The organism is Pseudomonas sp. IAC-BECa141 (assembly GCF_020544405.1).
Lineage (GTDB): Bacteria > Pseudomonadota > Gammaproteobacteria > Pseudomonadales > Pseudomonadaceae > Aquipseudomonas.
On sequence record NZ_CP065410.1, the window covers coordinates 3,262,970 to 3,724,342 of the forward strand.

General features: G+C 60.4%; 397 protein-coding genes, 3 tRNA genes, 14 pseudogenes and 2 riboswitches (2 of these 416 only partly in view). Of the genes and pseudogenes, 213 read left to right on the forward strand and 201 right to left on the reverse strand.

What is annotated here, in order from left to right:
* From I5961_RS14830 to I5961_RS14860, 7 genes and pseudogenes are all read left to right on the forward strand, one after another.
* Nucleotides 1–174 carry the 3' portion of a hypothetical protein gene (locus I5961_RS14830; protein WP_227232674.1) on the forward strand. The gene continues 138 nt to the left of window position 1, outside the view, so the window shows 174 of its 312 coding nt (coding positions 139–312); the start codon falls outside the window, past its left edge; it ends in the stop codon at nt 172–174.
* Nucleotides 171–1,067 carry a transcriptional regulator GcvA gene (gene gcvA, locus I5961_RS14835; RefSeq protein ID WP_227232675.1) on the forward strand — a complete coding sequence of 299 codons (897 nt, stop codon included), beginning with the start codon at nt 171–173 and terminating at the stop codon, nt 1,065–1,067. The genes I5961_RS14830 and gcvA overlap by 4 nt, the downstream gene beginning before the upstream one ends.
* Before the next feature lie 118 nt (nt 1,068–1,185).
* A complete protein-coding gene (locus tag I5961_RS14840) occupies nt 1,186–2,379 on the forward strand; it encodes an ABC transporter substrate-binding protein (protein WP_227232676.1) in 1,194 nt (397 codons plus the stop codon).
* 125 nt (nt 2,380–2,504) lie between these two features.
* Complete coding sequence (locus I5961_RS14845) at nt 2,505–3,587, forward strand: ABC transporter ATP-binding protein (RefSeq protein ID WP_227232677.1); 1,083 nt, start codon at nt 2,505–2,507, stop codon at nt 3,585–3,587.
* A 39-nt stretch (nt 3,588–3,626) separates the two neighbouring features.
* Complete coding sequence (locus I5961_RS14850) at nt 3,627–4,901, forward strand: ABC transporter permease (protein ID WP_227232678.1); 1,275 nt, start codon at nt 3,627–3,629, stop codon at nt 4,899–4,901.
* 6 nt (nt 4,902–4,907) lie between these two features.
* Nucleotides 4,908–5,756, forward strand: a complete 849-nt coding sequence (locus I5961_RS14855) for an ABC transporter permease (RefSeq protein WP_085701970.1) — start codon at nt 4,908–4,910, stop codon at nt 5,754–5,756.
* 275 nt (nt 5,757–6,031) lie between these two features.
* Nucleotides 6,032–6,418, forward strand: a pseudogene (locus I5961_RS14860) (tyrosine-type recombinase/integrase); the annotation flags it as partial.
* Nucleotides 6,419–7,070: 652 nt separating this feature from the next.
* Here I5961_RS14860 and I5961_RS14865 read toward each other — a convergent pair.
* The 4 genes from I5961_RS14865 to I5961_RS14880 form a co-directional block, all read right to left on the reverse strand.
* Nucleotides 7,071–7,433 carry a response regulator gene (locus tag I5961_RS14865; RefSeq protein ID WP_227232680.1) on the reverse strand — a complete coding sequence of 121 codons (363 nt, stop codon included), beginning with the start codon at nt 7,431–7,433 and terminating at the stop codon, nt 7,071–7,073.
* Nucleotides 7,434–7,456: 23 nt separating this feature from the next.
* Nucleotides 7,457–8,896, reverse strand: a complete 1,440-nt coding sequence (locus I5961_RS14870; protein WP_227232681.1) for an ATPase domain-containing protein — start codon at nt 8,894–8,896, stop codon at nt 7,457–7,459.
* Between the two features lie 329 nt (nt 8,897–9,225).
* The gene (locus tag I5961_RS14875) at nt 9,226–10,686 is read right to left on the reverse strand and encodes a hypothetical protein (RefSeq protein WP_227232682.1); all 1,461 of its coding nucleotides are present in this window, start codon (nt 10,684–10,686) and stop codon (nt 9,226–9,228) included.
* Entirely contained in the window at nt 10,619–13,213 is a 2,595-nt protein-coding gene (locus tag I5961_RS14880) for a hypothetical protein (RefSeq protein WP_227232683.1), read from the reverse strand. Before I5961_RS14880 ends, I5961_RS14875 begins: the two co-directional genes overlap by 68 nt.
* 490 nt (nt 13,214–13,703) lie before the next feature.
* Here I5961_RS14880 and I5961_RS14885 point away from each other — a divergent pair, with 490 nt between their 5' ends.
* Nucleotides 13,704–14,237, forward strand: coding sequence for a PAAR domain-containing protein (locus I5961_RS14885; RefSeq protein WP_227232684.1), 534 nt, complete (start codon nt 13,704–13,706; stop codon nt 14,235–14,237).
* A 6-nt stretch (nt 14,238–14,243) separates the two neighbouring features.
* A complete protein-coding gene (locus tag I5961_RS14890) occupies nt 14,244–14,957 on the forward strand; it encodes a peptidoglycan recognition family protein (protein ID WP_227232685.1) in 714 nt (237 codons plus the stop codon).
* Between the two features lie 841 nt (nt 14,958–15,798).
* On the opposite strand, the gene I5961_RS14900 is transcribed toward I5961_RS14890, so the two are convergent.
* Nucleotides 15,799–16,926, reverse strand: coding sequence for a sensor histidine kinase (locus I5961_RS14900; RefSeq protein ID WP_227232687.1), 1,128 nt, complete (start codon nt 16,924–16,926; stop codon nt 15,799–15,801).
* A gap of 144 nt (nt 16,927–17,070) precedes the next feature.
* Here I5961_RS14900 and I5961_RS14905 point away from each other — a divergent pair, with 144 nt between their 5' ends.
* Together I5961_RS14905 and I5961_RS14910 are read left to right on the forward strand one after the other, a co-directional pair.
* Nucleotides 17,071–17,442 (forward strand): response regulator, encoded by a 372-nt coding sequence (locus tag I5961_RS14905; protein WP_227232688.1) that lies wholly within the window; start codon nt 17,071–17,073, stop codon nt 17,440–17,442.
* Between the two features lie 829 nt (nt 17,443–18,271).
* A complete protein-coding gene (locus tag I5961_RS14910) occupies nt 18,272–18,541 on the forward strand; it encodes a DUF6555 family protein (RefSeq protein WP_085654122.1) in 270 nt (89 codons plus the stop codon).
* A 171-nt stretch (nt 18,542–18,712) separates the two neighbouring features.
* Here I5961_RS14910 and I5961_RS28700 read toward each other — a convergent pair whose 3' ends face one another.
* Nucleotides 18,713–19,192 carry a hypothetical protein gene (locus tag I5961_RS28700; protein WP_319633868.1) on the reverse strand — a complete coding sequence of 160 codons (480 nt, stop codon included), beginning with the start codon at nt 19,190–19,192 and terminating at the stop codon, nt 18,713–18,715.
* A 251-nt stretch (nt 19,193–19,443) separates the two neighbouring features.
* On the opposite strand from I5961_RS28700, the gene I5961_RS28650 reads away from it, so the two are divergent.
* The gene (locus I5961_RS28650; RefSeq protein ID WP_264373523.1) at nt 19,444–19,578 is read left to right on the forward strand and encodes a hypothetical protein; all 135 of its coding nucleotides are present in this window, start codon (nt 19,444–19,446) and stop codon (nt 19,576–19,578) included.
* Nucleotides 19,579–19,654: 76 nt separating this feature from the next.
* Here the strand turns inward: I5961_RS28650 and I5961_RS14920 are convergent, their stop codons facing one another.
* The 6 genes from I5961_RS14920 to I5961_RS14945 all read right to left on the reverse strand — a co-directional run bounded on the left by I5961_RS14920 (nt 19,655) and on the right by I5961_RS14945 (nt 23,178).
* Nucleotides 19,655–19,894 (reverse strand): hypothetical protein, encoded by a 240-nt coding sequence (locus I5961_RS14920; RefSeq protein WP_227232689.1) that lies wholly within the window; start codon nt 19,892–19,894, stop codon nt 19,655–19,657.
* A 291-nt stretch (nt 19,895–20,185) separates the two neighbouring features.
* A complete protein-coding gene (locus tag I5961_RS14925; RefSeq protein ID WP_227232690.1) occupies nt 20,186–20,407 on the reverse strand; it encodes a PLDc N-terminal domain-containing protein in 222 nt (73 codons plus the stop codon).
* Between the two features lie 79 nt (nt 20,408–20,486).
* A complete protein-coding gene (locus tag I5961_RS14930; RefSeq protein ID WP_085654118.1) occupies nt 20,487–20,987 on the reverse strand; it encodes a ferritin-like domain-containing protein in 501 nt (166 codons plus the stop codon).
* Nucleotides 20,988–21,129: 142 nt separating this feature from the next.
* Complete coding sequence (locus I5961_RS14935) at nt 21,130–22,059, reverse strand: ZIP family metal transporter (RefSeq protein WP_413541579.1); 930 nt, start codon at nt 22,057–22,059, stop codon at nt 21,130–21,132.
* 8 nt (nt 22,060–22,067) lie between these two features.
* Nucleotides 22,068–22,229, reverse strand: a complete 162-nt coding sequence (locus I5961_RS14940) for a hypothetical protein (protein ID WP_227232691.1) — start codon at nt 22,227–22,229, stop codon at nt 22,068–22,070.
* A gap of 64 nt (nt 22,230–22,293) precedes the next feature.
* Nucleotides 22,294–23,178 carry a manganese catalase family protein gene (locus tag I5961_RS14945; RefSeq protein WP_227232692.1) on the reverse strand — a complete coding sequence of 295 codons (885 nt, stop codon included), beginning with the start codon at nt 23,176–23,178 and terminating at the stop codon, nt 22,294–22,296.
* A 317-nt stretch (nt 23,179–23,495) separates the two neighbouring features.
* Here I5961_RS14945 and I5961_RS14950 point away from each other — a divergent pair, with 317 nt between their 5' ends.
* Nucleotides 23,496–23,795 (forward strand): hypothetical protein, encoded by a 300-nt coding sequence (locus tag I5961_RS14950; RefSeq protein ID WP_227232693.1) that lies wholly within the window; start codon nt 23,496–23,498, stop codon nt 23,793–23,795.
* A 117-nt stretch (nt 23,796–23,912) separates the two neighbouring features.
* Here I5961_RS14950 and I5961_RS14955 read toward each other — a convergent pair whose 3' ends face one another.
* From I5961_RS14955 to I5961_RS14985, 7 genes are all read right to left on the reverse strand, one after another.
* Nucleotides 23,913–24,359 (reverse strand): DUF421 domain-containing protein, encoded by a 447-nt coding sequence (locus tag I5961_RS14955; protein WP_227232694.1) that lies wholly within the window; start codon nt 24,357–24,359, stop codon nt 23,913–23,915.
* Between the two features lie 7 nt (nt 24,360–24,366).
* Nucleotides 24,367–24,885: a hypothetical protein gene (locus I5961_RS14960; RefSeq protein ID WP_227232695.1), complete on the reverse strand. Its 519-nt coding sequence runs from the start codon at nt 24,883–24,885 to the stop codon at nt 24,367–24,369.
* Nucleotides 24,878–25,390: a CinA family protein gene (locus tag I5961_RS14965; RefSeq protein WP_227232696.1), complete on the reverse strand. Its 513-nt coding sequence runs from the start codon at nt 25,388–25,390 to the stop codon at nt 24,878–24,880. Before I5961_RS14965 ends, I5961_RS14960 begins: the two co-directional genes overlap by 8 nt.
* A gap of 79 nt (nt 25,391–25,469) precedes the next feature.
* Complete coding sequence (locus tag I5961_RS14970; protein ID WP_170928918.1) at nt 25,470–25,622, reverse strand: hypothetical protein; 153 nt, start codon at nt 25,620–25,622, stop codon at nt 25,470–25,472.
* 57 nt (nt 25,623–25,679) lie between these two features.
* Complete coding sequence (locus tag I5961_RS14975; RefSeq protein ID WP_227232697.1) at nt 25,680–26,906, reverse strand: zinc-dependent alcohol dehydrogenase; 1,227 nt, start codon at nt 26,904–26,906, stop codon at nt 25,680–25,682.
* A gap of 98 nt (nt 26,907–27,004) precedes the next feature.
* The gene (locus tag I5961_RS14980) at nt 27,005–27,898 is read right to left on the reverse strand and encodes a cytochrome d ubiquinol oxidase subunit II (RefSeq protein ID WP_227232698.1); all 894 of its coding nucleotides are present in this window, start codon (nt 27,896–27,898) and stop codon (nt 27,005–27,007) included.
* Between the two features lie 120 nt (nt 27,899–28,018).
* A complete protein-coding gene (locus tag I5961_RS14985; protein WP_227232699.1) occupies nt 28,019–29,395 on the reverse strand; it encodes a cytochrome ubiquinol oxidase subunit I in 1,377 nt (458 codons plus the stop codon).
* A 305-nt stretch (nt 29,396–29,700) separates the two neighbouring features.
* Here I5961_RS14985 and I5961_RS14990 point away from each other — a divergent pair, with 305 nt between their 5' ends.
* From I5961_RS14990 to I5961_RS15000, 4 genes are all read left to right on the forward strand, one after another.
* Nucleotides 29,701–30,012, forward strand: a complete 312-nt coding sequence (locus I5961_RS14990; protein ID WP_227232700.1) for a hypothetical protein — start codon at nt 29,701–29,703, stop codon at nt 30,010–30,012.
* A gap of 50 nt (nt 30,013–30,062) precedes the next feature.
* Nucleotides 30,063–30,464, forward strand: a complete 402-nt coding sequence (locus I5961_RS14995) for a sensor histidine kinase (protein WP_227232701.1) — start codon at nt 30,063–30,065, stop codon at nt 30,462–30,464.
* Nucleotides 30,465–30,515: 51 nt separating this feature from the next.
* Complete coding sequence (locus tag I5961_RS28830; RefSeq protein ID WP_413541599.1) at nt 30,516–30,755, forward strand: hypothetical protein; 240 nt, start codon at nt 30,516–30,518, stop codon at nt 30,753–30,755.
* Nucleotides 30,756–31,162: 407 nt separating this feature from the next.
* Entirely contained in the window at nt 31,163–32,920 is a 1,758-nt protein-coding gene (locus I5961_RS15000) for a diguanylate cyclase (protein WP_413541580.1), read from the forward strand.
* 203 nt (nt 32,921–33,123) lie between these two features.
* Here I5961_RS15000 and I5961_RS15005 read toward each other — a convergent pair whose 3' ends face one another.
* The 3 genes from I5961_RS15005 to I5961_RS15015 form a co-directional block, all read right to left on the reverse strand.
* Nucleotides 33,124–33,879: a hypothetical protein gene (locus I5961_RS15005; protein ID WP_227232703.1), complete on the reverse strand. Its 756-nt coding sequence runs from the start codon at nt 33,877–33,879 to the stop codon at nt 33,124–33,126.
* Nucleotides 33,880–34,406: 527 nt separating this feature from the next.
* On the reverse strand, nt 34,407–34,880 hold the full coding sequence (locus I5961_RS15010) for a DMT family transporter (RefSeq protein WP_227232704.1): 474 nt from the start codon (nt 34,878–34,880) through the stop codon (nt 34,407–34,409).
* An 11-nt stretch (nt 34,881–34,891) separates the two neighbouring features.
* Nucleotides 34,892–36,292 carry an amidohydrolase family protein gene (locus I5961_RS15015; protein ID WP_227232705.1) on the reverse strand — a complete coding sequence of 467 codons (1,401 nt, stop codon included), beginning with the start codon at nt 36,290–36,292 and terminating at the stop codon, nt 34,892–34,894.
* Between the two features lie 143 nt (nt 36,293–36,435).
* Here I5961_RS15015 and I5961_RS15020 point away from each other — a divergent pair, with 143 nt between their 5' ends.
* On the forward strand, nt 36,436–37,329 hold the full coding sequence (locus I5961_RS15020; protein ID WP_227232706.1) for a LysR family transcriptional regulator: 894 nt from the start codon (nt 36,436–36,438) through the stop codon (nt 37,327–37,329).
* Nucleotides 37,330–37,468: 139 nt separating this feature from the next.
* On the opposite strand, the gene I5961_RS15025 is transcribed toward I5961_RS15020, so the two are convergent.
* From I5961_RS15025 to I5961_RS15055, 7 genes are all read right to left on the reverse strand, one after another.
* Nucleotides 37,469–38,071, reverse strand: a complete 603-nt coding sequence (locus I5961_RS15025; protein ID WP_227232707.1) for a terminase small subunit — start codon at nt 38,069–38,071, stop codon at nt 37,469–37,471.
* Between the two features lie 328 nt (nt 38,072–38,399).
* Entirely contained in the window at nt 38,400–38,732 is a 333-nt protein-coding gene (locus I5961_RS15030; protein ID WP_227232708.1) for a phage holin family protein, read from the reverse strand.
* A 537-nt stretch (nt 38,733–39,269) separates the two neighbouring features.
* Nucleotides 39,270–39,629: a hypothetical protein gene (locus I5961_RS15035; protein ID WP_134023329.1), complete on the reverse strand. Its 360-nt coding sequence runs from the start codon at nt 39,627–39,629 to the stop codon at nt 39,270–39,272.
* Nucleotides 39,622–41,841: a VapE domain-containing protein gene (locus tag I5961_RS15040; RefSeq protein WP_227232709.1), complete on the reverse strand. Its 2,220-nt coding sequence runs from the start codon at nt 41,839–41,841 to the stop codon at nt 39,622–39,624. The genes I5961_RS15035 and I5961_RS15040 overlap by 8 nt, the downstream gene beginning before the upstream one ends.
* Entirely contained in the window at nt 41,831–42,055 is a 225-nt protein-coding gene (locus I5961_RS15045; protein ID WP_008080171.1) for a TraR/DksA family transcriptional regulator, read from the reverse strand. Before I5961_RS15045 ends, I5961_RS15040 begins: the two co-directional genes overlap by 11 nt.
* Nucleotides 42,048–42,566 (reverse strand): phage regulatory CII family protein, encoded by a 519-nt coding sequence (locus tag I5961_RS15050; RefSeq protein ID WP_227232710.1) that lies wholly within the window; start codon nt 42,564–42,566, stop codon nt 42,048–42,050. Before I5961_RS15050 ends, I5961_RS15045 begins: the two co-directional genes overlap by 8 nt.
* A 318-nt stretch (nt 42,567–42,884) precedes the next feature.
* On the reverse strand, nt 42,885–43,109 hold the full coding sequence (locus I5961_RS15055) for a helix-turn-helix transcriptional regulator (RefSeq protein WP_227232711.1): 225 nt from the start codon (nt 43,107–43,109) through the stop codon (nt 42,885–42,887).
* Nucleotides 43,110–43,209: 100 nt separating this feature from the next.
* On the opposite strand from I5961_RS15055, the gene I5961_RS15060 reads away from it, so the two are divergent.
* From I5961_RS15060 to xerC, 8 genes are all read left to right on the forward strand, one after another.
* Nucleotides 43,210–43,959, forward strand: a complete 750-nt coding sequence (locus I5961_RS15060) for an XRE family transcriptional regulator (RefSeq protein ID WP_227232712.1) — start codon at nt 43,210–43,212, stop codon at nt 43,957–43,959.
* Between the two features lie 253 nt (nt 43,960–44,212).
* Nucleotides 44,213–44,803, forward strand: coding sequence for a hypothetical protein (locus I5961_RS15065; RefSeq protein WP_227232713.1), 591 nt, complete (start codon nt 44,213–44,215; stop codon nt 44,801–44,803).
* Between the two features lie 10 nt (nt 44,804–44,813).
* Entirely contained in the window at nt 44,814–45,095 is a 282-nt protein-coding gene (locus I5961_RS15070; RefSeq protein WP_227232714.1) for a phage antirepressor KilAC domain-containing protein, read from the forward strand.
* Nucleotides 45,096–45,253: 158 nt separating this feature from the next.
* Nucleotides 45,254–45,634, forward strand: a complete 381-nt coding sequence (locus I5961_RS15075) for a pyocin activator PrtN family protein (protein WP_227232715.1) — start codon at nt 45,254–45,256, stop codon at nt 45,632–45,634.
* The gene (locus I5961_RS15080; RefSeq protein ID WP_227232716.1) at nt 45,631–46,098 is read left to right on the forward strand and encodes a hypothetical protein; all 468 of its coding nucleotides are present in this window, start codon (nt 45,631–45,633) and stop codon (nt 46,096–46,098) included. The genes I5961_RS15075 and I5961_RS15080 overlap by 4 nt, the downstream gene beginning before the upstream one ends.
* On the forward strand, nt 46,095–46,847 hold the full coding sequence (locus I5961_RS15085) for a DNA cytosine methyltransferase (protein WP_227232717.1): 753 nt from the start codon (nt 46,095–46,097) through the stop codon (nt 46,845–46,847). Before I5961_RS15080 ends, I5961_RS15085 begins: the two co-directional genes overlap by 4 nt.
* A 12-nt stretch (nt 46,848–46,859) precedes the next feature.
* Complete coding sequence (locus tag I5961_RS15090; RefSeq protein WP_025112499.1) at nt 46,860–47,066, forward strand: DUF4224 domain-containing protein; 207 nt, start codon at nt 46,860–46,862, stop codon at nt 47,064–47,066.
* Nucleotides 47,067–48,098 carry a tyrosine recombinase XerC gene (gene xerC, locus I5961_RS15095; RefSeq protein WP_227232718.1) on the forward strand — a complete coding sequence of 344 codons (1,032 nt, stop codon included), beginning with the start codon at nt 47,067–47,069 and terminating at the stop codon, nt 48,096–48,098.
* Nucleotides 48,099–48,191: 93 nt separating this feature from the next.
* Here xerC and I5961_RS15100 read toward each other — a convergent pair.
* From I5961_RS15100 to I5961_RS15125, 7 genes and pseudogenes are all read right to left on the reverse strand, one after another.
* Nucleotides 48,192–48,278 (reverse strand) — tRNA-Leu (locus I5961_RS15100).
* Nucleotides 48,279–48,473: 195 nt separating this feature from the next.
* Nucleotides 48,474–48,547: transfer RNA gene (locus I5961_RS15105), tRNA-Cys, on the reverse strand.
* A 47-nt stretch (nt 48,548–48,594) separates the two neighbouring features.
* Nucleotides 48,595–48,670, reverse strand: a tRNA-Gly gene (locus I5961_RS15110).
* 60 nt (nt 48,671–48,730) lie between these two features.
* Nucleotides 48,731–49,291: a CDP-diacylglycerol--glycerol-3-phosphate 3-phosphatidyltransferase gene (pgsA, locus tag I5961_RS15115; protein ID WP_085695967.1), complete on the reverse strand. Its 561-nt coding sequence runs from the start codon at nt 49,289–49,291 to the stop codon at nt 48,731–48,733.
* A 32-nt stretch (nt 49,292–49,323) separates the two neighbouring features.
* A pseudogene (uvrC, locus tag I5961_RS15120) lies at nt 49,324–50,805 on the reverse strand (excinuclease ABC subunit UvrC); the annotation flags it as partial.
* A pseudogene (gene uvrY, locus I5961_RS28655) lies at nt 50,803–51,426 on the reverse strand (UvrY/SirA/GacA family response regulator transcription factor); the annotation flags it as partial. The pseudogenes uvrY and uvrC, both read right to left, overlap by 3 nt.
* Nucleotides 51,427–51,553: 127 nt before the next feature.
* Nucleotides 51,554–51,997, reverse strand: a complete 444-nt coding sequence (locus tag I5961_RS15125) for a GNAT family N-acetyltransferase (RefSeq protein ID WP_227235605.1) — start codon at nt 51,995–51,997, stop codon at nt 51,554–51,556.
* A gap of 645 nt (nt 51,998–52,642) precedes the next feature.
* Here I5961_RS15125 and I5961_RS15130 point away from each other — a divergent pair.
* The 11 genes from I5961_RS15130 (at nt 52,643) to I5961_RS15180 (ending at nt 66,982) form a co-directional block, all read left to right on the forward strand.
* Entirely contained in the window at nt 52,643–53,713 is a 1,071-nt protein-coding gene (locus I5961_RS15130; protein WP_085695965.1) for a 3-deoxy-7-phosphoheptulonate synthase, read from the forward strand.
* Between the two features lie 424 nt (nt 53,714–54,137).
* Nucleotides 54,138–55,007, forward strand: coding sequence for an esterase/lipase family protein (locus I5961_RS15135; RefSeq protein WP_227232720.1), 870 nt, complete (start codon nt 54,138–54,140; stop codon nt 55,005–55,007).
* Between the two features lie 97 nt (nt 55,008–55,104).
* Nucleotides 55,105–55,386, forward strand: a complete 282-nt coding sequence (locus I5961_RS15140; RefSeq protein WP_007952068.1) for a peptidylprolyl isomerase — start codon at nt 55,105–55,107, stop codon at nt 55,384–55,386.
* A 134-nt stretch (nt 55,387–55,520) separates the two neighbouring features.
* Nucleotides 55,521–57,389, forward strand: coding sequence for an extracellular solute-binding protein (locus I5961_RS15145; protein WP_227232721.1), 1,869 nt, complete (start codon nt 55,521–55,523; stop codon nt 57,387–57,389).
* A complete protein-coding gene (locus I5961_RS15150; RefSeq protein ID WP_085683859.1) occupies nt 57,389–58,450 on the forward strand; it encodes a microcin C ABC transporter permease YejB in 1,062 nt (353 codons plus the stop codon). Before I5961_RS15145 ends, I5961_RS15150 begins: the two co-directional genes overlap by 1 nt.
* Entirely contained in the window at nt 58,450–59,472 is a 1,023-nt protein-coding gene (locus I5961_RS15155) for an ABC transporter permease (RefSeq protein ID WP_085683860.1), read from the forward strand. Before I5961_RS15150 ends, I5961_RS15155 begins: the two co-directional genes overlap by 1 nt.
* Before the next feature lie 13 nt (nt 59,473–59,485).
* A complete protein-coding gene (locus tag I5961_RS15160) occupies nt 59,486–61,060 on the forward strand; it encodes an ABC transporter ATP-binding protein (protein ID WP_227232722.1) in 1,575 nt (524 codons plus the stop codon).
* 40 nt (nt 61,061–61,100) lie between these two features.
* Nucleotides 61,101–62,516 (forward strand): sigma-54 interaction domain-containing protein, encoded by a 1,416-nt coding sequence (locus I5961_RS15165; RefSeq protein WP_085701919.1) that lies wholly within the window; start codon nt 61,101–61,103, stop codon nt 62,514–62,516.
* A gap of 274 nt (nt 62,517–62,790) precedes the next feature.
* A complete protein-coding gene (locus tag I5961_RS15170; protein WP_085701918.1) occupies nt 62,791–64,182 on the forward strand; it encodes a GntP family permease in 1,392 nt (463 codons plus the stop codon).
* A gap of 7 nt (nt 64,183–64,189) precedes the next feature.
* Nucleotides 64,190–64,963, forward strand: a complete 774-nt coding sequence (gene hbdH / locus I5961_RS15175; protein ID WP_007952053.1) for a 3-hydroxybutyrate dehydrogenase — start codon at nt 64,190–64,192, stop codon at nt 64,961–64,963.
* Between the two features lie 63 nt (nt 64,964–65,026).
* The gene (locus I5961_RS15180) at nt 65,027–66,982 is read left to right on the forward strand and encodes an acetoacetate--CoA ligase (RefSeq protein ID WP_227232723.1); all 1,956 of its coding nucleotides are present in this window, start codon (nt 65,027–65,029) and stop codon (nt 66,980–66,982) included.
* Between the two features lie 6 nt (nt 66,983–66,988).
* Here I5961_RS15180 and I5961_RS15185 read toward each other — a convergent pair whose 3' ends face one another.
* Nucleotides 66,989–68,098: a PilT/PilU family type 4a pilus ATPase gene (locus I5961_RS15185; RefSeq protein WP_085701916.1), complete on the reverse strand. Its 1,110-nt coding sequence runs from the start codon at nt 68,096–68,098 to the stop codon at nt 66,989–66,991.
* A gap of 127 nt (nt 68,099–68,225) precedes the next feature.
* Here I5961_RS15185 and I5961_RS15190 point away from each other — a divergent pair, with 127 nt between their 5' ends.
* Nucleotides 68,226–70,763 carry a PAS domain-containing sensor histidine kinase gene (locus tag I5961_RS15190; protein ID WP_227232724.1) on the forward strand — a complete coding sequence of 846 codons (2,538 nt, stop codon included), beginning with the start codon at nt 68,226–68,228 and terminating at the stop codon, nt 70,761–70,763.
* Between the two features lie 50 nt (nt 70,764–70,813).
* A complete protein-coding gene (locus I5961_RS15195; protein WP_085695956.1) occupies nt 70,814–71,089 on the forward strand; it encodes a peptidylprolyl isomerase in 276 nt (91 codons plus the stop codon).
* A gap of 113 nt (nt 71,090–71,202) precedes the next feature.
* Here the strand turns inward: I5961_RS15195 and I5961_RS15200 are convergent, their stop codons facing one another.
* The 8 genes from I5961_RS15200 to I5961_RS15235 all read right to left on the reverse strand — a co-directional run bounded on the left by I5961_RS15200 (nt 71,203) and on the right by I5961_RS15235 (nt 77,687).
* Nucleotides 71,203–72,135: a sugar kinase gene (locus I5961_RS15200; RefSeq protein ID WP_227232725.1), complete on the reverse strand. Its 933-nt coding sequence runs from the start codon at nt 72,133–72,135 to the stop codon at nt 71,203–71,205.
* Nucleotides 72,135–73,355: an amino acid deaminase gene (locus I5961_RS15205; RefSeq protein WP_227232726.1), complete on the reverse strand. Its 1,221-nt coding sequence runs from the start codon at nt 73,353–73,355 to the stop codon at nt 72,135–72,137. Before I5961_RS15205 ends, I5961_RS15200 begins: the two co-directional genes overlap by 1 nt.
* 39 nt (nt 73,356–73,394) lie before the next feature.
* Entirely contained in the window at nt 73,395–74,159 is a 765-nt protein-coding gene (locus tag I5961_RS15210; protein ID WP_085695953.1) for an IclR family transcriptional regulator, read from the reverse strand.
* Between the two features lie 78 nt (nt 74,160–74,237).
* Nucleotides 74,238–74,627: a RidA family protein gene (locus I5961_RS15215; RefSeq protein WP_039768794.1), complete on the reverse strand. Its 390-nt coding sequence runs from the start codon at nt 74,625–74,627 to the stop codon at nt 74,238–74,240.
* Nucleotides 74,628–74,658: 31 nt separating this feature from the next.
* The gene (locus I5961_RS15220; RefSeq protein ID WP_011334480.1) at nt 74,659–75,456 is read right to left on the reverse strand and encodes an amino acid ABC transporter ATP-binding protein; all 798 of its coding nucleotides are present in this window, start codon (nt 75,454–75,456) and stop codon (nt 74,659–74,661) included.
* Nucleotides 75,453–76,115: an amino acid ABC transporter permease gene (locus I5961_RS15225; RefSeq protein ID WP_227232727.1), complete on the reverse strand. Its 663-nt coding sequence runs from the start codon at nt 76,113–76,115 to the stop codon at nt 75,453–75,455. The genes I5961_RS15220 and I5961_RS15225 overlap by 4 nt, the downstream gene beginning before the upstream one ends.
* Before the next feature lie 9 nt (nt 76,116–76,124).
* On the reverse strand, nt 76,125–76,787 hold the full coding sequence (locus tag I5961_RS15230; protein ID WP_007960243.1) for an amino acid ABC transporter permease: 663 nt from the start codon (nt 76,785–76,787) through the stop codon (nt 76,125–76,127).
* Nucleotides 76,788–76,838: 51 nt separating this feature from the next.
* Nucleotides 76,839–77,687: a transporter substrate-binding domain-containing protein gene (locus tag I5961_RS15235; RefSeq protein ID WP_085695951.1), complete on the reverse strand. Its 849-nt coding sequence runs from the start codon at nt 77,685–77,687 to the stop codon at nt 76,839–76,841.
* A gap of 338 nt (nt 77,688–78,025) precedes the next feature.
* Between I5961_RS15235 and I5961_RS15240 the strand changes: the two genes are divergently transcribed.
* From I5961_RS15240 to I5961_RS15265, 6 genes are all read left to right on the forward strand, one after another.
* Nucleotides 78,026–78,457: a thioredoxin family protein gene (locus I5961_RS15240; protein ID WP_227232728.1), complete on the forward strand. Its 432-nt coding sequence runs from the start codon at nt 78,026–78,028 to the stop codon at nt 78,455–78,457.
* A gap of 175 nt (nt 78,458–78,632) precedes the next feature.
* Nucleotides 78,633–79,787, forward strand: a complete 1,155-nt coding sequence (gene wecB / locus I5961_RS15245) for a non-hydrolyzing UDP-N-acetylglucosamine 2-epimerase (protein ID WP_227232729.1) — start codon at nt 78,633–78,635, stop codon at nt 79,785–79,787.
* On the forward strand, nt 79,784–81,958 hold the full coding sequence (gene nrfB, locus I5961_RS15250) for a cyclic di-3',5'-guanylate-activated glycosyltransferase NrfB (protein ID WP_227232730.1): 2,175 nt from the start codon (nt 79,784–79,786) through the stop codon (nt 81,956–81,958). Before wecB ends, nrfB begins: the two co-directional genes overlap by 4 nt.
* Entirely contained in the window at nt 81,955–85,113 is a 3,159-nt protein-coding gene (locus I5961_RS15255) for an NfrA family protein (RefSeq protein ID WP_227232731.1), read from the forward strand. The genes nrfB and I5961_RS15255 overlap by 4 nt, the downstream gene beginning before the upstream one ends.
* On the forward strand, nt 85,113–85,991 hold the full coding sequence (locus tag I5961_RS15260; protein WP_227232732.1) for a DUF4434 family protein: 879 nt from the start codon (nt 85,113–85,115) through the stop codon (nt 85,989–85,991). Before I5961_RS15255 ends, I5961_RS15260 begins: the two co-directional genes overlap by 1 nt.
* Entirely contained in the window at nt 85,975–87,051 is a 1,077-nt protein-coding gene (locus I5961_RS15265; protein WP_227232733.1) for a sensor domain-containing diguanylate cyclase, read from the forward strand. Before I5961_RS15260 ends, I5961_RS15265 begins: the two co-directional genes overlap by 17 nt.
* 5 nt (nt 87,052–87,056) lie before the next feature.
* Here I5961_RS15265 and I5961_RS15270 read toward each other — a convergent pair whose 3' ends face one another.
* Nucleotides 87,057–88,613, reverse strand: a complete 1,557-nt coding sequence (locus tag I5961_RS15270; RefSeq protein ID WP_227232734.1) for a TerC family protein — start codon at nt 88,611–88,613, stop codon at nt 87,057–87,059.
* Nucleotides 88,614–88,914: 301 nt separating this feature from the next.
* Nucleotides 88,915–89,319 carry a MerR family transcriptional regulator gene (locus I5961_RS15275; protein WP_085695943.1) on the reverse strand — a complete coding sequence of 135 codons (405 nt, stop codon included), beginning with the start codon at nt 89,317–89,319 and terminating at the stop codon, nt 88,915–88,917.
* A 79-nt stretch (nt 89,320–89,398) separates the two neighbouring features.
* Here I5961_RS15275 and I5961_RS15280 point away from each other — a divergent pair, with 79 nt between their 5' ends.
* Complete coding sequence (locus tag I5961_RS15280) at nt 89,399–90,622, forward strand: NADH:flavin oxidoreductase/NADH oxidase family protein (RefSeq protein WP_227232735.1); 1,224 nt, start codon at nt 89,399–89,401, stop codon at nt 90,620–90,622.
* Here the strand turns inward: I5961_RS15280 and I5961_RS15285 are convergent.
* The 5 genes from I5961_RS15285 to cobW form a co-directional block, all read right to left on the reverse strand.
* Nucleotides 90,619–92,265, reverse strand: coding sequence for a phospholipase D-like domain-containing protein (locus I5961_RS15285; RefSeq protein WP_227232736.1), 1,647 nt, complete (start codon nt 92,263–92,265; stop codon nt 90,619–90,621). The two genes, I5961_RS15280 and I5961_RS15285, sit on opposite strands and share 4 nt — an antisense overlap.
* A gap of 40 nt (nt 92,266–92,305) precedes the next feature.
* Nucleotides 92,306–92,851 (reverse strand): vWA domain-containing protein, encoded by a 546-nt coding sequence (locus I5961_RS15290; protein WP_227232737.1) that lies wholly within the window; start codon nt 92,849–92,851, stop codon nt 92,306–92,308.
* A 119-nt stretch (nt 92,852–92,970) separates the two neighbouring features.
* Nucleotides 92,971–93,984, reverse strand: a complete 1,014-nt coding sequence (locus I5961_RS15295; RefSeq protein ID WP_227232738.1) for an ATP-binding protein — start codon at nt 93,982–93,984, stop codon at nt 92,971–92,973.
* Between the two features lie 8 nt (nt 93,985–93,992).
* On the reverse strand, nt 93,993–97,841 hold the full coding sequence (gene cobN / locus I5961_RS15300; RefSeq protein ID WP_227232739.1) for a cobaltochelatase subunit CobN: 3,849 nt from the start codon (nt 97,839–97,841) through the stop codon (nt 93,993–93,995).
* A gap of 3 nt (nt 97,842–97,844) precedes the next feature.
* A complete protein-coding gene (gene cobW, locus I5961_RS15305) occupies nt 97,845–98,918 on the reverse strand; it encodes a cobalamin biosynthesis protein CobW (RefSeq protein ID WP_085695937.1) in 1,074 nt (357 codons plus the stop codon).
* Between the two features lie 98 nt (nt 98,919–99,016).
* Nucleotides 99,017–99,227: riboswitch (cobalamin riboswitch) on the reverse strand.
* A gap of 347 nt (nt 99,228–99,574) precedes the next feature.
* Here cobW and I5961_RS15310 point away from each other — a divergent pair.
* The 11 genes from I5961_RS15310 (at nt 99,575) to cobM (ending at nt 108,475) form a co-directional block, all read left to right on the forward strand.
* Nucleotides 99,575–100,327 (forward strand): 2OG-Fe dioxygenase family protein, encoded by a 753-nt coding sequence (locus I5961_RS15310; RefSeq protein ID WP_227232740.1) that lies wholly within the window; start codon nt 99,575–99,577, stop codon nt 100,325–100,327.
* Complete coding sequence (locus I5961_RS15315) at nt 100,327–101,607, forward strand: hypothetical protein (RefSeq protein WP_227232741.1); 1,281 nt, start codon at nt 100,327–100,329, stop codon at nt 101,605–101,607. Before I5961_RS15310 ends, I5961_RS15315 begins: the two co-directional genes overlap by 1 nt.
* Nucleotides 101,604–103,001 carry an ATP-grasp domain-containing protein gene (locus I5961_RS15320; protein ID WP_227232742.1) on the forward strand — a complete coding sequence of 466 codons (1,398 nt, stop codon included), beginning with the start codon at nt 101,604–101,606 and terminating at the stop codon, nt 102,999–103,001. Before I5961_RS15315 ends, I5961_RS15320 begins: the two co-directional genes overlap by 4 nt.
* Nucleotides 102,905–104,023 (forward strand): ATP-grasp domain-containing protein, encoded by a 1,119-nt coding sequence (locus tag I5961_RS15325; RefSeq protein WP_227232743.1) that lies wholly within the window; start codon nt 102,905–102,907, stop codon nt 104,021–104,023. The genes I5961_RS15320 and I5961_RS15325 overlap by 97 nt, the downstream gene beginning before the upstream one ends.
* On the forward strand, nt 104,020–104,937 hold the full coding sequence (locus I5961_RS15330) for a sugar phosphate isomerase/epimerase family protein (RefSeq protein ID WP_227232744.1): 918 nt from the start codon (nt 104,020–104,022) through the stop codon (nt 104,935–104,937). The genes I5961_RS15325 and I5961_RS15330 overlap by 4 nt, the downstream gene beginning before the upstream one ends.
* On the forward strand, nt 104,927–105,625 hold the full coding sequence (locus I5961_RS15335) for an AzlC family ABC transporter permease (RefSeq protein WP_227232745.1): 699 nt from the start codon (nt 104,927–104,929) through the stop codon (nt 105,623–105,625). Before I5961_RS15330 ends, I5961_RS15335 begins: the two co-directional genes overlap by 11 nt.
* Entirely contained in the window at nt 105,612–105,938 is a 327-nt protein-coding gene (locus I5961_RS15340; protein ID WP_227232746.1) for a hypothetical protein, read from the forward strand. Before I5961_RS15335 ends, I5961_RS15340 begins: the two co-directional genes overlap by 14 nt.
* Before the next feature lie 36 nt (nt 105,939–105,974).
* Nucleotides 105,975–106,196: riboswitch (cobalamin riboswitch) on the forward strand.
* A gap of 121 nt (nt 106,197–106,317) precedes the next feature.
* A complete protein-coding gene (locus I5961_RS15345) occupies nt 106,318–106,515 on the forward strand; it encodes a CbtB domain-containing protein (RefSeq protein ID WP_007959524.1) in 198 nt (65 codons plus the stop codon).
* 11 nt (nt 106,516–106,526) lie between these two features.
* Nucleotides 106,527–107,228 (forward strand): CbtA family protein, encoded by a 702-nt coding sequence (locus I5961_RS15350; RefSeq protein WP_085695930.1) that lies wholly within the window; start codon nt 106,527–106,529, stop codon nt 107,226–107,228.
* A complete protein-coding gene (locus I5961_RS15355) occupies nt 107,225–107,638 on the forward strand; it encodes a cobalamin biosynthesis protein (RefSeq protein WP_085695929.1) in 414 nt (137 codons plus the stop codon). Before I5961_RS15350 ends, I5961_RS15355 begins: the two co-directional genes overlap by 4 nt.
* Nucleotides 107,639–107,728: 90 nt before the next feature.
* Complete coding sequence (cobM, locus tag I5961_RS15360; RefSeq protein WP_227232747.1) at nt 107,729–108,475, forward strand: precorrin-4 C(11)-methyltransferase; 747 nt, start codon at nt 107,729–107,731, stop codon at nt 108,473–108,475.
* 114 nt (nt 108,476–108,589) lie between these two features.
* On the opposite strand, the gene nfuA is transcribed toward cobM, so the two are convergent.
* The 3 genes from nfuA to I5961_RS15375 all read right to left on the reverse strand — a co-directional run bounded on the left by nfuA (nt 108,590) and on the right by I5961_RS15375 (nt 112,621).
* Nucleotides 108,590–109,174 (reverse strand): Fe-S biogenesis protein NfuA, encoded by a 585-nt coding sequence (gene nfuA / locus I5961_RS15365; protein ID WP_007959519.1) that lies wholly within the window; start codon nt 109,172–109,174, stop codon nt 108,590–108,592.
* Nucleotides 109,175–109,265: 91 nt separating this feature from the next.
* Nucleotides 109,266–110,267 carry an acyltransferase family protein gene (locus I5961_RS15370; protein WP_227232748.1) on the reverse strand — a complete coding sequence of 334 codons (1,002 nt, stop codon included), beginning with the start codon at nt 110,265–110,267 and terminating at the stop codon, nt 109,266–109,268.
* 59 nt (nt 110,268–110,326) lie between these two features.
* On the reverse strand, nt 110,327–112,621 hold the full coding sequence (locus I5961_RS15375; RefSeq protein WP_227232749.1) for a fatty acid cis/trans isomerase: 2,295 nt from the start codon (nt 112,619–112,621) through the stop codon (nt 110,327–110,329).
* Nucleotides 112,622–112,780: 159 nt separating this feature from the next.
* Between I5961_RS15375 and metH the strand changes: the two genes are divergently transcribed.
* The gene (gene metH / locus I5961_RS15380; protein WP_085695925.1) at nt 112,781–116,491 is read left to right on the forward strand and encodes a methionine synthase; all 3,711 of its coding nucleotides are present in this window, start codon (nt 112,781–112,783) and stop codon (nt 116,489–116,491) included.
* Between the two features lie 4 nt (nt 116,492–116,495).
* Here the strand turns inward: metH and I5961_RS15385 are convergent, their stop codons facing one another.
* On the reverse strand, nt 116,496–121,280 hold the full coding sequence (locus I5961_RS15385) for a dermonecrotic toxin domain-containing protein (protein WP_227232750.1): 4,785 nt from the start codon (nt 121,278–121,280) through the stop codon (nt 116,496–116,498).
* Between the two features lie 158 nt (nt 121,281–121,438).
* Here I5961_RS15385 and I5961_RS15390 point away from each other — a divergent pair, with 158 nt between their 5' ends.
* Nucleotides 121,439–121,657, forward strand: a complete 219-nt coding sequence (locus I5961_RS15390; protein ID WP_007959515.1) for a DUF2970 domain-containing protein — start codon at nt 121,439–121,441, stop codon at nt 121,655–121,657.
* Between the two features lie 6 nt (nt 121,658–121,663).
* On the opposite strand, the gene I5961_RS15395 is transcribed toward I5961_RS15390, so the two are convergent.
* The gene (locus I5961_RS15395) at nt 121,664–122,737 is read right to left on the reverse strand and encodes an ABC transporter substrate-binding protein (RefSeq protein WP_085695923.1); all 1,074 of its coding nucleotides are present in this window, start codon (nt 122,735–122,737) and stop codon (nt 121,664–121,666) included.
* A gap of 525 nt (nt 122,738–123,262) precedes the next feature.
* Here I5961_RS15395 and I5961_RS15400 point away from each other — a divergent pair.
* Both I5961_RS15400 and I5961_RS15405 read left to right on the forward strand, forming a co-directional pair.
* Nucleotides 123,263–124,921, forward strand: coding sequence for a nitrite/sulfite reductase (locus I5961_RS15400; protein ID WP_085695922.1), 1,659 nt, complete (start codon nt 123,263–123,265; stop codon nt 124,919–124,921).
* Nucleotides 124,905–125,399, forward strand: a complete 495-nt coding sequence (locus tag I5961_RS15405; protein WP_007959510.1) for a DUF934 domain-containing protein — start codon at nt 124,905–124,907, stop codon at nt 125,397–125,399. The genes I5961_RS15400 and I5961_RS15405 overlap by 17 nt, the downstream gene beginning before the upstream one ends.
* 42 nt (nt 125,400–125,441) lie before the next feature.
* Here I5961_RS15405 and I5961_RS15410 read toward each other — a convergent pair whose 3' ends face one another.
* The gene (locus I5961_RS15410) at nt 125,442–130,328 is read right to left on the reverse strand and encodes a dermonecrotic toxin domain-containing protein (RefSeq protein ID WP_227232751.1); all 4,887 of its coding nucleotides are present in this window, start codon (nt 130,326–130,328) and stop codon (nt 125,442–125,444) included.
* A gap of 193 nt (nt 130,329–130,521) precedes the next feature.
* On the reverse strand, nt 130,522–131,544 hold the full coding sequence (gene sohB, locus I5961_RS15415) for a protease SohB (RefSeq protein WP_085695920.1): 1,023 nt from the start codon (nt 131,542–131,544) through the stop codon (nt 130,522–130,524).
* Between the two features lie 207 nt (nt 131,545–131,751).
* Between sohB and I5961_RS15420 the strand changes: the two genes are divergently transcribed.
* The 6 genes from I5961_RS15420 (at nt 131,752) to I5961_RS15445 (ending at nt 138,123) form a co-directional block, all read left to right on the forward strand.
* Nucleotides 131,752–132,462 carry a histidine phosphatase family protein gene (locus I5961_RS15420; protein ID WP_085695919.1) on the forward strand — a complete coding sequence of 237 codons (711 nt, stop codon included), beginning with the start codon at nt 131,752–131,754 and terminating at the stop codon, nt 132,460–132,462.
* A 48-nt stretch (nt 132,463–132,510) separates the two neighbouring features.
* Nucleotides 132,511–132,828 carry an SCP2 sterol-binding domain-containing protein gene (locus tag I5961_RS15425; RefSeq protein ID WP_085695918.1) on the forward strand — a complete coding sequence of 106 codons (318 nt, stop codon included), beginning with the start codon at nt 132,511–132,513 and terminating at the stop codon, nt 132,826–132,828.
* A gap of 261 nt (nt 132,829–133,089) precedes the next feature.
* Entirely contained in the window at nt 133,090–134,808 is a 1,719-nt protein-coding gene (locus tag I5961_RS15430; RefSeq protein WP_227232752.1) for a hydrogenase maturation protein, read from the forward strand.
* A 123-nt stretch (nt 134,809–134,931) separates the two neighbouring features.
* Nucleotides 134,932–135,795, forward strand: coding sequence for a LysR family transcriptional regulator (locus I5961_RS15435; RefSeq protein WP_085610473.1), 864 nt, complete (start codon nt 134,932–134,934; stop codon nt 135,793–135,795).
* Nucleotides 135,796–135,904: 109 nt separating this feature from the next.
* A complete protein-coding gene (locus tag I5961_RS15440; protein ID WP_227232753.1) occupies nt 135,905–137,050 on the forward strand; it encodes a sterol desaturase family protein in 1,146 nt (381 codons plus the stop codon).
* A complete protein-coding gene (locus tag I5961_RS15445) occupies nt 137,047–138,123 on the forward strand; it encodes an SMP-30/gluconolactonase/LRE family protein (RefSeq protein WP_227232754.1) in 1,077 nt (358 codons plus the stop codon). Before I5961_RS15440 ends, I5961_RS15445 begins: the two co-directional genes overlap by 4 nt.
* Nucleotides 138,124–138,138: 15 nt before the next feature.
* Here I5961_RS15445 and I5961_RS15450 read toward each other — a convergent pair whose 3' ends face one another.
* Nucleotides 138,139–138,309, reverse strand: a complete 171-nt coding sequence (locus tag I5961_RS15450) for a hypothetical protein (protein WP_007959467.1) — start codon at nt 138,307–138,309, stop codon at nt 138,139–138,141.
* Nucleotides 138,310–138,418: 109 nt separating this feature from the next.
* Nucleotides 138,419–138,661 carry a DUF465 domain-containing protein gene (locus I5961_RS15455; RefSeq protein WP_085695914.1) on the reverse strand — a complete coding sequence of 81 codons (243 nt, stop codon included), beginning with the start codon at nt 138,659–138,661 and terminating at the stop codon, nt 138,419–138,421.
* Nucleotides 138,662–138,866: 205 nt separating this feature from the next.
* Between I5961_RS15455 and I5961_RS15460 the strand changes: the two genes are divergently transcribed.
* The 7 genes from I5961_RS15460 (at nt 138,867) to I5961_RS15490 (ending at nt 145,055) form a co-directional block, all read left to right on the forward strand.
* Nucleotides 138,867–139,388 carry a DUF4142 domain-containing protein gene (locus I5961_RS15460; RefSeq protein ID WP_085695913.1) on the forward strand — a complete coding sequence of 174 codons (522 nt, stop codon included), beginning with the start codon at nt 138,867–138,869 and terminating at the stop codon, nt 139,386–139,388.
* A 240-nt stretch (nt 139,389–139,628) separates the two neighbouring features.
* Nucleotides 139,629–140,480: an STAS domain-containing protein gene (locus tag I5961_RS15465; protein ID WP_227232755.1), complete on the forward strand. Its 852-nt coding sequence runs from the start codon at nt 139,629–139,631 to the stop codon at nt 140,478–140,480.
* Between the two features lie 3 nt (nt 140,481–140,483).
* A complete protein-coding gene (locus tag I5961_RS15470; protein WP_007959463.1) occupies nt 140,484–140,846 on the forward strand; it encodes an STAS domain-containing protein in 363 nt (120 codons plus the stop codon).
* The gene (locus tag I5961_RS15475; protein ID WP_085695911.1) at nt 140,843–141,247 is read left to right on the forward strand and encodes an anti-sigma regulatory factor; all 405 of its coding nucleotides are present in this window, start codon (nt 140,843–140,845) and stop codon (nt 141,245–141,247) included. Before I5961_RS15470 ends, I5961_RS15475 begins: the two co-directional genes overlap by 4 nt.
* Nucleotides 141,244–142,254: an ATP-binding protein gene (locus tag I5961_RS15480; protein ID WP_085696435.1), complete on the forward strand. Its 1,011-nt coding sequence runs from the start codon at nt 141,244–141,246 to the stop codon at nt 142,252–142,254. Before I5961_RS15475 ends, I5961_RS15480 begins: the two co-directional genes overlap by 4 nt.
* Nucleotides 142,247–143,122 carry a sensor histidine kinase gene (locus I5961_RS15485; RefSeq protein WP_085695910.1) on the forward strand — a complete coding sequence of 292 codons (876 nt, stop codon included), beginning with the start codon at nt 142,247–142,249 and terminating at the stop codon, nt 143,120–143,122. Before I5961_RS15480 ends, I5961_RS15485 begins: the two co-directional genes overlap by 8 nt.
* Entirely contained in the window at nt 143,112–145,055 is a 1,944-nt protein-coding gene (locus tag I5961_RS15490; protein ID WP_227232756.1) for a response regulator, read from the forward strand. Before I5961_RS15485 ends, I5961_RS15490 begins: the two co-directional genes overlap by 11 nt.
* Before the next feature lie 119 nt (nt 145,056–145,174).
* Here the strand turns inward: I5961_RS15490 and I5961_RS15495 are convergent, their stop codons facing one another.
* From I5961_RS15495 to I5961_RS15505, 3 genes are all read right to left on the reverse strand, one after another.
* Nucleotides 145,175–147,808, reverse strand: coding sequence for an excinuclease ABC subunit UvrA (locus tag I5961_RS15495; RefSeq protein ID WP_227232757.1), 2,634 nt, complete (start codon nt 147,806–147,808; stop codon nt 145,175–145,177).
* Nucleotides 147,809–147,837: 29 nt separating this feature from the next.
* Complete coding sequence (locus tag I5961_RS15500) at nt 147,838–149,949, reverse strand: PAS domain-containing hybrid sensor histidine kinase/response regulator (protein WP_085701880.1); 2,112 nt, start codon at nt 149,947–149,949, stop codon at nt 147,838–147,840.
* Nucleotides 149,950–150,081: 132 nt separating this feature from the next.
* Nucleotides 150,082–150,771, reverse strand: coding sequence for a GntR family transcriptional regulator (locus I5961_RS15505; protein WP_085695906.1), 690 nt, complete (start codon nt 150,769–150,771; stop codon nt 150,082–150,084).
* A gap of 140 nt (nt 150,772–150,911) precedes the next feature.
* Between I5961_RS15505 and I5961_RS15510 the strand changes: the two genes are divergently transcribed.
* The 7 genes from I5961_RS15510 to I5961_RS15540 all read left to right on the forward strand — a co-directional run bounded on the left by I5961_RS15510 (nt 150,912) and on the right by I5961_RS15540 (nt 158,263).
* Complete coding sequence (locus tag I5961_RS15510) at nt 150,912–151,997, forward strand: ABC transporter ATP-binding protein (RefSeq protein WP_227232758.1); 1,086 nt, start codon at nt 150,912–150,914, stop codon at nt 151,995–151,997.
* Between the two features lies 1 nt (nt 151,998).
* The gene (locus tag I5961_RS15515; protein WP_085695904.1) at nt 151,999–152,916 is read left to right on the forward strand and encodes an ABC transporter permease; all 918 of its coding nucleotides are present in this window, start codon (nt 151,999–152,001) and stop codon (nt 152,914–152,916) included.
* Nucleotides 152,913–153,701 carry an ABC transporter permease gene (locus tag I5961_RS15520; RefSeq protein ID WP_227232759.1) on the forward strand — a complete coding sequence of 263 codons (789 nt, stop codon included), beginning with the start codon at nt 152,913–152,915 and terminating at the stop codon, nt 153,699–153,701. The genes I5961_RS15515 and I5961_RS15520 overlap by 4 nt, the downstream gene beginning before the upstream one ends.
* Before the next feature lie 18 nt (nt 153,702–153,719).
* Entirely contained in the window at nt 153,720–154,772 is a 1,053-nt protein-coding gene (locus I5961_RS15525) for an extracellular solute-binding protein (protein WP_227232760.1), read from the forward strand.
* 139 nt (nt 154,773–154,911) lie between these two features.
* Nucleotides 154,912–156,108, forward strand: a complete 1,197-nt coding sequence (locus I5961_RS15530) for an amidohydrolase family protein (RefSeq protein ID WP_227232761.1) — start codon at nt 154,912–154,914, stop codon at nt 156,106–156,108.
* Entirely contained in the window at nt 156,105–157,592 is a 1,488-nt protein-coding gene (locus I5961_RS15535; RefSeq protein WP_227232762.1) for an amidohydrolase family protein, read from the forward strand. The genes I5961_RS15530 and I5961_RS15535 overlap by 4 nt, the downstream gene beginning before the upstream one ends.
* An 11-nt stretch (nt 157,593–157,603) precedes the next feature.
* Nucleotides 157,604–158,263: a flavin reductase family protein gene (locus I5961_RS15540; protein WP_085695899.1), complete on the forward strand. Its 660-nt coding sequence runs from the start codon at nt 157,604–157,606 to the stop codon at nt 158,261–158,263.
* A gap of 187 nt (nt 158,264–158,450) precedes the next feature.
* On the opposite strand, the gene I5961_RS15545 is transcribed toward I5961_RS15540, so the two are convergent.
* The 8 genes from I5961_RS15545 to I5961_RS15580 all read right to left on the reverse strand — a co-directional run bounded on the left by I5961_RS15545 (nt 158,451) and on the right by I5961_RS15580 (nt 167,327).
* On the reverse strand, nt 158,451–159,110 hold the full coding sequence (locus I5961_RS15545; protein ID WP_085695898.1) for a DUF799 domain-containing protein: 660 nt from the start codon (nt 159,108–159,110) through the stop codon (nt 158,451–158,453).
* Complete coding sequence (locus tag I5961_RS15550; protein WP_085695897.1) at nt 159,107–159,469, reverse strand: DUF4810 domain-containing protein; 363 nt, start codon at nt 159,467–159,469, stop codon at nt 159,107–159,109. The genes I5961_RS15545 and I5961_RS15550 overlap by 4 nt, the downstream gene beginning before the upstream one ends.
* A 29-nt stretch (nt 159,470–159,498) precedes the next feature.
* Entirely contained in the window at nt 159,499–160,185 is a 687-nt protein-coding gene (locus tag I5961_RS15555) for a CsgG/HfaB family protein (RefSeq protein ID WP_176247708.1), read from the reverse strand.
* Nucleotides 160,186–160,475: 290 nt separating this feature from the next.
* Nucleotides 160,476–163,574, reverse strand: a complete 3,099-nt coding sequence (locus tag I5961_RS15560) for an error-prone DNA polymerase (RefSeq protein WP_227232763.1) — start codon at nt 163,572–163,574, stop codon at nt 160,476–160,478.
* The gene (locus I5961_RS15565; protein ID WP_227232764.1) at nt 163,550–164,965 is read right to left on the reverse strand and encodes a Y-family DNA polymerase; all 1,416 of its coding nucleotides are present in this window, start codon (nt 164,963–164,965) and stop codon (nt 163,550–163,552) included. Before I5961_RS15565 ends, I5961_RS15560 begins: the two co-directional genes overlap by 25 nt.
* 7 nt (nt 164,966–164,972) lie before the next feature.
* A complete protein-coding gene (gene imuA, locus I5961_RS15570) occupies nt 164,973–165,590 on the reverse strand; it encodes a translesion DNA synthesis-associated protein ImuA (protein ID WP_227232765.1) in 618 nt (205 codons plus the stop codon).
* A complete protein-coding gene (gene lexA / locus I5961_RS15575; protein ID WP_227232766.1) occupies nt 165,590–166,207 on the reverse strand; it encodes a transcriptional repressor LexA in 618 nt (205 codons plus the stop codon). The genes imuA and lexA overlap by 1 nt, the downstream gene beginning before the upstream one ends.
* A gap of 202 nt (nt 166,208–166,409) precedes the next feature.
* Complete coding sequence (locus I5961_RS15580) at nt 166,410–167,327, reverse strand: LysR family transcriptional regulator (RefSeq protein ID WP_227232767.1); 918 nt, start codon at nt 167,325–167,327, stop codon at nt 166,410–166,412.
* A gap of 103 nt (nt 167,328–167,430) precedes the next feature.
* Between I5961_RS15580 and I5961_RS15585 the strand changes: the two genes are divergently transcribed.
* The 3 genes from I5961_RS15585 to I5961_RS15595 all read left to right on the forward strand — a co-directional run bounded on the left by I5961_RS15585 (nt 167,431) and on the right by I5961_RS15595 (nt 171,894).
* Nucleotides 167,431–169,185 carry an amidohydrolase gene (locus tag I5961_RS15585; RefSeq protein ID WP_227232768.1) on the forward strand — a complete coding sequence of 585 codons (1,755 nt, stop codon included), beginning with the start codon at nt 167,431–167,433 and terminating at the stop codon, nt 169,183–169,185.
* A 151-nt stretch (nt 169,186–169,336) separates the two neighbouring features.
* A complete protein-coding gene (locus I5961_RS15590) occupies nt 169,337–170,074 on the forward strand; it encodes a TorF family putative porin (protein WP_085695890.1) in 738 nt (245 codons plus the stop codon).
* Nucleotides 170,075–170,235: 161 nt separating this feature from the next.
* Complete coding sequence (locus I5961_RS15595) at nt 170,236–171,894, forward strand: phosphoethanolamine transferase (RefSeq protein WP_227232769.1); 1,659 nt, start codon at nt 170,236–170,238, stop codon at nt 171,892–171,894.
* Nucleotides 171,895–171,901: 7 nt separating this feature from the next.
* Here I5961_RS15595 and I5961_RS15600 read toward each other — a convergent pair.
* The 11 genes and pseudogenes from I5961_RS15600 to I5961_RS15650 form a co-directional block, all read right to left on the reverse strand.
* Nucleotides 171,902–172,171 (reverse strand): annotated as a pseudogene (locus I5961_RS15600) (DUF971 domain-containing protein); the annotation flags it as partial.
* Nucleotides 172,168–173,130 (reverse strand): HEAT repeat domain-containing protein, encoded by a 963-nt coding sequence (locus I5961_RS15605; protein ID WP_227232770.1) that lies wholly within the window; start codon nt 173,128–173,130, stop codon nt 172,168–172,170. The gene I5961_RS15605 and the pseudogene I5961_RS15600, both read right to left, overlap by 4 nt.
* Nucleotides 173,127–173,336, reverse strand: a pseudogene (locus I5961_RS15610) (ABC transporter ATP-binding protein); the annotation flags it as partial. The gene I5961_RS15605 and the pseudogene I5961_RS15610, both read right to left, overlap by 4 nt.
* A gap of 5 nt (nt 173,337–173,341) precedes the next feature.
* Complete coding sequence (locus I5961_RS15615) at nt 173,342–174,115, reverse strand: ABC transporter permease (protein ID WP_227232771.1); 774 nt, start codon at nt 174,113–174,115, stop codon at nt 173,342–173,344.
* 125 nt (nt 174,116–174,240) lie between these two features.
* Nucleotides 174,241–175,644, reverse strand: coding sequence for an ABC transporter substrate-binding protein (locus I5961_RS15620; RefSeq protein ID WP_227232772.1), 1,404 nt, complete (start codon nt 175,642–175,644; stop codon nt 174,241–174,243).
* Between the two features lie 237 nt (nt 175,645–175,881).
* A complete protein-coding gene (locus I5961_RS15625; protein ID WP_003225615.1) occupies nt 175,882–176,127 on the reverse strand; it encodes a ferredoxin family protein in 246 nt (81 codons plus the stop codon).
* Between the two features lie 25 nt (nt 176,128–176,152).
* A complete protein-coding gene (locus I5961_RS15630; RefSeq protein WP_227232773.1) occupies nt 176,153–177,883 on the reverse strand; it encodes a fumarate reductase/succinate dehydrogenase flavoprotein subunit in 1,731 nt (576 codons plus the stop codon).
* On the reverse strand, nt 177,880–178,647 hold the full coding sequence (locus tag I5961_RS15635) for a GntR family transcriptional regulator (RefSeq protein ID WP_085695883.1): 768 nt from the start codon (nt 178,645–178,647) through the stop codon (nt 177,880–177,882). Before I5961_RS15635 ends, I5961_RS15630 begins: the two co-directional genes overlap by 4 nt.
* 217 nt (nt 178,648–178,864) lie before the next feature.
* Nucleotides 178,865–179,833 carry a Gfo/Idh/MocA family protein gene (locus tag I5961_RS15640; RefSeq protein WP_227232774.1) on the reverse strand — a complete coding sequence of 323 codons (969 nt, stop codon included), beginning with the start codon at nt 179,831–179,833 and terminating at the stop codon, nt 178,865–178,867.
* A gap of 9 nt (nt 179,834–179,842) precedes the next feature.
* On the reverse strand, nt 179,843–180,730 hold the full coding sequence (locus I5961_RS15645; protein WP_227232775.1) for a Dyp-type peroxidase: 888 nt from the start codon (nt 180,728–180,730) through the stop codon (nt 179,843–179,845).
* A 56-nt stretch (nt 180,731–180,786) separates the two neighbouring features.
* Nucleotides 180,787–181,821, reverse strand: coding sequence for an AraC family transcriptional regulator (locus tag I5961_RS15650; RefSeq protein WP_227232776.1), 1,035 nt, complete (start codon nt 181,819–181,821; stop codon nt 180,787–180,789).
* 211 nt (nt 181,822–182,032) lie between these two features.
* Between I5961_RS15650 and I5961_RS15655 the strand changes: the two are divergent.
* From I5961_RS15655 to I5961_RS15665, 3 genes and pseudogenes are all read left to right on the forward strand, one after another.
* A pseudogene (locus tag I5961_RS15655) lies at nt 182,033–182,979 on the forward strand (transporter).
* Between the two features lie 253 nt (nt 182,980–183,232).
* Nucleotides 183,233–183,427 (forward strand): stability determinant, encoded by a 195-nt coding sequence (locus I5961_RS15660; protein WP_085701856.1) that lies wholly within the window; start codon nt 183,233–183,235, stop codon nt 183,425–183,427.
* Between the two features lie 37 nt (nt 183,428–183,464).
* Nucleotides 183,465–183,701: a type II toxin-antitoxin system RelE/ParE family toxin gene (locus I5961_RS15665; protein WP_234206646.1), complete on the forward strand. Its 237-nt coding sequence runs from the start codon at nt 183,465–183,467 to the stop codon at nt 183,699–183,701.
* A 50-nt stretch (nt 183,702–183,751) separates the two neighbouring features.
* On the opposite strand, the gene I5961_RS15670 is transcribed toward I5961_RS15665, so the two are convergent.
* From I5961_RS15670 to gspG, 9 genes are all read right to left on the reverse strand, one after another.
* A complete protein-coding gene (locus tag I5961_RS15670) occupies nt 183,752–196,264 on the reverse strand; it encodes a filamentous haemagglutinin family protein (RefSeq protein ID WP_227232777.1) in 12,513 nt (4,170 codons plus the stop codon).
* Between the two features lie 190 nt (nt 196,265–196,454).
* Complete coding sequence (locus I5961_RS15675) at nt 196,455–197,564, reverse strand: substrate-binding domain-containing protein (protein WP_227232778.1); 1,110 nt, start codon at nt 197,562–197,564, stop codon at nt 196,455–196,457.
* Nucleotides 197,565–197,958: 394 nt separating this feature from the next.
* Nucleotides 197,959–199,170 (reverse strand): type II secretion system inner membrane protein GspF, encoded by a 1,212-nt coding sequence (gspF, locus tag I5961_RS15680; RefSeq protein ID WP_227232779.1) that lies wholly within the window; start codon nt 199,168–199,170, stop codon nt 197,959–197,961.
* The gene (gene gspE / locus I5961_RS15685; RefSeq protein ID WP_227232780.1) at nt 199,170–200,576 is read right to left on the reverse strand and encodes a type II secretion system ATPase GspE; all 1,407 of its coding nucleotides are present in this window, start codon (nt 200,574–200,576) and stop codon (nt 199,170–199,172) included. The genes gspF and gspE overlap by 1 nt, the downstream gene beginning before the upstream one ends.
* A complete protein-coding gene (gene gspD / locus I5961_RS15690; protein WP_227232781.1) occupies nt 200,573–202,918 on the reverse strand; it encodes a type II secretion system secretin GspD in 2,346 nt (781 codons plus the stop codon). The genes gspE and gspD overlap by 4 nt, the downstream gene beginning before the upstream one ends.
* Nucleotides 202,915–203,460, reverse strand: a complete 546-nt coding sequence (gspM, locus tag I5961_RS15695; RefSeq protein WP_227232782.1) for a type II secretion system protein GspM — start codon at nt 203,458–203,460, stop codon at nt 202,915–202,917. Before gspM ends, gspD begins: the two co-directional genes overlap by 4 nt.
* The gene (gene gspL, locus I5961_RS15700) at nt 203,453–204,604 is read right to left on the reverse strand and encodes a type II secretion system protein GspL (protein ID WP_227232783.1); all 1,152 of its coding nucleotides are present in this window, start codon (nt 204,602–204,604) and stop codon (nt 203,453–203,455) included. Before gspL ends, gspM begins: the two co-directional genes overlap by 8 nt.
* Nucleotides 204,601–205,554, reverse strand: coding sequence for a type II secretion system minor pseudopilin GspK (gene gspK / locus I5961_RS15705; protein WP_227232784.1), 954 nt, complete (start codon nt 205,552–205,554; stop codon nt 204,601–204,603). Before gspK ends, gspL begins: the two co-directional genes overlap by 4 nt.
* Before the next feature lie 8 nt (nt 205,555–205,562).
* On the reverse strand, nt 205,563–206,021 hold the full coding sequence (gene gspG, locus I5961_RS15710) for a type II secretion system major pseudopilin GspG (RefSeq protein WP_119429351.1): 459 nt from the start codon (nt 206,019–206,021) through the stop codon (nt 205,563–205,565).
* 146 nt (nt 206,022–206,167) lie between these two features.
* Between gspG and gspI the strand changes: the two genes are divergently transcribed.
* A complete protein-coding gene (gene gspI / locus I5961_RS15715) occupies nt 206,168–206,545 on the forward strand; it encodes a type II secretion system minor pseudopilin GspI (RefSeq protein WP_227232785.1) in 378 nt (125 codons plus the stop codon).
* A gap of 374 nt (nt 206,546–206,919) precedes the next feature.
* Nucleotides 206,920–207,281, forward strand: a pseudogene (locus I5961_RS15720) (DUF6124 family protein).
* 212 nt (nt 207,282–207,493) lie between these two features.
* On the opposite strand, the gene I5961_RS15725 reads toward I5961_RS15720, so the two are convergent.
* The 6 genes and pseudogenes from I5961_RS15725 to I5961_RS28835 all read right to left on the reverse strand — a co-directional run bounded on the left by I5961_RS15725 (nt 207,494) and on the right by I5961_RS28835 (nt 211,985).
* Nucleotides 207,494–208,153 carry a hypothetical protein gene (locus I5961_RS15725; RefSeq protein ID WP_227232786.1) on the reverse strand — a complete coding sequence of 220 codons (660 nt, stop codon included), beginning with the start codon at nt 208,151–208,153 and terminating at the stop codon, nt 207,494–207,496.
* Nucleotides 208,154–208,723 carry an AAA family ATPase gene (locus I5961_RS15730; RefSeq protein ID WP_227232787.1) on the reverse strand — a complete coding sequence of 190 codons (570 nt, stop codon included), beginning with the start codon at nt 208,721–208,723 and terminating at the stop codon, nt 208,154–208,156. It lies immediately after the preceding gene.
* 17 nt (nt 208,724–208,740) lie between these two features.
* The gene (locus I5961_RS15735) at nt 208,741–209,391 is read right to left on the reverse strand and encodes a hypothetical protein (RefSeq protein WP_227232788.1); all 651 of its coding nucleotides are present in this window, start codon (nt 209,389–209,391) and stop codon (nt 208,741–208,743) included.
* A gap of 267 nt (nt 209,392–209,658) precedes the next feature.
* The gene (locus I5961_RS15740) at nt 209,659–210,192 is read right to left on the reverse strand and encodes a HEPN domain-containing protein (RefSeq protein ID WP_227232789.1); all 534 of its coding nucleotides are present in this window, start codon (nt 210,190–210,192) and stop codon (nt 209,659–209,661) included.
* Nucleotides 210,189–211,328, reverse strand: a complete 1,140-nt coding sequence (locus tag I5961_RS15745) for a DUF262 domain-containing protein (protein ID WP_227232790.1) — start codon at nt 211,326–211,328, stop codon at nt 210,189–210,191. Before I5961_RS15745 ends, I5961_RS15740 begins: the two co-directional genes overlap by 4 nt.
* Nucleotides 211,329–211,554: 226 nt before the next feature.
* Nucleotides 211,555–211,985: pseudogene (locus tag I5961_RS28835) on the reverse strand (type II secretion system protein N).
* Nucleotides 211,986–212,118: 133 nt separating this feature from the next.
* Between I5961_RS28835 and gspH the strand changes: the two are divergent.
* Together gspH and I5961_RS15760 are read left to right on the forward strand one after the other, a co-directional pair.
* Nucleotides 212,119–212,571 (forward strand): type II secretion system minor pseudopilin GspH, encoded by a 453-nt coding sequence (gene gspH / locus I5961_RS15755; protein WP_227232791.1) that lies wholly within the window; start codon nt 212,119–212,121, stop codon nt 212,569–212,571.
* The gene (locus I5961_RS15760; RefSeq protein ID WP_227232792.1) at nt 212,568–213,176 is read left to right on the forward strand and encodes a prepilin-type N-terminal cleavage/methylation domain-containing protein; all 609 of its coding nucleotides are present in this window, start codon (nt 212,568–212,570) and stop codon (nt 213,174–213,176) included. The genes gspH and I5961_RS15760 overlap by 4 nt, the downstream gene beginning before the upstream one ends.
* Before the next feature lie 141 nt (nt 213,177–213,317).
* On the opposite strand, the gene I5961_RS15765 is transcribed toward I5961_RS15760, so the two are convergent.
* From I5961_RS15765 to I5961_RS15775, 3 genes are read right to left on the reverse strand one after another with little or no spacing between them, the layout of a single operon-like run.
* Nucleotides 213,318–214,256, reverse strand: a complete 939-nt coding sequence (locus tag I5961_RS15765) for a FecR family protein (RefSeq protein WP_227235607.1) — start codon at nt 214,254–214,256, stop codon at nt 213,318–213,320.
* A gap of 33 nt (nt 214,257–214,289) precedes the next feature.
* On the reverse strand, nt 214,290–214,841 hold the full coding sequence (locus I5961_RS15770) for an RNA polymerase sigma factor (RefSeq protein ID WP_011334580.1): 552 nt from the start codon (nt 214,839–214,841) through the stop codon (nt 214,290–214,292).
* Entirely contained in the window at nt 214,838–215,512 is a 675-nt protein-coding gene (locus tag I5961_RS15775; protein ID WP_227232793.1) for a secretin and TonB N-terminal domain-containing protein, read from the reverse strand. Before I5961_RS15775 ends, I5961_RS15770 begins: the two co-directional genes overlap by 4 nt.
* A gap of 195 nt (nt 215,513–215,707) precedes the next feature.
* On the opposite strand from I5961_RS15775, the gene I5961_RS15780 reads away from it, so the two are divergent.
* On the forward strand, nt 215,708–216,022 hold the full coding sequence (locus I5961_RS15780; protein WP_085703559.1) for a hypothetical protein: 315 nt from the start codon (nt 215,708–215,710) through the stop codon (nt 216,020–216,022).
* A gap of 739 nt (nt 216,023–216,761) precedes the next feature.
* On the opposite strand, the gene I5961_RS15785 is transcribed toward I5961_RS15780, so the two are convergent.
* Nucleotides 216,762–217,202, reverse strand: coding sequence for a carboxymuconolactone decarboxylase family protein (locus I5961_RS15785; RefSeq protein WP_227232794.1), 441 nt, complete (start codon nt 217,200–217,202; stop codon nt 216,762–216,764).
* Between the two features lie 310 nt (nt 217,203–217,512).
* Between I5961_RS15785 and I5961_RS15790 the strand changes: the two genes are divergently transcribed.
* The 4 genes from I5961_RS15790 (at nt 217,513) to I5961_RS15805 (ending at nt 220,976) form a co-directional block, all read left to right on the forward strand.
* On the forward strand, nt 217,513–218,949 hold the full coding sequence (locus tag I5961_RS15790; RefSeq protein ID WP_085698336.1) for a PLP-dependent aminotransferase family protein: 1,437 nt from the start codon (nt 217,513–217,515) through the stop codon (nt 218,947–218,949).
* A 120-nt stretch (nt 218,950–219,069) separates the two neighbouring features.
* Nucleotides 219,070–219,363: a putative quinol monooxygenase gene (locus tag I5961_RS15795; protein WP_085698335.1), complete on the forward strand. Its 294-nt coding sequence runs from the start codon at nt 219,070–219,072 to the stop codon at nt 219,361–219,363.
* A 238-nt stretch (nt 219,364–219,601) separates the two neighbouring features.
* Nucleotides 219,602–220,021: a cupin domain-containing protein gene (locus tag I5961_RS15800; RefSeq protein WP_085698334.1), complete on the forward strand. Its 420-nt coding sequence runs from the start codon at nt 219,602–219,604 to the stop codon at nt 220,019–220,021.
* Nucleotides 220,022–220,262: 241 nt separating this feature from the next.
* Nucleotides 220,263–220,976 carry an ATPase gene (locus tag I5961_RS15805; RefSeq protein WP_227232795.1) on the forward strand — a complete coding sequence of 238 codons (714 nt, stop codon included), beginning with the start codon at nt 220,263–220,265 and terminating at the stop codon, nt 220,974–220,976.
* Between the two features lie 69 nt (nt 220,977–221,045).
* Here the strand turns inward: I5961_RS15805 and I5961_RS15810 are convergent, their stop codons facing one another.
* Nucleotides 221,046–225,932: an NAD-glutamate dehydrogenase gene (locus tag I5961_RS15810; protein WP_227232796.1), complete on the reverse strand. Its 4,887-nt coding sequence runs from the start codon at nt 225,930–225,932 to the stop codon at nt 221,046–221,048.
* Nucleotides 225,933–226,449: 517 nt separating this feature from the next.
* On the opposite strand from I5961_RS15810, the gene I5961_RS15815 reads away from it, so the two are divergent.
* The 7 genes and pseudogenes from I5961_RS15815 (at nt 226,450) to I5961_RS15845 (ending at nt 233,928) form a co-directional block, all read left to right on the forward strand.
* Nucleotides 226,450–226,803 carry a hypothetical protein gene (locus tag I5961_RS15815; RefSeq protein ID WP_085698331.1) on the forward strand — a complete coding sequence of 118 codons (354 nt, stop codon included), beginning with the start codon at nt 226,450–226,452 and terminating at the stop codon, nt 226,801–226,803.
* Nucleotides 226,804–227,083: 280 nt separating this feature from the next.
* Nucleotides 227,084–228,043 (forward strand): AAA family ATPase, encoded by a 960-nt coding sequence (locus tag I5961_RS15820; RefSeq protein ID WP_007913915.1) that lies wholly within the window; start codon nt 227,084–227,086, stop codon nt 228,041–228,043.
* A 5-nt stretch (nt 228,044–228,048) separates the two neighbouring features.
* On the forward strand, nt 228,049–228,993 hold the full coding sequence (locus I5961_RS15825) for a DUF58 domain-containing protein (RefSeq protein WP_085698330.1): 945 nt from the start codon (nt 228,049–228,051) through the stop codon (nt 228,991–228,993).
* Nucleotides 228,990–229,486: pseudogene (locus I5961_RS15830) on the forward strand (DUF4381 domain-containing protein). The gene I5961_RS15825 and the pseudogene I5961_RS15830 overlap by 4 nt, the downstream one beginning before the upstream one ends.
* Nucleotides 229,479–230,558 (forward strand): vWA domain-containing protein, encoded by a 1,080-nt coding sequence (locus I5961_RS15835; protein ID WP_085698328.1) that lies wholly within the window; start codon nt 229,479–229,481, stop codon nt 230,556–230,558. Before I5961_RS15830 ends, I5961_RS15835 begins: the two are co-directional and overlap by 8 nt.
* Nucleotides 230,555–232,291 carry a vWA domain-containing protein gene (locus I5961_RS15840; RefSeq protein ID WP_227232797.1) on the forward strand — a complete coding sequence of 579 codons (1,737 nt, stop codon included), beginning with the start codon at nt 230,555–230,557 and terminating at the stop codon, nt 232,289–232,291. Before I5961_RS15835 ends, I5961_RS15840 begins: the two co-directional genes overlap by 4 nt.
* The gene (locus tag I5961_RS15845; RefSeq protein WP_227232798.1) at nt 232,288–233,928 is read left to right on the forward strand and encodes a BatD family protein; all 1,641 of its coding nucleotides are present in this window, start codon (nt 232,288–232,290) and stop codon (nt 233,926–233,928) included. The genes I5961_RS15840 and I5961_RS15845 overlap by 4 nt, the downstream gene beginning before the upstream one ends.
* Before the next feature lie 221 nt (nt 233,929–234,149).
* Here I5961_RS15845 and I5961_RS15850 read toward each other — a convergent pair whose 3' ends face one another.
* The 3 genes from I5961_RS15850 to I5961_RS15865 form a co-directional block, all read right to left on the reverse strand.
* Nucleotides 234,150–234,788, reverse strand: coding sequence for a hypothetical protein (locus tag I5961_RS15850; RefSeq protein WP_085703566.1), 639 nt, complete (start codon nt 234,786–234,788; stop codon nt 234,150–234,152).
* Nucleotides 234,789–235,932: 1,144 nt separating this feature from the next.
* Complete coding sequence (locus tag I5961_RS15860) at nt 235,933–236,307, reverse strand: Imm63 family immunity protein (RefSeq protein ID WP_227232800.1); 375 nt, start codon at nt 236,305–236,307, stop codon at nt 235,933–235,935.
* A 1-nt stretch (nt 236,308) separates the two neighbouring features.
* Nucleotides 236,309–248,200, reverse strand: a complete 11,892-nt coding sequence (locus I5961_RS15865) for a glycohydrolase toxin TNT-related protein (RefSeq protein WP_227232801.1) — start codon at nt 248,198–248,200, stop codon at nt 236,309–236,311.
* 417 nt (nt 248,201–248,617) lie between these two features.
* Here I5961_RS15865 and I5961_RS15870 point away from each other — a divergent pair, with 417 nt between their 5' ends.
* Genes I5961_RS15870 through I5961_RS15880 form a run of 3 tightly spaced genes read left to right on the forward strand, consistent with a single transcriptional unit; the run spans nt 248,618 to nt 254,081 of the window.
* Nucleotides 248,618–249,862: an exonuclease SbcCD subunit D C-terminal domain-containing protein gene (locus I5961_RS15870; protein WP_227232802.1), complete on the forward strand. Its 1,245-nt coding sequence runs from the start codon at nt 248,618–248,620 to the stop codon at nt 249,860–249,862.
* Nucleotides 249,859–253,500 carry an AAA family ATPase gene (locus I5961_RS15875; RefSeq protein WP_227232803.1) on the forward strand — a complete coding sequence of 1,214 codons (3,642 nt, stop codon included), beginning with the start codon at nt 249,859–249,861 and terminating at the stop codon, nt 253,498–253,500. Before I5961_RS15870 ends, I5961_RS15875 begins: the two co-directional genes overlap by 4 nt.
* The gene (locus tag I5961_RS15880; RefSeq protein WP_227232804.1) at nt 253,497–254,081 is read left to right on the forward strand and encodes a glutathione S-transferase; all 585 of its coding nucleotides are present in this window, start codon (nt 253,497–253,499) and stop codon (nt 254,079–254,081) included. The genes I5961_RS15875 and I5961_RS15880 overlap by 4 nt, the downstream gene beginning before the upstream one ends.
* Before the next feature lie 5 nt (nt 254,082–254,086).
* Here the strand turns inward: I5961_RS15880 and I5961_RS15885 are convergent, their stop codons facing one another.
* The 8 genes from I5961_RS15885 to I5961_RS15920 form a co-directional block, all read right to left on the reverse strand.
* Nucleotides 254,087–254,344: a hypothetical protein gene (locus I5961_RS15885; protein ID WP_085698320.1), complete on the reverse strand. Its 258-nt coding sequence runs from the start codon at nt 254,342–254,344 to the stop codon at nt 254,087–254,089.
* Complete coding sequence (locus I5961_RS15890) at nt 254,341–254,553, reverse strand: hypothetical protein (protein ID WP_227232805.1); 213 nt, start codon at nt 254,551–254,553, stop codon at nt 254,341–254,343. Before I5961_RS15890 ends, I5961_RS15885 begins: the two co-directional genes overlap by 4 nt.
* A gap of 254 nt (nt 254,554–254,807) precedes the next feature.
* Nucleotides 254,808–254,987 carry a hypothetical protein gene (locus I5961_RS15895; RefSeq protein ID WP_085703571.1) on the reverse strand — a complete coding sequence of 60 codons (180 nt, stop codon included), beginning with the start codon at nt 254,985–254,987 and terminating at the stop codon, nt 254,808–254,810.
* A 156-nt stretch (nt 254,988–255,143) separates the two neighbouring features.
* Nucleotides 255,144–256,319 carry a lactonase family protein gene (locus I5961_RS15900; protein ID WP_227232806.1) on the reverse strand — a complete coding sequence of 392 codons (1,176 nt, stop codon included), beginning with the start codon at nt 256,317–256,319 and terminating at the stop codon, nt 255,144–255,146.
* The gene (locus I5961_RS15905; RefSeq protein WP_227232807.1) at nt 256,316–256,624 is read right to left on the reverse strand and encodes a DUF5629 family protein; all 309 of its coding nucleotides are present in this window, start codon (nt 256,622–256,624) and stop codon (nt 256,316–256,318) included. Before I5961_RS15905 ends, I5961_RS15900 begins: the two co-directional genes overlap by 4 nt.
* A 164-nt stretch (nt 256,625–256,788) precedes the next feature.
* A complete protein-coding gene (locus I5961_RS15910; RefSeq protein WP_227232808.1) occupies nt 256,789–258,369 on the reverse strand; it encodes an aldehyde dehydrogenase (NADP(+)) in 1,581 nt (526 codons plus the stop codon).
* 9 nt (nt 258,370–258,378) lie between these two features.
* Nucleotides 258,379–259,371, reverse strand: coding sequence for an AraD1 family protein (araD1, locus tag I5961_RS15915; RefSeq protein ID WP_227232809.1), 993 nt, complete (start codon nt 259,369–259,371; stop codon nt 258,379–258,381).
* Nucleotides 259,372–259,530: 159 nt separating this feature from the next.
* Nucleotides 259,531–260,853, reverse strand: coding sequence for an MFS transporter (locus I5961_RS15920; protein ID WP_227232810.1), 1,323 nt, complete (start codon nt 260,851–260,853; stop codon nt 259,531–259,533).
* 193 nt (nt 260,854–261,046) lie between these two features.
* Here I5961_RS15920 and I5961_RS15925 point away from each other — a divergent pair, with 193 nt between their 5' ends.
* The gene (locus I5961_RS15925; protein ID WP_227232811.1) at nt 261,047–262,783 is read left to right on the forward strand and encodes an IlvD/Edd family dehydratase; all 1,737 of its coding nucleotides are present in this window, start codon (nt 261,047–261,049) and stop codon (nt 262,781–262,783) included.
* 199 nt (nt 262,784–262,982) lie between these two features.
* Nucleotides 262,983–263,702: a FadR/GntR family transcriptional regulator gene (locus I5961_RS15930; protein WP_085698314.1), complete on the forward strand. Its 720-nt coding sequence runs from the start codon at nt 262,983–262,985 to the stop codon at nt 263,700–263,702.
* 117 nt (nt 263,703–263,819) lie between these two features.
* Here I5961_RS15930 and I5961_RS15935 read toward each other — a convergent pair whose 3' ends face one another.
* Nucleotides 263,820–266,204, reverse strand: coding sequence for an efflux RND transporter permease subunit (locus I5961_RS15935; protein ID WP_227232812.1), 2,385 nt, complete (start codon nt 266,202–266,204; stop codon nt 263,820–263,822).
* Nucleotides 266,205–266,232: 28 nt separating this feature from the next.
* The gene (locus I5961_RS15940; protein ID WP_085698312.1) at nt 266,233–267,261 is read right to left on the reverse strand and encodes a WD40/YVTN/BNR-like repeat-containing protein; all 1,029 of its coding nucleotides are present in this window, start codon (nt 267,259–267,261) and stop codon (nt 266,233–266,235) included.
* A 325-nt stretch (nt 267,262–267,586) separates the two neighbouring features.
* Between I5961_RS15940 and I5961_RS15945 the strand changes: the two genes are divergently transcribed.
* The 7 genes from I5961_RS15945 to I5961_RS15975 all read left to right on the forward strand — a co-directional run bounded on the left by I5961_RS15945 (nt 267,587) and on the right by I5961_RS15975 (nt 272,919).
* Nucleotides 267,587–268,177: an amino acid synthesis family protein gene (locus tag I5961_RS15945; protein WP_007957412.1), complete on the forward strand. Its 591-nt coding sequence runs from the start codon at nt 267,587–267,589 to the stop codon at nt 268,175–268,177.
* Nucleotides 268,178–268,210: 33 nt separating this feature from the next.
* Entirely contained in the window at nt 268,211–269,044 is an 834-nt protein-coding gene (locus I5961_RS15950; RefSeq protein WP_085698311.1) for an alpha/beta fold hydrolase, read from the forward strand.
* Nucleotides 269,041–270,522: an aldehyde dehydrogenase gene (locus I5961_RS15955; protein ID WP_085698310.1), complete on the forward strand. Its 1,482-nt coding sequence runs from the start codon at nt 269,041–269,043 to the stop codon at nt 270,520–270,522. The genes I5961_RS15950 and I5961_RS15955 overlap by 4 nt, the downstream gene beginning before the upstream one ends.
* A gap of 12 nt (nt 270,523–270,534) precedes the next feature.
* Nucleotides 270,535–271,020: a flavin reductase family protein gene (locus I5961_RS15960; protein ID WP_227232813.1), complete on the forward strand. Its 486-nt coding sequence runs from the start codon at nt 270,535–270,537 to the stop codon at nt 271,018–271,020.
* Nucleotides 271,021–271,153: 133 nt separating this feature from the next.
* Nucleotides 271,154–271,543: a carboxymuconolactone decarboxylase family protein gene (locus tag I5961_RS15965; protein WP_085703660.1), complete on the forward strand. Its 390-nt coding sequence runs from the start codon at nt 271,154–271,156 to the stop codon at nt 271,541–271,543.
* Between the two features lie 58 nt (nt 271,544–271,601).
* Nucleotides 271,602–272,354: a GntR family transcriptional regulator gene (locus I5961_RS15970; RefSeq protein ID WP_085690311.1), complete on the forward strand. Its 753-nt coding sequence runs from the start codon at nt 271,602–271,604 to the stop codon at nt 272,352–272,354.
* Between the two features lies 1 nt (nt 272,355).
* On the forward strand, nt 272,356–272,919 hold the full coding sequence (locus I5961_RS15975; protein WP_085698309.1) for an NUDIX hydrolase: 564 nt from the start codon (nt 272,356–272,358) through the stop codon (nt 272,917–272,919).
* Between the two features lie 160 nt (nt 272,920–273,079).
* Here I5961_RS15975 and I5961_RS15980 read toward each other — a convergent pair whose 3' ends face one another.
* Nucleotides 273,080–273,376: a DUF1330 domain-containing protein gene (locus I5961_RS15980; RefSeq protein ID WP_227232814.1), complete on the reverse strand. Its 297-nt coding sequence runs from the start codon at nt 273,374–273,376 to the stop codon at nt 273,080–273,082.
* A 65-nt stretch (nt 273,377–273,441) separates the two neighbouring features.
* On the opposite strand from I5961_RS15980, the gene ribBA reads away from it, so the two are divergent.
* The 5 genes from ribBA to I5961_RS16005 all read left to right on the forward strand — a co-directional run bounded on the left by ribBA (nt 273,442) and on the right by I5961_RS16005 (nt 278,674).
* The gene (ribBA, locus tag I5961_RS15985; protein ID WP_227232815.1) at nt 273,442–274,551 is read left to right on the forward strand and encodes a bifunctional 3,4-dihydroxy-2-butanone-4-phosphate synthase/GTP cyclohydrolase II; all 1,110 of its coding nucleotides are present in this window, start codon (nt 273,442–273,444) and stop codon (nt 274,549–274,551) included.
* Nucleotides 274,552–274,717: 166 nt separating this feature from the next.
* Nucleotides 274,718–275,743: an ABC transporter substrate-binding protein gene (locus I5961_RS15990; RefSeq protein WP_085703580.1), complete on the forward strand. Its 1,026-nt coding sequence runs from the start codon at nt 274,718–274,720 to the stop codon at nt 275,741–275,743.
* A complete protein-coding gene (locus I5961_RS15995; RefSeq protein ID WP_227235608.1) occupies nt 275,740–276,687 on the forward strand; it encodes an ABC transporter permease in 948 nt (315 codons plus the stop codon). The genes I5961_RS15990 and I5961_RS15995 overlap by 4 nt, the downstream gene beginning before the upstream one ends.
* A 6-nt stretch (nt 276,688–276,693) precedes the next feature.
* The gene (locus I5961_RS16000) at nt 276,694–277,503 is read left to right on the forward strand and encodes an ABC transporter permease (protein WP_007957396.1); all 810 of its coding nucleotides are present in this window, start codon (nt 276,694–276,696) and stop codon (nt 277,501–277,503) included.
* Between the two features lie 16 nt (nt 277,504–277,519).
* Nucleotides 277,520–278,674, forward strand: a complete 1,155-nt coding sequence (locus tag I5961_RS16005; RefSeq protein WP_227232816.1) for an ABC transporter ATP-binding protein — start codon at nt 277,520–277,522, stop codon at nt 278,672–278,674.
* A 142-nt stretch (nt 278,675–278,816) separates the two neighbouring features.
* Here the strand turns inward: I5961_RS16005 and map are convergent, their stop codons facing one another.
* Both map and I5961_RS16015 read right to left on the reverse strand, forming a co-directional pair.
* Nucleotides 278,817–279,608 carry a type I methionyl aminopeptidase gene (gene map, locus I5961_RS16010; protein ID WP_227232817.1) on the reverse strand — a complete coding sequence of 264 codons (792 nt, stop codon included), beginning with the start codon at nt 279,606–279,608 and terminating at the stop codon, nt 278,817–278,819.
* Complete coding sequence (locus I5961_RS16015) at nt 279,605–279,865, reverse strand: ParD-like family protein (protein WP_011334623.1); 261 nt, start codon at nt 279,863–279,865, stop codon at nt 279,605–279,607. The genes map and I5961_RS16015 overlap by 4 nt, the downstream gene beginning before the upstream one ends.
* Before the next feature lie 338 nt (nt 279,866–280,203).
* On the opposite strand from I5961_RS16015, the gene I5961_RS16020 reads away from it, so the two are divergent.
* The 5 genes from I5961_RS16020 (at nt 280,204) to yecR (ending at nt 284,860) form a co-directional block, all read left to right on the forward strand.
* Nucleotides 280,204–281,580, forward strand: coding sequence for a pyridoxal-phosphate dependent enzyme (locus I5961_RS16020; protein WP_085698302.1), 1,377 nt, complete (start codon nt 280,204–280,206; stop codon nt 281,578–281,580).
* Nucleotides 281,577–282,755: a cystathionine gamma-synthase gene (locus I5961_RS16025; RefSeq protein ID WP_085698301.1), complete on the forward strand. Its 1,179-nt coding sequence runs from the start codon at nt 281,577–281,579 to the stop codon at nt 282,753–282,755. The genes I5961_RS16020 and I5961_RS16025 overlap by 4 nt, the downstream gene beginning before the upstream one ends.
* Before the next feature lie 690 nt (nt 282,756–283,445).
* Nucleotides 283,446–283,958: a hypothetical protein gene (locus I5961_RS16030; RefSeq protein WP_227232818.1), complete on the forward strand. Its 513-nt coding sequence runs from the start codon at nt 283,446–283,448 to the stop codon at nt 283,956–283,958.
* Between the two features lie 218 nt (nt 283,959–284,176).
* On the forward strand, nt 284,177–284,491 hold the full coding sequence (locus tag I5961_RS16035) for a hypothetical protein (RefSeq protein WP_085698300.1): 315 nt from the start codon (nt 284,177–284,179) through the stop codon (nt 284,489–284,491).
* 60 nt (nt 284,492–284,551) lie between these two features.
* Nucleotides 284,552–284,860, forward strand: coding sequence for a YecR family lipoprotein (gene yecR, locus I5961_RS16040; protein ID WP_085698299.1), 309 nt, complete (start codon nt 284,552–284,554; stop codon nt 284,858–284,860).
* Here yecR and I5961_RS16045 read toward each other — a convergent pair.
* Nucleotides 284,832–286,469: a hybrid sensor histidine kinase/response regulator gene (locus tag I5961_RS16045; protein ID WP_227232819.1), complete on the reverse strand. Its 1,638-nt coding sequence runs from the start codon at nt 286,467–286,469 to the stop codon at nt 284,832–284,834. The two genes, yecR and I5961_RS16045, sit on opposite strands and share 29 nt — an antisense overlap.
* 113 nt (nt 286,470–286,582) lie before the next feature.
* Here I5961_RS16045 and I5961_RS16050 point away from each other — a divergent pair, with 113 nt between their 5' ends.
* Complete coding sequence (locus I5961_RS16050; protein WP_085698297.1) at nt 286,583–287,188, forward strand: LuxR C-terminal-related transcriptional regulator; 606 nt, start codon at nt 286,583–286,585, stop codon at nt 287,186–287,188.
* 15 nt (nt 287,189–287,203) lie between these two features.
* Here the strand turns inward: I5961_RS16050 and I5961_RS16055 are convergent, their stop codons facing one another.
* Nucleotides 287,204–288,202, reverse strand: a complete 999-nt coding sequence (locus I5961_RS16055; protein WP_227232820.1) for a bile acid:sodium symporter family protein — start codon at nt 288,200–288,202, stop codon at nt 287,204–287,206.
* Between the two features lie 84 nt (nt 288,203–288,286).
* On the opposite strand from I5961_RS16055, the gene I5961_RS16060 reads away from it, so the two are divergent.
* Nucleotides 288,287–289,075 (forward strand): AraC family transcriptional regulator, encoded by a 789-nt coding sequence (locus tag I5961_RS16060; protein ID WP_085698295.1) that lies wholly within the window; start codon nt 288,287–288,289, stop codon nt 289,073–289,075.
* 138 nt (nt 289,076–289,213) lie between these two features.
* The gene (locus I5961_RS16065; RefSeq protein WP_085703590.1) at nt 289,214–290,926 is read left to right on the forward strand and encodes an amidase; all 1,713 of its coding nucleotides are present in this window, start codon (nt 289,214–289,216) and stop codon (nt 290,924–290,926) included.
* 36 nt (nt 290,927–290,962) lie between these two features.
* On the opposite strand, the gene I5961_RS16070 is transcribed toward I5961_RS16065, so the two are convergent.
* Nucleotides 290,963–291,994 (reverse strand): Dyp-type peroxidase, encoded by a 1,032-nt coding sequence (locus I5961_RS16070; RefSeq protein ID WP_371918976.1) that lies wholly within the window; start codon nt 291,992–291,994, stop codon nt 290,963–290,965.
* A gap of 109 nt (nt 291,995–292,103) precedes the next feature.
* Between I5961_RS16070 and I5961_RS16075 the strand changes: the two genes are divergently transcribed.
* Nucleotides 292,104–293,081: a TerC family protein gene (locus I5961_RS16075; RefSeq protein WP_227232821.1), complete on the forward strand. Its 978-nt coding sequence runs from the start codon at nt 292,104–292,106 to the stop codon at nt 293,079–293,081.
* Nucleotides 293,082–293,118: 37 nt separating this feature from the next.
* Here the strand turns inward: I5961_RS16075 and I5961_RS16080 are convergent, their stop codons facing one another.
* A complete protein-coding gene (locus I5961_RS16080; RefSeq protein WP_085703592.1) occupies nt 293,119–294,219 on the reverse strand; it encodes a polyamine ABC transporter substrate-binding protein in 1,101 nt (366 codons plus the stop codon).
* A gap of 252 nt (nt 294,220–294,471) precedes the next feature.
* Nucleotides 294,472–295,878 (reverse strand): purine-cytosine permease family protein, encoded by a 1,407-nt coding sequence (locus I5961_RS16085; RefSeq protein ID WP_085703593.1) that lies wholly within the window; start codon nt 295,876–295,878, stop codon nt 294,472–294,474.
* Nucleotides 295,879–296,203: 325 nt separating this feature from the next.
* On the opposite strand from I5961_RS16085, the gene I5961_RS16090 reads away from it, so the two are divergent.
* Together I5961_RS16090 and I5961_RS16095 are read left to right on the forward strand one after the other, a co-directional pair.
* Nucleotides 296,204–296,689 carry a flavin reductase family protein gene (locus tag I5961_RS16090; protein WP_085703594.1) on the forward strand — a complete coding sequence of 162 codons (486 nt, stop codon included), beginning with the start codon at nt 296,204–296,206 and terminating at the stop codon, nt 296,687–296,689.
* A gap of 67 nt (nt 296,690–296,756) precedes the next feature.
* Nucleotides 296,757–297,800 (forward strand): LLM class flavin-dependent oxidoreductase, encoded by a 1,044-nt coding sequence (locus I5961_RS16095; RefSeq protein WP_227232822.1) that lies wholly within the window; start codon nt 296,757–296,759, stop codon nt 297,798–297,800.
* A gap of 341 nt (nt 297,801–298,141) precedes the next feature.
* On the opposite strand, the gene I5961_RS16100 is transcribed toward I5961_RS16095, so the two are convergent.
* From I5961_RS16100 to I5961_RS16110, 3 genes are all read right to left on the reverse strand, one after another.
* Nucleotides 298,142–308,029, reverse strand: coding sequence for a hemagglutinin repeat-containing protein (locus I5961_RS16100; RefSeq protein ID WP_227232823.1), 9,888 nt, complete (start codon nt 308,027–308,029; stop codon nt 298,142–298,144).
* A 24-nt stretch (nt 308,030–308,053) separates the two neighbouring features.
* A complete protein-coding gene (locus I5961_RS16105; RefSeq protein WP_227232824.1) occupies nt 308,054–309,760 on the reverse strand; it encodes a ShlB/FhaC/HecB family hemolysin secretion/activation protein in 1,707 nt (568 codons plus the stop codon).
* Nucleotides 309,761–309,910: 150 nt separating this feature from the next.
* On the reverse strand, nt 309,911–310,360 hold the full coding sequence (locus I5961_RS16110) for a winged helix-turn-helix transcriptional regulator (protein WP_227232825.1): 450 nt from the start codon (nt 310,358–310,360) through the stop codon (nt 309,911–309,913).
* A gap of 180 nt (nt 310,361–310,540) precedes the next feature.
* Here I5961_RS16110 and I5961_RS16115 point away from each other — a divergent pair, with 180 nt between their 5' ends.
* From I5961_RS16115 to I5961_RS16140, 6 genes are all read left to right on the forward strand, one after another.
* Entirely contained in the window at nt 310,541–311,359 is an 819-nt protein-coding gene (locus I5961_RS16115) for an alpha/beta fold hydrolase (RefSeq protein WP_227232826.1), read from the forward strand.
* Between the two features lie 259 nt (nt 311,360–311,618).
* Nucleotides 311,619–312,926, forward strand: a complete 1,308-nt coding sequence (locus I5961_RS16120; RefSeq protein WP_227232827.1) for a flavin-containing monooxygenase — start codon at nt 311,619–311,621, stop codon at nt 312,924–312,926.
* Nucleotides 312,927–312,984: 58 nt separating this feature from the next.
* The gene (locus I5961_RS16125) at nt 312,985–313,401 is read left to right on the forward strand and encodes a RidA family protein (protein WP_007950460.1); all 417 of its coding nucleotides are present in this window, start codon (nt 312,985–312,987) and stop codon (nt 313,399–313,401) included.
* Nucleotides 313,402–313,428: 27 nt separating this feature from the next.
* Entirely contained in the window at nt 313,429–314,106 is a 678-nt protein-coding gene (locus I5961_RS16130; RefSeq protein WP_039766940.1) for a DUF1028 domain-containing protein, read from the forward strand.
* Nucleotides 314,103–315,251 carry an acetylornithine deacetylase gene (argE, locus tag I5961_RS16135; RefSeq protein WP_227232828.1) on the forward strand — a complete coding sequence of 383 codons (1,149 nt, stop codon included), beginning with the start codon at nt 314,103–314,105 and terminating at the stop codon, nt 315,249–315,251. The genes I5961_RS16130 and argE overlap by 4 nt, the downstream gene beginning before the upstream one ends.
* 289 nt (nt 315,252–315,540) lie before the next feature.
* Entirely contained in the window at nt 315,541–316,956 is a 1,416-nt protein-coding gene (locus tag I5961_RS16140; RefSeq protein WP_085698282.1) for a purine-cytosine permease family protein, read from the forward strand.
* Between the two features lie 69 nt (nt 316,957–317,025).
* Here the strand turns inward: I5961_RS16140 and I5961_RS16145 are convergent, their stop codons facing one another.
* A complete protein-coding gene (locus I5961_RS16145) occupies nt 317,026–317,523 on the reverse strand; it encodes a winged helix-turn-helix transcriptional regulator (RefSeq protein ID WP_227232829.1) in 498 nt (165 codons plus the stop codon).
* Nucleotides 317,524–317,622: 99 nt separating this feature from the next.
* Between I5961_RS16145 and I5961_RS16150 the strand changes: the two genes are divergently transcribed.
* On the forward strand, nt 317,623–318,261 hold the full coding sequence (locus I5961_RS16150; RefSeq protein WP_085703603.1) for an isochorismatase family cysteine hydrolase: 639 nt from the start codon (nt 317,623–317,625) through the stop codon (nt 318,259–318,261).
* A complete protein-coding gene (locus tag I5961_RS16155; RefSeq protein WP_227232830.1) occupies nt 318,258–319,823 on the forward strand; it encodes an aldehyde dehydrogenase (NADP(+)) in 1,566 nt (521 codons plus the stop codon). Before I5961_RS16150 ends, I5961_RS16155 begins: the two co-directional genes overlap by 4 nt.
* 46 nt (nt 319,824–319,869) lie before the next feature.
* Here I5961_RS16155 and I5961_RS16160 read toward each other — a convergent pair.
* Nucleotides 319,870–320,148 (reverse strand): annotated as a pseudogene (locus I5961_RS16160) ((Fe-S)-binding protein); the annotation flags it as partial.
* 7 nt (nt 320,149–320,155) lie between these two features.
* Nucleotides 320,156–321,037 (reverse strand): putrescine utilization regulator PtrR, encoded by an 882-nt coding sequence (gene ptrR, locus I5961_RS16165; RefSeq protein ID WP_007950470.1) that lies wholly within the window; start codon nt 321,035–321,037, stop codon nt 320,156–320,158.
* A gap of 103 nt (nt 321,038–321,140) precedes the next feature.
* On the opposite strand from ptrR, the gene I5961_RS16170 reads away from it, so the two are divergent.
* Nucleotides 321,141–322,532 (forward strand): aldehyde dehydrogenase family protein, encoded by a 1,392-nt coding sequence (locus I5961_RS16170; RefSeq protein WP_085698278.1) that lies wholly within the window; start codon nt 321,141–321,143, stop codon nt 322,530–322,532.
* Nucleotides 322,533–322,650: 118 nt separating this feature from the next.
* Here the strand turns inward: I5961_RS16170 and I5961_RS16175 are convergent.
* Nucleotides 322,651–322,815: pseudogene (locus tag I5961_RS16175) on the reverse strand (short-chain dehydrogenase/reductase); the annotation flags it as partial.
* 7 nt (nt 322,816–322,822) lie between these two features.
* On the opposite strand from I5961_RS16175, the pseudogene I5961_RS16180 reads away from it, so the two are divergent.
* Nucleotides 322,823–322,924 (forward strand): annotated as a pseudogene (locus tag I5961_RS16180) (LysR family transcriptional regulator); the annotation flags it as partial.
* 6 nt (nt 322,925–322,930) lie between these two features.
* Here I5961_RS16180 and I5961_RS16185 read toward each other — a convergent pair.
* Together I5961_RS16185 and I5961_RS16190 are read right to left on the reverse strand one after the other, a co-directional pair.
* The gene (locus I5961_RS16185; RefSeq protein WP_227232831.1) at nt 322,931–324,112 is read right to left on the reverse strand and encodes a DUF1624 domain-containing protein; all 1,182 of its coding nucleotides are present in this window, start codon (nt 324,110–324,112) and stop codon (nt 322,931–322,933) included.
* 102 nt (nt 324,113–324,214) lie between these two features.
* Complete coding sequence (locus tag I5961_RS16190) at nt 324,215–327,244, reverse strand: FAD-binding and (Fe-S)-binding domain-containing protein (protein WP_227235610.1); 3,030 nt, start codon at nt 327,242–327,244, stop codon at nt 324,215–324,217.
* A 159-nt stretch (nt 327,245–327,403) separates the two neighbouring features.
* Here I5961_RS16190 and I5961_RS16195 point away from each other — a divergent pair, with 159 nt between their 5' ends.
* On the forward strand, nt 327,404–328,288 hold the full coding sequence (locus I5961_RS16195) for a LysR substrate-binding domain-containing protein (protein ID WP_227232832.1): 885 nt from the start codon (nt 327,404–327,406) through the stop codon (nt 328,286–328,288).
* Between the two features lie 42 nt (nt 328,289–328,330).
* Here I5961_RS16195 and I5961_RS16200 read toward each other — a convergent pair whose 3' ends face one another.
* Nucleotides 328,331–329,605 carry a glucarate dehydratase family protein gene (locus I5961_RS16200; RefSeq protein ID WP_227232833.1) on the reverse strand — a complete coding sequence of 425 codons (1,275 nt, stop codon included), beginning with the start codon at nt 329,603–329,605 and terminating at the stop codon, nt 328,331–328,333.
* A 23-nt stretch (nt 329,606–329,628) separates the two neighbouring features.
* Entirely contained in the window at nt 329,629–330,996 is a 1,368-nt protein-coding gene (locus tag I5961_RS16205) for an MFS transporter (RefSeq protein ID WP_227232834.1), read from the reverse strand.
* Between the two features lie 126 nt (nt 330,997–331,122).
* Between I5961_RS16205 and I5961_RS16210 the strand changes: the two genes are divergently transcribed.
* A complete protein-coding gene (locus I5961_RS16210; RefSeq protein ID WP_085698272.1) occupies nt 331,123–332,022 on the forward strand; it encodes a LysR substrate-binding domain-containing protein in 900 nt (299 codons plus the stop codon).
* A gap of 142 nt (nt 332,023–332,164) precedes the next feature.
* On the opposite strand, the gene I5961_RS16215 is transcribed toward I5961_RS16210, so the two are convergent.
* The 6 genes from I5961_RS16215 to I5961_RS16240 form a co-directional block, all read right to left on the reverse strand.
* Nucleotides 332,165–332,770, reverse strand: a complete 606-nt coding sequence (locus I5961_RS16215) for a DUF6338 family protein (RefSeq protein ID WP_007950481.1) — start codon at nt 332,768–332,770, stop codon at nt 332,165–332,167.
* 123 nt (nt 332,771–332,893) lie between these two features.
* Nucleotides 332,894–334,507, reverse strand: coding sequence for a GMC family oxidoreductase (locus tag I5961_RS16220; RefSeq protein WP_227232835.1), 1,614 nt, complete (start codon nt 334,505–334,507; stop codon nt 332,894–332,896).
* Nucleotides 334,508–334,681: 174 nt separating this feature from the next.
* Nucleotides 334,682–335,899: a mandelate racemase/muconate lactonizing enzyme family protein gene (locus I5961_RS16225; RefSeq protein ID WP_085698269.1), complete on the reverse strand. Its 1,218-nt coding sequence runs from the start codon at nt 335,897–335,899 to the stop codon at nt 334,682–334,684.
* 1 nt (nt 335,900) lies between these two features.
* Nucleotides 335,901–337,220 (reverse strand): MFS transporter, encoded by a 1,320-nt coding sequence (locus I5961_RS16230; RefSeq protein WP_227232836.1) that lies wholly within the window; start codon nt 337,218–337,220, stop codon nt 335,901–335,903.
* A gap of 82 nt (nt 337,221–337,302) precedes the next feature.
* Nucleotides 337,303–338,727 carry an aldehyde dehydrogenase gene (gene aldA / locus I5961_RS16235; RefSeq protein WP_227235611.1) on the reverse strand — a complete coding sequence of 475 codons (1,425 nt, stop codon included), beginning with the start codon at nt 338,725–338,727 and terminating at the stop codon, nt 337,303–337,305.
* A 107-nt stretch (nt 338,728–338,834) separates the two neighbouring features.
* On the reverse strand, nt 338,835–339,767 hold the full coding sequence (locus tag I5961_RS16240) for a LysR substrate-binding domain-containing protein (protein WP_085698267.1): 933 nt from the start codon (nt 339,765–339,767) through the stop codon (nt 338,835–338,837).
* A gap of 185 nt (nt 339,768–339,952) precedes the next feature.
* On the opposite strand from I5961_RS16240, the gene I5961_RS16245 reads away from it, so the two are divergent.
* Nucleotides 339,953–341,131: a hypothetical protein gene (locus I5961_RS16245; RefSeq protein WP_227232837.1), complete on the forward strand. Its 1,179-nt coding sequence runs from the start codon at nt 339,953–339,955 to the stop codon at nt 341,129–341,131.
* Nucleotides 341,132–341,352: 221 nt separating this feature from the next.
* Nucleotides 341,353–342,228, forward strand: coding sequence for a LysR substrate-binding domain-containing protein (locus I5961_RS16250; protein WP_227232838.1), 876 nt, complete (start codon nt 341,353–341,355; stop codon nt 342,226–342,228).
* 10 nt (nt 342,229–342,238) lie between these two features.
* On the opposite strand, the gene I5961_RS16255 is transcribed toward I5961_RS16250, so the two are convergent.
* The 5 genes from I5961_RS16255 to I5961_RS16275 all read right to left on the reverse strand — a co-directional run bounded on the left by I5961_RS16255 (nt 342,239) and on the right by I5961_RS16275 (nt 348,247).
* Nucleotides 342,239–343,603, reverse strand: coding sequence for an MFS transporter (locus tag I5961_RS16255; RefSeq protein ID WP_085703617.1), 1,365 nt, complete (start codon nt 343,601–343,603; stop codon nt 342,239–342,241).
* A 158-nt stretch (nt 343,604–343,761) separates the two neighbouring features.
* A complete protein-coding gene (locus I5961_RS16260; RefSeq protein WP_227232839.1) occupies nt 343,762–345,195 on the reverse strand; it encodes an NAD-dependent succinate-semialdehyde dehydrogenase in 1,434 nt (477 codons plus the stop codon).
* The gene (locus I5961_RS16265; RefSeq protein WP_227232840.1) at nt 345,192–346,226 is read right to left on the reverse strand and encodes an aldo/keto reductase; all 1,035 of its coding nucleotides are present in this window, start codon (nt 346,224–346,226) and stop codon (nt 345,192–345,194) included. Before I5961_RS16265 ends, I5961_RS16260 begins: the two co-directional genes overlap by 4 nt.
* Before the next feature lie 10 nt (nt 346,227–346,236).
* Nucleotides 346,237–346,749, reverse strand: coding sequence for a formaldehyde-activating enzyme (fae, locus tag I5961_RS16270; RefSeq protein WP_227232841.1), 513 nt, complete (start codon nt 346,747–346,749; stop codon nt 346,237–346,239).
* Nucleotides 346,750–347,041: 292 nt separating this feature from the next.
* Nucleotides 347,042–348,247, reverse strand: a complete 1,206-nt coding sequence (locus tag I5961_RS16275; protein WP_227232842.1) for an NAD(P)/FAD-dependent oxidoreductase — start codon at nt 348,245–348,247, stop codon at nt 347,042–347,044.
* A 336-nt stretch (nt 348,248–348,583) separates the two neighbouring features.
* Between I5961_RS16275 and I5961_RS16280 the strand changes: the two genes are divergently transcribed.
* Entirely contained in the window at nt 348,584–349,132 is a 549-nt protein-coding gene (locus I5961_RS16280) for an RrF2 family transcriptional regulator (protein ID WP_085698259.1), read from the forward strand.
* A gap of 64 nt (nt 349,133–349,196) precedes the next feature.
* On the opposite strand, the gene I5961_RS16285 is transcribed toward I5961_RS16280, so the two are convergent.
* Entirely contained in the window at nt 349,197–349,532 is a 336-nt protein-coding gene (locus tag I5961_RS16285; RefSeq protein WP_085698258.1) for a hypothetical protein, read from the reverse strand.
* Between the two features lie 176 nt (nt 349,533–349,708).
* Between I5961_RS16285 and I5961_RS16290 the strand changes: the two genes are divergently transcribed.
* Complete coding sequence (locus I5961_RS16290) at nt 349,709–349,948, forward strand: hypothetical protein (RefSeq protein WP_007950501.1); 240 nt, start codon at nt 349,709–349,711, stop codon at nt 349,946–349,948.
* Nucleotides 349,949–350,007: 59 nt separating this feature from the next.
* Here I5961_RS16290 and I5961_RS16295 read toward each other — a convergent pair whose 3' ends face one another.
* Nucleotides 350,008–350,196 carry a DUF2188 domain-containing protein gene (locus tag I5961_RS16295; RefSeq protein ID WP_085703621.1) on the reverse strand — a complete coding sequence of 63 codons (189 nt, stop codon included), beginning with the start codon at nt 350,194–350,196 and terminating at the stop codon, nt 350,008–350,010.
* A 195-nt stretch (nt 350,197–350,391) separates the two neighbouring features.
* On the opposite strand from I5961_RS16295, the gene I5961_RS16300 reads away from it, so the two are divergent.
* Nucleotides 350,392–350,754, forward strand: coding sequence for an NUDIX hydrolase (locus tag I5961_RS16300; protein WP_085698257.1), 363 nt, complete (start codon nt 350,392–350,394; stop codon nt 350,752–350,754).
* Between the two features lie 3 nt (nt 350,755–350,757).
* On the opposite strand, the gene I5961_RS16305 is transcribed toward I5961_RS16300, so the two are convergent.
* Together I5961_RS16305 and I5961_RS16310 are read right to left on the reverse strand one after the other, a co-directional pair.
* Complete coding sequence (locus I5961_RS16305) at nt 350,758–351,000, reverse strand: DUF1652 domain-containing protein (protein WP_085698256.1); 243 nt, start codon at nt 350,998–351,000, stop codon at nt 350,758–350,760.
* 122 nt (nt 351,001–351,122) lie between these two features.
* Complete coding sequence (locus I5961_RS16310) at nt 351,123–352,022, reverse strand: polysaccharide deacetylase family protein (RefSeq protein ID WP_085703622.1); 900 nt, start codon at nt 352,020–352,022, stop codon at nt 351,123–351,125.
* A gap of 215 nt (nt 352,023–352,237) precedes the next feature.
* Between I5961_RS16310 and I5961_RS16315 the strand changes: the two genes are divergently transcribed.
* A complete protein-coding gene (locus I5961_RS16315; protein ID WP_085703623.1) occupies nt 352,238–352,918 on the forward strand; it encodes an SOS response-associated peptidase in 681 nt (226 codons plus the stop codon).
* A gap of 268 nt (nt 352,919–353,186) precedes the next feature.
* Entirely contained in the window at nt 353,187–353,459 is a 273-nt protein-coding gene (locus I5961_RS16320) for a hypothetical protein (protein ID WP_085703624.1), read from the forward strand.
* Between the two features lie 46 nt (nt 353,460–353,505).
* Here I5961_RS16320 and I5961_RS16325 read toward each other — a convergent pair whose 3' ends face one another.
* The 3 genes from I5961_RS16325 to I5961_RS16335 are packed head-to-tail and all read right to left on the reverse strand — an operon-like array spanning nt 353,506 to nt 354,711.
* Nucleotides 353,506–353,652: a hypothetical protein gene (locus I5961_RS16325; protein WP_007950514.1), complete on the reverse strand. Its 147-nt coding sequence runs from the start codon at nt 353,650–353,652 to the stop codon at nt 353,506–353,508.
* Between the two features lie 49 nt (nt 353,653–353,701).
* Complete coding sequence (locus tag I5961_RS16330; RefSeq protein ID WP_166742327.1) at nt 353,702–354,013, reverse strand: AzlD domain-containing protein; 312 nt, start codon at nt 354,011–354,013, stop codon at nt 353,702–353,704.
* Nucleotides 354,013–354,711, reverse strand: a complete 699-nt coding sequence (locus I5961_RS16335; protein WP_045121617.1) for an AzlC family ABC transporter permease — start codon at nt 354,709–354,711, stop codon at nt 354,013–354,015. The genes I5961_RS16330 and I5961_RS16335 overlap by 1 nt, the downstream gene beginning before the upstream one ends.
* Nucleotides 354,712–354,866: 155 nt before the next feature.
* Between I5961_RS16335 and I5961_RS16340 the strand changes: the two genes are divergently transcribed.
* Nucleotides 354,867–355,253 carry a DUF2784 domain-containing protein gene (locus I5961_RS16340; RefSeq protein ID WP_227232843.1) on the forward strand — a complete coding sequence of 129 codons (387 nt, stop codon included), beginning with the start codon at nt 354,867–354,869 and terminating at the stop codon, nt 355,251–355,253.
* Here the strand turns inward: I5961_RS16340 and I5961_RS16345 are convergent.
* On the reverse strand, nt 355,250–355,771 hold the full coding sequence (locus tag I5961_RS16345; RefSeq protein WP_227232844.1) for a DUF3087 domain-containing protein: 522 nt from the start codon (nt 355,769–355,771) through the stop codon (nt 355,250–355,252). The genes I5961_RS16340 and I5961_RS16345 overlap by 4 nt on opposite strands.
* 210 nt (nt 355,772–355,981) lie before the next feature.
* On the opposite strand from I5961_RS16345, the gene ppnN reads away from it, so the two are divergent.
* The 5 genes from ppnN (at nt 355,982) to I5961_RS16370 (ending at nt 359,991) form a co-directional block, all read left to right on the forward strand.
* A complete protein-coding gene (gene ppnN, locus I5961_RS16350; protein ID WP_007950520.1) occupies nt 355,982–357,355 on the forward strand; it encodes a nucleotide 5'-monophosphate nucleosidase PpnN in 1,374 nt (457 codons plus the stop codon).
* A gap of 157 nt (nt 357,356–357,512) precedes the next feature.
* A complete protein-coding gene (locus tag I5961_RS16355; RefSeq protein ID WP_085698249.1) occupies nt 357,513–358,250 on the forward strand; it encodes a response regulator in 738 nt (245 codons plus the stop codon).
* A gap of 151 nt (nt 358,251–358,401) precedes the next feature.
* A complete protein-coding gene (locus tag I5961_RS16360; protein ID WP_227232845.1) occupies nt 358,402–358,734 on the forward strand; it encodes a hypothetical protein in 333 nt (110 codons plus the stop codon).
* Between the two features lie 162 nt (nt 358,735–358,896).
* Entirely contained in the window at nt 358,897–359,631 is a 735-nt protein-coding gene (locus tag I5961_RS16365) for a substrate-binding periplasmic protein (RefSeq protein ID WP_227232846.1), read from the forward strand.
* 108 nt (nt 359,632–359,739) lie between these two features.
* The gene (locus tag I5961_RS16370; RefSeq protein ID WP_085698246.1) at nt 359,740–359,991 is read left to right on the forward strand and encodes a hypothetical protein; all 252 of its coding nucleotides are present in this window, start codon (nt 359,740–359,742) and stop codon (nt 359,989–359,991) included.
* A 64-nt stretch (nt 359,992–360,055) separates the two neighbouring features.
* On the opposite strand, the gene I5961_RS16375 is transcribed toward I5961_RS16370, so the two are convergent.
* Nucleotides 360,056–361,471 (reverse strand): FAD/NAD(P)-binding protein, encoded by a 1,416-nt coding sequence (locus I5961_RS16375; protein ID WP_227232847.1) that lies wholly within the window; start codon nt 361,469–361,471, stop codon nt 360,056–360,058.
* Nucleotides 361,472–361,589: 118 nt separating this feature from the next.
* Nucleotides 361,590–362,153, reverse strand: coding sequence for a helix-turn-helix domain-containing protein (locus tag I5961_RS16380; protein WP_227232848.1), 564 nt, complete (start codon nt 362,151–362,153; stop codon nt 361,590–361,592).
* Nucleotides 362,154–362,238: 85 nt separating this feature from the next.
* Between I5961_RS16380 and I5961_RS16385 the strand changes: the two genes are divergently transcribed.
* From I5961_RS16385 to I5961_RS16415, 7 genes are all read left to right on the forward strand, one after another.
* Entirely contained in the window at nt 362,239–363,177 is a 939-nt protein-coding gene (locus tag I5961_RS16385) for a DMT family transporter (RefSeq protein WP_227232849.1), read from the forward strand.
* A gap of 106 nt (nt 363,178–363,283) precedes the next feature.
* On the forward strand, nt 363,284–366,184 hold the full coding sequence (locus I5961_RS16390) for a monovalent cation/H+ antiporter subunit A (RefSeq protein ID WP_227232850.1): 2,901 nt from the start codon (nt 363,284–363,286) through the stop codon (nt 366,182–366,184).
* Nucleotides 366,184–366,528 (forward strand): Na+/H+ antiporter subunit C, encoded by a 345-nt coding sequence (locus I5961_RS16395; protein WP_003192163.1) that lies wholly within the window; start codon nt 366,184–366,186, stop codon nt 366,526–366,528. Before I5961_RS16390 ends, I5961_RS16395 begins: the two co-directional genes overlap by 1 nt.
* Nucleotides 366,525–368,204: a monovalent cation/H+ antiporter subunit D gene (locus tag I5961_RS16400; RefSeq protein WP_227232851.1), complete on the forward strand. Its 1,680-nt coding sequence runs from the start codon at nt 366,525–366,527 to the stop codon at nt 368,202–368,204. Before I5961_RS16395 ends, I5961_RS16400 begins: the two co-directional genes overlap by 4 nt.
* Nucleotides 368,201–368,689, forward strand: a complete 489-nt coding sequence (locus tag I5961_RS16405) for a Na+/H+ antiporter subunit E (protein ID WP_085698240.1) — start codon at nt 368,201–368,203, stop codon at nt 368,687–368,689. Before I5961_RS16400 ends, I5961_RS16405 begins: the two co-directional genes overlap by 4 nt.
* The gene (locus tag I5961_RS16410; RefSeq protein ID WP_007910754.1) at nt 368,686–368,964 is read left to right on the forward strand and encodes a K+/H+ antiporter subunit F; all 279 of its coding nucleotides are present in this window, start codon (nt 368,686–368,688) and stop codon (nt 368,962–368,964) included. The genes I5961_RS16405 and I5961_RS16410 overlap by 4 nt, the downstream gene beginning before the upstream one ends.
* The gene (locus I5961_RS16415) at nt 368,961–369,323 is read left to right on the forward strand and encodes a Na+/H+ antiporter subunit G (RefSeq protein ID WP_227232852.1); all 363 of its coding nucleotides are present in this window, start codon (nt 368,961–368,963) and stop codon (nt 369,321–369,323) included. The genes I5961_RS16410 and I5961_RS16415 overlap by 4 nt, the downstream gene beginning before the upstream one ends.
* Here I5961_RS16415 and I5961_RS16420 read toward each other — a convergent pair.
* On the reverse strand, nt 369,320–369,760 hold the full coding sequence (locus I5961_RS16420) for a DUF3995 domain-containing protein (RefSeq protein ID WP_085698239.1): 441 nt from the start codon (nt 369,758–369,760) through the stop codon (nt 369,320–369,322). The two genes, I5961_RS16415 and I5961_RS16420, sit on opposite strands and share 4 nt — an antisense overlap.
* A 94-nt stretch (nt 369,761–369,854) precedes the next feature.
* Here I5961_RS16420 and I5961_RS16425 point away from each other — a divergent pair, with 94 nt between their 5' ends.
* Nucleotides 369,855–370,241, forward strand: coding sequence for a DUF2946 domain-containing protein (locus tag I5961_RS16425; protein WP_227232853.1), 387 nt, complete (start codon nt 369,855–369,857; stop codon nt 370,239–370,241).
* Nucleotides 370,242–370,334: 93 nt separating this feature from the next.
* Nucleotides 370,335–372,467, forward strand: coding sequence for a TonB-dependent receptor (locus I5961_RS16430; protein WP_227232854.1), 2,133 nt, complete (start codon nt 370,335–370,337; stop codon nt 372,465–372,467).
* A 37-nt stretch (nt 372,468–372,504) separates the two neighbouring features.
* Here I5961_RS16430 and I5961_RS16435 read toward each other — a convergent pair whose 3' ends face one another.
* From I5961_RS16435 to I5961_RS16445, 3 genes are all read right to left on the reverse strand, one after another.
* Nucleotides 372,505–373,518, reverse strand: a complete 1,014-nt coding sequence (locus I5961_RS16435; protein ID WP_227232855.1) for an ABC transporter substrate-binding protein — start codon at nt 373,516–373,518, stop codon at nt 372,505–372,507.
* Nucleotides 373,519–373,646: 128 nt separating this feature from the next.
* Nucleotides 373,647–373,844, reverse strand: coding sequence for a hypothetical protein (locus I5961_RS16440; RefSeq protein WP_085703635.1), 198 nt, complete (start codon nt 373,842–373,844; stop codon nt 373,647–373,649).
* On the reverse strand, nt 373,841–374,311 hold the full coding sequence (locus I5961_RS16445; RefSeq protein ID WP_007950541.1) for a hypothetical protein: 471 nt from the start codon (nt 374,309–374,311) through the stop codon (nt 373,841–373,843). Before I5961_RS16445 ends, I5961_RS16440 begins: the two co-directional genes overlap by 4 nt.
* Before the next feature lie 408 nt (nt 374,312–374,719).
* Between I5961_RS16445 and I5961_RS16450 the strand changes: the two genes are divergently transcribed.
* Nucleotides 374,720–374,983, forward strand: coding sequence for a hypothetical protein (locus tag I5961_RS16450; protein ID WP_227232856.1), 264 nt, complete (start codon nt 374,720–374,722; stop codon nt 374,981–374,983).
* 39 nt (nt 374,984–375,022) lie between these two features.
* On the forward strand, nt 375,023–375,259 hold the full coding sequence (locus tag I5961_RS16455; RefSeq protein WP_085687730.1) for a DUF2789 family protein: 237 nt from the start codon (nt 375,023–375,025) through the stop codon (nt 375,257–375,259).
* Between the two features lie 6 nt (nt 375,260–375,265).
* On the opposite strand, the gene I5961_RS16460 is transcribed toward I5961_RS16455, so the two are convergent.
* The 3 genes from I5961_RS16460 to I5961_RS16470 form a co-directional block, all read right to left on the reverse strand.
* Nucleotides 375,266–375,469: a hypothetical protein gene (locus I5961_RS16460; protein ID WP_085698234.1), complete on the reverse strand. Its 204-nt coding sequence runs from the start codon at nt 375,467–375,469 to the stop codon at nt 375,266–375,268.
* A 113-nt stretch (nt 375,470–375,582) separates the two neighbouring features.
* The gene (locus I5961_RS16465) at nt 375,583–377,187 is read right to left on the reverse strand and encodes a methyl-accepting chemotaxis protein (RefSeq protein WP_227232857.1); all 1,605 of its coding nucleotides are present in this window, start codon (nt 377,185–377,187) and stop codon (nt 375,583–375,585) included.
* Between the two features lie 229 nt (nt 377,188–377,416).
* A complete protein-coding gene (locus I5961_RS16470) occupies nt 377,417–377,821 on the reverse strand; it encodes a TraR/DksA family transcriptional regulator (RefSeq protein WP_039767046.1) in 405 nt (134 codons plus the stop codon).
* 410 nt (nt 377,822–378,231) lie between these two features.
* Between I5961_RS16470 and I5961_RS16475 the strand changes: the two genes are divergently transcribed.
* From I5961_RS16475 to I5961_RS16490, 4 genes are all read left to right on the forward strand, one after another.
* A complete protein-coding gene (locus tag I5961_RS16475; RefSeq protein WP_227232858.1) occupies nt 378,232–378,837 on the forward strand; it encodes a glutathione S-transferase in 606 nt (201 codons plus the stop codon).
* 2 nt (nt 378,838–378,839) lie between these two features.
* Entirely contained in the window at nt 378,840–379,946 is a 1,107-nt protein-coding gene (locus I5961_RS16480) for a DNA alkylation repair protein (protein ID WP_227232859.1), read from the forward strand.
* A 229-nt stretch (nt 379,947–380,175) separates the two neighbouring features.
* Nucleotides 380,176–380,556 carry a DUF6632 domain-containing protein gene (locus tag I5961_RS16485; RefSeq protein WP_227232860.1) on the forward strand — a complete coding sequence of 127 codons (381 nt, stop codon included), beginning with the start codon at nt 380,176–380,178 and terminating at the stop codon, nt 380,554–380,556.
* Between the two features lie 167 nt (nt 380,557–380,723).
* Nucleotides 380,724–381,080, forward strand: coding sequence for a hypothetical protein (locus I5961_RS16490; RefSeq protein WP_227232861.1), 357 nt, complete (start codon nt 380,724–380,726; stop codon nt 381,078–381,080).
* A 69-nt stretch (nt 381,081–381,149) separates the two neighbouring features.
* Here I5961_RS16490 and I5961_RS16495 read toward each other — a convergent pair whose 3' ends face one another.
* The 4 genes and pseudogenes from I5961_RS16495 to I5961_RS16510 form a co-directional block, all read right to left on the reverse strand.
* The gene (locus I5961_RS16495; RefSeq protein WP_227232862.1) at nt 381,150–381,479 is read right to left on the reverse strand and encodes an antibiotic biosynthesis monooxygenase family protein; all 330 of its coding nucleotides are present in this window, start codon (nt 381,477–381,479) and stop codon (nt 381,150–381,152) included.
* A pseudogene (locus I5961_RS16500) lies at nt 381,476–382,015 on the reverse strand (zinc-binding dehydrogenase); the annotation flags it as partial. The pseudogene I5961_RS16500 and the gene I5961_RS16495, both read right to left, overlap by 4 nt.
* A gap of 23 nt (nt 382,016–382,038) precedes the next feature.
* Nucleotides 382,039–382,923 (reverse strand): universal stress protein, encoded by an 885-nt coding sequence (locus tag I5961_RS16505; RefSeq protein WP_227232863.1) that lies wholly within the window; start codon nt 382,921–382,923, stop codon nt 382,039–382,041.
* The gene (locus I5961_RS16510) at nt 382,920–383,867 is read right to left on the reverse strand and encodes a universal stress protein (RefSeq protein ID WP_227232864.1); all 948 of its coding nucleotides are present in this window, start codon (nt 383,865–383,867) and stop codon (nt 382,920–382,922) included. Before I5961_RS16510 ends, I5961_RS16505 begins: the two co-directional genes overlap by 4 nt.
* A 203-nt stretch (nt 383,868–384,070) precedes the next feature.
* On the opposite strand from I5961_RS16510, the gene I5961_RS16515 reads away from it, so the two are divergent.
* Complete coding sequence (locus I5961_RS16515; protein ID WP_085698225.1) at nt 384,071–384,634, forward strand: GNAT family N-acetyltransferase; 564 nt, start codon at nt 384,071–384,073, stop codon at nt 384,632–384,634.
* Between the two features lie 49 nt (nt 384,635–384,683).
* Here I5961_RS16515 and I5961_RS16520 read toward each other — a convergent pair whose 3' ends face one another.
* The 5 genes from I5961_RS16520 to I5961_RS16540 form a co-directional block, all read right to left on the reverse strand.
* Entirely contained in the window at nt 384,684–385,601 is a 918-nt protein-coding gene (locus I5961_RS16520; RefSeq protein WP_085703644.1) for a universal stress protein, read from the reverse strand.
* Between the two features lie 88 nt (nt 385,602–385,689).
* Nucleotides 385,690–386,940 (reverse strand): MgtC/SapB family protein, encoded by a 1,251-nt coding sequence (locus I5961_RS16525; protein ID WP_227232865.1) that lies wholly within the window; start codon nt 386,938–386,940, stop codon nt 385,690–385,692.
* The gene (locus I5961_RS16530; RefSeq protein ID WP_085687696.1) at nt 386,937–387,149 is read right to left on the reverse strand and encodes a hypothetical protein; all 213 of its coding nucleotides are present in this window, start codon (nt 387,147–387,149) and stop codon (nt 386,937–386,939) included. The genes I5961_RS16525 and I5961_RS16530 overlap by 4 nt, the downstream gene beginning before the upstream one ends.
* A 236-nt stretch (nt 387,150–387,385) precedes the next feature.
* On the reverse strand, nt 387,386–388,774 hold the full coding sequence (locus I5961_RS16535) for an MBL fold metallo-hydrolase RNA specificity domain-containing protein (protein ID WP_227235612.1): 1,389 nt from the start codon (nt 388,772–388,774) through the stop codon (nt 387,386–387,388).
* Between the two features lie 98 nt (nt 388,775–388,872).
* Nucleotides 388,873–389,793 (reverse strand): universal stress protein, encoded by a 921-nt coding sequence (locus tag I5961_RS16540; protein WP_227235613.1) that lies wholly within the window; start codon nt 389,791–389,793, stop codon nt 388,873–388,875.
* Nucleotides 389,794–390,102: 309 nt separating this feature from the next.
* Between I5961_RS16540 and fnr the strand changes: the two genes are divergently transcribed.
* Nucleotides 390,103–390,846, forward strand: coding sequence for a fumarate/nitrate reduction transcriptional regulator Fnr (fnr, locus tag I5961_RS16545; protein WP_085687692.1), 744 nt, complete (start codon nt 390,103–390,105; stop codon nt 390,844–390,846).
* Nucleotides 390,847–390,877: 31 nt separating this feature from the next.
* On the opposite strand, the gene I5961_RS16550 is transcribed toward fnr, so the two are convergent.
* On the reverse strand, nt 390,878–391,951 hold the full coding sequence (locus I5961_RS16550) for an NAD(P)-dependent alcohol dehydrogenase (protein ID WP_085698221.1): 1,074 nt from the start codon (nt 391,949–391,951) through the stop codon (nt 390,878–390,880).
* Between the two features lie 219 nt (nt 391,952–392,170).
* Here I5961_RS16550 and I5961_RS16555 point away from each other — a divergent pair, with 219 nt between their 5' ends.
* Nucleotides 392,171–393,097: a universal stress protein gene (locus tag I5961_RS16555; protein ID WP_085687688.1), complete on the forward strand. Its 927-nt coding sequence runs from the start codon at nt 392,171–392,173 to the stop codon at nt 393,095–393,097.
* 13 nt (nt 393,098–393,110) lie between these two features.
* Here I5961_RS16555 and I5961_RS16560 read toward each other — a convergent pair whose 3' ends face one another.
* Complete coding sequence (locus I5961_RS16560; RefSeq protein WP_085698220.1) at nt 393,111–393,662, reverse strand: cytochrome b; 552 nt, start codon at nt 393,660–393,662, stop codon at nt 393,111–393,113.
* A 207-nt stretch (nt 393,663–393,869) separates the two neighbouring features.
* Between I5961_RS16560 and I5961_RS16565 the strand changes: the two genes are divergently transcribed.
* From I5961_RS16565 to I5961_RS16595, 7 genes are read left to right on the forward strand one after another with little or no spacing between them, the layout of a single operon-like run.
* The gene (locus I5961_RS16565; protein WP_085703647.1) at nt 393,870–394,547 is read left to right on the forward strand and encodes a thermostable hemolysin; all 678 of its coding nucleotides are present in this window, start codon (nt 393,870–393,872) and stop codon (nt 394,545–394,547) included.
* The gene (locus I5961_RS16570; RefSeq protein ID WP_227232866.1) at nt 394,537–396,018 is read left to right on the forward strand and encodes an AMP-binding protein; all 1,482 of its coding nucleotides are present in this window, start codon (nt 394,537–394,539) and stop codon (nt 396,016–396,018) included. Before I5961_RS16565 ends, I5961_RS16570 begins: the two co-directional genes overlap by 11 nt.
* Nucleotides 396,015–396,689 (forward strand): TenA family transcriptional regulator, encoded by a 675-nt coding sequence (locus tag I5961_RS16575; protein WP_085698217.1) that lies wholly within the window; start codon nt 396,015–396,017, stop codon nt 396,687–396,689. The genes I5961_RS16570 and I5961_RS16575 overlap by 4 nt, the downstream gene beginning before the upstream one ends.
* Entirely contained in the window at nt 396,676–397,485 is an 810-nt protein-coding gene (locus I5961_RS16580; RefSeq protein WP_085698216.1) for an SDR family oxidoreductase, read from the forward strand. The genes I5961_RS16575 and I5961_RS16580 overlap by 14 nt, the downstream gene beginning before the upstream one ends.
* On the forward strand, nt 397,482–398,126 hold the full coding sequence (locus tag I5961_RS16585) for a tetratricopeptide repeat protein (protein ID WP_085698215.1): 645 nt from the start codon (nt 397,482–397,484) through the stop codon (nt 398,124–398,126). The genes I5961_RS16580 and I5961_RS16585 overlap by 4 nt, the downstream gene beginning before the upstream one ends.
* A gap of 11 nt (nt 398,127–398,137) precedes the next feature.
* On the forward strand, nt 398,138–398,800 hold the full coding sequence (locus tag I5961_RS16590; RefSeq protein WP_085687674.1) for a response regulator: 663 nt from the start codon (nt 398,138–398,140) through the stop codon (nt 398,798–398,800).
* On the forward strand, nt 398,797–400,164 hold the full coding sequence (locus tag I5961_RS16595; protein ID WP_227232867.1) for an ATP-binding protein: 1,368 nt from the start codon (nt 398,797–398,799) through the stop codon (nt 400,162–400,164). Before I5961_RS16590 ends, I5961_RS16595 begins: the two co-directional genes overlap by 4 nt.
* A 21-nt stretch (nt 400,165–400,185) precedes the next feature.
* On the opposite strand, the gene I5961_RS16600 is transcribed toward I5961_RS16595, so the two are convergent.
* Both I5961_RS16600 and I5961_RS16605 read right to left on the reverse strand, forming a co-directional pair.
* Nucleotides 400,186–401,448 carry an MFS transporter gene (locus I5961_RS16600; RefSeq protein ID WP_227232868.1) on the reverse strand — a complete coding sequence of 421 codons (1,263 nt, stop codon included), beginning with the start codon at nt 401,446–401,448 and terminating at the stop codon, nt 400,186–400,188.
* A gap of 98 nt (nt 401,449–401,546) precedes the next feature.
* Complete coding sequence (locus tag I5961_RS16605; RefSeq protein ID WP_085698212.1) at nt 401,547–402,434, reverse strand: LysR family transcriptional regulator; 888 nt, start codon at nt 402,432–402,434, stop codon at nt 401,547–401,549.
* A 133-nt stretch (nt 402,435–402,567) separates the two neighbouring features.
* Between I5961_RS16605 and I5961_RS16610 the strand changes: the two genes are divergently transcribed.
* Nucleotides 402,568–404,247, forward strand: a complete 1,680-nt coding sequence (locus I5961_RS16610) for a GMC family oxidoreductase (RefSeq protein WP_227232869.1) — start codon at nt 402,568–402,570, stop codon at nt 404,245–404,247.
* 130 nt (nt 404,248–404,377) lie between these two features.
* Nucleotides 404,378–406,000 carry an MFS transporter gene (locus tag I5961_RS16615; protein WP_085698211.1) on the forward strand — a complete coding sequence of 541 codons (1,623 nt, stop codon included), beginning with the start codon at nt 404,378–404,380 and terminating at the stop codon, nt 405,998–406,000.
* A gap of 49 nt (nt 406,001–406,049) precedes the next feature.
* Here the strand turns inward: I5961_RS16615 and I5961_RS16620 are convergent, their stop codons facing one another.
* Together I5961_RS16620 and I5961_RS16625 are read right to left on the reverse strand one after the other, a co-directional pair.
* Nucleotides 406,050–406,418, reverse strand: coding sequence for a DUF427 domain-containing protein (locus I5961_RS16620; RefSeq protein WP_085602857.1), 369 nt, complete (start codon nt 406,416–406,418; stop codon nt 406,050–406,052).
* 137 nt (nt 406,419–406,555) lie between these two features.
* Complete coding sequence (locus I5961_RS16625) at nt 406,556–407,962, reverse strand: serralysin family metalloprotease (RefSeq protein WP_085703654.1); 1,407 nt, start codon at nt 407,960–407,962, stop codon at nt 406,556–406,558.
* 279 nt (nt 407,963–408,241) lie between these two features.
* Between I5961_RS16625 and I5961_RS16630 the strand changes: the two genes are divergently transcribed.
* The 4 genes from I5961_RS16630 (at nt 408,242) to I5961_RS16645 (ending at nt 411,577) form a co-directional block, all read left to right on the forward strand.
* On the forward strand, nt 408,242–410,185 hold the full coding sequence (locus I5961_RS16630) for a DNA topoisomerase III (protein ID WP_227232870.1): 1,944 nt from the start codon (nt 408,242–408,244) through the stop codon (nt 410,183–410,185).
* A gap of 47 nt (nt 410,186–410,232) precedes the next feature.
* Nucleotides 410,233–410,736 (forward strand): GNAT family N-acetyltransferase, encoded by a 504-nt coding sequence (locus I5961_RS16635; protein WP_227232871.1) that lies wholly within the window; start codon nt 410,233–410,235, stop codon nt 410,734–410,736.
* A gap of 45 nt (nt 410,737–410,781) precedes the next feature.
* Nucleotides 410,782–411,072, forward strand: a complete 291-nt coding sequence (locus I5961_RS16640) for a hypothetical protein (protein ID WP_181457876.1) — start codon at nt 410,782–410,784, stop codon at nt 411,070–411,072.
* A 175-nt stretch (nt 411,073–411,247) separates the two neighbouring features.
* Entirely contained in the window at nt 411,248–411,577 is a 330-nt protein-coding gene (locus tag I5961_RS16645) for a hypothetical protein (protein ID WP_085698207.1), read from the forward strand.
* A gap of 74 nt (nt 411,578–411,651) precedes the next feature.
* Here I5961_RS16645 and cynR read toward each other — a convergent pair whose 3' ends face one another.
* Nucleotides 411,652–412,530 (reverse strand): transcriptional regulator CynR, encoded by an 879-nt coding sequence (gene cynR / locus I5961_RS16650; RefSeq protein ID WP_227232872.1) that lies wholly within the window; start codon nt 412,528–412,530, stop codon nt 411,652–411,654.
* Between the two features lie 119 nt (nt 412,531–412,649).
* Here cynR and cynS point away from each other — a divergent pair, with 119 nt between their 5' ends.
* The 3 genes from cynS (at nt 412,650) to I5961_RS16665 (ending at nt 414,107) form a co-directional block, all read left to right on the forward strand.
* Nucleotides 412,650–413,114, forward strand: a complete 465-nt coding sequence (gene cynS / locus I5961_RS16655) for a cyanase (RefSeq protein ID WP_085698205.1) — start codon at nt 412,650–412,652, stop codon at nt 413,112–413,114.
* Between the two features lie 84 nt (nt 413,115–413,198).
* On the forward strand, nt 413,199–413,435 hold the full coding sequence (locus I5961_RS16660; RefSeq protein WP_227232873.1) for a DUF2790 domain-containing protein: 237 nt from the start codon (nt 413,199–413,201) through the stop codon (nt 413,433–413,435).
* A 12-nt stretch (nt 413,436–413,447) separates the two neighbouring features.
* Complete coding sequence (locus I5961_RS16665; RefSeq protein ID WP_227232874.1) at nt 413,448–414,107, forward strand: carbonic anhydrase; 660 nt, start codon at nt 413,448–413,450, stop codon at nt 414,105–414,107.
* A 48-nt stretch (nt 414,108–414,155) separates the two neighbouring features.
* On the opposite strand, the gene I5961_RS16670 is transcribed toward I5961_RS16665, so the two are convergent.
* Nucleotides 414,156–415,658, reverse strand: coding sequence for an aldehyde dehydrogenase family protein (locus I5961_RS16670; RefSeq protein ID WP_227232875.1), 1,503 nt, complete (start codon nt 415,656–415,658; stop codon nt 414,156–414,158).
* Between the two features lie 69 nt (nt 415,659–415,727).
* Nucleotides 415,728–416,636 (reverse strand): glutaminase B, encoded by a 909-nt coding sequence (gene glsB, locus I5961_RS16675; RefSeq protein ID WP_064379522.1) that lies wholly within the window; start codon nt 416,634–416,636, stop codon nt 415,728–415,730.
* A gap of 362 nt (nt 416,637–416,998) precedes the next feature.
* Between glsB and I5961_RS16680 the strand changes: the two genes are divergently transcribed.
* Nucleotides 416,999–417,202 (forward strand): hypothetical protein, encoded by a 204-nt coding sequence (locus I5961_RS16680; protein WP_007950576.1) that lies wholly within the window; start codon nt 416,999–417,001, stop codon nt 417,200–417,202.
* A 57-nt stretch (nt 417,203–417,259) separates the two neighbouring features.
* A complete protein-coding gene (locus tag I5961_RS16685; protein WP_227232876.1) occupies nt 417,260–417,775 on the forward strand; it encodes a DoxX family protein in 516 nt (171 codons plus the stop codon).
* 3 nt (nt 417,776–417,778) lie between these two features.
* Here I5961_RS16685 and I5961_RS16690 read toward each other — a convergent pair whose 3' ends face one another.
* The gene (locus I5961_RS16690) at nt 417,779–419,392 is read right to left on the reverse strand and encodes a L,D-transpeptidase family protein (protein WP_227232877.1); all 1,614 of its coding nucleotides are present in this window, start codon (nt 419,390–419,392) and stop codon (nt 417,779–417,781) included.
* Between the two features lie 151 nt (nt 419,393–419,543).
* On the opposite strand from I5961_RS16690, the gene I5961_RS16695 reads away from it, so the two are divergent.
* The 4 genes from I5961_RS16695 (at nt 419,544) to I5961_RS16710 (ending at nt 422,758) form a co-directional block, all read left to right on the forward strand.
* A complete protein-coding gene (locus I5961_RS16695; protein WP_227232878.1) occupies nt 419,544–420,257 on the forward strand; it encodes a murein L,D-transpeptidase catalytic domain family protein in 714 nt (237 codons plus the stop codon).
* 147 nt (nt 420,258–420,404) lie between these two features.
* Nucleotides 420,405–420,662 (forward strand): DUF2790 domain-containing protein, encoded by a 258-nt coding sequence (locus tag I5961_RS16700; protein ID WP_085698199.1) that lies wholly within the window; start codon nt 420,405–420,407, stop codon nt 420,660–420,662.
* Between the two features lie 12 nt (nt 420,663–420,674).
* A complete protein-coding gene (locus I5961_RS16705; RefSeq protein ID WP_085698198.1) occupies nt 420,675–421,346 on the forward strand; it encodes a heavy metal response regulator transcription factor in 672 nt (223 codons plus the stop codon).
* The gene (locus tag I5961_RS16710; RefSeq protein ID WP_227232879.1) at nt 421,343–422,758 is read left to right on the forward strand and encodes a heavy metal sensor histidine kinase; all 1,416 of its coding nucleotides are present in this window, start codon (nt 421,343–421,345) and stop codon (nt 422,756–422,758) included. Before I5961_RS16705 ends, I5961_RS16710 begins: the two co-directional genes overlap by 4 nt.
* On the opposite strand, the gene I5961_RS16715 is transcribed toward I5961_RS16710, so the two are convergent.
* Complete coding sequence (locus I5961_RS16715; RefSeq protein ID WP_227232880.1) at nt 422,703–424,103, reverse strand: MFS transporter; 1,401 nt, start codon at nt 424,101–424,103, stop codon at nt 422,703–422,705. The genes I5961_RS16710 and I5961_RS16715 overlap by 56 nt on opposite strands.
* A gap of 103 nt (nt 424,104–424,206) precedes the next feature.
* Here I5961_RS16715 and I5961_RS16720 point away from each other — a divergent pair, with 103 nt between their 5' ends.
* Nucleotides 424,207–425,094: a LysR family transcriptional regulator gene (locus tag I5961_RS16720; protein WP_227232881.1), complete on the forward strand. Its 888-nt coding sequence runs from the start codon at nt 424,207–424,209 to the stop codon at nt 425,092–425,094.
* Here I5961_RS16720 and I5961_RS16725 read toward each other — a convergent pair.
* Complete coding sequence (locus I5961_RS16725) at nt 425,091–425,711, reverse strand: cell wall hydrolase (RefSeq protein ID WP_085698194.1); 621 nt, start codon at nt 425,709–425,711, stop codon at nt 425,091–425,093. The two genes, I5961_RS16720 and I5961_RS16725, sit on opposite strands and share 4 nt — an antisense overlap.
* Nucleotides 425,712–425,911: 200 nt before the next feature.
* Here I5961_RS16725 and I5961_RS16730 point away from each other — a divergent pair, with 200 nt between their 5' ends.
* The gene (locus I5961_RS16730; protein WP_085698193.1) at nt 425,912–426,763 is read left to right on the forward strand and encodes a CAP domain-containing protein; all 852 of its coding nucleotides are present in this window, start codon (nt 425,912–425,914) and stop codon (nt 426,761–426,763) included.
* 82 nt (nt 426,764–426,845) lie between these two features.
* Here I5961_RS16730 and I5961_RS16735 read toward each other — a convergent pair whose 3' ends face one another.
* From I5961_RS16735 to I5961_RS16750, 4 genes are all read right to left on the reverse strand, one after another.
* Nucleotides 426,846–427,001 (reverse strand): DUF2474 domain-containing protein, encoded by a 156-nt coding sequence (locus I5961_RS16735; protein ID WP_085698192.1) that lies wholly within the window; start codon nt 426,999–427,001, stop codon nt 426,846–426,848.
* Nucleotides 426,988–428,004, reverse strand: a complete 1,017-nt coding sequence (cydB, locus tag I5961_RS16740) for a cytochrome d ubiquinol oxidase subunit II (protein ID WP_227232882.1) — start codon at nt 428,002–428,004, stop codon at nt 426,988–426,990. The genes I5961_RS16735 and cydB overlap by 14 nt, the downstream gene beginning before the upstream one ends.
* A gap of 17 nt (nt 428,005–428,021) precedes the next feature.
* On the reverse strand, nt 428,022–429,437 hold the full coding sequence (locus I5961_RS16745) for a cytochrome ubiquinol oxidase subunit I (RefSeq protein ID WP_227232883.1): 1,416 nt from the start codon (nt 429,435–429,437) through the stop codon (nt 428,022–428,024).
* A 109-nt stretch (nt 429,438–429,546) separates the two neighbouring features.
* Nucleotides 429,547–431,871, reverse strand: coding sequence for an FdhF/YdeP family oxidoreductase (locus I5961_RS16750; RefSeq protein WP_227232884.1), 2,325 nt, complete (start codon nt 431,869–431,871; stop codon nt 429,547–429,549).
* A gap of 356 nt (nt 431,872–432,227) precedes the next feature.
* On the opposite strand from I5961_RS16750, the gene moaA reads away from it, so the two are divergent.
* On the forward strand, nt 432,228–433,226 hold the full coding sequence (gene moaA, locus I5961_RS16755; RefSeq protein WP_227232885.1) for a GTP 3',8-cyclase MoaA: 999 nt from the start codon (nt 432,228–432,230) through the stop codon (nt 433,224–433,226).
* A 29-nt stretch (nt 433,227–433,255) separates the two neighbouring features.
* Nucleotides 433,256–434,155 (forward strand): bestrophin family protein, encoded by a 900-nt coding sequence (locus tag I5961_RS16760; protein WP_227232886.1) that lies wholly within the window; start codon nt 433,256–433,258, stop codon nt 434,153–434,155.
* 46 nt (nt 434,156–434,201) lie between these two features.
* Here the strand turns inward: I5961_RS16760 and I5961_RS16765 are convergent, their stop codons facing one another.
* From I5961_RS16765 to I5961_RS16775, 3 genes are all read right to left on the reverse strand, one after another.
* Entirely contained in the window at nt 434,202–435,488 is a 1,287-nt protein-coding gene (locus I5961_RS16765; RefSeq protein WP_085698187.1) for an ATP-binding protein, read from the reverse strand.
* The gene (locus I5961_RS16770) at nt 435,489–436,196 is read right to left on the reverse strand and encodes a winged helix-turn-helix domain-containing protein (RefSeq protein ID WP_085698186.1); all 708 of its coding nucleotides are present in this window, start codon (nt 436,194–436,196) and stop codon (nt 435,489–435,491) included. It lies immediately after the preceding gene.
* Between the two features lie 140 nt (nt 436,197–436,336).
* Nucleotides 436,337–436,945: a tRNA-(ms[2]io[6]A)-hydroxylase gene (locus tag I5961_RS16775; RefSeq protein WP_085698185.1), complete on the reverse strand. Its 609-nt coding sequence runs from the start codon at nt 436,943–436,945 to the stop codon at nt 436,337–436,339.
* A 159-nt stretch (nt 436,946–437,104) separates the two neighbouring features.
* Here I5961_RS16775 and I5961_RS16780 point away from each other — a divergent pair, with 159 nt between their 5' ends.
* On the forward strand, nt 437,105–437,968 hold the full coding sequence (locus I5961_RS16780; protein ID WP_085698184.1) for a universal stress protein: 864 nt from the start codon (nt 437,105–437,107) through the stop codon (nt 437,966–437,968).
* Nucleotides 437,969–438,093: 125 nt separating this feature from the next.
* Here the strand turns inward: I5961_RS16780 and I5961_RS16785 are convergent, their stop codons facing one another.
* Entirely contained in the window at nt 438,094–438,564 is a 471-nt protein-coding gene (locus tag I5961_RS16785) for a DUF1289 domain-containing protein (RefSeq protein ID WP_085610662.1), read from the reverse strand.
* Between the two features lie 468 nt (nt 438,565–439,032).
* Here I5961_RS16785 and acnB point away from each other — a divergent pair, with 468 nt between their 5' ends.
* A complete protein-coding gene (gene acnB, locus I5961_RS16790; RefSeq protein WP_085705030.1) occupies nt 439,033–441,642 on the forward strand; it encodes a bifunctional aconitate hydratase 2/2-methylisocitrate dehydratase in 2,610 nt (869 codons plus the stop codon).
* A gap of 283 nt (nt 441,643–441,925) precedes the next feature.
* Here the strand turns inward: acnB and I5961_RS16795 are convergent, their stop codons facing one another.
* The 3 genes from I5961_RS16795 to I5961_RS16805 form a co-directional block, all read right to left on the reverse strand.
* Nucleotides 441,926–443,206: an HAAAP family serine/threonine permease gene (locus I5961_RS16795; RefSeq protein WP_085698182.1), complete on the reverse strand. Its 1,281-nt coding sequence runs from the start codon at nt 443,204–443,206 to the stop codon at nt 441,926–441,928.
* Between the two features lie 255 nt (nt 443,207–443,461).
* Nucleotides 443,462–443,632, reverse strand: coding sequence for a hypothetical protein (locus I5961_RS16800; protein ID WP_170929732.1), 171 nt, complete (start codon nt 443,630–443,632; stop codon nt 443,462–443,464).
* 50 nt (nt 443,633–443,682) lie between these two features.
* Nucleotides 443,683–443,877, reverse strand: a complete 195-nt coding sequence (locus tag I5961_RS16805; RefSeq protein WP_085705034.1) for a hypothetical protein — start codon at nt 443,875–443,877, stop codon at nt 443,683–443,685.
* 271 nt (nt 443,878–444,148) lie between these two features.
* Between I5961_RS16805 and I5961_RS16810 the strand changes: the two are divergent.
* The 4 genes and pseudogenes from I5961_RS16810 (at nt 444,149) to I5961_RS16825 (ending at nt 447,760) form a co-directional block, all read left to right on the forward strand.
* A pseudogene (locus tag I5961_RS16810) lies at nt 444,149–444,531 on the forward strand (tautomerase family protein).
* A 169-nt stretch (nt 444,532–444,700) separates the two neighbouring features.
* Nucleotides 444,701–445,669: a 2-hydroxyacid dehydrogenase gene (locus I5961_RS16815; protein WP_085705038.1), complete on the forward strand. Its 969-nt coding sequence runs from the start codon at nt 444,701–444,703 to the stop codon at nt 445,667–445,669.
* 217 nt (nt 445,670–445,886) lie between these two features.
* A complete protein-coding gene (locus I5961_RS16820) occupies nt 445,887–446,954 on the forward strand; it encodes a phosphotransferase family protein (protein WP_085698178.1) in 1,068 nt (355 codons plus the stop codon).
* Nucleotides 446,955–446,992: 38 nt separating this feature from the next.
* On the forward strand, nt 446,993–447,760 hold the full coding sequence (locus I5961_RS16825) for an SDR family oxidoreductase (protein ID WP_085687598.1): 768 nt from the start codon (nt 446,993–446,995) through the stop codon (nt 447,758–447,760).
* 45 nt (nt 447,761–447,805) lie between these two features.
* On the opposite strand, the gene I5961_RS16830 is transcribed toward I5961_RS16825, so the two are convergent.
* From I5961_RS16830 to I5961_RS16855, 6 genes are all read right to left on the reverse strand, one after another.
* Complete coding sequence (locus tag I5961_RS16830; RefSeq protein WP_227232887.1) at nt 447,806–448,459, reverse strand: trimeric intracellular cation channel family protein; 654 nt, start codon at nt 448,457–448,459, stop codon at nt 447,806–447,808.
* 567 nt (nt 448,460–449,026) lie between these two features.
* A complete protein-coding gene (locus I5961_RS16835) occupies nt 449,027–449,269 on the reverse strand; it encodes a DUF1652 domain-containing protein (RefSeq protein WP_085698176.1) in 243 nt (80 codons plus the stop codon).
* A gap of 186 nt (nt 449,270–449,455) precedes the next feature.
* Nucleotides 449,456–450,946, reverse strand: a complete 1,491-nt coding sequence (locus I5961_RS16840) for a helix-turn-helix transcriptional regulator (protein ID WP_085698175.1) — start codon at nt 450,944–450,946, stop codon at nt 449,456–449,458.
* Nucleotides 450,947–451,023: 77 nt separating this feature from the next.
* A complete protein-coding gene (locus I5961_RS16845) occupies nt 451,024–451,914 on the reverse strand; it encodes a LysR family transcriptional regulator (protein ID WP_227232888.1) in 891 nt (296 codons plus the stop codon).
* A gap of 6 nt (nt 451,915–451,920) precedes the next feature.
* Nucleotides 451,921–454,128, reverse strand: coding sequence for a xanthine dehydrogenase family protein molybdopterin-binding subunit (locus I5961_RS16850; protein WP_227232889.1), 2,208 nt, complete (start codon nt 454,126–454,128; stop codon nt 451,921–451,923).
* The gene (locus I5961_RS16855; protein WP_085698172.1) at nt 454,128–454,592 is read right to left on the reverse strand and encodes a (2Fe-2S)-binding protein; all 465 of its coding nucleotides are present in this window, start codon (nt 454,590–454,592) and stop codon (nt 454,128–454,130) included. Before I5961_RS16855 ends, I5961_RS16850 begins: the two co-directional genes overlap by 1 nt.
* 118 nt (nt 454,593–454,710) lie before the next feature.
* Between I5961_RS16855 and I5961_RS16860 the strand changes: the two genes are divergently transcribed.
* From I5961_RS16860 to I5961_RS16890, 7 genes are all read left to right on the forward strand, one after another.
* Nucleotides 454,711–455,601, forward strand: a complete 891-nt coding sequence (locus tag I5961_RS16860) for a LysR substrate-binding domain-containing protein (protein WP_227232890.1) — start codon at nt 454,711–454,713, stop codon at nt 455,599–455,601.
* A 332-nt stretch (nt 455,602–455,933) separates the two neighbouring features.
* Nucleotides 455,934–456,863, forward strand: a complete 930-nt coding sequence (locus I5961_RS16865) for an amidohydrolase family protein (RefSeq protein WP_085698170.1) — start codon at nt 455,934–455,936, stop codon at nt 456,861–456,863.
* Between the two features lie 4 nt (nt 456,864–456,867).
* Complete coding sequence (locus I5961_RS16870) at nt 456,868–457,773, forward strand: amidohydrolase family protein (RefSeq protein WP_007952854.1); 906 nt, start codon at nt 456,868–456,870, stop codon at nt 457,771–457,773.
* Between the two features lie 123 nt (nt 457,774–457,896).
* Nucleotides 457,897–459,282: a UbiD family decarboxylase gene (locus I5961_RS16875; protein WP_085698169.1), complete on the forward strand. Its 1,386-nt coding sequence runs from the start codon at nt 457,897–457,899 to the stop codon at nt 459,280–459,282.
* A gap of 11 nt (nt 459,283–459,293) precedes the next feature.
* Nucleotides 459,294–459,908, forward strand: coding sequence for a UbiX family flavin prenyltransferase (locus tag I5961_RS16880; protein ID WP_227235614.1), 615 nt, complete (start codon nt 459,294–459,296; stop codon nt 459,906–459,908).
* Nucleotides 459,909–459,995: 87 nt separating this feature from the next.
* Complete coding sequence (locus tag I5961_RS16885) at nt 459,996–461,039, forward strand: CobW family GTP-binding protein (RefSeq protein ID WP_227232891.1); 1,044 nt, start codon at nt 459,996–459,998, stop codon at nt 461,037–461,039.
* Between the two features lie 256 nt (nt 461,040–461,295).
* Nucleotides 461,296–461,373 carry the start of a nucleobase:cation symporter-2 family protein gene (locus tag I5961_RS16890; protein WP_227232892.1) on the forward strand. It continues 1,278 nt past the right edge of the window, so the window shows 78 of its 1,356 coding nt (coding positions 1–78); the start codon lies at nt 461,296–461,298; the stop codon falls past the right edge of the window.

The following is a 461,373-nucleotide window of genomic DNA, read 5'->3' on the forward strand; positions in this document are numbered from 1 at the left end:
AAGTCGGTGTCGGCGAAAGCAATAAAAAAAAGCCCTGAGGGGTCATTTTTTTATGTATTGCAAGCAGGATTTATGGGTTTATGCTCCGATGATCCCGAATCCATAGCATCCGGCCTTGCCAAAAGCCGGGGATTACAACAACAGGCGTGCACGCCATCGAGTTCGGCACCATGAAAAAACGATTGCCTCCACTTAACTGGTTGCGCGCCTTCGAGGCTGCGGCGCGTCACCTCAGCTTTACCGATGCCGCATTGGAGCTGAACCTGACCCAGGCTGCTATCAGCCAACAGATCAAGGCTCTCGAATCGCAACTCGGTGCTGCGCTGTTCAAGCGTTTGCCCCGGGGATTGGAGCTGACCGAACCGGGACTGGCGTTTTTGCCGGCGGTACACGACTCGGTGGAAAGACTGGCAGCGGCGACCGATGAGATATTCGGCCAAGGCCATCGTAAAGTGCTGACCATCCGCTTCAGCCTGGTTTATTTCACCCACTGGCTGGCACCCAGGCTCGCTCGCTTTCGCCAGTTACACCCCCAGATCAACCTGCGAATCACGAGCAATATCTGGATGGGCGAAACCGATCTCGAAGCAGATCTGGAGATTCGTTACGGCAGCGGCAAATGGCCGGGGCTCAAGAGCGAACGCCTGACGTGGGACAAACTGTTCCCCGTGTGCTCGCCCGAGTTGCCCTGCTCTGAAAAACCGCTGAACTCCCCTGCCGACCTGGGCCATCACCAACTGCTGCACGTTCTGGGCTATGAAGAAGGTTGGGGTTACTGGCTGAAAAAGGCCAAGGCCGATCATGTGGATTATTCACAAGGCATGCAGTTCGACACGCTGATCTCGGCCCTGAAAATGGCCGAGCTGGGGCAAGGGGTGGCACTGGCCCGCTCAACGTTGGTCGAACAGCACCTGGCGTCGGGTCAATTGATCGCACCATTGGCTGCGCGGTTTGAAACTTCAGAGGCGTTTTACCTGGTCTACTCACCACACAAGATTGTCAATCCTCAAGCGGCTGCGTTTGCCGAATGGCTGACCGAAGAGGCTCAGGCCGAACGCCGGATCTGATAACCCTGCGGCGTTTCCAGTTGACTGTGGCCGACCGGAACACGGTGCAATCAACTGGAGCCCTCGAGCGGTCCCAGGGATAACCTTCCACCGCTCACGCATAAATAAATTCGCCCCATTGGCCTTTTTTTTATTGCTTTTCCCCTTCCGTGTTTTTTCAGACAGTGAAGCCCTGATCGTTACTGAGGCTTTGCGCCGACAGCGTGCGTATCGCCCCGCAACGGTTACCCACAACAATAAAAAACGGGTATCACGTATGAACAGCTTCCCTTTGCTTTTGCTTTGTCCCCTGGTCTGCGCCAGTGCTTTGGCCAACACAAGCCTTACAGTGGTGTCATATGGCGGCAACCTGACCGATGCGCAGATTCAAGCCGCCCATAAACCATTTACGGCCGCGACCGGTACCCAGGTCATTTCCGAGGATTACTCCGGTGGCATCGCGCAGATCAAGACCCAGGTCGACAGCAAGAAAGTCTCCTGGGACGTGGTAGATGCCGAGTTGCTCAACGTATTACGCGCCTGCAATACCGGTTTGCTGGAAAAAATCGACCCAAAGTCCCTCGCTCCCGCCCCCGACGGCACGCCAGCCGAAAAAGATTTCATTCCCGGCGCGTTAAGCGATTGCGGCGTTGCCAGCTACGTCTGGTCCACCGTGATGGCCTACAACAGCAACGCCTTTACGGGCGAGCAACCCAAGACACTGAAAGACTTCTTCGACATCAAGCGTTTTCCTGGCAAGCGATCATTGCGCAAGGCCCCGCAAGTCAATCTGGAATGGGCCTTGATGGCCGATGGCGTTGCCCGGGATCAAGTCTATGCAACACTTGAAACAGAGCAAGGCCTTGATCGCGCCTTCGCCAAACTCGACACCATCAAGGATCAGGTCGTCTGGTGGGAGGCTGGAGCGCAACCGCCACAGCTGTTAGCCGATGGCCAGGTCAGCATGACCTCCGCCTACAGCGGGCGCATCGTGATTGCCAGCAAGAAAGAACACCAGCCATTCAAGATCGTCTGGGACGGTCAGGTCTATGACATGGAGGCCTGGGTTTTACCGGCAGGAAATACCAATAAAACCCTCGCTTTCGACTTCCTCAAGTTTGCGACACAAAGCTCGGTACTCGCCGATCAAGCCAATTACATCCCCTACGGCCCTACGCGCTATTCCTCGCAAAAGATGCTCAGCCCGGAAGTCCAGGCTGACTTGCCTACCAGCCCCGCCAACTTCGCGAACGCCTTGCAAGTGAACTCCGAATGGTGGGGTGACCACGCCGATGAGTTGAACGAACGCTTCAACGCCTGGCTGGCCAGATAAGTCTTTTCAGCGGCTACGGGAGGCCGCTGCCATCAAAACTCAGGGACACGTGACGCCGTTACTTCAGCGCGGAGCGAAGCGCGGCGTTATTCCAGCGCAATTCGAACAAGAACAATAGGTGCCCCATGGATTCACAATCGTTTGTCAGTTTCCGCAATGTTCAAAAAAGTTACGACGGCGAGTCGCTCGTAGTGAAGAACTTCAACCTGGATATTCAGCAAGGCGAGTTCGTCACAATGCTGGGACCTTCCGGCTCGGGCAAGACCACATGCCTGATGATGCTTGCCGGGTTTGAAACCGTTACCCACGGGGAAATCTGCATCGACGCCAAGCCTGTCAACGACATTGCGCCGCAGAAACGCGGCATCGGTATGGTGTTCCAGAACTATGCCTTGTTTCCGCACCTGACCATTGCCGAGAACCTGGCCTTTCCGCTCAAGGTGCGTAACTTCAGTCGCAGCGAGATTCAACAGCGTGTGACCCAAGCCCTGGACATGGTTGCCCTGGGCAAGTTGAGCAACCGCATGCCGGCGCAGCTTTCCGGGGGGCAAAAGCAACGCGTGGCACTGGCCCGTGCGCTGATTTTCGAGCCCAGACTGGTGCTGATGGATGAGCCACTGGGCGCGCTGGATAAACAGCTTCGCGAACAGATGCAGTACGAGATCAAGCGTCTGTCCAAGCAACTGGGTATCACCGTGGTGTACGTCACCCACGATCAGAGTGAAGCCCTGACCATGTCTGATCGCATCGCGGTCTTCAACGACGGCATCGTGCAGCAATTGGCCAATCCGTCAGATCTCTACGAAAAACCGGAAACCGCTTTTGTCTCAAGCTTTATTGGTGAGAACAACCGCCTGCACGGCCAGGTCACGGCGATCGAGAATGGATACTGCACCGTGCGTGTTGGCGAGCACTTGCTCAAGGCCCGTGCGGTAAAAGTCTCGGGAGTGGGCTCACCTACTACCCTCTCGATTCGCCCCGAGCGCGTGTTGATGAACCCGGCTCAGTGGGAGTGTGAGAACCGTGTGCCCGCTCGCGTTCTCGAGGTCATCTACCACGGCGACCACTTACGCGCCCGCCTGGAATTGGCCGGGCACTCGGAATTCATCGTCAAGGTTGTCAATGCCGCTGGACGAAGTTGTCCCAGTGTCGGTGAGCAAATCATGTTGGGCTGGGCTGTCGACGACTGTCGCGCGCTGGATGCTTGAGCCATGACGCCTGCCAATCACTCTTCACTGGAGTCCACCATGAGCAGTTCATATGCCGCCCGGCCGCTGAGCGGGCAAGTCCTTGATGACCATGCGCAACCGAGCCTGCGCGTCCGTTTACAAAGAGCAGAACGGGTCAATAAGGTTCGTTCCCTGCTGCTGGTTCTCCCTTTGCTGGCCTTCATCACGGTGTTCTTTCTGCTGCCCATCGGAACCATGCTGATGCGCAGTGTAGAAAATGGAACGCTATCGACTTACATGCCGCTAACCAGCCAGGCGCTGGGTGACTGGGACGGTAAGGCCGTGCCGAATGAACAGGTTTACGCGACACTGGCTGAAGAAATAGTCAGCCTGGATCATAGTCAGCAGCTAGACCGAGTGGGCTCTGATCTCAACCGGGTCAAAAGTGGCTTCCAAAGCCTGTTCAGCAAAACCGCGCGAGAGCTGGGCAAGTCCAGACCTGCCAGCGGAAACTATGCAGCGGGAATGGTGAGCATAGACAGTCGATGGGGGCAACTCGGCACTTGGGCACAACTCAAATCCATGGCGCCTGCGTATTCGGGCATCCACTATCTGGCCGCCCTGGACTTGCAATACGACGATCAGGGCAACGTGGTACGTCAACCCGAGAGCCGGCGGATCTACGTCAGCATTCTGTTGAAGACCCTGACCATGACCGTCGGCATCACGTTGCTATGCATGTTGCTGGGCTACCCGCTGGCATACATGCTGGCCACGCTGCCGGCCAAAGTCAGTAATGTCCTGATAATTCTGGTACTGCTGCCCTTCTGGACGTCGTTGCTGGTACGCACTACAGCCTGGATGGTGATCCTGCAATCGAGCGGCGTGCTCAACAGCACCCTGCTCAAGCTCGGCCTGATTGCCCAGCCACTGGATCTGATGTTCAACATGTGGGGCACGGTCATCGCCATGACGCACATCCTGCTGCCGTTCATGGTGCTGCCGATGTACAGCGTGATGAAGAGCATCGATCAGACCTACATCCGTGCTGCGCACTCTATGGGTGCCAGCTCGTTGCGAACCTTTGTACGCATCTATTTTCCACTTTCTCTGCCGGGCCTGAGCGCTGGCGGGATCCTGGTGTTCATCCTCGCCATTGGTTACTACATCACGCCAGCGTTGGTGGGCGGGCGTACCGGCCAGGTCATCAGCAACTTCATCGCGTACCACATGCAAACCTCACTCAACTGGGGCCTGGCCGCGGCCATCGGCAGCATCTTGCTGTTGATCGTGCTATTTCTCTATTGGCTGTACGACCGTGTGGTCGGCATCAGCAACATGAAACTGGGGTAACCGAAAATGAGCCTTCCAAGTTATACCGGCCCGCTGGGGCGCACCTGGTTCTACGGCGTTCGCGGCTTCGGTCTGTTGGTGCTGCTGTTTTTGATCTTGCCGGTGCTGGTAGTTATTCCACTGTCTTTCAACGTCGAGCCTTATTTCAGCTTCACCAGCGGTATGCTCAAGCTCGATCCGGCAGCGTTTTCCAGTCGCTGGTACCACGAGTTGCTGGAAGATCCAATGTGGCTACTGTCATTCAAAAACAGCCTGATCATCGCCGCGAGTTCGACGGTGATCGCTACGCTGCTTGGCACCTTGGCGGCACTGGGGCTCAGTCGCTCAAACCTGCCGTGCAAAGCACTGCTGATGGGCACTCTGATTTCACCGATGATTGTCCCGGTGATCATTTCCTCGGCAGGTATGTACTTCTTCTACAGCACCTTGGGCCTGGCGCATAACCATCTTGGGATCATTCTCGCCCACGCGGTACTTGGCACACCGTTTGTGATCATCACGGTGACTGCGACCCTGGTGAGCTTCGATCACTCGTTGACACGGGCCGCTTCGAGCCTGGGTGCATCGTCCTCCTATACCTTCCTGCGAATCACTTTCCCGCTAATTCGCCCCGGAATCATTTCCGGAGGCCTCTTCGCCATGGTTACCTCGTTCGACGAAGCAGTGGTGGTGCAATTTCTCGGAGGCATCGAGCAACGCACAATCCCTCGGCAAATGTGGTCAGGGATGCGAGAGCAGATCAGCCCGACCATCTTGGCCGCCGCTACGTTACTGATTCTGGGGTCAGTGATGTTGTTGGTGGCGATTGAAATCATGCGCCGCCGCGCCTTGCGTTTACGTGGTATCAAGGAGTGAACCGGCTCCTAGCCGACAGCGCCTGAGTCGCCGTCGGCTGGGCGACACAAAGCTCCCAGCAGCTCTCCTACAGTGCTTGACTCCCTTCAATGGTATAGCTTTTGAAGTAATGGATTTCCCTGCGAAGTTTGAACGAATTCGTCTGCAATCATTAACGCGAAGGACGCGATGCAGGTGCCATTATCGCCATGATGAGCGGACTGTGTCGGAGCTTTAGTCCAGTCCAGATTTTCGCAGGTATCATCGACAGCTCAATACCATTTGTTAGTAGCGGCGAATCGTCCATTCGCGACGAGCTGATTGGAAAAACGAAGGCCAAACGGCGAATCGAGGTCATTGGCGAGCTGAAGGTTTTGATTGATCGAATCATGGCCCGTAAAGCTGGGCACAAGGTCCACTCGACGCGGCTGATCGTGACAGAGGATGGCACCCCGATGACGGAGGCGATGTTGCGGAGGCGGTTTGATGTGGCCCGGGAGGCCGCTGGAGTTGAAAAGGCCGAGTTCCAAATGCGCGATCTGCGCGCCAAGGCTGGCACCGACAAGGCGGAATCGAGTGGCGATATCATGCAGGCCAAGGATCAACCTGGGCATACCACTGTCGTGATGACCGAGCAGTACATTCGAAATCGCAAGGGCAAAAGAGTCATGCCCACGAAGTGAATTGCGGACCACTGTCGAAATTGCGGACCGGAAACAAACAAGGGTTTGCATCAGCATTCGCCCGCAAACCCTTGATTTAAGATGGTGCCCGAAGCCGGAATCGAACCGGCACGCCCTTACGAGCGGGGGATTTTAAGTCCATAATTTTTTTCTTTTAAATCATGCGCTTAGAAACATGATTTTTCCGCATCGCGCGAATTTCTTATCCGTTCTAAGACAGTAAAATCAGCACCTCAAAATAAATTGCGGAAAGAAATCGGGCTGTAGAGAGGCCTGGCCGTCACTGAGCGCCGGTTGACTGGATCGCCGATCAGTTGAGCCATACTCATGGAAAGACGATCAGTCAGCAGACTGAGCGTGGATCAAAGATGACGGACCGGACGTGGTAGATAGGCTACAGATTGCCCGGTTTCCGAGGTGGCGAGAAAGGGTGCCCACGCGTGGACTAGATGTGGGGCCAATTGAACATAGGTAGGAATTCCACCTATCACTCTTCAAAGGCTGCTATCGGCCAGAAACGGTCATGTGGCGACTGTAAAAACGTGGATGCTCTATGACTGCTCTTGACTGAAATAAAAAAGCCCGGATAGGCGGGCTCACGCAGTGAGGAAAATCTAAGACAAATTGTGTCGATCATCAGCACGACACAAGTCTATTCGAGAGAAAGTAGCTTTCTAATTTCGTTAGTAATCGCGTCAATACTGAATGGCTTTGGCAGCACCGCGTCAAACAGATCCGATCTCTGCATGCCTATATGCGCCTGCGCGCCGCTCATCAAAATAATCGGCAAATCCTTACAGGAAGGAAGGACGCGGACGGCCGCGGCGAACTCCAGGCCATCCATTACCGGCATCATAAAGTCGGTGATGATCAAATCTGGACGTTCTCTATCAAGTACCTCGAGCCCCTTTTGGCCATTGCTGGCCGTCACCACCATGAAGCCCTCATCCTCCAGTGCAAAACTGAGAATGTCAGCGATCAGATACTCGTCATCGACGACCAGGATGGTGGTCATGTTAATTCAACCCGCACAAAGGCTTAAAATATTGAACCAGGCGTTGACTCAGTGGGAACTGAAGGTTCATTTCTTGAAGCCTTCTTCAGGAAAACGTCTTGATCACAGATGACGACCTCGAATCGCGAGGGGTCGTAAGAGCTGTCTCGTACTTTAAGAATGGAAAGCGTCCTGCTTAGTTCAGAGTGATTCTCAGCGAATCGCATCAACATCAAATTGTCGACGATGCTATACAGGTCAGAGTTTGGTGCGCTGACCTCGGAGCCGAATAAATCGCGCATTTCCCAGGATGCGAATACCGTAACGCCCCTGGATCGAAGCTCGTTCATCAGAGAACTGAAAAAATCAGTTATCCGCGCCGGATTTGTCGTAACGCGAGTCATGCCGCTAAGGCTATCTATGAACACACGCTTGATGCCCTTTTCTACAACGAGACTCAGCAGACGTGCGCCTAACCCATCCAATAAGCCTTCAGTAGTAGGCTGCCAGGCAATGCTCAGCGCTCCGCTGTCTTCCATTCCCTTGATATCGATACCAAGGGAAATTCCTTTGAGCCGCAGCCGTTGTGGACTTTCGTAAAAGCCAAAATGTAGGCCCGGAGCTTCCACTGTCGACTCAGCCAGAAACTTGAGGCCAAGGGTCGTTTTCCCAATCCCGGATGGGCCTATTACAAGAGTCACGCTCGAGCTGTGCAGACCGCCTCCCAAGATGTCGTCCAGTGATTTAATGCCACTGGCGATACGCGTCATATCCGAACTGTCTGGAGAGGATGGATGGCTGTAAAGGCTTTCGAGTCGCGGATAAACCACTAGGCCATCTTCGGTGATTTCGCACTCGTGGAGGCCGGTCATTGCTGGACTGCCACGAGTTTTACGAAGCTGAATCCGACGCACTGAGCGAGTGCCATACAGCTCCTCACCCATCTCAATAACACCATCAACCATGGTGTGCTCAGGACTGCCATCGTCGAGCCGGGAGCTGGTGAGAAATAGCACGGTGCAGCCAGCGAAAGCTGCATGCCCTTGCAGCTCCGAGATGAACTTCTTGGTGTCGATGGGAGAATCGGCTTTCGAGCGTGCATTGAGCAAACCGTCCACAACCATAACTGTGGCTTTCTGACGGCTGATTTCGCGCCGAAGCAGTTTCACCACTTCGTCCAATCCTTCGTTTTCCAGGGTGTCAAACGCGCTGACAAACTGAATTTCGGCGCCTACTTTAGAAGCGTCGAAAAAACTCAAAGTAGAAAGGAACTGAAAGAGACGGTCGTGTGATTCAGCCAGCAGCGTGGCGACCAGAACCCGGCCTCCATTGTTCGCATGATGAAACCCAAGCTGGTTGGCGAGGATCGTTTTCCCAGACCCAGGCCGCCCTTGGATTATGTATGAAGCGCCCGCGACCAGACCTCCTTTGAGCAGAGCGTCGAGCCCTTCGATTCCACTTTGGAGGCGTTTTAGCTTTTCCACTATGCGACCCTGATCTGAAAAACAGGCTGTTTAAGCCGAGTGAATCGAATGCTACCGCCATTTTTGCTTCGTAGCCATTCAGGGCGAGTTGAAATCTGGACCGGTAATGCCGCACTTCGGTCGTATAAGTGGATTAAGAGAGTCCGCTTTTGGACGTTCAAGAGCGGCAGCTAACGGCCAAAAGCGGACGTCGGCAGGCGACCGCTACCGGCCAGAAGCGGACATTCACAATGCGGTGACTACCGGCCAATTACGAACGTTCACCGGCGCACAATCAGTACTGGGGAAAAGAGCTTAGCTCTCCTCTAATACATTCAGATCAATGCCATTTACTTCGACAATTTGCTTGGCCGAGTGATATTCCCTTGCACAACAATAGTGATCACCGATACGTCGGCGGGTGGTTGGGACTTTAGAATTGCGATGCCTTCTCCGGCAGGCCATGGAGCGGCAGTTTTTGTTCTGCAGTCGAGCACGCAGAGCACAGCAACACGTTTCTCCTTGGATACTGCATAACTCGCGGTTTGCTCAACATAGGCTTGGCAGTCCTCTATCACCTTGACTCCAGCTGGTAAGGACTTCAGCTCGATAACGATACCGCGATAGCTGAGGTCTGTGATCCCGCCTGAAGCTTTGGGATGTTCGTCAAGATCAGAGCCAATTTGAGGGTTGCGCCGAAGCTCCTTGCGAATCGCATCCTGAAACTGCGCCTCTGACCAAACACCATCGAATTCAGCGTCCTGGATGGCACGCCCCGCCACTCCTCCTAAAACCTTGAGCACCTCAAGCACATCACTAAGTTCGATGCTATTTACTAGACCATTTCGACGCAGAAAGTCCCGAATGCTCAGAATTTTCTCGTCAACTTTCGGATAGCCAGTGATGGGATTTGACCGGATATCAAGACCTTCGATGAGAAGCGTTCGGTGCCCTACGATGGCTACTGGCTGTTCTGAACTGACTGGCTCGAATGCAGCTGAGTACTTGAACTCGTAGGGCCGTGCATTCATCCCTTGCGCAAGCTGCAGGGCAGCGCGCCCCCGCTGGAAAAGTGTGTACGGTGGTTCGCCCGCAGGTTTGTCGAACACGAACTCTGAGAGGTCGTAGCTGGTACGCAGCTCCGTTGAGATAGGGGACAGTCTCAGCGTTAGTGCAGATTCCGGCCAGCGTGATACACGTACTTCTATTTCAAGGTCATGAAGCACTAATGGTGTCAGGTGGTGAATACTTCCAGCGGCCTGCCCATCAATTTGGAACTTAAGGAAAGCCACCGACAGCTCGGTGGGGAGAGGAGGAGGCGTTTGCTCGTCAACGAACTGGGGCATACTCCGAGCCCCTTTGGAAAAAGCGCCCACAGGCAAAGGTACCGAAGCGATTGCTACACAGAGGTCTTCGAAATCGGAAAGTGACCCTACGCGCGGGAGAGACTCAGCGGCTTTAACGAGCGATTGAGCAGCGGACTGCTCGCCATATTCATTCTGCCACATGCGATATCGCTCGAAGGCGCTTCGTAAAAAACGCTCCACTCCGTCACTGGCAGCGAGCACACCTTCCCTCCATTCAGCAAGACTGGCAACAAGCCGCAGCAGGCCAGCCAAGGCGCTGTAGGTAGTTCCGTTTATCGCTCGTCCATACCGAAGTGAAGCTTCGTCCAGCTCTGCACTGATAGCTCTGAGAACCTCTGGCTCGACTGTCTTTCCAGCCCCCAACGACCTCAGTGCTTCAACTGCCCGAATCCGGCTGTAGAAAGCTTGGGAGAGAATTACGTCTGCTTGCATATTGTTTTTCATCCTCCTTGAGGGTTTCTTCAAGTTGAAGCCATTCCATTTGCAGGGCTTCCTGGCGGGGGGGATCATTTGCAGCGACGGCAGCCTCAAATTGCACGGCAATCACATGAAGTCTCCGATGCCACTTGAGGCGTCTTTCCGGCGCCGTATCTGGAACAGCCTCCCAAGAGGCTTGCATCGCCGAAACAGCTTGGGGCCAAGCACCAACGCGAGACAGTAGCTCCACTACTGCCCCAACCAGCATAAAGCGTCCAGCTCGTCGCTCAATCAATTCGACTAAGTCGTCGGCCCGCTGCAGAGCTACCGCTTCTGGAATTAGATGCACGAGGCTGCTGGCTTCCTCTTCACCGTGCTCGCTCAGTTCTAGATCATCGAGCGTGTGAATCACCAAGTCAGCAAAGTTTGAGGAAGCAGCGAGCGCTTTCCCCATTCGTGAGAGGTCACGGACGTGAAGATTGGCAGGTGCTGTCATCAAAAATTTGATGAAGAGACTGCCAAGACCGTACTGAAGCTGTTCAGAGGATGCGAACCGAGATACGTGTAAGCGAATGCACCGTATCAGAAAGTTGTGCTCATCCTTTTTGCCATTGTAGTAGGGGATGAGCTGCAACAGAGCCTCCCCAGCACGTCGCTCTAGATGCTCTGGTAGATCGATGCTGGAAAGAGCGCTTACGGCCGCCTTGTGTACCATTACATACGGATCCAGCAACAACAGTACAAACGCTTCTAGTACAAGCTCAGGGAGATCGGAAATACGAGCTCTGCCTAGCTCTCCTAAAGCTTCAACTGCAGCTGCACGTTTACGAACTGAGACTCCGACCAGCGATGAATAGAGGGGAGGTAGAACAACATTTAGTGTGGAGGGGCTATCGATTAGGCATGGAGTGGCTTTGATAATTGTGGAGCTCAGTCCATCGCTTTGTTCATCGATACTATTGAGAAATTCTACGTAAGACATAACGAGCCGTTCACTTCCCTTCGCGGCTTTGGCAGCTATCAGCGCACATAAGTCGCGGAGTTGGTAGAGGGTGGTTACTGAGTTCTGGGCCTCAAGGTACTCGTTGAAGTTGGCTGCTGGCGTGGTGTTTCGCTCCGCTTCAAAAGCTTCAATGCGAGCATCTAAAACAGCCGCTGTGCCGAGTAAAGCATCAATGTTCCGCTTTCCAGCTGCGACGATTTCATCTGGCTCGTTTCTGAACACTTGAACAACGAGGCGCAGAACCTTTTGATTTGTAGACGTTCCTGCGAGCTTGAGAAGACGCCTCAGCACCACCACATACGCGGCAACGTCAGAGGACGTCATTGCACCTCTAGAGTCCTCAACGAGTCGTATTGAGTGCCGCGAAAGCTCTTCATATATCTGGGTTAAGCGCTCCTCGCCTTCAGAAGATGCGCTGTCGAAAAACTCAGAGATCAATGCATCGGTGTTTTCAGGCGCAGCAAGGAGGGCTTCTACGACGATACGCCTTAGGTCGCCGCACACCATTCCAAGCTCTCGATCAGAAGGATCCTTTTCAAATAACAAGTGCGCACGGGCGAGCTTTGAAATCGTTGTCCTAGCAAAGCTGGGAAGCAGTCCAGCATCATCTTTGAACAGGACGTGCAAAGCGGCTACACCCAAACGAACTGGATAGGACTGCTTCGAGTCGAGTAGGCGCTGGATTGCATTGCGGACTAACACCGGCCAAAGTTTGTAAATTTTTTTGAGCGGTTCTGGCTTTGAGATCGGCTCATCTATAGCAAGCTGTGCTTGAGGAAGCCGGGCAAGAGCTATCAGTGCCGGTACAGCCCTCTCCACCTTCGCTGGTGCCACCATCCCTGGGTACGCCAGGACGATATCCGCGGCGACCTCGATAGCATCGTGCTTTGCAAGGCAGTCGAATGCTGTTTCGGAAAGACGAGGCTTGTCTGCACTGACTAGACGTAGAATCGAAAGTGCTTGCTCCTTAAAATTCATTTTGTCGGAGGTGGCAAGCTCGAAGAAGTACTCAATAATCGGAGCGATGAAGACTTCCGGAGCGAGCTTAGCTGTCTCGACGATGCGGATCTTCACCTCATCCGATGAGCAGGCATCAAGTGTGTCGAGGTCGTCGAGAAGAGAGCAACAGGCAGCGCTCTGCCCCACTCGGAGAGCAGCCCTCTGCGCAACCCTCCCTTGATGGGCCTTTGCAGCTCGGGCTTGAGCTTTCTTTTGGGCCTCCCTTTGTCTTTCTAGAGCCCGATCTCGCTCATCAACTAGCGACACCAAACTGGGCATTCGAACGGCCACACGCTTATCGCAATGAGCGCAATTCCGGTCGTAGAAATCAACGGCAATGGGTTCGAGAAACCAACCTGCCATTCCAGATGCTGGCGCGTGGTCACAGTGCACGCCAAGCATTCCGAGCGGAAGCCCGGTTACCTGCGCAATCAAACCGACCCCGCCGCGGTTGACGACACGAGCGTGGGAGCAGTAGTTGTGCACAAGCTTCAGAACTTCATTGTTGCGAAGGCCTGTTCGGATCGCTTCTTCGTACTCGTCTTCGTTCATGTTCAGACGTATCCCACCTTGGGTGGATGTGTATAGCCAAGTAAATCTGCCACTGCCGCTATCAATAATGCTGGATTTTACCGTGCAGTGTTAGTGGGACAGACTGGGCAGCGTGCGCCTGTAGTAGGGATGGCAAATTGGCTTAGAGATTGTGCACCAAGGGGCCAGGTTAATATACCTAGCTAACAACATTATATGTTGCGTGCTGACGGCTCTCTTTCTGTGGTCGGGCCAATTGTTCGAGGCGCTTGAGGATTTCCCACAAAGTCCAAGTTAATTTGCCCTAGGTTTTGTAGGCGCCTCAAAAACCCAAAATCGAGCCAAGGTAAACGTCCGCTTTTGGCCGGTAGCGGCCGCTTGCCAACGTCCGTTTCTGGCCGAAAGCTGACGCTCATCGACATCTGCCTAACCAGAGCAATGCCTTGAGCCACTGTTCGGCGCAACTCTGATACAGTCGCCCTTGGAAAAAATCGTAGACAGGAAGTCATACATGGCAAAGCCAGCTGCACGCTTGACTGACCCCACCAGTTGCCCTATGCCTGGGCACGGGCCCAAAGCCATTGCGTCCGGATCTCCCGATGTATTTTTCGACGGCCTCGCAGCTGCGGCGAAAGGCGACACTTGCACCTGTGGCAGCGCTTTGGACTCGGCAGTGTCTGCGACGGTGTTCATCAATGGCAAAAATGCCGCGCTGGTGGGAACCACCGGCACACACGGCGACGTAGTTATTGGTGGCTCGGGAACGGTGATCATCGGCGACTCCCATACTCCTGCACCGTTCACACCTCCACTCCCGCTGCTACTGCAGAAAACTTATGGGCATACTTTCAGTATCGTTGATAGCGAGACGGGGCAACCTCTAGTCGGAAGAAATTTTACTGCGACTGTAAATGGTCAAAAGATCACAGGTGTCACCGATAGCGCTGGGATAGCGAAGATCAAAACTCCAGTCAAAGATGCCAATATTTCCATGAGCATTGATTTCAATTCTCCAGCTCGCACGCTTGACGAACTAATGGACTGACCCAGAATGGCTGAAAAATTTACTACCGAAGCAAAAGCGGCTGAAGTCAAACCCGGTGCGCCAGTTGCTCCCACGATTATCACGGTCAACGATAGAGCTGCCACTAGAGAAGCGATCATCAGACTACTCAGCAAAAACAAGTGCGAATTTGTAGAGCGATCATCATGGGGAGCACATAAAGCAAAAGGTGAAATGGTGGATGATTGGGACTACTCGATGATCGCCCTTCACCACGCAGGGCGAAGTGTAGGCTGCGGTGCTGGTGCAGGACAAATGCGCGCGATCCAGAGTGAGCATCAGGCCAAGTTTGATGATATCGGCTATCACTATGGCATCGATTGTACGGGTAAAGTCTTCGAAGGACGTGACATACGATTCAAGGGATCAAGCGTACATAACTACAACACAGGTGTGATTGGTATCGTTTTGCTGGAAAACCTGACTACCGCCGAAGAGGGAGGCGATATAGTCGCTTTTGCTCGCCAAGCCCTCGAAAGCATCAACGGCAATATGGACCAGAAAATTCCTGCCATACAAATTGATACCCTTCTGACGTTGATTCAGGCCCTGACCAGCGTTTTCAGGGTGACAACGTTAGGTGGGCACCGTGAATTCCCCATGCAAGCCGGCGAAGGAAAAATATGCCCTGGTAATATTGGCATGGAGCTTGTAAGAAACCTTCGAATTAAAACCAAACTTTTGCGACCGCCTTCATCATGAAATCGCTGTTAATCATATTATCAACCACGATTATCGCCATACTTTATATAGGCTTTTACGAAAAAATGGAGGACGCCTACCCGGAAAAAGTATTCTTTATCAAAAAGAGCCCTACATTTCAGATAGAATTTGAAAATATTTATGCGTACGAATCAGATGACAAAAAATTAAGCGAGCTAAGTGGGGCGGAGCGAAGCCTGGTTATTAATTATTGCAAGTATCGACTTGGCTTGGATACGAAATTAAACAGTCAAAGCGAGCTTGAAAAATGCAAGCAAAGGTAAATAATAAGTCTCACTTTTAAACCCTATAAGTCTCTGAAACGCATCTGGCGACTATTACCGATTATCACGAAGGGGTCGCCTGTTTCGCCGGAGAAGCAATGCTAACCGATCAGCAAGCTCGAATAGCACTCAAAGAGCTAATAGAGAAATACCTCAAAGCGGTAGCCCCTGATTATCAGCTCTTGATTGAGTTGATTGAAGACCCATCGCAGCCAGTTCCTATCAGGGGAATACTGGAGGACATTCGACAATATTGCCACGCCCGATACACGCGACAGGAACTGGAACATATTGACGACTGCATATACATCTTCGGCTGAAGCGGGTTCATGTCAGCACTTTGATAGACATCATTGGATGGCTGCTATTGGCCGAAAGCGGTCGGTCATGAACGTTGGTTATCGACCATTGGCTGTCATGCAATGAACGTTATGCGCAGAGAATGGATGTGATACGCGATAAAAAAACCCGCCAAGGGAGGCGGGTATGAAGAGATCATGAGGGTCAAACTTGAGTGTAGACGGTGACGAGCTTACAGCTAGATAACGTGAGATAGATCATTGGAAGATTGGGAGCTGAACCCTAAAGATAGTGCCCTGCTCAGGTGTCGAAACCACCCCGATTTTTCCTCGATGGGCTGTCACGATCTCAGACGCAATGAACAGTCCCAGCCCTAAGCCGGCGGTCGATCCTTTTTCAGTTGCTGCATAGCTTGAGTAACGCGCCTGGGGATTGAAAAGATGGGGTATTACGCTTGCAGGTATAAGTTCGCCCCGATTCTGCACGCTGAAAACTGAGCAATCATCATTTTGAGACAAAGTCACATAGATGGGTTGCAGTGAGTCACCATGTCTGACCGCATTGCCGATCAGGTTGGTGAAAACTTGTTCTATGCGGGACGGATCATACCTCCCCGCTACTCGTTCACTCACATTCGAAACGATCTGCGCCTGAGGGAACGCGGTGCGTAACTCTTCAACAACAGCGGTGCACACAATCGATAGGTCAGTCTCTTCTGGATTGACTGGTATACCCGAGCCGAGATTTGAGCGGGCCAGGTCGAGCAAATCGCCGACCATGTGATTGGCCCTACTTACACTCGCATTGATTTGCTCTGCCAGCCTCCGGTCCCTGTCAGTCATATTGACGTTTTTACGCAACATGTCACTGGCCATCAACACAGCCCCAAGCGGTGAGCGCAGGTCATGACCGAGTACGCCCAGAACAGTTTTACGCGTGCTCTCCACGGCCTCACCGTATCTCGCAATCGACTCCACGAGCGCTTGGTCTATTGCTTCATTGAAGCGGATGATGTCTTGCACATCATGCGCATCTTCGATGCGAGACTCTGACAGCCAAAGCCTGAGCACGCTCGATCGGAGGGCTCGATATTCTGAAACCATCTGATCCATGGAAAACCCTGCCACAAATCGCGTCACCGCATGCGTCTGCGCGGGCGAGTCTTCGTCCGATTTAGGCCCCTGACCGAGAGATTTAGCAACCTGCTGTCTCTCTGTCTGAGGGGTTTGCATATCTTGAGCTACCGTCCTCAAGATGTGCTCGGAATGATTCCTCAGTCCTTTTGAATCCATGGTAGGCAGAGCTGTCTCCACCGAGCGGGCGAAGCTTTCCCAAGCCGCCAGAATCTGCTCGATATGCTGTAGAATGAACTGGTGAAGTCTCATCGTTGTCCTTGGGTTTATGCGGAGGAAGTGACGTCGAGCGAAGTTTAGTTGTCAAGACTAGACCTGAATGAAGGCATCGAAAAGTCGATGAGTTCTTGATTGATAAATGGTCGACATCTTGTTTGAGCCCAAGGGAGTTTCACCGTGTCATCCAATATACTTCTGGTCGAGGACGACGGCTTTTTGCGCTCAGTGATGGCGGAGGCTGTAAAGATTGTCGGTCATGAGGTAATCGAACGATCCAGTGCTGACCAGGCGCTAATCGTATTAGAGGGCACTACACCCATTGCCTTGGTGATCACCGACGTGCGCATGCCGGGTAGGATAGATGGGTTGGACTTGGCTCGAGCGATTTGGTTGCGGTGGCCTGAACTGCCTGTCGTTATCATGTCTGGAAATACCGTGCTGCCGCCCGGTATGCTCCCGCCTAATTCGCGTTTCCTGGCAAAGCCCGTGCACTTGGATGCATTGCATCATGCGATTGAAGAGCTGCTACCGAGAGCAGATGAACGTTAGACGTCCGCTGCTCAGTAATGGTGGTCAGCGATCGCTTGCAAACTCCCGCTTTTGGCCGACAGCAGCCGCTTGCCGATATCCGCTTCTGGCCGTTAGCGGCCGTACCGAGTGACGTTTGAACACAAGCAAAGCGGAATACTTAGGGCCATAACCCATTGAAATTACTTGCGTGAGACATGGACTTGAAAACCTTCGACTGCAACAGGTCCATGAGTTCGAATCCCATCGCCTCCGCCATATTTTGTACCGACTAAGCCCTATTTATTCAGAGCTTTGTCGTTTCTGGGACTTAGGAAATCAGCTCCGCTCTCTATGAATCGTTTCTATCCAGCGCAAGCACAGCGGCTCGATCCTGTTGATGCTCTGACCGTGCGGCATGAATGCCTCAGGGCCGGCACAAACCGTCCCTGGCAGCATGGCGCCCGGACAGTTGGAACAGATGGGCGCGCTGCTGCCTGCGGCAAACCCGCTGCGCTTGAGCAGCAATGGCAAAGCAGAGGCATTGGCCCCCTGGTCTGCCGCCAAGCGCCCTTGCTAGTCGCTCCATCGACCATCGAATCCCCCTCCAGCTCGCAACGACGGCACCGATCAGTCCTGAAACCAGTAATCCCAGCCTGTCGAACTTGTCGAGCAGGCGCGGCAATAACTCCATGCGCTCGACTCCGTTTGCATGATGGAAACTAAAACCTCTACAAACGAATAGTTCGCGTATAGATAAAATCACATTAAATGTGAGCAAAATCATCAATTTAGGAATTGTCAGACAATTCTTTGAATTTTTCTAACAGCAAAAATCACTACCTCATGAGCCAAAAAGGAGCGGTAACTCGTGAGTTCGGTAGATATTTTTGTGATTGAGTACAAGCTCCATGGAAGACCGAAGTCTTTTGTCATTCGCACCAAACTGATGAACAACGCAGAGGCTTGGCAGTGGGCGAGCTGCGACGCGGGTATTGCTCCGATACCCAAACCCGGACGCCCTCCTCTCAAGCGGTTCACAAAACCCATGGCAGAACGATTTGGAATCGCCGACGTAAAGTGGCGGGCCACTACTGCCGTCACCTGGGAGGACATCGGAGCGACGCAAATGGAGAAATAGTGCATCGCCGGAAGCGCTCTACATGTCGATAGAGCGCAGCTCAAACGAATGGGAGGACATATGAAATCCAGATCCAGACCCCTAACCACATCCGATTGGTACGCAGCGACCGGGCGCAGTAATGAACTGTTTCAAGAGGCTGATCGACTCAATGCCATCGCCTACGAACTGCTAACCCATGCGGCCGACTCCCCCGAGGCAATGGAACGTTACAAAGACGCCAGAGATGCCGCGGATGCCAAAACGCTGGAAGGCAAAAAAGCTTGGGACGAGGCGAGAAAGAGACTTAACAGGCGTCAGTAAAAAAGCCCGCGCTGGGCGGGCAAAAGGGAATCCACTCGTTAAGGCCCCAGATTCAGGGTCGCTGGAGGGTATGCCGCGAGGCTCCTTCACGTCGCCGTCCTGGACATCTGTTGTGCCAGTCTTCACAGACACCGGGGCACTTGCGCCACTCCCGGCTTCCGGGTGTTCTGCAGATACAGAGTTTGTCGCGGCTACGTCCGTCATATCTTCATCAACGGGTGCTTCGTCATTCGGCGGTAGCGGTACCACCGAATCTTCAGGCCGAGGATCATGATCTGTTTCATTGTCAGTCGAGCGTGTCGCTGCCTGTTGCGATTGATTGCCTGGTGCATTCTCGTCGATTTCCATGATGCCTCTCCGATCGGTGCATGGGAGTCCTTGCTTAAACGTGTGAAGAGTCAGGTCGCGACAAGTGCCGGTCATTGGACGAATGGCTGATCCGAGCGGCTTTATGCAAAAGGTCCTGATAGGAACGCTCGTCTTTCCGAGCTGTCGCCTGAGACCTTCTCAACCTCAACAACCTAGTAGAAAAATTGAAACAGCAGCCTGATCACCCGGTCAAGAAAGATGAACGCAGTAAATCTGACGAGGTAACAGCAATGACTATCCAGGCAGAGACACTTGTACAACTGACCGAAGCGCTGCAGGAGCGTGGAATGACGCTGGTTTCAGATGTCCACTTCACGCGGGCGCCGTACCGCTACAACCATCGCTGGATCTGCATCGTCGAGTGACCATGCTCGCTGCCGGCGTTCTGGACGAGGATTCCAGCGCCGGTGCCTTTTCCCGCCGCGCCGCTTTTCTGCTGGTTCAGGATCCGAGCGGATCCCCCGGTGCATGACCATCCAGCGCAGGCATGGGATCAATTGAAATGCCCGCTACAGCGCTAATCCATTCCTTATAAGCAGCACTTTGGCGCGAGAGCGCTTCATCACACTGCGTGCCGGAAATCTCACCCGCACCGACCAACATCATTAATTGCGTGGTCGCAGCATCGAGCTCGACCAGAAGGACGTGGGAGCGGAATCTGAAGTCGTCTGACGGAATCACGGCTGTGCTCTATAACGGGGGCTGTCCTGGAGCCGGTGGGAAGATGGATTCTTGCCGGAGTTTCACGCGAAAACCTGTATATGCATGATTCTTTTGTACATCCGATACGCGGCAAGTTTCATCACTGAAACCGCAATCGACGAACTGTATCCGGCAATTGCCAGCTTGTCGGTGTGCGGCGGGCGGGGAATGCGCACTGTCAGAGTGGTAAGCAAAAGCCCTGATCATTCAGGACTTTCGCTTCCTACAGGCATCAAGTCTACTCAACCTTTGCAGATCGTCTGGGCCTGATCAGCCCTTGCTGTGCTCCGGCGACGAAGGCCCTTTGGTAATGCCGCGCGGCCCCGAAACGCCCCAGATCACCATGCCAAGCAACGGCACGAGGAAGATCAGCGCGGCCCAACCGGCCTTGGTCGCGGACGGCTTGTCGCTGCGCATCACGCTGTTGAGTGCCCAAAGGTCCAACAGCAGGAGCAGGACCGCAGCGGCGATCCACAGATATTCGGTTTGCATGATGTTTTCCTCCATGTTGCTCTGAAACGCCACGGCATGCTTAATCGCCGTGGCGTTTTATATGGAGCGCTTCAACCCCTCATTTTTTTTCGAGGGTCGCCGCCTGATTACCGCCCTGTTCGGCAATCTTCGTCAGCTTTTCATCGGCGCCCTTTTCTTCTGCTAGCGTGGCTTGCAGCAAGGTGACGGCATCCTCGAGTTTCAGGTGTTTGGCCATCGCGATCAGCGTGCCGTAGCTGGCGATTTCGTAGTGCTCGACTTTCTGCGCCGCACCGATAAGCGCCGCGTCCAGCACCGCGCCTTTTTCGATTTCGTCGAGCAGCTCCTTGGACTCTTCGACCAGTCCTTCCATGGCTACGCACTTCATGCGTTTGAGTTTCAGCCCGGCCAGTTCCACCAGTTGGTCGATGCGTTCGATCTGCCCCTGGGTTTCCTCAAGGTGCGAGGTGAAGGCTTCGGCAAGCAGCGGATTGGTCGCGGCGCGCGCCAGGCGCGGCAAGGCTTTGGTGATTTGCTTCTCGGCGCTGTAAACGTCGGACAGCTCATGGATGAACAGGTCTTCAACAGTTTTTCTAGCCATTTCTAACTTCCTTCTGATGGTTGGATAGTGTTCTGGGCGAGACATTCAGCGTGTCCGCCAATGTGGCTTTCATTACCGGTGACTCACCCTGCCGAGCAGGTGTTCAAAGCATTTTTCGATTCATGGATTAAGTGTTATTGGTTCAGCCCAAAGCGGTATCGAGGAACATCATCACGCCGAAGCCCAGCATCAAACCGAGCGTCGCCGGCGTCTCGTGACCATTGCGGTGGGTCTCGGGGATGACTTCGTGCGACACCACAAAAATCATCGCCCCCGCCGCAAGCCCCAGCGCAATCGGATAGCCCAAGGCAAAGCCACTCGACACGCCCAGCCCGACCACCGCCCCCAGCGGCTCCATCAAACCGGAGCCGATCGCGATCAGTGCGGCGCGCCAAGCCGAGATCCCGGTGACGCGTAAGGCAAGCGCAACCGCGAGACCTTCGGGGATGTCCTGTATGGCAATCGCGGTGGTCAATGGCAGGCCGACTTTCATGTCGCCATTGGCAAAACTGACGCCGATGGCCATGCCCTCCGGCAAGTTGTGCAGGGTGATCGCCAGGACAAACAGCCAGACGCGATTGATGCGTTGTGCATCGGGCCCGCGTCTGCCGATCTGCTGATGTTCGTGAGGCACGAAACGATCAAGACCGACCATCAAGCCAACGCCCAGGGCCAGGCCGCATACGACCACGCAGGCTGCCAGCAACGGATTGCCACACAGCGCTTGCGCGGCCTCGATACCCGGCAGGATCAGCGAGAAGGAACTGGCGGCCAGCATCATGCCGGCGGCGAAGCCGAGCATGATGTCCTGAGTGCGTGAGCTGATATCGCGCAGGATGATCGCCACTACCGCACCCAACGCGGTCGCACCGAATCCTGACAGGCCACCCAAGGTGGCCAGGCGCAGGTTTCCCTTGTCTGCGCCGACCATCGCGGAGTAACCGCTAAACAACAGCAGGCCGCTGACCAGCAACAGCGTTGCCCAGAACAACACGCCCGGCCAACCGCCGCTGGACGCCATGCTCCACCCGTTGCGCTGCGGCGTTGGCGTCGACGATGAGCTGAGTGACATGTCGCCTCCTAGCGTCCGGTAGAGCGTTTGCCGCTGGAGTCGAGCACGGATTGGCGCAACGTCTCGGTGATCTGCTGCGCGGTTCGATCAAACGACGTGACGCTTGCGTTAAACCGACTGGGCAGCGACTGTGCCAGGTCGCTGCTGGAAACCCCGGAGTTCTGATTCATGTGCGGTACCTCGGATCTTATCGATTGAAAAACCGCACGCCGTTGCGGCATGCGGTCCCGGTCGTCACGCGTCGGGTTGCCCCTGAACACCCGCGCCCAGATCTGCGCCAGTGATTGGGTTGCTGTCCGGGTCGGACATGGTTCGCGCTTTCATATCCAGCAGCAGCGCCTCTTCCTCGGCACTGAGCTGAACGCTGGCGCTGCCGTCGCCGCCATTCACCGCAGGCTCTGGACTTTCCACGAACTCCCAGTCATCGCCCTGGTTCCATGGACCGCGCGTGCTGCCCTCCCCTTGGGACATGTTGAAGTACAGGTTGGTGAACTCCGGCATGCCGGGTTGTTTGCCCTGGGGGAAGTTTGGCTGGATCGCATGAAGGGCTTTTTCGAAGGACAACTGGTGCGCAATTTCGCGGGTCATCAGGAAGCCCAGCGCTTCCTTGACGCCGGGATCGTCAGTGACGTTCATCAGCCGTTCGTAGACGATTTTTGCCCGGGCTTCGGCGGCGATATTCGAGCGGAAATCCGCTGTGGGTTCACCGATCGTATCGACATATGCAGCCGTCCATGGCACACCGGCCGAGTTGGTCAGCGGCGCGCCGGCACCGTACAGCAGACTGGTGATGTGCGAATCGTTGCCGGCCCCGTTGATGGCCCGGTACAACTCGCCCTCTTCTTCCACGCCTTCGGCCACTCGGCCTTTGGCGCCCTTGTTGAGCATGACGATGATGGAGCCGACGATTTCGAGGTGACTCAGCTCCTCGGTGGCGATGTCCATCAACAGATCCTTGCGACCCGGATCATCCTCGGCCAGCGCTTGAGTGAAGTAGCGCGAGGCTGCCGCCAGTTCGCCCTGGGCGCCGCCGAATTGTTCGAGTAGCAAGTTCGCCAGTCCCGGATTGGGTTCGGCAACACGCACGGTGTATTGAAGTCGCTTGTTATGTAAGAACATGACAATTCCCTCAGGCTGTGTGAGATGAGAGTCGTTATAAATTGCGTCACACAGTTCTGAATCGATGCCGCGAACTAAAATTTCATTTTTTTCATCAAGGGCGACGACTGGTAAAACTGGAAAAGTTCTATTTATTGCCAACTTGCTGAATCAATTAACAAAATGGGCACTGCCTTTAACGTTCCAAAATTATTTCTAACGATAATATTCACATCGAGTTGTACAAAAGCAAATTCACTGTACAGGAATAAGTCAATAACCATGGCCCTTTGCCTTGATTCCGAAGTTTAAAATTTCGAAAAAATCAGGATGAAGACATGCCGCTTTCTTTCGATCCGCACTTCAACGACCTTCTCCAGCGCCTGATTCTCATGGCGCCGCCCGTGGGCCAAATCAATCTGGATATGCTCGATTCCATTGAGCCTGAGGCGATTGCCAACCCGGAAGAACTGGTTACGACAATCATCGAAGTCAGCACCCGACTCGCTTCAAAAAAATCTGACGCGCCCGACCATTTTGTAGAACTATTGCTGAAGCTGGAAAGGATTAATGCGCTGCCTCACGACAAGGCACAGCACTTCACTGATCGTGTGCTGGCGTATAGCAGAGACAATTGATAAGCACGCAAGGGCAAGTCGAAACCGAGACTTTTAAATTGCACTCGGATAGACCTGCCTTCCGACTTATGAGGGCTATAAACAAGTCACCCGCAATTAAGCCTGCCAAGTGATTAGTCAAGTCTCGTTGGGAATCACCGAAATCTTCCCATTGCGCTCAATGATCGCAAACTTGATCTGCTCAATTCGTTCGATACCCTGACTGGAACGCGCGGCTTCCATAACATCCGCCTCGATCAGCCGCGCATGCCGCAAACGCCGGTGCAGCAGTTTGCCGTTCTCGACGATGATCGTCGGTTCGCCGTCGATCAGCCGCGACACCCAGTCCGACCGCTGTTTGAGCAGAGAGAAACCGACGTCGATGGCGATCAGCGTCACGATCACCAGCATCGCGTTGGTCAGGGAGAAATCATCGCCCAGCAAAGCCTGCTGCGTAGCCTCGCCGATGATCATCAGCAGGACGAAATCGAAGGTGGTCAGGTCCGCCAGCGAACGCCGGCCGGCGATCTTGAACAGCACCATCAAAGCCCCGTACATCACCGCCGCACGCAGTACCGAGTCCATGGGTCACCTACGGAAAAATGAATTGAGAAAGCGTGACGCCGCTGGAGCCTGGCGTGCTGATGTGGCTGCGATACAAGCCCAGGCCGTCGCCGCGCAGGCTCAGGTAAAGACTCACCTGGCCTTGCTTGTCGGCCTGCAGCCAGAAGCGCACGCCATCGGCCGCACTGCGACTGCGCAGCGGTTCCGGTTGCAGAGTGTCGATGCTGAAGCCCTGCAGCAGATCACCGGCCAGCTCAAGCTCCACCGTCGCTTCCGGCGCCGCTGTGAGGCTGATGCGCATTGAGTTGGTCGAACCGTTACGGTGGAGCATTTCATACTGCACCCGGACGTGGCCATCCTCGGAGCGTACGTCGCGGCTGCTGATCAGGCCTCTGGAAAACAGTCCCGCCATGGCCAGCACCATCAGCAGCACCAAGGCATACCAGCCGCAGCGCTCGAAGCGCCAGACCTTCAGTTGATAGGCCATGTCTTCGCGAAACGGCACGTCCCGGCTGCGTAGATCAGGGTGGTCGGCATCGTCAGTCATCAACCGGACTCCTCGTCTCCTGCAGTGCCGCACGGTGAAATTGTTGTATACCCTGCAGCGCGTACTCCGTGGCCTGGTTTTGCACCTCACAGCGACTGCCGGAAAAACGCATTTGCCGAGAGTAAACATACTGCCCTGCTGCCGACTGAAAAGCCCAAGCAAAGCACACCGTTCCGGCAGGGATACCGTCGACGTCCTCCGGGCCGAGAATGCCGGTGGTCGCCACCGCCACATTCGCGGTGCTGTCATGCAACGCCCCCACCACCATCTCGCGGGCAACCTCGACGCTGGTCAGGTTGAAGCGTTCAATGGTCTGCGGGTTGACGCGCAACAGGCGCTGTTTGGCCTGAGGCGAGTACACCACGTACCCACATTCGATGAACTCACCACTGCCTGGGACCTCGGACAACAACGTCACAATCATTCCCGCCGTACATGACTCGGCGGAGGTCAGGAGCAGTGAATGTTCGCGTAGATAATCAACAGTCGCTTCAGCAATGGACATGGCAGGCGTCCCGAAACAGAACTGTCCGGTTGACCGCGGCGAGCGCATTTGAGTTTCGCTCGCTTATCCGCACGGCCGATCACTTGTCCGACTCGGCTGCCTTGTCTTTCTGGATCTGCAGCGACGCCTTGCTTTTGTCGCCGTCCTTGTTCGGCGCATCATTGGAACCTTCGAAACAGCCCTGTAACAGCAGCACTGAACAAAGCCCCAGACAGGCACAGATGGTTTTCATGATCGTCTCCCGCTCAATGATCCCGTGGCGAGAGGATCTCGCCACAGGTCTGCTTGCTTACACGGCCGGCACCAGCGGCGCCGTGCCGTCCGTTTCGGCCAGCGGCACATCGCTGCGGCCCGGGGTCAGGATGACCTTGCGGCATTCTTCCTGTTTTTTATCAAAAATCTTATAGCCTTCCGCCGCCTGCTCAAGTGACAGCCGATGGCTGATGATCGCGTCCGGCTGCAGGCGGCCGGTTTCGATATACCCCAGCAGTTCGGGCAGATAGCGCTGCACATGGGTTTGGCCCATCTTGAAAATCAGCCCCTTGTCGAAGGCATCGCCGAACAGGAAGCCGTGGATAAACCCGGTATACACCCCCGGCACACTGACCGTTCCGCCACGGCGCACCGCAGCGATGCACTGACGCAACGCCTTGCCGCTGCTGCCTTCGAGCTTGAGCGTGGCCAGCATGGTTTCGGTGGTGCTGCCCTTGGCCTCGAACCCCACCGCATCGATCACGCCATCCACCCCACGGTTGCCGGGCGTCTGGCTGATGATGGTATCCGCCGGGTCATCGTCCTCATCGAAGTTGATCGGAATCACGCCGTAGGTGCGCTGCGCATAGGCCAGTCGGTAGGCATGGTGATCGACCATGAAGATGCGCTCGACGCCAAGCATGCGCGCACACGCCGCGCTGAGCAGGCCGACCGGTCCGGCGCCGTAGATCGCCAGACTCGAACCTTCGCCGACGCCGGAATTGATCACCGCTTGCCACGCCGTCGGCAGAATGTCGGACAGGAACAAGACCTTCTCGTCTGCCAGCGTTCCCGGCACCTTGAACGGCCCAGTGTTGGCCTTCGGCACTCGCACCAGCTCGGCCTGACCGCCCGGAACCCCGCCGTACATCCGGCTGAAACCGAACAGCGCCGCCGGCGGTGGAATACGCTTTTTATTCATCGCCGCGCCCGGCCCGGCATTGGTGGTTTCACACGCTGCGTACAGCGCATGCTGACAGAAGAAACAGTCGCCGCAGGCAATCACAAACGGGATCACCACCCGATCGCCGCGTTGCACCGCCGTCACGGCCGAACCGGTTTCCTCGACAATGCCCATGAACTCATGGCCGAAGATGTCGCCGTGCTCGACCGTCGGGACCTTGCCCCGATACAGGTGCAGGTCCGAGCCGCAGATGGCCGTGGCGGTTACTCGCAGGATGATGTCATCGGGTGCTTCAAGGATCGGATCCGGCACGGTTTCGACTCTGACGTCGTGGGCGCCTTGGTAGGTCATAGCTCGCATGGTGGAATCCTCTGACAATGGAAGAATTGAAGAACAGCCTCTTCAAGTTCCGAAGGACTCAGTCAGCGCGAGTTCACTCTGTTTTGCATATTTCTGGATCAGTGGGACGGCGGCACCCGGACTTTGCCACTGAACACCCGGAAGCCATAGGTGTTGTAAATCAGGGTGACCGGCACCAGCAGCGCGAACCCCATCAGTACGAATATCTGACTGTTGCGACTCGAGGTCGCCGCTTGCAAAGTCAGGTCGGGCGGAATGATCAACGGGAACAGCGCGACCAGCATCAAGCCGAACGCCAGAACAAAAACGCCAAGCGCGGCAAACAATGGCAGACAGTCAAAGCGGCTGCGGAACCCTAGGAAAAAACCTGTCAGCAACGCGGCAGCGGCGTAGGCTGCCGGCAATCCGATAAAGGGCGAGATCAGGCGCTCGGCATATTGCGCATGCAGCGTCGATGTCCACAGCACCAGCACAATCAGCAGCCCGACCGTGCCCCACGCCAGCACCCGCGCCTGACGTGCCGAGCGCTGCTGCAGTTCATCGACGGCGCGCCAATACAGCCAGCAGGCACCCAGCCACGTATAACCGCACACCAACAGCAGACCGCAAAACAACGGGAACGGACCGAGCCATTCCCAACCAGTGCCGCTGTATTGCCCGCCAGCGTGCGGAACGCCCTGCACCAGCGTACCGAGCACCACCCCCTGCGCCATGCCGGTCAGCAGCGAAGCGCAGAGCAGGCCGGCATCCACCAGACGTTTCATCCGTGCGCTCGCGGCGTGATCACGAAACTCCAGGGCCATCGCGCGTAAGATCAACGCCAGAAACATCAGAATGAATGGCAGATACAGCGCCGGCAGCAGAATCGCGTAGGCCTGCGGAAACAATGCCAGCAACCCGCCTCCCCCGAGCACCAGCCAGGTTTCGTTGGCGTCCCAGATAGGCAGGATGCTCACGGCCATGGCGCGTCGGTAATCGCTGCGGTGAGTCAATCCCTACAGCACGCCAACCCCGAGGTCAGTGCCGTCGAGCAGCACGTAATTGATCACTGAGAACGCCAGGGCGCCGGCGCACAGCAGCGTGATCGCGTCAGTGTCCATGAAAACTGTTCCTCAGGAGCGTCCGATTTCGTCGGGCAGGGTTGGCTGCGGACCGGGTTCGCCATGGTGCGGTGGCTCGCGCAACAGCCGCAGCAACACCCACAGCCCCACCGTGAAAATCACCAGATAGAAACTGAGGATCAGCCAGGTTGAGCCGAGCACCTGCGCCCGCGATACCGAGGACAGGCTGTCCTCGGTGCGCAGCAGCCCGTAAACGGTAAACGGCTGCCGGCCGACTTCGGTCACCACCCAGCCACTGAGCATCGCCAGAAACCCCGCCGGGGTCAGGAACGCGCTCGCCCATAACCAGGGCCGCGACACATACAATCGCTGGCGCCAGCGCAGCACCAGACTGACCACCCCTTGCGCGAGCATCAGACATCCCAGCCCCACCATCAGTCTAAAGGCGAAGAACACCGGCGGCACCGGCGGAATGTCCTGCGGCGCGAATTCGTCGAGCGCGGCGATGGTGCTGCTCAGGTCGTGGCACAAGTACAACGACCCGATACGCGGGATCGCCAGCTCCCAGTGATTGCGGTACTCGTCCATGTCCGGCCAGGCGAAAATCCGCAGCGGCTCGCCAGCGCCTTGCACCGGGCGCGTCCACGAGCCTTCGATGGCGGCGACCTTTTGCGGCTGCAGCTGCAAGCTATGGCGGCCGTGCAGATCACCGACCACGATCTGCACCGGCGTCAACAGCGCGATCACCCACAACGCCATGGACAATTGCACCCGGGCCCGCGGGTTATGCGCAGCCTTGAGCAACTGCCAGGCGCTGACGCCAGCGACGAATGTCGCGGTGCCGAGAAGCGCCGCCAGCGTCATGTGCGCCAGGCGATAGGGAAACGAAGGGTTGAAAATGATCGCCCACCAGTCCGCTGCGTGAAAGCGCCCGTTTGCGTCGAGGGCGTAGCCGGCAGGCGTTTGCATCCACGAATTGGCCGACAGGATCCAGAACGCGCTGATCAGCGAGCCGACCGCCACCGCGCAGGTGGCGAAGAAGTGCAGACGCGGGCCAACCTTCTTCATGCCGAACAGCATGATGCCGAGAAAACCGGCCTCGAGAAAAAAAGCCGCAAGAATTTCGTAAAACATCAAAGGCCCGATAATGTCACCGGCCTGCGCCGAAAGCCGCGACCAGTTCAGCCCGAACTGGTACTCCAGAATCAGTCCGGAGGCCGTGCCGATCGCCACGGTCAAGGCAAAGACCTTGAGCCAGTAGCGGAAAATATCCAGATAGACCTCGCGCCCGCTCCTGAGCCACAAGCCTTCGAGCACCATCAGGAAATTCGCCAGGCCAATGGTGAACGCCGCCAGCACAATGTGGAAACTGATAGTGATCGCAAACTGCGTGCGCGCGGCCATGAGTGCGGTATCGGCGGTTTCCATAGCACTTGCACCTCGCTGGTCAGCCTTGCTGCGCAATACCCGCTGAAGCACCTGCCAGAGCGTTCCGGTCGAAGATGTCGACCATTTATCAAGCACCGGTGCGTTTAATGCCGACCAGCTAAGAAGCAGAAAGGCTAAAAGATAAACTGTGGCGAGGGAGCTTGCTCCCTCGCCACAGGTACAGCATTCATACTTAACTGACTGGCGTTAGTCAGAGCGCTGTCTTTTCGAACCCTTCGTTAGGGTCTAGTCTTAGACTAGGCTTCGCCCGACGCCACACGTCTCCGCCTGATTCAAGGGCAATTATGAGACTGCACGAGTTCATCCTGACGCATATCCAACAGATTATCTATGCTTGGGAGCGCTTTGCGCGCTCCGGGGAAACCGCTCTGCCGCCGATGGATTCCAAGGGTTTGACCGATCATTCGGAGCACATCCTGAGAACCGTCGCCGAGGATATGCCAAGACCCCAGAGCGAGCGGCAGCAGATCGCCAAATCACTAGGCCATGGTCCCGATACGGAAGGCGATTCACCGGCCCAGACCCATGCCATGACGCGGTTTGTCGCAGGGTTTTCCATGGATCAGATGGTGTCGGAATATCGCGCGCCGCGCTGAAGTGTGCTCAGGTTGTGGCTGGCCCAACAGCGCTGGATGACGAGCACGATGTGCAAGACATCATCCGCTTGAATGAAGCAATAGACCAAGCGCTCGTGGAGTCGATTGAGAGATACGGTGAGGCAGTGGAGAGCACGCGTAAAACTGTTCTGGGCGTACTCGGTCATGACCTGCGCTCACCGCTTGGGGCTGTGTTGATGGCCAGTGACATGCTGCGTAAAAACGCCAATATGACTGACAGGGATCGGAGGCTGGCAGAGCAAATCAATGCGAGTGTAAGCAGAGCCAATCACATGATCGGCGATTTGCTGGACTTGGCTCGCTCCAATCTTGGCACGGGCATACCAGTGAATCCAGAAGATACTGATCTATCGATTGTGCGCGCATCTGTTATAGAAGAATTACGCACCGCGTTTCCTCAGGCGAAGGTAGTTTCGAATTTGAGTGAATGAGTACCGGGGCGGTATGATCCGTCCCGCATAGAACAAGTTTTCACCAACCTGATCGGCAATGCGGTCAGACCTGGTGATTCGCTGCAACCCATCTATGTGACTTTGTCTCAAGATGATGATTGCTCAGTTTTCGGCGTGCAGAATCGCGGCGAACCTATACCTGCGGGTGTAATACCCATCTTTTTGATCCCCAGGTCCGTTACTCGAGCTATGCAGCAACCGAAAAAGGATCGACTGCTGGCTTGGGGCTGGGGCTGGGGCTGGGGCTGGGGCTGTTCATTGCGTCGGTGACGTGACAGCACACGGAGGGAAAATCGGGGCGGTTTCAACTGCTGAGCAGGGCACCATCTTTAAGGTTCAGCTCCCAATCATTTAGTTATCCTTCTCACTCTCTCTAGCGGGAAGCTCGCCACCGTCTACACTCAAGTTTGACTCTCATGACCCCTTCACACCCGCCTCCCCTTGCCGGTTTTTCTTCGCATATGACACCCAATCTCTGCTAATAACTCTCATTCGTGTGGAAGCTATTAGTCGATAGCTGCCACTTCCGAACGGCGGCTTTCGGCCAAAAGCAGAAGCGACCAATCGCAGAACACAAATTAATGAAGGGCGGCAAAAAGCTATTATTGTTAAGTCTTGCAACTCAATGCCGATAAAGGCCAGGAAGCGTAATCCGCCCACGCTGTGGAGAAATCCAAATGTTGTCCAGCAGATCCACGTCGCCACAAGGCTCCCGAGACGCGCGGTTCGACGGCCTGCTCCATATGATCAGGAGGCATTTCGGTGTCGTTACAGTCTTACTCACAACTGGCGACCAAGATCTCCAACGCTTTTGTGCAGGCGCCGGCCCCATTGTGCGGGACGCACTGCCAGACTTCCACATGCCACTTCCAAGCGACTCCAACGCTGACTCGTTGCTGCTTGCACCCGATATCAGTCGCGACGAGCATCTACGTAATCACCCGCTGACAAAGACGTTTCCCTCGCTGCGTTTTCTCGCCGCCTACCCTCTAGAGGCGCCTGGTGGAGGGCAACTCGGCCTGCTGTACTTACTTCATGACGAACCTCGCGAGCTTAATGCTGAGCAACGAAACGGTTTGCGTGAGTTCGCTCAGTTGGCCGCAGCGGTGCTGCTGCTTAAGGAGTCGGATCGGTCACAATTGGAGCTCCCGAGTGAGAGCGAGCGACGTAAAGCTCTGGCCATCGCTACTAGCGGAACCGGTGTATGGGATCGCAACGTGCTCACCGGCGAAGTCCATTATTCCAGTAGTTGGAAGGCTTTGCTGGGCTACACCAACGACGAAATCGGCAACGACGTGTCGGAGGCTTATACCCGCATCCATCCTGCAGATTTCGCCTACGTACTGGCCGTCTACCAAGAGGCTATCGACGGTCGCACCGAGGTTTTTGAAGTTGAGCACCGACTACGTTGCCGTGACGGCAGTTATAAGTGGGTCTGCAGTCGCGGCAAGGTGGTGGAATGTGACGGTGCCGGCAAACCGGTTCGCATGGTCGGAACAACCACCGACGTCACTGCCATGTACACCCTGTCGGAACAGATACAGCTTAACGCAGCGCTGTTGACCGACCTCACCAACGAGGTTCCCGGAATGGTCTTCCAGTCTCGGCGGCACGTGCATGGAAAGTACAGCTTTTCTTATGTAAGCGCCGGGGCTCTCGATATCTACCGACTATCGCCGGAACAACTCATGCAAGATGCCGACATGCTGCACCTAATCATCCACCCAGATGATTTGGCTGCTTACCTAAGCTCACTGGAAGCATCCGCGAGAGATCTCAAGCCTTGGCACCTTGAATACCGGGTGCTGCTACCTGGTGAGGGCGCTGCCTGGCGTCAGGGAGGTGCGCGCCCTCGGCAACTGGCGGACGGTAGCGTACTCTGGCACGGAATTATCACCGATATCACCGAACGCAAACTAATCGAAGCCGAGCTGCAGGTGCTCGCTAGCACAGATTCACTAACGCAACTATCCAATCGCCGGCATTTCATGCGGCACCTTGAATGCGAGCTGGCGCGGGTGCAGCGCTCTGTAGGCTACCCTGCGGTAATATTGATGTTCGATCTTGACCACTTCAAGGCCATCAATGATCGCTGGGGCCATTCGGTAGGAGATCTCGCGTTGCAACATTTCTCAGGCATGATCCGTAAACAGCTGCGTAGAACTGATGCTGCCGGGCGCATGGGTGGCGAGGAGTTTGCGGTGGTATTGAGCAATGCCTGCGTCAACGAGGCCAAAATCTTTGCCCAGCGTATCCAAGATGAGCTTGCCATTACTCCAGTGGTTCTCGGGCACGAACGTCTGACTTTGGCGGTCAGCGTCGGCATCGCCTGCCTCGACTCAACCGATGTCAGCGCCGAGGCGAGCCTGTCACGCAGCGACAAGGCGCTCTACTGCGCCAAGCGTGCCGGGCGCAATCGCATCGAATGTTATTGAAATGGCAGGGCAAATTCAGACCTCAATCCAGTAACGCCTTAGCGGCGCGTCACAAATGTCCACTTCTGGCCGGAAACAGTCGCTTGCCAACGTCCGCTTCTGGCCGAATGCAGTCGTTCTTGAGCTGAAGCCAACGGCCAGAAGCAGACTTCGGTTTGGTCCGCCGCGAGGCTACGACTCAGAACGCTAGCGCTTGGTTGCCACTAGAGCTGCATGACTGCGAGTGCCCTGCGCAGGGGCTCGTCAGATATCTGAATAGGACCATGAAATGGCACGTCCATGTCCAAAACTAGGTAAACGGAAGCAGCGATGAGGAATGACGAGATGATGAACATTCCTATCACCATCGAATTACGGGGAGCGCGGTATCCAAAACTGGCGAAAATGAGCGTCAACCAGGCAACAAGCATCCCTATAAGCGGGCCAGGAATCGCTCCCTCTGACTGCTCAACGATCCTCCAGCGCTGCTCGATGAGCGAATGGTATTGCTGACGAATATCCTGAAGCATCGTTTCATGGTAGCGGTCCAGAGGCTTTATAAGAGCCAAAGACTTGCCTATATCATCCAGGTATTTAGCCGCCTCACTGTTACGATGCTGCAGCGCCTCGTCTCCCCGATACGGGGTCTCGATAGCGCGCTCAAGATATGTGATAAGACGATTTCGCGTGTCTTGCGCCACATCGCCATATCCTCGCAGTGTGCGATCAAAAATGATCATGCTGGTTGCATACCCATGGAAGTTTGCGTCGATGGACTCAAAAGTGTTTTTGGCAGAGTTGATCATCAAACCAAAGACCAGCGATGTCATAACCACAAAGATGTTGGCTACAAGACGAATTACGGAGTTGGTTTCGTCATCCCGGTGATGGAATGCCAGCTTTGGGTACCATTGCATCATAAGAAGCGAGGCAGCAACGAGGCACCCAAAAATGGCGAGTGCGATCCAGATTGAATTCATACGTCAGCACCCTGAGAAATTGAAGTCCAGTCTTGAAGGATAGACCGATTGATTCTCTGCGAATTCTGCTCGGCAGAGCCTGCGCCTGCACTTCGGGAATGAGTCCCATACTGATATGAACACCTGCGCTGTTCATAGGTAGATATTGTTCGAACTATGCTGATCGTTAGAGGTAACGGTTCACGACCGTCTCCTTTTGGCCGACAGCGGCCATTTGTGAGGGACGGCTTTCGGCAATAAGCGGCCAACCCTGGCCGTCAGGTTTCGGCCAGAAGGGATCATTCCGATGCGTCTACAAAATTGGCATTTAGAACGACGCGCCAGGCTGGAACCCGCCATTCAGTTCGGTCGCCCGGTAAATCGCACCTTTGGAAGTCCGGCAACGACAACGGCTTCGGCTCCTATCAGCGCGCCATCGGTATCTGTCGGCTTATCCAGCCCCATCCGCGCGCTGGTGCTGTACAGCGTTGCATAGGGGGTAAAACGTGATGGCGTTCTAAGAAAACAGGATGGGGTAAACAAGGCCGTCAGTTGGAGAAAAGCGCTGACCACCTGTCACCGAACAGGGTGATGGCCAGGCCTGCGAGCATCACCATCGCCCCGGCCAACTTGACGACAGACACCGGTCTTTCCAGTGCCCCCATCAAGCCGAAATGATCGATTACCAAAGACGAAATGATCTGCCCGGCGATTGCGAGGCCAAGCAGGGCTGACAGACCGATTTTCGGCGCAAGCACCACATAGCTGAGCAACGCGCCGGCTCCCAGCAAGCCGCCTACCAGACTCCATAAAGGCTGGGCAGGAATAGCCGCCAGTGAGGCCACTATCCCGCCGCGCATTAATGAAAAAATGCCCAGACATACTGCTCCGGCAGTAAAAGAAAACAACGCCGCCGCTATGGAATCTCCACCCACACCTTTAGCGAGTTGGCCATTCAGCGTGGTCTGCAAAGTGATGCCAAGCCCCGCGCAGACGGCTAGCAGGTAGTAGGCTGCGTTCATCTCGTGCCTCCTTACTTGGCTGACTCAAGCGGCAGGAATTTCTCGACAAATATGTCCGGCTGGTAGCCAGCAGCAGCAAACAGATGCTCACGGGACTCGTCGATTGCCGCACGCAAACTTTCGCCGTCCACGCCCAGCACCTTGCCGCCACGTTTGACGATGCGTCCGCCAATCATGACCGTGTCGACGTTGCTGCGTTCTGCTGCGTGTACCACGGTGCCGAAAGCGTTACCTGATGGGTAAAGGTTGATGTCCTGCGCGTTGATAAGAATCAGATCAGCTTGCTTGCCGGGGACCAGGCTGCCGACTTTGTCCAGCAAGCCGGCACAGGCGGCGCCGTCGACCGTGGCGGCTTTGAGCAGGTCATGAGCTGGCAGGGTCACTACCGGATGATGTTCTGCGCCGCAGCAGCGCTGATGGTGCATGCCCATAACGCGCTGCAGATAGAACGCCACCCGCATCTCCATGAACATGTCGCCGCTGTAGGAGGTTTCGTTATCGACACTCAGTCCCGGGCTGATGCCGTGACGCTGGGCAGACTGCATGGCGAACATTCCATCTTCAATGCCGTAGTGGGCATCTGAACGCGGGCATACGTTGACCCGAACGCCAGCCTCGCGAAGGATTTTCCAGCCGGCGTCCGGCAGCGCGGTGCAGTGGTTGAAGATGTTGTCGGAGCGCAGCAGCCCCTCCCGATGCAATCCTTCCAACTCAGCCGCCATGTCCCCGCCAAAAAACTCGGTGATGATAGGCAGCCCTAGGCGTCGGGCCTCAGCCCACAGCTCAGGCTCCAGCTGCGCCATTACCGCCAGAGAGAGCAGCGGGTTGTCGCCTTTCTTGATGTATTTTTCCTGCAGACGCTCCAGATTGCCCGGCCAGTGGGCTTTGTCCCACTCACCCGCAACCGGCGCCCCCGAGGCGTGTAAGGCGCGTATGCCTGCATCGAGCAGCGCTTCGACAGCGGCATCGGAGTGCTCACCGGTGCGGCTGTTATGCGAGTTGTCCACCAGCGTCGTGATACCGGCATCGATGCAGCCCAGTGCGCTCAGGAGGTTGCCGATATACATGTCTGCCGGGCGATAGTATTTGGCGAACGAGAAGTGGGTTGCGTTGCAGTAGTCCTCCAGGGTTGCGGCGTTCGGATTGATTCGTCGTAGTTGCCCTTCCCAAGAGTGGCGGTGCGTGTCGACCATGCCGGGCATGGCAATCATGCCGGACGCCTCGATTACAACGGCATCGCAGGCATCGAGGTCTTCACCAATGGCCGTGATGGTGCTGCCCTCGATAAGGATATCGCCGCACGCCAGATTGCCGATATCGCCATCCATGCTCAGCACGGTGGCGCCGCGAATAAGTGTACGAGCGGCCGGAGCGGCCGGGGCTTGCATGATGCTGCGGTAGTATTCAGCCATTTCAGTACGCCTCTTCAAATTTCGTTGGAAGAAATGTACGCAAGGCGATACTGCGGGAAAAAGATGATTAAACTGTTTTTATTATTCAAGAATGACGAATAATAATGCTTTCCCCGGTTACTGCTTTGAGGCTGCTAACAGTCATGGATCGTATTCAAGCAATGCAGGTATTCGTCCGTGTGGCTGAGGCAGGAAGCTTTATCCAGGCGGCGCAGACGCTCTCTCTGCCGGCCTCGACGGTTACCAGCACCGTCAAGAATCTTGAGAAGTACCTGCAGGTGCGCTTGCTAAATAGAACAACACGCCGGGTCAGCCTAACGCCTGAGGGCGCGCAGTACCTGGGGCAGTGCCGAGAGATACTTGAGCTGATTGAACACACCGAAACCAGCCTGACGGACTCCGTAAAACGGCCGCAGGGGCGTTTGCGGGTCGATATGCCAGGCGGCATTGCACACTTCATCGTCATGCCAAACCTGCACGACTTTTACACTTGCTACCCGGATATCTACCTGATGATCGGCGTCAACGATCGGCAGGTTGATCTGATTCAGGAGGGCGTCGATTGCGTTATTCGCACAGGTGAGCTTGATGACTCAACGCTTGTTGCGCGCCCACTGGGCCGGTTTCGCTGGGTCACCTGTGCGTCTGTTGCCTATCTCGAAGAAAACGGTTCTCCTCAAACACCACTGGATTTGTCACACCACCGGGCCATCCATTACTTTTCGGGCCGCGCAAGGCACGCGGGCGAAATGCGCTTCGCACGCGGTACTGAAAAGATCTCAGTTCCGGTAAACGGTACAGCCGCCGTCAACGAGACTGGGCTCTACATCAAAATGTGCCTTGATGGTTTCGGATTGATTCAGCTTGCTGAGAACGTCGTCAGCGAACACCTGCAAGAGGGTCGGTTGGTCGAAGTGCTTGCTGACTGGCAGCCCGCCTCGGTTCCTGTGCACCTGCTATATCCGCATCAGCGCTTTCTGTCGCCGGCTGTGAGCGCATTCGCTGATTGGATAGCGGGGCTTATCCGAGACGAGTAATCGAGAAAAACCACGAGTCACCGATCTTCTTCGCAGGCCATTACCGAAAACTTGCTAGGCGTCCGCTTTTGGCCGAAAGCAGACGGCCAAATAGCCAGCTTCTTGGCGCCGTTGTCACGGGACAGGTCCACAGATACTTTTAGCATTCACTCAATGCAAATCCGAAGTCGTCACTGGACACTTGAGCGGCTTCGTTAAGCCGCTGGCGCAGCGCAGCCGTTAGCTGCCTTTCCACCTCCCATGGATCAGATAGAGCAGCGAGCTTTGGCGCCAATTGGGGAGATAAGCTCATCAGCGATTGGTTGAGCGAACGTGCCGTCTCATATGCAGCCTTTTGCACGAAGCTGATCTCGACCAGTTCACCCTGCGCCTTGCGAAACTCCATCTCAGCCATCCGCGCCAGGTAATGCTCGCGATGCGCTCGTGCTTTCTGAAAGTCAGGAGTCTGCCCTTGCACAGGATCAGCGGGCGGCGGCGCAGCCATGTTAGTCGGCTCGGATTGGGCTGCGACGTGACTGTACACATCACGCTGAAGCCGGTCCTGTTGGTGGCGAGCAGCGACGGCAGCCTTGCTAGGGTCGGCGGTATCGCGGATCAAAGCTTCAGTGGCCAGTACGTCGACCTGCTTGCCGTTGGGCGACAGGACCAGTCGACCGTTTTCTTTGAGCCAGGTGATATAGCTCGGTGAGCGCCCGATGTGCGCCGCGAAGGCGCTTTTTGACAGGTACGTGGCAGTGCTCATAAGCCCTCCTTTTCAGCGGCTTTTCAATGAATCCTTTCAAGATTTTAGTGGATTGAAATTTCAGTAAGCGGGCGGGCCTCCCACTAACACGATCCCGCGGGTTTCCGACCCCGTGTCCTTTGGAAGTCCCCAGGGTCCCCGGCGGTTTTCTGCCTGGTCCGGCCGGTCAAGCCTGCATCCGAATGCCATGCCCTGCCCCATCCCTTTGGAAAGACGGACATCCCTGCAAAGCTTTCAGCTAGAGAGAATCCGCGAGTTCGCTAACCCGTGTAGGGGGCGGCCCTCAGGGAGGACCCGTGAAATCTGCACCCTATCCGACCTGCCCGGCTCATGCCTTCGGCTCGGCCTCGCTCAGGTCCAGCCGCTTGGCCACCCAGCGTTCGTACAAGCTGATGGCGACGTCCGCGCCGGCCATCGCGGTCAGGCAACGTAGGGCGCCCGCTGTCCAGATCGGCAAGCCCGCACCGACCAGCAACATCATCGCTGACACGCCGCAGACGATGCAGGCGCCGGACCGAAGTGCGAGGCGGCGCAGTAAGGCCCAGCCTCGTGCCCCATCCTTGTCAGCGCGCCACATCTCGCCGGACACGCCGCCAACCAATGACAGGGCAATCACCAACCAGATCGGCATCTCTGCCAGTGCCTGTTGCTCGTTCGTCATTACCCTGCCCCTTAAACAAAAAGACCCGGCGCTATGGCCGGGTCGGGTGGTGGGTGGCCTGCCGCGCTTTGCGGTCGCACCCATCGAAGATGGCCCCTTTTTACAGCTCGATTCTGGTGGCAGCAAGGCCGTTTTAATGCCATCCGGTGAATGTGTGGGTGACGCCCGGTGAACGGCTGGCGAATGTCGGTGAATATCTCAACACGGCTGGCTTTTGCTTCTGTTGTTTTAGCGGCGTCCCATACGTCCCACTTCTCTAAAACAAGGTGGGACGTCGGAAAGCCCCACAGATTGGGGGCGTTGCCCCACCGTCCTACTTTTCTTTCTCTTTTCTCGTGTATAGAGAGAAATTTAAAAAGCACGCGTGCGCGTGAACGCGCGTACCTGTGCCCGCTACGCATACACGGGTGGGAGGTAAAAAAGGTGGGACGGTGGGACAGCCCAACAACGACAAGGCCTGCGCCCGTCCCATTGCTGCAAAAGCAGTAGGACGGACGCAGGCCGGTGGGACGGCGTAAGCCAGAGGGATGCCCACGATCAAGCCGCTTCCCCCAGGAGGAAGTGCTCGACCACGATGTGGGCGTCATGCAGGCGTTGGTAGTAGACGTTGCGTGTGCAGCCACTGCGCGTCAGACGTGCCGCCAAGGGCGCGTCAGGCTGGAAGTAATGCACCTGCACCACGGTCATCAACTCGGGGTCGAGGCGTTTCTTGACGATGCGCTCAATGTCCAAAGACGCCTCGAGCGGCACCCTGCTCCCGCGCCTACCGCGCACCAGTTGGCCACCGCTCTCCATCATCATGGCTACCATGTTGCCGCCCGAGTAACCGGCAGCCACCTCGTCGCTGTGCAGCTCCTGCGCCCATTGCTTGAGGGCCATGTCGATCGCTTTAATCATCGAAGCACGGCTCCTCGAACTCAGGTTGCTCCAGCGCAGGCGCCCTGCCCCAATGCTCGGGCTTCTTGTACGCCCAGGGCCGCTGACCACTCTTGTTCAACGCGCCGAGACGGAAGCGTCGCCAGCCGAGCCGGTGCAGGATCGCGCCGACGCGCATCTGCTCCGGTTTGCCCCAATGACCGGGATCGAGCTTGAGCGCCTGATTCATCACCTCGCTGCCGGTGGTGGTCTCGCCGATCTGCGACTCTTCGAGCCAAGTCAGGATCGGTGTTTCCCATTCGTCCACCACGAAGCGTTCGTCCTGCTCCTCGCTGAACATCGGCGCCTCCTCACGGGTCACCCACCAGAGGTCGCCGGCCTCGAAGCAGAACACCGCTTCGGCCCACAGTTGGTCGCGGATCTCGCGCAGCAACGGCACGTCAACCTTGGTACAGGCCACCGGCCAATACCGACGGTTGCCGGTGGCGTCCTTGAGGTATTCGTCCTGGTTGGTGGTACCTACGAAGACACACTGGCGTGGCACGTCCAGGGTTCTGCGGCCGTAGCTCTCACGGTAGGTGTCGGTCGACGCCGAGAAGAACTGCTTGGCCTTGGTGCTCTCGGCCTTGTTGAAGCTGTCCAGCTCGCCGAGTTCGACGATCCACTTGCCGCGAATCGCCTGGAAGCCGTCCTTGTCACCGAGGGCAAACGGCGTATCCATGAACCACTCACCGCCGAGCACGCTCATGGCGGTCGACTTACCGGCGCCCTGTACGCCTTCGAGGATCATCACCGAGTCCGCCTTGCAGCCGGGTTTCATCACCCGTGCCACGGCCGAGATCAGCCAGCGCTTGCCGACCTTGGAGGTGTAGTCGGTTTCCTTGACCCCCATCACATCGGTCAGCCAACGCTCCAGGCGCGGCACACGATCCCATTCGAGCTTTTTCAGGTACTCGCGCACCGGGTGAAAGGCGTGGTCGTGCGCAACGACACTGACCGCCTCGATCACGTGCGAGGACTTCACGCGCAGGTTGTACTGCTGCGCGAGCCACTTCATCACTCGCACGTCATCAATGTCGGCCCACTCGCCGATGCCACCGCCATAGGGCGCTGCACGCAACTTGACGATCTTCGAGCTGAAGGCGCAGTAGCTGATCACCCCGGCCCAGCGTTCGTCGTGAGCGAGGATCAATTCGACGTTCTGCATGTGCGCGATCAAGGCGCCGCTTTCACTGCGGGCCAGCTGATCTTTCCAGCCACCGGCAGCCGGTGGGCGGACCACCGCAAGCACTTGTCGGCGAACTGCGTCGAGGCCTTCGGCGACGTGCAGGTCGTTGAAATCGGTCCACTTCTCGTGGCGCTCGACCGCGAAGATCGGCGCAACGACCTGGGCACCAACGATCAGCGCGGCGTTGCTGGCCTTCTCTTCGCCGGGGTTCCAGGCATCGCCATTGGGCTTGGTGGTTTTCCAGTCGTCATCGCGGCAGATGATCAGCGGGCAGCCGGCAAAGCGTTCACGCATGACCTTGCACACGGCCAGCAGGTTGCCCGCATCGAAGGCCACTGCCACCGCGAGCGACGTCGCCATGTGCAGGCTGGCGCCGGTGGCGTAACCCTCACAGACCAGCACCGGTTCGCCCGGTACCGGATGCGGGCCGAGCAGGTGAAAGGTGCCCTCCTTCGCCATCCCGTAAGGCCAGTAGGACTTGTCGCGGCCGGTGTCTTCCTGCTTGTTCGGAAAGATCACTTGCAGGCCCATGATCTGATCACGGGCGTTCTTCATTGGGACCAATACGGCGCCGGTGCGTGGCGCGTAGCGGACGTTGATGCCGACGATCTGTTTGCGGTCCAGGTAATCGCTGCGCCCGGTGGTCGGCATGCGCTCGAACAAACCTTGCGCCCTTTTCGCGGCCCGCCGCGCAGCGTTATTCGCGATTTCCGCGGCTCGGCGCTTGGCTTCTTCCTGGCGAGCGCGCATCACTTCGCGTTCTTCCAGCGACATGCGGCCGGCCTTGACCTTGATCTTCTGCGTCTCACCCGAACGCCAGTCACCGAAGGCGCCGAAGATCAGCGTGTCGCCCTTCTCCGTGCGCTGCTCGTGGACCACGTACCAGCCGTTCTTTTCCTTGCCCTTGTCCTGCGAAGTCTTGCAGCGGGTCAGCTTGCCGAACACCAGCGGTTGCGCCGGCTCCAGACCGTAATCGGCGAATTGCCCCAACACTTCATCGAGCATGCTGAATCCCCCGCTCAGAGAGGGACTGGCAGCTGATGCACTGCGAGCAACCCGGCTGGGCCAGGCGGCGGGCTTCCGGGATTGGATCGTCACAGGCTTCGCAGAACAGCAAGGAATGCGCAGCGCTTTCGGCCTTGGCAGCGCTGCGCGCGGCCATGGCCTGATCGATGCGTTCCTGCACCAGATCGTTGGCGAAATCGGCGATGTCAGCCACGGTCGGCACCTCGCGTGGTCTGGTTGACGTAGGTGGCGCGGTTGAACAAACCCAGCAGACCTTGAATACCTCGGAACACCTGCAGACGAATCGCCGCCAATTCCTGATCAGTCACTACACCGTCGCCAATGCTCTTGGCCCAGGTCTCGGCGAGATCCGCGACCTGACGAAAGTACTCGGCGATACCGGTCGTGAGGGTTTCAGGCATGTCATAGGTGTAGGTGTCGGCCAACTCCTGCCAGATCGTGTCACCGACCAGCGCATGCACCGCATCGAGAATGCGGCGGTCCTTGGTCAGTTCGAGGATCTCGCCGAATTCCTGAATGTTGATGGAGTGGCTCGGATGGGTTGGCGACAACTTATGCTGCAGCGTGGTCGGGTTACGACCGGTCGTGGCTGCGATGGCAGCAGCGCCGCCCGGGTAATCGCGAGCGGCGTGGTACAGCGCTAAATCGAGCGGCAGGATTTCCCGCTGCGCCCGTTCCAGAGAACTGAGAGCGATTCGGCTCATGGCATTAATCCTAAAAGTTGCCAGTGCCGCGCGACAGAAGTTGGTGATACATTTGCCGCGTGGTCTGGAGAGGCCCAAAGCCGGCTAGGTTCGTAAGACCAACACCGGCACCGTGCCGGGGCGAACAATCCGTTGTTCCCCCTGGCGCAACAGCTGCCCGCTCTGTGGTAAGAACGGCAGCAACACCAAGGCTTCCGAGCCTTGGAAACGCGATGAAGGTTGGCAGCATGTGGTGTGCTCGCCTTCCAACATCGCGACCCGACCGCATTGTGGTGATGCTATCGGGAGAAACTGGGCGACCCTTGGGTCGCCTTTTTTCTATGCAACTTGGAAGCTTTCCTTTTCCGGAGGAAACACATCATCAAGACTGCATGGCGTGCCTAGCTTATTGAGCGCTCTGACTATGGCTCTGCACTCCGCCAGTCCAGCAATTCGGCGCCCAGCCTCATAGTTGCTAATACGTGCTTGGGTCCATCCAAGAGCTACAACGAGCTCCTTTTGCTTAATGCCAGACTTTTCTCGATGCTCGGCGATTAGATTCATGCTGTCCTCCAATTGGCTGCGGCCATCTTAATCACGAATTGCAGATATTTCAACACGTAAAGTGATTATAAATAATTTCAGTGCGTGGTAAAAAAAGCACATGAACACACTAGGCTCACGTATCAAGCAGTATCGAAAAGCCAAAGGTATGAGCCAACAGGCTCTTGCTTACGCCTGCGGATGGGAATCACAGTCTCGAATAGGTAACTATGAGAAAGGGGCTCGACAGCCAAATCTCCACGACCTAAAAAAAATCGCGGAGGCACTGGGGGTATCTTTTCCAGACCTTGTAGCTGGGAAAGATCGATCCGACATTGAATCGTACCCAGATGTAATACAAGGCCGGATTCGATCCGAAGACGGACTTGTTGCGGCATACGGCAGATCCAGAGATAAAGACCAGCCGGTTAGCAGCCTCGTCGGCTGGGCAAAGGATGGCAAGGTACCTGTCCTATCAAATGCGCAAGTGAGCAGTGAAGGTTTCTTCGAAGCAGTTGAGCCTCCACCTGGCCAAGGCGAAGGATTTCTTAACATACATAGTGATGATCCGGATGCTTACGGCTTAAGAGTTCTTGGCGATAGTTTGATGCCCCGAATCAAAAACGGTGAGTTCGTTCTTATAGAGCCGAACAAGCGTTTCTACAGTGGGGACGAGGTCATAGTACGAACCTCCTCCGGCAAAGCTATGATTAAAGAATTCATCTATCTCCGTGACGGAATGTACCGACTCGATAGCGTCAATACCGATCACGAGACTCTCCACATTGCGGAAAATGAAGTGGAAGAAATCCATCTAGTAGGTGGAATCCTCAAATCCTCCCGCTTTTTATACAGTGCCGCGACCTATTAATCACATAATGTGTTGACACGATCAAGCACAATACGTGATATTTGCCTCACTCATTACCACAGAGCGAGGCAATACCTATGCGCACCACAGCATCCCTGCATATCCATCCTGCATGCGTCAGCAATCGCAAACTGATCGAACAGCTGCAGCTCGCCACGGGCTGCTTGGTCGTCATTCATAACAGCAAACCCAAGCTTGTCGCTGAGCCCTGTCAGCCCTCTCCTGTCGATCCGAACGGCGGAGGGCACGCGGCATGATCAAGTACAAGATCGACAACCGCACCCTGCAGTTGCTCAATGCACAGGTCAACCTGACCGAGACCTTCAAACACGTCCTGCGCACAGCGCCGAAGCGCGAGTGCCTGGCATTCCGTCTCAAGGCCGAACGCGGCCCCGTGGAAAGCACTTTTGTCATCGAGCTGGGCAGTGAACGCCACACGCTGACCCTGCCGAACGACAAGAAGATGCACCTCAAGCTGGCCGACTTCATCGAGGAGATTGCCAACGGCCCGCTTGATCCGAGCAGCACCAGCGACCTGGTGCATCGCGCACATGCCGATCGCCAGTACGGATGCTTCGACGTCCAGGACAAGCAGCGGGTATTCGAGCTGATTCGTACCGGCGGCGTGCTGAGCCTCGACATGGGCTTCGATCTGCCGCTGCACGTGGTTGTTCATCGCCCGCACACTCTCTCCTGCATCACCGCCATCCTCAGCATCGGCAAGAAGAGTCCGCGCACCCGGTGTTTTACCGCGTGTGGTACCGATGTCGAAATCTACGGCAAGGTCAGCGAATCCATCAGCCAAATTGCTGCAGCGGCCACTCCTGCCGCACACGCGGTTTAAGGAGGGCGCCATGGAACGCACCCTCGCCCAAGCGGCCGCTCATCTCGGCCTGACCCGTCCTAAGCTCATCGCCCGCATGCGCGAAAAGGGCCTACTCAAGGGAAACCTGCCGGCGGACCTTGAGCGCGACAACGATTATCTACGGATCAAGGACAGCCCCTGGTACGACGAGAAATACGGCATGCAGTACAGCCAGTCGACGCGGGTCAAGCAGGACGGCATCCGCTGGCTGGCCGAGCAGTTGAACATTCATCTTCCCGCCATCCCGGCAGACCGCCGTGACGTGGCCTAGGGAGTACGCCCGCCAGATCGTTGCCATGCGCACACGCGAGGAGCGCAACGCCGCGCTCCTCGAAGTGCCCGAACATCTGCGCGGGCTGACCAGACGCCACTGCCTGAACGCTTGGAACCACCCGGCACGACAACAACGTAAGGAGGCTCGACAAGACCATGAGTAACGCTACGCAGAATCCGCTTCGCCTTCATCCGGCGCCTGAATCGACCACTGTTGAAATGCTCTATCGCACTTTCGGAAATGTGCTGATCCCGCTGGAAAAAATTCGGGAGGCCTATTTTCGCAACCTGAATTCACAGTTGTTCGTGACTGAGATCTACAACGGCCGGATTCAGCTTCCGATCACCACGATCGACGCCAGCCGCAAGGCACTCAAATACGTGCACATACGACACATGGCCTCATTGATCGACATCTGCGCCTACAAAGCCGATGAGGACATGCAGCGACAGCACGACGGCCAACGCCCTGTTGCCCCCACACCACTGACGGCTGTCACCACCGGCCAGCGACAATCCCAGGAGCACACCACATGATGACCCCAATACAAATCGGTGCACTCGTCACCCTGATAGTTCTGGCCGCCCTGCTGCTCTGGGGCGGTTACATCATGGGCCGCAGCGATGGCCTGGAAACAGGCCTGCGCGAGGGTGAAGACATCCAGCGCGCCGCAAGCGCCAAAACCATCCGCGAGCTTCAGGCCTCCCTGCAGTTCATCCGGGCCGATCACGCGCGCCTGGCACACACCTGCAAACGAATTGAAGCAGGTCTACTCTTCGGCCCGGCCGAGCACCAGACGCTGATCGATATCGGAGAGCTGCTGCGGGTCGCCGCCGAGACCTTCAGCGCCTTTCGTACGGGCAAGAAGCTTGAGCGTGATGCCCGGTCCCAGCGCGAACAGGTGCTTGCGATGGCTGCGCAGCTGCAACCAAGAGTTGATGGCAGCAAGGTCGGACAACCACTCTCCAGCACTGCGCAAGTCACTGTGGAGGCTGCGTGAATGAGTTGGCTCTTTTCGCAGGCGCTGGTGGCGGAATACTCGGCGGCCACCTCCTCGGCTGGCGAACCGTCTGCGCCGTTGAGCGTGATGCCTTCGCCGCACAGATTCTGGCGCAACGACAAACCGATGGACTGCTCCCGCCTTTCCCGATTTGGTCTGACGTGTGCAGTTTTGACGGACGCCCATGGCGAGGCCTTGTTGACGTGGTTTCGGGAGGATTTCCTTGTCAGGACATCTCGGTTGCAGGCGCCGGCCTGGGTATCGCCGGCGCCCGCTCCGGACTGTGGCGGCAGATGGCACGAATTACCGATGAGGTACGACCGCGCTACGTCGAACTGGAGAACTCACCATTGCTTGTGGGAAGAGGACTTGCCTTGGTGCTCGGTGACCTTGCCGAAATGGGGTATGACGCGCGATGGGGTGTTATCGGAGCGGCTGACCTCGGCGCCCCTCATCAGCGTGACCGGATCTGGCTCATCGCAGAAGACACGCGTCAGACGGTGGCCAACACCCGTGGCGAGCATGGCAAAGGGATCCTCCCCGGCCGCATTGACTCGCCGTTCCGGGGCCGACCGCTCGAACGATCGCCTGGATCACGCCGTGATGGCACTGGATGGTGGTCATCTGAGCCCGGAATGGGCCGAGTGGCTGATGGGGTGGCCCATCGGGTGGACCGACTTAAGGCCATTGGCAACGGACAGGTTCCAGTCGTGGCAGCAAGCGCATTCGAAGCGCTCTGTATTTCCTAGCAAGGAGGCAGCATGAACATTCAATTTCTTAGCCATGAGCAGGTTTGCGAGCTAACCGGAGCTAAAACTAAAGCCGGTCAGATAACGGTACTGAAGCGCAATGGCATTCGTCATACCATCAAGCGCAATGGCTGGCCTTGCGTGATTGCGTCCGCGCTGACAGGAGCAACTACCAACGCGACAGAAACTCCAACGTGGCAGCCGCGCCTGGTGGGATAAATGGGACGAAGACCAACAAAGCCGGGGAGCATTCCTCGGCTGCGCGAGAGAAAACGCGGCAACACCACCTATTACCTCTATGACACTGGCGGGAAACCACGCAAGGAAATCCCGCTAGGTACAGATTACGGCCTAGCCATACTAGAGTACGCAAAACTCGAAAAAAGCCGCGTCTCTCAAGCTCTGACACAAACCGTACTTACCTTTGCTTACGTAGCCGAGCTTTATATGAATGAGGTGGTTCCCACAAAAGCCCACGCCACCCAAAAGGACAACGCGCGCGAACTGAAAAACCTTCTTCTGTTCTTCAACGACCCGCCCGCTCCTCTAGAAGCTATCGAACCAAAACATGTCAGCCAGTACCTTCGTCATCGTGGCAAGACAGCACCTATTCGCGCGAATCGGGAGAAGGCACTACTCAGCTCCATCTGGAACTTTGCTCGCGAGAATGGCTATACATCCTTGGCAAATCCTTGCTCAGGCGTGAAAGGCAATAAAGAAACCGGTCGCGACATATATGTTGAAGACGACATACTTGCCCGAGCCTACCGGCATGCCGATCAGCCATTGAGGGACGCTTTGGACCTGTTCTACCTAACGGGCCAGAGGATCGCAGACACATTGAAGATGGATGAGCGAGACATAAAAGACGGAAAGCTCTCCGTTCAGCAAGGCAAGACCGGGGCTAAACGAAGGATCGAGATCATTGGTGAGCTCAAAGTCGTAATCGATCGAATCATGACACGAAAGGCTGGACACAAAATCAGATCAACACGTCTGGTAGTAATCGACTCTGGGCAGCCAATGACGACCAGCATGCTCAGAAAGCGGTTTGATGACGCCAGGGAAGCAGCCGGAATTCCAAAAGCAGAATTCCAGATGCGCGACCTAAGAGCAAAAGCGGCGACGGATAAGGAGGAGTCAACAGGGAGCATCCGAGAAGCTAGGGACCAGCTAGGACATACAACCGTTGGGATGACAGAACAGTACATCCGAATGCGCAAGGGGATGAAGGTTACCCCTACGAAGTGACTGACGGTCACGAATTGCGGAAAAGATTTTTTGATTGCGGAAAAAAGAATTAAGGGCTTGCATGAGGTATGTCATGCAAGCCCTTGATATTCGTGGTGCCCGAAGCCGGAATCGAACCGGCACGCCCTTACGAGCGGGGGATTTTAAGTCCCATGCGTCTACCAGTTTCGCCATTCGGGCGGTAGCGCGGTGTTGCTTTATTCTGATGACGATTCACAGTCCTGACAGGAACTGTGCATCGGTGACAGAGGGGGAAATATATACATCACTTCCCGGTGAAGCAAGTTTGCAGTTGTCGTTTCAAAGACTAAATCTTTCAGTGCAACGCAAATAAAAAAGCTCCGTAAATCATGGATCTACGGAGCTTGTTTATAGTGGAGGCCGAGGTCGGAATCGAACCGGCGTAGGCGGATTTGCAATCCGCTGCATAACCATTTTGCTACTCGGCCTCAAAACATTTGCTGTCAGTAGCGCAACAACAAACGCTGTATAAACTTGGAGCGGGAAACGAGACTCGAACTCGCGACCCCGACCTTGGCAAGGTCGTGCTCTACCAACTGAGCTATTCCCGCTTGGTGTGGCGCATTCTATAGATTCCAGATGCCCCGTCAACCCTTTGATTCAAAAAAGTTTTATTTCTTTTCAACATCGGTCTTCAGATGTGGCCAGGCAGCTCGAAGGTATTGAACCATCGACCACAAGGTCAGACCTGCCGAGACCATCAGCAACGCATAACCGATGAAAACCCAGAAACTGAAATCCTTGGGGTTTGCCAGGAGGATCACCAGTGCGAGCATCTGCGCAGCAGTTTTCCACTTGCCCAGATTCGATACGGCTACATGGGCCCGGGCACCGAGTTCGGCCATCCACTCACGCAGCGCCGAGACAACGATCTCGCGACCGATGATGACAGCGGCCGGTAAAGTGAGCCATAGGTTGCCATGTTCTTGCACCAGCAACACCAAGGCAACAGCAACCATCAGTTTGTCAGCGACAGGATCCAGAAACGCACCAAACGGCGTGCTTTGCTCCAGGCGTCGCGCGAGATAGCCGTCGAGCCAATCCGTTGCCGCCGCGAAAGCGAATACCGAACTTGAGGCCAGATAGCTCCATTGGTAAGGCAGGTAGAACAACAGAATGAAGATCGGGATGAGCAGGACGCGGAGAACGGTAATCAGATTAGGGATATTCATCGGCACAACTGGCTACGAGGTGAATGGGCATTCTACTCACTATGCAGGTTTGCATAAATCGACTCTGCTAGCTTTTTGCTGATCCCCGGTGCTTTGGCGATCTCTTCGATGCTTGCACGAGACAGCTCCTGCAATCCACCAAAATGTTTCAACAAGTCCCGACGCCGGGTCGGCCCGACGCCCGCAACGCCTTCCAGCGTGGAGGTGCGGCGGGTCTTGCCGCGCCGTGCACGGTGGCCAGTGATTGCAAAGCGGTGGGCTTCGTCACGGATCTGCTGAATCAGATGCAGTGCCGGCGAATCACCCCGCAAGGTGAACTCGTTTGCAGCATCATTCAGATACAAAGTCTCGAATCCCGCCTTGCGTGTTGCACCCTTTGCGACCCCCAGCAAGATCAAATCCGGAACAGCCAGTTCGTTGAGCACATCACGCGCCATCGACAGCTGTCCCTTGCCGCCGTCCACCAGCAGGATGTCCGGCAACTTGCCCTCGCCTTCCTTCAGCTTGCTGAAGCGTCGGGTCAGAGCCTGATGCATGGCGGCGTAATCGTCGCCTGCGGTCACGCCTTCGATGTTGTAGCGGCGGTAATCGGACTTGATCGCCCCTTCCGGGCCAAATACCACGCAGGAGGCCACCGTCGCTTCACCGCTGGAGTGGCTGATGTCGTAGCACTCAAGCCGTTGCGGCGGCTCATCGAGATTCAACACTTCTGCCAGCGCTTCGAAACGTGCGGCAACGTGTTGACGGTTTGCCAGCCTGGCGCCGAGTGCCTGTTCGGCATTGGTCACGGCCAGTTGCTGCCAGCGCGCCCGCGTGCCGCGAACCCGATGACTGATGCTCAACTCACGCCCGCGCAACGCCTGAATGGCCTCGATCAGCGCAGGAAAATCTTCGTGCACGACGTTGACGATCAACTCGCTCGGCAAGTCGCGTTCCGGGCTGCTGATGAAGTATTGCCCGAGGAACGCGGCCATGACCTCTGCCACATCCTCTTCGATCCCGACCTGGGGGAAGAAATTCTTGCTGCCAAGTACCCGCCCTCCCCGCACGCTGATCAGGTGGACGCAGGCACCGCCCGGGTTGACGAACGCGGCGATCACATCGATATCGCCCGTGCCGCCCTCCATGCTCTGCTGATCTTGCACCCGACGCAGCAAGGCGATCTGGTCGCGCAGTTCGGCGGCGCGTTCGAACTCGAGGTTGATTGCAGCCTCTTCCATCGCCGTCGACAGCTCATTGGTCAACGCATGGCTGCGTCCTTCGAGAAACATCACCGAGTGACGCACATCCTCGGCGTAAACCTCAGGCTCGACCAAGCCGACACAGGGCGCCTTGCAACGCTTGATCTGGTATTGCAGGCATGGCCGGGTCCGGTTCTTGTAATAACTGTCCTCGCACTGACGCACGAAGAACGTCTTCTGCAACAGGCTGAGGCTCTCGCGAATCGCCCCGGCGCTCGGATAAGGGCCGAAATATTTGCCCTTGGCCTTCTTGGCCCCGCGATGAATGCTCATGCCGTGTCGAACCGCCAACAGCGTCAGTTCGACATCGCTGCTGATCGAGAGCTTCTCGAAAATGCGGTAGCGGTAAGTGTTCACGGTTTTCGGCGACAAACACAATTTGTCGGAAATGATCTGAACCTTCTGACAACCGACAATCATCAGCGCAATCTGGATTTCCCGTTCCGACAACGCGTCGAACGGTGAATCATTGGTCGGCTGAAAGGATTTGATCGCCAATTGCTGGGCAATCTGAGGGCTGATATAGCGCTGCCCGGCAAACACCAGGCGAATGGCCTGAACCATTTCCGGCAATCCGGCGCCCTTGGTCAGATACCCCGCCGCACCGGCCTGCAACAACCGCGTAGGAAACGGATCTTCCTCACAAACGGTGACCGCGACCACTTTGATGTCGGGATGACTTCGCAACAGTTTGCGTGTGGCTTCGAGACCGCCGATGCCCGGCATCTTGACGTCCATCAGCACCACGTCAGGCTTCAACTCACGGGCCTTGATGAGGGATTCTTCCCCGGACTCGGCCTGGCCTACCACCTGCAAGCCATCGATATCGGCCAGCATTCGTGTAATGCCTGTACGAACGAGATCATGGTCGTCGACCACTAGCACCCTAATCAAGCAGACACCTCGCGATATGGTCTTATTGGGATGCCGGACACCTTAGCAAAAAGTGCCGGGCAGACCTAGCGGCAAGCGACATATAAAAAGTTTCAAGTCTTCATCGAGGGCTTGCCAGCCGTGGGTTTCAGAGCACAGGTGTACTGAAATCGAGCTGCATCCGCAGGAAACACTCGTCCTCGCCCTGCACAAACATTCCTTTTCTTAGATACAGATTTTGCGCCGGGTTGTTTTTGAACACCGTCAGGCGCAACGCCGGGCGCCGCTCCAGTCGAGCCATCGCAACAACCTGATCGATCGCCCAGGAACCCGCGCCCTGGCCTTGAGCGCTTTCGACGATCTGCAATTCGCGGATATACATAGCCCGAGCATCACGACTCAGGCTGAAATATCCCACCCGTTCACCGTCACGCAGGATCAACCAGTTATCGCGCCCGGCCCAGGCGACATCGAACGCCTCGTCCTGCCACAGCAAGTCATAGTGAATGTAGTAGCGGAGCATGTTTCGGCAAGTCAGTTTTCGCGCAAACGACAGGTCGGCGGGTGTAGCCTGGCGTAACTCGACACTCATTCCGACCTCGATCTTCTTCAAGTTCATGACCCTTTCTTAAGCACACGTTCAGAAGCAGAGTGTGTCACACCCTGGCGGGCGCTCAACCCATAGAGTCTCTCGGGTGCCTGCGATAGCAATTTCTGATTGCTGACGCGCAGCAGCCTCTAGTAAGCTCGGCGCATTCTTTGGAGACAGTTCATGCTCAACACCCTCTCACAGCTTCGTACCGCCAGCGCCTCGCGCTCGGTTGCGGCTGCCCGGGTGAACGGCGCCTGCGCTCCTGCAAGCTTTTATTTTGGGTATTGGTTTAGCCACTGGCGCGCCTGATACCCACACGGCGCCCATTTGAACGGGTCGCCTACCAGAGATTTCTCAACCCCCGGTCGGCCTCCCGACCGGGGGTTTTGTTTTTTCAGGCCCGAACTTTCTCAGCAACACATCAGACACTTTGAGGATTCAACCAATGAACTACGCCACTTATTACCGTTACGACAGTTTTACCGCCTGGCGATTTACCAGCCTCCGCTCGGGACAGCCTGCCGCCTCCGATCGGTCACCCACAGGTGGCAAGCCAACACACGTAGCCAATCCGGCCAATTGTCGAACACCCCAGTAGGGCCGAGTGAGCGGGAAATACCCGCCGTCCGCCCAGGAAGACTGAATATGAACTCGTCCGTTTCTGCTCTGCCACTGTCCACCCTGAACCCTGCCAACGAAGCACTGACCCTGCGTCTGCCGAGTTCGCTGCAACTCAAACAGCAATTGCCCCTGAGCAATGCGCTGAACCAGCAAGTCGTCGCCCACCGCCAGGCGGTCCGCGCGATTCTCGATGGCCATGATCCACGCCTGCTGGTAATCGTCGGCCCCTGCTCGATCCACGACCCCGAGTCCGCGCTTGAGTACGCCAGCAAACTTTCGCGCCTGGCCGAAGAAGTCCGTGATGACATGCTGCTCGTGATGCGTGCCTACGTCGAAAAACCTCGCACCACCGTTGGCTGGAAAGGCCTGGCCTACGACCCTCATCTCAATGGCAGCGACGACATGGCTACAGGCCTCACGCTGTCGCGCGAACTGATGCTGGAAATGATCCGCCTGGGACTGCCGATTGCCACCGAGTTGCTGCAGCCCATGGCGGCCGGGTACTTCGATGACCTGCTGAGCTGGGTTGCCATTGGCGCTCGCACGACTGAATCGCAGATCCACCGGGAAATGGCCAGCGGGCTGAGCATGCCTGTCGGTTTCAAAAACGGGACTGACGGTGGCGTGGCCGTCGCCGTTGACGCGATGCGTTCGGCAGCCCACGCCCATCGCCATTTTGGTGTAGACAGCCAGGGTCACCCGGCGATCATCCAGACCTCGGGCAATCCGGACACCCACCTGGTGCTGCGTGGTGGTCACAAAGGGCCGAATTACGACCGCAAAAGCGTTGCCATCATCAACACCGAGTTGAACCGCCTGAAAATTCCGAGCCGGATCATGGTCGATTGCAGCCATGCCAACAGCGGCAAGGACCCGCTCCGCCAGCCGGGCGTGTTCAACGATGTGCTGGAACAGCGGCTGCAAGGTAACCGCTCATTGATCGGCATGATGCTCGAGTCGCATCTGTTCGAGGGATGTCAGGCACTCAGTGAATCGCTTCGCTATGGCGTTTCGGTGACCGACGGCTGTCTTGGATTCGATGCAACAGAACGTCTGTTGCTCGGGGCCGCACAACGCATTCGACAACAAGCCTGACAATCAAGCCGCCCTCCGGTGTGTGATTCCCCCGGAGGGCGAGCCCATGTTCAACATCGACGTGTCCTCCCTGGATGCGCGGGATTCGTCCTGTTCTTTCGCTGCGCCCTTCTCTGGAAATCAAGACCTGCTCGCGAGAGCCTGCATTTAACGCGCTTGATTGATCACCCGATGTCAGCCCGACACCCGGCGAGACAGGGTGAACTGCACTGAAGCAAGTAGGCAAAAATTGGAAAAGCGCGCTCGACAAGCCGGGAACCCTCCAAATATTCAGAACCGGATCTCATTCAAAAGTGAAAATTCATACGAACTCTGATCCAGTTTCCACCGCACTAGAAAGAGTATTCAGGCATCGCCTGCGCAACGACTGTTTTAGAGTGACACGCAGACAACATCGATGAATCTCTGCGATCAAGGACGAAAAATGCAACGAAACGCCACAACTCTCTATCCCGTACTGTTGGTGCATGGTCTGTTCGGATTCGAGCGCATTGGCTCTTTCGAACTGTTCCATGACGTCAAACAGGCACTCAAGGCCGCTGGCGTTCAGGTATTTGTGCCGCACTTATCGGCCGTTCATGACAACGAAGTGCGAGGCGAGCAATTGCTCTCGCAGATCGACGCTGTGCTCCGAGGTACTGGCGCGACAAAAGTCAACCTGATCGGTCACAGCCAGGGCGCGTTGTCTGCTCGATACGCTGCAGCGCTTGCGCCACACAAGGTCGCTTCCGTGACCTCGGTCAGCGGGCCCAACCACGGTTCGGAGCTGGCCGACTTGCTGCGCCAGGCACTGATCCCCGGACGTCTGCCGGAGACCGTGGCGCAGAATGTTGCGACGTTGTTTTCCGACTTTCTTTCTTTGCTCAGCGGACACAAAAAACTGCCTCACCATGCACTGGCAGCACTCAATGCACTGACGACAGAAGGAGTCGGCCAATTCAATGACAAATACCCGCAGGGCCTTCCCGAAACCTGGGGTGGCCAGGGCGCCGAGCGAGTCGATGGCGTTCACTATTATTCGTGGAGTGGCGTTGTGCCGAAGCTGACCTTGCAGACCCTCGACCCGGTGCAGGGCATCTGCCTGGCCCTGTCGGAATATTTCATTACAGAGCCCGCGCAGAACGACGGATTCGTCGGGCGTTTCAGCTCCCACCTCGGCACCGTGATCGGTTCCGATTATCCGCTCGACCATCTGCGCAGCCTGCGTCGGGGCATCGGCCAGGGCAACACGGAGAGTGACCCGATCCAACTCTATGTCGAACACGCCTTGCGCCTGCAAGCGGCTAATCTATAGCGGCCGGTATCAGACGAGCGAATGGAACTTTGCCGAGAAATCGGCCACTGAATCCGGTAGGCTCCCCCCTTTACTGATTTGATTGGAGTGTTTCCCCATGGCTAAAGCCACTGCCCGCCACATCCTGGTTTCCAGCGAAGCCAAGTGCAACGAACTCAAGGCCCAGATCGAAGGTGGCGCCGACTTCGCCGAAGTGGCCAAGGCCAACTCCACCTGCCCATCCAGCCGTCAGGGCGGCGACCTGGGTTCGTTCGGTCCTGGCCAGATGGTCAAGGAATTCGACACCGTGGTATTCAGCGCGCCGATCAACGTCGTGCAAGGCCCGGTGAAGACCCAGTTCGGCTACCACCTGCTGGAAGTGACCAGCCGTCAGGACTGATTTCAGCCCGACCTGCTGCGCAACGGCCCGCCTGATGGCGGGCCGTTTTGTTTCGATTACACCACACCGCTGGCGAACGACGCGCCGCTCGCGTACAAATTGCGCTTATCGATTACCCGGCTTTAAGGCTGACAATGCGACTGGCTTTCCCGACATTGATGTTCACTGCCGTGACCCTGCTGCTGGGGATCACCGGTGTGGACGCCGCACCGCAGCATGCGATGACCGTTTATGGCGAACCGGCAAAGTACCCGCCCGGCTTCAGTCACTTCGATTACACCAACGCCCGGGCACCCAAGGGCGGAACGATGCGCCGCTCGGCCATCGAGATCGGCCACTTCGACCATGTCCTGCCGTATATCGACAAAGGCATCGGCGTCAGCCAGATCGACGGCCTGCTGTACTCCCCGTTGGCCCAGCGCTCGCTCGACGAGCCTTACACCGTATACGGTCTGGTGGCGCAGAAAATGGAACGCTCGGATGACGGCCTGTCCCTGCGCTTCTTCATCAATCCCAAGGCCCGCTTCGCAGATGGCAAGCCGATCACCGCCGAAGACGTTCGCTACACCTATGACTTGCTGATGACCCAGGGCAGCCTGCGTTATCGCACCCAGTTCGCCGACGTCAAAGGCGTCGAAGTCGAAGCGCCACTCACCGTGCGCTTCGATTTCAGGAGCAACGAGAACCGCACCCTGCCGCTGGACATCGCGACCCTGCCGGTATTTCCCGAACATTGGTGGAAAACCCGTGATTTTGCCGGCGGTGGCGGCTATGAACCGCCGCTGGGCAGCGGCCCGTATCGAGTCGGCAAGGTCGACTCCGGGCGCAGCATCACCTTTGAACGCAATCCCGACTGGTGGGGCAAGGACCTGCCGGTCAGCCGTGGCCTCTACAACTTCGATCACTTCAGCATCGAGTACTTCGGCGACACCGACGTCGCCCGCCAGGTCTTGCGTGGTGGCGCCTACGACTACAACCGTGAGTTCTCCGCCACTGGCTATTCCATCGGCTATGACAGCCCGGCCCTGAGCGACGGTCGCCTGCAAAAGGCGCATCTGGCCACCGAGGCGCCGCAGTCGGCCCAGGGATTCGTGTTCAATCTGCAAAAGCCGATGTTTCAGGATCGCCGCGTTCGCCAGGCACTGGCCATGCTCTGGGATTTCGAGTGGAGCAACCGGCAGATGATGCGCAACATGTACATCCGCCAGCAGAGTTACTTCTCCAACACCGAACTGGCCGCCCGCAAGCTGCCGGATGCTGCCGAGCTGAAGATTCTCGAACCCTTGCGCGGACAGATTCCCGACGAAGTATTCACCCAGGTCTTCGAAGCACCGAAGACCGATGGCAGCGGCCTTATCCGCGACAAACAGCTGCAAGCGCTGGAGCTGCTGGAGCAGGCCGGCTGGAAACCTGATGGCGACCAGTTGGTCAACGACCGTGGCGAACCCTTGAGCTTCACCTTCCTGGTCAGCCAGAACGGCATGGATCGCCTGCTGCTGCCATACAAGCGCACGCTGAAGCAGATCGGCATCAACCTCGACATCCGTCGCATCGATTCCTCGCAATACGTCAACCGCCTGATGAGCCGCGACTACGACATGATCGTCACCGGTTACCCGGTCACCACCTCCCCCGGCGGCGAACTGTTGAACTACTTCGGTTCGGCGTCGGCCAACGACCCGGGCGCCAACAATTACATGGTGCTGAAGAACCCGGCGGTCGACACCTTGATCAACGGCCTGATTCGCGCCTCGACCCAGGCCGACATGTTGCGTTATGCCCATGCGCTGGACCGGGTGCTGCAATGGAACTACTACTGGATTCCCAACTATTACCCGCCGGGCACGTCGACCGTGTGGTGGAACCGTTTCGGCATTCCCACCGTGCAGGCGAGCAATGACGAAGCGATCGAGAGCTGGTGGGAAATCAGCAGTACACCGCTGACCAACCAGCAGATGACGGCCGAGAAAATCAGCCGTGGCAGACCCGGAGGGCCGCACTGATGTGGGCTTACATACTGCGGCGCCTGCTGCTGATCATTCCGACGCTGGTGATCATTCTGCTGGTCAACTTCGTAATCATCCAGGCTGCGCCGGGTGGCCCGGTGGAACAGGCCATCGCCCACTTGCAAGGCATCGGCGGCGCCAGCGTCGGCGGCGGTGCGAGCGAAACCATGAGCGGCACGTCTCGCGCCAGTCGCGGGCTTGATCCGCAACTGATCAAGGACATCGAAAAGCAGTACGGCTTCGACAAACCGGCCCACGAACGCCTGTGGCTGATGCTCAAGAACTATGCGCAGCTGGATTTCGGCAAGAGTTTCTTCCGTGGCGCAACGGTCACCGACCTGATCCTGCAGAAAATGCCGGTGACCATCTCCCTCGGACTATGGGCCACCCTGATCACCTATCTGGTGTCGATCCCGTTGGGCATCCGCAAAGCCGTGCACCACGGCAGTCATTTCGATATCTGGAGCAGCACGGCGATCATCATCGGCTACGCCATGCCGGCATTCCTGTTCGCGATGTTCCTGATCGTGGTGTTTGCCGGCGGCACTTCGCTGAACTGGTTCCCGGTGCGCGGTCTGGTGTCCGACAACTTCGAATCACTGTCGACGCTGGGCAAGATCGCCGACTACTTCTGGCACCTTGTGTTGCCAGTCACGGCGCTGGTGATCGGCGGCTTTGCCACCCTGACCATCCTCACCAAGAACTCGTTCCTCAATGAGATCACCCGCCAATACGTGGTCACCGCGCGCGCCAAAGGCCTGAGCGAAAACCGGGTGCTCTATGGACACGTGTTCCGCAACGCGATGCTGCTGGTGGTGTCGGGCATTCCCCAGGCGTTCATCAGCGTGTTCTTTGCCGGTTCGTTGCTGATCGAAGTGATCTTCTCCCTCGACGGCCTCGGGCGCATGAGTTACGAAGCCGCCGTGTCCCGTGACTACCCGGTGGTGTTCGGTTCGCTGTTCATCTTCACCCTGTTCGGCCTCCTGATAAAACTGATCGGCGACCTGTGCTACACGCTGGTCGACCCGCGCATCGACTTCGCCGCGAGGAATGCCTGATGTTCAAGCTCTCGCCTCTGGGCCGTCGCCGCTTCGAACGCTTCAAGAAAAACCGCCGGGGCTGGTGGTCGCTGTGGTTGTTCATTGGTCTGTTCGTGATCAGCCTCGGTGGTGAATTGATCGCCAACGACAAGCCGCTGATCGTCAGTTATCAGGGCCAATGGTACTTCCCGGTGTTCAAGCGCCATACCGAACAGGAGTTCGGCGGACAACTGCCGTTCCAGGCCGACTACCGCAGCGATTACGTGCAGAAGCTGATCCGCAAGGACGGTGGCTGGCTGCTGTTTCCGCCGATTCCGTTCAGTGACGACACCCCGAACTACGACCTCAACAAACCGGCACCGAGCCCGCCGACTTCGGTCAACTGGCTGGGCACCGACGATCAGGCGCGCGACGTACTGGCTCGGGTGATCTTCGGCGCGCGGGTGTCGATCCTGTTCGCCCTGATGCTGACTTTCGTCAGCGCCCTGATCGGCATCGCGGCCGGTGCCCTGCAGGGTTATTACGGGGGCTGGGTCGATCTGCTTGGCCAGCGTTTGCTGGAAGTCTGGTCGGGATTGCCGGTGCTTTACCTGCTGATCATTCTCTCGGGATTCGTCGAGCCCAACTTCTGGTGGCTGCTGGGGATCATGGCGCTGTTTTCCTGGCTGGCGCTGGTGGACGTGGTACGCGCCGAGTTTCTGCGCGGGCGCAACCTCGAGTACGTCAAGGCTGCGCGGGCTCTGGGTTTGAGTGATCGCAAAGTGATTGTCCGGCACATCCTGCCCAACGCGATGAACGCGACCCTGAGCTACCTGCCTTTCATTCTGACCGGGGCGATTTCCACCCTGACCGCGCTGGATTTCCTCGGCTTCGGCATGCCCGCCGGCAGCGCGTCACTGGGCGAGTTGATCGGTCAGGGCAAGCAGAACCTGCAAGCGCCGTGGCTCGGATTGACCGCGTTTTTCACCCTGGCGCTGATTCTTTCTCTGTTGGTATTCATCGGCGAAGCGCTGCGCGATGCCTTTGACCCGCGCTCATGAACGGACCTTTGATATGACTGACAACCTGATCGAAATCCGTGACCTCAGCGTCGCCTTCCATGGCCAGACCGTGGTGCGCAACCTGTGCCTGGACATTCGCCCCGGCGAGTGCCTGGCACTGGTCGGCGAGTCGGGCTCGGGCAAGTCGGTGACCGCCCATTCGATTCTGCAACTGCTCCCGGAATGCGATGCCCGGACTACCGGCAGCATTCGCTATCGTGGCCAGGAACTGGTCGGCGCCGACCCCAAGACCCTGCGCGATCTGCGCGGCAACCGCATCGCCATGATTTTCCAGGAGCCGATGACCTCGCTCAATCCGTTGCACACGATTGAAAAACAGATCGGCGAAACCCTGTTGCTGCACCGTGGCCTCGGCGGCAAGGAAGCTCAGGCGCGGATCCTCGAACTGCTCGAACTGGTGGGCATCCAGAAGCCGAAAGAGCGACTGAAGGCTTATCCGCATCAGTTGTCCGGCGGCCAGCGCCAGCGAGTCATGATTGCGATGGCCCTGGCCTGCGAACCCGAATTGCTGATCGCCGACGAGCCGACCACCGCCCTCGATGTGACCGTACAGCGCAAGATCCTGTTGCTGCTCAAATCCCTGCAACGGCGCCTGGGGATGTCGCTGCTGCTGATCAGCCATGACCTCAATCTGGTGCGCAGCATTGCCCAGCGGGTATGCGTGATGAAGGCCGGCGAAATCGTCGAGCAGGCGCCGTGCGAAACCCTGTTCACCGAACCGCAACACCCTTACAGCTGCGTGTTGCTCAACGCCGAACCGGAGGGCGAGGCGCTGCCCCGGGACGAACGTGAAAACGTGCTGGAAGTCGATGATCTGCGAGTCGACTTTACGGTGGGCGGCGGACTGTTCCGGCGCAAGCAATACCTGCGCGCGGTGGACGGCATCAGCCTGAACATCCAGCGCGGCAAGACTTTGGGCATCGTCGGCGAATCCGGCTCGGGCAAATCGACTCTCGGCCAGGCGATCCTGCGCCTGCTCGACTCCAAGGGCAGTATTCGCTTCCAGGGCACGGCACTTGACGGTCTCGACCAGAAGCAGATGCGGCCATGGCGCCGGCAGATGCAGGTGGTGTTTCAGGATCCGTTCGGCAGCCTCAGCCCGCGCATGTCGGTAGCGCAGATCATCAGCGAAGGGCTGGAAGTGCATTGCCAGTCCACCGCCGACGAGTGCGACGACCAGGTGATCCGCGTGCTCAAGGAGGTCGGGCTCGATCCCGAAAGCCGTCATCGCTACCCCCATGAGTTTTCCGGCGGCCAGCGTCAGCGCATTGCCATTGCCCGGGCGCTGGTATTGAAGCCTGCATTGATCCTGCTCGACGAGCCGACTTCGGCGCTGGATCGCACCGTGCAGAAACAGGTGGTCGCCCTGCTCCGCCAGCTTCAGGAAAAACACGGCCTGACGTACCTGTTCATCAGCCACGATCTTGCAGTGGTACGCGCCCTCGCCCACGACATGATCGTGATCAAGGACGGCAAGGTAGTCGAAAGTGGCGCCAGCCATGACGTATTCGACTCACCGCAGCACCCGTACACCAAAGAGCTGTTGGCCGCAGCGCATCCGGGATAGGCATAATCGCGCCACCTGACTTCCGCCAATGGACGCCGCCATGAACACCACCGAAAGCCTCAAGGATTACCAACGGGTTCGCACGCTGGCCATCCGTTCGTTGTTCGAGATCATCGAGCAGTCCAGTGAAGGCACGGTGATTGTCGACCGCGACGCGAACATCGTCTGGATGAACGAGCGCTACGCCCGACGTTTTGGTCTCGACTCTGCGGCCGGCGCCATCGGCAAACCCTGCGAAAGCGTAATCCCCGGCAGCCTGCTGCGCGAAGTGGTGCGCACCGGGCGGCCAATCCTGCTGGACATGCAGGACACCCCGAAAGAACCGCTGGTGGTGATGCGCCTGCCGATCCACGACGACGCCGGCGCGGTGATCGGCGCCATCGGTTTTGCCCTGTTTGACGAATTGCGCACCCTCTCGCCGATGCTCAAGCGCTACCTGAGCATGCAGGAAGAACTGGCCTCGACCCGCTCGCTGCTGCGTGCCCGGCAGACCAAATACAACTTTGCCCATTTCATCGGCACCAGCGCTGCCAGCCTCGAGGTCAAGCGCCGTGCCCGTCGCAGCGCCAGTGCCGAGTCGCCGGTTCTGTTGCTGGGCGAGACCGGCAGCGGCAAGGAGTTGCTGGCTCAAGCGATCCACGGCGCCTCGCCTCGTGCGCACAAAGCCTTCGTCAGCATCAACAGCGCAGCGATTCCCGAGGCGCTGCTCGAGGCCGAGTTCTTCGGAACGGCTCCCGGCGCCTTCACCGGTGCCGACCGCAAGGGCCGCACCGGCAAGTTGCAGATTGCTCAGGGCGGGACGCTGTTTCTCGACGAGATCGGCGACATGCCTCTGCCGCTGCAAAGCAAATTGCTGCGGGTGCTGCAGGAAAAGGAGTTCGAACCTGTCGGCTCCAACGACGTGATCCAAAGCGATGTGCGAGTGATTGCGGCAACGTCGACAGACCTGGAAGCGGCGATCAAGCGCGGCGAGTTCCGAGCGGACTTGTACTACCGGCTCAACGTGCTGCCGATTCAGGTGCCCCCACTGCGCGAACGGCTGGACGATCTGCCGGCGCTCAGTGAAGCGATTCTTGAAGAGCTGCGCAGTCAACACGAGCTGAATCGCGAAGCGCTGGAGCTGCTGGGTCAGCATGCCTGGCCGGGGAATATCCGCGAGCTGCGCAATGTGCTGGAACGAGCGGCGTTGCTCAGTGATGACTTGATGCTGACGGCGGATGACATTCGTGCGGCGATTGGCACGTTTACACCGGTTGAACGGACGCTGGCGCCTCTGTCAGAGCCGCTAACCAGCGAGACCTTCAGTCAGGCCCGTGAGCGGTTTGACCGGCAGTTGATTCAGTCCACCCTCGCGCAATGCGGGGGCAAGGTGATCGAGGCGGCTGAGAGGCTCGGGCTTGGACGCTCGACGCTTTACAAGAAGATGATTGCGCTGGGCATTGCAGAGTCTCAATAGAGAGACATAAATCTCCGTAACGGGACAAGATCAAAAGCTTCGCGAGCAAGCTCGCTCCCACAGGAGATATGGGTATCCATGTGGGAGCGGGCTTGCCCGCGAAAGCGTCCTCACAGCCATAGAAGTCTCAAAACAGAGACAAAACCTCGAAAACCACCACCAAACATCAACTTAATTCCTTTTATTTCAACAACTTAACCATCTGGCACAGATCTCGCTATAGCCCTTCCCACACCCGTTTCACCCACAAAAATAACAATCGAAGGAGCACACCATGAGTGTGATCATCGCCTTGGCAGCCCTGGCGCTGCTGATGCTTGCGGCCTACCGTGGCTACAGCGTTATCCTCTTTGCCCCGATCGCCGCCCTCGGCGCCGTACTGCTCACCGACCCTTCCGCAGTCGCCCCAGCTTTCACCGGGGTGTTCATGGAGAAAATGGTCGGCTTCATCAAACTCTACTTTCCCGTGTTCCTGCTCGGCGCCGTGTTCGGCAAGCTGATCGAGCTGTCGGGTTTCTCCCGCTCGATTGTCGCAGCAGCGATTCGCTTGCTCGGCACCCGCCAGGCGATGCTGGTGATCGTGCTGGTCTGTGCCCTGCTCACCTACGGCGGCGTTTCGCTGTTCGTGGTGGTGTTCGCGGTTTACCCGTTCGCGGCGGAAATGTTTCGCCAGAGCAATATCCCCAAACGCCTGATCCCGGCGACCATCGCCCTCGGCGCGTTCTCGTTCACCATGGACGCCCTGCCCGGCACGCCGCAGATCCAGAACATCATCCCCAGCACCTTCTTCAACACCACCGCGTGGGCGGCGCCGTGGCTGGGCGTGATCGGCACGATTTTCGTGTTCTGCGCCGGCATGCTGTTCTTGCAGCGCCAACGCAACAAAGCTCACCGTGCGGGTGAAGGCTACGGCACCGAACTGCGCAACGAACCGGAAACCGCCGAAGACCTCAAACTGCCGAACCCCTGGATTGCTCTTTCGCCGCTGCTGGCGGTGGGCATCATGAATCTGCTGTTCACCCAGTGGATTCCACAGTGGTACGGCAAAACCCACAGCCTCGCGCTGCCGGGCATGGCCGCGCCGGTCACCACCGAAATCGCCAAACTGACGGCGATCTGGGCGGTGCAAGCGGCTTTGCTGGTGGGCATCCTGATGGTGCTGGCATTCGGTTTTAAAGCCATCAAAAGCAAGCTCGCCGAGGGCAGCAAAAGCGCGGTCAGCGGTGCGCTGCTGGCGGCGATGAATACCGCGTCGGAATACGGTTTCGGCGCTGTCATCGCTTCGTTGCCGGGGTTTCTGGTGCTGGCCGACTGGCTCAAGAGCATTCCCAATCCACTGGTCAACGAAGCGATCACCGTGACCTTGCTGGCGGGTATCACCGGCTCCGCTTCGGGCGGCATGAGCATCGCGCTGGCCGCGATGTCCGAACAATTCATCAGCGCCGCCCACGCCGCCAATATTCCGCTGGAGGTGCTGCACCGGGTGGCCGCAATGGCCAGCGGCGGCATGGACACCCTGCCGCACAACGGCGCGGTGATCACCCTGCTCGCCGTCACCGGCCTGACTCACCGTGAGGCCTACAAGGACATTTTCTGTATTACGCTGATCAAGACCCTGGCGGTTTTCGTGGTGATCGGCACTTTCTACGCCACTGGCATTGTGTGAGGTATTGATGACGACTCTTTCTGGCAAGACCGCACTGGTTACCGGCTCCACCAGCGGCATCGGGCTGGGCATCGCCCTGACGCTGGCCAAGGCTGGCGCCAACCTGATCCTCAACGGCTTTGGCGATGCTTCAAAGGTGATTGCCGAAGTCGAACAGTTCGGCGGCAAAGTCGGCCATCACCCGGCGGACGTCAGCGACCCGGCGCAGATCGCCGACATGATCGCCTACGCCGAACGCGAATTCGGCGGCGTGGATATTCTGGTCAATAACGCCGGCATCCAGCACGTTGCGGCGGTTGAAGAGTTTCCTGTGGAGCGCTGGGATTCGATCATCGCGATCAACCTGTCGTCAGTGTTTCACAGCACCCGCCTGAGTTTGCCGGGCATGCGCGCCAAGGGTTGGGGCCGGATCGTCAACATCGCCTCGGTGCACGGTCTGGTCGGTTCCACCGGCAAAGCCGCGTACGTGGCAGCCAAACATGGCGTGATCGGCCTGACCAAGGTGGTCGGCCTGGAAACCGCCGCCAGCAACGTCACCTGTAACGCCATCTGCCCGGGCTGGGTGCTGACGCCACTGGTGCAGAAGCAGATCGATGATCGCGCAGCCAAGGGTGTCGACCCACAGCAGGCGCAACACGACTTGCTGGCCGAGAAGCAGCCGTCGCTGGAGTTCGTCACCCCTGCACATCTGGGTGAACTGGTGCTGTTCCTGTGCAGCGAAGCCGGTAGCCAGGTGCGTGGCGCGGCGTGGAATATCGATGGCGGGTGGCTCGCGCAGTAAGCTTGCAACTGATCGCTCCCACGTTGCGGTGGGAGCTTTCTGACAAACAATAAGAGGCAAACCATGTCCGACATTCTCTGGCAGCCCGATGGCAAACGTATTGCCCGGTCCCGCATGGACGGCTTTCGGCGCTTCATCATCCAGCGTCACCACGTGCACCTCGACGACTACCCGGCCCTGCACCAATGGTCCATCGACCAGCGCGAAGCGTTCTGGCAGGCGATCGTCGATTTTTTCGATATCCGTTTTCATACCCAGCCCGACGCCGTTCTGCGTGACGGCCTGAAAATGCCGGGTGCCCAGTGGTTTCCCGGCGCCACCCTGAACTTCGCCGAACACCTGCTGAGCCGACGCGACGATGCAATCGCCGTGATCGCCATCGGGGAAAACGGTCAGCGAGAATTGCTGACCTGGGCCGAACTGGCCCAACACGTCGCCGGGTTCCAGGCCAGCCTGCAAGCGGCCGGCGTCGTGGTCGGCGACCGGGTCGCGGCCTGCATGCCCAACACCTGGCAAACCCTGGTGGCAATGCTCGCGACCACCAGTCTCGGCGCAATCTGGTCCTGTTCCTCACCGGACTTCGGCACCCACGGGGTGATTGATCGCTTCGGCCAGATCGAACCGAAAGTGTTGATTACCTGTGCCGGTTACCGCTACGCCGGCAAAGCGATCGACCAGACCGTCAAGGTCAACGAAATCCTCGAGCAGTTGCCGTCCTTGCAACAGCTGATCATCGTGCCTTACGCACGACCTCAGGCGCAGGCCACGGATTACCGGACACCCGCCAACGTCACGCTGTGGGACGACTTCTACGAACCGGGCGATGAACCGCACTTCGTCCCGGTGCCGTTCGACCATCCGCTGTACGTGCTCTATTCGAGCGGCACCACCGGCGTACCTAAATGCATCGTTCACAGCACCGGCGGCGTGTTGCTGCAACACGCCAAGGAACACGGGCTGCATGTCGATCTGGGCCCCGGCGACCGCTTGTTCTACTACACCACTTGCGGCTGGATGATGTGGAACTGGCTGGTGTCGGCGCTGGCGGTCGGCAGCGCGGTGGTGCTGTATGACGGCTCACCGTTTTATCCGGACAACGAGCGAATGCTGGAGCTGCTGGACGACGAGCAGGTCAGCGTGTTCGGCACCAGCCCGAAATTTCTCGCGACCCTGGAAAACAGCGGCATCAAGCCCCGTGAAAGCTACGACTTGAGCCACCTGAAAACCCTGCTCTGCACCGGTTCCGCGCTGTCGCCGCAGAGTTACGACTTCGTCTATCGCGATTTCAAACCCGACGTCTGCCTGTCCTCGATGTCCGGCGGCACGGACATCGTGTCCTGCTTCGTCAACGGCAACCCGATGTCGGCAGTGCGCCGGGGCGAGATCATGGGCAAGAGTCTGGCCATGGCCGTCGAAGTGTGGAACGACGCCGGGCAGCCGGTGATTGGCGAAAAAGGTGAGTTGGTGTGCACTCGACCATTCCCGGCGATGCCCGTCGGACTCTGGAACGATCCCGACGGCGAAAAGTTGCGCAAATCCTATTTCAGCCAGTTCCCCGGCGTCTGGGCCCAGGGTGACTACGCCGAACAACTGCCCCACGGCGGCATGCTGATTCACGGCCGCTCCGACGCCGTGCTCAATCCCGGCGGCGTGCGCATCGGTACCGCTGAAATCTACCGTCAGGTGGAGAAGGTTCCGGAGGTATTGGACAGTGTCGCCATTGGCCAGCAGTGGCAGGATGACGTGCGAGTAGTGCTGTTCGTGCGCCTCAAGGAAGGCGTAACGCTGGATGAGGCGCTGCAACAGCAGATCCGCCAGGTGATCCGCGCCAACACCACACCGCGCCATGTACCGGCGAAGATCGTCGCGGTCAGCGACATTCCGCGCACCATCAGCGGCAAGGTGGTGGAGCTGGCCGTGCGTAATGTGGTGCACGGTGAGCCGGTGAAAAACACCGACGCGCTGGCCAACCCGCAAGCACTTGAGCAGTTTCGCAATCGGGTCGAACTTCGCGACTGACGCCTGTCAGTCCATCAGCCCCCACTCGCCAGTCGATGGCGGTGGGGACGACATGGTGTCGGCGTGGAGCTTCAGACGCAGGCGCAGGTTGTTGACCGAATCTGCGTTTTTCAGGGCCTCGTCTTCATCGATCACCCCTTCTGCCACCAGCGCAAACAGTGCACCGTCAAAGGTCTGCATGCCCAGTTCGGCCGATTTCTCCATGATGGTTTTCAGCTCGCCAAAGTCATTGCGCCGGATCAGGTCAGCAATCGTCGGCGTGCCGAGCATCACCTCGGCAGCGGCCCGGCGCTGACCGTCCCGGGTTCGGACCAGACGCTGGGAGACGAACGCCTTGAGGTGATTGCCCAAGGCATGCAGCAATTGTGGCCGGCGTTCTTCGGGGAAGAAATTGATGATCCGGTCCAGCGCCTGATTGGCGTTGTTGGCATGCAATGTCGACAACACAAGGTGCCCGGTTTCGGCGAAAGCCAGCGCATGTTCCATGGTCTCGCGGTCACGGATTTCGCCGATCAGCACCACGTCGGGGGCCTGGCGCAGGGTGTTTTTCAGCGCAGCGTGAAAGCTGCGCGTGTCGACTCCGACTTCGCGCTGGTTGATGATCGACTTCTTATGGCGATGGATGTATTCCACCGGGTCTTCAATGGTGATGATGTGACCGCTGCTGTGGCGATTGCGATGATCGATCAGCGCCGCCAGCGACGTGGATTTACCCGAGTCGGTGGCGCCGACGAACAGGATCAGCCCTTGCTTGAGCATCACCGATTCGAGCAATACCGACGGCAGTTTCAAGTCTTCGAATCGCGGAATATCGAGTTTGACGTTACGGATCACGATTGACACGTCGTTGCGTTGCTTGAAGATATTCACCCGAAAGCGACCGATGCCGGTGCGGGAAATCGCCAGGTTCATTTCCAGATCCCGGTCGAACTCCCGACGTTGTTCAGCGTCCATCAGGGAAGCTGCGACAGTGGCCACCTCACCGGGTTTGAAGGGCTGCTCGCTCAACGGCGTCAACACCCCGTCGAACCGCGCACTGGGCGGTGCGCCCGTGGACAGGAACAGATCCGAACCGTGGCGGCTCGCCAGTTGTTTGAGCAATGCATCGATTTCCATGGCCTAAAGCACCTGCGAAGCTTTCAATGAACACAAGACCGTGCGTCGTGACGCGACGGGTCTTACAGCGTCTACCGCACTAGGATAGTAGACGCCGCCTCACCGACCGATGTTCAGGATTGATGTGATGAACGCTGTACCAAACACCAACGACGCCCAGGCATTGATTGCCCGCACCGACTGGAGTCGCAGCCCGCTGGGCAGCGCCGACACCTGGCCACAAAGCCTGCGCACCGCGGTGGACATCGTGATTCACTCGCCGATGCCGATGCTGCTGTTGTGGGGCCCGCAACTGACCCAGATCTACAACAACGGCTTTGCGCTGCTCGCCGGGAGCAAACATCCGCACGCTTTCGGACAGCCGGCGCACCAGATATGGCCGGAACTTCGGGACTTTACCGACCCGATTTACAGCGCCGTCCTACAAGGCCAGGTGCGAACCTACAGCGAACGACGCTTTACCCTGCAACGGGACGGCAAGGATTCCGACTTCTGGCTGGATCTGACCTACAGCCCGATCCGCGACGAAAGCGCGCAAGTGGCCGGGATCCTGGTCACCGCCATTGAAACCAACGAACGCCGACGCATCGCCCTGGAACTGCAGCAGCGCTCCGAAGACAGCCTCAAGGCCCAGCGCGAAAGCGAAGAGCGCCTGCAACTGGCGCTGGCGGCCACCGATGCGGTCGGCACCTGGGATTGGGATATCGGCGAAGACCGCTTCATCGCCGACGCGCATTTCGCCCAGTTGCATGGGGTCGACCCAGCGCTGGCCGGACAATTGCCGATCAGTGAATACCTGCACGGCGTGCACCCCGAAGACCGCGCGCTGATCGCCCGCAGCATCAAGCATTGCATCACCCACGGCACCGAATACGCCGAGGAGTATCGACTGCTGCAAGCCAATGGCGAGCTGCGCTGGGTGTTCGCCCGCGGGCGCTGCTACAAGGATCATCATGGCCGGCCGATGCGTTTTCTGGGCGCCGCGCTGGATTTGACCGAACGCAAACACACCGAACAGGCACTGCGTCAAAGCCAGACCGAGCTGCAACTGATCATTAACGCCATGCCGATTCTGATCAGCTACGTCGACCACGAACAACGCTTTCGCCTGAACAACGCCGCGTACCTGGACTGGTACGGGCTCACGCCGCAAGAGCTGTACGGCCGCACGATCCGCGAAGTGATCGGCGAAGAGGCCTATTTCCTGCGGGCGCCGTACATTGCCGAAGCGCTCGCCGGCCAACCCTGCTCGTTCAGTCTGTACACGCCACACCGCGACGGCAGTCAGCGGCATGCCTTGATGAATTACCTGCCACGCCACGGCGCGGACGGCGCGGTGAACGGTTTCTACATCTTCGTGATCGACGAGACCGAACGTAAAAAAACCGAAGAAGCCCTGCGTAACCTCAACGAAACCCTTGAGGAACGCGTGAGTGCGCGCACCGAACAACTGGCCCAGGCCAACCAGCGTTTGCAGAATGAAATGTTCGAACGCGAGCGTGCCGAAGACGCCCTGCGCCACGCGCAGAAAATGGAAGCGGTGGGCCAGCTCACCGGCGGCATCGCCCATGACTTCAACAACATGCTGACCGGAATCATCGGCAGCCTCGACCTGATGCAACGCTATATCGCCAGCGGCCGCACCGATGAAATCAGCCGCTTCACCGATGCGGCAGTGTCCTCGGCCAACCGCGCGGCGGCGCTGACCCACCGTCTGCTGGCGTTCTCCCGGCGTCAGTCGCTGGATCGCAAGACTATCGACGTCAACGAGCTGGTCCATTCACTTGAAGACCTGATCCGCCGCACCAAGGGCGATCCGATCGAGCTCAAGTTGCGCCTGGCCGACCATGTCTGGTCCGTCAGCACTGACGTCAGTCAACTGGAAAACGCCCTGCTCAACCTGGTGATCAACGCCCGTGATGCCATGCCCGACGGCGGCGAGCTGCTGATCGAAACGGCCAACGTTTACCTCGACGGCAACGACATCACCACACTCGAACCGGTCAAGGCCGGCGACTACCTGATGCTCGCGGTGAGCGACAACGGCACCGGCATGACGCCGTCGGTGCGCTCGAAAGCCTTCGATCCGTTCTTCACCACCAAGCCGATCGGCCAGGGCACCGGGCTCGGGTTGTCGATGATTTATGGCTTCGCCCAGCAATCCGGCGGGCACGTCAGCCTCGACAGCCTGCCGGGCCAGGGCACCTGCGTGCGCCTGTACCTGCCGCGTTTGCATGCACTGGAACCGGAGCGGCCGGAGATCGAAACAGTCACCGAGACCCCTGCTGTCGCCACCGGCGAAACCGTGGTGGTGGTCGAGGACGATCCGGCGGTGCGCATGCTGGTCTTGGACCTGCTCAAGGAGCTGGGTTTTCACGCCCATGAGGCCGAAGACGCCAAGGGTGCCTTGCCGCTACTCGAATCGGACCTGCGGGTGGACCTGCTGGTGACCGACGTCGGCCTGCCGGGCATGAACGGCCGGCAAATGGCGGAGATCGCTCGCCAGCATCGTCCGGGGCTCAAAGTGTTGTTCATGACCGGTTACGCGCAGAAAGCCGCCGAGCGTCAGGGCTTTCTCGAGGACGGCATGGACATGGTCGCCAAGCCGTTTTCCATCGAACAGCTGGCCGGCAAGATCCGCGCGATGTTCAGCCAAACCCCGTGACTTGAGGCATAATCCGCGCCCCGCCGTCACCCCGCTACAGGTATTGCACGATGAAAGCCCAAGCCCGCCACATTCTGGTGAAGACCGCCGAAGAGGCTGAAAAACTCAAACAACGCATCGCCAACGGTGAAGCATTCGATGTGCTGGCGAAGAAATTTTCGACCTGTCCGTCCGGCAAGCGTGGCGGCGATCTGGGTGAAGTGCGGCCGGGTCAGATGGTCGGTGCGATCGATGCGGTGATCTTCAAGAAACCGCTGCGCACCGTGCACGGGCCGATCAAGAGCAAGTTCGGGTATCACCTGGTGCAGGTGTTTTTCCGCGACTGAGTGATTGACTTCGGGAGCAAGCTCGCTCCCACAAAGTATCTGTGAACGACACCAAACACTGTGGGAGCGAGCTTGCTCGCGATCCGATTGCGCAGCAATCGGCCATTCACCGATTACTTCGGAATCAGAGCTCCGGGTACTTGAATAACCCGGCTCGCTAGCAGATGGCCGGCCTGCGCCGCTTCCGTCGGGCTCCCTCCAAGCAAGCGACTGGCCAGATACGCCGCACTGAACGAATCCCCTGCCGCCGTGGTGTCCACCACCTTCTCGACCTTCTGCGCCGGGACTTCAAACGCTTCCCCGTCACAACGGATCAGACAGGCTTCGGCGCCGCGCTTGAGCACCACTTCCGGCGTGCCGATCTGCGCGTACGCTTCAAACACCGCCTCACAGTCCTCGAAATGGAACAGCGCCTGCTCGTCGTCCACCGTCAGCAACGCCAGATCGACATGAGGCAACACGCTGCGATAGGCCGCCCGCGCCTCCTCCACCGAGGCCCACAGGCGTGGACGGTAGTTGTTGTCGAAGACGATTCGCGCGTCACGCTGGCGGGCTTCGATCAAGGTCTCGATCAGTTTCTCCCGCCCCCGCGCACCGAGTACCGCCAGCGTGATGCCGCTGAAATACAGCACGTCGTAATCCGGCAGCGCCGCCAGAATCGGCGTGGCCGCCGGTGTGGTAAAGCAGTCGCGAACGGCGGCCTCGTTTCGCCAATACAGAAAGCGCCGCTCCCCGGCAGCATCGGTCTGGATGCAATACAAACCGGGCAGGCGACCGGGTAGACGCTGGACGAGATCCAGACCAATGCCTTCATCGGCCCAACTGCGGCACATCGCGTCACTGAAGCTGTCATCACCCAGCGCCGTGACGTAGTCGACCTGCGCCTTGTCGCCCATGGCGCGGGACAGATAGACCGCGGTATTCAGCGTGTCACCGCCAAAGCTCTGTTGCAGGCTTCCGTCGGCACGTTGCTGTAGTTCGATCATGCATTCGCCGATCAGGGCGATGCGCGGGGTGTTCGGCCCCAATGGACTGAGCGTATTCATCAGAAGCAGGTTTCCATGGTTTCGATCACCGCCAGCTGCTCGTCCACCAGCAGCCCCACGCGCCATTTGTCGAAGGTCAGGCACGGGTGCGAAGTGCCGAAGGAAATGATGTCGCCGACGCGCAACTCGACGCCCGGCGCCACGGTCATGAACGCGTGCTGATCCATTACCGCCGTCACCTTGCAGGCGCCGACATCGTCGCCCTCCGCCGGCAGCACACCGGCCTTGTAACGCAACAGCGGCACCGGCATGCCGGCATCGAATGCCACGTCACGCTTGCCCAGAGCAATCACCGCAAAACCCGGCTCCGGCAGCGACTGCACATGGGCCCAGACCTCCAGCGCCGGGCGCAGGCCTTCGTGCAGGTCGCTGCGACGGTCGAGCACGCAGCACTGGGCTTCCTTGTAGATACCGTGGTCGTGAGCCACGTAACTGCCGGGACGCAACACGCTGAGGAAACGCCCGCCAGCGTTCTGCGCTTCGAACGATTCGGCGATCAGGTCGTACCAGGCCGACCCCGACGCAGTGATGATCGGCTTGGCGATGGCAAACGCCCCGCTGTCCTGCAACTGCACCGCCAGACGCACGAGCGAGGCGGCGAATTCACGGATGCCACTGACGGCGTGATCACCATGGATCACGCCCTCGTAACCTTCAATGCCGGTCAGGGCCAGCGCCGGCTGCGCGCCGATGGCCTTGGCCAGTTCGATGACTTCCTGCTCGCTTCGGCAACCGCAGCGGCCACCGACCACGCCGTACTCGATCATCACGTTCAGGCGTACGCCGCGTGACGCGAAATAGGCGCCCAGATCGGCAACGTTGTCCGGATGATCGACCATGCAATAGAAATCGAAGCCCGAATCGGCCGCCAGCAGGTCGGCAATCAACGCCATGTTCGGCGTGCCGACCAGTTGGTTGGCCATCAGCACCCGGCGCACGCCGTGGGCGTAAGCGGCGCGGGTCTGGGTGGCGCTGGCCAGGGTGATACCCCAGGCGCCGGCGTCGAGCTGACGACGAAACAGCGCCGGGGTCATGCTGGTCTTGCCGTGGGGCGCGAGTTCGGCGCCGCTGTCGCTGACGAATTTCTGCATCCAGCGGATGTTGTGCTCCAACGCTTCGCGGTGCAGCACCAGCGCCGGCAAGCTGATGTCACGCACCAGTTGCGCGCCGAGGGCGGCATCGCCCTTTTCCACGGCAGCAGTGTTGTTGGCAGTCGTCATGGTCGAACTCCTCACAGTCGCGCCCGCAGGCAGGCGCGGTTATTCGTTGATTCGCCGGGCGAGGCTGTTGGCGCTCTCGATCAAGACCCGGCGATAGTCGTTGTAATGGGTCTTGGCATCGGCACGCGGGGCGACGATGCACAGGGTGCAGATGGCAACGCCTTGAGGGTCTTTGACCGGGGCGGCGAAGCAATGGGTAAAGGTGTCGGCGACACTGTCGAAGGAGAAGAAACCGTCGATGCCGGCCTGACGGATTTCCGCCAGAAACGTCTCCATCGGCAGGCGTTCGCCATCGGGCAAAATGAAGTCGTCAGGGTCGATCAGGTCGCTGATCTGCTGGTCGCTCAAGTGCGCCAGCAGCAGACGCCCGGACGCGGTCCACGGGATCGGCGCGTTCTCGCCGATATCGGAAGAAATGCGGAAATGCCGCTCGCCCTCCTTCATCAGCGCCACCGTGTATTTGCGCCCGTTGAGCAGGCACATCTGCGCGGTTTCCCGGGTCTGGCTGACGATCTCCTGCAAGGCGTGATCGGCCTCGCGACTGAGGTCGAAATGCCGCAAGTGCGCCTGGCCGAGGAAATACAGCTGACGACCGAGATAGACGTGACCGTCCTTGCCCACCGGCTCCAGAATCCGCCGTTCGAGCAACGAGGCCACCAGTTCGTAGACCGTGGATTTCGGGCTGCCGATGCCGTTGGCGATGTCGTTCGGGCGCAGTGGCTGGCCGATCTCCTTGAGGAAATCGAGGATATCGAACGCCCGGTCCAGACCGCGTGCCCGGCGCTTGATGGTGTCTTCGGTCATTTCAGTGGTTCCCATTCAAAGTGCCGGGAGTTTATCGCGAAAGATCGCTCCCACGCTCTGCGCGGGAGCGGTCGACGCTCAGGCCTTTTTCTTGTAAGCGATGCAGTCGATCTCGACCTTGCAGTCGACCATCATGCTCGCCTGCACACAGGCCCGGGCCGGCGCGTGTTCAGGCTTGAAGTACTCGCCGAAGACCTTGTTGAAACTGGTGAAATCCCGCGGATCGTCCAGCCACACACCGGCGCGTACCACATCTTCCAGGCCATAACCGGCCTCTTCGAGAATCGCGATCAGGTTCTTCATGGTCTGGTGCGTCTGCTCGACGATGCCACCGACAATGATCTCGCCATCCACCGCCGGCACCTGCCCGGAAACGTGCAGCCAGCCATCGGCTTCAACGGCGCGGGCGAATGGACGAGGCTGGCCGCCAGCGGCGGTGCTGCCGGTGCCGTAACGAGTAATGCTCATGGATGTTTCTCCTGATTGAAAACGTGAAAAGTCAGAACCGCGTGCTTTTGAGAAATTCCGCCAGCCGCGGCGATTGAGGGCGCTCGAACAGTTCCTTGGGAGGCCCCTGCTCTTCGATGCGCCCCTGATTCATGAAAACGATCTTGTCCGAGACCTCGAATGCAAAACGCATTTCGTGGGTCACCAGCAACATGGTCATGCCGTCCTCGGCCAGACCCTTGATCACGTTCAGCACTTCGCCGACCAGTTCCGGGTCGAGGGCCGAGGTGACTTCGTCGAACAGCATCAGGCTCGGGTTCATCGCAATCGCCCGGGCAATCGCCACGCGCTGCTGCTGACCGCCGGACAACTGGCCGGGAAAGTGATTGCGCCGCTCCAGCAGGCCGACCCGCTCCAGCCATTTTTCGGCCAGGGCCACGGCTTCGTCCTTGTGCATCTTTTTGACTTTCAGCAGGCCGAGCGTGACGTTCTGCAACGCGGTGAGGTGCGGGAACAGGTTGAATTGCTGGAATGCCATGCCGGTCATCGCGCGATGGCGAGCGATGACTTTTTCCGGGTGACGCACGCGTTTGCCGTTGAGTTCGTCATAACCGATGGATTCGCCGTCGAGCAGGATCTGCCCGCCCTGGAATTCCTCGAGCATGTTCACGCAGCGCAGCAGCGTGGTCTTGCCCGAGCCACTGGAGCCGATCAGGGTCACGACGTTGCCGCGCTGCATGCTCAGGTCGACACCCTTGAGCACTTCGACTGCGCCGTATTGTTTGTGCAGACCACGGATGTCCAGCAGCGGCTGGCCGTTCTGGACGTTGGAAACTTGAGCTTGAGTCATGGCAGGGCCACCCGCTTTTCAATGTGCCGGCCGAGTAATTCGATGCCGTAGTTGATGACGAAGAACAGAAAACCGGCGAACAGGTAAAACTCCAGGGTCATGAACGTCCGGGCGATGATCTGCTGGGTGCTGAGCAGCAGTTCGGCCACGCCGATCACCGACAGCAAGGTCGAGGCCTTGACGATCTCCGTGGACGAGTTGACCCAGGTCGGCAGGATCTGCCGCAGCGCCTGCGGCAACAGCACATAACCGAGGGACTGATAGAACGTCAGGCCGATGGCCTTGCCGGCTTCCATCTGCCCGCGCGGCAACGCTTGCAACGCACCGCGCACGATCTCGGCGACGTGCGAGCCGCAAAACAGCGTCAATCCAAGTGCGCCGGCTTGAAACGCGCTGATCTGCCAGCCGAGCGCCGGCGCCATGTAGAAGCACGCCAGCACCAGCACGAACACCGGCGTGCCGCGAATCAGGTCGACATACAAGCGAAACGGCGCGCGCATCCAGAACTTGCCGTAAGTCAGCACCAGCCCGGCCAATACGCCGATGACCGTGCCGAACAGAATCGCCAGCGCCGATACCTGCACGCTGGTCAGAAAGCCTTGCCACAAGGCTTCGCGGGCAACCCACAACTCATGCAACCAACTGGGGGATTCGTACATCGCAGCCTCCTATCGGCGGATTGCCAGACGCTGCTCGAGGTAACGCAGCAGCATGGCAATGAGGTAACAGGCCGCGACATACAACGCCGTGGTCACCAGCCAGGTTTCAATCACCCGGTAGCTTTCGACGTTGATCTTGCGCGCGTAATAGGTCAGCTCCGGCACCGCGATCGCGGCGGCCAGCGAGGTGTCCTTGAACAGCGAAATGAAGTTGTTCGACAGCGCCGGCAGCACATTGCGCAACATCACCGGCACGGTGACGTAGGCCTTCACCTGCCACTCGCCCAGACCAATCGCCAGCCCCGCTTCACGCTGGCCCTTGGGAATGCTCAACAAGCCGCCGCGGAACACTTCGGTCAAGTACGCCCCGGCATACAGCGACAGGGTGATGATGAACGAAGGGATCTTGTCCAGCCGGATCCCCAGACTCGGCAACGCAAAGTAGATCAACAGAATCAACACCAGAATCGGCGTGTTACGGATCACCGTCACATACACCGATGCGAGCACCCGCAAGGCGCGATGCCTGGACAGCAAGGCAAACGCCATCAGCAGGCCGATCACGCAGCCGATGGCGATCGACACCAGCGCCAGTTCAAGGCCCAGACCGAGCCCCGCCAGCAAGGTGTCGAAATCGCGCCACACGGCGGCAAAGTTCAACTGATAGTTCATGGTCGGCAGTACCTTGAGCGGGGCGCGTCAGGGCGCCCCACTCTCACGGGATCATTTGAATTCGACAGGGAAACCGATGGCGGGCGATGGCAGATCCACGCCGAACCATTGCTTGAACGACGCGGCGTAGGTCGGGAACTCAACGCCGGTCATGGCTTCATGCAGGGTGGTGTTGACGAAGTTCAGCCAATCCTGATCGCCACGCTTGACGGCGCAGGCATAAGTCTGCGGGCTCCAGGCGTAAGTCGGGCTGCGGTAGCGGCCAGGGTTCTGCACCATCAGATATTTGACCGAAGACTGGTCGGTGGCCGCCGCATCGGCGCGACCGGAATTCACCGCCTGATACATCAGATCAACGCTGTCGTACTGATCGACCTTGGCCTTGGGCAGTGCCTGGTGCACCAGCTCTTCGGCGTACACGTTTTGCAGCACCGCCACGGTCACGCTGTCACCCGCGGCCTGCAGGTCTTCGATTTCCTTGTACTTGCTGTTGTTCGGCAGCAGCAGGCCGACGCCTTCGCGGTAGTACGGCAAGGTGAACGCCACTTGCTGCGCACGGCTGGCGGTAACGGTAATGAACTGGCAGCTCATGTCGACCTTGTCGGTCAGCAGGTTGGGAATCCGCGCGTCGGACGACTGCACCACGAACTCGACCTTGCTCGGGTCATTGAACAGACCTTTGGCCACCATCCGGGCGATGTCGATATCAAAGCCCTGCAATTTGCCGTCCGCGCCCTGGAAGTGCCACGGCGCATTGGTGCTGCCGGTACCCACAATCAGTTTTCCACGGGCCAGGACGCTGTCGAGCTTGCTGTCGGCCGCCTGGGCCATACCCATGACAGCGGACGAAGCCGCGAGAACAAAAACACACGCTTTGAACAAGGAAGGTCGGCGATGCATGGCAAGCACTCCAGGAAGTTGTTTATTCCGCTATACCGGAATTCGGTTTGTTACTACGGAATAGACAGCAGAAAGTGTGCCACAGGATTCGCGGGGAATCTGCAATGGATTGAAATTTGTTTTGAATCAACGAGATGGCGATAGCCCGGGAAACGGTGTAACCAGACGCGACTCCACATTTCGCTACTTTGCGTCACACATGGCGGGTATCCGGGCCACATCCTGGTGCGCGATACACGATTGGGAGCGGGCTGCACCTGTCAACTCTGACAGTTGCAGCAACGGCCACAGCGCCCCTAACGTCGTGCTGTCCAACACATTGAATAAAGGAGGCTCCAATGACGACGCCGACTCGATATTCAGCGTTGCCGCCGACGTACCGGAAGGTCTTGAAAGCCAGGCGCCTTGTCGTCCTGTATTTCTTCAACGAGCACTGCGGCGCCTGCGCTTTCGCAGGTCCAGTGTTCCTCGATATCGCCAAACCTTTCCGACCCTGGATGGATATCTTCATGCTCGATACCGCACAGTCGTGCCGGCATCCGGATGTCACGGGGACCCCGACAGTGTTGTTCTATAAGGAAGGCGTTCTGGTCAAAAAACTGAAAGGCATCGGTACGGAAGAATCCCTGCTGCAAGACTTCACCCAACACCTGGGCAAATCCAGAACCTGCGCCACTGCGCGCAAACCAGCCCATGACCTGAAGTGGCTGCGCCACACCCTCAGCACCCTCTGCACCATCCCCCGCGCAAGACGATGGAACTTTTCCTGAAAGTGCCACCCAAAAGCCATCAGGCAATGGCACTCTCGTTCCAATTGATCTGTAACAACGAGTCCCGAGGCCGGATTGGACAAGCTCCAATCCGGCTGCTTTTCTTTATTTCTCAGAAAGTGAAGAGTGCTGCTGGCCCTTTGGTCGCAGCCTTGCTTCGTCCAAGGAGGGGTCAATGTCCTTTAAAGTCATGATGGTTTTCGGTACTCGCCCGGAGGCCATCAAAATGGCCCCGCTGGCCCGGGTTCTGCGTCAGTGGCCCGACATCACACTCAACATCTGCTCCACCGGCCAGCATCGCGAGATGCTCACTCAGGTACTGGATGCGTTCGAACTGACGGTCGACGAAGACCTGCAAGTCATGACCCAGGGCCAGACCCTGAACGGTCTGTCGCAACATCTGCTCGCCCAACTCGATCAGGCTTACGAGCGGGTCAAACCGGACATCGTGCTGGTGCACGGCGACACCACCACCAGCTTCATCGCCGCCCTCGCCGCCTTCAATCGTCAATTGCCAATCGGTCACGTCGAGGCAGGCCTGCGTACCGGCAACCTGCGCGCGCCCTGGCCCGAGGAAGCGAATCGACGCCTGACCGGCGTGATTACCGACCTGCACTTCCCGCCGACCTCCAAGTCCGCCGCCAATCTGCTGCGCGAAGGCGTACCCGAAGACAACATTGAAATCACCGGCAACACCGTGATCGATGCCTTGCTATGGATGCGCAAGCACCAGCAGGAAATCGATTGGCATCCGCCTGCCGATTCGCCACTGGCGGCGCTGGACGATCAGCACCGGATGATTCTGGTCACCAGCCATCGACGGGAAAATCTCGGCGACGGTTTCCGCAATATCTGCCAGGCGTTGGCTGAGCTGGCCGAGCAATACCCGGACGTGCAATTTGTCTATCCGGTACACCTCAACCCGCTGGTGCAGGAAGTGGTGTACGGCATGCTGGACGACAAACCGAACATCTACCTGGTACCACCGCAGGACTATCCGAACTTCGTCTGGCTCATGGGCCGCGCACATTTCATCCTGACCGACTCCGGCGGCGTGCAGGAAGAAGCTCCGGCCATCGGTAAACCGCTGCTGGTGCTGCGCGACGTCACCGAACGACCTTCCGTGCTCGAGAGCGGCACCATGCTGCTGGTGGGTACCGACGCGGCACGCATCGTCAAGCAAGCCCGACAATTGCTGGACGATCCGGACACCTATGCGCGCATGAGCCGCGTGCACTTCCCCTATGGCGACGGTCACGCCAGCGAACTGATCGCCACCCGCCTCCACGCTTGGCTGAGCGCACGCTCGGCGGCGGGTAACGGGGTATGAGTCTGGGTTGGGTCGATTTCTTCGCGTATGTGCTGTTCGGTCTCAAATATGTGGCGATTGCCCTCGCCCTGCTGATGTTCATCCTCGGCCTCGATGACCTGTTCATCGACCTTGTGTACTGGGGCCGCAAGTTCATCCGGCGCTGGCGGATCTACGAGAAATTCAAGCGCGCCGACGAGGAACGCCTGTATTCGATTCCCGAGAAACCGCTGGCAATCATGGTGCCAGCGTGGAACGAAGTCGGCGTGGTCGGCGAAATGGCGCGTCTGGCCGCCTCGACCATCGACTACGAGAACTATCAGATTTTCGTCGGCACCTACCCCAACGATGCCGAAACCCAGGCAGACGTCGATGCGGTCTGCCAGCACTACCCCAACGTGCATAAAGTGGTCTGCGCCCGCCCCGGTCCGACCAGCAAGGCCGACTGCCTGAACAACATCATCGACGCGATCCTGCGTTTCGAGAGCGAGGCGAAAATCCAGTTCGCCGGGTTCATCCTGCACGACGCCGAAGACGTGATTTCGCCGATGGAATTGCGCCTCTTCAACTACCTGTTGCCCAACAAGGACCTGATCCAGATTCCGGTCTATCCCTACGCGCCGGAATGGAAAGGCTTCACCGCCGGGCATTACGTCGATGAGTTCGCGGAAAACCACGGCAAGGACGTCATCGTCCGCGAAGCCCTCACCGGTCAGGTGCCCAGCGCCGGTGTCGGCACCTGCTTCAGCCGTAAAGCCATCAGCGCCCTGCTGGAAGACGGCGACGGCATTGCCTTCGATGTGCAGAGTCTGACCGAGGACTACGACATCGGCTTCCGCCTCAAGCAGAAAGGCATGAAATGCATCTTCGCCCGCTATTCGGTCAGCGATCCGAAACTGGCGCTGGAGCAACCCTGGGTGTTCGGCATGAACCGCGAGTTCTCTCAGGTGATCTGCGTCCGGGAACACTTTCCCCGCGACTTGCAACACGCAATCCGGCAGAAGTCCCGGTGGATTGTCGGCATTGTATTCCAGGGCACCAAGAACCTCGGCTGGAGCCGCAAGGGTCTGCTCAATTACTTTCTGTGGCGCGATCGTCGCGGGCTGATCGCGTACCTGCTGAGCTTTCTGGTGAACCTGCTGTTCCTGGTGCTGCTGGCGATGTGGGCGGTGACGGTCATTTCCCCGGACTCGTGGCGCTACCCCTCGATCCTTGCCGACAGCTCGCTGCTCTCGGTGCTGCTGTGGCTCAACGGCCTGATGCTGCTCAATCGCCTGTTCCAGCGTGGCTGGTTTGTCACTCGTTACTACGGATTGGTTGAAGGTCTGCTGTCGGCGCCGCGCATGATGTGGAGCAACTTCGTCAACTTTTTCGCCAACCTGCGTGCCCTGCGTCAGGTCATGGAAATGGGCGATTCACGGCGCGTGGCCTGGGACAAGACCACCCACGAATTCCCGGCGCTCACCCAGCCGCAGCGCACTCCGCTGGGCCATCGGCTGGTGGAAAAAGGCCTGCTTACCGAGGAACAACTGGATGCAGCGATCACCAGCCCCGTGCGCCGTCGACTGGGCCGCGAACTGTTGCTGCGTGAGTACATCGACAGCACTCAACTGGTCGAGACACTGGCCGAGCAGCTGGACCTGGAATGGGCACCACTCAATCCGTTCAAGCTCGACAAACGCTTGATCGATACGGTGCCGCGCCGGGTCGCCTCCCACTACGGAGTTCTGCCGGTGGCAGAAGATGGCGACACGCTGATTCTGGCCTCCGAAGGCCCGGTCAGTCAGGTCTCGCTCGGCGCTATCAGCCGACAATTGAAACGCCCGGTGCGCAGCCGTCTCGCACCTCAGGGCCGCGTCACATTGGGGATTCGTTACTGGTACGCCAGCCCCCGCCAGAATGAGGAAGTGCGTCATATGCTCGAAGTGCTTGAGCGCCATCAGGACGATGAAACCCTGCTGGAAAGAGTCAGCCGCCATCAGGTGCTGTTGGGCAATCTGTTGCAGGTGCGCGGCATGGTGCCGCCCACTTTGTTCAATCAGGCGCTGATCGACTTCGACGCCGAGAAGACGTCCCTCGGCGAGCATTTGATTTCCCGGGGCATGATCACCCAGGAAGTGCTGGAACAGGCCCTGGCCGATCAGGCCAGTGAACAGCAAGCCGCCTACCGCATTGTCCGGGAGGTCGCATGATGTCTGTGCATCGTCAAACCTTGCTGATGGGCAGCCTGTTGCTGGGCCTGAGCATCGCCTGTCCGCTGCAGGCAGCGCCGCTGAGCGACTTCGAACAGTTCCGCAGTTATCCCTACATGGACCGCAGCTATCGCGAGGCGAAAAAGGGCAACTGGAAAGAAGTCGAACGACTGATGCGCCACTTGCTGGAAAAGGTCCCCAAGAACGACGAGGCCCGGGCACTGCTGGTGGAGTCCCTGGCCAGGCAACGCCGGTACAAGGAGGCGCTGCAAGCATTGCCGGACGACAGCAACGCCCTGCTCGACCTGCGCCTGACCTGGATCGAACAGGATCCGCCCACCAGCACGCAAGTAGAAAGCTGGATGGCCACCAGCAACCTGAATGACCGTGTACGTCTCTGGCAGGCCTACAGCCTGAGCCTGGCCAAGTTCGGCGGCGCAGCCAAGGCCCACGACTGGCTGGCACAACTGGCGCCCAAGGGTGACGACAACATCTTGCGCCTGGCCCGCGCCAACTGGTCGGAGCAATTGCGTGACTGGAGCGGCACCATCGACCAACTGGCGCCGCTGGCCGCACGCAAACAACTGGACGCCGAAGGCTGGCAACGGCTGGCTAACACTTACGTGCAACGCCTCGATGAGAAGCCGCTGCAACAACTGCTGCAACAGGCGCCGAGTCCCGAGGCCGCGCGTAACGTTCGACTGGCGATGGTCGACCGCGCCATCGCCATGGGCCACGAGCAACAGGCCCAACGCTGGATGCAGTCCCTGCCCGCCAGCGACCTCGCCGATCCGGCGCAGCGCCAGCGCCTGTGGGAGCTGGCGCGCAAGACCGAAGACGTGCCTACCGTGCAGCGCCTGAGCAACGATCTGCAGCGGCCCTGCCTGGAAACCGCCGAATGGCTGTCGCGTCAGGATCCGGAAACGGCACTCAAGCAACTGCGCAGTTGTACACCGACAGACGATCCACAGACCTGGCTGATACTCGCCCAGCGCCTGCAAGCCACTGACCTGTTGCAAAGCACCCGTCTGCCGGAGCCTTGGGACAGCCGTCGGCAAACGCAGGTGCTCGACATCTGGCAGGAGCAAGGTCGCAGCACTGAGGTCAACGCCTGGCTGGCCGGTCAGAAGCAGACGCCTGATATCGTCAAGCGCCGAGCGGAGCTGACGCAGCGCATGGGACGGATGATCGAAGCGCAAACTCTGTGGGAATTGCATTACCGGCAAACCGGCAATCTTTCCTCGCTGAATCAGGCCACCTATCTGGCGGTGAAAGCGGGTGATCGCGCGCATGCCCAGCAATTGCTGGAATCCGCGTTCGATCGTCATGGCGGGCGTCTGCCGGCAACGGCGTTGGAGCGTCTGGCCGGTTTGTATGCCGCAGCACCCTCCACGACACCGGAGCAACAGCGGCGTATGGCGCTCCTGCTCAACCGAGTGGACGGCGCGACGCGCGGCCAAATGCTCGCGCAACTCGCGGAAACCGGCCAATGCGACGCTGTGCAGCAAGCCATCGGCAGCCACCCACAGGCAGCTGGCGATTACCGCGCGCTCGGTCGCTGCGCCATGCCTGATCGCCCGGGTGAAGCCGTCGTCTATTACCAGCAGGCTGAAAAGCTCGGTGATCGCGGCAGTCGCCTGCCGCTGGCCTATGCCCTCGAAGCGGCCGGTGATTCTACTGGCGCACTGGCCATCTGGCGCAGCTTTCCGACCGCCGAACTCAGCGACAACGCGCGTCTGACGGCCAGTCGCAGCGCGCTGAACGTCGGCGACAGCCAGACCGCAGAAACCTACTGGCAACAAAGCACCACTCGCGGTGCCAATGAATGGGCACTCGGCGCAGCCATCGCCGACGCGCGGGGCGATCACGCCCAGGCACTGCAACGTCAGCGTCAGGCCCTGCAGCAGTCCCCGGATGCCGGGCATTTCTACGCCGCGTCGGTCACCGCGCAAAAAGCCGGAGACTTGCCGCAAAGCACTGCATGGCTGGCCGAAGCGGTACGCCGCGAGCCGAACAACCCGCGTTATCGCGCCGACTACGGCATGCGTCTGGCCGGTGCCGAAACCCGCGAAGAACGCGCCACGGCGATTCCGTATCTGCAACAGGCCACCCGTGACTTCCCCGAGGATTACCGCCTCGGGGAAACCCTGGCCTGGCGCTACGACGAAGTGGAAGACAGCGCCTCCGCGCGCAAGGAGCTGCGCCGGGTGATCGATCTGGAGCAGAACCCGGTGGCGGCCGATGATGAAGAAGGCAGCATGGAGGCCCGGCGTTACCGCCAGCGCCGCGCCCATGAAACCCTGTCGCGGCGTGACAGCCGGACGATTGCCAGCACCTGGTCGCCGGCCGGAATCTCGACCAACGACTTCGTGCGCCCGGACGACAGCAAAGGCTCACGACGTCGCTCGGATTCGCAGAATGTGCAACTGGCGATGTGGGACCACGCCCTGGGCGAAGAACCAAGCCGCGCCGGCAGCACGCTGTCGGTGTACGGTCGCGTGCTGCTGGGCGGACAAGGTCGCTCCAGTTACGCCGAGTCCCTCGCCGCCGGTGTCGGCCTGCGCTACAAACCGTGGGGCACACAGAACATCAACTTCTACGGCGAGATCTACAAGCAGAGCCAGTTCAACGATGACGACAGTCACAACCTGAGCCTCGGCCAGATGCTGGTGCCGGAAAAACTGTTCGATCAGGTCAACGATCATCGCAAGGACGGTCACACCACCACCGACTACCTGCTGCGCGCCACCGCCTCCTTCCTCGATCAGGGCAAGTACCGCAACGACTGGCGGGTCGACGAAAACGACTGGGACGAGCGCTTTCTCTACCTGGATGCAGCCTGGTGGACCAAGGCTGGCGATCACCAATGGCTGTCGCGCTTCCAGCAAGGTCACGCCTGGAAACTGCCGTTCAGCGGAGCCCAGACGATCATGCCTTATGGCTTTCTCGAGTTTGCCAGCCAGGACCCGAGCAACGACTGGCGCCAGGACCTGCGAACCGGTGTCGGCCTGCGCTGGCAATGGTGGTACGACGAGGATCGCTACAACGCCTACCGCTCGAAACTGACGGTTCGCACCGAATATCAACAGTCGCTGGGCGGCAATCTGTATGAAGGTGGCAACGGTGTGCTGCTGGGCGTGGAGTGGAATTTCTGATGGTTCGATGGATGTTGTGTTTGTGCCTGCTGATGAGTGCCACCGTCGCCACGGCCGATGAGCGAGTGTTCTATCAGCCGCTGAATGTCGATGCCGGCCTGACCCAGGCGCAGTGGCAGAAAGTCTGGCAAGACACCGCGAAACAAGGCACGCGAACCGTGATCGTGCAGTGGACGGCCTATGGCGACTCGGACTTCGGCGGCGCCAATGGCTGGCTCGCCAACAGCCTGAAACTCGCTCAGCGGCAAGGTCTGCAACTGGTGCTCGGCCTGGCGATGGACCCGGCCTTCTACACGCGCATTGATGAACTGGACAGCGCCGGTCTCGGCGCCTACTGGCAGGCACAACTGGGTCAGTCACTGGCCCGGCAGCAGAAGCTGCGCCAGGACTGGAAGCTGCCGGTCAGCGGCTGGTATCTGCCGCTGGAGCTGGACGACCTGCACTTCCTGGCGGCAGATCGGCGGGCCACGCTTCAGCGCCAATTGAAGGACTTCGCCGCGAAACTGGACGCGCCGCTGCATGTCAGCGCTTTCAGTGCCGGCAAGCTGGCCCCGGCGGTCAACGGTCAATGGCTGGGCGAATTGACGGCAGCCGGGGCGCACGTCTGGTGGCAGGACGGCGCGGGTACCGGCCGTTTGTCACCGCTGGTGCGTAAAGGTTACGTCAGCGCACTGCCCTGCTCCGTGGGTATCGTGCGCGAAGCCTTCCGGCAGGTCAGCCGCGAGGGCGAGCCCTTCCGTGCCGAACCGGCCACCCCGGATGCGACCTCTACCGGTTGCCATCAGAACGCGGTGTTTTCCCTACGCTATCGACCGTGGGGTTCGGTCATCCTCGATAACCAACGCAAGCATCCGGGCAGCAATGTACAAAACCATTGAAGACGAAGTCCTGAAGAAGACCGCGCCCGCCGAAGTGTGGGAGGAGTTCATCCAGCATGAATTCGAGCGGCTGCATTCGTTCTGCCTGTTGATCTACCTGGCGAGCATCGGCATCTGGCTGGCCTTCGACCTGATCGTCAGCTTCATCGGCAATCAGGGATTCACCTGGCGTTCGATGGTGTTCATCGCAGCCTTTGCGATTCTTGCTGTGGTGTTGATGTTCACCCGCAAGGCCCGACACTTCGACTGGCTGAACCTGACATTCGTGGTGATCATCACACTCGGCATCCGAATGGTGATCAACGGCTTGCCGCCGACGTTTCACGGCATCTGGCTGGTACTCGCTGCCGCCACCACGCTTTACAGTGCCTCCGTGCTCCCGCTCAGCCGATGGTCGTTCTTCGCTGCACAGGTCGTCACCTGGCTGATGCTCAATCCTTTCATGAACACCGGCATCGACCTGCTCGAGCTCAAAGGTGTGATGACCATCGCCTACAGCGTTTTTCTCTGTGCGTTGACGATCTATACATTTCTGAAGCTGCGCGAGGCCAAGCTCTACAACTACATCATGTCCAAGCTGTTGCTGGATCAGGCCTACAACGACACGCTCACCGAAATTCCCAACCGCCGCTCATTCATGACCAGCGTCGGAAAAACCCTGCAAGCCGTACCGCGCGAGCATGACCATTACCTGGCGATGATCGACATCGACAACTTCAAGAAAGTGAATGATGTGTACGGCCACGACATCGGCGATGAAGTGCTCAAGCGGATCGCGGCAGACATCAAAGCGGTAATGGCACCGTTCGAGTACGCGCGACTGGGTGGCGAGGAATTTGCGATTTATCTGGCGGGCGTTCGCCGCGAGGACGTCGAGGCATTGGCCGGTGAGTTATGCCGGGTGGTGCGTGAGCAAACCACCCGGCACCCGGTGACCATCAGCATCGGGGTGGCCCGGGTTGCAGACGGGGACACCCTCAACCAGGCGCTGATCAAGGCTGACGAAGCGTTGTACGAGTCAAAGCATACCGGCAAGGACCGCTACACCTTTCATCAGTGAGGCCGTCAGGCCTCACGCACCAGCAACACCCGTGTCACGCGACGCTCTTCGACCGCCATCACGGTCATGCCCCAGCCTTCATGCTCCAGTCGATCGCCCTTCATCGGCAGGCGATCCAGCAGGCTCATCACCAGCCCGGCCAGGGTCTGGTAATCCTCGGTCGGCTCGGCGCGAAAACCGGTGTGTTCACGGATGCGGGTCAGATTCAGCGCACCATTGACGATGAACCCGCCCTGCTCTTCGACCACGTCCGGGCCGGCGATTTCGCTGGCGTCCGGCAGCTCGCCGGCGATCGACTCAAGAATGTCGGTCATGGTCAACACACCCACAAAGTCACCGAACTCATTCACCACAAAGGCAATGTGGGTCGAGGCCGCACGCATTTGCTCCAGTGCGTTGAGGATCGAATAACTGTCCAGCAGATTGACGGTCTTGCGCGCCAGGTGTTCAAGGTTGGGCTCATTGCCGGCCAGGTATTCCTTGAGCAGTTCCTTCTTGTGCACGAAGCCCAGCGGCTCATCCACCGCGCCGTTACGAATCAGCGGCAAGCGCGAGTAGGACGAATGCATCAGTCGCGTGCGAATAGCCTCGGCATCGTCGGCCAGATCAATGTGATCGACATCGGCGCGCACCGTCATCAGAGCGCGAATCGGCCGTTCAGCCAGTTGCAGCACACCGCTGATCATCACCCGTTCGCGACGGTCGAACAGCTCCGCGCTCGGCGCTTCACCGTTGTCCAGCAAGTCGGAAATTTCCTCGCCGACCTCTTCCACTGCCAGTTTGCGACCGCCCAACAGACGCATCACCGCATGGGCCGTGCGCTCACGCATCGGGCGCAATCCCTGCATCGAGCGCTTGCGACGGGCGCGGGCGATCTGGTTGAAGATTTCGATCAGGATCGAGAAACCAATCGCGGCGTACAGATAACCTTTCGGAATGTGGAAGCCCAGGCCTTCGGCGGTCAGCGCGAAACCGATCATCATCAGGAAGCCCAGACACAGCATGATCACCGTCGGATGGGCGTTGACGAAGCGGGTCAGCGGCTTGCTGGCAACGATCATCACACCGATGGACACGACCACCGCGATCATCATCACCGCCAGTTCATCGACCATGCCCACCGCCGTGATCACCGCGTCCAAAGAGAACACCGCGTCCAGCACGACAATCTGCGCCACGATCGGCCAGAACAGCGCATAAGCGGTATTGGTCGAACGCTCGCCGACGTGGCCTTCCAAACGTTCGTGCAACTCCATGGTTGCTTTGAACAACAGGAACACACCACCGAACAGCATGATCAGGTCACGGCCGGAGAAGCTCTTGTCGAACACTTCGAACAACGGCTGTGTGAGGGTGACCAGCCAGGAAATACTCGCCAGCAGACCCAGACGCATGATCAACGCCAGACTCAAGCCAATGATCCGCGCACGATCGCGCTGATGGGGCGGCAGTTTGTCCGCCAGGATTGCGATGAACACCAGGTTGTCGATACCCAGTACCAGTTCCAGCACGATCAGTGTCAACAAGCCCAGCCATGCCGTGGGATCCGCTAACCATTCCATATTCTGTCTCTATCTCTCTTCAGTGATTTCAGGCTGCCGGGCACGGCAAAGTGCGGCGCGAAAGCTCGAAGGCTGCGCCAACAACGATAGTCGGTAGTCGGAAGACCGGATGTTGCGAGTGCGTCAAGACCGCGCGACAGCGCGAGGGGAATGGGATTCCTAGAATAGAACTGGGAGGCTCCGAGAGGGTGTTCATGCAAATCCTGAATGAAAAAAGGCCTTGAAGCGTACAGGCTCAGATAACTTTTCCTACAGCTGGAAATCATTTCAAAATCTGTACGCCGCACCTGTCTCCGGGCTTTTACGGGTAAAGCGTCGACAACACCCGGTCCGCATTGGCACCGCAGCTCATGCCTTCAGGCTTGGATTGAATATTCTCGATCACCTCCAGCAGCCGCGCCTTGCTCTGAGCCAGATGCTGCTGCATGACTTCGATCTGCTCGACCTTGCGCGTCAGACCCGCCACCAGCTCATCGTGTTTGAACTCACCGGTACCGGCGGCAGGCAACAGCTGCTTGAGCTCTTCCAGGGAAAACCCGGCCTGCTGGGCGCTGCGGATGATATTCAGGGTTTGCAGTACTTGTGGCGGGTAGCGCCGATAACCATTGCCCTGGCGCTCCACTTTGGGAATCAGACCCTGAGCCTCATAAAAACGAATACTCGAAGCGCTCAAGCCACTCTGCTGCGCCAATTCACCGATTTTCATTTCAGCCTCGATTTGCCCGCTTGACATTAAAGTTAACTTTAATCTTAGCCTCGCTCCATCACTGTTGAGGAGTCAAGCAATGTCACCCTTCCAGATTTTGAATCTGCCCAACGGCCAGACCGTCGGCAACCGTATTGCCAAAGCCGCGATGGAAGAAAACCTCGCGGACCGAAACCAGGCACCGTCCCGCGAATTGTTCCGTTTGTATCAAGCCTGGGCCGACGGCGGCGCCGGTTTGCTGTTGACCGGCAATGTGATGATCGACCGCCGCGCCATGACCGGGCCCGGTGGCGTCGTGCTTGAAGACGAGCGGCATCTGGAGCGCTTCCGCCAATGGGCCGAAATCGCACGCAGCGGCGGCGCGCAGGTCTGGGTCCAACTCAATCATCCCGGTCGTCAGACCTTTGCCAATATGGGCCAGCAAGCGCTGGCGCCATCGGCGGTGGCACTGGAAATGGGCTCATTCTCGAAACTGTTCGCCGAGCCCAGGCCAATGACCGAGGACGATATCGAAGAAGTCATTCAACGGTTCGCAAAAAGTGCCGCCCTTGCCGAAAAAGCCGGTTTCACCGGGGTGCAGATCCACGCTGCGCACGGCTATCTGCTCAGTCAGTTTCTCTCGCCGCTGACCAACCGCCGCACCGATCGCTGGGGGGGGTCGCTGGAAAACCGCGCGCGCCTGCTGCTGTCGGTGATTGAGGCCATCCGCCAGGCGGTGTCGCCGCAATTCTGCGTGGCCGTGAAACTCAATTCGGCGGACTTCCAGCGCGGCGGCTTCGACACCGACGACGCACTTCAGGTGATCGAATGGCTCAACGAGCAGCCGATCGACCTGCTGGAACTGTCCGGCGGCAGCTACGAAGCCCCGGCAATGCAAGGTGAAGCGCGTGACGGACGCACCCTCGCCCGCGAGGCATTCTTTCTGGAAATGGCTACCGAACTGGCCAGCGTCGCGCGCATGCCGGTGATGGTCACCGGCGGTATCCGCCGCCTGCCCGTGGTCGAACAAGTGCTCGACAGCGGCATCGACATGGCCGGCATCGCTACTGCGCTGGCCATTGAGCCAAACCTGGTCAAACACTGGCGCGAAGGCCGTAACAGCGAGCCGCAACTGCCACCGATCCGCTGGAAACGCAAACCGCTGGCCGCACTGGCGAACATGGCCGTGGTTCGCTTCCAGATGTCCCGTCTGAGCCGTGGCCGCCAGCCCAAGCCCGAGGTGTCGGCACTCTGGGCGCTGATCCGCGACCGGTTGTACCTCAGCCGCCGGACCCGCCAGTACCGACAGGCGATGAACGCCTAACGCCCGGCAAACCGCAGGCGCGACAACTGACGCAGGTCATCCTCGACGTAGTAGTCGTTGGTCCAGCGGTCATCCGCCGCCAACGGCTGCACCTGTTTCAACGCCAGTTTTTTCGCGAAGTAGCGAAAACGGTAATGCTCGTAGAACCGCAGCAGTTCCAGGCCATAGCGATCCGCCAGATCGGTGTCGCCGCGAATGATCAGGTAGTTCTCGTCATTGCCGTTGCTGGCCGAGGTACTGAGGTTGTGGCTGCCGCTGATGATGGTCGGGCTGTCGCTGGTGAAGTCGATGACCACCGCTTTGGTGTGCACCAGCAGGTTGCCTTTCTGGCCTTTCATGTTTTCCCGTAGCCAGCCTTCCAGCCCGGTGTTGAGCAATGCGGTGGCGGCGAATTCGGCGGTTCGGTCGGCGTGAAACCCGGTGATGCGGCTGACCGTGTTTTGCAGGCCGTACCGCAGGATGTCGTCGTGGGGCTGGCCGAGCAATGCGTTGAGAATCGCGTCGGGCAAGGCGAAGGCGGTAACGAACAGCAGGTCTTTCTTCGCCCCCTCGATGATGTCGACGAACTCCCGCAAATCCGCACCGCCGGTGCGCGGGGAGAACCCGGCAAACAAGGGCTGTGCCGGATTCATCGGGTTGTGTTGAGTGATCCAGTCGCGGGTGGCGCCGACGTCCGCCGGCTCGGCCCAGATCTGCTCGAAGGTTTTCAGGTAACTCGCGCTGACCGTCGAATCGTCCAGCACATGCACCACGTTGGCCTGGCGGTATACGCCGTTGGCGGTGAAGTTGGTGCTGCCGCACAGCACCGCTTGCGGGTGGCGCTCGCCGCCTCCGTCGAGGCGGCTGAGGACAATGAACTTGTTATGGAAAATGTTGTGAGTGACCCGCCCGCGTTTGCTGGTCGCCGGCAGTTTCGCAAGGCTCGCTTCGTTGATCGTCGTGTCTTCGTCATCGGGCCGGGCGTGATACAGCACCCGCACCTGAACACCCCGATCGAACGCCGCGTTCACCGTGTCGATGATGGCTTGCAACTGATACTCGTAGATCGCGATATCCAGCGCCCATTGACCGTCCGTTGCACGTTCGATAAACCCTTGCAGGCGTCCGAGCAGACCGTTCTCCAGCCACTGACGCGCCGCATCGGGCCAGGCTTCGATGGGCAGTTTTTTGTTGGCGCTGATCAAGGCGTCGAGTTCGGGGAATTTGCGCTGAAACGCCTGGCTCGCAGCCACGGCGCGGTTGAAGATCACGCTCTGATTCGCGGGGTGACCGTCGTCGGAACGAATCGTCAGTTCCAGCGCTTCGCCCAGTTGCGGTGCATCCGGCGAGCCATACGCCAGGTGTACGCGATAGTGGATCGTCATGCCCGGATTGACTGCGTAATCGGCCCAGCGAAATTTCTGTAGCGGTGCCTTGTCGCTGGGCGTGGCGTGAAACTGCGGGAAGGTATGGGCCTTGTCGGGAAAGGTCAGGCTATTGAACAGAAACAGCCACGGTTTGGCGCCCTGCTGCTTTTCGATGGCAAATCCCAGCAGGCCTTTGCGGCGGGATTCGGCGAGGTCCATGGCGAGCAGCACGCCATTGGTTCCGGCGTAGGCCTTGACGCGAAAATCGTCCTGCGGATTGGCGACCAGTACGCGCATGATTCACTCCTTGTGATTGGGCCCCACTGCAGCATAGCTCTCAGACCGACAACAACTCGTCGATATGCCGGTAATCGGCGTCCAGCGCTGTCGCCAATTGCCTTGCACGGCCCAGCCGGATCGGCCCGCGCTCGATATCGATCAACAGGCCGGGACACACCAGCGCTGGCATTTGCGGACAGTCTTTCAACCGGCCATCGGTGATCACCAGCAACCGTTGTTGTTCGACGGGAAAACGCTTGCGCCGCACCGCAAGCCAATGCCCGGCTTCCGTCAGCGCCGCCAACAGCGGCGTGCCGCCTCCCGCGCCCAACCCATCGAGCCATGCGCGCAACCCGCTGGAGGCCTTCAGTCCTTGCACCTGCCATTTCGGCGCCGCGCCGCTTGCGGTCAGCAACGCAAGACGCGCGCGCTGCCGATAAGCGTCGTCGAACAGTTGCGCGAGCAAGCCCTTGGCATCGCTCAATGCCTGATGGCGACGGGTCGAAGCGGAGGCATCGACGACCACCAGCCACAGTTCATGGGGCGTGCGGGTACGCAGTTGAAACAGCAGGTCCGCGCGGACTTTCGGGAGGCCATTGAGCAAGGTTCCGGGCCAGTTCACCGAGCCGCTGCGAGCCGCGTGCCGCTTGCCTTGTCGGCCGTTATCGAGCCGTCCGGCCCGGGGTCTGGCATTCGCCCCCGCGTCAGATCGGGGGCGAATGCCTAAGGCTTTTTTTGTAGGTGTGGCGGCCAGGTCGGGACTTCACGGCGGGCACCGGTTGCGAGGGCCGGAGCCGGCATTTCGCCCCACTGGCCCTGCCCTTCGCCCAGCTCGGCGTCAGTGCCGGACGGCGATTGCGCCGGTGGCGGCGGACTCGCCACAGACTGCTCGCGACGCCGGTGACGCAAGGCAAACTCAGCCACGGCATCGATATCCTGCTCGGCAATGGCTTCGGCACCGCGCCACGCCGCATGTGCCCTCGCGGCACGCAACCAGACCAGATCGGCGCGCAAACCGTCGACGCCTGCGGCGAAGCAGCGCTCGGTGATCTGCGCCAGCGCCGCGTCATCCAGCGCAATAGCCGGTAAAACCTTGCGGGCGTTCTCGCAGCGCTGACGCAGAACCTGCTGCTCAGCCTCCCACTGCGAACAAAACGCTTGCGGATCGCTATCGAAATCCAGTCGACGACGAATGATCTGAGCCCGCTCGTTCGGCGCAGTGTGGCCACTCAGCGCAACGTTCAGACCGAAGCGGTCCAGCAATTGCGGACGCAACTCACCCTCTTCCGGGTTCATCGTGCCGATCAACACAAACTTCGCCGAATGCCGATGGGAAATGCCATCACGCTCGATCAGGTTGGTGCCGCTGGCGGCGACATCAAGCAGCAGATCCACCAAATGGTCCGGCAGCAGATTCACTTCATCAACATACAACACGCCGCCATCGGCCTTGGCCAATACGCCGGGAGAAAACTGCGCACGACCATCGCTCAACGCCGCATCCAGATCCAGCGTGCCGACCAGTCGCTCTTCGGTGGCGCCCAACGGCAAGGTGACAAACTGACCACTGGCCAACAGATCCGCCAGACCCCGGGCGAGCGTGGACTTTGCCATGCCGCGCGGGCCTTCAATCAGCACGCCGCCGATCTTTGGATCGATGGCCGTCAGGTACAGCGCCAGTTTCAGGTCATCGGCGCCGACCACGGCGCAGAGCGGAAAATGCGGGGTGTCGGTCATGTTCAGTCTCAGCTCTCTTCTTCTATATCCAGCAGCAGGTTTTCCAGGGCCTCTTTGTAGGCGCCCGGCTCCTGCCACATCCCGCGCTGCTGCGCTTCGAGCATGCGTTCGGTCATGTCGCGCAAGGCGTGGGGATTATGCTCGCGCACGAACTCGCGGGTCGCAGGGTCCAGCAAATACGCATCGGCCAGCAAGGCGTACTGGTGATCCTCGATCAACTGCGTGGTGGCGTCGAAGGCAAAAAGATTATCGACCGTCGCCGCCAGTTCGAACGCGCCTTTATAGCCGTGGCGCTTGACCCCGTCGATCCATTTCGGATTCGCCGCCCGGGAACGGATCACCCGGTTCAGCTCTTCTTTCAGGGTGCGAATCTTCGGCAGATCCGGCTGACTGTGATCGCCGTGATAACTGGCCGCCGCTTCACCGCGCAGGCTTTCCACGGCAGCGAGCATGCCGCCCTGAAACTGGTAATAGTCGTTGGAATCGAGCAGGTCATGCTCGCGGTTGTCCTGGTTTTGCAGCACGGCCTGTACCTGGCTCAGACGCTGGACGAACTGTTCGCGGGCGGCGGTGCCTTCGTCAGAACCGCCGTAAGCGTAGGCGCCCCAGCTCAGGTAGACCTCGGCCAGATCCTCGCGGGTTTGCCAGAGGCGACCATCGATGGCGCCCTGCACACCCGCGCCATAAGCACCGGGTTTGGCACCGAAAATCCGCCAGCCAGCCTGACGACGCGCAGCGTCCTCATCCAGACCCGACTGCCGCAACGCCTCGCGCTCGGCACGCACTTTGGCGGCCAACGGGTTGAGATCGTCCGGTTCGTCCAGTTCCGCCACGGCTTGAACGGCGGCGTCGAACAGGCGGATCAGGTTGGCGAACGCGTCGCGGAAAAATCCGGAGACCCGCAGCGTGACATCGACCCGAGGCCGGTCGAGCAGGCTCAGCGGCAGAATCTCGAAATCATCGACTCGCTGACTACCCGTGGCCCAAACCGGTCGCACGCCCATCAGCGCCATGGCCTGGGCGATGTCATCGCCGCCAGTGCGCATGGTGGCGGTACCCCAGACCGACAGGCCGAGTTGGCGCAGGTGGTCGCCGTGATCCTGAAGGTGTCGTTCGAGAATCAGGGTTGCCGACTGGAAACCGATTCGCCACGCAGTGGTGGTCGGCAGGTTGCGCACGTCCACCGAATAGAAATTGCGCCCGGTCGGCAGCACATCAAGACGACCGCGACTCGGCGCACCACTCGGGCCGGCCGGGACGAAACGGCCGCTCAGGGCGTCGAGCAAACCTCGCATTTCGGCCGGACCGCAGGCATCGAGGCGTGGGGCAACGACTTCACGAAGATGGTCGATGATTACGCCGACTTCAGACCAGTGAGGACCCTGTGGGAGCGAGCTTGCTCGCGATTGCGGTGTGTCAGTCCCAGAAGTGTTGGCAGACAAGACGCCTTCGCGTGCAAGCTCGCTCCCACAGGAATCGCTCACAGCGTGCGTGATCAACTCCGTTGCGAACAGCTCAAGGCGTTCGCGGGTATCCCCCGCCGTGCGCCAGACTTCATCGCTCAGCGATTGCAGCTCCATCGGACGCGGGCCAGTCCAGGGTTCGGCCAACGCGCAATGCAGCGGATCAAACCCCAACTGAAACGCCTTGGCCAACGCCCGCAACAGACTCGATTGCGACCCTTTGCCATCGCCACGCGGAATCCGCAGCAACGCGAGCAAGGTATCGATACGCAAACGTCCGGTCGGCGACTCGCCAAAAATGTGCAGCCCATCGCGGATCTGCGATTCCTTCAAGTCACACAGATACGTATCCAGACGCGGCAGCCAGATCGCCGCATCGGCATCGCTGTCGAGGGCTTCGTCGAGTTGCAGTTCGCGGTCAATCTGCGTGTCACGCACCAGTTGCAGAATGTCGCGCTGCAACTCACGGGCGCGGCGAGGGTCCAGCAGTTGGGCTTCGTAATACTCGTCGGCCAACAGCTCCAGATTGCGCAACGGACCGTAGGTTTCAGCGCGGGTCAGCGGCGGCATCAAATGGTCGATGATCACCGCCTGGGTGCGACGTTTGGCCTGGGCGCCTTCGCCCGGATCGTTGACGATGAACGGATAGATGTTCGGCAGCGGCCCGAGCAGCGCGTCCGGCCAGCAGTTCTCCGACAGGCCGACGCCTTTGCCGGGCAGCCATTCGAGATTGCCGTGCTTGCCGACGTGAATCACGCCGTGGGCGCCGTAGGTCTGGCGCAGCCAGAAATAGAACGCGAGGTACGCGTGCGGCGGCACCAGATCCGGGTCGTGATACACCGCGCTCGGATCGACCTGATAACCCCGTGCCGGCTGAATGCCGACGAAAGTCAGACCAAAACGCAGGCCGGCGATCATCATCCGCCCGTCGCGGCACATCGGATCGTTCTGCGGCGAACCCCAACGCTCCAGCACCGCCGCGCGATTGGCTTCAGGCAGCGCGTTGAACATCGCCAGATAATCGTTCATCGCCAGGCTTTGCTGGCATGGACGCTGATCGAGGGTGTCAAGGTCATTACTGACGCCGCCAAGCAATTGCCGGATCAGTTCAGTGCCGCTTTCCGGCAGTTCAGCCGGCAGCGGATAACCCTCGACCTGCAACGCGCGCAGGATATTCAGCGCGGCGGCCGGCGTGTCGAGGCCGACGCCGTTGCCGATGCGCCCGTCCCGGGTCGGGTAGTTGGCGAGGATCAGGGCGATGCGTTTTTCAGCGTTCGGCACCCGCGCCAGATCAACCCAGCGGCGCGCCAGTTCGGCCACAAAATCCATGCGCTCGGGCTGTGCCCGATAACACACCACATCGGACTGACTGCGCTCGCTGCGCCACGCCAGGTCCTTGAAGCTGATCGGCCGACTGATGATCCGGCCGTCGAGCTCCGGCAAGGCAATGTGCATCGCCAGGTCCCGCGGTCCAAGGCCCTGCTCGCTCTCGCGCCAACCGGGTTCATTGTCCTGGGCGCAGATCGCCTGGATCACCGGAATGTTTCGACGGAATGGCCGCAGATGCGGCGCTTCGGGACTGGACTGAGCGAAACCGGTGGTGTTCAGGATCACCGAAGCGTCAACCTCATCCAGCCAGTCCTCGACCACCGAGAGGCAGCCGGGTTCTTTCAGACTGGCCACGGCGATCGGCAGCGGATTGAGTCCGGCCGCCTGAAGCCGTTGGCAGAACACGTCGATAAACGCCGTGTTCGCCGCTTGCAAATGCGAGCGATAAAACAGCACCGCCGCTACCGGATGACCGGGCCGCCAATCGGCTTGCCAGTCACTCAGTGCGGCGGTGTTTTTGTTCGGGTGGTAAATCGCCGTGCGCGGCAGCGTCTGCGGCTCGCCCCACACGTAATCCCGCGCCAGCCAGCGGTTGGCCAGACAGCGGAAGAAGTCCAGCGCATTGCCCATGCCGCCCTGACGCAAGAATTGCCAGAGTCGGTCACGATCTTCGGCACCGACGGTGCTCAGGTCACTGAGCTCCGGGTCGGGCCGGTCATCGCCCGGCACCAGAATCACCTGCACACCACGCTCGGACAACTCCACCAGCCGCTCGACGCCATAACGCCAATAAGCGATGCCGCCGTGCAGCGAGATCAGAATCACCTTGGCGTGGCGCAGCACCTCATCGACGTACAGGTCAACCGACGCATGGTTCTGCACCTGCATCGGGTTGGCCAGGCGTACGCTCGGGTAATCCTCGGGCAGTTGCTGCGCCGCTTCGGCGAGCAGCGCGAGGCTGGAATCGCCGCTGCACAGGATCACCAGCTCGGCGGGGGTTTGTCCAAGGTCGGCAATGTTGTCGTCCGACACGAAACCGCCGGGCTGAGTCCTGAGCAGGTGCATGGTTTAAACGCTGAGCGCGGCGCGCAGTTGCGCTTCGAGCTGGGCAGCGTCCAGTTCCTGACCGATCAATACCAGACGGGTGATACGCGCTTCATCGGCGCTCCACTGGCGGTCGAAGTGCTTGTCAAAACGCGTGCCCACGCCCTGAATCAGCAGACGCATCGGCTTGTTCGGGATGGCCGCGAAACCTTTGACCCGCAGGATGCCGTGCTGGACCACCAGTTGCGTCAGCGCATCGAGCAGCAGGCTTTCGTCGGCTTGCGGCAGTTCGATGGAGATCGAGTCGAAGGCGTCGTGATCGTGGTCATCGTGATCGTCATCGCCTTCACCGTGGTGGTGATCGTGGTGGCTGTGGCGGCTGTCGATGTGTTCTTCGGAACCGGCGCCCAGGCCGATCAGCACGTCCAGCGGCAGACGGCCGTTGCTGGCTTCGATGATTTTTACTGCTGGCGGCAGTTCTTCGGCGACTTCCACACGTACGCGCGCGAGGTCTTCAGGGCTGGTCTGGTCGGCCTTGTTGAGGATGACGAGGTCGGCGCTGGCCAGTTGATCGGCGAACAGTTCGTGCAGCGGGGATTCGTGATCCAGGTTCGGATCGAGTTTGCGCTGGGCGTCGACCTGATCCGGAAACGCGGCGAAGGTGCCGGCGGCCACGGCCGGGCTGTCGACCACGGTGATCACCGCGTCCACGGTGCAGGCGCTGCGGATTTCCGGCCACTGGAAGGCTTGTACCAGCGGCTTTGGCAGAGCCAGACCCGAGGTTTCGATCAGGATATGGTCGAGGTCGCCGCGACGGGCCACCAGTTCACGCATCACCGGGAAGAACTCTTCCTGAACCGTGCAGCACAGGCAACCGTTGGCCAGTTCGTAGACGCGGCCGGTGGCTTCTTCTTCGGTGCAGCCGATAGTGCATTGCTTGAGGATTTCACCGTCGATGCCCAACTCGCCAAACTCGTTGACGATCACCGCGATGCGGCGGCCCTGGGCGTTGTCGAGCATGTGCCGCAGCAAGGTGGTTTTGCCCGAGCCGAGGAAGCCAGTGACGATGGTGACGGGAAGTTTGGCCAGTGTTTTCATCGGATGCCCTTTGGCAAGGTGGCGGGCATACGGGACGAGACCGGCAACGCGGGTGCGTGCCTGGAGAATTCGCCACCGGATCACCCCGCCCGGTTGAAAGTGAGAATCTGTGACGAGGCAGGTCTCCTGGCTGACGGTGTTCGGGCCTTGGCCCGGTATTCGCTGCGCCTTCCCGCTGGCTCTGGATTGAGTTGGCAGTGGCGTGGCAGCGAACAGCACCGTTCACAGTTGCGGGGGCAGCCGCGGCTTGGACCGCGTTCCCTTCTTAGCTTCGGCGTGGGCCGAAGAACCTCGAAAGCGCAAGGCTACGCATGCGCGCAAGGCGGGTCAACGTCTGCGGCAATTTCGTTATATGGACATCGTTCTTTAATATATTGATCGAAAACAGTTCTCAGTTAAAAAATTAGTTGTAGGTTATCTCTTACATATCATCTAGCCACCAACTATCCCATCACGACGCTCGACCTTGAAATAGAGCGCTCGAACTCTCAAATTACATATCTTTACAAAAACCGAATTGATAAATTAAAACAAGATATGAAACATGAAGATTCAAAAGGACGCTGCACTCTACAAGAAAGGAATTCTTGCATGCCTGATTACTATCAGTATTCAACGCTTTTTATTCCTGCCCATCCTGCTTACGCGCCTGCAATATGAGCGCCGACAATGCATTGCGGCAATCTGATGGCACCGTATTGCAGGAACTGTCCCAACTACTGCGTAATTGCCACTACGCGCACAGTTACCAATATCCGGCGGTCCAGGTCGGGTTGTTGGGTCACGATGTGTCTCAGGCGTTCAACGCGACCTGGGAGCATTTGCACCCCGATACCTACCTGAGCGTGGAGAACGGCATACGCCAACGGCGCATCTGCAAGTTCGAATATCGCCAACGTGAGCGCCAGTGGACACCGCTGCAAGACTGCCATTTCTTTCAAGCCCAGGCTCACAACCCGCTGCTGGGCGGCGTCCAGCGCACCTACAGCCGCAGCGAGTCAACGTTTATCGAGTCTCCGGTCCTGCAAACCGTGCTCGCTGCTGACCTGGCGCTGATGGATCTGGCAGTCGGCCCGCGCGACTGGCTGGTGACCTGTCACCAGTTCCGCATCCTTTGCGACCGGCGTAATGCCGGCCTCGCCACACCCGAGGGCCGCCATCGCGATGGACACGATTTTGTCTTTCAACATCTGATTCAACGCCAGGACGTCATCGGCGGTGAAAGTCGGATATTCAATGAAAGTGGCGACTGTGTATTCAAGGCAACTTTGACGGATTACATGGAAACAGCCGTATTGAATGACCGAATACTTCTGCACGAAGTTTCCCCACTGCAAACATCAAGCATTAATTCGAATCGCGGCAGCCGCGACATGTTGATAATCGATTTCGACCTGGCGGACTACTAATGAACTCTTTGACGCATGCACTTTCAGCCAGCCCACCCGGCGCACATGACTTTATTATTGAGCAATTCCAACAAGCCTGTGCTCGACGAGTTTCAACGTTGTCGTTGACCGCCAACGAAAACATATTGTCCGAGACGGCGCGCACGCTCGGACAGAACCGTTTTTACGAGCGTTATTTATTCAACGCGCAAGCCATCGACGGTCAACGCTATGCCGCCCAATTCAATGGCATGCACGTTGAGCACTTCCCGGAAGTCGAAGCCTTGAAGACGCTGGCGACCCAGGCTGTGCAGGCAATGTTCAACGCTCCATTCGTCGAGTACCGGGTGCTGTCCGGCGTGCACTGTACGTTGAGCGTGCTGAGCGCGCTGACCGAGCCGGGCGATACCATTCTGTCGCTTGCGCCGGAAAGCGGCGGGCATTTTGCGACCGGGCCACTGGTGCAGAAAATCGGCAGGCGCAGCGCATTTTTCACGCTGACGGCGGACGGACAGGTCGATCTCGAAGCTGTCGATCAGACACTTCAGGCACTCGGTACAGCGCCGGCAGCCGTGCTGTTCGATCACGGCCTGACCACTCGGGCAATCGCAATCGAGCCATTGCGTACGTTGCTGAACCGCCGCGGGTTGGAGCGGACACTGATTATTTACGATGCGTCGCACACCCTGGGCCTGATCGCCGGACAGGCCTTTCCCAACCCGCTTGACGAAGGCGCGGATATTCTTCAAGGCAATACCCACAAATCCCTGGCAGGCCCGCACCGGGCACTGATCGTCTGCCGAAGCGCCGACCTGGCCTGGCGAATCGAACAGACGCTCAGCAGCGGTCTGGTCTCTTCGCCCAACCTGCCCGGCCTGCTGCAATTGTTTGTCACCCTGGTGGAAACCCGGCACTACGGACAGGCCTATGCCCAGCGCATGTGCGCCAACACCCGCCAACTACATGATGCCCTGAAAGGCTTGCCGGGCTGGACGCTACACCCCACCGACACGCACTTGCTCTTGCTTGAAGGCCCCCTGGCGCGGCAAGCGGCGCAGGAACTCAATGAACTGGGCATCCGGGTCAACAACAAACAAGTCCATGGACGCGATTGCCTGCGCTTCGGCCTTCAGGAAATCACTCGCCTGGGGATCAGCAGCGAGGACCTGGATGCCTTGGCCCACATAATCCGCAATGTCTTGAGCGGCGGTGCGAACGGCGTGGATCGGATCCGTCTGTCGCACATTTGCCAGCGCCTGAACCGAATCCATTACAGCTTCGACCCGGAGGTTTGCCGATGAAAGCAAGCGCCTGCCTGATCATAGGCAACATCCGCGAAGGTGAGTACGAAGGCCTGATTGCCGAGGGCATTACTCCGCTGTTGATCGCCGACAGCCGTAAAACCAGCAAGATCGCTGACGCGACAAGAATTTCGCCAGTGGCACAGTACGATTTTTCCAGAGGGCTGACGGCGGATCTGATCGGATTGACGCAACGTCTGCTCGATGAACACGGGTTCACCAGCGTGCTGAATTTCCGCGAAGGCTATGTTGCTGTCACAGCCCGCCTGTGCGCGGCGCTGCCAACACTGGCTCACTTGCATCAAAACGTGGAAAACACGCTGGACAAGGCGTTGCAGCGCCAACACTTCCAGCAGTCGGACAACCCTGACCTGCACGTGCCGTCCCGCGAAGTACGAATCGACGACCTGCTGGCACACTCCGATGAACTGCCCTACCCGTTTATTCTGAAACCCGCGAACCTCTACAGCAGCCTGTTCGTTCGTTGCATCCACACTCACCACGATCTGCTCGACTATGCTCGCCACGAATGGCCGGCGCTGCAGCGTTATGTGGCCGGTAAAAGCCGCGAAACCGAGCAGTTGCTGTTGGAGGAGTTCCTCCAGGGCTCCAACCACTCCATCGACTGCGCAATCGCTGCGGATGGTTCGATCCACAGTTTTCCGATTGTCGACGTGATTGCCGGTGTCGATATCGGGCGTGGTGACTTCCACCATTTCGCCCGCTACACGCCATCGCTGCTGGAACCCGATGCCGGCCTGAAAGAACGCTGCCACCGACTGGCCCATGACGCCGTCAACGCACTGGGACTCAGAGGCACGTTTGCCCATGTCGAGTTCATTCTCACCGCCAGCGGACCGAAGATTCTCGAAGTCGGCGCGCGCCCCGGCGGCAGCCGGATTCACGTGATTCGCCAAGCCTGGGGCTTGCACCTGGACGTCTGCTACCACCGGACACTGTCCGCTGAAATGCAGCCTCTTTCCGGCCGCCCCCCGTTGCGTTCGGCATTGCCACACCGTTCGCCCGCACCGACCGGTTCTATGACGGACTGCACCACGCCGAGCGCATCGAACGCCTTGCGGGATTCCAGCGCCGGTATGCCTATGTCAAGCCGGGCGATGCCATCGGACCGGTCAGCAACGGTTTCCAGAACTACCTGTACATCGAGTTCAAGCAACCCGATACCGCCAGCCTGCGCGAATCCTTGCTGGCCGTCGCCGACATCGATGTCTACGGCGAAGTCCCCGTCGCGACGAGCATCCGTCACATTCTGCTCATCGGCGGCCGCGATTCGGGAATGGACTGGGATACACAAAGGCAGTTTCGCTTTACCCTCGTCCAACAGCCTGGTGACCTGTCTGACTATCAGCGCAAGCACGCAACACCGGTACTGACGCCGGACATCGCAGAACTGGACGCTTACAGCGAAACCATCGAGCGACTGCACCGTCAGCACCCGTTCGATGCCGTGGTGTCATTTTCGGAACTGGGCCTGTTGCCGGCATCCCGGCTGGGCGAACAACTGGGCATCGCCCACAACAGCCTGGGCAGTGTCGAAGTCAGCCGCGACAAGCTGCTGTTTCGTCAATTGTTGCAAGGCAGCCGCTACGAATTGCCGGCCGCCGCCGTCAACAGTCGCGAGGAGGTTCGTGCCTTCGTGCTCCGTCACGGCCCGGCCATTGTCAAACCCGTCAACGGCTCCGGCAGCCAAGGCGTCTACGCCATCGACCGGCCAGAGGATGTCGCGCAACTGCCGCTTGAGGGCTGCAATCTGATCGAGGCCTTCGCCACCGGCGAGGAATACAGTGTCGAATCCTTGAGTCTGGATGGCCGGCACCAGATTCTCGGCATCACCCGCAAACACACCAGCGGTGCGCCGGGGTATGTCGAAACCGGCCACGACTTTCCCGCCGGGCTCGATGATGACAGCCGCGTGCAAATCGAAGAAGCCGTGCTGTGGCTGCTCGAACGCATGGGCAACCGCTGGGGCCCGGCTCACACCGAGATCAAGCTCGACGGTTCACGCCTGCACTTCATCGAGACCCAGACTCGCTTCGGCGGCGACCAGATATGGGAAATGGTCTGGAAAACCACCGGCGTGCATCTGGCGGCCAGCACCATCGCCGCAATGACGGGCTCTGCACTGCCGGAAATCGAGAAACCCTACGTGAAAATGGCGATTCGCTACATTGAAGCGGACCACACCACCGACCCGAAACCGCTGCAGGGGCGTCTGCTGCAACAGCCGTTTGCGCTGCGCGCGATCCTCAACCATGACAAGTTCGGCCGGCCCATCCGCCGCTCTGCAGACCGTCACGGCTACGTGCTGCTGGGCTGTAGCGACGCGGACGACCAGGCAGCCTTCAACGCTGCGATTTCCCACCCACGGTTCACTACCCAAGGACAGGCGCAATGACCACGAATGAAACGCTGTACCGTATCGATGGCCCGATCAGCCAGGATTTTCCGCTGATCTCCTTCTCCACCAATGTCTACGACAACCCGGCGGATATCTTCGGCTCAATCACCGATCTGGCCCGACATTTCAAGGCCGTGGAGTTCGAAATCGGCGAAGACGCCGAACAGGTCTTCTGGTCACTCAGCGCCGAGGAACGTGTCAATCTGGCCCGGCAGATCCGCCGTTTCACTGAGCACAATGGCATCACCCTGACCGTGCATGCCGGCTGGTGGGGACGCCAGTACAACCTGTGCTCCCCGGATCTGGCCGAACGCGCCCAGGCGGTCGACTGCCTGAGCGCCGCCGTGGATTTTTCCCGTGAGGCGGGTGCCACCAGTGTCACCTTCCACCCCGGCTATAAGGATCAGCTGGAAAATGCCGAGTTGCTGGACAACCTGATCAACGCGATCAATCAGGTCAGAACACGCTGCAACACCGATGGCATTGCCCTGTGCCTGGAAAACATGGGCGGACAGCGACCGAAATTTCCGGTATTCACGGTCGAGGAACACCTGCGCTTCCACCAGGAAACCGGATGCTTCGTGACCATCGACGTGACGCACCTGTGTTCGCTGCTGCCGTATGGCGAAAGCCTGTTCGAAGCCATCGCCGGTCTGGCGCCGATCACTCGGCACCTGCACATTGCCGATCTCAACGATACGCACCACCAGCATCTGCCGATCGGCGAAGGCAACCTGCGCCTGAGCGACGTGCTCAATCGTTTCGCGGTCAACGGCTATCGCGGGGTCGCGGTGGTGGAAGAGTTCATTCCGCGCTTCTCCACCGAGTACTACCTGGAGAAGGCCCTGGCCTACAAGAAAGGGGTCGAGGAACTGCTCGCCGGCACGCGGCAAAGCACCCATGCCGGTTGATTCCGCGCTGGCAAAAACGGCGTCGCACAACGAGATTGCGACCGGCATTCGCGATGCGCTGCCGTTCGTGTTCTCGCTGTTGCTGACTTTCACCCTGATCGGCATGCTCGGGCGCCGCCATGGCCTGGACATGCCGGCCATGGTGGTGTTCAGCGGCACGGTGATGGCCTCGCCATTGCAACTGACGCTGCTGGAAACGCCCGCGCATCTGCTGAACGCCTTTGGTGTGCTGGTCTCTGCGCTGAGCATCAACCTGCGCTTTCTGGTTTTCACGCTGAGCCTGAAATCCAGCCTTGAAGGGCCGATCAAGGCGTTCGTTCCGGCGCTGGCGGTGATGGCCAATGCTGCATTCACGCTTATGTCGATCCGCAAGGAACAGCAGCCGATCAGTCGAGCGTACGCCAACACCGTGTGCTTTTTGCTGTATGCCGCCGCCCTGCTCGGCACCATCGCCGGCTATTGCTTTGCGAGCCTGGCCGACAACGCCGTGATGGATCACGTCAGCGTGGTGATCGCCGTCTTCATCAGCGCCTCGCTTGGCAAGATGGCCCGCGAGCGTCACAGCTTCCACGCGCAATGGATCGCCGGCCTGGCCACCGCCGCCAGCTTGCTTTGGCTGGGCGAAGTGAGCCTGCTGCTGGTCCTGGCAGTCACAGTCCTGACGAGTTATGTCTATGACCGAACCTAGTACTTTCTGGTTGTATGTGCTGATCTGCGCACTGGTGTCCGCGATTTGCCGGCTGCTGCCGCTGGCGGTCTATGTCGAGCGGCTGTCCGGCGGTGCCCGCAGCTTCATCGGTCGCCTTGGCAAGTACACGTCGGTGGCGATGCTGGTCAGCCTGCTGGCGGGGTCACTCCTTCCGCTGACCAAGCAGCACGCCGCTGCAATGCAGTGGATTGTGCCGGTAACGCTGGCCTGGCTGCTGAGCCTGACGCCAATCAAGTCCTATTACGCGTTTCTGATCGCCTTGGCGGTGTACGTGGCACTCGCGACGCTTTAGCGCCGTCGATTGACGCGAATCCCCCGCCCATGGTCTCCTACACAACTTGTTACGGGTGCCCTTCACAGGGTGAAACGGGAAACCGGTGAATCATGTGCTTTACTCTAAAGCCATGTCAGTCCGGTGCTGCCCCCGCAACGGTAAGCGAGCGAAGCGTCAGATCCACTGTGCCGATGGCATGGGAAGGTGACGCTTGCAGGTCGGCCTGACGCCAGCCCCTCGTGAGCCCGGAGACCGGCCCGCAACACACAGTGCGCATCCTGCGTTACTGAACATAACAAACCCGCGGTGGGCGGGCGCTGTTCGAACCTCTGCGTGCCTGACTCGCAGGGATTTTCATGCGCTCTGTTCACCCGCTGACACTCCAGAGGGAAGCGCCATGTCGATCATCAGCAGCACCGGCAGCAATTCGGACAAGATCTCCAGCACCACTACCCTGAGCCAACGCCTGACCGCCGCCGTCTGCGCGTCGATCCTGGGTGCGTGCCTCGTGTATTTCGCCGGTTTCTCGCACATCGAAGCGGTACACAACGCCGCCCACGATACCCGTCACAGCGCCGCGTTCCCGTGCCACTGAGACCTGACGACATGATCAAGCGTATTGCGCAGACCGCAGGTTTCACCGGCCTTCTGGCCGCCCTGCTCCTGACGTTGCTGCAAAGCTTCTGGGTTTCGCCACTGATTCTGCAGGCCGAAACCTTCGAGAAAGCCGAACCGGTGGTCGAGGTTCACGAACACGCCGCCGGCACCGCCGCCCACACTCACGATGCCGAAGCCTGGGAGCCGGAGGACGGCTGGCAGCGTGTGCTGTCCACAACCGGCGGCAATCTGGTGGTTGCCGTGGGCTTTGCCCTGATGCTGGCGGGTTTGTACACCCTGCGGGCGCCGACCAAAACTTCCCAAGGCCTGCTCTGGGGCCTGGCCGGTTACGCGACCTTCGTGCTCGCCCCGACCATGGGTCTGCCGCCCGAGCTGCCCGGCACCGCCGCTGCCGACCTGGCCTCGCGTCAGATGTGGTGGATCGGCACTGCCGCCTCCACCGCTGTCGGTCTGGCCTTGATCGCGTTCAGCCGCAGCTGGCTGATGAAGATCCTCGGCGTAGCGATCCTTGCCGTGCCGCATGTGATCGGCGCGCCACAACCGCAAGTGCATTCGATGCTCGCACCGGAAGCTCTGGAAGCGCAGTTCAAAATCGCTTCGCAGTTGACCAACGTCGCGTTCTGGCTGGCCCTGGGCCTGATCAGCGCCTGGTTGTTCCGCCGCAAAAGCGAAGGCCAGTACCACGCATGACCGATGACAGCGCAGCGCCGACCTTCGTGGTCGGCCTGGGCTGCCAGCGCGGCTGCCCGGCCAGCACGCTGCGCGCATTGCTTGATCAGGCGCTACAGGCGCATCGAATTGATCTTGAGAAGGTCAAGGCGCTGGCCAGCATCGACCTCAAGCGCGATGAACCCGGCCTGCAGGAACTCGCCGCACAACTGGCGCTGCCGTTGCTGTATTTCAGCAGCGAAGAGCTGGCCTGTTATCAGCAACGCTTGAGTCATCATTCACAAATCGCCTTCGAACGCACCGGTTGCTACGGCGTGGCGGAAAGTGCCGCCCTGGCACTCGCCGAACAGTTGATCAGTGGCCCGGCAAAACTGCTGATTTCCCGGCAAAAGTACGCGCAGGCAACTCTGGCATTGGCCGGCGCTGCGTAAATTCCCGATAATTCCTGCTTTCGATCATGAGCATTCTTCATCTGAAGGGCTTGTGAAGCACTGCACTGCCCTTTTCTACAGGATCCAGCGATGACCGTTTACTTCATCGGCGCCGGCCCCGGCGACCCGGAATTGATCACCGTCAAAGGCCAGCGGCTGATCCGCAGTTGCCCGGTGATCATCTACGCAGGTTCGCTGGTGCCGACGGCGGTGCTGGAGGGTCATTGCGCTGAAACCGTGGTCAACAGCGCCGAGCTGCACCTGGAACAGATCATCGACCTGATCAAGACCGCCCACGCCAGGGGCCAGGACGTCGCACGAGTACATTCGGGCGATCCGAGTCTGTATGGCGCCATTGGCGAGCAGATCCGTTATTTGCGCGAGCTGGATATTCCGTTCGAGATCATTCCCGGCGTGACCGCCACGGCTGCGTGCGCCGCGCTGCTGGGCGCTGAACTGACCCTGCCGGACATCTCACAAAGCGTGATTCTGACCCGTTACGCGGACAAGACAGCGATGCCCGCCGGTGAAGAACTCGGCAATCTGGCGCAGCACGGGGCGACCATGGCGATTCATCTGGGGGTCAATCATCTGGAGAAGATTCTGGCTGAGTTGCTCCCGCATTACGGCGCGGACTGCCCGATCGCGGTGATTCACCGGGCGACGTGGCCGGATCAGGATTGGGTGGTGGGGACGCTGGAGGACATTGTCGCGAAGGTGGCGGCGAAGGGGTTTCGGCGTACGGCGTTGATTCTGGTTGGGCGGGTTTTGGGTAGCGATCACTTTGGTGAGTCATCGCTGTATCGCGCGGGGCATGCGCACCTTTATCGACCATGAATGCGACGCGGAGCGTCCCGGGCTGCATTCCAACGCAGAGCGTGGGAACGATCAAATTTCACGCAAAAAAAACGGCGCTCACGGGGCGCCGTTTTTCATGCCGCAGCGAACGCCTTAGTAGTAGGCGTTTTCTTTCTGCGTGTGGTCGGTCACGTCGCGAACGCCCTTGAGCTCCGGAATGCGCTCGAGCAAGGTGCGCTCGATGCCTTCCTTCAGGGTCACGTCCGCCTGGCCGCAGCCTTGGCAACCGCCGCCGAACTGCAATACGGCAATGCCGTCTTCAACCACATCGATCAGGCTGACCTGACCGCCGTGGCTCGCCAGCCCCGGGTTGATTTCGGTTTGCAGGTAGTAGTTGATGCGCTCGTTGATCGGGCTGTCGGCGTTGACCATCGGGACTTTGGCGTTTGGCGCCTTGATGGTCAGCTGGCCGCCCATGCGGTCGGTGGCGTAGTCGACGACGGCATCATCGAGAAACGCTTCGCTGAACGAGTCAATGTAAGCAGTGAAGCTTTTCAGCCCCAGCGCCGTGTCTTCAGGTTTTTCTTCGCCCGGCTTGCAGTAGGCAATACACGTTTCGGCGTATTGGGTGCCAGGCTGGGTGATGAAAACGCGGATGCCGATGCCCGGAGTGTTCTGCTTGGAGAGCAGATCGGCCAGGTAATCATGGGCGGCGTCGGTAATGGTAATAGCGGTCATGGAGACTCCTCGCAGGCTTGAGGCGGAGTTTACGCCAATCGGCGCGCGGCACAAAGTCCTAGTATTTACGTAGGAATAGTTCGCAAATCGGCTAAGCGCCACGTTCGCCGTCGATCCGAGCTTTAAGCCACTGATAACTGCGCTTTTCCACCCATTCGTAGCTCAGCCACGAACCGATTCCGATGGCCAGTGCGCAGGCGCCAAACATCAAATACGGGTTGATCCCATAGCGCCGGGCCAGATACCCGCCGGCCGACAGCACCAGCACGTGCATCAGGTACACCGAGTACGAACAGTCGCCCAGCAATTTGAGCAACCTGTTGCGCTCGACATGTCGCTCCAGCGCAATGCTGGCCATGACCAGCACGGCACTGGGCACGCCCCAGTTGAGCAATCGGGGTTCCGGTGGCAGGTGATAGATCGCCAGCAACGCCGCGCCGATCCCCAGTAACGGCAGCCAGAGCGCCGGCCCGATCCAGCCGCGGCGGTAAAGCATGCCGAGGCCGATCCCCAGCAGGAACTCATAAACGATGTCCGAGCGATAAAACTCGCTGACCCAGCCAAACCCGGTCCAGGCCTGGCACACCGCAAACAGCAGCGCCGCGACCACCAGCAAGCGCACTTGCAGCCGGAACAACAGCGCCCAGGCGAACAACACGTAGAACAGCATTTCGTAATTCAGGGTCCAGCCGACGTTCAGGGTCGGGTAGATCCCGTAGCCACCGGGGTTTTCGGTCGGGATAAACAGCAGCGACAACAGCAAATGGCTCCAGTCCACTGTCTGATCCGGCAGCAATGGCCGGGCGAACACCACCAGCAACGCCATCAGAACGGTGTAGAGCCAATACGCCGGCACAATCCGAAACAGTCGATACAGTAGAAACCGCGTCGGCGGCAACGCCTTGCCTTCGGTGGACAGGAAAATCACCAGCCCGCTGATCACGAAAAAGATATCGACGCCCACCGCGCCCTTGTCGATGAACAGCTGCCCTATCGGCCCGCGCGCCTTGAAGTCGAAGAAAATCTGCATGAAGTGATGGCAGACCACTGCCCACGCGGCCAGCCCGCGCAGGGCCTGCACTGAAATCAACATCGATGGCGCTCCCGATTCCGTACATCACAGGATTGGGACAACCGCCATCGTTCAAACGATCAAAGATTCTCGTACCGGTTCATATCCAGCACGCCCTCTTCCACCGGCTCGGTCTCGTGGATGTACTGGCTCAAGTCGTGGAAATAGAACCAGAACTGCGGATGACTGCGGCGGATGCCCCAACGTTCGACGATCTTCTCGAATTGCGGCGCATCCTTCGCGTTTTCCATGGCATCGACAAACGCCGCCACCTGATCAGCCGGGATGTTGAACATGAAGTTCGGGTAGCTGCTGAGCACACCCGGATAGATCGTCAGCGTGTCCAGCCCCGGTTGATAGCGCAGCGATTCACCGAGCAGGAACGCCACGTTGCTGTGGGCGCGGTTGCGCATAAGGCTGTAGACCTCGCGTTTGCCGCTGCGGGTTTCAACCCGAAGCATGGTCGCTTCCGGCAATTGATCGATCACTTTCAAGCCAGCCGCCGGGCGTGAAGTCAGGCGGCTCAGCGCCTGTTCGGCGTTTTGCAGGGCCGGGTCGATGTTCGGACGCGAGCAATAGGCGTCTGCGCAGCGGTTGATCGGATCCGGATGCGCGTTGAGGTCGCCATAGCGCGCCAGCAATTGCATGGCGAAATCGTGTTTCGGGTCTTTCTCGTCGAGCTTCAGCGCGGTCGGCTTGTCGTCATCGATGGCTTCGTAATCGAGCCACATCTTGAACTGGCCGCTGCTCTGGTACCAATCGTCGAGGTAGCCCTCGCGAGAATCGGCGGGCATCAGACGCAGGAAGTTCTGCTCGGCGCCGTTGCGGATCAGGTCGAAATACAAGCGGGTTTGCGCCTGATGGGAGACGTTGCCGAACACATCGAAATTCACCGCCAACTGGTAATAGGTGCGCTCCAGCAGCGGATAGTCGAACAGCCACATCGTCTGCGGCACTTCGCCGATCAGGCCCTTGGTCACCGAGGCGCTGTCGAAGTGACGGAAGATGCTGAGCAAGGCGTTGTCGTTGCCGGCCCACAGGGTCGACCAGCTCGGTGCCGGCAGGTCGGCGTAGCTGTCACGGCGCAGGGCTTCGTATTTGTTTCGCTTGTTGCGGTAGTTGTGCCACAGGCTCAGCACGCTGCCGACATCGTCGTTCTGCCCCGGCATGGCCAGCAACGGCGTGGCCTGGCCGCGATAGTTCGGGTCGGTGATGTACAGGTCGTGTTCCGGCGCCTGGAACAGCGCCCAGAAGTTGTCGCGGATCACGTCGGTTGCGATCTGCCCGCGGCATACCGGCCCGCGAATGAATGTACGCACGAAGTATTCGGCGTTATCGAGCATGAACTGATAGCGCGCCTGCGCCGGAATCGCCTCAAAGGTCGCGAACGGGTTGGCCCGGCTCTGCGGTCCGTAGCCCGGCAAGGCATTGACCTGCCAGTGGCCGTTGTAGAACAGGCTTTTGACCCGCGCCATCTTCGCCGCGCTCAGCGGATAAGTGATGTGGGTCTTGTGCACGATCACGCCCTGCACCGGCCACAGGCGGTAGTAAACCTGGGTACCCGGATCGTCGTTCGGGCGACGCGTGGCAATCAGATCGATCGGCTTCCCCGTCGGTGTGCGCGAACGCACCCACTGGAAGTAATGCCCCGGCTCGCCGTCCTTGAAATAGATATGCGCCAGGAACCAGTGCTCGAACAGCCAGCGCCCGACCAGGCTTTCCCGCGCGCCGGGCTGGTTGAGCAGGTTTTCCCACTGAACGATCTGCAACGCCTCTTTGGCGCTCGGCGCCAGGCCTTGCTCATCGATCGGCGCACCGGACGCCAACCAACGTTGCAACGTCTGATATTGCTGATCGGTCAGGCCGGTCACCGCCAGCGGCATGCCCTCTTTCGGATGGGCGCTGGCATAACCGTCGAACTCGGCGGGCATCGCGCACAGGTTCTCGCGATTGAGCCCCAGCACGATGTCTTCCGGCAGTTTGGCGTTGGGCGTCAGCGGCGTTTTGTGCCCCAGCTCCAGCATGCGCGCCATCAGCGCGGCCTGACTGCCTTGAGCATCGAGTACGGAATAGAAATCTTTCTGCTGCCAGGCACGTTTGCCAAAGGCGTCATAGAACAGCCGCGTGGTCGGTGCCGCCTGGGTGCGTTCGCCATCATAGACCGGCATCTTGCTCGCACCACGGGCAGCGCCCTCGCCGCTGCCCAGATTGAGCTGGCAGGCGGAGTCGTAGCACGCATGGCAGGCCACGCACTTCTCGGTGAAGATCGGCTGGATATCGCGAGTGTAAGAAATAGCGGGAGAAACGGCAGGACTTTGCGCCGCCGCGCCAAAGCTTAAAAACAGCAATGCAATGCTGATGACGCGGTACGACATGTCCCTGATCCTGATCCAGAAGAAAAACGCCGCGATTCTACCGTTATGACGACCGTACCAACATGAGCGATATTCATGCAAAAGCGCCACATGCTCTAAAACCGCACAGGTTTGTTATGATCCCGGCCCTTCGTCATGGTCTTTTTCCGAGTAGTCCCAATGTCCGATCGCAGCGTTCGCCTTCAAGCACTCAAGCAAGCTCTCAAAGAGCGCATCCTGATTCTCGACGGCGGCATGGGCACGATGATCCAGAGCTACAAGCTCGAAGAACAGGATTATCGCGGCAAACGCTTCGCCGACTGGCCGAGTGACGTCAAGGGCAACAACGACCTGTTGGTACTGACCCGCCCGGACGTGATCGGTGGCATCGAAAAAGCCTACCTGGATGCCGGCGCCGACATCCTCGAAACCAACACCTTCAACGCCACCCGGATTTCCATGGCCGACTACGGCATGGAAGAACTGGTCTACGAACTCAACGTAGAAGGCGCCCGGCTGGCGCGCAAGGTCGCCGATGCGAAAACCCTCGAGACGCCAGACAAGCCGCGTTTCGTCGCCGGCGTGCTCGGTCCTACCAGTCGCACCTGCTCACTGTCACCGGACGTCAACAACCCGGGCTATCGCAACGTCACCTTCGATGAGTTGGTGGAGAACTACACCGAAGCCACCAAGGGTCTGATCGAGGGCGGCGCCGACCTGATCCTGATCGAAACCATCTTCGACACCCTGAACGCCAAGGCTGCGATCTTCGCCGTACAAGGCGTGTTCGAAGAACTGGGCTTCGAGTTGCCGATCATGATTTCCGGCACCATCACCGATGCCTCCGGCCGTACCCTGTCGGGCCAGACCACCGAAGCGTTCTGGAACTCCGTGGCCCACGCCAAACCGATTTCGGTAGGTCTGAACTGCGCCCTCGGCGCCCGCGAGCTGCGTCCGTACCTGGAAGAGCTGTCGGACAAGGCCAGCACCCACGTATCCGCCCACCCGAACGCCGGCCTGCCGAACGAATTCGGCGAGTACGACGAGCTGCCGGCGGACACTGCCAAGGTCATCGAAGAATTCGCCCAAAGCGGTTTCCTCAACATCGTCGGCGGTTGCTGCGGCACCACACCAGGCCACATCGAAGCCATCGCCAAAGCCGTCGCCGGCTACGCGCCACGGCAGATTCCGGACATTCCCAAGGCATGCCGCCTGTCGGGTCTGGAACCGTTCACGATCGATCGCAGCTCGCTGTTCGTCAACGTCGGCGAGCGGACCAACATCACCGGTTCCGCGAAATTCGCCCGCCTGATCCGTGAGGACAACTACACCGAAGCCCTGGAAGTCGCCCTGCAGCAGGTCGAGGCCGGCGCCCAGGTGATCGACATCAACATGGACGAAGGGATGCTCGATTCGAAGAAGGCCATGGTGACCTTCCTCAATCTGATTGCCGGCGAACCGGACATCTCCCGCGTACCGATCATGATCGACTCCTCGAAATGGGACGTGATCGAAGCCGGCCTCAAATGCATTCAGGGCAAGGGCATCGTCAACTCGATCAGCATGAAAGAAGGCGTCGAGCAGTTCATCCACCACGCCAAGCTGTGCAAACGCTACGGCGCGGCAGTTGTCGTGATGGCGTTCGACGAAGCCGGCCAGGCCGACACCGAAGCGCGCAAGAAAGAAATCTGCAAACGTTCCTACGACATTCTGGTCAACGAAGTCGGCTTCCCGCCGGAAGACATCATCTTCGACCCGAACATCTTCGCCGTGGCCACCGGCATCGAAGAACACAACAACTACGCTGTGGATTTCATCAACGCCTGTGCCTACATCCGTGACGAACTGCCGTATGCCCTGAGCTCCGGCGGCGTGTCCAACGTTTCGTTCTCGTTCCGCGGCAACAACCCGGTGCGCGAGGCGATTCACTCGGTGTTCCTGCTGTACGCGATCCGCGCCGGCCTGACCATGGGCATCGTCAACGCCGGTCAGCTGGAGATCTACGATCAGATCCCGCAGGAACTGCGCGACGCCGTCGAAGACGTGATCCTCAACCGCACGCCTGAAGGCACCGATGCCCTCCTCGCCATCGCCGACAAGTACAAGGGCGACGGCAGCGTCAAGGAAGCCGAAACCGAAGAATGGCGCGGCTGGGACGTCAACAAGCGTCTGGAGCATGCGCTGGTCAAAGGCATCACCACCCACATCGTTGAAGACACCGAAGAGTCCCGCCAGTCCTTCGCCCGCCCGATCGAAGTGATCGAGGGCCCGTTGATGGCGGGCATGAACATCGTCGGCGACCTGTTCGGCGCCGGCAAAATGTTCCTGCCGCAGGTGGTGAAGTCCGCCCGCGTGATGAAACAGGCCGTGGCCCACTTGATCCCGTTCATCGAGCTGGAAAAAGGCGACAAGCCGGAAGCCAAGGGCAAGATCCTGATGGCCACGGTAAAAGGCGACGTGCACGACATCGGCAAGAACATCGTCGGCGTGGTGCTGGGTTGCAACGGCTATGACATCGTCGACCTCGGCGTGATGGTGCCGGCCGAGAAGATCCTGCAGGTAGCCCGCGAAGAAAAATGCGACATCATCGGCCTGTCCGGCCTGATCACCCCGTCGCTGGACGAAATGGTCCACGTGGCCCGCGAGATGCAGCGTCAGGACTTCCACCTGCCGTTGATGATCGGCGGCGCGACCACTTCCAAGGCGCACACGGCGGTGAAGATCGAGCCCAAGTACAGCAATGACGCGGTGGTCTACGTGACCGACGCCTCCCGCGCCGTGGGCGTGGCGACGCAGTTGCTGTCCAAGGAACTGAAAGCCGGTTTCGTCGAGAAGACCCGCGAAGAGTACATCGACGTCCGCGAGCGCACCGCCAACCGCAGTGCCCGCACCGAGCGCCTGAGCTACGCGGCCGCGATCGCCAAGAAGCCGCAGTTCGACTGGGCCACGTACACCCCGGTCAAACCGACCTTCACCGGCACCCGCGTGCTGGACAACATCGACCTCAACGTACTGGTCGAATACATCGACTGGACGCCGTTCTTCATCTCCTGGGACCTGGCCGGCAAATTTCCGCGCATCCTTGAAGACGAAGTGGTCGGCGAAGCGGCGACCTCGCTGTACAAGGACGCCCGCGAGATGCTCACCAAGCTGATCGACGAAAAGCTGATCAGCGCCCGTGCGGTATTCGGCTTCTGGCCGGCCAATCAGGTGCATGACGACGATATCGAGCTGTACGGCGATGACGGCAAGCCCATGGCCCGCCTGCATCACCTGCGTCAGCAGATCATCAAGACCGACGGCAAGCCGAACTTCTCGCTGGCCGACTTCGTCGCGCCGAAGGACAGCGAGGTGACCGACTATGTCGGTGGTTTCATCACCACCGCCGGGATCGGCGCCGAAGAAGTGGCCAAGGCATATCAGGACGCTGGCGACGATTACAACTCGATCATGGTCAAGGCACTTGCAGACCGTCTGGCCGAGGCCTGCGCCGAATGGCTGCACCAGCAGGTGCGTAAGGAGCATTGGGGTTACGCCAAGGATGAAGCCCTCGACAACGAGGCGCTGATCAAAGAACAGTACTCAGGCATTCGTCCTGCACCGGGCTACCCGGCGTGCCCGGATCACACCGAAAAAGCCACGCTGTTCGCCCTGCTCGACCCCGAGGCGCAGGAAATGCGCGCCGGCCGCAGCGGCGTGTTCCTCACCGAGCACTACGCGATGTTCCCGGCGGCAGCGGTCAGCGGCTGGTACTTTGCGCATCCGCAGGCGCAGTACTTCGCCGTGGGCAAGATCGACAAGGATCAGGTCCAGAGCTACACCTCGCGCAAGGGCCAGGAACTGAGCCTGACCGAGCGCTGGCTGGCGCCGAACCTGGGTTACGACAACTGAACAATCAGTGCTGATCAGCCCCTCCGGAAGAGGAGGAACCACCGGGTTCCTCCCAGTCCGTGTCTGCCATCCACTGTTCAAGCGTCTCCCGGGTAATACCCAGTGCCGACTGGTAGCCCGTACGATCAAAATAGTCACGGATCCGTTGCAGACTGGCAGTCGACAGTGAGCGATAGTTTCCGGATAAACGGGTGTCGAGCAGCAGCTCGTCATGATTGCCGTCAAAGAGCTGCTCCGGAATATCCCTGATCGAATTGCCCAACAATCTCAGTGTGCGCAAGTGTTCGGCCTGTAAAACTTGTGCCGGCCATTCCCTCAGGTCGTTACCGCTCAAATGCAGCGCTTCGAGCCAGGGCGGGATCGCTTCGTTGAAGTAGCGGATCCGGTTGTGGTTCAACTCCAGCAGTTCCAACCCCTCAAGAGACGCTGCACTGAAGGCTCTGAAATGGTTGAGGTTCAGGCGCAAGCGCTTGAGATGGTTCAGCGAACCTAATAATTGCTCGGCTGCATGAGCGTCATGCAACCGATTGGCGGACAAATCCAGTTGCTCCAGTCGCTCCATATCGCCAATGGCTTGCGGCAGGTCTCGCAGCGCGTTGGCGGCCAGATCCAGGGTTTCCACTTGATTGAATGACGTGAGAAACCCTTGCAGTCCCTGCTCGCTCAGCTCCAGCCCCCTGAGGTTCAGACCCTTTACATGAGGAAAGGCTTCCGGCAGGTCGGGCAACGCCCCCACTCCGGGAATACCCTCCAGATCCAGCACATAGTCGGTTACGCCGGCCTCGCCAAACAGGCCCATTTGCCAGCACTCCATGATTCTGTGCGCCGCCTGCGCCCGGCCTTTCGAGGAAATCCGCGGCTGCCTGAAACGCATGTCGACACTGCGTCGCACGAAGATCCAGCCATTGAGCTCGCGCGTCAGCGCTTCGAACCGTTGGTTCCAGTCATTGATACGAGCATTGACTTGCGCGTCGGTAGCCCCGAAGCGCAGGTACTCGACCACGTCAATCGCGTCCTCCTCCGACAGACCGGGAATCACCCGCTGCAAGCGGCTGATGAAGGAAGAAAGACTTTCTTCGGCAGGCGGCGCCGGTGGCAACTGCAACAACCGCGATGCCACACGGGATCCGGTCTCCATGGGTTGCGCGCTCCTGTCGGGCAGGGGTTCAGCGGCAAATCTCGCCAGTGCTCCCTCCGGCAGCCCCAGCGTCGACTCGACCCGGGACCGGGCCGCCTGCAGCTGAATTTGTGTGTCTGGCCCAAGGGGAGCCCCCGTCAGAAGCATGTTGATCAGCAGGTCATCACGGGCCAGAGCCTGCGGAGGCAGCGAGGTAACGCGGGTGTTTCGCAAATCCAGCCAGCGCAACGCCTGAAGGTCCTCGGCGCCCCGTGGCCACTGCTGCAACTGCGTGCCTTCAAGGCTCAGCGCCTTCAAGTTCGGCATGCTCGACATATCCAACCTGTAAATCGGATTGCCGGACAGGTCGAGTTCGACCAGTCTGGCGCGGATATCCGTCGGGATCGGGTTGGTTGTCAGCGCACAGTCACTGAGGTCGAGATATCGAACCTCGGGAAAAGCGCGGAGGAAATTGCGGATCTGACCTGTTTCCGACCGACGCGATTGCACAAGCAGGGACTTGACGTGGGGAAAGCTCGCCGACAGCGACGGCAGCGGATCATCGCAGACCCAGACAAATTGGTCGTAGCCGCGATTGCTCGCAGCCAAGGGGGCTTCACGCCAGCAGCGTTTCAAGTCATGCGCGGCTCTCAAACGTTCTTCAAGGCCGGGGCCGGGGGCCGCCCAGTGATCGAGGGTCGATTCAAGGCGTTCCCATTCCTGAGCACGCTCGTTGAGCCACTGCATGATCTGAACATCACTTTGCCCCTCTCGCATCGCTCGCAGCACAACTCCGTTGGCCTGTCTGAAATCCAGATTTGGATAGAGTTCCAGCACTTGCACCGCGAGTGAAGTGTTGATCCCCGGGCGCCCCAGCGCGCCCTCGCCACTGGCGAGATACCCAAATCGACGATTCTTGAGGCGTATCGGAGGTTGGTACGTACGGTTGCTCGGACTTGAGAGGGCCACGGCCGTACGAACCTGCTCAGGATGCGCGGTTGCATAGTCGATGATTGCCCGCTGCAAGCGAGCGCTGCTTTCACTTCCAGACAGCCCCAGAGCTTGACTGGCTTCCTGTGGCAAGGCGCGCATGAGCGAGGGAAAAAAGGTATCGAGCTGGCCGTTCTGCGTCCATCCATGGTCACTGAATGCCTGAAACAGCGGCCCTTGCTTGACCACGCACACCCGGTTCGTGACCGACTGGCCGCCAATCGCCTCCAGCAACGGCCCGTGAATGTGTGAATCACGAAGTTCAAGCCGCACATCGTCCGGCCAGCCCGGCAACTTTTCGAGTAATCGCAAGGCCAGCCGGCAGCTGTCGAGGGAGGGATGCTCTTGATGCAGGCCGGCATAGGTTCGGGCCGCCCTTCCCTGTCCGGCGTACCAGCGTGCCTCCTCCAGCAGGCGGCGCGGCACTGAAGTCGACGTTTGCAAAGCCGCCAGTGATTCCGCGTCTGCATGGGCAAGAACTTCCCGGCCAGCGTTTTCACCGAGCCCCGGACATACCCGTTGCAGTTTGAGGAGCCGTGCATCCGGTGTGGCGGTTTGACGTTGCGCGTCGAACAGTTGCAACGCATCGGCCAGTTCAGGCGGTGGCGGCAGGTTGTCCACGTGCATTCTGCGCAAGCTGTCGTCACTGACTGCGCCAATGTCGGCGATGGCCAGCAATTGTTCGTCGGTCAGCATTTCGGTGCTGTGACCGATCCGGCGCAAAAGTGTCAAGCGATCCCAGGACAACGGGCGCTCCAGCGTGGATCGCCAGGCGCCGGCACCGTTGTGGCTCAGTATCGGCTGATAGGCATCAGGATCACGGGGATGCCTGATACGCCAGCGCAGGGATGCCCTGTCCCAGTTCTTTTCGTAGACCCGGCCCTGCAACCGGATCCAGGCTCGTTCCTGTGCAATGAATTGGCCCTGAGCATTAGGCCCGCCCTGGGGAAGCTGTTCAACAGGGCTTTCATAGACCGTCAGATCCGGGTTCCACAACCGTGTTTGACCGTCAGCCAATGTGACTGGCCGCAGTTTTTCTATGACCGGCGCAGCCGTGGCCGGCTTGAGGCGGGACAGGACTTTACCGGCGCCAGCGAGCAAACCGAACAGAGCCAGGTTCTCCGCAACATCGATCAGGTGCGCCTTGGCGGCCCTGCGATCGCCTTCGCTCCACTCGATGACGCCTTCAATGGATTCCTCCAGCAACTGGCCAACCATCACCGCCGTCATGATCTCACCCAGCACCGGTACAAAACCCGCTGCGGTGGTCAACACCAGCATGCCGATGTTCAGTAATGTCGCGAGTTTCCTGCTGCGTACCTTTTCGTCGACATCTGCCGTGGGCACGGCGTGACTGCGGGCATCGGCAATGGTCCGCTCACGGTGCCGTTCAAAGAGATAGTTCCACAGATCGACATTTTCAGAGGTGGGATTATCGCCCTCCCGTGGAATAACGGTGGGGGCCAGAAAAGGGTCATCCTCGGGGGACTTTGTCTCCACGGCGGGAGGCCTGTTATGAATGCGCCAGAGGCCCCCGAAAGGATTGAGGAGTGCGATGGCATCAGCGGAAAAATGAGCCGTGGACGATGAGTCGTGCAAGAAACGGCTGAAATAGTCCCCACGATCCGCATACGCCACGAAACGACTGAAAAACCGCTGATAGGCCGTCGGCACCGTATCTTCAGACGACAAGCCGTCGCGTTCAGTGAATCTTCGTTTGAACATCGCCTCCATTTGTCTGCGGGTATAACGCTTCAACGGGTGATAAGGGTCATGGGGAATGTAGAGCAGTAGATCATCGGTATAACGCTCGTCTTCACTGATCGAAAAACAGACGCAGCCTGTCATTCGATGCTTCATGAGGCTCAGATCGTGAAACCAGACGTTCTTGCGGCCCAGACGCGGATGAAGGTCTCCATCGATGACCGACAGGATCATCGTGTAATCCTCGGGTTCAATATCCCCACAGGACAACGCGTACTGCGCAGCAGCGTGCAGATCGGCTTTGGCAGCGCCGATGAATGTCTCACGCAGTGCCGTTGCGGCCTGCGCATCTTTGGAATCAAAAAAATTCTTGAGATAGGCCTGATACTTCGCACCGATATCCAGCGAACGGCATAAAGCCGTGAATCGAGTGACGGTCATCGGCGTTGTCAGGGGCAGCAACTCTCCGGGTTTCCTCCGTTCGACCAGAAAACCGGAAGAACGGTGAAAGGCCCCCGGTTCGCATTCCGAGTCTTCGAAGTTATGCAGGGCCGCCTGCAGTAACGAAAGTGTGGAGACTTCATAAACCCCCACTTCAATCGAGAAAATACCGGCCTCGACAGCTTTGTTCAGGCGCAGATAGATCGTTTTGACATCCATTTCGATGCCGAACTCGTCTCGTAACGCTTCAATCAGCAGAGGCTCGGCAAACGTGTCGATGTCCTGCAGGGATGACAGTTGTCTGTCCAGCCGGGACTGGGCGACAAAGCTGGCGGTAAACCCGTCATTCAGGGCTCGACGCTGCGCCCGGGTGGCTTGCCGATAGCCAGGCGGCAGCGTCGCACGGGCGCTTTTGAGTTCTGCGCGGCGCTGCGCGGTGGCGTCCGTCAACCAATCGGGAATGGCCTGTTCGAGAAATGCACCGTGGATGCTCTGTGAGGCGGCTGGCTTCATTCCGGTAGCCGGGATCGATGACATAACGCTTCTCCTGTGAAAGTGAAGCATCAGCACACCATTTCGAAGGCGGCCAGCCGTGGTAGATAGTTATGTCGGCGTCAGCGAGGGGTTTCCAATGGTTTCTCGCGCAGCCAGCCGATTGACTATGCTCAATAGGCACACTTTAAGACGAGGGATGTATGGACGATCCAGTCGACAACAAGCCACCGACCTTCTGGCAGATGCTGCACAGCGTCATGGCAGCGGCGTTCGGGGTGCAGAGCGGCAAGAACCGGGCAAGGGACTTCACCCATGGAAAGCCCAGCCACTTCATCTTCCTGGGCATCGCGTTCACGGCGGTGTTCGCCCTGACGCTGTTCGGCATCGTGCAACTGGTGGTGCATCTGGCGGGCGTCTGATCTGCGTCAGTGCATCAGGGTCTGCAGGTTGAACGGATAGCGATACGAAACCGGACGGCCCTTCGCCGACAGTTTGCGAAAGTGCACGCCGTAGTCTGGCGAGGCGCCCATGGCAAGAATTCGGCGGGCATGATCCCTGTCGATCAGTTGTAACAAAGGAATCTGCCGGTCACGACCGCCATATTGGTTCAGATCGACGCCTTGCGCGTGATCGTGCAACTCGACAAGCGCCCAGCCGCCCAGAGTGAAATGGCCGCCGAGCAAGGCGCTCAAGCGCCCATCCACTACCGCCTGCAAAGCTTTGGCCGAGGTATTGACCGCGCTGAACAATACGTCCTTGCCCGGTACTTTGCCGGCCTCGGAAACGGCGCGCATCGCACCGAAGGCCATTTCATCGTTGGCCGCCCACACCAACGAAACGTCGGGATAACGGACCAGCAACTGTCTGGCCTGCTCGTAGGCCCGTTGCTGCGTCCAGCCACCGTAGACCAGTTGTCGCAGACGCACCTGAGGGTGCTCGGCCAGCGCCCGCTGCATGCCCTTTTCGCGCAGTTGCGCCGAAGGGGTGATTTTCAGACCGGAAAAGGCCAGCAGATCAATGCTTTCACCGGGCGCCACGGGTGGATGCAAGCGAATCAGCTCCTTCATCATCAGATAGCCGCCCTCTTCATCGTTGGGCACCAGGCTGCCGATATGATCAGCACGATCTGCCATCAGCGCCTTCTGGCTGGGCGTGAGTGCCGAGTTGACAATAAAGAGCTTCACGCCGCTGCCATTGGCCATGCGCAGGATCTGCGGCGCCACGTACTGTTCGTTGACGAACACCAGATAGTCCGGGCGATCTGGCCCTTGCAGGGCCAGGCGCGCCTGGGCCAGGGTCAGTTCGGGATTGCGCTGGGCGTAAAGGATGCGCAAGTCCACACCCAGATCCCGGGCAGCGGCCTGCATGAACTGCGAGTAGCTGAGCCAGAACGTTTCCTGAGTCGAGCCCGGATTCAGGAACAGCACCGACTCCGCACGCGCGCAGGTAGCGAAAACCGCGCCGAACAGGAGCAGGCTGATGTGGAGAAGCTTGAACATGAAACATCCGGGCCCAGGGAAAAATGGCCGCGCATTATAGCCATTGATCGCCTGACCTTTGGCGCTTGATCCCGCCTTTTGTCCGACAATCGTCGCAAGCGGGGCCCGGACGAGTCGTTTTACTGATGGCTGACCCAGAACACCGCTGTTCCAACGACCAGAATGATCAGGAACAGAATGGCCCATGCATCGACGCTGCTATCGCTTTTCCTTGCCTTGGTTGGGTTGCTCATTGCATCGCCTCTTGTCGGTTTTGTCGGTGATTGCAGAAAGACTCGACCACAGTTAAGACGATGATTGACCGCACGACAAATGTGGGTTAGTTGACAGTAATTCTCGTTAGGCGATTTGGTTCTTTCCATATACTCAAACATCACTTTTGCGCATAACTGCAAACGGGTATATTGCCCCGGCTCCGTCAAGGAGTGCGCGGCCGTGCGCGCAGAATTGCAGAGGAACCATCGGACTCCAGCAAGCGAAAACGCAGCGTTTTCCGAGTGGCCCAAGCCTGAGAACAGGACTTATATGTACGTATACGACGAGTACGATCAGCGGATCATCGAGGACCGCGTCAAGCAGTTCCGTGATCAGACCCGACGCTATCTGGCAGGTGAGCTGAGCGAAGAAGAATTCCGCCCCCTGCGCCTGCAAAATGGCCTGTATATCCAGCGTTTCGCGCCGATGTTGCGCGTGGCGGTGCCTTACGGCCAGCTGACTTCGCGTCAGATGCGCATGATGGCCAAAATCGCCCGCGACTATGACAAGGGCTACGCCCACATCAGTACGCGCCAGAACGTGCAGTTCAACTGGCCGGCGGTCGAAGACATCCCGGACATCCTCGCCGAGCTGGCCACCGTGCAGATGCACGCGATCCAGACCAGCGGCAACTGCCTGCGCAACGTCACCACCGACCAGTTCGCCGGTGTTGCGGCCGACGAATTGATCGACCCGCGTCCGTGGTGCGAAATCGTTCGTCAATGGACGACCTTCCATCCGGAATTCGCCTACCTGCCGCGCAAATTCAAGATCGCCGTCAACGGTTCGACCTCCGACCGTGCGGCCATCGAAGTCCACGACATCGGCCTTGAGCCAGTGCACAACGCGGCTGGCGAACTCGGTTTCCGCGTGCTGGTGGGCGGCGGTCTGGGTCGTACTCCGGTCGTAGGCGCGTTCATCAACGAGTTCCTGCCATGGCAGGACCTGTTGAGCTATCTCGACGCGATCCTGCGGGTCTACAACCGCTACGGCCGTCGTGACAACAAATACAAGGCGCGGATCAAGATCCTCGTCAAGGCGCTGACTCCGGAAGTCTTCGCCCAGAAAGTCGATGCCGAAATGGAACACCTGCGCGGCGGCCAGACCACTCTGACCGAAGCCGAAGTTCATCGCGTCGCCAAACACTTCGTCGACCCGGACTACAAGGCGCTGAGCAATCAGGACGCCGAACTGGCCGCTCTCGACAAAGAGCATCCGGGCTTCGCCCGCTGGCGCGCCCGCAACACCCTGGCGCACAAGAAGCCGGGCTACGTGGCCGTGACCCTGTCCCTGAAGCCGACCGGCGTTGCACCGGGCGACATCACCGACAAACAGCTCGACGCCGTCGCCGACCTGGCCGACCGCTACAGCTTTGGTCAATTGCGCACCTCCCACGAGCAGAACATCATTCTGGCCGACGTCGAGCAGAGCCAGCTGTTCACCCTGTGGGGCGAGCTGCGTGAAAGCGGCTTCGCCACGCCGAACATCGGCTTGCTGACCGACATCATCTGCTGCCCTGGCGGCGATTTCTGCTCTCTGGCCAACGCCAAGTCGATCCCGATTGCCGAATCGATCCAGCGCCGTTTCGACGACCTGGACTACCTGTTCGACATCGGTGAACTGGACCTGAACATCTCCGGTTGCATGAACGCCTGCGGTCACCACCATGTCGGCCACATCGGCATTCTGGGCGTGGACAAGAAAGGTGAAGAGTTCTACCAGGTCTCGCTCGGCGGCAGCGCCAGCCGTGACGCCAGCCTGGGCAAGATCCTCGGCCCGTCTTTCGCTCAGGAAGACATGCCGGACGTGATCTCCAAACTGATCGACGTGTACGTGGAACAACGCACCGAAGACGAGCGTTTCATCGACACCTACCAGCGTATTGGCATCGACCTCTTCAAGGAACGCGTCTATGCAGCGAATCATTAAGAACAACGAGGTCGTCGACGAGACCTGGCACCTGCTGCCCAAGGATTTCAACATCGACGAAATCAGCAACTGCGACGACCTGATCGTCCCGCTGCAGCTGTGGCGTGAGCACGCCCGCATGCTCAAGGCCCGCGACGGCGGTCTGGGTGTGTGGCTGGATGCCGACGAAGAAGCCGAGGAAATCGGTGACGACGTGAACGAGTTCCAGGTGATTGCCCTGAACTTCCCGGCCTTCACCGACGGTCGCAACTACTCCAACGCCCGCCTGCTGCGTGACCGTTACGGTTTCAAAGGCGAGCTGCGGGCCATCGGCGACGTGCTGCGCGATCAGCTGTTCTATATGCGCCGTTGCGGTTTCGATGCCTTCGCCCTGCGTGCGGACAAAGACCCGTACGACGCCCTTGAAAGCCTCAAGGACTTCTCGGTGACCTATCAGGCCGCCACTGACGAACCGCTGCCGCTGTTCCGTCGCCGTTGACCGTGTACCCGAGCCTGCATTCGCGGGCTCGGGTATTGCTGCTTATCCCTGCGTTTTTACCAATTCGTTCGATTCCGGCGTGACCGGCAAGCTCAGACCCGGATGCCTCGCCAGCGCCGCAATGGTCAACTGTTTACGCAGCTCCAGGCTGTCATTTCTGAAGTTGTCTAAAATCGTCGTCATTTGTTGACTGGCGGCTTCACGAGACAGTCCGGCTTGCGCTTCCAGTCGCGCAAACGCTTGAGCGCTGCGATCGAACACACTGGTAAATGCGTCCTGATGCGTCGTCAGCAAATACTCGGTCCAGAATTCCTGGCTGTTGACCCACTCAGAGAGTTGCGTCGTCTGCTCGGCCCTGACGACCTCCAGATACGCGTGATCGATCTGCGCATCGGTCACCTCGACATCCAGTGGCATATTCAGCTCCGTGGGTTGTGCAGGCAATGCCAGGCGCTGCGCCAGTCGTACCCGGTAAACAAGACTGATGTCCAGCGCCTGACGCTGGGTGAAGGTGCCTGCGCGGGAACGCCGCGCACTATCGATCAACGCCTGTTTTTCCACCTGCTGCAGACGAAACAGCCCGCGCAACAGGCGAACCAGATCGCCTTCCAGAGTCTGCGTGCCGGTGCGGGCCGCTGCCGCTGCCCGATAACACAGAACCCTGACTTCCAGATCGCTGAACAGTCCAGCAACGTTGGGCGCACTGAGCCAGCCTGCGCGGGCCATGCGAAACAGCGCACGACGCAACGAGTCGTCCTCGCAGGCAGCCTCCAGCACATTCCACACACGCTGGCCCAGCTGTTCGCGGGTTCGGGCAAAATCGGAGGTTTCACGCAGTTGCATGAGCACTTCAAAAAAATCCCGAGAGTCCGGATCAGCCGACAGTGACAACAGTACTTGCTTCGCCCGCTCAACCTCCACCGTCGGCAAGCCATTTACCCACGCGGTCCCTTCCCGACCTCCGGCCAACCGCGCGGCGCGGGCGTACTCGGTGGTGCTAACGCCCAGACTGATACCTTGTGACTGCTGGTACGCCGCGATGGCTTGCAAACTCTCTGTCGACAGCGGATTGCCGTCGATGGCGGTACCCCGGTTCAGTACAGCGCGAGAGTTGAACACTGATGGCGGGATATCGACGATCTGGTTATTGCGCAGATCGAGTGTTTCCAGATGCGCAAGCGCATCGGTTGCGGGCCATTCGCTAATGCCGGTGTTGCGCAGGTTCAGGTGACGCAGATTGCGCAGCGCCCTGATATCCGGAGTGCGCCCCAGGAGCGGGTTGAAACCCATATCCAGCGTACGCAGGTGCTGCTTGCTGGCCAGCTCCACAATCGTCTGCCCGGTAAGCCGGATGCGGTTGTTGCTCAAGTCCAGCCCCGTCAGCCCCGGCATGTCCCCGATCGCGAGAGGGATGCGTGTCAGTCCGTTCCCCGAAAGATTCAGCACCCGCAATCCGGGAAAGTTGTGCAGAAACCTGTTCAAACCTGCACTGGCGCCCACGCCGCTCATTTCCAGCGCGGTGATGTGGGCAAAGTCACCGACAAGGGTCGGCATCTCCCCTAACGGCGCCGGATCGAGGGTCAGACTGTAGGTCGGATGCCCCGGATGCGACGCGTCGCGGGTTTCCTTGCGCCACGCGCGCAAAATGGCTTGCATTGCCCGGGCTTTGCTGTGGACTGGCACCTTGAGCCTGGGCCCTTCTTCATCCTGATAGTACGTATTGCGATGAGTCCAGCGCTCCAGGGTTTCCACCATCGTTCGGTATTGCTCGTGCAACCGCTCAAGCGATCTGATGGCCAGTACTTCATCGGTGCCCAGTGAGGTCACGAAACGTTTGATCTGTGCGGTTGATTGGCTCGGGTACAACTCCTGCGCCCGACGCACGAGCGCGGGCGCGGGGGAAATGCCAGGAGAAGAATGGCTTGAAGGTGCCGATTGCTCGACAGTGACCTGTTCGATCCGGGGATCTGCCAGCCCCATGGGTGAACGATAACTCGATCGCACCGGTGCAATTTCCAGCACCCTGGCGAAGGCTTCGCGCCGCTGCAGCGCCAATGCAGTGATTTTCTGTCGCAAGCCCGTGCCGTCAACTTGCGCGTCAACGCCGATGGCCTTGCGACTGTGGGTTGGAAGGCTTTCCCACAGCGCCTGGAAAAAATTCGCCCGGGTGCGTGCCGGATGACTGGACACGCTACTGTTACGCGGATCCTGGACCTGATAGCGCTCGGCATAGGCTTCGACAAGCACTTTGTGTGGGGCATCGCTCGGGCCAATGACGGCCCGCTGATCGGCGTACACTCCCCAATCCAGGATTTCGACAAATACATCATCAGGCCAGCCCGGCAAGTGGCTCAGGGTATCGAGTACCAGCATGTCTGCATCGCGCCCGCTGGCGGCGTCCAGGTATAACCCCTCGTACGCGCGGTTCAGTCGCTGTACCTGCTGATAGCGCCTGGCTTCCTCGGCCAGACGCAACGGTACGGTGTCGGATTCAAGCTGCGCCCACTCACGCGCATCGGCATGTTGCACCAGTTCGTCGGCAACACTGGCTGAAAGCCCTGGAAACGCCTTGATGATCGTCTCGCCTGCGGAAAGCTCACAGACATCGGTTCGCCGGAACAACCGCTCCAACATCGCCATGCGCATCCGCGGCGCCAGCCCGGCAATATGTTTACCCAATAACGCTATCTGGTTTTTCGACTCCACAGTGGCCGAACCCAGCAAGTGTGTGCGCTCACTGTCGTTGAGTGCCGCCAGAAGAGGCGTATAAAACTGACCGTTGCGCAGTGCATCCTCACTGATGCTCACCTGGCGTTCAGTCTTGTCTGCGCCATAGCGGGCCACTTCGTTTCCAGTAATGTCCTTCACAAGGATGCCCATATCCCGTGGCCAGCGACCTGCCGCTGTCAGCGAATAAAGTTGCAGATCGGCATCCGCCAATGAAGCAGACGCGGGCGTGTCAATTTGCGCCATGAACTCACTGACGTCGGAATCTGCACGAAACCGTCTGACCGAGTCTGTGAGCATCGCCATTGGCTTGCTGCGTTGGACAAATAACTTGCGCATGGCCGCCTGGCTGACTCCGCTGGCCGCAATGACTTGCAGGGCACGGATGTCCGAAATCCTGTCCTCGCGAAAACCCAGACGACGGAACAGGGTCAACGAACTCCAATCATGGGGCAGCTCGGAGTCATGACGCCAGGCGCCAGCTCCATTGGTCTCAAGCAACGGTGAATAACGCCCGGGCAAGTGCGGGTCATGGACCTCCCACAAACCGGTGCCGGTCAACGGACGCACCGCATACGCGTCGGGACCCAGCGGCAAATAGCGGTTGTCTGCACGCCATACCAGCCCTTGCGCATCCGCAGCAAAACTGCGCGGCAATGACTCGCGCTGACGGTAAGCCTTCATGTCCGGATTCCACAGGCGATAAGACATTGGGCCAACCTGAACGCGCCGAAGTCCCTGGATGAAACTCGACGAACGCACGACTTTGTAGGCTTTGCCGACAGCAAGACCGCCTGCGGCAAAACCCGCCATGAGGATCAGGTTTTCAAGCGTATCGAACAGACAATCGGTGGCATGTTCCTGGTCACCGTGGGCCCAACTGTCGATGCCTTCGTAGATCTGACCGAGCAACTGGATCCCGGCGACGGCACAAATGACCTCACCGAGAACCGGCACGAAGGACGCAAAGAACAACAGCGTATTCAGCCCGATGGCTTTATAGGAGTCCTGCCTGGCAAGGCGGGTTTTCTCATCTTCATCATCCGTCGGCACTACCAGCAGGCGAGTATCGGCCCGAACCTGCTCCGCGCGGTGCTGGAACATCGCGAGAAACAGGTTATCTCTTGCGTCCCCCTGGAGATCGATCCCATTCAGCGGAAGAAAGGTCGTGGAAACGGGGAACTGGTTCGGTCGGGCTTTCAACAGACGTACGTCGAGTCCCGTGAGGAAAACCGAGCGATCCTTCATCGGGATGAAGCGCATGAAAAAACTGCGAAACTGCGAGTTGCGTAAACGCCCGCTCAACTCGAGCTCGAACTTCTGGAAACTGGGGTACTCCTTGAGAGGACGATCGGGATCGCCAGGCATATAGATGACACAACGGTAATCGTCATCCGCATGTTCGCTGACCGGACCGATGAACATCGGGCCTTTGAGCTGTACTCCGAGAATTTCAAGGCTTTGATAACCCAGGGTGTTCTTGCCCAGCTTGATTGCAGGATTCGAGTTCCTCACCGATCCAAGCATCTGGTGAACATCGGAACTGATATGCCCGCGCATATAAGCGATGTGCCGTTCGACATCAAACTGATCCCTGGAATATGCAATAGCGGACTCCTGCAAACTTGCGATTTGACTGTCGCTGCCGAAGAACCCCTCAATATGTTTCTGGTATTGCTTGCCCAGATCCAGATACCGGCAAAGCCTGGCAAATTCGTGAGGCTGTATCGACAATACCTTATTGTTCCGTCCGGTTATCCGCTCCGGGATGTACAGCAAGGAACTCTCGTGATACGTGCTGGCCAGGGTTTCCGACAATTCGAAATTCTCGCAAGCCGCGGTCAACAAATCGCGATTGATGGGCAGCACCAGTTTTCTATGCAGCCCCAAGAGGCTCGACGCAGAGCGGACATGCTGAAATATCGCCCCTTCGACCTCAAAGGGTTCGCCCAGTTTCTCGGCCATGGCCTTGGCCAGCAGTGGCGTGCAAAAACTCTGAGGGGATTTCAGTGCGCGCAATTTTTCCCGCGCGGCGTGACGGGATTTGAAACTTTTCTTGAAACTTTCATAGAGATCGTTTCGAGCAGTTTCCGAAGACTCAAGCAACCAGTTCGGGATCTGCTTTTTATACAGGTCAAAAAAAACGCCCTGTTGAGCAGGCGTCATGACAGGCGTATTCGAATTACTTTTTTTAACATCCATGTTTAGCAACTTTATTTCTGAGAAGAGCGCTCAGAGTAAAGTTTCAGCTTCTTTCAATACAGCGCAATTAATTGATGAATCAACCGGCAAAACAACAACAATAGGCAACTATAAAATAACTATGTACCGCACTTTCTTCCGCTGAAAATGCAGCACGCCCGCGAGCCTGACAGCTCACGAGCGTGTGAAGTCTTTACCAGAAGCGTTGCTGAGTCAGACGGCTCCACCAGCTCAGCAACACGCGATCCACCGAACCGCTGGCCGCCATGCCGATACGTTCCTGCAGGCTTTTACGCTCGGCATAGTGCAGGTGATAGACCTCGGACTGTTTGGCACGCTCGGCCAGGTATTCGTCGCTGGTCTTGAGTTCGTCCACCAGTTGCTTGTCCAGCGCCGCGATACCGAGCCAGACTTCACCGGTGGCGACCTCGTCAATGGCCAGTTGCGGGCGATAACGGGCGACGAAGTTCTTGAACAGCTGGTGGGTGATGTCCAGGTCTTCCTGGAATTTCTCCCGGCCCTTCTCGGTGTTTTCGCCGAACACGGTCAGGGTTCGCTTGTATTCCCCGGCGGTCAGCACTTCGAAATCGATGTCATGTTTTTTCAGCAGGCGATTGACGTTGGGCAACTGCGCCACCACACCGATGGAGCCGAGAATCGCGAACGGCGCGCTGATGATCTTCTCGCCGATGCAGGCCATCATGTAACCACCGCTGGCCGCGACCTTGTCGATGCACACGGTCAACGGCACGCCGGCTTCACGGATGCGCGCCAGTTGCGACGACGCCAGACCGTAGCTGTGGACCATGCCGCCGCCGCTTTCCAGACGCAGGACCACTTCGTCCTTCGGTGTAGCCAGCGTCAGCAGCGCGGTGATTTCGTGACGCAGACTTTCGGTGGCCGAGGCCTTGATGTCGCCGTCGAAATCCAGCACGAACACCCGAGGCTTGGCGTCGGGTTTCTTCTTCTGTTTCTTCTCGGTTTTGGCCTGGCCCTTGCGCAAGGCCTTGAGCTGATCCTTGTCGAGCAGGGTCTGCTCCAGCCGCTCACGAAGGCCTTTATAGAAATCGTTGAGCTTGCTGACCTGCAACTGGCCCGCGGATTTACGCCGGCCCTTGCTGCGCAATGCAGCAAAACTCGCCAGCACCACCAGAATGGCGATGACCAGCGTCACGGTCTTGGCCAGGAAACTGGCGTATTCAGTCAAAAACTCCACAGTGACTCCTTCAAACGATGCGCGGTCGTGAAACCTGCGCGGGAATGGGCTCCAGCATACCCATGCACCGGCCCGTCGGCCAGCCGTGAAACCTCCGGCAACAAGGCTGGAACGGGCATTTCAAACAAGCGTATGTTTTTTCATTGACAGCTCACCGCCATCCCCATAACCTCGCCACAACCTTCAACGTACCGGGATGACGCGGACGTGGGCAGCATCTACTTGATTCGACATGGCCAGGCCTCCTTCGGTGCAGACGACTATGACGTCCTGTCGCCGACCGGTGTACGCCAGGCAGAAATCCTCGGCCGTCACCTCGCCGAACTCGGAATCAGCTTCGACCGCTGCCTGTCAGGCGATCTGCGCCGCCAGCAACACACGGCCAACAGCGCGCTGGAACAGTTCGCCGCCGTCGGTTTGCCGGTTCCGGTTCTGGAAATCGATTCGGCTTTCAACGAATTCGACGCCGACGCCGTGATCCGCGCACTGCTCCCGGCCATGCTGCCCGAAGAGCCTGAAGCCCTGGAGATCCTGCGCAACGCCGCGCAAAACCGTGGCGAGTTCCAGCGCATCTTCGCCCTGATCATCGAACGCTGGCTCGCCGGCACCTACGACACACCGGGCCTGGAAAGCTGGCTGGCGTTCGTAGAGCGGGTACAGGCCGGGCTGCAGCGGATTCTCGAACAGGCCGACAACACCCAGAAAATTGCCGTGTTCACCTCCGGTGGCACGATCACCGCCCTGCTCCATCTCATCACTCAAATGCCTGCACGACAGGCCTTTGAACTGAATTGGCAAATCGTCAACACCTCGCTCAACCAGCTGAAGTTCCGCGGTCGCGAGGTGGCTTTGGCTTCCTTCAACAGTCATGCACACCTGCAACTGCTGAAGGCACCGGAACTCATCACGTTTCGCTGAGTCCGGATTACTGTGACCCTGCTGCAATCAACCAAAAAGGATCGAACCATGACCTCCGTAGCTGATGCCGTAAAAGCAATGCAAGCCAAGTTCAACCCAGCCGCCGCTGCCGGTCTGGATCTGGTCTTCGGTTTCAACATCACTGACGAAGACAAGCAATACGCCCTGATCGTCAAAGATGGCACCTGCGACATCCAGGAAGGCGAAAACCCGAACGCCAACTGCACGCTGGTGCTGGACAGCGAAACCCTCAAAGGTATCGTCAGCGGCGAAACCGACGGCATGCAGGCTTTCATGGGCGGCAAGCTGCGCGTTGAAGGCGACATGATGCTGTCGATGAAACTGTCCGAGCTGTTCCCGGCTTAAGACCGCAGCCCGTCTGCAAACAAATCCCGCCCCTGTGGCGGGATTTGTCGTTTCAGGCGCTCAAACCGGCAAACGACGCCGCCAACTCAGTGCCCAAACCATTTAGGACAAGGCAGATCGTCGCCACTGCAACATTGGCTGACACAACGTTGATCTCGATCAGTGGCGCCCGCCACGCCAGTCTCTAACCTTGCGCCTCCATCGATAGCCACGGACGGCTCACCGGGAGCCTGCGGCTGACCTTTTCAAGGAAGAGCAATCATGCGATCACTCAACATCATTCTTCTGTCATCGGCGTTCAACGGCCTGACTCAGCGTGCCTGGCTGGAACTGCGTCAGGCCGGGCATTCACCCAGCGTGGTGCTGTTCACCGACGAAACCGCCGTGTGCGAGCAGATCGAAAACAGCGGCGCTGATCTGGTGATCTGCCCGTTCCTCAAAGACCGTGTCCCTCACGCGCTGTGGAGCAACACCCAGCGTCCGGTGGTCATCATTCACCCCGGCATCGTCGGCGATCGCGGTGCCAGCGCACTGGACTGGGCGATCATGCGCGAGTTGCCATCCTGGGGCGTGACCGCTTTGCAAGCAGTAGAGGAAATGGACGCCGGCCCGGTCTGGGCCACCTGCGAATTCAACCTGCCGGCGGGCCTGCGCAAATCCGAGCTGTACAACGGCCGGGTCAGTGACGCGGCGATCCGTTGCATCCGCGAGGTGGTGGAAAAATTCATCGACGGCTTTGTGCCGGTGCCACTGGATTACACCAATCCCAAGGTTCGCGGCTGCCTGCAACCGAACATGAAACAGGACGACCGCACCTTCAGCTGGCACGACTGTTCGCGTTACATCAAACGCTGCATTGACGCGGCGGACGGCCAGCCTGGCGTGCTAGCCAGTCTCGCCGGCGGTCAGTATTACGTCTACGACGCGCATCTCGATCAGCGCACTGGCATTCCCGGCGAGATTCTCGCCGTGCACGACGACGCGGTATTGGTGGCCACCGGTGATCACAGCCTGTGGATCGGCTCGCTGCGACGCAAACCGCAACCGGGTGAAGAAACCTTCAAGCGTCCGGCGCGGCACGTGTTGGCCGGAAAACTGGCGAACGTGCCGGTGCTGGACTGGTCGGTCGCCAACGCGCCGTTCAGCGACGAAGCCTATCAACCCATCCGTTATCGCGAGTCCGGGCAGGTCGGCGAACTGACGCTGGAGTTCTACAACGGCGCCATGAGCACCGAGCAATGCCGGCGCATGGTCGAGGCGCTGCGCTGGGCCAAATCCCGCGACACTCAGGTGTTGTTGATCAAGGGCGGACGCGGCAGTTTTTCCAACGGCGTGCATTTGAATGTGATTCAGGCCGCCGAGGATCCGGGCGCCGAAGCCTGGGCCAATATCCAGGCCATCGATGATGTCTGCGAAGAATTGCTCAACGCGCGGCAACTGGTGGTCAGCGGGATCACCGGCAATGCTGGCGCCGGTGGTGTGATGCTGGCACTGGCGGCTGACATCGTGTTTGCCCGCGCCGACATCGTGCTCAATCCGCATTACAAGAGCATGGGACTGTATGGCTCGGAATACTGGACTTACAGCCTGCCCCGCGCCGTCGGCCCGGCGATGACCGAACAACTGACCCAGGCCTGTCTGCCGGTCAGCGCTGCGCAGGCGCTGCAACTGGGCATGGTTCAGGAAATCGGCCCGCGCTGCCCGGACGAGTTTGGTTTGTGGTTGCTGCAACGGGCCAACAGTGTGCTGAGTGATCCGACTTATGCAGCGGTGCGGGAACGCAAGTTGCGGGTCGATCACGTGTTGATTCGTCAGTGTCGCGAAGCGGAGCTGCAAGAGATGCAGGAAGACATGCTGTACAACCGCAATCAGTTCGCCGAGAAGTGCCGGAATTTTGTGTATAAGCGCAAGACTTGCTGCACGCCGGCGCGGTTGGTGGAGGATTGGGCTCGAGTGCGGGAGGCTGAGTTGGCCGGTTAGTCCGCGGCGTCTGCTTTTTCCCTCACCCTGGCCCTCTCCCTCGGGCCGGTCCGGCGTTTCGGGAGGGTCAGGTTGAGGGCGCTTTTGCCTTACAATGCGCGCACCTCAACCACCGGCCCGCCCATGGACATCGACCTCGCCCGCACCTTTCTGGAAATCGTCCGCCACGGCAGCCTCGCCGCGGCGGCTGAAAAGCTGTTCGTCACCCAAACGGCAATCACCGCCCGGGTCCAGAAACTCGAAAGCCAGCTGGGCAGCACGCTGTTCGTGCGCAACCGCGCCGGTGCGCGGCTGACCGCCAACGGCGAGGCCTTCGTGGTCTATGCCAATCAACTGGTGCAGACCTGGGAAGCGGCGCGCCGCGACCTGCCCTTGCCCGAGGGTTATCACAACGTATTGCACATCGGTGGCGAGGTCAGTCTGTGCAACCCGCTGATGCTCAGTTGGGCCGCAGAACTGCGGGAGAAAATCCCCGGCCACGCCTTGCGTATGGATATTCGCGACGGCGAAAACCTGCTGCGTCAGCTCGAACTCGGGGTGCTCGATGCGGCACTGGTCTATCAACCGGAATACTGGCCGGGGCTGCAGGTCGAGCAGGTGCTGGAAGAGAAACTGATTCTGGTGACCACACCCGGCCGCCCTGCTCCCTACGTTTACATCGATTGGGGCCCGGACTTCCGCCGCCAGCACGACGCGGCGCTGCCGGAGAAGGCCAAGGCCGCCCTGAGCTTCAACCTCGGCCCGCTGGCCCTGCAGTACATTCTGGAGAACGGCGGCAGCGGCTATTTCCGCACCCGGGTGGTGCGCACTTATCTGGAAAGCGGCGCACTGGAGCCAGTGACCAAGGCCCCGGAATTCGGCTATCCGACCTACCTCGTCTACTCCCGCGACCGCGACTCGGCGATCCTGCAACAGGCATTCGATCTGCTGCGCGAAGTGATCAGGGCCGATGACGACTGGTCGCAGCGCTGGAACCCGTTGAGCTGACCGCCGCTATGTACCGGAGCATGGCACTTGTGACCTGAAGGTTGCCCCTGCACAAACGGCGGGATCGGCTAATCTGCCGGGATAACAAAAATATCCGCAGGTGACCGCAGTGAGGCAGACCACCGAGGCATTTCGCAGCCGCTACCGTGCGGCGATCCATCCCCGCTACAACCCGTGGCTGCACGGCGCGTTCGTGCTGCTGTTCGGCGTGCTGGCCATCGGCGCGTTCTGGAGCAGCGTGCAGCAGGTACGGCCGCTGGAATGGCTGACCGTGCCGCTGACCCTGCTGTTCTTCAATTTCGGCGTGTACATGGTGCACCGCCACCTCGGCCATCACAAAAAGAGCTTTGCGCGGATGTTCTACGCCCGGCATGCCGGCGATCATCACAGCTTCTTCACCCCCGGGCACATGACCTACGACGGCGCCCGCGACTGGCGGGTGATTCTGTTCCCCGCCTGGCTGATCGTGCTGCACACGCTGGCGATCACCCTGCCCCTGTGGTGGCTGTTCGCGCAGGTCAACAGCAACGTCGCCGGTCTGTTCGGCGGCTGCATGGTGCTCGGGTACCTGACCTATGAAGTGTTTCACGCCTGCGAGCATCTGCCGCCGCAGAACCCGTTGACCCGCCTGCCGTGGATCCGCCAGATGCGCCGCCTGCACGAACTGCATCACCGTCGCGAACGCATGCAGGAACGCAATTTCAATATCGTTTTTCCGCTGATGGATTACTTGTTCGGCACCCTCTACTGGGAGCCGGAAATCGCCCCTCTGACCGATTCGAGAATGCCCATGACCCGCATGCAGCACACAGTCGACATCGCCGGCGACCCGATCGCCGTCCTCGCCTACGCCGCCACCGTCAGTCGCTGGCCGGAGTGGCACCCGTCTTCGCTGAAGATCGACGGCCCCAGCGGTGCGCTGCATGCCGGTGCGCGATTCGACGAGGACATCCATGCCGGCGGGCGTGAGGGGCATTTGCGCTGGGAAGTCACCGAGTACCTGCCCGGTCGGCGCTGGTGTGCCCGGGCCCAGGGTGATCAGGGGCTGTCGTTGCTGCTGACCTATGAATGCTCGGCGCACAACGATGCCACGCGGTTCGTGCGCACCCTGGATTATCAGTTCGAAGGCATCGGCCTGCGCATTGCCAACCACCTGCTGCTCAAGCGTCGCATCGATCGCGAATCGGCGGCTTCGATGCTCGCCCTGCGTGACATGGCGACCCGGCACCTGTCTCTCGCAGGAGCCCACGTGTGAGATGGCGTTATCTGGTGTTGCTGCTGTTTGTCGCGGTTCTGGCCTTTCTGCTGTTGCTGCCGACCAAGGTCGAGCCCGTGGCCTGGACGCCGCAACAGGCCCCCTCGCTGACCGAAGGCCAATACGCTGTCAACCAGCGGCTCAAGGGCGCAGCGCAAGTCGGCCCGAGCGACATCGAAGGCCCGGAAGCGCTGTTGCTGGAAAACAACTTTCTGATTACCGGCCTGCACGACGGTCGCCTGCTGCGCACCAGCCTCGACGGCCAGCAGCGCAAGGTGCTGGCGGATACCGGCGGACGGCCGCTGGGGCTGGCGCGGCATCCCAACGGTTTGCTGGTGATCGCTGACGGGGTCAAGGGTTTGCTGTCGCTCGACGCGCAGGGTCAGCTCGTGGCGCTGACCACCGAAGCCAATGGCCTGCCGTTCGGGTTTACCGATGACGTGGCCATCGACAAGTCCGGGCATTACGCCTATTTCAGTGATGCTTCGAGTCGTTGGGGCTACGGCCACGATGGCGAAGCGATCATCGAGCATGGCGGCGACGGACGCCTGCTGCGTTACGACTTCCAGACCGGCAAGACTGTCGTGCTGCTCGACAGACTGGAGTTCGCCAATGGCGTGACCCTCGGCCCGGATGACGCCTATGTGCTGGTCAACGAAACCGGCGCCTACCGCATCAGCCGCTATTGGCTGACCGGGCCCAAGGCCGGCACCCACGACCTGTTCATCGACAACCTGCCGGGGCTGCCGGACAACCTCGCATTCAATGGCCGCGATCGTTTCTGGGTGGCGCTGTACACGCCGCGCAATCCGCTGCTGGATCGCACGGCTGAACACCCGTTCGTGCGCAAGATGATCGTGCGGGCGATGACTGTGCTGCCCAAGCCGGTGGAAAAACGCGGGTTTGTCCTGGGGCTGGATCTGGACGGCAAGGTGATCGCCAATCTGCAGGACGCCAGTGCCGGCAATTACTCGCCGATCACCACGGCGCGCGAGTATGGCGAGTGGTTGTATTTCGGCTCGCTGAAGGCCACGCACATGGCGCGATTGCCTCTCGAGGCAGCCTTGAAGTGAGGCGATGGCAGCCGGTCAGTTACTGGATCGATCGAACTTGTCCGGATCTTCATCCTCCGGCACTTCCTCGCTCTTGCGTTCCTCTTCAGGATTACGGACGGTGTGCGCCGGACTATTGGGCTCGGGATGCGTGGGAACCGGGTCGAATGCGCCCTGCTCTTCACTAGGAAATTTTGGATCTTTCATAAGGCACCTCGCTGAGAATCGCTATGTGAAAACTCTTAACGTTCGAGGTGCCGGTCGGGGCTGTTGTTCCAGTCGTTTCACCACCGAGGGCCGGTGGCGCGACTGACGGTCAGGATCGAACCTGTAATTGCTCGACGATCCTGTCTTTGACCTGCAAGCGCTTCTCTTTGAGTTTCTTCAGGGTGTCGTCGCTGGGTGCATCCGAGGTCGCCGTCTCGGCCTTGACGACTTCGGCGTCCGCCAGGAAATACTTGTTGATCAGTGCATCCAGATGTGGATCCGCGGTGCGTCGTTGCTGGATCTCTTCCTTTGTCAGTTTCAAGTCCTGTAACAAATCATGGGTCACCGGCATGGAACACCTCCGTCAATTGATCGGCAGCCAACGCGTTCGATTGCGCTGGCCAGGTATCAGAATGGCCTCGGTTGACCGGTTCTGTCGACCTCCTGTCAGACCAGCGGTGCCCGTTCGTCGCCCTTTCGCAAATGCGATAAAACCTTTTGTCGGCGATTTCCCTCCATTGAATAACGCTCACAAAAACCTGCGTGGAGTAATACCAATGGACGGATTCAAACTGCGTCATCTTTTTCTGGCCGTGGCTTTGAGCACCGGCATGGGCTCGGCCTTCGCCGCCACCGATAACGACTTCGTCGATAACGCCGCGGCCGGTGGCATCGCTGAAATCGAAACCAGCCGCCTGGCGCTGGAAAAAAGCCAGTCGGCCGACATCAAGGCCTTCGCCAACATGATGATCACCGACCATGGCAAGGCCAACGATGAGCTGGCGACGATTGCAAAGGCCAACGACATTGAAGTGCCGGACACTACGACGCTGGTCAAGCAGGCCAAGGAAAAGATCCTGGACATGCGCGATGAATCCTTCGATGCGGCGTACGCCAACAATCAGGTCAAGGCCCACGAAGAAACCATCGAGCTTTTCAAGAAACAAGCCAACACCGTGACTGACGACAAGGTCAAAGGCGCCACTGAACTCAAGGCCTTTGCGCAGAAAATGTTGCCGGGTCTGGAGAAACACCTGGCGGCCGCCAAAGAGCTGCAGGCCAAACACCCCAGCAAGTAACCGCCATAAATGCAAAGAGGCCGCCTCCATTGGACGCGGCCTCTTTGCGTTGAGGTCTTGTTGCGCGCAAAATGCCAGCATTCGCCGTCACGCCGACTAGAGTTACCGGTGCGTTCCATGCGGCAGATCTAAAATATCCTCGCGGGTACGAACAACTATTTCGAATGGCCAAGGTCATTCACTTCGCGCCGGTCATTTATCGAAGAACCGGCCCCCAATTCGCAATGGAGCAACATCTACATGGCAGCACTGCAGAACAGCACACTTGATGCGATGAAAAACAAACAGGCACAACTGCTGGGCGAATGGATCAAAGGGCTGCAAGACAGCGGCGCCACCCGTAATCTCAAGGAACACGACGTGCAGCAGCAGACCAGCGAGTTCCTGCAACTGGTGGTCAGCGGACTGGAAAACGACAACGGCACCAACATCGCCGCACCGGGCTGGGAGGCTATCCGCCAGTTCCTCGAAAAGCTGTCTCACAGTCGTGCCCTGCTCGGTCAGGATTCACAACAGACCGCCAGTTTCATCTTCGCCCTCAAAGGTCCGCTATTCGCTTTGCTGCAAAGCCATTACCGTGAACAGCCGGCGCTGCTCGCCGAACAGCTCTGGGAAATCTCCGAACTGCTCGACGCCTTCGGCCTGCACACCATCCGCACCTTCCAGAAATCCCGTGAAGCGGTAATCAAGCGTCAACAGGAAGAACTGCTGGAGCTGTCCACCCCGGTGGTCAAGCTGTGGGAAGGCGTGCTCGCGCTGCCGATGATCGGCACCCTCGACTCGCAACGCACCCAAGTCGTGATGGAGTCGCTGCTGCAACGCATCGTCGACACCGGTTCGGAAATCGCCATCATCGACATCACTGGCGTGCCGACCGTCGACACCCTTGTGGCCCAGCACCTGCTGAAAACCGTCACTGCGATCCGCCTGATGGGCGCCGATTGCATCATCAGCGGCGTGCGTCCGCAGATCGCCCAGACCATCGTCCACCTGGGCCTCGACCTGCAAGGCGTGGTGACCAAAGCCAATCTGGCCGATGCCTTGAAACTGGCGCTGACCCGTCTGGGTACCACCCTCACCAAGACGGTTTGATCAATGGAACGTATCCCGATTCTTCAGATGGGCGACTTCCTGCTGGTGACCATTCAGGTCGACATGCATGACCAACTCGCCCTCACCCTGCAGGACGACTTGTCCGAGCGCATCAGCAAAACCTCGGCCCGTGGGGTGCTGATCGATATCTCGGCGCTGGACATGGTCGATTCGTTCATCGGCCGGATGATCGGCACCATTTCCGGCCTGTCGAAAATCATGGACGCCGAAACCATGCTGGTCGGCATGCAACCGGCGGTGGCGATCACCCTGGTCGAGCTCGGCCTGAACCTGCCAGGCGTCAGCACCGCGCTGAACGTCGAGCGCGGAATGAAACTGTTGCAGGAACGAGTACGCCAGCAATGACCGTTCGCAGCAGCGGTACCCAACCGATTCACATCGAGCAGGACGTGGTGCTGGCCCGGCAACAGGCACGCAAACTGGCCACCGAATGCGGCATGCGCCTGATCGACCTGACCAAACTGGTGACCGCGGTCAGCGAGCTGGCGCGCAACACCATGGTCTACGGCGGTGGCGGCGACATGGACTGGCAGATCCTCGACGACAACCACAAGGTCGGCCTGCGTCTGACTTTTCGCGATGAAGGCCCGGGCATTGCCGACATCAAACTGGCGATGACCGACGGCTGGACGTCCGGCAGCGGCCTCGGCCTGGGGTTGACCGGAGCCAAGCGACTGGTCGACGAATTCGAACTGGACACCGCGCCCGGTAAAGGCACCCGGATAACAATCACCCGATGGACATGAATTTCAGCGGGAGTCTGACCCGAGTGCTGCTCCTTGAAGACAGCAGCCAGATCGGCCATGCCCGGCGCACGGCGCAGCAACTCGCCGAGCAGCATGGCTTCGATGAGCGCGATGCCGGACGTGTTGCGCTGGTGGCAACGGAACTGGCGAGCAACGTGCTCAAGCATGCGACACACGGTGAATTGCACCTGCGCGTGTTGAAGCGCGTCGAGGGTTTCGGCCTCGAAATGCTCGCGGTCGACCGCGCCGGTGGCTTCGATCTCGATGCGTGCATGGCCGATGGTTTTTCCACGGGCGGCACTCAGGGGATCGGCCTCGGCGCGGTGTCGCGCCAGACCGAAGTGTTTGATGTGTATGCCGACGCTCGGGGCGCCGTATTGCTGGCACGGCTGTATCCGCGCAGTGATCGGCAGCCGGATCTGCGCTTCGGCGTCAGTCAGCATTCACTGCACAACGACCCGGCATGTGGAGATGTGTGGCATCTGGCGTTCAACGGGCCGGATATCAGCGCCCTGATCATCGACGGCCTGGGCCATGGCGAAGACGCCGAGCGCGCCGGCCGCGCCGGAGAAAAAGCCTTCGCCCTGAACCCCTTCGGCTCCCCGGTGCCGCTGATGGAGGACCTGCACCGGGAAATGATCGGCACCCGTGGCGGCGCGGTGGCGTTTGCGCAGTTCCATGGCCAGCGCGCCAGCCTGACCTATGCCGGTGTCGGCAACATCGGTGCCAGCCTGGTGACGGCCGACAAGTCCCGCGGACTGGCCTCGCACCCCGGAATCGTCGGCGGCCAGTACCGAAAAGCCCAGCCCTTTGACTATGCTCACGTGAACGGACATCTATTGATCATGTACAGCGATGGCTTGCAGTCCCGTTGGAATCTACAAGACTATCCCGGCCTGGTGCATCGTCATCCTGCCGTGATAGCCACCGTCCTGCACCGCGACTTCTGTCGCGGGCGCGACGATGTAACGGTGCTGGTCATTGCCCTGGAGGCCGCCCATGGCTGAGTCGCCGACCTTGAACAGCGCCGAACAGGCTGCGTTGATCGCCCGGTTGCAGAGCGAAACGGCGGCACTGCGTGACGAACTCGACGAAACCAATCAGGGCGTGCTCGCCCTGTACGCCGAACTCGATACCCAGGCCGAACAACTGCGTCAGGCCTCCGACCTGAAAAGCCGCTTCCTGTCGTACATGAGCCACGAGTTCCGCACCCCGCTGGGTTCGATTCTGAGCATCAACAGCCTGTTGGCCGACGAACTCGACGGCCCACTCAGCCCGGAGCAACACAAGCAGGTGGCGTTTGTCAGCAGCGCCGCCCGGGAACTCAGCGACATGGTCGATGACCTGCTCGATTTGGCCAAGATCGAGGCCGGACGCATCAACATTTCTCCGGCGTGGTTCGACATGTTCGATCTGTTCGCCGCCCTGCGGGGAATGTTCCGGCCGATTGTCGACGCCACGGCGGTGGACCTGATTTTCGAAGAACCCGTGGGCCTGCCGCGACTCTTCACGGATGACAAGAAGCTGGCGCAAATCCTGCGCAACTTCATTTCCAACTCGCTGAAGTTCACCACCCGTGGCGAAGTCCGGATCTCGGCGCGCCTCGAAGGCCAGGACAAAGTGCGATTTGCGGTCAGCGACACCGGCATCGGTATCGCCCCTGAATTGCACGGCACCTTGTTCGAAGATTTTTCACAGGTCGACTCACCGCTGCAAAAGCGCCTGCGCGGCACCGGGCTCGGCTTGTCCCTGTGCAAGCGCTTCGCCGAATTGCTCGGTGGTGAGGTCGGTGTCGAGAGTACACCGGGCGTGGGCTCAAGCTTTTTCGTGATCATTCCGTTGGCGATCGCCCAGGAGAACGTCGATGAAACATGACATCCGTCTGTTGATCGTCGATGACAACGTCGCCACTCGCTATGCCTTGCGCCGGCGCCTGGAGCGCCACGGTTACGAAGTGCTCGAAGCCGGCACCGGCGGCGAAGGTCTGGCGTTGATCGCCAGTGAACCGCTCGATGCGCTGATTCTCGACGTCAACCTGCCGGACATGAGCGGTTTCGACATCGTCCGTGAACTGCGCTCCGACTCTCGCACTGCCCTGCTCCCGGTGATCCATGTGTCGGCCGCGTCGATCCAGACAGGCGACATCATCACCGGCCTCGACGCCGGAGCCGATGCCTATCTGATTCACCCGGTCGATCCCGATGTGCTGCTGGCAACGTTGCGCACCCTGCTGCGAGTACGCGACACGGAGAGTGCGTTGCGTGAAAGCGAGGCGCGTTTTCGCGAGATTTTCGTCAATGTCTCGGCTCCGATTGCGGTACTCGATGCCGAACTCAAGGTCCACGAGTGCAATCACGCCTTCTCCCAACTGATCCAGGACAACCTCGACTCCGAGGCACTCAACGAGTGTTTCGCTGACGATCAAGGTGCGATCCTTCGCGAGTTGCGCCTGCGTCTGGTGGACGGCGAGCGCTGGAAAGGCACGCTGAACATGCGCGTGCAGGGCGAGATCCGCGAGACCGAGTGGCAGATTTCACCCTATCGCACCCCGAAGCTGAGCCTGGTGTTCGTCGAAGACGTCACCGAGCACCGTCATCGCGAACGCTCGCACCTGGCTCAGTTGGACGACACTACCACGCAACTGGCCAAGGAAGTCGCCGACCGGGTACGCGCCGAATCGCAACTGCTGCAAGTGCAGAAGATGGATGCGCTGGGCAAACTCACCGGCGGCATCGCCCATGACTTCAATAACCTGCTGACCGGGATCATCACCAGTCTTGAGCTGATCCAGAAACGCGTCGCCGATGCCCGTCCGGACAAGGTCCGGTTCTACGCCGAAGCGGCTCTGAACTCGGCCATGAGTGCGGCCTCGCTCACCCATCGTTTGCTGGCCTTCGCCCGGCAACAGCCGCTCGACACTCGGCCGGTGGACATCAACGAGCACGTTCGTTCGCTCGAAGAATTACTGGTGCGCACCATCGGTGAACGCATCGCCCTCAAGCTGGAGCTGACCACCAAACCGGCGATTGCACTGGTTGACCCGATCCAGCTGGAAAGCGCGGTGCTCAACCTGGTGATCAATGCCCGGGACGCGTTGCCTCAGGGCGGCAATATCTGGGTCAGCACCTACGCGGCGTACTCCCACGGTGATCCGAACCTCACCGACGGTTCCTACGTAGCGCTGTCGGTGCGCGATGACGGCACCGGTATCGAGCACAGTTTGATCGACAAGGTATTCGAGCCGTTTTTCACCACCAAACCGCTGGGCCAGGGCACCGGGCTGGGACTGTCGACGATCTACGGTTTCGCCCGCCAGTCAGGCGGCGATGCGCACATCCGCAGTGTGGCGCGGCGCGGCACCGAAGTGACGATCATGTTGCCAGCCAGCAACGACCCGACCGCCGTCGATGTGCCCATCCCGACGATTGATGCCAAAGGCAGCGGCGAACACGTGCTGATCGTCGAAGACATGCCGGGCGTGCGACTGTTCGTCACCGAGGTACTGGAGGACGCCGGTTACCGCTGCACCCAGGCCGGCGATATCGAAACCGCGCTGGAGTGCTTGCAGAACGATCCATCGATCAATCTGCTGCTGACCGACGTCGGCCTGCCGCGCATGAGCGGCCGCGAACTGGCGGACGTTGCCCGGGGCTGGCGCGAAGGGTTGCCGATCCTGTTCATGACGGGTTACGCGGAAACGGCGATCAACCGCCAGGTGTTCCTCGGGGCTGGCATGGAGATGTTGGTCAAACCGTTCCACATCAGTGAATTACTGGACAAGGTGCGCCGCACGCTCGACGGCGCCTGATACGCCGCCATCGCGGGCAAGCCCGCTTCCACAGTCTTATTGCCGTACACACATTCGTGAACACATCAGACTCAGTGGGGGCGGGCTTGCCCGCGATGAGGCCGGCCCAGGCGACGCCGTTATCGTCTCAAGGCCCGGGCAAGAAACGGCGCAGTCCGGCTCTTCTTGCTCGCCGCCACTTTCTGCGGCGTCCCGGCCACGACGATCTTGCCGCCCTGATCCCCCGCTCCCGGTCCGATGTCGATCACCCAGTCGCTCTGCGCCACCACGCGCATTTCATGCTCGACCACGATCACCGTATGCCCCGCCGTCACCAGCGTATCCAGCTGCTCGAGCAAGCGGTCGACATCCCGAGGGTGCAAACCGGTGGTGGGTTCATCCAGCACGTACAACGTCGCGCCGCGCTGATTGCGCTGCAGCTCCGTGGCCAGTTTGATCCGCTGGGCTTCGCCGCCGGACAGCTCGGTCGCCGGTTGCCCGAGGCGCAAGTAACCGAGGCCGATATCGCGCAGCACCTCCAGCGAACGGCGAATTGCCGGTTGCTCGGCAAACACCGTCACCGCCTCGTCCACCGTCAGCTGCAATACCTGCGCGATGCTCAATCCCTGCCAGAGGATGGCCAGGGTCTCGGGGTTGTAACGCGCGCCATGACAGGTCGGGCACGGCGCATAAACGCTGGGCATGAACAGCAATTCGACACTGACAAACCCCTCGCCTTCACAGGTCGGGCAGCGCCCCTTGGCGACGTTGAAGGAAAACTGCCCGGCGTCATATCCCGCCGCTTTCGCCTCGTCGGTCGCGGCGAACAACTTGCGTACGTTGTCGAACAACCCGGTGTAGGTCGCCAGATTCGAACGCGGAGTACGACCGATCGGTTTCTGATCGACCTGCACCAGACGCCTGATCGACTCCAGCCCGGCGCTGACCTGGCCGGTGCTGGCTGTCGGGGTCTCATCCTCCAGATTGAGTTCTTCCGGCTCGGCGTCACTGACACTGCGCCCGAGTTGCGCGCCGACCAGTTCCAGCAGTGCTTGACTGACCAGGCTCGACTTGCCGGAACCGGAGACACCGGTGACCGAGGTGAAACAGCCCAGCGGAAATTCGGCGCTGAGGTTATTCAGGTTGTTGCGGGTGACGCCGTCGAGCTTCAGCCAGCCCGACGGTTTGCGCGCGGTGCGGGTCGGCCGTTGCTGTTCGGCAAACAGGTAGGCGCGGGTCTGCGAGTGTTCGACCGCCGCCAGCCCCGGTGGCGGGCCGCTGTAGAGAATCTGCCCGCCCTTTTCGCCCGCTGCCGGGCCGACATCGATCAGCCAGTCGGCGCGGCGCATGGTGTCCAGATCGTGTTCGACCACAAACACACTGTTGCCGTCGGCCTTCAGACGCTGCAAAGCCTCGAACAGCGCCTCGCCGTCAGCCGGGTGCAGGCCGGCGGACGGTTCGTCGAGCACGTAGATCACACCGAACAATTGCGAACCCAGTTGGGTGGCCAGCCGCAGACGTTGCAACTCGCCGGACGACAGCGTCGGCGTGCTGCGCTCCAGGGCCAGATAACCGAGGCCGAGATCGGTCAGGGTGCTGACCCGGTCCAGCAAGTCCTCGGCAATGCGCTGCGCGGCCAGGCGCTTCTCCAGCGACAGGTTCGGCGTATGGCGCACGTCCGGCGCGTTGGCGTGGCCGCTGGCGCCATGGGCCACGCGCTGCTGGCGGGCTTCGCGGGTCTGGCGGTGAGTCAGGGTTTCACCGGTTTCATCGGCGTGCTCCAGCCAGCTCGCATCCGCCACCGGCTTCAAGACTTCGGCGACTTGCAACAGTGGCATCCGCGACAACTCGCCGATGTCATACCCGGCAAACGTCACCGACAGCGCCTCTCGCTTGAGGCGCTTGCCGTCGCACAACGGGCACAGGCTGCCGAGCATGAATTGCGACACGCGCTTCTTCATCAACGCGCTTTGTGAATGAGTGAAGGTGTGCAGGATGTAGCGCCGTGCGCCGGTGAAGGTGCCTTGATAACTGGGCTCCATCTTGCGCTGGAGGGCGACGCGGGTTTCTTCCGGTGTCAGCCCGGCGTACACCGGAACCGTCGGTGCTTCCTCGGTGAAAAGGATCCAGTCGCGCTGCTTTTTCGGCAGTTTGCGCCATGGAATATCGACGTCGATGCCCATGGTCACCAGGATGTCGCGCAGGTTCTGTCCCTGCCAGGCCAGCGGCCAGGCGGCCACGGCGCGCTGGCGAATGGTCAGTTCCGGATCGGGCACCATCAGCGCCTCGGTCACCTCGTAAACCCGCCCCAGTCCATGGCACTCGGGGCACGCGCCTTGTGGCGTGTTCGGTGAAAAATCCTCGGCATACAACATCGGCTGATCCGGCGGGTAGCTGCCGGCGCGCGAGTAAAGCATGCGGATCAGGCTCGACAGCGTGGTCACGCTGCCGACTGACGAGCGCGTACTCGGCGTGCCGCGTTGTTGCTGCAGGGCCACGGCCGGCGGCAGGCCTTCAATGGAGTCGACGTCCGGCACGCCGACCTGATCGATCAGCCTGCGCGCATAGGGCGCCACCGATTCGAAATAGCGCCGCTGTGCTTCGGCATACAGCGTTGAAAACGCCAGCGACGACTTGCCCGAACCCGACACACCGGTAAACACCACCAGCGCATCACGGGGAATATCGACATCAACGTTCTTCAGGTTGTGTTCACGGGCGCCGCGCACGCGAACCATGCCGGCGGCGGAATTGGAGCTGCGCTTGGAGGTCATTGGCCAGCCTTGATCAAGGGATTCGAAGCTCAGGCACTGAGCACGGTTCGGATCATCTGCAACAGCGCTTCGGGGCCGTAAGGCTTGCCGAGCAGATGGGTATCGGGGCTGAGCTGGTGATTGCGCGAAATAATGTCGCGGGTGTGGCCCGAGGTGAACAGCACCGCCACCGGTGGCATCTGCACCTTGGCCCACGCCGCCAGATCGGAGCTCTTGATCAGGCCGGGCATGACCACGTCGGTGAAGATCAGGTCGACCCGAGCGCCTTCCATCAGCATCTGCATGGCCGCATCGCCATTGCCGGCGATCAGCACGCGGTAGCCTTCTTCACGCAACAGCTCGACGGCGGAGTTGCGTACCGCTTCGTTGTCCTCGACCACCAGGATCGTCTCGTTGCCACCCGTGAGGCGTTTCTCCACGCTGGGCGCCGCATGATCTACCGGTCGCACGCTGCGCGGAAAGTACAACTGCACTCGCGTACCCTGGCCCACCTGGCTGTCGATCTCGACATGGCCGCCGCTCTGTTTGACGAAACCGAACACCATGCTCAAGCCGAGACCGGTGCCCTGGCCGTCGGCCTTGGTGGTGAAAAACGGTTCGAACACCTGCTCGAGCATGTGCGGCGCAATGCCGACGCCGCTGTCACTGACCGAGACCCGGACGAAATCCCCCGGCACGATGCCCTTGCCCGAACAGAACGCCTGATCCAGCGAGAGGTTGGCGGCGCCGAGCACAATTGTGCCCTCGCCCTTCATGGCGTCGCGGGCATTGATCGCCAGATTGAGAATGGCGTTTTCCAGTTGATTGCGATCGACGTTGATGTGCCACGGTTCGTCCGGCAACTGCACGTCGATCTGAATGATTTCGCCCAACGCCCGTTGCAGCAACTCACCGACGCCTTCAAAGATCTGCCGGGGATTGCACACCGCCGGCGACAGTGGCTGGCGGCGGGCGAACGCGAGCAGTTGCGAGGACAGCTTGGCACCGCGCTCGACCGCCGCCAGCGAGGCGCTGACCCGACGCTGCACGTTGGCGTTGTTCGGCTCGTGACGAGCCAGCAGGTGCAAGTTGCCGGCAATCACTTGCAGCAGATTGTTGAAGTCATGGGCCACGCCGCCGGTGAGGCCGCCGATGGCTTCGAGTTTCTGTGACTGTCGCAGTCGCTCTTCGGCGGCGAGGCGCGCTTCGACTTCATTTGCCACACGCTGCTCGAGATTGCGGGTGAACTTGAGCAGGGATTCTTCGGCGATCTTGCGTTCGTGAATATCGATCAGCACGCCGGGAAAACGGAACGGCCGGCCCTGTTCGTCGAACTCGCAGCAGCCACTGGCCAACACCCATAGAAAGCTGCCATCGGCGCGTATTACGCGGTACTCGGCGTTGTAGGGTTCGCCGGTGCGCACCGAATTTTCGATGCACTCCTGCACCCAGGGACGGTCATCGGGATGAATGTGTGCTTCAGCAATGTGCTGCGGCAGGTTGGTGAGGTCTTGATCCGGCGGGAAGGAAAATGTCCGGGCAAAACGCTCGTCGGCCGACAGCACATTGTTTTTCACGTCCCAGACAAAGGAGCCGATCAATGCGCCGGCATTGAGGGCCAGTCGCACCCGCTCGTTATCGGCACGATAGGCATCTTCAGCGGCCTGGCGCAGACGCTCGGACAACACCAGTTCAGTGGTTTCCACCACCATCGCCATGACACCCGAAGGCACGCCGGCATCGTTGGCCACCGGGCTGTAATAAAGGTCGAGCCAGACGTCCTCGGGCACGCCATCGCGCAACAACACCAGTACCTTGTTGCGGTACTCCAGGGTGCCGCCCGCCAGGCAGGTGTCGACCACATGCCGATTGAAATCGGCGACCTCCGGCCAACCCAGTTCCACCGGTGATCCAAGCAGGTACGGATGCCGTCCGCCGGCGAATCGGGAATAGGCATCGTTGTAGATCATGTAACCGGCATGGCCCCAGAGCATGACCATCGGCAGCGGCGAGGCCAGCATCAACTGGACCGTGCTGCACAGGCTGGCCGGCCAGGTTTCGAGCGGGCCAAGATCCGTGCCGCTCCAGTCGAACTCACGGATTCGCCCGGCCATCTCGCCTTGCCAGCCGTCACACCCATGGCTATCGGATAAAAACTGCATCGGCTGCTTTAACGCCTTGTGGTGGGTCCGGTTCAATCGCTGCGCGGTCAAGCGTCGCGCCCGTCTATTTCGAGCGCGCTGGGCAGCGATGGTTTCATTAGAGGTATAGCCGATTTCACCCCTGCTCGACGTTCAGACTTCGATCAGGTGTTTGAGCGGATGGTAGCCGGTCTTCATCTTTGCAGCGACATCGAGGATGGCCTTCTGGATGCCGTCCAGGTGCATACAGGTCAGCTCAATGGCGGCGTTCTGATTGCCGGCCTCGATGTACTCGATCAGTCGCAGATGTTCGTCGTCGCGACAGGCTTCGTGGCTGTCATCGTCCAGCGCGGCGGCATACAGCGAGGCGCGGGAAATCAGCTTCTGGAACCAGTCGAGCAACACCGGGTTGTTCAGGCTGCGGGCCAGTTTGATGTGGAACTCGCCGAGCAGGTGAATCAGCCGCTCGTGGTCGCCGGCTGCGTGAGCCTCGTCTTCCAGCAGCAAGTGATCGCGCAGGTCCTGCATCGCGGCAGAGTCCTTGCGCCGGCACAGTTCAGTGACGATGCCGATCTCGATCAAGCGCCGGGTTTCAAACAGCGAACGGATCTCTTCATCGCTGGGCAGCGACACCGACGCACCTTTATTGGGCTCGGTGGTGACCAATCCGTCGGCCTCCAGTTGCTTGAGCGCGGCTCGAACCGACGTGCGGCTGACATTGAACAACTCCGCCAGCGACGCCTCGCCCAGCTTCATCCCCGGACGCAGCGAACGCTTGCTGATCGCCTCGTAAACCCCTTGGTAGACGCGGTCGACCGTGGTTTCCGTTTTTTTCTCGGTCATTTGAAAACTCCTTCAATGCTGGCAACGCTGCCCGACGAACGACTCAGTCGGGGAAATGGGGGGTTGCGCCAGCAGATTAATCCGGGTATTTCTAAATTGCATTCAGATATTGCATACAATAATTAGAGGATTGCACCATTATGGGTCAGCCAATAGCCATTGAAGTGCGTAACGTATCCAAGCGGTATTCTGATGATCCTGGCCTGGCGCCAGCCCTCGACAACGTGTCGGTGAACATCGCCGACAACGAGTTCTTCACCCTCCTCGGCCCCTCGGGCTGCGGCAAGACCACCCTGCTGCGCACCATCGCCGGTTTCGAACACGCCAGCGACGGCGAGATCCGTCTGGCGGGCGAAACGGTCAATCACCTGCCGCCGTTCAAGCGTCGGGTCAACACGGTGTTCCAGAGTTACGCGCTGTTTCCGCACATGAGTGTCGCGCAGAATATCGCCTTCGGCCTCGAGATGCAGGGTCTTGATCGCAAGACGATTCCCGGACGGGTCGACGAAATGCTCGCGCTGGTGCAGATGGAGCACCTGGCGGGGCGCAAACCGGCGGAACTGTCCGGCGGCCAGCAGCAGCGCGTCGCTCTGGCCCGGGCCCTGGCGCCGAAACCGAAAGTGCTGTTGCTCGACGAGCCGCTGTCGGCGCTGGACCTGAAACTGCGCAAGGAAATGCAGGTCGAACTCAAGCGCGTGCAGCAGGAAGCCGGCATCACCTTCATCTTCGTCACCCACGATCAGGAAGAAGCCCTGACCCTGTCCGACCGGATCGCGGTGATGTCCGCCGGCAAGATCCTGCAGATCGGCACCCCGACCGACATCTACGAGCGCCCGCAGCACCGCTTCGTCGCCCAGTTCATCGGCGACATCAATTTCCTCCCCGGCCAGCTCAAGCGTGGCGAACACAACGAAAACCTCTTCGTGCCCAGCGGCATGCCGGTGGAAATTCCCTGCCCGCCGCAAGGCGTCAATGGCAGCAGCGTACAACTGGCGTTTCGTCCCGAGCGCTCGCAACTGGTCGCGGCGGACCAGCCGCATCATTTGCGCGGGGTGATCGAAGCCGTGCTGTATGTCGGCACCGCGACGCTGTACCAGTGCCGTTTGAACAACGACATCAAAGTCATGCTGCGGGAAAACAACGAAGGTTTGAGCGCCTGTCGCACAGTCGGTGAGCCCGTGGCGGTGCATCTGCCACCTCAGGCCTGCCTGTTGATGGAGGCCTGAGATGAGCGTCAGCAGCACTTCCCCCTCCCTCAACCGCGCGCTGTTGCTCAGCCCGGTGGTGTTGACCCTGCTCGCCCTGATCGCCATTCCGCTGGGGATCATGGGTTACATCAGCCTGCTGCCGCGCAACACCTACGGCGGCGTCGACTGGCAGGCGCAATGGCAGTTGCAGAGTTACGTGCAGCTGTTTTTCCAGGAAGGTTTCGACGGCGAACTGGAGCTGAACTGGGTCTACGCCCAGGCACTGTTGCGCTCGGTGTTCCAGGCCGGCGGCACCACTGTGTTGTGCTTTTTGTTCGGGTTTCCGGTGGCATTGTGGATGTCGAGCCTGACCCCACGCCGACGCAACCTGATGGTGTTGCTCATCACCATTCCGTTCTGGACCAACCTGCTGATCCGCAACTACGCGTGGCTGATCATCCTGCGCGAACAGGGCTGGGTCGCCCAGAGCCTTAACGCGCTGTTCCCGAATGCCGGCGGCATCACCCTGCTCTACAACGACTTCGCGGTCAGCGTCGGTCTGGTCTACAGCTTCCTGCCGTTCATGATCCTGCCGATCTACTCGACCCTGGAAAAACTCGACTGGCGTCTGGTGGAAGCCGCTTATGACCTGGGCGCCAACCGCTGGCACGCACTGCGCCGGATCATCCTGCCGCTGTCGATGCCCGGCGTGATTGCCGGCGCGTTGCTGGTGTTCGTGCCGAGCCTCGGCGCCTTCATCACCCCGGCGATTCTCGGCGGGGGCAAGACCCTGATGATCGGCAACCTGATCCAGCAGCAATTCGGCACCGCGCGCAACTGGCCGCTGGGCAGTTCGCTGTCGTTCCTGTTGCTGGGGATTCTGCTGTTGTCCCTGGTGCTCTACGCCCTCTACAGCCGCAGCGCGGCGAAAACCCTGAATCGGGGAGCGAAAGCATGATCTCTCTGCACCTGAAAAAACTCCCGGCGACCCGGGAAATCAGCCTGCTGATCCTCGCCTATCTGTACGTGCCGATCCTGGTGTTGATCGTCTACAGCTTCAACGCCAACCGCTCGGCAACGGTGTGGACCGAGTTCTCGTTCGCCTGGTACGGGCGGATCCTGGCCAACCCGTCGATCCAGACCGCGGCGCTGAATTCGATCATCGTCGCGACCATCGCCACGGTGTGCGCCACGACGATTGCACTGCTGGCGGCGCTGGCGACTTATCGGCCGTTCTACGGGCAGAAAATGGTCGAGGGCGGGATCAACCTGCCGCTGATCCTGCCGGAGATCGTCACTGCCGTGGCCACCCTGCTGCTGTTCATGGCACTGGGGATCAAGCTCGGGCTGATGACCGTGATCGTCGCGCACATCGGCTTCTGCATTCCGTTCGCCTACCTGCCGATCCGCGCACGGCTCAACGATCTGGACAAGAGCCTGCTGGAAGCCGCCAACGACCTGTACGCCAATCCGTGGCAGGTGTTCCGCCGCGTGACCCTGCCACTGCTGTGGCCGGCGGTGTTGTCCGGTTCGGTGCTGGCATTCGTGGTCAGCCTCGACGATTTCATCATGACCTTCTTCGTCGCCGGGCCCGGTTCGACCACGTTGCCGGTGTACATCTTCTCGGCGATCAAGGCCGGCGTAACGCCGGAGATCAACGCGATCTCGACCCTGATGCTGGTGATTTCCATCGTGCTCGTGGTGCTGGCCTTCTGGCTTGGCCAACGCGGCAAACAACAATAAACCTGGAGCGCTCTGTTCATGAAAAGCAAAAGCATGCGTCTGGCTATTTCCGGTCTGGCCCTGAGTTGTTTCACCGCGTTCAGCGCCCACGCCGCCGAGCCCAAGGAGTTGTTCTTCTACAACTGGACCGATTACTACCCGGTGGACCTGCTGGCCAAGTTCGAAAAGGAGACCGGGATCAAAGTCACCATGGACGGCTACGACAGCAACGAAACCCTGCTCGCCAAGTTGCAGGCCGGCGGCGCGGCGTATGACGTGATTGTGCCGTCGCAGTCGATCATGCAGACGCTGATCAAACAGGATCTGCTGCTGGAAATCGACGCTCCGACCCTGAACAACTTCCAGTACGTCAAAGGGCCGTTCCGCGATCCGAGCTTCGATCCGGGCCGCAAATATTCGGCGCCGTATCTGTGGGGCACCACCGGTTTTTCCTATGACAGCGCCCGGGTGCCGGGCGGCAGGCTCGACGATTCGTGGAAAGAGTTCTTCGAACCGCGCAAGGAACTGCAAGGCCAACTCGCCGCCCTCGACACCTCCAGCAGCGTGATCAATGCCGCCAGCCATTACCTGAACATCGACGAATGCACGGAAAACCCGCAGGACGCCAAGCGCATCCTTGAACTGCTGCAAAAGCAGAAACCGTTTTTGAAGATGTACAGCTCCGACAACACCGTCGACCGCATGGCCTCGGGCGAAGTGATCATGATGCAGAACTGGAACGGCTCGACCGCCCGCGCCACCTTGCAAAAGAGCACGATCAAATACGTGTACCCGAAAGAAGGCCTGGCGATGTTCCAGGACAACTTCGCCGTACCGAAAAGCGCGCCGCATCCGGGCAACGCGAAGATCTTTATCGACTGGATGATGAAGCCCGAGAACGCGGCGGCCGTGTCCAACGCGATTGCCTATGCCAACGGGATTCAGAGCGATCAGTTGCTGGATGCGAAATGGAAGGTCATGGACGCGATCAACATGCCCGAGGAATACGCCTCGCGGCTGCGGCCGGAGAAGGAATGCAGCAACAAGGCGCGGGAGCTGCAGGATCGGATCTGGTCGAAGCTCAAGGGTTGATCGCCTGACTCAAGACCCAGTTGCGGCCATCGCGAGCAAGCTCGCTCCCACAAGGATCGGTGGCGCTCACAGTTCCAATGTGGGAGCTGGCTTGCCAGCGATGAGGCCCGCCCAGACAACATAGAAACAGAGGTATGCAATGTCCCATCCCCGCTGGCTCAGAAACATCCGCCCCTACGGCGCCCCCGCCGAAGACCTGCTGATCGAAAACGGCAAGTTCACCCAGCGCCGCCCGGCCTCCAATGCTCCATTGGCTGCCACCGACATCGACGGCCAGAACCAGCTCCTGACCGCCCCGCTGGTGGAAAGCCACGTCCACCTCGACAAGACCCTGTATGGCCAGCCCTGGCGCCCGAACAGCGCGGGCCCGACGCTCAAGGATTACATCAGCAACGAACGCCGCGTGTTGCGCGAAGTGAAAGCGCCGATTGCCGAACGGGCCGGTGCGCTGTTGGAAAACTGCATCGCCCGGGGTTCGCTGACGATGCGTTGCCACGTCGACATCGACCCGGAATTCGGCCTGCGTCACGTCGAGGCCATGCAACAACTGCGCGAAACCTACAACGACCTGATCGACCTGCAACTGGTGGTCTTCCCGCAAACCGGCCTGATCAGCCGCCCCGGCACCGCGGAACTGATGCGCGAAGCCATGGCCCTGGGCGTGGAAAACGTCGGCGGACTCGACCCCTGCGGCATCGACAACGACCCGATTGCGCAACTGGATTTCGTGTTCAACCTGGCCCGCGACTTTCAGCGTGGCGTCGACATTCACCTGCACGACAAAGGCGAACTGGGCCTGTGGCAGATCGCCCGGATCGCCGATTACACCGAGCGCTTCAACCTGCAGAACCGGGTGATGATCAGCCATGCCTATTGCCTGGGCATGTTGCCTTGGAGTCAGGTCAAACCCGTTGCCGAACGCCTCGCGGCGCTGGGGATTTCGCTGATGAGTTCGGCGCCGGCCGATTGCGCGGTGCCGCCGTTTCTGGCGCTGCGTGAAACCGGTGTCAACGTGTGCCTCGGCTCCGACGGCATCCGCGATGCGTGGTCGCCGATGGGCAATGGCGACATGCTCGAACGAGCGATGTTGCTGGCGTTCCGTTTCGACCTGGGCAAGGACGATGAACTGGCGGCGGCATTCGACGCGGCAACGGTGAACGGAGCGCGCGCATTGGGGATCGAGGGTTACGGCTTCGCCATCGGCAAGCCTGCGGACTTTCTGCTGATGCCGGTCGAAACACTTGGCGAGGCTGTCGTCGCGCGGCCGGTGCGTCAGGTCTATCGCGGCGGCGAACTGATCGCCAGCGGCGGTCGCTTGCTGGGCAGCCGTCTGTGAAACGGATCGGCCTCAAGGCCGCTTGCGTGGTCGGTTTCGACGGCACGCAGCATGTGCTGTGGCGTGACGGCGAAGTGGTATTTGCCGGCTCGCGCATCGAATTTGTCGGGCGCGGTTATCAAGAGCCGTTGGATCAGTGGATCGATTACGGCAATGCGCTGATCGGGCCCGGTTTCATTGATCTGGATGCCCTCGGCGATCTCGATTCCACGGTACTGACCCTGGACAACGGCGACGAACGCGCGATGGGCCGCATGTGGTCGGCGGAGTACCTGGCGAGCGGCCCGCGTGAGTCGTTCAGCCTGGAAGAAGAAGTCTTCAAATACCGCTACGCCTTTACCCAGTTGATCCGCAACGGCATCACCACAGCGATGCCAATCACCTCGATGTACTACCGCGAATGGGCGGAGACCTACGACGAGTTTGCCGCTGTCGCCGACGTGGCGGGCGAACTGGGGCTGCGCACGTACCTCGGCCCCTGCTACATGAGCGGCATGAGTTACTGGCGTGCCGACGGCAGCCTCGCCCACCACTGGGATGAGGCCCGGGGGCTGGCCGGGCTGGACGCGGCCGAACGGTTCTTCAAGGATTTCGATGGCGCGCATGCGGGGTTGATTCGCGGTGCGTTGCTGCCGGATCGCATCCAGACCTGCACCCCGGCACTGCTGCAACGTACGTCTGCATTGAGCTGCGAGCTGAATGCACCGATGCGTCTGCATTGTTGTCAGGCGCCTGGCGAAGTGGCGATGGTCGAACAGTTGCGCGGCACCACGCCGCTGGGCTGGTTGCAGCAACTCGACCTGCTCACTCCGCGCAGTCTGTTACCCCACGGCATCTACACCTCGGGCGATGACGATCTGCAACGGGTCATCGACGGCGGCGCGAGTCTGGTGCACTGCCCGCTGGTGTTCGCCCGTGACGGCGAGGCACTGAACTCGTTCGGCCGTTATCGCGCCAAGGGCATCAACTTCGCCCTTGGCACCGACACCTGGCCAGCGGATTTGCTGGCAAACATGCGCCACGGACTGAACATCGCCCGGTTGATGGAAGGCGGGCCCACGCTGACCAGCAGCCTCGATCTGTACAACGCCGCCACCCTCGGCGGTGCCAAGGCCTTGGGCCGTGATGACCTCGGTCGCCTGGCACCCGGCGCCAAGGCGGATATCACCGTGTTCAACCTGCGCGGACTGCACCTGGGCCCGTTATTCGATCCACTGAAAAACCTGCTGCTGGCCGGACGCGGCGACGACTGCATCGCCAGTTTCATCGACGGTCGCTGCGTGATGCACGACGGTCAGGTCAACGGCGTCGACTACCCCACGCTGCAACGTCAGGCCCAACGCCAATACGAAAAACTGATGCGCAGCCACAGCGACCGGGCCTTTGGCCGACCGGACTGGAAAACCCTGTTCCAGCCGGCCATTCCGTTCGCCGACGACTACAGCGCCGAAGCGCCGTTGAGCGCCATCGATCCACTTCTTTAGAGAACACTGCCATGCACAGCTTCGATTTCAGCCAACTGAGCCCACGGGAAAAGTACAAGATTCTGATCGGCAGCGTGGTGCCGCGCCCGATTGCACTGGTCACCACCATCGACGGCGAAGGCCGGGTCAATGCGGCGCCGTTCAGCTTCTTCAATGCGCTGTCGGCGGATCCGCCCATACTCGCGCTCGGCGTGGAGAACTATGGCGACCAGAGCCCAAAGGACACCACGCGCAATATCCAGATGAATCAGGAATTCACTGTCAACATCGTCAGCGACGCATTGGTGGAAGCCATGAACGTCTGTGCCGTGCCGTTCGCGCCGGGTTTCGATGAGTTGACCGCAGCGGGCCTGACGGCAATTCCCGGCACCTCGGTCAAATGCCCGCGAATCGGCGAAGCACCGGTGGCGCTGGAATGTCGGCGGATGATGGCGCTGAACATCGGCCAGTCGCGGGAGATCATTTTTGGCGAGGTGTTGATGGCGCATGTGCGCGACGAGTTGATCGACCCGAAAACCCTGTACATCGATCAATTGGGGCTGGATGCGATCGGACGCATGGGCGGCCATGGTTATGCGCGGACCCGGGATTACTTCGATTTGCCGACCCGCTCGTTGCAAGCGTGGACGGAAGCGCCGGGAGGTGGCGAGCGGTTTTGGCCTGCCAGATAAAACAGCGGCCCACCGAGGTGCTGATCGTTCCCACGTCGAGGCGTCGAACCGTCCGCGTGGGAATGCATACCGTGACGCTCTGCGTCACAGTGGACGCGGAGCGTCCATGGCGGCATTCCCACGCAGAGCGTGGGAACGATCCCGAGCAGCCGCAGAGCGTGGGAACGATCAGTGCGAAACAGGTCGATCAATCAGTGCCGTACTTCGGCGACCGTGGCCCGTACAGCAGGCCCGCCGGATGTCCGGCCGACAGCAGTCGATTGCTGGCCACACCGGCAATCGGGTAGCCGGCATCGGTGGAGCTGTTGATGATCTGCTTCACCGCCGCGGTGATCAGCGCGCCGATCAGGCCGCCACCGCTGTTGTTGCCGCCCTCTTCGCTCGACGCCCGGGCCGCACCGGTCCACAGGGTGACGCCGGTTTTCAGGTCCACCAGCTTGGCGCTCGCGGTGACGGCAGTTTCGCTGCTGATCACCATGTAACGCGTGCCGTACTCGCTGACGGTGATGTACAGCGCCGCGTCGGCACCGAAGATTTCCTGCAGCTTGTTGGCCGGTGCCGCATGGATGTCATCCGGCGTAGTCAGGCCGTTCTGGCGGAACGTCTCGTCGACCAACGTGATCGGCAGCACGTAGTAACCGGCCTCGGCCAGCGGAAAAGTCACTTGCGACAACAGGCTGTAGGACGCCTTGACGTCCGGCGAGGTGTTCAGCGGCGGCAGTACCAGAATGGATTTCGGCCGCGCTTGCTTGTACGCCGAGTAGTCCACGGTTTTAGGTGCAACGCAGCCACCCAGAACGGTCAGCGCCAGGCCTGCGGCCAGCCCTTTCAAGGCACGCGAGATCATTGCGCATCTCCGGTCTTGGCGTTTTTAAGCAGAAAGTCCATGTACGTGCCGGACTCGGGGAACAGGGTCTTCTCGGTGCGCAATTGCTGCACCATCTGATCGTCCTTGCCCATGCTCAGGTACAGCAGACCAAGGTGTGCGTGGTAACCCGGCGGTACCGGCTTGCCACTGGCGCGGATCTTTTGCAGATCGGCTTCCAGCGCTTCGGCCTGGGCCTCTTTCGGCGTTTCGCTTTTGAAGTATTCGTAGACTTGTGGCTGGTAGCCTTCCCACTGGTACAGGGTTTGCGGGCTGCTGCAACCAGCCAGCAGCGCGCCGGCAGCCAGGGCCATCAGCGACCGGGACAGGGACAGATTCATGGTGTGTTGCTCCTTGCGATGGGCGTCTATCAGTTGCCCGGTTTCCAGGCGCCGGCGTTCATGCCATCGACCAGGCGATTGATCGCCTCGCGCATGGCCAGATCGAGGACTTTGCCGTTGAGGGTGGAGTCGTAGGCAGCGGTGCCGCCGAAGCCGATGATTTCGCGGTTGGACAAGGCGTATTCGCCGGCGCCCTGGGTCGAATACACCACTTCGGAGGTGCTGATGTTGACGATGTTCAGGTTGACCTTGGCGTAGGCAACCTGGGTCTTGCCACGGCCGAGAATGCCGAACAGTTGATGATCGCCGGTCTCTTTGCGGCCGAACTCGGTGACGTCACCGGTCACGACGTAATCGGCGCCTTTCAGACGCTGGGCCTGGCCCTTGATCGCCGCCTCCTGCTGGATTTCGCCCATGTTGTCGCGGTCGAGCACGGAGAAACGGTTGGTCTGCTGCAAGTGGGTGATCAGGATGGTCTTGGCCTGGCCGCCGAGACGGTCGACGCCGTCGGAGAAGATTCCGCGCATGTAGCTCGAACGGTTGTCGAACTTGCCCACGGCCATCGGGATCCGCACGCCGGACCAGGCCTGAGCGGCGCTTTCCACCTTGGCCACCGGCAGTGCGCGGGAGCTTTCGGTGGCGCAACCGGCGAGCGAGCCGGCCAGAGTGCCGAGGACGGCAATCGCAATGCCCGAGACCAACATCCGGGAGATCATTCTCACTTTGCATTCCTTCTGAAAATCGATGTGTCCCGGCACGGCGAAGTCGTGGGGGATCGGGAAAGGGGCGGCATTATGCCAAAGTGCCATCAGCGAGGACAGGTTTTTTTGACGTCAGCAAATTGGCTTTTGAAGCGATCAGCTGCCGTCAGCTACCGATCGTTCCCACGTCGAGGCGTCGAACCGTCCGCGTGGGAATGCATACCGTGACGCTCTGCGTCACAGTGGACGCGGAGCGTCCATGGCGGCATTCCCACGCAGGGCATGGGAACGATCACTACGGCGTGTCAGTGGAAATCGCGGCTTTGCACCCGAATCCCGTTGAGCAACGGACTGAGATCGCTCAAGCGTCCGGCGATCAGATGCCGCACCTCGCCTTCCCGTTCCCAGCGGCCATCGACCTTGAGCAATTGCGAGCCCACCAGCACCTGACGCTGGCGCTCGGCCAGATCGCGCCAGACCACCACGTTGACGTTGCCGAACTCGTCCTCCAGGGTCACGAACGTCACGCCACTGGCGGTGCCCGGCCTCTGGCGACCGGTCACCAGCCCCGCCACGCTGACCGGCCGGCCATGCTCGACCTCCAGCAACTCCCGGGAGCTGCGGCAGCGCCGCGCCCGCAACTCGTCGCGCAACAACGTCAACGGGTGCGGCCCCAGCGTGGTGCCGAGGGTGGCGTAATCGGTGAACAGGTCTTCGCTGACACTCGGCGTCGGCAGCAGCACATCCGGCTCCTCCTGACTCGGCAACCCGGCAAACAGTCCAAGCTGTTTCTGCACCCCGGCCACTTCCCATCGTGCCCGATGGCGATGACCGGCCAGGCCGCGCAGCGCGCCGGCATCCGCCAGTAGCGCCTGAGCGCGACTGTCGAGCCCGGCGCGCTCGCCCAGATCGGCGACATCGGCAAACGCGCCCCTCGCCCGAGCGCTTTCAATGTTCCGCGCATCCTCTTCGCGAAAGCCCTTGATCATGCGCAACCCCATGCGAATCGCCGGTTGCTCGCCGGCAATCGGCTCCAGACTGCAATCCCAGTCACTGGCGCGCACGTCCACCGGGCGGATCTGCAAATGATGCCGGCGCGCGTCCTGAAGAATCTGATCCGGGCTGTAGAAACCCATCGGCCAGCTGTTGATCAGCGCACAGGCGAACGCCGCCGGTTCGTGGCACTTGAGCCAGCAGCTGGCATAGGTCAGCAAGGCAAAACTGGCGGCGTGGGACTCGGGAAAGCCGTAACTGCCGAAGCCCTTGATCTGTTCGAAGATCTGCGCGGCGAATTCCGGGCTGTAGCCGTTTTTCTTCATGCCGGCGGCCAGCCGTTCCTTGTGCGGTTCCAGCCCGCCGTGGCGTTTCCACGCCGCCATGGAGCGGCGCAACTGGTCGGCCTCGCCGGGGCTGTAATCGGCGGCGACAATCGCGATCTGCATCACCTGTTCCTGAAACAGCGGCACGCCGAGGGTGCGTTTGAGCACCACTTCCAGCTCCGGTGACGGATAGGTCTCCTCTTCTTCCTTGTTCCGGCGGCGCAGATACGGATGGACCATCCCGCCCTGGATCGGCCCAGGCCGGACAATGGCCACTTCGATCACCAGGTCGTAGAAAGTTTGCGGCCGCAGACGCGGCAGCATCGACATCTGCGCCCGGGACTCGATCTGGAACACGCCGATGGTGTCGGCGCGGCTGATCATGTCGTAGGTCGGGCGGTCGTCAGCCGGGATGGTCGCCAGGCTCAGATCCTTATGACGATGACGGCGCAGCAGATCGAAACAGCGACGAATCGCACTGAGCATGCCAAGGGCGAGGATATCCACCTTGAGCAGCCCGACCGCATCGAGGTCGTCCTTGTCCCACTGAATGATCGTGCGGTCGGCCATGGCGGCGTTTTCCACCGGCACCAGCGTGTCCAGCGGTTGCTCGGAAATCACGAAACCACCGGGGTGCTGCGACAGGTGTCGGGGGAAGCCGATCAGTTGCCCGGTCAGGCTCAGCACCCGGTGCAGCAGCGGACTTTCGGGGTCGAAACCGCCTTCGCGCAAGCGTTCCACGGGCGGTGTTTCATCGCTCCAGTGGCCGCAGCAGTCGGCCAGCGCATTGATCTGGTCCGGCGGCAAGCCCAGCGCCTTGGCCACATCGCGGATCGCGCCGCTGGCGTGGTAAGTGCTGACCACCGCCGTCAGCGCCGCACGACGGCGACCATAACGACGAAACACGTATTGCAGGACTTCTTCCCGGCGTTCGTGCTCGAAATCCACGTCGATGTCCGGCGGCTCGTTGCGCTCTCTCGACATGAAACGCTCGAACAGCAGCGTGGTGCGATCCGGATCGATCTCGGTGATGCCCAAGGCAAAACACACCGCCGAGTTGGCCGCCGACCCCCGGCCCTGGCAAAGGATTTTCTGCTTGCGGGCGAAGCGCACCACATCGTGCACGGTGAGGAAGTAGCTTTCGTAGCCGAGTTCGGCGATCAGCTTCAGTTCCTTGTTGATCTGCCTCAGGACCTTGAAGGGCGCGCCGTTTTCCCAGCGCCAGGCGATGCCCTGTTTAGTCAACTGTCGCAGCCAGGAACGACCCGAGTGTCCATCGGGCACCAGCTCTTTCGGATACTGATAACGCAATTGGCTCAAATCGAACGTGCAGCGCCGGGCCAGTTTCACCGATTCGTCCAGCAAGGTCTGCGGATACAACTCGCGCAACACATCGAGGCTGCGCAAATGCCGCTCGCCGTTGGGATGCAGACGCAACCCGGCCTCGGCCACCGGGACGTGGTGGCGGATCGCAGTCATGGTGTCCTGCAAGGCCCGCCGGCCACGGGCGTGCATGTGCACATCGCCACTGGCCACCGCTGGAATCTGCAACTCATCCGCCAGACTCAGCAGTGCGGCCAGCCGTTGCTGATCGTTCTGCCCTCGATGCAACTGCACGGCCAGCCACAGCCGTTCACCGAAAGTCTGCTTCAGCCAGCGACCCTCTTCCACGTCATCGACCGTATCCGGCACCCACAGCACCCGCAATCCCGGCAATGGCTCGCTGAAGTCCTCGCGCAGCACTTGATACTGGCCTTTCTGCATGCGCCTTCGGGCCTGAGTGATCAAGCCGCACAGCGCCTGATAACCCTCGATGTTCTCGACCAGCAACACCAGTTTCGGGCCGTTCTCGATGCGGATTTCGCTGCCGATGATCAGCGGCAACTCAACCGACTTCGCTGCCTGCCAGGCACGGACAATTCCGGCCAGCGTGCACTCATCAGTGATCGCCAGCGCCTGATAGCCGTGTTTTTTTGCACGTTGAAACAGCTCCAGCGCACTGGACGCACCGCGCTGGAAACTGAAGTTCGACAGGCAGTGCAGCTCGGCATAACCCTGATTCACGCGAACCAGCCTTGCAGCCACAACGGGCCGCCCTCACCCACTGTCCGGTACGCCCAGCCTTGCTGGCCGGCGCGGTTCTGGATCAGGTAATAATCACGGCGCACGTCATCACCGTCCCACCAGCCGGACTCGATCCGTTCCGGGCCCATGAGAATGCGCGCCGAACCTTCGGGCACGGACTGCAGCTCACCCAACAACCAGCCCGGACGCTGCACGCCCGGCAATGCAGGGCAACGCTGTTTGTCGTCGGCGTTCTGCCACGCGCATTCCGGACGGTGATCGGCCTGAAAGCGCAGGCCCTGGACCGCCTCATCCCCCAGCCGCGCGCGCAGGCGTTCGCGCAGTTGCTCCCAGGGCAAGGTCTGCTGCGGTCGGTCGTCGAACAGTTCCTGAAACTGCGGCACGAAACTCGGCAGATCCTCGGCGCGCAGACGAAAGCCGCGCACCGGGGCTTCGACCTGCACCTGCTCCAGTCGGCCACGGGCCAGTTCAAAGAGCATCGCCGGATCGCGCTCGGCGCTGAGCAGGCCGACCTTGATCAGCGTATCCGGCAGCCCCGCATGTTCCAGATGCAGATCGAAGCGCTGCACGCCGCTGTCGCGCCCGCACAAAAACGCCGCCAGATCGGACGTCAGGCGGCGCAATGGAAACAGCAGCGCCTGATGGGATTGCACGTCGAAATTGAGTTCGATCCGCACGTCGAAACGGTCCGGCGGCAGATAGAAAGCCAGCGCCAGCGGCCGTGCGCCGAACAGCGTGTCCAGATGCTTGAGCATCGGCGCCTCGAAACGCCGGGCCAGGGCCTGACGCGGCAGGTTCTGCACCTGATGAAGGTTGCGCAGGCCCATGCGCGACAGCGCCGTGGCCACGCTCGGTTCCAGCCCGATACGGTCGACCGGCAATTGCCCGAGGTGGTGGCGCAAGGCTTCACCGTCGGGCACCACCAATCCGTCGTAGGCGTTGGCCAGTATTCGCGCCGCTACCGGGTTGGGCGCGGCGACGATCCGGTGACGAAAGCCCAGCTCGGACAGCTCCGTGCGCAACCGTGCTTCGAACTGCGCCCAGGAACCGAACAGCCCCAGGCTCGATTCGATCTCGAATACCACGGTGCGCGGGTAATGCACGCTGACCTGGGCGCTGAAACGATAGGCCCAGGCGGCGAGAAACTGCTGCCAGTGCTCGACCTCGGCCGAATCGTAATCGACGGTGGCGAATCCTTTGCTCATGGCCTGCGCGGCGGTCATCGACTGCCCCGGACGCAAGCCCAGTGCCCGCGCCGCCGGGTTGACCGCTTGCAGCACCCGGCGCTGGGCCGGGCCGCTGAGCAACGCCAGGGGTTGTTCGGGATCGGGGCGCTGACGCAGCACGGCGTCGAGGGCCAATTGCGGGAACAGAATGCAAACCCAGCGCATGGCGACCTCAATGCCCCACGGCGAAGGCGATCGGTGCGCTGCGCGCCAGACCGCCCCGGCACTTGAGCACGCGCAATTGCGCCGGGCGGGCATCGATGGCAATGCGCAGCGCGGCCGGCGACGGGTTGACCGCTTCGCTCAAGGGGCGCCACGCGAACGCCAGGGTCTGGCCGGTTTCCGCCGCCACCTGCAAACGGCGCAAGGCGCGGTCATCGGCCTTGTGCGGCCAGCACAGCACCGCGCCGCAACTGCCCGAGCGCAGGCATTGTTCCGCCGCCCACAAGGCATCGCGTTCACTGGCCTGGATCACCGACAACTGGCGCAGATCGACCCCGGCATTGGCCCACGCCTGCGGGTATGGCACGAACGGCGGCGCCACCAGCACGATGCGTTCGCCCGCTGCCGACAGCCGCGCCAACGTCGGCCACACCAGTTGCAGTTCGCCAACGCCGGGCCCGGCCAGGAGGATTTCGCTCAGCGCCGCTTCCGGCCAGCCGCCACTGGGCAAGGCCGCATCCAGTGCCGCGTGCCCGGTGGGTTGCGGGCTGGAGGTGGGTGGCGCAGGCCGGCCCTTCCAGACCTGGCCGCCATTGAACAGCGTATCCAGCGCAACGACGGCACCCATCAGCCTTGCCTCACCAGACCGCAGAACACCCCTTCGATGGCCAGGTCCTGATTGGCCCGCACCACAATCGGCTGGTACGCCGGGTTGCGCGGCAACAGGCGAACCTCATCGCCGATCCGCTCGAAGCGTTTGATGGTGACTTCACCGTCGAGTCGCGCCACCACGATCTGGCCGTTGAGCGCCTCGGGGTTGCGGCGTACGCCGACCAGATCGCCGTCGAGAATGCCGTCCTCGATCATCGAATCGCCCTGCACCCGCAGCATGTAGTCGGGCGTGCGGGAGAACAGTGCGGGGTCGAGCATCAGCCGATTGTGCAGGTCGGCATCGGCGCCGATGGGGGCACCGGCAGCGACCCGGCCGAGTACCGGGACTTCGAGCAGTTCCGGCCGCGCCGGCTGCCCGAGCAGGCGAATGCCCCGGGCCTGATGCGGATTGACCTCGATAAACCCGGCTTCGGTGAGCGCCAGCACATGCTTGCGCGCCACGCTGCGGGAGGCAAAACCAAAAGCCTCGCTGATTTCAGCGAGGCTTGGGGGCTGACCGTGTTCGGCGATGCGTTCGCGGATAAAGGTCAGGATGGCGGTACGGCGGGGAGTCAGATTTGTCATGGAGTACATTTGTACTCTTGTGGGAATTTCCTGACAAGCACCGCCAGTCAGCTCAAACCTACTGATGATCGTTCCCACGCTCTGCGTGGGAATGCAGCCCGTGACGCTCCGCGTCACTGGACGCAGAGCGTCCCTAGAGGCATTCCCACGCAGAGCGTGGGAACGATCAAAGCGGACGGTTCGGCGCCTCGACGTGGGAACGATCTCTCTGTCAGCTCAAACCGCGTTTGGCGAGAAACCCTGCGATGTAGTCGATAAACGCCATAACCTTGGCCGTCGCCCGCCGATGGCTCGGGTACACCGCCAGAATGTGCGGGCCAAAACTGTCCGGGTCGATCTCGTAATCGGCCATGACCCGCACCAGTCGCCCGTCGGCGATATACGGCGCGGCGCTCCACAGCGGCGTATGCAACAAACCGCGTCCGGCGAGAGCGCTGGCCAGCAGCAAATCGTAATTGTCACTGCGCAACAACGGTGCCGCCGGCTGCGCCAGGCTCAGGCGCTGACCGTCGCGCTCGGCCCACCAGAATTCGCGGCTGAGCAACGGATGCCGATACAGCAGCCACTCATGCTGATCGAGGGTCTGCGGTGTGACCGGCAAACCCTTGCGCGCCAGGTATTCGGGGCTGCCACACAGCGCCAGCCGATTGCTGCCGACCACCCGGGCAATCAGCCCCGGCAAATCATCGTGCCCTTCGCGCAGCGCCAGGTCGTAGCCGCTTTCCAGCAGATTGACGAATTCATCGCACAAATCCACTTGCAGGCTGATCTGCGGGTATTGCTGCAAAAAGCCGTCGCACACCTGATCGAGAAACGCCCGCCCGTAAGCCAGCGGCGCAGTGATTTTCAGGCTGCCGCGCAGGCCGTGCTGCAACTGCTCGATTTCCTCGCTGGCCTCGTCCAGCCGTTGCAGCACCTGGCGTGCGGTTTCCAGATAGAGCCGGCCGATTTCAGTCAGCAGTATCCGCCGCGTGCTGCGCTCGAACAGCCGCGCGCCGAGCTCGGATTCCAGATGATTGACCGCTTTGGTCAGGGCCGACGGAGTCTTGCCCAGTTGCTCGGCAGCGCGGCTGAAACTGCCGAGCTGCGCGGTGACGACGAACATTTTCAGTGCACCCAGCTTGTCCATGCTTTTTCCATTCAGGCAAAAACGTTTTTCGTGAGGGAGGCGTTCTGTCGGGCGTTGGCAGCCACTAATCTGGCCATCAGACGCAATAACACGGAAATGTTCAATGAAAAGATTCATCCCGCATTTCGCAAAAAACGTGCTGATCGCCGCGGTGAGTTTTGCCTCGATGGAAGCCATGGCCGCGACCGATCTGGTGCTGCTCAATGGCAAGATTTTCACCGCCGACCGCGCTCAACCGAAGGCTCAGGCGCTGGCCGTGGAGAACGGCAAAGTGTTGAAAGTCGGCAGCGATGCGCAGATCAAGGCCTTGATCGAACCCGGCACCCAAGTGATCGACCTGAAAGGCCAGACGCTGATGCCCGGCCTGATCGACAGCCACTCCCACGCGATTTTCGGCGGACTGGAAATGGTCTCGGCCAACATGGAAGACGAAGTGGTCGGTCTGGATGAACTGGAAAAACGCCTGCGCGACTGGCGTGACGACGGCAAGGCCCGGCATGGCGACGTATTGAGTGTGGCCGGCATGAGTTCGGCGTACTGGGCCAGGGCTGAAGCGCTGGGCAACCTCTTCAACCATGGCGAATGGGCCGACGTGCCGGTGGTGTTCACCGGCAGCGATCACCACACCGCATGGGCCAACAACGTGATGCTCAAGCGTGCGGGAATCGACGCCGCGCTGTTGAAAACCCTGCCGGACGCGGAAAAAGACACCATCGGCAAACTGCCCAGCGGTGAGCCGAACGGTTTTGTGGTCGATGCCGGCTGGGATCGCGTCGCCTCGAAAATACCGGCGCCGAGCCCGGCCGACCTGCTCAAGGCTGCGCAATCGGCGGTGCGCTTCAACAACAGCCTCGGCATCACCGCGTGGATGGACCCCGCCGCCAACGCCGCGCCGGGCGAGCCGGTGTTCGCCCTCAAGCCCACCGAGAAAACCGTCGGCGTATTGCCGGCCTACAAAGCCCTGTCGGAAAGCGGCGGCATGACCGCCCACGTCGCCGCGCTGCTGGTGGCCAACTCGAAAAGCGTCCCGGCCGATCTCGACACCCTCGACAAGGTTCGTCGGCAGTTCCAGGGCATCCCCAACCTGACGCTGCCGGGGATCAAGATCTTCGCTGACGGTGTGATCGAATACCCGGCCCAGAGCGCGGCGATGATCGATCCCTACAGCAACTCGCACAAACAGGGCGAACTGCTGATCGATCCGCAGCACTTCGGCGAACTGGTCAGCGCCATCGACCAGCGCGGCTGGCTGGTGCACATCCACGCCATCGGCGACCGTGCCGTGCGCGAATCACTGAACGGCATCGCCCAGGCGCGCAAGGACCGGCAGAGCGGCGTGACGCACTCGATCACCCACCTGCAAATGGTCAACCCGAAGGAGTTCGCCCGCTTCAAGCCGCTGAACGTGATCGCCTCGATGCAACTGCTCTGGGCCAGCGCCGACGACTACACCACCGACATGATCAAGCCTTACGTCAGCGCCCTCGCCTTCCGCTATCAATACCCGGCACATTCGCTGCTCAAGCAGGGCGCGACGATTGCCGGCGCCAGCGACTGGCCGGTGTCCTCGCCAAACCCGTGGAACGCCATGGCCCAGGCCATCACCCGCACCGGGCCGCTGGGCGTGCTCAACGCCGACGAACGCCTGGATCGCGAAACCATGTTCTACGCCTACACCGCCAACGCCGCGCGGACCATCGGCCTGGAACAACAGATCGGCTCGCTGAGCCCCGGCAAACAGGCCGATTTCATCGTGCTTGATCGCGATGTGTTCAGCGTCGATGACAAAGCCCTGCATGACACCCAGGTCCTGCAAACCTGGTTCGCCGGCCGTCAGGTCTATACCGCCGCCCAATGACAACAACTGTTCCCCTGTGGGAGCGAGCTTGCTCGCGATAGCGGTATGACCATTAAAAATGATGGCGACTGATACACCGCTATCGCGAGCAAGCTCGCTCCCACAAGTTTTCTCTTTCTGCCCCATAACAACCACAACAACGGGACTTCACATGAAAGCCTTGCCCCTGTTCGCCCTCACTTCCTTGAGCCTGCTGCCCCTGAGCAGCCACGCAATTGCCCTGAACGACGATTTTGCGGTGCTGGTCGACCTGACCCTGGCCAGTGATTACCGCACCCGCGGCATCTCCCAGACCCAGAACGATCCCACCGTGCAGGCCGGTCTGACCCTGGCCCACAGCAGCGGCCTGTACCTGGGCGCGTGGAGCTCGAACGTCGATTTCGGCGGTGGCCTGAAAACCCGTCAGGAAGTCGACTACTACGCCGGCTGGCTGTGGCAGGCGACCGAAGCCGTGAGTCTGGATCTGGGCTACATCAAATACGCGTACCCCAAGGAGAGCCAGTTCAACCAGAGCGAGGTGTACTCGATTCTCAGCGCTTACGGCGTGAAACTCGCGGCGTATTACTCCAGTGACGCGCCGGGCATCGACAGCAAACAGAGCTCGCTCTACAGCTACATCGGCTATGAAACCGGATTGCCGTTCGATTCCGGGCTGAAACTGCGCTACGGCAACATGGACTTCAAGGACCCGCATATGTATTCAGCGTCCGGACACAGCGATGAGTCCTACCGGGAGTGGGAAGTCAAACTGACCCACAACCTGGCCGGCGTGGTGCTGGGTCTGAGCTACATCGACACCGATCTCTCGCAGAGCCAGTGCCTGAGCAGTTGGGGCTTCAAGGACGTGTGCACGGCGACGGTCGTCGCCAGCGTCAGCAAATCTTTCTGACCGAGCGCAAAACTCTGGTGGGGGCCAGATTGCTGGCCCCACATTTTTTTTGCACTCAGCGTGATTTTGTTACTGGATGTTTACGGAATTTTTACCAATGCCCTTCTACAGTTACGCGCGTAACCGCATGGGTTTCGACTGACGTAGAGGAAAGTATCGAAATGGCTTTGGGCAAAGGACTGCGTTTACCGTCCATCACTCCGACCCGGCTGGTGCTGCTGTTTTCGCTGGCACTGGTGGCGCTGTACAACCTGGCGACCTGGAAGGCGCTGGGAACACTGATTACCCTGCAAGGTGCACAAAAACTGGCGTTTTTCGCGTCCTTCGGGCTGTTTCTCTGGGCGGCGATCACGCTGCTGCTGACCCTGGTGTCGTTTCGCTGGACGCTGAAACCGGCGCTGACGCTGGTGGCCCTGCTCTCGGCCTGCGCGGCGTATTTCATGAACGAATACGGGATCACCATCGACACGGTGATGATCCAGAACGTGTTCGAAACCAATCCCGAGGAAGCCACCGCGCTGTTCAGCGGCAAACTGCTGGCTTATGTGCTGTTGCTCGGCGTGTTGCCGGCCGTGCTGATCTGGCGCTGGCCGGTGGTTTATCGACCGTTCTTTCGGGGCTTGCTGAACAAGGTGCTGGTGATCGCGGCTTGCGTGCTGGTGATCGGCGCTTCGGTGGGCGCGTTCTATTCGACCTACGCGCCGATCTTTCGCGAGGAAGACAAGCTCACCCACTTCATCAACCCGACCAACTACATCTACGCGATCAGCAAATACACCAAACAACGGCTGGGGATCAAAAAGCATTTCGTGGTGCAGGCCATCGGCGAAGACGCGGTAATGAGCGCCAAGGCAGCCAGTCGCGAGAAGAAATCGCTGATGGTGTTCGTAGTGGGCGAAACCGCCCGGGCCGACCATTTCTCGCTTAACGGCTACGAGCGCGAGACCAATCCGCAGCTGAGCAAACTCGACATCCTCAATTTCACCCAGGTGCATTCCTGCGGCACTTCGACGGCGGTGTCGGTGCCGTGCATGTTCTCGATGTTCCCGCGCGAGGACTACAGCGACAAGAAAGGCAAAACCTACGAAGGCCTGCTCGACATCCTGCAACGGGCCGGCGTGCAGGTGCTGTGGCTGGACAACAACAGCGACTGCAAGGGCACCTGCCTGCGCGTGCCGAACCGCGACATCGCGAAGAACCAGCCGGGGCCGTTCTGCGACGGCAACAACTGCCTCGACGAAGCGCTGCTGGCCGACCTGCAAGGCTACATCGACAGCCTCAAGGGCAACGCGATCATCGTCCTGCACGCCGACGGCAGCCACGGCCCGGAATACTACGAGCGCTACCCCAAGGACATGGAGCGCTTCAAACCGATCTGCCACACCAACCAGCTGGGCAGTTGCAGCCGTGACGAGCTGGTCAACGTCTACGACAACACGATCCTCTACACCGACCATTTCCTGGCCAAGGTAATCGAACTGCTCAAACGCAATCAGGATCACCTCGATACGTCGATGCTGTACGTCTCCGACCATGGCGAATCGCTGGGCGAGAACGGTCTGTACCTGCACGCCGCGCCTTATGCGCTGGCGCCGGAAGCGCAGACCCATGTGCCGATGGTGATGTGGTTCGGCAACAACACCCTGGCGCAACTCGGCATCGACCGCGGCTGCCTGCAAGGCAAAAGCAGCCAGCCGGGTCTGAGCCATGACAATCTGTTTCACTCGGTGCTGGGGTTGTTCGAGGTCAGGACGTCGCTGTATCAGCCTGGGCTGGATATTTTCCATGGCTGTCGGCCGCCAATGACGGCGGGACAGTGATCCCCTCCAGCTGCGCCAGATAGGCCCACGGGTAAATCCCGCGCTGATGGCCGTCGCTGAACACCAGTTGCAGACCGTACCCCTGAGCGTTCAATTCGATGACCCGCACACGCGGGTCAATCATTGGCGGCGAGCCCCGCTGACGAAACGCCCGGCATTGCGAGCACGGGCATTGGCGGCGCAGTTCGGCATGATCCAGCAGCTGCTCGCGGCCATCCGGCCAGCTCAGCCGTAACCGGTGCTCACGTTGGGAATTGCCGACCGACAGCGGATTCATTGCAGCTGACTCAAGGCAATCCGCACGGCTTTGCGCACTTCCGGGTCGCCGTCGCCCTGCGCGGCCTGCAATGCCGCCACCGCCCCGCGATCATTCAATTCGCCGAGGGCCAGCGCGGCTTCCTTGCGCAGGTTGCTGATGCGATGGCCGAGGGTGTCGATCAGGGCGTCGAGTGCCGGCACATAGCGCAAACGGCCGAGGCTGCGGGTCGCGCGCAGACGAACCTGCCAGTAATCGTCATCCAGGGCTTCGATCAGCGCCGGGCCCGCATCTATATGGCCGACCTTGCCAAGGGTGGTTGCGGCTTCTTCGCGTACTTGCCAGGCCTGATCCTGCAAGGCCTGACGCAACGCGGGCAGCACCTCGGCATCACTCGCCAGGCCCAGGGCGCCGGTGGCGGCGCGACGTACTTCGGTGTCCGGGTCATCACTCGCCAAGCGGGCCAGGGCCGGCAGTGCGTCGAGCTGCTTGAGCCAGCCGAGTACCCCGACAGCTTCGCGGCGGACACTGGCATCGGCATCGTTCAGCGCCTGAATCGCGGCCGACGCAGCGCCGGGGAAACGCAACTCACGCAAGGCCCGGAACGCGGCAATCCGCACGCCGGTTTCGACATGGGCGGTCCACGGCAGAATCACCCGGCCCGCCGCTTCGGTCTTGAGCAGGCTCAGACTCTGCGCCGCAGCGGCCTGCACCGCCGGCGACGGATCCGTCAGCGCCTGGCACAGCGCTTCAACCACCGGCTCATCTTCCCAGGCCTCCAACAGGCGCGCCGCTTCGGCACGCACTTCTTCGGCGGGGTCTTCGGCCAGGCGCTCGACCAGCCAGAGCAGACCGTCCGGTTCTTCGAGGTCGGCCAGGTCGATCAGGGCAATCCGCCGTACCCCGGCGTCATCGGCCGTCAGACGCGGTTGCAGGGAGAGAATGTCGTCGTTATCGGTCACCGCAAAAAATGAGGTCATAGGGCAAATCTCGGCAAGGGGTTTTCAGGAGGTAAGCCGAGCGGATTGAGGCGCGGCAGCGGTCGGTCGTTGTCGTGGCGCAGCAGGTCGAGGCAGTGGCGCTTGAGGCGCGAGAACGCATGGCTGGTCACCAGTTCAGTGGTGCGTGGCCGGGGAAAATCCAGGCGCAGGTCTTCGATGATCCGCCCATCCGGGGTTTGCATCACGCTCATCAGGCTTTTCCTCGTGGTCGATGCCAGGGCGTGAACAGCCCGCCCAGGCGTTTGATCAGCAGGCTGCTGCCCATGCCCAACACGCCGATCAGCAACATGCCGACCACGATGTCGGCGTAGTTCTGAATGGTGTAGGACTCCCAGGTGTAATAACCGATGCCGAACTGGCCGGAGATCATTTCGGCAGTCACCAGACAGAACCACGAGGTGCCCATGCCGATGGCGAGTCCGGTGATGATGCTCGGCGCGGCGCCCGGCAGAATCACTTCCAGCAGGATCGCCCGGCGCGCGGCGCCAAGGCTTTTGGCCGAGGCGATCAGGCGCGGGTCGACGCCTTCGACGCCGTGCACGGTGTTGAGCAGGATCGGGAACAGCGCGCCGGTGAAGGTGATGAACACCATCGACAGTTCAGACGACGGGAACATCAGGATGGCCAGTGGAATCCAGGCGACGGCGGGGATCGGGCGCAGCACTTCCAGGGGTGGTAGCAGCAGGTCTTCGGCCCACCTGGAACGGCCGATGGCCAGGCCCAGGGCGATGCCGGCCACCATTGCGGCGAGGTAGCCCGCGAAGACCCGGCCGAGGCTGGCGCTCAGGTGCTGGATGAGCTTTCCGGAGTCGCCGAGGCCGAGGGCGGCTTCGATCACGGCCAACGGGGTCGGGACGTTGGCGAAGGTGACGAGGCCGAGGTTCCAGTGATGGCTGGCGGCGAGTTGCCAGAAGAGCAGGCAGAGCAGCAGTGAGGCGGCTCGGGGGATCCAGCGTGAAAACATATATCACCTCTGATCGTTCCCACGCTCTGCGTGGTAATGCCGCCATGGACGCTCCGCGTCCACTGTGACGCAGAGCGTCACGGGATGCATTCCCACGCAGAGCGTGGGAACGATCTTCGCTTGAGTTAACGGGTGGCAACGGCCTGGGTCGTGGCGTCGGTGAAATCAAAGACTTTCCCGCCCTGAGCGGAGGCAAATTGCTGGGCCTGGCCTTTGAGCAAAAACGCGCTGAGGCGCCCCTTCCCATCACTGGCAAACCACGCCTGCTCCGCCAGCAATTTGATCCCGCTGTCACTCGCCTGCGCATACACCGCCCGGATGCTCTTGCCTTCCGACTTCAGTCCCGCCAGTGCGGTAAATGCCTCTCCTGCCGAGGCATAGCGCCGGACCTTGTCCTCACCCCGCACCCAGATTTCCGCGACATGGCTGAAATCGCTGATGGTGTTTCCAATCGCCGCATCGACAGACTTCAATGGCGTCTGCGCGTAATTGGCCAGTTGCGCCGTGTAATCCAGATTCGAGGCCTTGAACGCGGCACGGATGTACTGATCGTCGATAAAGGTGTTCAGATCGAGCCCGCGATCGGCCTTCTTCAGCAACTTCAGCGTGTCGATCGCGGTGCCCACAGCCTGGCGGTATTCCGGCTTCCAGCTCAGGTCGCGGGTCTGCACGCCGAGCGGGCCGTGGAACAGATAATTGACCTCGGCATCGACGCCAGTGACCCTGGCGATCAGTTCGCTGTACTTCTCGGGCTCGGCGGCCAGCAGTTGATTGGCCTCGATGCTGGCGCGCAGGTAAGCGACGACGATTTCCGGGTACTTTTTCGCGTAGGCCTGATCCACCAGTGCACCGTGGAAGGTTGGCGCATTGGCCTGGGCGCCGTCGTAGATCTTGCGGGCGAAGCCACGGCTCGGGAACAGTTCGGCGAACGGTACGAAGTCGGCGTGTGCGTCAATCTTGCCGGCCTGCAACGCGGAACCTGCGACCTCCGGCGGCTGGGCGATGATGTTCACATCTTTCAGCGGATCCCAGCCCTGCTCTGCCACGGCGCGCAGCAACATGCCGTGGGCGGTGGAGGCGAACGGCACGGAAATGGTCTTGCCCTTGGGCTCGCTCAGCGACTGCACGCCGGACGCGCTCGGCACCACGATCCCGTTGCCGCTGCCCTTGATGCTGCCCGACAGCACGCTGATGAACAGGCTGTGTTTGCCGGCGGTTTCAAACGCCACGCCGTTGAAGGCACCGGGGAAATCGGCCATGGCGCCGAAGTCGAGTTTGCCGGCGACCATTTCATTGGTCAGCGGTGCGCCGCTGGTGAAGTTCTTCCACTGCACGTCGTACTTGGCGTCTTTGTAGGCACCGTCGTGAGGCAGGTATTTGTCGAGCAGGCCCAGTTCACGAATCAACAGCCCGCCAGCGGCGCAGTTGATGGTGGTGTCCTGGGTGCCGATGGCAATGCGGATGGTTTCGGCCGAGGCCGACAAGGTGAACGAAGCCAGTACCAGACCGGCGATTGCTGCACGCAACATGGTTGAATCCCCTCGAATCATTTTCAGGATGTTCGTCTCCGCCGCGATCAGGGCGCGGTGGGAAACGAGGGGTGTTTGGTGAATCCAGCGTCCGGGGTTTACGGATGGCTTTGGGACTGTCTGTGTGGGCATCTTCGCGAGCAAGCTCGCTCCCACATGATCGTCGGTTTACTCATTATTTGCGGCTGACTTCTATCCACTGTGGGAGCGAGCTTGCTCGCGATAGCGGACGACCGGTCAACGCAGTAAGTAAGGGATGTCCACTTTGACGGCACCGGTCGGGCAGTCCTTTTCGCACGGCATGCAGTACCAGCATTCATCGAACGCCATGTAGGCCTTTTGCGTGGCCGGGTTGATCGCCAGCAGGTCCATCGGGCAGACGTCGACGCACACGGTGCAGCCCTTTTCGGCGATGCATTTGTCCTCGTCCACGGTGACGGGGGCATTGGAGCGGAAGAAGATTTCCTGGGCTTGATAGGCCATGGTTCGGACTCTCTCTGGTGATGCCTCAAGCGGCGAAAGCGCCAACCCGAAGGCGGTCGTAGGCCTGCATTTCCTCGGCATCGAGCGGGATGATGTAAGGCTCGACGGCTTTCTTGAAACTGGTCATGCGCCCGTCCTCGCCCTTCTTCAGGTGGCAGTGGCAGAACCATTCGCGGTCATCCCGTTGTGGGTGATCGACGCGGTAGTGGTACAGGCCCCAGCGGCTTTCGGCGCGGAACAGCGAGGCGCGGGCGGCCATTTCGGCGCAGTCGCGGATCACGCTGGTTTCCATTGCACGCATCAGTTCGTGGGCGTTGTTGGCCTTCATCTCGTTGAGATCGCGTTCGATGTCGCTGAAGCGTTGCAGGCCGATTTCCATCTTCCTGGTCACTTTCGGCGGTTGCAGGTAGTCGTTGACGAAGCGCCGCAGCTTGTACTCGACCTGGGCCGGCGGCAGGCCGTGCTCGCGGTCCAGCGGTGCGTAGACCCGGGCCTTTTCCTTCGCGATCTGCTCGGCATCCAGCGCGGAGAATTCGCGCCCGGCGACAAATTCCGCCGCGTTGTTGCCCGCGAACCTGCCGTAGGTGAACGCGCCCAGCATGTAGTTGTGCGGCACGGCGGCCATGTCACCGGCCGAGTACAAACCTTTCACCGAGGTTTCGGCGCGCTCGTTGACCCACACGCCGGACGCCGAATGACCGCTGCAAAAACCGATTTCCGAGATGTGCATCTCGACCATCTGCGTGCGGTAATCGGTGCCGCGGTTGGCGTGGAACTGGCCGCGACTCGGGCGCTCGTTGCTGTGCAGGATTTCCTCGATGTTCTGGATGGTTTCTTCGGCCAGGTGATCGAGCTTGAGGAACACCGGGCCGTTGCCACTTTCCAGTTCCTGGTGGAACTCCCACATCATCTGCCCGCTCCAGTAGTCGCACTCGATGAAGCGTTCGCCCTTGTTGTTGGCGGTATAACCGCCGAGCGGGCCGGTAACGTAGGCGCAGGCCGGGCCGTTGTAATCCTTGATCAATGGGTTGATCTGGAAGCACTCCAGGTTCGCCAGTTCGGCGCCGGCGTGATAGGCCATCGCATAACCGTCGCCGGCGTTGGTCGGGTTTTCGTAGGTGCCCATCAGGTAACCCGAGGACGGCAGGCCCAGACGCCCGGCCGCGCCGCAGGCAAGGATCACAGCCTTGGCCTTGATCACATGGAAGTCGGCGGTGCGGCAGTCGAAGCCCATCACGCCGTTGACGGCGCCCTCCTCGTCGGTCAGCAAACGGGTGCAGACAAGGCGATTGGTGATGTTCACTCGCGCCCGTTTCAACTGGCGATAAAGAACCTTCTTGATGTCGTGCCCTTCCGGCATCGGCAGCACGTAGGCGCCCATGTGGTGGACTTTCTTCACCGCGTAATCACCGGTTTCGTCCTTCTCGAACTTCACGCCCCAGCGGTCGAGCTGCTCGATGGTTTCGAAACTGTGGGTGGCGTAGGCGTACACCGCCGCCTGGTTGACGATCCCGTCGTTGGCGATGGTGATTTCCTTGGTGTACTGCTCGGGCGTCGAGTGGCCGGGGATGATCGCGTTGTTCAAGCCGTCCATGCCCATGCTGATGGCGCCGCTGCGCTTGACGTTGGCCTTGTCCACCAACAGCACGCGCAGTTCCTTGTTCTTTTCCTTGGCCTTGATCGCGGCCATCGGGCCAGCGGTGCCGCCGCCGATCACGACGATGTCGTATTCCTGTTCGAGTGTCGTTCGACTCATGCCTGCTCCCCTTTTTGCCGGTCGATCCGCAGGCGGTACTGGAACGCATCGCCACGGTAGTAAAGGTGTTCGAAGTCCAGCGGCTGGCCATGAGCATCGTGGGTCAGACGCTCGATGCGCATGATCGGCGAGCCGGCCTCGACGTTCAGCGCCTGGGTCAGGTCGCTGTCGGCCAGCACCGCATCGATGGCCAGATCGGCATGGCCGAGGGCAATGCCGCAGTCGTTTTCCAGGATCAGGAAGATGTCGCGGGTCACCAGATCGGCCTTCTCCAACCGCTCGCCTATGGCTTTGGGCAGATAGGTGATTTCCAGCGAGATCGGCTCGCGGTTGATCAGCCGTACGCGTTTGATCTGGGCGACGATTTCGCCTTCGGCGACCTGCAAGCGCTCGGCGACCCGTTTGTCGGCGGCGATGAATTTGAAGCTGCGCAGGCGGTTGATCACCTCGTAGCCACGGCCGGTCATGGACTCGGCGAGGCCTTGCAAGGTGCTGACGTTTTGAAAAGTCTTGGGTTTGGCGACGAAGGTGCCTTTGCCGTGGATCTTGAAGATCAGCCCTTCCTTCTGCAGATCGCCCAGGGCCTGACGCACGGTGATGCGGCTGACCTTGAACAGCGTGCCGAGCTCGCTTTCGGACGGCATCTGGCTGTCTTGCGGGTATTCGCCGTCGAGAATGCGGGCGCGCAGCACGTCGCGCAGTTGGGTGTGCAGCGGGACACTTGATAAGGAGAGCGGGCTTGAGGAGAGAGCGTTATCGGTCATCACGGGATCACTTGTTATAACGAGTTATGACGTGATCTTAGAGACGTTATGACAAGCTTGAGAAATACCGAATGAGCATAAGGTTAGATGTCCAACACCATCCCCTGTGGGAGCGAGCTTGCTCGCGATAGAGGTGTATCAGTCACCCAAGTTATTGACTGACAGGACGCTATCGCGAGCAAGCTCGCACACAGGGGGTACGGTGTGGTCTGGGGAATTATTGGCGCTTGAGAATCTGATCCATGACCCAATCGGTTTTCAGCGCTTCGGCGGCGACTGCCGGGTGCTGCGACTCACCGCGAATCTGCGCGTTCATTCCGAGTACGTGGTGCCACTGGATGTGCTCGTGATGGGGGATTTCCAGGCTGATGTCTTCGTCGGCATGCAGCTCGACCGGATGCTCGTCGAACACCGAAAAACCGATCCGCCCTTGGCTGCCGATAATCTCGACCCGATCCTCGCGCCGATCCGCAACAAAGCTCCAGCAGCCCATGCCCAATGCGCCCGAGGCGAATCGCCAACTGGCGCTGACCGCATCTTCCGCCGCGTACAGCCCGGCCTGACGCGCCGTGAAACCTGCGACTTCCACGATGTCACCGAGCAGATACTGGAACAGGTCGAACCCATGGCTGGCCAGATCCGCAAAATACCCGCCACCCGCCACCGTTGGATCGGTGCGCCAGTTCGCGCTGCCGTCCAGATCCTTCGGTGAAGGCGCTTTGGTCAACGTCCAGCTCAGGTGCCGCACCTCGCCGATCCGCCCCTGCTCCAGCCATTGCCGAACCTGCTGGAATCGCGGCAACGAACGGCGGTAATAGGAGACGAACAGGTGCAGACCGGCCTCGGCGAACACCTGCTGCATTTCGCGGCTTTGCCCGGCATTGAGGGCCATGGGTTTTTCCACGCAACAATGCTTGCCGGCGGCGGCGACTTTCAGGCTGTAGGCGTGATGGCTGTCGGGGGGTGTGGCGATGTACACCGCGTCCACTTCAGGGTCGTTGATCAGGGCATCGACGTCGGTGCAGATCCGGGCGATGCCGTGGCGCGCGGCATAATCGGTCACGGCTTCGAGGCGTCGCCCCATCACCGCCACCAACGCCGAGCCGGGCGCCTTGTAGAAGGCCGGCCCGCTCTTGCGTTCGGCGACGCTGCCGCAACCGATCATGCCCCAACGCACCACCTTCATTCTTGTGCCTCAGCCAATGCGCAGTGCGCGCAAGTCGAGGTGACCGTTTTGCAGCGGCGGACACCAGTAGTAGCCGCCGGTGATCGGCCGGCTGATGCGATACAGGCCGTCAGTGATGCCGTCCTCCAGACCGCTCATGCGGCGCAGTTGCGCTTCGAACGCGTCAAGGGAGAAACCGAACGCGAGGAACATCAGGCCGGCACGGTCGCCTTCGATCCACGGCATCGAACGGCGCAAGACGAAGGCCTCCGGGGCGAAGCTTTCCTGGGCGGTGCGCTTGACGTGGGCGGACACCGGGGCGTCGTCGATCTCTTCGTTGTCGCTCAGGCGACGGCCCATGATGTTGTCCTTGTCTTCGGCGGACAGCGCATGGAAACCCTTGAGGTCGTGCTGCCATTGCTGGATCGCGGCGAAACTGCCACCCACCAGACCGTCCGCACCTTCACTTAGCAGTGCGGCGGCGATGGCGGCTTCGTCGTGCGGGTTTTCAGTTCCGTCTTCATAACCGGTGAGGTCATGGCCGTCCTTGTGGCGGAAGGTTTCCTGCATCTGCACCAGACGCAGTGCCGGGGCCAGTGCGGCCTCAAGTGCGGTGCTGCGGTTGAGCAGTTCGCCACGGTCGACGCCGTGCAGCCAGACCCACAGGGCGTGCTGGGTCGACGGGTTTTCCACGCCGACGCCGGTCAGCGCCGGGAAGCTGCGCAGGCCGTCGATCTTCACATTCAGAGCCTTGGCCAGGGATTCACCGAAACCGATTACCGCCGACTTGCCGTCCACCAGATTCAGCAGGTTGTCGATCGCCTGCGGCAGCGCTTCAACCGACTCGAGGGCGAAAAACAGGTGACGTGCTTGCGGCGGAACTGGGGTGGCGAGGATGCCCGGCTGGTAGTAACTCATGTCGACTCCTTGGAAAGAGCGCGGAGTTTAACTGTAGGCGGAAGATTTGTGTGGGATCAGATGACGCACTCGCTGCGCCACGCACTCGGACTTTTCCCCGTCCAGCGTTTGAACGCCCGCCGAAAACTGCGCACGTCGCTATAGCCGACCTCCTCGGTGATGCGTTCGATCGGCATGTCGGGATTGGCCAGCAGGCTCATGGTTCGCGCCTGGCGCACTTGCTCCAGGAGTGCCTCGAAAGTCAGAGAGTGCTCGGTCAGCCGCCGACGCAAAGTACGGCTGCTCATATTCAAGTCGCCAGCGATCTTTTCAATGTGGCTGCCCCGGCTCAGGTCCCGGGCAATCGCCCGCTCTACTGCCTGGATCAGATCAAGTTTCTGATGAACCTGCGCCGCTTCCAGCTCCAGCAACTTGACCGCCTGACGCAGCGCCAGCGAATGGTGGTTGGGCAAATTCACATCCAGCCACTGCACGTCGATCAGCATGCGATTGTGCAGGCAGCCGAAGCGCACGTCCGGCCCCAGCAGCCGCCGGTATTCATCGACGTAATCCGGCGCGGCGTGCATGAATTCCACGGCAATCGGCTTGAATGTCTCGCCCACCAGCGCCCGGCCGTAGACCAGCAGGCTGGCGAAAAACTCTTCGACCGCGAACACCTGCACCTCGGCAAACGGCAACCGGCATTCAACGTCGACATACACCTGATCACCCACCACATCGACGCTGGAAACCACAATCCCGCCGGACGTGTGCTGATGCCGAACCCCGATTTCGAACGCGTCGCGCAAAGTCTTGCACAGCGACAGCACATGCCCGAGCAGCCCCAGCGTACCCAGCACATTCTGCGCGCCGACCCACAGGCCCAGCCCCTGATTGGGCAACACCTTCAGCGCCCGCTGGATCATGGCCACGGCCTGCCGGTAGGAAATCCGCTGTGCCGGATCCTGCAGGTCTTCGAAATCAAAACCCAGGCCACGGCACAGGCTCTGCGGCTCGATGCCCTTGCCGGCGACGACTTCGGCCAGGGTCTGCAACAGAAATGGCGACACCAGCGCCAGATCGAAGGTGGGGTCTTGGAGCTTTACGTTCATGGGGGCTGACATTCCGGATCACGTTGAATTGTTATTTTTGTAACCGGTTATGTCGAAGGAAGTTAGCACAGGGTTGACCGACTGTCCGCAGAAGCCCCCTTCCGTGTCCGCCAATACCCTGCCCCGGCGTGCGCCAAGGGCTTATTTCTATAGTGGCCGGGCGCCCTGCGCGCCGGCGTTGCGCCCAAACACAATAATAATGAGGACGGCCATGACCCCGAACCGCGCGACTTTCCCTGTGCAACTGGCGCTGAGCCTGCTTGGCTGCGCCGCGACCCTGCCGGTGCTGGCTACCGAAGCCGGCGTCGACAACATCGGCCCCGGAACCGACGGCTTCTTCATGTTGCCGCTGGAAGTCGACAGCCTTCCGGAGAACATGGTCGCCTTCAACCTCTACTACAACCACTACAAATCGACGAAGCTCAATATCAGCTCACTCGGCGGCAAAGTGCCGAATGTCGAGATCGAATCCACCGCGGTCATCCCGCGCCTCGATTACCTCAGCCCGGTGCGGATCTTCGGCGGACGCCTGGCCGGCTACATCGCCCAGCCGTGGCTCAAGCAGGAGGTTTCGGTATTCGGCCTCAGCGACACCCGCGAAGGCATGGGCGATACCACCATCGCGCCGATCATCCTGTGGGACATGGGCAAGAACCTGACCCTCGGCGCAGCCGTTGAAATCACCTTACCCACCGGCGAATACAGCGTCGATCGGCTGGCCAACACCAGCAACAACTTCTACACCTACAAACCGCTGTTCTCCTTCACCTGGTTGCCGACCGAACGCACCGAGGTGTCGATGAAGACCACCTACAGCTTCAACGAAAAAACAAGGACACCGACTACAAGTCCGGGCAGATCTTCCACTTCGATTACTCGGCCAGCTACAAGATCACCGATGACCTGATGCTCGGCATCAACGGCTACTACCTCAAGCAGACCACCGACGACAAACAGTTCGGCCACACCGTGCAGTTCGCCGGTCAGGACGTTGATGACGGTGTGCGCGGCAAAGTCTTCGCCATAGGTCCCGCGCTGCACTTCACCTTCCTCAAGTACGCCAGCGCGGAGATTCGCTGGGCCAAGGAATTCGACGTAGAGAACCGGCCGGAGGGGGAAATGTTGTGGGCGAAGGTGAGTATTCCCTATGCGTTCTGAGTGCATTTGTAGGAAGGCGCGCGCGGATTTGTAGGCTGGAAACCTGAAAAACAGAGGGTGGGAATAGGCCTACAGCGGTGGTCGAGATTGCCGGACAACGGAGGGAAACGTCCGGCAGATTTGAAAGGGGGGCTTGCAGATACTGAGTCCCGCTACCTCATGGTTCCTCAAGGGCTCATGGGGTGCATCGTCTGCCAGTGACGACAATGGGCCATTCCCCCTTAAACTGCCGAGATTGAACACGGAGATCACTATGAGCATATTGCTTTCCCCGTTTTACTCTGACTTTGAATCCGAAGAAGAGGCCGAGAGCTACGATCGCTGGTTTCGCGCCAAGGTGCAGGCTGTACTGGATGACCCTCGCCCGGGCATTCCCCATAAAGAAGCCATGGTGCGGCTCGACCAACTATTAGAAGAGAAACGCAAGAATCGACCCGCTGCCGCTTGAATGGAGCAATCAAGCTCTGGACGATCTGGCTGGCATTATCGACTACGTTGAACAATACAACTCAAACGCTTCAACGGCTCTGCAGCACAAGGTTGGTGCAGCGACGCAAAGGCTTTCATCAATTCCCTATGGTTACCGGTCCGGTCGAGTGCCAGGCACTCGGGAAATGGTGGTCAATCCAAACTATCTGCTGGTCTATCGAGTGAACGGGCACATCAAAATACTGACGTTAGTCCACACCCGACGACAATACCCACGAACCTCATCAACCTAAAAAAAAGGGCGGCCAAATGGCCGCCCGAAACGTACTGCACGAGAGTCCTTTTACAACGTCAGCTGCCCCCGCTCCTCCTCGGTCAACTGCTGTTTCGCCTGTTCATCCAGGGCTCCGGCGCCCAGCACCTGCACCGGGCTGTTGGGGTTGTAGCCCGGTGTCGGTGCACGGCTGGCGCCATCGCGGCTTGGGGCCAGTTGTTCGTTGCCGAAGCTCAACACCTGCACGGTGAACACCGAGGCCTGGTTCTGTCGTGACGCGGCCTGTTGCTGACGGGCGACGTCTTCCGCCGCCTGGGTGGCCGACGACGCAGCGGAACTGGCCGAGGTGATCGCCCCGGTATTGACCGCCGAGACCACCGGCACCCCGGTCGCCTTGCCCTGCACCGAGATGTTGGCGGCGTTGACCACCGTTAGCGCGGCGATGTTGACGTTGCCCGAGACGCGAATCCCCGCCTCGCCCGCATCGATGGTGCCCAGCGGCGCAATCAGGTCGATGTCGCCCGGGGCCACTTCGGCAATCGGGTTGAGCGTGGCGATGCCGGCGCCGGTGCTCGGCACCGATGGCGACAGGGTCACGTTGCCCCAGGTGTCGTACACGCGTTTCGGCGGCGTGTAGACCACGGTGGTTTTCGAGCCGCGACCGGCGTTGATGTCGCCCTCGGCCGACCAGCCCAGAATCGAGCCACCAAACGTGGTCATGATCCGGCTCTGCCCCAGCAAAATACTGCCCTCGGAGTAGAGCTGAATGTTGCCCGAGCCCTGGGTGATGATCCCCGCCGTCGAGGGCGGCGCCGCGCCTTCGATGCCGAACACCTGACCGCCACCCGGCGTGAGCATCTGGATGTCACCGCCGAACAGCGTCTTGACCCCGGCGCCCCCATAAAGCGTGATGTCGCCGTCATAACGGATCGGATTGCCGGCCACATCGGTGGTCGGGAACAGCGAAGCAATGGCGTTGCGCCCCCGCAGATAACTGCCTTTGCGTGGGCCGTCGACATCGTTGTACTCAAGACCGCCGGCACGCAATTCGGCGAAGTACACCTGGCGGGCGAAGATCGCTTGTTCGGCACTCGGCAGCGCAGCGAAGAACGCTTGCGCCTGTTCGGCGTTGCCGCTGAAGCCATAGCCGAGGTTCAGCCAGCTCTGCAGTTCGTCGAGGTAAGTCTTGACCACTTTGCCCGGTTGCCCGTTGAGGGAAGCATTCGGGTCGGCGAGGTTCTGCGGGTTCAGGTAACGGGCGATGAACCGCGAGTAATCCGGCCCCTGCGCGCCCGCACCGGCCTGCAACACCACACTGGCACCCGGTCGCTGATCACCCGCCACCAGCGATCCGAGGCTGGTGATGCTGGCACGATCTTCCATCAGGATATTGCGCCCGGCTGTGATATCGAGGACGCCGGGGCCGGCGATATCGAAGCTGCTGTAGAGGATGTCACGCCCTGCCGAGACCCGCGAAACATCCCGAGGATCGTCATGCACGAACAGGTTGCCGGTCGACGTGATGCTTTCTGTCGTCGGCACGCCCATCTCGGCGTCAGGCACGGTCGTCGGATTGCCCAGGAAAGTACCCGACGCCACGATGTCGCGCCCCGCCAGCATCCAGACCGGGCCTGCCGCTTCGTGCCAGGTACGTTTCGACAGGCTGAACGTCAGCGTTTCACCGCTGCGAACGCCCACCAGATCGCCGGTCAGGGCATAAAACCGCGCCGGTGTCTGGACGTCATTCAAGCCCGAGTAACTGTTGGCGCCGAAAGCGAACAACGGATAACGCAGGTTCTTGTCCGGCGCGATACCGTCGCTGTTGCGGTTGCTCATGATCGGCGTGGCCGACGTGTTGTTGCCGTAACCGTTGAAGGCTGGCGCGAACGGCGTGGCGATGGCCAGCGGACTGGCGCCCGACTGATTGATCGCATAGCCGCCGGCGTAGATCGAGTCGTGTGCCAGCAACTCCAGTTGCCCAGTGCTGGAAGGTGCCAGCAACAGCGAATACCCGGTTGCCGGCACTGTTCCGCTGCCCTGGCTGTAGACCGCTGAAGGTCCGGCATAAATCGAACCTTGCGCCGCCACCGCCCGCAGGATCGACGGGTACAGGAAGCGCCCGTCGGTCGGCGACGTATTGCGCCCGGTGACAGGCCCCTGGCCGGTGACTTCGCCCAGTTGCGTACTCGGCGTCAGATTGCCCCCTGCCGAAAACAGGTCGATCGCGGTGTGGTCAGTCCACAACGAGAAGCCCGTCAAACCGCCGCCCTCGTGGACGACACCGTCGTCAGTGGTGAACGGTGTGGAGTTCTGCAGCCGCACCCGGCCCGGATCCGCCGCCCCGCCCAACACCAGATCGCCACGGGTGCTTAGGCTCATCCCGGAATCCCCCGGAATCAGCACCAGCCCGCCGGAGGCGCTGCCCATCGTGGACGTGAACGGGTCAAACGGACGCACTTCGCGAGGATCCTGGGTCGAGGCTGCGGCGCCGTATTGCAGATTGATCCCGCCCAACGCGCCGCCGGCCAGTCGCGCAGCACCGCGCAGGTTGATCAACGCGCCTTGCAGGTCGTGTTGTGCCACACCGATGCCATTCTCTCCGGCCCGGGCCTGCAATGACGGGTTCACCGATCCGCCGATGCGGATGTCCATGTCACCGCCACCGGTCAATTGCAGGCTGCCGTCGCTGCCCACGCGACCGGTGCTGCCGACCGCCACGACCAGCCCCTGCCCGCGCGGATAAAGATTGACCTTGTTACCGTCGCCCATCGCCTTGAGCATGCCGGCATCGCCCCCGGCACGCAGGCTGATATTGCCGCCACCCAAGGTGCCAAAACCGGTGAAACCGACCAGATACGGGCCCGTATCAACGCTTTGATCCGGCAACGGTTGCGTCGCATAGCTGCCGAAGTTGATCCACCACGCAGTCGGCACATCACTATTGCCGGTGCCCTGGCGCCAGAGCCAGTTGCCCACGGCCACACTCGGGACTTGCTCACGGGTGTCCATGGTTTGCGACAAGCCGCGACGGCCCAGTACATCACCCGAAATCGAGCCACCGGCATTGATGGTCAGGTTGCCGCCCATTTGCGGGTACCAGGCCTGATACAGGCTGTCGCTGCCACTGACCCATTTTTCGTAATCGCCGCCGGCACTGCCCAGCACCGAGCGGTTGTCCGAGAGTTTTCCGCGAGGCTGATTGAAGCGCGGATCGATGTCTGGCGATTGAGTACCAGCGGTGTAGACGCCGTACGGCGAATCCATGCTCAGGTGGCCGGCGGCGAGCACGTCCAGATCACCGGTGCCGGTCCGCAGCACGCTGAACATCTGGGTGTGGGTCTTGACGGTGGTCCCCGGTTTGTTTTCCACGCACAGTTCCGGGAAGGCGCCACACCAGGCCAGTACATCATCGTCGGTCATCGGCGAGCCGGGCGGCATCCCCATCCAGTTGTCCGGTGCCCAGACCCAACGCGGCGCCGGCACACAGGAATTCGGCGCCCAGTCGCACCACATCATTTGATCCTCGGGGACAGGCTCGCCCGGCGTGAAACCGCCCAGGTTGCCTTCGCCCCAGACCAGGGTCGGTGGTTTTTCGGTGACGGTCAGGCCGTAGTGAGTGTCGGCCAAGCGCAGGTTGCCATCGCTGGACACCGGTTTGATCGCCCGACTGTCCGCAGCGCCCAGATCGGCCCCCGCCACCACGCGCATCGACCAGGACGCGCTGCCCGCCGGCAACATGCTGGCGACCGCCCAGTTGCGCCCCTGAGTCGTGCCGGTCAAGGGTCGCAACTCGATGAAAGACGTACCGTCAGCCAGCACGACATTCGTCATCGACGGTATCAGCGAGCCGCGCAACAGAGCCAGAGAACCGCTCAGGCGCACGCCCTTGATCCCGTTGTCACCAGCCTCGACGCTGCCCGGCAGCGGCACGCCCTTGGGCCAGCGCAGGGCTTGCAGCGCGGTTGCCTCGTTTAAACGGATCCCCGCTCCCAACCGGCTGCCCGTCGGCAAGGTCACGCTGTCGGCGAGCAGCGTACCGGCGGCATACAACAGATTGCCCGAGGCATCGCGCACCGAACCGGCGAGCACCGTGCCGGCGCCGAATGTGTACGGCGCCGCCAGCGTCGCCTCGGTGGGCAACAGCGTGCCGCTGGCCAGCGTCGTCGCTTGCAACGGGAGGTCGTAGTTCAACGTGGCGCCCACCGGAAATACCGTGCCGTCCGCCAAGGTAACGCCCGCCCCCGGCACAATCAGATCGCCACCGAACGGCTGAATCCCCGGCAGCAATTTCCAGCCGGAGTCGTCCACGGTCTCCGGTGGCGGTGCGAAACCGTCGTTGAGGCTGCCGTGGATATCAAGGTTGCCGCCGGCGCGAATCACCAGGTTACCGGCCTCGCCCGAACCGTATACCGAAGTCTTCTGCGTATGCGGATTCAGGCTGGCATAGCGATAACCGGACAAGTCCACATCACCCTGCACCACCAGATCACCGTCGGCGGTTTTGCTGGCGATCTCGACACCGGGCCGCAGATGGAAGGCGTCGGCGTACGTGGCGTTGTTCAGACCGGCCAGTTTGTTGTTCAGCAAATGACTGTTGGCCAGCGCCGCGTCGATGAACGCCGTGCTGTCGCCGTGAAGGCGATCAAGATAAGCCTGATCGATCACCTGATACGGACGTCCGCTGGCCGCCGGGTCCGTGCCGTCACTGCCATCGGTATAGCGGCGCGTGGCGTTGAGACCAATCGAGCGCGCACCCTGAATGCTCAGCGCGCCGCCGGCATCGATGGCAATGTCATCCGCCCCCAGACGCGGCGCATTCAGCTCAAGCGTGCCGCGCAGCAATCCATCGGACTGCCCCGGCAGTGAACCGCGAACCGCTTCGGTGCCATGGCGCACGTCGATGCGCGCGCCAGCGCCGAGGGTCAGCACACCTTGTCCGGAGTTGAGTTCGACCATTGCCCGGTTCGGTGCATCGATGATCTTGCCGTAGCTGTCGACCCGCAGCACGCGACCATGGGCATCAAGCACGGCATTGCCCGCCAGGGTCAGGCCGTTTTGCGCCGACAGGCGAATACTGCCGACCCGCTCGCCGCTGGCATCGATCAGACCGGCCACCGTCAGGCGGCCGTTGTCCACCGACACATTGACCTCGCCCGCCTTGAGCCCCTCGCCGATCAACAGATCGCCTTGCTTGAGCTGCAAGCTGCGGCTGCCGAAGACCTGCCCCGCATTCAAGCGCTGATTGAGCGCCGCGAACTGCTGGCTCGCATCACCGTTCAGGTGCTGCGCGCGGATATCCACACCACCGGCCTTGTACGGCACAAGCGTGCCGCCGGCATCGTAATGACCGCTGCTGGCACCGAGAATATCGCCTTGCAGATCGACCATGCCGGCATCGGCGGCCAGGGCGACCGCACTCAGGTTACCGGCCTGATTGTTCTGCGCCGACAGATCGATACGCGAACCCGCCGCCTGACGAATGTTGCCCTGGCTGCTGTACAGCGCCACGTCGCCTCCCCAGCTGTACTTGTTCACATCGTTGAACGGCAAGGTACGACCGGCCATGTCCAGATACGCGCCACGGGTGAGGGTCAGATCGCCCTTGGACTTGACCACCAGTTTGCCGCTGGCCAGGGCGATGCGACTGTCCAGCAGGACGCTGCGAGCATCGAGGGTCAGTTCCGCCCCCAGGGCGTTGGCGGCTGCCGCTGCACCGCCCCCCGTCAGGGTCAGGTTGTCACCGGCCTTGAGCCGGTTGACCGAGCCCGCCTCTCCCGTCAGCAACGGCGTACGCAGCGTGAGATTGCCGCCGCTGTAGGCATAACCGCTGACCGGATCGAAAGCACCCTGCGTCTGGTACACCGCCAGGCTGCCCTTGTAGTTGGCGGTGATGCGATCACTGGCAGCGAGATTGACGTTGGCAAAGCCCAACACCAGACGTTTGTTCTGCTCCAGACCACTGGCTTGCGGATTGGGGCCGTAGCCAAACTCGATGCGTTGCGCCTCAATATTGAACGCGCCCCGGCCCGTGCCGGCGCCATCCGCGATCACCGCACCCGGATCCTGAGTAGCACCGTTCCAGATCAGGTTGGCGGTGCGAATGGACGCCACGTCGCCGCTTTCACCCAGGCCGTAAATGGCCGGGGTGCTCAGTATCAGGTTTTGCAGTTTGCTGACGCCGGTCTGCGGATCCCGCGTATCGAGGCTGACATTGCCGTAGAAATTGAATGCGTCGCGGCTGGTCAGGCTCAAGGTTTCCAGCGTCGGCGCGCCGTACTGGGTATCGCCCCGCAACAGGCGGTTCAAGACATTCTGGTTCAGGGTCAGACCAGTCGGCACCCGGTTGCCGGCGGCGCTCAAGGCCTCGGCACTGCCGGCATTGACGGAGCCCACGGCCAGCGTCAGATGACGGGTGCCGAAGCGCACCGACTCGTCGAGTTCGAACTGCCTGTCGGTGGCGGCGGTAATGCTGCCATTGGAATAGAGCACTGTCGGGTTGTTACAGGCTGTCGTCGGGCAGTTGCCGATGCGGATGTCGCCCGAGCCGGATGTCCTGACCGAGACTTCAGGCGCGAGCACATTGGTCCAGCCGTTCGACACCACCAGCAACCCCGCCGCACCCGGTTTGTAGATGAAGCCGGTGCTGGAATCGTAAGGCGCGTTGCCACGCCCCAGCGTGTTGATGCCCGAACCGGCCTCGATACTGATACCGCCATCGGTCCGGGTGGTGCGCAACAGCACTTCGGGCGCCGATAACACAGCGCCTTCACGCAGGGTGATCGTTGAAGTATCACCGCTGAACGCGATGATGTTGCCCGACGTGTTGTAGTCGATCGTCGGTTGCGCGCCGATGGTCAAGCGGCCGGCGTTTAGCGCGTTGAGGCTGTCGGCATACAGCGACACCCCCGCAAAACCCTCAGTGCCCGAATGCCCCGCGCCGAGAATTTCGAAGTTCGCCGCGCCGTTCACCACCGCCGTCCCGACGACGCCGCCCGTGGCGGGCTTAAACAGCGCCTGACCATTGAAATCCAGCGCGTTACCCGCTGCGGCGCCACGGGACAGATTCAGTCTCAAGGATTTGCCGTCCATGGGCGCCAATGCCCAAGGCACGCCCCGGCGCGTCGCATCGCTCTGGATGAACTGACTGAAAGAGGTTTCGTTGTACTGCGAGTAACGGCGCAGCACATCGGCGGATGTCAGGATGACCTGGCTCGCCAGGCTGTCACGCAGGCCGGTATTGGCAATCGACATCCGCCCCGAACTAGTCCACGAACCATTGCGCAGTGGCAGCGCAGCGTTGGTCGCACCCGCTGCCGCCTGGCCATTGACCTCGACCCGGAAAGCCCCCGGCAACAGCGAAAAAGTCGAAGGCAGCAGCGTATAGGTGCCCGCCGCCAGCCCCGGAACACCGGTCCCAAGGGTGATCTGCTGACCGATACGCGGGTCGACCGCCCCCGCTTCGGCGAGCATCGGCGCATAGGCACTCTGATTCCCCGGCACGATCGCGTACACCGGATTGCTGGCCAGCCCCGGCAGACTGAAAGTGCCGTCACTGGCGTTGCGCACCAGCGGGTTGTAGCGGGCATCGGTGGAACCGCCACGGCCGGAAACGAAACCGGCACCGCGCAAATCGCCGCCGCCCGAAAGATCGATCAACGCGCCGCTTTGCACATCGACATATTGCGAGGTAAGCGTCACGCCAGCGGTTTCGGCGGTGATCCCTCGAAGCAGCACGGACTTGTCGTTGTAGCGATAGTCGATGCCGTCGGTGGTGCCGCCATACGGCATGACCAGTCCGGCGGCGCTGGCCGAGGTGATGCTGCCTGGCAACAGATGCAATGCCTGAGTATCGAGAACCAGGTTGTCACCCAGATTGATCATGCCCAGCGGCGCACGGATCACCCCGCCCTGCTCGATATGGCCGGCGGCCAGCGTCAGGCTGCCGAAGACCGAGTAAGGCAACGCCGCAGGCGCGGCCACGGAACGGCTGATTCGCAGGGTCCGCGCCGGGTTGGCGTCACGCTGGACACTCTGATACCCCACGCGCACCTCGGCGGTGACATCGCTGGCGGGATAGATCTGCGCGGCACGCAGGTTCAGGTCGCCCGGTGTCCAGAGTTCGGTTTTCTCGACGTTGCCGGTGGGCGCCAGAAAGCGCAGATCACCTCGGCTGTCGAGCGTGACCTGTTCAAAACCACGCCGCCCGATCTCGAGCGCCGGACCGCTGAGCTGCACGATTGACCCGGCCGTGCCGAACGACAGACTGTTGCCCAGATCCAGCAGGTCCGCCGTGGCAGTGAACTGTGACGGTGCCACGGCGTGCGTCGGATTGTTCAACACTCGCGGCCGGATATTGCCGGGGGCCTCGAAATATTTGCCCGGCCCCGACAGGCGAACGTAAGACGCGGACAGATTGATCCGCGCGCTTTCTGGCGAGCCATCCGCCAGCGACAAGGCCCCGGCATACAGGCTCAGGCTTTGATTCATGTGCAGATCGACGTTGCCGTCAAACGACAGCAGACCGTTGCTCAGCACGCTCAGGTTGTCGAAGCCGCCGGCCATTAACTGATCGGCGCCCAGACGGGCGCGACCATATTGCAACGCAGGGGCGGCGTCACCCGCTTGCAGACTGGCCGGCAACAGCGACGGGCCGGCATCCTGGCCGATGACGATTTCGCGTGGCACACGAACAGCGTTGCTCGCATCGCTGCGCAGATAACTCGGCGTCTCCAGTACGATGTCCAATCGACCGCCCGCCGCCCCGGCACCACCGGCTGCGGCACGCAGGTCGCCTTCGATGAACAGGCCGTTGTAGGAACTCAGCGAAATGCGCCCGCCATCGGTGGCAACCAGCGTTGGCCCCTGCCCGGCGATATCCAGCATCGCCTGTGCGCCGGAGGCGTCCAGGCGCGCACCGTTTCGCACGATCACATAGGCGTCGGCCGACGTGGCCGTGGCTTTCTTCGCATCGGTTTCACCGCCAATGACGATCGAGCCGCCCTTGCCGATCTGGCCATACACCCGCCCCAGCGCATCGATGCCGGTGGCCACGCGACCAGCCACATCCAGCACCGCGTGCTCGCCAATCCAGATCGAACGGTTGTGGGTTTGCTTGTCTGCCGTCTGCGAGGAATCGGCGACATTGATCGAACCGAATTGCTGCTGACGGACATCGATCGTGCCGCCCCAGGCATTCAGTTCGCCATCGACCGTGAGCTGACCGGCGCTGCGCAGATTGATGCGCTGCCCCGGATCGACACTGATCCGCGAGCCCTGGCCCAGGCTCAACGTGTTGCGAGTCGGGTCCACCAGCGCAATCTCGCTGGAACCGGCCTGCAGGGTCAGGCTGGCGCCGGCGCGCTGGGTCAGTTGCGCCTTGAGCGGGTTTTCCTGGTAGAGCGTGGGCGTCCAGAGTTCGAGTGCCTGCCGTGGCGCCGTGCCGCTGACCTGATTCGCTGCCGCGTCACCAAAACGGTAGACCGGCATCAACACGTCAATAAGGGTGTTGTCCGCTACATCGAGGCGGTTGAGGCCGATCAGGCTGTAGGCAGAGAAGCCTTTGTCGAACAGATCCGGTTGCAGTTGCAATGTGTTGTCGGCGAGGGGTTTATCAGCCTGCCCGATGAGGATGTCGCCCGCCTGAATCAGCAAGCGGCCGCCGCCGGACACACCGTAACCCCGCAGTTGCCCGTCAAGGGTCAGGTGGGTGTCACCTGGCGCGGACAAGGCGCTGGACTCAAGTGTCACGTCGCCGCCCTTGCCACCGCGGGTCTTGCCGTTGGCAAGAATCGCACCGCCGGACGACACGTCCAGCAGGCTGCCGGCACCGATCTCGATATCGCCGCTGCTGCGAATCGACACCGACCCACCGTCCAGATACGCCAGGCTCGCGACATCATCCGGGTTGGTGCGCAGGTTGCTCCACAGACCGCGAGTGTCCAGTTGCACCCCTTCAGCCACACTCACGCGGGTGGCCTTGCCGGTCGGTGCGACGAGTCGAGTGTCGGTGAGGCGATCGGTGCTGAGCTGATTGAGCACGTTGCCCAGATGCAGGCTGCCGCCCCGGACGGTCAGGTCGGCGTTGACCTGTACGTCCGGCCCGTAAAGGGTGATGTCGCCGCCATTGGCGAGCGTGACCGCGCCTTGCACGTCGATCCGCTCCTTGGCTGCCACTTTCAGCGCGCCCAGTTGCCAGTCGCTGAGTTGCCCGGCATCGACAAACAGCTTGCCGTTGCGCGCATCCGATACGGCACCGGTCAGATCCCGATCATTGCCGGCGACCGGGCGCTCGCCGCCGATCTGCACCTGATCGAGCAACGGATTGAGGCCATAGAGCAAGCCACCGGAGGCCGCCACATACGCCGGGTCATAACTGCCGACAATCAATTGCCCGCGCCGCGCCAGCGCCGTCTGGCTCTGCGCATAGCCATCGAGTACGGCACGCGGTGCCTGGGTCTGGCGGTCGCCCTGATAAACCTCGCCGAGCATCTGGCCGTCGAGCACGGCGTTGCGGGTGCCGATCACCAGTTGCCCGGCATCGCGCCCCACGGTGTAGCCCGATTCCTGACGGCTGGCCGGCGCAATCAACGGATTGTAGTAGTAATTTGTCTGGCCCCAGCGCTGGCTGCTGTCTTCATAGCCCTTGTACAGCCCGGTGTAGAGCAGATCTCCCGGCGCTTTGGAGACCTCATACAGGCGCCCGTCGGCACCGCGCAACCAGCTCTGGCGAATCTCGCCACTTTGAACATCCAGCGTGCCACCGGAAAGGTTGATCAACGAGCCCTTCTCGGTGACCACGTCATTGCCGGCAAAACTCACCATCCCGCCCTGAGCCATCCATTCGCCGACGCTGTGGCCCTGGGTGCCGAGGTAACCGCCGACCTCCAGCAAACCGCCAGCGGTGTACCAGCGATCCGTCGCGTAACCATTGATGCCGGCCGGGACGTACACCAGTTCACGCACATCGACCCAGATGTCATTGCTGTTGAGCGCACCCTTCTCGCGATTGACCGACGCATCGCGCTGCTCATTACCCTGGACGTTGATCTTGATGCTGTTGGATTCCATCGCGACCTTGACGCCGATGGCACCGGAAACATCGATCAGCGCGCCGTCACGCACCAGGCTGCGACGCTGCGCCGCCACCGCGACCTGCCCGCCGGTGGCCAGGGTGATCGAGCCATTCTGGAGCTCGACGCTGCCACCGCTCTGGATCTCGATACGCGATTGATCGCTGCGAATTTTGTTGTTGGGCGTAACGCCGGTCAGGGCGGCCTGGTGCTGACTGTCGAGGGCGGTCAGGTCGCTGCTGTCGAGCAGGATCGCCGTCGCACTGCCCTGCCCCAGCGTCACGCTGCCCTGAGTGTCGGTGGCCGGGTTGAGCAAATGGATCGTGCCGCGAGTGGCGACCGAGGTGCTGGCCAGCAACACGCCGTTTTGCACGACCTCGTGGCCGGTCAGGGTGATGTCGCCGGTTGCGGCCTGAATCAGGCCATTGTTACTGACCTTGCCAGCCGCGCTGCCGGTCTTGAAGCCCGGTGTGACTTCGTTGCCGAACGTCGTGGAGAAAGCGTTGCCTTCAGTACCCGAGCCTTTGCGAATGTAAAAACGATCGCCCGCGCCGAGCACGGTCTGGCCCTTGGCGGTGTTGATGCTGCCGTCGTTCTGTACTTCGCAGCCGAGCAGCAAGGCATAGCCGCCGGCATCGGTCGATTTGGCTGGCCGCGCCGTCTCGATGGACGCACCGCGCTCCACCAGCACTTTGCCGGCCGCCTCGGTAAACGTCGGCTGACTGCCGGTGCTGTCGAAATACAGGCCCCGGTCGCGGAACTGAATGTCCGTGATGTTGGCCGCTGCGGCCACCAGGTTGCGTACGTTGACCTGGCTGGTGCCGCTGAACACGATGCCGTTGCGGTTGATCAGCATCACCGTGCCATTGCCTTTGATCTGGCCCTGAATCTGGCTGGCCCGGGCATTCGGATCGTTGACCCGGTTGAGCACGGCCCAGTTCGACTGCTGGGCGAAATCGACCGTGGTGTTGCGCCCGACGTTGAACGTCTCCCAGTTGAGAATCGCCTTGTCGGCGGTCTGTTCGATCGTCACCGTGGTCTTGCCATCGACCTGAGTCTGCTGCGGACCTTTGGCGTTCTGCCAACCTTGCGTCAGGCTGTTATCGACCTTCAGCCCGCCCTCGCCCAGACCGTCAGGCACCCACTGCACCGTGCCCAGCGCCGCCGCACGCCCGGCGGCCTGCGCCGCCTGTTGGGCAGCAATGGCGGCCACCGTGTTGTTCAGGGTTTGAATCGAGCGCTGCAACTGCGCATTGGCCTTTTGCTGCTGGGCCAGCGGTGGGGTCATGCCCGGCAATCCGCCCACGCTCGAGCGTGACGCGGCAGCCTGTTGCGCGGCGCCCTTGGCGGCAAACCATCCCGAACTGAACGCAGTCGCCGCCTCGGCACTGCCCGCCACCAGGCACAAGGCAACCGCCTGCGCCAGGGGCTTGAGCAACCACAGCGCCGGATCGGCGGCCATACGCTGCGAGGGCTGGACACGGGTACTGCAACGGGATGGGCGAGCGAGCATCACTGCGAGATCCTTTTTGTTTGCCACATGAGGCCGCAGGTCGGCTTGCCCCTGCTGTTACGACATAGGCGGTTGGCGAGGGCCGCGACCGAACGGATGTCACACAAACTTCATGAATGAGGAGTAGATCGGCCAAAAAAAATGGCAGCAGCCCTAAGGCTGCCGCCATTTCATTGCGCTGAAGCGAGGCTTACAAAGGACGGCCGACAGCGTTGCAGACGCTGGCGTTGTTGATGTCCAGGTTGTTGCCCGAGGTGTTGGTGACGAAGTTGGCAGTCACAGCGGCTTTCCAGTTGGTTGGAACCGGAGTGAAGCTGTGCGCCACGGTGGCAGCGTTGTTGCCCGGGTTGCTGTAGTGAGTGGTCAGGAAAGCTTTGACATCAGCGGCCACCGAGGCGTCCTTGTAGCACTGACCGAAGATGAGGTTGGTGTAAGCCACGATCGGGTAACCGCTGGCCGGGTTAGGAACGACCGGTACCCACTGCGAAGGGTTCGAAGGAGTGGTTGGCAGAGCAGCCGAACCCAGGGCCAGCGAAACGTTGGCGGTGGTTGGCTGTACGCCGTTGACGCGAGCAACCACTGCGTTGCTGGCGGCGTTCACACCGTCCGGACCGACGTAACCGATGGAACCGTCAACCGCGTTGACTTGAGTGGCCACATCAGCGGTACCGGCAACGCCTACCCAGTTCGAAGGCAGGGTCGAACCGGCTGGCAGACGAGCGCTGGTGAACGTGGAGCTGGTGGTGAACTGAGTCGGGCAGACCGAGTTCAGGTGGCGGGTCAGGATTTCCGAAGTGCCGCTGGACACGTTGCGATAAACAACACGGATCGGCGTGGTGTCGGAAGTGCCCAGCAGAGCGCCCCAAGTGGTTTTGGCGCCGGAGAAGGCGTCGCACAGCTGAGCGCTGGTCAGGTTCAGAGCGGTCTGGCCGGATTTTTTGTAAGGAATGGCAACCGAAGTGGCCACCGAAGGCAGTTGAATCAGCGGGCCGTACGAAGCGCCGAAGTTGGCGTTGTAGGTGCTGATTTCCGAAGCGCTGAGGATCGAGTCGCTACCGGCGAAGTGAACCGAACCGGTGGTGCTGAACAGTGCCGAGTTGTTGGTCAGGAAAGCGGTCTTGCCAGTGCCGCTACCGGTACCCACGTAGCTGAAGTTGGCTGGCAGGATGCTGTTGCTGGAACCTTTGTACAGAGCGGCAGGCAGAGTCGCGCCACCACCGGTGACGTTGGCGGCCATGGCCTGGGCGGAAGCCAGGGCGGCGACGGTCAGGGAAGCTGCGATCAGAGTGCGCTTGAACATGAAGAATCTCCTTTTCAACGTTGGTTGTGAACACAGGTTTTCAGTGGACTTGCATGACACTGGGAAGACTCACCGCTGACCTTCGCAAGCGGGGTCCGTGGTTAAGTCGCACTGAGAAATTCGCAGTTTCCGGTGACAGATAAAGGAAAAAACCTCGGGAGGTGCGGGGTGATTTTCGAGGGATTTTCTCGGGTGTTCCGGGGGCTATCCGGAGTGTCTGCGGCGGGCATTTCGAGGGAATCGGCCACAGCCCTTGAAGGGCCGTTGCAGATGACAGAAAGGAGAACCCGAGGATGGGAGGAATGAGGGTCGGGTGATGCCGAGGTCGTTGAAAAAAACCTGAATTATTTATTGCTCTGACCGGCACAGACAACATCAAACCAACAGACACACCCTACTGCACCAACTGGTTGATCTCGATGATCGGCAACAGCACCGCCATCACGATCACCAGCACCACCCCGCCCATTACCACAATCATCAGTGGCTCAAGCAACGCAGTCATGCCCATCGCCCGGCGTTCGATATCACGAGACAGGGTTTGCGCAGCGCGTTCGAGCATCGGCGGCAGCGCACCGGTTTTCTCGCCGCTGGCGATCAGGTGAATCAGCACCGGCGGGAACACGTTCTCCACTTTCAGCGCTGCCGCCAGGTTGACGCCCTCGCGCACCTTGGCGGTGGCCTCATTCACGCTCAAGCTCAGACGATCATTCGACAAGGTCTGCCGCGCCGCCTCCAGCGCTCGCAACAACGGCACCCCGGCGCCACCGAGAATCGCCAGCGTCGAGGCGAACCGCGCCGTGTTCAGCCCCAACACAAACCGCCCGATCAGCGGCAACTTCAGCACCCGATGATGCCAACTCAAGCGCGCCGCCGGATTACGCAGGTACAGGCGCCAACTCCAGAACGCACCGGCCATGACGCCGGCACAGAACCAGCCCCACGCACGGATGAAATCACTGGCATTGAGCATCGCCAGCGTCAGCCCCGGCAGATCCTGCCGCGCCTGGGAAAACGCGCTGACCACCTGCGGCACCACGTAACTCAGCAGGAAAATCACGATGCCGATCGACACCAGCCCGACTACACCGGGATAGATGAACGCGGTGAGAATCTTGCCGCGCAGGTTGTTACGTTCCTCGATGTAATCCGCCAGCCGCTCCATCACCTGCGCCAGATCGCCGGACTCCTCGCCCGCCGCGATCAACGCCCGGTAAATCTCCGGAAAATCCCGTGGCCGTGCCGTCAACGCTTCGGCCAGTCGCATGCCGCTGCGCACATCGGCGCGTACCGCGCTGAGGGTGTGGGCGATATGTTTTTTCTCGGCCTGTTCGACCGTGGCACTCAGCGCCGCTTCCAGCGGCAGACTGGCGCCCAGCAGACTCGCCAGTTGCCGAGTGGCCCACGCCAGATCGTTGTCCGAGAGCTTGGCGCTGAACAACCCACCGCCGCCGTGCTGGGAGACGTTGCTTTCCTTCTCCACCGACAACGCCGTCAAGCCACGACCGCGCAGCACGCCAAACGCCGCGCCCTGACTGTCCGCTTCCAGATGCCCGGACTCGATCTTGCCGCTGGCATCGGCGGCTTCAAAACGATAGCGATTCATCAGGCGTCCCGTGTCACGCGAAGGATTTCTTCCGGCGCCGTGGCACCGCAGCGAATCCAGCGCTCGCCGTCTTCACGCAGGCTGAACATTCCGGCCTTGCTCGCCGCCGCACGCAACGCCTGCTCCCCTGCCCCTTGGTGAATCAGGGTGCGGATGTTGTCATCGATGCAGAACAATTCGTGAATGCCGGTTCGGCCGCTGTATCCGGTGTGATTGCACGCCGCACAACCCACCGGGCGCCAGGTGCCGGGCGTGGCTGGATCTTCCTGCTTGCACTGATTGCACAGCCGTCGAACCAGCCGCTGGGCCAGAACCCCGAGCATCGACGAGGCCAGCAGAAACGGCTCGACACCCATGTCGATCAAACGGTTGACCGCCGACACCGCGTCGTTGGTGTGCAACGTCGCCAGCACCAGGTGACCGGTCAGCGAAGCTTGCACCGCAATTTGCGCGGTTTCGAGGTCGCGGATCTCGCCGATCATGATGATGTCCGGGTCCTGCCGCAGAATCGCCCGCAACGCCAGGGCAAAGGTCATGTCGATCTTGGCGTTGACCTGAATCTGGCTGATGCCCGGCAGGTCGTATTCCACCGGGTCTTCCACGGTGAGGATGTTGCTGGTGCTCGCATCCAGCCGCGCCAGCGCCGCATACAAACTCGTCGTTTTGCCGCTACCGGTCGGGCCGGTGACCAGCACGATGCCGTGGGGCTGGCGGATCAGGTGATCGAGTTTGGCCAGCACCTGCGCGTCCATGCCCAACGTTTCGAGATGCAAACGTCCGGCCTGCTTGTCGAGCAGACGCATCACCACCCGCTCGCCATGGCCGGTGGGCACGGTCGACACACGAATATCGATGGGCCGCCCCGCTACGCGCAACGCAATGCGGCCGTCCTGCGGCAAGCGTTTTTCGGCGATATCGAGCTGCGCCATGATCTTGATCCGCGACACCAGCGCGCCGTGCAGCGCCTTGCGCGGCGACACCACATCGCGCAGCGTGCCGTCGACCCGGTAGCGCACCACCGAATGGGTTTCGAACGGTTCGATGTGAATGTCGCTGGCTTCGTCCCGCGCCGCCTGGGTGAGCAAGGCGTTGATCATGCGGATTACCGGCGCACCGTCCTGGGTGTCGAGCAGGTCGGTGATTTCCGGCATGTCCTGCATCAGGCGATCAAGGTCGACTTCGTTCTCCGCCGCCCCGACCACCGCCGCCGCGCTGCCAGTGTCGGCGTAGGCCGTGGCGAGCAAGCCGTCGAGTTCGTCGTCGCGCACCCGCTCCAGTTTCGACGCGCCGAACTGCCGGCGCACCTCGCTGATCGACCAGCCCGGCGTCGACGGGCACACCGTCAGCACGCCGTCGCGCAGCAGAATCCGCTGCGCCTTGGCCCAGGCGTAAGGCAATGCGCTCATTGCAGCGGCACCGCTTTGATGGTCGCGCGCGGGCCGGATACCGGTGCCGGCACGCCTTGGGCAGTGGCCGGCAATTGCGGCGCCTGCATGTCCGGCATCGCCCAGCTGCGCTCCGGTTGCAGACCGCCCTGCGCACGGCGCATGAAGTCGTAGCGGTTCAGCGTGATGCTGCGCCCCGCCGCGCTGTCGCGAATGATGTACGGGCGCAGGAACACCATCAAATTGGTCTTGGTGATCGAGCGGCGTTCGTTGCGAAACAGCGCGCCAATCCCCGGAATGCTCGACAGCCATGGCACCGCGTCGTTGCTCTGGCTATAGCCGTCCTGCAGCAGCCCACCGAGCACCATGATCTGCCCGTCGTCGAGCAGGATGCTGGTGTCGAGCGCGCGTTTGCTGGTGACGATCCCCGCCGAGGTCGACGCCGCCGAAGCACGCTCGTCGATGCTGCTGACTTCCTGATAGATGTCGAGCTTCACCGTGCCGCCCTCGGAAATCTGCGGCCGCACGTTAAGTTTCAAACCGACCTCTTCACGGGTCACGGTCTGGAACGGGTTGTTGCTGGTGCCCCCGCCGCCAGTGACGTAGCTGCCGCTGACAAACGGAATGGTCTGGCCGACAAAAATGCTCGCCGCTTCGTTGTCCAGGGTCAGCAGGTTCGGTGTCGACAGCACGTTGGTACCGCCCTTGCTCTTCAGGGCCCGGGCCAGCACTTTCAGGTCGAGGATCTTGCCGATGCCGGGGATGTCGACGGTGCCGTTGACGTAACCAAGGTTCAGGCCTTGCGGCAGCACATCGAGGCTGGTCTTGCCGTTGAGGTTGATCCCCGAGCCGCCGAGGTTGGCGCCGCCGATCACGCCTTTGCCGCCGAGGTTGCCAGTCTGCCATTGCACGCCGAATTCGCTGGTGTCATCCTCGCCGACTTCGACAATCAGGCTTTCGATCACCACTTGCGCGCGGCGCTGGTCGAGCAGATCGATGACTTCGCGCAGGTTGCGGTACAGCGGTTCCGGCGCGGAAATCAGCAGGGTGTTGGTGGTCGCGTCCGCCTGAATGGTCACACCGCCGGCGCTGAACGCAACGTTCTGTTCGCTGCTCTGCGCGTTGCCGCTGCCGGTGCTGCTGCCCTGCGCATAACTGCCGCCGGTGCTGCCGCTGTTGTTGCTCGAAGTGGAGCCGTTGGTTTGCGTACCGCTCTGGCCGTTCTGCCCACCGCCCGATTGGGTGGAGCTGCCCATGTTGCTGAGTACCGAGCGCGCATTGTCGCTGGTGCCGCTGTCGCTCTCGCCGGTCAACAATCCGCGCAGTGCCTGAGCCAGTTTGCCGGCCTGGGCGTTGCGCAGATACACCACATGCAGATTGCTCGGGTTGCTCTGGGCGTTGTCGAGTTTGTAGATCAGATTGCGCGCCAGCTCAGTGCGCTCCGGGCTGCCGGCGCGGATGATGATGGTGTTGGAGCGCGGGTCGCCGATCACTGCGATTTTCTGGGTTGGATCATTGCCCGGTGCATCGAGCAGGTCGGCGACCATCGGCGCGATGTCGGCGGCAATGCCGTTCTGGATCTGCACTACGTCGGTGTCGATGGCACTCGGGGTGTCGATGCCCTGAATCAACTGCGCGACCCGCGTCAGGTTCTCGGCGTAATCGGTGACAACGATGGTGTTGTTGCCCGGATAGGCGTTGATCGGGTTGTTCGGCGACACGATCGGGCGCAGCACCGGGATCAGGTTCACCGCGTTCTCGTATTGCAGGCGGAACGTGCGAGTGAGCATGCCGTTACCGGCCGGTTTGTCGGCGCTGTAAATCGGCCCGCCGAGCAGTTTGGCGTCGGCCTCCGGCACCACCTGCGCCACGCCACCCACATCCACCACGCTGAAACCCTGCATGCGCAGCGCCGCCAGCAACATGTCGTAGGCCTGATGCGCCGGCACCTGACCTTCGGAGACCAGCGTCAGGTTGCCCTTGACCCTTGGGTCGACCAGAAACTGCTGGCCGGTGGAACGCGACAACGCCCGCACCACCGCTTGAATATCCGCGTCGACAAAATTCAGCGTCACCGGTTGATCGCCCAACGGATTGGCCGGCAACGTCGTGCCCCGGGCCGCACCGCCACCGCGGGCGCGTTCGGTGATGTTGTGCAACTGCTTCGGCGCAGGTCTTGCCTGAGCCTGCGCCCGTTCGCGGTCGAGCACCGCATCGCCACTGCGCTGGGTGTTGGCCAGCGGCCGGCCGAGTTCGCTGTCCACCAGCAGCGGCGGTTGATTCGGTGGCGTGGTGTTGCTGCACGCGCTCAATGCCATCAACAGCATCGGCAACGCCATGCGTTTGGAGCCTGACCCCTTCATGAAGCTTCCTTAGCGCCCAGCGCCTGATCCATGCGTACGGTGCCCGACAGAGTGCCGGCGGTGTCATCGGTCGCGGTGTCGTCTGCGCGTTGCAGACGGGCCTCGACCACTTGCAGTGAAAAATTCCGCGGTTGGCTCAACAGCCAGTCGAGAACGGCGTCGGCCGGTGCCGCGTCGAAGGTCAACTGCCAGCCGGCGGACGCGGCCGCCAATTGGTAATGGCCGCCCAGTCCGCTGGCCTGCAAGGTCTGTTGCAGCGACTGCTCCAGGTTTTGCCCTTCCGGGCGCACGCTGACCTCGCGCAGCAGCACTTCCAGCGCTTCGGCCTGAGCGCGCAATTTCGGCGTTTCAACTTGCGAGGCGGTGATCTTCTTCAGTGGCGGCTGAATCAACGCCACCCACACAAACAGCCCCAAGAGCAACGCAACCATGCCACCGACCATGCGTTTTTCCCGCACGGCCAACGGCTGCCAACGGGCCTGCAACTGAGCACTGAAGCGCTGCCAACCGGCACGGTATTTCGCAAGCGAGGGGCTATTCATCTTCGGCTCCGCTGCTGTCGTCGTTGTCGGTGTCAGTGGCAGCGGTCGCCTCGCCGGCCGGGCGCAGGACCCAACCGTCGTCATTCGGGCTGATGCTGATGCCGGCCTGGGCCAGCGTGCCTTGCCAGTCCTTGTCGTTGCCCGAACGCCGGGCCTCGGGCAGCAAACTCAATTGCAACGCGCCGTCAACAAACTCCAACCGCTGCACCGTGCCCGCCATCGACGGCATACCGCTGCCGGCCTGCAACACCAGCCGCGTGAAATCCTGACCCGGCGCATCCACCGCGCCTTGCTGGCGCGCTGCGATTTGCTGACGGGCCTGTTGCAGCGGATTGAGGATCACCGGCAACTCGGGGAACGCCTGCTTCACCCGTTGCGCCATCTGCGCCTTGAGCTGCTGACACTGCGCGGCCTCGCGGGCGGCGTACAGGTTCAAGCCGATCACCCAAACCGCCAATGCCAATGCACAGCAACCGAGCGCCCTGCCCCAGCCGCGATGTTCGGTGCCCGGTTGCTGGAGGCCGCCGTGCAGGCCCCAGTTCGGCAACGGGCCGGAGCAGCGCTGCAAGTCGGGCAATGTCGATTGCACCGCTTCCGGCGCGCCGTCACCAATCCAGTGCGCCGGCAGGCCGGTTTCCAGCAGCCACGCTTCATCGATCATCGGCTGCACCTGCGCTGCATTCGGGCCGTGGCGCAGCAACAGATGCTCGTCGTGCAGGCAGCCGACGCCGCCGGCCATTACCGGCAAACTGTAAGCCGCCGGATACAGGCCTTTGAGGTTCAAGCCGAATTGCCCGAGGTGCTGCAAATCCTTGCGTGCCACCCAGGCAATCTGCACCTGGCCGCTTTCATTGCGATTGCAATGGGAGATATGCATCTCGGCGCTGTCGCCGAGCATCAAGGCCTGCGCCGCACATTGCACCGCCGCAGCGGTTTTGCTCGCGGGCAACGGCGGCAGATCAATACTCGCCAAAAGGCTGTCCGACGGATGCAGAAAGCACACCAGCGGCTGCTTCGGCAGCGCGCCAAGTCGCACGCGTTCCTGGCGAGTGACCTGCCCCTGACGATCCAGCCACGCACAACCCACTTCACTGTCGAGACTCAGCTCCGCCAACGGCGGCAAACTCACGCGCAACTGGCTCATACGCCCACCCGCGACCAGATCACTTGCGGCAACCGATCCTGACTGCGATGCAACAACGCATCGAGGCTCACTCGCCGCTGATCGCGCCGCGCCTGCCCGCGCAGCCGGAACCAGTCGCTGGTGATACCGACCTTGACGCTGGTGATCTCCAGTTGCGGCAAGCGCAGGCGATTGACGAAATCCCCGCGATTGATGAACCAGCGCCCGGCGTCACGCTCATTGATCAACGCCTGCGCCCGCTCCAGCGACAACCCCGGCACATAAGCCGCCAGCACCGGCGCCGTGGCCGTGTTGCCGTTGAGCCAGGTGGTCGCCGGAATCACCGTCAGGTACGGCGCGAGCTTCGCCAACAGCGCATCGTTGACCCCGTCGACACTGCGTAAATCATCAAGCGTGCGCAGCATCGGCAAGGTCGGCGATTGCGGCTTGCGCGACGCGGACGGCGACGTGGCGCGCCCGCTGTCGAAGGTGTTTTTCGCCACAGGCTTGTCCACCACTTGGGCATTCAACAGGTGCGGATAAGAGCCAATCACCCGCTGACTGATGCGCCGGCTCAAACCGCCGTTCACACCGATCAACTCGCACAAACGCTCGAACGCCTGCACCTGCGCATCATCGATCCGCTCGTTGGCCACCAGATTGCGCAAGTTGAACTTGCCCTGCTCGTCCTCCAGCCGTCCCTCGAAACCCTGAGTGTTCAAGCGCTGCGCCCAGGGTTGATCGAGTCGGGTCAGCGGATCGCGCTGCCGCGCATCCCACAACAATTGCCGGCTGATCTCCAACCCGCCGTGCAACAGCCAACGGCCCTGCACGCGCAGTTGTTCGGCTTCCAGCGCCCGGGTCGAAACGCTCTGGCGGGTCAGCATGCCGGCAGCGATCACCGCGACCACCGCCGCAATCAGCAGCGCACTGATGATCGCCATCCCCTGCTGGTGCGATTGGCTGTTCATGACCGGCCTTACAACTGCCAGGAACCGATGTCGGCATTCACACCTTCGCCGTCAGGCTGGCCGTCGGCGCCGAGGGAAAAGATGTCGATCTCGCCGTTGGCACCGGGATTGAGGTACTGATAAGGACGCCCCCACGGGTCATTCGGCAGGCGCTCCAGGTACGAGCGCCAGTTGCTGTTCTTCGCATCGGCCGGCCGCTCCACCAGCACTTTCAAGCCCTGGCTCTGGCTCGGGTAAGTGCCGTGATCGAGGCGATACAGCTTCAGCGCCTGCATCAACCCGCCAATGTCCTGCTTCGCCGCCGTGGCCCGCGCCTGATCCGGCCGGTCGAGCACCTTGGGCACCACCATCGCCGCCAGAATCCCGAGAATCACCACGACCACCATGATCTCGATCAGCGTGAAACCCTGCTGCCCACGGGGCATCCGGCTCGGTCGACTGGGCTGTTTGAATTGCGCGATATCCATCTCGTCATTCCCTGGCTTGATTCGATTCGACGCGCAGTGTTGCAAGAAGATATGTCAGGGATGTTGAAAATCCTCGGGTGTTTTCGTCGTCAAGCCGTCAAGCACGGGGGTTAGCGTCAAGGGCTGCCCGACTGCCCGAGCCCCCGATGCGCACCCCCTCCCCGCAAGCCGGATTCACCCTGATTGAAGTGCTCGTGGCACTGGCGATCATCGCCGTCGCCATGTCCGCCGCCGTGCGCGTGGCGGGGTTGATGACGCAGAGCAGCGGGGTTTTGCGGGATCGCTCGATTGCGATGATTGCGGCGCAGAGTCGGATGGCGGAATTGCGTTTGGAAGGCAGGTTGCCGATGGGCATGAAAGCGCAGGATTGCGATCAGGGGCGGCTGATGCTGCGCTGCGAGCAGATCATCTCTGCCGCGGAAAACGGCCGCTTGCTCAAGGTCGGCCTCCAGGTCTTCGACCGCAACCAGGAGGCGCCGCCGCTGGCTCGACTGGAGACGTTGTTGAACAGGCCTCAGGACTGAAGCCTACGTTTGTTTAACCGTTTTTTTGAATTCTGTTTAAAGACACTCAGCGTTACTTCCTCAAGGCTACAACGCCTTGCGTCATTGCCTACGACTACGCCAGAATCCGCCGGCTTGTGCGTCCAGGGTGCGGGTTTTATCGTTTCCGGGTCACTGAAAAACAGTGATCGGGTTTGGTAGCCCGCACATGAGAGTTGCACAACATCACCATTCGCGGCGTTGTTTCGTCTCGGCTTTATGGTGGTCATGCACAGGGCACCTTCGGGTGCGCCGGGTTCCTCATGTGCCGGTCTACCAACCTGAGCATGGCCGCCACCTTCGTTTGGTAGCGAATTTGGATGGCCTCCCTTTTTGAAGCATGAGGAGTTACATCTATGTTCAAGCCGACACCCAATCCCCCGAAACCGATCCGGTCTCGCCCTACAAATTCCCCGACTCCCGAACCCTCAACGAAGCCGCCGAACGCGCCCTCGACCACTACCTCACTCCACAACAACGCATCATGGGCAGCCACCACAAACACGACCCCATGTACCTGGCCAACCCGGCCTACAACACCGAATCCCTCCTGGCCAATGCCAGCGAATCACTAGGATCGGCTAGCGAAATGCTCAATAACTTTGCTGCGACGCTGGAGCCCGCTCACCGCAAGACTGCGATTGGGATCGCGCAGTTGGTGATGTTGAGCGAGTTGGCGGTGAATCAGGCGTTGGATCATGTTGAGGTGAAGGCGTAAGCGTCTGAATGCTGTAGCTCAATAGATGAAAAGAAAATGGCCGAGGTTGTCAGGTATGACTGTCGACCTCGGCCAAATGAACGTTCTACTTTTTCCCGCACTTTTGACTTTGTACTGACTCGACGGGCCTGTGGTAATTTCCTAGCCAGCAATTCCATTAATCAAAAAGTCCACGCCCATTTCTGACGAAAACAAGCAACGGATGATTCAGACTAATTAATAGAATCCCCAAGCAACTCCAAAAGCTCCGGCGAATCAAGAACCGCCCAACGCAAAAAAGCCGAATACTCTTGCCCTTTATCCATTAAATTTTTCAAATGCGCGAGCGCCACATCTTTTTCCTCCCGTATCGAATCATCATCAATAAAGATATTTATATACTCTAAAAACTTAGCATATCGCTTATACACTCTTTTTCGAAGATAGGTACTAGTGACAACCTTATTACCAGTATCACTCTCGTTAAATATTCTAAATATGAGATTGGTTGTACTAACAGTCTTCGGATCATCGCTTTTAGCTTCAATTACTACATTCGGGGACCAAGGCGTAATGGGAGGAGCGTGTCGAATTAGGCGCAGTACATCAGTATCTTCGCTAGTGCAATCTAACAAGTCATTATAATGATGCCTTTTAAAATTATTGCAGCGTGCACAAGCATAAAATAGATTTCGCCATTCGTATTTTTTCTCCTCAGAGCCTTGATGGGCGTCAAAGTGTTCAACATTCAAACTCATCGGATCTTTTGTTTCACATATGTAACACTTATCAAAAAAATCTTCTTTTAGCGCTTTAACGACATCAGGTTCCGAATAGCTCCTTCTAGTCGCTAGCGAGGCCGGCGCGACGGGACGTCTAATCACATTAAACATCTACACCCCCCTGTTTCTTTTTTTGAACTTGTAAAGCGAAGACTCGTAAAATAGTCTCGACTCATCATCCAAAGAGTCTACATAAGGGGATATCTTGGCAAGTAACGCTTCCACCTCATCAAGACTAAACTCTGAGCTTGAAGTCATATCAGCTAGAGACTTTACAATATTTTCGAGCTTCCTTGAAACAGAAGGAACCCCTAATAGCCCCTCAATGACTGTTTCGATCGAGTACATTGAGAGATCGTCACATTCTGTCCCCGTAGAAATATCATAAATGAGAGCATCATCAACTGACGTAACTACAAATGGAGAATGCGTGGTAACAATAAACTGTACATTGGGAAAAGATTTTATTAAAAAAGGCAAAATTTTTCGCTGTAAAGAAATATGCAAATGAGCGTCAATCTCATCAATCAACACCACTCCCATTAGCTCGCCTGGAGTAATATCTCTATATTCAGCCCTCATAAGCAGATCAGCATAAATATCAAATATCGCCAAATAACCAGAAGATAGCGTTTGAAATGAATACTTCGGCCTTTCTGGTTGCCCGATAAGAAAACGCAACTTATCATCATCAAAATCTAAATATAAAAGCTCATTTTCAAAAGATACTGAAGATTCTTAGTGAAATCTTCAAACCAATCAGAGATTTTTTTTACGCGCTCAGCATCTCCCTTTCTCATGGCCAAACCTGAGCGGACCTCAAGATTTACCAGATGCTGTTCCAGGTCTACCCCATAGTTATTCTGGTCGGGAATATTGTCTAACCGACCGGTAGCAGATGTAACTTTTTTAATGGCAGCTTTCCTATCTGCTTCAAATAGACTTATCACAGCCATCTTTGAATTATAAAGCTCAGAAAAACTCTTGGGATCATTAAACGACAAGTCAAAAGGAAATGTCAGACTTTCCAGTTTCTTTTTATTACTCGCATATGTTTGCTTATACGCATCCATATTAGGAGATTCCGGCTGATTATCGATTAGCCTTTTCGCACCTATCATATTGCTTGCATAACTATCTTTTTTGAAAAGATGCTCGTCCACAATATTTGCCTTTAGGGCATGAAAAACCCCTCTCAAAAAAGATGTCTTGCCTGAGCCATTTGCCCCAACGATTATTACATCCCTCCCACCCACGCCTATGCTCACACGCTTATTGGCGCTTTCAATAACGCCTTCAACCCTCTCAACAAGCCGCAACTTTAAATTTTTTCCGGACATCTTTTCCATTAAAATAGTTCCTTCCAAAAAACCACTAAAATTGGGGATGGATTTATTTATATTTCGCAAAATAGCTCCCCTTCGGCGCCCACATCAAATAAAAACTGCACCCTTAAGAATCTTATTAATTATCTAGACACAAGCCATCCGATTCACTCGACCACTGCTTGGTTGCAATGTGACCTTATAATATCGCTCTACATTAACGCTACCAGCATCAAAAAAAAGAGACTGATTTATTTTTGGAGAACAAATCAGCCCCCTCTAGATTCATAGTCATTCTAGTTCATTTACAGGTTCATCTTCACCCTCCTCAAACTCATGATGAACAACTTGATCGAGAATGCGCAATACCTCACACCCACCCTGATAGCATTCAATTGTATCGTCAATTTCGACATTCGGAGATCCGCCATGAGCGAACTCATTTCGCGCTTTTACTAGTGTATTTAATGCAGTATTAAACTTAGGCTTATCACTTAAGCCTATTAACTCTTCAAATTTCTTTCGCCACCTTGAATCAAAATCTGAAAGAATATTTTCAATTTGCCCAAGACGAGGATTAAATGAGCTGTCACGAATTTTTTTCTTGACAAAGTTTCTCGCCTGCACAGCGCATTCTGCGTCAACTTTGTCTGCAATTATTTTTTTGAATCCGACTTCAATCGCTCCCGAGGCCCTTATTACAGCATATCGGCGCATATAAGGCGTGGGATTGGCGCCTGCCCCCATACCTACTAAAAGTTGCCTTATCCCTTCAAGCTCTTGACCGCATAATTCAAGCTGGTGTAACACCTCTTGATTTCTCATCGAGATGCCCCTTTGAAAAGTTCCTGGTACATCAGCCCAACTCTGTTACGAATGGTCTCAGTTCGCATGGTCTCAAAGGAAAGATAATTTTGAAGACTTTTGTCTTGCAGTGCTTTTTTACGCCGTGCGGACAAACTTTCTCCAAAATCACGCGCGATATTACGTCGCATCCCTATATCAACTGCGATCATTACTGAATCGAAAACGGTGGCGCTAAATGCTGGGACTACCCGTTCAGGATTGCTTGGTGACAGATTGTGGAAGGCTTCGATTCCAATATGATCGTAGATATAACGTATCGCAGATAGAAATCTATTTCGGAATGCTTCACAATAATCTAAACGATTATGTAGACCCATATACTGATTAAGATATTTTTTTAACGAGATTCTAGACGGGGCTATAGTAGAGTCTTGAGAAGCCAAGTCAGAAATAGCGAAAAATCGTAATATGCACTCCATATCTCTCATTCTAGAGTCAGCTTCCTCCCTACCCCATAGCTGTCGCCAAGTTACATCTTTATTTAACTCAAACAACAAGGAATTGAATGGGCCTTGATACACACAATTACGTATCTCTTGCGGCAACAAAGATCGACCACCAGAGTTAATGCGTTCAAAAACTTGAAAAAGACTAGTATCACCATCAGTTGGGGACTTCTGCATAAAGACAATGGCATGAATAGTGGTATTTCTAATTTTCCGCTGTTCTTCTGGTTGAAGTTCTAAAAAAGACTTCCCTTTCCAGCGCTCATGAATCTTATCGCTTTTAGATAGTTTAAACATGGAACTGTCTTTAGTAAAAATCCCCTTTACATAATCACGCACAGTCATCAACCTTTGATAGCCATCAATTATCAAAAGCTTCTCATCATTCGTTTTTGCTAGAAAGATACTTGGGACCGGCAGTCCAAGCAAGATGGAATCAATGAATCTTGATGCTTCTGACTTATCCCAGACATAGTTTCGTTGCAGCTCTGGCTTAACAAGTTCGTTGTCATCATAGCGACTTATAAGTTCGCGAAAGCTTAAGTCTGCACCCCATGATGAAATTTCAAACAAATCGTCATCGCTATAAAAATCTTCAGCTTCTTCAGTAGGTACATCTAAAATTACGTTACTCTCTTCTGCACTCATGCCTAGCGTCCCATGCGTATGATGGCGAAATGCCCCAAGTTCCACCAACATAGACGAGCATCTTATGTTTCGCAACGTGCAGTGGCATCGGCTAAATCTGAATCGATCTCAACATGGCAGCCTCGTACGAGGAGCTGCTTCTGGCCGAAAGCAGCAAAGCACATATCTGCCAATTGAGAACACACTTCTCAACTGAAACAGCGAATCATTGATCTCTACCCACAACTCACGGCCTAACCAACCTAGGCATCTCCACCCCCTCCCCCAACCTCTCCACCTCCAACCGCACCCTCTCCCCACCCTGCTCAATCACCACCCCATCCCCCTCCACCGCCACCAACTTCACCCCAGGACTCACCCGCTCCCCCTGCAAAAAACTCCTCGGCGGCCCGTCGTTCAAACTCAAAATCGCCACCGCCCCACGACTCCCCGCCATCACGCCACTCACCTTGATCTCCACCTGCGCCGTTCGGTTGGAAAACCACTGCAACGCCGGGTTATCGCTGCGCGCCGCGAGCAGTTGCGGCGTAGCCGCCGGGGTGTGGGATTCGGCGGTGGTCAGGAGCAGGGATGACCAGGTGGCTATGCCGACCAGGGCGGCCAGCAGTGCGGCGGCCTGGATGATTTGGGGGGTGAAAAGCGTGCGGTGTATCTCATGGGCTGAATCTCCTTTTAGTCCCGCTGACCAGACTACGCGGCAATTCTCACGGTTTTATTTCACACGCCTTACATGTTGGCCGTGCAGGATGGTTTTTTAGGACGGGGCTGGACGCAAGGGAGTGCGCATTCGATGAACCGGTGCAGGCAGCAGGGTTTTACGCTGATCGAGTTGATGGTGGTGCTGGTGATCATCGGTATCGCCAGTGCGGCGATCAGTTTGAGTATCAAGCCCGATCCGTTGCAGTTGCTGCGCAAGGACGCCGAGCGCGTGGCGCAGTTGCTGCAGATTGCTCAGGCTGAGGCGCGTGCTGATGGGCGGCCGATTGCGTGGTTGAGCGATGGCAAGGGGTTTCGGTTCAGTCGGCGCAGTGACAGTGGCAAGGGTTTTGATCATTTCGAACGGGACCCGCAGTTGCGGCCGCGTCCGTGGCAGAGTCCGAAGCTGGAGGTGCGGGTGGAGCCGAAGCAGAAAGTGGTGCTGAACGCGGAGTGGATCAATCCGCCGCTGCAGTTGACGCTGTCTGACGGGATCAATCGGTTGAGTGTGCTGCGCGATGCTTCGGGCCGGATTAGCGTGCAATGAACAGACAACAAGGTTTTACGCTGATCGAGGTGATGGTCGCGATTCTGTTGATGGCGGTGGTCAGTCTGATTGCCTGGAAGGGGCTGGACAGTGTCACGCGCGCCGACAAGCATTTGCAGGCCAGTGGTGAGCAGAGTGACAGCCTGTTGCGGGCGCTGAATCAGATGCAGCGGGATGTGGAGATGCGCGCCGGGATCGAGCTGACGGAGCCGAAGAAGGTCGGCACGGAGGATGAACCGGCGACGGCGCCGCCTGCCGTTACGGTGCGCAGCAGTGACAGCAAGGGGTTTCGGCTGGACATCATTCGGAGCGCGGCGGATCAGCCGGGGGCTTTGCAGCGGGTGCGCTGGTGGCTCAAGGGGGATACGTTGTATCGCGCGGTGGCGCCGGCGCGTAGTCGGTATCCGTTGCCGGCGCCTACGGCTGGGGTGGCGGTGTTGGGTGAGGTGAGTGATTTGCAGGTGCGGGTTTGGGAGATGGACAAGGGGTGGCGGCAGTTGAGCGGGAATCGGCGGGAGGATCCGTTGGGGTTGGAGGTGCGGTTGACCCGGGAGACGGCGCAGGGGGTGGAGAAGTATCGGCAGGTGATGGGGCCGTTGCAGTAGCGGCGGTCACCGTTGAACTTTGCGGGAGCCAGCCTGCTGGCGATGCGGTGGGTCAGGCAATGAGATGTCGGATGTGCGGGCCTCATCGCCAGCAGGCTGGCTCCCACAAGGGGTATGGGGTGTTTGTGGGTGTTGTGTTAGTTAGCTGAGGACGACTACGCCGCCAGGCAACTCGGTGCATTTGACGCCGTAGGCATCGCGGATCAATGCGCCTACGCCGGCCAGTTGATCGAGGGAAAAACGTGCTTGTACGCGGCGTTGGCCGAGTTCGAGGTTGAGCAGCAGCAACATGCCTGGGCGGTAGCGGTTGATCTCGTCGATCATCTGGCTGAGGGTCGTGCCGTTGAACACCAGCACCTGCTGACGCCAGTTGCTTACTGCGGCGGTGTCGACGCTTTGTACGCTGCCGACCCGTTGTGCGTCGTAGGTCAACTGCTGGCCCGGTTCCAGTCGCAGACTTCGGCCTTCGACTTCCACGTCCACCGCGCCATCGAGGCACGTCACGCACACCTGTTGATCGAGGTTGCGCAGGTTGAACCGCGCCCTGCTCGCCCGCAACCAGCCGCCACCGGCCTGCATCGCCATCGGCAGGCGTGCGGTCTGCACTTCGACTTCGCCGCTGACCAGTTCAAAACCTTGCACGCCCTCATCCACCGAACGCTGGTTGATGCGGGTCTGGGTGTTCAGTTCCAGGCTCAAGCCATCGGCCGGTTCGACGCGACGTTGCTGGCCGACTTCGGTGATGTAATCGGCGCCAAGGCCGGAGAACCCGCCCGGGATCGTGCCGCGAACCAGCAGGAACGCCGCCGATGCGGCAATCGCGCCGCCGAGAAAGGCCCGTCGTCCAAACCGTCGTGGGGCCCGCAATTCTTCCGCCGCCGGTTGCAGCAGGTGCCACAACGCCTTGCACTCTTCGAAGGCGCGGGCGTGTTCGGGGCTTTGGGCGCACCACTGGCGCAGCGCCCGGGCGTCGGCGACCGTGGCGCGGCCGGAGGTCAGCAGGATCAGCCAGTCGCGGGCTTCGCTTTGCAGACGCTCGGCAGGCGTGGGCTCGGCAGGTGTCAGACGGAAGATGTTCAAACGCACAGGTACTCGACGGGTTGATCGGGAGCTTCATTCACTAGACGGTTTTCCGGCCCCGCGACCGAACCGCTGAAACACTTTTCTTTCCAGTTTGGCCGCGCAGTGTCCGAGGGCAGCCTTGATTTCCTTCTCGACCATGCGTGTGGAGATGCCGAAACGCTGGGAGATTTCCAGGTGCGGCGCTTCTTCCAGGCGTGCGGCGATGAAGATCCGGCGGCGCCGGGCCGGCAGCTCGTAGAGGGCGCTGAGCAGGGACTGGATTTCCTTTTGGCCGCCGACCACGCGCATCGGGTCGAGCGCTTCGTCGCTGACTTGCAGCAGTTCTTCGACTTCGCTGCCGGTGAGCAGCCGCGCATCGGCCTGGCGGCGGTCGGCGGCGATGTTCAGGGCCATGCGATAGAGGTAGGCGTTGGGCCGCAGCAGGTTCGGCGGTGCTTCCATGCGATCGACCCGCAGGTAGGTTTCGTGCAGCACGTCGTTGGCCAGGTCCTCCGAGCCGAGACGGCGTCGCAGGCGCACCCGAAAGTCCTCGTAGGACGTCAGGAACAGCTGGACCATCGAACTTTGTCCGGCGTCTTTCATCCCCCGGAAACTCCTTCCCATTGTGTGCATTCCATGCGCTTTCCTGACGATTCGGGTAACAACAGCAACGTGACTGGCTGGCGCAATGCGCCGGGTGTCGGCCGTTCGATTTTCAGCGTGTGAAAACTTTCTACCAGCGCGGCATCGCGCCGAACATCGCCGGTCGAGGTGACCAACCGGTTGTGCTGCACCACGCCGTCGCGGCCGATCCACAGCTGCAACACCGCGCGAAAACTGCCGGGCCGGGTCAGCGGCGAGCGGCACAGGTTGCGCTCAATCGCGGCCTGCACCGCCGTGGCGTAGCTGCGGTTGACGGCTGCGCTGGCGGGGGTCGGTTTCTCCGCCGGTAGCGGCACGTCTTCGACTTGCGCGACCTGCAAGGTGAACGCGTCGTCGCGGCTGTACTTGGCCATCAAGCCACTACCGCCGAGCATCCGCCGCAACGCTTCGGCGGCGGTGAATTCACCATCCACCGCCAACGAGCGTCGACCGCGACTCAACTGACTGTCGACCAGCACAGCCATGCCGGTGGCGCGACTGAACTGATCGAGGGCGCGGGCCAGTTCCTGGGCCGGGATGTGCAGCGTCATACGCATCGTCGCCGGCATCGGGTCGGCGCTGGCACGGCTCAGAAACAAGCCAAGCAGCAGCCCCAGACAGAGCTGGCGCATGAGCGCTGAGCGCGCAAATTCGTCCCTGGCACGGCCTCGCTGCACGGCTGATGCACCCCTGAAAACCGTCATCCTGAGGGCTGTTTATGAATCTGGTGTGACGGCCACTGCAAAAAAACCATCACGGGATCGGCGCCGCCGTTGCACTAGACTCTTGAGCCAGAGCGGCCCCTTCGGGCCGGCCAGGAGGCAGGCATGAAATCAGTCTGGAAAGTCGCCCTCGGCGGGTTGTTGCTGACGGTGTTTAGCGCTGCACACGCGGAGGAACCGCTGGGCTGCGTCGAGGTGACGGTGGGTGGCTACAAGGCGCCGAATTACGACTGCCTGAGCCAGCAGATGGGCAACAACCCTGACGGCGCGGCGGCTGCGCAGAAGAATCAGGAAGCGATGAATGTGCCGGTCAACAAGCGCCCGCCGAATCAGGTGGGACTGGCGACGCCAGCGGCCACCAGTACGCGGATGGGCAATACGTTTGGCACGTCGGTGAAACCGCAGCGCCCGCCGAACTAGTTTTGATCGTTCCCACGCAGAGCATGGGAACGATCAAAACCACAGCCACCGAACCAGCTTTCACCTGATCATTCCCACGCTCCCGCGTGGGAATGCAGCCCGTGACGCTCCGCGTCACTGGACGCGAGCGTCCCCAGAGGCATTCCCACGCGGAGCATGGGAACGATCAAAACCAAAGCCACCGAACCAGCTTTCACCTGATCGTTCCCACGCTCCTGCGTGGGAATGCAGCCCGTGACGCTCTGCGTCACTGGACGCGGAGCGTCCCCAGAGGCATTCCCACGCGGAGCATGGGAACGATCAAAACCACAGCCACCGAACCAGCTTTCACCTGATCATTCCCACGCTCCCGCGTGGGAATGCAGCCCATGACGCTCCGCGTCACTGGACGCGGAGCGTCCCTAGAGGCATTCCCACGCGGAGCATGGGAACGATCAAAACCAAAGCCACCGAACCAGCTTTCACCTGATCGTTCCCACGCTCCTGCGTGGGAATGCAGCCCGTGACGCTCTGCGTCACTGGACGCGGAGCGTCCCCAGAGGCATTCCCACGCGGAGCATGGGAACGATCAAAACCACAGCCACCGAACCAGCTTTCACCTGATCATTCCCACGCTCCTGCGTGGGAATGCAGCCTGTGACGCTCTGCGTCACTGGACGCGGAGCGTCCCTAGAGGCATTCCCACGCGGAGCATGGGAACGATCAGCGTGTAGGGGGCGCAGCGATGGATGGCTTGTGATCAATCGCTGGGAATCTGACGGAAGCTCACCGCCAACCGATTCCAGCTGTTGATGGTGCTGACGGCCATGGTCAGATCCACCAGTTCGGTCTCGTTGAACTGTTCCCGCGCCTGCTGGTAAACATCGTCAGGCACCCGGCTATCGGCCAGCAGCGTGACAGCCTCGGTCCAGCCCAGCGCCGCACGCTCGCGCAGGTTGAAGAAGCCGCTGTCGCGCCAGACCGCAATGGCGTAAAGCCGTCGATCCGTCTCCCCTGCCCGCCGTGCTTCGACGGAGTGCATGTCGGTGCAGAAGGCGCAGCCGTTGAGTTGCGAGGCGCGGATCTTGATCAGGTGCAGCAACGACGGTTCGATGCTCAGGCTGCTGGTCAGCGCTTCCAGGGCAATCATCGCTTTCATGGCTTTGGGTGAAGCGCTGTAGTAATCCAGACGCGGGGACATGGTCGGGCCTCGGGCAGCAGAAGAGTGATTTCACGGTAAGCGTTGGTTCGGCAAGGTTACAGCCCCAATTGCACGGAAAACCGGCAGACCACTGATCCAGGCAAAACACGAAACCTGTGGGAGCGAGCTTGCTCGCGAAAGCGGTGTGTCATTCACCTTTGACAGTGGCTGAACTGACGCCATCGCGAGCAAGCTCGCTCCCACAGGGTTTTGCGCCAATTTGGGGGATTTGCACTACGCAACTTCTGCCGATACCGCATTCGGGGGTAATCTGGCCGACACTTCAGTCGCCCCCGGGAGCCCCGTCGGTATGGAACTTCATGTCGTGATCAACGGCCGCAAGGATCTGGCCGGTCAGTTGTACCAGCAACTGCGCGGCGCCATTGAGTCCGGGCGTCTGGCTGCCGGCACGCAACTGCCGCCGAGTCGTTTGCTCGCCGAGCAATTGGGGATCTCGCGCAAGACCATTTCCGACACTTACGCGCAGCTGACTTACGAGAATTTCCTCACTGGTGTCATCGGCAAAGGCACTTACGTCAACGCCCGCTCGACGCCGGTGCAGCGCAAGCAAAGCCATTCCGAGCTGGCCAGTTCCGAGGTGATCGAGAGCTGGCGCAATCTGCCGGTGTTCCTGCGCCATCCGACGCTCGAGGGCTCGCTGCGTTACGACTTTATCGGCGGCGCCACCAGCAAGGGCCAGTTTCCCCAGGATGACTGGCGCCGCTGCGTCTCTCATGCCCTGCGGCAGATGGCCAATTCCAAGGGTTTCTACAGCGTGCCGGAAGGCCTGCCGGCGCTGCGCAATGCGATTGCCCGGCACATCGCGTTTTCCCGTGGCGTGAACTGTCAGGACGAAGACATCGTGGTGTGCAACGGCGCACAACAGGCGCTGGATCTGATCACCCGCGTGTTGATTCGCCCCGGCAGTCTGGTGGCGATGGAAGATCCCGGCTATCCGCCGGCGCGGCTGCTGTTCGGCACTCACGGGGCGACGGTGGTCGGCGTGCCGGTGGATGCCGAAGGCATTCAGGTTGAACGGATTCCCGAGGGCACGCGGTTGATCTACGTGACGCCATCGCACCAGTTTCCGCTGGGCATGCCGATGAGCCAGGCGCGGCGCGAAGCCCTGCTCGAACGGGCCTATGAACTCGGCGCGATCATCATCGAGGACGACTATGACAGCGAGTTCCGCTACGAGGGCCGGCCCACCGACTCGCTACACAACCTCGATCAGCGCGGTATCGTTGCCTACGTCGGCACCTTCTCGAAAACCCTGTTGCCGGAGCTGCGCCTCGGCTACGCCATCCTGCCGCCGGCAATTCTCGAAGCGGTGATCCGCGCCAAGCAACTCACCGATTTGCATGCCTCCACCCTGCCCCAATGGGCGCTGGCCAAGTTCATCGCCGAAGGCTGTCTGCTCAAGCACATCCGCCGCTGCCACACGATTTATGCCCAGCGCCGTGAACGGATTCTCGCGCGCATGGCCACTGACCTGTCGCCGTGGCTGGAGGCCGTGCCGCCCAGTGCAGGATTCCACATGGCGGTGTTCTGCAAGGTGCCAATCGACTTGCCGCTGGTGATCGAACTGGCGAAAAAGGTCGAAGTCGGGCTGTACGCCATCAATGGCTTCTATCACCAGCAACCGGCAAAAAACGGGATGTACTTCGGCTTCGGTGCTATCGAAACGCTGGACATCGACATCGCGCTCGACCGCCTGCGCGACATTCTGCAACAGGTTGTTGGTTAGATTGGACTAAATGATTAACCGCCGATTGGTTATTGGTGATCCGGGGGCGCAGGCCTATTCTGCACAAGCGTTATCCCTCAATGAGCAGGATTCGTCCGGCCTGATTCAGGAGTGTGAGCAATGTCCAACGAAGTGATCAACACCGTACAGGTGCAGGCTGCCGCCGGCCGATCGGAGGAGCTGGGCAAGCAGTTGCAGAAGATCGTCGAAACCCTGCGCGAAACGCCGGGCTGCGACTCCTACCTGGTCGACCGCTGCCCCGAGGACAGCCACCGCTGGACGGTCAGCGCCCGGTGGCAGTCGGAAGCGGCAATGCAGGCGCATTTCAATCGCCCGGAAGCCCAAGGCTTCATCGACCTGATCGACAGTCGTCTGGCCAATAGCGTGGATTTCAACAGCTTTCCTATCGTCTGATCCGCCGCCTTCGTCGGAACGCCGCCCGGAGCAAGCTCGCTCCCACAGGGTTTCGTGCAGTTCACTAATAATATGAACGACACAGAACACTGTGGGAGCGAGCTTGCTCGCGATGGCGTATTCGAAAGCGCTGACATCCCCCAGATTGGTCACCCGAACTTCCCGAATATTGGCCGTTTGAATACCCCGGCACGCGGACTACTGTGATGACCGACTCCCCCACTTATCAGGTGATCACATGAAAGTCCTGCACTTGCTTGCCGCCCCGCTCGCCGCTCTGGCCCTCACCATCAGCGCTTCGGCACTGGCCCACGGCACCGATTCCCCTTCCGAGAAAATCTCGGTCCTCCAGGACCAGATGCTGAAAAACGTCCCCGGCAAAAAAGCCATGATGATCGAAGTCGATTACAAACCCGGCCAGTCCTCCATCGCCCACAAACACGACGGCACGGCGATGGCCTATGTGCTCGAAGGCGAAGTGACTTCTCAGGTCAAGGGCGAACAACCGATCACCTACAAGAAGGGCCAGTACTGGTACGAGCCGGCCGGTTCCGAACATCTGGTGTCGAAAAACGCCAGCAAAACCAAACCTGCCAAGTTGCTGGTGTTCATGGTGTTGTCACCAGACGAGCAAGTGCTGATCCCATTGAAAAACTGATGGTTGTTCAAGCAGCCATAAATAAAAGGCGCAAATGATTGATTTGCGCCTTTTTTATTACCCGCGGCAATTAATCAAGAACGCTTACAGCCAATAAAACTATTGCATGACAGTCATTCAGCAAATTGTCAGGTTGTTTTCAGTTTGGCGGGAGTAGTCTGAGGCAACTGTCGCCGGTTGCATTTAATCAACCCCGACATCTCTGACTTTCCGACTGAAGTTGCTTCACGGGAGACTCACCATGAAACTTGCCTTTGCCAGTACCTTGGCGATATCGGTTTTAGCGTTGTCAGCCTGTTCTGTTCCTACCGCCCCGAAAGCGGTTTCCTCCCTCGACACCCTGTTCACCCAACCGGTGGGTCGCAGCACCGCCACCCAGGTCAAAAGCGGCCCCGGTGTCTCGCTGGGCGTCGTCTACAGCCCGAGCACCCAGACCAACCGCGAATACCTGCGCGACTACCAGAGCAACGCCGGCACCGGTTTTGGTCAGAGTCTGCTGGTGCAGCCGATTCATGACGCCTACGTCGCCACTTCAAAACCGGACATGGCGGTGGATTGGGTGAAAGCCTCGCTGCAACGCCAGTTCGGCTCAGTCACGGTGTACCCGGACATGCAGAGCCTGCGAGCGGCGAATCCGGATGTGGTAGCGATCGTCGATACTCACAGCCAGTTGATTACTTCACGCAGTTCGGACATCAAGGCCGATGTGAGTGCGGATTTCTATGACGGCAAGTTCAACTATATCGGGACGGCGAAAGGCTCCGAGGCGAAAGAGTTAACGCCGATCTGGGCGGACTTCAAGCGTTCGGAGGAGATTGTTGCGGATATTAATCAGCAGCAGGAAGTTCAGGTTCGGGCGTTGCAGAAGTTTGACCAGTCGCTCAGTAATTTGCTGACCAGACCGGCAGATAGAGTGTCGATGCTTGATAACAAACAAGGACCTAACTTGCAGTAACGATAAAACCATCAGGCAAAAAAAGCCCCCGCATCTCACAATGCAGGGGCTTTTTCATTCAACGGCTACTCAAGCAAGCTCAAGCTCCGCAGTCGCCGCAGCAGGCACGACCGCCTGACCGCTCAGCGCCACGTCGTTCAGCTCACGGTTGGCCACCGCGTACATGGCGTAATCGGTGCCGCTGGCGGCACGGATTTCCACCAGCATGGCGCGCCAGCGTTCAATCATGGCGTCGTTCTGCTTCATCCACAGTGCCAGACGGGTTTCCACGTCCGAATCACCGCCGCCGGCTTGCAGAACGGCGATGGTGATCGCGCGTTGCTGCCAGTCGACGTCGTCGCGGAACGCTTCGCGGGCCAGGGCTTGCCAGTTGTTTTCAACCGGCAAGGCGCTGATCTGCGAAATGTACCAGGTGATGTCCAGCGCGCTGCCCACGGCGAAGTACGCCTTGGCCACTTCGGCTGGATCCTGACCGGTCACGTCGGCCGCTTCGATGATCGGCAGCAGCGTGTAGAGGTGGGTAGTCCCCGCCACCATACGCGCCAGCAGCTCCGGAACACCGGCAGCCACGTAAGCCTGATAACGCTCTTGCCAGTTCTCGCGGATTTCGCCGCTCAGCAGCTCGTCCAGCTTCAGGCCCAGCTCTTTCAGGTGCGGACCGAAATGCGCGACGTCACGGGCAGCGTTCTGCTCGTTGCGGCGGGCACGCAGGAACCAGCGCGTAGCGCGGCGGCCCAGACGCATCAGCTCGTCCATCAGCTCCAGTTGCACGTCAGCGGAGACCTGATAGTCCAGCGCTTCGATCTGACGGAACCAGTGCGGGAGGTGGAAGATGTCGCGCACGATCACGTAAGCGCCCGCCACGTTCGCCGGGGTCATGCCGGTGGACTCTTTGAGTCGCTGAACGAAGGTGATGCCCATGTGGTTGACCAGATCGTTGGCGATCTGGGTGCTGACGATCTCACGCTTCAGGCGGTGACGACGCATGGCTTCGGAGAACTTGCTGACCAGGGTCGGCGGGAACGCCGTTTCCATGTCGCGGGTCAGGTAGTCGTCGTCCGGCACCAGGGAGCCCAGCAGCTGCTCCTTGAGGTCGATTTTGCTGTACGAGATCAGTACCGACAGTTCAGGGCGGGTCAGACCGTGGCCTTCGGCAACGCGTTCGGCCAGTTGCTCTTCGGTCGGCAGGAACTCGATGGCGCGATCCAGCTTGCCACGGGCTTCCAGGTCGCCCATCAGACGTTTGTACTCGGCGATGCGTGCGTAGGCACGACGGGCCGCCAGGGACAGGGCCTGAGTCTGCTTGTAGTTGTTGCCCAGCACCAGACCACCGACTTCGTCGGTCATGCTCGCCAGCAACTGGTTGCGTTGCTTGTCGGTCATGTCGCCGGCCTGAACCACTTCGTTCAGCAGGATCTTGATGTTGACTTCGTGGTCGGAGCAGTCCACGCCACCGGCGTTGTCGATGAAGTCGGTGTTGGAACCGCCGCCATTGAGACCGAACTCCACACGACCCAGTTGGGTCATGCCGAGGTTACCGCCCTCGCCCACCACTTTGCAGCGCAGTTCGTTGCCGTTCACGCGCAGCGCATCGTTGGCCTTGTCGCCGACATCGGCGTGGCTTTCGGTGCTGGCTTTTACGTAAGTACCGATACCGCCGTTCCACAGCAGATCCACCGGCGCCTTGAGCAAGGCGTTCAGCAGCTCGGTCGGGGTCAGCTTGTCGGCCTGGATGTCGAAGCGCTCTTTCATCTGTGGCGAGATGGCGATGCTCTTCGCGCTGCGCGAGAAGATGCCGCCGCCTTCGGACATGATGCTGGTGTCGTAGTCGGACCAGGCCGAACGCGGCAGGTCGAACATGCGCTTGCGCTCGACGAAGCTGGTGGCCGGGTTCGGGTTCGGGTCGATGAAGATGTGCATGTGGTTGAACGCAGCAACCAGTTGCAACTTGTCGGACATCAACAGGCCGTTACCGAATACGTCACCGGCCATGTCACCCACGCCGACCACAGTGATGCTGTCTTCCTGGACATTGATGCCGCGTTCGCGGAAGTGGCGCTGTACGCCAACCCACGCGCCTTTGGCGGTGATGCCCATTTTCTTGTGGTCGTAACCGGCCGAACCACCGGACGCGAACGCGTCACCCAGCCAGAAGCCGTAGTCGATGGCGATGCCGTTGGCGATGTCGGAGAAAGTTGCAGTGCCCTTGTCCGCCGCGACCACCAGGTACGGGTCATCGTCGTCATGACGCACGACGTTGACTGGCGGTACCAGTTTGCCGTCCTTCAGGTTGTCGGTGATGTCCAACAGGCCCGAGATGAAAATGCGGTAGCAGGCGATGCCCTCGGCCGCGATCTCGTCACGGCTGCCGCCCAGTGGCAGGCGACGCGGCAGGAAACCGCCCTTCGCGCCCACCGGCACGATGACCGAGTTCTTCACTTGCTGGGCTTTTACCAGGCCCAGGACTTCGGTACGGAAGTCTTCTTCACGGTCGGACCAGCGCAGGCCGCCGCGAGCAACGTTGCCGAAGCGCAGGTGCACGCCTTCGACGCGTGGCGAGTAAACGAAGATTTCGAACTTCGGAACCGGTTTCGGCAGTTCAGGGATCAAGTGCGGGTTGAACTTGAAGCTGAAGTACGACTTGTTCTGGCCGTTGGCGTCGGTCTGGTAGAAGTTGGTGCGCAGGGTCGCTTTGATCAGGTCAAGGTAACGACGCAGGATGCGGTCTTCGTTGAGGACTTGAACGTCGTCCAGCGCGGTCAGGATGGCCTGTTCCAGACGCTGTTGCTTGTCGTCCAGATCATCGCTGCCCAGCTTGCGGGCCAGATAGAAACGGGTCTTGAACAACCGGGTCAGTTCGCGAGCGATGTCGGTGTGGTTGTTCAGGGTGCTGGCGATGTAGCCGAGGTCGAAGCCCAGGCGGATCTGCTTCAGGTAGCGGGCGTAGGCACGCAGCAGCGCAACGTCGCGCCATGGCAGGCCGGCAGTCAGCACCAGACGGTTGAACGCATCGTTCTCGGCATCGCCACGGACGATGTGGACGAAGGCGTCCTGCAGGGTGTCGTTGAGTTGCTGGATGTCCAGGTCCAGACCTTCGGCAGCGGTGAACGCGAAGTCGTGGATCCAGAACTCGCGGCCGTTGTTGTGGCGCAGGCGATACGGGAATTCACCGAGCACGCGCAGGCCGAGGTTTTCCAGAATCGGCAGCACGTCGGACAGTGCCAGCGGAGTATCAGCGTGATACAGCTTGCAGTGCAGCTCACGCGGGCCGGAGGCCAGCGGCTGGTAGAAGCTCATCGCCAGTGGCTTTTTCTCGCTCAGGTTCAGCAGGTGCTGCATGTCGACCACGGCCGAATGCGCAGCGAAACGCTCGCGGTAGCCGGCCGGGAAGCCTTTCGGGAAATCGGCCAGCACGTTGGTGCCGTTGGCTTCGCCGAAGGTTTCGACGGTCAGGGCGGCGTAGTCGTCCTGCCAGCTGCGGCAGGCCTGGATCACTTCGTTTTCCAGTTGCAGCGGGTCGATGTCGATGCGGTTTCTCGGGTCGACGCGCAGGATCAGTTGCACGCGGGCCAGCACGGACTCGGAGAAGAACGTCCAGAATTCGCAGTCGGAGGCTTTCAGACGCTCCATCAGCACTTGCTGGATCTTCTGGCGGACTTCGGTGGAGTAGATGTCGCGCGGCACGTAGGCCAGGCAGTAGCAGAAACGGCCGTACGGGTCTTTGCGCAGGAACACGCGGATCTTGTTGCGTTCCTGAATCTGCACGATCGACATCACGGTGCTGAACAGTTCGTCGACCGGGGTCTGGAACAGGTCGTCACGCGGCAGCACTTCCAGAACCTGTGCCAGTTCCTTGCCCAGGTGAGCCTTGGCCTGGAAGCCGGAGCGACGCTCGATATCTTCGACCTTGCGGCGGATGAACGGGATGACACGCACGCTTTCGCCATACACCGACGAGGTGTACAGGCCCATGAAGCGGTGTTCCTTGATGACTTTGCCGTTGGCGTCGATTTCACGGATCGACACGTAGTCCGGGTAGGCCGGACGGTGTACGCGGCTCGGATGCGCGGCTTTGGCGAACGACAGCAGCGTCGGTTCACGCAGGTAGGCAACGGCGTAATCTTCGATGTGGCGGTCTTCGTTGGTCAGACCGGTGCGCAGCATCTTGGTCAGGCCGAGGAAGGAGTTCTGGTCGTATTCGATGTGGCCGCCATCGGCCTGATCGACAACAGTGAACTCTTCGTAGCCGAGGAAGGTGAAGTGGTTGCCCACCAGCCATTCCAGGAAGCTTTTGATTTCGTTCTTTTCGTCGGCATCGACGGCGAATGCGCTGTTATCGAGCTTGGTGAGGATTTCCTGCACCTTGGCCTTCATCGGCTCGAAATCGGCGACCGCGACGCGGACTTCACCCAGGACCTGTTCCAGCTCCTTGGACAGCACATTCAATTCGGCCGCATTGGCGCAGCGGTCGATTTCCAGGTACATCAGCGACTCGTGCAGCACGCCTTCGCCGGTGGTGCCTTTTGGCAGGATTTCCAGCAATTCGCCCTTGTCGTTGCGACGCACGCTCAGCACGGTGGTCTGCAGGGTGTGGATGCTGTAGCCGCGACGGTTCAGCTCGGTACGCACCGAGTCCACCAGGAACGGCAAGTCATGGTGCAGCACTTCGACCGCGGTATGGGTCGACTGCCAGCCGTGACGTTCGTAATCGGGGTTGTAGACGCGCACTTGCGGTTGCGCGTGATCGAAGCGCTCAAGCAGGCGCCACGCAGAAAGAGTACAGCCAGCGAGGTCGGAGAGGCGACGTTGGGTCAGCTCGTCCAGGGAAATGATGCCGAAGAATTGTTCAGCGAACAGCGCCACTTGTGGCAGTGCCTGTTCACTGATGTGCTGCGCCAGTGCCGCTTGCAGTTGGTGCTGGAAGTCGGCTTTGCTGGCTGCGGTGAAGAACGCCATCTGTGGTACTCCGCTTGGGCTTGTTATTGATGGAAAGCGTCGCGTACAAAACCCCTTTCGGGGCGTTCCGTCGCCCTGTTCCTGAATCTCGGGCAGAGGAAACAGGGTGACAGGTGGGTGAAGCTGGACGAGACACTCAGGTCACATTCACCTTCCATGAATGGGCATCTGCAAAAACGACTGCCTGGCGCCGCTCGCGGGGCCATGGCAATGCCTTTACGGGTGCTCATCCGTTGCGCAGCTTAATGGGTGCGACAATGTGTCTGCTTGCGGTGCTGCGACATATTCGGTCATTGGCACGTAAACCAAGGCCTGCGCATCGGTAAACACTAGCATTCATGGGGCAGAACGCCGGTCTGAATGCCCGTTTTTACGGTACAGGCGTGCCCGGAATGACCATTGACCTATGTCGCGTTCACGACACATCCTCTGACACTCTCACATGCAGAAATTCCCGAGGGCTGGCAGAATCGCGCCCAATTGCGACCAACAAGCCCGCCGAGGCAGGAATTCCCCCATGCAAATGACCACCGCCCTTTTGATCGTCAACCCGTGCGACGACGAAGAAGACAACATGGCCATGCTCTGCTGCCACAGCGATAAGGGCGAAATGTTCCTGATGAGCCGCTACCCGGACGAGGACGAACTGGAGATCACGCTGGATGGCGAGCCGTCGACCCTCGACGGGGTCAAGGCCACCCTGAGCAAGACCCAGTTGAAGATCGAAATCGCGGCCGCGGATGCCGATGCGTTGAATGGCGATGATGTGCTTGAAATCACCTTCAACCCGGACATGGTGGACTTGGCTGAAGTCGAGGAAACCCTGAAGAACATTCTTGAGGGTACTGGCACCTTTATCAGCCAGATTTGAGGGTGTCTGCACTGGCCCCTTCGCGAGCAAGCTCGCTCCCACAGTGACCGCGCTCTGCCAGGAGAATATGGTCCATTGTGGGAGCGGGCTTGCCCGCGAAAGGGCCCGAAAGAACACTGCACTTCCCCCGCCCTACAAAATTCCAACAAATCCCCCGGTCATTTCCCGCACTTTGCGCAAAATGCCGTTAGTCGCCACCCCCTGCGATGGATTAAAGTAACGCCCCCGGCCCCGGCGTTATCCGAACGCCTGTGGCCACCCTTTCCAGGAACAGTCATCGATGGAACATCGTGAAGCGCTGCTGGCGCTGCGAACCTTTCTTTCAACGCAGATTCTCGGCCAGGAAAAACTCATCGAGCGCTTGCTCATCGCCCTGCTCGCCGACGGCCACATGCTGGTCGAGGGCGCTCCGGGTCTGGCCAAGACCAAAGCGATCAAAGAGCTTGCCGAGGGCATCGAAGCCCAGTTCCATCGGATTCAGTTCACCCCCGACCTGCTGCCCGCCGACATCACCGGCACCGAAATCTACCGCCCGGAAACCGGCAGCTTTGTGTTCCAGCAAGGCCCGATCTTCCACAACCTGGTGCTGGCGGACGAAATCAACCGTGCCCCGGCCAAGGTGCAATCAGCCTTGCTCGAAGCAATGGCCGAGCGCCAGGTCAGCGTCGGGCGCAGCACTTACGAGCTGTCGCCCCTGTTTCTGGTGATGGCCACGCAGAACCCGATCGAGCAGGAAGGCACCTATCCGCTGCCCGAAGCCCAGCTCGACCGGTTCCTGATGCACGTGAAAATCGGTTTCCCGGACGCTGCCGTCGAACGCCGGATTCTGCAACAGGCCCGGGGCGAAGCCCTGAACGGTGAAACCAAGCCCGAGCGCCGGGTCAGCCAGCAGGCGATCTTCGCCGCGCGCAAGGAAATTCTCGGTCTGTACATGGCGGACGCCGTGGAGGAATACCTCGTGCAACTGGTCATGGCCACGCGCAACCCGGCCAAATTCGATCCGGAAATGGCCGAGTGGATCGCCTACGGCGCCAGCCCGCGCGGCTCCATCGCCCTCGACCGCTGCGCTCGCGCCCATGCCTGGCTGGCCGGACGCGACTTCGTCAGCCCGGAAGACATCCAGGCCGTGCTGTTCGACGTATTGCGTCACCGCATCATTCTGTCGTTCGAGGCCGAAGCCGCAGGCATCGACCAGGATCGGGTGGTGCAACGGATTCTCGACGTCGTAGCCGTCGCTTGACACCGATGAACGCCACCCTGCCTTCCGAACCGGGCATCCGCATCAGCCTCGCCGAGCTGATCGAGATGCGTCACCGCGTGCGCGAAGTGCAGCTGTTTTCCACGCCGAGCCAGCGCAGCCCGCTGATCGGCCTGCATCACTCGAAATTCCGTGGTCGTGGTGTCGACTTCGATCAGGTGCGGGTCTATCAGGCCGGCGACGACGTGCGCACCATCGACTGGCGCGTGACCGCGCGGACGCAGGAACCGCACACCAAACTGTTCCATGAAGAACGCGAACGGCCGATTTTCATCATGGTCGAGCAAAGCACGCGGCTGTTCTTTGGCTCCGGTCTGATGTTCAAGTCGGTGCTCGCGGCGCAGGCGGCGGCGCTGATCGGCTGGGCGGCGCTGGGTCACAACGATCGGGTTGGCGGGCTGGTGTTCGGCGACAACGAGCATTACGAAATCAAACCGCGCCGCAGCAAGCAGAGCCTGTTGCAGCTGCTCAACCGGCTGGTGAAGGTCAATCAATCGCTGCACAGCGAGCGGGAGCCGGATCGCGATGCGTTCGGCGTGGCGTTGCGCCGGGCCCGCGAAGTGCTGCGACCGGGCAGTCTGGTGATCGTGATCTGCGACGAGCGCGCACTGTCCGACAGCGCCGAGCAGCAATTGAGCCTGTTGTCGCGCCATTGCGACCTGCTGATGCTGCCGCTGTCCGATCCGCTGGATCACGCCCTGCCCGCTGCCGGGCTGCTGAGATTCGCCGAGCGCGGCGCGCAGCTGGAACTCGACACTCTGAATTTCGACCTGCGCCAGACCTACCGCGCCCAGGCCGAAGCACGCATCGCCCGTTGGGAATTGCTCGCGCAGAAGCTGCGCGTGCTGTTGATGCCATTGAGCACCCAGAGCGAAATGGTCGAACAGATGCGCGAATTCCTTAACCCGCAACGTCCGGGGAAAGGTCGATGAACGGCCTCGAACAACTGCAACCACTGATCTCCCCGCCACCGATTGCCTTCTGGCCGCCGGCGCCGGGCTGGTGGCTGCTGCTTTTACTGTTGCCGGTAATCGGTATCGTGACCTGGCGGCTGCGACGTTTCATTCCGATCAAGAAAAAACCGGTCGTGCGCGCCGAACTGCCGCTCGATCCGGTGCGTATCGCCGCACTCGCCGAACTGGCGCAGATGCCCAAACCCTACGACGGCGCCCCGGCCGGGGCCTGGCTGCAGCAGCTCAACGGCCTGCTCAAACGCCTGTGCCGCAACCACTATCCTACAGCCAGAGCCACACACTCAACGGCCGTAAATGGCTGGCGTTTCTCGACAACCGTTGCCCCGCCGCCGGCCTGACCCGCTGGATGGTGCTCGTCGAAGGCGCCTACAAACCCGAGTGCAAACTCGATGACAAAGCCATCGCCGGCCTGACCCAGGCGGTCGAGACCTGGATTCGCAAACATGTTTGAGTTCGCCTGGCCGTGGATATTTTTGCTGTTGCCGCTGCCGTGGCTGATGCGCCTTGTGCTGCCGGTGGCCGACAGCGGCGAGCCGGCGCTCAAAGTGAGCTTCCTGGGCGACCTGGAAGGCCTCGCTCGCCGTCGCGCCCGGGCCAATCTGCCAGCGTGGCGCCAGCAGGCACCGTTCATGTTGCTGTGGTTGTTTCTGCTGATCGCCGCCGCCCGTCCGCAATGGCTCGGCGAACCGCTGCCGATTGCCGCCAGCGGTCGTGATCTGCTGGTGGCAGTGGACGTGTCCGGCTCGATGGATTTCCCGGACATGCAATGGAACGACGAAGACGTCAGTCGCCTGTCGCTGGTTCAGCATTTGCTCGGTGATTTTCTGGAAAGCCGCGACGGCGACCGGGTCGGTCTGATCCTGTTCGGCAGCCAGGCCTACCTGCAAGCGCCGCTGACATTTGACCGGCGCACCGTTCGGGTCTGGCTTGATGAAGCGCGGATCGGCATTGCCGGCAAGAACACCGCGATTGGCGACGCCATCGGCCTGGCCCTCAAGCGCCTGCGCATGCGTCCGGCCCAGAGCCGGGTGCTGATTCTGGTCACCGACGGCGCGAACAATGGCGGCGAAATCGACCCGCTGACCGCCGCCAAACTGGCCGCCAGCGAAGGCGTGAAAATCTACCCGATCGGCATCGGCGCCGACCCTGAAGAAAGCGGCGCCACGGCACTGCTCGGCACCAATCCGACCCTTGATCTCGACGAACCGGCGCTCAAGGCCATCGCCGACGTTACTGGCGGCCGCTATTTCCGCGCCCGCGATGGCAAGGAACTGCAAGCGATCAAAGACACCCTCGACCAGCTCGAGCCCGTGACCCAACAGCCGACCCAGGCCCGTCCGACACAGGCGTTGTATCAGTGGCCACTGGCATTCGCGCTGCTGTTGAGCATTCTGCTGGTTGCCCGCGTACTGTGGCCCGACAACCTGCTGCAGCGTTTTTTCACCAAGGAGTTGTATCTGCAAAGCCCCTTGCCTGACTGGCGCGACCGCCTCAAACGCCTGCGTTTGCGGAGGCGCCGATGATCGCCCTGTGGCCGCACTGGTTCCGCCCCTGGTGGCTGTTGCTGCTGCCGGTGCTCGGCTGGCTGATCTGGCAGCTCTGGCACCGGCAGAAACGCGCCGGTCGCTGGCAAATGATTCTGCCGCCGGCCTTCCACGCCACGCTGCTCAGTGGCGGCAGCGGTCGCGACAGCAAGTTGCCGTGGGTCGCCCTGAGCGTGGCCTGGCTGCTGACGATTCTGGCGTTGCTCGGGCCAAGCTGGGAACGGGTCGAACAGACCAGCCAGAAACCCGCCGACCCGTTGGTGGTGGTGCTGGAACTGACCCCGGAAATGCTCGCCACCGACTCGCCGCCAACGCGACTGGAACAGGCCCGGCGCAAGCTGTTCGACCTGTTGCAGGTGCGCAGCGATGCGCAGACCGCCATCGTCGTTTACGCCGGCAGCGCCCATACGCTGGTGCCGTTGTCGGATGACCTGGCGACCAGTCGCAATCTGCTCGACGCGCTCAAGCCTTCGCTGATGCCGGAAAGCGGCCACCGCGCCGATCTGGCGGTGAGCAAGGCATTGGCGCTGCTCAAGCAGGGTGCGTTGGGTCAGGGGCGGATTCTGCTGATTGGTTCTTCGCTTTCCGAAGAAGAACGCCAAGGCATTCGTCATGCGCTGAGCGGCCAATCGGCGCAGTTGTTGATGCTCGGTGTCGGCACCGCCGAGGGCGCGCCGATTGCTCAGGAGGACGGCAGTTTCCTCAAGGACGCTCAGGGCGCGATCCGCGTACCGCAACTCGACAGCCCTGGCCTTGGCGCGTTCCTCAACGCGGTCGGCGGCGAGTACCGCAGCGCACGCCTGGATGAATCCGATCTGGGCGACCTCGGCCTGCTCGACGGCCCGCGCAGCCTGCGCAGCGATGGCCAGACCGTGCGTCTCGACACCTGGGCCGATCAGGGTTACTGGCTGCTGTTGCCACTGCTGTTCCTCGCCGCGTGCGCCGGGCGGCGTGGCTGGCTGTTCTGCCTGCCGTTGCTGCTGGCATTGCCGCAACCGAGCTACGCTTTCGACTTCGAAGACCTGTGGCTGCGCCCCGATCAACAAGGCCTGCATCTGCTCAAACAGAAGCGTCCGGCCGAGGCAGCTAAGCATTTCGAAGATCCGCAATGGCAAGGGGTGGCGTTGTACGAAGCCGGCGACTACAGTGGCGCCGCTCAGCGTTTCGCCGAGGGCAATGACGCCCACGCCCACTACAATCGTGGCAACGCACTGGCCAAAAGCGGCGAGCTGGAAGCGGCGCTGGACGCCTATGAACAGGCTCTGGAACGTCAGCCGGATCTGCGTCCGGCGCTGACCAACAAGGCGCTGGTGGAAAACCTGCTGAAACAGAAAAACGCCCCGCCGCCGGCCGAACCGCAAGACAAACCGGCGCAGCCAAACCTACCGGGCGACGAACCACCGCCACCGACCGCTCTGCCGCCAGCGGTCAAGAGCGAAACCCACAGCGAGCCGCAAACCGGTGAGTCCGCCAGTGAGCCGCCGCCGACTACCCCGCCGCTACCGGGCGCCAACGAGTTGCCGGACAGCGAACCGGGCGAGGAACAGAACACACCGCCGCTGCTGCGCCCCAATGAGGACAACCTCGAAGGCGAACAACAGCAGGCGCTGGAACAATGGCTGGGCAAGATCCCGGATGATCCGGGCGAACTGCTGCGACGCAAATTCTGGTACGAACAGCAACAACATCAGGATCAGGAAAACATTCGATGACCCGTTTCACCGCTCTCTTGCTGCCCCTGCTGATCTGCACGGCCTCCGCCCAGGCGGCCGAGCTGACGGCCAGTGTGGATCGCAGTCGCCTGAACTCCGGCGAGACGGTGGAACTCACCCTCGAATCCAACGATGTCACGCAGTTCGGCAAGCCTGATCTGACCCCGCTCGAACCGCTGTTCGAGGTGCGCGGCACGCGCCAGGTCAACCAATTGAACACGCTCAACGGTGACAACCGCGCCACCACGCGCTGGATCATCACGTTGCTGCCCAAGGAGAACGGCAGCGTTGAAATCCCGCCGCTGAAACTGGGCGACGTCGAGAGCCAGCCGATCACCGTGCAAGTGATCGAGAGCGACACCCGCGAAGAGAAGAACGCCCGCGAACCGGTGTTCATCGAGGCCAGTCTCGACCAGACCAGCGTCTACGTGCAGGCTCAGGCCATCCTGACGTTGCGCATCTACCATTCGGTGTCGCTGTACGACGACAGCAGCCTGACACCGTTGCAGATCGCCGACGCGCGCATCGAGCAACTGGGCGACATGCGCACCTACGAAAAAGACATCAACGGTGTGCGCCACGGCGTGATCGAGATGCGCTATGCGATCTATCCGCAGCACAGTGGATTGCTGAGCATCGCCCCGCAAACGTTCAGCGCCACACTGGTCGATAACCAGCCCTCGCAGGACGCCACGACGCAGGGGCCGAAGCCGGGCAAACTGATGCACATCAGCTCCGCCGCGACTTCGCTGACGGTCAAACCCAAACCGATGACCTACCCCAGCGATGCGCCGTGGCTGCCGGCCCGCAGCCTGAGCCTGAGCGAAAGCTGGAACCCGGAGCCGGAGCACACCCAGGTCGGCGACTCCCTGACCCGCAGCCTGACCCTCAAGGTCGAAGGCCTGGCCAGCTCGCAACTGCCCGCCCTGCCCGCCACCGAAGCCAACGGCCTGCGCCGCTACCCGGATCAACCGGTGCTGAACAACCAGAGCAGCGACCGCGGCCTGATCGGCAGCCGTGAAGAACGCGAAGCACTGGTGCCGAGTCGCAGCGGCTCGATCGAACTGCCAACGGTGGACGTGGTCTGGTGGAACACCTTCGAAGATCACCTGGAACACACCAGCCTGCCGGCGCGCACCCTGCAGGTGGCGAACAACCCGAGCCTGCAAGTCGACACCCCGGCGGGCAACGCACTACCGCTCAGCGCGGCCGACAGCGAAGCCTTGTGGTGGTGGAAACTCAGCACGTTCGTTCTCGCCTGCACCACCCTGCTCGGCTTCGGCCTCTGGTGGCGTGCCCGTTGGCAACCGGCGATCCTGCGCGCCGCACAAACCGGCCCGAGCCCCCGCACCCTGCTCGACGACATCAAACGCGCCAGCCAGGCCAACGACCCCCACGCCACCCGCCAGGCCCTCGACGCCTGGGCTCGCCAACAACCGGAAACCTTGGCGGACATGGCGGCGCGGTTTGTGCCGTTGTCGGATGCGCTCGATGGTTTGAACGGCGCGTTGTACAGCGAGACCGGGCAGCATTGGCAGGGTGAGGATTTGTGGCGGGCGATTAGGACGATTCCGACGGCGGAACGGGTGCAGGATCCAGTTGGGGATAGTGGGTTGCCGCCGCTTTATCCGAAGTAGGATCGTCCCCGGGCGTCGATCAGTCGGCACCTGTCTTTGAAATACCAAACGCCCGATGCGATGCATCGGGCGTTGGGGTGAAACAGGTGTAAACCTATTTCAGGACTAGAAAAATCAACGAACGAAAAGTGTACGTTGCGTTGACCGGTTGAGCCCGCCGTCCCCTTTCTTTCCTTTCTTTTTTTCCAACACTTTCTGCCCTTTCTTGACCTAGACCGCCATTAGCTTTTACTCAGGGGGCTAAAATCATCAATAGACATATTTTTACTTTTCAATAAAGACACGACAAACTCCGAATCGAAAGTCATAAAAAACTCCAGGGCATCATAAATTTTCCAACGATGCACCTCTGGATGATCAATTATCGACAGAAGATACTGCTTTAGTGGCGCCAAGTATTCGATATAGTTTTCACGCCTAACAAAGCGAAGCATTTCGGAAATCTCGAAAGGCCTCACTCCGGCTAACGCAACAATCTTCAGAAGGAGATCGCAAACCTGTACCCTTGCGACTTCTTTCCCTTCTTTATCAGCGACATTTGCAAAGTACATTGTCACCGCCATTAATATATGGCGATAGGTATCATCATAACCATGTAACCGGTGAACATATAGCCCTTCAAAAACTTCAGATTTATTCATAAATTTTTCTAAGGCAACCAGGCCTTCACGAGCGCCCCAGCTCGTTAACAGCTTTGCAGCATAAAATCGTACTAATTCATCATTCGATTCACGAAGTAGCTCCTTCACAGAGTCGAGTCTATCCTGTGGAATATCCTCAACATCCAGATCTCCTGCTTCTGCGGCATAGTCTGCATTTTCTGGAATACCATTGAGTAATTCATAGATTCTCGGATCCATTATTAAACCTCCTACTTCACAATTTTAATATAGTCGGCCGGTACACAACCTTTGATCAAGCATTCACCGTCTCGTTTGGCATTCGACAGGTCTTCCTCTGCACGCCCCAAGGAGATCTCGTTTTTCGTTGAAGGGTTGTTCGTGTACTTCACCCGTGCTTCATCCACCTTAGACTGAAGCTCTTCGGTAACTTTTCGATTATCCAGGTATTTGGTATCTGGCAATACTCCGGAATCAATATCCTGTTGCAAGCGCTTTACGTCGATCTCAATTTTACTGGAGCCATAGTCTTTCGGATTCGAGGCAGCGCTTGGATCAAGTCAAAAGGGGACAAGTCAAAAGGGGACAGATTTATTCAATCACCTGTATAACTACCTTCGTCAGAACTTATCCATTAACAAACTCTTTCACACGAGAAAAGTTCTTATAGATCCATCGAACCGTCAAAAACATCGTCAATGGCAACCCCACACACTTGAATAACACGCTGAAGTTAGGTTCGAAAAATAGATAAGACACCGCCATCGTCAATGAAACGACCCCAAGAGAGATCATGAAAAACACCACAAATGCAAACAAGACAACACACGCACTTAAAATCAGTCGAACAACTATGTTGTTATTCACCACCATTCAGCTCCTTTTAGAAATCTGTCCACTTTTCCTTTGGCTAATGACTAGTCTTCTTGCTTTTCCCGTTTGCGCTCAATATCCAATGTTTTTGAACACCAAAGGGGACAGATTTATTTAATAAAATAAATCTGTCCCCTTTTAGCATTTACTACTCCGGCACCTATATTTTCTCCGAAATAATTTCCAACTCACCCCACAGATGGGACAGACCAATACTGCTCATATAAGTCATGTAATCCACAAATCCGGGAAATTTTATTTCGTCGATCGAAAACCACGTCGCTTCGCACTCAGGGCAAATAAAAATAATCGACTTATTCGCTTTTATCATCGCTTTGATAACGTCGTCCTGCTGACATCTTGGGCAAATCATATACATCTCTCAAAATACAGCTTGAGCATTCCCCCCAAACAGTTCGACCGTTGGCTTTATTGTAGGGGCTGCTCCTTTTGCACCACCTACTCAGCATTTCTTATTGCTATACATCCAAATACGGGGCGTTGATCAATATTAACTCCACCTCATCAGAGGCCCTTTTTTCCACTCATCACTGATCCGCCCAAGAATTGATACATACTGTGAAAAAAGCAGCCTCCGCGAGTCGACACCAACAATTCTATTAGCCAATTCGTAGTCTGAAGCCAATTTAAAGGCCACACCACTAATTATCCAATACAGCAACTCATCCAAAGAGCTTGTGCGTCTTCTGTATATTTCAAAACCCCTCTCAGAGCATACATAATTAAATTCGTCCGATTTAACCTCCACATGGGGGCTTCCATCTTCTGGCGAACTGCTTTTAACAATCAAAAGAGACCTTGGAGCACCAATTCGCTCACCCAGCGAGTAAATGGCCTTTTGTATTTCTTCAATGACTGAGCTCATATTAATTAGTTCTCCTCAGGTAACCTTCTTTCACTAATCGATCAACATTAAACCTTTCAGAAAGGTCAGGTAAAATTTGAGTCCCGCCTCCAGGTTGACCAAATGCAGGAGCAATCTTCCCCTGAACGACCGGCAATGGCTTGAGCACCTCATACTGATAGTATCCTCCGGCTCTTGAGCCAGGCGCCAATGCTCTTTGATCATACGGAACACCTTGAGGGGATAAGAAGGAACCTTCAGGGCCACCATAGCGGTCCAATTTAGTACCAACTGGCAATGTATTCTTAATAGGACTGCCAGAGAAACCTAATTCTTTCGGCCAATCCCAACTACCGTCAGCTTTCTTAAACTGGTCGTAATAAGAAAACCCTCCTGCTTCGTTATCAGCAATGGCGCCGGTCGATGCTTGAGTTTTTGGTGGAGTTACTTTTGCACCATCAGTTATCGAACCACCCTTCGTATCAACCCATTTCCCCCCAATCCACTCAACAGCTCTCCCACCAACATAAGCGGTGATAAGCCCTGTGGCCGCATCGAAAGCCATACCGCCCAACTCTTGGGCGGAGGCGGTTCCAACTTTATCAAACTCCCTTTCCAGGGTATGCGAAGGGATCGGGCTGGTAATCCAGTCCTTGAACCCGAGTGCTAACCCGCCAATACCACCTGCGATAGCACCCAAGGTGTCGAAAGGTGACGAAACGGCATTCCAGAACGATTTTGCATCGTTAACCACACCTCCTGGCCATTCAACAACCTTATTCTGGACCACTGTCCATCCTTCTCTGGCCAGAAATCCGGGGTCCATCGATGGAGGGTAAACACTTGTAAGTTCTTTTGGGTCAACGCCTGCAAAGTAACTGGCCTTGGCGGCGTTGTATTCCTCTTGGGTCCATCCTTCCTGTAGTGCCTGCAGCTGAATCTTGCGCCCAAACTCCTCCATATCCCGCTGTCTTTCGCCATCCAATGCGGCTACCGCCCGGGTGATATTGTCCCGACACGCTTGAGCCCCATCTCCCGAACCGCAAGCCGCTCGAGCGTTATCCGCTTGTACAACTTCTCTGTGTAGCAGCCAGTTGTACTGCGTAGCGTTCCTCGCGATTTCGGCTCCCTGCTGAAGATTCCCACCTACTGCCGCGGCGGCAAGCAACCCGGTTAGTTGCGACATCATCAAGTGCAACTGATCATTGCCATTAGCAAAGTTAACCAGTTGATTTGTCAACGCTTCATTCAGGCCTGCGGCTGCCGCGCCAGTGGCAAAATCACCGCCGGTTGCCTTCGAGAGCAAGCCCCCCATCAGCGCATGCGCGACAGTTTTCTCAAGACTGCCCTCTGGAAACTTGATGGTGTCGCCAACCCAATTGAAACCCGTCGCCATGGCGACGCTACCCGCCTGCCCCATCAATGCCGCGCTAAAACTGTCACCGAAATTGCCACCCCCAATGGCGGTAGAAATGCCACTGGTGATGATGGCCCGGCCAGTCGTCCGGATAGCGACGTCGGTAAAGTTGCTGCTTGTCAGGACATTTGCAGTTTTGCTGGTTCCACCCGCAAACCAGTTTGAGTCCGCATAGTTCAGCACGCCTGCGGTAAACCCGGCGATGGCCGCGCTCTTGAGGCTGTCAGCGCTGAAGGTGTCCTTTAAAGCAGCGCCCAGATTGCCCTTGTTGCTGATGGTGCTGGTCACTGCGGTGGTGGCCAAAGAGGTGGCAATTGCGCCGCCGAAGCCACCACTGGTCAATGCCAATCCTCCAGGCCCCATGACAAACGACATCATGATCGCGATGGCTATTTGTGCTGCCGGGCCCACACCAGAGTTGTCATATTTGAACGACTCGTGGATTTCCTTGACGCGTCGCCAATCGACGTCTCCACGAGACTCGGCATCTTTCAGCCAGGCCAACTGCGGATCTGCCTTGACCATCGCGTCGATGGTCTGGCTGACGGACTCCTGGTTGACGTCCTTGATATCGATCTTCAGCCCATCAACGGCTTTGATCACCACGTTGCCCTTGGCAATCATCTGGGTCTGACGCAGGGTCTCGTCGGTATTGCCTCGACCTTTGGAAGATACCCACGCTGCGCTGTTGTTGGTCTTGGTATGGCTTTCGTCATGAAAGTCCTTGACCCCTTCAAACGTGATCGCGCCACCACTGTCCAGCGTGATGTTGTTTCCGCTTTCCAGTTTGGCAACCTGATAAAGCTGATCGCCCTTGCTGGACAGCGTCAAATCACCGCCCGCCTTGATTTCAGAGCCGACATGCTTGATGTCGGTCACCTCATCGCGCTTCAACTTGAGCTTGCCGAAACTGCCCTTTTTCTTCTTGTCGTAGAGCGAGTAATCGGAATCCTGCGCAGCAAGAATATCGAGGTTCTCACCCGCAACCAGATAGGCCTCGTCGCCGGCAGTGATACGGCTGGAAATCACACTGAGGTCTTTACCCGCATCCAGTCTGACGTCGCCGCCTGCCGAAATGCCGGACATGACCTGGCTGACATGGTCCTCCTGAACGGTGAGTTTCTTGCTCTTGGACAGGGAGTGGGTTTCATCCGCCGCAGACGTGATGACCACGTCTCCGGTTGCCTTGATCGCAACATCACGCTTGGCATCGATCTGACTGGCGATGACGTTGATATCGCGCTTGGCGTCAGCCTTGAAGTCACGACCAGCGTCGATTTCCGCACCCAGCTGGGTGATGTCACTGCTGTTGTGCCTGGCGTCTTGGTAAACGCTGTTGGTGACCTGAGCGGATGAGACGTTGATGTCACGCCCGGCATTCACGACCATGTCCTGGCCGCTTTTCATCACGCCACCGGCGATGTTGATGTCTTTGGCCGCTTTGACGGTCAGGTCATTGGCCGCTTCGATCCTTGCCGCGTTGTCGGCGTAGTCATGATGCTGGGTGCCAAACCGGGTGCTGTTGTCGGAGGAAGTGATTGTCCGCTCGTTGACCACATCGCCTTTGAGCGTGGTCAGGTTCACATCGCGCCCGGTGATGATGCCGCCGGACTTGTTGATGATGTCGTTGGTCGCCAGCAGATTCAGGCGGTTACCCGCCTCGATCAGGCCGCTGTTGACGATGTCCTTGCCCGCCGTCGCCGACAGATTATTCGTCGCCTTCAACGTCCCAACGTTGTCCAGATTGCCGCCGGCAATCAGCGTCACATCGTTACCGGCAATCAGCGCGCCGGTCGGGCCAAGACGGCCGTTGGCCTGGGCCAGGTACAGCACCGGCACCAGCACTTTTTCGCCGTTCACTTCGTGCTCTTCGAGCCAGACAATGTCGTGGGTCAGCGCCGCCACTTGTTCGGCCGTGAGGCCCACGCCCATCGACAGGTTGAGGGCGTCCTTGCTGGCGATGGCGTTGTCCATCAGGTAGCGGAACATGTCCTCGTTGTTGCTTCGGCCATCGATGAAGGCCTGGCCGGTGCGCGCGGTCACGGCTTGCTGTACCAGACGCTGCTCGAAGAGGCCGTCACCGAGGCGCTTGGCGCTCTGATCCGGGTCGTAACCGAGTTTGCCGAGCAGGTAGTCCGAACTCATGAAGGACTTGAGGTTGGTCAGTGCCGGGTTCGTTTCAATCAGGTATTTGTGCGCGTTGGACGGTGCCTTCGTGTCCGGCAGTCCGGCGACGCGTGTCACCGGACGGGTGTCGATCGACTCTCTGGCATCATTGCCGCGGTCTTTCATGCCGGGACCGGCCGACTTTACCGGCACGTTGACATCGACCGTACTGGCCACCGCCGTGACCACGCTCGGGGACCGATGGAATGTGTCAACCGCGCGAGTGCTATCGGAGACTGCGGGCGGTGCATCAATGAAAAGATTACGCGGGCCGCCACTGCTTCCAGCCACGACATGCCCCTCGGTAGCGACAACCTGCCCCCCCATCGTCCAGGTCGGTGCCGGGCCGGTTGTGCCAACGGGTGCGGTGTCAGCCGCGCCCTGACCGCTCAGACGGAACAGACCGTTTTCCCCGGTTGGCAGGGAGAAGCCTGGCAGGCTGAGCGGATTGACCTGTTGCTGCGCGACATCGGGCGGCAGTTGGCTGTTGATCCGGATGACGGTGGTACCCGAGTTGCCAACGTTGGTGTTACCCACCTTGTTGGTGCCACCGGTTGAACCGTAATCCTGATGGATCACACTGTTTTGCAGGTCTTTTGTGGCGGTGATCGATACGTTGCCGCCAGCCTGGATGACCGCATTGCGACCTGCTGTGGGGCTGGTGCCGTCTCGGGCCACTTCTTTGTCGGATGTCAGCGTGAAACCGTCTAGCCGGGTCGGCATCTGTACAAGGTTATTGGGGTCGTACTGAGACTGCAGGCTGGTATTGCCCCACCGATAGCCGGACAGGGTGAGGTCGCCGACCGACTTGTTCGTCACCGAGTCCTTGATCGTGATGACGTAGGTCGTACCGCCGTCATGACCGGGTTCCCGACCGGTGGTGGACGTCACGACACCCTGGGCAAAATTCCCGGTGCCATCGATGTAGTAAACGTTAGGGAAATCAGGGTTGTTGCGCTGGTTGTATGCCACCACCTCAGGCATGAAGGTATTGAACGACCCCGAGTCGATGGCGCCAGTACGGTAGATGCGGGTCCGCTCGATGCTGCCGCTGACCGCGCCGACGTTCCTCATGTTGTTGGCATTGATGGTGATGTTGCCCGACGCGCTGAGCGTACTTTTGCTATTGAGGAACTCACCACCGTTGAAGACGAAATCACCACCGGCTGTCACCAAGGAAGACGCCGTGGTGTCGTTGTCCTGCCCGCCCTCGAAGACTTCATGGGCAATCAGATTGACGTCATAGGTACCACCCGAGCAATCACCACACTGAACGCCAATGAAACCGGTAACCAACTTGCGATTTAGGGCAAAGCTCTGGGTGCCGTCATCGCCGGAAGTGCGGTTGGCGAAGTTCGCCGCGTCGATCTTAAAGGTCTTGCCACTCTCCATCGATCCCGAAAGGTTTGAGACCTGACTGGCCTGCGCAGTGCCATAACCCTTGATGGCCACGTTGCCCAGGCCATAGAAGTCGCCATTCTGGTTGGTCAGATTACCAACACTGAGCGTCATGTCGTTGCCGCTGAAAATCAGGCCACGATCATTGAGCAATGACGGCGTGTTGATGGTCAGGTTTTGCGCTGCGCCCAAAGTGCCGTAGTTGACAACGCTGCCGGCGTTCACGGTCAGGTCTTCACTGGAGGTGATGCGCCCGGAGTTGACGAGTGCCGCGCCCACGTTGATCGTCGAGGTTGTGCCGGCGGCGATGCTGCCGGCCGCACCGACACTCAGCTGGGCTGCGCTGAAATTGATCCCCCGCTGGCTCGACATTCGACCGTTGCCGCCGTAGGCCCCGGTCAGTTGCATGTCGATGAAACCATCACTGGCGATCAGGCCTTCGTTGGTCCAGTTGCCGCCACGCACCTGTAACAGCTCCGACGCCAGCAGCTTGCCGCTTGCGGTCTGGCTGAACTGGCGGACGTTCACGTTCAATCGCCCGGCCTGAATCACGCTGGAGTTGTTCCAGGTGTCGGCCGTCAGATCCAGCAGGCCGCCGGTGGTAATGCTGCCGCCGGCGCCGATGACGTTGGCCGTGGAGAGATCGAACTTGCCGCGACCGACGTGGTTGAGCTGCCCGCCACCGTTGAGGAAGCTGCCGACGGCCAGGGTCATGTCGGTGTTCGCGGTTTCCAGCACACCATTGCGATTGTCGAACTGACCGCCAATCTGGAACTCGGTCTTGCCCGAGTTGCCCAGCGAACGCAGGCGCCCATTCTGGTTGTTGACGCTCGCCGCTTTGACCGTCAATTGGGTATTGCTTTCAATGATCCCCGCGCCATTGCTCAAAGCGCCGCCGAGGCTGAAATCGATGCGTTCGCCGGCGATCTGCCCGGCGCCGTTGTCCAGACTGGCGCCATTGACGCTCACCAGTCCTTTGGCGTAGATCACGCCATTGCGGTTATCGAATGCAGCGGTGGTGATGTTCGCGTCGGTGCCTTGCGCCGAGATGCGCCCACCATTGTTGTCCAGCCCGGCCAGTGCCGACAGTGTCAGGCCCTGAGCCTGAATGACGCCGCCCTGGCGATTGTTGTTCAGGTCGAAGCCATTGCGCAGGACACCGACGGTACGCGCCTCAAGCGCGCCCTTGATGCTGGACAGAATCCCGCCGCGGTTATCGATGCTGGCCGCACCGACCGTCACGTCGCCTTCCTGAGCGATGATTTTTCCGCTCTGGTTATCGAGATCGCCAGTAACGTCGAGCGTCAGGCCGGTCTGGCTCTGGATCGAACCTTTGCCGTTGGCCAGGCTTGCCGCCTTGAGTTGCAGGCTGCCGGTCTGGCTGTAGATCAAGCCGTCGGCATCGTTGCGCACGGCGGTGCTGGCAGTAATCTGCAAGTCATCCTTGGCCGCAATGGTGCCTTTGCTGCCGTTGTCCAGCGAGCCGGTCAGCAGTTGCAGCGAGCCTTGACTGGCGAGTTGGCCGTTGCGGTTGCTCAGATCGCTGACGCCTTTGATCACGACCGGACCGGTGCCCGCCAGTTTGCCGGCGTTGTTGTTCAACAGTCCCGACAGGTTCAGGGTGATCGCGCCGTTGGCCGCGAGTTTGCCCCCGCTGTTATCCAGGCTCGAAGCGTTGGCAGTGAGCGCCTGGAGCGCGTTGATAAAACCGCCTGCGTTGGTCAGTGCAGCGCTGGTGATGTCCAGTGCGGCGCCACTGTCGATCAGGCCGCCCTGATTGTTGTTGAGTGCGCCTTTGAGCGTGAGGGTCTGCCCTGCCGCACTGCTGAGGATGCCTTTGTCGCTGTTGTCGAGGCTGGCGGCATTGACGGTCAGATTGCCTTGCGAAACCAGAGCGCCGTTCCCGCTGTTGAGCAGAGCGCCCTTGAGATCGACCGACACATCGCCGTTGCGGCTTGAGAGCGTGCCGTTGGCGCGGTTGTCCAGACTGTCGCCACTGACGCTCAACTGCTGCCAGCCCGAGAGCAAGCCGTTCTGGTTGGTCAGGGTCGTACCGCTGAGCTTCAGCTTCTCGCCGCTGATGATCTTGCCGGCATTGTTGTTCAATGCCCGGGCGATGACGTCGAAACCCAGGCTGCTGGAGATTTCACCGCCCTGGTTGTTCAGGTCGCGCAAGCGCTTGAGGGTCAACGGCCCCTTGGCCGTCAACAAACCATTGGTGTTGTCGAGGTCGCCATTGGCAAGGTCCACGTTGACGGATTTGTCGCCCAGCAGACGCCCGCCGTTCTGGGTCAGGGAGGTCAAGGTCAGGTCGATGTCGCCGCCGGCAGAGACTTCACCGCCATTGCTGGAGTCCAGCGCTGTCGCCGTCAGCGACAGACTGCCCTGGCTGTTGATCAAGCCTTTGTCGCGGTTGTTCAGGGCCATGGCATTGAGCGTGACGCTGCCGATGCCCTGCAAAACACCGCCCTGGTTGTTCAGGTCGGCGCTGCCAATGCGCAACGCTTGCGCTGCGCTGATCAGACCGTCGTTGTCATTGCGCAGCAAACCGTCTGCAGTCAGGTCAAGATCGGCACGGCTGATCAGGCTGCCACCGCTGTTGTTAAGACTGCCGGCCCGGGTATCGATCGATGCTGCACCGATCATGCCTTTGACGTTGTCCAGAGCCTGGGCGATTCGCAGCGTCAGGCTCTGAGTGCTCAGCAATTTGCCATTGCCGTTGTCCAGATTTTGCGCCGCCACGGTAAAGGCTTCACCGCTGGAAATTTCTCCGCCCTGGTTATTCACGCCATTGAGCTGCTTGAGCAGCAGCGTACCGGGGGCATTGATCAAACCATTCTGGTTATTAAGCTGGCCATTGTTCATGTCCAGGCTCAGGCGAGTGTTGCTGAACAGCTTGCCGCCCTGTTGCTCTAGCCCCGTGACCGACGCCGTCAAAGCGCCCTGGCTGCCAATCTGCCCGCCATCGCGGTTGGTGACCTTCCCCGCGACGAGGTTCAGGGTATCGGCGCTGCTGAGCTTGCCGGTGCTGTTGTCGTAGTCGCCAGTGGTGACGCTGGCCGCGCCCTTGGCGCTGAGTATGCCTGCCTGGCGGTTGTCGAGGCGGGTGCTGTCGAGCACCAGCGCCCCATCGGTGACCACCGCACCGCCCTGGTTATCAACGCTGCCGCGACTCTCGATTGTCAGGTCCGCCGCGCTGGAAAGGCTGCCTTTCATGTTGGTCAGTTGCGAGGTATTGACCGTCAGGGCGCTTTCGCTACTGACCTTGCCCTGGCTGTTGTCGAATGCGCCGCTCAGCGTCAGAGCCATGGCCTGCTGACTGAGCAGCTCGCCACCACTGTTGTCCAGTGAGTCGCCGTGCAGGTCGAGCGAAGTGCCGGCACTGATCAGGCCCTTGTTGCGGTTAATCAATTGCTCGACGGTGAGCGTTAGCGACTGGGCGGTGAAGATCTTGCCGGCGTCACTGTTGTCGAGTTTTTTGCCGGTCACCTGCAGATCGCTATTGGTGCTGATTTCACCGCCGCGGTTATCCAGATCCCAAACGTTAAGAGTCATGGTTCTGGTCGAGCCGAGCAGTCCGCCCTGACGGTTGTCGAGCAGGTCGGCATCGAGTTTGAGGACGCCGGTGGCGATCAACTGGCCGTCCTGGTTATCGAGCTTTTTCGCCTGCACGGTGGCATCCGACTTGCCGGCGATGCTGCCGCCACGGTTGTCCAGCGTCTGCGCCGTCAGTTCGAGTTTGCCGTCGGCAATCACCGTACCAAGCTGGTTATCCAGGGTGTTGTCGGTCGTCAGCGTCAGCGGGCCACGGCTGCTGATCAAGCCTTCCTGGTTGTCGAGGCTGGCGCTGTGACTGTCCAGCGATGTACCGGAAATAACGCCTTTGGCGTTGTTCAGCGCCTGCGCAATACGCACGGTCAGACCCTGCTGGCTCAGCAATTTACCGTTGCTGTTGTCCAGGTCATGTGCGGTCAGTGCGAAGGCTTGCTGGCTGGAGATTTCGCCGCCCTGGTTGTTCACCCCATTGAGTTGCTTGAGCAGCAATTCGCCGGGCGCATTGATCAAACCGTTCTGGTTGTTCAACTGGCCGTTGTTCAAATCAAGACTCAGGCTGGTCTTGCTGAACAGTTCACCGCCCTGCTGATCGAGGCCGGTGACCGACATGGTCATGGCTTGCTGACTGGCGATGCGGCCTGCAGCGTTGTTGACCTGCCCCGCCGTGAAGTCCAGAGTTCCACCACTGATCAGTCGCCCGCCCTGACTGTTGTCGACATCACCGCTGTCGATCCGACTTTTGTCCTTGCCGGAGATCAGACCTTTCTGACTATTGTCGAGACTGGCGCTCTTGAGTTTCAGAGTGCTGTCGGTGCTGATGGAGCCACCCTGATTGAGCAGCGCGCCAAGACTGGTCAACGCCAGGGCACCGGCGCTGGTCAGGTTGCCGGCATTGTTATCGACACGGCCGGCATTGAGGGTCAACGTGCCTTCGCTGCTGATGAGCCCCTGGCCGTTGAGCAGTGCATCGTCCAGTGTGATGACCAGGCCTTTAAAGCTATCGAACGAGCCACCCGTGTTATCCAGCGTGCTGCCGGTCAGTTTCGTCGCACCACTGGCGACGATCATGCCTTTGTTCTGGTTGATCAATCGGGTAACAGCAAGCTCCAGATCGCTGGCCGCGAGAATCTTGCCTCCGTCGCTGTTGTCCAGACGCTGGCCCTTGATGTTGAGCAACAGGTTGCCAGATAGCTCGCCCGCTCGGTTATCGATGTCATCGACCGCGAGAGTCAGCGCTTTTTTGGTGCCGATCAGCCCGCCGTTACGGTTGTCGAGTGTGGTGCCGGTCAGGCTCAGATTGCCCTGTGCGACCAGTGCGCCGCCCTGCTGTTGCAGCAGACCGATGGTCGCGGTCAAGTCGCCCTGGCTGGAGATTCGCCCTTTGGCGTTCTGCACCTCGCCGGCCTTGATACCGACAGCGCCGACAGCGCTGACCAGGCCATTGCTGTTGTCCAGTCGCGTGCCCGCGTAGGTAACGCCGGCCTTGCCGATGATCAGGCCGTTGTCGCGGTTATCCAGTCGATCAACATTCAGCGTCAGTTGTCCGTCGCCTTGCAGCGCGCCGCCACGGTTGTCTGCCGAATCACTTCGCAAGGCCAGTGTGCCTTTGCCGATGACCTTGCCGTCGCGATTGTCGAGATGACCGGCCCGCGCATCGATGGCGCCTCTGGCAGTGATTTCGCCCTTGTTGCGGTTGTCGAGCAGACCACTGACCCGCACTACAAGACCGCCATCGCTGACCACGACCCCGGCGTCCCGGTTATCGAGGCTGCCGGCCCTGAGATCGAGAGCAACGCCGGAACCGAGCATGCCGTCGCGATTGTCCAGCGCTGCACTGAGATCAATGTTGAGCCCCAGATCACCCAGAATCTGGCCGCCGAAGTTGTTGACCGACGTCCCGTTGAGTCGAGTGATACCGGAACTCGAAATCTGACCGTTGCTGTTGTTCAACTGACCGATCGTGGCCGTCAGGCTGCCCTTTGCGTCGATCAAGCCTTGGCTGTTGTGCACTTGATTGGCGGTCACGTTCAGCGCGCCTTTGCTCAGCACACGCCCGTCATTCTGGTTGTCCAGTGTCCCTGCAACGATGCTTGCGATCTGCGCAGCACTCAGCGTGCCGCCCTGGTTACTCAGCACCTGCGCGGCATTCACCGCCAGATTGCGGCTCGCCACCAGGCTCTTGCCACGGTTGTCGATGTTTTGCGCACTCAGGCTCAGATCGCCATTGGCATTACGACCGCCGTCAGCGTTGACCCCGGCTTCAATGGCGCCGGCATTGGTCAATTGACCGCCCGCACTGAGGCTGATGCTGTCCCGCGCCGCGAGGGTCTGCCGGTTGGTCAGGTCGCCTTGGGTTTGTGCATTCAACGAAGTGCCGGCGTAGACCGCCGAGCGCGTCTCCAGGCTGGCGGCCTTGACGTTGACCGCGCCGGTGGCGGAGGTCTCGGCCAGGCTGAGCTGGCCGTTGGCGTCGAGCTGAATGTCACCGCCGCTAGCAATCAGTTTGCCGTCGAGTTTCACCCCGACCCCGGCCTCGGTGCCGACCAGTTTGATCGCACCGGCGTACATCCCGCCCAGCGCCGAAGAGTCGATGGCCAGTTGCGGTTTGGCGCTGCCGTCGTCGGCGCGGGCCGTGGCGTTGAGGTTGTCGGCGTTGACGTCGTTGCGCCCGGCAACGATGGTCAGGTTTTTCGCCTGGATCTCGGCGTTGATCTTCGCGCTGCGGGTGATGATTTCGAAGCGGTCGACGTTGGTTGCGTTGAGCCCGGCGCCCTCAATGGCGACGCTGCCCTGATCGACCTGGAAACGGTCCAGCCGACCGCTGCCATCCAGCACCGGTTTGCCGGTGGTGAGGGTGACGCGGGGCGTGTTGATGAAACCGCAACCGTTGCAACTGATGCCGTACGGGTTGGCGACGATCACCCGTGCCGACTGCCCCGCCACTTCGGTGTAACCGCGCAACTGGCTCGGGCTGCCGCCGATGACTTCGTTGAGGATCGCCTGTGCCGAACCACTGTTTTTCAGGTGCGGGTTGTCAATGATGTAGCCGCCCAGTTGGGTGGACGAAGCCTGGTTGGAGCCGTTGTTGAGGATGACGCCCTGCGCGCTGACGTTGTACTCATGGAACTGGTTGTGCGACAGCCCGCTGCCGTTGGGCGTGGCGATGTTGATGATCTGCACGCCGTTGCCGGCGCGATCAAGGGTGGTGCCGGGGTTGGCCACCACAATGCCGTCGGCCTGGGCCCACATCGGTTGCCAGAACATGACGTTGGCCAGCAGAAAAGCGATCCCGCGCTTGGGCATGCCCAGAAAGGTATCGCGGCGTTTTACGGCCGCAGATGGCAGGCGAGCGAGGAAGGCGTACTGGCGAACGTCCATGTTGAAGTCTCTATGCAACAAACATAAATGAGCAGGCAGACCGCAGGCGCAGCACTTCCCGACGGGCATTCACACGACGCCGGTCGACCGAGAAGTGGGTAAGAGGAAAAATTGCCGGGGCAACCTGGATATAGGATCGGTCACGGAGCAGGCCGCGACACATCTGCCAGCTCCCTCATAGCAGCACACTGATGTCACAATAGTGGCGCGATATTAGATGGCCACTATTTTGGCGTCAATAAATGTATGAATGGGTGCAGCGTTGCCGACGAACGGTAGCAATACAGTCATACCTTTCTGACGATGGTTTCTAAATTCCCCTTCCGGCCCGCCTCTCGCAATAATCTGTAAACTCTCCCCTCTTTCGCCGCCCTCTCATCCCGGCGGCCATCACCTCTTTATATTGCGGAGTCAGCCTTGCGTCTGTTTCACACCTCCGACTGGCACCTTGGGCAGAACCTGCACGGCCAGGAGCGCGATTTCGAGCACGCCTGTTTTCTCGAGTGGCTGCTGCGCCAATTGAAGCTGGCGCAGCCGGACGTGCTGCTGATCGCCGGCGACATCTTCGACACGGTCAACCCGCCGGTCAAAGCCCAGGAACGCCTCTACGACTTCATCGTCAGCGCCCACGAACAGCAGCCGTCGCTGACCATCGTGATGATCGCCGGCAACCACGATTCCGGTTCGCGGATCGAACTGCCCGCGCCGTTGATGCGGCGTTTGCGCACCCATGCACTGGGCCGCGTGTTGTGGCTGGATGACGGGCAACTGGATGCGGAACGTCTGCTGCTGCCGCTGCCGAATGCGTCCGGCGAGATCGCCGCGTGGTGCCTGGCGTTGCCGTTCCTACGGCCTGCCGAAGTGACCGGCGCGCATCTGGGCGATAACTATTTGCGCGGCATCGGCCAAGTGCATGAATGGCTGATCGAAGCGGCGAACGCCAAGCGCCAGCCGGGCCAGGCACTGGTCGCCATCAGCCACGCGCACATGGCCGGCGGCTCGGTGTCGGAAGACTCCGAGCGCAGCCTGATTATCGGCAACGCCGAAGCCCTGCCTGCCAGTCTGTTCGGCCCGAGCATCAGCTACGTCGCCCTCGGCCATTTGCACAAGCCGCAGAAGGTCAATGGTGAAGAACGGATTCGCTACAGCGGCTCGCCGATCCCGTTGTCGTTTTCCGAAATCAGTTATCAGCATCAGGTGCTCGACGTCGTTCTGGACGGCGAAACCCTGGTCAGCGTCGAGCCAATGCTGATCCCCCGCTCCGTCAATCTGCAACGCCTCGGCCCTGCGCCACTGGCGGAAATCCTGCTGCAACTGGCGGACCTGCCGAACATCGACCTGCTGGCCGAAACCCAGCGCCAACCGTGGCTGGAAGTGCGCGTGACCCTCGACGAGCCGCAACCGGATCTGCGCCATCAAGTCGAAAGCGCCCTGCAAGGCAAGGCTGTGCGACTGGTGCGGATCGCCGCCGAATACGCCGGTAACCGTGGCGCTGACGGCGCCGAGGACGGCAGCGCGCTGATCGAACTGGACCAGCTCACACCACAGGAATTGTTCAGTCGCGCCTGGCTCGACAACTACGGCAGCGAGGTCGATGAGCAAACCCTCAAGGACTTCGCCGAGCTGCTGCAAGACGTACAGATGGAGGGCGAGCAGCCATGAAGATTCTCGCCATTCGCTTGAAGAACCTCGCCTCGCTGGCCGGCCCGTTCGAGATCGACTTCACCGCCGAACCGCTGGCCAGCGCCGGTCTGTTCGCAATCACCGGCCCGACCGGCGCCGGCAAAAGCACCCTGCTCGATGCACTGTGCCTGGCACTGTTCGGCGCCGTGCCGCGTCTGAACAACACCGGGCGTGACGCCAAGGTGCCGGACGCCGACGGCGAAATCGCCACAGGCGACCCGCGCACCCTGCTGCGTCGCGGCACCGGTGAAGGCTTTGCCGAAGTGGATTTTGTCGGCGTCGATGGCCGTCGCTATCGCGCGCGCTGGGAAGCCAATCGCGCCCGGGAAAAGGCCGGCGGCAAGTTGCAGGCCAGCCGTCAGAGCTTGCGCGACATCGATCAGGATCAACTGCTCGCCAGCCAGAAAGGTGAGTACAAGACTCAGCTCGAAGCCGCGCTGGGCCTGAACTTCGAACAGTTCACCCGCGCCGTGCTGCTGGCCCAGAGCGAGTTCAGTGCTTTCCTCAAGGCCGACGACAACGACCGCAGCGAACTGCTGGAAAAGCTCACCGACACTGCGCTCTACACCCGCCTCGGCCGGCGCGCGTTCGACAAGACCAAAGAGGCCCGCGAAGCCCACAAGCAGTTGCAGGATCAGGCCACCGGCGTGACCCCGCTGGCCCCGGAGGCACGCGCGGAACTCGACGAACGCTTCAACGCCGCCCAACAACAACTCAAGTTGCAGCAGGCGCAGCTCAAGCAGATCGAGCAACAGCACGACTGGCTCAAGGAGCTGCTGCGACTGCAAGACTCGCAACAAGCCGCCGCCGAACAACTGCGCAGCGCCGAGCACGAGCGAGAGTCGCTGGCCGGTGAGCGTCTGAAGCTCACCCGTCTGGAACAACTTGCCCCGCAACGTCACCAGTTCGCCCGCAAAACCGAACTGGATGCACAGCTGACGCCACTCGCTGCCCAGATCCACGCGCACACCCGGCAACATGGCGAGCTGACCGAGCGCCAGGCGCGACTGGAACAGGAGCTCGCCGCCGCGCAGATCGCCCTGACCCAGGCGCAAACGCAGCAAAGCGAAAGCGCACCGCTGTTGCGTCAGGCGTTCGATGAGCAAAGCACCCTCGCCCGCCTCGCCAGGGATGTAGCGTCGGGCAGCGAAGCGAAGCAAGCCGCAGAACAGGCCTGCACTCAGGTCCAAAGCGCGATCCAGACCCTGCTCGATCAGCAAAAACAGGTCGCCGATCGCTTGCAGCGCATTGCCGCCGATCTTGAGCAAAGCGCTCACTTGGCACCGTTGAGCGAAGCGTGGAATGCCTATCGCGACCGCTTGCAGCAACTGATGCTGATCGGCAACCGGTTGAACAAAGGCCAAAGCGAACTGGCGTCTCTCGAGGAAAACGCCACCCGCGCCGCCGAAGCGCTCACCACGCAGAAGCAGCAGCTGGAGGTGCTGTTCAAGGAGGCTGGCGCCGAGCCGGACGCAGTCGCCGAGCAGATCGGCATTCTCGGTACTCTGCTGCAGGACAACCGCAAACAACTGCGCGCCATCGAAGACCTGACGCGGCTGTGGGCCAGCCAGCAGGATCTGGACAAGCGCAGTGCCGAGCTGCAACAGCGTCAGCTCGATGCGCAACAGGAGCGCGAGCGCCTGACCCAGGACGGGGTGAAAACCAAGTCCGAGCTGACTGTCGCCGAACAGACCCTTAACGTCACCCGTGAACTGCTTGAGCGTCAGCGTCTGGCCCGCAGTGCCAGTGTCGAAGAGCTGCGCGCGCAATTGCAGGACGACCAGCCGTGCCCGGTCTGTGGCAGCAACGAACATCCGTATCACCAGCCGGAAGCCCTGTTACAAAGCCTCGGCCGTCACGATGAAAGCGAGCAGGCCAGCGCGCAGCAAGCCGTCGATCAACTGAAGGAAAAACTCACCGAGCTGCGCGCCGATGTCGGTGGGGTGATTGCCCGGCAAAAGGAACTGCTGCAACAGCAGGAGCAACTGGCCGCTCAGCAACAATCGCTGACGCCGAGCATCGAAGCGCATCCGCTCGCGGCATCGTTGCTGAATCAGGACAGTGACAAGCGCGCTGCGTGGCTGACCCGCCAGAACGAACAACTGAATCAAAGCATCACCCAGGACGAACAGCGCCAGTCCGCCCTGCTCACGCTGCAAAAGGACGCGGCGCGGCTGACCCAGCAATTGCGGCAGGCCGAGACGGCACACCAGCAAGCGGCGCAACAACTGAGCAATCAGCAACGCGAACTGAGCGCTGACCGCCAGCGGCTGGATGAAGAGCTGGCAGCCTTCGCCACGCTGTTGCCGAGCGACACCCTTGATGCCTTGCGCGCTGAACCGGCCGAGACCTTCATGCAACTTGACCGGCAGATCGCCGAACGTCTGGCGCAAGTCGAAGAGCAAAAAGAAGAACTGGCCGAACAGCAACAACGCCAGCAAACGCTCGAGAAGGAACAGGATCGCCAACAGGGCCGTGTCGAGCAATTGCAAAACGCTGAGCAGCAGCTCAACGCACTGACCGAACAGCAACTCGCCAGCCAGCAGAAGCTGGCGCAATTACTCGGCGATCACACCTGCGCCGAGCATTGGCAGCAGCAACTGGAACAAGCGGTGGAACTGGCGCGCAACGCCGAATCCACCACGACTCAGGCGCTCCAGGAAACGCGTACGCAAAGGGTGCAAATCGCCGCCGAACTCAAAGCGCAGCAAGAGCGTCTGCAAGCGCTGGAAACCGAAGACCGTGATCTGGCCGGCAAAATTGCCGACTGGCGCGCCCGTCATCCGGAGCTGGATGACGGCGGCCTTGAAGACCTGCTGCGGATTGATGACGCCCAGGTCGACGAACTGCGCCAGCGCTTGCAGCGCAACGAAAAAGCCGTTGAACAGGCCACCGTGTTGTTGCAGGAACGTGATCAGCGCCTGCTCGATCATCAGGCCCAACACAATGGCAACCTCGATGCGGAACAACTCGCCAGTGCCCTCGCCGACCTGCAAAACCAGTGCGCGGCCAGCGAACAGCAATGTGCCGAACTGCGCGCCGAGCAGGCCGAAGACCAGCGTCGCCAGAACGCCAATCAGGCGCTGGCGCAGCAGATCGCCGACGCCTATGCCGAGTATCAGCGCTGGGCGCGCCTCAATGCGCTGATCGGCTCGGCCACCGGCGACACGTTCCGCAAGATCGCCCAGGCTTACAACCTTGACCTGCTGGTGCATCACGCCAACGTGCAACTGCGGCAACTGGTCAAGCGCTATCGCCTCAAGCGCGGCGGCAGCATGCTCGGCCTGCTGGTGATGGACACCGAAATGGGCGACGAACTGCGCTCGGTGCATTCGTTGTCCGGCGGCGAAACCTTCCTGGTTTCGCTGGCGCTTGCACTGGGCCTGGCCTCGATGGCGTCGAGCACGTTGAAGATCGAATCGCTGTTCATCGACGAAGGCTTCGGCAGCCTCGATCCGGAATCCCTGCAACTGGCCATGGACGCTCTCGACGGCTTGCAGGCTCAGGGGCGCAAGGTGGCGGTGATTTCCCATGTGCAGGAAATGCACGAACGGATTCCGGTGCAGATTCAGGTACAGCGCCAGGGCAACGGTCTGAGCACACTGGAGGTGAAATGAACACGCTGTATTCCTTCCGCCGCTGCCCGTACGCGATGCGGGCGCGGATGGCCCTGCGTTATTCGGGCGTGCCGGTGGACATCGTCGAAGTCAGCCTCAAGGCCAAACCGGCCGCGATGCTGGCGATCTCGCCCAAGGGCACGGTGCCGGTGCTGGATGCGAACGGTCAGGTGATCGATGAAAGCCTGGAGATCATGCGCTGGGCGCTGGCGCAGCATGATCCGGATGACTGGTTGCTGAATGGCGATTCAAGGATCGCCGAGTTGATCGAAACCAACGACCAAGTGTTCAAGGTTCACTTGAATCGCTACAAGTATGCCGAGCGTTATCCGGAACAACCGATGGAGGTTTATCGCGCGGAAGGTGCGTTCTTTTTGCAGCGGCTCGATGAGCTGCTCGAAGGTCGCGATTATTTGCTGGCCGGGCATCCGAGCCTGGCCGATATCGCGTTGTTGCCGTTCGTTCGCCAGTTCGCTCACGTTGATCGTGACTGGTTTGCGCAGACGCCTTACGTGCGGTTGCAGGCCTGGTTGCAGCGGTTTCTGGAATCGGAGCTGTTCACCGACATCATGAAAAAGTAAGCGCGTTACGCCAGCACTTCACACATGCCGATCGCCGAGCAATCCACTTCGAACGGGCCGAGAAAACCGCTGGAAGTTTTCACCGGCGGATTGCCGGCCAGCAGCCCCAGCGCATTGGCCCGTTCGATGTTGTGCGCGATGTTGTGGTTGGCCTCTATGGCCCGGGCCAGCCCTCCGACCGAGCCCTGGCCGAACCCCAGGAGCGAGGCGCCGTTGGTCATGAACGCCAGTCCGGCAATGACCCAGAGTCTGTAGCCTTTCATGCTCCGCCGACTCCCGCGAGTTCAGTTGAATCCACCGCCGCGTTTTGCGAGCGGAGTTCGAACTGGATGCCGGGATGTGCAACGTCGATCGGTGCTTCGAAGCTGTGTTGCGACTGCGATGCCAGACTGACAAACAGCACCATGACCAGGTACAGACCGATGGCCACGTAGGCGCCGCGCTTGGCGGAAATGATGATTGAACTGGCCATGATGTGTGCTCCGTGGACAATGTTTCGAGGTCCACAGAATCGATCAAAAAAGCCGGGGTAACCACTCAGCGTTTGCCATAGTAACCATCAGCTTCGTTGATTATTTAGCCGATCTATCTCGCCGTTTGAAAATAGCTATCGCCGGTCGAACCGCAGACAAAAAACTGCCCAAGGCTGCGATCTTTTGATTTTGCTTTTTAGAAACAAGATCAAAGGATCGCAGCCTCGGGCAGTTCCAGGGCGTGACGGAAATTTCAGTGTTGGGCTTTGTGATCCAGCGCGGCGTAGAAGTTGGCGCTTTGTTGCAGGTATTTCTGGGTGTAGCTCTGGGTGTGGGATTTTTTGCTGCTGATTTCAACGTTGGCACTGGCTGGCAGGGCCACGGTGGCGGAGATGGCGGAAGCGGCAATCACGGAGAAGAGATTGAAGTTCATGGCGGTAACCCTCGTGTTCAGTTGGCTTGCTTGCCCGGTTGGGCCGTGAAGCAAACTTAACGCTCGAGGGTTGATCGCTTGAAATGCTTTGCAACATTACCTGTTATCAGCAGGATTAATACAAAGCGTCAGGCCCCGCAGACCGGGGCCTGCGGCTTATTGACGCACGAGAAACTTGAGGTCGCTCGGGGCGTCCATCGGCAGTTTTTGCACGGTTTTGCCCAGCAGACCGGTCTTGCCGTCGCGCTCGACCACGACAATCTGGTTGCTCTTCTGGTTGGCGATCAGCAGGAATTTACCGCTTGGATCGAGGCTGAACTCACGCGGGTGGTCGCCTTCCACTGAACGTCGTTGCAATTCCTTTAGCTGGCCGCTGGCCGGGTCAATCGCGAATACCAGCAGCTGATTGGCAGTGCCACGGTTACTGACGTAAAGGAATTTGCCGTCGGCGGACGCATGCAGCGCCGCAGCGGCTTTGTCCGACGTCGGCTGGCCGGCCGCCAGATCAACCATTTGCGTCTGGGTCAGCACGCCGTCCTTGTAGTCGAATACCGCGACCTGAGCGCTCATTTCCATGGTCAGCCAGGCATGCTTGCCGTCCGCACTGAACAACAGATGACGCGGCCCACTGCCCGGTGGCAGTTGCACCGAAGCGGTTTTCGCCGGGGTCAGCGGCAGGTCTGGATTGGCTTTCGGGTCGAATTGGTAGATGAAGACCTTGTCCGCACCGAGATCATTGGAGAACACATAACGACCGTCCGGCGAAGAGACCGTCGAGTGCACGTGGTTCGAGGCCTGACGCTCCGGATTGACCCGGCTCGCCGGGTGCGCGCTCATCTGCACCACCGGTTTGAGCTGGCCGTCGCTGCCCACCGGCAATACCGCGAGGGTGCCGCCCGGATCTTCAACCACCGAATAGTTGCTGACAAACAGATGGCTGGCGTCGCCGCTGAGGCTCGAATGGGTCGGCTCGTTGCCCAGGCTCTGGACCTGATTGATCAGGGTCAGGGCGTGGGTCTTGGGATCGATCGAATAACTGCTGACGCGACCGACCGGATCTTTCTGGCCTGGACCGTTTTCGTTGACCACGAACAACCGGTTCTGATCCTTGGACACGGTCAGCCACGACGGGTTTTCGCTCTTGATCACTTGCAGCGGCTTGGCGGCGATCTGGCCGGTGGCGCTGTCGAAGCTCATCCGGTAGATGCCTTCGCTGGGGCCGGCAGTGTAGGAGCCCACCAAAAACTGGAAGCTTTCGGCCGAGGCACTGGAAAGGCCCATCGCGCCGACGCTGCCGGCCATCAGCAATGGCCAGAATTTACGCATGTTCATTCGGTTTCATCCTCGTCATCGGCGCTGCTCAGTACATCGCCGAGGCAGACCAGACGGTGTTCGCCAACGGTTTTGGTGTCGCTGGCAAAACCGACGATCAGCCAGCTCTGCAGATCTTCATCAAACGTCGCCGCTGCAACTTGAGCCGGGGTGAATTCCCAATGCTTGGCGACCCGGCCATTGATGCATTCGATGTGCAGGTTGTCGTCTTCGTCGAGGGCGAATTCGAAAGCGTGCAGGCCGTCGATTTCGACCATACCGCAGTGTTCGAGGGCGTTGAGAAGGGTGTCGGTTACGGCAGTCATGGCAATCATGTCTTTCAGGGGAAAGGGCCAATGATAGCTCAAAGCAGTCGCTGAGCCCCTGTGGGAGCGAGCTTGCTCGCGAATACGGAGTGTCAGGCAATCAACAAGTGACTGGACGACCGCCTTCGCGAGCAAGCTCGCTCCCACAGGGATCTCGGGGTGGCTTAGAGGGCTTCGCGCGATGGCTTGCCGTCGACCAGCCGCTGAATGCGCAGCGGGTTGGCGTTTTTCAGCGGTTCCGGCAGCAGGCTGTCGGGGTAGTTCTGGAAGCACACCGGACGCAGGAAACGATCGATCGCCAAAGTGCCCACCGAGGTGCCACGGGCATCGGAGGTCGCCGGATACGGCCCGCCGTGGACCATCGAATCACAGACTTCGACACCGGTCGGATAACCGTTGAGCAGGATCCGCCCGACCTTCTGTTCCAACAACGGCGTCAGCTCCGGGAAGCGCTCGAAATCCGTCTGCTCGCCGATGATTGTCGCCGTGAGCTGTCCGTGCAGGCCCTGCAATGCCGCGCTCAACTGCGCCTTGTCGGCCACTTCGACAATCACCGTGGTCGGCCCGAACACTTCTTCCTGCAGCACTTCATCGCCATCGATCAGCAGGCTGACGTCCGCCTTGAACAACTGTGGCTGCGCCTGATTGCCTTGCTGCGGATTGCCCGCCAGATGCTCGATACCGGTGTGCGCCAAGAGTTTTTCCAGGCCCTTGCCGTAGCTGCCAAGGGTGCCGGCATTGAGCATGGTTTGCGCCGGTTGATCACCGATCAGCGCCGCCACCTGCTCAACAAACGCGCTGAACTGCGGCGAGCGAATACCGATCACCAGACCCGGGTTGGTACAGAACTGGCCGCAGCCCTGCACCACCGACGCGGTCAGATCGCGGGCGACGGTTTCCGAACGCACGGCCAGCGCCTGAGGCAGCACGATCACCGGGTTGATGCTCGACATCTCGGCGAACACCGGGATCGGCTGAGGCCGTGCGGCGGCCATGTCACACAGCGCCCTTCCGCCTCGCAGCGAACCGGTGAAACCCACAGCCTGAATGGCCGGATGCTTGACCAGCCACTCGCCGACGCCGCCACCGTAGATCATGTTGAACACGCCAGCCGGCATCGCGGTTTTTTCTGCTGCGCGGATCAGCGCGTCGGCCACAAGTTCAGCGGTGGCCATGTGGCCGCTGTGGGCCTTGAACACCACGGGGCAACCGGCCGCCAGCGCCGACGCGGTGTCGCCGCCGGCAGTGGAGAATGCCAGTGGAAAGTTGCTCGCGCCGAACACTGCCACCGGCCCCAGGCCGATGCGGTACTGGCGCAGATCCGGACGCGGCAGCGGCTGACGATTCGGCAACGGCAAGTCGATGCGCGCACCATAGAAATCACCGCGTCGCAGGACTTTGGCGAACAGTCGCATCTGGCCGCTGGTGCGCCCTCTTTCACCCTGAATGCGCCCGGCAGGCAATGCAGTTTCGCGGCAGACCACGGCGACGAAATCATCGCCCAGCGCATCCAGTTCATCGGCAATCGCATCGAGAAACTGCGCGCGGCGTTCAGCGCTGAGGCTGCGATACGCCGGATAGGCCGCCGCAGCGGCCTTGGCGGCAGCGTCCACTTCCGCTTCCGTGGCCTGAATGAAGTCGTGAGGCAGTGCCTCGCCCGTGGTGGCGTCGACGCTTTGCAGCTTGACGTTGCCTGCCGCACTGCGACGGCCGCCGATGTAGTTGTGACCGAGAATCTGAGTCATGGGATCTCCTTAAAGGGTGCCGATGCTGTCCGGTTCGAATACCGCTGCGACCGGAGCGATGCCGTTGACCAGCGGTGCGCCGAATTCAGCCTGGCTGATCTCGAACACATCGCCCGGCTGGGTGCGGATGCCGTCGGCAAACGACAGGGTCGCCGTGCCGAAGAAGTGAATGTGCACATCACCGGGACGCAGGAACTGGCTGTACTTGAAGTGGTGATATTCGAGGTTCGCCAGGCTGTGGCACATGTTGGCCTCGCCGCTGAGGAATTCGTTCTGCCACAGCACTTGGCCGTCACGCAGGATGCGGCTGGTGCCGGCCAGGTGTTGCGGCAACTCACCCACGCGCAGCTCCGGACCATAGCTGCAACTGCGCAGCTTCGAATGGGCCAGGTACAGGTAATTCTTGCGCTCCATGACGTGATCGGAGAATTCGTTGCCCACCGCAAAACCGAGGCGATACGGCTTGCCGTCGTGGCCGATGATGTAGAGACCGGCCATTTCCGGTTCCTCACCGGCGTCTTCGGCAAACGGCGGCAGCGGGAATGGCTGACCGGGACGCACGACAATGCTGCCGTCGCCCTTGTAGAACCACTCAGGCTGCACGCCTGCCTGCCCCGCCGCCGGTTTGCCGCCCTCCACGCCCCACTTGAAGATGCGCATGGTGTCGGTCATCGCCGCTTCGTCGCCGACCTGTTGGTGCATCTTGTCCCGGGCCGACGCGCTGCCGAGGTGCGTGAGGCCGGTGCCACTGACCAGCAGGTGCGCCGGGTCCGGGTGGTCCAGCGGCGGCAGGATGCGCAGCTCTTTCAGTAACTGCGCGTAATCGTGGCGGGTGCCCAGCCCCAGGGTTTGCACTTGCTGCGCGAGGGTGCTGCCGGCCTCGATCGCGGCCAGGGCCAGATCACGAACGGTGCGCGCATCCTGCACTTCACACACCAGACCGTTTTCGACCACCCCGACACGGCGCTCGCCGCTACTCAATTCGAATTGAACCAGATGCATAAATCCTCTCCTATTCCCTCAAAAACACCGCCGATCCCTGTGGGAGCGAGCTTGCTCGCGAAGGCGGTGCATCAGTCACCACAAATGTTGAATGAGCCGAACACTTCGTCGGATCGCCGCCCGGAGCAAGCTCGCTCCCACAGGGTCGGTGATAGTCATTCAGGTTCGGGTGGCGCCTCGGGCACTCGCTGCAAACTGCTCGACCGGCAGCACATGTTTGCGCTCCAGCAAGCGATAGACGACGCCCGTCAGAACCAGCCCGCACACCATCACCGCGGACAGGAAGTACAGGCCCGAAGCGAGGTTGCCGGTGTATTCCTTCAGCGCGCCGATCACGAACGGACCGATATAGCCGCCGAGGTTGCCCACCGAGTTGATCAACGCAATCCCGGCCGCCGCACTGGCACCGGCGAAGAAGCGACCCGGCAAAGTCCAGAACACCGCCGTGCAGGAAAACAGCGAGAACGCCACCAGACACAACGCCGCCAGTTGCGCCACCGGCAACGACAGCCAGGCGCTGAGGAACAGGCCGATCGCGCCCAGTACATAGAGCACCGCCAGATGACCGTAACGGTCATTCAAACGGTCGGAACTGCGCGGAATGATCAGCAGGCCGATGATCCCGAAGATGTACGGCACCGATGACACGAAACCGGTCACCAGATCGCTGCCGCCAAACTGTTTGATCAGGGTCGGCAGCCACAGGCCCAGGCCGTAAATGCTCAGGGTCACCGGCAGGTAGAACAGCGCCAGCAGCAATACGCGTTTGTCCTTGAGCGCGTGCAACGGATTGCCGTGACGGGTCTGGCCGTATTCCTGCAGGTCTCTTTTCAGCTCGCCGGCCAGCCAGTCTTTCTCGGCCTGATCCATCCATTTCACTTGCTGCGGGCCGTCCGGCAGCCAGCGCAATACCGGCCAGGTCAGCAGGATCGCCGGGGTGCCGATGACGATGAACAGCCACTGCCAGCCGTGCAGGCCGAGGATGCCGTCCATGCCCAGCAGACCGCCGGACACGGGGCCGGTGATCATCATCGCGATGGGTTGGGAAAGGATGAACAGCCCGAGGATCTTGCCGCGATGACGCACCGGGAACCATTGGGTGATGTAGTACAGAACGCCGGGAAAGAACCCCGCCTCCGCCGCGCCGAGCAGAAAGCGCATGACGTAGAAACTGTGCGGGCCCTGGACGAACGCCATGCCGATGGTGATTGCGCCCCAGGTGATCATGATCCGCGCGAACCAGCGCCGCGCACCAAAGCGTTCGAGCATCAGGTTGCTGGGAATCTCTAACAGGAAGTAGCCGATGAAGAACAGCCCGGCACCGAGGCCGTAAGCGGCATCGCCGATACCCACGTCGGCGCCCATGTGCAGCTTGGCGAAGCCGACAGCGGAGCGATCCACATAGGCGATCAGGTACAGCAGGATCAGGAAGGGAATCAGTTTCAGTGTGATGCGCCGGACAAGCCGCAGTTCCTGGCTCATGAGATCGGTCTCCGATTGTTGTTTTTATGGAACCTCGGGGGACGCCTCTCACGCAAAGCCGCCAGGGCCATCCCTCCGTCGAAAACGACTATATAGTAATACTAATTACGCAACAACACTTCCAAACCGTCGATTTTGAGCTTATGTTTAGCCAAAGCTCGCAAACAATAGTCTTACAATAAGAGAATCGATCATGTCTGATAAGAAACCCACCCTGCGCTCCGCCCAATGGTTTGGCACGGCCGACAAAAACGGCTTCATGTACCGCAGCTGGATGAAGAATCAGGGCATCGCCGACCATCAGTTCCACGGCAAGCCGATCATCGGCATCTGTAACACCTGGTCGGAACTGACCCCGTGCAACGCGCACTTCCGCCAGATCGCGGAGCACGTCAAGCGCGGTGTGATCGAGGCCGGCGGCTTCCCGGTGGAATTCCCGGTGTTTTCCAACGGCGAATCGAACCTGCGCCCGACCGCCATGCTCACCCGCAACCTGGCGAGCATGGACGTCGAGGAAGCGATTCGCGGCAACCCGATTGACGGCGTGGTGCTGCTGACCGGTTGCGACAAGACCACCCCGGCGCTGCTGATGGGCGCGGCCAGTTGCGACGTGCCGGCGATCGTCGTCACCGGCGGGCCGATGCTCAACGGCAAGCACAAGGGCAAGGACATCGGCTCCGGCACCGTGGTCTGGCAGCTCAGCGAGCAGGTCAAGGCCGGCACCATCACGATTGACGATTTCCTCGCGGCCGAAGGCGGCATGTCCCGTTCGGCCGGCACCTGCAACACCATGGGCACCGCGTCGACCATGGCCTGCATGGCCGAAGCACTCGGCACGTCGCTGCCGCACAACGCGGCGATTCCGGCGGTGGATGCGCGGCGTTATGTGTTGGCGCACATGTCCGGCATGCGTGCGGTGGAGATGGTTCGTGAAGACTTGAAACTGTCGAAGATCCTGACCAAGGAAGCCTTCGAAAACGCAATCCGGGTCAACGCAGCGATTGGCGGTTCGACCAACGCGGTAATCCACCTCAAAGCCATCGCCGGACGCATCGGCGTCGAGCTGGATCTGGACGACTGGACCCGTATCGGTCGCGGCATGCCGACCATCGTCGACCTGCAACCGTCCGGGCGCTTCCTGATGGAAGAGTTCTACTATGCGGGCGGCTTGCCAGCCGTACTGCGCCGCCTCGGCGAGGCCAATCTGATTCCCAATCCGAACGCGCTGACCGTCAACGGCAAATCCATCGGCGAGAACACCAAGGACGCGCCGATCTACGGCGAAGACCAAGTGATCCGCACCCTCGACAATCCGATCCGCGCCGACGGCGGAATCTGTGTATTGCGCGGCAACCTGGCGCCACTGGGCGCAGTGCTCAAGCCGTCAGCCGCCACGCCGGAACTGATGCAGCACCGTGGTCGCGCCGTCGTGTTCGAGAACTTCGACATGTACAAGGCGCGAATCAACGACCCGGAACTGGACGTCGATGCCGACTCGATTCTGGTGATGAAAAACTGCGGGCCGAAGGGTTATCCGGGCATGGCCGAAGTCGGCAACATGGGCCTGCCGGCCAAACTGCTGGCACAGGGCGTGACCGACATGGTGCGCATCTCCGACGCGCGGATGAGCGGCACCGCTTACGGCACGGTTGTGTTGCACGTCGCCCCGGAAGCGGCGGCAGGCGGACCTCTGGCGGCGGTGAAGGAAGGCGACTGGATCGAGCTGGACTGCGCCAACGGGCGTTTGCACCTGGACATTCCCGACGCCGAACTGGCGGCGCGCATGGCGGATCTGCAACCGCCGCAACAGCTGTTGGTGGGTGGGTATCGTCAGTTGTATATCGACCATGTGCTGCAGGCGGATCAAGGTTGCGATTTCGACTTCCTGGTGGGTTGCCGAGGTGCCGAGGTTCCGCGTCACTCCCACTGACCTTCCCCACTGATCGTTCCCATGCTCCGCGTGGGAATGCAGCCCGGGACGCTCTGCGTCCCATTCGAGAGCTGGAACGCGGAGCGTCCCTTGAGGCATTCCCACGCAGAGCGTGGGAACGATCATTGCGTAGGTCCAGATTACGCCGTGCCTGCTATGATGCGCGGCATCTCCATCGCTCAGGATCGCGCCGCTCCCCATGGATTACCGCAAACCTTCCGACCGTAAAAGCATGCACTCGCGCATCGTCCAGGAACTGGGCATGCAGATTGTTTCCGGACGCTTTTTGCCCTGCGACAAGCTGCCCGCCGAAGCCTTGCTCTGCGAGGAATACGCGGTCAGCCGGCCGGTGTTGCGCGAAGCCACGCGAGTGCTGGTCGCCAAGGGCCTGGTGTATTCGAAACCACGGGTCGGCACGGTGGTCAAGCCACGCCGCGAATGGCACATGCTCGACCCGGACGTGCTGCACTGGCTGATGCAAAGCAGCCCGCAGAACGAGTTTTTCAATGTCCTGACCAGCGTGCGCAGCATCATCGAACCGGCCGCCGCCGCCCTCGCCGCCCAGCACGCCACCGATGCCGATATCGCATCGATTGCCGAGGCTTACCAGCGCATGGAAGCCGCGCCGAGCCCGGAAGCCTTGCTGCAACCGGATCTGGATTTTCACAGCCGGATTGCCGACGCGACTCACAACGATTTGTTGGCGAACCTGTGCAACATGCTGTCGGTGGCGATTGCCGAGGCGTTGAAGCATTCGAACCAGCGACCGAATCTGCATGAATTGGCGTTGCCTCGGCACAAGGCGATTCTGACGGCGATCGAGAACCGGGATGCGTTAGGCGCGCGGCATGCGACGCTGGTGCAGCTGGATGATGCACGAAGTGCCTTGAGCGTTGTGCTCGGCACCGAACTCTCCTGAACACAACTAAACCCTGTGGGAGCTGGCAAACCAGCTCCCACAGGGTTAATCGTGAACTTCGCGACATAAAAAAGCCGCAACCCCAGGGTTGCGGCTTTTTCGTTTCAGGCTCGCCGATCAGTGAGCAAACAGGGAATTACCCTTCTGCCCCGCCAGCTTCTCCGGCTTGATCAGGAACTTCGCCAGTGCCGGCAGCAGCCACAGCGCACCGAACATGTTCCACAGCAGCATGAAGGTCAGCATCAGGCCCATGTCAGCCTGGAACTTGATCGCCGAGAAGATCCAGGTGCAGACGCCGATGGCCAGGCACAGACCGGTGAACAGCACCGCTTTACCGGTGGATTTCAAGGTCTGGTAATAGGCTTCCTGCAAAGGCAGGCCGGCACGCAGGAAGCTCTCCAGACGGCTGTAGATGTAAATGCCATAGTCCACGCCGATTCCCACACCCAGCGCCACCACCGGCAGTGTCGCTACCTTGACGCCGATGCCCATGAACGCCATCAGCGCGTTGCCCAGCACCGAGGTCAGCACCAGCGGCAGCACAATGCACAAGGTTGCCGCCCAGGAGCGGAAGGTGATCATGCACATGACCGCCACGCAGATGTACACCAGGATCAGGATGGTCAGCTCGGACTTCTTGATCACCTCGTTGGTGGCCGCTTCGATCCCGGCGTTACCGGCGGCGAGGATGAACTCCAGGCCTTCCTTGTTGTTTTCCTTGGCGAACTCCTGCACCGCATGCACCGCGCGATCCAGGGTTTCAGCCTTGTGATCGTTGAGGAACACCAGCACCGGCGCCAGCGAGCAACTGTTGTTGTACAGGCCGTCGGCCCGGGCGATGGAGTTGTTCAGCACGTCCGGGTTGCGCGACAGGGTTTCCCATTTCAGGTTGCCCTCGTTCATGCCCTTGATCATCTGCTTGGACACCGTCACCAGCGAGATCGCCGACTGCACGCCCTCGGTGTTCTGCATCTTCCACATCAGCTCGTCGATCGGCGCCATGGCTTCATAGCGCGAGCAGCCTTCGGACTTGGTCTTGACCATCACCACCAGCACGTCGGAACTGGTGGAGTAGTTGCTGATGATGAAGTTGTTGTCCTTGTTGTAGCGCGAATCCGGACGAAGCTCCGGCGCGCCCTGGTCGAGGTCGCCGATCTTCAGGTTCTGGCTGTACCAGAGACCGCCACCGAAGGCGACCAGCGCCAGGGCGATGGAAATCGGGGCGACTTTAGGGTTGGCGAAGTTCGACAGCAGGCGCCAGAACGGATGTTCGCGGTGCGCATCCTTCTTGCTCTTGGCAATGGCGCGCTTGCTGATGCCGACATAGGAAATCGCCACCGGCAGCAGGATCAGGTTGGTGAACACGATCACCGCCACACCGATGGACGCACCGATGGCCAGTTCGCGAATCACGCCGATGTCGATGATCAGCAGCGTAATGAAGCCGACCGCGTCCGCCAGAATCGCGATCATCCCCGGCAGGAACAGCTGACGGAAGGTCCGCCGTGCCGCCGTCAACGCGTTATCGGCCTCACCGGATTGCAGGGCGATACCGTTGATTTTCTGCACGCCGTGGGAAATGCCGATGGCGAAGATCAGGAACGGTACCAGCATCGAATACGGGTCGAGGCCGAATCCGAAGAAGTGCATCAACCCTAGTTGCCAGATCACCGCCACCAGCGTGGTGCTCAATACTGCCACGGTGCTGCGCAGGCAGTTGGTGAACCACAGCAGCAGGATCAGGGTGATGACGAAGGCGATGCCGAAGAACATCACCACCATCACCAGACCATCGATCAGGTCACCGACCTTCTTGGCGAAGCCGACGATGTGAATCTTGACGTTGGGGTTCTGCGCTTCGAACTTGTTGCGGATCTTGTCTTCGAGCTCATGGGAGAACTGGCGATAGTCCAGCGCCAGCAGCTTGCCCTGGTCCTGCGGGTCCGGGTAGGACTCCAGCAGCGGGATGTCGACGATGCTCGACTTGAAGTCGTTGGCCACCAGACGCCCGACCTGGCCGGACTTGAGCACGTTGTTGCGCAGCAGATCGAGGCTGTCCTGGGAGCCGTTGTAGCTTTGCGGGATCACTTCGCCGCCGGCAAAACCTTCCTCGGTCACTTCGGTCCAGCGCACGCTCGGGCTCCACAGCGACTTCAGACCTGAACGGTCGACGCCGGAGATGTAGAACACCTCGTCGTTGATCTGACGCAGGGTCTCCATGTACTCCTTGGAGAAGATGTCGCCATCCTTCGCTTCCACCGAAATGCGCACGGTGTTGCCCAGGTTCGCCAGATCGTTGCGATGCTCCATCATCTTTTCAATGAACGGATGCTTGAGCGGGATCATCTTTTCGAAACTGGTGGACGGGCGGATCAGCGTGGCCTGCCAGAACAGGAAAACGCTGACCAGCAGGCAGATCACGATCACTGCCGGGCGGTTGTTGAAGATCAGGCGCTCGAGAAACGTCGCCTTGTCCTGATGATGAGTGCTCAAGGAAGTCATAGCCCCGCCTTCTTATTATTGATTCGGCTCATTTGCCCAGCTCGGCGCCGTTCGCGGTTGTCACCCGAACGCCACCCTGCCCGCTCAGGATCAGATTGCCGTTGCCGGCGGCGGTGACCGACGACAGCGAGATGCGATCCGGACGGTTGAACACGCTGAAGGTTTCGCCGTTGTCACTGCTGCTGACCACCGAGCCGCCGTTGCCGACGATGATGATGGAGCCGTCGTCGAGCAATGTGGCGCCGGACAGGCCGAACTCCAGCGAACCGCGCGCGGCTTTCAGTTCAACCTGCTCCCAAGTGCTGCCGAAATCGGTGGACCGGTAAAGATTGCCGCGCAGACCGTAGGCCAGCAGGGTTTGCGGTTGCGCCGTGCCGATCACGCCGAACAGCGAACCTTCGTACGGGCCTTCGAGTTTTTCCCAGGTCTGGCCCCAGTCGGCGGAGCGGAACATGCTGCCCGACTCGCCGACGATGAACAGGCCGGCGTCTTTTACGGCGCCGATGGCGTTGAGGTGGAACTGGTCTTCGTTGTCGAGGCGATCGCTGACGTCTTCCCAGTGCTTGCCGCCGTCGGTGGTTTCCAGCAGCGCGCCGTAGGCACCCACGGCCAGGCCACTGTTGACGTCCTTGAACCAGACGTCGAGCAGCGGTGATTCGCGTTTGAGGTCTTCGAACTGTTTGGTCCAGGTCAGGCCGCCGTCTTCGCTGGCAAGGATCTGTGCGTCGTGGCCGACGGCCCACCCATGCTTGTCATCGACGAAATACACGGCGGTCAGCAACTGGCGGCTCGGCACTTTGGCCTGGGTCCAGGTCTTGCCCTGATCGTCGGAATAGAGAATGTGCCCGCGATCCCCGACCGCCACCAGCCGGGTTCCGGCGTGAACGACATCGAGCATCAGGCTTTTCGAGGCCTTGGCCGATTCGGTGGAATAGACCACGTCGGCTGGCGCTTCGGCCGCCAGGACAGGCGCCGACAAGGTGGCAAAGCCCAGCAGAGAGAGTGCTGTGGCCAGCAACGCGGTGTTGCGTAACGCCGGCGGGCGGCAACGACTCATAGACCTTCCCCTGTTTATTATTGTTGGTCATGGACCTTAAAGGGCGCCGCAAGGGTGCTCACGGTGACTGCCTGGTCACAAGCATAGTCCTGAAACCCGCCATCCAGAGCCCCTTCGGAAGCTGGCTCATCCTATCGGGCATTCGAAACGTCTGACAATCGGCGCAACGTTATCTTTTGTTAACCGAAAGGGACTACAGCAGCAGCTGAATGCGCGGGCATTCGTCCGACTGATGGCAGGGATTCTTGCGAGAGGGACTTGCACGATCGGTATTATGGTATACCATCAGACGCACAGACACTCTTTATCCCCTACGGAGCAGCTCATGAGTTTCGAAATTCGCAAGATCGTCAGCTATGTCGAAGAGACCTTCATCGAAGGCGGCAAGGCGTCCGACACCCCGGTGACCATGGTCGGCCTGGCCGTCGTGATGAAGAACCCGTGGGTCGGCAATGGCTTTGTCGAAGACCTCAAGCCGCAGATCCGCGCCAATTGCTCCGACCTCGGCGCGATGATGGTCGAGCGTCTGGTGGGCATCATCGGCGGTGCCGAGAAGATCGAGGCTTACGGCAAAGCGGCCGTGGTCGGCGCCGATGGTGAAATCGAGCACGCGTCGGCGGTGATCCACACCCTGCGCTTCGGCAATCACTACCGCGAAGCGGTCAAGGCCAAGAGTTACCTGAGCTTCACCAACAAGCGTGGCGGCCCGGGCACTTCGATCCAGATCCCGATGATGCACAAGGACGACGAAGGCCTGCGCTCGCACTACATCACTCTGGAAATGCAGATCGAAGACGCCCCGCGCGCCGACGAAATCGTCGTGGTGCTCGGTTGCGCCGACGGTGGTCGCCTGCACCCGCGCATCGGCAACCGTTACATCGATCTGGAAGAACTGGCCGCCGAAAAAGCCCAGTAATCACAATAAAAAAAGGCATTGCAGGAGCGCTCCATGATTCGGCTCACCGCTGAACTCACCCCGGCCGGCACCAGTTATCTGGCGACCGGCCAAGGCCAACCCGTGGTGTTGATCCACGGCGTGGGTCTGAATAAAGAAATGTGGGGCGGCCAGATCGTTGGCCTGGCCACGCAATACCGGGTGATCGCCTACGACATGCTCGGCCATGGTGCCAGCCCGCGACCGGCCAGCGGCACTGCCCTGCTCGGTTATGCCGATCAGTTGCTGGAGCTGCTCGACCACCTGCAATTGCCCGAGGCATCGGTGATCGGCTTTTCCATGGGCGGTCTGGTGGCGCGGGCGTTTGCCCTGCATTACCCCGAACGCCTGAAAAGCCTGGTGGTGCTCAATAGCGTATTCAACCGCAGCGAAGAGCAACGCGCCGGCGTCATCGCCCGTACCGCGCAAGCCGCCAAGCACGGGCCGGACGCGAATGCCGAAGCGGCGCTGTCGCGCTGGTTCAGCCGCGAATATCAGGCGGCCAACCCGGCGCAGATCGCCGCGATTCGCCAGACCCTCGCCGGCAATGATCCGCAAGGCTATCTGACGACCTACGAACTGTTCGCCACCCAGGACATGTACCGCGCCGACGACCTGGGCAGCATTCAGGCGCCGACGCTGATCGCCACCGGCGAACTGGATCCCGGATCGACCCCGGAAATGGCCGAGCAACTGGCCGCGCGCATTCCCGGCGCGAAGGTTGCCGTGCTGCCGGAGCAACGGCATATGATGCCGGTAGAGTCGCCACGGCTGGTGAACCAGACGCTGCTGGAATTTCTCGACACCGCACACGCCCGACAAAACCATATAAAGGGGATCGTTGCATGACGCTCGCACGCTTCCAGATGTGCATCGGCGGAGAATGGGTCGACGCCCTCTCCGGCAAGACTTTCGAAAGCCTCAACCCGGCGCTCGCCGAGCCCTGGGCCGAACTGCCCGACGCCGATGAGGCCGATGTCGAACGCGCCGTGCAAGCAGCACAGACCGCCTTCGACAGCCCGGCATGGCGTGATTTGACCGCCACCGCGCGCGGCAAACTGTTGCGCCGTCTCGGTGATCTGATCGCCGAGAACAAGGAACAACTGGCGCAGCTGGAAAGCCGCGACAACGGCAAGCTGATCCGCGAAACCCGGGGGCAGGTCGGTTATCTGCCGGAGTTCTTCCACTACACCGCCGGCCTTGCGGACAAGCTCGAGGGCGGCACCCTGCCGCTGGATAAGCCCGATCTGTTCGCCTACACCGTGCACGAAGCCATGGGCGTGGTTGCCGCGATCATTCCGTGGAACAGCCCGCTTTATCTGACCGCGATCAAACTGGCGCCGGCGCTGGCAGCGGGCAACACGATTGTGATCAAACCGTCCGAACATGCCTCGGCGACCATTCTGGAGCTGGCGCGCCTGGCCCTCGAAGCCGGGATTCCGCCGGGTGTGGTCAACGTCATCACCGGCTACGGCCCGAGCACCGGCGCCGCCCTCACCCGTCATCCGCTGATCCGCAAAATCGCCTTCACTGGCGGCGCGGCCACGGCCCGGCATGTGGTGCGCAGCAGCGCCGAGAACTTCGCCAAGCTGTCGCTGGAGCTGGGCGGCAAGTCGCCGAACATCATCTTCGCCGACGCCGATCTCGACAGCGCGATCAACGGCGCCATCGCCGGGATCTACGCCGCGTCCGGGCAGAGCTGCGTCTCCGGTTCGCGACTGCTGGTGCAGGATGAAATCTACGACGAATTCGTCAGCCGGCTGGCGGAGCGCGCCCAGCGCATCCGCATCGGCAACCCGCAGGACGACAGCAGCGAAATGGGCCCGATGGCCACCGCGCAGCAACTGGCCGTGGTGGAAGGTCTGGTGGCCGACGCCATCGCTGAAGGCGCGCGTCTGCGTCTGGGCGGCAAGCGTCCGAGTGGCGTGGGCGATGGCTGGTTCTACGAGCCGACGCTGTTCGAGTGCGACCGCAACTCGATGAAGATCATGCAGGAAGAAGTCTTCGGCCCGGTGGCCTCGGTGATCCGCTTCAAGGACGAAGCCGAAGCGCTGGCGATTGCCAACGACTCGCAGTTCGGCCTCGCCGCCGGTATCTGGACTCGCGATCTGGGCCGCGCCCACCGTCTGGCCCGGGACGTGCGCTCAGGAATCATCTGGGTCAATACCTACCGCGCGGTGTCGGCAATGGCACCGATCGGCGGCTTCAAGAACAGTGGCTATGGACGCGAAAGCGGCATCGATTCGGTGCTGGCCTACACCGAACTGAAAACGGTGTGGATCAACCTCTCCCAGGCACCGATGCCTGATCCGTTTGTGATGCGTTAGGAGTCCTGCGACATGATCGAACCCGGCATTTACAAAGACGTCATGAGCTCGTTTCCGTCCGGGGTCACGGTGGTCACCACCCTCGACCCGGACGGCGGCATCGTCGGCATCACCGCCAGCGCCTTCAGTGCGCTGTCGATTGATCCGGCGCTGGTGCTGTTCTGCCCCAACTACGCCTCCGATACCTACCCGGTGCTGCGCGACAGCAAGCGTTTTGCGATTCATTTGCTGTCCGCTGACCAGACGGCCGAGGCCTATGCTTTCGCCGGCAAAGGCAAGGACAAGGCCAACGGCATCGAGTGGCATTTGAGCGAGCTGGGTAACCCGATCCTCGCCAGGGCCACGGCGATCATCGAGTGCGAACTATGGCGCGAATACGATGGTGGCGACCACGCGATCATCGTCGGCGCGGTGAAGAACCTGATCCTGCCGGAGCAACCGGTGACGCCGATGATTTATCACAAGGGCAAGCTCGGCGCGTTGCCGACCTTGGCTTGAGAAAATAACGCGAAACCCTGTGGGAGCGAGCTTGCTCGCGAAGGCGTAGTGTCAGTCGAAATCAATGTTGCAGGTGCTGACGCTATCGCGAGCAAGCTCGCTCCCACAGGGAATGGTGGTGTGAGAGGTAATGATGAACAACGAGAAGTATGAAAAGGGCCTGAAGATCCGCACACAGGTGCTGGGCGAAGCCTATGTGCAGCGCTCGATCGAGAGCGCCGACGACTTCACCCGTCCGCTGCAGGAAATGGTCACCGAATACTGCTGGGGCCACGTCTGGGGACGCGACGGTCTGTCGCTCAAGGAGCGCAGCATGATCAACCTGGCGATGATCTCGGCGCTCAACCGCCCGCACGAACTGAAACTGCATGTGCGCGGCGCCTTGCGTAACGGCCTGAGTCGTGAGCAAATACGCGAAATTCTGCTTCAGGTCGGTATTTATTGCGGCGTCCCGGCAGCCGTGGACAGTTTCCGGCTCGCCCGTGAAGCCTTCGCCGAAGCCGACGCCGAGGCCTCCAGTTAACCCCTCGGCTGTTTGAATGCCCGTCTGGCATGGACAGCCAACTTAAAGAGCGGACCCCATGAAACGCCTGCCACTCGACGACAGCTTCAAGGTCAATCGCAACCCCGTCACCCTGCGCGAAATCGTGCTGGATAAACTGCGAAGCGCCATCATGAACTTCCAGCTGCTGCCGGGCGATCGCCTGGTGGAGCGCGATCTGTGCGATCGCCTGGGCGTGAGCCGTACGTCGGTGCGTGAAGCCTTGCGTCACCTGGAATCCGAAGGCCTGGTGGAATTCGCCGACGCCAAGGGCCCGCGCGTGGCGATCATCACCCTCGCCGATGCCGTCGACATTTATGAACTGCGTTGCGTGCTTGAAGGCCTGATCGTCCAGCTGTTCACCCTGCGTGCCAAGGCCAAGGACATCAAGGCCCTGGAAAAAGCCCTCGACGAGAACCGCAAGGCGCTCAAGGACGGCGAACTGCAACAGGTGATCGACTCGGTGCAGGGTTTCTACGACGTGCTGCTGGAAGGTTCGGGCAACCATGTGGCGGCCACCCAGTTGCGCCAGTTGCAGGCGCGCATCAGTTACCTGCGGGCGACGTCGGTATCCCAGGAAAACCGTCGCGGCGCCAGTAATCACGAAATGGAAAAAATGGTCGAGGCGATCAAGAGCGGTGACGCACTCGCAGCGCATCAGGCCTGCGTCGATCACGTTCGTGCGGCGGCGGCAGTGGCCCTCGATTACCTGAAGCGCAAACAGGAAGAAACCGGCGCCACACCGGCGATCACCCTGCCCATAGCGCTGAAAGAACCACGCATAGGTCACTGACATGTTCAGCCCGAGCTTTTGCCCGAAATGCGGTGGCACTGACCTCGGTCAGCAAGTACCGCCGGGCGATACGCACGAGCGCCTGATGTGCCGCGGCTGCGGCTACATCCACTATGTGAACCCGAAAATCATCGCCGGCTGCATCATCGAGCAGGACGGCAAATACCTCTTGTGCCAACGGGCGATTCCCCCGCGCCCCGGCACCTGGACCCTGCCCGCCGGTTTCATGGAAAGCGGCGAAACCACCGAACAGGCCGCCCTGCGCGAGGTCTGGGAAGAAAGCGGCGTACGTGCGGAAATCGTCTCGCCGTATTCGATCTTCAGCGTGCCGAAGATCAGCGAGGTCTACATCATCTTCCGCGCCCTCGCGCTGGAAATCACCGGCCAGTACGGCCCGGAAACCCTCGCCTGCAAATTCTTCGCCCCCGAAGACATTCCGTGGGACCAGATCTACTACCCGGCGATCCGGCAGATCCTCGAACGCTACATCGAGGAACGCCAGGCCGGGGTGTATGGCATGTACATGGGTAATGACGACAGCGGCAAGATTCATTTCATGCGTTGACAGTCACCTTCCTCCTTTTTCTGCTCGTTCCCACGTCGAGGCGTCGAACCGTCCGCGTGGGAATGCCTGTTCGGACGCTCCGCGTTCGGCGGTTCAGGGACGCGGAGCGTCCAGGGCTGCATTCCCACGCAGAGCGTGGGAACGATCAATACCGTGGAGTTCAGAGGTGGCCGATGCCTTCAACGATGACAATCTCCGCCCTAGCCCATTCCTCCCTGTAACTTTTCGCTTCCTGATACGCCGCCGAGCGATAACACGCCACGGCCTGTTCGTAGCTGTCGAATTCGATCACCACGCTGCGCTGCGGTGTCGTCCGCCCTTCCATCGCTTCGCTGCGCCCGCCTCTGGCCAGAAACTTCGCGCCGAACTCGGCGAACGCCTTCGGCGCGCGCTGGGTGTATTGGCTGTAGTGATCGGCATCGGTGATGTCCACGTGAGCAATCCAGTACGCCTTCATAGTGACCTCTTGGTTGATTTTGTATTATGGTATACCACGAATTTCATCCACATCGAGAGTCCAGCATGGCCTTCAACAGCATCGAAGAAATCATCGAAGATTATCGCCTCGGCAAAATGGTGCTGCTGGTCGATGACGAAGACCGGGAAAACGAAGGCGACCTGCTGCTGGCTGCTGATCGTTGTACGCCCGAGGCGATCAGTTTCATGGCCCGCGAAGCTCGAGGGCTGATTTGCCTGACTCTGACCGACGATCATTGTCAGCGCCTGGGACTTGAGCAAATGGTGCCGAGCAATGGCAGCGTGTTCAGTACCGCGTTCACGGTTTCCATCGAAGCGGCGGTGGGCGTGACTACCGGGATTTCCGCAGCCGACCGCGCCTGCACGGTGGCTGCTGCGGTGGCGCCGAACGCTCGCGCTGAAGACCTGGTGCAGCCCGGTCATATCTTCCCGCTGCGGGCCAAGGAAGGTGGCGTGCTGACCCGCGCCGGCCACACCGAGGCCGGTTGTGATCTGGCGCGGCTCGCCGGGTTCACGCCAGCCTCGGTGATTGTCGAAGTGATGAACGACGATGGCACCATGGCCCGCCGTCCGGATCTGGAAGTCTTCGCGCGCAAGCACGGGATCAAGATCGGCACCATCGCCGACCTGATCCACTATCGCCTGAGCACCGAACACACCATCGAGCGCATCGGCGAGCGGGAACTGCCTACGGTGCATGGCACGTTCCGTTTGATCACTTTCGAAGATCGTATCGAGGGCGGCGTGCACATGGCGATGGTCATGGGCGAGCTGCGCCGCGAGGAGCCGACGCTGGTGCGCGTGCATGTCATTGATCCGCTGCGGGATCTGGTCGGCGCCGAGTACAGCGGGCCGACGAACTGGACATTGTGGGCGGCGCTGCAACGGGTCGCGGCCGAAGGCCATGGCGTGGTCGTGGTGCTGGCCAATCATGAGTCGTCGCAGGCGTTGCTGGAGCGCATTCCGCAATTGACTCAACCGCCACGGCAGTTCAGTCGTTCGCAATCGCGAATCTATTCCGAGGTGGGCACCGGGGCGCAGATTCTGCAGAACCTGGGCGTCGGCAAGCTGCGCCACCTGGGCCCGCCGCTCAAATATGCCGGTTTGACCGGCTACGATCTGGAAGTGATCGAGAGCATTCCGTTCACCGAATAATTCCGTTTGCCAGATAGCCGGTAAGGCAAAGTGCTTGCACAAAGTTTGGAATACCATAATATGATATTCCATAGACCGGACGACCTGAAAAACCGTCCAGCTACTGCTCCCGACAGGCGGGCAACAACGCAAGCCCGCTCAAAAACACAACAATGAGGGCGTAAAAATGGTGTTGAACAAAGCTGCAACCGCGATCTTTCTTGCGGGACTGCTGAGCGTGACCGGCCAGGCCGCGATGGCCGCCGAGAGTGTGAACTTTGTCAGTTGGGGCGGTAGCACCCAGGATGCGCAGAAACAGGCCTGGGCCGATCCGTTCAGCAAGGCCAGCGGCATCACCGTCGTGCAGGACGGCCCGACCGACTACGGCAAACTCAAGGCCATGGTCGAAAGCGGCAACGTGCAATGGGATGTGGTCGACGTAGAAGCCGATTTTGCGCTGCGTGCTGCGTCCGAAGGCCTGCTCGAGCCCCTCGATTTCAAACAGATCCAGCGCGACAAGATCGACCCGCGTTTCGTCAGCGACTACGGCGTCGGCTCGTTCTTCTTCTCCTTCGTCCTCGGCTATAACGAGGGCAAACTCGGCGCCAACAAGCCACAGGACTGGAGCGCGCTGTTCGACACCAAGACTTTCCCCGGCAAACGCGCCCTGTACAAATGGCCGAGCCCAGGCGTGCTTGAACTGGCTCTGCTCGCCGACGGCGTGCCGGCCGACAAGCTCTACCCGCTGGACCTGGATCGCGCCTTCAAGAAACTCGACACCATCAAGAAAGACATCGTCTGGTGGGGCGGCGGCGCGCAGTCGCAGCAACTGCTGGCTTCCGGTGAAGCGAGCATGGGCCAGTTCTGGAACGGCCGGATTCACGCTCTGCAAGAAGATGGCGCACCGGTCGGCGTGAGCTGGAAACAGAACCTGGTCATGGCCGACATTCTGGTCGTGCCAAAGGGTTCGAAAAACAAGGACGCGGCGATGAAGTTCCTGGCCAGCGCCAGCAGTGCCAAAGGCCAGGCGGACTTCTCCAACCTGACCGCCTACGCCCCGGTCAACGTCGACAGTGTGCAGCGTCTGGACTCGACGCTGGCCCCGAACCTGCCGACTGCCTACGCTAAGGATCAGATCACTCTTGATTTCGCGTACTGGGCCAAGAACGGTCCGGCCATCGCGACACGGTGGAACGAATGGCTGGTCAAATGAAAATGGCGGCCACCGCGTCCCGTCCCTCCACTGCCACCGGGAGCGCCACGAGCGCTGCCGGCCAGGCTGAAGGCAAAAAGGCGAGTGCCATGGCGCAAGCCCCGTCCCTCAAGCAACGCTGGCGCGGCGCCGGTAACCTCGCGCCGGCGCTGTTGTTCCTCGGTCTGTTCTTTCTCGCCCCGCTGATTGGCTTGTTGCTGCGCGGCGTGCTGGAACCGGTGCCGGGCCTTGGCAACTATGAGCAACTGTTTGCCAACTCGGCTTACGCACGAGTGCTGTTCAACACCTTTTCGGTGGCCGGACTGGTGACGGTGTTCAGCCTGCTACTTGGATTCCCGCTGGCCTGGGCAATCACTCTGGTGCCGCGCGGCTGGGGCCGCTGGATTCTCAACATCGTGCTGCTGTCGATGTGGACCAGCCTCCTCGCCCGCACTTATTCGTGGCTTGTGTTGCTGCAGGCTTCTGGCGTGATCAACAAGGCGCTGATGGCGCTGGGCATCATCGATCAGCCGCTGGAAATGGTGCACAACCTGACCGGCGTGGTGATCGGCATGAGCTACATCATGATCCCGTTCATCGTGCTGCCGTTGCAGGCGACCATGCAGGCCATCGACCCGATGATCCTGCAGGCCGGCTCGATCTGCGGCGCCAGTCCATGGACCAACTTCTTCCGGGTGTTCCTGCCGCTGTGCCGGCCGGGCCTGGCGTCCGGCGGGTTGATGGTGTTCGTGATGTCGCTCGGTTACTACGTCACCCCGGCGTTGCTGGGCGGGGCGCAGAACATGATGTTGCCGGAGTTCATCATTCAGCAGGTGCAGTCGTTCCTCAACTGGGGCCTGGCCAGCGCCGGCGCCGCGTTGCTGATCGTCATCACGCTGGTGCTGTTTTACGTCTACCTGAAGCTGCAGCCGGAATCCCCGGTTGGCGCCAGTCACGCGAGGTAAACCGACATGCTCCTGACGCCCAATGCCATGAGTCGCCGGATGCGCTTCGGCCTGTATTTCACCACCGGGCTGATCGGCCTGTTCCTGCTGTTGCCGATCGTGTTCATCGTCCTGCTGTCGTTCGGTTCGTCGCAGTGGCTGGTGTTCCCGCCGCCGGGCTGGACGCTGAAATGGTACGTGCAGTTCTTCTCCAATGCGGACTGGATGAGCGCAGCGCTGGCCAGCCTCAAGGTCGCCGTGCTGACCACGATCTGCGCCGTCGCCCTCGGTTTGCCGACTGCCTTTGCGCTGGTCCGTGGACGCTTCCCCGGCCGGGAAATGCTCTACGGCCTGTTCACCCTGCCGATGATCGTGCCGCTGGTGATCATCGCCGTGGCGGTGTACGCGCTGTTCCTCAAGCTCGGCTACACCGGGACGATGTTCGCCTTCGTCGTCAGCCATGTGATCGTCGCGCTGCCGTTCACCATCATCTCGATCATCAACTCGCTGAAGCTGTTCGATCAGTCGATTGAAGACGCGGCGGTAATCTGCGGCGCGTCACGCCTGCAAGCGGTGTTCAAGGTGACTTTCCCGGCGATTCGTCCGGGCATGGTCGCCGGCGCCCTCTTTGCCTTCCTGGTTTCGTGGGACGAGGTGGTGCTCAGCGTGATGATGGCCAGCCCGACCCTGCAAACCCTTCCCGTGAAAATGTGGACCACCCTGCGCCAGGACCTGACGCCCGTGATCGCCGTCGCCTCGACGCTGCTGATCGGCCTGTCGGTATTGGTCATGGTGATCGCCGCCGCTTTGCGCCGGCGCAACGAAATCAGCGCCTGAGCGCCAGGAGTACAACATGAGTGCCGTGATCAAAGACGCATCCCAGCAGAACGACAAACCCCTGGTCAGCCTGCGCAACCTGAACAAGCACTACGGCGATTTTGCGGCCGTGGACAACATCTCGCTGGACATCAGGGACGGCGAGTTCCTGACCTTCCTCGGCTCCAGCGGCTCGGGCAAAAGCACCACGCTGTCGATGCTCGCCGGCTTCGAAACCCCGAGCAGCGGCGAGATCCTGGTCAACGGCCAGTCGCTGGTGAACGTGCCGCCGCACAAGCGCGACATCGGCATGGTGTTCCAGCGCTATTCGCTGTTCCCGCATCTGTCGGTACGCGACAACATCGCGTTTCCTCTCACGATCCGCAAACTCGCGGCTGCCGAGCGTGACAAGCGCGTCGATGCGATGTTGAAACTGGTACAACTGGAACAATTCGCCCATCGCCGCCCTTCGCAACTGTCCGGCGGCCAGCAGCAGCGGGTCGCCATTGCACGGGCGCTGGTTTACGAGCCACGTATTCTGTTGATGGACGAACCGCTCGGTGCGCTGGACAAGAAGCTGCGTGAAGACTTGCAGGATGAACTGCGTCAGTTGCACCGTCGCCTCGGCATCACCATCGTTTACGTGACCCATGACCAGGAAGAAGCCATGCGCCTGTCCCAGCGCATCGCAATTTTCAGTCACGGCAAGATTGTCGGGCTCGGCAGCGGTTATGACCTTTATCAGAACCCGCCGAATGCGTTTGTGGCGTCGTTTCTGGGCAACTCGAACTTTCTCAAGCTCAAGGCGCAGGGTAATGCGGCGGCGAGTTTCGAGGGGCAGTCGCTTTCGATTCGCCTGACGGCCGGATTGCAGACCGGGCAGGATGTTTTGCTGATGGTGCGCCCGGAAAAGGCGTTGGCGTTGAGCGTGCAGCAAGCGAATGACGAGCCACTGGCGGCGGGTTGGAATGAGGTTTCGGCGAAGGTGGTCGAGGTGTTGTTTCTGGGTGAAAGTCAGACTTGCAGCGTGGTCACATCGGGTGGCACTTCCATGACGGTCAAGGCGCTATCGGCAGCCGGGATGCCGTTGAAGGCTGGCGATCCGGTGCGGGTTCGCTGGGCGACGGCGGATGCATGTGTCTACACCGACTGGGCCGAAAGCGACCTCAACAAGGCCGCCGGATCCCACTAAGGTCTTCAGAAAACAACGCAATCCTGTGGGAGCGGCGGTGCGACGATTCGACTTGCCCGCGAATAGGCCGGCACATTCAACATCAATACTGAATATGCTGACGCCTTCGCGAGCAAGCTCGCTCCCACAAGTCTTGCACCAGTCAGTTAATTGGCGGGTACCCTTCGATCTGATCGGGCCAGGCTGTCAACACCTCAAACCCGTCTTCCGTCACCGCCACCATGTGCTCCCACTGCGCCGACAACGACTGATCCTTCGTCACCACTGTCCAGCCATCCGCCAGGCTCTTCACATGCCGCTTGCCGGCATTGAGCATCGGCTCGATGGTGAAAATCATCCCCGCCTTCAATTTCAGCCCCTGCTCCGGGTAACCGTAATGCAGCACCTGCGGTTCATCGTGATAAACCTTGCCGATCCCGTGCCCGCAATATTCGCGCACCACGCTGAACCCTTCTTTCTCCGCCAGCGTCTGGATCGCATGACCGATGTCACCCAACGTGGCGCCCGGCCGCACGACGCGGATGCCCGCGCACATGGCGTCGTAAGTGGTCTTGATCAGATGCCGCGCCTCGGGCGTCGGCTCACCGACCACGTACATGCGGCTGGTGTCGCCAAACCAACCGTCCTTGATCACCGCGATGTCGAGATTGACGATGTCGCCGTCCTTCAACACGCGCTTCGACGGAATGCCGTGGCAGACCACTTCGTTGACTGACGCGCAGACGGTTTTCGGAAAGCCGTGATAACCGACGTTGGCCGGAATCGCCTTCTGCACATTGACGATGTAGTCGTTGCACAACTGGTCGAGCTGATCGGTGGTGACGCCAGCCTTGACGTGCGGCACCAGCATCGCCAGTACGTCAGCAGCCAACTGCGCAGCCACTCGGGATTGGGCGATTTCGGCCTGGGTGTTGATCTTGATCGGGTTTCTCATGCCTTGGCCGCCTCTTTGACCGAGGCGTTCTGCGCGGCATCGGCCAATGCGCAGACTTGCTGCAGATCCAGACCGCCCGACTGTTCGGCGCGAATCAGCAACCGGCAAATGGCATGGTGATCCAGGTCGGGATACAGCTCGGCGAGCATGCCGATGCGCATCCAGTGTTCAGCCTGCGCGTTGATCGAACGGCTGAGTGCGTTGCTGGAGATGCGCAGATTCTCGTGCATGTCCTCTGAAATCTTTACGATGCCCATGGCAATATCCGATACGAATTGTATATGGATCGTATATTAATCGTGTATCGACCGGGATTGCAAACGTTGGTGTCCGGTCGCGCGCGGTGGTCACCGGCCTGTTGCGCTTGTCTCTGCGTTTGTTGAACGCTGAAGACGCCCTTTCAATACTCGATGACGCCTGCGTATAAACCCTGCAAGTCACTTCCTTCCCCTCGCTGATTTCGTTCTATCGTTAGATCGAAATGGCAGCATTTACGGCCGTTTAAAGGTTGCGACAGCTCAAGTCTGGGCCTATGTTGCACGCGAGCTTTTTCCCCGCGAATGGAACGCGATCAACACCACAAAGAGGTGAAGAGATGTCAAAGGATTCACGCCCTGCCGTACTTGGGCTGATCGGCAATACGCCGCTGGTAAAAGTCACCCGCTTCGATACCGGTCCCTGCACCCTGTTTCTCAAACTCGAATCACAGAACCCCGGCGGCTCGATCAAGGACCGCATCGGCCTGGCCATGATCGACGCCGCTGAACGCGACGGTCGCCTGCAACCCGGCGGCACGATTGTCGAGGCCACCGCCGGTAACACCGGTCTGGGCCTGGCCCTGGTCGGACGCGCCAAAGGCTACCGCGTCGTGCTGGTGGTGCCGGACAAAATGTCCACCGAAAAAGTCCTGCACCTCAAGGCCATGGGCGCCGAAGTGCACATCACCCGCTCCGATGTCGGCAAAGGCCATCCCGAGTATTACCAGGATGTCGCCGCGCGTCTGGCCAAAGACATTCCCGGCGCCTTCTTCGCCGACCAGTTCAACAACCCCGCCAACCCGCTGGCCCACGAGTGCAGCACCGGGCCGGAAATCTGGGCCCAGACCGAGCATGACCTGGACGCCGTCGTGGTCGGTGTCGGTTCGGCCGGCACGCTGACCGGCCTGACCCGTTTCTTCAAACGCGTACAACCTGATCTGGAAATGGTCCTGGCCGACCCGGTCGGTTCGGTGATGGCCGAATACAGCCGCAGCAAGCACTTGGGCACCGCCGGATCCTGGGCGGTGGAAGGCATCGGCGAGGACTTCATTCCGTCGATCACCGATCTGTCGAGCGTGCGCAGCGCCTACTCGATCAGCGACGAAGAAAGCTTCGATCACGCGCGTCAGCTGTTGAAAGCCGAAGGCATTCTCGGCGGCTCGTCCACCGGCACCCTGCTCGCCGCCGCGCTGCGCTACTGCCGCGAACAGACCGAGCCGAAACGCGTGGTCAGCTTCGTTTGCGACACCGGCACCCGCTACCTGTCGAAGGTCTACAACGACCAGTGGATGACCGATCAGGGCCTGTTGCAGCGCAAACGCTACGGCGACCTGCGCGACCTGATTGCCCGTCGCTTCGAAGACGGCAAGGTCGTCAGCGTCGGACCGGACGATACGCTGATGACCGCGTTCCAGCGCATGCGCCTGGCAGACGTTTCGCAACTGCCGGTGTTGGTAGATGGCAAGCAACTGGTCGGCGTGATCGATGAATCGGACATTCTGGTGCGCGTGCACGAAGACGCCTCGCTCTTCAGCAAACCCGTTTCCAGCGCGATGACGGACAAGTTGCAAACCCTCGCCCCCGGCGCCACGCTGGCTGAACTGGAAACCGTGCTCAGCAGCGGCCTGGTGGCCATCATCGCCGACGCTTCAGGCTTCCACGGCCTGATCACTCGCGTCGACATGCTCAATCAATTACGGAGATCCCTGGCATGAGCCAGCACGACAAGAACGCCCGTCAACAAGGCTTCGCCACCCGCGTGATCCACGCCGGGCAAACGCCGGACCCGACCACTGGCGCGCTGATGCCGCCGATCTACGCCAACTCCACCTACCTGCAAGACAGCCCCGGCGTGCACAAGGGTTTCGACTACGGCCGCTCGCACAACCCGACGCGTTTTGCTCTGGAGCGTTGCGTGGCGGATCTGGAGGGTGGCACCCAGGCGTTTGCCTTCGCTTCCGGGCTGGCGACGATTTCCACCGTACTCGAACTGATCGACGCCGGCTCGCACATCGTCTCCGGCAATGACCTGTATGGCGGCACGTTCCGCCTGTTCGACAAGGTGCGCCAGCGCAGTGCGGGGCATCGTTTCAGCTACGTCGATCTGGCCGATCTGTCGGCGTTCGAAGCCTCGCTGCAGGACGACACGCGCATGGTCATGGTCGAGACCCCGACCAACCCGCTGCTGAGCCTGTCCGACCTCGCCGCCATCGCGCGCATCTGCAAGGCGCGCGGGATCATCTGCGTGGCCGACAACACCTTCGCCAGTCCATGGATCCAGCGTCCGCTGGAACTGGGTTTCGACATCGTGCTGCACTCGACCACCAAATACCTGAACGGTCACTCCGATGTGATCGGCGGGATCGCGGTGGTCGGTGACAATCCTGCGCTGGCCGAACGCCTGGGCTTCCTGCAGAACGCCGTTGGCGCCATCTCCGGCCCGTTCGACGCGTTCCTGACTCTGCGCGGCGTGAAGACCCTGGCACTGCGTATGGAGCGTCATTGCAGCAACGCACTGGAACTGGCGCGCTGGCTGGAGCAACAGCCGCAGGTCAAACGCGTCTACTACCCGGGCCTGGAATCTCACCCGCAGCATGAACTGGCCAAGCGTCAGATGCGTGGTTTCGGCGGAATGATTTCACTGGATCTGAACAGTGATCTGGCGGGCGCCCGGCGCTTCCTGGAGAACGTGCAGATCTTTGCGTTGGCCGAAAGCCTTGGCGGCGTGGAAAGCCTGATTGAGCACCCGGCGATCATGACTCACGCGACCATCCCCGCAGAAACCCGTGCCAAGCTTGGCATCGGTGACAGCCTGGTGCGTCTGTCGGTGGGCGTCGAGGATATCGAGGACCTGCGTGCGGATCTGGCGCAGGCGCTGACCAGCATCTAAAGCCCGAAAACGTCAAAGCCCGCACGAGGCGGGCTTTGGTGTTCGAGTAGGCGGCCAGTGCTGGTCTCTGGCTTACGAGGTTTCTCAGGACTCCCACAGTACAGGCAATGTGCTCTGCTGCTTCACACGGCATAAGGGCTGGAACCCAGCGCGGGGTTCTTTCTAACCGTGTACCCTTCGGAACGCGCCCAACGCTTCCTCGCTATCCGCTTGCGCATCAGTCTGCGTCTTCGCCTACATGCTTGAGCCTAGCAAACACGCTGCATTGCGCTACGCGGTTTTTAGACTGATTGTTTTCTAGCGCTGCCCTGCAAGGAAGTTAACCGACTATCGCTTTCACGGCCCGTAAGCCTGCCTCCCGCCAAGGGCGAACTATACTTTTCAGCTGGCTGTCCAGATTTCCTGTAAACCATCGACACCCGTGCACCCTGCGGTGCCCTGTGCCACTCACCAATCTGGTTGACCCCGGGCCGACGAGCCTTCCGTCAATGATCAAAGATCGAATGACGGATAAAGCTCGGTTGCTGTGTGGCTGATGGGGCGTGGAGAAAATCATGAAGCACACGCTTTGGCCGGGCCTCGTCCTGGCAGTTGCGGCAACGGTGGCAGTGCCCAATGTCTGGGCTGCGAAGGCGCAGGCATTGGCGTCGGATGGGGCGGATCATGTGGGGGCGGGGGCGGTGGCTTCCGATGGATCGGATCATGTTGGCGCAGGTGCCGTTGCCTCTGATGGTTCCGATCACGTTGGCGCGGGCGCCGTTGCTTCTGACGGCGCGGATCACGTCGGCGCAGGTGCCGTTGCTTCTGACGGCGCAGATCACGTTGGCGCAGGCGCTGTCGCCTCTGACGGCGCGGACCACGTCGGCGCAGGTGCCGTTGCTTCTGACGGCGCGGATCATGTCGGCGCAGGTGCCGTTGCTTCTGATGGCGCGGATCATGTCGGTGCAGGTGCCGTTGCCTCTGACGGCGCGGATCACGTCGGTGCAGGTGCCGTTGCTTCTGATGGCGCGGACCACGTCGGCGCAGGTGCCGTTGCTTCTGATGGCGCGGATCACGTCGGCGCAGGTGCCGTTGCCTCTGACGGCGCGGATCATGTCGGTGCAGGCGCGCTCGCCGCCGATGGCGCAGACAAGGTCGGTGCCAGCCGACTCGCCTACTCCCGCGCAGGCGTCGGTTCGGACCAGGTGGCTTCCGCCCTCATGAGCGGCAGCTATTCCGACCAGTTCAACAGCCCTCAATAACCGCTATCGGCGCAACCAGCCTGCCGCTGGTTGCGCCGCACTAGCACATTTGTGCTAATCGACCACCCCGTTCCCTGGCGTTATATTCCCTCGCAACCCCCGACACTCCCCAACATTGCCGCTGCGCAGTGCGCGGGATCGTTGTGCCTGGAAAAACAACAACACCAAGGAAGAAACACCATGAAACTACACGCCAGCCTCGCCAGGATCACAGTCCTCGGTGCCCTGCTTCTCGGCGCCAGCGGTTGCCAGACCGCCAAACCCACTGAAGACAGCATGCGCGAACGCGCCCAGACCGTCATCGGCCAACCGGTCACCAGGATCGGCAACATCCGCAACGACAGCACGCTGACCTACTACACCGCCTACACCGCCGCCGGCGAATACAACTGCGAGTTGCCCAGTGGCGCGATCATCGCGGTGGCCAGCATGGGCATCATGACACCTCCGCTGTCCTGCCTGCCCAAAGGTGCGTCGCCGATTCCGTACCAGTAATCCGGCGCAGAAAAACCGTCTTAGTGCCTCCTCTCACCCGGTAAAGGATTCCGCTCGATCATGAAAACACTCATCGCCAGCCTCACCCTCGCGGCCTTAGCGCTCACCGGCTGCGCCACCCCCAAACAATGGGAAGCCACCGGCGGCAGCAAGACCGACGGCGTTGTCCAGGTTTCCTATGAACTGGGCCAGTTCGAAAGCGGGCAAACCTCCGCCGCTCAAGGGTTGGCCGCAGCTGAAGGCCGTTGCAAGGTCTGGGGCTACAAGAGCGCCGAAGTCTCAGGCTCGGAGAAAAACATCTGCCGCACCATGGGCCAGTACAACTGCCTGCAAACCACCATCACGCAGGACTATCTGTGTAAGCGCTGACAGCTTCGGTCTGCCGGTCGCGCAGCGCACGCAAGGTCGCGCGCAGCTCGGCCGGGCGTACCGGCTTGGACAGAATGGCGATCTGCCGATCATGCAGGGCCGCCTGGATTTTTTCGATGTCATGCCCGGTGATGATCATGGCCGGTACCGCATGACCCCGCTGACGACGAACCTCATCAATGCACTCGATGCCGGTGCTGTGGGAGCCGAGGTCATAGTCGGCAACGATGATGTCGCAGTCCGTGACCAGCCCCTGCCCGCTCAGCTCGGCCTGCACGACGCAGCCCCAACGCTCGAGCAACGCTGAAGTCGCCAGCAGAACGTTGCGATCATCCTCCACCAGACACACCTTCAACCCCGTCAGCAACCCGATTTGCCGAGGCTCCTCTCGATTGACCGGCATCTGCGGCGGCGCCAGCGGCAGCCCATGCAAGGTCACCGCCGTGCCATGCCCCAGCCGTGAGCGGATCGCGACATCGACACCGATCAACTGCCCCAGACGCCGGACAATCGACAGCCCCAGGCCCACGCCTTCAACGTCTTTGTCACGCAGCTGGCGAACCCGATAAAACTCTTCGAACACCTTGGGCAAATGCTCTTCGGCGATCCCGTTGCCGCGGTCATAGATCGAGATGGCCAGTCCCGCGCCGCGCTTGCGCACACCGATCAGCACCGGCCGGTGTGCACCGTATTTGAAGCAGTTGGAGAGCACATTCTGGACCATGGTCGCGAGCAACGCCGGATCGGTACGCACCCAATGTTCACAGCGCCGCAAGCGTAACTCCACACCCGCCCAACGTGCGGCTTCGGCGTTCTGGCGGATCAGATCCGCCAGCCACTCGCCCAGTTCAAGCGTCTGCAGGCGGGGCAGAATCCGCCCGTTATCGAGGGTATAGAGATCGAGAATCGAGCGAAACAGCTGCGACACGTTGAGCAGCGAACGGTCGATGCTGTCCACCAGCCGCCGCTCCTCTTCGCCCAGCCGCGACTCACGCAGACACGCGGTAAACAACCCAATGGAGTGGATCGGCTGACGCAGGTCATGACTGGCCTGGGCCAGGAAACGCGATTTTTCCAGATTGGCAGCCACCGCCTCTTCCGATGCCTTGCGCGTGCGCTCCAGCAGCAGGTGCGCATACACCGGAATCACCGTGCTGGTGATCATCAGCATCAACACCATGAACGGTTGCGCTTGCCAGTACGGCGTCAATCGATAGACCGCCAACAGCGCGAGCAATGCCAGCACCGTGGCGATCGCCAGGTAGCGCGAGCCGTAACGCATGCCGTTGCCGAGATTGACCCAGACCATGACGGCGTAGATGGGCAGCGCTGCCTCGCCGCCGACCACCAGCCCGAAACTGGTGCCGGTGTAATCGTGGAGCATGCCGAAAATACGCCGCGCCGGATAATGCCCCGGCCAGCGCACGATGGCCTGGCGCAGCACAACGGAGGCCAGCAAAAACAGGGCAATGTAGGTGACCACCGGCAGGTAAGTATCGAAGCGCTGGCCCGGCAGGAAACCGAGCACGGCCATGTAAACCAGCGCGATGCTGGCGATGATGATGCGCAGATTGGCCTGGTCGAGCTCGGTGTTCTTTTCGAACTTCATGGCGGAACGTCCTTGTGCGGCAGTCGTCATAACAGCACGAATCAACAGGCAAACCCTTCGCCCGGTGCTAAGGTGCATGCCGTGAGAAATGCTGACCCAGGGAGGGTTTTGCCATGGCGTGCCGAATCATCATAGCCGACGATCACCCGTTGTTTCGCGAAGCGCTGCTGCGCACTGTCCAGCGTTTGCTGCCCGACGCCCTGATCGAAGAAGCCGGCGACCTCGACACCGTGCTCGCCCTGCTGCCGGCCGGCGATGAGCCCGACACCTTGATCCTCGACCTGCGTTTTCCCGGACTGACCTGTGTCAGCCAGCTCGCGGAACTGCGTCGGCGCCTGCCGAGAACCACGCTGATCGTGGTGTCGATGGTCGATGACGAAGTGCTGATCGGCGAAGTCATGGCCGCCGGTATCGATGGTTTTATCGGCAAGAACATCGCCCCGGACGAGATCGGTCAGGCAATCCGGGCGATTCGTGAAGGTGAGGTTCTGGTGAAATTCGCCCCGTCCGGCCTGCTGCCGCTGGACACCGGCACCGCCCTCACCCCGCGTCAGCAAGAGGTATTAAGGCTGATCGCCCAGGGCAAAACCAACAAGGAAATCGCCCGTGAACTGGACATTTCGCCGTTCACGGTGCGGATTCATGTGTCGTCGTTGTTGCGGGTGCTCAACGTGCCGTCGCGGGCAGCGGCGGCAGTCAAGTATTCCGGAACGGGTTAGCGTCAGAAGCCTGGATCAAGGATCGACCTGGGCCATCAGTTCAGGCACCGATTCCTGGCGTTTCGCATAGCGCTGCGCCAGCACCGCACAAACCATCAATTGAATCTGATGGAACAGCATCAGCGGCAGAATCAGCACACCGATCGCACTCCCGGCAAACAACACCTGCGCCATCGGCACACCGGTGGCCAGGCTTTTCTTCGAGCCGCAGAACAGGATGGTGATGCGGTCTTCCTGACTGAAACCAAATGTCCTGCCCAGCAGCGTGGACGCCAACAGCACCAGCGCCAGCAGAATGCAACAGACCACTACCAGCCCCAGCAGGTCGATCACCGGAATCTGGTGCCAGATACCCTCGTTCACCGCCTCGCTGAACGCGCCGTAGACCACCAGCAGAATCGAGCCTTGATCGACGAATTTCAGCCAGTTCTTGTTGCGACCGACCCAGGCGCCGATCCAGCGACGAGCGATCTGACCGGCGATGAACGGCAGCAGCAGTTGCACACTGATTTTCACGATCGCGTCGAGGGTCGAGCCGCCGTCGCCGTGGACGTTGAGCAGCAGCGTCACCAGCAGCGGCGTGAGGAAAATCCCGAACAGACTGGACGCCGCCGCACTGCAGATCGCCGCCGGAATATTACCCCGCGCCAGCGAAGTGAAGGCAATCGCCGACTGCACCGTGGCCGGCAGCGCACACAGGTAAAGCATGCCCATGTACAGCTGATCACCGATCAGCGGTGACAACAGCGGCTTGAGCGCCAGACCCAGTAGCGGGAACAGGACAAAAGTCAGACCGAACACCAGCAAATGCAGGCGCCAGTGGCCGGCGCCGGCGATGATCGATTCCCGCGACAGCTTGGCGCCGTGCAGGAAAAACAGCAGCGCAATCGCAATGTTGGTCAGCCAGCCGAAACCGGTCGCGACCTGGCCGCTGGCGGGCAGGAAGCTGGCCAGCAGCACCACGCCGATCAGGGTCAGGGTGAAGTTGTCGGGCAAAAAGCGTGGGCGCGTCATGGTTTGTTCATCCGGGGGTTGCCAGTACGTGGAAGCGACTCTAACGTGACTGGAAATTACCGACTAACGCCGAAGAACCCACAGATGCCGCCAAAAGGACACGACAAGAGCGTCAGACGCAGCATTCCCGGGTTACCCAGCCTGCCGCGTCCGCTGTACGGGCGCACTGAATCACTGCCCAATCGCGCGCTGACCCGCCGTCACAGTCATCCGTGGGTGCAGTTGTCCTACGCGATCCAGGGCGTGCTCGAAGTGCAAACCGCCGTCGGTCGTTTCGTCGCACCACCGGAACGGGCGGTGTGGATTCCGGCGGGCGTGCCGCATCGAGTATTCAGTTCGCCGCACACGGAAATGCGCAGCCTTTACATTGATTGCAGTGTCGCCAACTGGGCGCCCGAGCGTTGTCATGTACTCGGCGTCAGTGATCTTTTGCGGGAGCTGATTCGGGCCTTCAGTCAGATACCTGTCGAGTATGACCAGAGCGGCCCGCACGGGCGTTTGGCCCAGGTGATCCTCGATCAACTGGCCGATGCCCCGCCCATCGATCTGATGCTGCCATTGCCGCAGGACAGTCGCTTGCGCCAGATCTATCAAAGTCTGGAGCAACATCCGGAACAGCAGACCACCCTGGCGCACTGGAGCGAAAAATTCGGCGTAACCGAGAAAACTCTGACTCGGCTGTTCCTGCGCGACACCGGTTTGACCTTCCGCACCTGGCGTCAGCGCCTGCGTCTGTTGAGGGCGCTGACGCCGCTGGAACGTGGCGAACGCGTCACCGACGTGGCTTTGGCCTGCGGTTACGACTCGACCTCAGCGTTTATCGCGGCGTTTCGCCAACAGTTCGGTGAAACGCCGGGTGAGTTTTTCCGATGAAATTAACCGATATTTATCGACTTTGTGCATGCCATTGGGCAAATTTCAGGGTAGAGTTTCGCCCATCAAGAATCTTTGACATCTTTCGACGATAACAATGATCAACCACCCTTTAGCGAACCTGTCGGCGGTAACAGCATGATCGAAGTCACTGAAGTTTCCATTGCCCAATTGCGCGCGGCGCTCGAATCCGGCCAGACCACAGCGGTTGAACTGGTGCAGGCCTACCTGGCGCGCATCGACGCCTTTGACGGCCCGGGTACCGCCACTGCCCTGAACGCAGTAATCGTGCGAAATCCTGACGCACTGAAAGAAGCGCAGGCCTCGGACGACCGTCGTGCCAAGGGGGAAACCCTCGGTCCGCTGGACGGCATCCCTTATACCGCCAAGGACAGTTATCTGGTCAAAGGCCTGACCGCCGCGTCCGGCAGCCCGGCCTTCGCCGATCTGGTGGCCCAGCGCGACGCGTTCACCATCGAACGCCTGCGTGCGGGCGGCGCGATCTGCCTGGGCAAGACCAACATGCCGCCGATGGCCAATGGCGGGATGCAGCGCGGGGTCTATGGCCGTGCCGAAAGCCCTTACAACGCCGACTACCTGACGGCTCCCTTCGCTTCCGGCTCGTCGAACGGTGCCGGTACCGCCACCGCTGCAAGCTTCTCGGCATTCGGTCTGGCGGAAGAAACCTGGTCGAGCGGTCGCGGCCCGGCATCCAACAATGGCCTGTGCGCCTACACGCCATCGCGCGGGGTGATTTCGGTACGCGGCAACTGGCCGCTGACGCCGACCATGGACGTGGTGGTGCCATACGCCCGCACCATGGCTGACCTGCTGGAAGTGCTCGATGTGGTGGTCGCCGAAGACACCGACACCCGAGGCGATCTGTGGCGCCTGCAACCCTGGGTGCCGATCCCGAGCGTCGCCTCGGTTCGCCCTGCTTCCTATCTCGAACTCGCGGTGAAAAGTGATGCACTGGCCGGCAAACGTCTGGGCGTACCGCGCATGTACATCAACGCCGACCCCGAGGCCGGCACCAGCGAAGCACCGGGCATCGGCGGCCCGACCGGGCAGCGCATCAACACCCGCGCCTCGGTAATCGATCTGTGGAAACAGGCCCGTCAGGCCCTTGAGGCCGCCGGTGCCGAAGTGATCGAAGTGGATTTTCCACTGGTCTCCAACTGCGAAGGCGATCGTCCGGGCGCACCGACCGTGTTCAATCGCGGCATCGTTTCGAAAGAGTTCATGCACCACGAACTGTGGGATCTGTCGGCCTGGGCGTTCGATGATTTCCTGCGCGCCAACGGTGATCCGAAACTCAATCGACTGGCGGACGTCGACGGCCCGAAAATCTTCCCGCACGACCCCGGCACACTGCCCAACCGCGAAGGCGACCTCGCCGCCGGCATGGACGAATACGTGCGCATGGCCGAGCGTGGCATCACGCCGTGGGATCAGATCCCGACCCTGCCGGACGGCCTGCGCGGCCTGGAAAAGACCCGCAAGCTCGACCTCGAAGACTGGATGGATCGCTTGGGCCTCGACGCCGTGCTGTTCCCGACCAACGCCGACGTTGCCCCGGCTGACGCCGACGTCAACCCGGCTTCGGCGGACATCGCCTGGAGCAACGGCATCTGGGTCGCCAACGGCAACCTCGCGATCCGCCACCTCGGCGTACCGACCGTCACGGTACCGATGGGCGTGATGGCAGACATCGGCATGCCGGTCGGCCTGACCTTCGCTGGTCGCGCCTATGATGATTCGACGTTGCTGCGCCTTGCTGCGGCGTTCGAGGCGACCGGTTCGAAACGACGGATACCGCCACGTACGCCAGCACTGGCGACAGGCAAGTAAATGCAAAACGGCGGGATCAATTGATCCCGCCGTTTTTTATCGCTCTGCCAGCTCTTCCAGCAAATCCGCCGAAGGCACGAAGAACAGACTGCCCGTGACGGCCGTGCTGAAGTCCAGCAAGCGGTCGTAATTGCCGGGCGGCTTGCCAACGAACATGTTCTCCAGCATCTGCTCCAGCGGCTCCGGGGAGCGCGCGTACCCGATGAAGTAAGTGCCGAATTCGCCTGCCCCTGGCCGGCCGAACGGCATGTTGTCGCGCAGGATCTTCACCTCTTCGCCATCCTTGGTGATGGTCGTCAACGCACTGTGGGAATTGCTCGGTTTGACTGAGTCGTCCAGTTCGATATCGGACAGTTTGGTACGCCCGATCACCCTCTCCTGCGCCTCAACCGACAATTCGTTCCAGGCCTTCATGTTGTGCAGATACTTCTGCACCAGCACGTAACTGCCGCCACTGAACGGCTGATCTTCATCGCCGACCAGAGTGAAATGCTCGGCTTTGCGGCCGACCGGATTTTCCGTGCCGTCGACGAAACCGATGATGCTGCGCATGTCGAAATAGCGGAAACCCTGCACCTCGTCGGTCACCGTCACGGCGCCGTCCAGCGCCGACATCAACTGCGTCGCCAGTTCGAAACACAGGTCCATCTGATCGGCTCGAACGTGCAACAGCAAGTCGCCAGGCGTGGAAACAGCCCGCCGCCCTTCTACACCGAACTCGCGAAAATCATGCAGGGACGCGGGGCGTGGACTGCCGAACAGTCGATCCCATGCGCTGGAAGAAAATCCGCACACGCAGGACAGATTTCCCGATGGAACGCGCTTGCCGACCGAGCGCGTCAGGCCCGCTATATCGGCGCACCAGCCACGGACTTTTTCAGCGGCCTCGGCCTCGGCGTTGAGAGTGGCCACGATGAATATGGCAGCGCTGGTGATCGGGCTGCAGACGGCTTGAGGATCTGGCGTGTCGATGATCGTGACTCCCGAAGTGGTGAACTGGCTCGACAGCGAGGTTAGCAAAGAAGCGTTGAACGAAGTATTACCCGCGCCTGCCCTGTCGTCCGACATTTCGTTTTTAACGAACAATACCCACGAAATAAACGATTTTTCTTTGCCGGAAGACTCCTACTAGGATGGCCGCGTCTACCCCGAAAAACATAACGACAGGGAGAACGGCATGCACCCCATCAACATCGGCGAACCCTGGATGTGGGTCGCCTTCATCGTTTTTGTCCTCGCTATGCTGGCCGTCGACCTGTTCGTCTTCGGTGGGCGCAAGGCGCATCGGGTCTCTGTGCGGGAAGCCTCATCCTGGGTGATCGCCTGGTGCATGCTGGCGATGGCCTTCGCCGGGTTGCTCTGTTGGTATCTGAACGGCGAATTCGGTCCCGACATCGCCAAGGTCAAGACCCTGGAATTCCTCACCGGCTATTTGATCGAACAGTCGCTGTCGATCGACAACATGTTCGTGTTCGTGATGATCTTCAGCTACTTCGCCGTGCCGCCGGAGTTGCAGCGCAGGGTGTTGCTGTACGGCGTACTGGGAGCGATCGTGATGCGCGCGGCGATGATTTTTGCCGGGGTGTGGCTGGTGTCGCAGTTTACGTGGCTGCTGTACGTGTTCGGTGTGTTCCTGATCATTACCGGGATCAAGATGTTGATGTTCGCCGATCAGCAGCCAGATCTTGAAAAAAATCCGATCGTGCGTTGGGCCCGTGGACATTTACGCATCACCAATAGCTTCCACGGCGAGCGCTTTTTCGTGTTGCAAAACGGCGTGCGCTGGGCCACGCCGATGTTTCTGGTGCTGGTGCTGATCGAGGCCAGTGACCTGATGTTCGCGGTCGACAGCATCCCGGCGATCTTCGCGGTGACCACCGATCCGTTCATCATTTTTACCTCGAATATCTTCGCGATCATGGGCTTGAGGGCGCTGTACTTTCTTTTGGCAGACATGGCCGACCGCTTTCATCTACTCAAATACGGGCTGGCGCTGGTGCTGGTGTTTATCGGTGGGAAGATGACGGTTATGCCGTGGTTTCACATGCCGGTGGAGTGGTCGCTGGCGATTGTCGGCGGGGTGATTCTGACATCGGTGTTGCTGAGTCTGATCCTGACGAAGGACAAGTCGCCCGAGGAAAGTCAGGCGAAATAATGGCCGAGGGAGCGAATTCGCTCCCTCGGCTTTTAACCTATTTATCGGATTTGATGCTGGTCCACACCCGGGTCCGCACCCGCTCCAGCTTCTGAGGCAACGGCTGCACCACGTACAGTTTCTTCAGCGCTTCGCTGGTCGGCGTCAGGTTGGGGTTGCCAGTGATTTCCTTGTTGATCAGCGGCAGCGAATCCTTGTTGGCGTTCGGGTAGCCAAGAAAATCACTGATCGAGGCGATGACCTTCGGATCGAGCAAGGTGTTGAGGAACTCGTGGGCTTCTTCAACGTTCTTCGCGCTCTTCGGAATGGCGAAGGTGTCGAACCAGATCGGTGCGCCCTCCTTCGGCAAGCGCCAGTCGACCACCACGCCGTTTTTCGCTTCTTTGGCGCGGTTGCCGAACTGGTAGAAGCTGCCGGAATAACCGATGGCCACGCAGATGTCGCCGTTGGCGATGTCGGTCATGTACTTGGCCGAGTTGAAGTAAGTGACGTAAGGGCGAACCTTGAGCATCAGGTCCTTGGCTTTCTCATAGTCGGCCGGGTTCTGGCTGTTCGGATCGAGGCCCAGATAATGCAAGGCCAGCGGCAGAATTTCCGATGGGGAATCGAGCATCGCCACGCCACAGGATTTCAGCTTCTCCATGTTCTCCGGTTTGAACACCAGATCCCAACTGTCCACCGGTGCATTCTCGCCGAGCGCTGCCTTGACCTTGGCCGGGTTAAAACCGATCAGCACCGTACCGACCATGTAGGGCACGCCGTACTGGTTACCGGGGTCGTTGGCGTCGAGCAACTTGAGCAACGCCGGATCCTGGTGACTCCAGTTCGGCAGCTTGGACTTGTCGAGTTTCTGGAACACGCCGGCCTTGATCTGGGTCTCGAGGAACTGGTTCGACGGCACCACCAGGTCGTAGCCGGAGTTGCCGGTCAGCAGCTTGGCTTCGAGGGATTCGTTGGTGTCGAAGGTGTCCCAGGTCACTTTGATGTTGCTTTTGGCGGCGAAGTCCTTGGGCACCGACGGCAGAATGTAATCCGCCCAGTTGTACACCCGCAGTTCGCGCTGTTCGGCCTGCACGGCGCCGGCCAGCAGCGTCAGCCCGCAAACAGTGGCGCCCAGAATGCGTTTCATCGTGACCATATTGTGTTTCCCCGAATGCAGCGTGAGTCGATGGTTTTTATGTTCTGTACACGGCAGCGGCTGTCAGATCAGCCAAGGGCAAGGAAGGTGCAGCATTTTGTTGTGGCTTCGATTCTTCCTGACAGCGTAGACGCAGCACAGTAGCCCATTGGCCAAAAGGGGATCGAAATGGCCAATTTGCGTGACCGCCGGGATGCGGAAACAACAATGCCCGACAAAGTGCCGGGCATTGTTTGAGAAGACTGCAGAAGATCAATCAGTAAAACCCAACCGCGCCGCCCTGCTCTGTTGCGTCTGGCCACGGGTCGCCAGGCAGTAATACAGCGGGCAGGTGACGATCAGGCCGACCAGCCACGACAGGTCCGCGCCTTCCACCAGATTGGCGTACGGCCCGACATACAACGATGTATTGGCGAACGGCAGCTGCACGATGATGCCGATGAAGTAGGCAATGATCGCGTGTAGGTTGAAGCGCCCATAAATGCCGCCGTCGGCGCGGAAGATCGAGGCGATGTCGTAACTGCCGCGCTTGATCAGGTAGAAGTCGATCAGATTGATCGACGCCCACGGTACCAACACCAGCAGCAACGCCAGAATCAGCCCGATGAACTCGGAAATGAAATCCGCCGATGCCCCCAGCGCCACCACACAGCAGCTCGCCAGCACCACGCTCGACAAGATCACCCGCACCTTGATGCTTGGCGTCCACTGGCTGGCGAAGGTCTGAATCGAGGTGATGATCGACAGCACCGCGCCATACAGATTCAGCGCGTTGTGGCTGATGATGTTGAGCAGGAACAGCACCATCAGAATCGGCCCCAGCCAACCGGTGGACTGCTTGACCGCCGCCATCGCTTCGGTGCCTTCCGGCGTCGCCAAAACCGCCACTGCGCCGAAGGTGAACGACAGAATCGTGCCCAGGGTGGCGCCCAGATAAGTCGCGATAAAGGGTTTGCCGATCCCGATGTCCGCCGGCAGGTAACGGGAATAGTCGGAGACATAGGGCGAGAAACTGATCTGCCAGATGATCCCCAGCGACACCGTCGCCAGCCAACCGGACAGATTGAAGCTGCCTCGGGTGAAGAAGTCCGCCGGTAACTCATGGGCAAAGATGTAGATGAAACCGGCCAGCAGCGCACTGCCCATCACCCAGGTGCCGATGCGGTTGAGCGTGTGGATGAAGTTGTAGCCGATCACGCCGATGGCGGTGGCACTGAGGGCGCCGATCAGGATGCTCAGCGGCGCCGGTACCGACGGCGCAATGCCGACGATGGACTTGCCGGCCAGCACAATGTTGGAAATAAAGAAGCCGATATAGATGATCGCCGCGAAGAACACGATCAACAGCGCACCGTAACGCCCGAACTGGCCCCGACTCTGGACCATCTGCGGAATGCCCATGCGCGGGCCTTGCGCCGACGCCAGGGCGATCACCACGCCGCCGATCATGTGCCCCAGCGCAATCGCCAGCAGCCCCCAGAACAGGTCGAGATGAAACACCTGAACCACCATGGCGCCGGTGACAATGGGCAGTGGCGCAATGTTGGTGCTGAACCAAAGGGTGAAAAGGTCGCGGGCCTTCCCGTGGCGTTCCGCGAGTGGGACGTAGTCGACCGTGTGATTCTCGATCAACGGATCTTGCCGGGACATCTGGGACATAAAAATGAACTCGATTGGGTCTGTTCTTATCGTTGTATGAAGCCAAACCGGGGGTGCTTCTTGGCCGCCCCTCAGATGCAGACCATATTATGGTATTCCAAACTTTTCACAAGACTGATCCGCTTTTTGCGACGGCATCTGATCCGGCATCCTCCCTGATAGCCAGCGTTCACGGCTAGAGCAAAGCCCTGTAAATGCTGACTTTCCGACGGATGAACCACGTTTATCGTTTCACCAAAAAAGCGCTTGCAATCGATGTATTACGGTATACCATCAGACCCACAAACGAATAAAAACACGCTTCACCGCACTCGAGGATTGACCAATGATCGATGCTGCCGTCTACAAACAAGTCATGGGCTCGTTCCCGTCCGGCGTTACCGTCATCACCACGCTGGATGACGACGGCCAGATCGTCGGCCTGACCGCCAGCGCCTTCAGTTCGCTGTCGATGGACCCCGCCCTGGTGCTGTTCTGCCCCAATTACAGTTCCGATTCCTATCCCGTCCTGATCAAGAACAAACGCTTTGCCATTCACGTGTTGTCCGGCGGTCAACAAGGCGAAGCCTATGCGTTCGCCCGCAAAGGCAAGGACAAGGCGCAGGGCATCGAGTGGACGCTGAGCGAACTGGGCAATCCGATCCTGGCCAACGCGACAGCTATCATCGAATGTGAGCTGTGGCGCGAATACGAAGGCGGCGACCACGCGATCATGGTCGGCGCGGTGAAAAATCTCATCGTCCCTCAGCAGGACGCCGGCCCGCTGGTGTATTGCCACGGCAAGATGGGCGCCCTGCCTGCCTTCGCCTGATCCGCACGATTGCACTTAAACAGGCCGGCAAGCGACCGGCCGACCACAAGAGATTCGAGGTAGCGTCATGAAATTTTCCCTGTTCGTACACATGGAGCGCTGGGACGAAAGCGTCAGCCACCGTCAACTGTTCGAAGACCTGACCGAACTGACGTTGATGGCCGAAGCCGGCGGTTTCAGCACCGTGTGGATCGGCGAACACCACGCGATGGAATACACCATCTCGCCGAGCCCGATGCCGCTGTTGGCCTACCTCGCGGCCAAGACCACTACCATTCACCTGGGCGCTGGCACCATCATCGCGCCGTTCTGGCACCCGCTGCGGGTCGCCGGTGAATGCGCGTTGCTCGATGTGATCAGCAACGGCCGAATGGAAGTCGGCCTGGCGCGTGGCGCCTATCAGGTGGAATTCGACCGCATGGCCGGCGGCATGCCCGCCTCCAGCGGTGGCCAGGCGCTGCGGGAAATGGTCCCGGTGGTCCGCGCGCTGTGGCAAGGCGATTACGCCCACAACGGCGAGATCTGGAAATTCCCTACTTCCACCAGCGTGCCGAAACCGGTCCAGAAGCCCAACCCGCCAATGTGGATCGCCGCCCGCGACCCGGACTCGCACAACTTCGCCGTGGCCAACGGCTGCAACGTAATGGTCACGCCATTGATGAAGGGCGATGAAGAAGTCCTCGACCTGAAAAACAAGTTCCAGACTGCGCTGGACAACAACCCCGACGTGCCGCGCCCGCAACTGATGGTGCTGCGTCATACCCACGTGCACTCGGCGGATGACCCGGAAGGCTGGAAGGTTGGCGCGAAAGCCATCTCACGTTTCTATCGCACGTTCGATGCGTGGTTCGGCAACAAGGAAGTACCGGTGAACGGCTTCCTCGCACCGAGCCCGGAAGAGAAGTTTGCCGGACGGCCGGAGTTTGAGCTGGAGAGCCTGCACAAGACGGCGATGATCGGCACGCCGGAAGAGATCATTCCGCGAATCAAGTACTACCAGGAACTGGGGGTGGATGAGTTCAGCTTCTGGTGTGATAACAGCTTGCCGCATGCGGAGAAGAAGAAGTCGCTGGAGCTGTTTATCAAGCAAGTGGTGCCGGCGTTTCGGTGATACGCCGCAGGGGGTATCCACAATAAAAAACGCCCCGACAGGTTCGGGGCGTTTTTTTAGGGGGAGGCATTCTTCCAGGGCTCAGTCTTTTTGCTTTTCGTGTCTGATTTTGCGCCTGGCAAGGAATGCTTGTAAGAACAAGGACACGACAGCGAAAGATGAGTAAATTCCGGCCCCTATCAATGTTCTGATGACCCCCTTCAGGCTAAACGCCCACTCACCATGTTTAAAGTAATAAGCAACTGTGGCTATCGCCACGACACAGGCGCCTACCAAAACAAAGAGCATATAGGTTCGGATCAATAAACCGACAATCTGGCGGATACTGATTTTGTCAGTCTTCACTTTTTGCCACCCAGATCTTGAATATAATCTCCGATAGCCTCAGAACCATAAGACACCGCCGAATTGCCCACGGTCGTCGCCGCCGTGTCGCCGAGGTAAGGCTTGAGTGTATTGCTGATAACAGGCCCCCCCTTGAACCCGATGGTCGTCCCGGCAAACGAGCCGATCATCGGCAGGATTGGATCTTCACCCTTGATCAAACTGCCGGCATAGGCGCCGCTAAGCCCCACACTCTGGGTAGCGACAAAGCCCTTGCCTTGAGTCAAGGCACCGACCAGCGTCGCAATGAATGCATCGGAATAGCTGAATTTCTCTCCTTTGGTCAGTTGATAGCTGACATTCGCCCCGCCCGATATGGCTGCCCCCGCCGCCATGGCGACGAGACCTGCAGTCAGCTCGGTTCCGACCAGCGGACCGGCCGTAAAGATCAGGTAGCCCTGGATCATCCCTTTTGCAGTCGGCCCCTCAAAGCCGACGCCTTCTCGCTCGTCCTTCAGTACTTTGGCGATTTGCTCATTCGAGTAACCCTGTCCGACGGCCCACTCGGCAAGGGACATTGCTGCAGCTCCCGATGGTATCAGGAACATGTCATTGTTTTCGGCCGCGTTTTTCCCGGCCTGCGCAGCTGCGACAGCAGATGCGGTATCACCCCCAATGATGCCACCGGAAATGCCGCTGGCCAGGGTGGCCAACGCCGATACGCTCTGCTTCTGACTTTCGGTCAACGACCTCACATCCGTCGTGCCATACAACGCCTGCATGATCAGATCGGTACTCACCGCCGAGACGGCCGCACCGGTGGCACCTGCCGCGGCATTGCTGCCTTGAACGGCCGCAGTCAATGCGCCGAGAACGGCGTGGGCCATGACCCTGGCCTCTTCATTGCCCGCAGTCATCTTCTTGATGGTTTCAGCCAGGTAGGGAGCGGAAGCCCCCACCAGCGCCTGCGCAATGTTGCCACCTGCCAGACCCTGGATCGCTGCGGTCACCGCCTGTGCAGCCTGCTGGAAACTGCCACCGGTGCCATAGCTGGACATAGTGTTCTTGTAGGCGTTGGTCGCTTGAAGCACGGCAATGTAAGCCTGGCGATCTTCATAGGAAGCATCCGGACTGGCGCCCGGCATCTTGCGTTGCTCCGGTGTCAGCTCTGCCTCGGCAGCCTTGCTGGCTGCAATCATGCCCTGGGTTCGAACGATGTCCATCGTCTGGCTGCCGATCTCACCGATCAGTTGCGCCTGACGAAGTCGTTGCTGTTCTTTCTCCTTGTTGAAGATCGGACTCAGCGCGTTGTTGGCATTCTCCACATCGCGACTGAGCGTCGACACGTCCTGCTGCTGATTGTTCTTGTCACGGATGAGCAGCGTTGCACCGGAAATCGCCGAGTTCGTGGTGCTGCTGGCGTGACCGCTGTTGTTGCTGCCGACAAGCAGCATGCTGCCCATGTTCCCGAGAAGCTGGGCACCCGCACCACCGCTGCTGCTGGCACTGACGCTTTGGTGCTGACTGGAGAAGTCAGCCTTGTTGTCGATGTCCGCCCAGCCTAGCGTTCCGGTACTCAGGATGTTTTTGTCAGCGGTCGCGGTGCTGGCGATGACACTGCCGTTGAGCTGAGTATGTCCGCCGACCTCCAGCTGGAAACCGCCCTTGCCGGCATAAATCCCTGTCTGTTCCTGCACACTGTCAAAGTTGGATTTGATCTTGTCCTTGCTGACGCTGAGCGATCCACTGCCCGTCATCGAACCGAAGGTAAAGCTGGCGCCCCCACTGACATTGGTCTGTTTGGAGTCGTAGCGGTCAGTGTCCTGCAGGCTGGTCAGCGTCAGGTTGCGGCCGACATTCGCCACCACCTGCTGGGCATTGGCCTGAGCGCCGATCAGATTGGTGTCGCGCCCACTGCCGATCTTCAGTTTGTTGCCCGCATCCAGCGTGGTTTCGGTCCATGTCGTGCCGTTGCCGGATTCCTTGCCTACGCCTTTGTTGCCATTGGCAAAGATACTCAGCCCGGCACCGCTGGAGCCAACCCCAAGACTGATACCGACAGCGCCGCCGCTACTGGAATTCGATCCTTCAACCTTCTGCGTGTTGGCCGCAGCCAGAAGATTAACGTCACGATTGGCAACCACCACCATGTCGTTGGTGGCTTGCAGTTTGCTGCCCTGGATGTTGATGTCACCGTCAGCGAAACCGGCCTTGCCACTGCCCGTCGCAACGATGTACAGGTTTTTGCCGGCGGTCAGCGTACTGCCCTGACTGACACTTTGTTCCTGGACTTGAGTCGAGGTGGATTTCTGCGTGCCCAGAGACAAACTGATGCCTGCGAAACTGCCAGCCTCGGCGCCCGAGCTCAATGCCTGCGCAGCCTGGTAAGCCTGATAGCCTGAAAGCCCTGCCTTGACGCCCTGAAGTGCTGCCAGACGCGTGTCATCTTCATGCCTGGCTGCCTGCGCAGTCTGATAGGCAGTATTCACGGCCTCTCCGACAACACCCGACAACGCCAGCGTCAGACCGCTTTTTTTACTTTCCTGAGTCTGTCGAGTGGTGCTTTCGTTCTGCGCAGCAAGAATATTGACGTTTTGAGCGGCCAGGCTGATATCGCCACCGGCAATAGCGTCCGACGCTTTAATGGTGAGGTTTTTCCCCGCGGTGATGTTCACGTTACCCAGCACACTGCCCACCGTACTGCCCTTCTGGGTCTCGGTATGAGTGGACTGAGTGGAGGCGAGCCTGGAGGAGCCCAGGGTCACGCCAATCCCCCCGGAACTCATCAACCCCGACTTTTTGGTCGACTGACTATGCTCGGCACTGAAGGTCTCGACACCGCTTTCGATACGAATGTCATTGCGGGCCTGCAGATCCGTCTGCCGCGTCGACACCACATTACTGGCGGAGACCAGCAGATCATGTCCCGCCTGCACCAGCACAGTCTCACCGCCCAGGGTCGACCCGGATAGCCAGGTGCTGCTCGAAGAATCACTGCTCGCCTTGCTGGTGCTCGACAACCCCAGACCACTGGACTTGGAGGATGCCGAGGCATTGAACGCGCTGTTTTGCGCGGCCGTGACGTTCACGTCATTGCCTGCCATCAAGTGGAGGCCGCCCTTGTCGCTATTGACTTTCGAGCCCTCGATATTGATGTCGTTCGCTGCCACCAGCATGGTCTTGCCCTGAGCCTGAATGACCGACCCGACCGCCTCTTCGCTGCCACTCTCGGTCATGGTCGAGCTCTTCTTGCCGAACGAACCTTTCTTGGTTTTGGTGTAATAGGAGTAATCGGTATCGGCGGCGCTCTCGAGGTTCAAATTGTCCCCGGCGAAGACAAAGGCTTCACCCTGCGTCGTTGCCTGGCTTGCGATGAGCGTCAGGTCGTTGCCGGCTCTCAGGGCCAAATCCCCACCCGCCTTGATGGTGCTCGACTGCTGACGTACATGATCCTCCTCCGCACGGAACTTCTTGTTCCAGCCGCTGGCATGAGATTCGTCAGCCGCCGAGCTGATCGTCAGGTCGCCTTTGGCATTGATATCGACATTGCCTTTGGCCTCGACATTACTGGCCACAACGCTGACGTCACGCTGGGCCGTAACCTTGAGCGTGCCGCCGACGTTGACGTCCGAGCCATGCTGCTTGACCGTCGAATACTGATAGTTGGTATTGCTGCGGTCTGTCGTCTGTTCGGTCGAGTCGATGTGTACATCACGCCCGGCCGTCAGCGTGGTATCGCCGCCACTCTTGAGCACACTGCCGGTGTTGTTGATGTCCCGACCGGCGCCGATAACCAGTGCGTTCGCCGCTTCGATGCGCGAGGCGTTGTCGACGAAGTCGGTTTCTTCGCTGAGACGGCCATCACTGCTGCGGTGGGTGGTCACGGTGCGTTCGTTGATCACGTCGCCGCGTTCGGCGGTGAGCGTGACATCTCGACCGGAAATGATCCCCCCGGCCTTGTTCGTCAGGTTGTCGGTCGCCGTCAGCTTCAAGAGGTTGCCGGCTTCGACCAGACCGCTGCTCACCAGATCCTTTTTAGCCGTGGCATCGAGGTTTTGGCTGGCGCGCAACGTGCCGGAGTTTTCAAGGTTTTCACCGGCAATCAGCGTGACGTCCTTGCCCTGGATCAACGAGCCCGTGGCCGCAAGGCGATTATTGGCGTTGGCCAGGTACAGCACCGGCACCAGGACTTTTTCGCCGTTCACCTCACGCTCTTCGAGCCAGACGATGTCGTGCGTCAGTGCCGCGACCTGCTGCGCACTGAGACTGACGCCCACACTCAGGTTCAAGCTGTTCTTGCTGGCGATGGCGTTGTCCATCAGGTACTTGAAGACCCCTTCGTCGGAGGTCTGACCGTCGATGAAGCGCTGCCCCGTCCGGGCGACGACAGCCTGCTGGACCAGTTTCTGTTCGAACAGGCCATCACCCAGGCGCTTGGCGCTCTGATCGGCGTCGTAGCCCAGGCCCTGGAGCAGGTAATCCGAACTCATGAACTGCTTGAGGTCAGTGAGCACCGGGTTGGTTTCGATCAAGTATTTGTGCGGCTGGGACTTGCCGGCGTTGCTTGGCAGACCCTGTACGCGGTTGACGGTCACCGGTGTGGTCGACACGCCGCCGGTGACTTTGCCTCCGGTGAGCGTCCAGCTTTGCGGGCCGGTAGTGGCCGGCGCGCTGCCACCCTCCTGGCTCAGACGGAAAAGTCCGTTCTGACCTGTCGGCAGGCTGAAGCCCGGCAAGTCGATCGGGCTGACCTGTTGCTGGGCCAGGTCCGGGGGCAGTTGCGGATTGATCTTGACCACGGTGGAGTAGCCGTTGCCAACGCCGGTATCGGTATTGGTCTTGCCCGCCGCGACGTAGCTGTAATAAGGCCGAACCACGCTGTTGTCGATGGTCTGAGCCGCATCCAGCCGGATGTTGCCGCCGGCCTGTATCACCGCGTCGTAGGAGCTGCCCGAACCCGTGACGGTGGAAACGCTTTCGGTCAGCTTGCCACCGCCCAGAAGGCTGATGAAATGGCTCAAATCCGCTTCGACGGTGGCCGAAGGCGTGCCGCCGTTCTTGTCGTTGAAGGCTTTGGCGGCGGGCTCGGCGGCGAAGATCTGGTCAACGTAGTTCCAGTAAGTTCGCTTGGTGATGATCTCCTGCTCTTGCAGGCCTTTGTTGGTGATGGTGCCGGCAGTCACATTGATATTGCCGGTGGCCGCGATGGTGCTGCTGGTGTTATTCAGCGCCTGGGCGTTGATCGACATATTGCCGCCGCTGGTCAGGCTCGCGGCAGCACTGCTGTTGTCGACTTTCAGTCGATCGGTTTCGGCGATTTCCCAGTGCCCGTTGCGTCGGCCGCCACTGCGAAAATCACACCCGGCAATCGGGATCAGGTTGCAGTCGATTTGCGTGATGACTACCGAGCTCTTTTCATGTGCCGTGTACTCGAGAATGTCCCTTACGTTGTTCACGGTCAGGGCATTGATGGTCAGGTCCTGCGCGCTGTAGATCTCACCAGAACGGTTGTCCAACAAGTCTGCCTTGCCGCTGTCGCGATCCCGGCCGATGTGCACATTGCTCAGACCGTACACGTTGCCGTAGGCATTGGTGAAACTGGACAACAGCAGACGCATGTCACCGCCACTGGTGATCAGGCCTCTGTCGTTCAGGAGTGCGCCAGTGGTCAGGGTCAGGTCTTTGCCGGCGCCGAGGGTGCCGTAGTTGTTGACGGTGGCGGCAGTGAGGGTCAGATCGCCGCTGGATGTCAGCCGCCCCTGATTGCTCAACAGGCCGTTAATATTGACCGTGGTGTTGCCGCCACCGCCAATGCTGGTCCCGGTACCGAGGGTCAGTTGACTGCTCTTGAGCGTCAGGTCGCCAAGGCTGCTGGTGCGACCGTTGCCGGAATAGTTGCCCCACAAGGTCAGATCCAGCGATCCGTCACTGGCGATCAACCCGTCGTTGTTCCAGTAACCTCCGCTACCTGTCAGCTTGCTGGCCGCCAGCAATTGACCACTTGCGGTCTGGTTGAGGTTGTTGATGTTGACGGTCAGGCGGTCGGCCTGGATCACGCTGGCGTTGGTCCAGCTATCCGCCGCCAGCGTCAGGGCTCCACGCGTGACGAAGCTGCCGCCGGCGCTACCGAGTTGAGCGGTGGCAATGTCGAAAATCCCGCTCCCGACGTGCAGCACGTTACCGCCCGCGTTCAACAATCCACCCGCCCCAAGGCTGAAGTCACTGTTGGCGCTTTCAACGGCGCCGTTGCGGTTATCGAACAGTCCGCCGACGGTGAACGCGGCTTTGCCGGTGTTGCCCAGTGCGCGCAACTGACCGGTCTGGTTATCGACGCTGGCGGCGCCGACGCTCAGGGTGCTGGCGCTTTCGATGATGCCTTTGCGGTTGTTCAGGGCGCCGCGCAGGCTGAGATCGATTTGTTGGCCGGCGATCTGGCCACCCGTGTCGCCACTATTATCGAAATCCCTGCCGGTGACGCTGACGCGCTGCCTGGCGACCAGCACGCCGTTGCGGTTGATGAAATTGCCGGTGTTGCCCAGATCAAGGGTCGTGTCACCGCTTTGCGCAGCGATCCGTCCGCTCTCGTTGTCGAGACCGGCCAGGGCCTTGAGTGTGACATGCTGAGCCTGGATCACCCCTCCCTGCCCATTGCGCAACAAGCCGCCGATCTGTGCAGTGAAAGCGCTTTTGAGGCTGGAAAGCACACCGCCGCGGCTGTCGAGGCTGGCGGCATTGACGTCGAGGTTGCCGGACTTGGCAACGAGTCGACCCTTCTGGTTATCGATCGCACCACCGACCTTGACGGTAAGTGCGCCTTCGCTTTGCAGCGATCCCCCGGCGTTGTCGAGGCTGGCGGCGTTCAGTTGCAGATCGGCCGCATCACTGTAGATCAGGCCGCCACTGTTTTGCACAGCACCACTGGCAGTGAGCGTGAGGTTATCGTTTGCAGCTACGGTTCCGCCATTACGGTTGTCGAGACCGCCGGTCGACAGACTGAGCAGTTTCTGGCTCACCAGTTTGCCGCCCTGGTTATTGATCTGCGCGGCACGGGTGATCGCCAGCGGGCCGGCTGCAACCACCTGACCTCTGGTATTGATCAGCGTGCCAAGCAGGTCGAGATTGACAGCCGCATCACTGGCCAGAACGCCTTCGGTATTATCCAGGTCAGTGCCGATGAAACGGATGTCCTGCTTGGCGTTGATGGTCGCCTTGGTGTTGTCGAGGCGTTTGGCTGTAATGCCCAGATCGGCACCACTGTCGATCAGACCACCCTGTGCGTTGTTCAAAGTGCCGGTGAGGGTCAGGGTTTGCGCGCTCTCACTGGAGAGAACGCCGCTGTCCGAGTTGTCTAGACTGCCTGCATTGACTTTCAAGGTGCCTTTACTGACCAGCGCGCCGGTGTTGCTGTTACGGATATCGCCTGTGAGATCCACCAGCAGGTCGCCGTCACGGCTGGACAGGGTGCCGTGGTTACGGTTGTCCAGGCTGCCGCCGAGCAGGCTCAGGCCCTGCCAGCCAGAAATCAGGCCATTGAGATTGCGTGTACTCTCTGCGTTCAAATCCAGCCGCTGACGGCTGAAAAATTTGCCGTCGCTGTTGTCCATGTTACGTGCGGTAAGCGTGTAGCTGAGGTCGCTGGAAAGCTCGCCACCCTGGTTGTTCAGATCCCGCAGGTGGCTGATGCTCAACTGTCCCTTGGTGGTAATCAGTCCCTTGCTGTTGTCGAGATCGCCCATCGCACCGCTGAAATCAATGGCGATGGCACTGCCCAGCAGCGAACCGCCATTCTGGTTGTTCACGCTCGCGGCAGTGATGTCGAGATTGCGGGAGGCGTTGATCAGGCCCCTGTCCTGATTGTCGAGCCGGCCGTCAGCCCGCAGATTCAGATCCGCGCGGCTGGTGAATGTGCCGCCGTTATTGTTCAGGCTGCCGGTTTGAGCATCGATGCCGGCAGCAGCGATGAGCCCCTTGATATTGGTCAACGCCTGTTGCACATGCAGTGTCAGGGCTTGATTGCCGAGCAGTTTCCCGTTGCTGTTGTCCAGGCTTGCAGCCGCCAGTGTGAAGGCCTGGGCGCTGGAAATTTCGCCGTTACGGTTATCAACCTGTCGCAGGTTTTTCAGTACCAGCAGCGGTGCGTTGATCAGGCCGTTCTGGTTATTCAAGTCGCCGTTGTTCAGATCCAGCGTCAGTGACGTATCGCTGGTGAGTTGACCGCCGTCATGTTGATCAAGGCTGGCGGCATTCATCGCCAAAGCCTTGTTGCTGGCGATCCGACCCTTGTTGCTGTTATCGACGTGTCCGGCCTTGAGCGAGAGGCTGTCGAGCGACGTCAGTCTGCCGTTCTGGTTGTTGATCGCGCCTGTGGCAGTGATGCTCAGCGCCCTGCCGGCATTTACCAGACCTGCCACGTTGTCCAGGCTCCCCATGCGCAGCGTCGCATCCTGCAGGCTCGACAGTTCGCCGCCACGGTTATTGAACTGGCCGATGGTTGCGTCGAGTGATCCGGTGCTGTTGATCAGGCCGCCGCCATTGAGCGCCTGGCCGACGTTGAGGCTGAGGGCGCCGGTGCTCAGTACCCGACCCTTGTTCTGGTTGTCCAGTGTCGAAGCCGACACCCGAGTGTTCTGCGAGCTCAAAGTGCCGCCCTGGTTGTTCAGGGTTTGCCCCACGTTGACGGTGAGATTGCGGCTGGCGAGTACACTTTTGTTGACGTTGCCGAGGCTGCCGGCGCTGAGGTTGACATCACCTCCGTTGTTGCGGGTGTTATCCGCATTGACCCCGGCTTCGACGATGCCGTTGTTGGTCAGTAGCCCGCCGGCGCTGAGGTTGATGCTGTCGCGGGCCGCGATGGTCTGCTGATTGGTCAGACTGCCCTGGGTTTGCACATTGGCGCTGGTACCGGCGTAGACCGGGCCTTGCGCATCTAAGCTGGACGCCTTGATGTTGACGGCATTGGCCGCAGAAACCTGCGCCAGGGTCAGTTGCCCGTTGGCATCGATCTGGATATCACCGCCACTGGCCGCCAGGTTGCCCGCCAGCTTCACCCCGACACCGGCCTCGGTACCCACCAGTTTGATCGCCCCGGCGTACATCCCGCCGAGCGCGGACGAGTCGATCGCCAGTTGCGGCCTGGAACTGCCATCGTCGGCTCGCGCCGTAGCATCGAGGGTTTGCGCGTTGACGTCGTTGCGACCGGCCACGATGGTCAGGTTCTGTGCCTGGATTTCAGCGTTGATTTTTGCGCTGCGGGTGATGATCTCGAAGCGGTCGACGTTACTGGCATTGAGCCCCGCACCTTCGATGGCGACGCTGCCCTGATCGACCTGAAAGCGGTCCAGCCGCCCCATACCATCGATCACCGGCTTGCCGGTGGTCAGGGTCACCCGCGGTGAGTTGATGAACCCGCAACCGTTACAGGTGATGCCGTAAGGGTTGGCGACGATCACCCGCGCCGACTGCCCCGCGACTTCGGTGTAGCCGCGCAACTGACTGGGATTGCCACTGATTACCTCGTTGAGAATCGCCTGGGCCGCCACCCGATTGGTCAGGTTGGGGTTGCCGACGATGATCCCGCCCAGTTGTGTCTGCCCGGTCTGCGCCGCCACGTTGTTGAGGATGACGCCCTGCGCACCGACGTTGTAGTCATTGAATTGGTTGTGCGACAGGCCTGCAGCGTTGGGTGTGGCAATGTTGACGATAGGCACGCCGTTGCCCGCCTGACCCAGGCTTGTGCCGGGATTGGCCACCACGATGCCGTCCGCCTGCGCCCACATCGGTTGCCAGAACATGACGTTGGCCAGCAGGAACGCCAGTCCGCGCTTGGGCATGCCCCAGAAGTGCTCGTGTTTTTCTACATCTGCAGATGACTGTCGAGCAATAAAGGCGTACTGACGAACGTCCATGTCGGTGGTCTCGGGTAAATGTAATTAGATGAAAAAATCCAGACGGAAGTAGATCGGTGCCTCGCGCTCGGTCAGTGCGTCCGGCCGCTCCAGGGAATGAGCGAAGGTCACGCTTGCCGCCACATGCTCGCCCCGGGCGAACAGCTCGAGCGAGTTGCTCGACATCCGCCCGTGCTGGTCGCCGTTGTAGCGGTCGCCACGGATCACGCCCTGGTCGTAGCCGAGGCTGGTGCCGTATTCGGCGAACACCGGGCGCAGCCATTCGGCGCTCACCGGGCGCGACCAGCGCAGGTCGTTGCGCCAGTAACCGCCGCTGTCGCCTGAGAGCGACTGATCCTTGTAGCCACGGACCGATGACAGCCCGCCAAGGCTGGTGCGTTGCGGGCTGAACAGCACGTCTTCGCTGCGCTGGCCGGTCATCAGGCTGCTGAAAGTGAAAGATTCGCCCCACAGCTTGAACGGCTGCAGATAACTCAGGGTCGCGGTGTATTTGCGGTAACGTGCGTCCGGTTCGCCGGGGCCAGGATCGTGGCTGCCCTGGGCATCGAACGCGCCGATGCCCTGCTGCATGCCGGCATCGAAGTTGACGAAGGCGCTGCCAATCCGCCGCCCATGGTTGAAGCCGAACTGCGCTTCGCTGATGCGGTTGCTGCTCAGCTTGAGCTTGCTGTCTTCGATGAAGTTGTTGGTGCGCAGATACGACAGGCCGGTGCTGAGGGAGGTCTTGCTCACCGCATCGCGGTGAATCACGCGTTCGGCCCGCAACTGATGGTTTTCGCTGTCGCCGGTCTGCTTGAAGTTGTAGCCGTTGGCGGCGATCTGTGAACGGTATTCACTCTGGCTGTAGGTGTAGCTGAAGTTCCACCAGCCCCACGGCAGGTTGTAGTTGAGCATAGCGTTGTTGGAGGTGTGCTGATGGTCTGTCATCGCATCGTGACCGCCGCGCAGGCTCAACTGATCGGCCAGGCCCAGCGGACTATCCCAGTCGAACGTCGTGCCCCACTGCTGCTCACCGGTGCTGCGCTGGCCGTCGTTGCTGCGCGACAACCCGGCACGCCATGGTTTTTGCGGGGTGTTGGTGACCAGCACCTGACTGCCGCCAACGTTCTGGCCCGGCGAGAGCTCCATCTTGGCCTGATTGGACGGCAGGCGATTGAGCTGATCGACCATCTGCTCGATCTCGCGCAGGTTGACCAGTTCACCGGTCTTGCCGGGAAACGCCATCGACAACTCACGCTCCGAGAGTTTGCTGTTGTCGGCGCCTTTCAAGCCTTCCAGTTTGCCTTCGACCACCAGCACTTTCAGGTGCCCACCGGACAGATCCTGCTGTGGCAGATAAGCCCGGCTGGTCACCCAACCCTTCTCGATGTAGTGATCGGTGATGACCTTCAGCACTTCATTCAGCTGAGGTACACCAAGGCACTGGCCGATGTAGGGCTTGAGCAAACGGCTCTTGTCGCTCTCCGACAGGCTGTCGGCGCCTTTGAGCTCGATGTCGTTGATCTGAAAGCAACGCGAGTCGACAGGAGCTTCCGGCTGCGTCGGCCTGGCTTCTTTGCCGGGTAGATCCTTGAGCTCTTCGAGCCGCCGCTGCTGCTCTTCGAGCAGACGGTTCTGGCGTTCGCGGATCAGATCGGTTTCACCGGGGGTGGGTGCTGCAAATGCGGTTTGGAGCGGAGAAAGGCATAGCAAAGCCAGGCACAACCTCGCCACGAGGGCGGGTGAGGACATGTTCGATCCCTCGAGACGGAAACTGATATCAAAATAATGGCGCGATAGTAATGAGCCACTATTCTGACGTCAATTTTTGATATTACTGATTACGTATTGCCGACCAGCGGCAGCAGTAAAGGTCGTCCCGAATCGGAGAATCACATCACCTCAATGCTCAACTGCCAGTTTTGTCGCCACATCTTCCGGCGCCAGCACCCGGCCATCCGCCGACAGCAACTCAAGTTTCCTGATCGGCTGGCGCTTCTTCGCATCGACCATCACCGACCCCGACTCGCCAGGCTCGAACAGGAATTCCCCGCCCCATTGCGACAACGCAACGATCACGGTTTGCAATGCGCGGCCCTTTTCAGTCAGCACGTATTCCTTGTAAGCGCTGCCATCGGACGCCGGCACCAGGCGCAGGATGTCGCGCTCCACCAGCCCTTTGAGCCGGGTGCTCAACATGTTCTTGGCGATATCCAGGCTCTTCTCGAAATCGCTGAAGCGACTGATGCCTTCCAGTGCATCGCGGATGATCAGCAACGACCACCAGTCACCGATCAGGTCGAGTGTCCGGGCGATCGGGCAGGCATTGCCCGCAAGGCTTTTGCGCTTCATTTCGGGTGTCTCCGGTAAAACGGCAGGTTCGATGCGGTTGCATCTTACAACTCATGCCGCCAAACCGTTAACGCGTGCGCCACGAAACTTAGCACCTGCGTACAAGTGGCCAATGCCCTTTGTCGCGATAGTGAACGCTGCCATCACGGCATCCACGCAGCCCAAATCCAAGGAGTTTTCATGAGCACCTTCACGACCCGAGACGGCACCGAGATCTATTTCAAGGACTGGGGCAGCGGCAAGCCCGTGCTGTTCAGCCATGGCTGGCCGCTGGACGCCGACATGTGGGAATACCAGATGGAGTACCTGAGCAGCCGCGGCTACCGCACCATCGCCTTCGACCGTCGTGGTTTCGGGCGCTCCGAGCAGCCATGGACCGGCTACGACTACGACACCTTCGCCGATGACATCGCGCAACTGATCGAGCATCTGGATCTACGTGACGTGACCCTCGTCGGTTTCTCCATGGGCGGCGGCGATGTCAGCCGCTACATTGCGCGCCACGGCAGCGAGCGTGTCGCCGGGCTGGTGTTGCTGGGCGCAGTGACCCCGCTGTTCGGCAAGAAACCGGACTTCGCCGAAGGCGTCGACAAGTCGGTGTTCGACGGGATCAAGGCCGGGCTGCTGAAGGATCGCGCGCAGTTCATCGCTGACTTCAACGCCCCGTTCTACGGCACCAACCAAGGCCAGAAAGTCTCCGATGGCGTGCTGACGCAAACCCTGAACATGGCGCTGCTGGCCTCGCTCAAAGGCACTCTGGACTGCGTCACTGCATTCTCGGAAACCGACTTCCGCCCGGACATGGCGAAAATCGATGTACCGACGTTGGTGATTCATGGCGATGGCGATCAGATCGTCCCGTTTGAAACCACCGGCAAACGCGCGGCTGAGCAGATCAAGGGCGCCGAGCTGAAAGTCTACGCAGGCGCGCCGCACGGTTTTGCGGTCACCCATGCGCAGCAATTGAATGAAGACCTGCTGGCATTCCTCGATCGCTGAGTCCGTGTGATCTGAACGCGCCTTGAAAAGGGCCGCCGACAACCCTGTCGGCGGCCCTTTTTTTCCTTGTCCCGGATTTCGGTGGCAAGGCAAAGCCCCGTATTTACGGGGCTTTCAGGCCTCTGCATCACGTTTTTATCTTCACATGCCAGCTTAATAATATTTTACCGATAACCACCCCCTCCCTAGTCTGATCCCAAGCACAGAGAACAGGTCGACAGCGACCTGAATCCAACGGCCTCGTGAGAAGGGATCAGAGATGACCACTGAAATAATAAAAACAGACACGCTTGTTGTCGGCGCCGGTCAAGCGGGTGTGGCCATGAGTGAACACCTGAGCAAACTCGGTGTGCCGCACCTGGTGCTGGAGCGCAGCCGCATTGCCGAACGCTGGCGCACCGGGCGCTGGGATTCGTTGGTGGCCAACGGTCCGGCGTGGCACGACCGCTTCCCGGGGATGGAATTCGATGATGTCGATCCGGACGGTTTCGCTCACAAGGAGCGCGTCGCCGACTACTTCGAAGCCTACGCCAGGAAATTCAACGCGCCGATCCGCACCGGCGTCGATGTGAAAAGCGTCGTGCGCAATGTCGGGCGTCCGGGTTTCACCGTAGAGACCTCCGAGGGCTTGATCGAAGCGGCCCGCGTCGTCGCCGCCACCGGCCCGTTCCAGCGTCCGGTGATCCCGGCGATTGCGCCGAAGGATGAACGTCTGCTGCAGATTCACTCGGCCGACTATCGCAACCCGCAACAACTGCCGGCCGGCGCGGTGCTGGTGGTCGGTGCCGGTTCGTCGGGCGTGCAGATCGCCGATGAGTTGCAGCGCTCGGGCAAGCAGGTTTACCTCTCGGTCGGCGCCCACGACCGCCCTCCTCGCGCCTACCGCAACCGCGATTTCTGCTGGTGGCTCGGCGTGCTCGGCGAGTGGGATCAGGCCGCGATGAAACCCGGCCGTGAACACGTGACCATCGCCGTCAGCGGCGCCCACGGTGGCCGTACCATCGACTTCCGTGGTCTGGCCCATCGCGGCATGACCCTGGTCGGCGTCACCGAATCGTTCAGCGACGGCGTGGTGACCTTCAAACAGGACCTGCGCGACAACCTCAAGCGTGGCGATGAAAACTACCTCGCGCTGCTGGATGCCGCCGATGCCTACATCGAGCGCAACGGTCTCGACCTGCCGCTGGAACCGGAAGCCCGCGAGACTTATCCGGATCCTGAATGCGTGAAAAACCCGCTGGCCGATCTCGATCTTGCCGCCGCCGGCATCACCTCGATCATCTGGGCCACCGGGTTTGCCGTGGACTATTCCTGGCTGAAAGTCGCGGCATTCGACGACAACGGCAAGCCGCAGCACCAGCGCGGCGTGTCCAGTGAGCCGGGCGTGTATTTCCTCGGCTTGCCGTGGCAGTCGCGACGCGGGTCGTCGTTCATCTGGGGCGTGTGGCACGACGCCAAGCACGTGGCCGATCACATCGCCACCCAACGCAAATACCTGGCTTATCGCGATGCCGAACAACGCGAAGCCGCGCTGCACAACAACGCTGTCGACACCGTCGACGCTTGATTCCCCTCTTCAATCCCGGCGCCTGTCGCGCCGGGTCCGATTTCGTCAGGAGCCGCACATGAGTCAGCCAACCCACACCCGCATTCGTATGTTCAACACCAAGGACACCTACCCAAACCAGACGCTGGACAACGACCTGTGTCAGGCCGTGCGTGCCGGCAACACCGTGTATGTCCGCGGTCAGGTCGGCACCAATTTCGACGGCGAACTGGTCGGCCTCGGCGACCCGCGCGCCCAGACCGAACAAGCGATGCGCAACGTCAAGCAACTGCTCGAAGAGGCCGGCAGCGACCTGAGCCATATCGTCAAGACCACCACTTACCTGATCGACCCGCGCTACCGCGAGCCGGTGTATCAGGAAGTCGGCAAATGGCTCAAAGGCGTGTTCCCGATCTCCACTGGCCTGGTGGTGTCGGCTTTGGGTCAGCCGCAGTGGTTGATGGAAATTGATGTGGTTGCGGTGATTCCCGAGTAATTCGACCTTAGCGAAAGGAGGCCACACATGACATTTTCCATCGCCGCCCGATGCCCCGAAACCGGTCAGTTCGGCATCGCCATCAGCTCCTCCAGCATCGCCGTCGGCGCCCGTTGTCCGTGGCTGTTGCCGGGGGTCGGCGCGGTGTCGAGCCAGAACATCACCTTGCCGTCGCTCGGCCCGGAAGTCCTCGCCCTGATGGAGCAAGGCCTGGCGCCCGAGGCCGCGCTGGACAAGGTATTGACCCGCAATGGTTACAGCCAGTATCGACAGATCACAGCGATCAACCACCTCGGCCAGACCGCGCATTTCAGCGGCGCGCAAACCCTTGGCGTGCACAACGCCGTGTCGGGCGAGCAATGCGTGGCGGCGGGCAACATGCTCGCCGGGCGCTCGGTGATCGAAGCCATGGTCAGCGCGTTCGAAGAAGGCGAAGGCCAATTGGCCGATCGCCTGATCAAGGCCCTGCACGCCGCCCAGGCCTTGGGCGGCGAAGCGGGCCCGGTGCATTCGGCAGCCGTGGTTGTGGTCGGCGAATTGACCTGGCCCATCGTCAACCTGCGGGTGGACTGGGCCGATGAAGACCCGATCGGGCAATTGCAAAAACTCTGGGACGCCTATCGCCCGCAGCTTCAGGACTACATCGACCGCGCCCTCGACCCGGCGAAGGCACCAGGTTATGGAGTCGCGGGAGACGACCGATGAGCAACAGCGTCGCGTTGCTCAAGACGCTGGTGGGGTTCGACACCACCAGCCGCGAGTCCAACCTGCAATTGATCGACTTCGTGCGTAGCTACCTCGAAAGTTTCGATGTGCCGTGCGAACTGATCTACAACGATGAGCGCAGCAAGGCCAATCTGTTCGCCACGATCGGCCCGGCCGATCAGCCGGGCATCTTGCTGTCGGGGCACACCGATGTGGTGCCTGCCGATGGTCAGCCGTGGACCGTGCCACCGTTCGAACTGAGCGAACGCGACGGCAAGCTTTACGGTCGCGGCACGGCGGACATGAAGGGCTATATCGCCTGCGTGCTCGCGCTGGTGCCGTCGTTGATCGAAGCACCTTTGCGTATGCCGGTGCATATTGCTCTGTCGTACGACGAAGAGGTCGGCTGCCTTGGTGTGCGCTCGCTGCTCAAGGTGCTGGAGCAGCGTCCGGTCAAACCGCTGCTGTGCATCATCGGCGAGCCGACCGAACTCAAACCGGTGCTCGGACACAAGGGCAAACTGGCGATGCGCTGTGATGTCCAGGGTCATGCCTGCCACTCGGCCTATGCGCCACTCGGGGTCAATGCCATCGAGTGCGCCGCCGAGTTGATCGGCGAGCTGGGGCGCATCGGTCGACAGCTCAAGGAGGAACACCTCGACCCGCGTTTCGACCCGCCGTACTCAACGGTGCAAACCGGTGTGATCAGCGGGGGCAAAGCATTGAACATCGTCCCCGCCGATTGCCGTTTCGACTTCGAAATCCGCGCCCTGCCCTCGCAGGATCCGGCGGTCGTCGCGCAGCAACTCAAGGCCTACGCCGAACAGCAAATGCTGCCGCGCATGCGGGCGGTCAGCGAGCAGAGCGATATCCGTTTCAGCGAGTTGTCGGCGTATCCGGGGCTGGCCACAGATGCCCGGAGCCAGGCTGCGCAATTGATCGCCACGTTCTGTGGCTCGGACGATTTCGGCACCGTAGCGTTTGGCACCGAAGGCGGATTGTTCGACGCGGTGGGGATTGCCACGGTGGTGTGCGGCCCCGGCAGCATGGATCAAGGCCACAAGCCGGACGAGTTCGTCAGCCGCGATCAGCTCAAGGCCTGCGATGCGATGCTGCAACGGATGCTGGCGTCGATTCGATTGTGAAAAAAGCGGTCTGGCTGCGGGATTCGAGTCGGCAGCCGCGCCATAGCATCACCGACAGACAGCTGCTCCGATGGAGGTCAGCTGCGCTGTCGTTCATGGCGCTGAAAGGCCCGAGACAGAGCGTTTTCAGCTGATCGGAGAGCCTCGTTTTTTTAGCGCCTGAAGCAACAAAACTACTAATTTATCTCTCCCCTTTCCTTGCCCATGATCACCCCAACAAGAAATGCGCCGTCCGTGCCGGCGCTCACTGAAGTACGTCCACGTACTCGTCCTTGCCTTGGAGTTCGTCATGGCCACCTCTGCAACAACGTCCGCACCGCTCATTGAAAAACACACGATCGGCTATGTGCCACCCGAAGATCGCCACGGAAAGGTTCGGGATCTGTTCACCCTCTGGTTCGGCGGCAATATCGCGCCGTTGCCCATCGTCACCGGCGCCCTCGGCGTACAACTGTTTCACCTGAATCTGGTGTGGGGCATCGTCGCCATTCTGGTCGGCCATCTGGTCGGCGGTGTGCTGATGGCACTGCACTCGGCGCAAGGCCCGCAGATGGGTATTCCGCAGATGATCCAGAGCCGTGCGCAGTTCGGCTCTCTCGGCGCGCTGCTGGTGGTGTTGATTGCCGGCGTCATGTACATCGGTTTCTTCGCCTCCAACATCGTGCTCGCCGGCAAGTCCCTGCATGGCGTGGTCGACAGCGTTCCGGTGCCGGTCGGCATCGTCATCGGTGCGCTGGGCTCGGGGATCATCGGCATCATCGGTTACCGCTTCATCCACGTGCTCAACCGCATCGGCACCTGGGTGCTGGGGATCGGCATCGTGGTCGGCTTCGGCTACATCCTCACCCACATCCAGACCGATGATTTCCTCACTCGTGGCAGCTTCAACATTTCCGGCTGGCTCGCCACCGTGTCGCTGGCGGCGCTGTGGCAGATCGCGTTTGCGCCTTATGTGTCGGACTACTCGCGCTACCTGCCGGCCAACGTGCCGGTGGCGGCAACCTTCTGGACGACCTATCTGGGATCGGCGCTGGGTTCGAGCCTGTCGTTCGTGTTCGGCGCCGTCGCCGTGCTGGCAACCCCGGTGGGCATGGACACCATGGACGCGGTAAAACTTGCCACCGGCGCCATCGGCCCGTTGATGCTGGTGCTGTTCCTGCTCAGCGTCATCAGCCACAACGCCCTCAACCTGTACGGCGCGGTGCTGTCGCTGATTACGCTGGTGCAGACCTTCGCTTACCGCTGGATCCCGACCGCCAAGAGCCGCGCAGTGATTTCGATCATCGTCCTGCTGGCCTGCTGCTTCGCTGCGGTTGGCGCCTCGGCGGACTTCATCGGCCACTTCGTCGACATGGTGCTGGTGTTGCTGGTGGTGTTGGTGCCATGGACCGCGATCAACCTGATCGACTTCTACGCCATCCACAAAGGCCAGTACGACATCGGCTCGATCTTCCAGGTCGACGGCGGCATCTACGGCCGTTACAACCCGCAAGCCTTGCTGGCGTATGCGATCGGCATCGTGGTGCAGATTCCGTTCATGAACACGCCACTGTACGTCGGGCCGGTGTCGGCCCACATCAACGGCGCAGACCTTTCCTGGCTGGTGGGGTTGCTGGTGACGTCGCCGCTGTATTTCTGGCTGGCAAATCGTGACAGTGCTTATCGCCGGCGGCTGACCTCCGGGAAACTGGTGAACAGCCTGTAAGCCATCCGTTCCGCGCTGACACATGAAGGCCCTCAGATGTGAGGGCCTTTTTGCTTTGTGGGGAAGCGTCTATTTCATCTTGAACGCCTCGCGCCGAGCCTGTCGTTCGGCGGCGTACGACTCTTGCGGCTGACTGATCAAATCCTCACGGCGCAATACTTCACCGCAGTGATCGCACAGCGGCCCGAGGCCTGCGCTGTGGTTGCAGTTTTTGTGAATCATGTTCACCGCCAGCCCTTCCTCGGGGGACTTGCACCAGGTCTCGCCCCAGGCGCGTAACGCAATTACCACCGGATAAAACGCCTCGCCTTTCGCGGTGAGGTGGTACTCGTAGCGTTTCGGCCGTTCGTTATACAGACGACGTTCAACGAGCCCGTCTGCCTCAAGGCATTTCAATCGAGCGGCGACCATCTGCGGCGTAGCGCCGGTCTGGGCCAGGATTTCGTCGTAGCGATGGCTGCCCATGAACAATTCGCGCAAAACCAGCACCGTCCAGCGGTCGCCGACGATCGCCTCGGCCCGGGAAATCGGGCACAGCGTATCGGGAAGACTATCGTTTACAGCCATCAGGGCTTGCCTCTTTCACAGTTACTATGATTATCATATCAACAAGATGCGGGAACAAGCCCTGAGCATCGATCACTCTCATTGCCGGAGTACACCGTCATGTCGAAACCTCTCTATCCGCTCGACAGAACCGCCTACCTGCTGGTCGATCCGTACAACGATTTTCTCTCCGACGGCGGCAAGATCTTTCCGCTGATCAAACCGATGGCCGAGCAGAACGGCCTGCTCGACAACCTGCGCAAACTCGATCGCGCCGTGCGCGCCCTGCCGATTCCGGTCGTCATCGTACCGCATCACCGCTGGGTCAAAGGCGACTACGAGAACTGGGATCACCCAAGCCCGACCCAATGCAAGATCATGCACATGCACCACTTTGCGCGCGGCGAATGGGGCGGTGAATGGCACCCGGATTTTGCACCGAGGGACGGCGACATCGTGGTTCAGGAACACTGGGGGTCCAGTGGATTTGCCAATACCGACCTGGATTTTCGCCTCAAACAAATAGGCATCACCCACGTCATCATTGTCGGCCTGCTGGCCAATACCTGCATCGAAGCCACCGCACGCTACGCGTCCGAGCTCGGCTACCACGTCACGCTGGTGCGCGACGCGACCGCCGCGTTCAAAGAGGAAATGATGCACGCCGCCCACGAACTCAACGGGCCGACGTTCGCCCATGTCATCACCACCACAGACGAACTGATCGCCAACCTTCAGTCGCAAGGTGGCGCGAAATGAGTCTGACCGGTCACCTGCTGATCGGCGCCGCTGAGGTGCCCGCTACCGAAGGCACGATGAAGGCGCTGAATCCGGCAACCAATACGCTGATCGAACCGGAATTCGCCTTCGGCGGTGCAGAGCAAGTCGATCAGGCGGCAACCCTCGCCGACGCGGCATTCGACAGCTACAGCCATACACCGCTCGCCGAGCGTGCGGCGTTTCTGGAAAGCATCGCCGACAACCTCGACGCCGTCCGTGAGGAACTGGCCGCCCGTGCTGCGCTGGAAACCGGCCTGCCTCAGGCGCAGCTCGAAGGCGAAGCCGCCCGGGCCGCGACCCAGTTCCGTCAGTTCGCCGAGGTGGTGCGCAAGGGGCGCTTCCTGCAACTGGCCATCGACCCGGCGCAACCTGATCGCCAGCCGCGACCACGGATGGATCATCGCCTGCAGAAAGTCGCCATCGGCCCCGTGGCGATCTTCGGTGCGAGCAATTTTCCGATCTCCTATTCGGTCGCCGGCGGCGATACCGCATCGGCGCTGGCGGCCGGTACGACGGTGATACTCAAGGCCCACAACGCCCATCCCGGCGCTTCGGAAATCCAGGCCCGCGCCATCCGCAAGGCGGTGCAGATGCATGGCCTGCACGAAGGGGTTTTCTCCATGGTGCGCGGTGGTGGCAATGCCATCGGTGAGGCGCTGGTCGATCATCCTTTGATTAAAGCGGTGACCTTCACCGGTTCGGAGCTTGGCGGCATGGCGCTTTATCGCCGCGCGCAATTACGGCCAGATCCGATTCCGGTGCTCACCGAAATGACCAGCGTCAATCCGACGTTCATCTTGCCCGCAGCGCTGTCCGCACGTAGCGACAAGATCGGCGACGGATTTATCGAGCGGATGCTGGTCAACGTCGGTCAGGCCTGTCTGTGTCCGTCGATTCTGATCGCGGTCGAAGGCGAAGGTCTGCAAGCGCTACGTAGCGCCATGATCAAGCGGGTCAGCGAAGCGCCGGCGCGCACGATGCTGACGCCGGGGATTCACGCTTCATACGCCAAAGGATTGATGGCGATGGAAGGCCTGGGGGCAAATCGGGTGGCGGTCGGCGCGCCGGCGGATGGCCAGTTTGACGGCCGCTCGGCGCTGCTGGAAGTTGACGGCCATCGCCTGCTCAGTGAACCGGCGCTGGCCCATGAAGTGTTCGGCCCGGCGGCATTGTTGGTAACGGTCAGAGATGAGGAAGAGTTGCTGGCCGTCGCCCGTTCGTTCAAGGGTCAGTTGAGCGCAGCCGTTCACCTTGAAGACCGCGACCTCGATCTGGCACGACGCCTGCTGCCGATTCTCGAACGCCGCACCGGACGCATCGTGGTCAACGCTTTCGCCCATCCGCAGGAAGTGACCTTCGCCACCGTACACGGTGGGCCGTTCCCGGCCACTTCGGACAGCCGCTTCACCTCGGTCGGCATGACCTCGATAGAGCGCTTTTTGCGGCCGGTGGCGTATCAGGGCTTTCCCGATGCGTTGTTACCGGCAGTGTTGCGCGATGCCAATCCACTCGATCTGCCGCGCATTATCGACGGCCAATAATAAATGCCCGGTTCGGCAAATCACCGAACCGGGCACTCTCATTCAATCAAATGAGCAAATCTTCAAAGAAGGCACCGTACGGAAGCTCAGGGTGCTTAATCTGGATTTCCAGAATCCACACACCGGCATTCGGAGCCTGATCGAAGTCCCCCAGATTGCCGCCCCGATAAATTGCATGCGGAAAATCACTGACCCGGTGGCCCTCGATGTCCAGGTTCAACTTCCAGCCCATGGCCTCGGCCTGATCCGTGGCGTAGCGGTACAGCTCGACACCGGTTACGCCCTGACGCCAGAAGGCCTCGACCTTGTCGAAGAGCTCTTTGGACAACGTGTCAATTCTCTTCTGCGCGCACCACACCACGCTCTTCCAGCAAGCGCACAAACATGCTCAGACTGCGCGAAACGGTACCCCGCCGCCATACCAGCCACGTCGTCAGATAGCGGAAATCCGACGCCAGCGGCCAGACGCTCACCGTCGCGCAACCGGGCATGCTCTGCAGCATGCTGCGTGGCATCAGAGCCAGACCGGCGCCCGCACTGACGCAGGCGAGCATGCCGTGATAAGACTCCATTTCAAAAATCTTGCCCGGTACCGCAGCGTCGGTGCTGAACCATTTTTCGAAGTGATGGCGATAGGAGCAGTTCGAACGGAATGCATAGATGTTCTCGCCATTGACGTCAGCAGCGCGCTGGATCGGCCCGTGATGCAGCGGCGAGATGATGACCATTTCCTCTTCGAACGCCGGAATGCCTTCCAGCGCCGGGTGCAAGACCGGGCCGTCGACGAACGCTGCCGCCAGGCGCCCGGAAAGCACACCGTCGATCATTGTCCCGGACGGGCCGGTCGACAGGTCCAGATCGACCTTCGGATGTTGCTGGTTGTAGGTCGCCAGCAAACCGGGAATACGTACCGCCGCCGTGCTCTCCAGCGAGCCCAGCGGGAATGCGCCTTGCGGTTCCTCACCGGCCACCGTGGCCCGCGCTTCCTGGACCAGATCAAGAATGCGCCGCGCGTATTCGAGAAAACTCCAACCGGCCGGCGACAGCCGCAAGCGGCTTTTCTCGCGGATGAACAGGTCGACGCCCAGGTCTTCCTCCAACTGCTTGATGCGGGTCGTGAGGTTCGACGGCACGCGATGGATCTGCGCCGCCGCCGCGCTGATGCTGCCGTGCTCGGCAACGGCCTTGAAAATTTCCAGTTGCACCAGATCCACAGTCATTCTCCAATCGTGAAAGAAACGCTCTTTATTATTCAGTTTCCAGAAACTTAACGCCACCCTACTCTGAGCACATCCACTGACCTCGCAGGACGATGCCATGAGCCCGATTTCCAGCCAGACCCACGCCATTTCGATCAACCCCGCCACCGGCGAGCAGATCGGTCACTACGCCTTCGAATCCGCCGAGGCTCTCGACGCTGCGCTGACCCGCGCCGCATTCGGCTTCAACAAGTGGAAACGCAAGCCATTGCAAGACCGCTCCCGTGCCCTGACCGCGCTGGCCGGCGCTCTGCGTGACAGCAGCGAAGCCATGGCGACCATGATCACCCGGGAAATGGGCAAGCCGATCGCCCAGGCCCGTGGCGAAATCGAGAAGTGCGCCAAGCTCTGCGAGTGGTACGCCGAACACGGCCCGGCCATGCTCAACGCCGAAGCGACTCTGGTCGAAGGCGGCAAGGCGCGCATCGAATACCGTCCGCTCGGCCCGATCCTCGCCGTGATGCCGTGGAATTTCCCGATCTGGCAAGTGCTGCGCGGCGCCGTTCCGGCGCTGATCGCCGGCAATACTTACGTGCTCAAGCATGCGCCGAATGTGATGGGCAGCGCCTATCTGTTGCGCGACGCGTTCACCCGCGCCGGTTTTGCCGATGGCGTGTTTGAAGTGCTCAACGTCACTCCGCAAGGCGTGTCCACCGCCATTGCTGACCCGCGCATTGCCGCCGTAACCCTGACCGGCAGCGTTCGCGCCGGCATGGCCATCGGCGCACAGGCCGGTGCCGCGCTGAAGAAGTGCGTGCTGGAACTGGGCGGTTCCGATCCGTTTATCGTGCTCAACGACGCCGATATTGATGAAGCCGTGCAAGCGGCAGTCATCGGTCGTTACCAGAACTCCGGGCAAGTCTGCGCCGCCGCCAAACGTCTGATCATCGAAGAAGGCGTGGTTGAAGAGTTCACCCGCAAGTTCGTCGAAGCCACCCGCCAGTTGAAGATGGGCGACCCGTTGTCCGCCGACAACTACATCGGCCCGATGGCCCGTTTCGATCTGCGTGACGAACTCGATCAACAAGTACGCGCCACCCTGGAAGAAGGCGCCACCCTGCTGCTCGGCGGCGGCAAGGCCCAAGGCCCGGGCAACTATTACGAACCGACCGTGCTGGCCGACGTCACCGACCGCATGACTTCGTTCAAGCAGGAACTGTTCGGCCCGGTGGCCTCGATCATCACCGCTCGTGACTGCGCCCACGCCGTGGCCCTGGCAAACGACAGCGAGTTCGGTCTGACTGCAACGATCTACACCGCCAACGTCGCCCTGGCCCAGCAACTGACCAGCGAACTGGAAACCGGTGGTGTGTTCATCAACGGCTACTCCGCCAGCGACCCGCGCGTGACCTTCGGCGGCGTGAAGAAGAGCGGTTTCGGCCGCGAGCTGTCGCACTTCGGCGTGCGCGAGTTCTGCAATGCGCAGACGGTGTGGCTGGATCGCAAATAATCCAATAGCCCAAAAACCATGTGGGAGCGAGCTTGCTCGCGATGACACCTTCACGATCAACATTGATGTTGAATGTCAGGCAGCCATCGCGAGCAAGCTCGCTCTCACAGGTTTTGTGTCAGTCCTTGAAATCCGTGGACAGCGCCAGCTCACTCCACTCGGCCAACTCCTGCGCCACCAAACGGTTCTTCGCCTCGATCCGCGCAATCGTGTCGCTGCCCAGCGCCAGCCGCTGCGGCGGGTTCGGCGTGTTCACCAGCACCAGCATCGCTTCGGCAAACTCGCGCCCTCCCGGCCTCCACCTTTACTACCCGAGCCGACGCCACGTACCGGCGCCGCTCAAGGCGTTTATCGATTTCGCCCGCAATGCTCGCGAGGGCAAAACGAGCTGAGCCGTTCTACAAATACTTCAACCAGGCGATGTCACGGCGTCGGGCCTTCAGTGCCGAAAACCAGCGCACCGCCGGAAACAACGCGACCGCCAGCACCACCGCCGCCAGCCACACCGCTGCCACAGAGGAGAAACCAAAATACGTGCCCTGATTAAGCCCGAACAGCGCCACGCCGATCAGGTACAACACCTTCAGGGCATACAGGTGCAGCAGGTAGAAAAACATCGGCGCCGAACCGAACACCGTCAGCCAGCGAATCCAGCGTCGATCCTGCGCGCGCTCGAACACCAGCAACAGCAGCAGCCCGACGCTCACCGTCAAGGTGATGAACAACAGCGACGGCGGGTATTTGGTGATGTTGAAAAAACTCATCAGGGTTTGCAGGCTGCTGTCATTGATCGACCACGGTTTCTCGCCATAACCGTTGACCAACCGCAGAGCCACGAACCCCAGCAACCCGGCCATGCCACCGATCAGCAAACGGCGCTGGCGCAACCCTGCATCGGCTGCGCGGGCGAACCACGGCCCCAGCGCATAACCCAAACCGATCACGCCGATCCACGGTAGCAACGGATACGACGTGCGCAGACGCAAGGTTTCGCTCGCCTCGATCCAGCCCCGGTCATGCAGGATCGCCCATGGCACGTGCAGTGCCGACTCGGTTGCGAAGTGCAGTCCGTCGAGCAGGTTGTGTCCGGCGATGATCGCCAGGCTCAGCGTCAACAGCAGCCAGCGTGGCAGCCAGACCAGCAGCGACAGCGCGATCATGCTCAGGCCGATTGCCCAGATCACTTGCAGGTAGATCACGGTGGGTGGCAACTGGAACGTCCAGGCGAAATTCACCAGGGTGAATTCGAGCGCGACCAGAAACAGTCCGCGCTTGAACAGGAAGGCACTGACGTCAGCCTTGCCGTCGTACTTTTCTCCGAACAGCCATGCTGACAACCCGGTCAGCAGCACGAACACCGGCGCACACAGATGCGCCAGGGTGCGGCTGAAGAACAGCGCCGGCTCGGTGCTGGCGATGTCCATCGGGTCGGTGACCTGACGATGCAACAGAAAGGTTTCGCGCACGTGGTCCAGCAACATGAACAGAATCACCAGGCCACGCAGTGCATCAATGGACAGCAACCGGCCAGTCGCCGAGGGGCAGAACGGGGAACCGCAATCGTCATGGAGGTATCGCAATCGAATGGTTGATCGATGCGACCGCCCGAAAGCGGCCGCGCAATTTGCGTTACCTTATAACATGAAAAACCGATCCAATCGCTAGCGGTTCTCAAACAGCGATCACGCTTTACGCAAGACTTCCAGCACGACCTGCAACGGATGGCGCAGTTGTCGATCGGCCTGGCGCTTGACCTGACTGCGGCAGGAATAGCCGGTGGCCAGTGCCTCGCCCTTCTCCGCCGGGGCCTCGATCTGCTTGGCCCAGGATTGTTCGTAGATCACCGCCGACGTCTCGCGATTGCGCGCTTCATGTCCGTAAGTGCCGGACATGCCGCAGCAGCCGGTGGCCTGGGTCGCCAGCTTCAGGCCGACACGTTCGAACACCTGCTCCCATTGCCGGGTGGCGGCCGGGGCGTTGGTTTTCTCGGTGCAGTGCGCCAGCAGGCGGAAGGTGTCGGCGCGGCGCTGGTCGGTCTGCTCCGGCATGACCTTGAGCAACCACTCCTGCACCAGCGCCACCTCCGGGCATTTCTCCATCTCCGGCACTTTCAGATACTCCTGGCGATAGACCAGGGTCATGGCCGGGTCGAGTCCCACCAGCGGCACACCAACCTCGGCCAGTGCGCGCAGCTGTCCGGCATTGCGCAACGCCGCACGATTGAACGCCGAGAGGAAACCCTGCACATGCAGCGGCTTGCCGTTGGCGCTGAACGGCGCCAAGTAAACCTGATAACCCAGTCGCGAAATCAGCTCGATCAGATCCGCCAGCAATGGCGCCTCGAAGTATCGGGTGAACGCATCCTGCACCAGCACCACACTGCGCTCACGTTGCGCCTGGGTCAGCGCCGAAAGCACCTTGACCGACGCCGACTGAACCTGCCAGCGACGCATCGCCGCGTGGAAATCGAAACGGCTGAGCAACGGCACATCGACCATGCCGCCAAGACGCTCGATCAAGCGACGGCTGAACGAGGCGCCCATCAAACCGTTATAGAGAAACGGAATCCGCGCCATGTACGGAATCGTGTATTCCAGCGAAGCGATCAGATAATCCCGCGCCGGCCGCAGGTAACGGGTGTGGTACAACTCGAGGAATCGCGAACGGAAGTCCGGCACGTTGACCTTCACCGGGCACTGCCCCGCACAGGACTTGCACGCCAGGCACCCGGCCATGGCGTCGTACACCTCATGTGAGAAGTCCTTTTCCTGCGCACGGCTGTTGCGCCAACGCTGCAGCAACGTACTGAAAAACGGCGGACGACGGCTGGCATCGGCCAATACATCAACACCCGCCTCCCCCTGCAAACGCAGCCATTCACGAATCAGCGAGGCGCGACCCTTGGGCGACTGCGCGCGCTGGCGAGTGGCTTTCCACGACGGGCACATGGCATCGTCGGGATCGAAGTTGTAGCAGGCGCCGTTGCCGTTACAGTGCATCGCCGCACCGTAGTCCTGCCAGACTTTCTCGTCGATCTGTCGGTCCAGTTCGCCGCGCAGGGTCACTTCGTCGATTTTCAGCAATGCAGCGCCGGGGATATACGGCGTGGCGATCTTGCCAGGATTGAACTGGTTGAACGGATCGAACGCCGCCTTCAAGGCTTGCAGCGCAGGGTACAACTCGCCGAAGAAGGCCGGCGCGTATTCCGAGCGCAGGCCCTTGCCGTGCTCGCCCCACAACAGACCGCCGTAACGCTGGGTCAGCGCGGCGACGCCGTCCGACACCGGGCGCACCAGCGCGGCTTGTTGCGGGTCCTTCATGTCGAGAATCGGCCGCACGTGCAGCACGCCGGCATCGACGTGGCCGAACATGCCGTATTGCAGCTTATGGCTGTCGAGCAGCTCGCGCAGTTCGGCGATGTACTCGGCCAGATGCTGCGGCGGCACGGCGGTGTCTTCGACAAACGGCTGCGGCCGCGCTTCACCGGCGACGTTGCCGAGCAACCCCACCGCGCGTTTGCGCATGCCATAAACGCGGTTCACCGCCGCATGCCCGACGGCCAGCGTATGGCCCAGGCGCTCGACCGTGGCGTCGGTGCCCAAATGCTGGACGAAGGCTTCGACCCGGCCTTGCAATTCCTCGGGATCGTCGCCGCAGAACTCCACCATGTTGATCCCCAGCGTCGGCCGCTCGGCGCTTTCCGGGAAGTACTCGGCGACGCCATGCCAGACGATGTCCTGCATCGCCAGCAACAGCACTTTGGAGTCGACGGTTTCGATCGACAATGGCTTGAGCGCCATCAACGCCCGGGCATCACGCAAGGCATCCATGAAGCCGGCGTAGCGAATGTTCACCAGCATCGTGTGCCTGGGAATCGGCAACACGTTGAGCTTGGCCTCGACCACAAACCCCAGCGAACCTTCAGCGCCGCACAGCACGCTGTTGAGGTTGAAACGGTTGTCAGCCTCGCGCAGGTGCGCCAGGTCGTAACCGGTCAGGCAGCGGTTGAGATCGGGGAAGGTTTCCCGGATCAGCTCGCCCTGCTCATCGATGATCTGCCGCGCGCAGCGATACACCTCACCGGCCCGGCCCTCACGCGCGCATTCCGCTGCCAGTTCGCTTTCTTCCAACGGGCGGCCGTGCAAACGCTCGCCACCACGCAGGACCATGTGCAGTTCCAGCACGTGGTCGCGGGTCTTGCCGTAGGTGCAGCTGCCCTGGCCGCTGGCGTCGGTGTTAATCATGCCGCCGACGGTGGCGCGGTTCGACGTGGACAGTTCCGGAGCGAAAAACAGTCCGGCGGATTTCAGCGCCGCGTTTAGCTGGTCTTTCACCACGCCGGCCTGCACCCGTACCCAGCGCTGTTCAACGTTGATTTCAAGAATGCGGTTCATGTGCCGCGACAGGTCGACGACGATGCCGTCGGTCAACGACTGGCCGTTGGTGCCGGTGCCGCCACCACGAGGCGTGATCACGACTTTCTGGTAAGCCGGCTCGGCGATCAGGCGCGCGAGCAGCGCCACGTCGTCGGCGTCACGCGGGAATACCGCCGCTTGCGGCAAGCGCTGGTAGATCGAGTTGTCCGTGGCCAGCACCACGCGGCTGGCGTAATCGGCGCTGATCTCGCCACGAAAACCGCCGGTTTCAAGGGCTTTGAGAAACTGCTGGTAGTCGGTGTTCAACGCAGTGGAAGGCGACAGCTGGGCAATCATCGGGCGTGCAATCTCGGTCAAAAACGGGCCGTGTGGCGGTGAACAGTTGTGCGCAATGAATGATTGCGTCACGCTCCCGCCATCTCATAGGCCTTATGTTCATTGCAGAGCGATGCCGGGACAACCGTAAAATCGACCCGCAATCCATGACTAAAACGAATGAATCCGCGAACTCTCACTCCCTCGATGTCGTTGCTGCTGGCGTTTGAAGCCGCCGCGCGCCATGAAAGCTACACCCGCGCCGCTCACGAACTGTCGTTGACCCAAAGCGCGGTCAGCCGTCAGGTGCAGATTCTGGAAAAGATGCTCGGCATGCGCCTGTTCAGCCGCGAAGGCCGGCGGGTGATTCTCACCGACGTCGGGCGCATGTACCAACGCGAACTGTCCGAAGCCCTCGGCCAGATTCGCAGCGCGACGTTGCAGGCGATGGCGTTTGGCTCGGGCATTCACAGTTTGCGCCTGGCGACGCTGCCGACCTTCGGCTCAAAATGGCTGCTGCCACGCTTGAAGGATTTCTACACCGCGCACCCCGGCATGACGGTGCACCTGCATTCACGCATCGAAACCATCGACTTCGACACCAGCGAAATCGACGCCGCGATCTGCGTCGGCGGCGGCGACTGGCCAGGGCTGACCGCCCACCGTCTGCACACCGAAGAACTGGTGGTGATTGCCAGTGCGCAGCTGTCCGATGCCGAGCGTCGTGCGGCAGACGAAGATATTGCCGGGCAACTGCTGCTCAACGTCAGCAGTAATGCTCAGGCCTGGTCCGAGTGGTTCAGCCATCACGCCCTGCCCCATCGCAGTATGCGCATCGGTCCGAGCTTCGAGATGACCTCGCACTTGATCCAGGCTGTGCGCGCCAATATCGGGATCGGGCTGGTGCCAAGAATTCTGGTGGAGGATGAGCTGCACAGCGGTGAGCTGGTGCAACTGGGGGAGCCGATCAGCAGTCGGCGCAGCTATTACTTGGTGTACCCGGCGCGCAATGAATCGTTGGCGTCGTTGAAGGCGTTTCGCGACTGGTTGATGCGCACGCTCTGAAACAACAGAGGGCGCCGTTCGACGCCCTCTGGTTTTGCTCAATCAGAATCGCGGCTTCAGCGCTTTCCAGTCAGGTTTGTAGCGCTGCATTTGCCGTACATCATCGCGCTGGCGGATGCCGCAGGTCAGGTACTGATCATGCAGCTTGCCGAGCTGATCGTGATCCAGTTCCAGCCCGAGGCCCGGTGTACGAGTGATCTTCACGCAGCCATCGACGATCGGCAGCTTGCCGCCCTTGATCACTTCTTCATCCGGCTCCTGCCACGGGTAATGGGTGTCGCAGGCGTAGTCCAGATTCGGCACCGCGGCCGCCACATGCGCCATCGCCATCAGGCTGATGCCCAGGTGTGAGTTGGAATGCATCGACACACCGAGGCCGAAGGTGTCGCACATTTTCGCCAGGGTCTGGGTGTCGCGCAGGCCGCCCCAGTAATGGTGATCGGCGAGGACAATCTGCACGCTGTTCAACGCAACGCTGCGGCGGAATTCGTCGAAATCGGTGACCACCATGTTGGTCGCCAGCGGCAGCCCGGTGCGTTTGTGCAACTCGGCCATGCCGTCGAGGCCCGGGGTCGGGTCTTCGTAATACTGCAAATCGTCGCCCAGCAACTGCGCCATGCGGATCGAGGTTTCCAGCGACCAGTTGCCGTTGGGATCGATGCGCAACGGATAACCGGGGAAGGCCTTTTTCAACGCCTTGATGCACGCCACTTCGCGCTCCGGCGGCAGCGTGCCGGCCTTGAGCTTGATGCTCTTGAAACCGTAGGCCTCGATCATCCGCGCAGCCTGGGCGACGATCTGCTGCTCGTTCAGCGCCTCGCCCCAGTTGTCCGGCTTGTACGGCGAATCGACGTGCTGCGCATACTTGAAAAACAGGTACGCACTGAACGGCACTTCATCGCGCACCGCCCCGCCCAACAGGTCCACCAACGGCACATTCAAGTAGCGGGCCTGCAAGTCGAGGAACGCCACTTCAAACGCCGAATATGCGTTGCTCACCGCTTTACTGGCGTGGGAACCCGGCGCGAGTTCGGCACCGGCCAGACTGGCAGGCTTGTTGGCAGCAACCGTCGCCTGAACGAGCCGACGCAGCTGATTGAGATTAAAGGGATCGAGGCCGATCAACTGCGACTGCAGCTGTTGCTGGATCGCCAGCGCCGGAGCATCGCCATAGCTTTCGCCGAGGCCGATGTAGCCGTTGTCGCTCTCGATTTCGATGATCGAGCGCAGAGCGAACGGTTCGTGGATGCCACTGGCGTTGAGCAGCGGCGGATCACGGAAGGCAATGGGAGTGACGGTGACGCGAGTGATTTTCAAAATGACGCTCCTTTGAGACGGAATCAGTGGCTCGCCACCGGGTTGGCCGTCGGCGCGACGGCGTTTTCGGGTTCAGGTTTTGCCGGGGTTTTGCCCTTGGCGCCGGGTGCCATCCGGGCGAAGAAGATCACTACTGCCGCTACCAGCGAGGTCGCCGCCAGGCCATACAGGCCGCCCTCAATGGAGCCGGTGGTCTGCTCCAGAAAACCGAACGCGGTCGGCGCAACGAAGCCGCCGAGATTGCCGATGGAGTTGATCAACGCAATGACCGCCGCCGCGATGCGCGCATCCAGATAGCTTTGTGGGATCGGCCAGAACAGCGCCGAGGCTGCCTTGAAGCCGATGGCCGCGAAACAGATGGCGACGAAGGCGAAAATCGGCCCGCCCGTGGTGGACATGAACATGCCGAACGCGGCGATCACCAGGGTCAGCGCGACCCACGCCTGCTGGAATTTCCACTTGCCCGCCATTGCCGCAAAGCCGTACATCGCGACGATGGAAATGATCCACGGCACCGAGTTGAGCAGCCCGACCTGGAAGTCGCCGAGGTTGCCCATTTTCTTGATCATGCTCGGCAGCCAGAACGTGGCGCCATAGATGGTCAGGGCGATGGAGAAGTAGATGAAGCAGAACAGCGCGATCTGCCGGTCCGCCAACAGTTTGAACATCGAAGGTTTGGCGACGTGGGTTGCTTCGCGTGCACGTTGTTCTTCGGTGATCGCGGCCACCAGTGCCTCGCGCTCCTCCTCGCTCAGCCACTTGGCCTGGCGCGGATGAGATTGCAGCCAGAACCAGACAAACCCGCAGAGCACCACCGACGCAGCGCCTTCGATCAGGAACATCCACTGCCAGCCGTGCAGGCCCAGACCGCTGATGTGCAAAAGAGCACCGGACACCGGGCCGGAAATCACCGAGGCAATCGCCGATCCGCTGAGAAACACCGCCATGGTCTTGCCGCGCTCCGAGGCCGGTAGCCATTGGGTGAAGTAATAAATGATCCCAGGGAAGAACCCGGCCTCGGCAGCGCCCAATATGAAGCGCAACACATAGAAACTGGTTTCACCCTTGACGAACGCCATGGCCATCGCCGCCGCGCCCCAGGTGAACATGATCCGCGTCAGCCAGGCGCGGGCGCCGTAGCGTTGCAGAAGCATATTGGACGGCACTTCAAACAAGGCGTAACCGATAAAAAACAGACCGGCGCCGAGGCCGTATGCAGCAGCGCCGATCCCCAGATCGGTTTCCAGATGACTGCGCACGAAACCGATGTTGACCCGGTCGATGTAGTTGACGATGAACATCACCACGAACAGCGGCAGCACATGACGCTTGACCTTGGCGGCGGCGCGGGCGAGTACCGTGATGTCCGGTGAACTCTGGAGGGTATTCAAGGGGCGACTCCCGATCTTTGTTTTTGTTGGGATAGCGGCGGCCTTTGAGGCGTAGAGCGATCATGGACGGAGCCATTGATCCCGTCTAATCTAACTTTGCATTCGATTGATACCCGGATTAGATCAATGTTCGAACTGACCCAGCTGCGCTGCTTCACTACCGTCGCCACCGAACTGAATTTCCGCCGTGCCGCCGAACGGCTGAACATGACCCAACCGCCATTGAGCCGGCAGATCCAGTTGCTGGAGCATCACCTGGGTGTCGAACTGTTTACCCGCAGTACACGCAGCGTGGCGCTCACCGCTGCCGGCCGCGCATTTTTCATCGAGGCGCAGAATCTGCTGGAGCGCGCGCAACAGGCTGCGGTCACTGCCCGGCGTTTTGCCGAGGGTGATATCGGTTCGGTGAACATCAGTTTTGTCGGCAGCGCGGTGTATGAGTTCTTGCCCAAGGTCATCGCCGAGGCGCGCCTCAAGCAGCCGCAGGTGAAGATCGACCTGACCGAAATGAACACCTACCAGCAACACGAAGCCCTGCGCGCCCGACGCATCGATCTGGGCATCGTCCGCGCGCCGTTGCTGGAGCCCGGTTACGCCACTGAGTGCCTGGTGCGAGAGCCGTTTGTGCTGGCGGTGCCGAGTGGTCATCGACTGGCGAACGCCGACGATGTGTCAGTGAAGGACCTGGATGGGCAGCCGTTCCTGATGTATTCCCACGCAGCCTATCCGCCGTTCAACGAATTGCTGACCGGCATGCTGCGCTCGGCCCGGGTTGCTCCGGATTACGTGCAGTGGCTGGGCTCTTCCTTGACGATTCTGGCGCTGGTCAATGCGGGCATGGGGCTGGCACTGGTGCCGCGTTGCGCGACCAGTGTGGTGTTCAGGAATGTGGTGTTTCGCGAGATCGACCTGGGCGAAGGGGTACAGAGCGAACTGCATCTGATCTGGCGGGAGAACAACGACAACCCGGCGTTTGCGATGTTGCTGGAAGGCATTCGCCGGGCGGTGAAGGATGGATGGGGTTAGGAATGGTTATGCATTGACGGGGGATATTTCAGCGGTGGCGGTGCCTTTGGCCCCTTGATCAATGGTTTTTCCAACTGTTTCCCATCTGGCCCGTAGAACAGGCGCGCGACGTGCGGCGGCATAGGTTGTGGCGCTCTGGCGGTCATGATGAACCCTCTGACATCGGGCTGAATTCAACCCATTTAACCTTCGTGGAATCTATCAGCAAAAATTCGGCACCAAAAGGCACGTCTGTTCCATCGCTGTTGAGCCAACACGGTGATTGCAAAAGGAACTGCCCGGTGGATGACTCGGGCGGCCACTCCACCGGCCAGCCTAGAACGCGCCTTTCATCATCCAAATGCAGGGTGATAACGCGATCATATTTCGCAAATGCGCTGAACCATTGACTGGGGTAGGAAGATTGTTTCGTGACGTTTCTGCTGCTCAACCAACGATGCAACTTGCCATTGGCTGACAGGCAACAGGCCAACAACCCGAGTACCAGCGAAGCAAAAAATGCCCACGACGCTTCAGCTTTTGCATCCCATTTTCCTACAGAAAACCCCTTCTCCCCCACCCACACACAAACCGCCCCAACCCCCAGCACCATCCCGTGAATCACAAACGTGAAAATCAGCGCCTGCACAATCTGCCCGAACGTATCCGGCCGCTTGAACGCCGTCAGGGTGTAGAAAATCCAGGCCGAGACGAACCCCGGGATCAGGTACTGCAACAGCGGAATCACTTCTTTCACCAGATCATCCATGATCGGTCGCTCCTTGAATCAGAAAAACAATCTTCCAGAAACAGCAATGCCGGCCCATAACGGGCCGGCATTCAAAGCCTAGTGCACGCAGGAAAGACGCTTGCGATCAAGTGTCACTGCGCATTACGCGTCCTGCAGAATCAGATCCGCGCCCTTCTCCGCCACCATCAGCACCGCCGCATGGGTGTTGCCCGACGTCACGTTCGGGAAGATCGACGCATCGACAATCCGCAATCCGTCGAGGCCATGCACCTTGAGGCGCTTGTCGACTACCGAAGTCTGCTCGTCCGCCCCCATCGCGCAGGAGCCGCACAGGTGATAGATCGAGCCGCAATTGTCGCGGAAGTACTGGAGCATCTGCTCGTCGCTTTCCACTGCCGGTCCCGGCAGAACTTCATCGACCGTGATGCCCTGCAATGAAGGCGCGCCCATGATCTTGCGCATCAGGCGACTGCCCTGGATCACCTCGTCGATGTCCTTTTGCGTGCTCAGATAGTTCGGGTCGATCAACGCCGCATCGCGCGGATTTTTCGAGGCAATCGTGATCTGACCGCGACTGGTCGGGCGGCACGGGTTGAAGCACAGCAGGAAACCTGAATACGGCTCGGGCTTGAGGCTGGCCTTGTTGTTCTTCGGAATCTGGTACGACAGCGGGTTGAAATACAGCTGCAGGTTCGGATGGCTCTGTTCCGAATTGCCACGGAAGAATCCACCGGCCTGATTGACGCTCATCGCCAGCGCGCCCTTGCGGGTCAACAGGTATTTCACGCCGAGTTTGAACTGGCCGAACAGCGAGCTGAGTTCATCGTTCAGAGTCGGGACGTTGGCCTTGTAGTAGTAGCTGACGCACAGGTGATCCTGCAGGTTATGCCCCACTGCCGGCAGGTGTTTGACCAGCGGAATCTGATGTTTGGCCAGTAGGATGCGATCGGCCACGCCGGACAGTTGCAGGATCTTCGGTGTGTCGACCGCACCGGCACACAGGATCACTTCCTTGCGCGCCGTGAACGTTCGCCTCACACCATGCTGAGTGATGGAAATACCGGTGGCGCGCCGTTGGCTCTCATCAAACAGCACTCGATCAACCAGCGCGTAATGCTCGACCGTCAGGTTCTGCCGGCTCAGTGCCGGGTGCAAATGGGCGAAGCTGCTGGAGCTGCGCTGACCATTGCGGGTGTTGACGTCGTAGATGCCCGCGCCTTCGAATTTCGGCCCATTGAAATCGTCACTGCGCGGGTAACCGAGTTCGTCGCAGCCCTTGAGGAACACGTCGCAGATCGGGTGGGTCTGGCCGGTCATCGGGGTGATGCTGATCGGGCCGCTGCCGCCGTGGTATTCGCTGTCGCCCAGCGGATGGTTTTCCAGTTTGCGGAAGTACGGCAGCACATCCTTGAAGGCCCAGCCGTCGTTGCCGTTGGCCGCCCAGTCGTTGAAGTCATGGGCCTGGCCACGCACGTAGATCATTGCGTTGATCGAGCCCGAACCGCCCTGGACCTTGCCACGCGGGGCGTAGATTTCGCGATTGCCCAACTGTTTTTGCGGCTGGCTGTAATACATCCAGTTGAAGGTCGGGTTGTAATACATTTTGGCGAAGCCGACCGGGATCCTGAACCACAGGGAACTGTCCTTGCCGCCCGCCTCCAGCAGCAGCACCGTGTATTGGCCCGAGGCCGAAAGCCGGTTGGCCAGCACGCAGCCAGCGGCGCCTGCGCCAGCGATGATGTAGTCGTATGTCATGCACGGTTACCGCGTAAGTCGTTGTACAAAGAATGCCTGTCAGCCAGGCACTATCCTTGTGGGAGCGAGCTTGCTCGCGATTGCGGTGCCGCATTCAACATTGATGCTGACTGAACTGACGCTATCGCGAGCAAGCTCGCTCCCACAGGTCTTGCGGTTGGGTTAGAAACCTCGTCAGCCCTTGGCCGGCGATGTGTCTTTGACGTCGGCCGGGATCGAGGCCATTTGCAGGTGCAGGCGCTCACCGGTGTACGGCGAATGCTTGCGCACCACGTCCATGTTCAGCTCCACGCCCAGGCCCGGCTCGGTGGACGGGATGATGTAACCGTCCTCCCACTGCAACGGCTTTTTCAGGACCTCGGCGTGGAAGCCGCCCCAGGTCTCGATGCTTTCCTGGATCAGGAAGTTCGGCGTGCAGGCCGCGAGCTGGAAACTCGCTGCCGCACCAATCGGCCCGTTGTAAAGATGCGGGGCGATTTGCGCGTAATAGGCCTCGGCCATGCTGGCAATCTTCTTGCCTTCGAGCAGGCCGCCGCAGCGCGCCACGTTCATCTGCAGAATCGACGCACCGCCGGCCTGCAACAGCTTGAAAAATTCGTACTTGGTGGTCAGGCGCTCGCCAGTGGCGATCGGAATGCTGGTCTTGGCCGCGACCTGCGCCATGGCTTCTTCCTGTCCTGGCGGCACCGGTTCTTCGAACCACAGCGGATCGTATTTCTCCAGGCGCCTGGCCAGGCGAATTGCCGAGGACGGCACCATTTGCCCGTGGGTACCGAACAGCAGATCGCACTTGTTGCCCACCGCTTCGCGGATCTTGCGGCAGAAGGTTTCACAGCGCTCCAGCACTTCCAGCGAAATCTGATGCCCGGAGTACGCGGTGTACGGCCCGGCCGGATCGAACTTCACAGCGGTGAAGCCTTTGTTCATGTTGTCGATGGCGCATTCGGCGGCCAGGTCCGGGTCGTCGTAGTCGTACTCGCCACGGCTATTGACCGGGTACAAGTAGGTGTAGGAACGCAGGCGCTCGTGAACCTTGCCGCCGAGCAGCTCGTAGACCGGTTTGCTCGCAGCCTTGCCGATGATGTCCCAGCAGGCCATTTCCAGACCGCTGACCACGCCCATCATGGTCAGGTCGGGACGCTGGGTGAAACCGCTCGAATAGGCCTGACGAAAGAAGCGTTCGATGTGGTGCGGATCCTGATTCAGCAAGTAGCGCTCGAACACGTCTTCGATGATCGGCAGCATGGCTTTGGGGCCGAAGGTCGCGGCGTAGATTTCGCCGACACCTTCGATGCCGCAGTCTGTCTTGAGCTTGACGAACAGCCAGTACATGCCGCCGATGTGCGGTGGCGGTACGGCGACGATATGGGTTTCAAGGGCGACGATTTTCATCTCAGGCACCTGTCTTTTTCAGAGATTTGCGATTGATTCGGGCACGCAGGGTCACGGCAGCCAGGGTGCCGATCAGACCGATAGCGGCGATGTAGCCGAAATAGAGCTTGTAGCCGAGGGCGCCGGGGAAATGCTCAGTGAGGTAGCCGTTGATCAACGGGATGAACGCATCCGGCATGTAACCGACCACCGAGACGATGCCGATGGCCAGTCCGGTGATGCGCAGCGGAATGTTGCAGCTGTCGAGGATCGCCCAGTACAGACCGCGAATCGCGTAGGTCATCAGGCCGATGAAAATCACTGTCGCGATCAGCAGTCCGATGCTGTTGAGCGCCGGGAACACGATCAGCCCGACGATTGCCAGACTCGCCAGCAACAGCGCGGCGATCAGCACCGAGATGTTCGAAAACTTGTCCCCCAGCCAGCCGCCGCCGATGCCGCCGATCGGACGCATCCACAGTTTGATGGTGGTGATGGTGCCGGCCATGACGGCGGTCAGGCCGCTGCCTTGCAGGTAGTCCGAGAAGCTGTAGGTGGCCCAGAAGATGTGATAACCGCAAAACACGATCGCGGTAACCAGCCACAGTTCAGGAATCTTCACCAACGTCGCCAGGTCCGTGAACAGGTTGAACTTGCCCTTCTCCACCGGCGGCGTGTCCTCCATCGATTTCGGATCCTTGATCAGCACCAGCACACAGCCGATGGCGATACAGGTGAAGGCGTAGAGATAAACCACGTGTTTGAAACCTTCGGCAGTGGACTCGCCACGGGTTTCGGTGGCGTAGGCGAACAGCCCGAGCGCAACCGTTGCCAGCAGCGCTTCGACCAGTCCGCGCCCCCCATCGAGGATGCCGAAAAAACGTCCCTGTTCGGTGTGATGGGCAATCATCTTCACGCGCTTGAGCACCGAGGCCCAGAACGTCAGGCCGGTGGTCAGTCCCCAGCAGCCGAAGATGATCATCAGCCCGGTCATCGACGGCGTCGTCGAATACCACAGACCCAGCGCGCCAGTGGCCACCAGCGAAAAGAAAATCAGGAAACGCGGCGCGATACGGTCGGCCAGCCAGCCGCTCGGCAAGTAGCTGAGCAGGAAAATCGTCCCAAGCATCGAGTACAGATAGCCCAGCTCGCTGTGGCTGATCTGGAACACCTCGAGCATGGTCGTCTGATAGACCTGGCGCAGGTACAGGATCGGGTAGATCGCACCGGCGGCGAGCACCAGCAACATCAGCTGGAAATAGCGACTTCCCTTGTCGCTGCGGCTTTTCGAAGCCGAGTTGGAACCCTGAACAGCGGCAGCAGTGGATGCATGCTTGGACATTGAAGTGACCTCGGGCGACCCATGCTCCGGGCGCCCCTGATAATTGTTTTTATAGGTGTCGCGTGAGGCGTGCTGCGGTGGATCAGTACTTCATGACCACAAGGCGGGTCTGGGTGAATTCGAGCATGCCGTGCTTGCCGTCATCACCGCCCAGGCCCGAGCGTTTCCAGCCGGCGTGGTAGCCCTGATACGGATCGGCCGGGGTACGGTTGACGTACAACTCGCCGGCTTCGATGGCGTTGGCGACTTTCTGCGCGGTGCGGTAGTTCTCGGTGTAGAGCACCGACGACAGGCCGAACTGGTGATCGTTGGCCATGGCCAGCGCTTCGTCGATGTCGCGGTACTTGAGTACCGGCAGCACCGGGCCGAAGATTTCTTCCTGGACGATTTCCATGTCCTGACGGCAACCACTAAGCAACGTTGGCGGGTAGAAATGCCCCGGACCTTCGGGCAACACACCGCCGCTTTCGAGGATGGCGCCGTCCGCAATCGCGCGTTCGACCATGGCGTGAATGTTCTTCTGCGAACTGGCGTTGACCAGCGGGCCCATCAGGCTCGCATCTGTGGCGCGGTCACCGAACTTCACCGCGGCGATCTTCGCTTTGAGCAATGCGAGGAAACGCTCGTAGACGCTTTCCTGCACGTAGACCCGCTCCACTGCCGTGCACAACTGGCCGCAGTGAGTGGTCTTGGAGGCGATGATTGCGCTCGCGGCGGTTTCGAGATCAGCGTCGGCTTCGATGATTGCCGGGGTCTTGCCGCCCAGTTCCAGCGACGGCTTGGCGATGTTGGCCTTGCAGTAGTCGAGAACGATGCGCCCGGCGTTGACGCTGCCGGTCAGGGTAATCAGGCCTACGGCTTTATGCGCGCAAACGGCTGCAGCGGTGGCGTGATCCATGGTCAGGATATTGATTACGCCGTCTGGCATGCCCGATTGCTCCACGGCTTTGGCGATTTCGAACGCCGACGTCGGGGTGTTGTTGCTCGGACGCACCACCACGGTATTGCCGGCAATCAGCGCCGGAGCGACTTTGCGCAACAGGGTGTAGACCGGGTAGTTGAACGGAATCAGGCACGCGACGACGCCAATCGGCTCGCGGTGCAGGAACAGGTTTTCTTCAGGGCTGTCGCTGGGAATGATCTCGCCTTCGATGCGGCGCGCCCACTCGGCGTGGTAGCGGGTGATCTGCGCGGCATAACGGGCTTCGGTGCTGGCGTCGCTCAGGCTCTTGCCGGACTCGGCGGCCAGTGCGGTGCCGATGGCTTCGGCGCGGTCCTCAAGGGCAGCCGCGAACGCTCGCAGGTGCTCGGCGCGCTCGATGCTGGTGAGTTTGCCCCAGGTCTTTTGCGCCTTGGCGGCAGCGTCGACTGCCGCCAAGGCTTCTTCGGCAGTGGCGGCTGACACCTGGCCGATCAACGCTTCGGTGGCCGGATTGTAGACCGCAATCAGCGCCGCGCTGGCCGGCTCGATGAAGTGGCCGTTAACAAAATTTCGCTCGACTCGCATGTGCATCGCCCATCGTTTGTTTTTATCGATGCCACCAGTCTTGTCATCGACAGCGGGTTCAACAAACGATTTATCCGGCGATCAAACATTCGAAAAAGGCACGTTACTCAGGAAATCGCCTTCGAAGGCTCAAGTTGGCGCTGCGCCAGCCAGATCTCTTCCTGCAACCACTGACTGAACGCCTGCAATTGCGGCATCTGCGTCTGTTCCGGACGGGTCACCAGCCAGTAGGACTGGTGACCCTCGACATGGACGTTATGCACTTGGGTCAACTGTCCACTGGCCAGCTCCGAGGCGACCATGTGCCAGTCGGCTATGGTGATCCCCAAGCCATCGACTGCCGCTTGAATCGCCAGATCCAGCAGGTCGAATTCATAACCGCCCTGGGTATCGACGCCGCTGATGCGCGCCGCGTCGAGCCAATGCTTCCAGGTCAGGTAGCGCTGATCCTCCCGGGCCAGCACATGCAGCAGGGTCAGGCGATTGAGGTCGATGCCCTGCTCGCCGCCCTCCCGCGCATACAGGGTCGGCGCGCACACGGCGATGTGCCGTTCCTGAATCAGCAGTGAACTGTCGAGCCCATCCCACTCGCCATCGCCAAAACGGATCGCGCAATCGAGGGTGCTGGTTTCCGCCAGACTGTCCTGTAAACGGGTGGTGATGCTCAGTTCCAGTTCCGGATGCTGCTCGCGCAGGCGCCCGAGGCGCGGCATCAGCCAGCGGCTGGTGAACGTTGGTGGCGCGTTGATGTGCAGGCGGTTGGCATGGGTTTTCTGCTGGATGCTGCGCACGGTCAGCTCGATCTTGTCGAACGACTGATGCAGCGCCCGCAGCAGAATCTTGCCGGCACCGGTCAGTTCGAGATGGTGATGGCGGCGTTCAAGCAGACTCTCGCCGAGCTGTTCTTCCAGCTGCCGCACCTGACGGCTGACCGCGCTCTGGGTGACATTGAGCAACTCGGCAGCGCGGGTAAAGCTGCCGGTGCTGCCGGCCACTTCGAATGCTTTGAGCGCATTCAGGCCGGGCATTTTGCGTTTCATACAAGGCACTCGAAAACCACTGACAAGGTGCAAAGCATCCCACGATGATGGCGAATTGTCCTACAGGATTTTCCGAGTAACATGCATTCGACGCAGGTTTCCCTGACGTTTTTATCGTTTGTTCTGCAACGGGCGGATGGCAAAACTGCGCGGCATCTCTAATAAAAACAATCGAGAGCCGCTCCATGCCCTTCCCTGCATCTTTGCGCCTGCGCACCACCTCCATCGCTCTGTTCTGCAGCATTGCCGCCCCGGCCATGGCGGTCCAGGTCACCGACAATCTCGACCTTGGCGGAGCCATTCGTGCCCGTTGGGACGTGGACCCGGATCGCGATATTCAGAAGTTCGGTCTCGACACGGTGTTCCTCAGCGCCAAATACAACTCCGACACCTGGATCGGCGAAGCGCAATACCGCTTCTACGGTCGCTCCTACCCGTATCAGTACACCAGGAACTACGGCGACATCCGTTTCGCCAAGTTCGCGTGGGTCGGCTACAAGTTCAATCCCGACCAGCAAGTGCAGGTCGGCCTGAACACCGTGCCGTTCGGTTTGCAGCCGTACTTCGGCAGCACGTTTTACGAGACTCTGGGCAACGTCATCGGCCTGGAAGACGTGCAACAGGTCGGCGCCAAGTACATCCAGCAAAGTGGCGCCTGGAACGTTCAGGCCGGTTATTACCTGCGTCCGGCCTGGCAAGGCAAAGGCACCAGCAAGGGTGTGACCTACTCCAGCGTCGTATCCGGGGCCGACAGTTATGTGGCCGACGGCAGTGATAACCAGGAACGCAACACCGTTGTGCTGCGGGTGGCCAGGTCGCTGGATCTGGGGCCTTGGAAATCCGAAGTCGGGATCTCCGGCCTGACCTCGACCCTCGAAAACAAAGACACCGACAACGACGGCCGACGCAACGCCGTGGCCGTGCATTACCTAGGCAAGAACGGCCCGTGGGGCGTGCAGTTGCAGGCGGCGCGGCAGCAGATGTCGCCACGCAACGCTGGCACTGATGAACTGGTGACCCTCGGTGGTTACGACGGCACCTACAACGTGGCCAGTCGCGGCAATCTGTACGTGGCCGACCTGAGTTACGACGTGGGCGGCAAATATCTGTTCGATCAGATCAGCGGGATCAAGCTGTACGCCAACTACAGCGCGTTCGACAAGTCAGCCAGCGGCTTCAAGACGTCCGAGCGGATGATCCTCGGCACCTCGTTTTCCGTGAGTAAATTGTGGGTTGCGACCGAATGGCTGTTCGGCAAAAACGACCCGTACATCGGCGGCGGCAGCTACACCCAGAGCCTTGGCGCAGGCGGGCTGGATCAGTGGGAGAACCAGTTATATGTGAACGTCGGGTATTACTTCTGACGCTCGATATTTCAGCGCCTGACAGTCAGCTATCGCTGGCAAGCCAGCTCTCACAGGATTGATGTTGGCCGCACTCTTTGTGGTCACCTTGATACTTGTGGGAGCTCGCTTGCCAGCGATGGCATCTGCCCAAACAACACTTGCATCCGCCCACCACCAATAGTCAGATAGGCCCACTTTCCAAAACAACAATAAACCGCCCGATCCGGAGTTCCGCCTCCATGCGTCAACTGCCCTCGCTCAACACCTTGCGCGTGTTCGAAGAAGTCGCCCGTCATCGCAGTTTCAGCCAGGCCGCCATCGGGTTGAACGTCACCCAGGGCGCGGTCAGTCGCCAGATCAAACAGCTTGAAGACTACCTCGGCGTGGCACTGTTCGTGCGCACGCCTCAAGGGCTGTCACTGACCGAAGCCGGCAGCAATCTTTCCCCGCATCTGGCCGAAGCCTTCGACCATATCGAGCGCGCCTTGCAAGCCGTGCGCGTGCCCAACTTGCGTCAGCGCTTGAAAGTGCTCGCACCGCCGACCTGGGCCACGCGCTGGCTGTCGCCACACCTGCGCGCGTTCTGCCAGCGCTACCCGGACATCAACCTCAGCGTGACCAACCAGATCGGCCACGACAGCCTTACGGAAGTCGATTGCCACATCCGCTTCGGCCTCGCAGCAGCGCCCCATTGCTCCAGCCAATTGTTGGTGATGGAACGGCACATCGCAGTGGCCAGCCCGGAGCTGTTCAACGGCGATCTGCCACCGGACCTGCGGCAGTTTCCGCTGCTGCACATCCTGCACGACGGCAAGCGTTTGAAGGTCTGGGAGAACTGGCTGGCGGCGATGGGCCGGGATGACATCGATGCCGGGCAAGGGCTGGAATTCAGTACCCTGGATCAGGTGATCCACACTGCGCTGGCCGGCGGCGGTCTGGCGGTGATCGACCGGCAGATGATCGAAAAGGAACTGGCCAACGGCAGCCTGCTGCCGATCACCCCGATTGAGGTGATCGGCCCTTATGGCTATTGGCTGGATGTGGCGAATGACAAGCAAGGCCTGTCGAAAGTCAAGCTGTTTACCGAGTGGCTAGGGGTTGTCAGCAACCCCTGACCTGCACTCATCAGACGGGCGTGGCGACTTTCCCGACCGGCGTAACACCGACCTCCACCGGACTCTGCGCCTTGCACGCCTGACTCAACGTCAACGACTTGGTCTCCGGCGCCCATGCCCAGGACAGCAAAGCACCAATCGCCAGAATCGCCGCAAGAATCCCCATCGTCGGGCTCAACCCGATCCCTGCCACACTCACCGGCAACAGGAACGTGCTGACCGCCGAGCCCAGACGACTCACCGCCGTCGCCAGACCAATCCCGCTGGCCCGCACTTCCGTCGGGAAACTTTCCGCCGGGAACACGCCCACCAGATTGCTCACCGCCGACAACACCAGCGTGAACACACCGAACACCAGCACCATAAGCCACGCCGCACTGCCCGGCAGCACCGCCAGCAGAAACAACGCCACCGCCAGAATGATGAACGAGTTGATCAGGAACCCGCGTCGGGTGAATTTGATGGTGCACCAGATGCCGATCAACGCGCCGAGGATCAGCAGCATGTTGAGCATCAGCTCGGTGCCGAAGCCTTCGGCCAGGCCCATCTTCTGCAGGATCGACGGCAGAAAGGTGTAGATGGCGAAGTACGGCATGACGATGCAGACGAAGAACAGGCAGTTGAACGCCGTGCGCTTGCGGTATTCGCGGCTGAACAGCACCGCGTAGCCCGAGCGGGTTTCCGTGGAGCGGGTTTCGTCCAGCTCGACGTTGTCGCCCAGATGCTTTTTGACGATGGCACGGGCTTCGGCCACCCGGCCCTGATTGACCAGCCAGCGCGGCGATTCGGGAGTGCCGATTCGGGCGATCAGAATCAACCCGGCGGGAATCGCCGACGACGCCAGCATCCAGCGCCAGGCATCGTCACCGAGACTGAGCATGGCGGTGCCGACAAAGGTCGCTGCCACGTAACCGAAGGTCCAGATCACACTGAACGAACCCAATAACACGCCGCGATGTTTCTTCGGCGCGAACTCGGCGAGCATTGCGTGACCGACACTGAAATCGCCACCCAGGCCAATGCCGATCAACACCCGGCAGAGAAACAGGCTCATGGCCGTTTCGACGTAGAACTGCATCACCGAAGCGACAGTTATCAGCACGAAACTGACCAGGAAGATTTTCTGCCGGCCGACCTTGTCCGAGATCCAACCGAAAAACAGACTGCCGAGAAACAGGCCAATCAGCGCCGATGCGCCGATCAGGCCCTGCCAGAACGCATCCAGGTGCATCTGCGGGCTGAGCAAGGTGAATGCGATGCCGATCAGGCCAAGGATGTAGCCGTCGGTAAAGTGCGCGCCGAAGGTCAGGCCGGCGATCTTGAGGTGGAAGCGCCCGATGGGCAGGTCATCGATCTTTACGGGTTGAGCGGACATATTCGTCTCCAATTGTTGTTATTGACGGAGAAACCGATTGCTCTTGCTGTTCAATTGTGGGAGCGAGCTTGCTCGCGAAGCGGAGTGTCAGCTGACAGAACTGCCAACTGACCTGACGCCATCGCGAGCAAGCTCGCTCCCACAGGGTTCGGGGAGGCCTAGAGGCCGCCCATCAACAGGTATTTGATCTCCAGATAGTCATCCAGACCGTACTTCGAACCCTCACGCCCAAGGCCCGATTCCTTGATGCCGCCGAATGGCGCCACCTCCGTGGAGATGATCCCTTCGTTGATGCCGACCATCCCGGCTTCCAGCCCTTCGGCCATACGCCAGACCCGGCCGATGTCGCGGCTGTAGCAGTACGCGGAAAGACCGAACGGCGTGTCGTTGGCCCGCGCCAGCACTTCGGCCTCGTCCCTGAAGCGGAAGCACGCGGCCACCGGGCCGAAGGTTTCGTCCTGGGCAATCAGCATGTCGCCACTGGCTTCGGTAAGGATGGTCGGCTCGTAGAACGTGCCGCCCAGTGAATGCCGACGACCGCCGCACAACAGTGTGGCGCCCTTCTCCAGCGCATCGCTCACATGGGCTTCGACCTTGGCCAGCGCAGCGGCGTTGATCAGCGGACCTTGCTCGGTGTCGCCGTCCAGCGCACTACCCACGCGCATCGCCGCCACGGCTTCGGCAAGTTTGCCGGTGAAGGCTTCGTAAACACCGTCCTGAATGAAGAAGCGGTTGACGCACACGCATGTCTGCCCGGTGTTGCGGAATTTCGAGGCCATCGCGCCCTTCACGGCTGCATCGATGTCGGCATCGTCGAAGACAATGAACGGCGCGTTGCCGCCCAATTCCAGCGAGACCTTTTTCAGAGTGTCGGCGGCCTGACGCATCAGCAATTTGCCGGTGCGGGTCGAGCCGGTAAACGACAATTTGCGCACCACGCTGGAGGCTTGCAGCGCACCGCCGATGGCCACTGCATCACCGGAAACGATGTTGAACACACCGGCCGGAATCCCGGCCTGCTCGGCCAGCACTGCCAGAGCAAATGCCGACAACGGGGTTTCTTCCGACGGTTTGAGGATCATCGTGCAACCTGCCGCCAGCGCCGGGCCGACCTTGCGGGTAACCATTGCCAGCGGGAAGTTCCACGGGGTAATCGCCGCGACCACACCGATGGCTTCCTTGGTCACGATGATCCGCGCATCAGCCTTGTGGCTCGGGATCACATCACCGTAGGCACGCTTGGCTTCTTCACCGAACCACTCCAGAAAACTCGCGGCGTAGACCACTTCGCCCTTCGCTTCGGCCAGCGGTTTGCCCTGTTCGCGGCTGAGCAAGGTCGCCAGCCCCTGCTGGTTGGCGAGCATCAGATCGCTCCAGCGTTTCAGGCGCTGGCTGCGTTCCTTGGCCGTGAGTTTGCGCCACGCCGGAAAGGCACGATTGGCCGCCTCGATGGCGAGGTTGGTTTCTTCGGCACCGGCCTTTTGCACCTCAGTGATCAACTCGCCATTGGCCGGGTTACGCACCGGATACGTGGCGCCGCCCTGGCCCCACTGACCGTCGATGAAGTTGCCGTGACGGATCAATTCACTCATGCCACCGCCTCCTGCAACGTGAAGCGTTCGAGCCCCGGACGGGCCGTGCGCAGGATGCGTTTGCCGGCGGTGTAATCGTTGATCACATCGCACGGGGTATAGTTGCGCTCCAGTTCGTGCAGTTCTTCGGCATCGAGTTTGGTCTCCAGAGCGGCCAGTGCGCTGTCGAACTGCGCGGTGGTGTCGGCGCCGACCAGCATGCAATCCACGCCCGGATGATTGGCGACCCAGGCCTGGGCTATCTGCGCGTTCGACACGCCACGGGCACGGGCCACGCGTTGTACTGAATGAGCGATTTCGAACGAGACTTCGTCGCTGTACATCTGCTGGGTGAAGAAGTCGGTCTGGTTGCGGGTCGATTGCACGTCACCGGTCAACAGACCACGGGCCAGCGGACTGAACACCGAGACGCCAATGCCCTGGTCGCGGCAGAACGGAATCATCTCGCGCTCTTCTTCGCGGTAGGCGCAGTTCAGTTGCAGCTGCATGTTGATCGGCTTGACCCAACCGTTGCGCTCGCAGGCCATGAGGATTTTCGCCAGTTGACCGGTGAGCATGGTCGAGACGCCGATGTAACGTGCCTTGCCGGAACACACGATGTCGTTCAGTGCGCCCATGGTTTCCTCAACCGGGGTGTTCACGTCGAAGTAATGCAGCATGAACACATCGACGTAATCCATATTCAGACGCTTCAGCGAGGCATCGATGCTGTCCATGATGTGCTTGCGCGAATGGCCGCTGGCATTGATGCCGTTGCGGGTGCCGTAGCCGACCTTGGTGGTGATCACCAAGTCCTCGCGGCGGGCCAGACGCTTGACGATGCGCCCCACTACTTCCTCGCCGACACCGGCGGAATAGAAGTCCGCCAGGTCAATGAAGTTCACGCCGTTGTTCAGCGCGTGAGCAACGATCGGCTCGCTTTGCTTTTCATTGAAGATCCACGGTTTCCAGTCCGGGGTGCCCATGTTCATGGTGCCCAGGCACAGACGGGAAACTTGCAGGCCGGAGTTGCCCAAACGGATGTATTGCATGGCGCGGACCTCAGGCTTTTGGCGTGTAGAAAGGGTTGCTGATGTGGTTGACCACATCTTTGAGCTGCGCGGTTTCCGGCTTGCCGGTCAGGGCGGCGCGGATCGCGGTGCGGCAGGCGTTGTAGTTGTTCAGGTAGACCGCATCGAGGTCATCGCACGCCGGGTTGACCCAGTTGGCGGTGACGATCGCCCACTCGTCTTCGGCTTGCGGCGGCAGCGTGCCGTCGAGCAGCGATTCGAGCACCGCCTTGGCAATACCGGCCTGGGAGGCACCCCACGTTGCATTGCCGTGCAGGTCGCTGCTGATGGCAGCTTTGTTGACGTAAAGGGTCATCGGCTTGACCGGGATGTTCGGCTGGGCGATCACCATGAACGGGCAATGGCCCTGGCTAGGCGACGCCAGGCTGTTGGCAAACGCCTGCCCCGCCGGGCCATTGCGCGGGCCGATCAGGATGTTGATGTGCGCGGCGTTCACGCCCGGGCCTTCGAAACCTTCACCGATGTACAGGTCGAGTTCTTTCATCAGTCATTACTCTTTGCGATGCAGAGGGATTTTTTGGGGTGATCGACAGCTCACGCGGGCCGAGAGGCCGACGGGATCAATAACGGACGTGGGGAGACGCGAGGGAAGAATCGGAACATGGCTGCAAACGCTCTCTGGTTGTTATTGATGAGCTGTGTTTGCGATTTTTTAACACCGGGGATCTGGCCGGCCGTAACCATTAAAAATCATGGGGCAATGACTTTTAGTCATAGCCTTTTGTGGCGGCAAAAAACATCCCGCTCGAAAGCGGGATGTTTTTGAACGGCTCTGATTATGCGACGACAGGAATCATCGGATCCGCAGCCGCCAGCGCGCTGGCACGGTCAGCCGCTGGCGGGTAGATCCACTGGGTGTTGATCTGCATCTTGAGGGACTTGCCCTCCTGCTTGACCAGTTTCACCTGACGATCCCAGCCTTCGGTGTACACCGCGCCCCAGGCGCCGAGATCGAGGCAGGTCACGTATTTCGGCTGGCTGTATGGCGTAGGGTCGACACCCAGAATCTGCGCCGCAACGTTGTTGCCGGCGTGGCGCCCCAGGGAAATCGCGTGCTGGCAGGTCATCAGGGCGAAGTTGCCGATATCGTCGCTGGCCGCATAAGCCACGTCGCCGGTGGCGAAGATGTCGTCCTGGCCGATGACTTTCAGATGGGCATCAACGTGCAGGCGACCCTGACGATCACGTTCGGCAGGAATCTGCTCGGTCAGGGAGCTGGCGCGCACGCCGGTGGTCCAGACCACGGTTTTTGCCTCGATACGTTGACCGTCCGACAAGGTCACGCCGTTTTCATCGACCGACAGCACCGACACACCCAGTCGCCATTCCACACCCAATTCTTCGCTTGCTTGGGCAATCGACACGCTGATCGCTTCACCCATGGCCGCGCCAATTTTCTGCCCACGGTCAACGATGATCACCTGAACGTTGGCATCGTCGCCCAGCACGGCCCGCAGACGCGCCGGCATTTCAGTGGCGGTTTCGATGCCGGTGAAGCCACCGCCGGCGACGACCACGGTGTTTCGAGCCTGGCTCTCAGGTTGGTCGATCAAGGATTTCAGGTGGTTTTCCAGGCGGATGGCGGCTTCGATCTGGTCGACGTCGAACGCGTATTGCGCCACGCCAGGGGTGTCCGTCAGGGCCAGGCCGCTGCCGGAGGCGAGCACCAGTTTGTCGTAATTGAACACCTGTTGCGCACCGGCTGCATCGAGGTAGCCCACGGTTTTCGCCTGCACGTCGATGGTGTTCGCCGCGCCCTTGATGAAGTTGACGCCAACCGCATCGAACAGATCGCCTAGCGGCGCCGCCAGCGTGTGGGCGTTCGGCTCGTAGAAACGCGGACGAACGCGCAGCTCGGCCTGCGGCGCCAGTACGGTGACGTCGATGTTGTCCCGATTGTGAATGTCGACCAGACGCGTGGCGCTCAACGCCGTCCACATGCCACCGAAACCTGCGCCGATTACCAGAATGTGCTGTTTCATTGTTCTCTCCAGGCACGAAGCCTAGTCACTGAATGAGGTTGAAGGATTCACATCATCGGGAGCGGACACATCTGTATTTTTCAAGAGTGCGGAAGGCTGCTCACCGGACAACGGCGACTGTATTGGTCGCCTTTAACGCCGACAAGTCAGATTTTATGATGATTATGATCGAATAACTCGATAGCTCAGACCGCTCATGGCTGCCCTACGCAACGCTTTGAATAAGCAATAAACCAAGAAAATCGGGATATACATCACTGAACACGCAAAGCGTTCGGATTTGTTTGCCACTGATAAGCCTGATAACATCGGCGACAAATACAGTCGGAGATAGTTATGTCGCTTTACAGTGCGGGGGTCGAGTACGGCATTCACTGCCTGGCCTTTCTGGTGGGCAGCGGCGGTGACAGTCGTGAAGCCAGCGTGCGCGATCTGGCAGAACTGCAAGGGGTGCCGCTGGATTACCTGGCGAAGATCTTCACCAAACTGGCCAAAGGCAAACTGGTGGAATCCACCGGCGGCGTACGCGGCGGCTTCACCCTGGCGCGCCCGGCGGATGAAATCACCCTGCTCGACATCGTCAATGCCATCGATGGTCGCAAGAACATTTTCGAATGCCGGGACATTCGCGGACGCTGCGCGCTGTTCGACGGCTCGCCACCGGACTGGGCGCTGGAAGGCACCTGCTCGATTCACGCCGCGATGATGACCGCGCAAAAGCGCATGGAAGAAGCCCTCGCCCAGCAGACCATCCTCGACATCGCCAGAAAGGTCGGGCGCAAGGCGCCGCCGGGGTTCAACAGCCAAGTGGAAGACTGGATGCAGGATCGCCGGGAAAAGAAGACCGGTGGCGCCGGCATTCCGCTCATCGACCTCTCGGACTGAGCTCGATCAGCAGGCAAAAAAAAGCAGAAACCGATCACCGGTTTCTGCTTTTTTTATTTCGCCATTACAGGCAATCGCGCACCGCTTTGCGCAACGACCCGGACTTCGCCCACGGCGGCCCCTGATAGAGGGAGACACGGCTGCCGTCCTTGTACTTGACCACATCGAGAATCTCGTCGGCGGTGACGATGCTCGGCGCGGTAATCCGATAGCCGTTGGAAATCGCTGTCTGGGAGGTCTTGGCAACGTCCTGCTGCCACAGTGGCAATACACACGCGGCATATTCCTTGGGGGTTTTGTCGCTGGTCTTGCTGACATTTGGTTCGCCCGGCACCAGTGACGCAGGCAACGAACAACCGGCCAATGCCGCCAGCAGCATCCCCCCGATCAATATCCGCATGGTGATTCCTTCATCTGAAAAAACGCGAATGTACCTTGTAACTGTTCGGACATCCATCGTAGCGCTCTGCCGGTACTCCCCGAAAACCGGGCCATTGAGCTTATCGACAGATGACCTTGCCCCGCACCGGAAAAATGCGGCTACTCTGTTTTACCGAGAATGTTCCGGAGGTGATCATGCGGCTCAATGAATACGAACACGAACTTCAGCGTGACCTGCAAAGCGTGGCATCGGACCTGAGATGGTCGGCGGTGGACCTCAAGCGCATCGCCGAGCAACTGCGCCAGTCGGGCAACGAGGCGGACGCCCAGGCGGTGCTGCGATCCTGCGAGGTGCTGCAAAGCGATGAAGAGCGCCTGCAACTGTATGCCCGGGAAGTGAAAGCCCGCGCCATCAGCCGAACCAAAGTCCACTGAACCTCACCCTGTCCACAGCAAAAAGCCCCGGACAACCGGGGCTTTTTCTTTACAGACCCTCAGTCTGCCTTGCGACCGCGTGCGCGGCCTTTGTACCCCGGCAACGCGGCGGCGTACGCCAGCGCTTCCTCGCGACTGGCAAACGAAGCGAGCCGGTCACCCTGCGTGCAGACCCGCCACGGGCCGTTGTTCACGCTGAGTACGTCGTAGCCATTCATGTGCATTTTGTTCAGCATCGCCATGCTCATAGGCACCTCCTGTCTGGTAACGAACTTTTCCACCTTACACCCGCAACGCGCTCGCGTGCCGACCGGACGTCGCACCGCGCCGCGTCAAGTCCCCGGCACTTTTGCCAATGTCCGGCACTCAGAAACTCTAAACGGCAACGGCCCAAATATTGCTACTTCATGACAGTTTTATGACAAACGGCATTCTGGTGACACATGAAAGTACGAGCAACCGTCATCTGCGAGCAGGATCGACACATTCTCCTGGTGCGCAAACCCAGGTGCCGCTGGACCCTGCCAGGGGGCACCGTCGAGCCGGGAGAAACCCGCGCGCAGGCAGCCGCTCGTGAACTCAGAGAAGAGACCGGACTGGACAGCGACGACATGCTTTATCTGATGGAGTTACAGAATGGCAGCACCCGCCACCACGTCTACGAGGCGTCGGTGCTGAACATCGATCAGGTTCGCCCGCTGAATGAAATCGTCGACTGTCTCTGGCACCCGCTCGATGCGGTGCAGAATCTGAACGTCGGTGAAGCCACGTTGAGCATCATCCGCGCCTTTCGACGACGTCTTTGATCCTTAGCCGGCGAAAGCCCGGCGTCCGGCGCTCATTTCCGTGCGCAATTCACCGATGAAGTTGGAGATGTCACGAATGGTGACCAGGTGCTCCGGGGAAACCCCGTTGAGCAACAGATTGACGCGCCCGCTGTCGGGTTCGTAAACCTTGATCTGCAAGAGGCCCTGCGCCGTTTCGGTGCAATCGCAACACAACGGCGAAAAGCCGGATTCGACGATGCGGCAAATGTCGGCAATGGCAATCATGGGGGCGCGCCTCACAGGCGTTGGCTCGGGCGACCCAATGAGCATAGATGAGCCTTGGCCGCTCTGTTTGCGCCGTCCACCGTAAAATTTGCCAACGGCTTCACATCTTCAATTCGCCGCAATCAGTGGGCGTCGTGATCCCAGATCCAGTTCCAGATTCCCGGCAGGTTCACCGGTTTCGACGACTCTTGCACGGTGCGCGCCAGCGCGGCTTTTTCAAGCGCCGCGCGATCGTCATAGAACGGTTTGTCCGCCAGTCGCACACCGGTGGCGGCGGCGCTGTCGAGCAGAATCTGCAAGTACTCACCAGTGTGTCGAGCGGTGTAGCGATTGAGGTCATGGAAGGTCACCACCACCGGAATTACCCCGTCCACTGTTGGCAATTCGCCGAGGGCTATCTGTTCGCGGACTTCCGACAGCTGACGCAGCATGTTCGCCCGCCGCCGGGGGCTGGCGTTGAAGCCCCAGATCTTGCCATCGTTGGCGCTAAGGTCGGTCAGCAACACCCGCATATGGTGCTGCTGATAGGCGGCGAAAGTGCGTTTGTCGTAATTCCAGAACGGCGGACGCAGCAACGTTGGCGGCGCGCCGGTGATCGCCGCGATGTCCGCCGAACCGTTGGTCAGCGAAGTTTCGAGTTCATCCGGGTCGAGCAATCGATGATTGGTGTGCCAATGGGTGGCGGTGTGAAAGCCCAGAACATGCCCTTCAGCGTGCTCGCGGCGCATGACTCGCCGACCGATCTCGCTATTGCCCGCCCGGGGGGCGCCGGTCTGGACAAAAAACACCGCTTTGATGCCCGGTTGCAGCGGGTTGTCCTTGAGGCTGTCGAGCACACTGTCGGTGGGATTGAAAAAACTCGACGCGCTGGGCCCGTCATCGAAGGTCAACAGAAACCGCACAGGCGCCTGTTCTTTAAGCCGGGCCTCGGTCTGCGGGGTCATTTCGATGGGAGCGGCGATGCATCCGGCCAACCCGACGGCCACCGCCATCGCGCAGAAAAGCTTGAACCACTGTGTCATGTTTTGCCTTGAGCCCGACCGTTGCGGTCATGTTGTCGAATGGCAAAACTCCCTCGCCGCTGTTGCCTCCCTGCGACCCAATGAGATGGGCCGAGGTTGGATAAAGATACACAGGATTTGGTTCAGGCGCTCGCACTCACCGGCCAAGGCAGCAAGGATTGATCCGTGCAACTAAGCTCAAACCTTCAGGCAGCTGTTCGCCGGAGGGTCGGCCGATGTGCGGAAGACTGTCGCAATACCGGGGCATCCACGATTTCGTCGCGGTGCTGAGCATTCCCGATGCGCTGATCAATCACGTTGGTGACGCACCGCTGGCGCATTACAACGCCGCGCCCACCACGTCACTGGCGATCCTTCACCAGTACCAACAACGGCTGTACGCCGAAAATCTGCGCTGGGGCTGGCGCCCGCACTGGGCGAAGGATCGCGCGGCGCCGATCAATGCGCGGGTGGAAAAAGTCGCTCATGGGCCGTTCTTTCGAGCAATCTGGCGCCATCGACTGATCGTGCCGGTCGACAACTGGTTCGAGTGGGTCGACGGGCCCGACAAGAGCCGACAGCCGTGGCTGATTCGTCGGGCCGATCATCAGCCGGTTTTCTGCGCCGCCATCGGCCAGTTTCCGACACCCGGCGAACCTCCACGGGACGACGACGGCTTCGTCATCATCACTGCCAATAGCGAAGGTGGCCTCCTCGATGTGCACGACCGGCGCCCGATCGTGCTGTACGCCGATCGGGTGCTGGAATGGCTCGATCCCGCCACACCCACGGAGCGCGCCGAGCAGATGCTGTTGTTCGAGGCCGAGCCGAGCGAAGCGTTTGAATGGCACAAAGTCGGCAAAGCGGTCGGTAACTCACGCAATCAGGGTTCTGAATTGATTGAAGCGGTGACGTAAATAAATGCCGGCGCGGTGCGTTATCAAGAGCAGCCATCCACGAACTGAATCCTGCGCGTTACACACGGTGTTTCATTCTCGAAACACGGCGCTGACACAGTCGTTTGAGTGAACTAACCGCCTGTCTGACATTTCAATCGCCATACATACTTTTAGAAACACTACGGATAGCATGCGCGCCGCATTTCCTATTGGCATACCAGCTGACCAAAGAGTCAGTAAAACCAGGAATACCCCACAAACTTAACAAACCTTGCAGAGAACTAAGTTGCGCGACGATTTTGCAATCAAACAGGTCACCGGCCTGGAGTGTATTCATCTGTCCACGACAGAACGCTTTCAACTCGACTGTTTTATCGCCCACTACATCAAGACTCGAAACCTGCGTGACGTACCCGATATCGACCGTATCCTGCGCGCCACCCTCGAAAACTACCCCTGCCACCCGCCGGTGATGGTCAACGAGCTGAATGCCTGGATCGACAAGACTTTGGGTTATCGGGCCTCCCACCCCGATTTCACGCAGCTGGAAGATCTTTGATGAAACGAAAAAGCCCCGCGATCGCGGGGCTTTTTCGTTGTGGCGTTCAGGGTTTCAGCGGGCGTTCCTGATCACGGTCGGACAACTCTCGGCTGTCGTCATGCTTCCAGGTCTGCTCCTTGTGTTTCTCCCGCTCGATCTCTTCTTCACTCGGTTCATCATCTTCTTCGGGACGTTTCTGCTCGGTTGCCATGTTCACCTCGCTAATCAAATTCATCCATTAAGCGTAGAACACCCGCAACTTATAGCCACCAGCGCAATAGAAAGAAGAACGCCATGCTCAACAGCATGCTGAGTAACGTATTGCGTGTGTAGATCACCAGGCCGATTGCCACGAGTGAACTCAGCAGATAAGGGTTATCCCACTGCAGATTCAGTTGTTTGTCCGGCATGAATACAATCGGCCCGCAAATCGCGGTCAACATGCCCGGCACGGCAAAACCGAGAAACTGCCGTGCGTTGCTGCTCAGACGCACCGGCAAGCGCGGTTCGAGAAACACGTAACGGTTCAGGAACACCAGAATCCCCATGCCGATAATCACTGCCCAGACCATCATGTGCGCTCCCGATACAACTTGTTGCAGATAAACCCGGCAGTCATACCCGCCAGTCCCGACAGCACCAGCGCCGAGCCCCACTGCCAATAACTGAACAGTACCGAGCAGAACAGCGACACCGCCACGCAAACCACTGTCGGTACATTGCGCACAACCGGGGTGATCAGGGCGATGAAAGTTGCGGCAATCGAGAAGTCCAGCCCCAGGTGTTCAAGCCCCGGAATGCTGCTGCCAAGCACGATGCCGGCCAGAGTGAAGAGGTTCCAGGCGATGTAGAACGTCAGACCGACGCCCAACGCGTACCAGCGATTGAACTGCTGGCGGTCGTGCTGACTGGTCAGGGCGAACAGTTCATCGGTGAGCAAAAAGCCCAGGCCGATGCGCCAGCGCCCCGGCAACGGCGAAATCACGTGGCGCATGCTCATGCCGTAGAGCAAATGCTGCGACGTCAGCAGCAAGGTCGTCAGCAGAATCGAAAAAATCCCCGCGCCACCCTTGAGCATGCCGATCGCCACCAATTGTGCCGCGCCGGCGAACACGATGCTCGACAGGCCCTGCCCTTGCAGCGGCGTGAGGTTGGCTTCGATCGCCATGGAACCGGCCAGCAGCCCCCAGGGCGCGGTGGCCAGGGATAACGGCATGATCGCCGCGGCTCCGCGAAGAAAGGCACTGCGCGGCATTAATGAGTCAGACATAACACTCTTCAACCGTGAGACAAGACCCCGGACTCTGCCAACAAACGCCCGTGGATGGCTTGAACAATCTTGCGCAGTTGGCGCAAAACCTTCCTTCTGGCAGCCGTTTACCGGCGTAACATGGCAACCATTCACACACGCGTCAGGGAGACGACATGCTGTATCGAATAGCCGGCGACGGGCTGGTGCTGTTTCATTTGCTGTTCATTCTGTTCGTGCTGTTCGGCGGGCTGCTGGTGCTCAAGTGGCCACGATTGATCTGGCTGCACTTGCCGGCGGCGGCCTGGGGCGTGGCGGTCGAGGTATTGCACCTGACCTGTCCACTGACCTATTGGGAAAACCTGATGCGCCACGCTGCCGGGCAGACCGAGTACGCCGGCGGTTTCATCGAACATTACGTGTGGCCGATCATCTACCCGGCCGGGCTGACACCGCAGATTCAGCTGGTACTGGGCAGCGTGGTGCTGATGGTCAACCTGCTGGTCTACGGGCGTCTGATTCGCCGCTGGAAACTTGGACGCGCCGCGCGCATTCCGTTTTAACGCGCTTTCAAGGTTTCCAGCCAGGCCGGATCGAGGCGCGGCTGATCGGTGTCCAGGCCGAGCGCCCCCATCCGCGCCTTGTGTTCTTCGACTTCCCGGTGCAATTGCGCGTGATCGCTGGAGTTGCCGTCCAGCTCATGCATCTGGGTCAGGCCCAGGTGATAGAAACGCAGCACCTTCATCGCCACCGGATCGCCCTTCTCCACCGCCGCCGTCACCTGATGCATCACGTTGGTGACACTCATCAGGCTGCGCTTGAGCCGCCAGCCGTACACCGCCGGGGCCATCCAGGTCTGATTCCAGAAACGCCCGCGCAGCAACGCCGCCGTCAGCAGGAATGCGCCAAACACCCCGCCGACATTGAATCGCAGGTTATCCCCGCCCGGCTCGCCGAACAGTGCCACTGCCGCAGTCGAAAACACCATCGCCAGCACCAGAAACAGCACCGCGATGATCAGCGTGCTGCGCCGGGTCTGCTGGCGATAAGTGACGGCATCGATCGGTTGAATCTCGAACATCGCGACAGGCTTCCATGGCTTGAGTTAAAAAGAGGCTGCGCATTATCGCCTCTGAGGCGGATTTAGCTATGCTGGAGCGCCTTTTCATCTTTTCAACGTCCAACGGGGACATGGCGATACCACGCAGATCGTGCCATCTTCATTCATGGATACACACTATTCGGATGCCATTGGCCATGTCGGCAATGACATCGTTTTAAGGATCACTGCATGACCCAACGACACGTAATCAATGCCTCGGTCAGCCCGAAAGGCAGCCTCGAAACCCTTTCCCAACGTGAAGTTCAGCAACTGAGCCAGGCCGGAACCGGCAGCACCTACACCCTCTTTCGCCAGTGCGCCCTGGCCATCCTCAACACCGGCGCGCATGTCGACAACGCAAAAACCATCCTTGAAGCCTACAAAGACTTCGAAATCCGCATCCATCAGCAGGATCGCGGTGTACGCCTGGAACTGCTGAACGCCCCGGCCGACGCCTTCGTCGACGGCGAAATGATCGCCAGCACCCGGGAAATGCTGTTCAGCGCCCTGCGCGACATCGTCTACACCGAAAACGAACTCGATGCCCTGAGCATTGACCTCAGCACCTCCCAGGGCATCAGCGACTACGTCTTCCACTTGCTGCGCAACGCGCGCACCTTGCGTCCGGGCGTCGAGCCGAAAATCGTCGTGTGCTGGGGCGGCCACTCGATCAACACCGAAGAATACAAATACACCAAGAAAGTCGGCCACGAACTGGGCCTGCGCAGCCTCGACATCTGCACCGGCTGCGGCCCGGGCGTGATGAAAGGTCCGATGAAAGGCGCGACCATTGCCCACGCCAAACAGCGTATTCACGGCGGCCGCTACCTGGGCCTGACGGAGCCGGGCATCATCGCCGCCGAAGCGCCGAACCCGATCGTCAACGAGCTGGTGATCCTGCCGGACATCGAAAAACGTCTGGAAGCCTTCGTCCGCGTCGGCCACGGCATCATCATCTTCCCGGGCGGCGCCGGCACCGCCGAAGAATTCCTGTACCTGCTGGGCATCCTGATGCACCCGGACAACGCCGGCCTGCCGTTCCCGGTGATCCTGACCGGGCCGAAACATGCCGCGCCATACCTGGAACAGCTCGACGCTTTCGTCACGGCGACCCTCGGCGAAGCAGCGAAGAAGCACTACGAAATCATCATCGACGACCCGGCCGAAGTGGCGCGGCAGATGACCGCGGGCCTCAAGGCCGTGAAGCAGTTCCGCCGCGAACGTGCCGACGCGTTCCACTTCAACTGGTTGCTCAAGATCGACGAGGGCTTCCAGCGCCCGTTCGACCCGACCCACGAAAACATGGCCAACCTCAAGCTGCACCGCGACCAGCCGCCCCATGAACTGGCAGCCAACCTGCGCCGCGCGTTCTCCGGGATCGTCGCCGGCAACGTCAAGGACAAGGGCATTCGCCTGATTGAGGAACACGGCCCGTACCAGATCCGTGGCGACGCCGCGATCATGCAGCCGCTCGATCTGCTGCTCAAAGCCTTCGTCGCCCAGCACCGAATGAAACTGCCGGGCGGCGCGGCGTATGTGCCGTGCTATCGCGTGGTGTCCTGACACCATCAATGCATAAGCCTGGAGCCCCATTCTTCAGGCCATCCCCTAACACTGTGGGAGCGGGCTTGCCCGCGAAGGGGCCATTGAATTCAACATCATTGTTGACTGACAGATCGCTTTCGCGAGCAAGCCCGCTCCCACAAAAAGAGTGTGAACCATGGATCACATCAACCACATCCTGATCGTCGACGATGACCGCGAGATCCGCGAGCTGGTCGGCAATTACCTGACCAAGAACGGCCTGCGCAGCACCGTGGTCGCCGATGGCCGGCAGATGCGCAGTTTTCTGGAAGCCAACACGGTCGACCTGATCGTGCTCGACATCATGCTCCCCGGCGATGACGGGCTGGTGCTGTGCCGCGAGTTGCGCGCCGGCAAGCACAAGGCGATCCCGGTCCTGATGCTCACCGCCCGCGACGACCAGACCGACCGCATCCTCGGCCTGGAAATGGGCGCCGACGATTACCTGACCAAACCCTTCGCCGCCCGCGAACTGCTGGCGCGGATCAACGCTGTGCTGCGCCGCACGCGAATGCTGCCACCCAATCTGCTGATCACCGAAACCGGGCGCCTGCTGGCGTTCGGCCGTTGGCGCCTGGACACCACCGCCCGTCATTTGCTCGATGAAGACGACACCATGGTCGCCCTCAGCGGCGCCGAGTATCGCCTGCTCCGGGTGTTTCTCGACCATCCGCAACGGGTGCTCAGCCGCGACCAGTTGCTCAACCTGACCCAGGGCCGCGACGCCGACCTGTTCGACCGCTCCATCGATTTGCTGGTCAGTCGCCTGCGCCAGCGTCTGCTGGACGACTCCCGCGAGCCGACTTACATCAAGACTGTGCGCAACGAGGGTTATGTTTTCTCCTTCGCCGTAGAGATGCTCGCCGAATCCTGATGGATTTGTATCGCTCTGTATAAATTCGCCACGCAGATACGTAACCCGTGTTTTCGGGCCGCAACACCACATACCAGCGATACACCCTCGCGTTTGAATGAACCCACCAGAAAGCACTGGCTCACTCATCTCAGACGCAAGGAGAAACACCATGTTGAAGTCCTCGAAATCCCTGGTACTCGCCATCAGTCTGCTCGGCGGCCTGGCCCTGGCCGACCTGGCGTCCGCCAGCTCCCAGCCGCTGGTCGCCGAATACGGCTCGGAAAACCTGCAGAAAGATCGCGTTGCCGAAGGTGGCGCGGATCGCTTGCAGGAACTGCGTGAGCGCGTGGCTGAAGGGGGTGCGGACCGTTTGCAGGAGTTGCGCGAACGTGTCGCCGAAGGGGGTGCGGATCGTTTGCAGGAACTGCGCGAACGTTCGACTCGCAGCGTGCTGGTCGCCGAGAACCGTCCCGAGTTCGGTTCCAAGTACCAGCGTTACTGATCGTTTAGACCCGCCGTTGTCGATTCCTGCCGGGGGCGCTCAGCCCCCGCAGCGTTCACTACCGAACCGCCTTGTTCTCTGACACAAAAGCCCCGCTGTTTCCCCACGACAGCCGTCGTGGCGCGTACTAAGCTGCGCGATTGATTTGTTCAGGGACGATCCATGAAACGATTTGCCGCCTGTCTGCTGTCCGTGCTGGCCCTGACGGCCAGCGCGGCGGATCTGCAACTGCTTACCGACAACCACCCGCCCCTGCATTTCATGCAAGGCAATCAACTCGCAGGATTCGGGGTGGACGTGGTACAGGCCTTGGCGACCCAGACCGGCGATCGCATCCACCTGCAACAAGTCCCGTTGCTCCGCGCCCTGCGCGTGGCCAGCGATACCCCCGACACCGGCGTATTCACCGTGCTGCGGACCGACGACCGTGACGATCGCTATCAATGGGTCGGGCCGCTGATCGAAGTCGAAACCGCGCTGTACGCCCGCGACAATCTCCAGCCTCCCGTGCACAGTCTGCGTGAAGCCGATCATCTGGGCCGGATCACCGTGCCGCGCAAATGGCTGGTCTACAGCTATCTGCAAGGGCAAGACCTGAACAACCTCTACGGCGTGGAAACCCCGGAGCAGATGATGCGGCTGTTCAGCCTGGGGCGTACCGATTTCGTGGTCTCCGATACCTGGTCCAAGGCTGCCCTGGCCCGCGAACAAGGCATCGAGCCGGCGCGCTTGCAGTACCAGATCCCGTTGATGAAACAGAACACCTACATTGCCTTTTCGCCGCAGACCGATCCGAAACAGGTCGCACGCTGGCAGCAGGCGCTGGATACGCTGCGGGTCGATGGTCGTCTGGAGCAGATGCGCCAGCGTTGGCTGAGCAATACCCTACCGCGCTGATCAGGCATCAACGCCTTCGATAACGACTATGCGCAAGGGTGTTTTCACATTAAATCTCTCCAGCACTAGAGTGGGCCCCATCTTCTCCCCACTCCCTGGAGCAACATCATGAAAGACATCATCGCACTTGGCTTCATCGTTTCCCTGATCGGCGCCACCTCCGCCATCGCTGCCCCACACGCCAGCACTCCGGTTGTCGCGGCTGCGACCGTTGGCCAGTCCGGCACCCTGAACGTCGACACTGTCGGCATCGATGCCGAACACAAAGGCAACCTCAACCTGCAACAAAATGCCGAACAGACCAAACTGTACGTCGCGGAAAACCGTCCGGAATTCGGTTCCAAATATCAGCGCTACTGAGTAACCGGTTTGAGCTGCCAGAAACAGGAAACCCCGCCGAAGCGGGGTTTCTTGCATTCGGGCATCAGCGCAACAGTCGCGCGGCCAGTGCCTTGGCCTGCGCTGCCACATCGGTCACGGCAGTACTTTCCCACCACATGCCGCGCAACGGCGGGCCCATGGCGAACAAGCGGTTCGAGACCCGACCCTCTTCATCCAGCACAGCGCCGTCCACCGCCGCCGCAATGCCCAGCGCCAACGGCCCCGGACGAACCAGACCGCGCGCCAACAATTGCTGCGGCAAAGGTCGCGCGACCCGGCGCCAGTCGTATTCGATGCCGCTGGAATTGATCAATGCCGCGCCCTGCACCACGCGGGTATCAGCCTCGCCGCGAGGGCGAACGCGGATACTCACCCCGTCGCCCGACGCCGACTCAAGTCCTTTGTAAGACGCCGCATGAATGCGCAATCGCCCTTCCCGGTGCAGACGCTCGACCAGTTCCGCACTCAGCGGCGGTGAACGATGGTGATGACTTTCCCACCACGGCCGCATATGACGTACAAACTGACGCCGCTGCACATCGCTGGCCTGGCTCCACAACCGACCGATGTGCGCACGTACGGTGTCCAGCGGTGCCTGCCAGTCGATGCCTTGTGCGATGGCGTCGCGACAATGCCGGCGCAATTCGCGCAACAACTGGCGTGGCGTGCAGATGCTGTGATCTTCAGCGAGGAAGTCCACCCATGCGGGCGGTTGTCGACGGACATGGGGCAGCAACCCATGCCGGGAAAACACCTCGATCGGCCCGCGATGCCCGGCCTGCTCCAGCGACACCACGGCATCGACCATGGTCAGGCCGGAGCCGATGATCAGTACCGTCGACTGCGGATCAAGCTGGCGCATGGCCGCGACATCCCACGGATCCAGCGCCGCTGCATTAAGGCCGCTGGACTCCTTTTGCGGTGTGCGGGCCGCCGGGAACATCCCGGTCGCCAACACTGCAAAAGCGCCGTGCAGTTGCTGACCGTCATTCAAGGTGAGCTGCACGGAATCGCTGGAGGCCTGAACATCGACCACTTCGGCGCGCACATGCTCGACCGTCGCCCCCTGTTGCGCGCCCACCTGCTGCGCTTCGGCAAGACGCTGTTGCACGTACACACCGAACAGCCCCCGCGGTGGAAACAGTTCGCTGACCGGCACATGTTGCTGATCCGACTCCGGCCAACCGCCGCCGGCGATGTGATCGGTCAGCCACTGAGTCAGGTCATCGGCATTGTCCGGATCGACGCTCATCCGGGCTGCGTTGCCGTTGAGCGTATGGCCCAGCTCCACCGCACTGTACGCTTCGCCCCGGCCCAACTCGGCCCGGGGCTCGATCACCAGGATTTTTCTGCGACCCGGCAAACGCAGTAATTGCACCGCCAGCATCGTGCCGCTCAGGCCGCCGCCGACAATTAGAATGTCGGCGTGACGCAGGGCGGTCGTATCGGATCGAGTCATGCCGGTCTCGCAACTGAGGATAGGCTCGGGCCAGTGTCATTCAGACGCCGCGAGGACGTCTAGACGGACGCGACTTTTTTCTCCTGCCGACGCGATCCGCTGTCGGGTTCTGTGTCAGTCAGATCACCACATTGCGCACGAAACGCGCCGCCACTTCCCCATCGTTGCGATAGGTGTGCGGCTGATTGCTGGCGAACATGAAAAACTCCCCGGCTGCAATCTGTTGGGGTTGGTCGCCGAGCATCAGCGTCAGGCAGCCCTCGAACACGAAAATCTGTTCGCTCCAGCCTTCGGCGTCCGGCTGCGAAGGATAGATCTCGCCGGGTTGCAGGCACCATTCCCACTGTTCCACTGCACGGGTGGCGCTGGCCTTGGACAGCAAAACGGCTTTGCTACCGGGGATGCTGCCAGCCCAGGCCAGTTCATTGATACGGCCGGGATCGCGATTGTCCGGGGCCTGGATCAGATCGCTGAAGGCTACTTCGAGGGCTTCGGCGACGCGGTCGAGGGTGGTCAGGCTGACATTCTTTTCGCCGGCCTCGATGGCCACCAGCATCCGCCGGCTGACCCCGGACTTTTCCGCGAGGGCCGTCTGGCTCATCTCGGCGGCGTGGCGCAGGCGCCGGACATTCTGGCTGACGTGTTGCAGGACCGAAGCCCGTTGAATGGAATCTCTGTGCACTATATTGCTCACTGGCTGGGACTGGGCAGTATACTGCGCAACATTTGGCGCATTGTGCGTCTCTTCCTAAACAGTGCGCAAGGTCATGACGTCAGCCAACTCCTCCCAAACTCCCCTGCGGTTTCACCGGTTCAGCAAAGCCGAGTGCGTGCTGGTGCTGATCACCATGCTCTGGGGCGGCACCTTCCTGCTGGTGCAGCACGCCATGACGGTCAGCGGCCCGATGTTTTTCGTCGGTCTGCGCTTTGCCGCCGCCGCGAGCATCGTGGCGTTGTTCTCGTGGAAACACCTGCGTGAACTGACCCTGTTCGAACTCAAGGCCGGTGCCTTTATCGGCGTGGCGATCATGCTCGGTTATGGCTTGCAGACCGTTGGTCTGCAGAGCATTCCCAGCAGCCAGTCGGCGTTCATCACCGCGCTGTATGTGCCGTTCGTGCCACTGCTGCAATGGCTGGTGCTCGGTCGGCGCCCGGGTTTGATGCCGAGCATCGGCATCATGCTGGCGTTTGCCGGGCTGATGCTGCTTTCCGGGCCATCCGGGGCTTCACTGAATTTCAGCCCCGGTGAAATCGCCACGCTGATCAGCGCCATCGCGATAGCGGCCGAAATCATCCTGATCAGCAACTATGCCGGGCAGGTCGATGTGCGCCGCGTAACCGTGGTGCAACTGGCGACGACTTCGGTGCTGTCGTTCTTGATGGTGGTGCCGACCGGTGAGGCGATTCCGGATTTTTCGTGGCTGTTGCTGAGCACCGCCCTGGGGCTGGGCGCGATGAGTGCGGCGATTCAGGTGGCGATGAACTGGGCGCAGAAAAGCGTTTCGCCCACCCGGGCGACCTTGATCTACGCCGGTGAGCCGGTGTGGGCCGGGATCGTTGGGCGTATCGCGGGTGAGCGTCTGCCAGCGATTGCATTGGTGGGTGCGGGGCTGATCGTGGCGGCAGTGATCGTCAGCGAATTGAAGACCAAAGGCAAAGAGACACAAACGGTCACGGAAGAATTGGAGCACGAGACCGAAGGCTAAACGCGGGTTTTACGGCTACTTTGTAGGATTCAGAGACATCCTCGCGTTTGGCGATCCGGGAGCTGGCACGTATGATGCTTCACAAACTTCCGCAGATTAGAAGCCTATGTCCCTGATAGTTCTACTGCTTCTGCCTTTTCTGGGCAGTTGTCTGGCAGCCGTGCTGCCGCACAACGCACGTAACGCCGAATCCCTGCTGGCAGGTCTGGTCGCGTTGATCGGCACTGTCTCGGTCGCGATGCTGTACCCGCAGATCGCTCATGGCGGCGTAATTCGCGAAGAATTCACATGGCTGCCCAGCCTGGGCCTGAACTTCGTTCTGCGCATGGACGGCTTCGCCTGGCTGTTCTCAATGCTGGTGCTGGGCATCGGCACCCTCGTTTCCCTATATGCCCGTTATTACATGTCGCCGGACGATCCGGTGCCGCGTTTCTTCGCATTCTTTCTGGCGTTCATGGGCGCCATGCTCGGGCTGGTGATCTCCGGCAACCTGATCCAGATTGTGTTCTTCTGGGAACTGACCAGCCTCTTCTCGTTCCTGCTGATCGGCTACTGGCACCACCGCCACGACGCGCGCCGTGGTGCGTACATGGCGTTGATGGTCACCGGCGCCGGGGGATTGTGCCTGCTGGCGGGGGTCATGATCCTCGGCCATGTCGTCGGCAGCTATGACCTGGACAAGGTCCTGGCCGCCAGCGATCTGATTCGCGCACATGCCCTCTACCCTATCCTGCTTCCCCTCATTCTTATCGGCGCCCTCAGCAAAAGCGCCCAGTTCCCCTTCCACTTCTGGTTGCCGCACGCGATGGCGGCGCCAACACCGGTTTCGGCGTACCTGCACTCGGCGACCATGGTCAAGGCCGGTGTTTTCCTGCTGGCACGGTTGTGGCCGTCACTGTCCGGCAGCGAAGAATGGTTTTATATCGTCAGCGGCGCAGGCGCCGCCACGCTGCTGCTCGGCGCGTATTGCGCGATGTTCCAGAACGACCTCAAGGGTTTGCTGGCCTATTCGACCATCAGCCACCTCGGCCTGATCACGCTGCTGCTGGGCCTGAACAGTCCCCTGGCCGCCGTGGCCGCGGTGTTCCACATTCTCAACCACGCGACCTTCAAGGCTTCGCTGTTCATGGCCGCCGGGATCATCGACCACGAAAGCGGCACCCGCGACATCCGCAAGCTCAATGGTCTGTTCAAGCTGATTCCGTTTACCGCCACTCTGGCCATGGTCGCCAGTGCATCCATGGCCGGCGTTCCACTGCTCAACGGTTTCCTGTCGAAAGAAATGTTCTTCGCCGAAACCGTGTTCATCAATGCCACGGCGTGGGTTGAAACCAGCCTGCCGATCGTCGCGACCATCGCCGGCATGTTCAGCGTGGCCTACTCGCTGCGCTTCACCGTTGATGTGTTCTTCGGCCCGACTGCCACCGACTTGCCGCATACGCCGCACGAGCCGCCACGCTGGATGCGGGCGCCGGTTGAACTGCTGGTATTTACCTGTCTGTTGGTGGGCATTTTCCCGGCTCAAATCGTCGGGCCGCTGCTCGCCGCTGCGGCATTGCCAGTGGTGGGTGGCGAGCTGCCGCAATACAGTCTGGCGATCTGGCACGGTCTCAATGCACCGATGATCATGAGCCTGATCGCCATGTCCGGCGGCATCGTGCTGTATCTACTGCTGCGCAATCAGCTCAAGCGCGGGCGCTTCAAATACCCGCCATTGGCCGGACGCTTCAACGGCAAGCGAATGTTCGAGCGCAGTCTGGTGGCGATGATGCGCCTGGCCCGGCGGCTGGAGCGGCGGATCGGCACCAAGCGTCTGCAAACCCAGCTATTCCTGATGGTATTGGCGGCAGTGCTGGCCGGCCTGATCCCGATGCTGCACAGCAGCCTGAGCTGGGGCGACCGGCCGAAGATCCCGGGCTCGATCGTTTTCGTGACCCTGTGGCTGCTGGCAATCGCCTGTGCTCTCGGCGCCGCCTGGCAGGCCAAGTATCACCGGCTCGCCGCCCTGACCATGGTCAGCGTCTGCGGACTGATGACCTGCGTGACCTTCGTCTGGTTCTCGGCGCCGGATCTGGCCCTGACACAGCTGGTGGTCGAAGTGGTGACCACTGTACTGATCCTGCTCGGCCTGCGTTGGCTGCCACGGCGGATCGAAGAGGTTTCGCCGCTGCCGAGCAGCCTGCGCAAGGCGCGGGTGCGACGTCTGCGCGACTTGCTGCTGTCGATTGCCGTCGGCGGCGGCATGGCGCTGCTGTCCTATGCGATGCTGACCCGGCAGACGCCGAACGATATTTCCTCGTTTTACCTGAGCCGTGCCCTGCCCGAGGGCGGCGGCAGCAACGTGGTCAATGTGATGCTGGTGGATTTCCGTGGTTTCGACACCCTGGGCGAAATCACCGTGCTCGCCGCCGTGGCACTGACCGTATTCGCCCTGCTGCGTCGCTTCCGCCCACCGAAAGAAAGCCTGCAACTGCCGGCCCAGCAACGCCTGCTCGCCCCCGACGTGGTCACCGATCTGGTCAACCCGCGCTCGGCCAGCGACACCGCGCTCGGTTTCATGATGGTGCCGGCGGTGCTGGTGCGCCTGTTGCTGCCGATTGCGCTGGTGGTGTCGTTCTATCTGTTCATGCGCGGACACAACCAGCCGGGTGGCGGCTTCGTCGCCGGTCTGGTGATGTCGGTGGCGTTCATCCTGCAATACATGGTCGCCGGCACCCAGTGGGTCGAGGCGCAAATGAGCCTGCGGCCACTGCGCTGGATGGGCACCGGTCTGCTGTTCGCTACCGTTACCGGTCTTGGGGCGATGGCGGTCGGCTACCCGTTCCTGACCACCCACACCTGGCATTTCAGCGTGCCGCTGCTGGGTGACATCCATATCGCCAGCGCGCTGTTCTTCGATATCGGCGTCTACGCCGTGGTGGTCGGCTCGACCTTGCTGATCCTCACCGCCCTCGCCCACCAATCGGTCCGGGGCCACAAAACCGCTGCCGCAAAAGGAGCCGTCTGATGGAAGAAGTCATCGCAATCGCCATCGGCGTACTCGCCGCGTCCGGAGTGTGGCTGATCCTGCGACCACGGACGTTCCAGGTGGTGATGGGCCTGTGCCTGCTGTCTTACGGTGTCAATCTGTTCATCTTCAGCATGGGCAGCCTGTTCATCGGCAAGGAGCCGATCATCAAGGACGGCGTACCGCAGGACCTGCTCAATTACACCGACCCGCTGCCCCAGGCGCTGGTGCTGACGGCCATCGTCATCAGCTTCGCCATGACCGCATTGTTTCTGGTGGTGTTGCTAGCCTCACGGGGCCTGACCGGCACCGACCACGTTGACGGAAGGGAGCCCAAGGAATGACGGCGATGACTCACCTGATCGCCGCACCGATCCTGCTGCCGCTGCTGACCGCCGCCATCATGCTGATGCTCGGCGAAAAGCACCGTCCGCTGAAGGCGAAAATCAACCTGTTCTCCAGCCTCCTCGGCCTCGGTATTTCGGTGATGCTGTTGCAATGGACCCAGACCACCGGCGTGCCCGGCTCCATCGGCGTGTACCTGCCGGGCAACTGGCAGGTGCCGTTCGGCATTGTGCTGGTGGTCGATCGTCTGTCGGCATTGATGCTGGTGCTGACCGGGATCATCGGCGTCAGTGCCCTGCTGTTCGCCATGGCCCGCTGGGACGGCGCCGGGTCGAGCTTCCACGCGTTGTTCCAGATACAGCTGATGGGCCTGTACGGCGCGTTCCTGACGGCAGACCTGTTCAACCTGTTCGTGTTCTTCGAAGTATTGCTGGCCGCGTCCTACGGCCTGCTGCTTCACGGCTCGGGCCGGGCGCGGGTGTCGTCGGGGTTGCATTACATCTCGATCAATCTGCTGGCCTCGTCGCTGTTCCTGATTGGCGCGGCGTTGATCTACGGCGTGACCGGCACGCTGAACATGGCGGATCTGGCGTTGAAGATCCCTCTGGTGTCTGAGGCCGACCGTGGCCTGCTGCACGCCGGCGCGGGGATTCTGGCCGTGGCCTTCCTGGCCAAGGCCGGCATGTGGCCGCTGAACTTCTGGCTGGTGCCGGCCTATTCCTCGGCCAGCGCGCCGGTGGCAGCCATGTTCGCGATCATGACCAAGGTCGGCGTCTACACCTTGCTGCGCCTGTGGACGCTGCTGTTCTCCGGCCAAGCGGGCGCTTCGGCTTACTTCGGCGGTGACTGGCTGATCTACGGCGGCATGGCCACCATGGCCGGCGCAGGCGTGGCGATCATTGCCGCGCAACGCCTGGAACGCATGGCCAGTCTGAGCATTCTGGTGTCGGCGGGGATTTTGCTGTCGGCCGTGGGTTTCGCCCAGCCGAACCTGATCGGCGCAGCGCTGTTCTATCTGGTCAGCTCGACCCTGGCGTTGAGCGCGCTATTCCTGCTGGCCGAATTGATCGAACGCTCGCGTACCGCCATCGAAGTTCCACTGGAAGACGAAAACGAGCTGCTCCCACGTCCGCAGCAATGGCAACGACCGGTCAAGGGCATCAACCTCGACGACGATCAGAAAGCGGTAGTCGGTCAGGTGATCCCGTGGACCATGGCCTTCCTCGGTCTAAGCTTCATTGCCTGCGCGCTGCTGATTATCGGCATGCCACCGCTGTCCGGGTTCATCGGCAAGCTGAGCCTGATCGGCGCCCTGCTCAATCCGCTTGGCCTCGGCGCTGGCGAACCGATTTCGAATGCCGCCTGGGCGTTGCTGGCCCTGCTTATCCTGACCGGACTCGGCTCGCTGATGGCGTTCTCGCGGCTGGGGATCCAGCGCTTCTGGTCACCAGAAGAACGACCATCGCCGCTGCTGCGCAAACTGGAATGCACGCCGATTTTCCTGCTGCTCGGCCTGTGCATCGCGCTGACCTTCAAGGCTGAACCGCTGCTGCGTTACACGCAGGCGGCGGCCGATGCCCTGAACAATCCGCAGCAATACGTGATGGCGGTGCTCGGCACCCGCGCCGTGCCGAGCCCGGAAGCCAAGGCCGCACTGCTGGAGGTGCAACCATGAAGCGTCTGTTTCCTGCTCCGTGGTTGTCGCTGGCGCTGTGGCTGCTGTGGCTGGTGCTGAACCTGTCGGTCAGCCCGGGCAACCTGCTGCTGGGTGCCGTACTTGGTTTCTGTGCCCCGCTGATGATGCGCAAACTGCGCCCGCAACGGATTCACATCCGCCGCCCGGGCACGATTCTGCGCTTGTTTCTGCTGGTCGGGCGTGACGTGATCGTCTCGAACCTGCAAGTGGCCTGGGGCGTACTCAACGCCGGCCGCCGGCCGCTTCGTTCACGCTTCATCAAGGTGCCGCTGGACCTGCGCGATGCCAACGGTCTGGCGGCGCTGTCGATGATCTGTACGGTGGTGCCCGGCACGGTGTGGTCGGAACTGGCGCTCGATCGCAGCATTCTCTTGTTGCACGTCTGGGATCTGGATGACGAGGCGCAATTCATCCAGCACTTCAAGGTCACTTACGAGCAGCCGTTGATGGAGATTTTCGAATGAGTCCGCTGCTGTCGAACGCGATTCTGCTGACGCTGTTCCTGTTTTCCCTGGCGATGGTCCTCACACTCGTACGCCTGTTCAAAGGCCCGTCGGCGCAGGACCGGGTACTGGCGCTGGATTACCTGTACATCGTCGCCATGCTGATGATGCTGACCCTGGGGATCCGCTATTCCAGTGACACCTACTTCGAAGCGGCGCTGCTGATCGCGCTGTTCGGCTTCGTCGGCTCGTTTGCCCTGGCGAAATTCCTCCTGCGTGGCGAGGTGATCGAATGAACGCTGAACTGTCTCTGTGGGTGGAAATCCCGGTGGCGATCCTGCTGGTCCTCAGCGGCGTGTTCGCCCTGATCGGCGCAACCGGACTGCTGCGGATGAAGGACTACTTTCAACGCATGCACCCACCGGCGCTGGCCTCGACACTCGGCGCGTGGTGCGTGGCACTGGCATCGATCATCTGTTTCTCCGCGCTCAAGTCCGGGCCGGTGCTGCACGCATGGCTGATCCCGATTCTGCTGTCGATCACCGTACCGGTGACCACCTTGCTCCTGGCGCGGGCGGCGTTGTTCCGCAAGCGCATGGCCGGGGATGACGTGCCGGCCGAAGTCAGCAGCCGGCGCACTGACACCGGCAGCTAGATCCAGGCAACAGCCAAGAGCCCGGCTCCCAATATCAGACACAACGGCGAGTAAACCCAAGTGTCGAGCCGGGCAAACCGCGACCCCTTCACTTCCTTGAAAAAACCCACCAGCTCCGAATCGCCAATCGCCCTCGCAAACATCAGCAGCGCAATCGCGCTGATCACCCATTGCAGTGCCCAGTGATGCACGACGGGCAGCCACCATCCCACTCGCATGCATACCAGTGCGGCAATCAGTAGCAGGGCTGCCGCCACCACCAGCGTGATCCAGCCTGACGGCTTGAACGCCGGCCTGAGCGTCAGCCCGCCGCTGTCCACCGGAACCTGCGGCACCACGGCCACGGCCGCCCACTGCCCACCCATCGCCCAATACACATGCATCAGGCTGATTACCGCGAATATCGTCACCAGCCATTGAGCCAACACAAAGGTCATGGTCGAGAATCCTTTAAAGGGATTTGAACAAAACATCCTAGTCGGCATTTTTCCATGTGCACGACCGGTCGGCGGTGCGGTAAAGTGCCGCCCCATGAAATTCACCCGTACCGATCGCTCACTATTGGCCTGGATGCTCTATTGCTGCGTTCTGTTCAACGTGTTCGCCTGCAGCATCGGTCACGGACAAATGGTCGGCATGCAGCTCAACGGTATCGGCGGCCAGTTCTGCGCCGTCGACCCGAGCACCCAGGCGCCGCTCGCCTCGAATCCCGCCGAAGAAAAACTGCCGACGCTGGCCAAGGCCTTCGGCTGCCCGCTGTGCTCCACTGGCGGCATGGGTCCGGCGTTCAACTCCAGTCTGACCCTGGCTATCCTGCCGGAACAACACAGCCCGCCGCTGCCGGCCGTTGTCAGCGCTGACCTCCCTGCCCGCTTCATCTGGCCTTCGGCCAATCCCCGCGCCCCGCCGCTCGCCTGAGTGTCCTTGCCTTTTTGATTTGTCAGCCCACTGCGCCAACGCGCGGCGTTCGCCTGTGCGCTGACTCCGAAACAAGCATTCAGGATTCAATCGATGAAACAACTTACCTTGCTGGCGAGCCTGTGCGGCTGCCTGTCGGTCAACGTCTGGGCGCAATCCACGGTCGATCTGGCGCCGATCACCATTGATGGCGAGTCTGGCGCAGAACCCGGCCTGAGCCTCGACCAATCCAGCAGCATGGCCTCGCGTCTTGGCCTTAGCGTGCGTGACACCCCGGCTTCGGTGGCCATCGCCAACCGCAATGACATCGAACGTCACGGTTCGCAAAACTTTCAGGACGCAGCCAACACCTTGCCGGGTGTGAACGCCAGTGCGCCGCCTGGCTTTGGCGGGTTCGTCTCCTATCGCGGTTTCACCAGCAGCCAGATCACCCAGATGTTCAACGGCGTCAACGTTTCCGGCGGACTGGCGCGCCCCGTGGATTCGTGGATTTATGACCGGGTCGAACTGTTGGGCGGCCCGTCCTCACTGATCAACGGCGCCGGTTCGGTCGGCGGTTCGCTGAACTACGTGACCAAACTGGCCACTCGCGACGAGCAAGCCGTCGAAGGCCGAGTCAGTTATGGCACCTACGACACCACCGAAACCGCATTCGGCCTCAATCACGCGCTGACCGAACCCGGTGCCGACGTGCAGCATTACGCGCGACTCGAGGTCAGCCACAACACCAGCAATGGCTACATCGACCGCCAGCAACGCGATGCCTGGAGCGTGGCATTTTCGTTGCTCAGCGACCTGACGCCAAACCTGTCGCACACCCTGGCCCTGGAATATCAGGACGAACACGAGGACAGCCCGTACTGGGGCACGCCGGTGCTCAACCCCAAGGCCGGCGAATTGAAGATCGACAAGCACAACCGCTTCAACAACTACAACGTCGAGGACGGCCGCTACGAGCAGCGGACCATCTGGGTGCGCTCGATCATCGATTACCGGATCAACGACAGCACCAGCCTGCGCAACACCCTCTATCACCTCGACAGCCAACGTGATTACCGCAACCTGGAAACCTATCAATACAACGCCGACAACAGCGCGGTGAATCGCTCCACCGCGTATCAGGTTCGACACCAGGGCGAGCAGAACGGCAACCAGTTCGAATTGCGCCACGACAACACCCTGTTCGGCCTCGACACCACCTGGTCCGGTGGTTTCGAGTACAAAGTCAACCAGACCACCAACTCGCCGCTGAACGTCAAAGGCGCCAGCACGGTGAATCCGAACAACTACCGACCGGGGCACTTTTATGACATTCCCGGAACGATGCCGGGTTTTGTCAGCGACAAGACCAATGAGGTCACGACCAAAGCGCTGTTTGCCGAAAATCGTCTGGCGCTGACCGACAAGCTCTCGTTGCTCACAGGCCTGCGCTACGACGACATCGACCTCGACGTAACCAACCATCGCACGGTGACCGCGAGCAACCCGCGTCATCTGAAGCGCAGCTGGGAGCCAGTCACCGGACGCGTCGGCCTGACGTATCAGTTCATTCCGTCAGCCAATGTCTACGTGCAATACAGCACCGCCGCCGAGCAACCCAATGGCACTCAGGACTTTGATGTCTCGACCGGCAAACAATGGGAAATCGGCGGCAAGTTCGACTACCTGAACGGTCGCGGTTCGGCGACGGTGGCCGCCTACACCATCGAGCGAAAAGATTTCGCGGTGACGGATCCACTGGACCCGACCAGCAGCATTCCGGTCGGCCAGCAGACTTCGAAAGGCATCGAGATTGCCAGCTCACTGCGGATCACCGACAAGTTGCTGGCCGAAGGCAACTTCGCTTGGGTCGACGCGCAATACGATGAATTCAACGAGAAGAACGCCGCCGGCGTAGTGGTCTCCCGCAAGGGCAACACACCGACCAACGTGCCGGACCGAGTCGGCAATCTGTGGTTGACCTACGATTTCTCGTCGCAATGGCAAGGCGGGGTCGATGCGCGGTACGTAGCATCGGTGTTCGCCGATAACGCCAACACCATGACCGTGCCGTCCTACACACTGTTTGGCAGCTTCCTCAGCTACAAGGTGGATTCGCACACCACGGTGACCGGGCGGGTACGTAACCTGACGAATGAGGTGTATGCCGAGTTCGCCCATGTGTCGCCGGCGTATTACCTCGGCACACCGCGTACATTCGAGCTGGCAGTGCAGACAAGGTTCTGATCCACTTTGGCGAGGGCCTGGTGCCCTCGCCACATCGCTACAGACCTGCCTGAACCTTCTGCGCTACATCCTTCGGCAACCACGCCTGCCACACATCCGGATGCGCTTTCATGAACGCCACCGCCGCATCCCGAGGCGCCGTGTGTTTCTCGCTCATTTCGGCCAGCGCCTTGTTCAAGTCATCGATCGGAAAGTCGACCTTGCTGAAGAACTCGGCAATTTGCGGATACTGCTTCTGGAATGGCGTGGACACCCCGATCGACAGCTTGGAAGCCAGTGAACGGGTCGGTTTTGGATTGGGATTGTCGGCGTCGGTCAGGGTCTTCCACGCTTCGGCGTCGAACGGCGGTTCTTCCAGTTGAACCAGCTTGAACTTGCCGAGCAATGGCGTGGGCGACCAGTAATAGAACAGCACCGGTTTGCCCCGGCGGATCGATGAGCTGATTTCAGCATCCAGTGCCGCACCAGAGCCGCTGCGGAAATTGGTGAAGTCATTCTGCAAGCCATAGGCCGTGAGCTTCTGCTTGTTCACCACCTCCGACGTCCAGCCGATCGGGCTGTTGAGGAATCGACCCTTGCTCGGGGTTTCCGGGTCCTTGAACACGTCCTTGTACTTCTTGAGATCGCTGACGCTGCGCAGGTCCGGCGCCAGTGGCTTGATGCCCTTGGCCGGGTCGCCCTTGATCACGTATTCCGGCACCCACCAGCCTTCGGTCGCCCCTTTGACTGTGTCGCCCAGGCTGGCGACCTTGCCTTCGGATTCGGCCTTGACCCAAACCGGACTGCGTCCGGCCCACTCTTCACCAATGACCTGAATGTCATTGTTGGCCAACGCCGTCTCAAGCGTGATGGTGGTGCCCGGCAAGGTGTCGGTCGGCAGGCCGTAGCCCTTCTCGACGATGATGCGCAGGACATCGGTGATCAGGCTGCCGCTTTCCCAGTTCAGGTCGGCAAAGTGGATCGGCGCCTGTGCCGCGCTCACCGCAGGCACCGCCGTCATCAAGCCGAAGGTGGTCAGGCCAGCGGCCAGCAACCGTCGAAATCCGTTCATGCTTTTGCACCTCGTGCTGTTCACAGCAATAGCAGGATGGCCTGACAGAAGACCGCAAGCCTCTGAATACTCAGTCAACTGACTGTAGACGAGGTTCCTGCTTTTTCAGGGGCATGAAACGGATAAGGCTACTTTTCAGACATTTCCTGCAGGCTCTTCAGCTCGCGTCTGACCATGCTGGCGTATTCCGCAGGCTGCAAGGCGTAGATCTGCGAGGCAACCCAACCCAGCCAGGCACCCTTCAATTCGTCCTTCGCAGCGAACAATCGACGAGCTTCATCACGGGCGCTGTCGAGGTTCTGCAAATGGAAATCGGCGCGGCTCACTCGCTGGCCTTGAACGTCACCAGTTCGCCCTTGCGCCACTTGGCGGCTTTGGCGGTGACGGCTTTCAGGGTCTTCGTCAGGCCTTCCTGGAGTTGTTCATTGGCGGCAAACACGGTGACCGCGCTATGGCCCTCCTTGAACACGATGGCATGGCCGTCGGCTGTGGTGACGAACGCGTAATCGCCCAGACCGTAAACGGTCATTTTGATTTCGCGAAAGCGGATATCCATCTTGCCGCCTTCACGGCTCGGTAGTACCGACGCGCTGAAATGATCACCGACCTTGAGCTTGAGGCCAGGTTTGTCATCGACCACCAGTGCGCTTTCGGTATCGATCTCGGCAACATAAATGCCTTCGGCGTTCTGCTCGGTGATGTAAACAAAACGCGATTGAAACTGCTTGACCAGCTTTGCCCGCAAATCACCGAGCACGAACAAAGCATGCATATCGAGGTTACTGACTGCCAAAGAAACATCCCCACACTTGAAAAGAGTGCCGCACGCGAATAGCGCGCACGGCAGAAAAATTCGGCTTGGCCGAAGGTGTTGCGCGATGACTCGAATATACGCCTGAGCGAGCGAAGTGCTCATTCAACGCGAGTTGCACAAGACTACTGGAATGCCACTCACGAAACCTGCAAAGACGTTCTCCAAATGTTGAAGGAAAACGCGTCAAGGCCGGCCAAAGAAAACTGACTACGAACTTTAGGGAAAAAACTCACCAAAAAAAGCACTTTTCCGACATATCGCACGCAAAAAATTGCTTTAGATAGCGCCATACCGTCAACAGGTGTTGGCGATTTTAGAGCAGCGATGCTGTTCGCGACTACCCGCAACACCCTGTAAATGCGGGTCAATCCATGAAAAGGACTTCATATGTGCACTATGACGCATTTTGCCGTGACTCACGAACCCGTCTTTGCCTTGAACACTCCAGTGTTCGAGACTGATCCTACAATTGAGCCTTGTGGTCGGGAGCCGTTGTTTCAGGTGGTCCCGGCGGGCAACAGCTTTTTCCATATCAGGGAAAAGTCGACGGGGCTTGTAAGAGGTTTCCGCGAGAATCATAACGCCGCCTGCGCCCTCGCCCGTTCTCTGGAATCGCGAATCGAACTCCTGGCCAGCGAGCACCTCAGATAAAGAGAGTCATCAATCCCGCCATTCTTCAAGGAGTACACCATGGAACTGCCTGCCTACAACCTGACAACCCTGTTCGATCAATTGGGGCTGCCTTCGGAGGAAGCGGCGATTGACGACTTCATCGAAGCCCATCCGCTGGAAGCCGATACCAAGTTGATCGACGCCGACTTCTGGAGCCCGCAACAAGCGCAGTTGCTCAAGGAATGGCTGCGTGCCGATGGCGAAGAAGCGGTGATGGTCGACGAGCTGAATGTGCGCCTGCACCGGGGCAAATGATTTCGATCAGTGCAGGCTGTTCTCTGTTCTGGCGCCCAACTGCGCGAGCCAAGCCGCCCTGCACTCCTCGGCTTCATCGCGACTGGCAAAAGCGGTGCCGCGCTGCTCGCCATTGAGCAGCACCACCCAGCAGACACTTTGCCCCATCGCGCGCAGTCCGGCGGGTACACCGCTGCCGATCATCACCGCGACATCGACTCTGCATTGCATGCTGACCTCCCAACTTCATTAGCAACCTAACTATGCGGGCATGTTAATGAAGTGGATCAAGAGGAAACAGCAACGCCGCTGCACAGCTTAATTGCAGTTCCGGCAACAATGCCTCAGCGCGGTTTCTCCGGTTTGTAGCCCAGACGCAATCCACCCCAGTGGCGTCCCTTGACGATGATGGGCACCGACAGGTCGTGCATCAGCTCGCCGGTATCGCGGGTGTAGGTCTGCAACAGTACCGGTTGCTGATGACTGCCGCAGCGGATGCCCGTGCGGTCGGCGAATTTGCGTTTGGTGCGATTGTTGACGGTATCGACCTGCACGTCCCCGGTCAGTGGCTGGCTGAACACCTGATTGTGGGTCGGCACGTAACCCTGCTGCGTACAGGCGATAGCGAATACCAGGCCTTCATGACGCGGCAGCAACGGTTCCTGAATCGCCGGCAGCACCTGATCGGTGTAGCGGTCGAAACGGGTCTGGAACTTGGCCGGCTGGGTGCCTGGAATCGGCTGATACTGGCGGTCAAACAGTTCTTCAAGGCTGATGCACCCTTGCTCGACGTCAGCCTCGAAGCGCGCAGCAATCTGGCTGGCCCCTTCGCGGGCGAGGTCGTAGATGCGCTGGTGATAGTCATCCAGCCCGACTTCAGCCAGGCGTTCGCTGATGGTTTCTGCCTGGCCCTCCATCTGCACCGCGGCCTCGGCCAGGCGACGAGTCTGTTGGTCGCTGATCGCCAGATCGCTGCGCATCTGTTCGATGGCAGTGAACAGGCTGTCGAGCTGTTCACGATTGGTTTCTGCACCCCGGGCAATTTCGCTGACCTGGTTTTCTACACCGGCCGCCAGTCGTGCGATGTTTTCCAGGTGCTGACCGGTGTGTTCGACCTGCTCGACACCCGTGTGCAAATCGTCGGAGAGCTGACGTATCTGCTCCACCACCTGCGCCGTACGTTGCTGAATGTCGGCGACCATCTCGCCCACTTCGCCAGTGGCCGTCGCAGTACGCGCCGCCAGACCGCGCACTTCATCCGCCACCACTGCAAAGCCGCGACCGTGCTCGCCGGCCCGGGCCGCTTCGATCGCGGCGTTCAATGCAAGGAGGTTGGTCTGACTGGCGATGGATTGGATCACCAACGTCACGCGCTGAATATCGTCGCTGCGCTGGCTCAAGGCTTCGATCAGTTCGCGGCTGGCATTGGCGCGCTGGCTGAGCTGATGCATGCGCGAGATCGAATCCACCAGTTCGGTGCGCCCTGCTGCGCTGCTGTGATGGGCTTCGCTGGCAGCGCCCAATGCCTCGCGGCTGAGCTGCGAAGTGGCCTGTTCAGTGGCGATCATGACTTCAGCGTTATTGACGATCTGCGCGGCGGCGTCGAGTTGCGATTGCAGCTTGCCCGCCAGCTCCTTGACGGAAAAAGCCACGCCAGCAGCCGACAGCGCGTTATGACTGGTGGTGTACGAAAGGTCGCGAGTCAGCTCGGACATCGCGTTGCTGCTATCGACCGGTTGCGCATCAGAGACCGCCCGGGAACGCAGGCGTGGCAGCCAGACGATCAGTACCGCCAGCGGCATGCTGACGTACAAGGGCCATTCGCCCAGGCTCATCCCGGCCAGCAACAGCATCAGGGCGATGCTTTGCAGGGTCGGCGTCATCCAGCGATTCTTCGGCAAAACAACTGGTGCAGGCCGAGCCGCAACCAGAGATCCATCTCTCGTCATTTTGTTACCCCACGCTTGTTCTCATTGTTGTGGCTGCATTAAACGCCACTACAACGCCATTATCCATGGTCCGTTAGTCGTGGGTCTGTGGCAGGTCAATGGAATGGTGGGCAGGACTTTTCGGCAGACGAGAAAAAGCAAAGATCGCAGACTTTTGCAGTTCACTGAGAAACTGCAAAAGGCTGCGATCTTTTCGCGACGACCCACAGCGAAGGGGCCGCCTCAGGAATCAGGCCTGACGCTGGTGCTTGTCGATCTGCTCGTGACGCTCTTGAGCTTCGATGCAGTACTTGGTGGTCGGGCTGATCAGCAGGCGTTTCAGGCCGATCGGCTCGCCGCTGTCGTCGCACCAGCCAAAACTGTCTTCCTTGATACGCTCAAGGGCCTGCTCGAGTTGCGGCAGCATGCGCTGGTCGCGATCAATCGCGTTCACCAGCCAGGTGCGCTCTTCTTCCACCGATGCGGCGTCCGCCGGGTCAGCCGGGGTGTCCAGGCTTTCGATGGCAATACGGTTCTGCTCAATGCGCTCATGGGTTTCGACTTTCATGTTCTGCAACAGCTCTTGAAAGAAAGCGTGTTGCTCGGCATTCATGTAGTCATCTGCCGGCATGGCCAGCAACTTGTCCTTTGTCATTGATATCTCTATAAAAAACGTGCATTAAGGCGAATTAGGGAGCGTTCCGGCGAACCGCCTGCGGTCATCGGAAAGGCATCGTTTATTGCAAACGCCACCCGGCACTCAATTTACGAAGGGGCGGCAGTCTAAGGCCCGTTTGAGGCCTCAGCAACTGTAAATACCGGGAATTTGTCCGACAAGGCTCGGAAACTGCTCTGACACAAGCTTCACAGCGCTCATCGGAGTGCGTTTATAGCAAGAAATTCAGTCGAGCGGCTGTATATAGAAGACAAACGTCGGACGAGCGGCGCTTTGTCGCAATTCGTTACGATCATTGACTGCGAAACCAGCCCCTTCTCAAAGACTGACAAATCCCCCCAACCTCAGCTACGTTATGCCCTCTCCGGTTCGACTTGAAGGAACGCGTCATGAAACTGATCGGCATGCTGGACTCCCCTTACGTGCGCCGCGTGGCGATCTCCGCCAAATGCCTGGGGATCGAACTGGAACACGACCCGGTCTCGGTGTTCCGTCACTTCGAGCGCTTCCAGCAGATCAACCCGGTGGTCAAGGCGCCGACCCTGGTACTTGATGACGGCGAAGTACTGATCGACTCAACCTTGATCCTCGACTATCTCGAAGCCCTGTCCGGCAAAACCCTGCTACCTGCAGACCTGACGCAACGGGTCAAAGCCCTGCGCCTGATCGGCCTCGGTCTCGCCGCCTGCGAAAAAGCCGTGCAGCTCTACTACGAACGCAACCTGCGCCCGGCCGAGATTCAATACCAGCCGTGGGTCGAACGCGTCGAAGGCCAACTTGCCGCCGCCTTCGCCGCCATTGAACACGAACTCGAAAAACACCCGTTGCCCACCGACGGCCCCCTCCAACAGAACGGCATTACCCTCGCCGTCGCCTGGAGCTTCACCGGCCTCGTCGTCCCCGACCAGATCGACGCGGAGCGCTTCCCGCGCATCGCCCAATACACCGCGTACGCCGAAAGCACCCAGGCGTTCATCAGCACCCCGATGACCTGACCATGAGCACCACCGAAACCGCCGCCCCGGCCCTGAAAGAAATCTTCAACGCCGAACGTCTGCAACACATCGCCACAGAAATGAGCGCCGTGTACCCGGCGTTCAAGGCCAAGGCATTTCTCAAGCATGCCAACGACGGCCTCGCCGACCTCTCCGTCATGCAGCGCATGGCCCGCGTCAGCGAAAGCCTGCACCACGTGCTGCCGCTGGATTACGCAGACTCCCTCGCCGTCCTGCGCGAACTTGCCCCGCGACTGAACAGCGGCTTCGTCAGCATGTGCCTGCCGCACTATGTCGCGAGCTACGGCGCGCACGCGTTCGATACCTCGATGGAAGCCCTGAAGTACTTCACCACCTTCGGCTCCTCCGAATTCGCCATCCGCCACTTCCTGCGCAGCGACCTGGAACGTTCGCTGGAACTGATGCACGACTGGGCGCGAGATGAAAACCACCATGTCCGAAGACTGGCCAGCGAAGGCAGTCGTCCGCGCCTGCCTTGGTCGTTTCGGCTGGAACCGGTGCAAGCCGATCCATCCCTGGCCGCCGGGATTCTTGACCGGTTGAAGGCCGATGAAAGTTTGTACGTGCGCAAGTCCGTGGCGAATCATTTGAATGACGTGGCCAAAGAGCATCCTGATTGGGTGCTGGACACAGTTGAAGGATGGTCGCTGGAGAACAGGCACACGGCCTGGATTGCCAAACATGCGTTGCGGAGTTTGATCAAACAGGGGGAATTGCGGGCGCTCGCGGTTATCGGTGCTGGGGCAAAGGCTGAGGTCGAGTTATTGGACGTGAAGGTGGAACCGGCGGTTGTGCGGCTTGGGGAGACGATTACTTTATCGTTTACCGTTCGATCGTTGGTGCCCGTTGAACAGCGGTTGGTGATTGATTATGCGATTGACTATGTGAAGGCCAATGGCGGGACGTCGGCCAAGGTTTTCAAGTTGAAAACGTTGGATTTGGCGGGGTTTGGAAGTGAGGTTGTGGCGCGGCGGCAGGTGATCAAGGATTTCACTACGAGGAAACACTATGCGGGGGAGCATGCAGTGCATGTGATGGTTAACGGGGAGAGGCTGGCAACTTCTGCCGTTGAAGTAATCACTTCATAACGTCAATACCGGCCGGTTACCCAATCTGTGGTGTGGCTGGGGCGGCAACGGTGACCCAGAGGCCGACCTGGAAAAACTCGACGATGTGCGCGTTTTCAATCCGCAAGGCAAGGCGATAGGACACGTCAGCGGTAGACGACAGAAAAGGAAAACCTTATCCACCAGGCTCGTGAAGGCGTCATCACGCCACACGTGGTTGATTTAGAGCGGGCCCAAAGAGAATTTCTCCATGACCGTAGTCGATCGCCTCAGGTTTTTGCGCGTTGTTCTGGTTCTGGCTGGCTTCGCGTGCCTTGCCCTCTATCCACTCATGGTGTTCTGGCCGTCTGGTTGGGCCTGGCACATCGGCCACTCAGACTACCCGCTGATGATCGTTGGCATCTACGCCACACTGGGCGTGTTCTTGATCCTGGCCGCACGTGATCCGTTAGCCAATCTGAGCCTGATCTGGTTCACCGTGTGGTCCAGCGTCGTGCACGGAGCAATCATGGCCGTCCAGGCGGCCACCCAGCCGGGGCAAATGGGACACTTGGCAGGTGATGTGCCGGCGCTCTTCATCGTGGCAATTGCCTTGGCAATCTTGACGCCCCGCTCGCAACCTGTCTCTTAGTTCGAGATAGGTCATGGAGCCTGGAGCCGGTCTGGAGATGCTTCGAAACAACAGACACCATTAAGAAACAACAGGAGACCTTTCCATTTCCGCTCTACTCTCACCGGCCTTGGTGCCACTGAGTGCCGAATGATAATGTTCAGCCTCAAAACCAGGGACGACACTTCGTGCACAAACAATGCCTTGCAGCAGCAATAACCTTCGCCATCAGTTTTTCCGCTCTTGCTTCCCCTGTGCCGCAGGAAGAGCTCGAAGAGTGCCAACGGATAGAAAATTCAGCCAAACAGGTCATGAAGAGCAGGCAGCAAGGCGTGCCCATGGCTTCGCTGTCGGAACTGGCCGAAGCGGCAGGCAAGCAGAGCAAGTATGTGGGTGAGTTGTTCAGGACGTTGATCCGCGAGGCGTACGCGGTTCCTCAGTTCTCAACCGAGAGCCAGCAGCAGAAATCGATCAGCGATTTCCAGAACAATTTCTACAAGGCTTGCATCGTGACGGCGGAAAAGAGAGCAGAGGCCAACGGCTGAATTCATCGAACAAAAAAGGGAGCAGATTCAGGTAATGAATCTGCTCCTTTTTACTGAAGGACTCGTGATTCAGTTTCCGGGCCAAAGATCCCCATCACCTTCACGGGCATTAAAAGCCGCCCCCTCAATGTGATAAACCTGTGGCTCCTCCGAAAAATACCCCTCCAGCCCCAGCATAAAAATCCTGTGATCCTCCCCTGCCTCAAACTCTGTATGAGCCTCAAGCGATTCCCACCGCACAATCAAATTGAACCGCTCCGGCGTTTCAATCCCCTGCGCCAACATGTGCCCGCCGTATCCGTTCGCGCGGCGGAGTAAAGGTTCAACCTCGGTAAATGCACGTCTGAACGCTTCACGACGTTCTGCATGAACAGGCAGCAAGGCAATCTCATAAATCATGACGCATTCCCCACAGAACTCGACCGAAGCGCCGGCTCGACCGCAATCGCAATCTTCCCTTGAAGACCGTTATTGGGACTTTCCAACCGTGCATGGGCCAGCGCAATCTCCGCAAGCGAATACACCGCGCCAACATGGGGCCGAAGTTGACCGCGCTCCACCAGGGCACTCAATTCATCGAGCTTGCCGCGGTTCTGGCGGGTGAAAACGAAGTGATAACTCGCGTTCTTGCCCCAGGCCTGGACCAGGTTTTGTGGTTTGGCGATGTCGACGATCGAGACCGCGCGGCCTAGTTGTGCGAGGGCGTCAGGACTGCGCGACAGGGAGTCGCCGCCGATGGTGTCGAACACCACGTCCACTCCGAGGCCATCGGTTTCCCGCAGGATGGCGTCGACGTAGTCTTCTTTTTCGTAGTCGATGATCACATCGGCGCCCATGCGGCGGACGAACTCGGCGTTTGCTTCGCGCGCGGTGGTGAACACTTTGGCGCCCATCGCTTTGGCGAGCTGGATGGCGACGTGTCCGACGCCTCCCCCTGCCGACAGCTTGGCAAACCTCGTCAAACCACCAGAACGCAGCAAGGCACCTGATAAAGAATGTGCTCGGTGGTACTGCCCAACCACTTGCTCAGACCCCGCTTGCGAACCCTGCCCATCACGATGACATCGACATGCTGCTCGTCGGCGAACTCGCTCAGCACGGTGACTGGCCGGCCTTCAATGAAGTGGCGCTGACTGGAGGCCACACCGAAATGCCCGGCCAGTCGAAGAAACGATTTTTGCAGGTCTTCGCGCAGTGACCGGGTCAGCTCGGCCAGCGGTAATCCGCCCATGTCCGCCAGGTACCCGGCGGAAATATCGCAGGCATAGAGCAAGTGCAACTCGGCGTCGCACTGAATGGCCAGGGCATTGGCCTGCCGGATGATCTGCTCGTTCAACGAGTTGTCGGCGGATTCGATATCCGACACCTCGACCGCCGCCAGCACTTTGCGAGGCAATACATAGCCGCTTCCGCCCACCAGATAGACAGGTACCGGACAATCGCGCAGTAATTGCCAGTCCAGCGGCGTGTAAAACGCGCGTCTGAGGGCCGACACCTGTTCGATTTCCTTGATCAGCAGATCGGGCTCATACGCTTTGACGTGATCAAGGATGCGATGCTCCACATCAGCGGCCCATTCCACTTCGATGGTCACCTCGATCCGCCTGCCGCGCAGATTGACCGCCCGGGCCTCCAGCGTTTGCCGATGATCCTGAAGAAATGCCTCGCGCGCCTGTTGCCGGTTGCCTGTTTCCAGCAGCGACAAACCGTCGAGCGAAGGAATCAGCGCCAATAGGTGCAAACGCGCGCCGCTGGCCTTGGCCAGCGCTGCTGCATGATTGATCGCACCGGACTCGCGCAGGAGCGGATTGATGATCAGCAGCAATCGCTGATACTGGCTCATGGCAACCTCGCGTCAGCTGAGTGACTGTCTACGCCGGCTCTGACGCCCGGCCCCACTGCCAGAATGCTACCGGGTACCGAATACAATGCCCGTTCGGTAGTGCTGCCGATCAATCGATCGATACCGGTCCGGTGTACGGTGCCCATCACGACCACATCCGCCACGTATTGCTCGACAAACTCGCTGATGACCGGCACCGGCAGCCCCATCACAAAATGGCGTCGCTCGGGTGGAATCTCGTAGCGTTCGGCCAGATTGATGAACGCCTGATGCAGGGACTGCCGCAGCTCCTCGACAAAATCCATTCCCCAGCCGGCACCGACCAACGGCGCATCGCCATTGAATGCCGGTGACAGGTCATAAGCGTAGAGCAGGTGCATGGGCGCGTCACATTGCGCGGCCAGCGCGTTGGCGGTCTGAATGATGGTGTCATTCAGACCGCTGATCTGGGTCTCTGGATCGAACGGATCCACGGCCGCGACGATGCGATGCGGCAGGCTGTAACGGACCTCGTTGACCAGATGCACGGGCACGGGGCACTCGCGCAGCAAATGGCAATCCAGCGGCGTGATGAAAACCCGTTTAAGCAGGGGTTCCATCGCCACGTCCTTGATCAACACATCAGGATTGAGGTCTGCGACAGCCCGCAAAATGTCCAGTTGCGGGTGCGTGGTGAACACCACCTCCACTGTCACCTCCAATCCCTGTCCTGAAAGTTGTTCAAGCTGATCGGCAACCCAGCGACGATGGTGACGCAGGTATCGCTGATAGCCGGCCTCGTCGATTTTGTCCTCCCACAGCCTGACAACCGGGGCCGGCTCAGTGAATACCCGAACATCCAGCGCCGCCCCGCTCGCCTTGGCCAGCGCCACTGCGCGCAGCATGGCGGGCGTCTGATGCAGGGTTCGGTCGGCGACCAGCAGCAAACGTTGATATTGCCCCATCACACACCTCCGCAAGACAACCACAGGCTTTGAGACTGATCCTGACTGCCGGCGCGCAGTTGATTTACATCAACTCCGGACGATTCAACATCGCCGGTCTCTGACCCAGATCAGATTCCTGCCCTTCGAGCGGCGTAGAAAGAAAGCGACTGCGGGGCGCTGTGTCCCGTGCCCGTCTCCAAAACCGCAGGGAGGTTCTCCTCATGCTCACCGTCAAAGACCACAACGAACGAGCCGCCGTTGCCTATGCCTCGATCGCCGGCCAACACTGGATCGAAGCACTCAAGGACGGTCGTCATGTACTGATCCGGCCTCTTTCGGAAAAGGATCGGGAACGCGAATATGCGTTCATCAAACGCTTGTCTCCCGAGTCGCGACATATGCGCTTTCTGGCGCAGATCAATGAACCGTCGGGCACGATGCTGGACCAATTGATGGACACCGATAATCGCCTGCGCCTGGCTTATGTAGCGCTGGTGCACGACAACGGTCAATTGATCGAAATCGGCGTAAGCCGCTATGCCGCCACGGGTGAACACGAGTGCGAATGCGCCGTTACCGTTGCCGATGAATGGACGCATCTGGGGTTGGGGACATTATTGATGGAGCACTTGATCACGGCGGCGCGCAAGAATGGAATGCACCGAATGTACTCGGTCGATGCCGCCAGCAACGCCCAAATGCGGGACCTGGCCCGGACGTTGGGGTTTGAACGGAACAGCGATCCTGAAGATCCTCGCCAGGTCATTCACAGCCTGAATTTGTAGCCTCTGCGGCCGGCGAACGTCCAAACGGGCGATCGCCGGCGCTTCGGCGCTAAAGCCCCCTGCCCGGCTTGATCGCCAACACACTGCACGGTGCCCGGTGCAGGAGCTGTTCGGCGGTGGTGCCCAGCCGTTTGCTCATGCCTCTGTGCTGCACCGTACCCGCGACGATGACGTCGACATTCTGCTCTTCGACGAATCGGCAAATGGCCGGCACCGGCACACCTTCGATGAAATGGCGACAGTCCGTCGACACGCCGTGACGCTCGGCCATCGCGGCAAACGCCTCATGCTGTGCCGTCCCCAATGCCTCGTAGATGCCGGTGGCCAGCGGTAACGCGCCGAAACCGTAGTCTTGCGCATACGCGGCGGTCCAATCGTAAACGTGCAATAACTGCAGCCGGGCATTGCACACCTCGGCCAGCTTCGATGCCGCGTCGATGATCTGGTCGTTGAACAGCAGATCCTGATCTTCGCTGCGCAGCACGTCGATGATCGCCAGAACATGACGGGGGCGTGGGTTCAAGGCATTGGTCACCAAGTGTGCCGGAATCGGGCAGTCGCGCAGCAGTTGCCAGTCCAGCGGGGTGAAGAACACCCGTTTCAGGGCCGACTCTTCATGGGCATCCTTGATGATCATCACCAGCGGCATTTCATTGATGAATTGCACAATCTCCGCGTACGGGTCCTGAACCCACACCACTTCGCTCGTGACGACGACCCCGTGTCCACGCATCCGGGTCGCCTGTTCTTCGAGCCAATGGCGATGCTTCTCCAGGTAGGCGTCACGGACCACTGCGACCTGGTCGGGGGCAAACAGTCCGGCTACGGCCAGCGCCTGTAAATAATCGAACGCCACGATATGCAGCGGTCTTTGCAGCGCCTGGGCCAATGCCAAGGCACGATCGAATGCCGGCGTGTGGTCCATGGCGGATGGAGCGATCAGCAGCAGGCGGGGTTCCTGTGACATGGTGCACCTCGACATTGAGCGATGGCAGGGAATTAAACTCACGCTGGCCCTTTTACCGACAACCACTTTGATTTTTGTCAGTGTCCGGTCAAATCGTCGCTTGATTCACCAGCAGACCGGCCCACATGGCAGCGGTCAGCAGAATCTGGCCGGGTATGACATACGCGGCAAAACGTCGTCCGCCACTGATCCAGGCCACCAGGCATTTGCTCAATGCGTTGCTGCTGACCGCCAGCAGCATGGGTGGCGCAATGGCGCTGTAAGCCAACAGACCACCCTTGGCGAGGGTGGCAATCGAAGCCGTGGAAGAATGCGCATCGGCGAATCCGCTGAGTACGGCGGTCAGCATCACGCCCGCCTCGCCAAAGTAGTCGAGCATCAACGAAGACAAGAACGTCACCCCGCCCATGGTCAACGTGACCGCCAGCGCGAGTTTGAGATTGAACGCCCCGCCGACCTTGATCGGCTGGTTCGCAGCGACCGCAGGTTTGGGGAACAGCAAACACATACTGAACAGCAGCGTAACGATGATTCCGGCCAGCAACGGTCCCCACAGGTGCGGCAACAGCGCGGTGTCGACCGCGCCGAGGATCAGCGCGACCTGCGCCGCCGTGGCCAGGTTCGACAGCAGGGCCGCCGAACTCAATACCTTCAGGTGCTCCGGGTCTTTGCGGGCGATGTGCCCCATCGCCGCGATCGTCATGGTGCTGGAGGCGAAACCGGAGGCGATGGCGCTGACCGCATAGCCGTAGCGCACCCCCAACGTGCGCACGGCGATATGCCCGATGGCGCCGACGGCCATCAGCAACACGGTCAATGTGCAAAGGGTGCGCAGGTTTAGCGCCGAGTAGGGGCCGATGAACCGGTCAGGCGTCAGCGGCAACACCACCAGCGCTGCGATCAGCAGCACCAGCCCGTCGCGCATCTCCGCTTCGCTCAACTGGCTGCGGGCGAAGTGATGGAGTTTCTGCCGGTAAGCCAATAGCCCCGCCATGACCACGCCAACGGCGATTGCCAATTCCGGCGCTGTACCACACAGCGCGCCCAGTACCAGCACCGTGAGCAAGGCTACCTCGCTGGTTACCCCTGGATCACTGCTCAGGCTGCGCCAATAAGCCACGCTGATCAGCACCGCCAGACAGCCGCCCACAATGCCCACCAGCAGCGCGCCGCCCACTTGCATCGCGACGTAACCCAGCAACGCCGTGATCGCAAATGTACGCAACCCGGCACAGGCACGGCTGTCGCCGCGCCCTTTGTGCCGCTCGCGCTCCAGACCGACCAGCATGCCGATCCCCAGCGCCGCGGCGGCTCCGGCCAGACCCAGTGCGTTGGTCATAGCGCGACGGGATCACGGGCGCGCGCGACCTTTGGTCGTGCAACCGGCGCTGTATCGACAATTGTTGGCCACACATGAGGCGCATCGATCCTTGCCTTGAGCTGATCGACAAAAGATTGCGCAGCGACCTTGCTGTCAAACCTGACCACGAACGCATCCATTCGCACGATCCATTGGTCGCCGCTTGGTCCACTGATTTCAATGTTCATCGATCACCTCCAATCGCCGAAGACAATCCGACATGCAGTCACCGTTACATCCCTCGAAGCAGTGTCGTGAGCTCGCCATGAGTGGCCGTCGCCGATGCCCTTGAGCGCCTCGGCATCAGGCGAGCATCGCGGTCATCTGCCGGGGTGGACGCTGAACCAGACTGCGCCGGGCTACGCGACCGACCTTTGATAATGATCAACAATCCACGCCGCAAACGGTTGGGGTAATCCCTGCGTCAGCGCTGCCGATCCATATCGAAGTCAAATCGAGCCAGATCCACGCTGTCGCGATACTCCGGCACCGACACCGGCCATCCCAGTTCCAGGCTGATGCGGCGGCGCAGCGTGTCGGAAGCGTTTGGTTCACCGTGCACCACGAAGGTGTGTTTCGGCGGCCGCTTGAATCCACGCAACCACTGCATGATTTCATCGGCGTCGGCATGCGCCGACAGGGTTTGCATGGGCACCACCTCGGCGTTGATGGGTACGTCCCTGCCATGGATGCGTACGCTGGGAGCGCCTGCGACAATCTGCGCCCCACGGGTGCCACCGGCCTGAAAGCCCGGCATCAACAATGTGTTGAGCGCGTTGGGAGCCAGCGCCTTGAGATGATGGACAACCCGCCCTCCCGTCGCCATGCCGCTGGCAGCAATGATCACCGCCGGCGTGCGCATTTGATCAAGCTCTCTGGAGTCCTGGACCGTCTGGACAAACTGCGCGACATGGCACATCCCGTCGCAGTCCTGCGCAGACAATTTGTGCTCGCTGCGAAATCGCTGATACAGGCCCGTGACGTCAGTGGCCATGGGGCTGTTCAGGTAGACAGGAAGATCCGGAATCGCTTTTGTGCGTTTCAATTGATACAGGTGATACATCAGCAATTGGGCACGTCCGACTGCGAACGATGGCACCAGCGTGATGCCTCGGCGCAACGCAGTGCGGTTAATGACCTCGGCCAACTGTTGATGGGGTGATTCGGCTGGATGCTTTCGGTCGCCGTACGTTGACTCCACCAGCAGAAAGTCTGCTTGCTCGACCGTTTCCGGGGCGAGCATCAAGGGATCATCCGGTCGGCCAAGATCCCCTGAAAACACCAGGGATTGTCCGTCGGCAACTACCGTGACCGTCGCTGCGCCCAGAATATGCCCGGCGCAGCGCAGTTCGATGGTCATGCCGGGGACAATTTGAAGCTTGTGGTGCAACTCCACCGGCCGCAACAGTTTCAACGCTCGTGCCGCGTCTTGTTCGGTGTAAAGCGGCAGCGCCGGATTGTGCTTGGAGAAACCATGCCGATTGGCGAACTCAGCCTCCTCTTCCTGCAATCGACCGCTGTCCAGCAGCAGGATTTTTACCAGTTCACAGGTCGCTGGCGTGGCGTAGACCGGGCCGCGATAACCATTGCGTACCAATACCGGCAGATAGCCGCTGTGATCGAGATGGGCATGGGTCAGCACAATCGCGTCAAGACCGCCGGGAGGGAGCGGGAACGGGTCGCGGTTGTGCAGTCGCAGTTGCTTGTAGCCCTGGAACAGGCCGCAATCGACCAGCACATGTTGCTCATGATGTTCGAGCAAATACTTGCTGCCCGTCACCGTGCCGGCAGCACCCAGAAATGTGATTCGCATGGCCGTTTCCTTGAACGCTCGGAGGAGCACCATTGAGCGCTCCTTTTGGCTCGGGAGCCGTTGATTTTTATCAACTGCTGACCTGACAACGCTCACTTTCAATCGGAAGGCTGCGGCGACTTGACGATCATCAGACTGCAGGGAGCCTGGTTCAACAGGCTCTCGACGGTACTGCCGATGAGCCGGTGTTTGCCGTCGGGATAGAGCATGCCCAGAACCACCATGTCAAAAGCGTGCTGGCGGGCAAACAGCCCGATCACCTTTCGCGGGACGCCGGTCAGCAAGTGTCTGCATGAACTCGGGATGCCATAGCGTTCGGCGAGTGCTTCGAAAGCTTCTTGCTGGGCGTCCTCGATTGCGTCTTTCAGACTGTCGTCCAGGCTGCCTGTCGGCACACTTGCGGTTCCCTCATCCATGACTGCCCAGCAACCGACATTGAGCAGGTGCAGCGCCGCGCCGCAATCGGCCGCCAGCCTGCAAGCAAGGTCAAGTAGCCGGTCGTTCAACCCCCGCGTCAGTGCTTCCAGATGCGACAGATCGACCGCGACAAGGATCTTCATTGGCCTGGCATGCCCGGCGCGAGTCACCAGGTGCAGATGTGCCGGACATTCGCGCAGCAAGCGCCAGTCCAGCGAGCGATGGAAAGCCCGGTCGAGAGCCGGGACGCAATGGGTATCCTTGACGACCAGGTCCGGATGAAAGTCGTTCACGTACTCAAGCACGTGCGCCAGGTTCGATCTGGCCCAGACCACTTCAGTGGTCACGTTCAGGCCGATGCATCGTTTGAAGCGGGCCTGCTGCTCCAGCCAGTGCCGATGCACTTGCAGATACCCTTCCCGCGCCCGGGCCATTGCCTCGGGCGCAAACAGTCCGGCCGCTGCCAGCACCGGGACATAATCGAACGCGACGATGTGCAACAGCGCTCCGCCTGCACAAGCCAGCGCACAGGCGCGCTCAAACGCCGGGGTCAGGGTCATTTCACCAGGGGCGATCAATAGAATGCGTTTGAGTTTGAGCACCACGTGCCTCTCCCTGAAACGTTTACCTTGAAGATTGCAAACCTGATTTCCTAAAGAGCGACAGGGGCGTGAGTTTCTCTGCGTGTGACCACAATCAGGAAACGCTGCCGTTCAAGTATCTGGCGGCACACGTCTGAATCACTGATTTTTATCAACTGAATGAGAGACGTCGCCACACTGATTCATGGCTGGTTTCTGATGCACGTGAATGTCTGACAGCCCGGATCCATTCGTCGTTTGACGACGTTTTTTCCGTGCCAATGGCGACCCGAGAACTATGCTGAACAGGCTGAAAGTGAGGGCTTTTCGGTGGCAGAAACTCGCTCTTGTCGCAATCAACAACTCAAAACGGCGTGCTCCAGTTGCAGCGTGCTGGAGTTGTGTCTGCCGCTCGGTTTGAGCGGTGGGGAAATCGAGCGCCTGGACACGCTGATCACCCAGCGACTGAAGGTCAAGAAAGGCGCTGCGCTCTACCGTGCCGGTGACCCTTTACGCTCGCTCTATGCCGTGCGGCTGGGGTCGTTCAAGACCAGCGTGCTGTCGATCGACGGTCGCGAGCAAGTCACCGGATTCCAGATTGCCGGTGAAATGCTCGGTCTGGACGCCATCAGTTCGGACCTGCACACCTGCGATGCGGTCGCGCTGGAAGACAGCGAAGTCTGCCCCATCCATTTCGGTCATCTGGAAAAACTGAGCCGGGAGCTGCCGTCACTGCAGCACAACCTGAACAAAATCCTCAGCCGGGAAATCGTTCGCGATCACGACATGCTGATGATGCTGGGCAACATGAATTCGGATGAACGCCTCGCGGCGTTCCTGTTGAACCTGTCGCAACGCTTGAACTCCCGGGGTTATTCGTCCCGCTGCTTTGTGTTGAAGATGCGTCGGGAGGAGATCGGCTCCTACCTGGGCCTGCGCCTGGAAACCGTCTGTCGCGGCATCGCCCACCTGCGCGACCTGGAGCTGGTGGAAATCACCGGCCGCGACGTCACCATTCAGAACATGGACGGGCTCAAGCAGTTGGTCGCCGGCTGCCATCGTCACCTGCCGTGAGTTGGCCGACGGGCTGGCCGCACCGTCACCTTCACGGTGTAATCGCCACTTTCATCACCCCGTCACGCTGGTGCGCAAACAAGTCATAGGCCGCTTCGATGTCATCCAGTTTGAATCGGTGAGTCACCAGCGGTGACAGGTCAACCCTGCCGCTCTGCACAACTGCCATTAAACGCCGCATACGTTCTTTTCCGCCGGGGCACAGGGTGGTAACGATGCTGTAATCGCCCAACCCTGCGGCAAAGGCGTCGAGCGGTATGTGCAGATTGCTCGAGTAAACGCCCAGGCTCGACAATCGACCGCCCGGACGCAGCACGCGCAACGCCGATTCAAAGGTGCCTTGCGTGCCCAGTGCCTCGATCGCGACATCGACGCCGCGCCCGTCGGTCAGGGCCATGATCTGCTCGACCACATCGCCCTCCCGGAAATTGACGACATGGGTTGCTCCCAGACGATGCGCCACCGTCATGCGCTCGGCCACGGCATCGACACCGATGATCGTGCTGGCGCCCTTGAGCCGGGCACCGGCCACCGCACACAGGCCGATGGGCCCCAGGGCAAACACCGCGACGGTGTCGCCGATACTCACCTCACCCCGTTCGGCACCGGAGAAACCGGTGGACATGATGTCCGGACACATGAGTACCTGCTCATCACTGAGGCCATCGGGAATCGGGCAAAGATTGGCCAAGGCATCGGGCACCAGTACGTACTCGGCCTGGCAGCCATCGATGGTATTGCCGAATTTCCACCCGCCGATGGCCCGGAAACCATGGCGAGTGTCCGGCCCGTCCTGAGAACCACAACCACACAGGCACGCATAACTTTGACCGCTGGGGGTGATGGCGCCGGCAATCACGCGCTGCCCTTCTGCGAATCCGCGCACCTGCGAACCCAGACGCTCAATGATGCCCACTGGCTCGTGACCGACCGTCAGCCCTTTCGCCACCGGGTACTCGCCCCGCAGGATATGTACATCCGTACCGCAAATGGTCGTGGTGGTTATTCGGACCAGAGCGTCCAGCGGGCCGACCTCGGGGATCGGTTTTTCATCCAGCACGATGCGATTGTTTTCGACAAAAATGGCGGCTTTCATGGTGGCCATGAGCATTCTCCTGAGCGATCCGACTCTTGGCCCAGCCTGCGCCGCTCTCCCTGAGCGGCACTTGATAATGATCAACAATCGACGACATACACGACGATTGACCATCCGTCTGTCGTGTTCTGCCGGCCACCCATTGTTTGACAAAGATCAAACGCCCAACTCAGGCACGGCGCAGCCTGTGAGCATCGGTTCAAAGCGTCCTGCCAAAGGAGAGTCGTCATGTCAGAGCAATCGCGTTACATGCTGGTCGCCCCACCCCTGATGGAAAACAACCCGGCTTTCGAGCGTGCGGCGGCACTGGCCAAAGCGGCGGGCGCGGCCCTGCACATCGTGGCTTTCGATTACCTCGAAGGTCTGGCGACCGCCAGCATGGTCAACGAGCAAGCACTGGAGCAGATGCGGATCGGCTATATCGAGCGTCATCGTCAGTGGCTCGAAGAGCGGGCGCACTCGATGCGCAAGCTCGGGGTCACCGTCACCACGGAAGTGGTATGGGTGGAACGGCCGTTACAGGAAATCCTCATTCACCTCCGGGAACAGCCCATGGCGGCGCTGATCAAGGCGCTGGAGCCAGAATCGTTCCTTTCACGTTTGATGTTCACCCCGCTGGATATTCACTTGCTGCGCGAATGCCCGGTGCCGCTGCATTTCGTCAGCCATGTCGGGCATGCCCTGCCGCGCAAGATCCTGGCCGCCGTAGATCCGTTCCACCGTGACGGGCAATACGCCGGTTTCAACGACCGGATCCTGCGCGAGGCTGCCAGACTGGCCAGCCTGTGCAATGCCGAACTCGACGTGCTGTATGCCCATGATCTGTCTTCGATCAGCGCCAATGAATTCGGCTTCGACAATGCCTCGGCATTCTTCTCCTCCAGCGCCGCCAAATCGCTGTTCGATGCGCAGGCCGCTGCGTTTCGCGAACTCGCCGAGCGCAACGGCATTCCAGACGAGCGTCAGCACATGGTCATGGGTAACCCGGCCAAGGTGCTCTGCAGTTACGCAAGCGGATATGACATCGACATGATCGTCATGGGACGTGTCGGCCATCACGGCGTAGATCGGCTGGTCGGCAGTACGGTCGAACACCTGCTGTACAAGATTCCGTGCAGCGTTTGGGTCGTAGCGCCCGAACATCTGGCCGACTGAGCAGGCTTGCGCCTCAGGAGCGAGTGCGTCCTCCCAGCATGCGGTCAAGGGTGTCGTCACCCACCCAGTAGTGGTGGAACAGTCCGGCGGCCGCATGCAGACCGATCAACCAGTAACCGGCATTGCCGATCAGCTCATGCCAGTGCTTGAGTTGCTTGGCCAGGTCGGTATCCACCGCCAGCGGCGACGGCAGATGAAAGCCGAAATACGGGAAAGGTTTGTCACCGGTTGCCAGCATCAGCCAGGCCAACACCGGCGTGGCGATCATCAGCCCGTACAGGGCCAGGTGCATCAAGTGCGCGATTGCGGTCTGCCAGGCGGGAGGTTTCGGGGTGATTGGCGGACGCGGCGTCAGGCGCCCGAGCAGGCGTACCCACACCAGAACAAAGATGCTCGCGCCGAACACCCCGTGCAGGCCCATTAACAGGCCCCGCGCTTCGCTGCCTCGGGGCATGAACCCCTTGATTTCAACGCAGGCATATACGCCGACGAACAGCGCCAGCATCAGCCAGTGCAAGGTGATCGACAGTTTTCCATAACGGTTTGCGGGCATGTCGCGGGTCATAGGTGCCTCGTGATTGTTTTGAGCGACGGCCGATTCGTTCGGCCGTCTCGATCGGTTTTTGCCGGGCGAGCCGACGGCGTCACCCTGCCCTGACAGTCTTAAGACAATCTGAAGATCGGTCGTTCGTTAACTTTTTTTCACCTTCAGACTTCGTTAAGAAATGGCCCGGATACTCCACTCAAACCTATTGAGGGAGGCGTTCAGCCCATGCCCGATTCTGACTGGAACATTCCCTTGCCCCTGCGTTTTGGCCACAGCGAAACACCGCAGATGCAACTGTCTAGCGCCCAGCCGGGCGACGCTCACCGGACGGCGTTCGAAGCGTTCATTCAACAACGCTTTCGCAAGGCCCACGGCGCCGATATCCGCCATTTCATGCCTGAACTGTTTGGTGTGCACAACGACTCCGGCGACTTGTGCGCGGTGGCCGGGGTACGTCGTGCGCACCTTGAACCGTTGTTTCTTGAACGCTACCTGGACGAGCCGATCGAGCCGTTGATCAGCGCAGCCGCCGACCGTCCGGTGGAGCGCAGCGGGATTGTCGAAGTCGGCAACCTTGCCGCCAGCGACACTGGCAGCGCACGCCTGAGCATTATTGCCATCACTTACGTGCTGGCCATGGGCGGCCTGGAATGGGTGACCTTCACCGGCAATATCGGACTGGTCAACAGCTTCCATCGCCTGGGGCTGAAACCGGTGACCCTGTGCGCCGCCGACCCGGAACGCCTGGGCGATGACCGTCACCACTGGGGCAGTTACTACGAAAGCAAACCCTGGGTGCATGTCGGCAATATCCGCGCCGGCTTCATCCATCTGCGCAATATCGGCCTGTTCAGCCGGCTGGGATTGCCGACGTCTATCGAAGGAGCCTGCCATGTCGCTTGAACGGCAACGATTCCAGGAAACCCTGCGCAGCCATGCAGGGCGCAATGACAACGCTCTGGCATTGTGGGGCGACACGCTGAAAATCAGCTACACGACGCTCTACGCCGAAGTGATGTACCGCCAGCAACGCTTGCGCGATGAAAACGTGAAGGTTATTGCCCTGGCACTGGACAACGGCGTCGAAGCCATACTCTGGGATCTGGCGGCGTTGTTTGAAGGACTGGCCTGCGTGACCCTGCCGCCGTTCTTCAGTCCGGCACAACGCGCCCATTGCCTGGAACAAAGCCAGGCCGAGCGGGTGATCGCCGAACCGGAGCTGGAACCTGAATTGCTCGCCGCCGGTTATGAAAAACGCGGTGAATTCTGGTGCCGCGCCTTTGAAGGGCCCGACCGCTTGCCCGCCGGCACCGCCAAACTGACGTTCACCTCCGGCACCACCGGCACACCGAAAGGCGTGTGCCTGAGCGCCGACAGTCTGCTGCGGGTCGCTCGGGAACTGGAAGAGGCAAGCAAAGCGACATCTCCCCAACATCACGTGGCGTTGCTGCCACTGGCGATCCTGCTGGAAAACCTCGGCTGTTACGCGGCGCTGTACGCCGGTGCGGCCCTGAGCGTGCCGAGCCAGAAAACCCTGGGCATCCAGGGCGCCAGCGGCGTCGACCTGCCGCGCTTGCTTGGATGTTTGGCCAGCCGGGCACCCGAGAGCCTGATTCTGGTGCCGCAATTGCTGTTGTTGCTGGTCAGCGCCGCCGAACAGAAAGCCTTCGATCCGCAATCGCTGCGTTTTGCCGCCGTCGGTGGCGCACGGGTTTCCGAAGACCTGCTCCACCGTGCGCAACGAGTCGGGTTGCCGGTCTACGAAGGTTATGGCCTGTCCGAGTGCGCTTCGGTGGTCTGTCTCAACCGGCCCGGTGCGCGGCGTCCGGGCAGTGTCGGGCAGCCTCTGCCCCACGTCGACGTGCGCCTGGCCGAGGACGGAGAGGTGTTGATCAAAGGCTCGACCCTGCTCGGCTACCTTGGCGAACCGGCGTTCAGTGATGAGTGGTGGCCCAGCGGCGATCTGGGCGAGTTCGACCCGGAAGGTTTCCTCTACCTCAAGGGCCGCAAGAAGCATCAGTTCGTCACCAGCTTCGGACGCAACGTCAACCCGGAATGGGTCGAGTCCGAACTGACCCAGCGCCAGCACATTGCCCAGGCCTTTGTGTATGGCGAGGCCATGCCACACAACCATGCCCTGCTCTGGCCGCACCGTCCGGACTGCACCGATGCACAGTTGGCGGCTGCCGTCGCCGCTGCCAACGAGGCCTTGCCTGATTACGCCCAGGTGCATCACTGGACACGTCTGCAACAACCTTTTACCGCCGCCAACGGCCTGCTCACCGCCAACGGTCGTCCGCGCCGCGATGCCATCGTCGCGCAATACCGCACCGTGCTCACCGAATCCGTCCTTTGCGAGGAAAACGCACCATGAGTTTTTTCGACACCCTGCAAGAAGCCACACAGCAGGAACGCCACGAGCTGTTCAACCTGCCGATCATCCTTGATGCGCTGCAAGGCAAGGTCAGCCTTGAAAGCTATCGCGCGTTTCTCGCCCAGGCCTACTACCACGTTCGTCACACCGTACCGTTGATGATGGCCTGCGGCGCGCGCCTGCCGACGCACCTGGAATGGTTGCGCAAAGCCGTTTGCGAATACATCGAGGATGAATACGGCCATGAGCAATGGGTGCTCAACGACATCGAGGCCTGTGGCGGTGACCGGAACGCGGTGCGTGACGGCCAGCCGTCGCTGCCGATCGAGCTGATGGTCAGCTTTCTTTACGACCTGATCGCCCGAGGCAACCCGGTGGGTCTGTTCGGCATGGTCAATGTGCTTGAGGGCACCAGCATCGCCCTGGCCACCCATGCGGCGGGCAGCATCCGCGAGCGTCTGGCGCTGCCGGAAACGGCGTTCAGTTATCTCAGTTCCCACGGCTCGCTCGACATCGAGCACATGCAAACCTATCGGCACCTGATGAATCAGCTGCAAGACCCGGCCGACCAGGCGGCGGTGATCCATGCCTCGAAAGTCGTCTATCGGCTCTACACCGACATGTTCCGTGGCCTGCCCCGCGACGCGGAGGCTCAACATGCAGCTGCATGAAGCCCGCGTGGTGCTCACCGGTGCCAGTGGCGGCATCGGGCTGGCCATCACCCAAGCCCTGTGCAGCGCCGGAGCCAAGGTTCTGGCCGTGGCGCGTCACCAGGAATCGTTGCGCCCGTTGCTCGAACGCTACCCGCAAAACCTGTGCTGGGTTGCCGCCGACCTGACGGTCCTCAGCGACCGCCGCAACGTGCTGGCCGCCGCCGAGGACATCGGCGGCATCAACCTGCTGATCAACGCGGCCGGGATCAACCACTTCGCCATGCTGGAACAGCTCGACGACAGCGACATCAACGCCATGCTGGCGGTGAACATCAGTGCGCCGATCTGCCTGACCAAACTGCTGCTGCCGCTGCTCAAACAGGCCGACAGTGCCATGGTGGTCAACGTCGGCTCGACCTACGGTTCGATCGGTTATCCCGGTTACGCCAGCTATTGCGCGTCCAAGTTTGCCTTGCGCGGATTTTCCGAAGCCTTGCGCCGGGAGTTGGCGGATACCCGGGTCGGTGTGTTGTACGTGGCGCCCCGCGCCACGCGCACCGCCATGAACAGCCCCGCCGCCCAAGCCTTGAACGACGCACTGAAATCCAGCGTCGACGACCCGCAAGCCGTCGCGAATGCCGTGATCCATGCGATCGCCGGTGATCGCCGTGACCTCTATCTGGGCTGGCCCGAGCGCTTTTTCGTACGCCTCAACAGCCTGCTGCCCAATCTGGTGGATCGCGGCTTGCGCAAGCAATTGCCGTTGATCCGTCGCCTGAGTGAAAAACCCGAGAACGAGACGCCAAAACCATGAAAAAACTTCTCGCCTGTGTGTTGTTGGGCGCCCTCAGTCAAAGTGTCTGGGCACTGGACGCCGCCGATCAGCAACGCCTCAACGGCATCCAGCAGAGCTGGGCGCACATCCAATACGAAACACCGGAAAAACAACGGGCCGCCGCGTTTGAACAATTGGCCGTCCAGGCAACGCATTTCGCCACCGAACGTCCGGCCGTCGCCGAGGCCTGGATCTGGAAAGGCATCGTCACCAGCAGTTGGGCCGGTGCCGAGGGCGGACTGGGGGCTTTGGGTAAAGCGAAGGACGCCAAGGCTGATCTGGAAAAATCCCTGACCCTTGACCCCAAAGCGCTGCAAGGTTCGGCCTACACCAGCCTCGCCGCGCTGTACGACCGGGTGCCGGGTTGGCCAATCGGTTTCGGCGACAGCGACAAGGCCGAACAACTGCTCAAACAGGCCCTGCAACTCAACCCCGAGGGGATCGACAGTCTGTACTTCTGGGGCGATCACCTTTACCGTCAAAAACGCTACGCTGAAGCCAAGGCAGCACTGCTCAAGGCCCAGCAGGCCGCTCCGCGCCCGGGCCGGGAAAGTGCAGACGCCGGGCGCCGCAAAGAGATCGCCGCGTTGCTGGTGGACATAAACAAGAAACTCGACTGACAGGAGTCCGTGTGCGTTTATTACTGATCGAGGATGACGTGGCTCTCGGCGAGGGCATTCATCAGGCGCTGGGGCGCGAGGGCTACACCGTCGACTGGCTCAAGGACGGCAGCAGCGCCCTGCACGCCCTGCTCAGCGAAACCTTTGATCTGGCGGTGCTCGATCTCGGCCTGCCGCGCATGGACGGGCTCGAAGTCCTGCGTCGTCTGCGCGCCAGCGGTTCGAACCTGCCGGTGTTGATCCTCACCGCCCGCGATGCCACCGAAGACCGCATCGCGGGGCTGGACGCCGGCGCCGACGATTACCTGATCAAACCCTTCGACCTGGCCGAGCTCAAGGCCCGTCTGCGCGCGCTGCTGCGACGCAGCGCCGGACGCGCGCAGATGCTGATCGAGCACGCCGGCATCAGCCTCAACCCCGGCACCCAGCAAGTCAGTTATCTGGGCCAGCCGGTGGTGCTCACGCCCAAGGAGTATCAACTGCTGCACGAACTGCTGTCGCCGCCGGGCCGGGTCATGACCCGCGATCACCTGACACAACTGCTCTACGGCTGGAACGAAGAAGCCGAAAGCAACACCCTTGAAGTGCACATTCATCACCTGCGCAAGAAATTCTCCACCGACCTGATTCGCACCATCCGCGGTGTGGGTTATCTGGTGGAGGAGCGTCGATGACCTCGATCCGGCGCCGCACCCTGACCCTGATCATCGGCCTGATGCTCGCCGGTCTGACCGTCCTCAGCCTGTTCAACCTGCACGACAGCAACCACGAGATCGCCGAGGTCTACGACGCTCAACTGGCGCAGAACGCACGCCTGCTGCAAGGCGTGATGCGCATGCCGTTGCCGGGGCAGGAACACGCGGATCTTTATCGGGCGTTCAACTCGGCATTGGCCGAAGCAGTGCCCAAGGGTGACGGCCATCCCTACGAAAGAAAACTCGCCTTTCAGGTCTGGAATGCCAGGGGTGAGGTCCTGGTGCATACCGCCAGCGCGCCCTCGTTCAGCACGCCGCCGACGCAGCCTGGCTTCAGCGATGTGGTGGATTTGAACAAGCGCCACTGGCGGGCGTTTGTTCTGCAAGACAATCAGAACGGTTTGCGCATCTGGGTAGGTGAGCGTGGTGACGTGCGGGCTGATCTGGTTGACCGGATCGTTCGTCATACCCTGTGGCCGAACGTGATCGGCAGTCTGATCCTTGCGGCGATGATCTGGCTGGCCATCGGCTGGGGTCTCAAGCCATTGGCGAACATGGCGGCGACCCTGCGCGCCCGGCACAGCGGCTCCCTCGACCCCCTGCAATTGACACCCCTGCCGAGCGAGCTGGAACCGATGCAGGCCGCGCTCAACCGCATGCTCGCGCAGATTCAGGAAGTGCTGGGGCGTGAACGCCGGTTCATCGCCGACGCCGCCCACGAAATGCGCACGCCGCTGGCGGTGCTGCGGGTGCATGCGCAGAACCTGCTGGAGGCCGGTACCGAGCAGGAACGCCGCGAATCACTCGAATTTCTGATCGCCGGGGTCGATCGCACCAGCCGACTGGTCAATCAGTTGCTGACCATGGCCCGTCTCGAGCCCAAGGCCGGCGCCCCTGTCAAACAACGCATCGACCTTGGCGATACCGTGCGCAACAGTCTGGTGCAGCTCACGCCGTGGCTGCTGAGCAAGCATCTGGAACTGGCTTTTGATGTCAGCGACCAACCTTTTCCCGCACATGCCGATGCCGCCACCATCGACATTGCCCTGAACAACCTCATCACCAACGCCGCCAACTTTTCGCCGGAGCAAGGCGTGATCAGCGTGCAATTGACCCGCGCGGACGGCTTCTACCATTTGAGCGTTGAAGATCAGGGGCCTGGAATCGATGAAGCGGACCGGTCGCGACTGTTCGAACGATTCTACAGTCGGGGCAACCCCCAGGGTGCGGGGCTGGGACTGACCATCGTCCATACCATCGCGACCCGTCTGGGTGGGCGGATCACACTGGAAAACCGGGTCGAGGGCGGCCTGCGGGCGACGTTGTCGATTCCCGCCGGTTGATCAGGCCTCGCGGCCGTTGAATCATGGCGCTGTCATCGGCGGCGCCTTGCTTTGCAGTGCCATTGAGTCGGCATTGGAGCGCGACACCGTTTCCGGCACCGCCACCCAAAGCAGCCCCAGCGCCGCCATCGCGACGCCCGCCAACGTCAGGAACGCAGCGCTGTATCCCGCCTCCTGAACCACAATCCCCGCCAGGCTGTTACTCAACGCCGCGCCCAGACCAAACACCGTCGAAATCGCCCCCAAGCTGACATTGAAATGCCCGGTGCCCAGCGTCAGGTCTTTCACCACCACCGGAAACAGCGCCCCGAAAATCCCGGCGCCAATGCCATCGAGCAACTGCACCGAAACCAGCCACCACGGATCGTTCGACAGCACGTACAACACGCCACGCAACGGCAGGATAAGGAAGCCCGCCAGCAGCAACGGCTTGCGTCCCCACAAATCGGCTTTCGCCCCCACCAGCAGCGCGATCGGTACCATCACCAGTTGCGCCGCGACGATGCAGGCGGACGTGAGCGGCGTGGCCAGCTGCAGGTTGGCCTGTGCCAGTTTCTGACTCACCAGCGGCAGCATCGCCGCGTTCGCCAGATGAAACAGCGCACAGCAAATCGCGAACATCAACAACGGTCGGTTGGTGAGCAGTACGGAAAAACCCGAAGGCTGCTTGCCCTGCCCCGTTTCGCTTGGCGAAAGACCTCGGGCGAGGTCGTGATCAATGGCGTCTGCCGAAACGAACGAAACGGCAATCACACTGGCCAGCGCCATGACCGCCATCAGATAAAACACCGCGACCGGACCGAACAGGTAAGCGGACAAACCGGCCAACAACGCGGCGCAGGCGTTGCCGGCATGGTTGAAGGTTTCGTTGCGCCCGGTCCTTCGCGTAAACGCTCGAGGCCCCGTGATCCCGAGGGTGATCGCACAAATCGCCGGCGCGAAGATCGAAGCGGCAGCGGCGCTGATCGCCTGCGTCAGCGCCACCAGACTGAACGACGTCACGAACGGCAGCAGCAGACAGCTACCGGTGACCACCAGCGCGGCAATCGCGATCAGCGCCCGTTTGAAGCGTGTGCTGTCGACCAGCGCGCCTGCCGGGGTCTGGGTGATGAGCGCGGCGATCCCGGCAATGGTCATGACCAGACCAATGCTTGCCGGCTCCCAGTGGTGGACCGCCAGCAGGTAAATCGCCAGATAGGGACCGAGGCCGTCACGCACATCGGCGAGGAAAAAATTCAGGCTGTCGAGGGACAGGTTATTACGGCGATCGAGATGAGTGGCCACGGGTGTCGTCTTCGTTGTCGAGGTTCTGCGAAATGACTCAACCTCCGCAAACCGAATGACCTTTTGCCAAGCGTTTTAGTTGCATGAAACAGCGGTCGCTACTGCCCCATCAACAACTCGCGCTCGCCTTCGCACAACTCCACCACATAATCCCAAACCACCCGCAACCGCACTGACTTGTGCAACTCGCGCCGGGTACTGATCCAGTAACTGCGCTCGATGCTCTCATCCGGCAACAGCGCCACCAGATCCGGATCCGACGCGGCCATGTAGCAAGGAAGCACCGCAATTCCCAATCCCGAGCGTGCCGCCTGCTGCTGGGCAATCACGCTGGTGCTGTGAAACACCACCCGTGGATTGCGGCAGAAGCTGTTGAGGAACATCAGCTCCTGACTGAACAGCAGATCATCGACATAGCCGATCCACGCGTGCCGTCCAAGATCCTCTCGACTGCGCAGCGGCGGCGCGTTGTCGAGATAGGCGCGGCTGGCATAGAGCGCGAGTCGGTAATCGGTGAGTTTGCGGGTGACCAGCATGTCTGCCGCCGGCCGTTCCAGGTGAATGCTGATTTCCGCCTCGCGGTTGAGGATGCTGACGAAGCGCGGCACCGCCACCAGTTCCACTTCCAGCCCCGGATAGCGATCAAACAACCCGATCATGCGACTGGCCAGAAACACAATGCCCAAGCCTTCGGTTACACCGACGCGGATCTTGCCCAGCGGCGCCGTGGACTGGGTGATCTCCTCCTGGGCCAGCAGCGCGACGTTTTCCATGGCTTCGGCATGTTTGAGCAGCGCCTCCCCCGCCGGGGTCATTTCGTAGCCTTGGGCATGCTGGACGAACAGCGCGGTGCCGAGGCTTTTTTCGATGGCCTCGATATGCCGGGCGACGGTGGCGTGCGTGGTGTTCAGGCGGCGGGCGGCAGTCAGCAAACGGCCGCTGCGCTGCAACTCGAGAAAGAACCGCAGGTCGTTCCAGTCGAACATGGCTTGTCCTTGTCGGCTATCGTCAGGGAGCGCTGTTTGAAAACGCACAGCGGCTGCGCAAAAACTAACATTCTTTTGACGAAAGCTAACAACTAGGATGACCGACAACAAAAACAAAAAGCGAGGTCAGGGAATGCAGACTTCCCTCGATGAATTCGATTACATCGTGGTCGGCGCCGGGCCGGCCGGGTGTTTGCTGGCCAATCGTCTGTCGGCGGATCCGCAGCAGCGCGTGCTGTTGCTGGAGGCTGGCGGGCGCGACAACTATCCGTGGATTCACATCCCCGTGGGTTACCTGTTCTGCATCGGCAACCCGCGCACCGACTGGTGCTTCAAGACCGAAGAACAACCGGGCCTCAACGGCCGTGCGCTGAGTTATCCGCGCGGCAAGGTGCTGGGCGGCTGTTCGTCGATCAACGGCATGATCTACATGCGTGGCCAGGCCAACGACTACGACGGGTGGGCTGCCGAGGGCAATCCGGGCTGGGCCTGGAACGATGTGCTGCCGCTGTTCAAACAGAGCGAAAACCACTTTGCCGGCGCGGCGGACTTTCATGGCGACAAGGGTGAGTGGCGAGTCGAACGCCAGCGCCTGTCGTGGCCGATTCTCGACGCCTTTCGCAGCGCTGCCGAGCAAAGCGGCATCGCCAGCATCGATGACTTCAACCAGGGCGACAACGAGGGTTGCGGCTACTTTCAGGTCAACCAGAAGGCCGGGGTGCGCTGGAATGCGGCGAAGGCGTTTCTGAAGCCGATTCGCGATCGAGCCAATCTCACGGTGCTGACCGAAGTCGAAGTGGATCGCGTTCTGTTCGAAAACGGCCGCGCCTCGAAAGTCAGTGCTCGCTGGCAGGGTCAACAAAAGAGTTTCAAGGCGCGCAAGGAGATTGTGTTGTGCGCTGGTTCCGTGGGCTCGCCGAGCATTCTGCAACGCTCCGGGATCGGGCCGCGTCCGCTGCTGGAAAAGCTCGGCATCGGCGTCGTACATGAACTGCCGGGCGTCGGCGGCAATCTGCAGGATCACCTGCAACTGCGGCTGATCTACAAACTGGAAAACGCTCGCACCCTCAACCAGATAGCTGGCAGCGTGTGGGGCAAGATGGGCATGGGCCTGCGCTATCTGTATGACCGCAGCGGGCCGTTGTCGATGGCGCCGAGTCAACTGGGCGCGTTTGCCCGATCCGGTCCGGAACAGACCTCGGCCAACCTCGAATACCACGTGCAGCCGCTGTCGCTGGAGCGTTTTGGCGAGCCGCTGCACAGCTTTCCCGCGTTCACCGCATCCGTGTGTGATTTGCGCCCGCAGAGCCGGGGCCGGGTCGAGATCCGCTCCGCCGATCCGCAAACCGCGCCGCTGATCCAGCCCAATTACCTCAGCCATCCCGAAGACCTGCGCGTGGCCGCCGACGCGATTCGCCTGACCCGGCGCATCGTCAGCGCCCCGGCCCTGCAAGCCTTCAACCCGGTGGAATACCTGCCCGGTGCCAGCCTGCAAACCGAAGAGCAATTGCACGAAGCCGCTGCGAAGATCGGCACGACGATTTTCCATCCGGTCGGCACTTGCCGCATGGGCAACGACGCGGACGCGGTGGTCGATGCGCAGTTGCGCGTGCATGGCGTGCCGGGGCTGCGAATTGCCGATGCGTCGATCATGCCGCGCATTACCTCGGGCAACACCTGTTCGCCTACGCTGATGATTGCTGAAAAAGCGGCACAGCTGATTCTCAACGCTTCACAAGCAACACCTGTGGGAGCGGCGGTGCGACGATTCGACTTGCCCGCGAAAGCGGCGGATCATTCAGCAGTGAGTTGAATGGCACACCGCCCTCGGGAGCAAGCTCCCTTCCACAAATGACCCGCATCAGATTCACGGACATCGCGCATCACCCGGACACGCAACACCAGTGGAAACAACAAAAACAATCACTGTGAGGGATACCGATATGTCAGAACACGTTCAGCCTCTGGACGCCGTGCGCAGCACGGACGCCAGCCCCGATACCCGAAAGGTCATCTTCGCCTCGTCCCTGGGGACGGTGTTCGAGTGGTATGACTTCTTTCTCTACGGCGCTCTGGCGGCGGTCATCAGCAAGCAGTTCTTCGCCGGGGTCAACGACACCACCGCGTTCATCTTCGCGCTGATGGCGTTCGCCGCAGGCTTCATCGTGCGGCCGTTCGGGGCACTGGTGTTCGGTCGGTTGGGGGACATGATCGGGCGCAAATACACCTTCCTCGCGACGATCATTCTGATGGGTGTGGCGACGTTCGCGGTGGGCCTGCTACCGACTTACGCCAGCATCGGCATCGCCGCGCCGATCATTCTGGTGGTGCTGCGCATGCTGCAGGGCCTGGCCCTCGGCGGCGAATACGGCGGCGCTGCGACTTACGTGGCAGAGCACGCGCCGATCGGCAAGCGCGGTTTCCACACCAGCTGGATTCAGTCCACCGCAACTCTCGGCTTGCTGCTGTCGCTGCTGGTGGTGCTCGGTTGCCGCTACTTCACTGGCGATCAGTTCGAAGTCTGGGGCTGGCGTATCCCGTTCCTGCTGTCGATCGTGCTGCTGGGCATTTCCACCTGGATTCGCCTGAGCCTGCACGAGTCGCCGGCCTATCTGAAAATGAAAGAGCAAGGCAAGGCCAGCAAGGCGCCGATCCGCGAATCCTTCGGCAAATGGGAAAACCTCAAGGTGGTGCTGATCGCCCTGTTCAGCATCAACGCGGGGCAAGCAGTGACCTTCTATGCCGCGCAGTTCTACGTGCTGTTCTTCCTCACCCAGTTCCTGAAAATGGACCCGGCGGTGGCCAACAGCCTGCTGATCATCAGCGTGGTGATCGGCGCGCCGTTCTTCATCATTTTCGGCTGGCTGTCGGACAAGGTCGGGCGCAAACCGGTGCTGATGCTCGGCCTGCTGCTGGCCACGGCGCTGTACTTCCCGATCTTCAAATCCCTGGCTCACTACGCCAATCCGGCCATCGACCGCGCCAGCCAACAGGCGCCGATCACCGTAGTGGCCGACCCGGCCACCTGCACCTTCCAGTTCGATCCGGTGGGCAAGGCCAAATTCGACAGCCCGTGCGACAAGGTCAAGACCTTCCTGGTCAAGCAGGGCCTGCCCTACTCCAGCGTCGCCGCCCCGGCGGGCAGCACGGTGCAAGTGAGCGTCGGCGATGTGAAACTCGACGGTTTTGACGAGGCGGCACTGCGCGGCGCCATCACCCTCGCCGGCTACCCGCAACAGGCTGACATGCAGCAGATCAACAAACCGATGATCGTGGCCCTGATCGTCGGCCTGATCATTATCTCCGCCATGTGCTACGGCCCGCTCGCGGCGCTGATGGTCGAACTGTTCCCGACCCGCATCCGCTACACCTCGATGTCCCTGCCGTATCACATCGGCAACGGCTGGTTCGGCGGATTCCTGCCGACCGTATCGTTCGCGCTGGTGGTGTACACCGGGGATATCTTCTATGGGCTGTGGTACCCGGTGCTGATTACCGGGGTGAGCCTGGTGGTGGGGATGATCTGTCTGCGTGAGACGAAGAATATCGATCTGGACAAGAACTGATTGATAGACGGGTGGCGGGGGCGCAATGCCCTCGCCACCCTGCGGATTTTCAGACCTCCGCCTCCAGCAATTCAAACTTCACCTGATCGGGATAAAACGCCACGTAGTCCTTGATCTGGCTGACCGAAATCTTCGGATGTTCGTAAGTCCACACCGCGTTCGCCCCCTCATGCCCGGGCACTTGCAGACTGAAATAGTTGGCATCGCCCTTGTACGGGCAGTAGGTGGTGTGGTCGGTGCGGGCGAAGTATTTTTCGTCGATGTCTTCACGCGGGATGTAGTAGACCGGCGGGTAATTGGCTTCGAGCAGCACCAGCGCGCGGGCCGACGCGGCGACCTGGATGCCGTGGAATTTCACAAGGAGGCAGCCTGGCTGCTCGGCAATGGTGATGACGGGACTGGGACCGGAGGTTTTCATCGGGTGCTCCTGACAACGGCTGAGAGACCGGTTCAGGTATAACCCATGCAGCGCGATCCTGTCGGGCTCGCAGCCGAACGGTTTTTTCGCTCACAAAAAACCGCAGCCGGTGAGGGCTGCGGTTTTCCGTTTTCAGATCAGGCGACGATATCGGTCGCCACGGCTTGCCCCACCACACCCACGGCGAAGTCCACCGAACCCTGGCCCGTGAGGTCGATCATCAGGCTGGTCTGGTTGGTCTGTCCGAAGTAGGTGAGGATCGCATCGCCCGCGTGCCCGGTGAAGCCGCTGACGAAGTTCAGCGTGGCTGCGCCGGTGGCGAACCCGGCGATGCCCGACAGGTCGATCTTGTCCAGGCCGCTGGTGAAATCCATGATCCAGTCCGGCGCGGTCATGGTCGAATCACTGGCTGCGCCGAACACGAAGGTGTCCACGCCTTCCCCGCCCCACAGCGTATCACCGCCGCCACCGCCGTAGATGATGTCATTGCCGGCACCGCCGATCAGTTCGTTGGCCGCGCTGTTGCCGATCAACAAGTCATTACCGGAACCGCCAATGGCATTTTCCACGGTCACGCCATAGGCGATGGACACGTTGCCCACCAGGCCGCCAACGTCGGAGAACGACCCTTCGTTGAGGTTGATCTTCTGGTGCTGGCTGAAGCCGGAGAAATCCAGGGTGTCGTTACCGCCGCCGTCCCACACCGAGAACACCAGTTTGGAGGCGTTGGAAGTCGCGCTGTAGAAGTCGCGATCAGCGTTGGAGTTGAAGCCGTAAACAGTGTCACCGGCACGGGTTTCGAGGTTCGCACCGTAGAGTTTCTGCACGGCGACGATATCGTCCATCAGCGGTGCCGAGGCGTAGGCGCCGCTGCCGTCCTTGCTGAAGTTCTGGTCGGTGTTGGCTTCGCTCCAGTAGCTCATCAGGCTGTAGCCACGGGTGTCTTCGGCGTATTTGGCGTCGCCGTAGGTCGGGTTGCCGTTACCGGCGTTGTACGCGCCGGGGTGCGACAGGCCGAGGGTGTGGCCGATTTCGTGGGTCAGGGTCTGACGCCCGTAGTTGTTGGTGTCCGGGGTCTTGTTGACCTGGTATTGATCGTTGATCAGGTACCACGACTGGCCGTCATAGCTGCTGCCCTGCGGCAGGTAGGCGAACGCCGCGCCGCCGGTGCTGACGTCGTAGTTGCCGAAGCTCATGTGACCGTCGCCGCCCTTGCCTTCGGTGAAGGTCACGTTGGCCACGTCCGACCACGATTGCATCGCCAGCACGGCCTGGGCCTTCTGCTGAGCGCTGAACTCGCTGAAGTTGCCGAGTTTCGGGTTGTAGTTCGACGGTTTGTCGGTCAGGAACGTGTAGGTCAGATCAATCTTGCCGTCGGCATTCTTGTCCTGCCACGACATGCCTTTGCGCAGGATCTCGGCGGCGGCCTGATCGGCGGTGAACGACGGTTTGCCGTTGACGGTGCCCGTGCCCCGGTCATACAGGTGGCTGAAAGTGTCGACCGCAGTGAAGGCGCTGCTGGCCTGGGAGTAAGGTTGAGACATGGTGTACGTCCTTGTTTCTGAAGAGTCAGTGTCAGACAGAAAAGCGGCGATCTTCTGGCGAGATCGTCCTGTCACTCGCCCTTTTAAGGCGATTCGAACCTGACACAGTGCCGGGCATGAGCGCCATTCAATTTCTCGATAGCGTCCCGGATTGCCCCGACGCGCGCTGTCATGACCGGCAATCCTTTTATCTGTATATCCATACAGATAAAAGTTGCCCGAACGCACGAGTCAGGCCATCCTGTGTGCCTCTTCGGGCAATGAGCGACGACGGTGGTTATGCGGCTGTACCTCTGTGAAAAACCTTCCCAGGCCAAGGATATTGCGGCCGTGCTCGGCGCAAAGCGTCGCGGCGATGGCTGCTGGCTGGGAACGGACGTCACGGTGACCTGGTGCATCGGGCACCTGCTGGAGACCGCGCCACCGGACGCCTACGACGCCAAATACAAGCGCTGGGTCCTGGCGGACCTGCCGATCATCCCCGACAAGTGGAAGATGACCGTCAAGCCGCGTACCGCCAGCCAGTACAAGGCGGTCAAGCGCCTGCTCGGCGAAGCCAGCGAACTGATCATCGCCACCGACGCCGACCGTGAGGGCGAAATGATCGCCCGGGAACTGGTGGAGCATTGCCGCTATCGCGGGCCGATCCGCCGCTTGTGGCTGTCGGCGCTGGACGAAGCCTCGATTCGCAAGGCGTTGGCAGCGCTCAAACCGGGCGCTGAAACCTTCAGCCTGTATCACTCGGCGCTGGGTCGCTCGCGGGCGGACTGGTTGATCGGGATGAACATGAGCCGCCTGTTCACCCTGCTCGGCCGGCAATCCGGCTATCAAGGCGTGTTGCCTGTAGGCCGGGTGCAGACGCCGACCTTGCGACTGGTGGTGGATCGCGACCGCAGCATCGCCGATTTCGTGCCGGTCGCGTACTGGGCCATCGACGTACAACTGCTGCACCACGGCACGCCGTTCATGGCGCAATGGCGTGCACCGAATGAGGCCTGCGACGATCAGGATCGCTGCCTCAATCAGGCCCTCGCCCAGCAAGCGGCCGCTGCAATCAGCAACGCTGCCAGCGCCCGGGTGGTTAAGCTGCGCACCGAGCGCATGCGCGAAGTGGCGCCCCTGCCTTTCGATCTGGGTACCTTGCAGGAGGTCTGCTCGAAGAAGCTCGGCCTCGGCGCCCAGGAAACCCTCGACATCGCCCAGGCCCTCTACGAAACCTACAAAGTCATCACCTACCCACGCAGCGATTGCGGTTACCTGCCCGTCAGCCAGCACGGCGAGGCGCCGGGGATTCTTGCGGCGCTGCGCCAGGCCGATCCGAGTCTGGAAGCCTTGCGCGAGCATCTGGAGCCGCAGCGCCGCTCCCGCGCCTGGAACGACGCCAAGGTCAGCGCCCACCACGGCATCATCCCGACCGCTGCCGCGAAAAATCTCGAGCGCCTGACCGGCAAGCACCGTGCGGTCTACACCTTGATTCGCGCGCGGTATCTGGCGCAGTTCCTGCCCAATCACGAATACGACCGCACTCAGGCCGATTTCGAATGCGCCGGGGAAGCCTTGCGCGCGGTCGGCAAGCAGATCATCGAGCCAGGCTGGAAGCGCGCTTTACCCGAAGCGCTGGCCCCGGCCAAGGGCCGTGAAGCCCCCGCGCCACAGACTTTGCCGCCCCTGACTCAGGGTGCCGAGTGCGCCGTGGCGGACGTCAAGCTCAAGGACCTGTGGACGCAGCCGCCCAAGCCCTACACCGAAGGCGATCTGATCAAGGCGATGAAAAACGTCGCCAAACTGGTGGAAGATCCGCTGCTCAAGCAAAAACTCAAGGACACCACCGGCATCGGCACCGAAGCGACCCGCGCCTCGATCATTCAAGGGTTGCTGGATCGCGGTTATCTGGTGAAAAACGGCAAAGCGCTGTCCGCCACACCCGCCGCGTTCAGCCTGATCGACGCGGTGCCGCGCGCAATTGCCGATCCCGGCACCACCGCGATCTGGGAACAGGCGCTGGACATGGTGCAGAGTGGCGAGATGAGTCTGGAAGAATTCGTCACCAAACAGGCAGCGTGGATGAGCAAGCAAGTGACCCGTTGTGCCGGGCTGAGCCTGACCATCAGCGGCCTGCCGCCTGCCGGCAAGGCCGCTGCGCCGTGGAAAAACAAACGCAAGACCACCCGACGCAAAACCACCGGAACCAGCAAACGCTCGGCGAAACCGGCAGCCAGATAGCCCGCTGCGCGCTACTGTTTCTGCAGTGATGGTCAGGAGGCAGTGGTATGTCGGTCATCGAACTGCGCGCCGCCCGGCGCGACGAACTGGACACCCTCGAAAACCTGATGCAGTTCTACACCTACGACTTCAGCGAGTGGCTGCCGCTGAAGCTCGGCGACCATGGTTTCTTTCCGATCCAGTTGAAAGGCGATTACTGGCGCCAGCCGGCGACCCGGCCGTTCTTGATCCATGTGGACGGCGAACTGGCGGGGTTCGTGACCGTGGATGACCACATCCTCATCGAAGGCGCCGACTACAACATCGGCTACTTCTTCGTCAGCCGGCGCTGGCGTGGCCAAGGCGTCGCGCAGTTTGTCGCCTCTGCCCTCTTGAGCCACTTGCCCGGTCGATGGCAGATTTTCCATGTCGACGCCAACCGGCCTGCACAGCGGTTCTGGGCCCGGCTCATCCCCGAGCTGAGTAGCGGCGACTTTACCCGCCAGACGAAAACCGTAGACGGCTATCCCTGCACGCTCTACTGCCTGCGCAGCCCTTCTCCCGCTGCCTGAAAGGCGCTTTTTTCATTCCAGAATGACTTTGTCCGACAATATGTAGTGAGCAAAAATAATCACTACAAAACCGTTGACGGCGTCGTTTGGCTTTTGCATGATGCAGACGTCTCCCCGATCGGGAGCACTGGCAACACGCTTGAGCAAGCTCGTCTGACCGCCGAGCTGTTTTTTCCGGATACACGCTGCCCACAAGGCAGATTGAAGAAGCTGACCTGGCCTGAACGTCCAGTACAAGGACGAGAAGCGCTGGCGAAAATTCTCAAGACGCTTGTGGTCGACCCTGAAAACGTCGTCAAGGAGCCTCCCGGTTTTCGCTGCTTCTCCTCGTTGTGACGCTATTGCGTAGCAGTTATTCAACACGACTACATGCAACAGACGCATGACCCCGTACTTCACACGGGCGACCGCTGACGTCCTGGTTTCGGTGCCAGGGATCAACTAACCGATGGGCTACCTGTATTAGCGAATCAACTTTGAAAGATCACCAAACTGGTCAAGGGGCAATAACATGAATCTGAACAATCAACCTACTATCGAAGAACTGGCTCGTATGTTCGCTGCGCAAAAAGACAGCCACGACAGCCATATTCTGTGGATCAGCAAGTCGGGTCAGGTCCATATTGACTGCCTGTCGCCCCATGCTGGTGAAGAAGAGTTCGACCGGAACAACCAGAACCTGCTGGCCCGCCTGAAGATGTACCGCCGCGGCCATGGCTATGTCGGCAAGAAAGCCGCGGCCGACAAGGACTTCATCGGTAATGTTCTGCAGACGCTGAAACAGGCGTGGGAATCAATGCAGAACAAGAACGAAGTTAGGGTGATTGATCGGTTCTGCTAAGTTAAAACTTCAATAAACAAAAGGGCCTGCTTCCGAATAGGAGCAGGCCCTTTTTTACTGCTCGCAAACAATGCTCATGAACGGGGTTCCAGCACCATCTCCATGAACGCCACCGATGCCGCACTGTGATAGTTGTTCTGGCGCCGCAACAACGCCGCTCCCCGCTGCGGCGCCTCGCTCTGGACATGCAACCGGCGCAATGCCCGGTCATCGGTCGCAATCGCCTCTGGCAACATGGTCGCAATCGGCGCATGCCGGATCACTTCCAGCAACGTGCTCACCGAATTCACCTCGATCTGCACCTTGGGCGTGATGCCGTGCTGACGGAAATACTCGTCAATCGATAACCGCGTGATGAAGTCCGGTGCCAACAGAGCGAAATCCAGTTGCGCAATGTCACCCGGCGTCAGCACCGAAGCGCTGTCATACAACGGATGCTCTCGCCCGACCATCACGCCCAACGTCTCGACAAACGCCGGGATGCATTCGATGTCAGGGTTGCGCACCGGCGTGAAAGCAATCGCGATATCCAGTGAGTCATCCGCCAGCCCGGCCTCGATGTCGTCCATCGACAACTCGAAAATCTCCAGGTGAATCCCCGGATACCGCGCCACGTAGTCGCGCACCAACGGCCCGACCAGATACGCCATGAATGTCGGCGTCATGGCCAGCCGCAGCGAGCCCCGGGAAAGATCCTTCACGTCATGCAACGCGCGTTTGCCCGCCTCCAGCTCCACCAGCACCCGTCGCGCGCATTCGATATAGGCCTGACCGGCGTCAGTGGGTTTGACCGAACGCGAGGTGCGATCAAACAGATCCACCCCGAGGCTTTCTTCCAGTTGGCGGATCTGTTGCGACAGGGTGGGCTGCGACACGTGCAGCGCTTCGGCTGCCCGAGTGAAACCGCCGTGATCGGCCACGGCCAGCAGGTATCGCAAATGTCGCAACAGCATGGGACGCTCCATCTATAGGCAGCACTTATGCTTTGCATTGTATATCGGTCTTGGACGCTATGGATCAATCGGCAGAAGATGAGCCCACACAGCAAGCCAACCCCGAAAGGAGAAGCAACATGCAATCCCAAGCCTACAACGACAGCCGCATCGCCCTGACCACCCGCACCCTGGATGCCAAGGCACAGAAGAACCTCTCGTGGCAGGATCTGGCCGACGGCACCGGCCTGAGCCTGGCCTATGTCACCGCCGCCCTCCTCGGCCAGCACCCGCTGCCAAAAAACGCTGCCGAAGTGGTTGGCGACAAGCTTGAGCTGAGCGCCGAAGACGTCGCCGCCCTGCAAATCATCCCGCTGCGCGGCAGCCTCGACGGTGTGCCGACCGACCCGACCATCTACCGTTTCCACGAGATGATCCAGATCTACGGCACCACCCTCAAAGCCCTGGTTCACGAGCAGTTCGGCGACGGCATCATCAGCGCGATCAACTTCAAGCTCGACATCAAGAAAGTCGAAGACCCTGAAGGCGGTTCCCGCGCCGTGGTCACCCTCGACGGCAAGTTCCTTCCGCTGCGTCCGTTCTGATTCCTCCGGGCCCGCCCATCGCGTGCGGGCCCATCCAAAACCTGAATTGCCAAGTCGTCACCACATCTGTCTGGAGGCTGCCCCATGCAAAAAATTCTGTTGACCCTGGCCCTGCTCGCCGGCCTTGCCGCCCAGGCTCAGGCTGATGAAGAGGCCTTCGCCTACCGCTACGGCATGTCTCTGGACATCGCTGAAGTCGTGAGCATCACCCCGGTCGCCGACATCTGCGGCGTGGTGCCGGTCGAGATGACGTACCTCGACAGCCACGGCGCAAAACACATTCTTCAATACAGCGAATTCGGCACCGGCTGTTCGAACTGAGAGGACTACACCATGAAAAACCTGATCGAAGGCTTCCTGAAGTTCCAGAACGAAGCGTTTCCACAACGCACCGAACTGTTCAAACACCTCGCGACTACCCAAACCCCGGGCACGCTTTTCATCACTTGCTCCGACAGCCGCGTCGTCCCGGAACTGCTGACCCAGCAAGAACCCGGCGAGCTGTTCGTGATCCGCAACGCCGGCAATATCGTGCCCTCCTACAGCCCGCATCCGGGCGGGGTTTCGGCGACAGTGGAATACGCGGTGGCTGTGCTCGGCGTGACCGACATCGTGATCTGCGGCCACTCCGATTGCGGGGCCATGACCGCCATCGCCCAGTGCAAATGCATGGATCATCTGCCCGCCGTCAGCGGCTGGCTGCAACACGCCGAGTCGGCGAAAGTGGTCAACGAATCACGGCCACACGCCAATGACGCGGCCAAGCTGAGTTCAATGGTGCGGGAAAACGTGATCGCCCAACTGGCGAACATCCAGACTCACCCAAGCGTGCGCCTGGCCCAGGAGAAAGGCCTGCTGAATCTGCATGGCTGGGTCTACGACATCGAGACCGGCTCCATCGATGCCTTGAGCGAAGACCGCCGCACCTTCGTCTCACTGGCCGAGCCCCCGTCGACGTGTGCGGTCTACGGTCAGGCAGTCGATGCTGCTTGAAAACACAACGCCGCGCCCCTCATTGCGACGGGCGCGGTGTTGTTCCGTTCAGCGTTTTACGCCCAGATCGATTTGCGTCATGCGGCTGCGTACGGTGAACACACCGTCGCCGGAGAGAATCGCGCTGCGGGCAAACAGACGACCGCTTTCCCAGTTCGAAAGGCCCAGTTCCGGCTTGTTCAGCGCGTATTGGCCATCGACCCATCGGGTGATCCCGTTACCCACGAACGGCGCGTTGACCGCGCTGTAGAAGCGCTCCTGAACCGCTGCATCTTCGCTGATCAACGACACCGTGAATTGCGGGCTGTAGCGATTGAACAGCGCGATGGCCTGATCCAGATCGTCGACGATCATCAGGCTGGTTTCCGGGGTTTCTTCCCATTCCCACTCGCGGCCCAATTGCGCTCGCGGCAGCGGTTCGGCCAGCGCTTCGGTCTGGTAACCCTCGGCGCGATAGACCTCGACCGTCGCGTTCTGCCAGTCGCTCGGCAGGTAGCTTTCGCTGCCTTCGACGATGTGCAGTTTGCAACCCTGACCACGCGCAGCACCGGCCTGCTGCAAGGCGTCGAGGAACAGCGGCACCAGTTCGGCAGCACGCTCGCGCTGGATCAGGCAGACGTTCAGCGTGTTGCAGACTTTGCGATCCAGCGAGTTGCGCACCACCGCGGCAAAGCGCCTGGCGTCGGCATCGCGATCGGCGATCAGCCACGCGCCACCAGTGCCGTGCAGGCTGACGGCGGTGCCGGCCTGCTGGGCGATGCTGCCCAGCTGACTGACCGCGCGGCCCGAACCACGTGCCACGGCCAGCGACAGACGCCGATCGGCGAACATCGCCCAACCGGCGGCGTGGTTGACGCTCTCCACCAGCGACACCGCACCCGCCGGCAGACCGGCATCGGCCAGCGCCGGATTCAAGGCATGGGTAACGATGGCTTGCGCGGTGCCCAATGCATCGCTGCCAATGCGCAGCACCGCCGTGTTGCCGGTGCGCAGTACGCCAGCGGCGTCGGCGAAGACGTTTGGCCGGCCCTCGAACACGAACGCGACGATGCCCAGCGGCGACACGACCTGCTCGACCTTCCAGCCGTCATGCTCGACGCTGCTGATGACTTTGCCGCGGGTGGCCGGCGCATCACGCCAGGCACGCAGGCCGGCGATCATGTCGCGGCGCATACGCTCGTCGGCGAGCAAACGGGTGGTGGAACGACCGCGAACCTTGGCCCGTTCGATGTCGGCGAGGTTGGCGGCTTCGATCAGTGCCCAGGCGTCCGGGTTTTCCAGGCGTTGGGCGAACAGATCGAAGAAGCGGCTGATGGCCTCATCCGACACCGAGGACAACGCGGTAAACGCCGCCGCTGCACGCTCGATCGCCACCGACGCGGCCTGCTGATCCACCACCGGAATCAGCAACAGCTCGCCGCTCACCTGCTCCACCAACAGGTGATCGCCGGGTCGGAAACGCTCGGCCAGTTCGGGGCTGACCACGGTGACGCGGTTACCGGCGAAAGGGATAGGCGTGCCAGCGACGAGACGTTCGAGCGCGAGAGACATGGAGCAGATTCACCATATTGAGGGCGGCCGGAAAATGTATAGGTTGGCCTCCCTCAAAGCAACACGGGCTCAGAACACCGACCAGCCAATCCGCGAACTGAGCATTTCCAGCGCCGCCATCCCCGCCAGCGAGTTGCCCGCCGTGTTCAGTTCCGGCGACCACACGCACACCGTGAACTGCCCCGGCACCACCGCGACGATGCCGCCACCGACGCCGCTCTTGCCCGGCAGACCAACGCGATAGGCAAAGTTACCGGCCTCGTCGTAGAGGCCGCTGGTGGCCATGATCGAGTTGACTTGCTGGGTCTGGCGCCGGCTCAGAATCTGCTCGCCGCTGTGTTTGCAGAAGCCGTCGTTGGCCAGGAAGCAGAACGCCCGAGCCAGGTCGATACAGCTCATGCGCAGCGCGCAATGGCTGAAGTAGCTGCGCAGCACCGCCTCAACGTCGTTGTGGAAATTGCCGAAGGATTGCATCAGATACGCCATCGCCGCGTTGCGCGCGCGGTGCTGGTACTCGGAGTCGGCGACCTTGCCGTCGACCATCACCTGTGGGTTGCCCGACAGCCGCCGGACGAAGTCGCGCATCGACAAGGCCGGTGCGGCAAAGCGCGACTGATTGATGTCGCAGATCACCAGTGCCCCGGCATTGATGAACGGATTACGCGGACGGCCGCGTTCGAACTCCAGTTGCACCAGCGAGTTGAACGGCTGGCCGGACGGCTCGTGGCCCAGGCGTTCCCAGATTGCCTCGCCGGAATGTTCGATGGCCTGCACCAGGCTGAACACCTTGGAAATACTCTGCACCGAGAACGGCGTCTCGGCGTCGCCGGCGCAATACATCTCGCCGTCGTTGCCATACACGGCGATGCCCAGTTGATTGGCCGGCACGGTGCCGAGGGCGGGAATGTAGTCAGCCACCTTGCCCTGCCCGATCAGGGGCCGGACAGCGTCAAGGATCTCGTTCAACAGCGCTTGCATGCCGGGTCTCGAAGTCTCGCCCCATGGGATTGCGGGGACACCGTGGCTAGACGCTGCGGGGCTGAGGCAAATCACACATTCGGAATAATTGGAGATCCATTGTGGGAGCGAGCTTGCTCGCGATAAGGCCAGGACAGCCAGCATCCTCGGCGCCTGAGCCACCGCCATCGCGAGCAAGCTCGCTCCCACAATTTTTGAGCAGTCTGTGTATCGCAGTGTGTACGGCTCGATGCCCGACACATCCCGCGCACAAATCCGGCCCTTCGCGACACATCAGCGATACAGCCCGGCGTTCAAATGAACCTGTCGATCGGCAACACCGATCAAGCCTTTGAACTCACACCTCGCATCGGAGATTCACCATGACCAAACTTTCGAAAACTTCCCTCACGCTGGGCCTGCTGCTTGCCGGTGGCCTGGCCCTGTCCAACGCCGCTTCGGCTTCCGAAGCCTTCAGCGTCAAGCAACTGGATCACGGCTACAGCCAGACCCAGGCCAAGGCCGACTCGGCGGAAAAAACCTCGGAAGGCAAATGCGGCGAAGGCAAGTGCGGCGCCGGCGAATAACCCTTTGCACGGGGTACGTCGGTGCCCCGTTTCCCTTTGAATGAATGGAGCCTTGCCATGACCACAGCTCTCTCGTCGGCCGTCAAAGGCCTGCATTTGAACCTCGACCGCGCCGGCCAGTGGCTCGCACCGCTGACCTTGCGCCTGTTCGTCGCCTGGGAATTCTTCGAATCGGGGCTGGAGAAATTCAACGGCCAGAACTGGTTCGAAGACATTCAGGAGCGTTTCCCGTTTCCCTTCGATCACTTGCCGGCGACGCTGAACTGGGAGCTGTCGATGTGGGCCGAGCTGATCTGCGCCTTGGCGATCCTGATCGGATTCGGCACGCGGATTTCGGCGATTTCGCTGATGGTCGTGACCGTCGTCGCCACCGCAGCCGTGCACTGGCCGGCGGACTGGTCATCGTTGAGTGAACTGGCTCAGGGGTACGCGATCACCAACAAGGGCTTCGGCAACTTCAAGCTGCCGGCGATCTACCTCGCCGCATTAATGCCGCTGGTGTTTGCCGGGGCCGGCAAGTTGAGCGTGGATGCCTGGCTGGCGCGCTTGTTCTGGAAACGCGCCAGCCGCTGAGGATCAATGCGCCCGGTCCAGCCCGGCCAGCAGCGCGCTGTCCCGGCTGTAGATGTCCGGTGCGTAGAGCACGCGACCATGGTCGTCGGCCTGGGCCGTCCAGTAAGTCATGAGGATCGGCACCGGATTGCTCAGGCGGAATTCATGGGTGGTTCCGGTAGCGAGCAAGGTATCGGTGCGCGCCTTCTCCGCCGGGCTGAGCAGGAAGTCGCGCAGCTTCATCGGATGCTCGACCCGCACGCAGCCGGAACTGAACGCCCGTGGCCCCTTGTCGAACAGCGCCTTGCTCGGCGTGTCGTGCAGGTACACCGAAAACGGATTGGGGAAACGAATGACCATTTGCCCCAGCGGGTTGCGCGGCCCGGCGTCCTGACGCAGGAGGATGTTGCCGGGGTTGTCCCAGTCGATGTCGGCGGCGGCCAGCGGCTGGCCATTGGCGTCGAGCACTTGCAGATTCTGGCGGCTGAGGAAGGTCTGGTCCTTGCGGATTTCCGGCAGTTTGTCTTCCTTCCAGATGGTCGGCGGCACGGTCCAGGTCGGGTTCAGGGTCAGGCGCGTGACCCGGGATTTGAGCAGCGGGGTCTGGCGTTCGGCGCGCCCGACCTGGGTGCGGGTGTGCCACACCGGCAGGCCACTCTGATAAAGCGTCAGTTCGGCAGCGGCGACATTGACCAGCAAACCGTCCGGCTCCATGTCCTGGGCCATCCAGCGGAAACGTTCAAGGTTGACCCGCAACTGTTCGCGACGGGTCAGCGGACTGATGTTGAGCTCGGCAATCGTCCCCGGCCCGACCACCCCGTCGGCCTGCAACGAATGGTTGGCCTGAAAGCTCTTCACCGCCTCGACCAATACGCCGTGATAAGCGTTGTCCGGCGTGCCGACCAGGCTGCTCAGGTAGCCTTCGCTGTACAGCCGCCGAGCCAGTTCCGGTACGCGTTTGTCTTCCATGTCCGGACGCAGCAACGGGCCGTTGCCCACCGATGTCCATTGGGGCAAGGCTTTCAGGCGTTGAGCGGCGTAGAGATGACGCAGGTTCTGGTACTGCGCCAGTTGCGGGCGTGCCAGATCGAAGGCGGCCGCAACGTTGCGCACGCCCGGAACGGCGATGGCAAGCAATTCGGCCTGACGGTCGCGTGGCGTTTCGTCGGAATGCCACAGCGGTTCGAAGTGCGATTGCAACAGGAGACCATAATGCAGATCCTGCAGGGCTTGCAGGTAGTAACGGCTGATCTGGATGTCGGCGCACAGTTCGCCGTCCTGCGGGGCGGTGAGCGCCACCGGATAGCGTTTCGGGTTCAGGCCATCGTCGGCCAACAGCTGCAATTGCGCATGCAAGGCCGGCAATTGCCCGCCATCGGCCCACACCGGCAGCCAGTCCTGCTGCTGGTAGAACGCGCGCAATTGATTCAGCGCCGGACCATTGAGGCTGGTGCCGATCGTCGGGCACGCCTGCGGCAGGCTGATCAGCGCAGCCTGCAACGGGCTCTGCGGCTCGACAGGCATTTGCGTCGGTACGGGCGGTAGCGTCGGGAGCCCCGGCAACGGCTCTTCGGCACAAGCGACAAACGGCGCAGCGAGCAAACAAATGCTCAAGTAGCATGCGTACTTTTTGAACAACTGCTTTACTCCAATCCATGGCCGTCCTGATTGACGGTCAACCTTACCTCAGGTGCGGTGAACAGTCAGGCCCGATTCGCGGGCTTGCCGGGAACGACTGGACGTCAGGAGCCTAAGTGCCAAACAAGTAGCAAGTGGAGACTCACGTTAAATGTTGACGTTTTTGCGCCGACTTCTGCTGACTGCCACCGCCATTGGCGTGCTGACCAGTCCAGCCTTTGCCGCCGGCACCTCTTCGCCGGTTCTGTACACCAGCCTCGCGCACGCCGCTCCGGAACTCAATCCCCAGGCGCTCAAAGGTGCCTTGAACGCCATGCAATGTGCGATCAACAACGGCGCGAAGCAGTCCCGTCACCTGGCGATCATCGACTATTCGCAGCCGTCCACCGAGCGCCGGTTGTGGATCTTCGACCTGACCCGGAAAAAACTGGTGCTGCGTGATCTGGTCGCCCACGGCTCGAATTCCGGGGAAAACTTTGCCACCCGGTTTTCCAACCGTGAAGGCAGCTTTCAGTCCAGCCTCGGCCTGTTCCGTACCCAGGAAAGTTACCAGGGCACTCACGGTTACTCGCTGCGCATGGACGGTCTGGAGCCGGGCATCAACGACATGGCCCGCGACCGCGCCATCGTGATCCACGCCGCCGACTATGTGAACCCGTTCTGGAGCAAACGCACCGGTCGTCTGGGCCGCAGTCAGGGTTGTCCGGCCGTGCGACCGCAAGTCGCCAAACGGGTGATCGACAGTCTGAAGAATGGCCAATTCATGTTCTCCTGGTACCCGGATCAGCAGTGGCTGAAATCCTCGCCGTATCTCAACTGCCAGCCGCAACAGATCGCGAGCATTCTCAGCACCCACGCCAGCTGAATACTCTGTGGGAGTGCGCTGGCTCCCACAGGTTCGTTTTATTACAGATTTGTCATCGAGTTGTCGGTTTGCCGAGCGGATCGCCCGGTAGCTTGAAGTTGTCCCGGCCAGAACGCCGATCAACTTCAACGACTCGAGTGACCCATCATGAAAACCCTGATCCTCGCCTTCACCGCCCTCCTCGCCACCGGCTCCGTGTTCGCCGCGCCTGCACCGGACGCCGCCGTCATTCATGACAAAACCGGTTTCTTCGTGCACCTGGATGTCGACAAAGTCATCTCCAGCACCGATATTTCCCAGGCTTGCGGCGTGATCCCCGCGCAACTCAAATACCTCGACCATCAGGGCCGTGAACATGTGCTGGACTATCAAGTGCAGGGCAGCGGCTGCACCAACGACCATTGAGGCACAGTGCCCATGAATATCCTTGTTGTCGAAGACGAACCCAAGGCCGGCAATTACTTGCTCAACGGCCTGCAGGAACTGGGCTACAGCGTGAGCCTGGCCCGGGACGGCGCCGACGGTCTGCACCTGGCGCTGGAGTTCGACTTCGACGTGATCGTGCTGGACGTGATGATGCCGAAAATGGATGGCTGGGAAGTCCTGCGCCGGCTGCGCAAGGAAGCCGACACGCCGGTGCTGTTCCTGACCGCCCGCGACGACATCGCCGACCGGGTCAAAGGCCTGGAACTGGGCGCTGACGATTACCTGATCAAGCCGTTTTCCTTCGCCGAACTGGTGGCGCGCCTGCGCACCCTGACCCGACGCGGGCCGATCCATGAAGAAGAGCATTTGCAGGTGGCCGATCTGCAGATCGACGTACTCAAACGCCGAGTCAGCCGCGCCGGCAACCGGATCACCCTGACCAACAAGGAATTCGCCTTGCTGCAACTGTTCGCCACCCACACCGGGCAAGTGCTGTCGCGTTCGCTGATTGCCTCGCGGGTGTGGGACATGAATTTCGACAGCGACACCAATGTGGTCGATGTCGCCGTGCGCCGCCTGCGGGCGAAGATCGACGATCCGTTCCCGCTCAAGCTGATCCACAGCGTGCGCGGCATCGGCTACCGCTTCGATACCCAGCCATGAAAATCGCCGGCACGTATTCGCTGACGTTACGCCTGGCACTGGTCTTCGCGGTGCTCGCCTTCGCCGCGCTGGCGGGCCTCGGCGCGGCGCTGTACAACCAGCTCGAAGAGCAACTGACTCGCCGCGACGACATCCAGTTGGTCAGTCGCATCGATCAGTTACGCACCATCCTCAACGACAGCAACACGCTCGAGCTCATCAAGACCAAACCGGCGCTGTTCCAGAACATGCTGGGCAACCGCGAAGCGCTGCTGACCATCGGTGCACCGGGGCAACCGCCCCTGTTCGTGGTCAACCCCGGCGACCTGACACTGCCAAGCGTGCCCGCCGTACCGATCGACCATGTCATGGCGCTCAACGACGTGCAGCATCTGCCAAGCATCAACGGCGTGCCGTTCTCGGCAGTGGCGGCCAGTATCGACTCCGGCGACCAGGGCAATCTGCAGGTGCTCATCGCCAAAGTGATGAGCGAACGTACGGCGATGCTCGCCAATTACCGGCTCAGCGTGTACGGCCTCGCCTCACTGGCGGCGATTGCGCTGGCGCTGGTCGGTTGCCTGCTGGTGTATCGCGGCTTGCTGCCGTTGCGGCGGATTGCCCGGCATGCCCATGGGATCGGCATCGCCAACCTCGGCGAACGCCTCGACCGCCAAGGCACGCCCCGGGAATTGCAGCCAATGATCGAGTCTTTCAATGCGATGCTGGACCGGCTCGACCGAGGGGTTGCGCAACTCAGTCAGGTTTCCACCGACATGGCCCACGAACTGCGCACGCCGATCAACAACCTGCTCGGAGAAACCCAGGTCGCCCTGCAACAGAACCGCAGCGTGGACGCCTATCAGCAGTTGCTCGCCTCCAACGTCGAGGAACTCGAACGGCTGGCGCGGATGCTCGACAACATGCTGTTTCTCGCCCGCACCGACCCGGCCAGCGCGCTGAGCCAGCGTCAGGAGCTGGACGCCTGCGACGAGATGCAGCGCATCGCCGATTACTTCGAAGGCCTGGCCGCCGATGTCGGTGTCACCATCGAGGCCCGTGGCAGCGGCGTGATCTGGGCCGAGCCGATGCTGCTGCGTCGAGCCCTGGCCAATCTGTGCGCCAACGCGATCAAGTACGGCGCGGCGGACTCGACGTTGCAAGTCGAAGCCATCGCCGAAGCGGACGGCAGCTATCTGCGAGTGCGCAATCAGGGCGCGACCATTGCTCCCGAACACCTGTCGCGACTGTTCGAACGCTTCTACCGCGTCGATCCGTCCCGCGAACGCTCGGCCCAATCCAACGGACTGGGCCTGTCGATCGTGGCGACCATCATGCAGTTGCATCAGGGCCGCTACAGCGTCAGCAGCGCTGATGGCGTCACCTGCTTTGAACTGTTCTTTCCGGCACGGGAGACGCGAGACGCAAGTGTGTGAAGGCGCCAAGGACAAGCGCCGCGAACATCAACGCCGTGGCCACACCGAAGGTCATGTGCAAGCCGCCCGCGATGACCGCGGCCGGCGCCTGGGTCGGATCATCCGTGGCCAGGGCGAACACCGCGCCCATCGCTGCCGCCCCGGTGATCAAGCCCAGATTGCGCGACAGTCCGAGCATGGCCGAGACCACGCCGCGCTGATCCTGAGCAACCCCGGACATCAACCCGGTGTTGTTGGCGGCCTGGAACAGCGCATAACTCAACGCCACCACCGTGATCGGCAGCACATAGGCAAACACCCCGAAACTCATCGGCAACAGCGCCAACAGACCACATCCGCAGGCCAGTCCGAGCAACGCACCCGGCACCATCCGCCGCGCCCCGAAACGATCCACCAGCCGCCCCGCCGGTACGCCGCTGAACGCCGCCAGCAACGGCCCGATCGACAACACCAGACCGACCTGAGTGCTGGAAAGACCCAGCCCTCGGCTCAGGTAAAACGGCCCGACCACCAGCGTGGTCATCATCACTGTCGTGACCAGCAACGTCAGCGCCAGACTGCTGCTGATTCGCGTGTCGGTGAACAATGACAGGTGAATCAGCGGCGCCTTGCTCCGCTTCTCGACCAGGATGAACAACCCCACGCCCAACAGACTGAGCAACAGCAACGTCGGGGTGAGGCCTTCAATCGTCATCGCCAGTGCATAGGCCGCCAGCGTCAGCATCAGTACGGCGGTGCCGGGATAATCAAATGCAACTCCCGAGCGAACGATCCGGTCCTTCGGCAAATAGCGATACACCAACCATGCGTTGAGCAAGCCCAGCGGTACGTTGATCACGAAGATCGACTGCCAGCCGACATGCGCCATCAACAGCCCACCGAGCGACGGTCCGAGGGTGGTGCCGGTGGCGGACATCGTGGCCAGCAACCCCATCGCACTGCCGGCCCGGGACTTGGGCACCGCATCGGCCACCAGCGCCACCGTCAGCGCGAACATGATCGCTGCGCCAAGGCCTTGCATCGCCCGCGCACCGATCAGCCATGCGAGGCTCGGCGCCAGCGCGCAGGCCAGCGAGGCGGCGGTAAAGATGCCGATACCGATCAACAGCAAGCGTCGCCGCCCGAAGCCGTCCCCCAGTCGCCCGACGCTGACAATCAACGTGGTGACCGCCAGCAGATAGGCCAGCACGATCCATTGCACTTGCTGAAAGGACGCATCGAACGCTGCCGCCAGCGTGGGCAGTCCGGCGTTGGCGATGCTGGTGTCGAGTGACGGCATCAACATCGACAGCGCCAGACTGGTCAGCGCCCAGCGGGCTGAGGGGTTCAGGGGTTCTCGGTGCATGGGAGGCTCACAGGGCAGAAGTCATGCGGCATAGCCTGAGCCTCGACAATACAAGGCGCAAGACGCATGCTTTGCACTTGATACCTGCATGGAACGCCATGTCATGAATGCACCGGATCTGAACCTGTTGATCACCCTCGACGTGTTGCTGAGCGAAGGCAGCGTCGCCCGCGCCGCCGAGCGCCTGCGTTTGAGCCCGTCAGCCATGAGCCGCGCGCTGGCCCGGCTGCGCGAAACTACCGGAGATCCGCTGCTGGTGCGCGCCGGCCGAGGACTGGTGCCGACCCCACGCGCGCAGGAGCTGCGCGACCGGGTCAGTTATCTGGTGCAGGAGGCCGAAGCGGTTTTGCGGCCGGCAGAAGTGCTCGATCTCGGTCAATTGCGGCGCACGTTCACCCTGCGCAACACCGACGGTTTTGTCGAAACCTTTGCCGCCGCCCTGCTCGCCCGCATCGCCGAAGAGGCACCCAACGTGCGTCTGCGCTTTGTGCAAAAGGCCGACAAGGACAGCACGCTGTTGCGCGCAGGCCGGGTGGACGTGGAAACCGGTGTGGTCGACGACAGCACCGACCCGACGCTGCACAGCCGGATCCTGTTCCGCGATCAGTGGATCGGTGTGGTGCGTGAGGGGCATCCGTTGAGCATCGGCAAGGTCAGCGTCAAACGCTTTGCCGCAGGCCAGCACATTCTGGTGTCGCGACGCGGGCGCAGCGGCGGCCCGGTGGACGAAGCATTGCTCGCTTTCGGCCTGACGCGGGATATCGTCACCTCGTTCGGCGGGTTTTCAGCGGCGCTGACGCTGGTCCGTGAATCAGACCTGATCGCCACCGTCCCGGAACGTCACACCAGCAAACTGCGAACGGGCCTGCACAGTTTCGCCCTGCCATTCCGGATGCCGGACATCAGCGTGTCGATGCTCTGGCATCCGCGCATGGACGCCGACCCGGCGCACCGCTGGCTGCGCAATTGTGTGCGCGAAGTCTGCGCCTAACGCGCATCCCCGCCAGTGGGTTTATAAAACAGGAATTTCCTGGTCTCGGCGGTCCTGATGTATTCCTTGGCCCAGCCCGGATGAACGTTGCGATCGTGGAAATACAGCGCGCCGTGGGTGCGGTCGGTGAGCTGACGGTTCAGGGCCTTGCCGGCGATTTCCTTGGCCAGCGCATACTCGGCATCTTCCTTGACCTGATCCGGACGCCCGTCGCACCACCAGGAGAACTGGCAACTCTTGCTTTCCGAGCCCTGCTTGACCACCTCGCAGACCGTGCCTGGAAAGCCGTCATGCCCGAGGCGATTCATCACCACGCTCGCCACGCCTTCCATGTCGGCATTGTCCTTGCCCTTGGCTTCCCAATAGATGCTGCGTGCCAGACAGGTGATCGGGTCGTCCAGCGGTGCGGCTCCGGCGGGGTCGACCGCCTGAGCCTCGGTCGGGGTGATGGCTTCGGATTTGGGTGCCGGGGGCGCGTCGGGTTTGTCGGCGGCCTTCTCTTCCAGTACCTCGGCTTTCGCTTCGGCCTTTTCCTTGATCGGCGCCTGATCAGTGGCCAGTGCCGCGCCGCTCAGGAGGGTCAACGCAAGACAGCAAAGCAACCCGTTCAATCGCATGATCGATTCTTCCGAAAGCGCCCGTCGCGGGCAAACTGTTACGTGGTTGAGACGCCCGGTTTGCGGGGTCTTCGCAGAGTGTAGACGGCAAATTGCACGGAATCGTTCGGTAGAAAATTCCGCGCGATGAAGAAAAAGACATTGCACGAACCGGGGCCCTTTCGCGCATGATGTGCGCACTCAGCCCAAGGGAGATTTCCATGCGCTTCATGCCATCCGTTCTGCGACTCGCCGCGTTGTCCGTGGGCCTGGCGTTGGCCACTTCGGCCATGGCCGCCGACGAGTCGCAATTGATCGAATCGATCAACAGCTACCGCAGCCAGCCGCAGCGTTGTGGCAGCCAGGCGTCCAGCGAATTGCCGCCACTGTCGGCCGATCCGCGCCTGATTCTGCCGGCAAGCGGCGTAGTGGATTTGCAGCAGGCGATGTCCAGCGCTCGCTACCCGATGGTCAACGTGCAGGCGATCACCCTGAACGGGCCACGGGATGCGGCGTCGGCGATGAAGGCGATTCAGGAGAGCTTCTGTCAGGTGGTGCTGGATCCGCAGTTCGTCGATATCGGCGTCAGCCGCGCCGACCGTGACTGGCGCATCACTCTGGCCCGGCCACTGCTGTCTGCCCGCCTCGGCGACGGTCAGGCTGAAGGCCAGAAACTTCTCGAACAACTCAACGCCGCCCGCGCCCAACCGCGCCAGTGCGGCGGTCAGGCATTCGCGGCGACTGCGCCGCTGGCATGGAATGCCGTGCTCGGCGGTGTCGCCCAGGAACACAGCCGCGAGATGGCCAACAACAATTATTTCGACCACAAGGACCGCAACGGCGGCACTCCCGGCGACCGCGCCGAACTGGCCGGCTACAGCGGCCAGCAGGTCGGCGAGAACATCGCCGCCGGGCAGGACACGGTGCAGAAAGTCGTTGCCGGCTGGCTCGCCAGCCCCGGCCATTGCGCCAACCTGATGAACCCGCAGTACCGCGAAATGGGTGCTGCTTACGCAGTCGATCCGAAGAGCAGCGCCGGCATTTACTGGACGGCGATGTTTGGTGGCGAGTAAACATTAAAACCACCACAGGACTCAGTGGTGGACTCAGATTTGGGCAATAAAAAACCGGAGCCAGGCTCCGGTTTTTTTATGCTCAGTGAGTCCTCATCCCCGCCGCATACATCGCCAGTTTCAACAGACTCGCCACTACGGCCAGCGATACCACGCTGCCAAACCAGATCAGCAGCAGCCAGCCCAGGCGCTTGTACCAGGGGCTGGATTTCACCTCACGCGAATCAATGATAGCCATCGCCAATCCTCACTTTGCCGCGGAACACGTAGTAGTTCCAGAAGGTGTACATCAGGATCACCGGCAGGATGAACAGCGCGCCGATCAGGGCGAACAGCTGACTGGTGGCCGGTGAGGCCGCCGCCCACAGGCTGACCGACGGCGGAATGATGTTCGGCCAGATGCTCAGCGCCAGCCCGATGTAACCGAGGAACATCAGCACCAGGGTGAACACGAACGGCCAGTGGGTGTGTCGCTGCCGTAGCGAACGCAACAGCCCGAACAGCGCCAGTACCGCCAGCACCACCAGCCCGGCGAACACGGTCAGGTGCGCATGATTGAACCAGCGAGTGGCCAGTTCCGGGTGCAGTTGCAGCGTCCACGCGCCGATCACCACCACCATCGCCAGCAACAGCCACGCCAGCGGACGGCTGTAGTGACGCATCCGCGACTCCAGCATGCCTTCGGTCTTGACCAGCAGCCAGGTGCTGCCGAGCAAGGCATATGCGACCACCAGACCGACACCGCAGACCAGCGGGAACGGCGCCAGCCAGTCGAGACCGCCACCGGCGAACTGCCGATCCACGACCGGAATTCCCGCCACATACGCGCCAATCACCACGCCTTGGGAGAACGTCGCCAACAGCGAACCGCCAATGAATGCCCGGTCCCACAGATGACGTTTTTCAGCCGGTGCCTTGAAGCGAAACTCGAACGCCACACCGCGAAAAATCAAACCCGCGAGCATGAAGATCAGCGGCAGATACAGCGCCTCCAGAATCACCCCGTAAGCCAGCGGAAACGCGCCGTACAACGCCGCGCCGCCGAGCACCAGCCAGGTTTCATTGCCGTCCCACACCGGTGCGACGGTGTTCATCATCACGTCGCGTTCCCGCTCGTCGCTGATCATCGGGAACAGGATCCCGAGGCCCAGATCGAAGCCGTCCATGATCACGTACATCATCACCCCGAAGGCAATGATCACGCCCCAGATCAACGAGAGATCGATACCTTGGATACCCATGACTCAACGCTCCTTTTTCAGTGGATCCGGGTCGCGGATTCGAGGTTGTCGGTGACCGCCGAAAGTGGCCGGCGCGGGGTCTGGACCTGAGTGCCTTCAGGCGGGTGTTCGTGGTGCGGCTGCGGACCTTTGCTCACCAGTTTCATCATGTAGCCGATGCCCACGGTGAACACCGAGCAGTAGATGACGACGAACAGCGCCAGCGACGTGCTCATCTGCGCCACCGAGTGGTGGGACGCGGCGTCATGAGTGCGCATCAGGCCATACACCACCCACGGCTGCCGCCCGACTTCGGTGGTGATCCAGCCTGCCAGCAACGCGATCAGACCACTCGGCCCCATCAACAGCACCAGCCGCTGGAAGCCGCGATGCCGGTAGACCTTGCCGTTGCGCCGCAGCGCCAGGCCCAGCACACCGACCAGAATCATCAACATGCCCAGCCCGGCCATCACGCGGAAGCTCCAGAAGATCACGGTCGAGTTCGGCCGGTCTTCTTTCGGGAAGCTCTTGAGCGCCGGAATCTGCTTGTCGAGGCTGTGGGTGAGGATCAGGCTGCCGAGGTACGGAATCTCGATCGCGTACTTGGTTTTCTCCGCCTGCATGTCCGGGATGCCGAACAACACCAGCGGGGTCGGCTCGTTGTCAGCGTTTTCCCAGTGGCCCTCGATGGCGGCGATTTTTGCCGGTTGGTGCTCCAGCGTGTTCAAGCCATGGGCGTCACCGACCACCGCTTGAATCGGCGCGACGATAAGCGCCATCCACAACGCCATGGAAAACATCTTGCGCACAGGTTTGCTGTCGTTGCCGCGCAGCAAATGCCAGGCTGCCGAAGCGCCGACGAAGAACGCCGTGGCAACGAACGCGGCAATCGCCATGTGCGCCAGCCGGAACGGGAACGACGGGTTGAACACGATGGCCAGCCAGTCGACCGGCATCACCCGGCCGTCGACGATTTCGAAACCTTGCGGAGTCTGCATCCAGCTGTTGGAGGCGAGAATCCAGAAGGTCGAAATCAGCGTACCGATGGCGACCATCACCGTGGCGAAGAAGTGCAAGCCACGGCCGACGCGATTCCAGCCGAACAGCATCACCCCGAGGAACCCGGCCTCGAGGAAGAACGCGGTCAGCACCTCATAGGTCAGCAACGGCCCGGTGACGCTGCCGGCAAAATCAGAGAACCCGCTCCAGTTGGTACCGAACTGGTACGCCATGACCAGACCGGAGACCACGCCCATGCCGAAGTTGACGGCGAAGATCTTCGACCAGAAATGGTAGAGATCGCGGTAAGTGTCGTTACGGGTTTTCAGCCACAGGCCTTCGAGCACCGCCAGGAAACTCGCCAAGCCAATGGTGATCGCCGGGAAAATGATGTGGAACGAAACCGTGAACGCGAATTGAATTCGCGCCAGGTCCAGTGCCTCCAGGTTGAACATGATGATGTCCTCATCCAGGCTGAAAAGCGGCAGCACACGGCCGGGCCACCGCCAGGCGCGAACGCCTGCAGCCAGTCAAAAAGCAGAAGGGTTGGATCGCGTGGGTCGGCTACGCCACCGACGACGGGATCAGGTTGCTCGCCTCGGCGGCTTCGAGACGGATCGCCACGAACTTGGAGGTCGGTGTATAGGTGCGATCACCGTAGCTTTCCAGCGGCACCAGCGGGTTGGTTTCCGGGTAGTACGCGGCAGCCTGACCCGCTGGAATGTCGTAGGCGATCAATGTGAAACCGCTGACCCGACGCTCGCGTTCGTCGCCCCACAGCGCTACCAGATCGACCTTCTGCCCCGGTTCGAAACCGAGCCGGCGGATGTCCTGCTCGTTGGCGAACACCACGTCGCGCATGCCGTAGACCCCGCGATAACGGTCGTCGAGGCCGTACAGCGTGGTGTTGTACTGATCGTGGGAGCGCATGGTTTGCAGAATCAGATGCGGTTTGACCGGCAGGTTGCGCACACCTTCGCTGATCAGATGCTCCGGCAGCACGCACGGGGTGAACTGGGCCTTGCCGGTTTCGGTTTTCCAGACCCGGTCGGACGCGTTGTTGCCAAGGTGGAAACCACCGGGGATCAACAACTTCTCGTTGAAATTTTCGAAGCCCGGAATCACGTCCGCGATCAGGTTGCGGATGCGACCGTAGTCGCCCACTGCCCATTCCCAGTCGATCGGATGCTTGCCCAAGGTGGCGGCGGCGATCCCGGCAATGATCGCCGGCTCGGATTTCAGGTGCGCTGACTTCGGTTTCAACTGACCAAACGACAAGTGCACCATGCTGAAAGTGTCTTCCACCGTCACGCCTTGCGGGCCTTCGGCCTGGACGTCGATGTCGGTACGGCCCAGGCACGGCAGGATCAGCGCGTCACGCCCGGTCACCAGATGGCTGCGGTTGAGCTTGGTCGAGATGTGCACGCTCAGGTCGAGTTTGCGCATCGCCGCGTGGGTGCGCGGAGTGTCCGGCGTGGCTTGGGCGAAATTGCCGCCCAGACCGATAAACACCTTGGCTTCGCCGCGCTCCATGGCACCAATCGCCATCACCGTGTTGTGGCCGTGCATGCGCGGCACCTTGAAGTTGAAGCGTTTTTCCAGAGCGTCCATCAGCTCGGTCGGGGCCAGTTCGTTGATGCCCATCGTGCGGTCGCCCTGCACATTACTGTGGCCACGCACCGGCGACAGCCCGGCGCCCGGACGGCCGACGTTGCCGCGCAGCAGTTGCAGGTTGATGACTTCCTGCAGGGTCGACACCGAGTGCACGTGCTGGGTCAGGCCCATGGCCCAACACATGATCACGCTCCTGGCGCGGGCATACATGCGCGCGGCCAGTTCGATGTCATGCAGCGGCACGCCGGATTGCTCGACGATGTGCTCCCAACGGGTGGCATCGACTTCGGCCAGATAACTGTCGAGACCCGACGTGTGTTCGGCAATGAACGCGTGATCGAACACCGGTTCGCCGCCGGTGGCCTGGGCTTCACGCTCCCACTCCAGCAGGAATTTGGCCATGCCGCGAATCATCGCCATGTCGCCGCCCAAGGCTGGACGGAAGTACGCAGTATTGGTCGCTTCCCAGCCGTTGCTGAGCATTTCGATCGGGTTTTGCGGGTTCTGGAAACGCTCCAGCCCACGCTCCTTGAGCGGGTTGATGCACACCACTTGCGCGCCACGCTTCACCGCTTCACGCAGCGGTTCGAGCATGCGCGGGTGGTTGGTGCCGGGGTTCTGGCCGATCACGAAAATCGCGTCGGCGTGGTGCAGGTCGTCATAGACCACCGTGCCTTTGCCGACACCCAGGCTCTCGCCCATGCTTACCGCACTGGCTTCGTGGCACATGTTCGAGCAGTCCGGGAAGTTGTTGGTGCCGTAGGCGCGGACGAACAACTGGTAGAGAAACGCTGCTTCGTTGCTGGCACGCCCCGAGGTATAGAACTCGGCCTCGTGGGGCGATTTCAGGCCTTTGAGGTGTTTGGCGATCAGCGCGAAAGCGTCATCCCAGGTAGTTTCCACATAGCGGTCGACCCGCGCGTCGTAGCGCATCGGATGGGTGATCCGCCCCTGATACTCGAGCCAGTAATCGCTTTGCTCGGCCAGGGTCGAAACTGTGTACTTGTTGAAGAACGCCGGATCGACCAGGCGGCCGGTGGCTTCCCAGTTCACCGCTTTGGCGCCGTTCTCGCAGAACTTCAGCATGCTCGCGCCGGGTGCTTCACCCCAGGCGCAACCGGGGCAGTCAAAGCCGCCGTTCTGGTTGGTCTTGAGCATGGCGCGGATGTTTTTCAGGGCGTTTTCACTGCCCAGCCAGTTCCTGGTGAGGCTGATCACAGCACCCCAACCCGCAGCGGCGCCCTTGTAGGGTTTGTAACGGTCGACTTGTGACATGGGACTTCTCCATGACGATGCACACAGGCAAAAACCTGATCGGGTTTAAACAGCGACGACTGACTTGAAGTTAAAAAAGCGGTCGTTTCGTTTGACGGGGCCAAGGATAGAAACCGCTGCAAAAACTTGTCTAATCGCTATTAATGACCGCGTTATCGAAAGCATCTATCACGGCTTTAAACCCTTTAAATACAGTCACTTGTAAAAACAGAGAGCGATAAAACCGGAAGAATTATTTCATCATCGACAGTATCAATCGGCCGGTCATTAAGAGTGATTGGACGTTGTCTCAAGTTGCTCATAACCTGCACCGACCCAATTCCTTCAATAGCGGATTTCACCCAAGCGAGGCTGTCATGTCAGAGCGCGTCTTGATCGATGGTTACAACCGCCGCGTCGACTACCTGCGCATGTCCGTCACCGACCGCTGCGACTTTCGCTGCGTGTACTGCATGGCTGAAGACATGCAATTTCTGCCGCGCCAACGGGTGCTGACGCTGGAGGAGATCTATCAACTGGCGCAGAGCTTTGTCACGTTGGGCACCCGCAAGATTCGCCTGACCGGGGGCGAGCCGCTGATTCGTCCCGGCGTCGTCGGTTTGTGCAAGCAGATCGCCGCCCTGCCCGGCCTGCGCGAACTGTGCCTGACCACCAACGGTTCGCAGCTCGGCAAACTCGCCAGTCCGCTGTTCGACGCCGGGGTCAAACGCCTCAACGTCAGCCTCGACAGCCTCGATGCCGAACGCTTCAAGCAGATGACCCGAACCGGCGACCTGGCCCAGGTGATCGACGGCATCGACGCCGCGCGCGCCGCCGGTTTTACCCGCACTAAACTCAACTGCGTGGTGATGCAGGGCCGTAACGATCACGAGATCAACGACCTGGTGCAGTTCGCCATCGAGCGGGATCTGGACATTTCCTTCATCGAGGAAATGCCGCTGGGCATCATCAGCGAACACAGCCGTGCCGAGTCGTTCTTTTCCAGCAGCCAGGTGCGTGAAAAGATCGCCGAGCGTTACACCCTGATCGACTCCGCCGAGTCGACCCAGGGCCCGTCGCGCTACTGGCGGCTGGCCGAAGCGCCGCACATCCGGCTGGGGTTCATCTCGCCCCACAGCCACAACTTCTGCGGCACTTGCAACCGGGTGCGGCTGACCGTCGAGGGGCGTTTGCTACTGTGTCTGGGGAACGAGCATTCGGTGGATCTGAAAGCGGTGCTGCGGGCTCATCCGGGTCAACCGCAACGGCTGGAGAAAGCCATCATCGAAGCGATGAAGCTCAAACCTTACCGGCACAACTTTGAAGTGAACGACGACGTGCAAGTGGTGCGTTTCATGAACATGACCGGCGGCTGATCCGCCACGTTTTCAAGGCAGAGAGCCGCATGATCATCCGACCCAAGGTCAATCAATTCGCCATTCTCTTCACCCTCAAAGGCTCGATCGCCAAGCGCATCGCCCTGCGCACCCTGATGGTCACGCTGCTGGCGTCGGGCATCGTGCTGGTGGAAATGCTCCACCCGAGCAACTTCACCAAGGTCAACGCCACGCCATTTACCTTGCTCGGTCTGTCGCTGTCGATCTTCATGAACTTTCGCAACAACGCCTGTTACGACCGCTGGTACGAAGCGCGCAAGGCCTGGGGCGAAGTGATCGTGCATGTGCGCTCGGTGATTCGCGAAACCCATGTGATCCGCGAGTCGGCGCAACGCCGCTTGCTGTTGCTCAACCTCTGCGGTTTTGCCCACGCCTTGAATGCTCGGCTGCGCCGGGAAAACGAAGCTGCCGCCAGTGCCGAATGGATCACGCCGCAACACGATGCGCAGGTGCCGGACTACAGCGGACGCATCCTGCAAACCGTCGGCCAGCAATGTTCCGATTTGCATCAAACAGGCGATCTCAGCGAATGGCGCTACATGCTGCTGGCCAATCACCTGACCAGCCTGACCCAGGCGCAGGCGGTGTGCGAGCGGATCAAGAACACGCCGCTGCCCTTCCCCTACACCTTGCTGCTGCACCGCACGATTTACCTGTTCTGCATCCTGCTACCGTTCGCCATGGCCGAACCACTGGGCTGGCTGACGCCGCTGTTTACGGCGATTGTCAGCTACACCTTCTTCGGCCTGGATGCGATTGCCGATGAGCTGGAAGACCCGTTCGGCCGGGATGAAAACGATTTGCCGACCGATGCACTGGTGCGCAGCATCGAGCGCGATATTCTGGCGGAACTCGGCGTCGAGCCTTTGCCGCCAGCGCTGAAGCCCGTCGACTACGTACTCAGCTGACGGAACTCCGATCCTGTGGGATTGAGGGTGTTCAAAGGGCCTTTGGTTAATCCAGATGCGCCCAGGTCATGCGGAACGACGCGCCACCCCACGGTGAATCGCCGACCTCGACCTGCCCGCCATGGGATTGCGACACTCGCCGCACCAGCGCCAGACCAAGGCCGAAGCCGCCCGTGCGGCGGTCGCGACTGGCGTCCAGGCGCGAGAACGGTTCGAAGATTTTCTCCCGACCTGCCAGCGGCACGCCCGGTCCGTCGTCATTGACCTGCACTTCGTATTGATCGCCGACGCGCACCAGCGACACCTCGACCCGCTGCTCGGCATAACGAATGGCGTTGCGCAGCAGATTGATCACCGCCCGCGCCATGAAGCGCGGTTCGATCCGCACTTCATCAACCCGGCAATCAACGATCAACAGCTGAACCCCGGCCGCCTCGGCTTCCAGCGCCACACTGCCGACCACGCTGTCGAGCCAGTTGGCCGCTTGAATATTCTCGCGGGTGATTACCGTCGCTCCGCGTTCGAGGCTGGCGTAGGTCAGCAGTTCGGAGACCATTTCCTCCAGCTCGCCAAGGTCGGCGTACATGTCGGCGATCAGTTCGCGGTTCTGGCTGGCGTCCGGTTGCTGCTTGAGCTGATCGAGTTCGAACGACAACCGGGCAATCGGCGTGCGCAGTTCGTGGGAGACCGCGTTGGTCAGTTCGCGCTGATTGGCTATCAAGCCTTCGATACGCGCCGCCATCAGGTTGAAGTGGCCGGCCAGGTCGCGGATGTTCGAGCGTTTGGACAGCTGGATCCGTACCGAGAGGTCGTTGTCGCCGAAGCGCTCGGCGGCCAGTCGCAGTTTTTCCAGATCGCGCCAGTGCGGACGCACCCAGAAGTACAAAACGATACCGAGCAGCACCGCCAGCATCATGTAGGCCCCGGCAATGTAGAACGGCATCAGGCTCGGCTCGGGCGGCAATTTGATGCTGAGCAGCTGTGAACCACCGTCGATGTTGCTGATGAACTGGGTGTAATCGTCGCGAATCACCAACAGATCCTTGGCCAGCTCGGCTTTTTCCTGATCGTTGAGGTTCAACTGGTCAGCCTCGACCAGACTCAACGTCAGCCCATAGTGTGGCCGCAATGCCTCCAGTTGCGCCTCGCGCGCAACACCCTGCTGGTCGCGCATGTGTTCGACCAGCGACCATGCCTGACCGCGTACCGCCTCGCGGTTGTAGGCCTGCATCTGGTTGTCGAGCAATGCGTTGAAGGTGTGCTCGACGGTTTGCAGCGCCGCCACCAGCCCGACGGTCATCACCAGAAACAGCCCGAGAAATAACCGCAGCATCTACAACTCCCACGCGAACGGATTGAACAGATAACCCTTGCCCCACACGGTCTTGATGCACACCGGCTCACGCGGGTTGTCCTTGAGTTTGTTGCGCAACTTGCTGATGTACACGTCGACGCTGCGATTGAGGCCATCGAAGGCGATGCCGCGCATGCGGTTGAGAATGTCATCGCGTGACAGGATGTTGCCGGCGGCACTGGCCAGCAGCCACAGCAGTTCGAATTCCATGGTGGTCAGTTCGATCGGCTCGCCCGCCAGACGCACTTCACGGCAACTGCGGTCGATGATCAGGTTGCCGAACTCCAGCGAGCTGACCACACCGCTTTCCGGTACTTGCCGGCGTTGCAGGGCCCGCAGGCGTGCGAGCAGAACAGGCGGTTTGATCGGTTTGATCACATAGTCATCGGCGCCAGACTCCAGGCCCAGAATATGGTCGACGTCATCTTCCTTGGCGGTCAGGATGACGATCGGCGTGTCCGACACGCTGCGGATTTCCCGGCACACGTGCAGTCCACTCTGCCCCGGCAGCATCAGGTCGAGCACCACGACTTTGGGCCTGAATTCAAGAAACGCGGCCACGGCCAGATCGCCGCGATGCACCGTGCGCACATCAAAGCCGTGTTGTTCGAGAAAGTGGGCGATCAGTGCGGCCAGCCGCTCATCGTCTTCCACCAGCAGGACTCTGCCAAAACCCAGGTTATCCATAACGACCGCCGCCAACCGCTTTGTGAAGTGGGCGACATTATGCGGGCATTCAATGGCGAGTCGTTTACGCCAGGCAGCAAAAACCGGCCTCTGGGGCCGGTTTTCGTTGATGTTTCATACTCTTAAGAGTTTTTAACAATTCATGCCGCGACGGGTACGCCGCTGTGGAAACGGAATTCTTCGTCCGGGGACTCGATCAGATCCTGCTCGGCGGCGCGGACTTTTTCGATCACTTGAGCGATGTCCCCGGCGTCGCCGTACTGGTAGGCCAGTTTCAGGTAACCCTGGAAATGCCGGGCCTCGCTTTTCAGCAGGCCGAAGTAGAACTTGCCGAGTTCTTCGTCCAGATGCGGCACCAGCGCTTCGAAACGCTCGCAACTGCGCGCTTCGATGAAGGCGCCGACCACCAGGGTGTCGACCAGTTTGACCGGTTCGTGGCTGCGCACCACTTTGCGCAGGCTGGAAGCATAACGGCCGGCATGCAGCTGACGCAGTTCGATCTTGCGCCGCTTCATGATGCGCATCACCTGCTCGTGGTGCACCAGCTCTTCCCGGGCCAGACGCGACATCATGTTGATCAGATCGACATGGGAATGGTACTTGGCGATCAGGCTCAACGCGGTGCTGGCGGCCTTGAACTCGCAGTTCTTGTGGTCGATCAGCAGGGTTTCCTGATCGGCCAGCGCGGCCTGGACCCAGGCGTCAGGCGTGCGGCAACCAAGGAATTCGTGGATTTCGGGAAGGATCATGGGGCTCACGGTCAAAAGGTGTTCGAGCGAAGGGCGCCGATTATACCGGCCTGCCCGCAGACCACCAGCGGCCTGCGTTGATATGCATCAAGTCGCAGACGGATGCGCAGCAACTATAGTTGTGCAACGCCGTGCCTTTTCATTGCTGGAGACTCACTCATGCAAGCCATTCGCAGCATTCTGGTGGTCATCGAACCCGAACACGCGGAAAGCCTGGCGCTCAAGCGCGCCAAGCTGATCGCCGGGGTGACCCAGGCCCATCTGCACCTGCTGGTCTGCGACAAGAAGCACGATCACGCCGGCATGCTCAGCGTGCTCAAGGCCGCGCTGTTGGCGGATGGCTACAGCGTCACCACCGAGCAGGCGTGGAACGAGAGCCTGCACGAAACCATCATCGACGTACAGCAGGCCGAAGGCTGCGGGCTGGTGATCAAACAGCACTTCCCCGACAGTCCGCTGAAAAAGGCCCTGCTGACCCCGGCAGACTGGAAACTCCTGCGCCACTGCCCGACTCCGGTGCTGCTGGTGAAAACCTCCGCCTCCTGGAAAGACCGAGTGATTCTGGCCGCTGTCGATGTAGGCAATGCCGATGGCGAACACCGCCACCTGCACACCACCATCATCGACCACGGTTATGACATCGCCAGTCTGGCCAAAGGGCATCTGCACGTGATTACCGCCCATCCGTCACCGATGCTGTCGGCGGCCGACCCGACCTTCCAGCTCAAGGAAAGCATCGAGGCGCGCTATCGCGAGCAATGCCGGGCGTTTCAGGCTGAATTCGACATTGATGACGCTCACCTGCACGTCGAGGAAGGACCGGCGGATGTGCTGATTCCGTTCATGGCGCACAAGCTGCAGGCGGCGGTGACCGTGATTGGCACCGTGGCGCGCAGCGGGGTATCCGGGGCGTTGATCGGCAACACGGCCGAACAGGTGCTGGATCAGCTGGAGAGTGATGTACTGGTGCTCAAGCCGCAGGAGGTTGAAGACCATTTGGTCGAGTTGGCGGTCAAGCATTAAGGCCTTCGGTGCCTGAACCGGCCCCTTCGCGAGCAAGTCGAATCGTCGCACCGTCGCTCCCGCAGTGGTTTTGTGAACGACATTAATCCAATGTGGGAGCAGCTTGCTCGCGAAGCTTTTGAACTTCAGTCGCCGAGGGCGTCCTTGAGGAAACCGGGCGCGATGTAGCGCTGATAGTGCGCTTCCGACAGCAGGAAAAATTCCCGATCAATGGCATCGCGCAGTTCCGGCAGGTTCCAGTCGCGAAACTCCGGCAGCAATACCATCCCGTAGGCTTCCAGATTAATGATCACCCGCGCGCCCCGGGCGATCAGTTGATAAGCCCAGCAATATTCCGACTGATGCGGCACGAAGCGGATCTTGCGCTGTTCCAGCTGATGGCGCAGGCGCGCCGGATCGAAGACCTCGACCTTGCTGGCCATCACTTGTGACAGCAATTGCTCGAGACGCAGCCAGACCGCGCGCTTTTCTTCCTCGTTGTAACCGTTCCAGTGGATCACTTCGTGGTGGAAACGCTTGCAGCCACGGCACACCAGATCACCGTAAACGGTAGAGCAGAGGCCGACGCAGGGGGTCTTGATGGTCTGATTGGGCATAAATGGGCAAAACACTTGAAACGCGGAACAGGTCGGCATGTTAGCCCTTTGTCCGCCATTCATCACCCCTCAAACGTCAGGGGCAAGCGCTGGATCGGGGTTTGGCCCGATGGCGCACAACGCCACCAAAGTCCAATAGAGCGCGACTTACCTTTAAATTTTTTTTGCCGTAGAATCAGCCAGCCTTTTTAGGCGCCAATGTCCGTTAGAAGCTGTTTTCAAAGCGTCACGAGCACAGTCGTTCCTTCAGAGCGGTGTTGGCGTAAGGTTTTTCCAGCGGGGAAAAGCCGTACGCCAACCCTCATCAGCTCCCCGTTCTGCAGGCGTAAAACTTTGAAAGCAGCTTCTGTAAGGAATTGCCGGTAATTCTGGCCGAACGACCCACAACGTCGTGAGGAGCATGAGTACGGCAATTTCGGGATGAGCGTCCCGGACACCCATTTGGGACCACTGATGAGGGTAATAACTGTGCTTGAAGCCTACCGCAAACATATCGAAGAGCGTGCAGCCCTGGGTATCGTTCCCCAGCCGCTTAACGCCGAACAAACTGCAGGCCTGGTCGAGCTGCTGAAGAATCCTCCGGCTGGCGAAGAAGCTTTCCTCGTTGACCTGATCACCAATCGCGTACCACCAGGAGTGGACGAAGCCGCCTACGTCAAGGCCGGTTTCCTCTCCGCACTGGCCAAGGGCGAAGTCTCCTCCCCTCTGCTGGACAAAAAGCGCGCTGTAGAACTGCTCGGCACCATGCAGGGCGGCTACAACATCGTGACTCTGGTTGAACTGCTGGACAACGCCGAACTGGCGCCAGTGGCCGCCCAAGAACTCAAGCACACCCTGCTGATGTTCGATGCCTTCCACGACGTGGCTGAAAAAGCCAAGAACGGCAACGTTCACGCCAAGGCCGTGCTGCAATCCTGGGCTGACGGCGAGTGGTTCAAGAAGCGCCCTGTGCTGGCCGACAAGATCAGCCTGCGCGTCTTCAAGGTGACCGGCGAAACCAACACCGACGACCTGTCCCCTGCTCCTGACGCCTGGTCGCGTCCAGACATCCCGCTGCACGCTCTGGCCATGCTGAAAATGGCCCGTGACGGCATCGTTCCGGACGAGCAAGGCAAGACCGGCCCGATGAAGCAGATCGAAGAAATGCGCGGCCAGGGCTTCCCTATCGCCTACGTCGGTGACGTGGTCGGTACCGGTTCCTCGCGTAAATCGGCGACCAACTCGGTTCTGTGGTTCTTCGGCGACGACATCCCTTACGTGCCGAACAAGCGCGCTGGCGGTTTCTGCTTCGGCAGCAAAATCGCTCCGATCTTCTACAACACCATGGAAGATGCCGGCGCACTGCCAATCGAGTTCGACGTGTCGAACATGAACATGGGCGACGTGATCGACCTGTACCCGCACGCTGGCAAAGTCTGCAAGCACGGTACCGACGAAGTCATCACCACCTTCGAAATGAAGACCCCGGTCCTGCTGGACGAAGTCCGCGCCGGCGGCCGTATCCCGCTGATCATCGGTCGTGGCCTGACCGAGAAGGCTCGCGCCGAGCTGGGTCTGCCAGCGTTCGACCTGTTCAAGAAACCTGAAGCACCGGCCGAAAGCACCAAGGGTTACACCCTGGCGCAGAAAATGGTCGGCAAGGCCTGCGGTCTGGCAGAAGGCAAAGGCATCCGTCCTGGCACCTACTGCGAACCGAAGATGACCACCGTAGGTTCTCAGGACACCACAGGTCCGATGACCCGTGACGAACTGAAAGACCTGGCGTGCCTGGGCTTCTCCGCTGATCTGGTGATGCAGTCCTTCTGCCACACCGCGGCTTATCCAAAGCCGATCGACGTGACCACCCACCACACCCTGCCTGACTTCATCATGACCCGCGGCGGTGTTTCCCTGCGTCCGGGCGACGGCATCATCCACTCGTGGCTGAACCGCATGCTGCTGCCGGACACCGTAGGTACCGGTGGTGACTCGCACACCCGTTTCCCGATGGGCATCTCGTTCCCGGCCGGTTCCGGTCTGGTCGCGTTCGCCGCCGCCACCGGCGTCATGCCGCTGGACATGCCGGAATCGATCCTGGTGCGTTTCAAAGGCAAAATGAAACCTGGCATCACCCTGCGTGACCTGGTTCATGCCATTCCTTACTTCGCCATCCAGAACGGTCTGCTGACCGTCGAGAAGAAAGGCAAGAAAAACGCCTTCTCCGGCCGCATCCTGGAAATCGAAGGCCTGGAAGGTCTGACCCTGGAGCAGGCGTTCGAACTGTCCGACGCCTCGGCCGAACGTTCGGCTGCCGGTTGCACCATCAAGCTGTCGAAAGAGTCGATCACCGAGTACCTGCAGTCCAACGTCACCCTGCTGCGCTGGATGATCGGCGAAGGCTACGGCGATGCGCGTACCCTGGAACGTCGTGCTCAAGCGATGGAAGCCTGGATCGCCAACCCGCAACTGATGGAAGCCGATGCCGACGCCGAATACGCCGAAGTCATCGAAATCGATCTGGCCGACATCAACGAGCCTGTACTGTGCGCGCCGAACGACCCGGACGACGCCCGTCTGCTGTCCAGCGTTGCTGGCGAGAAGATCGACGAAGTGTTCATCGGTTCGTGCATGACCAACATCGGTCACTTCCGCGCTGCCGGCAAGCTGCTGGATCAGGTCAAGGGTCAGCTGCCAACCCGTCTGTGGCTGTCGCCGCCGACCAAGATGGACGCTCACCAGCTGACCGAAGAAGGCTACTACGGCATCTACGGCAAGGCCGGCGCCCGCATGGAAATGCCAGGCTGCTCGCTGTGCATGGGTAACCAGGCACGCGTTGAGCCGAACAGCACCGTGGTGTCGACGTCGACCCGTAACTTCCCGAACCGTCTGGGCGACGGCGCGAACGTCTACCTGGCTTCGGCTGAGCTGGCGTCCGTTGCTTCGATCCTGGGTCGCCTGCCGACCGTCGAGGAGTACATGGAATACGCTGGCAAGATCGACAGCATGGCGGCCGACGTTTACCGCTACCTGTCCTTCGACCAGATTGCCGAGTTCCGTGAAGCTGCTGCGAACGCCAAGATCCCTGTCGTTCAAGCCTGACGCTGCAACGCAATGAAAAACGCCGCCCATCGCGAGATGAGCGGCGTTTTTTTATGCCTGCTGAACGGCTGGCGCTGATCGTTCCCTCGCTCCGCGTGGGAATGCAGCCAAGGACGCTCTGCGTCCTGAACCGTGACGCAGAGCGTCACAAGAGGCATTCCCACGCAGACGGTTCGACGTGGGAACGATCAATTACAAACCATACAGGCACAAAAAAGGCCGACCTGCGATGCAGGTCGGCCTTTCTGTTTCACAAGGTCAAATTCCACCTTGCTGCTGAACCTCAAGCAGTCAGCGAATAGATCAACGCCGAAATCGCCACCAGACCCACTGCGGTGACAAACACGTTCGACATCTGCCCACGATAACGGGCCATCGCCGGCACTTTACGGATCGCGTACATCGGCATCAGGAACAGGATCGCCGCGATGACCGGGCCACCGATGGTTTCAATCATGCCGAGGATGCTCGGATTCAGGGTCGCCACGATCCAGCACACCACCAGCATGAACGCCGCCACGATGCGATCCAGAGCCTTGGCGCCTGGACGCTTGCCGCTTTTGACGATCAAGCCCTTCAGGCCTTCGCTGGCTCCGATGTAGTGGCCGAGGAACGACTTGGAGATCGCCACGAACGCAATCAGCGGCGCGGCGAACGCGATGGTCGGGTTGCTGAAGTGGTTGGCCAGGTAAGACAGGATCGACAGGTTCTGCGCCTTGGCTTGCGCCAGTTGTTCCGGCGACAGGGTCAGTACGCAGCTGAACACGAAGAACAGCACCATCAACACCATCAACAGGTGGGCGCGAGACAGGATCTGCGAGCTGCGCTCGTCGGCGTGAACGCCGTAACGACGCTTCTGATCCACCGCAAACGCCGAGATGATCGGCGAGTGGTTGAACGAGAACACCATCACCGGAATCGCCAGCCACAGCGTATGCAGCAGCGCCGACGGTGCCGGCACTTGCGAGGCGGTGGTCAGGATGCCGCCGTTCCAGTGCGGAATCAGGTACACCGCCAGGAACAGCAGCGCGACGATGAACGGATACACCATCAGGCTCATGGCCTTGACGATCACTTGCTCGCCGCAGCGCACCACGGCCAGCAGGCCGAGGATCAGCACGAACGACAACACCGCGCGTGGCGGCGGCGTGATGTGCAATTGGTGTTCAAGGAAACTGGCGACCGTGTTGGTCAGGCCGACGCTGTAGATCAGCAGGATCGGGAAGATCGCGAAGAAGTACAGCAGAGTGATCAGTGCACCGGCCTTGATGCCGAAATGCTGTTCCACCACGTCCGTGATGTCGGCACCTTCGCGACCGGAAAGCACGAAGCGGGTCAGACCGCGGTGTGCGTAGAACGTCATCGGGAAGGCCAGCAGCGCGAGGATCACCAGCGGCCAGAAACCACCCAGACCTGCGTTGATCGGCAAAAACAGGGTACCGGCGCCGATGGCCGTCCCAAACAGTCCCAACATCCAGGTAGTGTCATGGCGATTCCAGCTCGACAGTTCAGCTGGTGCTGCCGCTTCAAAGCGTTGTTCGACGCTATTGGCCTGATCATTCATCCGGTCGGATCTCCGCATTCCGGTCACTTGCCACTCGGTCGGGACGCGTCGGAAAAAACCGACAGACATGCCCCGGCCGAAACAGGGGCGAGATTCTCCGCGATAAATGAGCAGAAGCAAAGACTTAGCTGAGGAATGGTTGTGCGGAGCAGATCGAAGACTTGTCGCTTTTGGGAAAAAACATGTCGGCAACGGATACGCCACATGTCGTTTTATGGCATGTTTCGGTGCCGGATGTGACAGGGCAAAACCCGATCAAATCGATCGGCCCAACATGAAGCCGAGGGACATGCAAAAAATGCCGAAACCCAGCATGCCCCAGACTGGGTACATATCGTTTTTATCCTGGATTCGCATTTTTTCGACCCACTCCTCGTGCTCTCGATCTGCTTCTTCCATTATCGCTTTACGGTCGAACGTGCTCATGTAGATGTCCTCTTTGGGTTCATGGCGCTGACTGTGTGACGCACGCATGCTCAAAACTTGAAATAGACACCTGCTACTGCGGTGATTGCGGTTACCACCGCTCCCAATACCGCGAGCGGGTACAGATTAGTCTCCCTGTTGAGTTTCTTTACTTCCGCCAAAAGCTTTTGCCTTTCAGCCCTCAGCTTGCGTGATTCATTCATTAGCCTGTCGAGTTCCAGACTTTCACGATCGTTCTGAAGCATTGGCCTTCCTTGGCTGATGGCAATTCCCGCACAGGCTGCCGCTCCATCCTGAGAGCATCCCGCGTTGCCCCTGTATGTTTTCGCGTTTCCAATCCCACTGTATAGCGGACGATTCCACAGGACACCGTAGGCAACATCCGTAAATCCCGCAGGACGGCGCGTCCATTTCCTAACGTTTTTAAACAACCTCACCGACTGGCATTTTTCGGCTATACCCAATGGCGAATTGACTGACATCCCCGTCCAGTCCCCTCGCCTGTGGAGCCTTCCCATGCCCCTCGTTCGCGTCGACATCAAGAAAAACCCGGATCCGACGTTCGCCAAACGCATTGGCGAAGTGATCTACGCCGCCCTGCGCAGCGAGATCAATGTGCCGGAACACGACAATTTCCAGGTGCTGGCCGAGCACGACGACCAGCATTTCGTCTATGACCCGCAATACCTGGGGATCCAGCGCAGCGACGGCATCGTGTTCATCCAGTTGACCATCAGCGAAGGCCGCACCGTGGAGATGAAGCAACGGTTGTTCCAGACCATCGCGCGCAATCTGAATCAGCAACTGGCCGTGCGTCAGGAGGACGTGTTCATCAACCTGGTGGAAGTGAAAAAGAGAACTGGTCGTTCGGCAACGGCATCGCCCAGTACGTGACCTGATCCTGTGACCACCAGCGCCGACATCACCTGACGAAGCACCCGCGCGATCCCTGTATCAGCTCCTACACTGCCTGATGCGGGGCCGCGCCAGCCGTTGCCAAACCGCTCTGGAATCAGCACTCTGAATCGACTTTTGCGCCCGAAGACCGACGATCACAGGAGCCGAGCAATGCCCGCCACCGTTCTGGTACTGGTTGAAACCATCAATGACTATTTGCCGATTCTCGAACGTCAGGGATTTCACCTGATTCTCGCGCCGACTCCTGCCGAACGCGCGCAAGCCATCGCCACTCACGGGGCACGGATCGACGCGGTGCTGACCCGTGGCCCGCTGGGTTTGTACGCGGAAGAAATCGCCGCATTGCCCGCGCTGAAAATCATCTGCGTGATCGGCGCCGGTTACGAGCAGGTTGATCTGCAAGCCGCCAGTGACCGTGGGCTGACCGTGACCAACGGCGCCGGCGTCAACGCGTCATCGGTGGCCGACCACGCCATGGCCATGCTGTTGGCGCTGGTGCGGGACATTCCGCGCTGCGATGCGGCAGTACGTCGGGGCGAGTGGCCGAAAATCATGCGCCCGTCGCTGGCCGGCAAGCGCCTGGGAATTCTCGGCCTGGGCGCGGTGGGGATGGCGATTGCCAAGCGCGCCGGTCTGGGCTTTGACATGGAGATCAGCTACCACAACCGTCAGGTGCGCAGCGACGTGCCTTACGCGTTCTGCTCGACCCCGACCGAACTGGCCCGGGCCTCGGACTTTCTGGTGGTCGCCACGCCTGGCGGCATCGGCAGCCAGCATCTGGTGACCCGTCCGGTGCTCGATGCCTTGGGGCCCAACGGCTTTATCGTCAACATTGCCCGCGCCAGCGTGATCGCCACCGCCGACCTGATCAGCGCGCTGGAACAGCGTCGAATCGCCGGCGCAGCGCTGGATGTGTTCGATCACGAGCCGCAAGTGCCCGATGCGCTGAAGAGCCTGAGCAATGTACTTCTGACCCCGCACGTCGCCGGGCTGTCACCGGAAGCCACCCAGGGCACCGTTGAGCTGGTGGGCAAGAATCTGGTGGCGTTCTTCTCCGGCCAACCGGTGCTGACACCGCTCCAGTTGCCGCCAAAGCTGAACAACCAGCGCGTGCACTAAAGCACGCCGGGCAGAGTCCACAGACGCCGGGCTTCGGCGTCTGCCGAAATCATCCCGGACGTGCCGGCGTCGGGCTGCGGCACGCCACGTCCATTCCCAAAGTTGATTACCGTCCAACACGCTAACCTATAAGACCGAGCCGCGCTTGTGACGACCCAAGCGCGCCATTAGATTAGCCAATGATGTCTGGCCTCCAAAATAAGCAGAAGGGATAAGCATGGCGCTTACTGACCAGTCCACCCGTATCCGCTCTGGCGAAGAACTCGATGCCAGCCTGATCGATCCGTACCTCAAGGCGCACATTCCGGGCCTGACCGGCACGCCCCGGATCAGCCAGTTTCCCGGCGGCGCGTCGAACCTGACCTACCTGCTTGAATACCCGGACCAGGAGTTCGTCCTGCGCCGTCCACCGTTCGGCCACAAGGCCAAGTCCGCCCACGACATGGGCCGCGAATTCCGCATTCTCAACCAGTTGCGCGACGGTTTCCCGTATTGCCCGAAAGCCTACGTGCACTGCACCGACGATTCGGTGATCGGCGCCGAGTTCTACGTGATGGAACGGGTGAAGGGGATCATCCTGCGCTCCGACCTGCCGCCGGAACTGGGCCTGGACTCGGCGAAAACCGAAGCCCTGTGCAAGAGCTTCATCGACCGTTTCGTCGAGCTGCACCGGGTCGATTACAACGCCTGCGGCCTCGGCGACCTCGGTAAGCCTGAAGGCTATGTCGCCCGCCAGATCAAGGGCTGGAGCGAACGCTACGAAAAAGCCCTGACCCCGGACGCACCGCACTGGGAACAGGTCAAAGCCTGGCTCAACGACAAGATGCCGGCCGACCACCCGACCTCCAGCATCGTGCACAACGACTACCGCTTCGACAACGTCATCCTCGACCCGACCAACCCGATGCAGATCATCGGCGTGCTCGACTGGGAGCTGACCACCCTCGGCGATCCGCTGATGGACCTGGGCAACACCCTCGCCTACTGGATCCAGGCCGACGACCCGGCGCCGGTGCAACTGATGCGCCGCCAGCCAAGCCACGCACCTGGCATGCTCACCCGCCGCGAATTCGTCGACTACTACGCCGAACGCTCGGGCATCCAGATCGACAATTTCGACTTCTACTACACCTACGGCCTGTTCCGCCTGGCCGGCATCGTGCAGCAGATCTACTACCGCTTCTTCCATGGCCAGACCCAGGACAAACGCTTCGCGCAGTTCATTCACATGAACAAACTGCTGGAGCAGATGAGCCTGCAGGTCATTGCCAAATCCAGCCTCTGATGACGGCGTTATAACAAGGCTTACTACAAGGGAATCCCATGTCCAAGACTCAGTTGTTCGACCTCGACGGCAAAATCGCTTTCGTCTCCGGCGCCAGCCGCGGCATCGGTGAAGCCATCGCCAAACTGCTGGCCCAGCAAGGCGCCCACGTCATCGTTTCGAGCCGTAAACTCGAAGGCTGCCAACACGTGGCCGACGCCATCATCGCCGCTGGCGGCAAAGCCACAGCGGTCGCCTGCCATATCGGCGAAATGGAACAGATCAGCCAGGTCTTCGCCGGGATCAAGGAACAGTTCGGCCGTCTGGACATCCTGGTCAACAACGCCGCGACCAACCCGCAATTCTGCAACGTGCTGGATACCGACCTCGGCGCCTTCCAGAAAACCGTCGACGTGAACATCCGTGGTTACTTCTTCATGTCGGTGGAAGCCGGCAAGCTGATGCGCGAAAACGGCGGCGGCAGCATCATCAACGTGGCCTCGATCAACGGCATTTCGCCGGGGATCTTCCAGGGCATCTACTCGGTGACCAAGGCCGCGGTGATCAACATGACCAAAGTCTTCGCCAAGGAATGCGCGCAATTCGGCATCCGCTGCAACGCCCTGCTGCCGGGCCTGACCGACACCAAATTCGCCTCGGCCCTGGTGAAGAACGACGCGATCCTGAAGCAAGCGCTGACGCAGATCCCGCTCAAGCGCGTAGCTGACCCAAGCGAAATGGCCGGCGCCGTGCTTTACCTGGCGAGCGATGCGTCGAGCTACACCACCGGCGTGTCGCTGAATGTGGACGGTGGTTTCCTGTCCTGATCCGCCGCTGACGCAAGCGAAAAGGCAGCCCAAGGGCTGCCTTTTTCATGCTTCCAGAACCTTCGGCAACTGCCAGCCGAAATGCACCGACAACAACCGCAGCAACAAACACGCCGCGCCTGCCAGCAATGCGGCCGCCACAGGCGAAACGCCCAGCCTGCGCCCGACGATCAACACCGCCGCACCGACAAACGCCGAACTGGCATACAAATCCGCCTGCAACACCAGCGGCACCCGCGCCAGCACGATGTCACGCAGCACCCCGCCACCGACACCAGTAATCGTGCCCATCAACATGACCACAAACGGCGAAATCCCGAAATTCAACGCCTTCTGTGCCCCGGCCACTGCAAACAGCGCCAACCCCGCCGCATCCAGCACGATCAAGGTCGAACCGGACCAGCCCAGCACCCGCTCATGAAAAACAAACGCCACCCCGCCCATGGCAAACGCCAGCGCGGGATAACGCCAGTCAGCCACAGCCTTGGGCGGCGTAGCGCCGATCAGCAGGTCACGGGTCACCCCGCCGCCCAGTGCAACGATGAACGCAATCACCATCACCCCGAGCAGATCGAGTCGAGCGTGCATCGCCGCAATGGCGCCTTCAACGGCAAACACGGCGGTGCCGACCAGATCGGCCACCAGCACAATCCGCTCGACCCGCGCCTTCGATGGCGCCAGGGCTATTGAGTGACGCAACGGGTCTTGGTGATGTGTCGGGTCACTTGCCCGTCGGCATACGCATCACCGGCGACCTCGGTATTTTCCATGACCTGACAAGTGCGCTCCGGTGGTGGAGGCGGCGCTGCCGGCGGAGGGGGTGGAGGACTGGCGCAGCCGCTCAGCAGCACCAGACCGAAAGCCGACAACAGCGAAAAACACACGCGTTTCCCAGGATTTTTCATAGGATGACCCGCGATGAATGGAAGACAAACTCCCGTCGCCGAGCGTGCAAATACCCGGTTATGGAAACCGAACCACTCATTCCTTATAGACCAGTGGGGGGTGAGTGCCAGTGAAATGGGGATAACAGGTGATATTTACTGTCGATTTTCGGGATGAGTAGCTATCAATTCAATGAGTCGACCGATCGGCCGCCCCCGCTGACAAACCGGTACCCACAGGTGACCGTCAGATTGGGACGCAGAGCCAAAGCGAGGTGCCGAACGTCAGGGCACAGACCTTTTGGTTCCTGTTGGCTGGGCCGGCATTAACGGATATTCACCCAAAAAACCATGAACCTGGTCGGCCCGGAGGCCGCCACGCTCACCCCGGAGAGCGCAAGGAATTACTCTCAAGTTCATACCGCAATTCATCAATCAAGGCCTCCACCGCTTCCGGCGTGCGCAAGGCATCGAGGCTCAATCCGCTGATGACCAGATCAACCTCCCCGGAAACCCGGTGATACAGCTTCACCGTCAGTGAATGATCCCCATCCACCACGCACTCGCAGGCCAACGGCGAAAAACTGCGCTCAAGCTGAGCCCGCAACTGTGCCAGATACATCACCGCGCGTGCTCCGGAAGACGGCGCGCTACGCCCGGTTCAATGACAAGCAATACATTCATGGGGCTGATCCTTGAGTTACGACGAAAGGGACACGATCACGAAAACGCATCGCATGTCGCCAGACTAAGAACAGCCCGCCTCACCAGACACCCTAATTTGCACCTCATTGACTAGTGCATTTGCACCTTATCGTTGCCCCTTGCCGCCGCCCGAGAACAGTCCGCGCTCGCGAGCCCAGACAATCGCCTCACTGCGACTGTGCACGTCGAGTTTGGAATACACCGTCGCCACATGATTGCGCACGGTGTTCGGCGCCAGCTTCAACCGGGCCGCAATCTCCTTGTCCGCCAGCCCTTCACAGATCAGCCCCAGCACGTCTCGCTCGCGAGCCGTCAGGTCGGTAAACGACACACTTGGAAGTTGCGGCGAATTGACCTTCTTCACATTGGCCAGTTTTTCGATCAGCGTACGGCTGAACCACGACGCATCCTTCATCACCTCTTCAATCGCCGCCACCAGTTCAAGCTCGGTACGCTTGCGCTCGGTAATGTCCATCAGCACCAGCAGATAGCACACCGTGTCCTGAATGTTGACGGTGTCAGCGGACACTGCACACTCCAGCAGCTCGGCGTCTTTCCTGCGGATCCGCATGTCGACGCGATCGACCCGGCCGGTCTTCTCCAGCGCCGCCAGCAAGCGCGAGCGTTCCGCCGGTTCATCGATGAAGTTCAGTTGCGCGATGGTGTTGCCCAGCACTTCGTCGCTGTCGTAAGCCAGGGTATCGAGGAAGGCTTGATTGACATCGATCAACCGCTGTTCGTCGGCGCTGCAAATCAAAATCGGCACCGGGGTCAGGCGAAAGGCCTTGGCGAACCGCTCCTCACTCTGACGCAGGGCGACCTCGGCCTTGTGTCGCAGCTCCATGTCGACGAACGAAAACAGCATGCAGTCTTCGTCGTTGAGCACCAGCGGCTGGCCGGCGACGATCACCTGCTTGCTGCCGCCATCCGGCAGACGCAACTCAGCCTGCATCTGCGGAATGGTCGCGACATCACGCAGTCGCTGGATCGCCAGATCCTTGCGCTCGGCCTGTTCGAGAATGTCCAGCTCATAAGTGGAAGCGCCGATCACCTGATCGCGGGTGTAACCGGTCATCTCCAGGAACCCCGGATTGACCTTGATATAACGCAGGTCACTGAGACGGCAGATCACCGCGGGCGCCGGGTTGGCATTGAAGGTTTTTTCGAAACGCTGTTCGGCGTTGGCCCAATCGGTGACGTCGCTCATGATCAGCACCAGCGATTCGATGTCGCCGTCTCGATCGGTCAGCACCATGCTGCGCACGCTGTGCACCCAGGTGCGTTCCTCGTCACTGTTCGGGGTGACTTCGACCAGCACGTCGCTGAAGGTTTCGCCGGCGGCCACTCGGCTGATCGGGTACTGCTCCGGTGTCAGCGTGTGGTTGTTGCGATAACGCAGGTTGAAGCGCTCGGCATATTCCCCGGCATTGTTGCCCAACTCGCCGATGCGACTGACGCCATGCATCGCCAGCGCGGCTTCGTTGGCCCAGAGAATGGTCTGATCGAGTTCCAGCAGAATCACTCCGTCGGACAGACCGGCGATGATCTGCTGCAACTGACGGCGATTGGTTTCGGTGGTCAGGACGTCCCGGCTCATTGGCTCTCCACAAGTGAACGCATGTGAAGATTACGACCGCTGGCCGTTGTGATCGTGCCGGGCAATTTTGCCCCTGATTACCGAGAGTTGTGATCGACCAGCTCGCGCAGCGTATCGAGAAACAGCTTGAGCACCGGCGAGGCATCGTCGGCCCGATACGTTGCATACAACGGCACTTGCGGCAGCGCCGGCGTCAGGCGTCGAAACACCAGCCCGGCCGGGGCCAGTTGCTCGATGGAGGCTGGCAACAGTGCCACGCCAAACCCGGCACGGACCAGACTGAGCAAGGTCTGCACCTCGATCACCTGCTGGCGGATCTGCGGGGTGAACCCGGCCTGAATGCAGCACTGATAGAGAAAATTGGCGAACCGCGACTGCTTCAATTCCAGCGCCACGAACGGTTCCTGCGCAAGGTCGGCGGGCGCCAGCACTTCACGCCGGGCCAGCGGATGATCCGCCGGCATCACCACATGGATCGGCTCATGGATCAGCAATTCATTACGCAACTGCGGGTCGTCATAACCGACGCGGAACACGCAGGCGTCGATGCGTTTCTCCTTCAGCGCCTTGACCTGGGCCGCCGGGGTCATCTCATGCAGGCGCCAGGTCACCTGCGGGTAGCGCTCGCGAAACAGGTGCAGCGCCTTGGGCAGCACGCCGACCATCACCGAACTGATCATGCCGATTTCCAGCTCGCCCAGTTGCCCGCGCCCGGTCTGGCGAGTCAGGTCCAGCGCCCGTTCGAGTTGTTCGAACACCAGCGGCGCCTGCTCCTTGAGCATCTGCCCCGCCGCTGTCAGCTCGACCCGGTGATGGCTGCGCTCGAACAACGGTGTGCCGAGTTCTTCCTCCAGCAAGCGGATCTGCTGGCTCAACGGCGGCTGGCAGATGTGCAGGCGTTCGGCGGCGCGGCCGAAGTGCAGCTCATCGGCCAGGGCCATGAAGTACCGCAGCAAACGCAGGTCCATGGCGGCTTACCCCAGGTTCAGTGGCGTGGAACGCTGACGCACCCCGGTCAGGCTGAACAGCGCATTGGCAATCGCCGGGGCCACCGACGGGCTGCCCAGTTCTCCCACGCCGCCCGGTTTATCCGGCTGACCATCGAGCACAAGGATGTCCACCGGTGGCATGTCGGACATGCGTGTGACGCGATAGTCATGGAAGTTGCTCTGCACCACCCTGCCCTGCTGGATGTCGAGGCGATCGAACAACGCATGACCGAGGCCCCACATCAATCCGCCGTAAATCTGCTCCTCGACCCCGCCGGGCGACACCGCCAGACCGCAATCGACCACACAGGTCAGCTTCTCGACCCGGGCCTTGTCGTCATCTTTCCTAACCCGCGCCACGACCGCGATGAAACTGGTGTAGCCCTGATTGGTGGCGATACCCAACGCCGTATCCGGCGGCAGTTTCTGGCCCCAACCGGCGCGTTCGGCAGCCTGTTTCAACACCGCGACATGCCGCGGCCTGTCCTGCATGTTGGCCAGTCTGAACGCCAGCGGATCCTCTCCGGCGGCATGGGCCAGTTCATCCATGAAGCTTTCCACGGCGAACACATTGGGAATGAAGCTCACCGAGCGATACCAGCCACTGGGGACGTTGCTTTCGTGCTTGACCCAGTTCAGATCCAGGTGCGGCGGACGGTAGGCGAAGTCCCACGCGGTGATGGCCTCGGTGGTGCTGTAATCCATGTGATCCGGGCGCTCGAAATAGCCCGGTTCCCACTGTTCCGGCGAGGCTGGCGACACCGCATGCAGTTGCAGCGCCGCGAGTTTGCCTTGGGCATCCAGTGCGCCTTTCGCCCGATGAAGCGTGGCCGGGTGATTGAACAGCGCGTGCATTTCGTCTTCGCGGCTGTTGAGCAGTTTCACCGGCACGCCGGTCTGCTGCGCCAGATACGCGACTTCGAACAGCCAGTATTTGGCTTCCCGCGCACCGAAGCTGCCGCCGGACACCAGCTCATGAATGGTGACCTTGTCCTTGCCGATGCCGCACACGGTCTGCGCCGCTTCCAGTGCCGACGACGGCACCTGCACGCCGCCCCAAAAGGTGATCGCCTTGTCCTTGACCTGCGCGGTGATGCAGATCGGCTCCAGCGGGTTTTGCACCTTGTAGGGCATCGTGTAATCGGCTTCGAGCAGCTTCGCCGCGCCCGACCATTGCCCGGCGACATCGCCCTGGGCCATGGCTTTGACGGTTTGCGTCACGGGATCACTGATGGCTGCGATCTGCGCCTTGACCAGCTCGGCGCTGTCGAAACCGGCCAGCGGGGATTCGCTCCATTTGATCTCCAGCAACTTGCGTCCCTGCTGCGCGGCCCAGAAGGTTTCGGCCAGCACCGCGACGCCTTCGAGGTTGCCGCCGAGCACGTCCGGGCGGCCCGGAATCGCGATCACCTTGCGCACGCCCGGCACTTGCAACGTGGCCGCCGAATCCACTGCGACAACCTTCGCGCCCACCACCGGCGCACGCTGAATTACCGCCACCAGCATTCCCGGCAACTGCACATCGATGCTGTACCTGAAGCGCCCGCAAACCTTGGCCGCCGCATCGCGTTTGTGGCGCAATTTGCCGATGTACTTGAACTGCGCCGGATCCTTCAGCGTGACGTTGGCCGGCGCCGGCAGATGCGCTGCCGCGCCGGCCAGTTCGCCGTAGCCGAGGCTGCGTTTGCTCGACACATGCACGACCCGGCCCTCTTCGGTGGAGCAGCTGTCAGGGCTGACCTTCCATTGCTGCGCCGCCGCACTGATCAGCAGCGCCCGCGCCGTGGCACCGGCCATGCGCAGACGATCGTATTCCAGCGACACACTGGTGCTGCCACCGGTTGAGAAAACTTTCCAGACCGGATGAATGTAGGTTTCAAAAAACGGATCTTCCGGGGTGATGACCTGCACCGTCATCGGGTTCACGTCCAGTTCTTCGGCGACACACGCGGCCAGCGCGGTCTGGGTCCCGGTGCCGGAATCGTGCTTGTGCACCACCAGCTTCACCGTGCCGTCGGGCAGCACCCGCACCCAGGCGTTGGGTTCGAATTCGGTGGCCGAGGTTTTCACTTCAGTCACCGCCGCACCGGAAGGCAAATACAACGCAACCGCCATACCGGAAGCCACCGTCACCGCCTGCTTGAGAAATACCCGGCGCGAGGGTTCATCAACGTTGCCGTGGATGAGGCTCATCACGCCTCCTTCGGCGCATTCGCCGCACGTTTGATCGCTTTGTTGATCCGCCCGTAAGTGCCGCAGCGGCAGATATTCCCGGACATGGCGTTGCGGATCGAGTCGTCGTTAATCGCTGCCCCAGTGTTGAGCAACGCGGCGGCGGACATGATCTGCCCGGATTGACAGTAGCCGCATTGCGGCACATCTTCGGCGACCCAGGCCAGTTGCAGCGGATGGTTTTCGCTGGGCGACAGGCCCTCGATGGTAGTGATGCTGTGGCCCGCGACGGCGGCCAGCGGCAACTGGCAGGAACGCACCGCGACGCCGTTCAGGTGCACGGTGCAGGCACCGCACAGGCCCATGCCGCAGCCGAACTTGGTGCCGGTGAGTTTCAACTGATCACGCAATACCCATAACAAGGGCATGGAGGGGGACGCTTCATCCAGCTCGCGTCGTTCGCCGTTAACCGTGAATGCAATCATTGTCAGGCTCCAGAAGAGCGGCCCGTCTTTGTGCGGGCCTGGTGATCGATTATTGGAAACCCTGGCAACGCGCGGCCAGCGACGATTTCTGCCAACCGGTGTAAGCAGGACTAACAACATGTACAAGCGATACCCGTCGGTGCAGTCCATGAGCGCGTTCATTCACGCGGCGCGCAGCGGCAGTTTTTCCAGCGCCGCGCGCAAGCTCGACCTGACCCACAGCGCGATCAGCCAGCAGATCCGCGCCCTGGAAGAGTTCATCGGCCAGCCGCTGTTCGTGCGCGAAGGCGGCGGCAGCAACCTGACCGACGCCGGGCAGCTGTTTGCCAGCGTGCTGTCGGATGGGCTGGCGCAGATTGATCGGGCGTTGTCTTCGGTCAAGAACCGCAGCGTGGCCCAGCGACTGACCCTCGACGTCGACAGCGAACTGGCGCAGAGCTGGCTCAATCCGCGCCTGCCGCAGTTGCTCGACGGTTTGCCGGATTTCGAAGTGACGATCCTGTCAATGCCGCGCAGTGATCGCAGCACGTTCGAACGGGTGGACCTGTCGCTGCGCTATGGCTATGGCGACTGGGAGGATTGCGAGATGACCCAGATCTGCGGGGATCGGGTGTTGGCGGTGGCGTCACCGGTGTTGCTTGAGCGACATGGTTTGCAGGTGCCGCTGAGCCCGGCGCAGATTCTTGAGTTGCCGTTGTTGGGGTATACGCGGCGGTCTTGGATTCCGTGGCTGGATGCGGCCGGGATGACGCCGACCGAACCGCCGGCGCGGGTGATTTTTGATAATGCGGCGAATCTGATCGCGGCTGCCGAGGCCGGTGTCGGCGCCGGGCTGGTGCGTGGGTTGCTGGCCGCCGATGCCTTGCGCAACGGAAGGCTGGTGGCGCTGAACGAGGCGCAGATTGCGGCGCATTACAACCTGTATGCGGTGTGGCCCCATGGGCAGGCCGAGCGGGTGGCGCCGGTGGTTGATGCGATCAAACAGCTGGCTTTGCATACACAATTCTGACGCCTTCGCGAGCAAGCTCGCTCCCACGGGTGGCGGCATTCCAACGGGGTGAATGCGGTCAAATTGTGGGAGCGAGCTTGCTCGCGATGAGGCCATCACTATCACCACAAAAAACCAAAACCATATCGAACAAGTATCACCACCCCACCCAATTAATATTGTACGAACCCTCCCCCGCCTTCCAATACTCGCCTCAAGCAACCACCCACCCGGGCCGGATGCGAACAGGCGAGGGAATGCGCGATTGCCGCGCATAGAAACGGCCGATTGCCCGGGACGTGGATGCTGTGAGCCGCAAGGCTCCCTTCCCCGCTATCAGGAGATCGACTTCAATGATCATCGATATCAGCTGCTATCCCACGGATCTCGTGGACCTCGCCTGGAGGCATGACGGTGACCCGTTCACCGGCGAGCGTCTGCTGGAGATGATGGATGGCCCGTACATGGTCAACGGCAAACCTCGCCGCATCGACAAAGCCTTCATCCAGCCGCCGCAGGGCAACACCATTTACACCTGGACCGACGGCGAACTGTCGGGCCGCGAATCCATCGACGCCTACATGGCCTACACCCTGAAAATGGTCCAGACCTACCCGGACCGTTTCATCGGCTGCTTCGTGTACAACCCGCGCTGCGGCGTAGAGAACGGCGTCGAGGCGATCGAGCGCTACGTGAAAGAGCACGGTTTCAAGATGGTGCAGATGCAGGCCAACATGCACGCCTACCGTCCTGACCGTGCGCTGGACTGGGTGCGCCCGGCCTTCGAGAAATGCGCCGAGCTTGGCATTCCGGTCAAGCTGCACACCGGCGACGGGCCTTACAGCATCCCGTCGGAATGGGTGCCGATGATCAAGGAATTCCCCAACGTCGATTTCATCATGGCCCACTTCGGCGTACAGACCGGCGGCGTCTATGTGTTTGAACCGATGCAGTGGGCGATGGAGTTGCCCAACGTCTATTGCGAATCCGGCTGGTGCCTGCAATCGCGGATTGTCGAGTTCGCCAAAGTCCTGCCGCCCCACAAGATCCTGTTCGGCACCGACACCCCGCCGAACGAACCGGGCATGTGGCTGCGCCTGCTCGAAGTGCTCTGCCACGAGCCGCCGCAGGGCCTGAACCTCGACGAGGACACCCTCGAAGACTACCTGGGCAACAACACCGCACGGATGATCGGCCTTGAGCCGTCCCCGCCGCCGCGTTCCGTTTCCGAAGCAGAGGCGCAACTCAAGCGCCCCGTCACCACCCAACTGGCCAGGAGCTGAACCGATGATCATCGACACCCATCTGCACCCCACCAACCTGGTCGACGAGGCCTGGCGCCACACCGGCGAACCGTTCACCGGCGAGCGCATGCTCAAGCTCATGGACGGCCCGTACATGATCAACGGCAAGCCGCGCCGGATCGACATGGGTTTCATCCAGCCGCCACCGGGCAACACCGGTTATCGCGACGGCAACCGCCGTGGCCGCGAGGGTGTGCGTGACTACATGTCGTACGTCGCCGAGCTGTGCGTGAAGTACCCCGACCGCTTCATCGGCAACTTCAACTTCAACCCGCGCTGGGGACCGGAAAACGGTGCGGCGGAGCTGGAATTCCACATCAAGGAATACGGCTTCAAGATGCTCAAGCTGCACGCCAACATGCACGGCTATCGCCCGGATCGCGCACTCGACTGGCTGCGCCCGGCGATGAAAGTCTGCGCCAAGTACAACATCGTGGTGCTGATTCACACCGGCGACGGCCCGTACACCATTCCAACGATGTTCTACCCGATCATCCGCGAGTTCCCGATGGTCAATTTCATCATCGGTCACTTCGGCATCCAGACCGGTGGCAACTACTCGTTCGAGGCGTTCTGGATGGCGATGGACACGCCGAACGTGTACTGCGAGTCCGGCTGGTGCTTCCAGTCGCGGATCGTCGAGTTCGCCAAGGAACTGCCGCGCAACAAGATCGTGTTCGGCACCGACTCGCCGCCGAACGAGCCGGGCATGTGGCTGCGCGAGCTGGAAGTGTTGTGCTCGCCGGCGCCGCAAGGCCTGGGGATCGACGAGGATCACCTTGAGGATTACCTGGGCAACAACATCGCAAGGTTGTGCGGAATCGAACCGACCCCGCCGCCCAAAGACCTGGCCGAGGCGGACATTCGTCTGACCACGACCTACCTCTAAACCCGTACACAGCGACTTTACAGGCGCGAAGATGACCCGGCGTTCGCTCGACCGGCAGGCCAACGGTTTGTCGATCGAACGCCGGCCTCACCCCTGCGCGCCTGCTTTTTACGAGGTGAAACCATGACCCGTTCGACGCTCGGCGACTCTCAGGACTTTCACGTATTCATCGACGCCTATCGCCGCCAGTACCCGGACGATGTGCTGACCATCACCCACCCTCTTTGCGCCGATCAGGACGTCACCGCCCTGGTAGATGCCCTTGCCGCCCAGGGTCGCGATCCACTGCTGATCTGCGAAAACGTCGGCAACCTCGGTGTGCCGGTGGCAACCAATCTGTTCGCCTCCCGCCGGCGTATCGCCCGACTGTTCGGCGTCGGCGCCGCGCAGTTACACGAAACCTTCCAGACCCGCGCCAACCAGCCGATCGCGCCGCGCTACGTCGAAACCGGCCCGGTACTCGACGAGGTGTTCGAAGGTGAAGCGCTGGACCTCGCACTGCTGCCGATGCTCAAGCATTTCGACAGTGATCGCGGCCCGTACATCACCAACGCCATTATCATCGCCGAGGACCCGCTCACCGGCATCGCCAACATGAGCTATCACCGCTCGATGCGCCACGCCCGTCAGGCATTGGCCACCAGCCTGCATTCACGCGGACATCTGTGGCGGATGTTGCAGACCGCCCGCGAACGTGGCGAAGAATTGCGCGTGGCCATGGTGGTCGGCGCGCACCCGCTGTTCATGCTCGCCGCCGCTGCCCGCCTGCCCTATGGCAGCGATGAACGCGCGGTGGCCGGCGGGCTTTTCGGTGCGCCGCTGGAACTGGTCAAGACCCCGCGCTACGGCATCGGCGTGCCGGCTTACGCCGAGTTCGTGCTCGAAGGCGCGATAGACCCGACGGCCTATGCCGAAGAAGGTCCGTTCGGCGAATTCAGCGGTTATTCCTCGGATCGCTCGACCAACAACGTGCTGCGCGTCGACACCCTGTTGCGGCGCAGGGACGCGTGGCTGGTGGACGTGATGGGCGGACGTTACGCCGAGCACCTGACGCTGGCGCGGCTGCCCCGTGAAGCGGAAATGAGCGAGAAGCTCAAGGCACGCTTTCCCGCCGTCACCGCCGTGCATTACCCGAACTCCGGCACGCATTTTCATTGCTACGTAGCGCTGGACCAGAGCCGCGACGGCGAGGCCCGGCAGATCATGCTGGCCCTGCTCGGCTGGGATCCGTATCTGAAAACCGTGATCGCGGTGGACAGCGATATCGACCTCACCGACGACAGCCAGGTGCTGTGGGCACTGGCCACGCACTTCCAGCCGCACCTCGACATCTTCACGATTGACGGTTTGCCCGGCAGCCCGCTGGACCCGTCATCCTCGGTCAATGGCACCACCTCGCGCATGGGCCTGGATGCCACGCGCGGCTCGGGGTTTGACGGGATCAAGGCGCAGCTCGATCAGGACGTGCTCGAACGCGCGCGGCAACTGCTCGACGGTCTGCCATCGTGAACCGTCAGCGGATGGTGGTCGGTATCAGCGGCGCGTCCGGCTTCATTTATGGCGTACGCCTGCTGGAGCTGCTGGCCGAGCTGAACATCGAAAGCCACCTGATCATCAGCCGCGCCGCGCTGCTGACCATGGCCCACGAAACCGACTACAAACTGGCGGACGTCATCGCCCTCGCCAGCCATTACCACCGCGCCGATGACGTCGCCGCCGGGATCGCCAGCGGTTCGTTCCGCTGCCTGGGCATGGTGGTTGCGCCGTGTTCGATGAGGACGCTGGCGGAGATCGCCACCGGCACGTCATCGGGTCTGATCGGCCGCGCCGCCGACGTCACCCTAAAGGAACGCCGCACTCTGGTACTGATGGCCCGCGAAACACCGCTGACCCTCGCGCACCTGCGCAACATGACTGCCGTCACCGAAATGGGCGGCATCATCGCCCCGCCGGTGCCGGCCTTCTACGCCCGCCCCGACAGCCTTGCGCAAATGGTCGATCACAGCCTCGGCCGCGTCCTCGACCTGTTCGGCCTCGATGCCGGCGTCGCCCGCCGATGGCGAGAACCCACAGAACCCTGTGGGAGCGAGCTTGCTCGCGATGGCGGTCGATCAGTCGCCATCACCGCTAAATGACACACCGCTATCGCTAGCAAGCTAGCTCCCACAGTAAAGCGTCATCACTCAATTCATCGTGCACCGGTAATCACCAAGGAGCCTCACATGAACACCCCCTTCAACGCCCCGACCCCGAACACCAAAATCCCGGTCACCATCCTCACCGGGTTCCTCGGTGCCGGCAAAACCACCCTGCTCAATTACATCCTCAAGGAGAACCATGGCCGCAAGATCGCGGTGATCGAAAATGAGTTCGGCGAGGTCGGCATCGACGGCGATCTGGTGCTCAGCTCCGAGACCGAAGAGATCTACGAAATGGTCAACGGCTGTGTCTGCTGCACCGCCGAAGTCCGCGAAGACCTGGTGCGCATCGTCCGCGAACTGGTGGCGCGCCCGGTACGGCTCGACCATATCCTGATCGAGACCAGCGGCCTGGCCGACCCGTACCCGGTGGCCCAGAGCTTTTTCATCAACGACCCGATTGCCGAGGAAGTCGAACTCGACGCCATTGTAACCATGGTCGATGCCAAGCACATCGCCCAACACCTGGAAGACCTGCAACTGGACGGCGTCGACAATCAGGCGGTGGATCAGATCGTCTGCGCCGATCGTATCGTCATCAACAAGGTCGATCTGGTCAGTCCTCAAGAGGTGGAAACCCTGCGCGGCAAGATCCGTGGCTTGAACGCCACGGCGGATCTGGTGACCTCGACCCACGCGCAGATCGACCTGTCGAAAATCCTCGGTATCGGCGCCTTCGAATGCACGCAGAAGCTGATGGAAATCGGCGCGGATCAGCACGATCACGATCACCACGACCACCACGCTGAAGAGCCCGACCACGAACACGATCCGAGCGTGTCCTCGGTGGGCATCGCCGTGGACGGCGCCGTCAACCTGATGGCGTTCCACCGCTGGATCAGTGAGTTGCGCAACGCCCAGGCCGACAACCTGTACCGCATGAAAGGCGTGCTGGCGGTGGCCAACGAAGACCAGCGCTACGTGCTGCAAGGCGTGCACAGCCTGGTGGAGTTCCGCGCCTCGACCGCGTGGGGCAGCGAGCCGCGCTCAAGCAAGATCGTGTTCATCGGCCGCGACCTGGATCGGGTGGCGCTGAACCAGGGCTTTGCCGCCTGCCTGGCCGGCTGAAGCCCGGCATCGGAGCCGGTGGATGGCGGTTCCGGGCACACAGAACGAATGACTGATGCACGCCATGGGAATAACACAAAACCTTGTGGGAGCGAGCTTGCTCGCGAAGAGGTCGGCACACTCAACCCCTCAGTTGACTGACCTGCCGCTTTCGCAAGCAAGCTCACTCCCACAAGGTTCCACAGTGTTCTCGAGCCAAGCCGCATCAGACGAATACCCCTCTGTACCGAATAACAACAGCTAGAGGTGATTCCCCATGTCGTCAGCCAGTTCCTCCTCCACCGTCCACCCTGTCGACCGCGTCTTGCCGGTGCGACAGATGCTCACCCTCGGC

Excerpts from the sequence above, each read along its gene's own strand:
- gcvA (WP_227232675.1), top strand. The coding sequence starts at position 171 with ATGAAAAAACGATTGCCTCCACTTAACTGGTTGCGCGCCTTCGAGGCT.
- I5961_RS14845 (WP_227232677.1), top strand. The coding sequence starts at position 2,505 with ATGGATTCACAATCGTTTGTCAGTTTCCGCAATGTTCAAAAAAGTTAC.
- I5961_RS14850 (WP_227232678.1), top strand. The coding sequence starts at position 3,627 with ATGAGCAGTTCATATGCCGCCCGGCCGCTGAGCGGGCAAGTCCTTGAT.
- I5961_RS14855 (WP_085701970.1), top strand. The coding sequence starts at position 4,908 with ATGAGCCTTCCAAGTTATACCGGCCCGCTGGGGCGCACCTGGTTCTAC.
- I5961_RS14865 (WP_227232680.1), bottom strand. The coding sequence starts at position 7,433 with ATGACCACCATCCTGGTCGTCGATGACGAGTATCTGATCGCTGACATT.
- I5961_RS14875 (WP_227232682.1), bottom strand. The coding sequence starts at position 10,686 with ATGAAAAACAATATGCAAGCAGACGTAATTCTCTCCCAAGCTTTCTAC.
- I5961_RS14880 (WP_227232683.1), bottom strand. The coding sequence starts at position 13,213 with ATGAACGAAGACGAGTACGAAGAAGCGATCCGAACAGGCCTTCGCAAC.
- I5961_RS14885 (WP_227232684.1), top strand. The coding sequence starts at position 13,704 with ATGGCAAAGCCAGCTGCACGCTTGACTGACCCCACCAGTTGCCCTATG.
- I5961_RS14890 (WP_227232685.1), top strand. The coding sequence starts at position 14,244 with ATGGCTGAAAAATTTACTACCGAAGCAAAAGCGGCTGAAGTCAAACCC.
- I5961_RS14900 (WP_227232687.1), bottom strand. The coding sequence starts at position 16,926 with ATGAGACTTCACCAGTTCATTCTACAGCATATCGAGCAGATTCTGGCG.
- I5961_RS28700 (WP_319633868.1), bottom strand. The coding sequence starts at position 19,192 with ATGGAAATCGACGAGAATGCACCAGGCAATCAATCGCAACAGGCAGCG.
- I5961_RS28650 (WP_264373523.1), top strand. The coding sequence starts at position 19,444 with ATGACTATCCAGGCAGAGACACTTGTACAACTGACCGAAGCGCTGCAG.
- I5961_RS14925 (WP_227232690.1), bottom strand. The coding sequence starts at position 20,407 with ATGCAAACCGAATATCTGTGGATCGCCGCTGCGGTCCTGCTCCTGCTG.
- I5961_RS14930 (WP_085654118.1), bottom strand. The coding sequence starts at position 20,987 with ATGGCTAGAAAAACTGTTGAAGACCTGTTCATCCATGAGCTGTCCGAC.
- I5961_RS14935 (WP_413541579.1), bottom strand. The coding sequence starts at position 22,059 with ATGTCACTCAGCTCATCGTCGACGCCAACGCCGCAGCGCAACGGGTGG.
- I5961_RS14940 (WP_227232691.1), bottom strand. The coding sequence starts at position 22,229 with ATGAATCAGAACTCCGGGGTTTCCAGCAGCGACCTGGCACAGTCGCTG.
- I5961_RS14945 (WP_227232692.1), bottom strand. The coding sequence starts at position 23,178 with ATGTTCTTACATAACAAGCGACTTCAATACACCGTGCGTGTTGCCGAA.
- I5961_RS14950 (WP_227232693.1), top strand. The coding sequence starts at position 23,496 with ATGCCGCTTTCTTTCGATCCGCACTTCAACGACCTTCTCCAGCGCCTG.
- I5961_RS14955 (WP_227232694.1), bottom strand. The coding sequence starts at position 24,359 with ATGGACTCGGTACTGCGTGCGGCGGTGATGTACGGGGCTTTGATGGTG.
- I5961_RS14960 (WP_227232695.1), bottom strand. The coding sequence starts at position 24,885 with ATGACTGACGATGCCGACCACCCTGATCTACGCAGCCGGGACGTGCCG.
- I5961_RS14965 (WP_227232696.1), bottom strand. The coding sequence starts at position 25,390 with ATGTCCATTGCTGAAGCGACTGTTGATTATCTACGCGAACATTCACTG.
- I5961_RS14970 (WP_170928918.1), bottom strand. The coding sequence starts at position 25,622 with ATGAAAACCATCTGTGCCTGTCTGGGGCTTTGTTCAGTGCTGCTGTTA.
- I5961_RS14975 (WP_227232697.1), bottom strand. The coding sequence starts at position 26,906 with ATGCGAGCTATGACCTACCAAGGCGCCCACGACGTCAGAGTCGAAACC.
- I5961_RS14985 (WP_227232699.1), bottom strand. The coding sequence starts at position 29,395 with ATGGAAACCGCCGATACCGCACTCATGGCCGCGCGCACGCAGTTTGCG.
- I5961_RS14990 (WP_227232700.1), top strand. The coding sequence starts at position 29,701 with ATGAGACTGCACGAGTTCATCCTGACGCATATCCAACAGATTATCTAT.
- I5961_RS15000 (WP_413541580.1), top strand. The coding sequence starts at position 31,163 with ATGTTGTCCAGCAGATCCACGTCGCCACAAGGCTCCCGAGACGCGCGG.
- I5961_RS15005 (WP_227232703.1), bottom strand. The coding sequence starts at position 33,879 with ATGAATTCAATCTGGATCGCACTCGCCATTTTTGGGTGCCTCGTTGCT.
- I5961_RS15010 (WP_227232704.1), bottom strand. The coding sequence starts at position 34,880 with ATGAACGCAGCCTACTACCTGCTAGCCGTCTGCGCGGGGCTTGGCATC.
- I5961_RS15015 (WP_227232705.1), bottom strand. The coding sequence starts at position 36,292 with ATGGCTGAATACTACCGCAGCATCATGCAAGCCCCGGCCGCTCCGGCC.
- I5961_RS15020 (WP_227232706.1), top strand. The coding sequence starts at position 36,436 with ATGGATCGTATTCAAGCAATGCAGGTATTCGTCCGTGTGGCTGAGGCA.
- I5961_RS15025 (WP_227232707.1), bottom strand. The coding sequence starts at position 38,071 with ATGAGCACTGCCACGTACCTGTCAAAAAGCGCCTTCGCGGCGCACATC.
- I5961_RS15030 (WP_227232708.1), bottom strand. The coding sequence starts at position 38,732 with ATGACGAACGAGCAACAGGCACTGGCAGAGATGCCGATCTGGTTGGTG.
- I5961_RS15035 (WP_134023329.1), bottom strand. The coding sequence starts at position 39,629 with ATGATTAAAGCGATCGACATGGCCCTCAAGCAATGGGCGCAGGAGCTG.
- I5961_RS15040 (WP_227232709.1), bottom strand. The coding sequence starts at position 41,841 with ATGCTCGATGAAGTGTTGGGGCAATTCGCCGATTACGGTCTGGAGCCG.
- I5961_RS15050 (WP_227232710.1), bottom strand. The coding sequence starts at position 42,566 with ATGAGCCGAATCGCTCTCAGTTCTCTGGAACGGGCGCAGCGGGAAATC.
- I5961_RS15055 (WP_227232711.1), bottom strand. The coding sequence starts at position 43,109 with ATGAATCTAATCGCCGAGCATCGAGAAAAGTCTGGCATTAAGCAAAAG.
- I5961_RS15060 (WP_227232712.1), top strand. The coding sequence starts at position 43,210 with ATGAACACACTAGGCTCACGTATCAAGCAGTATCGAAAAGCCAAAGGT.
- I5961_RS15065 (WP_227232713.1), top strand. The coding sequence starts at position 44,213 with ATGATCAAGTACAAGATCGACAACCGCACCCTGCAGTTGCTCAATGCA.
- I5961_RS15070 (WP_227232714.1), top strand. The coding sequence starts at position 44,814 with ATGGAACGCACCCTCGCCCAAGCGGCCGCTCATCTCGGCCTGACCCGT.
- I5961_RS15075 (WP_227232715.1), top strand. The coding sequence starts at position 45,254 with ATGAGTAACGCTACGCAGAATCCGCTTCGCCTTCATCCGGCGCCTGAA.
- I5961_RS15080 (WP_227232716.1), top strand. The coding sequence starts at position 45,631 with ATGATGACCCCAATACAAATCGGTGCACTCGTCACCCTGATAGTTCTG.
- I5961_RS15090 (WP_025112499.1), top strand. The coding sequence starts at position 46,860 with ATGAACATTCAATTTCTTAGCCATGAGCAGGTTTGCGAGCTAACCGGA.
- xerC (WP_227232718.1), top strand. The coding sequence starts at position 47,067 with ATGGGACGAAGACCAACAAAGCCGGGGAGCATTCCTCGGCTGCGCGAG.
- pgsA (WP_085695967.1), bottom strand. The coding sequence starts at position 49,291 with ATGAATATCCCTAATCTGATTACCGTTCTCCGCGTCCTGCTCATCCCG.
- I5961_RS15125 (WP_227235605.1), bottom strand. The coding sequence starts at position 51,997 with ATGAGTGTCGAGTTACGCCAGGCTACACCCGCCGACCTGTCGTTTGCG.
- I5961_RS15130 (WP_085695965.1), top strand. The coding sequence starts at position 52,643 with ATGAACTCGTCCGTTTCTGCTCTGCCACTGTCCACCCTGAACCCTGCC.
- I5961_RS15135 (WP_227232720.1), top strand. The coding sequence starts at position 54,138 with ATGCAACGAAACGCCACAACTCTCTATCCCGTACTGTTGGTGCATGGT.
- I5961_RS15140 (WP_007952068.1), top strand. The coding sequence starts at position 55,105 with ATGGCTAAAGCCACTGCCCGCCACATCCTGGTTTCCAGCGAAGCCAAG.
- I5961_RS15145 (WP_227232721.1), top strand. The coding sequence starts at position 55,521 with ATGCGACTGGCTTTCCCGACATTGATGTTCACTGCCGTGACCCTGCTG.
- I5961_RS15150 (WP_085683859.1), top strand. The coding sequence starts at position 57,389 with ATGTGGGCTTACATACTGCGGCGCCTGCTGCTGATCATTCCGACGCTG.
- I5961_RS15155 (WP_085683860.1), top strand. The coding sequence starts at position 58,450 with ATGTTCAAGCTCTCGCCTCTGGGCCGTCGCCGCTTCGAACGCTTCAAG.
- I5961_RS15160 (WP_227232722.1), top strand. The coding sequence starts at position 59,486 with ATGACTGACAACCTGATCGAAATCCGTGACCTCAGCGTCGCCTTCCAT.
- I5961_RS15165 (WP_085701919.1), top strand. The coding sequence starts at position 61,101 with ATGAACACCACCGAAAGCCTCAAGGATTACCAACGGGTTCGCACGCTG.
- I5961_RS15170 (WP_085701918.1), top strand. The coding sequence starts at position 62,791 with ATGAGTGTGATCATCGCCTTGGCAGCCCTGGCGCTGCTGATGCTTGCG.
- hbdH (WP_007952053.1), top strand. The coding sequence starts at position 64,190 with ATGACGACTCTTTCTGGCAAGACCGCACTGGTTACCGGCTCCACCAGC.
- I5961_RS15180 (WP_227232723.1), top strand. The coding sequence starts at position 65,027 with ATGTCCGACATTCTCTGGCAGCCCGATGGCAAACGTATTGCCCGGTCC.
- I5961_RS15185 (WP_085701916.1), bottom strand. The coding sequence starts at position 68,098 with ATGGAAATCGATGCATTGCTCAAACAACTGGCGAGCCGCCACGGTTCG.
- I5961_RS15190 (WP_227232724.1), top strand. The coding sequence starts at position 68,226 with ATGAACGCTGTACCAAACACCAACGACGCCCAGGCATTGATTGCCCGC.
- I5961_RS15195 (WP_085695956.1), top strand. The coding sequence starts at position 70,814 with ATGAAAGCCCAAGCCCGCCACATTCTGGTGAAGACCGCCGAAGAGGCT.
- I5961_RS15200 (WP_227232725.1), bottom strand. The coding sequence starts at position 72,135 with ATGAATACGCTCAGTCCATTGGGGCCGAACACCCCGCGCATCGCCCTG.
- I5961_RS15205 (WP_227232726.1), bottom strand. The coding sequence starts at position 73,355 with ATGACGACTGCCAACAACACTGCTGCCGTGGAAAAGGGCGATGCCGCC.
- I5961_RS15210 (WP_085695953.1), bottom strand. The coding sequence starts at position 74,159 with ATGACCGAAGACACCATCAAGCGCCGGGCACGCGGTCTGGACCGGGCG.
- I5961_RS15215 (WP_039768794.1), bottom strand. The coding sequence starts at position 74,627 with ATGAGCATTACTCGTTACGGCACCGGCAGCACCGCCGCTGGCGGCCAG.
- I5961_RS15220 (WP_011334480.1), bottom strand. The coding sequence starts at position 75,456 with ATGACTCAAGCTCAAGTTTCCAACGTCCAGAACGGCCAGCCGCTGCTG.
- I5961_RS15225 (WP_227232727.1), bottom strand. The coding sequence starts at position 76,115 with ATGTACGAATCCCCCAGTTGGTTGCATGAGTTGTGGGTTGCCCGCGAA.
- I5961_RS15230 (WP_007960243.1), bottom strand. The coding sequence starts at position 76,787 with ATGAACTATCAGTTGAACTTTGCCGCCGTGTGGCGCGATTTCGACACC.
- I5961_RS15235 (WP_085695951.1), bottom strand. The coding sequence starts at position 77,687 with ATGCATCGCCGACCTTCCTTGTTCAAAGCGTGTGTTTTTGTTCTCGCG.
- I5961_RS15240 (WP_227232728.1), top strand. The coding sequence starts at position 78,026 with ATGACGACGCCGACTCGATATTCAGCGTTGCCGCCGACGTACCGGAAG.
- wecB (WP_227232729.1), top strand. The coding sequence starts at position 78,633 with ATGTCCTTTAAAGTCATGATGGTTTTCGGTACTCGCCCGGAGGCCATC.
- nrfB (WP_227232730.1), top strand. The coding sequence starts at position 79,784 with ATGAGTCTGGGTTGGGTCGATTTCTTCGCGTATGTGCTGTTCGGTCTC.
- I5961_RS15255 (WP_227232731.1), top strand. The coding sequence starts at position 81,955 with ATGATGTCTGTGCATCGTCAAACCTTGCTGATGGGCAGCCTGTTGCTG.
- I5961_RS15260 (WP_227232732.1), top strand. The coding sequence starts at position 85,113 with ATGGTTCGATGGATGTTGTGTTTGTGCCTGCTGATGAGTGCCACCGTC.
- I5961_RS15265 (WP_227232733.1), top strand. The coding sequence starts at position 85,975 with ATGTACAAAACCATTGAAGACGAAGTCCTGAAGAAGACCGCGCCCGCC.
- I5961_RS15270 (WP_227232734.1), bottom strand. The coding sequence starts at position 88,613 with ATGGAATGGTTAGCGGATCCCACGGCATGGCTGGGCTTGTTGACACTG.
- I5961_RS15275 (WP_085695943.1), bottom strand. The coding sequence starts at position 89,319 with ATGAAAATCGGTGAATTGGCGCAGCAGAGTGGCTTGAGCGCTTCGAGT.
- I5961_RS15280 (WP_227232735.1), top strand. The coding sequence starts at position 89,399 with ATGTCACCCTTCCAGATTTTGAATCTGCCCAACGGCCAGACCGTCGGC.
- I5961_RS15285 (WP_227232736.1), bottom strand. The coding sequence starts at position 92,265 with ATGCGCGTACTGGTCGCCAATCCGCAGGACGATTTTCGCGTCAAGGCC.
- I5961_RS15295 (WP_227232738.1), bottom strand. The coding sequence starts at position 93,984 with ATGACCGACACCCCGCATTTTCCGCTCTGCGCCGTGGTCGGCGCCGAT.
- cobN (WP_227232739.1), bottom strand. The coding sequence starts at position 97,841 with ATGCACCTGCTCAGGACTCAGCCCGGCGGTTTCGTGTCGGACGACAAC.
- cobW (WP_085695937.1), bottom strand. The coding sequence starts at position 98,918 with ATGAAAACACTGGCCAAACTTCCCGTCACCATCGTCACTGGCTTCCTC.
- I5961_RS15310 (WP_227232740.1), top strand. The coding sequence starts at position 99,575 with ATGAGCGCCGACAATGCATTGCGGCAATCTGATGGCACCGTATTGCAG.
- I5961_RS15315 (WP_227232741.1), top strand. The coding sequence starts at position 100,327 with ATGAACTCTTTGACGCATGCACTTTCAGCCAGCCCACCCGGCGCACAT.
- I5961_RS15320 (WP_227232742.1), top strand. The coding sequence starts at position 101,604 with ATGAAAGCAAGCGCCTGCCTGATCATAGGCAACATCCGCGAAGGTGAG.
- I5961_RS15325 (WP_227232743.1), top strand. The coding sequence starts at position 102,905 with ATGGACTGGGATACACAAAGGCAGTTTCGCTTTACCCTCGTCCAACAG.
- I5961_RS15330 (WP_227232744.1), top strand. The coding sequence starts at position 104,020 with ATGACCACGAATGAAACGCTGTACCGTATCGATGGCCCGATCAGCCAG.
- I5961_RS15335 (WP_227232745.1), top strand. The coding sequence starts at position 104,927 with ATGCCGGTTGATTCCGCGCTGGCAAAAACGGCGTCGCACAACGAGATT.
- I5961_RS15340 (WP_227232746.1), top strand. The coding sequence starts at position 105,612 with ATGACCGAACCTAGTACTTTCTGGTTGTATGTGCTGATCTGCGCACTG.
- I5961_RS15345 (WP_007959524.1), top strand. The coding sequence starts at position 106,318 with ATGTCGATCATCAGCAGCACCGGCAGCAATTCGGACAAGATCTCCAGC.
- I5961_RS15350 (WP_085695930.1), top strand. The coding sequence starts at position 106,527 with ATGATCAAGCGTATTGCGCAGACCGCAGGTTTCACCGGCCTTCTGGCC.
- I5961_RS15355 (WP_085695929.1), top strand. The coding sequence starts at position 107,225 with ATGACCGATGACAGCGCAGCGCCGACCTTCGTGGTCGGCCTGGGCTGC.
- cobM (WP_227232747.1), top strand. The coding sequence starts at position 107,729 with ATGACCGTTTACTTCATCGGCGCCGGCCCCGGCGACCCGGAATTGATC.
- nfuA (WP_007959519.1), bottom strand. The coding sequence starts at position 109,174 with ATGACCGCTATTACCATTACCGACGCCGCCCATGATTACCTGGCCGAT.
- I5961_RS15370 (WP_227232748.1), bottom strand. The coding sequence starts at position 110,267 with ATGTTGATTTCAGTGCAGGCCCTGCGCGGGCTGGCCGCGTGGGCAGTG.
- I5961_RS15375 (WP_227232749.1), bottom strand. The coding sequence starts at position 112,621 with ATGTCGTACCGCGTCATCAGCATTGCATTGCTGTTTTTAAGCTTTGGC.
- metH (WP_085695925.1), top strand. The coding sequence starts at position 112,781 with ATGTCCGATCGCAGCGTTCGCCTTCAAGCACTCAAGCAAGCTCTCAAA.
- I5961_RS15385 (WP_227232750.1), bottom strand. The coding sequence starts at position 121,280 with ATGTCATCGATCCCGGCTACCGGAATGAAGCCAGCCGCCTCACAGAGC.
- I5961_RS15390 (WP_007959515.1), top strand. The coding sequence starts at position 121,439 with ATGGACGATCCAGTCGACAACAAGCCACCGACCTTCTGGCAGATGCTG.
- I5961_RS15395 (WP_085695923.1), bottom strand. The coding sequence starts at position 122,737 with ATGTTCAAGCTTCTCCACATCAGCCTGCTCCTGTTCGGCGCGGTTTTC.
- I5961_RS15400 (WP_085695922.1), top strand. The coding sequence starts at position 123,263 with ATGTACGTATACGACGAGTACGATCAGCGGATCATCGAGGACCGCGTC.
- I5961_RS15405 (WP_007959510.1), top strand. The coding sequence starts at position 124,905 with ATGCAGCGAATCATTAAGAACAACGAGGTCGTCGACGAGACCTGGCAC.
- I5961_RS15410 (WP_227232751.1), bottom strand. The coding sequence starts at position 130,328 with ATGGATGTTAAAAAAAGTAATTCGAATACGCCTGTCATGACGCCTGCT.
- I5961_RS15425 (WP_085695918.1), top strand. The coding sequence starts at position 132,511 with ATGACCTCCGTAGCTGATGCCGTAAAAGCAATGCAAGCCAAGTTCAAC.
- I5961_RS15430 (WP_227232752.1), top strand. The coding sequence starts at position 133,090 with ATGCGATCACTCAACATCATTCTTCTGTCATCGGCGTTCAACGGCCTG.
- I5961_RS15435 (WP_085610473.1), top strand. The coding sequence starts at position 134,932 with ATGGACATCGACCTCGCCCGCACCTTTCTGGAAATCGTCCGCCACGGC.
- I5961_RS15450 (WP_007959467.1), bottom strand. The coding sequence starts at position 138,309 with ATGAAAGATCCAAAATTTCCTAGTGAAGAGCAGGGCGCATTCGACCCG.
- I5961_RS15455 (WP_085695914.1), bottom strand. The coding sequence starts at position 138,661 with ATGCCGGTGACCCATGATTTGTTACAGGACTTGAAACTGACAAAGGAA.
- I5961_RS15460 (WP_085695913.1), top strand. The coding sequence starts at position 138,867 with ATGGACGGATTCAAACTGCGTCATCTTTTTCTGGCCGTGGCTTTGAGC.
- I5961_RS15465 (WP_227232755.1), top strand. The coding sequence starts at position 139,629 with ATGGCAGCACTGCAGAACAGCACACTTGATGCGATGAAAAACAAACAG.
- I5961_RS15470 (WP_007959463.1), top strand. The coding sequence starts at position 140,484 with ATGGAACGTATCCCGATTCTTCAGATGGGCGACTTCCTGCTGGTGACC.
- I5961_RS15475 (WP_085695911.1), top strand. The coding sequence starts at position 140,843 with ATGACCGTTCGCAGCAGCGGTACCCAACCGATTCACATCGAGCAGGAC.
- I5961_RS15480 (WP_085696435.1), top strand. The coding sequence starts at position 141,244 with ATGAATTTCAGCGGGAGTCTGACCCGAGTGCTGCTCCTTGAAGACAGC.
- I5961_RS15485 (WP_085695910.1), top strand. The coding sequence starts at position 142,247 with ATGGCTGAGTCGCCGACCTTGAACAGCGCCGAACAGGCTGCGTTGATC.
- I5961_RS15490 (WP_227232756.1), top strand. The coding sequence starts at position 143,112 with ATGAAACATGACATCCGTCTGTTGATCGTCGATGACAACGTCGCCACT.
- I5961_RS15495 (WP_227232757.1), bottom strand. The coding sequence starts at position 147,808 with ATGACCTCCAAGCGCAGCTCCAATTCCGCCGCCGGCATGGTTCGCGTG.
- I5961_RS15500 (WP_085701880.1), bottom strand. The coding sequence starts at position 149,949 with ATGCAGTTTTTATCCGATAGCCATGGGTGTGACGGCTGGCAAGGCGAG.
- I5961_RS15505 (WP_085695906.1), bottom strand. The coding sequence starts at position 150,771 with ATGACCGAGAAAAAAACGGAAACCACGGTCGACCGCGTCTACCAAGGG.
- I5961_RS15510 (WP_227232758.1), top strand. The coding sequence starts at position 150,912 with ATGGGTCAGCCAATAGCCATTGAAGTGCGTAACGTATCCAAGCGGTAT.
- I5961_RS15515 (WP_085695904.1), top strand. The coding sequence starts at position 151,999 with ATGAGCGTCAGCAGCACTTCCCCCTCCCTCAACCGCGCGCTGTTGCTC.
- I5961_RS15520 (WP_227232759.1), top strand. The coding sequence starts at position 152,913 with ATGATCTCTCTGCACCTGAAAAAACTCCCGGCGACCCGGGAAATCAGC.
- I5961_RS15525 (WP_227232760.1), top strand. The coding sequence starts at position 153,720 with ATGAAAAGCAAAAGCATGCGTCTGGCTATTTCCGGTCTGGCCCTGAGT.
- I5961_RS15530 (WP_227232761.1), top strand. The coding sequence starts at position 154,912 with ATGTCCCATCCCCGCTGGCTCAGAAACATCCGCCCCTACGGCGCCCCC.
- I5961_RS15540 (WP_085695899.1), top strand. The coding sequence starts at position 157,604 with ATGCACAGCTTCGATTTCAGCCAACTGAGCCCACGGGAAAAGTACAAG.
- I5961_RS15545 (WP_085695898.1), bottom strand. The coding sequence starts at position 159,110 with ATGATCTCGCGTGCCTTGAAAGGGCTGGCCGCAGGCCTGGCGCTGACC.
- I5961_RS15550 (WP_085695897.1), bottom strand. The coding sequence starts at position 159,469 with ATGAATCTGTCCCTGTCCCGGTCGCTGATGGCCCTGGCTGCCGGCGCG.
- I5961_RS15555 (WP_176247708.1), bottom strand. The coding sequence starts at position 160,185 with ATGATCTCCCGGATGTTGGTCTCGGGCATTGCGATTGCCGTCCTCGGC.
- I5961_RS15565 (WP_227232764.1), bottom strand. The coding sequence starts at position 164,965 with ATGCGCTGGGTTTGCATTCTGTTCCCGCAATTGGCCCTCGACGCCGTG.
- imuA (WP_227232765.1), bottom strand. The coding sequence starts at position 165,590 with ATGGGTGCCGTCGTTGCGCTGGATACGCTGTTCAATGGCGGCCAGGTC.
- lexA (WP_227232766.1), bottom strand. The coding sequence starts at position 166,207 with ATGTACTCCATGACAAATCTGACTCCCCGCCGTACCGCCATCCTGACC.
- I5961_RS15580 (WP_227232767.1), bottom strand. The coding sequence starts at position 167,327 with ATGGACAAGCTGGGTGCACTGAAAATGTTCGTCGTCACCGCGCAGCTC.
- I5961_RS15585 (WP_227232768.1), top strand. The coding sequence starts at position 167,431 with ATGAAAAGATTCATCCCGCATTTCGCAAAAAACGTGCTGATCGCCGCG.
- I5961_RS15590 (WP_085695890.1), top strand. The coding sequence starts at position 169,337 with ATGAAAGCCTTGCCCCTGTTCGCCCTCACTTCCTTGAGCCTGCTGCCC.
- I5961_RS15595 (WP_227232769.1), top strand. The coding sequence starts at position 170,236 with ATGGCTTTGGGCAAAGGACTGCGTTTACCGTCCATCACTCCGACCCGG.
- I5961_RS15605 (WP_227232770.1), bottom strand. The coding sequence starts at position 173,130 with ATGACCTCATTTTTTGCGGTGACCGATAACGACGACATTCTCTCCCTG.
- I5961_RS15615 (WP_227232771.1), bottom strand. The coding sequence starts at position 174,115 with ATGTTTTCACGCTGGATCCCCCGAGCCGCCTCACTGCTGCTCTGCCTG.
- I5961_RS15620 (WP_227232772.1), bottom strand. The coding sequence starts at position 175,644 with ATGTTGCGTGCAGCAATCGCCGGTCTGGTACTGGCTTCGTTCACCTTG.
- I5961_RS15625 (WP_003225615.1), bottom strand. The coding sequence starts at position 176,127 with ATGGCCTATCAAGCCCAGGAAATCTTCTTCCGCTCCAATGCCCCCGTC.
- I5961_RS15630 (WP_227232773.1), bottom strand. The coding sequence starts at position 177,883 with ATGAGTCGAACGACACTCGAACAGGAATACGACATCGTCGTGATCGGC.
- I5961_RS15635 (WP_085695883.1), bottom strand. The coding sequence starts at position 178,647 with ATGACCGATAACGCTCTCTCCTCAAGCCCGCTCTCCTTATCAAGTGTC.
- I5961_RS15640 (WP_227232774.1), bottom strand. The coding sequence starts at position 179,833 with ATGAAGGTGGTGCGTTGGGGCATGATCGGTTGCGGCAGCGTCGCCGAA.
- I5961_RS15645 (WP_227232775.1), bottom strand. The coding sequence starts at position 180,730 with ATGAGTTACTACCAGCCGGGCATCCTCGCCACCCCAGTTCCGCCGCAA.
- I5961_RS15650 (WP_227232776.1), bottom strand. The coding sequence starts at position 181,821 with ATGAACGTAAAGCTCCAAGACCCCACCTTCGATCTGGCGCTGGTGTCG.
- I5961_RS15660 (WP_085701856.1), top strand. The coding sequence starts at position 183,233 with ATGAGCATATTGCTTTCCCCGTTTTACTCTGACTTTGAATCCGAAGAA.
- I5961_RS15670 (WP_227232777.1), bottom strand. The coding sequence starts at position 196,264 with ATGCTCGCTCGCCCATCCCGTTGCAGTACCCGTGTCCAGCCCTCGCAG.
- I5961_RS15675 (WP_227232778.1), bottom strand. The coding sequence starts at position 197,564 with ATGTTCAAGCGCACTCTGATCGCAGCTTCCCTGACCGTCGCCGCCCTG.
- gspF (WP_227232779.1), bottom strand. The coding sequence starts at position 199,170 with ATGAATCGCTATCGTTTTGAAGCCGCCGATGCCAGCGGCAAGATCGAG.
- gspE (WP_227232780.1), bottom strand. The coding sequence starts at position 200,576 with ATGAGCGCATTGCCTTACGCCTGGGCCAAGGCGCAGCGGATTCTGCTG.
- gspD (WP_227232781.1), bottom strand. The coding sequence starts at position 202,918 with ATGAAGGGGTCAGGCTCCAAACGCATGGCGTTGCCGATGCTGTTGATG.
- gspM (WP_227232782.1), bottom strand. The coding sequence starts at position 203,460 with ATGAATAGCCCCTCGCTTGCGAAATACCGTGCCGGTTGGCAGCGCTTC.
- gspL (WP_227232783.1), bottom strand. The coding sequence starts at position 204,604 with ATGAGCCAGTTGCGCGTGAGTTTGCCGCCGTTGGCGGAGCTGAGTCTC.
- gspK (WP_227232784.1), bottom strand. The coding sequence starts at position 205,554 with ATGAACAGCCAATCGCACCAGCAGGGGATGGCGATCATCAGTGCGCTG.
- gspG (WP_119429351.1), bottom strand. The coding sequence starts at position 206,021 with ATGGATATCGCGCAATTCAAACAGCCCAGTCGACCGAGCCGGATGCCC.
- gspI (WP_227232785.1), top strand. The coding sequence starts at position 206,168 with ATGCGCACCCCCTCCCCGCAAGCCGGATTCACCCTGATTGAAGTGCTC.
- I5961_RS15725 (WP_227232786.1), bottom strand. The coding sequence starts at position 208,153 with ATGTTTAATGTGATTAGACGTCCCGTCGCGCCGGCCTCGCTAGCGACT.
- I5961_RS15735 (WP_227232788.1), bottom strand. The coding sequence starts at position 209,391 with ATGGAAAAGATGTCCGGAAAAAATTTAAAGTTGCGGCTTGTTGAGAGG.
- I5961_RS15740 (WP_227232789.1), bottom strand. The coding sequence starts at position 210,192 with ATGAGAAATCAAGAGGTGTTACACCAGCTTGAATTATGCGGTCAAGAG.
- I5961_RS15745 (WP_227232790.1), bottom strand. The coding sequence starts at position 211,328 with ATGAGTGCAGAAGAGAGTAACGTAATTTTAGATGTACCTACTGAAGAA.
- gspH (WP_227232791.1), top strand. The coding sequence starts at position 212,119 with ATGAACCGGTGCAGGCAGCAGGGTTTTACGCTGATCGAGTTGATGGTG.
- I5961_RS15760 (WP_227232792.1), top strand. The coding sequence starts at position 212,568 with ATGAACAGACAACAAGGTTTTACGCTGATCGAGGTGATGGTCGCGATT.
- I5961_RS15770 (WP_011334580.1), bottom strand. The coding sequence starts at position 214,841 with ATGAAAGACGCCGGACAAAGTTCGATGGTCCAGCTGTTCCTGACGTCC.
- I5961_RS15775 (WP_227232793.1), bottom strand. The coding sequence starts at position 215,512 with ATGCGCCAGCTCTGTCTGGGGCTGCTGCTTGGCTTGTTTCTGAGCCGT.
- I5961_RS15780 (WP_085703559.1), top strand. The coding sequence starts at position 215,708 with ATGAAATCAGTCTGGAAAGTCGCCCTCGGCGGGTTGTTGCTGACGGTG.
- I5961_RS15785 (WP_227232794.1), bottom strand. The coding sequence starts at position 217,202 with ATGTCCCCGCGTCTGGATTACTACAGCGCTTCACCCAAAGCCATGAAA.
- I5961_RS15790 (WP_085698336.1), top strand. The coding sequence starts at position 217,513 with ATGGAACTTCATGTCGTGATCAACGGCCGCAAGGATCTGGCCGGTCAG.
- I5961_RS15795 (WP_085698335.1), top strand. The coding sequence starts at position 219,070 with ATGTCCAACGAAGTGATCAACACCGTACAGGTGCAGGCTGCCGCCGGC.
- I5961_RS15800 (WP_085698334.1), top strand. The coding sequence starts at position 219,602 with ATGAAAGTCCTGCACTTGCTTGCCGCCCCGCTCGCCGCTCTGGCCCTC.
- I5961_RS15805 (WP_227232795.1), top strand. The coding sequence starts at position 220,263 with ATGAAACTTGCCTTTGCCAGTACCTTGGCGATATCGGTTTTAGCGTTG.
- I5961_RS15810 (WP_227232796.1), bottom strand. The coding sequence starts at position 225,932 with ATGGCGTTCTTCACCGCAGCCAGCAAAGCCGACTTCCAGCACCAACTG.
- I5961_RS15815 (WP_085698331.1), top strand. The coding sequence starts at position 226,450 with ATGCAAATGACCACCGCCCTTTTGATCGTCAACCCGTGCGACGACGAA.
- I5961_RS15820 (WP_007913915.1), top strand. The coding sequence starts at position 227,084 with ATGGAACATCGTGAAGCGCTGCTGGCGCTGCGAACCTTTCTTTCAACG.
- I5961_RS15825 (WP_085698330.1), top strand. The coding sequence starts at position 228,049 with ATGAACGCCACCCTGCCTTCCGAACCGGGCATCCGCATCAGCCTCGCC.
- I5961_RS15835 (WP_085698328.1), top strand. The coding sequence starts at position 229,479 with ATGTTTGAGTTCGCCTGGCCGTGGATATTTTTGCTGTTGCCGCTGCCG.
- I5961_RS15840 (WP_227232797.1), top strand. The coding sequence starts at position 230,555 with ATGATCGCCCTGTGGCCGCACTGGTTCCGCCCCTGGTGGCTGTTGCTG.
- I5961_RS15845 (WP_227232798.1), top strand. The coding sequence starts at position 232,288 with ATGACCCGTTTCACCGCTCTCTTGCTGCCCCTGCTGATCTGCACGGCC.
- I5961_RS15850 (WP_085703566.1), bottom strand. The coding sequence starts at position 234,788 with ATGGATCCGAGAATCTATGAATTACTCAATGGTATTCCAGAAAATGCA.
- I5961_RS15860 (WP_227232800.1), bottom strand. The coding sequence starts at position 236,307 with ATGAGCTCAGTCATTGAAGAAATACAAAAGGCCATTTACTCGCTGGGT.
- I5961_RS15865 (WP_227232801.1), bottom strand. The coding sequence starts at position 248,200 with ATGGACGTTCGCCAGTACGCCTTCCTCGCTCGCCTGCCATCTGCGGCC.
- I5961_RS15875 (WP_227232803.1), top strand. The coding sequence starts at position 249,859 with ATGAAGATTCTCGCCATTCGCTTGAAGAACCTCGCCTCGCTGGCCGGC.
- I5961_RS15880 (WP_227232804.1), top strand. The coding sequence starts at position 253,497 with ATGAACACGCTGTATTCCTTCCGCCGCTGCCCGTACGCGATGCGGGCG.
- I5961_RS15885 (WP_085698320.1), bottom strand. The coding sequence starts at position 254,344 with ATGAAAGGCTACAGACTCTGGGTCATTGCCGGACTGGCGTTCATGACC.
- I5961_RS15890 (WP_227232805.1), bottom strand. The coding sequence starts at position 254,553 with ATGGCCAGTTCAATCATCATTTCCGCCAAGCGCGGCGCCTACGTGGCC.
- I5961_RS15895 (WP_085703571.1), bottom strand. The coding sequence starts at position 254,987 with ATGAACTTCAATCTCTTCTCCGTGATTGCCGCTTCCGCCATCTCCGCC.
- I5961_RS15900 (WP_227232806.1), bottom strand. The coding sequence starts at position 256,319 with ATGAACATGCGTAAATTCTGGCCATTGCTGATGGCCGGCAGCGTCGGC.
- I5961_RS15905 (WP_227232807.1), bottom strand. The coding sequence starts at position 256,624 with ATGACTGCCGTAACCGACACCCTTCTCAACGCCCTCGAACACTGCGGT.
- I5961_RS15910 (WP_227232808.1), bottom strand. The coding sequence starts at position 258,369 with ATGACTCAGATTCTCGGTCACAACTACATCGGCGGCCGTCGCAGTGCG.
- araD1 (WP_227232809.1), bottom strand. The coding sequence starts at position 259,371 with ATGCATCTGGTTCAATTCGAATTGAGTAGCGGCGAGCGCCGTGTCGGG.
- I5961_RS15920 (WP_227232810.1), bottom strand. The coding sequence starts at position 260,853 with ATGAGCCAGGAACTGCGGCTTGTCCGGCGCATCACACTGAAACTGATT.
- I5961_RS15925 (WP_227232811.1), top strand. The coding sequence starts at position 261,047 with ATGTCTGATAAGAAACCCACCCTGCGCTCCGCCCAATGGTTTGGCACG.
- I5961_RS15930 (WP_085698314.1), top strand. The coding sequence starts at position 262,983 with ATGGATTACCGCAAACCTTCCGACCGTAAAAGCATGCACTCGCGCATC.
- I5961_RS15935 (WP_227232812.1), bottom strand. The coding sequence starts at position 266,204 with ATGACTTCCTTGAGCACTCATCATCAGGACAAGGCGACGTTTCTCGAG.
- I5961_RS15940 (WP_085698312.1), bottom strand. The coding sequence starts at position 267,261 with ATGAGTCGTTGCCGCCCGCCGGCGTTACGCAACACCGCGTTGCTGGCC.
- I5961_RS15945 (WP_007957412.1), top strand. The coding sequence starts at position 267,587 with ATGAGTTTCGAAATTCGCAAGATCGTCAGCTATGTCGAAGAGACCTTC.
- I5961_RS15950 (WP_085698311.1), top strand. The coding sequence starts at position 268,211 with ATGATTCGGCTCACCGCTGAACTCACCCCGGCCGGCACCAGTTATCTG.
- I5961_RS15955 (WP_085698310.1), top strand. The coding sequence starts at position 269,041 with ATGACGCTCGCACGCTTCCAGATGTGCATCGGCGGAGAATGGGTCGAC.
- I5961_RS15960 (WP_227232813.1), top strand. The coding sequence starts at position 270,535 with ATGATCGAACCCGGCATTTACAAAGACGTCATGAGCTCGTTTCCGTCC.
- I5961_RS15965 (WP_085703660.1), top strand. The coding sequence starts at position 271,154 with ATGAACAACGAGAAGTATGAAAAGGGCCTGAAGATCCGCACACAGGTG.
- I5961_RS15970 (WP_085690311.1), top strand. The coding sequence starts at position 271,602 with ATGAAACGCCTGCCACTCGACGACAGCTTCAAGGTCAATCGCAACCCC.
- I5961_RS15975 (WP_085698309.1), top strand. The coding sequence starts at position 272,356 with ATGTTCAGCCCGAGCTTTTGCCCGAAATGCGGTGGCACTGACCTCGGT.
- I5961_RS15980 (WP_227232814.1), bottom strand. The coding sequence starts at position 273,376 with ATGAAGGCGTACTGGATTGCTCACGTGGACATCACCGATGCCGATCAC.
- ribBA (WP_227232815.1), top strand. The coding sequence starts at position 273,442 with ATGGCCTTCAACAGCATCGAAGAAATCATCGAAGATTATCGCCTCGGC.
- I5961_RS15990 (WP_085703580.1), top strand. The coding sequence starts at position 274,718 with ATGGTGTTGAACAAAGCTGCAACCGCGATCTTTCTTGCGGGACTGCTG.
- I5961_RS15995 (WP_227235608.1), top strand. The coding sequence starts at position 275,740 with ATGAAAATGGCGGCCACCGCGTCCCGTCCCTCCACTGCCACCGGGAGC.
- I5961_RS16000 (WP_007957396.1), top strand. The coding sequence starts at position 276,694 with ATGCTCCTGACGCCCAATGCCATGAGTCGCCGGATGCGCTTCGGCCTG.
- I5961_RS16005 (WP_227232816.1), top strand. The coding sequence starts at position 277,520 with ATGAGTGCCGTGATCAAAGACGCATCCCAGCAGAACGACAAACCCCTG.
- map (WP_227232817.1), bottom strand. The coding sequence starts at position 279,608 with ATGAGAAACCCGATCAAGATCAACACCCAGGCCGAAATCGCCCAATCC.
- I5961_RS16015 (WP_011334623.1), bottom strand. The coding sequence starts at position 279,865 with ATGGGCATCGTAAAGATTTCAGAGGACATGCACGAGAATCTGCGCATC.
- I5961_RS16020 (WP_085698302.1), top strand. The coding sequence starts at position 280,204 with ATGTCAAAGGATTCACGCCCTGCCGTACTTGGGCTGATCGGCAATACG.
- I5961_RS16025 (WP_085698301.1), top strand. The coding sequence starts at position 281,577 with ATGAGCCAGCACGACAAGAACGCCCGTCAACAAGGCTTCGCCACCCGC.
- I5961_RS16030 (WP_227232818.1), top strand. The coding sequence starts at position 283,446 with ATGGATCGGATCATGTTGGCGCAGGTGCCGTTGCCTCTGATGGTTCCG.
- I5961_RS16035 (WP_085698300.1), top strand. The coding sequence starts at position 284,177 with ATGAAACTACACGCCAGCCTCGCCAGGATCACAGTCCTCGGTGCCCTG.
- yecR (WP_085698299.1), top strand. The coding sequence starts at position 284,552 with ATGAAAACACTCATCGCCAGCCTCACCCTCGCGGCCTTAGCGCTCACC.
- I5961_RS16045 (WP_227232819.1), bottom strand. The coding sequence starts at position 286,469 with ATGAAGTTCGAAAAGAACACCGAGCTCGACCAGGCCAATCTGCGCATC.
- I5961_RS16050 (WP_085698297.1), top strand. The coding sequence starts at position 286,583 with ATGGCGTGCCGAATCATCATAGCCGACGATCACCCGTTGTTTCGCGAA.
- I5961_RS16055 (WP_227232820.1), bottom strand. The coding sequence starts at position 288,202 with ATGACGCGCCCACGCTTTTTGCCCGACAACTTCACCCTGACCCTGATC.
- I5961_RS16060 (WP_085698295.1), top strand. The coding sequence starts at position 288,287 with ATGCCGCCAAAAGGACACGACAAGAGCGTCAGACGCAGCATTCCCGGG.
- I5961_RS16065 (WP_085703590.1), top strand. The coding sequence starts at position 289,214 with ATGATCGAAGTCACTGAAGTTTCCATTGCCCAATTGCGCGCGGCGCTC.
- I5961_RS16070 (WP_371918976.1), bottom strand. The coding sequence starts at position 291,994 with ATGTCGGACGACAGGGCAGGCGCGGGTAATACTTCGTTCAACGCTTCT.
- I5961_RS16075 (WP_227232821.1), top strand. The coding sequence starts at position 292,104 with ATGCACCCCATCAACATCGGCGAACCCTGGATGTGGGTCGCCTTCATC.
- I5961_RS16080 (WP_085703592.1), bottom strand. The coding sequence starts at position 294,219 with ATGGTCACGATGAAACGCATTCTGGGCGCCACTGTTTGCGGGCTGACG.
- I5961_RS16085 (WP_085703593.1), bottom strand. The coding sequence starts at position 295,878 with ATGTCCCAGATGTCCCGGCAAGATCCGTTGATCGAGAATCACACGGTC.
- I5961_RS16090 (WP_085703594.1), top strand. The coding sequence starts at position 296,204 with ATGATCGATGCTGCCGTCTACAAACAAGTCATGGGCTCGTTCCCGTCC.
- I5961_RS16095 (WP_227232822.1), top strand. The coding sequence starts at position 296,757 with ATGAAATTTTCCCTGTTCGTACACATGGAGCGCTGGGACGAAAGCGTC.
- I5961_RS16100 (WP_227232823.1), bottom strand. The coding sequence starts at position 308,029 with ATGGACGTTCGTCAGTACGCCTTTATTGCTCGACAGTCATCTGCAGAT.
- I5961_RS16105 (WP_227232824.1), bottom strand. The coding sequence starts at position 309,760 with ATGTCCTCACCCGCCCTCGTGGCGAGGTTGTGCCTGGCTTTGCTATGC.
- I5961_RS16110 (WP_227232825.1), bottom strand. The coding sequence starts at position 310,360 with ATGAAGCGCAAAAGCCTTGCGGGCAATGCCTGCCCGATCGCCCGGACA.
- I5961_RS16115 (WP_227232826.1), top strand. The coding sequence starts at position 310,541 with ATGAGCACCTTCACGACCCGAGACGGCACCGAGATCTATTTCAAGGAC.
- I5961_RS16120 (WP_227232827.1), top strand. The coding sequence starts at position 311,619 with ATGACCACTGAAATAATAAAAACAGACACGCTTGTTGTCGGCGCCGGT.
- I5961_RS16125 (WP_007950460.1), top strand. The coding sequence starts at position 312,985 with ATGAGTCAGCCAACCCACACCCGCATTCGTATGTTCAACACCAAGGAC.
- I5961_RS16130 (WP_039766940.1), top strand. The coding sequence starts at position 313,429 with ATGACATTTTCCATCGCCGCCCGATGCCCCGAAACCGGTCAGTTCGGC.
- argE (WP_227232828.1), top strand. The coding sequence starts at position 314,103 with ATGAGCAACAGCGTCGCGTTGCTCAAGACGCTGGTGGGGTTCGACACC.
- I5961_RS16140 (WP_085698282.1), top strand. The coding sequence starts at position 315,541 with ATGGCCACCTCTGCAACAACGTCCGCACCGCTCATTGAAAAACACACG.
- I5961_RS16145 (WP_227232829.1), bottom strand. The coding sequence starts at position 317,523 with ATGGCTGTAAACGATAGTCTTCCCGATACGCTGTGCCCGATTTCCCGG.
- I5961_RS16150 (WP_085703603.1), top strand. The coding sequence starts at position 317,623 with ATGTCGAAACCTCTCTATCCGCTCGACAGAACCGCCTACCTGCTGGTC.
- I5961_RS16155 (WP_227232830.1), top strand. The coding sequence starts at position 318,258 with ATGAGTCTGACCGGTCACCTGCTGATCGGCGCCGCTGAGGTGCCCGCT.
- I5961_RS16170 (WP_085698278.1), top strand. The coding sequence starts at position 321,141 with ATGAGCCCGATTTCCAGCCAGACCCACGCCATTTCGATCAACCCCGCC.
- I5961_RS16190 (WP_227235610.1), bottom strand. The coding sequence starts at position 327,244 with ATGATTGCCCAGCTGTCGCCTTCCACTGCGTTGAACACCGACTACCAG.
- I5961_RS16195 (WP_227232832.1), top strand. The coding sequence starts at position 327,404 with ATGAATCCGCGAACTCTCACTCCCTCGATGTCGTTGCTGCTGGCGTTT.
- I5961_RS16210 (WP_085698272.1), top strand. The coding sequence starts at position 331,123 with ATGTTCGAACTGACCCAGCTGCGCTGCTTCACTACCGTCGCCACCGAA.
- I5961_RS16215 (WP_007950481.1), bottom strand. The coding sequence starts at position 332,770 with ATGGATGATCTGGTGAAAGAAGTGATTCCGCTGTTGCAGTACCTGATC.
- I5961_RS16220 (WP_227232835.1), bottom strand. The coding sequence starts at position 334,507 with ATGACATACGACTACATCATCGCTGGCGCAGGCGCCGCTGGCTGCGTG.
- I5961_RS16225 (WP_085698269.1), bottom strand. The coding sequence starts at position 335,899 with ATGAAAATCGTCGCCCTTGAAACCCATATCGTCGCCGTACCGCCACCG.
- I5961_RS16230 (WP_227232836.1), bottom strand. The coding sequence starts at position 337,220 with ATGTCCAAGCATGCATCCACTGCTGCCGCTGTTCAGGGTTCCAACTCG.
- aldA (WP_227235611.1), bottom strand. The coding sequence starts at position 338,727 with ATGCGAGTCGAGCGAAATTTTGTTAACGGCCACTTCATCGAGCCGGCC.
- I5961_RS16240 (WP_085698267.1), bottom strand. The coding sequence starts at position 339,767 with ATGAAACGCAAAATGCCCGGCCTGAATGCGCTCAAAGCATTCGAAGTG.
- I5961_RS16245 (WP_227232837.1), top strand. The coding sequence starts at position 339,953 with ATGCCCTTCCCTGCATCTTTGCGCCTGCGCACCACCTCCATCGCTCTG.
- I5961_RS16250 (WP_227232838.1), top strand. The coding sequence starts at position 341,353 with ATGCGTCAACTGCCCTCGCTCAACACCTTGCGCGTGTTCGAAGAAGTC.
- I5961_RS16255 (WP_085703617.1), bottom strand. The coding sequence starts at position 343,603 with ATGTCCGCTCAACCCGTAAAGATCGATGACCTGCCCATCGGGCGCTTC.
- I5961_RS16260 (WP_227232839.1), bottom strand. The coding sequence starts at position 345,195 with ATGAGTGAATTGATCCGTCACGGCAACTTCATCGACGGTCAGTGGGGC.
- I5961_RS16265 (WP_227232840.1), bottom strand. The coding sequence starts at position 346,226 with ATGCAATACATCCGTTTGGGCAACTCCGGCCTGCAAGTTTCCCGTCTG.
- fae (WP_227232841.1), bottom strand. The coding sequence starts at position 346,749 with ATGAAAGAACTCGACCTGTACATCGGTGAAGGTTTCGAAGGCCCGGGC.
- I5961_RS16275 (WP_227232842.1), bottom strand. The coding sequence starts at position 348,247 with ATGAAACAGCACATTCTGGTAATCGGCGCAGGTTTCGGTGGCATGTGG.
- I5961_RS16280 (WP_085698259.1), top strand. The coding sequence starts at position 348,584 with ATGTCGCTTTACAGTGCGGGGGTCGAGTACGGCATTCACTGCCTGGCC.
- I5961_RS16285 (WP_085698258.1), bottom strand. The coding sequence starts at position 349,532 with ATGCGGATATTGATCGGGGGGATGCTGCTGGCGGCATTGGCCGGTTGT.
- I5961_RS16290 (WP_007950501.1), top strand. The coding sequence starts at position 349,709 with ATGCGGCTCAATGAATACGAACACGAACTTCAGCGTGACCTGCAAAGC.
- I5961_RS16295 (WP_085703621.1), bottom strand. The coding sequence starts at position 350,196 with ATGAGCATGGCGATGCTGAACAAAATGCACATGAATGGCTACGACGTA.
- I5961_RS16300 (WP_085698257.1), top strand. The coding sequence starts at position 350,392 with ATGAAAGTACGAGCAACCGTCATCTGCGAGCAGGATCGACACATTCTC.
- I5961_RS16305 (WP_085698256.1), bottom strand. The coding sequence starts at position 351,000 with ATGATTGCCATTGCCGACATTTGCCGCATCGTCGAATCCGGCTTTTCG.
- I5961_RS16310 (WP_085703622.1), bottom strand. The coding sequence starts at position 352,022 with ATGACACAGTGGTTCAAGCTTTTCTGCGCGATGGCGGTGGCCGTCGGG.
- I5961_RS16315 (WP_085703623.1), top strand. The coding sequence starts at position 352,238 with ATGTGCGGAAGACTGTCGCAATACCGGGGCATCCACGATTTCGTCGCG.
- I5961_RS16325 (WP_007950514.1), bottom strand. The coding sequence starts at position 353,652 with ATGGCAACCGAGCAGAAACGTCCCGAAGAAGATGATGAACCGAGTGAA.
- I5961_RS16330 (WP_166742327.1), bottom strand. The coding sequence starts at position 354,013 with ATGGTCTGGGCAGTGATTATCGGCATGGGGATTCTGGTGTTCCTGAAC.
- I5961_RS16335 (WP_045121617.1), bottom strand. The coding sequence starts at position 354,711 with ATGTCTGACTCATTAATGCCGCGCAGTGCCTTTCTTCGCGGAGCCGCG.
- I5961_RS16340 (WP_227232843.1), top strand. The coding sequence starts at position 354,867 with ATGCTGTATCGAATAGCCGGCGACGGGCTGGTGCTGTTTCATTTGCTG.
- I5961_RS16345 (WP_227232844.1), bottom strand. The coding sequence starts at position 355,771 with ATGTTCGAGATTCAACCGATCGATGCCGTCACTTATCGCCAGCAGACC.
- ppnN (WP_007950520.1), top strand. The coding sequence starts at position 355,982 with ATGACCCAACGACACGTAATCAATGCCTCGGTCAGCCCGAAAGGCAGC.
- I5961_RS16355 (WP_085698249.1), top strand. The coding sequence starts at position 357,513 with ATGGATCACATCAACCACATCCTGATCGTCGACGATGACCGCGAGATC.
- I5961_RS16360 (WP_227232845.1), top strand. The coding sequence starts at position 358,402 with ATGTTGAAGTCCTCGAAATCCCTGGTACTCGCCATCAGTCTGCTCGGC.
- I5961_RS16365 (WP_227232846.1), top strand. The coding sequence starts at position 358,897 with ATGAAACGATTTGCCGCCTGTCTGCTGTCCGTGCTGGCCCTGACGGCC.
- I5961_RS16370 (WP_085698246.1), top strand. The coding sequence starts at position 359,740 with ATGAAAGACATCATCGCACTTGGCTTCATCGTTTCCCTGATCGGCGCC.
- I5961_RS16375 (WP_227232847.1), bottom strand. The coding sequence starts at position 361,471 with ATGACTCGATCCGATACGACCGCCCTGCGTCACGCCGACATTCTAATT.
- I5961_RS16385 (WP_227232849.1), top strand. The coding sequence starts at position 362,239 with ATGACGTCAGCCAACTCCTCCCAAACTCCCCTGCGGTTTCACCGGTTC.
- I5961_RS16390 (WP_227232850.1), top strand. The coding sequence starts at position 363,284 with ATGTCCCTGATAGTTCTACTGCTTCTGCCTTTTCTGGGCAGTTGTCTG.
- I5961_RS16395 (WP_003192163.1), top strand. The coding sequence starts at position 366,184 with ATGGAAGAAGTCATCGCAATCGCCATCGGCGTACTCGCCGCGTCCGGA.
- I5961_RS16400 (WP_227232851.1), top strand. The coding sequence starts at position 366,525 with ATGACGGCGATGACTCACCTGATCGCCGCACCGATCCTGCTGCCGCTG.
- I5961_RS16405 (WP_085698240.1), top strand. The coding sequence starts at position 368,201 with ATGAAGCGTCTGTTTCCTGCTCCGTGGTTGTCGCTGGCGCTGTGGCTG.
- I5961_RS16410 (WP_007910754.1), top strand. The coding sequence starts at position 368,686 with ATGAGTCCGCTGCTGTCGAACGCGATTCTGCTGACGCTGTTCCTGTTT.
- I5961_RS16415 (WP_227232852.1), top strand. The coding sequence starts at position 368,961 with ATGAACGCTGAACTGTCTCTGTGGGTGGAAATCCCGGTGGCGATCCTG.
- I5961_RS16420 (WP_085698239.1), bottom strand. The coding sequence starts at position 369,760 with ATGACCTTTGTGTTGGCTCAATGGCTGGTGACGATATTCGCGGTAATC.
- I5961_RS16425 (WP_227232853.1), top strand. The coding sequence starts at position 369,855 with ATGAAATTCACCCGTACCGATCGCTCACTATTGGCCTGGATGCTCTAT.
- I5961_RS16430 (WP_227232854.1), top strand. The coding sequence starts at position 370,335 with ATGAAACAACTTACCTTGCTGGCGAGCCTGTGCGGCTGCCTGTCGGTC.
- I5961_RS16435 (WP_227232855.1), bottom strand. The coding sequence starts at position 373,518 with ATGAACGGATTTCGACGGTTGCTGGCCGCTGGCCTGACCACCTTCGGC.
- I5961_RS16450 (WP_227232856.1), top strand. The coding sequence starts at position 374,720 with ATGTGCACTATGACGCATTTTGCCGTGACTCACGAACCCGTCTTTGCC.
- I5961_RS16455 (WP_085687730.1), top strand. The coding sequence starts at position 375,023 with ATGGAACTGCCTGCCTACAACCTGACAACCCTGTTCGATCAATTGGGG.
- I5961_RS16460 (WP_085698234.1), bottom strand. The coding sequence starts at position 375,469 with ATGCAATGCAGAGTCGATGTCGCGGTGATGATCGGCAGCGGTGTACCC.
- I5961_RS16465 (WP_227232857.1), bottom strand. The coding sequence starts at position 377,187 with ATGACGAGAGATGGATCTCTGGTTGCGGCTCGGCCTGCACCAGTTGTT.
- I5961_RS16470 (WP_039767046.1), bottom strand. The coding sequence starts at position 377,821 with ATGACAAAGGACAAGTTGCTGGCCATGCCGGCAGATGACTACATGAAT.
- I5961_RS16475 (WP_227232858.1), top strand. The coding sequence starts at position 378,232 with ATGAAACTGATCGGCATGCTGGACTCCCCTTACGTGCGCCGCGTGGCG.
- I5961_RS16480 (WP_227232859.1), top strand. The coding sequence starts at position 378,840 with ATGAGCACCACCGAAACCGCCGCCCCGGCCCTGAAAGAAATCTTCAAC.
- I5961_RS16485 (WP_227232860.1), top strand. The coding sequence starts at position 380,176 with ATGACCGTAGTCGATCGCCTCAGGTTTTTGCGCGTTGTTCTGGTTCTG.
- I5961_RS16495 (WP_227232862.1), bottom strand. The coding sequence starts at position 381,479 with ATGATTTATGAGATTGCCTTGCTGCCTGTTCATGCAGAACGTCGTGAA.
- I5961_RS16505 (WP_227232863.1), bottom strand. The coding sequence starts at position 382,923 with ATGAGCCAGTATCAGCGATTGCTGCTGATCATCAATCCGCTCCTGCGC.
- I5961_RS16510 (WP_227232864.1), bottom strand. The coding sequence starts at position 383,867 with ATGGGGCAATATCAACGTTTGCTGCTGGTCGCCGACCGAACCCTGCAT.
- I5961_RS16515 (WP_085698225.1), top strand. The coding sequence starts at position 384,071 with ATGCTCACCGTCAAAGACCACAACGAACGAGCCGCCGTTGCCTATGCC.
- I5961_RS16520 (WP_085703644.1), bottom strand. The coding sequence starts at position 385,601 with ATGTCACAGGAACCCCGCCTGCTGCTGATCGCTCCATCCGCCATGGAC.
- I5961_RS16525 (WP_227232865.1), bottom strand. The coding sequence starts at position 386,940 with ATGACCAACGCACTGGGTCTGGCCGGAGCCGCCGCGGCGCTGGGGATC.
- I5961_RS16530 (WP_085687696.1), bottom strand. The coding sequence starts at position 387,149 with ATGAACATTGAAATCAGTGGACCAAGCGGCGACCAATGGATCGTGCGA.
- I5961_RS16535 (WP_227235612.1), bottom strand. The coding sequence starts at position 388,774 with ATGCGAATCACATTTCTGGGTGCTGCCGGCACGGTGACGGGCAGCAAG.
- I5961_RS16550 (WP_085698221.1), bottom strand. The coding sequence starts at position 391,951 with ATGGCCACCATGAAAGCCGCCATTTTTGTCGAAAACAATCGCATCGTG.
- I5961_RS16555 (WP_085687688.1), top strand. The coding sequence starts at position 392,171 with ATGTCAGAGCAATCGCGTTACATGCTGGTCGCCCCACCCCTGATGGAA.
- I5961_RS16560 (WP_085698220.1), bottom strand. The coding sequence starts at position 393,662 with ATGACCCGCGACATGCCCGCAAACCGTTATGGAAAACTGTCGATCACC.
- I5961_RS16565 (WP_085703647.1), top strand. The coding sequence starts at position 393,870 with ATGCCCGATTCTGACTGGAACATTCCCTTGCCCCTGCGTTTTGGCCAC.
- I5961_RS16570 (WP_227232866.1), top strand. The coding sequence starts at position 394,537 with ATGTCGCTTGAACGGCAACGATTCCAGGAAACCCTGCGCAGCCATGCA.
- I5961_RS16575 (WP_085698217.1), top strand. The coding sequence starts at position 396,015 with ATGAGTTTTTTCGACACCCTGCAAGAAGCCACACAGCAGGAACGCCAC.
- I5961_RS16580 (WP_085698216.1), top strand. The coding sequence starts at position 396,676 with ATGCAGCTGCATGAAGCCCGCGTGGTGCTCACCGGTGCCAGTGGCGGC.
- I5961_RS16585 (WP_085698215.1), top strand. The coding sequence starts at position 397,482 with ATGAAAAAACTTCTCGCCTGTGTGTTGTTGGGCGCCCTCAGTCAAAGT.
- I5961_RS16595 (WP_227232867.1), top strand. The coding sequence starts at position 398,797 with ATGACCTCGATCCGGCGCCGCACCCTGACCCTGATCATCGGCCTGATG.
- I5961_RS16605 (WP_085698212.1), bottom strand. The coding sequence starts at position 402,434 with ATGTTCGACTGGAACGACCTGCGGTTCTTTCTCGAGTTGCAGCGCAGC.
- I5961_RS16610 (WP_227232869.1), top strand. The coding sequence starts at position 402,568 with ATGCAGACTTCCCTCGATGAATTCGATTACATCGTGGTCGGCGCCGGG.
- I5961_RS16615 (WP_085698211.1), top strand. The coding sequence starts at position 404,378 with ATGTCAGAACACGTTCAGCCTCTGGACGCCGTGCGCAGCACGGACGCC.
- I5961_RS16620 (WP_085602857.1), bottom strand. The coding sequence starts at position 406,418 with ATGAAAACCTCCGGTCCCAGTCCCGTCATCACCATTGCCGAGCAGCCA.
- I5961_RS16625 (WP_085703654.1), bottom strand. The coding sequence starts at position 407,962 with ATGTCTCAACCTTACTCCCAGGCCAGCAGCGCCTTCACTGCGGTCGAC.
- I5961_RS16630 (WP_227232870.1), top strand. The coding sequence starts at position 408,242 with ATGCGGCTGTACCTCTGTGAAAAACCTTCCCAGGCCAAGGATATTGCG.
- I5961_RS16635 (WP_227232871.1), top strand. The coding sequence starts at position 410,233 with ATGTCGGTCATCGAACTGCGCGCCGCCCGGCGCGACGAACTGGACACC.
- I5961_RS16645 (WP_085698207.1), top strand. The coding sequence starts at position 411,248 with ATGAATCTGAACAATCAACCTACTATCGAAGAACTGGCTCGTATGTTC.
- cynR (WP_227232872.1), bottom strand. The coding sequence starts at position 412,530 with ATGCTGTTGCGACATTTGCGATACCTGCTGGCCGTGGCCGATCACGGC.
- cynS (WP_085698205.1), top strand. The coding sequence starts at position 412,650 with ATGCAATCCCAAGCCTACAACGACAGCCGCATCGCCCTGACCACCCGC.
- I5961_RS16660 (WP_227232873.1), top strand. The coding sequence starts at position 413,199 with ATGCAAAAAATTCTGTTGACCCTGGCCCTGCTCGCCGGCCTTGCCGCC.
- I5961_RS16665 (WP_227232874.1), top strand. The coding sequence starts at position 413,448 with ATGAAAAACCTGATCGAAGGCTTCCTGAAGTTCCAGAACGAAGCGTTT.
- I5961_RS16670 (WP_227232875.1), bottom strand. The coding sequence starts at position 415,658 with ATGTCTCTCGCGCTCGAACGTCTCGTCGCTGGCACGCCTATCCCTTTC.
- glsB (WP_064379522.1), bottom strand. The coding sequence starts at position 416,636 with ATGCAAGCGCTGTTGAACGAGATCCTTGACGCTGTCCGGCCCCTGATC.
- I5961_RS16680 (WP_007950576.1), top strand. The coding sequence starts at position 416,999 with ATGACCAAACTTTCGAAAACTTCCCTCACGCTGGGCCTGCTGCTTGCC.
- I5961_RS16685 (WP_227232876.1), top strand. The coding sequence starts at position 417,260 with ATGACCACAGCTCTCTCGTCGGCCGTCAAAGGCCTGCATTTGAACCTC.
- I5961_RS16695 (WP_227232878.1), top strand. The coding sequence starts at position 419,544 with ATGTTGACGTTTTTGCGCCGACTTCTGCTGACTGCCACCGCCATTGGC.
- I5961_RS16700 (WP_085698199.1), top strand. The coding sequence starts at position 420,405 with ATGAAAACCCTGATCCTCGCCTTCACCGCCCTCCTCGCCACCGGCTCC.
- I5961_RS16705 (WP_085698198.1), top strand. The coding sequence starts at position 420,675 with ATGAATATCCTTGTTGTCGAAGACGAACCCAAGGCCGGCAATTACTTG.
- I5961_RS16710 (WP_227232879.1), top strand. The coding sequence starts at position 421,343 with ATGAAAATCGCCGGCACGTATTCGCTGACGTTACGCCTGGCACTGGTC.
- I5961_RS16715 (WP_227232880.1), bottom strand. The coding sequence starts at position 424,103 with ATGCACCGAGAACCCCTGAACCCCTCAGCCCGCTGGGCGCTGACCAGT.
- I5961_RS16720 (WP_227232881.1), top strand. The coding sequence starts at position 424,207 with ATGAATGCACCGGATCTGAACCTGTTGATCACCCTCGACGTGTTGCTG.
- I5961_RS16725 (WP_085698194.1), bottom strand. The coding sequence starts at position 425,711 with ATGCGATTGAACGGGTTGCTTTGCTGTCTTGCGTTGACCCTCCTGAGC.
- I5961_RS16730 (WP_085698193.1), top strand. The coding sequence starts at position 425,912 with ATGCGCTTCATGCCATCCGTTCTGCGACTCGCCGCGTTGTCCGTGGGC.
- I5961_RS16735 (WP_085698192.1), bottom strand. The coding sequence starts at position 427,001 with ATGGCTATCATTGATTCGCGTGAGGTGAAATCCAGCCCCTGGTACAAG.
- cydB (WP_227232882.1), bottom strand. The coding sequence starts at position 428,004 with ATGGGTATCCAAGGTATCGATCTCTCGTTGATCTGGGGCGTGATCATT.
- I5961_RS16745 (WP_227232883.1), bottom strand. The coding sequence starts at position 429,437 with ATGTTCAACCTGGAGGCACTGGACCTGGCGCGAATTCAATTCGCGTTC.
- I5961_RS16750 (WP_227232884.1), bottom strand. The coding sequence starts at position 431,871 with ATGTCACAAGTCGACCGTTACAAACCCTACAAGGGCGCCGCTGCGGGT.
- moaA (WP_227232885.1), top strand. The coding sequence starts at position 432,228 with ATGTCAGAGCGCGTCTTGATCGATGGTTACAACCGCCGCGTCGACTAC.
- I5961_RS16760 (WP_227232886.1), top strand. The coding sequence starts at position 433,256 with ATGATCATCCGACCCAAGGTCAATCAATTCGCCATTCTCTTCACCCTC.
- I5961_RS16765 (WP_085698187.1), bottom strand. The coding sequence starts at position 435,488 with ATGCTGCGGTTATTTCTCGGGCTGTTTCTGGTGATGACCGTCGGGCTG.
- I5961_RS16770 (WP_085698186.1), bottom strand. The coding sequence starts at position 436,196 with ATGGATAACCTGGGTTTTGGCAGAGTCCTGCTGGTGGAAGACGATGAG.
- I5961_RS16775 (WP_085698185.1), bottom strand. The coding sequence starts at position 436,945 with ATGATCCTTCCCGAAATCCACGAATTCCTTGGTTGCCGCACGCCTGAC.
- I5961_RS16780 (WP_085698184.1), top strand. The coding sequence starts at position 437,105 with ATGCAAGCCATTCGCAGCATTCTGGTGGTCATCGAACCCGAACACGCG.
- I5961_RS16785 (WP_085610662.1), bottom strand. The coding sequence starts at position 438,564 with ATGCCCAATCAGACCATCAAGACCCCCTGCGTCGGCCTCTGCTCTACC.
- I5961_RS16795 (WP_085698182.1), bottom strand. The coding sequence starts at position 443,206 with ATGAATGATCAGGCCAATAGCGTCGAACAACGCTTTGAAGCGGCAGCA.
- I5961_RS16800 (WP_170929732.1), bottom strand. The coding sequence starts at position 443,632 with ATGAGCACGTTCGACCGTAAAGCGATAATGGAAGAAGCAGATCGAGAG.
- I5961_RS16805 (WP_085705034.1), bottom strand. The coding sequence starts at position 443,877 with ATGCTTCAGAACGATCGTGAAAGTCTGGAACTCGACAGGCTAATGAAT.
- I5961_RS16815 (WP_085705038.1), top strand. The coding sequence starts at position 444,701 with ATGCCCGCCACCGTTCTGGTACTGGTTGAAACCATCAATGACTATTTG.
- I5961_RS16820 (WP_085698178.1), top strand. The coding sequence starts at position 445,887 with ATGGCGCTTACTGACCAGTCCACCCGTATCCGCTCTGGCGAAGAACTC.
- I5961_RS16825 (WP_085687598.1), top strand. The coding sequence starts at position 446,993 with ATGTCCAAGACTCAGTTGTTCGACCTCGACGGCAAAATCGCTTTCGTC.
- I5961_RS16840 (WP_085698175.1), bottom strand. The coding sequence starts at position 450,946 with ATGAGCCGGGACGTCCTGACCACCGAAACCAATCGCCGTCAGTTGCAG.
- I5961_RS16845 (WP_227232888.1), bottom strand. The coding sequence starts at position 451,914 with ATGGACCTGCGTTTGCTGCGGTACTTCATGGCCCTGGCCGATGAGCTG.
- I5961_RS16850 (WP_227232889.1), bottom strand. The coding sequence starts at position 454,128 with ATGAGCCTCATCCACGGCAACGTTGATGAACCCTCGCGCCGGGTATTT.
- I5961_RS16855 (WP_085698172.1), bottom strand. The coding sequence starts at position 454,592 with ATGATTGCATTCACGGTTAACGGCGAACGACGCGAGCTGGATGAAGCG.
- I5961_RS16860 (WP_227232890.1), top strand. The coding sequence starts at position 454,711 with ATGTACAAGCGATACCCGTCGGTGCAGTCCATGAGCGCGTTCATTCAC.
- I5961_RS16865 (WP_085698170.1), top strand. The coding sequence starts at position 455,934 with ATGATCATCGATATCAGCTGCTATCCCACGGATCTCGTGGACCTCGCC.
- I5961_RS16870 (WP_007952854.1), top strand. The coding sequence starts at position 456,868 with ATGATCATCGACACCCATCTGCACCCCACCAACCTGGTCGACGAGGCC.
- I5961_RS16875 (WP_085698169.1), top strand. The coding sequence starts at position 457,897 with ATGACCCGTTCGACGCTCGGCGACTCTCAGGACTTTCACGTATTCATC.
- I5961_RS16880 (WP_227235614.1), top strand. The coding sequence starts at position 459,294 with ATGGTGGTCGGTATCAGCGGCGCGTCCGGCTTCATTTATGGCGTACGC.
- I5961_RS16885 (WP_227232891.1), top strand. The coding sequence starts at position 459,996 with ATGAACACCCCCTTCAACGCCCCGACCCCGAACACCAAAATCCCGGTC.